Source organism: Streptomyces sp. T12 (assembly GCF_028736035.1).
In the GTDB taxonomy this organism is placed as follows: Bacteria; Actinomycetota; Actinomycetes; order Streptomycetales; family Streptomycetaceae; genus Streptomyces.
This window is the reverse complement of sequence record NZ_CP117866.1, coordinates 455,205-916,577: the sequence shown is the minus strand read 5'-3', so window position 1 is coordinate 916,577 and position 461,373 is coordinate 455,205. Positions and strand designations below refer to the sequence as shown.

Below are 461,373 nucleotides of genomic sequence, written 5' to 3'. Positions count from 1 at the left end.
ACTCCGGCGCACCGGCCGCGTGCGGGCGCCGCATTCTCGGACCGGAATCGCGGTCATATCCGACCAACCGGCCATCGCCGACCCGGTCCGCCACTGGACTCACTGGCCTGCGTGAACAGCCTCGCAGGTCGCGAGCGAGAGTGGGCATGGGCCCCGCACGAGCGGCGGGGCCCACCTGGTCAGCAGGTCGAATTGGTCTGGGTGAGGAGGCCGAGCCGCCACGGGAGGAGGTTGTAGTCGCCGCCCGCGTTGGGGTTCATGCCCTGGTAGAGGTACTGGAGCCGGCAGGAGGGGATGGTGAGTGTCTGGTCGTAGCCGGCTCGGATCATCTCGCCGTGGCTGATGTCCCTGGTCCAGGACCCGGAAGGGAAGGTGACGTTGTTGGCCCGTGCGAACGGGTTGCTCTCGGACGCGGCCAGGGGTGCCCAGGAGCCGGCGAGGCTGCCTGAGGTCCAGGAGCGGAAGTAGCGCCGGCCGTCCGAGCCGATGGCCTCGACGAGGAGCAGGTACTGGTTGCTGCCCTGCACCTTGTACACATTGCTCGCTTCGAACAGGGCGTACTTGGAGTCCTGGGCCGCGATGACCGTGTTGGTGAAGCCGTTCGGGAACTGGCCGACGGTCGTCTGCGAGCGGTACAGGTGCCCGTTGTCGTCGGAGGAGAACAGGTAGCAGTTGGCGCTGTCGCAGATCACCCACATGTCGACCCAGTAGCCGTTGCCGATGTTCTGCTTGATGATGTCGGGCATCGACGAGTAGAAGTGGCGCGGCGCGCTCCAGCCGTTCGGATTGCTGATGTCGGGGTTGGTGGAGTACGAGGCGTTGCCGGTCTGGTACACGAGGTACCACAGGCGCTGGGGCGCGTAGTAGAAGACCTGGGGCGCGGCCCGGTATCCGGTGCCGATGGCGGTGCGGTCCAGGTAGTGGTGCGTGGCCGAGCCGGCCTGGGACCAGTCACTGAAGTTCAGGTACACCAGGTTGTATCCGGAGGAGCTGGCGACGCTCGCGAACACGTGGTACTTGCCGTTGTAGTGGACGACGGTCGGGTCCTTGATCCCGGCGATGTTGTGGGTGGCGTCCGGTTTCGGTGCGATCAGTGGGCCGCTGGAGCTCCAGGAGAAGCGTGAGGGCAGCGCGGCGGCGGACGGCTCCGAACGGACGTCAGCCCGCTGTGCCGCGACCGAGCCGCCCAGCGCGTTGAGCACCGCCTGGTAGGCCGGCTTCTTGTTGCCACCGCGGTCGAACAGCAGCGGGTTCTCCGAGGCCCGCCAGGAGTCGCTGTCCCGGATGCCCCAGACGGTGATGCCGGTGCAGCGCGCCACGTTCATGCAGGCCCGCACCGTGTTGGCGTACGCCGTCGGCGGCGCCTGTGCGATGTCCAGCTCGGTGATCTGGACGTCCACGCCGAGGGCGGCGAAGTTCGACAGCGTCGTCTGGAAGCTGGCCGGCGGGCCGCCGGTACCGAAGTGGGCCTGGAGGCCGACACAGTCGATGGGCACGCCGCGCGCCTTGAAGTCGCGCACCATGCGGTAGACGCCCTGGGTCTTCGCGTCGCTCCAGTTCTCGATGTTGTAGTCGTTGTAGCAGAGCTTGGCCGCCGGGTCGGCCGACCGCGCGGTGCGGAACGCCTGCTCGATGAAGCCGTCGCCCAGCAGGTTCTGGAACACCGAGGGGCGGTGCTGGCCGCTGCCGCCGTCGGCGAAGGCCTCGTTGACGACGTCCCAGGAGTGGATCCGGCCCTTGTAGCGGTTCATCACGGTGGTGATGTGGTTGTTCATCACGCCGCGCAGGGTGTTCGCGTCCCTGATGGAGCTGACCCAGCCGGGCAGTTGGGAGTGCCAGACCAGGGTGTGGCCGCGCAGGCGCTGACCGCGGCCCTGCGCGCGGTTCGCGATCTGGTCGGCGGGGCCGAAGTTGAACGAGCCGCGGGACGGCTCGGTCGTGTCCCACTTCATCTCGTTCTCGGGTGTGACCGAGTTGAACTCCCGGTCCAGGATCCCGGTGTACGTGCCGTCGCCGAGCCTTCCGGCGGCCACGGCGGTTCCGAAGTACCGTCCGGACTGGGCCGCTTGGGCGCCCAGAGTGGAGGCTTTGACGTCATCGGGTGCGCCGGTCGCGGTCCCGGGCGTCGCAAGGGCGACCGCAGCCAGGAGGGCTAATACCGAGGCTCGGCGACGGCCGAGTCGTTTCAGCGGGTTCATGGTTCTCCTCGTACGGGTGGGTGGGGGGTTGGGTGTGCGATCCTCCGATCGTTCAGGGCGTGGACAGCTCGAACCGCGTGACGCGGACCGCGCCGCCGAGTGCCTGCGTGGCGTGGTTGAAGAGGGCGTATCGGTAGCCCATGAAGAACCGCCAGTCGTTGCCCATGGAGAAGGTGGGGCCGAGGCGGGTGAAGGTGGTGCCGTCGGTGCTGTAGGAGAAGGTGCCGGGGCGTGCCGTGCCGGGGCGGATGTCCGCGCTCGCACGCAGCCAGATGCGGCCGCCTGAGACGGGCGCGCTCGCGACCTCGGTGCCGGTGCCGGTGGTGTTCCAACTCCCGTCCATGGTCAGCCCATTGACCATCACCACTCGCGTCGCGCCGCCGTCGCGTTTGAGGCCGATCCAGGCGGAGGAGTCACGCAGCAGCGCGAGTCCGGCCCGGTCGCCGTCCCGCATCGCGGAGTGGTCGAGCTGGACGGTGGCGGTGGAGGTGGGTCCCTGGATGCGGTGGGTGAGGGTGTTGCGGGCCCAGTAGAGGTCGTTGGTGACGGTGGCGGTGCGCAGGGTCAGGCCGTTGTCGACCGACCACCCGGTGTTGTCCGGGTTGTGGTTCCACTCCCACCTCGGTTTGAGGGTCGTACCGTCGAAGGTGTCGACGCCGATCAGCGGGGTGACGGGGCGGGGTGGGACAGGTACGGCCGGGCTGGGATACGCCGTGCCCCATGCGCCGTTCACGAGTTGCACGACGGGCCAGCCGTCCGAGGTCCAGGTGACGGGGGCCAGGGCGGGCATCCGGCCGCCGGGATACGCGTCGACGAAGGCCATGTAGTACCAGGCGCCGCTCTGCGTCTGCACCAGCCCGCCCTGGTGGGGGACGCCACCGCCGGGGATCGGCCCGCGCAGGTCGAGAAGGACCTGCCGCATCGTGTACGGACCGAAGGGGCCGCTCGACGACTTGAGGATGTACTGGCCGTTGGCCGGGCGGGTCAGGAAGATGTAATACTGCCCGTTGATCTTGTAGAAGCGGGCGCCCTCGAGGGTGCCGACACTCGACGGTGTCGTGAACACCTGCTGGGTGCGGACCTGGGTGCGGCCGTCGGGCGAGAGCTGGGCCACGCTGATGGTGGTGTTCCCGTAGGCCACATACAGGGTGTCGTCGCTGTCCACGAGCAGACCCGCGTCGTAGTACGGCGTGCTGATCGTCGTCAGCCTGCTCCACGGCCCCTCGACGGCGGTGGCGGTGTAGACGTACGTCCGGGCGAAGTCGATCTGGCCCAGCCAGTAGAACGTCCTGTTGCTCGGTCGGTAGGCCAGCGACGACGCCCAGATCCCTCTGACATAGCCACGGGCACCGTTCAGGTCGTACTTGGCGCCGAAGTCTAGGACCGGCACCGAGTGACCGGCGATCTCCCAGTTCACCAGGTCGTACGACCGCAGGACGGGCGCGCCCGGCGAATAGTGCATCGTCGAGGCCGAGGCGTAGAACGTGTCGCCGACGCGGATGACGTCGATGTCCGCGAAGTCCTGCCAGATCACCGGGTTCGTGTACTCCGCGGCCGCCGCGAGGGCCGACCCCTGCGCGGGAGCGGCGGCGGTGGGGGAGGCTCCGGTCAGAGGCAGGAATGCGCCTGTGACCAGGCCGGTGGCGGCGGCCAGAGCCTGGCGACGAGGCAGATATTGATGAGGGCATGACATATCCATGGATGGCGTTCTCCCTGTGTGGCCCGCCGTTGCGGTTGCTGGCGTTTCGCGGAGTGCCCTGCTTCGTTCGTGCGGTGCGGGTGGCCGGGTCGGACCCGTGCGTTCGGGATGCCGAACATGCATCGACTGATCGAGCAACCTGGATGATAGGAGGCCGACGGGCCCCGTCAAGACCTCTCGCAGTATTCGCCTTGAACATCGAAACATTCGAAGCAGGTTGAGTGTTCGGCTTTCACGGGTCGGCTGTCCTGATGTTGCAGGTGGACGCGGCTGTTTTCCGTCATTGCGGGGCGTGTGGAGGGGGCGGGGGCGCATGGTGTTGACAGACTCGGATGCCTCTCTAATATCCGTGAGGCCCTGACTTTCCGAATTTGATTCGAAATTGCGAACCCTTGGATCTCCCGCTCTCAGTGTCATGAGCGTGACATGCCGGGGACGCCCACCACCGCCCATCTCCCCTTCCGGGAAAGGAGCCCCCGGTGCCCAGACGATCAGGCAGACGCCTGCTCCGCCTCCTCGCGGCCGCCGCGCTGACGGTCACCGCGTCTGTGACGGCCTCTGCCCACTCCACCGCTTCCGGCGCGCCGGGCAGCCCGGTGCTCGCGCCGCCGCTGGGCTGGAACAGTTGGAACAGTTTCGGGTGCGGGATTACCGAGGCGCAGGTGCGCCAGGCCGCCGACGCGATGGTGTCCTCGGGCATGAAGGCCGCGGGCTACCAGTACGTCGTGGTCGACGACTGCTGGTTCGACCCGCAGCGCGACGCGGCGGGCAACCTCCGCGCCAATCCGACCAAGTTCCCCAGCGGCATGAAGGCACTCGGGGACTACATCCACAGCAAGGGCCTGAAGTTCGGCATCTACCAGGCACCCAACGAGAAGACCTGCGCCCAGGGCGTGGGCACCTACCCCGGCTCCACCGGCAGCAAGGGCCACGAGGCCCAGGACGCCAACACGTTCGCCTCATGGGGCGTCGACTACCTCAAGTACGACTGGTGCTCCTCCAGCGGCACCCGTGACGAGCAGGTCGCGCGCTTCACGCTGATGCGTGACGCCCTGCGCGCCACCGGGCGACCGATCGTCTACAGCATCAACCCCAACAGCTTCCACGCCATCACCGGCGCCACGTACAACTGGGGCGAGGTCGCCGACCTGTGGCGGACGACCGAGGACCTGCTCGACATCTGGCAGAACAACAACACCAACAGCTATCCCATGGGCGTCGGCAACGTCCTGGACGTCACCGCACCGCTGGCCGCTCAGTCGGGCCCGGGTCACTGGAACGACCCCGACATGCTGGTCGTCGGCCGCCCCGGACTGTCACTGACCGAGTCCCGCTCCCACTTCGCCCTGTGGTCGCTGCTCTCGGCCCCCCTCATCGCGGGCAACGACATCCGCACCATGTCCGCCGACGTCAGCGCGATCCTGCGCAACCCCCGCCTGCTGGCGGTGAACCAGGACCCGCTGGGCGCGGGCGGACGCCGGGTGCGCGACGACGGCGACACCGAGGTCTTCGCCAAGCCCCTGTCCGACGGCTCGGCCGCGGTAGGCCTGTTCAACCGGGGAGGCAGCACCACGACCATCACCACCACGGCCGCCCAGGTCGGCCTGACCGGAGGCTCGTTCACCCTCACCGACCTGTGGACCGGCGCCACGTCCAGCACCTCCGGCCAGATCTCCGCGAGCGTCCCCGCGCACGGCGTCGCCGTGTTCAAGATGACCGGCGGCAGCCCGCTTGCCGCCACCACCGCACGCCTGCGCGGCACCGCATCCGGCCGCTGCCTGGACGTTGATCGCGCCGCCACCGCGGCCGGGACGACGACGCTGATCTGGGACTGCCACACCGCCGCCAACCAGCTATGGACCACATGGGCCGGCGGCGAGATCCGCGTCTACGGCGACAAGTGCCTGGACGCCTACAACCAGGGCACCACCAACGGCACGCCGGTCATCATCTGGCCCTGCAACGGCCAGGACAACCAGAAGTGGACGGTCGGCTCCGACGGGTCGGTCCGCAACGTCCATGCCGGACTGTGCCTCGACGTCAACGGGGCCGCCACCGCGGGCGGGACCCCGGTCATCCTGTGGACCTGCAACGGCCAGAACAACCAGAAGTGGACCACGCTCCCGTAACCCGCCACCCCTGCCCACACAGGGAGAAGCCCGATCGGAAGAGGCAGTCCCGCGACAGCATGCCAAGCTACGGGGACTGCCTTCCTCCACCGGGACCGGGACCCGGGACCGGGACTTAGAACCCATCGCCGCAGTCACCAGCCGGGCACTCCAGTGGCACGGCCCGGGCTCCGGCAGACGGGCAGGGCCGCCGGACCAGAGCTGTGCGGTGCCCCGTACGTCTGCCCGGTGGACGGGGCGAGACGGACCTGCGACACCCCGGCGACCGTGCACCAGCAGGTGCCGTTCTCGTCCCAGGCCAGGTCGGGATCGATACCGGGCACGCCCGGTGCCGGGATCGGATCCGACCATGGCCCGGCCGGGTCGGTCGCCGTGAGATCGCAAAAAGGGCGTGGCGCGTGGCTGCCGGAGTCCGGTGGAGTAGGCCAGGTGCTGCCCAGGGCCTGGCCGAAGTCTGATCCATTGGCCTCCCATCGGTCGGCATCGAGGCTGATCAGCTGTGCCATTGGCACAGTCAATGGCGCGACAGTTGAGCCAGTGGGCCCGGAGGTGGTTATCTTTGTCCTATCCATGTACTTGCGGCGCCGCGTAGCGCTGGACGGCGACGAGGCCGGGTCCGGACCGCGGTGCCTTCGTTCTGCCTGCTTGTTGTCCGCCACCCGGGACGACCGTGGGCAGGGCGCGTACCACCGCAAGGGGGGCGGCACACCGCCGTGAAGAGGATGTTCGTGGCTCCGGACCCGGGGCGCTTGAGGCTGCGGAACGCGACCCGCGCTGTCATCGGTGTCGCCGCCGCCGTCGCCGTTTCCGAACTGTGCGGGCTATCGCTCACCGCATCGATCACCGGCGGGCTCGCGGCACTGCTCGCTCTCTTCACGGTCACCGATGCGACCGTCCGTGACCAGCGGATCACCACCGCCCTGCTTCCCATGGCCGGATTCCCCGTGCTGGCGCTTGCCGCCACACTGCACGGCATCACCCCGGCCCGTGACGCCGCGTTCTTGGCCGTCGTCTTCTGTGGGGTCTATGCTCGCCGCTGGGGCCCGCGGGGCCACGCGCTCGGGATCTTCGCGTTCATGAACTTCTTCATCACGCAGTTCCTGCATGCGGTTCCCGCTCAGCTGCCCGAGCTGTGCACCGCCGTGGGCCTCGCCCTCTTCGTGGCCGGCGCCACGCGCTTCGTGCTCTGGCCCATCGAGCGTCACACCCCACCCGCGGCAGCCCCGCCGGCCCTGCCCGGCATCGGATTGGCGCGGCCCACCACCCGGCAAGCCTTCCAGGCCACTGCTGCCTCGGCTCTCGCTCTTCTGGTCGGGCAGCTGCTCTCCGAAGAGCGCTGGTACTGGGCCGTCGGTACTGTCTGGTGGATCTTCGTCAACACGGCTTCTCGCGGGGAAACCCTGGTCCGCGGTTTCCGCCGGGTCCTCGGGACTGTGATCGGTATCGCCGTCGGCCTGCTGGTCGCCATCCCGCTGCATGGCGCGCCCGCGCCGACGGCCGCCCTGGTTGCCGTCTGTGTCTTCGGCATCTTCTTCACCGCCGCCGTCTCGTATTCCTGGATGATGCTGGCGGTGACGGTCATGGTCAGCTTGCTTTACGGCCTGCTGGGTGTGCTGGACCCCAGCCTGCTCGGGCTCCGTCTTGCAGAGACCGGTGTGGGCGCGCTGTGTGCCGCGCTGGCCGTGGCCCTCGTCCTGCCGGTCACCACGCACGCCACGAACGATGCCTGGATCCAGCGGGCCCTGCACTGCGTCCACGCGGCCACCGCCGAGGCCGCCGCCCGCCTCGCCGGTGACGAGAGTGCCGACCCGGCCTCGCGCGTAGCCGAACTGGAACAGCTGCTCGGCCGGGTACGGCTCTCGGTCGCCCCGCTCGTGCACCCGCTGAACCCGATGCCGGCCCGCAAGAGGCGCGCCCGCCGCGTCCTGGCCCTGCTCGACGACTGCGCCCGGGAGATCCGCGGCCTGGCCGCCGTCGCCGCCGACCCGGAGGCCTCGCACGACGCCCGCCTCGCCGCCGCGTGCTGGCGCGTCGAGGCCGCGGTCGAGGCGCTCACCGGCGGCACGGACATCACCGCCCCCACCGAGCAGCCGACGGCGTCGGACCCCGCGCTCGCCCATCTGCACGGCCTGGAGCGGGCCCTGGCCGAGCTGGCCCAGCCGCTGCGCACGCCGGCCGGTTCACGACTCGTCGGAGCCTGAGAACGCCGGTCGAGCGGGACGCTCTCGGGTGCTCAAGCGGCTTGGCCGGTCAAGCCGCTTGAGCCGTCAAGCCGTCAAGCCGTCAAGCCGCTCGGGCTCTGCGTGGCTCAGCCTGTTCATGTCGCTTTACCGGCCACCTGGAGGGTGGATCAGGCCATCCGCCGGGTAACCCCGCGCCATCGGACGCACGGAACTCGCGAGCTGCGGACGTGAGCGCATCGCCCACGATTCGGCGACTTGGTCTAGACCGATGATGATCCACTGCTACCGTCACCCCGACGGCACCCGACCGGAAGGGGACAGCGGTGGCAGACGTCGGCAGGCGGGAAAGAAGGGCAAGGCGGGCCTACATCGGGTCGTTCACGGCAGCCGGAGGCCATGGCATCACCACGGCGTCCGTGGCCGCGGGCAGCGGTGCGCTGACCGTCCTGGGCGGCGTGGGTGACCTTCCCGACCCCGCGTACCTGGCCCTGTCGCCCGGCGGCGACACGCTCTACGCGGTCAGCGAGACCGCCGACGGCGCGGTGGCCGCCTACCGCCTGACCGGGGGCAAGCCGGAGCTCATCGGCTCACCGGTGCCGGTCGGCGGCAGCGGGCCCACCTACCTCAGCCTGTTCGCCGGCCACGTCCTGACCGCCAACTACGGCTCCGGCAGCGTCACCGTCGTGCCCGTCCGCCCCGACGGCGCCCTCGCCGACGCCCCGTCCGCCGTCCTCCGGCACTCCGGCTCGGGCCCGCACACGCCACGCCAGCAGGGCCCGCACGCCCACCAGGTGCAGCCCGACCCGAGCGGCCGCTGGGCCGTCAGTGTCGACCTCGGCACGGACTCGCTGCGGGTGTGCACGCTGGCCGACGGGACACTCGACGTGCACCGGGAGATCGCCCTGCGCCCCGGCTCGGGCCCCCGCCACCTGGCCTTCCATCCGGACGGCACGTACGCGTACGTCCTCAACGAACTCACCCCTACCGTCACCGTCTGCCACTGGGACGCCGACGACGGCACGCTGAAGCCGCTGGCCGAGACGCCGGTACTGCCGGGCGCCCCGGCCGGCGACGCCTATCCGTCGGGGATCGTCGCCTCGCCCGACGGCCGCTTCGTGTGGACCGCGACGCGCGGCGAGGACGTGCTGTCGACGTTCTCCGTGGAGGGGGAGGAGCTGCGGCTGGTGGGGGCGGTGACCTGCGCCGGGCACTGGCCGCGCGCGATCACCGAGGCGGGAGGCTTCCTGTACGTCGCGAACGAACGCTCCGGTGACGTGTCCTGGTTCGCCGTGGACCCGGCCACGGGGCTCCCGCGCTACGAGGGCTCGATCGACGCTCCTGCGGCGTCCTGCGTGGTCATCGGCCAGGTCGCCGACGAGGCGTGACCTGACGCCGAAGGGATGCCCAAGGGGTGTCCAAGGGGTGTCCAGGGGACGCCGAAGGGCCCGTTCCCGGCTGGGGAGCGGGCCCTTCGGCTCTGCGGCTGTGAGGTGCGCGTCAGCGGACCGGCGTGCCCTGCGGCTGCTGCGGGGCGATGCCCAGCGCCGTCGTGTACTTCGACAGGGCGAGCTTCCCGATCGCCGGGTACGGGCCGAGCGCCTCGGCGGCGGAGCAGCCCGCCTCCTGGGCGGCCTCCGCGACCAGGCTCGGGTCGATCTCCGGCCCTATCAGGTACGGCGCCAGCGCGAGCTGCTGCGAGCCCGAGGACCGCAGCTGCTCGGCGACGGCCGTGATCGAGCCCTCCTGGTCCAGGGCCGCCGCCATGACCGGCACGGCCAGGCGCGCGGCGAGCAGCATGCCGGTGATCCCGGCCGCCTGCACGGCCTCCTCGCCGCCCACAGAGGCGAGGATGATGCCGTCCGCGGCCGTGGCCACGGTGAACAGCCGGGCACGGTCGGCGCGGGCCAGACCGGCCTCCGACAGGCGCACGTGCAGCGCCTCGGCGAGCAGCGGGTGCGGGCCGAGCACGTCGGTGAGGTCGGCCGCGACCCGGCTGTCCATCACGGCCTGGCGGATGACGCGCAGCAGCGCGCCGTCCGGGCCGGCCAGCAGCGGCACGACGACGGCGACGGGGCCTTCCGGCTCCTTGACCTCCACACCCGCGGCGATCGCCTGCTCATAGCGGGCGGCGCGCTCCTCCGCGGCGTGCACCAGCACGGACTGGAGCGTGAGGAACTCCACGTCGTCACCGTCGACGTACCCGATCCGGGCGTCGAGGCCGGGGAGCTCGGAGCGGGCGATGCTCACGACCTCCTCGGCGAGGCCACGGGTGGCGGCGCTCGGCGTGCCCGGCACCGCGAGGACGAGCGCGGGCGCGCCCTCGGGAGCCGCCAGGGGCTCGGGTCGGCGGTGCCGCCCGGGCTGACGAGGTCGCGGCATTCGTACTGGCAGGCCGGACGCGGGCCCAGTGGGGGAGCTCATGGCGACGCATGTTACTGGCTTCCTGGGCTCCCCTGTTCGGGGAGGGGGCAGGTGAGCGGTATCCGTCCGTATTTGTCTGATTGAGTTACGTGCGGTGCGGAAGCGGACGGCGTAGGTGGATCAGTCCCGCTTTCCGGTCACCACGCAGAGCATCGCCTCGTCACTCGGCAGAGTGAGCGCGCCCGCCGCCAGATCGGTGGCGATACGCACCGCCCCCTGCAACGGATCCCCGGCGGCCGGCACCCGCCGCGCGTGCGGCAGCCGCTTCGACAACTCCTCTTCCAGCGGCCCGAGAAGAGGAGCGCCCATCTTGAACAGGCCTCCGGTGAGCGCGACTTGAGGCTCTCCGGACGTCGGGCAGACGGCGGCCGCCGATTCGGCCATGTGCCGTGCGGCGGCCCGCAGGATGTCCGCGGCCACCGGGTCGCTGTCGGCGCATGCGGCCACCTGGGGTGCGAAGGAGGCGAGGACGGCGGGACGGTCCGGGCGCGGATAGAGCTTGCCGGGCAGCCCTCGCACCGGGCCGAACAGCTCCTCGGCGTGGGCCAGCAGCCCGGCCGACCCGCCGGGCCGCCCGTCGTGCGCGCGCAGCGCCGCCTCCAGCCCGGCCCGCCCGATCCAGGCACCGCCGCCGCAGTCGCCGAGCAGATGCCCCCAGCCGTCCGCGCGGCGCCAGTGCGTCAGATCCGTGCCCATCGCGATCAGCCCCGTACCGGCGGCGACCACGGCCCCGGGCGCGGGTCCGAGGGCGCCGACATAGGCGGTGACGGCATCGGCGACGAGAGCAACCCGCCCGATGCCGAACTCCCGCTCCAGCGCGGCCGGCAGGTCGGCGCGCAGGGCATCACCCAGCGTGGCGAGCCCGGCGGCCCCGATCACGGCCGCCCCCAGCCGATCGACACCGGACTCGGCCACCAACCCCCGCACCATGGGCACCAGTTGCTCCATCAGGTGGCCGGGGTCGATGCCCCGCTCCCCGGTACGCACCGGCTCGCGGGACTCCCGCCGGGCCGGCACCCCACGGTCGACGGTGCCGACGACGACGCGCACCCCGGACCCTCCGGAGTCGACGGCGAGGAATCCGGCGGCGTCGGTCACGGCAGGCGCCAGTCCACCGGCTGTCCTCCCTGCCGGATCAGCAGGTCGTTGGCCCGGCTGAACGGGCGGGAGCCGAAGAAGCCGCGGTCGGCGGACATGGGGGAGGGGTGGGCGGACTCCACCGACGGGAGGTTGCCGAGCAGCGGGCGGAGGTTGCGGGCGTCGCGGCCCCAGAGGATGGACACTAGCGGCTTGCCACGCCCGGCCAGCGCACGGATGGCCTGCTCGGTGACCTCCTCCCAGCCCTTGCCCCGGTGGGCGGCCGGCTTGCGCGGGGCCGTCGTCAGCGCCCTGTTGAGCAGCAGCACGCCCTGCTGGGTCCACGGCGTCAGATCGCCGTTGGACGGCTGCGGCAGCCCCAGGTCGGTGTTCAGCTCCCGGTAGATGTTGATGAGGCTGCCGGGCAGCGGACGCACCTCGGGCGCGACCGAGAACGACAGCCCCACGGCATGTCCCGGTGTCGGATACGGGTCCTGTCCGACGATCAGGACCCGTACGTCGTCGAAGGGCTGTTGGAAGGCCCGCAGGACGTTCGGCCCGGCCGGCAGATAGGTGCGTCCCGCGGCGATCTCCGCGCGCAGGAAGTCGCCCATCCCGGCGATCCGTTCGGCAACGGGTTCCAGGGCTTTCGCCCAGCCCGGTTCGACGATTTCATGCAAGGGTCGTGGTGCCACGGGCGTCACCCTACTGCCGTACGGGCAGCGGTGATCAACCAGTGGCCAAGGCCGCCTCGTAAGCCCCGGCGCCCCGGACGACTCATGCGATCACCGCGGCGCGCACGCACAGCACGTCCGGCAGATGCGACGCCAACTGCTGCCAGCTGTCGCCGTCGTCGGCCGACGCGAACACCTCGCCGTTGCGGTTGCCGAAGTACACGCCCGCCGGGTCCGTGTCGTCCGTGCACATCGCGTCGCGCAGCACCGTGCCGTAGTGGTCCTCCTGCGGCAGCCCCGCCGACAGTGCTTCCCAGGTCTTGCCCGCGTCCGCCGTACGGAAGACACGACATCGGTGGTCGGCGGGTACGCGGTCCGAGTCGGCGTTGATCGGGAACACGTACGCCGTCTCGCCGCGGTGGGGGTGTGCGGCCGCCGCGAAGCCGAACGTGGACGGCAGGCCCTTGCCGATGTCCGTCCAGTGCGCGCCTGCGTCGTCGCTGCGGTACACGCCCCAGTGGTTCTGCAGATAGAGACGGTCCGAAGTCGCCGCGTCCTGCGCGATCTTGTGGACGCACTGGCCGAACTCCGGGTTCGGGTCAGGCAGGAACACCGCGGAGACACCGGAGTTGGAAGGCGTCCAGCTCGCGCCGCCGTCGGCCGTCTTGAACACGCCGGCCGTCGAGACGGCGACCGTGACGGACTGTGGGTCGCGCTTGTCGGTGATCACGGTGTGCAGGCCCTCACCGCCGCCGCCCGGCACCCACTTCGACCGGGTCGGGTGCTCCCACAGCGGGCGGACCAGTTCGAAGGTCTCGCCGCGGTCCTCCGAGCGGTACAGCGCGGCCGGTTCCGTGCCCGCGTACACCACGTCCGGCTCCGCGGCCGCCGGGTGCAGCTGCCACACCCGCTCCAGGGAAGCGTCCGTGTCCTTCGGGAACTTGACGGCCGGCTGGGCCGGTTCGGTCCACGTACGTCCCAGGTCGTCGGAGTGGAAGACCGACGGGCCCCAGTGCGCGCTGTCGCCGCCCGCCAGCAGCCGCGGACGCTCGCCCCGCGTGTCGATGGCGACCGAGTACACGGCCTGGGCGTTGAAGTAGGGACTCTCGTCGAACTCCCAGGCGCCACCTCGCCTCCGCCCGATGAACAGGCCCTTGCGCGTGCCCACGGCGAGCAGTACCTCGGTCATGCCGATCACCTCCGCTGTGCTTTGACGTATCCGTCCCAGCCACCGGCCAGTCTGCACCCCGGTACTGACAGTCACCTCTGGAAAGGCTTGCATCGCAGGTCAGGGCGGCGAGGATAGCTCGCCGCGGCGGACTGCGGGGCGCTTTCGCTAAGACGCCCGCGGCGGCCGCGTGACCCGTGCCACGGTCGATCCCGGTACGTGGCGTGAGCATCCGCCTGCCGTCCCCCGTATGGGAGGGAGGTGGGTCCGGCAGGTTCGTGCGCTCATGAGGAGGAAGCCTTCGATGGCGTTCCGTGGTCCGAAGGTGTGGCTGTGGCGTTGGCGGCGCAATCCGCTCAAGCGCCGGGCCGATGCGGTGGAGGCGTGGGTGCTGCTCGCCGCCTGGGCGCTCACCGTCCTCGCCGGAGTGCTGGCCGGCCTGACGGCGGCCGGCACGGTGGAGCAGGGGATGGCCCGGGAGCGCGTCGAGTGGCGCCCCGTCGTCGCCCTGCTCACCGAGAAGGCGCCGGGCACGACCGAATCACGCTCCGGTACGTCGAGCGGCGCGAGTGTGTGGGCGAAGGTCCGCTGGAGCGCGCGGGACGGTTCCGCGCACACCGGCCAGGCCCGCGTCCGGCCCGGCAGCGGCGTCGGCACGCCGGTCACCGTCTGGACGGACCCCCAGGGCCGCCTGGTGACCCAGCCCGCCACCCCGTCCGAGGCCCGCCTACGAGCCGCGCTGGTCGGCGGCCTCGCGGGCATGTGCGCCGGATCCGTCCCCTTCATCGCCGGCCGCGCCCTCCGCAGCCGGCTGGAGAGCCGGCGCATCGACCAGTGGGGCTACGAGTGGGCACGCTTCGGCCCCCTGTGGGGCGGGCGGACGACGGGGTGAGGGCCGCGCGAGGGATCAGCGACGTGCCGTGGCAGCCGCGCCCGTGAAGTCGGGCCCGTCCGGGCCCGTGAAATAGCGTGGCCGCCCGGCCCGCGAAGGACGCGGCGACACGCAGGCCTACGTCGGCCCAGGCGGCAGCCCAGGCCCCGTGGCTGCGCGCCCCAGGGACGAGCCCAGCAACGCCCCCACCCGATCAGCGTTGTCCGACTCCGCGCCTCGGCGGTGTCCGCCGCCCGACCACCCGGAGCGCACCTCACACCCCACCCGGCAGCGCCCGCTCCAGGATCCCGTCCACGTCGGCGGCATCCGGCAGCGTCCCGAACGCGTGCCCCCAGTCGCCGCCGAGCCGGCTCGCGCAGAAGGCGTCGGCCATCGCCGCTGGGGCGTGCCGGACCAGCAGGGAAGCCTGGAGGGTCAGGGCCATCTGCTCGACCAGGCGGCGGGCGCCGGCCTCGGAGCCCGCGGTCAGCAGGGCCTTCAGGCGGGTGACGGCCGCGTCCAGCCGGGCGTCCGCCCCCTGCGCCAGGGCGAGTTCGGCGAAGAGCGCCTCCGCGGTGCCCGGCTCCCTGCTCAACGCCCGCAGTACGTCCAGGGCGTTGACGTTTCCCGAGCCCTCCCAGATCGACAGCAGCGGAGCCTCGCGGTAGTGGCGGGGCATGCCCGACTCCTCGACGTAGCCGTTGCCGCCGAGGCACTCCAGGGCCTCCGCCGTGAAGGCCGGGCCCCGCTTGGTGACCCAGTACTTGCCGACGGCAGTGGCGATCCGGCGGAACGCCGCCTCGGCCCCGTCCGCGTCGGCTGCGCGCACCGCCCGGTCGGCCGCGCCGGCCAGCCGTAGCGTGAGCGTCGTGGCGGCCTCGGACTCCAGCGCCAGGTCGGCCAGGACGTTGCGCATCAGCGGCTGGTCGATCAGCCGCGCCCCGAACGCGCTGCGGTGCCGCACATGGTGTGCGGCCTCGACGAGCGTCTTGCGCATCAGCGTCGCCGACGACATCACGCAGTCCAGCCGCGTGCAGTTGACCATCTCGATGATCGTCTTGACGCCCCGCCCCTCGGGCCCCACCAGCCAGGCGACGGTCCCGTCGAACTCGGGCTCGGAGGAGGCGTTGGAACGGTTGCCCAGCTTGTCCTTCAGGCGCTGGATGCGGAAGGTGTTGCGGCTGCCGTCGGGCAGGACGCGCGGCACGAGGAAGCAGGACAGGCCACCCGGCGCCTGCGCCAGCACCAGGAAGACGTCGCACATGGGCGCCGAGGTGAACCACTTGTGCCCACGCAGCGTGTACACGCCGGACTCGGCGGTCGGCGTCGCCACGGTGGTGTTCGTACGGACGTCGGAGCCGCCCTGTTTCTCGGTCATCCCCATGCCCGCCAGCAGACCCCGCTTCTCGGTCGGCACGCGCAGCTCCGGGTCGTACTCCCGGCTGGTGAGGAGAGGCTCGTACACCTTCGCGAGCTCGGGCTGCCGACGCAGCACAGGGACCGCGGCGTACGTCATCGACGTCGGACAGCCGTGGCCCGCCTCGGTGTGCCCCCACACCAGCCCGCCCGCGGTCCGCGCGACATGGGCGCCGGGCCGCTCGTCCGCCCACGGCGCCGCCGCCAGCCCCTCGGCGACCGCGACCCGCATCAGGTGGTGCCAGCTCGGATGGAACTCGACCTCGTCGACGCGGTGGCCGTAGCGGTCGTGCGTCCGCAGCACGGGCTCGTGCCGGTTGGCCAGCTCACCCCACTCCTGTGCCTCGACGCTCCCGGCCCGCAGGCCGAGCCGCCGGATGTCCTCCTCGGCCCACCCGGCGCCCTCGCGGCGCAGCCCTTCGAGCAGGGCCGTGTCCTCGGACGCGTCGTACGGGGCCGGCGGAGGGGGCTGGTTGGTGACGTCGTGGGTGGCGTGGTGCCCGGACAGCTCCTGCGTTGCTCCGGGCCGCTCAGGCGTGACTGCGGACTGCTTCTGTGCGGGTATCGAGACCATGCCCGCCAGTGTTGCACTACGGCTGCAGTCGCAGCAATCCTGTAATACGTCACCGTCACCCTGCCACGTACAGTCGTCGTCATGCCGAACAACGGATCACCGCAGGCCGACGAGGTGGAACTGCGCCCGCTGTCCGCCCGGTCGGTCGTCCTGAGCCTGCTGCTGGGGCTGCATCCGCCCGAGCTGCCGGTGAAGGACCTGGTGGGCAGTGTGGAGCCGTTCGGGATCGCGGGATCCACCCTGCGGGCCGCGCTCAGCCGGATGGTGGCGGCCGGCGACCTGCGGCGCGCGGACGCGGTCTACGGGCTCAGCGACCGGCTGCTGGAACGCCAGCGGCGGCAGGACGACGCCGTTCACCCCGAGACCGTGCCCTGGGGCGGCGACTGGGAGATGGTCGTGGTCACGGCGACGGGCCGCGGCCCCGCCGAACGCGCGGAACTGCGCAGCGAGTTGACCTGGCTCCGGCTCGCGGAACTGCGTGAGGGCGTCTGGCTGCGGCCGGCCAACCTGCTCCGTCCCCTGCCGGACGGTCTCGGCCAGGTCGCCGAGCGCTGCACGGCCCGCCCCGACCGCCCCGCGCGCGAGCTCGCCGCGCGCCTGTGGCCGCTGGACACGTGGGCCGGCACGGGACACGCCCAGCTCGACCGTGTCGCCCGTGCGCGGCACCCCTCCGAGCGCTTCACCGCCTTCGCGGCCGTCGTACGGCACCTGCTCGCCGACCCGGTGCTGCCACCCGAGCTCCTTCCGGCCGACTGGCCGGGTGAGCGGTTGCGAGCGGCGTACGCGGACTACCGGCGGGAGTTGGCAGAGGAGGCACACGCGCGTGACGGCCGGGCGAGGGCCGAGGGCGTACACGCGCGTGACGGCCGGGAGAGTGCCGAGGGCGTACACGCGCGTGGCCGCCCTCAGTGGTCGGCGCCGTAATCCTTCGGGGGTTGTTCACGCTGCCGGTGCGGCGGGGGATTCTTCGTGGTGATCGGCGGTGTGCCGGTCGAGCCTGGCCGGTAGATCGTCCAGGTCGGAGGTGGTGAACCTCCACTGGAACGGCTGTGCCGTGGCGTTGTAGCGGTCTTGGCAGGCTCGGATCCGGTCCCTGACCTCGGTGAGGTCGGTGAAGTCGTTGGGCGAGAGGGCCTTGCGGTGGACGGCAGAGAAGTAGATCTCGGCTTGGTTGAGCCAGGAGGCGTGCACGGGGGTGTGGACCATGAGGCACCGCCGCGTCCGTAGGTGTGATTGACGCGTATCGCCCTGGCCTTGCCGGGGGCGAGGGTGGGGTGGCAGCGGCACCGGGCCTGGATGGAAGTCTTCTCGTCCGCGCTGAACACGTACTCGTCATCGCCGAGCTGTTCGCCCTGCCAGGTGCGGGCGTACAGGTCCAGCACCCAGGCGGCCTTCAGTCGGAAGCCGGGGCGGGTGATGAAGATCCAGGAGCGGTGCTGCCAGGGCTTGAGCGCGTCCTGGGCCGGCCAGCGACGCACGGTCGACGCCGACATGAACGGGGCGATGCCCCGCCGGGCGGCCTCGCGGGCCAGTTCCGGGCACGACCAGCGTGAGAGCGGTACTTCACTCTCGGCAGGCAGCCGGCAGGCCGGCGCTTTGACCTCGGCGGCCTGCAGCGGTGTGAACGAGGCGGGACGGTCGCAGCGTTGACGGTCTTCGAGCCCGGGCAGGCCCGCATGGGCGAGCAGCCGGTGCTCGGTCTTGTGGCCGTAGACCATCTTCTTCAACCGCACGCGTTCGGCGGCACTCGGGGCTGTCGGACAGGGGATGCGGACGGGCATGGCGGGCGAACCGATCGGCCGAAGTGGATCACTGGTACCCCGCAGCCTGCCCCGCCCGTCACCGCCCCAGCCCCCGCAATGACCGGTGCAAGAGGCCACTTGGACAGGGAAAACGCAACTTCGACATGGCCCGCAGGGGCAGCTACCTTCACCTGGTCTTCGGCGATCGCCCACGGTCGCACAGGAGTTCCTTCAGGCTGAGCCACCCGCGACGGGATGAGTTGGTCAGCCCCACGAATCCTCGCCCCCATGCCCTATGCCCAAGCCACCGAACCGGGCCCACACCAGGCACCCCAACCAGGGAGAGACGCATGCCCCATCTTGCGCTGTACACATTCGGCGTCCTGAAGTCACCTCTCGCCGATCCCGCACCTCTCATGCGCGAGTTCTACGACAGGGGTGAGGCCGTCTACCGGAAGATCGGCCAGCACCCCGGATACCTCGCGCGTGCTGAAGCGGCAGACGGCGACCGGGGCATGCTCTTCGAGGCGGACTGGGGTGCATGGGGAGAGTTCGTCGTACCGACCTGGTACGGCAAGGGCCGTACTGTGGAAACCACCGCCCTGGCCGCGACCCTCTCACTCTGGACCGACCTGCGCCCCGCCCTCGACGCCGTCTACGCAGGTCTGCACCGTGAGGCGCTCAACAGGCGCCATGACTGGTTCGAGAGGACAGGACACCCGAATTACGTGTGCTGGTGGGTCTCCGACGGCGTGATACCCACCTGGCAGGACGGGGTTTCCAGGCTGGAACACCTCCACGACCACGGCTCCGCGCCGCACGCCTTCACCTTCCACCACTCGTTCGCCCCGGACGGAACTCCGACCAGGATCAAAGTCGAACGCCTCGATTGAATGACGGCGAACAGATGCGTCCGCGCTACGGCGGATCCGCCAGTACCTGGGGCTTTCGCCCTCTATCGGAGCCGACCACTTGGCCGACCGAGGACGTACGCGCGCGTGGCCGTCGGGAACGACGCGGCGGCCGTACGAAGCGCCGTGCGGGGACGCTTCGGACGGCCGCCTTCACCGTGGGGGGTTCGCCTGCGGCTGTGGGCTACCGGTAGGTGATGTCCGACGTGGAGTACAGGCAGTTCGTGCTGTCCGGACCCGTACCGACGGCGGTGTTGTTGTTGTACTTCTGGCAGGGGACGACCTTGCGGCTCGCGTCGTTGAGGATCGTGATGCCGCGCAGGGTCGCCACGTCGCCCCGGTTGACGTTGATGCCGACGAGACGCGCCGTGGAACCGGTGCCGGTCACCTCGATGTTGCTGAGGTTGACCTTGCGCGTGTACTGCGTCGAGCAGTCGCCGCACGAGCGGTACAGCGTCTTGAACTCGCTGACCGCGAAGTTGGAGATGTTCAGCGTGCCGGGCCCGTTGTGCTGGAAGACCTTGTCGGCGGCCTTCTTCGCGCCACCGCCGGTCACCGTGTAGGTGGAGCCGCCCCGGAAGGTGGCCGCGTCCTCGCCGACGTCCTCCCACCACACGTTCTGCAGCGTGCAGTTGCCCTCGCAGTGGATGCCGTCGGCGCCGGGTGCGCCGATGATGACGTTCTTCAGCGTCGCGCCGGCCGCGAGCTCGAAGATCGGGTCCTGGCCCTCTTCCTGGCCGTCACCGGCCAGGTCGCCGCTGCCGTAGTAGCGGACCATGCCGCCGTCCCTGACGCCGGACACCTTGATGGTCGAGCTCACCGGCTGGCTGCTGCTGGGCGTCGGCCAGGTGGCCGCGCTCGCCGGTGGCGCCCCGAGTGTCGTGATCATGACAGACGAGAGCCCGAGTGCGGCCAGGCCGCCGGTCAGCGCGCGCCGGCGGGCCCGGGGCTTTGCTGGTGAAGTCATGTCCCGATGCCTTCTTCCAGTTGGGGGGTGGTCAGATCTTTCCGGCGCCCGCGCCGGACGTCACCGAGGCGACGACGGTGGACGCGGACTCGGCGGTGTAGCTGTAGGGCGGGGTGGTGAAGGTGCCGACCCGGGAGATCTCGGTCGCGGCTCCGCCGAGATCGTTGCCGCGCAGATTGGCGTAGCCGTCCACGTCGCTGCTGCGGTTGGTGGTGACGGCGACCTTGGTGTCGCGGAAGACGTTGTTCTCCACGAGCATCTGGGCACCCATGCGCGAATGGCAGGCGGTGTCCGCGCCGGCCACGTAGTTGTTGTAGAAGTGCCCGGTGCCGAAGCGCAGGCTGGGGATGCGGGAGTAGACGTTGCTGAAGTAGTTGTGGTGGTACGTCACCTTCAGGTGCCCGGTGTCCTCGCTCGCGTTGTTGTCGCTGTGACCGACGAGCGAGCCCTTGAAATGGTCCTTGAAGGTGTTCCAGGACACCGTGACGCTGTCCGAGCCGTGATTGATGTCCAGCAGCCCGTCGTAGTAGTCCTTGTCGTGATCACGGTCGGCCGAGAAGGCGTTGTGGTCGATCCACACCTTCGTCGACGCCTGGACCGTGATGCCGTCGGACGGCGCCACCGGCTTGCTGATGTTCAGGTTGCGGACGACGACGTTGGTGACGTTCTTCAGCCGCAGCCCGCCCCCGGTGAACCCGGACGACGAACCGACGCCCAGGACCGTGGTGTTGGAGCCGACGTCGACCTGACCGCTCAGCGAGATCAGGCCGTTGACCCGGACGACCTTGGCCGAGTTGCCGGTGACCGCGGTCTTGAAGGCGTCCAGCGTCGAGACGGTCACCGCCGAGGCGCTGCCGCCACCGGTCGTCCCGGCGCCGAACCCGACCGGCGAGGTCTCGGCCGCCCCGGCGGGCTGCGGCAGGACGAGGACGGCCGCGGTGGCGAGAGCGGCTGCAGCGGCCGTCACCAGCGCGGTTCTTTGCGAGCGTGCATGTGGGGGGAGAGTACGCATGCGGATGCGTCCTTTCAGAAGGACTTGCCCGATCATGTACCTGAACGATGTGCGTCATGCAGAACGCCGCGCGCGAGCAGAGTGACCGTGTGGGGGTTGCGGCAGTGCGGCTCGGTCAGCCTGCTGAACGGAACGTAGGGGGCAAGCGCTTTCTAGTCAACGCTTCGCGCAGAAGAATCCAGTCAGCCTGGTGGGAGGTAAGGGCTCTCTCGATGCTCTCTCCGGACCCAATGTGGGAGCGCTTCCATGATGAGCGTGTCCATGCCACGATGCCCTTCCGGACGCTTTCCCCGTGAGAGGGCGAGTCAATGCCGACCCCACGTATGCGTACGTTGATCAGCGGGCTGATGCTCATCCCGCTGGCCTTCGGCGCCGTGGCCGCATCCCCGGACCGCGCGGACGCCGGCGGCTCGGTGGCGGGCCGGGCCGATCCGTTACCCGGCTCCTTCACCTGGTCGTCCAGTGGCCCGCTGATCGCGCCCAAGCCGGACGCGGGACACCCGATCGTCTCCGTCAAGGATCCGACGGTCTTCCGGTACGACAACCGCCGGCACATCTACATGACGACGGCCGCCACCTCCGGCCGGTGGAGCCTGGCCCACACCAGCTTCGCCGACTGGTCCCAGGCGGCCGCCGCACCCCAGACGTTCCTCGACACCAACCCCGACATCGGCAACCGGTACGTCGCCGCTCCCCAGGTGTTCTACTTCGCCCCGCAGAAGAAGTGGTACATGGTCCACCAGACCGGGCCGCCGTCCTTCTCGACCACCAACGATCCCGCGGATCCGGGAAGTTGGAGCGCGCCGCGGAACCTCTTCGACACCGAGCCGCCGATCGTCACCGAGAACAAGGGCCCGGGCGGCCGGCTCGACTTCTGGGGCATCTGCGACGACACGGACTGCTATCTGTTCTCCTCCGACGGCAACGGCCACCAGTACCGCTCGCGCACCACCGTCGCCGAGTTCCCGAACGGCTTCCGCGACACGGCCATCGTCCTGTCCGAGCCGAACCGCTTCGACCTCTTCGAGGGGAGCAACGTCTACCGGCTCGGCAGCAGCGGAACGTACCTCATGCTCGTCGAGGCAATGGCGACCGGCTCCGACTGGCGGCGCTACTTCCGGGCCTGGACGGCGGACAGCCTGGGCGCGGCGTGGAAACCGCTGGCGGAGACCGAGGCCAACCCCTTCATCCGGTCCACCCACGTGACCTTCGGGCCGGGACAGCCCGCGTGGACCACGGACTTCAGCCACGGCGAGATGATCCGCGACGGCGTCGACCAGACCCTCACGATCAACCCCTGCCGCCTTCAGTACCTGTACCAGGGGATGGACCCCGCATCCAGTGGCGACTACTACAACTCCCCTGGAGGCTCGGCCTGCTGACCCAGACGAACAGCTCCTGCTGACCCGTACCGACAGCGCCAGAAGGGACAAGGACGTGCCCACCCCCACCGGCACCACAGCGAGACGACCGCTCCGCGCGCTCTTCGCCAGCGTCTTCGCAGCGCTCCTGCCGCTGCTCGCGGCACTGCTCGTCACCGCCCCCGCGGCCGCCGCCCGCACCGAGGCCGCCGACGTGGTCCCCACCGCGGCACTCACCGAGGTCACCGACTTCGGCACCAACCCCAGCAACCTGCGGATGTACCTGTACGTGCCGGACAACGTCACCGCCGACCCGGCGGTCCTGGTGGCCGTGCACTGGTGCACCGGCTCCGGCCCGGACATGTACAACGGCACCGAGTACGACACGCTCGCCGACCGGTACGGCTTCATCGTGCTCTACCCGTCCGTCACCCGCAGCAGCAAGTGCTTCGACGTCTCCTCGCCGCAGGCGCTCAAGCGCGGCGGCGGCAGCGACCCCGTCGGCATCAAGTCCATGGTCGACTGGGTCACCCGCACCTACGACGCCGACACCAGCCGCGTCTTCGCCACCGGCATCTCCTCCGGCGCGATGATGACCAACGTCCTGCTCGGCGACTACCCCGACGTGTTCGCCGCCGGCGCCGCCTTCTCGGGGGTCCCCTTCGGCTGCTTCGCCACCACCGACGGCTCCGAGTGGAACAGCGCCTGCGCCAACGGCACCGTGACCCACACCCCGCAGGAGTGGGGCAACCTGGTCCGCAACGCCTACCCGGGCTACACCGGCCCCCGCCCGCGCATGCAGCTGTGGCACGGCACCGAGGACGACGTCCTGCGCTACCCCAACTTCGGGGAGATGATCAAGCAGTGGACGAACGTCCAGGGCATCAGCCAGACCCCGGCCGCCACGGACACGCCCCAGTCCGGCTGGACCCGCACCCGCTACGGCGGCACCGGTGACCGGGCCCCCGTCGAGGCGATCAGCCTCCAGGGCGTCGGCCACAACCTGTACAGCTCCGGCATGGCGACCCGGGTGCTCACCTTCTTCGGCCTCGACAGCGGCGGCCCTGCACCCCAGCCCCAGCCCGGCACGTGCAAGGTGAACGCCACCACCAACGCCTGGAACACGGGCCTGACCGCCTCCGTGACGATCACCAACACGAGCACGACGGCGATCAACGGCTGGCAGCTCGGCTTCACCCTGCCCACCGGCCAGACGATCACCAACGGCTGGGGAGCCACGTACACCCCGGCCTCCGGCGCGGTGACGGCGACCAGCGCCTCGTACAACGCGGCGCTCGCGCCAGGAGCGAGCGCCAGCATCGGATACCAGGCGAACCACACCGGCAACAGCGCGGCGCCGGGCGCCTTCACGCTCAACGGGACGGCCTGCACGGCAGGTTGACCTTTGCGCACCGCAGGGGGGCCGGGGGCAAGAGCCTCCGGCCCCCCCAGCGGTCCGCCCGCCCCACGCGCTCAGCCCACGCGCTCAGCCTGCGCCGCGGACGGCCCGGCAGGGTGTGCCGGGGCGCCGGTAGGCGGATGACATGCCGTTTTGCGGGAACCCGGGCCCCACGAAAGGCGATGTCACAGCACGACCGGCTGAGGGCGAGCGATGGTTCTGGGACTCCTCACACGCACAGTCACACGTCCGGCGGCCGCCGCGGCCGGACTGGTCGCGGCCGGGCCCCGGCTGCTCGCCAGGGGCGCCGCTCCCGCGGTGGGAGCCGCAGCGGGGGCCGTGGCAGGGACCGCCCGGGCCGGCGTACGGGGCGCCGACTCCGCGGCGCGCGTCGCACGGGTCGCCCGCGACACGCTGCCCGGCCGCCCGCACCCCTGGCGGTCCGGCACCCGGACCCACCTCGCGCTGCGGCCCGAGGCGCCGGAGCGCGTACGGCGGGCGGGCGGGACGGAGCGCGCGGCGCACCGGGTCGCGGCGGCGCTGGCGGAGCGGCCCGACGTGGCCCTCGCGTACTGGGACGGCGGACTGCAAAGGCTGGTGGTGACCGCCGTCGAGGACGCGGTCAGCGATCGCGTGGTGGAGAAGGCGTCCGAGATCGCGGCCCGGCACGGTCTGGCCCAGATGGACGAGGCGGTGGACGACATCGTGCACCCGGCCGACCCCGCCGGAGTACGGGCCGCCGCCGCGACGCTCGCCGCCGACGGGATCGGCATCGCGACCGCGTTCATCGGATACGGCCTGCGCCTGCCGTCCTCACCGCGGGCGGTGACCGCGCTGGTGACGCTGGCGCGGGAGAACCCGCGCTTCCGCGGCTGGCTGCGCGCCAGGATCGGCCGCTCCCGCATGGACATGCTGCTGGCCGCCGCGAACGCGGCCGCCCACGGTGTCGGCCGGACCCCGACCGCCCTGCTGCTCGACGGAGCGCTGCGCGCGCTCCAGCTGGCGGAGACGGTGGCCCGGGTGGCCGCGTTCGACAGGGTCCACGACGAGGTCTGTGTGCCGGAGCGGGGCAGCGTGGCCGGGGATGACCGCGCACGCCCGCCGCTGCGCACCTCCCCGGCCCAGGAGTACGCCGCGCACGCCGAGACCGGCAGCCTGGTGGGCGCGCTGGCCACGCTGCTGGTCAAGCACGACGGCACCGAGGCGGCGGAAGCAGTGCTCGCGGGCTCTCCCAAGGCCGCGCGCTATGGACCCGCCGCCTTCCACGCCGTACTGAGCTCCGCGCTGTCCCGCACGGGCGTCCTGGTGCGCGACACCGAACGGCTGCGGCAGTTGGAGATGGCCGACACGGTCGTCCTGCATCCGAGCGCGCTGCGCACTCCCGGCGCGGGCGCGGACCCGTGGACGGAGGAGGTGCTGGACGCGGCGCGGCGCGCGGGCCTGCGGGTCGTGATGGTGGACGACCCCGCCCTGGCCGATTTCACGAGCCTCGCCGACCAGGTGGTGCGCGACGAGCGGTCGCTGAGCGATGTGGTGAGCGGGTTGCGCGGCGAGGACCACGGCGTCGTCGTCACGGTCGCCCGGCCGGGGCCGGACGACGAGGACGTACTCGCCGGGCTGCTCGCCGGTGACGTGGCCGTCGCCCTCACCGACCGGGACGGGGCCGTCATCTGGGGCGCGGACGTACTCGCCCTGCACGGTCTGGCCGATGTGTGGCGGCTGCTGCGGGCGGCACCGGCCGCGCGCGGCGTCGGCAGCAGGTCGCAGACCCTGGCCCGGTCCGGTGCCGCCCTGTCCGGGCTGCTGGTGGCCATCGGCAAGTCCCGGCGCGGGCGTCCCACGCCCTGGCCCGGGCTGCGGCACACGCCGGTCGACGTGAGCGCGGCCTGGGCCCTGCTGACCGGCGTGCGCAGCGCCCTCGGGGTGGCGGTCGCCCGCGCCCCGCACCCGCGTCCGCGCGTGGCCTGGCACGAACTGGAGCACACCGAGGTCCGGGACCGGCTGGAACACGAACAGGGCCCCGAACAGACCGTGGCCGAGCAGGCCACCGGCCGCGTGCGCAAGACGGTCCGCACGATGGGCCGGCAGCGCGTGTTCGCGCCGGTGAGCGGGCCGCTGCGGCTCGCCCGGGCCGTACGCGGCGAACTCGACGACCCCCTCACCCCGGTGCTGGCCGTCGGCTCGGCCGCCGAGGCGATCCTCGGCTCCGTCGTGGACGCCCTGCTGGTCATCGGCGCGCTCGATCTGAACGCGCTGGTCGGCGGCGTCCAGCGGATGCGGGCCGAGCGGGCGCTGTCCGGGCTGGTGGCGAAGCAGAAACAGCAGGCACGCGTCACGACCGAGGAGCCGGAGCCCGAGCCCGAGCCGCACCTCGTGGACGCCGCCCAGCTCCGGCCGGGCGACCTGATCGAGCTCCGGGCGGACGATGTGGTGCCCGCCGACGCCCGTCTGCTGTGGGAGGACGGCCTGGAGGTGGACGAGTCCGCGCTGACCGGGGAGTCCCTGGCCGCCGACAAGGCGACCGACCCGACGCCGGACGCGGCCGTGCCGGACCGCCGCTGCATGGTGTTCGAGGGCACGACCGTGGTGGCCGGGCAGGCCCGGGCCGTCGTGGTGGACACCGGGGACCGGACGGAGGCCGCCCGGGCCGTGGCCCTCGCCTCCCGCAAGCCGCCGTCCGCCGGAGTCCAGGCCAGGCTGCGGGAACTCACCGACAAGGCCCTGCCGTTGACCCTGGCGGGCGGCGCCGGAGTGACCGCTCTGTCGCTGCTGCGCGGCACGCCGATCCGCCGGTCGGTGAGCGGCGGCGTGGCGGTGGCCGTGGCCGCCGTCCCCGAGGGGCTGCCGCTGGTGGCGACCGTGGCGCAGCTCGCGGCCGCCCGCCGGCTGAGCCGCCGTGGAGTCCTCGTCCGGGCACCGCGCACCCTGGAGGCGCTCGGCCGGATGGACACCATCTGCTTCGACAAGACCGGCACCCTCACCGAGAACCGGTTGCGCCTGGTGCGCGTGACCGACGCCGACGGCACGGTCCGCAAGCCGGACGAGGGCGATGCCACCCTGCGCGTCGCGGCCCGCGCCTGCCCGCACCTCAACGGCGGCTCCGACCGGCCCGTGCACGCCACCGACGAGGCCGTCCTCGACGCCGCGGGCCACGACCCGGAGTGGACCCAGACCGAGGGCCTGCCCTTCGAGGCCGGCCGCGGTTACGCCGCCGCCGTCGGCCGGGCCGAGGACGACACCCCCGTCCTCGTGGTCAAGGGCGCCCCCGAGACGGTGCTGCCCGCCTGCGCCGACCTGCCGTCGTCGGCCTCGGAGACGGCGCAGCAGCTGGCCGGCGACGGACTGCGCGTCCTGGCGGTGGCCCGGCGCCCCCTGGACGCGGCGGACGAGGCGGCGGACGTCCTGGAGCAGCCCCTGGAGGAGCTGGAGTTCACCGGTCTGCTGGCCCTCGCCGACGTCCCGCGCGAGACGTCCACGGCCCTCGTCGAAGGCCTGCGCAAGGCGGGCGTACGACCCGTCATGCTGACCGGCGACCACCCGCAGACCGCCCGCGCGATCGCCGCGGAACTGGGCTGGCCCGAGGACACCGGTGTGGTCACGGGCGACGAGCTGGCGTCCGCGGACCGGGAGGAACGCGCCCGGATGCTGCGTGACATGGGTGTCGTGGCCCGGGTCGCGCCCGAGCAGAAACTCCAGGTCATCGAGGCGCTCAGGGACGCCGACCGGGTGGTCGGCATGGTCGGCGACGGAGCCAACGACGCCGCGGCCATCCGCGCCGCCGACATCGGCGTCGGCATCAGTGCCCGGGGCTCTGCGGCCGCCCGCAACGCGGCCGACCTCGTCCTCACCGACGCCGACCTCACGGTCCTCATCGAGGCCGTGGCCGAGGGCCGCGCCCTGTGGCACAGCGTCGCCGACGCCATCGCCATGCTCATCGGCGGCAACGCGGGCGAGGTCGGCTTCGGCCTCCTCGGCACCCTCCTGTCGGGCGCGTCGCCCCTGTCCACCCGCCAGATGCTGCTGGTGAACCTGTTCACGGACCTGTTCCCGGCCATGGCGGTGGCGGTGACGCCGAAGGAGCCGGAGGCGGAGGCGCCGGACGCGAAGCAGGGCCACGCGAGCACAGACGGTGGTGAGCCTGCCCCGGCCGGCCCCGAAGGCACCGAACCCCTCGGCACCTCACTCCTCGGAGCCCCCCTCATCCGCAAGATCCGGCACCGCGCCCTGACCACCACGCTGGGCGCCACGTCCGCCTGGCTGTTCGGCCGCTTCACCCCGGGCACCGCCCGCCGCTCCACCACGATGGCCCTGTGCGCCGTGGTCGGCACACAGCTCGCCCAGACGCTGGCGGACCGCCGGGGCAGCCCACTGGTCCGCGTCACCGCCCTGGGCTCCGCAGCCGTCCTCTTCGTCCTGGTCGAGACCCCTGGCCTCAGCAACCTCTTCGGCTGCACCCCGCTCGGCCCGATCGCCTGGACGGGCGTCGCCGCCTCGATCGCGCTGGCGGTGGCCGGCCAGCGAGCCCTGCCCAGTCTGGAGCGCATCGTGCTCCAGCACCTGCCGGCCGACCTTCGCTGAGGTGCTCAGACGGACCGGTGGTACTGGTCCGGCACGTGCACGTCCCCGCCCAGCTCCCGTGCCGCGTGCCGTGCCCACGACGGGCTGCGCAGCAGCTCGCGGCCGAGCAGGACGGCGTCCGCCTCGCCGTTCGCGATGATCTTCTCGGCCTGTTCGGCGTCGGTGATCAGCCCCACCGCGGCGACCGGCAGCGAGGTCTCGGCCTTCACCCGCGCGGCGAACGGCACTTGGTAGCCGGGACCGACGGGGATGCGGGCAGCGGAGGCGTTGCCGCCGGTGGAGACGTCGAGCAGGTCGATGCCGTGGGCCTGGAGGTCGGCGGCGAAGCGGACCGTGTCGTCGGCGGTCCAGCCGTCCTCCTCCAGCCAGTCGGTCGCCGAGATGCGGAACAACAGCGGCTTGTCGTGCGGCCACACCTCCCGTACGGCGTCCACGACCTGGAGCGCGAAACGGGTGCGGTTCTCGTACGAGCCGCCGTACTCGTCGGTGCGGTGGTTGGAGTACGGGGAGAGGAACTCGTTGATCAGATAGCCGTGGGCGCCGTGGATCTCGGCGACCTCGAAGCCGGCCGCGAGGGCCCGGCGCGCGGCGTCCGCGAACTGACCCACGATCTCCTGGATCTCGGCGACCGTCAGCTCACTCGGCACCGGGTGCCCGTCGGCGAACGCGACCGGGCTCGGCGCCACCGGCTGCCACCCGTGCGCGTCCGGCCCCACCGGGGCACCGCCCCGCCAGGGCCGGTCGGTCGACGCCTTGCGGCCGGCGTGGGCCAGCTGGATCGCCGGCACGGTGCCCTGCGACACCAGGAAGCGCGTGATCCGGCGGAATGCCTCGACCTGGGTGTCGTTCCAGATGCCCAGGTCGTACGGGGAGATCCGGCCCTCGGGGCCGACCCCCGTGGCCTCGACGATGATCAGCCCCGTGCCGCCGGCCGCGCGGGCCGCGTAGTGCGCGAAGTGCCAGTCGTTGGGGGCGCCCATGTCGGGGCCCTCCGGCGCGGCCGAGTACTGGCACATCGGGGGCATCCACACCCGGTTCGGGATCGTCACATCGCGCAGGGTGTAGGTCTCGAAGAGCGCACTCACGGCTCACTCCATTCGTCACGGGGACCAGCGGTTCGACTCGTACGATAGGCATCGTAGTACGGGAAGTGTCAAACTACGAGGGTTCTCGTACAATGAGGGAAGTCGAGTGAAGTGGAGCCGCCGTGACCAGCCCCGCTGTCAGCAGCCGAGACCTCCCGCACCCCGCGCGCGAGGAGATCCGCCTGGAAGGCGTGCTGCACGCGCTCTCCGACCCGATGCGGCTGCAGATCGTGCGAGAGCTCGCCGCCGTCGGCGACGAGCTCTCCTGTTCGCACTTCGACCTGCCCGTGACCAAGTCCACCACCACGCATCACTTCCGGGTGCTGCGCGAGAGCGGTGTGCTCCAGCAGGTCTACCGGGGCACGGCCAAGATGAACGGCCTGCGCAAGGACGACCTAGACGGCCTCTTCCCGGGGCTTCTCGACTGTCTCCTCGACGCCGCCGCCCGGCAGGCCGCCCGCGTCGACGGCGCTTGAACCGGCCTTCGTGGGCAGGTGGTTGAAGAGCAGGTTCAGCACGATCGCCGTCAGGCAGCCCGCGCTGATCCCGCTGTTCATCACCGTCTGGAACCAGTCCGGGAACTTCGCGTAGACCGTCGGCACACCGACCGGCAGCACACCCATGGCCACGGAAACGGCCACCACCGTCAGGTTGTTGTTGCCCTTGAAGTCCACCTGGGCGAGGGTCCTCAGGCCGCTCGCCGCCACCGTCCCGAACATCACCAGACCCGCACCGCCCAGCACCGGCGCCGGTATCGCCGCCACCACCGCGCCCAGCTTCGGCAGCAGGCCGAGCAGTACGAGAATGCCGCCCGCGGTCGCGACCACCCAGCGGCTGCGCACGCGGGTCATGCCGACGAGCCCCACGTTCTGCGCGTACGCCGTGTACGGGAAGGTGTTGAAGATGCCGCCCAGCACGGTCGACAGGCCGTCGGCGCGCAGGCCGTCCGAGAGGGAGCGCGGCTCCACCTTGCGGTCCGTCATCTCACCGACCGCGATCAGGTCACCGGTCGTCTCGGTCATCGTCACCAGCGCCACCACCAGCATCGACACGATCGCCGAGAACTCGAAGGTGGGCGCCCCGAAGTGGAACGGCGTGCTGATCCCCACCCAGTCCGCGTCCCCGACCCCGCTGAAGTCGGTGAACCCGAACGGCACCGCCACCGCGAGCCCGACCACGATGCCGATCAGCACGGCGATCCGGCTCAGGAACACCGGCGCGAACCGCTGCACGCCGAGCACCACCGCGAGCACGAACGCGGCCAGCGCGAGGTTCTTCGGCTCCCCGAAGTCGGGTGAACCGACGCCGCCCGCCGCCCAGTTGCCCGCGACCGGCAGCAGCGAGAGGCCGATGATCAGGATCACGGTGCCCGTGACGAGCGGGGGGAAGAATCGCAGGAGCCTGCCGAAGACCGGCGCCAGCAGCACGATCGCGAGCCCCGCGACGATCACCGAGCCGTAGATCGCGGGCAGTCCGCCGCCCGTCGTCCCGATCAGCACCATCGGCGACACGGCGGCGAACGTACAGCCCTGCATGATCGGCAGCCGTACGCCGAACCGCCAGAAGCCGATGCATTGGATGAGGGTCGCGATGCCGCACACCAGTAGGTCGGCGGTGATCAGGTACGCCAGATCGGCGGGGGACAGTTTCATCGCGCCGCCGACGATCAGGGGTACGGCGACCGCGCCCGCGTACATCGCGAGTACATGTTGGAGGCCGAAGGCGGCCAACTGGCGTTTGGGCGGGATCTCGTCGACGGGGTGCGCGGGTGCGGTTGCTGTCATGGGCGAGACCGTAGACTCCTTGAACAGATTGTTGATTTCGCGGGTGTTGCTGATGCGTTTCTCGCTACGGGGCGCTCTCGTGCGCGGCGGTCATGAGTGACTGCCAGTCGGGGAGCTTCACCACACCCCTGCCCAGCGAAGCCCCAAGCTCCGCCTCCGCCCGTTCGATGGCGCACCAGCCTCCCCACTCGACCGGCTCGATGCCCTCGGTGCGCAGTGCCGTGAGCGGGTCCTCGGGCAGTTCCTTCCCTACGAGCACGGAGGCGTCCTCCAGCAGTGACGTCACCGTCTCCTTCGCGCACGGGCGGTTGGTGCCGATCACCCCCGTCGGGCCCCGCTTGATCCAGCCCGCCACGTACTCGCCCGGCGCCACCGCGCCCTCGCGCAGCACGCGGCCGGCGAGATGCGGCACCGTGCCGGTCGCCGGGTCGAACGGCAGTCCCTCCAGCGGCACGCCGCGATAGCCCACCGAACGCAGCACCAGTTGCGCCTCGATGTCCACGTACCGGCCCGTGCCGGTGACACCGCCCTGTCCGTCCGGCGCCGTCCGCTCGAAGCGCACCGCGCCCACGCGCCCCTCGTCGGCGAGGAGTTCGACGGGGCGCAGGAAGAAGCGCAGCCGGATGTGGTGGCCGGCGTCCTGTGCGGGGGACTCGGCCCAGCCGCGCAGCACCTCCACGTTGCGGCGCTGCGGGGCGGGCAGTCCGGCGGGGTCGGCGTAGGACGGATCCAGCGCCAGCTCTGCCGGATCCACGGTCACTTCCGTGTCGGGCAGGGTGCCCAGCTCCCGCAGCTCCTTGGTGGTGAAGCGGGCCTGCGAGGGGCCGCGCCGCCCCACCATGCTGATGTCCGTCACCCGGCTCGCGGCGAGGGCGGTGAGCGCCGCCTGCGGCATGTCGGTGGGGCTCAGCTCGGCCGTGCCCCGCGCCAGCATCCGCGTGACGTCCACCGCGACGTTCCCGACGCCGATGACCACCGCCGAGCGCGCGCCGAGGACGAAGCCGTCGTCGACGGCGTCCGGGTGGGCGCTGTACCAGGACACGAACTCCGTCGCCGACCAGCTGCCCGGCAGGTCCTCGCCGGGAATCCCGAGGTGCCGGTCGGTGGCGGCGCCCACGCAGTACACGACCGCGTGGTACAGGCCCCGGAGCCGCTCGATCGGCATCCCGTCCGGTCCGACCTGGATGCCGCCGAGGAAGCGCACCCGCTCGTGCTCCAGGACCGTGCGCAGGTTGTTCTGGAGGGACTTGATCTTCTCGTGGTCCGGCGCCACCCCGTAGCGCACCAGGCCGTACGGGCACGGCAGCCGGTCCAGGACGTCGACGAGCACGTCCGGATCCTGCTGTACGAGGCCCTGAGCGGTGTAGCACCCGCTCGGGCCGGAACCGACGACGGCGACACGCAGCACGGCGGAACTCCTTGTCCGAGGCACCTGCGGGGATCTTCGGGGATCTTCAGGAGTCGCTCTCGAGTCCAGCATCGCACCGCGGCCGCTCCGCTGACAGGGTGCTGTGCGCCGTACGGGAAGCGTGTTCGTTCGTATGGAATGTGATCATGAGGTTACGTTGCGTGTGTGCTGGAAGCATCCTTTCTTAATCTTTCCGATCGTTCTGCGACGGACGGTGCCGTGTCCGTGTGGCCCGCGTGGGAAGTGCGGGACGGTGCCGGTGCCACGGCGTGGTTCGAGGTCCGGCTGGAGTTCGGCGACGGCGCACACGTGGACGCGCTCGCGGTGGTCGCCGAGGGCTGCGTCTCCATCGAGGACGTACGGGCCGAGCCGGCGCTGTCCCTCGACGACCTGACGGCGCTCGCCGACTGGATCGAGGCTCCGCTCTTCGACGCGTGCGGGATCGGGACCGAACCCGATCGCGAGGACCTCGGACCGAGCCCGGATCGGACGGCCTGGCCGGGAGGTGTCGAGGGGCAGTGGCTCGTCGCCCAGAAATATCGCGCGGCGCAGGAGGAGGGGACCGACCCCGTCCTCGCGGTGATGAGCGCGACGGGGCACGGTCGCCGCAAGTCGCTACGGCTGATCGGCCAGGCGCGCGACGCGGGCTTCCTGACGCGGCGGCGAGCCCGCCGCTGAGTACCGCCTCGGCGGCGGACGGTACCGACCGGGTCCGTCAGAGCATGTCCCGCATCCGCGTGATCTCGCTCGTCTGCTGGGCGACCACCTCGTCGGCCATCTCCTCGACCGCGATGTTGTTGCCCTGCCTCTTCACGTCCGTGGCCATGGTGATCGCGCCTTCGTGATGGGTGATCATCAGCGTGAGGAAGAGCTCGTCGAACGCCGCTCCCCGCGCGGCGCGCAGCTTGGCCAGCTGTGCCTCGGTCGCCATGCCGGGCATCGCGGCGTGCTGGTGGCCGTCGCCCTTGCCGGCCTTCTCGGCCTTGCCGTGCTTCTTAAGCCAGCCCTTCATGGCGTTGATCTCCGGGCCCTGCGCGGCGGCGATCCGCCCGGCGAGGGCCTTGACCTTCGCCGACTCGGCGCGGTCCGGGGCGAGTTCGGTCATCTTCAGGGCCTGGGCGTGGTGCTCGATCATCATCCGTGCGTAGGCGACGTCCGCCGAGTTGGGGGAGTCGTCCTCGGCCCGCTGCCGCGCGGCCTCCTCGGCGGACAGCATCCGGTTCGCCTCGCCGGGCTTGCCCGGCGCGATCACCGAAGGCCCGCTCTGTGCGGCCGACTTGGGGTCGGAATCGGAGTCACAGCCTCCGAGCGCGAGCACGGCCAGGGCGGCCAGTGAGGCCGTAGCGAAGCGGACCCGGCGGAGGGGCGCCTTCGTTACATGTTCATGACCTGCCCTTGAAATGTGCATGCCGACGACCATACTCGGGCGTGCGCGAACCGTTCCAGTGCGAACGGCACAAGGGAGGAAAAAACAGTGATCCTGTTCAGCAATCCCCGAACTCGGCGCAGACGCCTGGCAGTTGCCTCTGCCGCCGCCGGACTCCTCGCCGCGCTGCTCACCGCGCAGCCGGCCGCCGCGACCCCCGACCCGGGGGACGGCCCCGTCACCGAGCAGGAGGTCTCCGAGAGAACCCGGGCCGAAGTGCGGGAGGCTCTCGCGGACGGCGAGATACCCGGTCAGGACGAGATCGTCCACTCCGACAACATCAAGCACCTGGCCAACATCCCCAAGGACGTGCTGACCGGCACCAATTCGGACCTCGCCTTCCAGGGCAAGTACGCCTTCGCCGGCAACTACGACGGCTTCCGCATCTTCGACATCAGCAACCCGACGGCGCCGAAGACGGTCGCGCAGGTCCTGTGCCCCGGCTCGCAGAACGACGTCTCCGTCTCCGGCAACCTGCTGTTCCTGTCCACCGACTCCTCGCGCAGCGACAGCAGTTGCAACAGCACCACACAGCCCCCGACCGAGAAGTCCTCGTGGGAGGGCATGAAGGTCTTCGACATCAGCGACAAGTCCAACCCGCAGTACGTCGCCGCCGTCGAGACCGCCTGCGGCTCGCACACCCACACGCTGGTGCCCGAGGGCAAGAACGTCTACGTCTACGTCTCCTCGTACTCGCCGAACGCCACCTACCCGGACTGCCAGCCACCGCACGACGGCATCTCGGTGATCAAGGTGCCGCGCAAGGCCCCCGAGAAGGCGGCTGTCGTGGGCTTCCCGGTGCTCTTCCCCGGTGAGGGGCCCGACGGCGGCGGCAACCCGGGTGCGCCCACCAACCCCGGCGTCTCGAAGACCACCGGCTGCCACGACATCACCGTGCTGCCGTCGAAGGACCTGGCCGCGGGCGCCTGCATGGGCGACGGCATCCTGTTCTCCATCGCCGACCCGGAGCACCCGAAGGTCATCGACCGGGTCCAGGACAATGTCAACTTCGCGTTCTGGCACTCGGCGACCTTCAACCAAAAGGCGAACAAGGTCGTCTTCACCGACGAACTCGGCGGCGGCAGCGCGGCCACCTGCAACGCGAAGATCGGCCCGGACCGCGGTGCCGACGGCATCTACGACGTCGTCGGCAAGGGAGACAAGCGCAAGCTCGTCTTCCGCACCTACTTCAAGATCCCCCGCCACCAGGCGGACACCGAGAACTGCGTCGCCCACAACGGCTCGCTGATCCCGGTCAAGGGCAAGGACCTCATGGTCCAGGCCTGGTACCAGGGCGGCATCTCCGTCTGGGACTTCACCGATTCGGCCAACCCGAAGGAGATCGCCTACTTCGACCGGGGCCCGGTCAGCACCGAGACCATCAGGTCGGGTGGCTCGTGGTCGGCGTACTACTACAACGGCTACATCTACTCGAACGAGATCGCCAGGGGCTTCGACGTCCTGAAGATCGACGACCGGCGCACGGACCCGGCCCGCTGGGTCAGGATGCATGAGCTCAACGTCCAGACCCAGCCGGACTACTTCGACTGACGGTCCGGGCCACCGGGGACGGCCCCGGTGGCGAAGTACCGCGACAGATCCATGTCGCACGTCCCGCCGGGCCCGGCCTCCGAGTCCGGCGGGACTCCCCTCTCCCACTCCAGCCGGTAGCGCTTGAACAACTCGGCCCGCAGCACCGGCACGGACATCGGCACCCCGGGCACCAGTGCCGCGTAGACCGCCCCCATGAGCAGGGCGCGGAGCATCGGGTAGTCGGCGTCGACGTCCAGCGAGCCGTACCGTACGCAGGTGTCCCGCAGCAGCTCGGCCAGGCGCCGCTGCTCCGGGCACTGCACGAAACCCTCGGCCTGCAGGATCCCCGCCATGTGCTGGCGCATCAGCACGGGCCGGTCCCGGGCCAGGCCCAGGATCGCGTCGATGGCCCGGGCCATCCGCTCCCGGCCGTCCTCGGTGCGTGGCTCGCGCTCCAGCGCCTCCTCCAGCGTGCGGTGCATCAGCCGGTGCACGGCCGACTGCACCAGCTGGCGCTTGCCGGGGAAGTAGTACGACACCAGGCCGCGCGCCGAGCCCGCTCTGTCCGTGATGTCGCCCAGCGTGGTGGCCTCGTAGCCGCGCTCGCCGACCAGCTCCACCGCCGCCTGCAGGAGCCGCTCCCGGGAACGCCGCCGCAACTCTTCATTGACCGAGGCGCTGCGCGGGGACATGCTGGAACTCCTGCGTTGACTGGCTATCAGCCAACTATACTCAGCGGGTCCGGCCCGGCCTCGAAACGGCCTGGTCGGGGTTGCCGTCTGCCCTGGGCGACGCGGGGGATCGTCCAGGGCGGACCCGACCCTGGATCCGGATGGTGGCCGGAGGCTACTTGTTCATCCGCGGCCCGGAAGTTACTTCCTGATCTGCGGGTCGGAACCGTTCGCCCCGGGAACAGCGCTCACGAGATCCAGCACCGGCCGCAACCCGTCCGGCCGCTGTGCCGCCGGAAGATGATCCACGAAGTGCACCGCACAGCCCAGGGCCGCAGCTCCACCGTCCGCCCGCCGGTTGTCGCCGACCATCACGACGTCACGCGGATCGGCGTCGAGCTCCGCGCAGGCGGTCGCGAAGATCCGGGGGTCGGGTTTCTGGATGCCGTGCTCGTACGACAGCACGTACGCGTCCACGTAACGATCGAGTCCGTGCTCCCGGAAGACCGGCCGCAGATCCCAGCCGATGTTGCTGACCACCCCGACGCCGATGCCCCGCTCGCGCAGCGTCCCCAGCACCTCGGCGGCGTCGGGGTACGGGTCCCACGCGGCCGGTGCCATGTGGCGGTCGTAGAGCATGTCGTGCAACCGGTCGTCGGGGAGCGGCACATGTCGGGAGAGCCCGGTGTAGGCGGCCCGGTGCAGCTCCGCGCTCTTGTCCCGCACCCCCCAGACGCTCGCGACGTCCTCGGGCAGCCAGGAGGGATCGGTTCCGCCCGGCAGCGCCCCCATCGCCTCCAGCGCCTGCGCCGCCTCGACCAACTCGGCCTCGGCGAACTCCACCTGGGCCTCGGCGAGCGCTCCGCGCAGCCAGGACTCGGTGGACTCGACACGGAAAAGGGTTCCGGAGAAATCGAACAGAACTGCGGTCATGGCGCGGATCCTACGGGGCCGCGTTCCACCGCGCCGGAAGATCGCCGCAACGGCACACGTGGACGGTTCAGCTCTGCAGGCGGGCGTGCACCCGCACCGCCAGCACCACGACCAGCGCGCCCAGCAGCCAGCCGCCGACGACGTCCGTGGCCCAGTGGACGCCGAGCCACACCCGGGTCAGACCGACACCGGCCACGGAGATCACGGCCACGGCGGCGGCCGTACGCCACAGGGCGCGTGCGACGCCGTAGTGGTGCAGGAGCCACAGCAGCAGGCCGCACACGACCGTGGCCGTCATGGCGTGGCCGGAGGGGAAGGAGGCGTAGTGGGCGGAGTCGACGGGGTCGGGCCAGACGGGGCGTGGGCGGTCGACCACGGCCTTCAGGGCCTGCTGGATCACTGTGGCCAGCGCACATGTGGCCACCAGCCATACGGCCGTCCAGCGTGCAGCTCTGCGCCACACCAGCCAGATCGCGACCGCCGCGGACAGGATGCGCATGGTCCACGGATCCCAGACCCAGTCCGTCAGGATGCGGAACGTGTGCGTGACGCCGGTCTCGTCGACCGCCCAGTGGTGTGTGGTCTCGGCGATGTCGCCGTCCAGGGTCATCAGCGGGTACCACCGGACCGCGACCAGGGCGAGCAGCAGCGCGGAGCACAGGGCCAGGGCACCGGCCCAGCGGGCGGTGCCGCGCTCGGCCGGCGGGCGGGGCGGGGACTCGACGGACTGGGTGTGCATACTGCGATCCTCGCCGACCGGTGGGGCGAGAGGCCAATGCGGGGGTGGGTTTGCGACGCCCACCACAGGAGAACACCAGGACCGGCATGACCGGCACCAGCGCGGCCGCCGTCGTCAGTCGCAGCCGTCGGTGCGCCGTGAGCCGGTCCGGGGGAGTAGTTCGACCCAGCGCGAGGGCGGTCGGCAGCCGAAGCGGCAGGAGGCATGTCGTCGGCGGCGACCGAGCACATGGCCGCACACGGCCCCCTCCGCGGAGCCCTGTTTCAGAGGGTCAGCAGCATCGCCACCATCGCGATCCCCATCGACAGTCGGCATGCCCGCGCCAGCTCCGGCCGGTCGCCCCATCCGAGGCCCCCGCCACCCGCGGTGACGGGCACCAGCCGGACGCCGGACAGCAGCACGTACCCCATGAAGTACAGGAGCAGGGCACCCGTCACGAGCGGGACGCCGGAACCGCCGTGCCCGCTCTCGTGCCCGGGTGAGGCGGCCATCGCGACCGCCATGTAGACCATGGCCGAGGCTCCCACCAGGTGGTGCAGGTGGTGTGCGCCCGCCCGCGCCGACCACAGGGCGTGCAGTGCGGCCGCCCCGAACACGGCCGCGTAGGCGGGCCAGGCCCACGACGGCGGAGTGAACACCGCGGCGGGCACCGCCATCGCGGCCATGCCGAAGCCCATCAGCGCCTCGCCGCCCGCGGCCCGGCGCTGCTCCTCGACGTGGCTGCGCATCCGCAGCAGACAGTAGGCCCCGGTCGCCGCACACAGCGCGACCAGCAGCCAGCCGTGCGAAGCCGGTCCGTGCACGCGCACCCTCCCCGCTCGACGGTCTCGGACAGTCCGTCGATGCCCGGGCCGTCCGGCGCGCACGCGAGCGCAAGGGTGTACATGGGGAGCATTCGGCGGAGCACGGCAGGCCGCGGCAGGTCACCGCATGTATTTCACCGCATGTATTTCACAGGTAAAACACTTGCTAAGGTGATGGGTATGAAACTGCTGACGGGTACGAGCACTCGCCTTCCGCTCGCCGGAGTGCTGCGTCTCGGCCGGCCCCCGGAGATCTGGTTCAAGCCCGCCCTGAGCGTGGTCGTCGCCGTCGCCCCGCCCAACCTCGCCCTGCTGGTGCTCGGCCGGCTGGACCTGGCGATGTACACGATGGCCGGGTCCCTGTGCGCGCTCTACGCCCACAACCGGCCCTACGCCGCCCGGGCCCGCGCCCTGGCGTGGGTGGTGCTCGGCATGCTCGGCGGTCTCGCCACCGCACTGGTCGCGGCCTCGCTCACCGCGAGTGCCGTCGTACTGGTCACCGGCGGCTCGCTACTGGCCGCTGTGCAGAAGGTCCTGTGCGACGCGACCCGCATCGGCCCGCCCGGCAACGTGGTCCTCACCTTCATCAGCTCCGCCGCCCTGTTCGCCCCGCAGTCCCTCGCCCAGATCCCCGGCCACCTCGCGCCGGCCGCCGCTGCCGGCGCCTGGGCCTGGCTCGTCGGCATGGCACCCGGCCTGCTGCGACCGCACGGCCCGGAACGCCGGGCCACCGCGGCCGCCCTGGACGCGGTCGCCGCATACGTCGAGACGGCCGGCACCAGAGGTTCCGGCGGCCCGAGCGCCCCGGGCGGCGCTCGGGCCCAGGCCACCGCTGCCACCGCTGCCGCCGCCGTACAGGCCGCCCGCCAGTCGCTGTACTCCGCGGGCCGCCCCGCCGAGACCCGCCGCGCCCTCGAACGCCTCGTCGTCCGCGCCGAGGTCGCCCTCGCCGCCCCGGCCGACGCCGACCCCGGGCTGCTGCGCACCTGGGCCCGGCAGGTGCGCGGCAACCGACCTGTGCCGGAGGTCGACGACGTCGCGGGCCTCGGCGGCGAACTCGCGTCACCGTCCCGCCCGTTGTGGCGCCGCCTCGGCCCCCTGGCCCCGCTCGCCGTACGCACCGCCCTCGGCTGTGCCCTCGCCGGCTACGCCTCCCTCGCCCTGGGGATCGGCCGCCCTTACTGGGCCCTGGTCACCGCGGCATCCCTCTACCAGGCGAACCTCACCCTCACCTGGGGCCGTGGCGTCCAGCGCGTCGTCGGCAACCTGCTCGGCGTCCTCCTCTTCGCCGCGCTGGTCCCCCTCGCCCACACCGGCGAGGTCGCCCTCGTCCTGTGCTGCCTGGCGCTCAACTTCGGCGCCGAGGCGCTGATCGGACGCAACTACTGGCTCGGCAGCGTCTGCGTGACCCCGATGGCGCTGCTCATCACCGAGTTCACCGGCTTCCAGGAGCCCGGGCGGCTGATCACCGAGCGGGTCGTGGACACCCTGGTCGGCGCACTGGTCGGCCTGATCGCCGCCGTGGCCGTACCGGATCGGGCGTGGCAGCGGGTCGTGCGGACCGAGCGAACCGCACCCCGTACGCTCGCGGCTACGGGGCGGAGCCAGGGTCGTCCGCACCCGGACCAGCGCACAGGCAGCGACACGACGGAGGGCGTACGGCCATGACGGCGACCAACGGCGGGCCGACCGGGACGAGACAGGACACGGTGGCCGCCGTGGTCCGGCAGTGGCAGACCGTCCACCCCGACCTCGACACCGCCCCCATGGAGATCATCGGCCGCATCAACCGCTGCGCCGCCCTCCTCCAGCAGGCCGAGGACGCTCCGCTGCGCCGGGCCGGCCTCAGCCGCCCCGAGTTCGACCTGCTCGGCGCGCTGCGCCGCACCGGCCATGAGCTGACCCCCAGTGAACTCGCCCGCGAGACCTTCTCCTCGGGCGCCGCCGTCACCAAACGCCTCAAGCAGCTGACCGAACGCGGCCTGGTGGAGCGCCGCGGCGACACCCGCGACCGCCGCGTCGCCCACGTTCGTCTCACGGACGCGGGCCGGGACCTCGTCGACGGCATCCTGCCCGAGCAACTCGCGTACGAGACGACCGTACTGTCCGGTCTCGACCCGCAAGGGCAGGGCCAACTGGCGGTTCTGCTCGGCGAGTTGCTCGGCCAGCTGGAAGGGCGGCTGGGGGCGCTGCGCGGCTGACCGGAGCGGGGCACGTCACTTCTCGTCGGCCGCCCGGTACACGCCGAACATCGCCCCCTGCGGGTCCCGCAGCACGGCGATGCGCGGTCCGTCGGGGACGGAGGTGGGCTCCATGAGGACGGTGCCGCCCGCCTCCGTGGCGTGCGCGGCCGTCATGTCCACATCGTCCACGGCGAAGTACGGCAGCCAGTGCGCCGGCACCTCGTGCGGGAACTTGTCGTCCATCGTCACCATGCCGCCGAAGTCGGCGCCGTCGATGCCCCACTGCGTGTAGTGCTCGGAGGCGTTGACGCTCCAGCCGAACACCGTCGTGTAGAACTCCACGGCCCGCTCGGGCGCCCTGGTCAGCAGCTCCACCCAGCCCAGCGAGCCGGGCGCGCTGAGCAGCCCCGCGCCGGGGAAGGCCCGTGCCTGCCACAGCTGGAAGGCCGCACCCGTCGGGTCCACGGCGACCGCGAAGCGGCCCACGTCGAACACGTCCATCGGACCGACCAGCACCGAGCCGCCGGCCTCCGTCACCCGCGCGGCGGCGGCGTCCGCGTCCGGCACCGCGAACGATACGTTCCACGCCACCGGCTGCCCCTCCTGGTACAGCGGCGTCAGCGCGGCCACCGCCGCGTCCCCGAGGTGCGCGATCGTGTAGCCGCCCGCCTCCTGGCGGGGGTCGGTCTCGGCGCGCCAGCCGAACAACCCCTCGTAGAACCGCTTCGCCGCGGCCAGGTCGTCGGTCCCGAGCTCGGTCCAGCAGGGCCCGCCGGGCACCGGCTTGTCGAGCTTCATGGCGTTCCTTCCGCAGACAGGCCCCTCCAGCACGCTAAGCCCCGCCCCGGACCCCGGCCATCCGGCGAAACCCCTGGAGCCGGGCGCCGCCACCGCCGTACCCTCGATCCCGTACCGCACCGCATGGCGGCCTCCGACACCGTTCTCCGACCGGAGGTCCCGCATGCCCGCACTCGAGGTGCGCCCCTTGCGTCGCGCCGACCGCGACCAGCTCACCGAACTGATCAACACCCACGTCGCCGCCGTCGTCCCCGGCGTCTCCGTCTCCGTGAACACGGTGCTCAGCGCACTGGAGCGGCAGCCGGACGAGTTCATCACCGACCCCTGGGTGAGCGAGCGCGTGACCCTCGTCGCCGAGCAGCGCGACCACGTCCTGGCCGCCGCCCATCTGCTGCGCTACCGGGCCGATGACGAGGTCGGCCCGGACTACCGGGACATCGGCGAGATCGACTGGTTCGTCTGCCGTCCGCCGGCCTCCTTCCGGCCGGACTCCGACGCGGCCGCGGAGCTGCTGATGAGCGCCTGCCTGACCCGGCTGGCCCGCTGGAACGTGCGCGCCCGGTACGCGAGCGGCGAGCTCCCCGCCCCGGCCGTCTACGGCCTGCCCCGCAGCTGGCCGCACATCCGCGCCGTCTACGAGCGGGCCGGCTTCCGGCACCTCGGGGACACCGAGGTGATCCTGATCGCGCGCGTGGCCGACCTGCCGCCCCACGAACCGCGGCCGGGCGTCACCGTCGACCGCACGCTGGGGGAGTGCGGCACCCGCCTCACGGCGTACGCCGACGGCCGCGCCCTGGGCTTCATCGAGGTCGACACGTCCCTGTCCCGTCCCGAACGCCACAGCCGGGGCACCGGCCTCGCCGACATCGGCAACCTGCACATCGACCCGTCGGCGTACGGCGCGGGCCTGGAGCACCGGCTTCTGGGGCAGGCCGCCGACTGGCTGCGTCTGTGCGGCGTCGAGCGCCTGCTCGCCTACGAGGCGGCGACCGACCGCACGATGATCGACCAGCTGACCTCGGCAGGCTTCCGGGAACTGACCCGTACCGACCGCCGCTGGGAACACCGCCCGGAGTGAGTCAGATCCCCGGCCGGTACCGCAGCGGATGATCCGCCGGCACCTCCACCAGCACGATCCGCGTCCCGTCCGGATCCGCGATCCACATCTCGACCAGCCCCCACGGCTCCTTCACCGGAGGCCGCACGATCTCGACGCCCTGGCCCCGCAGCTCGTCGTGCGCCGCCGCCACGTCCTCGACCTGCAGCCACAGCCGGACGGCCGGGGACGGCGGGGCCTCGGAGCGGCCGGAGACCTCCAGGAAGCCGCCGCCGAGGAAGTACACGGTGCCGCGCTCGGCGCCCGTACCGAACTCCCGGTAGACGGCGAGCCCCAACTGCTCGCCGTAGAAGGCACGGGAGCGCTCGGGGTCGGAGGGGTGGAGGAGGGTCCGTCCGCTCAATACGTGCACCATGCAGCCGGAGCCTAGTCGCGCGTTACGCTCAGCGGTGCCCGAGCCGCGCCCAGAGTGGAGATGCGCACCATGGAAACCGCCGAGACGCCCGCCGCCACCGGACTCACCTTCCGCGACGCCACCGAGGCCGACGTGGACACGCTGGTCGCGCTGATCGAGTCCGCCTACCGCGGGGACGCCAGCCGGGCCGGCTGGACGACGGAGGCGGACATCCTCGAAGGGAAGCGGACCGACCCGGAGGGCGTACTGGCGGTCATCAAGGCCACCGACAGCCGACTGCTGACGGTCGAGCGGGACGGCCAGGTCGTCGCCTGCTGCCAGCTCGAACACCGCGGCGACCACGCCTACTTCGGGATGTTCGCGGTCAGCCCCGTACTCCAGGGCGCCGGCCTCGGCAAGGTGATCATCACGGAGGCGGAGCGGCACGCCCGCGAGACCTGGGGCGCGGCCGAGATGCACATGACCGTGATCTCCGTACGGAACGACCTGATCGCCTGGTACGAGCGGCGCGGCTACCGCCGTACGGGACGGATGACCCCGTACCCGTACGGCGACGAGCCCTCCGGCACCGCACCGCGCGCCGACCTGCAGTTCGAGTTGCTGGTCAAGGAGCTGGCGTGACGTTCATGCGGCTCGTCACGCCGTGAAGCGGCCGGTGCGTTTGATCTCCGGGTAGTCGGTAGTCGCGCCGTCCAGTTGGAGGGCCCGTACGAGACGCAGGTGGTCCTGGGTGTTGACCACCCAGCCGATGATCCTGAGGTTTGCCTTGCGGGCGTGCTCCACGACCTCCAGGGTGAGCCGGCGGACGTTGAGGCAGACGGTCGCGGCGCCGACCGCGACGGCGCGGTCCACGATGTCGGTGCCGTAGCGGCTGGCGATCAGCGCGGTCCGTACCCCCGGCACCAGGCGGGCGATCTCGGCGACCGCGTCGTCGTGGAACGAGGACACCTCGACCCGGGAGAGAAGGTCACGTCCGGTCATCACCTCGGCGAGCGCCCGTGCCGCCGCGACGTCCTTGATCTCGGCCTGGAGCGGCGACTTCACGGCGTCCAGGACCTCTTCGAAGACCGGGACGCGCTCGCCGCGGCCCGCGTCCAGGGCGCGCAGCTCGGCGAGAGTCTTGTCGGCGATCGGGCCGGTGCCGTCGGTCGTGCGGTCCACGTCGGTGTCGTGCATGACGACGAGGGCGCCGTCCTTGCTCAGGTGGAGATCGAGTTCGATGGCGTCGAGGCCGGCCTGCTGGGCGGCGACGAAGGAACGGAGGGTGTTCTCGGGTTCGACACCCATGACTCCGCGGTGACCGATGGTAAGGAAGTTCAAGATTCAACTCGCTTCCGTCGACGGCGGCTCGGCGTGCGCGCAAACCGGAGCGGAGTGTTCGCGCGGCAGTGCCGCAGCCTAGTGGCCCGGGGGCGTGATGAACCCCACGTGTACACGGGGTTTGCGGCTGTGGACGTGGCGTGTCTGGATGGCACGCCTCCGGGCCGTCACCCTGGCGTGGGCGAGTCCCGCGGGGATTGACCGGCCCGGCACGGGCCTGCGCCGACCGGACTGCCGTATGCCCACGCACGGCCGGAGTATGCGCCGTCTTGATGGCCGACAGGAAAAAATGCGGTGACCATGGGGGTGCGCAGGATAATTTCCGGAGGCTCCTCTTGCTGGGAGAAACCTCGTATGTATACGGTCTCCTTACGCGAGGTTCTCCCGTGGAGGATGGGACATGACGGAAATTCTTGTGCAGGCGGCTTCGGGGGACCAGGTTCCTCCCGCGACCAGGGTGGTGGAGCACCCGGCGTGGCCGGTGCTCAAGGATGCCGTGGAACGGATCCGGCCATGGCAGTCCAAGGACGGGGCGATCGACTTCGAGGCCGAGGGTGCACCCGGGCGCGCGGACACCGAGGCCGCCGTACGGCGTGTCGTGGACGCCGTCGAGGAGCTCTCCCCGCTGCTGCCGCACGACGCCGTGTACCACCAGGCCCTGGTGAAGGACCTGAGTCGCTGGGCCGAAGGCGGCTTCGAGGTGCCGGACTTCCTCGACTCGCTGCTGGCCTTCCAGCCCGCCGCGAACCGCGCGGACGGCCTGCAGCACCTGGTCGTCTTCCCGATGTACACGCAGAACGGCAACCCCGACCGCAACCTCGAGGCGGTCGTGCTGCGCATGGTCTGGCCGGACTGGCTGGCCGAGCTGGAGCGCACCCGCTACGACAACCCGCTGTTCTGCGGCATCAAGTTCGAGGACTTCACGGCCGGCTACGACACCAACTCCGCGGTCCTGTTCCCGGAGACCATCGCCGTGCGTGAAGCGCCCGAGCGGTTCAGCTGGGGCGGCATCTTCTGCGACCGCGAGGCCGCCCGCTTCCGCCGCGTCACCGACGCCGCCGTCGACATCCTGGGCCTGGAGCTGCCCGAGGACATCGCCGCGATGGTCCACGACCAGAGGCGCTGCGAAGAGGCATTCGTGCTGTGGGACATGGTCCACGACCGCACCCACAGCCACGGCGACCTGCCGTTCGACCCGTTCATGATCAAGCAGCGCCAGCCGTTCTGGATGTACGGCCTCGAAGAGCTGCGCTGCGACCTCACCGCCTTCAAGGAGGCCGTGAAGCTCCAGGCCGACGGCGTCCCGCAGGCCCGTGACGTGCAGTACGCGGTGCTGTTCGACCGCATGTTCCGCTTCCCGGTCACCGGCGAGCGGGTGCGCAACTACGACGGCCTCGGCGGTCAGCTCCTCTTCGCCTACCTGCACAAGCACGACGTCGTCCGCTGGACCGACAACAAGCTGTTCATCGACTGGCAGCGCGCCCCGCAGGTCACCAACCAGCTGTGCGCCGACATCGAGCAGCTCTACCGCGACGGCATCGACCGCCCGAAGCTCGTCCACTGGTTCGCCGGCTACGAGCTCGTCTCCACCTACCTCGCACCGCACCCGGGATCCCGCTGGGCCAAGGGTCCGGACGCCCTCGATCTGACCCAGCCGCCGCGCAAGCTCGTCGATGACGTGCTTCCGGACGAGTTTCCGCTGAGCATGTTCTATGAGGCCCTGTCCAAGAAGCTGAAGAACGTGATCGCCTCCACCAAGGGCATCACGGCGGACGGCGCCGAGCGGGTCGCCGCGTGAGCGACCGCACCAATACTGCTCAGGAGGCGAAGAAAATGGCGGGGAACGGAGCTCTCAGCGGTGCGGTGATCGCGGTGGCGGGTGCGGGCGGGCCCGCAGGCCGGGCGGCGCTGCTGCGGCTGGCCGAGGCGGGCGCGACCGTCATCGGCTCGGACAACGACCCGGAGCGGCTCGCCGAGGCCGTGGACGCGGCGAGCTACGCGCACGGCGGTGCCACCGTCGTCGGTGACACGGTCGACCTGCTCGACCGGGAGGCGACCCGCGACTGGGCCAACCGGATCGAGAAGGACTTCGGCCGCGTCGACGGCCTGGTCCACCTGGTGGGCGGCTGGCGCGGCAGCGAGACCTTCGTCAAGACGAGCCTCGACGACTGGGACTTCCTTGAACTGCTGCTGATCCGCACCGTGCAGCACACCTCGCTGGCCTTCTTCGAGGGCCTCCAGCGCAGCGAGCGCGGACGGTATGTGCTGATCAGCGCCGCCGGCGCCTCGAAGCCGACCGCGGGCAACGCCTCGTACGCCGCCGCCAAGGCCGCCGCCGAGGCCTGGACGCTCGCGCTGGCCGACGCCTTCCGCAAGGCCGGGGGCCCGGAGGGGCCGACGTCCGCGGCTGCCATCCTGGTGGTGAAGGCGCTGGTGCACGACGCGATGCGCGCCGAGCGACCCCACGCGAAGTTCGCGGGCTTCACGGACGTCAAGGACCTGGCCGACGCCGTCGTCGGCGTCTGGGACAAGCCCGCCCCGGAAGTGAACGGAACCCGCCTGTGGCTGACCGAGAAGCCGTGAACCCTCCGAAGACCGACGCCCGTCGCCATCACGACCCGGACGTCCGCGGTTTCGCCAGTGACAACTACGCCGGCGCCCACCCCGAGGTGCTCGCCGCCCTGGCCCTGGCCAACGGCGGGCACCAGGTCGCGTACGGCGAGGACGACTACACCGTGAACCTCCAGCGGATCGTCCGCAGCCACTTCGGCGCCACCGCCGAGGCGTTCCCGGTGTTCAACGGCACCGGCGCGAACGTCGTCGCGCTCCAGGCGGTCACCGACCGCTGGGGCGCGGTGATCTGCGCCGAGAGCGCGCACATCCACGTCGACGAGGGCGGCGCCCCCGAGCGGATGGGCGGCCTGAAGCTGCTGACCGTGCCCACACCCGACGGCAAGCTGACCCCCGAACTGATCGACAAGCAGGCGTACGGCTGGGAGGACGAGCACCGGGCGATGCCGCAGGTCGTCTCGATCACCCAGAGCACCGAACTCGGCACCCTCTACACGCCGGACGAGATCCGCGCGATCTGCGACCACGCCCACGCGCACGGCATGAAGGTGCACCTGGACGGCTCCCGGATAGCCAACGCGGCCGCTTCCCTGAACGTCCCCATGCGGACGTTCACCAACGCGGTCGGCGTCGACATCCTCTCCCTCGGCGGCACCAAGAACGGCGCCCTGTTCGGCGAGGCGGTCGTCGTCCTCAACCAGGACGCCGTCAGCCACATGAAGCATCTGCGCAAGCTGTCCATGCAGCTCGCCTCCAAGATGCGCTTCGTGTCGGTGCAGTTGGAGGCCCTGCTCGCCAAGGACCTGTGGCTGCGCAACGCCCGCCACGCCAACGAGATGGCCCAGCGGCTGGCCGAGGGCGTCCGCGCCGTGCACGGCGTCGAGATCCTCTACCCCGTGCAGGCCAACGGCGTCTTCGCCAGGCTGCCGCACGACGTGAGCGAGCGGCTGCAGAAGCGGTTCCGGTTCTACTTCTGGGACGAGGCGGCGGGCGTCGTGCGCTGGATGTGCGCCTTCGACACGACCGAGGAGGACGTGGACGCGTTCGTGGCGGCGCTGAAGGAGGAGATGGCGCGCTAGGCCGTCCCCTCCCTCAGCACCTTCAGCACTGCTCAGCCGTTCACGACGATCGCGGCGCTGTTGTTCCGCAGGTTCGGGTCGAACTTCCTGATCTCCAACTCGCTCAGGTCGTTGACGGTGCTGACGGTCACCCGTGCACCGCGTACCACCCGCTCGATCTGCAGCGGGATCTCGAAGGTGTGGGACGCCCCGTCGTGCAGCCAGATGGGCGTCCCGCAGTAGTAGTAGGTCGAGGGGTTCGGATCGTCCGGGTCCGACGACCAGCAGTTGTCCATGTCGAGGACCTTGGTGCCCTCCGGCGCCTGGAACCGCACCACGGCGACCGGCGCGCCCGCGCCCAGGGACGCCACCCACGCCGGGCCGCGGTTGCGGACCGTGACCTGGGCGGTCACCGTGTCGCCGACGGCCCCGCGCACCTTGCTGCCGGTGAGCTTCAGGTCGGCGGTGTTCCTGGCGTCGAGGACGACGGCCCGGTAGTTGTCCGACAGATCGAGGTCGTCCTCCCCGGCAGCGGCCGGCTGCGCCGCCATGGGCCGCAGGTTCAGCTCGGGGCCTGTTCCCGGGGTCCACGTCTCGTCGCCGCGGGCCTCTTCCAGCGCCTCGTCGGAATACGGCAGTACGGAGTGGTCGAACCGTTCGTACAGCGCCTTGCGCCCCACACGAAGCCCGGTCATCAGCTCGTACTGCTCGCCCGGAGCCACCGCCTCGTCCAGCACGCACAGCGCGGACGTACCGGTGGCGTGCTCCCGGTACTCGCAGTTGGAATGCCGCTCCTTGAACCGCAGCCCGTACGACGCGTTGACCCACAGCAGCGTGCGATCCACGGCGCGGTTGCCGGTGTTGCCGACCGTCGCCCGAACCTGGGTGTCCGTGCCGGGCTTGAGGTCGCGCTGGTCCGCGGCCTGGCTGAGCCCGAGGTCCGGGCCGGAGCCCAGGGTGATCCGGGTCTCCGCCGGATATGCCGTCAGCTCTCCCGCGGCGGCCGAGTAGCGCACGTACCCGGACGCGCTGAGGTCGGCGTCCGGCAGGGCGCGGAGTCCGAGCCGGGCCGCCGCCACGCCGCCGTCCTTCCCGGCCGGCATCTCCGGGAAGTCGCAGACGGCCTTGACCGCCGACTCGGGCACGCAGTTCCCGGGCCATGACACTCGCGCGAAGGACGCGAGCTCGCTCGCGTCCACGGTCAGTTGGCCGGCCGGCACACTGTTCTCGATGTTGTCGTGGGTGACCCGCACATCAAGGGTGCGCTCCCGCGTCCCGCCCTCCGCGTCCGGCCCAGGCAGTACCGTCTCGGACGGCACGCTGATCCCCAGCTGGTCGGACGCGGCATACACGGGCCCGGCCCCGACCGCGGCCAGGGCACAGCCGGCCACCGCGGCCCCGAGCAGACGATGCTTCATGACTTCCCCCTTGTCGACGCTCCGTCGGAGGCCGGACCCGCGGCACGGGGGAGGGGTTGTAGCCGGACGTCAGGTTGCGGCGATGTTCAGCCGTTCTCGAGCCGGCATGGCCGCACGAGGGTCGATTCGATGCATACCTATGCGTAGAGCGGAAAGTAAATTGACCGGAGTCCGGGCTGGCATCTACGCTCGGCCACCATGCAGATGATCCAGCAAACCGCTGACCTGTCCGCGTACTTGGCTGCTGACGAGGTGATCGACCATCACCATCCGCTCGTCCGTGAGACAGCTGCCAAGCTCGCCGATGACGTGGCGGACTCGTATGAATATGCGCGGGCGGCGTTCGAGTTCGTGCGGGACACCGTTCCGCACTCACAGGACTCCGGCGATCTCCGCGTCACCTGGCGCGCCTCCGACGTCCTCGAACAGGGCACCGGCATCTGCTACGCCAAGGCCCACGCGCTGACCGCGCTGCTGCGGGCCGAGGACATCCCGACCGCGCTGTGCTACCAGAAGTTCGAGGTGGTACACGGGCTGGTCGCCGTACGGTTCAACGGCGCCTGGCATCGGCAGGATCCGCGGGGCAACAAACCGGGTGTGGACGCCCAGTTCTCACTGGACGGCGAGCGGCTGGCCTTCGAGCCTGATCCGGCGTCCGACGAGATGGACTGTCCGGTCCTGTACGCCGCACCCCACCCGGTCGTGCTCGACACCCTCAAGTCCGCCCTCGACCGGCCACATCTGTGGCAGACACTTCCCACCGCACTCTGAAGTTCAGTCCGGGGGCGCAGATCACGGTCCACCCCTGGCCGGCGGTCCAGCAGCGCTCCCCCAAGGGGCGCGGGACCGTATCGATATGCGGCTCCGCCGCGTGGGCGCGACAAGCCACGATGGCGCCGCAGCCCCCCGACGACACATCGCGGCACCACTCACCCGCGCCACCCAGCGGAGCGCCTAGCGGGCCTCGGCCTCGCGCACCTGCTCCGGCGTCGGTGCCGTACCGCCGAGGTGGGCCGGCATCCACCAGGTGTCGTTGGCGTCCTTCGGGCGCACCGGGTAGGCGCGCTGGGCGGCCTCGAGGAGTTCCTGGACGCGCTCGCGCAGCTGACGGGTGATCGCGCCCGCGTACTTGTCCTTGGACGCCTCGATCGCCTCGCCGACCCGGATCGTGATCGGGATGTGGCTGCGCTTGAAGTTGCGCGGGTGGCCCTTGGTCCACAGCCGCTGGGTGCCCCACACGGCCATCGGGATCAACGGCACGCCGGCTTCCTGGGCCAGCCGCGCGGCGCCCGACTTGAAGCTCTTCAGGGTGAACGACTGCGAGATCGTGGCCTCCGGGAAGACCCCGACGATCTCGCCGGACCTCAGCGAGTCCAGGGCGTGCGCGTACGCCGCCTCGCCCTGCTTGCGGTCCACGGGGATGTGCTTCATGCCGCGCATCAGCGGCCCGGAAATCCTGTGCCGGAAGACGGACTCTTTCGCCATGAAGCGAACAAGACGTTTCTGCGGGAGCGCCGCCAGTCCGTTGAAGACAAAGTCCAGGTAGCTGATGTGGTTGCTCACCAGCACAGCGCCGCCCGAGCGCGGAATGTTCTCCGACCCCTTGCAGTCGATCTTGAGGTCCCACGCCTTGAACAACGTCTGGGCGAAACCGACGACGGGACGGTAGACAAGCTCTGCCATGGACGGGGTGGACCCTTCCTTCTGTGCCTGGGAAGGAAGCTCCCAGTGGAAAGTTACGCAGCCGTAGGTTTACGGCATGTCGCAGATCGTGCCCCAAGAACGGCCGGGGAGCCAGTCCCAGTGCCTGTGAACCGCGAGATCCTCGTCACGTCGACCGTGATCCACCTCGGATTTTGAAGCCGCCTTTACTCCGTGCGCACCGTCACCCGCCGTACGAGCAGGTACATCTCGCACCCCAGGCAGTACCCGAAGACGGCGTTCAGGAAGGCGGCCGCGAGCGCGGCCCCGGTCGCGGCGAGTCCCAGCCAGTCCGGCCCGAGCGTGTACCCGACCAGTCCGAGGCCCGCGAAGACCAGGCCCACCGCCTGTGCGAACCGCGGCGGTTCCGGCGCCTCGAACTCGGTCGGCGGCCCGATCCGGGGACGTACGGCCCTGCGGAACAGCCAGCCGTACGGCGAACGGCCCACCCCGCCCGCCGCGCCCAACGCGAACGCCAGCGTCTGCCAGGCGAGCAGCCAGGCGCTCCCGGTGACCAGAACGACCGCCAGCACCACGGTCGTCACGGCCGCCCCGAAGCGCGGCCCCCTCACATCGATGTCCATGAATCAAGCATTCCGCACCGGACAGGCTTCGGGGAGTCGGGAATCTTTGCAGTCTCGTGAAGGGTTGAGCAGGGTGATGACCGGACTTGTGGTGTGCGTGGTGGTGCTCGTCGCGGCGAGCGCGTACGGAGTGCTGCATCAGCGGCGGAGCGGGAGAGTGCGGGTGCGCGGGCGGGACGACGGAAAGCGGCTCGGGGCGGCCGAGTTGGGTGAGGCGCTGGGTGAGCGCGCCACCCTCGTGCAGTTCTCCAGCACCTTCTGCGCACCCTGCCGGGCCACCCGGCGCGTGCTCGGCGAGGTGGCCGGCATGGTCCCGGGCGTGACCCACGTCGAGATCGACGCCGAGGACAATCTGGACCTCGTACGCCGGCTCGACATCCTCAAGACGCCGACCGTGCTGGTCCTCGACGCCGACGGCAACGTCGTACGGCGGGCCACCGGTCAGCCGCGCAAGGCGGACGTCATCGCCGCGCTGGGTGAAGCGGTCTGAGGGGCCGTGATGCCGAGGGTGAGTCATCTCCCACATCGCGGAACCCACTTGACTGTGTGCACCACCTATCGTCAGCCTGACCGTATGCCTGAGGAACTCCTTCTCTTCGGCCGGGCCCATGTCGACCTGGCCCGCACCGCGAGCGCGCGCTGTCCGGGCTGTTGAACGGCCACGGACCCGCACACCTCCCCTCGCAGAAGGACAACTCCATGACGGCCACGTCCGGCCTCGGCGCCACCCAGCTCGCCTCTCCCGACCTGCTCCGCTCCGTCTTCCGGCGCCACGCGGCCGGAGTGGCGGTGATCACCGCCCGAGGTGAGACGGGCCCGGTCGGCTTCACCGCCACCTCCCTTACCTCCGTCTCCGCCGAGCCCCCGATGCTTTCCTTCGGCGTCGGCACCGGTGCCTCCAGCTGGCCGGCGATAGCCGCGGCGGACCATGTCGGTGTCCACATACTCGGCGAGCACCAACAGGACCTGGCGGCCACCTTCGCCCGCAGCGGCGCCGACCGTTTCGGCGCGCCCACGGCCTGGCGCGAGGGGCCCGAAGGCGTCCCCGTCCTCGACGACGTCCTCGCCTGGATGGTGTGCCGGATCGTGGGGCGCGTGCCCGCGGGCGATCACCGCATCGTGCTGGCCGAGGTCGTCCTCGGTGACCCCACCGGCCCCGGACGTCCGCTCGTGTACCACCAGGGCCGGTTCAACGGCCTGCGTGACTGAGCTCACCGCACCGCTGTGAGCGAACCGGCCTCCCACCGTTCTGCGAAGCCGTCGATTTCCGATTACGCTGCGTTGCAAAGGTCACAGTTCAAAGCGCTTGCTTAGCGGGAACGAACTGGGTGTACTGACGAGTAATATTTCGCTCGGAGCGCAGGTCGCCCCGATCGGGATCGGCCACTTGGGGCGCCTATGCTGCCTGCAAGTAGGCAGCAGAGAAATGTCGACGCAGTAGGAGAGCCGGCGTGAGCTTGAGGATCGTTGTCACCGTGAAGTACGTGCCCGACGCCACTGGCGACCGGCACTTCGCCGATGACCTGACCGTCGACCGGGACGACGTGGACGGTCTGCTCTCCGAGCTCGACGAGTACGCGGTCGAGCAGGCGCTGCAGATCTCCGAGAACTCCGACGACGACGTGGAGATCACCGTCCTGACGGTGGGTCCGGAGGACGCGAAGGACGCGCTGCGCAAGGCGCTGTCCATGGGCGCCGACAAGGCGATCCACGTCGAGGACGACGACCTGCACGGCACCGACGCCATCGGCACCTCGCTGGTGCTGGCGAAGGCGGTCGAGAAGGCCGGCTACGACCTGGTGATCTCCGGCATGGCCTCCACCGACGGCACCATGGGCGTCGTACCGGCCCTGCTGGCCGAGCGTCTGGGCGTCCCGCAGGTCACCCTCCTGTCGGAGGTCTCGGTCGAGGACGGCACGGTCAAGGGCCGCCGGGACGGCGACGCCGCCTCCGAGCAGCTGGAGGCCTCCCTGCCGGCGGTCGTGTCGGTCACCGACCAGTCGGGCGAGGCGCGCTACCCGTCCTTCAAGGGCATCATGGCCGCCAAGAAGAAGCCGGTGGAGTCCTGGGACCTGTCCGACCTGGACATCGAGGCCGAGGAGGTCGGTCTCGAGGGTGCCTACACCGTCGTCGACGCCGCGGCCGAGCGCCCGGCCCGCAGCGCCGGCACGATCGTCAAGGACGAGGGCGAGGGCGGCAAGCAGCTCGCTGAGTTCCTCGCGAGCCAGAAGTTCATCTAAGGGGACGCCGGCCCGCTCGAGGCTCAACACCCCTTTCGCCCCTTACGACTTCGCATTCCGCAGGAGAGCAATCCCATGGCTGAAGTTCTCGTCTACGTCGACCACGTGGACGGTGCCGTCCGCAAGCCCACCCTGGAGCTGCTGACCCTGGCCCGCCGCATCGGCGAGCCGGTCGCCGTCGCGCTGGGCAACGGCGCCGCCGACACCGCCGCCGCGCTCGCCGAGCACGGCGCGGTCAAGGTCCTCACCCACGAGGCCGCCGAGTACGCCGACTACCTGGTCGTCCCGAAGGTCGACGCCCTGCAGGCCGCCGTCGAGGCCGTCTCCCCGGCCGCCGTCCTCGTCCCCTCCTCCGCCGAGGGCAAGGAGATCGCCGCCCGTCTGGCGCTGCGCATCGGCTCCGGCATCATCACCGACGCCGTCGACCTTGAGGCCGGCGACGAGGGCCCGGTGGCCACCCAGTCGGTGTTCGCCGCGTCGTTCACCACCAAGTCCCGTGTGGCCAAGGGCACTCCGGTCATCACGGTCAAGCCGAACAGCGCGGCCGTGGAGGCCGCCCCGGCCGCCGGTGCGGTCGAGGCCCTCGCGGTCACCTTCTCCGCGCAGGCCACCGGCACCAAGGTCACCGGCCGCACGCCGCGTGAGTCGACGGGCCGTCCGGAGCTGACCGAGGCCGCGATCGTGGTCTCCGGTGGCCGTGGCGTCAACGGCGCGGAGAACTTCGCGATCATCGAGGCGCTCGCCGACTCCCTCGGCGCGGCCGTCGGTGCCTCGCGTGCCGCGGTGGACGCCGGCTGGTACCCGCACACCAACCAGGTCGGCCAGACCGGCAAGTCGGTCTCGCCGCAGCTGTACATCGCCTCCGGCATCTCCGGCGCGATCCAGCACCGCGCCGGTATGCAGACCTCGAAGACGATCGTGGCGATCAACAAGGACGCCGAGGCCCCGATCTTCGACCTGGTCGACTACGGCGTCGTCGGCGACCTCTTCGACGTCGTCCCCGCCCTGACCGAGGAGATCAAGACCCGCAAGGGCTGATCCCACCCCGGGCTGACGAGGCCCCCGTGACCGTCCGGCGGTCACGGGGGCCTCGTGTCATCCCAGGCTCAGGAAGGCCTGCACGGGCAGGTGGTCGCTCGGGAACTGTCCGTCGTCGGAGAAGGTGTTGATCGCCGCCCGGTGCGCCGTCACGCCGGGCGTGGACAGGATCCAGTCGATACGGTCGCCGTTCGGCGTCAGTGGCTTGTAGCCGTGGAAGGTCGCGTACAGCGCGCTGCGCTGGCGCGCGGTGTCCCAGGTGTCGACGAGACCGGCGTCGAGCAGCGCGTCGTACACCGTGTTCTTGTGGGCGGCGACATTGAAGTCCCCCGTCACTACGACCGGCAGGGCGCGGTCGAACCCGGCGATCCGCTCCGCGATGAGCGAGGCGCTGCGCTCGCGCGCGTACTGGCTCACATGGTCGAAGTGAGTGTTGAGGACGTAGAACTCCCGTCCGCCGTCGGCCAGATCGCGGAAGCGGACCCAGGTGACCATGCGGGCGAAGGCCGCGCCCCAGGTGTTGGAGCCGATCGCGTTCGGCGTGTCGGAGAGCCAGAAGTGGTCGTACGCGGTCGGGCGCAGGCGGCGGGAGTCGTAGAAGACCGCCATGGATTCGTCGCTGCTGCCGTGCAGCCGGCCGGTGCCCACCCAGTCGTAGTGCGGGCCGAGGTCGGAGTCGATGTCGAGCAGCTGCGAGAAGACGCCCTCCTGGGTGCCGATCACATGCGGGGCCTCCTGGCGCAGCAGCTCGCGCATCACCGGTCTGCGCACGGCCCAGCTGTTGGGCTCGGTGGTGCTCGCGAAGCGCAGGTTGAAGGACATGACCTGGAGATGCCGGCGGGCCGGGCGTTCGCCTGCCGAGGCGGACGACGTGGGCAGTGCTGTACTGGAGAGGGGCGCGGTGACCGCCGCGGCTAACGCGGCCTTCAGGCCCAGACGGCGCGTGACTCGGCTGTGGTTCGGCACTTCGGGCTCCTTCGGTGGGAACTGCCGGACGAGTCGTGCGATGCGTGCGTATGGAAGTGTGATACCGCGCCCTGAGATGGGCGTGAACATGGCGAGATGGTGGAGTGACTCCCCGTGGACATGGTGTTGACCAGTCGGAAGGTCCCCAGATAACTTCGTTCTACGGATTGTTGATTCCGTATAGCGGAAAACAGGAGGGTGTGGGATGGGTCAGGGCCAGCAGGAGAAGGTGGCGACGAGCCTCGCGGGCGCCGTCAGCGAGGAGATCAGCGCCTCCCTCGCGCCGGTCGACGCCGAACTGGAGCGCCGCTACCCCGGGGACCCCGGTGGACGCCAGCCCGTCCACACCGTCTACGTCCCCGGCGACGTCTTCGCCGCCGACACCATCCGCTCCTGGGGCGACCAGGCGCTCGCCGCCCTCGACGAACACGCCCCGGACGCCGCGTCCTTCGCCGCCGTCCTCGGCCTGTCCGACGAACTCGCCGAGCCCGTCTACGCGCGCGTGCGCGCCAAGCTGGAGCGCGAGCCCATCGAGGACCTGCGCGTCGACTTCGAGGACGGCTACGGCCCCCGCCCGGACGCCGAGGAGGACGAGGCGGCCGCCCGCGCGGCACGCCTGATCGCCGAGGCGTACGAGAACGGCACGGCGGCGCCGTACATGGGCATCCGCATGAAGTGCATGGAGGCGCCCGTACGCGACCGGGGCATCCGCACCCTCGACATCTTCCTCACCGGCCTGATGGAGGCCGGCGGCCTGCCCGACGGGCTCGTGCTGACGCTGCCGAAGGTGACGTACGCCGAGCAGGTCAGTGCCATGGTCCGGCTCCTGGAGGAGTTCGAGAAGGCACGCGGTCTTGAGCCCGGCCGGATCGGCTTCGAGATCCAGATCGAGACCAGCCAGTCCATCCTCGCCACCGACGGCACCGCCACCGTCGCCCGGATGATCCAGGCCGCCGAGGGGCGCGCCACGGGCCTGCACTACGGCACCTTCGACTACAGCGCCTGCCTCGGCGTCTCCGCCGCCTACCAGGCCAGCGACCACCCGGCCGCCGACCACGCCAAGGCGATCATGCAGGTCGCGGCGGCGGGCACCGGCGTACGCGTCTCGGACGGCTCGACGAACGTCCTGCCGGTCGGCCCGACCGAGAAGGTCCACGACGCCTGGCGCCTGCACTACGGCCTCACCCGCCGCGCCCTGGCCCGCGCCTACTACCAGGGCTGGGACATGCACCCCGGCCACATCACGACCCGGTACGCGGCCGTCTTCGCCTTCTACCGCGAGGGCTTCGAGCAGGCGGCCGCCCGTCTCGCCCGATACGCCAACCGGGCCGGCGGCGACGTCATGGACGAGCCCGCCACCGCCAAGGCCCTCAGCGGCTATCTGCTGCGCGGCCTGGACTGCGGCGCCCTCGACATCGCCGAGGTCGCCCGGCTGACCGGTCTGACCCGTGCCGATCTGGAGGGATTCGCGGCGCCCCGCCGCGGCGATCTGACGGTCTCCGCCAAGTAGCGGACCCGTCACAGCCGCAACCACCCGCCGGCGTTGTCACCCCTGCCCCGTAGTCTGTACGCCACGCATTGACCAGTCACAGGTGTCACAGGAACGGGGCAGCGGTGTCTTCGGGGGAGTACGGACAGACGGACGAGGCCGGTCGGCTGCTGGCCGGGCGTTATCGCGTCGTGGCACAGCTCGGGCGCGGCGGCATGGGCGTGGTCTGGCGGGCCCTCGACGAGGTCCTCGGCCGCGAGGTCGCCGTCAAGGAGCTGCGCACCTACACCGATGCCGACGGTCCCGAACTCGCGGACCTGCGGCTGCGAATGCAGCGCGAGGCGCGGGCGGCGGCCCGGGTGCGGCATCCCGGAGTCGTGGCGGTGCACGACGTCGCCGAGGTCGACGGACGCCCGCTGATCGTCATGGAGCTGGTCGACGGCCCGTCCCTGGACGACGTGCTGCGCGAGCGCGGCACCCTCGACCCGCGCGAGGCGGCCGGCATCGGCGCCAAGGTCATGGAGGCGCTCGCCGCCGCCCACGCGGCCGGTGTCCTGCACCGTGACGTGAAGCCGGGCAACATCCTGCTCGACCGTTCCGGCCGCGTGGTCCTGACCGACTTCGGCATCGCCGCCATGGAGGACCCGGGCGACGGCGAGGCGACCAACCTCACCCGCACCGGCGCACTCGTCGGCTCCCTCGACTACCTGGCCCCCGAGCGTGCCCAGGGCGTCGAACCGGGCCCCTCCTCCGACGTATGGGCCCTGGGCGCCACGCTGTACGCGGCCGTCGAGGGCTCCGCGCCCTTCCGCCGTACGTCGACGTTCTCCACGCTCACCGCCATCGTCACCGAGCCGCTGCCGGAGCCGCGCAGTGCCGGGCCGCTCGGCCCCGTCCTGCAGCGGCTGTTGGACAAGCGACCCGAGTCCCGCCCCGAGGCGGGCGAGGCGCGGGCACTCCTGCAGGCGGTGGCGGAGTCGGGCGGCACCGACTCGCAGACGGCCGCGCTGCGGGGGCCGGCGGGTGCCGGGCCCGCGCGAGAGGAGACGGAACTCGGCGTTCCGTCGGTGCCGCCGGCCGGCGGGCCACCGCAGGCAGCGGGTCCGCACGGGCCGGGATCCGGGGCGCCCGGGACGGCAGAGCCCCCCGGGCAGGCGTACGGCGGCCAGGGGCAGGGTGCGCCGGGCGCTCAGGGCTTGGACACGCCGGGGCAGGGCGTGCCCGCGTCGGACCTGCCTGGGGCGCCGCGCTTCGGGACTGCCCGACAGAGCGCGCAGGGAGCACAGGGCGCGCAGGGGCCCGCCACTCCTGGGCAAGGCACGCCGCCGGTACAGGGCTTCGGCGCCGTCGGCCATCCTGGCTCGGCCATGCACGGACACGGCACCCCGGGGCAGCCGACCGCATCGCCCTACGGCAGCACACCGGTGCCGTCCGCCCCGCACGCCTACGGCAACCCCACCCCGCCGCCACAGGACCCGGACGCCACCGGCCCCATGGTCACGTCCTCCACCGCACCCACCCGACGCAAGGGCCGCGCCCTGCTCGCCGCCGTGGCCGTGACTGTCGTCCTCGCGGCGGCCGGGGGCGCGGTTGCCCTGCTGAACGACAAGGGCGACACCAAGGCCGAGGCGCAGGGCACGTCGTCCGCCACCTCCCAGGACGCGTCCGCCCCGGCGACCGGCAGCCCCGACGCCGATCGGTCGGGCGACTCCGGCCTCACCGAGACGGGCGACGACGAGAAGTCCCCCGGCGCGACCAAGAGCCCGAGCCGTACGGCGGAGGCCGAGCCCACCGATCGGTCCACCACCTCGTCCCCGACCAAGACCTCGGGCGGCGGTGGCACCAACGGCGGTACCACGGGCGGCGGTTCCGGAGACGGCGGTACGACGGGCGGCGGCGGAACCACGGGCGGGGGCGGCAGCACCGGCGGGGGCAGCACCACACCGACCGCGTCCTGCTCCTCCGTCGGCGGCGGCAAGTACAACTGCCAGGTCTGGAAGCAAGCCAAGTCGTACGACGCCTCCGGCACCGAGGTCGGCGTCCTCAACGCGGGCACCAACTACTTCTACTGCCAGCAGAATCTGGGCCGCCGCGAGACCTACGGCGAGTGGACCAACGTCTGGTGGGCCAAGACGGACGACGACAGCGGCAACACCAACGTCTTCATCAGCGACGTCTACATCGAGGGCGGCAACAACGACGAGCCGGTGCCCGGACTCCCGGTCTGCTGAACCCGTACGTACTTCTCCAGGCCGGAGGCCGTCACCAGCCTCTCCTCCGCCAACAGCCGGGTGCCTCGCGCGCACAACAGCGCGTCGGCACGTGCGTGCGCGACGAACTCCTCGGGAGTGGCACCGAACAGCTCTCTCAAACGGGCCGACGCCCCGAGAAGTTCGGTGAGCAGGGTCCGCTGACCCGGGTGGGTGCGAGGCGCGCCGTTCCCGTCGTGCAGCACCCCGTGGCGGTTGACGTACGCGAAGGCACCCGGGAGCGCCGTGCCGTCCGCCAGCACGATCCGGACCTCGGGCGCGGCCAGCCAGGCGCGGCGGTAGTTGCCGTTCGGCAGGGGCACTCCCTCACTCGCGTCGATCACCGCGAGCTGCTCGGCATCGAGCCAGGTGAGGAACAACTCCCGTACGACGGCCGGTGCCTCGAAGGGGGAGGCCGACACGTATCCCATACGGCTCACATGCGCGGAGACGCCGACCCCGATGCCCGTCACCCGCGCCTTCACCATCGGGATGGGAGCCGTGATCCCGAACTCGGCCATCTTGTGCCGAAGCTGGCCCGGACAGGCGTTGGAGCCGACCGCGAGAACCGGCGCTCGGTCGTCGTACACCAGGCGGTCGAGGGGCAGCAGTCGATTCCCGTCGAGGAGGCCGGACTCCTCGGGCCACGCGCCCGGGTAGAGCAGGGGATGCTCGCGCGGCGCCTCGGCCAGGCCCTGCGCCTCGAGTGTGCGGTCCTCCACGGGCCGCTCAGTCCGCCGGCGGCAGCTCGCCCGAGCCGCGGGTGATCAGCCGCGTCGGCAGCTCGATGCGTTCCGGGGCGACCAGGGTGCCGTCCAGCTGCCGGAACAGGCGCTCGGCGGCGGTACGGCCGATCGCCGCCGCGTCCTGGGCGACGACGGTGACGCCCGGCTGCAGCAGGTCGGCGAGTTCGATGTCGTCGAAGCCGACGAGGGCGACGCGGCGGGCCTGCTCGGCCAGGACCCGGATCACGGTGACCGTCACCCGGTTGTTGCCCGCGAAGATCGCGGTGACGGGGGAGGGGCCGGTGAGCATCTCCTCGGCCGCCCGGCGCACCCGCTCCGGGTCGGTGACGCCCAAGGACATCCAGGAGTCCTCCACCGGTATGCCCGCGTCCTCCATGGCGGCCCGATAGCCGCGCAGCCGCTCGGCGGCCGTGTGGATGCGGGGCATGTCGCCGATGAAGCCGATCCGGCGGTGTCCGTGGGCGATGAGGTGGGCGACGCCGTCGCGGGCGCCGCCGTAGTTGTCGGACAGGACGCAGTCGGCGTCGATCTTCCCGGCGGGACGGTCGACGAACACGGTGGCGACGCCCGCCTTCAGCTCGGGCTCCAGGTACCGGTGGTCGTCACCGGCGGGAATGATCACCAGCCCGTCCACCCGCCGCGCGCACAGCGCCAGCGCCAGCTCCTGCTCGCGGTCCGGGTCCTCGGCGCTGGAGCCGTTGATGAGCAGCGCGCCGTGCGCCCGGGCGACCTCCTCGACCGCCCGGCTGAGCGGGCCGTAGAAGGGGTCCGCGAGATCCTCCAGGACCAGGCCGACGCTCGCCGTACGGCCCTTGCGCAGCACCCGCGCGCTGTCGTTGCGGCGGAAGCCCAGGGCGTCGATGGCCTCCTGGACGCGGCGCTCCGTCTCCGGGGTGACGCCCGGCTCCCCGTTGACCACCCGCGAGACGGTCTTCAGGCCGACTCCGGCGCGCGCTGCTACGTCCTTCATGGTCGGACGATTGCCGTAGCGGGACCCGGAGAGGCCGTCTTCGTGGCGGTCGGATCGGCGGATGGTCTCGGGCACGATGCGGATTCCTGTCCTGTCGTCCACGGGGATGCGTCGGTCCATGGGTTTGTATGAGGATGTGGCGTCGAGCATAGAGCCTGGACAACGTTGTCAGATCCGGGAGACACTGTCCACCGCAATCTCCGGCCTGCGCCCCCACCGTGAGACCGGCTCGCCCATTTCCCGTGGTTGACGGGGAGATCCGAATGGTTGACGGGGAGAACTGACACTGATGCACACCGACCTCGTGGCTGCGCTCGACATCGGCGGCACCAAGATCGCCGGAGCGCTGGTGGACGGCCACGGCACGATCGCGGTCCGGGCCCAGCGCGCGACGCCGGCGCGGGAGGACGGCGAGACGGTGATGCGGGCCGTCGAGGAGGTCGTCGGCGAGCTCACCGCGTCGCCGCTGTGGGAGCGCGCGACCGCCCTCGGTATCGGCAGCGCGGGACCGGTGGACGCCTCCGCGGGCACCGTCAGTCCGGTGAACGTGCCCGGCTGGCGCGACTACCCGCTGGTCCGGCGGGTCCGGGAAGCGGCCGGCGGTCTGCCCGTGGAGCTGATCGGCGACGGCGTGGCCATCACGGCGGCCGAACACTGGCAGGGAGCGGCACGGGGGCACGACAACGCCCTCTGCATGGTCGTCTCCACCGGTGTCGGCGGCGGCCTGGTGCTGAACGGCCGGCTGCACCCCGGCCCGACCGGCAACGCCGGCCACATCGGCCACATCAGCGTCGACCTCGACGGCGACCCGTGCCCGTGCGGTTCCCGCGGCTGCGTGGAGCGCATCGCCAGCGGCCCGAACATCGCCCGGCGGGCACTCGAGAACGGCTGGCGGCCCGGCCCGGACGGCGACACGTCCGCCGCCGCAGTGGCCGCCGCCGCGCGGGACGGCGACCCGGTCGCCGTGGCCTCCTTCGCGCGGGCCGCGCGAGCCCTGGCCGCCGGGATCGCGGCCACCGCGACGCTCGTCGAGATCGACATCGCCGTGATCGGCGGGGGAGTGGGCAAGGCGGGCGACGTCCTCTTCACGCCGCTCCGCAAGGCGCTGACCGACTACGCCACCCTGTCCTTCGTCCAGCGCCTGACGATCACGCCGGCCCAGATGGGCACGGACGCCGGCCTGGTGGGCGCCGCCGCGGCCGCCCTCGCCGGGAAGGCGGGGGCGGCCGCGGCGGGGGTGTGAGGGCGCGCGGGTAGGGCAGGAACGTTCACTCCGCGGAATGGGGTGAGGGCGGCCGGGAGGCCGCACATCGGATCAGGTGGGCTGCGGGGAGCTGAGAGCTGGGAGCTGGGAGCTGAGCGGCCGCAGGGGCCGGTGGCCGCCGCTCAGCTCAGCCGTCCGGCAACTGCGGCTCAGCAACTCACCCGCGCCTCCGCCCAGTCCGCGTGGTCCGAGTCGATGCCGTCGCCGCCGTCGGTGACGACGAGCCGTACCACCTGGGCGCCGGTCAAGTCGGCCGTGATCGGCTGGGCCGGCATCGCGTTGGTGAGGACACCGGTCGAGGCGGCCCTGGTGCCGTCGGCCCAGATCTCGAAGGCGACGGTGCCGCCCGCGCCCTCCTCGTCGTCCACGCCGACGTCCGCGGTGACCGTTTCGCACGCGCCGCCGGTGTAGTACGCGACGGTGCTCTCGGCGTGGACACCGAGCCCCTTGCCGTACGTCACTCCGCCGATGGTGATCGGATGCCCGTCGCCCGCGGCGCTCTCCCCGTTGCTCGTGTCGCGCTCGACGGGCCCCCATCCGTTGGTGGCCGACAGCCAGGGAAGGTCACCGAGCCCGGACGACCCCGAGGGCGGCGGCGCCACCACGGTCGCGGTCAGCGGCAGCGAGCTGTCGACGCGGACGCCGGTCGGGGAGCGGTAACTCGCCCTGAGGGTGAGGTCGTACGAGCCCGTGGGCGCCCCCGGCGGCACGGTGACCGCCCACTTGGTGCGCAGGGAGCGCCCGGTCGGCAGTGCCGGCGAGCCGGCCGGTGACGTCGCTCGGACGGCCCACCCCTCGGGCCCGGTCAGCGTGACGGACACCCGCTTGGCCGTCGTACGCCCGAGGTCGGTGACCGTCGACGTCAGATCGGCCGAGCCGCCCGCCTCGAGCAACGGGCTGCCGTCCAGGCCGAGTTCGACGGCAGGCGGGTGCTGGGCCCACTCGGGGTCGGCAAAGACGCGTACCAGGAACGTGCCGTGGGCGGGGACGGTCGCGGAGATCGTGCCCGCGGTGTTGTAGCTCCTGTGCTGCCACAGGTCGCGCAGCGTGTACGCGTCGGCGGCGGGCAGGCCGGCCGCCGCGGCCGTCGTGGTGATGCGCTGGGCGGTGCCGGACTCGTTGAAGAGCGCCACCGCGCGGCTGCCGTCCCGCATCTCCTTGGCGACGACCCAGCGCCCGCCCTCCGACGAGATCACCGCGCCCTGCTTGCCCAGCGGGTCCTGGTCGACCGCGATGACCTCGCGGTTGCCGAGGATGTCCAAGGTCTCCTCGGAAGCCGAGCGCAGGTCGGAGCCGATGAGGAGCGGGGCGGCCATGATCGCCCACATCGAGAAGTGCGAGCGGTACTCGGTGGCCGTCATGCCGCCGTTGCCGACCTCCAGCATGTCGGGGTCGTTCCAGTGGCCGGGGCCCGCATACGGCGTGAGCGGCAGGTTCTTCTTCAGGATCGACAGCATCGAGCCCCAGTTGTCGCTGATGTCACCGGTCGTGCGCCACAGATGACCGACGTCGGCCGCCCATTCCCAGGGCTTGTTCTCGCCCCATTCGCAGATGCTGTACACGATGGGCCGGTCGGTGGCTTCGAGGGCGTCGCGCATGGTCGTGTAGCGCAGCTTGGCGTCCACGCCCTGGTTGTTGCAGTTGTCGTACTTGAGGTAGTCCACGCCCCAGTCCGCGAACTGCTGGGCGTCGCTGTACTCATGGCCGAGCGAGCCCGGGAAACCGGCGCTGTTGCAGGTCTTCGTGCCCGCGCTGGTGTAGATGCCGAACTTGAGGCCCTTCGCGTGGACGTAGTCGGCGACGGCCTTGATCCCGTTCGGGAAGCGGACCGGGTCGGGCACCAGCTTTCCGTTCGCGTCCCTGGAGGGCAGGGCCCAGCAGTCGTCGAGGTTGACGTACTGGTATCCGGCCTCCCTGAGGCCCTTCTGGACGAAGATGTCCGCGATTGCCTTGACCATGGCCTCGTTGAACTCGGCACGGCAGTGGGTGGAGTTCCAGTTGTTGAAGCCCATGGGCGGGGTGGGGGCCAGACCGTCGTCCAGGGCGGGCGCGACGGGGGCCGCGGTGGCCATGGGGACGGCGAGTCCCGCCGTGCACAGCAGACCTGCGGCGAGTGCTCCGACCACTCTTGTGCGGGTTGTGCGGGTTGTGCGGGTTGTGCGGGCGTGAAGGTGACGCATCGTTACGTTCCTCCGAACCAGCAAAGGTGGGATGACGGCATGTACGCGTCATGTCGGGGCTCACGGTAGGGGCTGTCGGACCGTGTGGGAAGTCGAGTGACGGCGTGCGGAGTCCTGGGGGGTCTTGAGGGACTAGGAGGGCTACAGCCGCTTTTTGAACATGTTCAACATCTGGGGTAGGGTCGTGTTCACACGAGATGGGGGAGTCGATGAAGATAGTGATCCCCGGGGGAACCGGGCAGGTGGGCACCATCCTGAACCGCGCGCTGACCGCCGCGGGCCACGACGTCGTCGTCCTGACCAGACGGCCCACGCGGCACGGGGAAGTCCGATGGGACGGTGAGACATTGGGTCAATGGGCCGACGTGATCGACGGCAGCGACATTGTGATCAACCTGGCCGGCCGCAGCGTCAGCTGCCGCTACACCGCACCCAACCTCCAGGCGATGATGGATTCGCGGGTGCGCTCCACCGAGGTCGTGGGCGAGGCGATCTCGCGCGCCGCCCGGCCGCCCCGGGTCTGGCTGCAGATGAGCACGGCCACCATCTACGCCCACCGCTTCGACGCGCCCAACGACGAGGCGACGGGCGTCATCGGCGGCAGCGAGCCCGATGTGCCGGACTACTGGGGCTACAGCGTGCAGATCGCCAGGGCCTGGGAGCGGGCGCAGGAGGAGGCCGACACCCCGCACACCCGGAAGGTCGCCCTGCGCTCCGCCATGGTGATGAGCCCCGACCACGGCGGCGTGTTCGACGTCCTGCTGGGGCTGGCGCGCCTCGGCCTCGGCGGCCCCGTCGCGGGCGGCGCACAGTACGTCTCCTGGATCCACGACCGCGACTTCGTGCGCGCGGTCGACTTCCTGGTCGACCGGGAGGATCTCACCGGGCCGGTGAACCTCGCCGCCCCCGAACCGCTGCCGCAGCGGGCGTTCATGCGGGCGCTTCGCTCCGCGTGGGGCGTCCCCCTGGGCCTGCCCGCCACGCGAGGGATGGCGGAAATCGGCGCGTTCGCGCTGCGCTCGGACACCGAGCTGCTGCTCAAGAGCCGACGTGTCGTCCCCGGCCGGCTGCTCGACGAGGGGTTCGGCTTCGAGTACGCCCGATGGCCGGAAGCGGCCGACGATCTCGCGCAGCGCGTGCGGCTGCGCCGGGTCCACCGGCGGCGGACCGGGCCGGGGACTCCCGCACTGTCCCGATTGTCCGGAGGCGGGGCGTGACTCCACGGTCCGTTTCGCAGTTGAACCGGCCATGAAGAAGCGCAGCATGCTGGCCATCGCCTCCCTCGCCACCGGATTCGTCGTCGCGGCGGTCACTCCCTCCCACTCGGCCGAGCTCTCGGGTGCCCCCGGCACCGGGTCCCCTGCCGCCGGGCTGCCCGACACCGGCGGTGCGCCCAAGGTCGGCGGCCTGGACATGGGTGGCCAGAGCAAGCTCGGCGGCCTCAACACGGGCGGTCAGACCAAGGTCGCCGGGATCAGCGTGGACCGGGCCCTGGACACCGTCGGTACGGCCATCAACCGCGAAACGGACCGGGCCGTGAACAACGCCCCCCACGGAAAGAAGCGCTGACGAGCACCCCGACCCGATCACACGGCGCCGTACCCCCGCATCCGAGCGGGTGTCGGCGCCGTTGTCGTGCGCTCTCTACGGGAACTGGTTTCCGTGGCAGGGTGGAGCGGGCAAGCCACAGGGGGCCAACAGAAGAGGGGGAAACGTGATCGTTTGGATCAACGGTGCGTTCGGTGCGGGGAAGACCACCACCGCACGGGAACTGATCGAGCTGATCCCGAACAGCACGCTCTTCGACCCCGAGGTCATCGGCGGAGCGCTCGCCCATCTGCTCCCGCCCAAACACCTCACCGAGGTCGGTGACTTCCAGGACCTGCCGATCTGGCGACGTCTCGTGATCGACACGGCGGCCGCGCTGCTCGCCGAGCTCGGCGGGACCCTCGTGGTTCCGATGACGCTGCTGCGTCAGGAGTACCGCGACGAGATCTTCGGCGGCCTCGCCGCCCGCCGCATCACCGTCCAGCACGTGCTCCTCGCCCCGGCGGAAACGATCCTGCGGGAGCGAATAGCGGGGCGGGAGATCCCGCCCGAGCCACCCGACGGCGAGATACGGATCCGGCAGTGGTCGTACGACCACATAGAGCCGTATCGCGCCGCATTGGCTTCGTGGCTCACCGCCGACGCCTATCCGGTCGACAACGGCGGTCTGACCCCGTACCAGACCGCTGCCCGGATCGCTGAGGCCGTCGGCGGCGGTACGGTCCCCGTCTGCGACATCGTGCAGACGCCCGAGCCCACCGCCGAGACCGTCGCCTCGGGGGTCCTGCTCTTCGACGAGCAGGACCGGGTGCTGCTCGTCGACCCGACCTACAAGGCCGGCTGGGAGTTTCCCGGCGGCGTCGTCGAATCCGGCGAGGCGCCCGCGCGCGCGGGCATGCGCGAGGTCGCCGAGGAGACGGGGATACGGCTGGACGATGTACCGCGGCTCCTCGTCGTCGACTGGGAGCGGCCCTTGCCCCCGGGGTACGGGGGTCTGCGCCTCCTCTTCGACGGGGGCCGCCTCGACTCGACGGAGGCCGAACGCGTCCTGCTGCCCGGACCCGAGCTGCGTGACTGGCGCTTCGTCACCGAGGAGGAGGCGGCCGAACTGCTGCCACCGGTGCGCTACGAGCGGCTGCGCTGGGCGCTTCGGGCGCGGGAACGTGGGGCGGCGTTCTATCTGGAGGCGGGCATTCCAGCGCCTTCCTGAGCGCGCCGCAGCTCGTCGTGCGGGAACGGGGCCAGCCTGCTCTCGTTCTGCAGCCGCCTGGCGAAGTCACCCATCACGGCGGCGAGCGGCGCGTACCGCTTGATGATGTCGGCGGCGGCCCGCGGGATTCCCTCGGGCCGCATGCCGTCGGCGCAGGCACGCACGAAGGCCTCACGCTCCTGCAGGCCGTACCCGTACAGCGCGGTGGCCAGCCAGTTCACCAGGCGGGTGGCGGTGTAGACACGGTCGTAGAGGCGATGGCGGTCGAAGAACTCGCGCTCCTGAGGCGTGAGCGGGAAGCGGGCCGAGAGTGCGAGCCCGTAGTCGGCCAGGTAGAGCCGGCGCCCGTCGGTGAGGATGTTCTGGAAGTGGGCGTCGAAATGCAGAAGCCGGACCTCGTGGAGGAAGTCGGTGACAGCCGTGAGCTCCCGTTCCACGAAGGCGCATGCGGCGTCGGCGTCGTCCGTGCGCAACTGGGCGTCCAGCCAGTCGTGCAGGGTGTGCGGCACGAACTCCAGGAACAGCGCCAGGCTCGCGGACGCCGTCCGCAGTCCTTCGATGCGCTCACGCACCCGCGGGTCGCCGCCCCAGTAGGCGACGGCCCGCTCCACGTCGGCCAGCTCGTCGGGGAGGGGCTGCGGCGGCTGCGGCAGGATCCGCCAGTGGTGCGTCAGCGGGAAGCCCGAGAAACGGTCTGAGACGACCCAGTTCGTCGTCATGGTGTGTACCGCGAGCTCCCGCCAGGCACCGAACCCCGGGCTGCCGATGCCGTAGTGGAAGTAGGCCGGCAGCCCGAGAAGGTTCGCCGTGGAGCGGATGTTCTGCGGCCGCAACTCGACATCGGTGAGCGGGGCCCGTTTCACGAAGACCCGTCTGCCGTCCACCTCGATCAGCGTCGAGCGCCCGCCGATCCCGGTGCCGAGCGGCGTGCCCGACTCCACGAGTTCCGCGAGTTCATGGTCGCTGAGCAGCGCCAGGGACGTGGCGATGTCGGTGTGGGCGGTGAGGCGCTCGGTGCGGGTCATGCCCCATCCTCAGCCCGAAATCCCCTGACCTGCGGCGTAATTGCGCAGGAACAGCGCCTCGGCGACCGAGAGACGCTCCAGCTCCTCCGGAGACACGCTCTCGTTCACCGCGTGGATCTGGGCCTCCGGCTCGCTCAGGCCGATGAGGAGGATCTCCGCGTGCGGGTAGAGGGCGGCGAGGGTGTTGCACAGCGGGATCGAGCCGCCCTGGCCGGCGTACTGCATCTCCTGACCCGGGTACGCCACCGCCATCGCGTCCGCCATGGCCTGGTACGCCGGGCTGCTCGTGTCGGCGCGGAACGCCTGGCCCTGGCCTATCTGCTCGGTGCGCACCCGGGCACCCCACGGCGTGTGCGACTCCAGGTGGGCCTGGAGCAGCTTGGTCGCCTGGGCCGCGTCCACGCCCGGCGGCACCCGCAGGCTGATCAGCGCACGGGCGCTCGCCTGCACGGACGGGGTGGCGCCGACGACCGGCGGGCAGTCGATGCCGAGGACCGTGACGGCGGGGCGCGCCCAGATGCGGTCGGCGACCGTGCCGGAGCCGATCAGCTCGACGCCGTCGAGGATCTTGGCGTCCTGGCGGAACTGCGCCTCCTCGTACTGCAGGCCCTCCCACGACGACTCGCCGGTCAGCCCTTCCACCGTCGTCGAGCCGTCCTCGGCGCGCAGCGAGGCCAGTACGCGGATCAGCGCGCCGAGCGCGTCGGGCGCGGCCCCGCCGAACTGGCCGGAGTGCAGGTTGCCTTCGAGCGTGTCGATCTGCACGCGGAGGAGGGTCATGCCGCGCAGGGTCGAGGTGACCGTCGGCAGGCCGACACGGAAGTTGCCCGCGTCGCCGATCACGATGGTGTCGGCCGCCAGCAGGTCGGGGTGCTGCTCGGCGTACCGCTCCAGGCCGCCCGTGCCCATCTCCTCCGAGCCCTCGGCGATCACCTTCACGTGCACCGGCACGCCGCCGTTCGCCTTGAGCGCGCGCAGCGCCAGCAGGTGCATGATCAGGCCGCCCTTGCAGTCGGCGGACCCGCGCCCGTACCAGCGGCCGTCGCGCTCGGTCAGCTCGAAGGGCGGGGTGCTCCAGGCGGCCTCGTCCAGCGGGGGCTGCACGTCGTAGTGGGCGTACAGCAGCACCGTCTTCGCACCCTCGGGGCCGGGCAGGTAGCCGTACACCGACTGCGTGCCGTCGGGGGTGTCGAGCAGGGCCACGTCCTCGAAGCCCTCCGCGGTGAGCGCGTCGGCGACCCAGCGGGCGGCGCCTTCGCTCTCGCTCTTCGGGAACTGGTCGAAGTCCGCCACCGATTTGAATGCCACCAGCTCGGTGAGCTCCGCCTTCGCCCTGGGCATCAGCGAGGCGACGGTCTCGGCGACCGGATTCGACGACATGGGCACGCTCCTTGTGGGTGCGACGTTGTACGTATGAGTGCTGTGATCCTCCCACAGCGGCCTGCGACGATGCCCGCCGTAGGATGCGGGGGACAGCAGCAGACGGCGGCTTGAGCGGGAGCAGTAGACCATCGTGAGCAGCGAGAACTCTTCGGCGGACGACGTGCGGCAGGTGTGGGACGTCGTCGTGGTGGGCGCGGGACCCGCGGGCGCTTCGGCCGCCTATGCGGCAGCGGTCGCCGGGCGGCGCGTGCTGTTGCTGGAGAAGGCGGAGCTGCCGCGCTACAAGACGTGCGGCGGCGGCATCATCGGCCCCTCGCGCGACTCGCTCCCACCCGGCTTCGAGCTGCCCTTCCGGGACCGGGTGCACGCGGTCACCTTCTCGCACAACGGCCGCTTCACCCGCACCCGGCGCTCCAAGCAGATGCTGTTCGGGCTGATCAACCGGCCCGAGTTCGACCAGCAACTCGTCGAGCACGCGCAGAAGGCGGGCGCCGAACTGCGTACGGGCGTCACCGTGCAGCGCGTCGAGCAGCACGGCTCGGCCGTGCCGGACCGGCGCAGCGTCGCCGTCGTCCTGCAGGGCGGCGAGACGCTGCTCGCGCGGGCCGTCGTCGGCGCGGACGGCAGCGCCAGCCGGATAGGAGCGCATGTCGGCGTCAAGCTCGACCAGGTGGATCTCGGCCTGGAGGCGGAGATCCCGGTGCCGGAGACGGTCGCCGAGGACTGGCAGGGGCGGGTGCTCATCGACTGGGGCCCGATTCCCGGCAGTTACGGCTGGGTGTTCCCCAAGGGCGACACGCTGACGGTGGGCGTGATCTCGGCGCGCGGCGAAGGAGCGGCCACCAAGCGGTACTTGGAGGAGTTCATCGGGCGGCTCGGACTCGCCGGGTTCGAACCGAGCATTTCCTCCGGCCACTTGACGCGCTGCCGGGCCGACGACTCGCCGCTGTCGCGCGGGCGGGTGCTGGTGTGCGGTGACGCGGCGGGGCTGCTGGAGCCGTGGACGCGCGAGGGCATCTCGTTCGCGCTGCGGTCGGGGCGGCTCGCGGGGGAGTGGGCGGTGCGGATCGCCGAGGCGCACGACGCGGTGGACACCCGGCGCCAGGCCCTGAACTACGCCTTCGCGATCAAGGCGGGACTCGGCGTCGAGATGAGCGTCGGCAAGCGGCTGCTGACGGTGTTCGAGCGCCGTCCCGGCCTCTTCCACGCCACGCTGACCGGTCTCCGGCCGGCCTGGAAGGCGTTCATGGACATCACCCGCGGCTCGACGACGCTGGCCGAGATCGTCCGCACCCACCCGATGGCCCACCGCGCCCTGACCGCGCTGGACCGCCGCCAGGCGCCGGCGGGCGATGAGGCAACTTCCTGACGGCGGCCTGCCGTCCTCGTGCTGCCGTCCTCGTGCTGCCGTCCTCGTGACGGCGGCCCGGGTCACTTCTCGACGGTGATCCGGAAGACGGGGTGGTCCGGGGCCGCCGCGATGATCTCCTCGTCGGAGGACTTCGCGGTGACCCCCTGGAAGTACTGGTTGACCTCCCAGCCCCACTTCTCCAGATAGGTCCGCACGATCGGGAGCTTCTCCTCGTCGGGAAGCTCCACCGCGGTGAACTCACGCACCTTGCGCCCGACGCGCAGCTCCCCGCCGCCTGCGGCGCGCATGTTGCGCACCCACTGGGAGTGGCCGCGCGCCGAGACGAGGTACTGCGTGCCTTCGTACGTGTGCGGGTTGACCGGGATGCGCTGCATCCGGCCGCTCTTGCGCCCGCGCACCGACATCTCCGCCGTGCCCGCGATGCTGAGCCCGCGCCGGGCCAGCCAGCCGATGACGCTGTTGAGGCGGACGTTCAGCGGGCTGCCCTTGAGGTAGTACGGCGACGTCATGGTGACCCCCAGAGTTTGAGAGAGCGGTGCTCTCACTTGAGAGCAGTGTGCACGAGATCGGTGATCCAAAGCAAGAGCACTGCTCTCGAATGCGTGCACTGCTCTGTTTTCGTGGGAGACTGCCTCACATGAGCAGCACCGCACAGGGCGCACGCGCCCGCGCCAGGATGGAAGTCACCGCGGCCATCAAGGACGAGGCGCGCAGACAGCTCGCGGCCGAGGGCGCCGCCAAGCTCTCGCTGCGGGCCGTGGCCCGGGAACTCGGCATGGTCTCCTCCGCCCTCTACCGTTACTTCCCCAGCCGGGACGACCTGCTGACCGCGCTCATCATCGATGCCTACGACTCGCTCGGGGAGAGTGCCGAGGCCGCGCACCACAAGGCCGCCGACGCCGGGCCCGTACAGCGCTGGACGGCGGTCGCCGAGGCCGTGCGCGACTGGGCGCTGCGGCACCCGCACGAGTACGCGCTGATCTACGGCTCGCCCGTGCCCGGGTACACCGCGCCCGACACCACGGTCCCGCCCGCCTCCCGCGTCGGCCTCGTCTTCATCGGCATCCTCCGCGACGCCCACCGGGGCCCAGGCTCCGGCCTCTTTGAACCGCCCCTGCCCGCCGAACTGCGCCCCGAGGCCGAGCGCATGGCAGCCGACCTGGCCTCCGACCTCCCCCCGGCGAACGTCGCTGCTCTCATCGCCTCCTGGGCCGAGCTCTTCGGGCTCGTCGGGTTCGAGCTGTTCGGGCAGTTCAACCGGGTCGTGGAGGACAGGGAGACGTTCTTCCGGCATGCGGCGGCCCGGCTCGCGCACGGGGTGGGCCTGGTGGAGGGCCGGCAGCAGACCGACGCGAACTGTCAGGGCACCGGTACCGGAACCGGCGGCGACGGCGGCAGTTCCGGGTCCTGACGCAGGATCCGGGCGTGCAGTGAGCGCAGTGCGGGCCCCGGGTCCCGGGTCTCGCCGGCGAGCACGGCCGTCGAGGACGGTGAGGCGCTGCTCGGCCCAGCGCAGGCGCTCCGCCGCGAGATACGGCGCCTGGAGGCCCTCGGCGAGTTCGCCGCGCCACAACTCCTCGGCGTGCCGGGCGAGTTCGGTGGCCCGCGCGCGGCGCAGCCCGGAGACGTGCTTCTGCCCCTGACGATCCTCGTCGACGCCACCCTCGTCCGGGTCGTGCTGCGGCCGGCGACGGTGCGGCTCCCACGGGCGCGCGAACTGGTCGGCGCCTCGGTGGCTGCTGCGGCTGCGTCGGCTGCTGCGGCTGCGGCGGTTGCGGATCAGGGGTGGCCGAGTCGGCGGACGTACTTCGCGGGGAGTACGTGTGATCACCACGCCCGGGTGACGCCGTGCGGCGGCCATCGCGTCTAGCGTGGCGGACATGGACGAGCAGCAGGTGCGCCGGGGCGGCGGTCCGCCGATGTGGTGGCGGCACGGGCCGCCGTGGTGGGACCGGTGGGAGGGCGGCGAGGAGCACGCTCCTCGCTGGCCCTGGCGCTCCACCGCGCTGATCACGGTCTTCGTGATGGCCGGTTCGAACTTCGCGGCGCAGGGCCAGCTGGACGACCGGGAGGCTCTCGACCCCTACGCGCGCGTGCTGCTGTTCGTCGCGACGGGGCTGCTGCTGTGGCGCAAGCGCTATCCGGTGGTCGTCGCCTTCGGGACGTCGGTGGCCGCCACGCTCTACCTGGGCGCCGGGTACCCGTACGGGCCTGTCTTCGTGGCCGTGGCGGTGGCCTGCTTCAACGCCATCGTCATGGGGCACCGCAAGGCCGCCTGGGCGGCGGTCGGGGTGTTCTGGGTGGGGCACGCCCTGGTGGCGCACTGGCTGTACCAGTGGCTGCCGCCGTCCGACGACCCGGCCGCCCCCTGGGGGCAGGAGGGCGTGATCGCCGCCTGGGTCGCGGCGATCGTGGCGGTGTCGGAGCTGGCGAAGACGCGGCGCGAGCAGTGGGCGCGGGAGCGGGCCGAGCGGGCGCAGGCGGCGCGGCGGCGCGCCGACGAGGAGCGGCTGCGGATCGCCCGCGAACTGCACGACGTCCTCGCGCACAGCATCTCCGTGATCAATGTGCAGGCGGGCGTCGGCCTCGCCCTCCTCGACACCGACCCCGAGCAGGCGCGCACGGCGCTCACCACCATCAAGGCCAAGAGCAAGGAGGCACTCGGCGAGGTCCGCCAGGTCCTGGACACGCTGCGCACGCCCGGCGACGCGCCCCGCGCACCGGCTCCCGGCCTCGACCGGCTGCCCGAACTGGTGCAGCAGGCGGCGAGCGCGGGCCTCACCGTCGAGGTCGAGGGTGAGCCGCCCCGCCTGGCGCCCGGCACGGACCTCGCCGCCTTCCGGATCGTCCAGGAAGCCCTCACCAATGTCGTACGGCACTCGGGATCGCGGCACGCGCGCGTGCACCTCGATCACGACGACGGGACGACGCTACGGTTGCGTATCGACGACGACGGTCCCGCGACCGGAGCCGACGCGGGCGGCAGCGGCAACGGACTCGCCGGAATGCGGGAGCGGGCGGCCGCGCTCGGTGGCACGATCGAGGCGGGCCCGCGTGCCGACGGCGGGTTCCGGGTGCTCGCCGTACTGCCGTTGAAGGCTTCCCACGAGGCGAAGGAGGACCGGTGATCCGCGTACTGCTCGCCGACGACCAGTCACTGGTGCGGGCCGGCTTCCGGGCACTGCTCGACGCGCAGCCGGACATCGAGGTGGCCGGGGAGGCCTCCGACGGCGAGGAGGCCGTGCGCAAGGTGCGCGAACTGCGGCCCGACGTCGTCCTGATGGACATCCGCATGCCGCTCCTCGACGGCCTCGCCGCGACCCGCCGGATCACCGACGACGGCGACCTGAAGGGCGTCAAGGTGGTCATGCTCACCACCTTCGAACTCGACGAGTACGTCTTCGAGGCCATCCGCGCGGGCGCCTCCGGCTTCCTGGTCAAGGACACCGAGCCGGAGGAACTCCTGCGTGCCGTACGGGCGGTGGTCGAGGGCGACGCGCTGCTCTCGCCCGGCGTGACCCGCCGCCTCATCGCCGAGTTCGCCGCCCGCTCCAAGGAGCCCGCGGCCGCCGACGCCCTCGGTGGACTCACCGAGCGCGAGCGGGAGGTGATGGCGCTGGTCGGCATCGGACTGTCCAACGAGGAGATCGCCCGCCGCCTGGTGGTCAGCCCCCTCACCGCGAAGACCCACGTCAGCCGCACCATGGTGAAGCTCGGCGCCCGGGACCGGGCCCAACTCGTCGTCCTGGCCTACGAGTCGGGGTTGGTGCGGCCGGGCTGGCTGGGCTGAGACCCTCCGCCGGGCTGAGACTCTCCCTTGAAGCGGACCAGGACGCTGACGACACGGGCGACGAACACGACCGCCGCGAGTGTGGCGCCCGTGCCGACGAGTGTGCTGCGGGCACCGCCCGACAGGTCGAAGGCGAACGCCGGTCCGGCCACCGCTGCGAACAGCAGGGCCGCCGCGAACGCCGCACTGCACAGCGCGTAACCGATCTCGACAGTCATCGCGTCCCGTCGCGCCTGATCGCGCCGTCCCCCGTATTCGGTCATACGGCGAGTCTCACAGGCGTGTGCCCGACGGGGCAAGCAGACCCCGCCGGGCACACGGTGTGGAGGCGTCCCCCTAGGCCCTGTCGTCAAATTCCCGCCTGCTGCGCGGCGTCTGGCACGCACGCTCGCCGCGTTGCCGAACCGCCCACGTGGCTCCGCCACGAGGGCGCTCCGGCGCCTTGCGATCGCACGCACCAGACGCCGCGCAGCCCGCCCTCCGGGCGGACGACGGGAATTTGACGACAGGGCCTAGTCGCGGACCGGCACGCGGTCCGCTTCGGCCTCCTTCAGGATGGACTTCGCGACAACCACGGACTGCGGTCGGCGCCGCGGGCGCAGCCCGGGCAGGGTGATCAGGAGCCCGATGACCGCAATGCCGGTCACGACGGTCAGCCCGGGCCGGTAGCTGTCGAGGACGGCCTGCGGGGTGGCATTCTCCGGGGCGTTCGCGGTGACCACCGCAGTCACGACGGCCAGGAAGATCGCGCCGCCGACCTGCACCGAGGTGTTGAGCAGACCGGAGACCATGCCCTGCTCGTGGTCGTCGACCCCGTTGGTGGCCTGGATGTTGAGCGAGGGGAAGACCAACGCGCAGGCGGCGCCGATGAGCAACATGCTCGGCAGGATCACCGCCGCGTACACAGGGTCGAGGTCGACCCGCAGGAAGAGTGCGTAGCCGACGACCATCAGGGCGAAGCCCACGGGGATCAGACGGGGTGTGCCGAACCGGTCGACGACCGCGCCCATCTTGGTCGCGGACAGCGCCACCAACAGGCCCGCGGGCAGGAAGGCGAGCGCCGTCTGCAGCGCCGACCAGCCGAGCAGCGTCTGGAGGTACAGCGTGGCCAGGAACTGGAAGCCGATGTACGAGCCGAAGAAGGTCATGGCGCCGAGCTGGGCGCGGATCTGGTTGCCGGAGCGCAGCACGCCCAGGCGCACCAGCGGGCCCGGCGAGCGCCGTTCGACCAGGACGAACGCGGTCAGGAGCGCGGCGACGGCGAGGAAGGACAGCAGCGTGCGGGCGGAGGCCCAGCCGACGTCGGGGGCCTGTACGACCGTGAAGACCAGCAGCAGCATCGACGCGGTGCCGATGACGGCGCCGGGGATGTCGTAGCCCCTGTGGTTCGTCTCGCGCTCGCTGCGCGGCAGCATCTTCAAGCCGGCGACGAGCGCGATCACGGCGATGGGCGCGGGCAGCAGCATCGTCAGGCGCCAACTGGCCTCGGTGAGCAGGCCGGACAGGACGAGGCCCATGGAGAAACCGGTGGCCGCGCAGGTGGTGTAGATGGAGAGCGCCCGGTTGCGCAGCGGGCCCTCCGGGAACGTCGTGGTGATGATCGACAGGCCGGCCGGAGCCGTGAACGCCGCGCTCAGGCCCTTGATGAAGCGGCTGGCGATCAGCAGCGGACCCGAGTCGACGAGCCCGCCGAGCAGGGAGGCGAGCGCGAAGACGGCGAGGGCCACCAGGAAGACCTGGCGCCGGCCCAGCAGGTCGGCGGTCCGGCCTCCGAGGAGGAGCAGGCCGCCGTAGCCCAGGATGTAGCCGCTGACGATCCATTGCAGGGTCGAGGTGGACAGGCCCAGGTCGGCACCGATGGACGGCAGGGCGACGCCGACCATCGACACGTCCAGCGCGTCCAGGAACATCGCGGCGCACAGCACCAGCAGGGTGCCCCACAGCCGGGGGGTCCAACGTCCTTCGGACGCCGGGTTGGTGAGCGGAGAGGTCATGCCGAGGACACTACATGCGCATGCATGAGATGCAAACGCATTTAATTCTGATGCAACAAACTCTGTGTTCTGCTACGGTGCGCGCATGGCGGCGAAGAAGGCCGAGCAGGCGCTCGTGGACCAGTGGCGGGACATCCTGGCGCTGCACGCGCGCACGCAGTGCGAACTGGACCGTGCGCTGCACCAACACGGCCTGTGTGCCAGCGACTTCGAGGTCCTGGACGTACTGGCCGCGGGTTCGGCGCGGGGCACCTCGGGAAGCTCGGGGAGTGACCCCGCATTGCGCGTGCAGGAGATCTCCGAGCGGGTGCATCTCAGTCAGAGCGCGCTGTCGCGGCTCGTCGCCCGGCTGGAGAAGGACGGCCTCGTCCAGCGCTGTATGTGCCCGGAGGACCGGCGCGGCGTGCGCGTGGCCCTCACGGCGAAGGGGCGTACGCTGCACGGCGAGGTGCTGCCGGTGCAGCGTGCGGTGCTGACGAGGATGCTCGCGAACTGAGCGGCGTACGCCCTGGGTTCAGCTCATGACGATGGCCGAGTTCTCGCGCCACAGCGCGGCCACCGAGGCGTCGCCGGTCACACTCGGCAGGGGCAGCCGGTTCCACAGCGACAGATACAGGTGCGCGACCGGCCCGGCGATCTCGCAGTCGGCCCGTCCGGCATCGCCCCGCTCGGTCAAGGGCGGCTCCTGAGACAGCCGTACGGTCCACACCGCGTCGCCTGTGTCCGTCGCCCGCACCCGCAGCACCCGCGGCTCGGCGCTGCGGACCCGGCTCTTGGGCCGGGCGTGGAAGGCGCACAGCAACTCGTCGATGCCGTCCGTCGCGAAGCCGGCGTCGATCTCGCTCGGCGTGCCGCCGCGCGCCGCCTCCGCGTCGAAGCGGTGCACGGCCGTCTCGTGGGCCTGTCTGCGTGCCCAGAACGCGAGCGGCGAGGGTGCGGGCAGGAAGTGGAAGCACCGGACGTCGGGGGAGGCGGCGGAGAGGGTGCCGACGAGATGGCGGTGTCCTTCCCGGAACCAGGCCAGCAGGTCGGCGCCGTCGAGGTCGGGCGGACCCTCGGGGGGATGGGGGGAGGTGCGGCCGTCGGCGACGAAAGACGCCGCCCAGCGGTGCACCATGCCCGTGTGCCGCACCAGATCCCGCACCTGCCAGTCCGGGCAGGTCGGCACCTTGCCATCGACCCCCGCCTCCTCGGCGGCCGCGGCGAGCAGCGAACCCTCGCGGTCCAGGAATCGAACGAACTCGGCTGTCTCCATGGGCTGAGTGTGCACGATGGAGCGCGGTCGAAGGCAAGGGCTGGGGCCGGGGTGAGGGCGGCCGGTCGATGTAAGGGTTTCGTCATCACCGTCGAGGTACCCGGGCGGTCTCGCGTTCCGTTGGAATGGGTGGGCGGCGCAATGAGCGTCGACAGGCAACTCTCAGGAAGCGGGACGGATATGGGGCGGGTGCGGAAAACGCTGGGCAGGCGGTGGTTCGTCGGAGTGCTGGTTCTGGCCGTCGTCGCGGGCGGCTTCGGGCTGTACTGGTTCCAGCCGTGGAAGCTCTGGCAGGACAAGACGGTCGAGGAGGCTCTGCCCCAGGCCGCACGGAGCCCCGCCTCGCCCGCGGTGGCGCCTTCCCCGGCCGACGCGGCCGCCCCCGCGCCCGGACCGCAGACGCTGGCCGGCGGCGAGCTGATCAGCCATGAGCACACGACGTCGGGCTCGGTGAAACTCGTGCGTCTGGCGGACGGCTCCCACGTCGTACGCCTGGAGGATCTCGACACCAGCAACGGGCCGGACCTCCGGGTGTGGCTCACCGACGCGCCGGTGAAGGAGGGGCGGGCGGGATGGCACGTCTTCGACGACGGCGAGTACGTGAGCCTCGGCCGGCTCAAGGGCAACAAGGGAAGCCAGAACTACGTCGTGCCCGAGGATGTCGACCTGTCCCGCTACAGCAGCGTCACCCTCTGGTGCGACCGCTTCGACGTGTCGTTCGGTGCAGCTGAACTCGCCCGCGCCTGAGGGCGGTTCACGGGCGCAGGGTGAAGAGGCAGAACTCGTTGCCCTCGGGGTCGGCCAGGACGTCGTGGTCCTCGTGACGGGCCTGGACGCTCGCGCCGAGGGTCACGAGCCGGCCGATCTCGGTCTCCGGGTCGGCGGAGACGAGGTCCAGGTGCAGGCGGTTCTTGACGCGCTTGGGCTCCGGGACGAGCTGGCACCACAGGCGGGGGCCGCCGCCGCGGGGCTCGACGAGCACGGTCGGGTCGTCCTCCGGGTCGGCGATCCCCTGGGCGCGCAGCCTGGCGAGCTCGGCGTCGTCGTACGGGGCGACGGTGTAACCGTCGAGGGCGGCGGCCCAGAAGCGGGCCGTGGCGGCCGGGCGGGCACAGTCGATGACGATGTCGTGGAGTCGCGCCATCGGGCCATGGTGTGCGGGGGAGGGGGAGAGCGGCAATGCCGGGGCCCGGTCGGGTGGCCGTCCTGCTGAGACGGGCCTCCAGGCCCTGTCGTTTGGATCATCCGCTCGGGTCGGCCGGAAGGCACCGCACCTCTCGGGCGGCCTGATCCATACGACTGGGCCTGGCCTCCCCGCTCAGTCGGCTGCCGCGTGTCGCGTGACGAAGCCGATCAGTGCTGCTGCGGCCGCCAGCGCGGCGACGCTGGTCAGGGCGGTGGACAGGGAGAACCAGTCGGCCATGAACCCGATCGCGGGCGGCCCGAGCAGCATGCCGCCGTAGCCGAGCGTGGAGGCGGTCGCGACGCCGCTGGGGCCGGCGAGCGTACCGGCGCGTTCGACCGCGACCGGGAAGAGGTTGGCGAGGCCGAGTCCGGTGACGGCGAAGCCGATCAGCGCCGCCCACACGGAGGGGGTGAGGGAGCCGACCAGCATCCCGGCGGCCGCGGTGGCGCCGCCCGCGACCACGGTCCTGGTACGGCCCAGGCGTTCGAGCAGGACCGTCCCCGTCAGCCGCCCGATGGTCATGGCCAGGGCGAAGCACGAGTACCCCACGGCCGCGACCCCCGGTGAGGCGCCGAGGTCCTGTTCGAGGTGGAGGGCTCCCCAGTCGGCCAGGGCCCCTTCGCCGTATGCCGTGCACAGCGCGATCACCCCGAAGACGATCACGAGTCCTCGGGTGTGGCGGTCGAGGCGGCGCGCGGTGCCCTCGGCGGAGCCGTGCCGTGGGGCGTCGGGCGGCCGCGGTGGGTCGTGCCGCAGGAGAGCGGGTCCGGCAAGGGCGGTCACGATCAGCCCGATGACGGTCAGGCCGAGCAGGTGCCGCGTGGGGGAGAGGTGGCCGGCGACCAGTCCGCCCAGACCCGCACCGATCATGCCGCCCAGGCTGAAGGCCGCGTGGAAGCTTGGCATGATCGGCCGCCGGAGGGCGGCGACCAGGTGGATGGCGGCGCTGTTGAAGGCCACATTGATCCCGCCGTAGGCCGCTCCGAAGATCAGCAGGACGGCGCCGAGGGCCAGTGCGGAGTGGGTGAGCGGGGGGAGGGCGACGCTGAGGGAGAGCAGGACGGCGCATACGACGGTGACCTGGTGGCTGCCGTAGCGGCGACACAGGCGTCCGGTGAGCATCATCGTGATCACGGCGCCGGCGGAGACGCCGAGGAGGGCCAGGCCGAGGGTGCTGGCGGAGGCGCCGGTCTGGTGCTTGATGGCGGGGATGCGCACGACCCAGCCGGCGAAGATGAAGCCGTCGAGGGCGAAGAAGACGGTGAGGGCGATGCGGAGTCGGGTGAGTGCGCCGAGTGCGCTGTCCGGCACGGCGTTGTGCGAACGGAGTTTGTTTATGAGCGGCACAAAGTCAGGCTAGGTGACTCGTGTAGGCGGGGCAAGGAGCCCGACGAGTCCCTCGCCTCGTGCCGATCACCTCGTGCCGATCACCTCGTACCGGCTCGGCGTCAGTGAGGCGTCAGGCGCGCCCATGTGCCTCTTGCGTGCGTCGCGACACCGAGTCGATGACCACCGCGGCGAACAACACCCCGCCCGTGATCATGAACTGGACCGCGGTGGGGGTGTCCGTGATCGCCATGCCCGAGGCGATCGACTGGATGACCAGCATGCCGAGCACCGCGGACCAGGTCGTACCCCGTCCGCCGAACAGACTGGTGCCGCCGATGACGGCCGCCGCGATGGCGTTGAGCAACAGGACGCCCGAGCCGGAACTCTGGCTCACCGAGGTGATCCGCGAGGCCAGGAACAGGCCACCGATCGCGGCCATCGTGCCCGAGACGGCGAGCACCGCGGTCTGCACGCCCGTCACGTTGAGACTGGCGCGACGGGCGGCCTCGACACCGCCGCCGAGGGCGTAGACCTGACGGCCGTAGTGCGTGCGGCGGAGCAGGATGTCGAGTCCCGCCACCAGCACGAGGAAGATCAGCAGGGCCAGCGGCAGACCCTGGAAACGGTTGAGCAGATACGCCGCGGCGAACGCGATCACCGCGAGTGCTCCCGTGCGGACGACGATCGCCTGGAGCGAGCGGTGCGGCATGCCGACGGCCCTGCGGCGCAGCGCGTCCTGGTACGACACGAGGAAGACCGCGCCGGCGGCGACGGCCGCCAGCCCGTAGGCGACGGCGTCATGGGTGAAGTAGTAGTTCGTCAGCTTGGCGACGAGCCCGTTCTCGTCGAGGTTGATCGTGCCGCTGGTCCCGAGGATGTACAGCATCAGGCCGTTCCAGGTGAGCAGCCCCGCCAGCGTGACGACGAACGCCGGCACCCGCGTTCTGGCGAAGGAGAACCCCTGCACGGTTCCGGCCCCGGTGCCCGCGAGCACCGCGATGAGCAGGGCGAGCCACTCCGGCACGCCGTTGTTGACGTTCAGTACGGCGAAGACTGCCGCCGCGAGACCGCTGATCGAACCGACCGACAGATCGAGCTCGCCGAGCAGCAGCACGAAGACGATGCCCACCGCGATCAGACCCGTGCCCACGATGTCGACGCTGAGATTGGACAGGTTCCGGGGGGAGAGGAAGTTGTCGTTGAGGGACTGGAAGATGATCCAGACGGTGGCGAGGACCAGGACGACGGGGAGCGAGCCCAGTTCACCGGCGCGGACCTTGCGCCGGAACATGTCGACCGAGCTCTCCACAGCCCGGGCGACGGCGCGCTCGCGCTGCGGCCGGGGGGCCTCGGGGGGCTCGGTCCGTGCGGTGTCCGCCTTGCTGCGCATGCCTTTCACCACCCCGCCTCCCGGTGGGTCATCTGGCGGGGTACGTTCTCCGTCGCGCCGGTGACGGAGGCGATGATCTGTTCCTGGGACGCGGTGTTCACGTCGAAGAAGCCGTTGTTGCGGCCGAGCCGCAGTACGGCGGCGCGGTCCGCGAGAGCCTTGACGTCGCCCATGTTGTGGCTGATGAGGACGATGCCCATGCCGCGGTCGCGCAGCTCGTCGACGAGGTCCAGGACCTCGGTGGTCTGCTCGAATCCCAGGGCCGCGGTCGGTTCGTCCAGGAGGAGGACCCGCGGGTCGCCGAGCAGCGAGCGGGCTATGGCGACCGTCTGCCGCTGGCCGCTGGACAGTGAGACGACGGGGGCGCGCAGGTCGGGGACGCCTCTGGTCAGGCGATCCAGCAGGTGTCTGGAGCGGCGTTCCATCTCCATCTCGTCGAGGAACCCGAACCTGCGGATCTCCCGTCCGAGGAACAGGTTGCCGACGACGTCGAGGTTCCCGCAGAGCGCCAGGTCCTGGTAGACGGTGGCGATGCCGAGCTCCCGGGCGTCATGGGGGCGCCTGATCTGGACCGTCCGTCCCTCCCACTCGATGACGCCCTTGTCCGCCGGGATGACACCGGAGATCACCTTGACCAAGGTGGATTTGCCGGCCCCGTTGTCGCCCAGCAGGGCGACGACCTGGCCGGCGTGAATCTCCAGCTCGACATCGCTGAGCACCTCCACGACGCCGAATCGCTTGCACACGCCGCGCAGGGCCAGCAAGGGGGGAGCCGGCACGGGACACCATCTCCTTCCCGGGGCCCGACGGGGGCCGGACCTGGTCTCGGGGCATGGGCGCTCAGGTCAGCCCGGCGTCTTCGCAGGCGGCTCTGAGTCCGGGAGTGCAGATCTGCTCGATCGTGTACACGCCGTCCTTCACCACGGTGTCCTTGATGTTGTCGACGGTCACGGACACGGGGGTGAGCATGACGGCCGGAACCGCGTCGGCGCCGCGGGTGCTCACCTCGTCCGTGGCGAGGCGGTCCAGGCGCTCACCGCGTGCTGCGGCAACCGCCATGGTGGCGGCCGCGGAAGCCTCGGGTGCGAAGGGCTTGTAGACGGTCATGTACTGATCGCCGCGCAGGATGCGATGCAGGGCCCCGAGTTCGGCGTCCTGCCCGGTGACGGGCGGAAGCGGGTCGACCTTGTTCGACTTGAGGGCGGAGATGCTGCCGGCGGCGAGGCCGTCGTTGGCCGCGTAGACCCCGTCGATGTTGCCGACGCCGAGGGCGGCGATGGCGCCGGACATGTTCATGTGCGCGTTCTCCGGCCTCCACTGGAGCGTGTCGTACTCCTTGCCGATCTCCACCCGGCCCTCGAGCACGAACAGTGCGCCCTTCTTGAACGACACCGCGTTGGGGTCGCTGGGGTCGCCGTTCATCATCACGATCTGGTGGTCGCCCCCCTCGCCCATGGCCTTGAGCAGCGCCCGGCCCTGGAGTCTGCCGACCTCCTCACCGTCGAAGGAGACGTAACCCGAGATCGGGCCCTCGGCGAGGCGGTCGTAGGCGATGACCGGGATGTTTGCTTCGTTCGCGCTCCTGACCGCCGCGGCGAGGGACCTCGCGTCCACGGCCACGAGCACGATGGCGTCGACTCCCGCAGTGATCATCGAGTCCATCTGTTCCTGCTGGAGGGCCACGTCGCCCTTGGCGTTGGCGTGCTCGACCGCGCAGTCGCCGCACAGTTCCTTGATCTTCGTCTCGAGCAGGGGCCCGTCCTGCGTCTCCCAGCGAGCCGTGGTGGAGTCCGGCAGCAGCAGACCGATGGTCGGCGTGTCTCCCCCGCTGGATTCGCTCCCGTCGCCCGACGCGCTGCCGCCCGACGACCCGCAGGCCGCGAGGGCGACGGCCGTGCAGAGCACGGTCACGGCCATGGCCGCGTCCCGGGTGCGGGTCTTCATGTGAGAGACCTCCCTTGACCTTCGCCGTGCGTGGGGAGGGGGCGGTCACAGGGGTCCTGGCGGATCACGGTCGCCGACCTCACACGCGGCTGCTCGCGTGCTGCCGGGCAGAAGTCCGACCACGTCGTCAGTGTGACACCGGCTGAGGTGATCTGCGAACGGGGTGGGCCGGCCCGCGGTCGGGTCTGCCGAGGAAGGAAATCCGAGCCTGCCGCGGAAGGTAATAAACGTGCATCTGTCCTGATTGCACACCTATGCGATTCTGGTGTGAGGGTGCCCCTATATCTCCATATGTCGGCACCAGCGGCATGGACGGGAGGTAGGTAGCGGACATGCCTCATGACGGCCGTTCCTGGGCGGGGTTCCCCGAGCTGCGGGCATCCGAGGCCGGCGCCGCGGACATCGGTGCACCGCCTCCGGTGCCGGAGGTCGCCGCGATCGATCGGGTCCTCAGGTTCGCCGGAGCGGCGCTGGTGGCCGTCTACGTGCCCGGCGCGGGCGAAGAAGAGCTCCGGCTGACGGAAACGGTCGGCTGCGCCATCTCCGAGTACGGGCTGCCGGAGCGTCTGCCCGTCTCCGGTGGCTCACCCGCGGCCTACGCCTTCCGCACCGGCCGCCCCCTGTGGCTGAACCCCCCCGAACTCGCCTCCTATCCCGAGGGCGGCCCGATGCCGCCACGGGCGGAGCTGTCGCTCGGCGCGCTGCCGCTCGGGTCGGACGGCAGGCGGCTGGGCTGCCTCGTCGTCGTGGGCGCCGCCAGGACCGGCTTCGAGTCCGAGCACCGGCGCTTCCTCGAGCGGTACGCCGACGCGGTCGCCGGCCTGCTCCAGGCCGGCGACGGCCGACCCGCGCCGGCGTCGCTGCTCGGTCACGCCCTGCGGAGTCTGCGTGTCGGCTCCTTCGTCCTGGTGCCGAACACCGGCCTGGCCGAGGCCGACGACACCCTCCTCGAACTGGTCGGCATCACGCCCGACGACTTCGACGGCAAGGCGGACACCCTGCTCGCGCACGCCCTGCCCGAGGACATGCACGCGCTGATGTCGGTCCTGGAGCCGTCCATCCCGGCGTTCGGCCGACGGGAGCTGGAGTTCCGCGTCCGTCGCCCCACCGGTGAGATGCGCTGGCTGAACCTGAGCTGCCGGCTGGTCGCGGGCGCCGACGAACGGCCGGACCAGGTGCTGGGCGTGGTGACGGCGACGTCGGTACTGCGCCGCAGCGCCGACGACGTCTCCCGGATCCAGTGGCTGACCGCCGCCCTCGACGACGCCACAGAGGTCCGTGACGTCGGCCGCGTGGTCGTGGCCGCGCTGCGTGAACCGCTGGGTGCCGACCGGGTGGCCCTCGCCGAACTGCGGGACGACCGGCTCACCGTCACCATGCTCGACCCGCCGCAGCCCGCCGCCTGGCCGGAGACATGGCGCGCGCAGTGGCGCTCGGAGTGGCCGGACGCACCGGTCAGCGCCCTGCCCACCCTGCAGATGGCGCTGCGGGACGGACGTACGGACCTGTGGCCGGCCGGTACGGACTTCGAACCCGGACTCGCGGGCATCGGCACCGGAGGCCTGGCCGTCCTGCCGCTCCCGGCCAAGGGCCGGCCCGCCGGCGTGTGCCTGGTCGGCTGGGACAAGCCGCACGAGTTCGCGCCCGAGGAGCGCTCCCTGCTCACGGCCACCGCCGCCCTGGTCGGCCAGGCCCTCAAGCGCGCCCACGCACACGACGCCGAACAGGAGCTCGCCACGCTGCTGCAGCGCAGTCTGCTGCCCAGGCGCCTGCCCGAGCTGCCCGGCGGGACGGCCGTCGCGCGCTATCTGCCGGCCAGGCGGGGGCTGCAGGTGGGCGGCGACTGGTACGACGTGATCGCGCTCTCCGAGGACCGGGTGGCGCTGGTCATCGGAGACGTACAGGGGCACAGTGCCGGCGCCGCGACGATCATGGGCCAGATGCGTACCGCGGTCCGGGCGTACGCGGTGGAGGGCCACCCGCCCGACGTGGTCATGTCGCACGCCAATCGCCTCCTCGTCGGCATGGAGACCGATCTCTTCGCCACCTGCTGCTATGCCGAGCTGGACATGGACGGGGGCACCACCCTGTTCGTCCGGGCCGGTCACCTCGCGCCGCTGGTACGCCACCCCGACGGCCGGACCGAGGAGATCCAGGTCGAGGGCGGGCTCCCGCTCGGCGTTCTCGCGGAGGCGGAGTTCCCCATGACCTCGGTCGTCCTGGCCCCCGGAACGGTGCTCGCCCTGGTCACCGACGGCCTGGTGGAGTCCGCCGACCTGCCCTTGGACGAGGGGATGCGCCGCACCTCCGCCGCTCTCGCCGAGGCCGATCCGGCGGATCCTGGCCGGATGGCCGACGCCCTGCTGGGCGACGCGGGCCGCCGTGAGGACGACGTCGCTGTGTTGCTGCTGCGCTACGACGGGATGAAGATCCGGCCGACCAGGGCCGGTTGGGCGGTGTGGCGGCTGCCCGACGCCGTCATGCACGCCCGCCGCTTCACCGCGCGCACCCTGCGTCGGTGGAAGGTCGAGGAAGCGACCGATGCCGTGCTGCTCGTCGTGTCCGAACTGGTCACCAACGCCCTGGTGCACACCCAGGGCCCGGTCAGCGTCGATCTGACGCTCCGGGCCGGCCGGGTACGGGTCAGCGTGAGCGACTCCTCGCCACGTGCACCCGCCAAGCCCGTGATCGTGGACTGGGAGTCGACCGGTGGCCGAGGGCTGCTGCTGGTCGAGGCGATGTCCGAGTCCTTCGGCTCCGTGCCGGTGGCCGGCGGCAAGCAGGTGTGGAGCGAGATCGCCGTACCGCGGCGCGAGCCGGCTCCGGCGGACGCGGGGCCGCCGCCCGAACAAGGGGGTCTGCCATGAGGATCCTGCCGACCCGTGTTCGGCGCGCCATCGGGGTGCTCGTCGCGGGACTCCTGACGGTATCCCTGGCAGCAGCCTGCGGGGGAGGTGACGGGGGAGGCGCGGACAGCTTCACCGTCGGGCTGCTGCTCCCGAGCCGCGCGGTGCCCCGCTGGGAGCACTCCGACAAACCGCTGATCGAGGAGCGGCTGAAGGAACTGTGCCCCGACTGCACCATGCTGTACGCCAACGCCGAGAACGACGCGACGCGGCAGCGGCAACAGATGATCTCCATGATCACCAAGGGGGCCGGGGTACTGATCCTCGACGCCGCCGACACCAGGGCGCTGCGTTCCTCGATCCAGGAGGCCCGCAAGGCGAGCGTTCCGGTCATCGCCTACGACCGGCTCGCCGAAGGCCCGATCTCCGGCTTTGTCAGCTTCGACGGCGGACAGGTCGGCAGGCTCCAGGGCGAGGCGCTCCTGCACGCCATGGGCGACCAGGCGCGGGCCCGGAACGTCGTCATGATGAACGGTGATCCGGCCAGCTCCAACGCGGCGTGGTTCCGGCGCGGCGCGCTGTCCGTCCTCACGGGCAAGGTGCGGATCGGCAGGTCGTACGACACCCTGGACTGGAGCACGGACAAGGCCCACGCCCAGATGTCCGCTGCCATCGCGGCCCTGGGCCCGGAGCGGATCGGCGGTGTCCTGGCGGCCAACGACTCCATAGCCGCGGGCGTCATCTCCGCTCTCAAGAGCGCCGGCGTCCGGCCGCTGCCCCCGGTCACCGGTCAGGATGCCGACCTCGACGCGGTACGGCGCATCGTCAAGGGCGAGCAGTACATGACGGTGTACAAACCGTTCCGGGCGCAAGCCATCGCGGCCGCCGCCATGGCCGTCGCCCTGGGGCGTGGCGAGGACGTCCGTGACATCGCCAGGACCAGCACTGACAGCCACACCACCAAGCGCATCCCGTCCGTCCTGCTCACCCCGACGGCGGTCACGGTCGACAACATCGAGCAGACACTCGTCAATGACGGCGTGTACACCGTCGACCAGATCTGCGTCCCTGAGCTCCGGGCCGCCTGCGAGAAGGCGGGACTCCTCCGGTGAGCGGGCCCACGGCCGTGCGTCGACTGTTCGGGTGCCGTCCAAGGTGCGACGCTGGGACGAGAGGTATCCGCCGAGGGGACTCGGGAGGGCACGATGGGACGTGACGTGCCGGCCCTGGTGTTCACGCGGGAGGATCGCCGCCGCTACCGGGAGAAGATGCACACCTGCCTCGATGTGCTGGCGCAGATGCTGCGCGAGTCGACGTTCGAGAGCGAGCGCCCCCAGGTCGGGCTGGAGATCGAGCTCAATCTGGTGGACGCCGACGGGCTGCCGGTGATGCGCAACACCGACGTGCTGCGGGCGATCGCCGATCCCGCCTGGTCGAGCGAGCTGGGCCGCTTCAACCTGGAGATCAACATTCCGCCGCGGCAGCTGACGGCGGGTGGCCCCGGCGCCTGGGAGCAGGTGATCCGCGACGCGCTCAACCACGCCGAGGAACGCGCCTCGGCCGTGGGCGCGCACCTGATCATGATCGGCATCCTGCCGACCCTGGGGGAGGCGGACGTGGGCGAGGCGGCCCTGTCCGGCGATCCGCGCTACCGGCTGCTCAACGAGCAGATCTTCGCGGCCCGGGGCGAGGACCTGCGGATCACGGTGGACGGCGTGGAGCGCCTGTCGACGTACGCCGACACCATCACCCCCGAGGCCGCCTGCACCAGCACCCAGTTCCACCTCCAGGTCTCACCGAAGGAGTTCGCGGACTACTGGAACGCGGCCCAGGCTGTCGTGGGCGTACAGATCGCCCTGGCGGCGAACTCGCCCTTCCTGTTCGGCAAGGAGCTGTGGCGCGAGACCCGCATCCCCCTGTTCGAGCAGGCCACCGACACCCGCCCCCAGGAGATCAAGGCCCAGGGCGTACGGCCTCGGGTGTGGTTCGGAGAGCGGTGGATCACCAGCGTCTTCGACCTGTTCGAGGAGAACGTGCGCTACTACCCGGCGCTGCTGCCGCTGTGCGACGACGAGGACCCGCAGGAGATGCTCGACCACGGCGGCATTCCGCAACTGGGCGAACTGACCCTGCACAACGGCACGATCTACCGCTGGAACCGCCCCATCTATGCCGTCACCGGCAGCGGGCCGCATCTGCGCATCGAGAACCGGGTCCTGCCCGCCGGCCCCACGGTGGCCGACATCATCGCCAACGGCGCCTTCTACTACGGCCTGACCCGCGCCCTGGTCGACGAGGACCGGCCGGTCTGGACGCGGATGTCCTTCTCGGTCGCCGAGGAGAACCTCCACACCGCCGCCCGCGACGGCATCGACGCCCGCCTGTACTGGCCCGGCATGGGCGAAGTACCGGTCACGGAACTGGTGTTGCGGCGACTGCTGCCCCTGGCCCATCGGGGACTGGAACTGGCCGGCATCGACGCGGCGTGGCGCGAACCCCTGCTGGGCATCATCGAGCAGCGCTGCGTCACCGCCCGCAACGGCGCCCTGTGGCAGGCGGAGACGGTCCACCACCTGGAGAAGGGCGGCACCGCCGACCGGCGAGAGGCGCTGCGGCAGATGACCACGACGTACATGGACTACATGCACCTGAACGCGCCCGCGCACACGTGGCCCGTGGACTGACTCCGCGGCACTGCGACGCGGGTCAGTCGGTGCCGCGCCCCCTCCAGTCCCGCGCAGCCGTCAGCGGGACGGGAACGGGCGGCTGTGCCGAGGTCGTCAGCTCGATACGGCGCCCCTCGGCCGACGAGCGCAACAGGGCGCTCATCGTCTCCAGCACATGCAGGGCGAGGGCGCCGTTCGCGCGCGGCGCCCGCTGTGCGTCGGCGGCGACGAAGTCGAGCAGGCCGACGCCCCGTGCGCCGTCGACGTAGCCCGCCGAGGGCGGGAGCGTGCGCCACTGCGGGGCGCCGAGTTCGAAGAGCCGTACCTCACCGTCGAAGCGGTTCGGATCCGGGACCGCGAGGGTGCCCGCGTCGCCGTGGACCTCGATCGGCGCCGCTGTCGTGGCCACGCCGTCGAAGCTCGTCGTGATCGTCGTCAGCGTCCCGCCCCTGTGTTCGAGGACGCCGGATACATGGGTGTCCACCTCGACCGGTATCCGCTCGCCCGCACGCGGCCCGGAACCGATGACGCGCTCGCCGCGCAGCCGCCCGCCCGCCCCGATCACGGCACGCACCGGACCGAGCAGGTGGATCAAGGACGCGAGATAGTACGGGCCCATGTCCAGCAGCGGGCCACCGCCGGCGGTGTAGTAGAAGTCGGGGTGGGGATGCCAGCGTTCGTGCCCGGGCGTGACCATCACCGCCGAGGCGAACTGGGGACGTCCGATGCGCCCCGCCTCCACGGCCGCCCGAGCCGTCTGGATGCCGGTGCCCAGGACGGTGTCCGGCGCGCATCCCACGCCGGCCCCTGCCTTCGCCGCGGCCTCCATCACGGCGTGCGCGTCGGCGAAGTCGGCGGCCAGCGGCTTCTCGCCGTAGACGTTCTTGCCGTGGCCGATGGCGCCGAGGGCGATCTCCGCGTGGGCCGCGGGGACGGTGAGGTTCAGCACCGTGTCCACGTCGGGGCTGCTCAGCAACTCCTCGACGGCCAGCGCCCGGACGCCGGGCAGTTCGGCGGCGACCGCGGCCGACCGGGAGGCGTCGAGGTCGGCGACCGCGGTGACGCGCACGCGGGGATGTCCGACGAGCGTGTCCAGGTAGGCGCGGGAGATGACTCCGAGCCCTACGACGCCGATGCGGTGCGCGTCGCCCACAGCATGCCCCTCTCGATGATGGTGCGCACGCTGGGGTCCGCCAGGACGTCCAGGCTGTGCCCCGGTGTCGCCACCACGACGCGCCCGGCACCCCATCGGCGGGTCCAGACCGCCGGTGACGTCACCGGCCGGTGCCAGGGCTGCCACGGCCGGACGGGATGGGTGGTGGTGGCCAGCACGTCGATCAGGTCGTCGTGAAGCACCCAGTACTGCTCGGTGTGCAGCTCGAAGTCCTCGATGCCCGCCGTGATCGGGTGCTCGCGGCCCAGCTCCGTGATGTTGACGACGTGCGGCAGGTAGTTGTCCTCCTGGACCCCCTGGCGTTCACACGGCTCCTTGCCCGGGTGGGTCGCGAACTGCCCTCCCACCAGGTGGAGATAGTCGGAGGAGGCGCGGAACGAGTCGGCGATGCCGCCGTGCCAGCCGGTGAAGCCGGTGCCGGCCACGACCGCCGCGCTCAGTCCCGCCAGCTGCTCGGCGGTGATCTGCGACATCGTGACGCACTGCACGACGAGATCGGTGTCGGCCATCTCGGCGCTGTCGGCGTAGACGTCGGTCGACTCCTCGACCCGGACGGCGTATCCGCTGCCGCGCAGGAAGGGCAGGAACAGCTCGGTGGCCTCGACCGGCCGATGCCCCTCCCATCCGCCTCGCACCACCAGGGCGTTCTTCCGCGTCATCTCGTTGAATCACCGTTCCCGTGGCCGACCCGTAGAACCGCTCCCTCACTATGCGCCGGGCGCCCCGCGCCCAGGAAGGGGCGCAGAGATCACGAAAGTTTCGCCTTGGCGCCGACCGTCCAACAGGCCGCGGTGAAGCGGACTTCCGAGCCCTGCACATACGGTTCGAACGCGGCGCGCACCGTTTCGACGACCCTTGCGCGGGTCTGCTCGTCCGCCTCGGGCAGCACCTGACCGACGGGGCCGAGCCGGGTGAAGTAACCGACCAGCTCCCGCTCGGGCAGCGTGCAGGTCACGTCGATCGGCCGGATGTCGATCCCGGACCACCCGCTCTCCTCCAGGATGCGGTGGACCCGGTCCGAGTCCGCGAACGCGAACTGTCCCGGCCCGTCCCACCGGCGCGCGGGGAGGTTCGGCAGGATCGGTGCCGCGGCGCGCTCGGCGGTCGTCATGAACGGATTCTCCGCGGGGCTTCGCCAGCTGATGAACCGGAGCCCGGCCTCGTCCCGGGCGGCGCGCCGAAGGTTCGCGAAGGCCTGGACCGGGTCGTTGAAGAACATGACGCCGAAGCGCGAGATGACGAGGTCGAAGGCGGCGGGTTCGAAGTCGTGCTCCTGTGCGTCGGCGCGGATGAAGGACACCGGCGTGCCCTCCCGCTCGGCGCGCGCCCGGGCGGCGGCGATCATCGGTTCGGAAATGTCGACGCCGACGCAGTGACCCGCCGGACCGAGCCGTCGCGCGACGGCCACCGTGGTGCCGCCGGTGCCGCAGCCGACATCGAGTACGTGTTCCGCGTGCTCGGCGGCCACCGCTTCGACGAGAAGATCTTCGAACGGCCTGAGCACCTCGTCCAACACCGCCTGTGTCTCGACCCAGGCGTGTCCACCGGGCCCCCTCCAGCGGGCCGCCTGCTCGTCGTCACTCCTGCGCTCCATGCCCATGATCGTCTCCTGTGCTTGTGTTCCTCGGGCCTTGATGACAGCGTGCTACTTCAAGTCGACTTGAGGTCAAGCGGATGACACACCTGGACATCGCCGAGGTGGCGCAGCGCGCGGGGGTACCCGCTTCGACGCTGCGGTACTACGAGGAAAAGGGGCTGATCGCCTGCGCCGGCAGGCGGGGCCTGCGCCGTCAGTACGATCCCGGCGTGCTGGAGCGCCTGGCGCTGATCGCGATGGGCCGAACCGCCGGCTTCTCGCTCGACGAGATCGCGCACATGTTCGCTCCGGACGGGCAGCCGCGCATCGACCGGGAGATGCTCTCGACCAAGGCGGAGGAGCTGGACCGAAGGATCCGCGAACTGGGCGTCCTGCGGGACTCCCTGCGCCACGCCGCGGCCTGCCCGGCGCCGAGCCACATGGAATGCCCCACCTTCCGCCGCCTCCTCGCGGCCGCCGCGGCCGGCGCTGTCGCGGCGCCGAGGAAGCGGGCTCCGGGGCCGCCGTGAAACCTCAGGTGGGGGAGGGGCGTCAAGAGCGGTTCAGATCCAGCCCTGCTCCCAGGCCCGGTGAGCGGCCGCATGCCGAGTCGGAGTGCCGAGCTTGGACATGGCCGCGGAGAGGTAGTTGCGGACGGTGCCGGGGGCGAGGTGGACATCGGTGGCGATCTCGGCGATCGACGCGCCGGTGCGGGCGGCGCGCAGGACCTGAAGTTCGCGGTCGGTGAGGGGGCAGTCGTCCTCGGTCAGCGCGGAGGCCGCGATGTCCGGGTCGACGTAGCGGCGGCCGTCGGCGACGTCACGGATGATCTCGGCCAGTCGGGCCGCCGGGGTCGTCTTGGGGACGAAGCCGCGTACGCCTGCGGTCAGCGCCCGGCGCAGCACCGCGGGCCGGGCGTGCCGTGTCACCAAGACGATCTGCGTGGCCAGTTCGGCCCGGATCTCCTCGGCGGCGCGCAGCCCGTCGGTGGGCGGCATCTCCAGGTCGAGGACGGCGATGTCGGGGCGGTGCTCACGGGCCAGCCGTACCGCCTCGGTGGAGGTGGCCGCCTCGGCGACGACGGTGAGGTCCGGCTCCAGCGCGAGCAGGGCGGCCAGGGCGCTTCTGAGCAGGTCCTCGTCGTCGGCGATCAGCAGGCGGATCATCGGGCGGCTCCGTCCGCGGGGTTCGGCGATTGCGGTGCGTTCGCCGAGTCGGTGGGCAGTGCGGCCGCAACCTCGAAGCGGTCACCGTCGCGATTCCAGGTCAGCTCGCCGCCGGCCGCCTCCAGCCGCTCGGCGAGGGTGCGCAGGCCCGTGCCCTCCAGGGCGGCGGGATGCTCCTCGACGCCGTCGTTGCTCACCCGCAGGTGGGCGAAACCGCCCGCGATCCGGTAGTCGACCTCGGCGTGCCCGGCCCGGCTGTGCCGGAGCGCGTTGGTGGTGGCCTCCCGCATCACCAGACCGAGGAGGTGGCGGGCGGAGTCCGTGAGGCGGGTGGCCGCGGCACCGGGGTCGACGGCCATCCGTGCGTCGATGTCGGCGGCGGCCAGCACCCGCGTCGCGTTGGTGATCTCGTCCTCCAGCGTCGTTCGACGGTACCCCTGCACCACGGCCCGGGTGTCGCTGAGGGCGTCCGTCGCCAGCCGCCGTATCTCCTTCAACTCCGCGGCGGCACGCGCCGGGTCCAGCTCGACGAGCCGAGCCGCCAACTCGCCCTTCAGCGCGATCACTTGGAGGTGATGGCCTTGGATGTCGTGCAGGTCGGCGGCGAACCGCAGCCGTTCCTCCTTGACCGCCAGCTCCGCTTCCAGTCGCCGCGCCTCGTCCAGTCGCCGTGCCGTGTCCCAGGCCCACAGAGGGCCGAGCGTCACCCACGCCGTGAAGGCGACCAGCCCGGCCGGGAACAGCGCGGCGTACGCCGACTCACCGTCCCTCTCGACCAGGCTGACCAGGCCCCCGGGCAGCGGTGCGAGGGCCACGGCGCCCGCGATCAGCAGGCGTCTGCGGTGCGGCGGGAGGTAGGTCGCGAGGATCGCCACCACCAGGGCGGGCGCGACCGGCCACAGCCCGTAGTCGCGCAGGGCGAGGGGGAGTGCCGCCAGCACAACTCCGGCCCCTGCGGCGGCGATCAGCAGGCCTGCGGGCGGTTGGTCGGGGTGCGTGTCGGTCACCGGCAGGAGTGCCAGCCGCCGGCTCAGCAGTACGACACTCGCCCAAACCTCGACCGTCAGCGCGGCGGCGGCCGGGACGCGGGCCCACAGCGGGACGTCGCCGTCGAGGACCCACGCGCCGACGAAGACGGCCAGGACACACGCGGTCATGCCCGGCACGGTCCACCACGTGTAGCGACGCAGGCTCGTCAGCCCCGCCGCCCCACGATCGATCGATCCGTCCCCCATCCGGTCATTGTGGCCCAGGCCGCATGACAAATGTCATGCGAGGAGGTGACAACTCCACGCCTGCGCATGGGGGTTCGGCACTACTGGCGGGCCTCGCCACGGCCCAGCCTGGAGGTGTCGGCGGATACCCCGCCCCGGTACCGAAGGAGAGCCGTCATGCAGGCACCCCACATTCACCCGACGGCGGACCGCCCGCACCCGGCCGCCGTGCTCAAGCGGCGCTGGCCCACGGCCCTCGCTCTCGTGGTCGTCACCCTCAACGTGATCGCGTCCGGCTCCGAGGACGTGGCGGACGCCGTCGGCGGCTTCGGAGAGACCTTGCCGTTGCTGCCGCTGATCTACCTGGTCGTCCATCAGACAGGAAAGCCGCAGGCCACCTGGCCGGTGCTGGGGGCCGGGCTCGTGGCCGTGTTCGCGCTCCCCCTGCAGGACGTGGTCGCCCCGTCGACGGTCCTCGTGGCCCTCGCCCTGGTCCTCCTGGCCTGGGGCGCCGTCCGCGGGACACCGCACGGGCGGGCCACCTTCGGGGCGCAGGCCGTGGGCGCGCTCGTCTTCTGCGGGCTTGCGTCGGCCGGGCTGGCGGTGGATCCGGACCTGGGGCGCTATCTGGTCGCCGCAGGCTGGTTCTTCCACGGCGTGTGGGACTTCGTGCACCTGAGGCTCGACAAGGTCGTCTCCCGTACGTTCGCCGAGTGGTGCGGTGTCATCGACGTACTCGTCGCCGTCCAACTGCTCTTTCTGGTCTAGCCGGCACGAAGAACGGCCAAGAAGCGCCGGGGCGGGGCCCGTAACCGGGCTCCGCCCCGTACGTTGCCCCCAGTGCTCTCTCCTGTCCGACCGCCAACTCCGTGCACTGGGAGCCCCCTTGGACACCGAAGACACCCCCGGCGCCCTCCGTTTCGGCCCGCTCTCCCGCCGCAGATTCCTCCAGGCCACGGCCACCGCCACGGCCACTGCCACGGGGCTCGCCACCGCCGGTACGCCGCTCGCGGACGCCGCGTCCGGTACGACCACCACCCTCTCCTTCACCGCCGCCACCGGCGGTTCCGCGACCCTCGCCCCGTCCGGTGACCGGCTGGTCGCCGAGATCCAGAACGTGCTCTGGTCCGTCCCGCGCAAGGGCGGCGCCGCCCGCCCGCTGACCCCGCCCGGCCTCGAACCCACCCGCCCGCAGTTCTCGCCCGACGGCAGCCGTCTGGTCGTGTGCGCTTACCGCGGTGGAGGCTTCCACCTCTGGACGCTGCGGCCCGACGGCGCCGGCCTGCGGCAGCTCACCGACGGACCGTGGGACGACCGGGGCCCGGCCTGGTCGCCGGACGGCACGCGGATCGCGTTCGCCTCCGAGCGCGGCGGCGACACCGTGACCGGCGCCCCGTACCGCATCTGGGTCGTGGACGTGCGCACCGGCACGCCGACCCGGCTCACCGGGCACCCCGGACAGCAGGGTCCCGGGCAGGACGGCCGCTGGGAGGACTTCGACCCGGCGTGGTCGGCCGACGGGGAGCGGGTGCTTTTCGTGCGGGCCGCCGTCACCGCGACGGGCACACTGCGCGCGACCACCATCGCGTCGGTGGCCGCCGACGGCTCCGGCCCGGTCACCACCGAGCACACCGACGACTCCGGCGCCCAGCTCATGACCCCCGCCGTCTCGCCCGCCGGGCGCCTCGCCCACCTGCGCACCACAGCCTCACCCGCGGCCTCCTGCACGCTCGTGGTGGACGGGAAACCGGTCGCCGTAGCGGGCGACGTCCTGCCCGCGCCGCCCCGCTGGGCGGACGGCGAGCGGCTGCTCCTGACGGTCGACGGACACTTCCGCCTGGTCGATCCGGACGCGCCGGGCAGCGCCGAGGAGATCCCGTTCACGGCCACGCTGCCGGTGCACCGCCCCCGCTACCGCGGGAAGACGTACGACTTCGACGGCGCCGGCACCCGCCCCGTCCGCGCGCTGCACCTGCCCGCCCTGTCACCGGACGGCCGCAGTGTCGCCTTCGCCGCGCTCAACGCGCTGTGGACCGCCGGCACGAAAGGGGCCCGCACACCCCGCAAGATCCTGCAAGTCCCCTCCACCCGCTATGTGTTGGCCCCGACCTGGACACCCGACGGCACGGCACTGGTGTACGCCGACGACCGCGACGGACTGTTCGCCGTACGACGCCGCGAACTCGGCTCGGGCGAGGAGACCGTGCTCGCCGAGGGCGGCCGCGTCTTCCCCGCCCTGTCGCCCGACGGGACGCGGCTGGCCTGCCTGGACATGTCCGGCAACCTCGTGGTGCGCGACCTGCCCGACGGCGCCGAACACGTCCTCGCCGCACCGCTCGGCGCGGGCGGGCTGCCCGGCCGACCCAGCTGGTCGCCCGACGGCCGGTACGTGGCGCTGTGCGACCGCAACCGCCTGGGCCAGCGCTTCCGTGAGGGCTACAACCTCATCCGCGTCGTCGACACGACCACCGCGAGGGCCGCCCTGCACGCCCTCGCTCCCCACACCTCACTCTCCGACCGCTACGACTCCGGCCCCGTCTGGTCCCCGGACGGCCGCTGGATGGCCGTGATCGCCGAGTCGGCACTGTGGCTGCTGCCGGTCCGTGCCGACGGCACCCCGGACGGCGAGCCCCGCCGGCTCACCACCGAACCCGCCGACCACCCGTCCTGGTCCGCCGACGCCCGCACCCTGCTCTACCTCTCCGCGGGAGCCCTGCGCCTGATCGACGTCGGCAGCGGCAGGACCCGTACCGTCCGCGTCCCGCTGGACTACCGCAGACCGCGCCCGGCGGACACGGTCGTGCACGCGGGCCGCTTCTGGGACGGAACCGGGCCGGAGGTCCGTGAGGACATCGACGTCGTGATCCGCGACGGCCGTGTCGCGGAGGTGGCCCCGCACCGCACCGGCCGCCCGGCCGCGCACCGCGTCGACGCGAGCGAGCGCACCGTGCTCCCGGGCCTGTGGGACGCGCACACCCACCCCTGGCAGACCACGTACGGCGGCCGCCAGACCGCGCTGCAACTCGCGTACGGCATCACGACAGCCGTCTCGCTGGGCGGCTTCGCCTACGAGCAGGCCCGCATCCGGGAGGCGGTCGCCGCCGGTACCCTCGCCGGCCCCCGGCTGCTGACCACCGGCGAACTCCTCGACGGGGCGCGGGTCGCCTACAGCATGGGCCGCGCCCACCGCACCCGCGAGGGGCTGCGCCGCTCGCTGGCCCGCGGGGCGGCGCTGGACTGGGACTTCGTCAAGACGTACGTACGGGCTCCGGGCTGGGTGATGAAGGAGGCCGCAGAGTTCGGGCACGAGCGGCTCGGGGTGCGCAGCGGCAGCCATCTGTGCACGCCGGGTGTGCAGGTGGGGCAGGATCTGACGACCCATCTGCAGGCCACGCAGCGGCTGGAATTCGGGCACGCCACTTCCGCGACGGGGCGTGCCTACCAGGACGTCGAGGAGATCTACACCGCCACCGACTTCCACCTCGTCGCCACCCCGTTCACCGCGCTCGCCCTGCTCGGCGCCGACCCCGCGCTCGCGGACGACCCGCGTGTCACCGCGCTGATGCCGCCGTGGGACACCGCGCTCGTACGCCAGCAGGCAGGACAGCCGCCCACCGACGCCCAACTGGCCACGCTGGGGCGCGAGATGGACGTCTACCGGCGGATCCTCGCGGGCGGCGGCCTGGTCGCGCTCGGCACCGACCAGCCGATCGTCCCGGTCGGGCTGCATCTTCATCTGGCCCTGCGCGCCCTGCACCGTGCCGGACTGTCACCGGCCGAGGCCCTGCGCACCGCCACGCTGCTGCCCGCGCGCGTCTTCGGTGCCGACGCCGACCTGGGCACGCTGGAGGAGGGCAAGCTCGCCGATCTCACGGTCGTGGACGGCGACCCGTTCACCGACTTCGCCACACTGATCCGCACGGTCGCGGTCCTGCGCGGCGGCGTCCTCTTCGAACAGGCGGACCTGGTGGGCGCCTTCACCAGCGCCACGGAGCGCCATGCGGCCGAGGAGTGGCTGGAGGTGAGCCGCCGTATGCGCCGTGAGGGGTGCTGTGACCTCTGAGCGGGTCATGGTTCACACACACTTCCTGGGACATCTGCGCAGGAGCATCACTTGGGCTGCACACAGCCTGTCCAAAGCGTCGTTAGCGTTCTGGCCGTTCGATCCCGCGCGCTAACGGAAAGACCGCAGATGGACTATTGCTCCTCGTGCCGTCGGCACCTCAACGGGGCCCTCGTGTGCCCCGGGTGCGGCGCCTACGCCCCGGACATCGCTCCCTCCGCGGTAGCGGGACCCACCGTGTCGGCTCTGCCGGGCGCGACGGCGACCGGGGCGACGGCGTGGGAGGCCCCCGCCGACGACACCTGGTACGACGGCTATTTCCGGGACGAGGCGGCGCCGCCGGCCGGCCTGGAGGAGACGGCGCCCATCGCCCCGGCCGCCGACGTGGACGGCGTCCCCGCCGCCCCGCAGGGCCGGGCGGCGCGGCGTCGCCAACGGGCCCGCTGGAAGAAGAACCAGCGCCGGGCCGTGGTCGCGACCGCCGTGGCACTCGTCGGAGGCGGTCTGACCGTCTCGGCGATGGACCGGGGATCCGGCGACAAGGCCCAGGCGGCCACCGCGCCGGAGAACCCGAACACGGTGACCGCGGAGCAGCAGGCCACGGAGCTCACCCGTCCGGTGTCCACTCCGCAGGACACGCACCGGTCCCCGCGCACCGGCACCACGCCTCCTTCGCACCTGAGCCCGACCAACGCCTCGCGTCCGCGGTCCGTGCCCGAGCAGGGCACCGCGCCTCACGTCACCCGACCGGACGCCGCCACGGCTCCCACTCCGACGGCCACGTCGGTACCGCAGTCGCAGGCCCTGACGCCGACGACCGCAGGAGCCGACTCCGACGGCGGCAGCGGTACGGCGGCCGAGCAGCAGCAGACGCCGGCCCCCACGGCGACCGAAGGCTCGGACACCGGCTCCGGCACCGGGACGTCCACGTCACCGACGAGCCCCGCACCGGAGGAGACCTCACCGGCGCAGCTCTGCGTGCTCAACCTCGTGTGCCTCGGCTGACCACGCCGGGGAGCTGACCCCGACCGCCGGGGCGCCCGCCACCTGAGATCGTCGTCACCCTCCCGCATCCCCACACAACTTCGCGGATGCGGTCATGCTGGAAGAAGCCGTATGCCAGACCCTGGCAGCGCACGGCAGCAGCAGAGCAGGACGTCGCCCTCAGGAAGGAACAGCCCCCATGGTCGAGCAGGACGAGCGCTTCGATGTCGTGGTCCTCGGAGCGGGCCCCGGCGGCTATGTCGCCGCCATCCGCGCCGCCCAGCTGGGCAAGCGGGTGGCGGTCGTGGAGGAGAAGTACTGGGGCGGCGTCTGTCTGAACGTGGGCTGTATCCCCAGCAAGGCACTGCTGCGCAACGCCGAGCTGGCGCACATCTTCACGCGCGAGGCGAAGACCTTCGGCATCAAGGTGGACGGTCAGGTCACCTTCGACTTCGGCGAGGCGTTCCGCCGCAGCCGCAAGGTGGCCGACGGCCGGGTCAAGGGCGTCCACTACCTGATGAAGAAGAACAAGATCACCGAGATCGACGGCCGCGGCACCTTCCTCGACCCGCACACCCTCCAGGTGGCGGGCTACGACGGTGAGACCCGCACCATCGGCTTCGACCACTGCATCATCGCCACCGGCGCCACGCCCAAGCTGCTGCCGGGCACCCGGCGCAGCGCGCGCGTGGTGACGTTCGAGGAGCAGATCCTCGCCGAGGAGCTGCCGCGGTCGATCGTCATCGCGGGCGCCGGCGCGATCGGCGTCGAGTTCGCCTATGTGCTCCACAACTACGGCGTGAAGGTCACCATCGTCGAGTTCCTGGACCGGATGGCCCCGCTGGAGGACGCCGAGGTCTCCGCCGAACTCGCCAAGCAGTACCGCCGGTTGGGCATCGACGTGCTGACCTCCACCCGCGTCGACGCCGTCGACGAGTCCGGCGAGCAGGTGCGCGTCACCGTCACCGGCAAGGACGGCGCCCAGCAGGTCCTGGAGGCCGACAAGGTGCTCCAGGCGATCGGCTTCCAGCCGAACATCGACGGCTACGGCCTGGACAAGACCGGCGTGACCGTCACCGAACGCGGCGCGATCGACGTCGACGCCCGCTGCCGCACTTCGGTCCCGCACATCTTCGCCATCGGCGACGTGACGGCGAAGCTGATGCTCGCGCACGCCGCCGAGGCGATGGGCGTCATCGCCGCCGAGACCATCGCGGACGCCGAGACGATGGAGCTGGACTATGTGATGATCCCGCGCGCCACCTACTGCCAGCCGCAGATCGCCAGCTTCGGCTACACCGAGGCACAGGCCCGCGAGCTCGGCCACGACGTGAAGGTGGCCAAGTTCCCCTTCACCGCGAACGGCAAGTCCCACGGCCTCGGCGACGCGACCGGCTTCGTGAAGCTGATCAGCGACGCCAAGTACGGCGAACTCCTGGGCGGCCACCTCATCGGCCCCGACGTCACCGAGCTGCTGCCCGAGCTGACCCTGGCCCAGCAGTGGGACCTGACCGTCCACGAGGTCGCCCGCAACGTCCACGCCCACCCGACCCTCGGAGAGGCGGTCAAGGAAGCCGTGCACGGCCTCGCCGGACACATGATCAACTTCTGACCGTTCAGCCGTCGAGCCACCAGCGGGCCGCCGCCCAGGCGAACGCGTAACCGAGGCTGTTGACGGCCCAGTGCAGGGCCATGGGCGCCACCAGGCTGCCGGAGCGGCGGCGCAGCTCGCACAGGACGACCCCGGCGACGGCGGTGGCGGCGATCGCCACGGCCACGGTCGGTGCCACGCCGGCCGGGCCGTCGCCGAAGACGGAGCCGACCGCGGCGTTGGAGCGGTTGATGCCGCGGGACGGCATCAGGTGCCAGAACCCGAACAGCAGCGACGACACGCCGGTGGCCCAGGCCGTGCCGCGCCGCCGCCGGATCATGGCCCACAGCACGCCACGGAAGGCCGTCTCCTCCAGCAGCACGGTCCCGAACGGCACCCGCACGAGCGCTCCCCACAGCATCCGTCCCAGGGACAGGTCCGCCGCCCTGGAGTCCTGGAACGCCTCGCGCCCGGCCGGCACGGCGAGGAGCAGCAGCAGGACGAGGAGGACGACTCCTGCCAGGACGGGAGCCCACCGCAGTCCCCGGCGCACCGCCGCCGCGTCGAGCCCCAGTTCGGCCGGCGTGAGACCGTCCCAGCGGGCGATCAGCAGCAGGACCGCCGTCGCGGCCACGCAGATGACCACGTACAGGGCGGGGCTCCGCGCGAGCCAGTTGTTCAGCAGGTTCGCGGCGGCGAGAACGGCGACAGCACATACGATCGGCATCCGGGTTCCAGCATCCCCCGCCGCGCTCCTGCCGTCGAAGCACCCCTCCCGTCCGCGGCCGTGTCCGTCCGCCTGAGGCGCTTCAGCTCAGCTTTCGGCGGTACAGCGCGTCCGGGGTCCGGGACGCCCCGAGCCCCGGTCGCCGCCGCCCCGGTCGAACCACACCGTACGGCCGCTCGTGCCGAGCCTCCCAGCTGGGGCGGCCGCGTACAGGGCGGCGGAGACGGCGGAGCCGCGGACCCTGCAGCCGACGAGGAACTGCCCGTCGGCACACCGGAGTTCGGTGTATCCGGACGCCCAGTCCCGTCCCGGCGCCACATGCCGCTCGTCGACGACCACCTCGTGTCCGCCGGCCCCCACCTGTGGCGCCGCGCCCCCCGGTTGAGCATCCTCGGTGGTACCGCGACCCCAGGGAGGCACCACCCATGCCGGCCAAGAACCTCACCGTCAACCGCTCCGCCCTCGGCCACCGCCTCGCCTACGCCCTGCGCCACCCCGACCGCGTGCCCCGCCATCTGGCCCGCACCGCCCGGGACATGTGGCTGCGCCGCCGCCACCCGGACCACGTCTCCTACTACCGCGCCGTGATGCGCTCCGACACCCGGGCCGACCCGGACGCGGCGGTCGGCAGCCACAGCCGCGAACGGTGGCTGGCGCTCGGGGCGATGCAGTTCGACTACCTCGTCGGCCATGGCCTACTTTCCGGGCACCGGATGCTGGAGATCGGTTGCGGCAACCTGCGGGGCGGCTGGCGGTTCATCCGCCACCTGGAACCCGGCCACTACTACGGCATCGACATCTCGCCCGACATCCTCTTCGCCGCACAGGACACCGTCGCGGAGATGGGCCTGCAGCAGCGCCTGCCCACGCTGACCCCGGTGCGCGACCTGACGCTGCGGTTCCTGCCCGACGCCCACTTCGACGTGGTGCACGCGCACAGTGTCTTCTCGCACTCACCGCTGCCGGTCATCGAGGAGTGCCTGGCCAACATCGGCCGGGTACTGGCACCCGGCGGCTGGTTCGACTTCACCTTCGACCGCACCGAGGGCGAGGAACACCACGTCCTGCGGGAGGACTTCTACTACCGCACCGAGACCCTGCTGGCGCTGGCAGCGAAGCACGGCCTGCACGCCCGCTTCATGGCGGACTGGGAGGAGCTCCCGCACGGCCAGTCCAAGATCCGGGTCACCCATGCGGTGTGAACGACTTCCCGTCAGCAGTTCAAGCCCTTCAGGCAGTTCAACCAGTTCCGGCCAGTAGGTCATCTGTCCCGGACTCTTGACTCGTAACGCGGTAGTGGCCATCCTCGTCGCACATCTTGCGAGGTCATGACAAGCCGACCCCGCCATCCCGCCGACCGAGGGACGTGGGCTGTGACCACTGCCGGACGCCCGTACCGCCGACGCAAGCACGTCACCGTGGTGTCGCTCCTCCTGCTCGTGCTGTCCGTCGCGCTCGGCCCCACGCCGAGCTCGGCGGCCGGAACCGACTGGTGGAACCCGACCGCACGGCCCGCCCCGGACTCGCAGGTCAATGTCACGGGGGAGCCCTTCACCGGCGCCAACGCCAAGGGCGAAGTGCGCGGCTTCGTGGACGCGCACGACCACATCTTCTCCAACGAGGCCTTCGGCGGCCGCCTGATCTGCGGAAAGCCGTTCTCCGAGCAGGGCGTCGCCGACGCTCTCAAGGACTGCCCCGAGCACTACCCCGACGGCTCTCTCGCGATCTTCGACTTCATCACCAACGGCGGTGACGGCAAGCACGACCCGGTCGGCTGGCCCACCTTCAAGGACTGGCCCGCGCACGACTCGCTGACCCACCAGCAGAACTACTACGCCTGGGTGGAGCGGGCCTGGCGCGGCGGTCAGCGGGTGCTGGTCAACGACCTCGTCACCAACGGCGTGATCTGCTCCGTGTACTTCTTCAAGGACCGCAGCTGCGACGAGATGACGTCCATCCGGCTGCAGGCCAAGCTGACGTACGACATGCAGGCCTTCATCGACAAGATGTACGGCGGCACGGGCAAGGGCTGGTTCCGGATCGTCACCGACAGCGCGCAGGCCCGTGAGGTCGTCGAACAGGGCAAGCTGGCGGTCATCCTCGGCGTCGAGACCTCCGAGCCCTTCGGCTGCAAGCAGATCCTGGACATCGGCCAGTGCAGCAAGGCCGACATCGACAAGGGCCTGGACGAGCTGTACGCGCTCGGCGTGCGCAGCATGTTCCTGTGCCACAAGTTCGACAACGCCCTGTGCGGGGTCCGCTTCGACTCCGGCGGGCTCGGAACGGCCATCAACGTCGGCCAGTTCCTGTCGACCGGCACCTTCTGGAAGACCGAGACGTGCAAGGGCCCGCAGCACGACAACCCCATCGGCAACGCCTCGGCGGCCGAAGCCGAGCAGAAGCTCCCGGCGGGCGTGGAGGTCCCCTCGTACAACGCGGACGCCCAGTGCAACGTCCGGGGGCTCACCGAACTCGGTGAGTACGCCGTGCGCGGCATGATGAAACGCAAGATGATGCTGGAGATCGACCACATGAGCGTCAAGGCCACCGGCCGGGTGCTCGACATCTTCGAGTCCGCGTCCTACCCCGGCGTGCTCTCCTCGCACAGCTGGATGGACCTGGACTGGACCGAACGGGTCTACGGCCTCGGCGGCTTCATCGCCCAGTACATGCACGGCTCCGAGGGCTTCGTCGCGGAGGCGAAGCGCACCGAGGCCCTGCGCGACAAGCACGGCGTGGGCTACGGCTACGGCACCGACATGAACGGCGTCGGAGGCTGGCCGGGACCGCGCGGAGCCGACGCCCCCAACAAGGTCACGTACCCCTTCAAGAGCGTCGACGGCGGCTCCGTCATCGACCGGCAGACCACCGGCGAGCGCACCTGGGACCTGAACACCGACGGCGCCGCCCACTACGGCCTGGTCCCGGACTGGATCGAGGACATCCGCCGGGTCGGCGGCCAGGACGTGGTCGACGACCTCTTCCGGGGCGCCGAGTCCTACCTCGACACCTGGGCGGCCTCCGAGACCCACCAGGCCGGGGTGAACCTCGCGAGCGGCACGACCACATCGGCGAGCTCCTCGGAGTGGAGCCTGTTCACCAGCTACCAGCCGCACCGGGCCGCCGACAGCGACAGCGGCACCCGCTGGGCCAGCGGCTGGAGCGACGACCAGTGGTACAAGGTCGACCTCGGGTCCACCCACCTGGTCAAGCGGGTCACCCTCGACTGGGAGCGCGCGTACGGCAAGTCGTACCGCATCGAGCTCTCCACCGACGGCGTGAACTGGCAGACCGCCTGGTCCACGACATCCGGCGACGGCGGCCTGGACACGGCCAGGTTCACCGGCACACCGGCGAGGTATGTACGCATCCAGGGACTGGACCGCGGCACCGACTGGGGCTACTCCCTCTACGAGGTCGGCGTCCACAGCAGCTGACACCCACGAGAGGGGCCCCATGGCACGGTTGCCGTCCGCCGAGCGGCGGCGACAGCTCACCGAGGCGGCGATCAGGGCGATGAGCCGGGACGGCGTCCCCAGGACGACGACCCGGTCCATCGCCGCCGAGGCAGGCGTCTCGCTGAGCGTCTTCCACTACTGCTTCGACTCCAAGCAGGAGCTGATCGAGTCCGTCATCACGACCATCACCGAGCACTACGTGACGGTGGTGAAGGAGGCGCTACGGCCCCGAGCCACCCTCGAGGAGACCGTCCGGGCCGGCTACCAGGCGTACTGGGACCATGTGCGCGCCCACCCGGACGAGCACATGCTCACCTACGAGCTGACCCAGTACGCCCTGCGCCAGCCCGGCTTCGAGCATCTGGCCCGCCGGCAGTACGAGCTGTACGCCGACACGTACGCCGAGCTCATCGACCAGCTGCGACACACCATGGGCCTCCGGCTCCACGTGCCCGTCCCCGTCCTGGCCCGCTACCTGGCTGCCATGACCGACGGGCTGACCCTCAACTTCCTCGTGCTCGGCGACGAGGCGGCCTGGAACGACACCCTCGACACGGTCATCGCGCACATCGCCGGGCTGGTACGCGAGAGCTGACGGGGAGGTCATCCGCGTACGGCGGCCCGGTCGCGGACCGGTTCCGTCGTGCCCGGCGCGTCCCGCCGGAAGAGCCAGCGCAGGTCCGGCTCCACCACGAAGCGCAGGACACGCCGGACGGGCGGGGTGCACAGCAGGGTCACGACCACGGCGGCGACGACGGTGACGACGACCGCGCCGAGCGGGCGCTGGACCCAGACGGGGTCGTACCAGCCCCAGAACTTGGCGCCCTGGGCCACGAAGCCGTGCAGCAGATAGCCGTACAGCGTCCCCGCCCCCAGCACGGTGCACCACATCCGCCGCCCGGGCACCCAGGCGAGGAAGCAGGCCACCAGCACCAGCGAGCAGGCGAACAGGACCGGTGTCATCACGACCCCGTACCACGCGGGCGCGCCCAGCTGCTCGGCGCTGTCGCGGTGGTAGAACCAGCCGCCGGTCATCCGTGGCACCGCCCAGTACGCCACCACGAACGCGCCCGCGCACACGGGCACGGCCGCGATCCGCACCGAGCGGCGGCGGACCAGCCGGAAGTGCTCCGGCTTCAGCGACAGACCCAGCACGAAGTACGGCAGGAACTGCAGGGTGCGCTGAAGATCGAGGTCGTTGCCGATGGACGACGACAGGGTGGCCAGCATCGCCACGACGAGCGCGAGCGGCACCGGCAGACGCACCCGCTGCCACAGCGGGGTGGTGAGCCGCCACAGGAACAGCGCCGCCAGGAACCACGTCAGATACAGCGGGTCCAGCAGGCTGATCGGCCGGTCCGGCTCCTGGTCGGTCCACCGGGTGAACAGGGTGTACGCCGTCTCGAAGACGACGTACGGGACGACGAGACCGGTCAGCAGGCGCTTGAGCTGTCCCGGGCGGCCGTCGAAGCCGCGGGAGAAGTATCCCGATATGACGATGAAGGCCGGCATGTGGAAGGCGTACACGAGCATGTACAGCGCGCTGACCGTCCGGCTGCCGTCACGCAGCGGCTCCCACGCATGGCCCACCGCCACCAGCACGATCGCCGCGTACTTGACATTGTCGAAGAACGCGTCCCGCTGCTTCGAAGGCGCAGGTGGCAGCGGTGTGGCGCGAACGGGAGCGGTGTCCACCGACCCGCTCACCACACGGCCCCCTGGGCACCACGCGGGAAGTCCGCGCGCTCGCGGACGCGTCTTTCGGGAGTAACGGCTGTGACGATGCGCTGAGACATCCCCCGCGTCTCACCACTTCCGGGCGAGGTAAACCTCTGCAGGTCAACACGGCTTTTCGCACGCGAGGGGGGCGTCGCCATACGGCCGTCGGGGTGGGGTCGTAACCCGAGTGAACGCCCTGAATGGTGCGACCGGAAGGAATGGCTGACGGTGGATCACGTCAAGGTCTGGCTCCAGTGGTGATGAAGCGTCAGCCGCCCAGGCCGTGACGGAAGGACTCACCTATGCGCTCTGTCCGCATGCTGATCGCCACCGCGACGGCCACGGCCGCACTGGCGATCGCGCCCGCAGCCTACGCCGTTACGGCGGGTGACTGGGACCACGAAGACAATTCCTACAGCAAGGAGCACGACAAGGAGGGCAAGCACGACGCGCCTCACGGCGGGATCCACACGGGTGGCGGAGCGCTGGCCGCCGTCACCGATGACGACTCCGACTGGGGCGGGTCCAAGGACCCGAAGCCCGACAAGGAAGGCAAGCACGACAAGGAAGGCAAGCACGACGAGGGGGGCAAGCACGACGAGGGGGGCAAGCACGAGGACGGCGGTAAGCACGAGGACGGCGGTAAGCACGACGAGGAGAGCAAGCACGAGGAGCCTCGCGGCGGGATCCACACCGGTGGCGGAGCGCTGGCCGCCGTCAACAACGACGACGACTGGGGCGGCGCCAAGGACCCCAAGCACGACCCCGACACCTACCGGAGCAAGGACGGCGGGCACGAGGAGGACTCCTGGGGCGGCGACCACGACAAGGGGTCCTGGAAGGAAGACGACCACGACAAGGACTCGTGGGGCGGTGACCACGAGGACTCCTGGGGTGATGACCACGGCAAGCCGCACGGCGGGATGCACACCGGAGGCGGCGGCCTCGCCTCGCCGGGTGTCACCACCGGCGGGGTGGCCGCGCTGGCGGTCGCCGGTACCGGCCTGTACGCGCTGCGTCGCAAGAAGGCATCCGGATCCGTGGCCTGACCCATGCCGCACGCCATAACCGCTGTGGCCGCCGCACGTGCGCCGCGCGTCGCGGCGGCCCCGCTCCCCTTCCCCTGTGTTGTGTCCGCTGCCGTGCCCGAGTGAGGTGGTGCCCGATGGCCGCCGGCCGTTCCTCTTCCCCCGATGCCGACCCGGCCCTGTGCGATGCCGGTTCCGTGGCCTCACGGCGGATAAGGCGCGTAGCCGCGGCGATGTTCTGGGGCGCGGTCGCCGTCATGGTGCTGATGGTGACCCTGCCGGGCGGCCGGGACGAAGCATCCGACGCCCGCTTCGCGCCGCACGCTCCACCCGTGGTCGAACCGCACGCCCCACCGGCGGCCGAGTCGTCCTCGCCCGCCCACCGGCATGAGGGCAAGCACCTGCCCCGGTCCCGGCCGACCCGCCTGCTCATCCCGAAGATCTCGGTCGACGCGCCCTTCACCGACCTCGCCATCGGCAGTTCGGGCCAGCTCCAACCCCCACCGGCCCACGACACCAACCTCGTCGGCTGGTACGCCAAGGGCGCCTCCCCCGGTGAGGCGGGCACGTCGGTCATCGCCGGGCACGTCGACACCGCGACGTCCGCCGCGGTGTTCGCGAACCTGAGCGAGCTGGAGAAGGGCGACCGCTTCCAGGTCGCGAGGGCCGACGGGCGCAGGGCGTCCTTCGTGATCGACAGCGTGGAGATGTTCGACAAGGACGACTTCCCCAGCCGGCGCGTGTACGGCGACACCCCCCGGGCCCAGGTGCGGCTCATCACCTGCGCGGGGGACTACGACCGGCAGGTCAGGGACTACACCGCGAACCTGGTGGTCTTCGCCCACCTCGCCTGAACCGCCTTGTCCCGCACCGCGGCACTCCGCGCAGACCTCGTGTCCTACAGTGACTGCGACCAGTTCCGGTGACTGAACCTGTGAGGTAGTCGCGAACCATGCCGACCGAGACGTTTGAGTTCCAGGTAGAGGCCCGTCAGCTGCTCCAGCTGATGATCCATTCGGTCTACTCGAACAAGGATGTCTTCCTGCGGGAGCTCGTCTCCAACGCCTCCGACGCGCTCGACAAGCTGCGCCTGGAGAAACTGCGGGACGACTCCCTCGAGGCCGATGTGTCCGACCTGCACATCGAGATCGACGTCGACAAGGAGGGCCGTACCCTCACGGTGCGGGACAACGGCATCGGGATGTCGTACGACGAGGTCGGACAGCTCATCGGCACCATCGCCAACTCGGGAACGGCGACGTTCCTCAAGGAGCTGCGGGAGGCCAAGGACGCTGCCGGGGCCGAGGGGCTCATCGGCCAGTTCGGCGTCGGCTTCTACTCCGGCTTCATGGTGGCGGACGAGGTGACGCTGGTGACCCGGCGCGCCGGCGAGAGCCAGGGGACCCGCTGGACGTCGCGCGGTGAGGCCACGTACACGCTTGAGACGGCCGACGACGCACCGCAGGGCACGTCCGTCACGCTCCACCTCAAGCCCGCCGACCCCGAGAACCAGCTGCACGACTACACCTCCCCGTGGCAGATCAGGGAGATCGTCAAGCGGTACTCGGACTTCATCACCTGGCCGATCCGGATGGTCCCGGAGGCGGGGGACGGCGACGGAGACAGCCCGGCCGAAGCCGAGACGCTGAACTCCATGAAGGCCCTGTGGGCGCGTTCGCGCGACGAGGTGTCGGACGACGAGTACCACGAGCTGTACAAGCACATCAGCCACGACTGGCGCGAGCCGCTGGAGACGATCCGGCTCCAGGCGGAGGGCACCTTCGAGTACCAGGCCCTGCTCTTCGTCCCCTCGCACGCCCCGCACGACCTGTTCACGCGGGACTTCAAGCGCGGCGTCCAGCTGTATGTGAAGCGCGTCTTCATCATGGACGACTGCGAGGAGCTGCTGCCGCCCTACCTCCGCTTCGTCAAGGGCGTCGTCGACGCGGCGGACCTCTCGCTCAACGTCTCGCGCGAGATCCTGCAGCAGGACCGGCACATCCGGATGATGCAGCGCCGGCTGACGAAGAAGGTCCTGTCCACGGTCAAGGAGTTCATGACCAAGGACAGCGAGCGCTACGCCACGTTCTGGCGGGAGTTCGGCACCGTCCTGAAGGAGGGCCTGGTCACCGACTCCGAGAACCGCGACGCCATCCTCGCCGCCTCGTCGTTCGCGACCACGCACTCGGCCGACGAGCCGACCACGCTGGCGCAGTACGTGGAGCGGATGAACGACGGCCAGGACGACATCTACTACATCACCGGCGAGTCCCGGCAGAGCATCGAGAACTCCCCGCACATGGAGGCGTTCCGGGACAAGGGCATCGAGGTCCTGCTGCTCACCGACGCCGTCGACGAGGTGTGGGTCGACGCCGTCGGCGAGTACGAGGGCAAGCGGCTGCGGTCCGTCGCCAAGGGCGAGATCGACCTGGACGCCAAGGGCGACGAGAACGCCGACGACGAGCGGGAGAAGCAGGCCGAGGAGTACGCCGCTCTGCTCGGCTGGATGGGCGAGCAGCTGGACGAGGACATCAAGGAGGTGCGCCTGTCGACACGGCTCACCGTCTCCGCGGCCTGCGTCGTCTCCGACGCGCACGATCTGACCCCGGCCCTGGAGAACATGTACCGGGCCATGGGCCAGGAGGTGCCGCGCACCAAGCGGATCCTGGAGCTGAACCCCGGCCACCCGCTGGTGAAGGGCCTGAACCAGGCGTACAAGGAGCGCGAGGACCGCACGGAGCTCGCCGAGTCCGTCGAACTGCTCCACACGCTGGCGGTGCTCGCCGAGGGCGGCCAGTCCAAGGATCCCGCGCGTTTCGTGAAGCTGGTGGCGGACCGCCTGGAGCGCACCCTGTAGGCGGCGCCGTAGGCCATGCGGACGTGTGCGCGGGCCATTGTCAGTGGCCCGCGCTAGCTTCCTTGGAGTCGGACTCTGGCCCCACTCCCGGGAGGATTCATGGCCTCGCGTCTCAACCCCTACATCACGTTCGCCGGTGACGCCCGCCAGGCGATGGAGTTCTACAAGGAAGTCCTGGGCGGCACCCTGACGCTCAACACGTACGGCGAGTACGGCCAGCAGGACACCCCCATGGCCGACAAGATCATGCACGGCATGCTCGAGACCCCCAGTGGCTTCACCCTCATGGGCGCCGACACCCCGACGGGCGACCACAACCCGGGCAACAACTTCTCCGTGAGCCTCAGCGGCGACGACGACGCCGAACTGCGCGGCTACTGGGAGAAGCTGTCCGCGGGCGCCTCGGTGGCCGTGCCGCTGGAGAAGCAGATGTGGGGCGACGTCTTCGGCATGTGTACGGACCGGTTCGGCATCACCTGGATGGTCAACATCGCCGGGCAGGGCGGCTGAGCGCGGCCGACACAATTGGAGTGTCCCTACCGCGGAACGCGGCGTTCCGGGCTCGACGGGTTCCGGCCGTCTGTTGACGCAATCGCCCATGCGGGCAGCTACAGGGCGTAAAGCACCGTAGGGAAGGGAAAGGAGCTATACGGCAAACCGCGGGGAGTGGTCGTCAGCGCCCGGAGTGTCGGGCCCGAAGCGCTGGGGAGGGGCCAGGCATGGGCGGGCAGCCCCTGTATCTCGAACCGCGGCTGGAGCCGCGGCTGCGCTCGTTGCTGGGCGCCCCGGCTCTGCTGCACACGCTCACCGACGCCCTCGGGTCTCCGCTGAACATGGTGGTCCCCGACCAACTCGCCGACAATCTCCAGCAGTTCCGCTCGGTCTACGGCACCCACCACCTGTCCGGCCAGGTGTACTTCGCCCACAAGGCCAACCGGTCCAGCGCCCTGCTGCGGCGGCTCGCCGCCACGGACGCCGGCGTGGACGTCGCCTCGCTGGGGGAGTTGCAGCACGCTCTCGGCGCCGGCCTCACGCCCGAGCGGATCACCGCCACCGGGCCGAAGAACCCGGAGTTCCTGTGGCTGGCGGCCCGCACGTCGGTCACCGTCAGCCTCGACACGCGAGGCGAACTGGAGCAACTCGCCACGCTGGTACGCAAACACGCGCTGCCCCGCGTCCGCATCCTGCTCCGGCTGTCGGGCTTCGAGGCGTCCGGCGTACGGGTGCTGAGCCGGCGGAGCCGATTCGGCACCGCGGTAAGGGAGTCGGCCCCTCTCCTGGAGGCCGTCGAGCGGCACGCCGACGTGGCCGACCTGGTCGGCGTGGCCTACCACCTGGACACGACGAGCCTCGCCGAGAAGGCCACGGCACTGGAGGGCTGTCTGCGGGTGCTGGAGGAGTGCCGCAGCCGCGGGCTCAGGCCCAGGGCCGTGGACATCGGCGGCGGGTTCGGCGTCAACTACCTTGCGCACGGCGGACAATGGGAGCGGTACACGACCGAGCTCACCGAGGCCGTGCTGGGCACGCGCCCGCCCCTGACGTACGCCGGCCACGGCTACGGACTGCGCAACGAAGCAGGCACCCTGCGCGGCACGCTCGGCCTGTACCCCGCCCACCGTCCGGTCGCCGGAGCCCGCTACCTCGACGAACTGCTCTCGCACCCGGCCGCGTCCCTGGGCGGCCGCCCCCTGGCCGCCCTGCTCCTGGAGCACCTGTACGACCTGCACACCGAACCCGGCCGGGCGCTTCTCGACCAGTGCGGACTGACCCTGACGAAGGTGCTGGAGGTGCGCGGCCAGGAGTCCGGCGGCCCCCTTCTCGTACGGCTGGCGGCGAAGGCCGACGACGTGGCGCTGGAGGAGCACGGGGTGCTCATGGACCCCGTGGTCGTCCCACGGGACCCGGCAGGCGCAGGAGCAGACGTCGGCGTCGGCACCGGCCCTGACGCCGGTGCCGGACCGGTCGCCGTGCATCTCTTCGGCAGCCTGTGCCTGGAGTCCGACCTGATCACCCGCCGCACGGTCTTCCTGCCCCGCCGCCCCGAACCGGGCGACCTGCTGGCGTTCGCCAACACGGCCGGCTACTGCATGGACTTCCACGCCACCCGTGCCCAGCACCAGCCCTCCGCGCGCAAGGTCGCCGCCTGGCAGGAGGGCGACACATGGCGCTGGTGCCTGGACGACCAGTACTGGCCGACCACACCCGTGGGGGGAGCGCAGTGAGGTACGACAGCATCACCGACGCCATCGGCAACACACCGCTGGTGCGCATCGACCCGGCCGTGCACGGCCTGAGGAACATCGACCTGTACGCCAAGCTGGAGTTGCTCAACCCTTTCGGGTCGGTCAAGGACCGGGCCGCCTGGAACATGGCGCGACCGCACCTGTCCGCCGCGGCCGAGGGGGCCGGCCAGGTGGTCGAGTTGTCGAGTGGCAACACCGCCAAGGCCCTGGCCGTGCTCGCGGGCATACACGGCCTGACCTTCAAGAGCGTCACCAACCGGATGCGGATCCCGGAGATCAAGGACCTGCTGCTGTTGCTGGGCGCGGAGATCGAGGAACTCCCCGGTCAGAGCGAGTGCCTTGATCCGACTGCCACCGACGACCCGCTCACCCTCTTCCACCGCACTCTCTCCGAGCCCGACAGCACCTATCTGCACACCGACCAGTACTTCAACCCGCGCAATACCGAGGCCCACTTCACCGGCACCGGACCGGAGATCGTCAAGGACCTCGACGGCCGGGCCCCGGACTGGTTCATCGCCTGCGTGGGCACCGCCGGCTCCTCCACCGGCGTCGCCCGCGCCCTGCGCGAACACGACCCCGCCGTACGGGTCGCCGGTCTGGTCGCGGCCAAGTCCGACTTCATCCCCGGAATCCGCACCATTGACGAGGCGCACGAGGTGGGGCTGTTCGACCCCGGCACCTACGACACCATCGAGTCGGTGAGCGCCGACGAGGCGATCGAGGGAATGCTGACCCTCAACCGCCGCTGCGGCATCCTGGCCGGCCCCACCGGAGGGGCCGCGTACTTCGGAGCCGTACGCCAACTGCGCGCCTTCGACGAGGAGTTGGCCGACGGAGAACCTGCGGAGCGCCAGTCGGCGGTGTTCATCGTCTGCGACCGCGTCGAGAGCTACCTCAGCTACGTCCGTCAGCGGCGCCCCGACCTCTTCGGCCGCCCCCGCCGCAGGAACTCCCCGGCCGACCTGTCGGACGCCGAGCTACGCACGGCTCCGGCCATCGGCGTCGCCGACGCCCAGGCGTGGATCGCCACCGGAGGACCACTCGTCGTCGACCTGCGCAGCTCCTACGCCTATGCCGCCCTGCACATCGACGGCTCGGTCAACATCGTCGACGAGCTCTTCGAGGAACTCCTGCACGGCGGGCTGCCGTTCAGCCGCAACCGCCCGGTCCTGCTGGCCTGCCCGGTCGGCGAGAAGTCCGCCCGCTACGCCGCCCTGCTGACCCGGATGGGACACCCGGACGTCCGCAGCCTCACCGGCGGCATCATCGCCTGGCGCGACGCGGGCGCACCCCTCGTGCGGGACTGACGCCCATGACCATACCCAGGATCGACAACCAAGCGGCCGCTGTCATCGAGGAGTCGGGGGAGTGGCAGCGCGCCCTGCGCACCCAGTTCCCGATCATCACCGCCCACCCGGAGCTGGCCTACCTGGACAGCGCCGCCACCGCCCAGAAACCCCAGGCCGTACTCGACTCCGTCCACACCTACCTCACCACGAGCAACGCCAACGCGGGCCGCGGCACCTACACCTGGGCCAACCGGACCACGTCCCTGGTCGAGCAGGCCCGCGACCGGGTCAGGCGGTTCCTGGACGACCCCGCCCCGACGCGCTCGGCCGTGCACTTCACCAGCGGCACCACCGAGGGCATGCGCACCGTCGCCGGCGACTGGCTGCCCCAGCTCCTCGCCGACGGCGACGAGATCGTGGTCCCGGTCGCCGACCACGAGGCCAACATCGCGCCCTGGCTGGAGGCGCAACGGCAACTGGCGCGGCAGGGCGTCCACGTCCGCGTCCGGCCGATGCCGTACCAGCAGGCGTCCGGCGACTACGACCACACCGCGCTCACGGAACTGACAAGCCCGCGAACCCGGTTCGTCGCCGTCAGCCACGTCCACCACGTGTACGGCGGCAACATGAACATCCACCGCATCCGCCGGGCGGTCGGCGAGGAGGCGGTCATCTGCCTGGACGCCGCCCAGAGCATCGGCCATCTGCCCGTGTCCGTGGCCGACCTGGACGTCGACTTCGTCGTCTTCTCCGGGCACAAGGCCATGGCACTGCCCGGCACGGGAGCCGTCTGGGCCCGCCAGTCACGCGGCCCGCAGTTCACGCCGGGCGGCTGGTCGGGCACCCCCAACACGGTCGGCATCGTCTCCCTCGCCACCGCCCTGGACTGGCTGGACGCGGCCGGTACCGACCGGATCGAGCAGTGGACGGTCGCCCTGGCGGCCCGGCTCACCGACGGCCTGCGGCGCCTCGACGCCTACGAGATCCTCGGCTGCCAGAACAGCCTGGCCGTCGACTCCTCCGTGCAGCAGCGCCAGGGCATCGTCACCTTCCGGCACCATGCCATCGACTCCGGGGACCTGGGCTTCGTCCTGTTCAGTCACGGCTTCATGGTCCGCTCCGACCAGCACTGCCAGGGCAGCGCGGGGGAGCGGACCGGGTCGGTGCGGGTGAGCCTGCACGTGTACAACACCGCCGAGGAGGTCGACCGGCTCCTGGCCGTCCTTGCCACCCTCGGGTGACGTAGGGCCATGAGAGGGAATGGGAACCGTTTCCATCTTGTAGTGTCGGGCGCCGACAGGGTGAGACAGGTGCGAGACGGCGAGGTGGCACGACCGGATGGGGCTGAGCCTGGCGACGGCGGAGCGGTGGGTGGAGCGCTGGGAGCGCCAGCAGCAGCGGTACGCCGTGGACCGCGAGGAGCGTTTCACGGTGATCGGCGACGTGGTGGAGCAGACCGTGACCGACGGCCCGGCCAGGCCGCTGGTCGTCGACCTCGGCTGCGGTCCCGGATCGCTGGCGGCCCGGCTGGCCCGGCGGTTGCCGCACGCGGACATCGTGGGCGTGGACATGGACCCGCTGCTGCTGGAGCTGGCCCGCACCCACCACGCGGACGCGGCCCGCTACGTGGACGCGGTGATCGGCGAGGAGGGCTGGACGAAGGCCCTGGGGCTGGACCGCCCGCTCGACGCGGCCGTGTCGACGACGGCCCTGCACTATCTGGGCGTGGACGCCCTGCACCGCGTCTACCGGCAGCTCGCGGCGCTGCTGCGGCCCGGCGGCGTCCTCGTCAACGGCGACCACTTCCCGCACGACGACACCCGGCTCGCCGAACTCGCCGGACGCGTCGGCCGCCGCCACGCCGAACGCGGGCGCGCCTTCGCCCACGAGGACTGGGCCTCCTGGTGGACGGCCGTCGCGCAGGATCCCGAGCTGACCGACCTGCTCACGGAGCGCCGACGCCGACAGCCGCAGACCGGTACCGCCGACAGTGCGGCGCGCCTGTCCGTGTCCGCGCATCAACGGCTGCTGCGGCAGGCGGGGTTCGGACATGTCGGAGTCGTCTGGCAGTACGGCGCCAGCCACGTCGTCGTGGCACTGCGCTGACCGGGAGTCCGCACCAAGCACAGCTAAAGGTTCCTGCAGGCACCTTGACAGCGTGCGTACTGTTTCGCGACGTTTGAGCCTCGCCGCATAGTTAGACATGGGGGAAAATGTGGCGAGGCGCTGGAAATGCGTCCTGGGGGGATTTTTGGGGGGAGCGTTCGCCGTGCGATCCAAGAGCGCCATCACGATTCACAGACCCGACGAGCTGAGCGAACCGCTGCGCCGGGCGTGGCACCGGGCGATGGACGAGTCGCCCGACTACGCCAACCCCTTCCTGGCGCCGGAGTTCGCGATCGGAGTCGGCAGGTACCGCGGTGGGGCGCGGGTGGCGGTGCTGCACGAGGACGGGGAGGCCGTCGGCTTCTTCCCGTACGAGCGCACCGCCTTCGGTGTCGGGCGGGCCATCGGTCTCGGACTCTCCGACTGCCAGGCCCTCGTGCACCGCCCGGGCGTCACCTGGGACACCCGGGATCTGCTGCGGGCCTGCGGACTGTCCGTCTTCGAGTTCGATCACCTCGTCGAGGAGCAGAAGCCGTTCGGCCCGTACGTCACCGGCACCTTCGCCTCTCCCGTGCTCGACCTGAAGCCCGGCGAGGGCGACTACGCGCAGTGGTTACGCGCCACGTACCCCGGACAGGCCAAGACGACGCTGAAGAAGGAGCGCCGCCTGGGCCGGAACGTGGGCGAGGTGCGGTTCGTCTACGACGAGCGCGACCCGCGGGTGCTGCGCACGCTCATGCGGTGGAAGTCCGCCCAGTACCGCAGGACGGGGCGGATGGACCGGTTCTCCAAGCCGTGGATCGTCGACCTCGTCGAGCACCTCTTCGAAGTCCGCGAGGAACACTTCACCGGCATCCTGTCCGTGGTGTACGCCGGTGAGCGGCCGGTCGCCGCGCACTTCGGGCCGAGGTCGCGGACGGTCTTCGCGGCCTGGTTCACCGCGTACGACCCCGAGTTCAGCTACTACTCGCCCGGACTGATGATGCACCTGCGGATGGCCGACGCCGCGGGCCGGGACGGCGTGACGCTGATGGACATGGGGCGCGGCGAGAAGGAGTACAAGGACTGGCTCAAGACCCGTGAGCTGCGGGTGGCCGAAGGGTTCGCGGTGCGCCCGCACCCCGTCGCGGCGGCACACCGGCTGTGGCGCAGACCCGTGCGCGGCCTGAGAAACACGGTCCTGGCCCACCCCAGACTGCGCGATCCCGCCGACCGGCTGCTGAAGACGGTCGGCACGCTGCGCACTTCGGGCCTGGCCCACTCGTCAGGAGCGGGCGCCCGCGCCCGCTGAGCGGGGCCCGCTCTCGTCACACGCAACGCGTCGGCGTCGAGTCCATGGCGCCCCGCGGTCTCGGATCCTCCTGCACGGCGGCCTCGATCGACGCGCGCCGGCGTGCACCGCCCGCCTCGGGCGACCCCTCCTCGTACCCTTCCACGGAAGAGGTGACCATGCCGTACGGATCGCGGCTCGCCGCGATGATGACACGGCGCATCGGACGCGAATGCGTCTACACGCCCTCGGCCCGACTGGCCCTGTACCTGGCGCTGCGGCGCTGGTGCCGGCCGGGCGGGCGGGTGCTGATGTCCCCGGTGAACGACGACGTGATCCTCTTCGTCGTCCTCGCGGCCGGACTGCGCCCCGTACAAGCCCCCGTGTCCCAGTGGGACGGCAACATCGACCCGGCCGCCGTACCGGAGTCCACCTGGCGGAACGTGGACGCCGTCCTGACCACGAACCTGTACGGCATGCCGGACCGGGTCGTCGAACTGCGCCGCCGCTGCGACGAGTTGGGGATCCCGCTGATCGAGGACGCGGCGCACGCCATCGGCACGCATGTCGACGGGCAGCCGATCGGCACCTTCGGCAAGGCGGCGGCGTTCAGTCTGTCCAAGCACGTGGCGGGGATGGCCGGCGGTTTCCTGGCCGTCGACGACGCGCGCACCCGGCGGGAGCTGGAGCTGCTGCGCGACGATCTGCTGACGCCGCGCCGCCTGCGCGCCGACCTGTCCACCACGCTGCGCCCGCTGGCCCGGTCCGCCGTACGCTCGCTCCACCTGGTGCGTCCCGTGTGGCGCACCATGCAGCGCCTGCGGCTGCTGGAGCGGGACGAATTCCGCATGGCCCTGCACGCACCCCGCCTCGCCGGCAGCGCACGCCACGCGCCGAGCCTGACCGCGTACGAGCCCTGGGTCCGGGTCGACCTGCACGGCTTCCGCAGCCGCCACGGGCCCCTGGTCCGGGGGCAGTTGGAGCTGCGGATGGCCATGCTCGACGGCGACCTCGCCCGCCGCAGGGCCGGCGTCTCGCTGCTGTCGGGCACCACCTGGGCCAGCCCGGCACTGCGCGACCGGGCGGGCGACGCCCCGCCGCCCCTGTTCCGGGTACCGCTCCTCGTCCACGACCGCGACGCTCTCCTCGAACGCCTGGTGAACCACGGCGTGGTCGCGGGATACGTCTACGACCCCCCGCTCGACGACTACGCGGGCGCCGAGTTCGTCGAACCGTCCCCCGCCCCCGCGGCCGCCCGCTGGTTCGCCGCGCACACCCTGCCGGCCGACCCCCTCCTGGCCCGCAGGATCACCAACGCCCTGACGAAGGAGCGGGCGACCACCGCACACCCTCCGATCCCGACCCCGCCCGTCTTCGACACCACGAACTCGCCACCCACTCCCCTGGGCCAGTAGAGGCCATGTCCCGGGTGCCCGGCGGCGTCGGCCCGCGCCGCCCGGCCCCACCTTGCCTACCCTGGAGGTGTGGCCCGTCCCAACGACGAGGTCGCCGCGCTGCTCCAGGAGTACGCGGATCTGATCTCGATCACCGGAGGAGACGCGTTCAAGGCGCGCGTCTACGAGAAGGCCGCCCGGGCGATCGGCGGCCACCATGCGGACGTGTCCAGGCTCGACGTCAAGGGCCTCAAGGAGATCCCCAACGTCGGCAAGTCGATCGCCGAGAAGGTCGTCGAGTACTTCGCCAGTGGCAGCGTGTCCGCCGTCGAGGAACTGCGGGCGAAGATCCCCGCCGGGGTCCGGCAGCTCACCGCCATCCCCACGCTCGGCCCGAAGAAGGCGCTGGTCATCTACCAGGAGCTGGGCATCTCCACGACCGAGGAACTCACCGACGCCATCCACGAGGAGCGGCTGCGCGACCTGAAGGGCTTCGGGCCGAAGACGGAGGAGAACATCCTGCACGGCATCGGCCTGCTGCAGTCCTCCGGGGACCGCGTCCTGATCGACGTCGCCATGAGCCTCGCCGAGGACATCGTCGCCGAGATGTCGCAGGTCACCGGCTGCGAGCGCTGCTCCTACGCCGGGTCGCTGCGCCGCGTGCGCGAGACCATCGGCGACGTCGACATCCTCGTCGCGGCGAAGAAGCCGGAACCGGTCATGCGGGCCTTCACCGAGCTGCCGTACGTCTCGGAGGTCATCGCGCACGGTGAGAAGAAGACGTCGATCCGCACCGGCAAGGGCCTCCAGGTCGATCTGCGTGTCGTCCCGCCGGACTCCTGGGGTGCGGCGATGCAGTACTTCACCGGCTCCAAGGCGCACAACATCCGCACTCGGGAGATGGCCGTCCACAAGAAGCTCAAGCTCTCCGAGTACGGCCTCTTCGACACCGAGACCGGCAAGAAGATCGTCTCCGAGACCGAGGAGGACGTGTACGCCCGCCTCGGCCTGCCCTGGATCCCGCCCACCCTGCGCGAGGACCGGGGCGAGATCGAGGCCGGGCTGCGCGGCGAGCTGCCCGACCTGGTCCAGGAGAAGGACATCCGGGGCGATCTGCACACCCACACCGACCTCACCGACGGTCTCGCCCCGCTGGAGGAGATGGTCGCCGCGGCCGCCGAGCGCGGGTACGCCTACTACGCGGTCACCGACCACGGCCCCGACATGGCCATGCAGCGGATGACCGACGAACGGATCCTGGCCCAGCGCGCACGCGTCCGCGAGCTCGACGGAGAGTACGGCAAGCGCGGCAAGCGGGCCGGCATGCGGGTGCTGCACGGCGCCGAGCTGAACATCGGCCCCGACGGCGACGTGGACTGGCCGCCTGAGTTCCTGGCCGGCTTCGACCTGTGCGTGGCCTCGGTGCACTCGCACTTCAACCAGGGGCGCGAGGCGCTGACCCGGCGGATCGTGCGGGCCTGCGAGAACCCCCACGTCCACATCATCGGCCACCCCACCACCCGCCTCCTCGGCAAGCGCCCCGGCATCGACGTCGACCTCGACGCGGTCTTCGCCGCCTGTGCGCGCACCGGCACGGCCCTGGAGATCAACTCCCACCCCGACCGGCTCGACCTGCGCGACGAGGACATCCTGCGGGCCAGGCGGCACGGCGTGAGGTTCGCCGTCGACAGCGACGCCCACGCCGTCATCCACCTGGCCAACCTGCGCTACGGCGTGGGCACGGCACAGCGCGGCTGGCTCACCAAGGACGACGTGATCAACACCTGGCCGCTGACCCGGCTGCGGCGCTTCCTGGACCAGGGCTGACCTCTGCCGAAGGGCCTCGAGCGCGCCGAGCGCGGTCGGCTCTCGCTCGTGTGCGAGTCGTGCAGGTTGAAACTCGTGGGAAACAAGGGCTTGTAGCGAGATTTAACGAGGGTTAGTTTAACCGTCACTCGAAGCCGGGCCCGGGCTCCCGAGGGCTGTTTCCTGCGTGTTCGCCCGTTTCACCGAGGAGTAGAGCCATGCCAGTTGACAAGCTTCAGGTGTCCCGCCGGGGTTTCCTCGGCCTGGGACTCGCGGCCGGTGTCGTGACCCTCACCGCGTGCGGTTCCGGCAGCGGAAGTTCGAGCGGCCCGCTCGTCATGACCGTCTGGGGCGGCGACGCCGACCGCAAGACGTACCAGAAGCGCATTGACCTGCTGGTGAAGAAGTACCCGGAGCTGAAGGTCAAGCTCCAGCTGATCCCCAGCGACGCGTACGCCCAGAAGGTGCAGACGATGATCGCGGGCGGCAGCGGCCCGGACATCATGCAGGTCGCCGAGAGCGTCAACACCTACTCCAGCAAGAACCAGCTCCTGCCCCTCGACGACCTCGCCAAGAAGGCCGGCCTCGACACCGCCAAGCGGTTCGGCCCGGTCGGCTCCATCTACACGTACGAGGACAAGCTGTACGCGATCCCGGACCGTTCCGGCGCGATCACCGTCTACTACAACAAGGACCTGTTCGAGAAGAAGGGCATCAAGGCGCCCACCGCCGAGTGGACCTGGGACGACGCGCTCGACGCCTTCAAGGAGCTCACCGTCCCCGGCAAGCAGTGGGGTTACACCGGCGCCGAGTGGTACCCGCAGTGGTGGAGCCTCGCGTACCAGAACGGCGGCACCATCATCGACGCCGACGGCCGCCCCGCCGTCGACAGCGACGAGGTCGTCGAGGCGCTCCAGTGGGCCGGCGACCTCGTCTACAAGCACAAGGTGGCGCCGAGCAAGGCGGACTACGCCGACATGGGCTCCGAGGTCGGCGGCGACCAGGCCTTCCCGATGCAGAAGTGCGCCACGCACGCCAACGGCTTCTGGGTCACCGCCGGTCTCACGGACGCGAAGTTCGCGTGGGACATCGCGCCGATCTGGCGCGGCGAGAAGCAGGCCGTGTCCGCGTTCGGCAGCGGCCTGGCCATCTCCCGTACCTGCAAGCAGCGCGACGACGCCTTCAAGGCGATCGACTTCCTCACCTCGGACGCGGCGCAGCAGCAGATCATCGACGACGGCGAGGACGTGCCGGCCAGCCTCGCGGTGCAGCAGAGCGACGCGTTCCTCAAGCCCGCGTGGATGAAGTCGGACGTCAACATGGGTGCGTTCGCCGAGTCCAGCGGCTTCATCTTCCGCGCGCCGTTCATCCCCGAGTGGAACGAGATGACGTCGGCCATCGACTCGGGCCTCGCCAATTTCTGGCTCGGCAAGGAGAGCGCCAAGAAGGCGCTGACCGCACTGCAGAAGGACCTTGAGTCCATCATCAAGTCCGCGGGATGACCGGCGATGGCGACCATCTCGAAGACGGCCTCGACGGCGGTCCCGAAGACTTCGGAGTCCTCGAAGAGGCGGCGCCGTGAGGCGCTCTGGTTCTATCTGTTCGTCTCACCGTGGATGATCGGGTTCCTGGTCTTCCTGTTCGGGCCGATGATCGCGTCGGTCTACTACTCGATGACCGACTGGGACTCGTTCACAGCACCCACCTGGGTCGGGCTGCAGAACTACGTCACGCTGATCACCGACGACCCCAGGTTCTGGAAGACGCTGTGGCACACCTTCTACTACGCGGCGGTCTCGGTCCCGCTCGGCCTGGTGCTCGGCCTGTGGCTGGCGAATCTGCTCAACAAGCAGGTACGCGCCCGGAAACTGCTGCGCACCCTGATCTATCTGCCGACCCTGGTGCCGCTCGTCGCCACGGCGATGATCTTCCGCCAGGTACTCGCCCCGAACGGCCCGCTCAATGACGCGCTCGGCCTGTTCGGCGTCTCGGGCCCGGCCTGGCTGCTCGACGGCGACTGGGCGATCCCCGCGCTGGTCGTGATGTCGGCATGGAGCGCGGGCGCCGCGACGGTGCTGCTGCTCGCCGCTATGAAGGGCATCCCCAAGGAGCTGTACGAGGCGGCCGAGGTCGACGGCGCGGGCGCGGTACGGCAGTTCTGGAGCATCACCCTGCCGCACCTGACCCCGATCATCTTCTTCAACCTGATCATGGGGATGATCGGCGCCTTCCAGGTCTTCGCCCAGGTGTACATCCTGGTGCCGAAGGGCAAGCTGCGCGCGGCCTACGACGGGGCCGAGACGATGGTGCCGTACCTCTTCGACGAGGCCTTCGGCAACTACCACATGGGCTACGCGTCGGCGATCTCCTGGCTGTTGTTCCTCGTGGTCCTCGTCTTCACGCTGATCGCATTCCGCACCGCCCGGCGCTGGGTGTTCTACGAAACCGAGGTGAAGTGATGGCCGGCCTCCTTACCACCCCGGCGCCGCAGCGGACGCAGGAGAGCGGTTCGCCGCGCAAGACCCGTGGCGGACGGGGCCCCGGCACGGTGCGGGCGTTCCGGGCCACCCCGTTCACGTACGCGACGCTGATCGTCGTGGCGGCGATCCTCAGCATGCCGCTGGTGTTCGTAGGCTCCATCGCGCTCTCCAGCGACGCGACGGTGAACACCAACTCCTTCACCCTCTTCCCGACCGAGTTCCACTGGGAGAACTTCAGCCGGGTCTTCGGCTCCGAGCTGCCGATGGGCCGCTTCCTGATCAACTCCGTGATCATCTCGCTCTGTTCGGTCGCCGGGCAGATGCTCTCCAGCGGCCTGGTCGGCTACGCCTTCGCCCGGCTGCGGGCCCCCGGCAAGAACACGCTGTTCCTGATCGTCATCGCCACCATGATGATCCCGACGCAGATCACGATGATCCCGCAGTTCATCCTCTTCCGGGACCTGGGCTGGGTGAACACCTATCTGCCGCTGATCGTGCCGAACTTCTTCTCCAACGCCTTCAACGTCTTCCTGGTACGGCAGTTCGTGTCCCGGCTGCCCAGCACGCTCGACGAGGCGGCCATGGTGGACGGCCTGGGCTTCTTCGGCATCTACCGGCGGATCATGCTGCCCATGCTGTGGCCGGTGCTGATCGCGATCGGCATCTTCACCCTGACCCACACCTGGGGCGACTTCATGGGCCCGCTGATCTATCTGAACGACGAGTCCAAGATGCCGCTGTCACTGGGCATCCAGTACATCACCAGCACCTCGGCGGCGGGCCAGTCACCGGCGTGGAACCTGGTCATGGTCGGCTCGGTCCTGCTCGCGCTGCCCATGATCATCGTCTACTACCTGGGCCAGAAGTACCTGTACGAGATGGACATCAGCGGCGGAAGCGCGGGAGTGAAGTGACCACCATCCACGTAGACGGCCAGGGCGTGTGGATCGACGGCCGTCCCCGCACCCTGCTGTGCGCGTCCCTGTTCTACTTCCGCATCCCGAGGGAGCAGTGGCGCGAGCGACTCGCCCAGGTACGGGCCTCGGGCTACACCTGCGTCGACGTCTATCTCCCCTGGAACTTCCACGAGTTGGCCCCCGGCCGCTTCTCGTTCGAGGGCCGCCGGGACGTCGCCGCCTTCCTGGACCTCGCTCGGGAGGAGGGCCTGTACGTCATCGCCCGACCGGGCCCGTACATCTGCTCCGAGTGGGACGGCGGCGCGCTGCCCGCCTGGCTGGGCCTGGACCGGGAGTTGAGGGTTCGTCAGAACGAGCCCCGCTATCTGGAGCAGGTCACCGCGTGGTTCGACCAGGTGCTGCCGCTGCTGGCGGAGCGTCAGCACCCGGCGGGCGGTTCGGTGATCATGGTGCAGTTGGAGAACGAGCTGGACTTCTTCGACTGCGCGGACCGCACCGGGTACATGACCTCCTTGCGGGACACGGCAGTTCGGCACGGCATCACCGTCCCCCTGGTCGCCTGCTCCGGCCAGGGCGACCTCCCCGGCGCCACCGGGGACGTCGAGGGGGTCGTACCGGCAAGCAACTTCTACCCGGACGACGACTCCCCGGACATCGAGGCCGAGGTGCGCCGCTATGCCGCGCTGGTCGCGGAGCGCGGGGTGCCGTTGCTGGTCACCGAGACCAACCGCCGCCACCGGACGCTGCGGCGGCTGCTGGCGAGCGGCGCCAAGCTGATCGCGCCGTATCTCCAGTCGTCCGGCTGGAACTTCGGTTACACCCCGTCCAGCGGCAACTGGGGGCGTCCCGGCAACTTCATGAGCCATGGCTACGACTTCGGCGGCTACGTCACCTCGACCGGCCTGGAGCGCCCGGAGTACGCCGAGGCGCAGGTGTTGGCCCGGGTCGTGGAGACATGGGGTCCCCGACTGGCCCTGGCGACAACGGTGTCGTACGCCGAACTCGGCTGCGACTTCCCGACGAGCTCGCAGCCGTCGGCGCTGGAGCTGGACGGGGGCGGCCGGTTGGTGGCCGTACCGCATCTGGGCGGTGAGCCCGGCAAGGCGGTCGTCCGGGGCGTGCCGGTCGAGGTCGCTCCGGGTTCGTGCCCGCTGATGGCGGTCGACGTGCCGCTCAACGGCGCCGTCCTGAACCTCGCCTCGGCAGACCTCGTGGCGCGGGCGGACGGGGTGCTGGTGTTCTCCTCCGACGTGCCCGTCACCGTCGTACTGGACGGGACGCGGACCGAGATCCCGGTGTCCGGACGGGAGACCCTGGCCGGGACCACGCTCGTGGTGCTGCCGTCGGCCCAGGCCGCGCGGCTGCGGTCGGTCGACGCCGACGGCACGGTCCGCCTGGCGGATGGATCCGAGAAGCCCGACGCCCGGGAACCGGCCGCCGTACGCGAGGTGCGGCGGCGGGCCGAGGCGGCCCCCGAGCGGCCCGCGGGGCTGCACGAACTGCCGCCGGCCCTGGAGTCGCTCGGCGTGTACCGGGGCCGTGGCACCTACCGGACCACCACGGACCTGACCGGCGTCGACGAGCTGCTGCTCACCGACGCCGCCGACATCGTCGACCTGTCCGTCGCGGGCCGGGCGCTCCCGACGGTCGCCGGATTCGGTGCGGCCCGCCGCATCGACGTACGGGACGTGACGGGTGCCGCCGCGATCGAGGCCGTCGTGGAGATCTGGGGCCACGCCAACTTCGATGACGCCCGCCTGCCCGCGCTCCGCCTCGGCGCACTGCGGGGCCTCGGCACCCTCTGGAAGGTGCGGGACACCACCGACGTGTCGGCTCTGTGGACGGTGCACGGCCACTGGGCCGGGGCTCCCGCGCCCACCCGGGTGCTCGGGGGTTGGAGCAGCACCCGCGTCGCGGCGCCGGTCACCTACACCCGTACGGTCCACTCGCCCACCCCGTCGGGGCTGCATCTGCGCGGGGTCGTCGAACCGCTGCGGGTGAGCGTGGACGACGGGGAGCCGGAGACCGTCCACACCGAGAACCCCTGGGTGCTGCTGACCGCGGGCACCCACCAGGTCGCGGTCACGCTGCCGCACCACCCGAGCGGTCCCGGCCTGCGCGCCGAGCTGCTCGCGCTCGACGCCGTACGGGACTGGTCGTGCGCGGTGCAGGACGACGAGCTGCTGACCGCGTTCGCCGCCGACTCCGGCCGCACGGAGGAGGTACGGCTTCCGCTGGTGCTGAAACCGGGGGAGGAGGCATGGCTCGACGTCGACCTGCCGGCGTCGCCGGACGGATATCTGGTCCGGCTGGATGCCACGCAGGTCCGGGTGACCGGATGGGCCGGCGGAGAGTGCGTGGGGCGCGTCTGGGCCGGCGAACGGCCCGACTTCTCGGGCGGTGACCCCGACGCGCTCTGGGTGCCGCCGAACTGGCCGGGCCTGACCCTGCTCGCCCAGGGTATTGAAGGGCGTCAGACGCCGGAGATCCGTACGCTGTGGCTGGGGGGACCGACCGACTGAGGGGGAGTACCGGTGGCCCGGCACACGGCCCGAGACGTTCGCAGCGAGAACCGTTTCGAGGTGCTGCGCGCACTGTTCGACCTCGGGCCGTCCTCCCGCCAGGAACTCGCCCGGCACACGGGCCTCAGCCAGGCCACCGTGACGACGCTGGTCGGCGGGTTCCTGGCGGAGGGCGTGCTGCACATCGCCGCCGTGGAGCGCAACGCCGTGGGACGGCCGTACGAACGGCTCACGATCAACCCGGACCGGGGCCGCATCGTCGGTGTCGACGTCGCCGAGACCTACGTCGACGCCACGGTGTACGACCTCGCTCTCGGTGTCCTGGGCCGGCACGAGACGGCCCTCGACGAGGACCAGAACGACCAGGCGTACGTCGTCGACGGCATCGTCGGCGCGATCGAGGCGGCCCTGGACGCGGACGGGACCGAGCGCGACCGGATCGTGGGAGTCGGGGTGAGCATGCCGGGCCACGTCCACCATGACGCCGGGGTCTCGGTCTTCGCGCCGAACTGGGACTGGCACGACGTGCACATCGAGGAACTGCTGGCCGAGCGGCTGCGGTTGCCGGTGTACGTCGACAATCCGCTCAAGGCGGCGATCCTGTCCGAGATGTGGTTCGGCGCCGGGCGCGTCGTCGACAGCATGGCCGTGGTCAACATCGGCACCGGGGCCGGAGCCGGCATCGCCATCGAGGGCACGCTGGTCCGCGGCATCAGCAACAACGCCGGTGAATGGGGCCACACCCTCCTGATGCTGGACGGTCGCCCGTGCCGCTGCGGCCGAGACGGGTGCGTGGAGGCGTACGTCGGCGCGCCGGGCCTGGAGCAGACGCTGGCCGAGATCGACCCGTCCCATCCGGCGCTGGGACAGCCCGGGCAGCGGGACTTCGTCGAGACCGTCGCCCGTGGCCTGGCCGCGGGGGATCCGGTGCTGCGGGAACTCGTCCGGCGCACGGGCCGCTACCTCGCCGCGGCCCTCGGCGACCTCGTCAACCTGCTCAACGTGCCGACGGTGACGCTCACCGGCTGGCTGCCCAAGGCGCTGGCCCCGTGGCTCGTCCCCGCCGTACGGGACGAACTGCCCCGTCACGTGCTGCCGGGTTCCCTGCCCGGCCTCACCGTCGAGGTGTCCGAGGTGCCCGGCAACGCCGTGTGCCTGGGCATGGCCGCCTTCACCCTGGAGCAGTTCCTCGCCCGGCTTGGCCTGGTCAGCCAGGCCCGGAGCCGGCCGCAGCCGGGTGCCGAGGCCGCCCAGCCGATGAGCAGTCAGAAGCCGCTTTCTCCGGACGCCTCATCCATGGCGAGGATCCGGCATGAGGTCAACGGACCGTCGGTGTGACCGAGTTGCACCGTGCCGCAGCTCCGAGCCGTTCGTGATCTTCATCCGTTTGAGCGGCCGCCCGGAAGGGGAGCGTGCGGGGGGTGAGCCGAGCCGAACGGGTCAAGGCTTTGCTCATGTCGCCGCAGAGGGGTTGTCCTGACATTAGGTCCCTGCCTAGGGTCGCCTCGAAGTGCAAGCGCTTTCCAAGCGGGCTGTCCGCCGGCCGTCCGAGGAGAACTGCATGTCCCCAAGTCCCGTCCGCCGCCGCGTCGCCGTGATCGGCACCGGCGCCATCGTCAGCGGCAGCCATCTCCCCGCCCTGAGACACCACGCGGACCGGGTGGAGCTGGTCGCCGCGGTCGACGTGGACCAGGCCCGGCTGGACGCCTTCCGGGAGCTCGCGGGCGAGGACGTCGCCGGGTACACCTCGACGGGCGAGATGCTGGACGCCGTACGCCCCGACCTGGTCCTGATCGGCACGCCGCCGTCGCTGCACCGGGAGCAGACGGTCGCCGCGCTCAAGGCGGGCGCCTGGGTGCTGTGCGAGAAGCCGCTGTGCCTGTCGCTCGCCGAGTACGACGACATCGCGGCGGCCGAGGAGGCGTCGGGCGCGCACGCGTCGGTCGTCTTCCAGCACCGCTACGGCTCCGGCGCCGTGCACGCCCGTGAGCTGATCGCGGGCGGTGAGCTGGGCGCCCCGCTGGTCGCGCACTGCCAGACGACCTGGCACCGTGACGCCGCGTACTACGCGGTGCCGTGGCGCGGGCGGTGGGCCACCGAGGGCGGCGGTCCGACGATGGGGCACGGCATCCACCAGTTCGACCTGCTGCTGCACCTGCTCGGGCCGTGGGCGGAGATCCGGGCCATGGCCGCGCGCCTGGTCCACGACACCGAGAGCGAGGACGTCTCGACGGCCCTCGTGCGGTTCGAGAACGGAGCCCTCGCCACCGTCGTCAACAGCGTGCTGTCCCCGCACGAGGTGAGCCGCATCCGCATCGACTGCGCCGACGCGACGGTCGAGCTCACCCACCTGTACGGCCACCGCAACGACGACTGGGTCTACACCCCGGCCCCGCACGTCCCCTCCGAGCGCGCCACCGCCTGGCGCACCCCGGCCGCGGACCTGTCCAGCTCGCACACGGCACAGCTCGGCGCCCTCCTCGACGCCTACGACAACGGTGTCCGACCGCCCGGCAGCGGCCCCGACGCCCGGGCCACCCTCGACTTCGCGGCCGCCCTCTACAAGGCCGCGTTCACGGGCAGCCCGGTGCTCGCGGGCGAGATCCGGCCCGGTGACCCCTTCTACCCGGCCATGCACGGCGACCACCCCCACTGGGCCCCCAAGGAGCGCGCATGAGCATCCGCGTCACTCATGTCCACGGCGACCACATCGCCGTCGAGGCGGCAGGCGGCACGGAGATCCTCCGCTACGTCTACCGCCCCGACCCGCAGGCCTTCGAGTCCCGCAAGCCCTACGCGCACCCCGTGCGCACCCTCGCCGGGCACACCGTGACCGGCTACCGGCCCAGCGACCACCGCTGGCACAAGGGCCTGCAGATGACGGCGAGTCATCTGTCCGGGCAGAACTTCTGGGGCGGCAACTGCTATGTCCACGGCGAGGGTTACCTCGCTCTGCCCGAGCGGGTCGGCTCGATGCGGCACGACGGCTTCGCCGACTTCGCGGCCGAGGACGACCGGCTCGCCTTCACCGAGGAGCTGACCTGGGTCGAGAACGGCGGCGAGGAGTGGGCGCGCGAGGTGCGCGGGCTGACCGTCCACTCGGTGGACGAGGCGGCCGGTGCCTGGGCCCTGGACTGGTCGATCCGGCTCACCAACCTCCGTGCCGAGCCGCTGGCCTTCGGCTCGCCCACCACCGCCGGCCGTGAGATGGCCGGCTACACCGGACTCCAGTGGCGCGGACCCCGGGACTTCACCTCAGGCACCGCCTTCGGCCCCGACCTCGACGGGGGAGCGGGCGCGGACGCGGGCAAGCTGATGGGCACGCAGGGCCCGTGGCTGGCCTTCACCACCGAGCACGACGACGTCGACGGCCACTCCACGCTCGTCTTCGCGCACGCGCCCGAGAACCTCGACGAGAACGCCGCGATCCACGAGTCCCACTGGTTCGTGCGCTCGGAGCCGATCCCGACGGTGGCGTTCTCCTGGGCGTTCTTCGAGGAGTTCGAGCTGCCGCCGGGCGAGTCCTTCGGCTACCGGTACCGGGTCGTGTTCGCCGACGGTGCCTGGGACCGCGAGCGGGTGGCCGCGCATCTGGAGGGGCTGCCGTGGTGAAGCCCAACCTTCCGCATCCACTGCCGGGCGCCGTCGGCCTGTCCCACCTGAGCGCCTATGACTGGGAGGCCGCCGACGGCGTGTGCGGCGGCAGCCCGCATCTGCACCTGGTGTGCACGGAGGCGTACGTCGTCACCGGCGGCCAGGGCGCGGTACAGACGCTGAGCCCCGACGGCTACCGGGACATCCCCCTGGAGCCGGGCTCGGTCACCTGGTTCACGCCGGGGACCGTGCACCGTATGGTCCAGGGCGGCGATCTGCGCATCACCGTGCTGATGCAGAACAGCGGGCTGCCGGAGGCCGGGGACGCCGTGTTCACCTTCCCGTCCGAGGTGCTGTCGGATCCGGACAGGTACGCCGCCGCGGCCACGCTGCCGCCCGGCACCGGCCCGGACACCGCGGCCGCCGCGCGCCGCCGCAGGGACCTCGCCGTAGAGGGCTATCTCGCCCTGCGCGAGGCCCTCGTCGCCGGTGACAGCGGCCCGTACGTCGAGTTCCAGCGAGCCGCCGCCCGCCTCGTGCGCGCCAAGGTGCCCCAGTGGCGGGAGCTGTGGCGGGCCGGCGCGCTGGCCACCGCCGAGCGCACGGGCGCCCAGCTCGACGCGCTGGAGACGGGTGAGCCGGTGTATCTCGCCGACGCGACCTCGTACGAGACCGCGCCCACCAGGCTCGGCGGCTTCGGCATGTGCGGCCGCCGGGACGAGTACAACCTGCCCGGGACGACGCTGCCCTACGGCGGCGGATAGCGGGCCAGGGGGCCGAGGGGGGCCAACAGAAAGTCCGAGGAGAGAAGAGGTGACCTCGGCATGCCCGGACACAGGACAAAGGGGTTCTGCGCGTCGGCCGCCGCACTCGTGCTCTGCGCGATGCTGGCCGGCTGCGGAGGATCCGGGGAGTCGGTCGGCGGCGGCAAGGTCGTGCTGCGTTACACGTGGTGGGGCAACCCCGACCGCGCGGAACGCACCGAGCAGGCCGTCGCCCTGTTCGAGAAACAGCACCCGAACATCCAGGTGCAGACGTCGTTCTCGGCCTACGAGGCCTACAAGCAGAAGCTCGCCACCCAGGCCGCGGGAGGCGACGCCCCCGACGTGATGCAACTCGACTACCGGCAGATCGACCAGTACGCCTCCGGCGGCGTCCTGCTCGACCTCGCCGAGCAGAAGGCCGTCCTGCGCACCGATGAGATCGAGGCGGGCCTGCTCGCCACCGGACGGCTGGACGACGCGCAGTACGCGATCCCCCAGGGCCGTGGCACCGAGACCGTCGCCTACGACGTCAAGGCGTGGAAGGCGTCCGGCGTACCGCTCCCGGGCCGGAGCTGGACCTGGAGCGAGTGGGCCGACGCCATGCGGGCCCTGGCCGAGAAGACCGGTAAGCCCGGCGCCACCGACCCCGGTTGGAGCGAGGACTGCTTCGAGGTCTGGCTGCGCGGACAGGGCAAGTCCCTCTACACGGAGGACGGCGGGCTCGGTTTCACCGCCGACGACCTGACCCGCTGGTGGACCTTCACCGACGCACTCCGGCGCGAGGGTGTCGTCTCGCCCGCCGAGCAGACCACCCAGCTCGACGGCTCCGTCGAGAACACCCCGCTCGGGCGCGGCGAGGCCCTGTCCGACTCCAACTGGGACGCTCCGGCCAGCGGGTTCCTGGCCCTCATACCGAGCGGCGTCGCGCTCGCGCCGATGCCGTCCGGCGAGGACGGTACCCCCGGCCAGTACTTCAAGCCGTCGATGTTCCTGGGCGTCGGAGCCGGCACCGGTCACCCGAAGGAGGCGGCACAGCTCGTCGACTTCCTCATCAACGACGAGCAGGCGGCGAAGATCCTCGGCGCCACCCGCGGCATCCCCGTCAACGAGTCGATCCGCGAGGAGACCGAGCCGCAGCTCAAGGACTTCGACAAGACGATCGCCGACTACCAGTCCTCCCTGGAGGGCTCCCTCAAGAACCCGCCGCAGGCCCCGCCCTCCGGCGACAACGCCCTGCAGGCCACCTTCCAGCGCGACTACGACCAGGTGTCCTACGAGCGCATGTCGCCCCGTGAGGCGGCCGAGAACTACGTCACCGAGGCGAAGGCGGAGCTGAGGTCATGACCACCACCGACATCCCCGCGCCCGCAGCCAGGAAACCGGCGGCGACCGCAGCCCCGAAGCGCCGCCTCAAGCGCGAAAGTCAGGGCCCCGCCTGGGTGTTCCTGTCCCCGTGGGTGCTCGGCGCGATCGTCCTGACCCTGCTGCCGATGGCCGTGTCGCTGTACCTGTCCTTCACCGACTACGACCTGTTCAGCCCGCCGCGCTGGGTGGGCCTGCGCAACTACGTCCAGATGTTCACCGAGGACCCGCGCTACTGGCGGTCGGTGCTGACCACGCTGACGTACGTCGTCATCGCCGTGCCCCTGCAACTCGCCCTCGCCCTCGTCGTCGCGCTCGCCCTGAAGCCCATGAGGCGGGGCAAGGGCTTCTACCGGTCGGCGTTCTACGCCCCGTCCCTGCTGGGCGCCTCCATGTCCATCGCCCTCGTCTGGCGCGCGGTCTTCAACGACGGCGGCACGGTGGACAACCTGCTCGGCACCGGTGGCTGGGTCAACAAGCCCGGCTGGGCGCTGCTCGCCGTGGCCCTGCTGACGGTGTGGCAGTTCGGGGCGCCGATGGTCATCTTCCTGGCCGGCCTCCAGCAGATCCCGGGCGAGCTGTACGAGGCGGCGGCAGTCGACGGGGCCGGGAAATGGCGGCAGTTCCTGTCCGTCACGGTGCCGATGCTGTCCCCGGTCCTGTTCTTCAACCTCGTACTCCAGACCATCCAGGCCTTCCAGGTCTTCACGCCCGCCTTCGCGATCGGCGCCGGCAAGGGCGGCCCCGCCGACTCGACCCTCGTCTACACCCTCTACCTCTACGACCGCGGCTTCGTCGCCTCCCACATGGGCTACGCCTCCGCCATGGCCTGGGTCCTGCTGATCGTCATCGGCGGCGTCACGGCGGTGCTGTTCCGCACCTCGCGTTCCTGGGTCTTCTACGCCTCCGAGGGGGACCGATGACCACCACCACAACTCCGGTCGTCCGCAAGCCCGTTGCCTGGGGCCGGATCGCCCTGCACGTCGGCTGTCTGGCCGCACTGCTGGTCATGCTCTACCCGCTGGCGTGGCTGCTGGCGACCTCGCTCAAGCCCGCCGACGAGGTCATCGCCAGCCTCGACCTGCTGCCCAGCCGTCTGGAGTGGTCGAACTACTCCACCGCTCTGGACGGCGTCAACGACGTGTCCATCTGGCGGCTGCTGTCCAACTCGCTGCTGATCGCCGGCGGCGCGGTGCTCGGCAACGTCATCAGCTGCTCGCTCGCCGCCTACGCCTTCGCGCGCCTGCGATTCCGCTTCCGCGGACCGCTGTTCGCGTTCATGATCGCGACGATCATGCTGCCGCACCACGCGGTGCTGATCCCGCAGTACATCATCTTCAACCAGCTCGGCCTGGTGAACACCTACTGGCCGCTGATCCTGCCGAAGTTCCTCGCCACCGAGGCGTTCTTCGTCTTCCTCATCGTGCAGTTCATGCGCGGCCTGCCGCGCGAGCTGGAGGAGGCGGCCCGTATCGACGGCTGCGGCCCGTTCCGCAGCTTCTTCAAGGTCGTCCTTCCCCTCACCCGGCCCGCGCTGATCACCACGGCGATCTTCACCTTCATCTGGACCTGGAACGACTTCTTCACCCAGCTCATCTACCTCTTCGACCCGGACAAGTTCACGCTCACGCTCGCGCTGCGGTCGTTCGTGGACGCGTCCAGCACCTCGGCGTTCGGCCCGATGTTCGCGATGTCCGTGATCGCGCTGCTGCCGATCGTGCTGTTTTTCCTCGCCTTCCAGCGCCTGCTGGTGGAGGGCATGGCCAGCTCCGGGCTCAAGGGGTGATCGGCATGGGAACACGTGAGCCGGGCGAGGTCTTCGGGCCGCGGATGACCCTGTTCGCCGATGTGCTGAGCGTCGGCCTCGCCACGGCCGTGGCGAGCCTGCCCGTCGTGACGGTCCCGGCCGCGCTGTCGAGTGCGTGCGCGGTGCTGCGCGGCGCGGGCGAGGGGCAACCCGCCACTGCCGGGCGGTACTTGGCGGTGCTTCGGCGGCGGCTTCGGATCGGCGACCTCGCGGCAGGTGTCATAGCCCTGGCCGGTGTGCTGCTGTGCGCCGCCGACCTGGCGCTGGCCGGGGCGGGGCTGCCGGGGGCGCCGCTGTTCGCGGTGGTCGCCGGGGCGATCGGCGCGGCCGCCACGGTGGTCGGCCTCAGGGCCTGTGCGCGCGCCGAGTCGCTTACCGACTGGCCGGCCGCCGTACGCGGGGCGGCGCGGGACGCCGTACAGGACACGGGCGGAAGCGGCCTGGTGCTGCTCGCGGTCGTCACGGCCGCCCTGTGCGCGTGGATGCTGCTGCCGCTCGCCTTCCTGGCTCCGGGGCCGTTGGCCCTGGCGCTCACCGCCGTTCATGTCCGACGGACTGGCATGTCCAAGAGTTAAGGGCGCATTGGGGCACATGTGGTGTGAAGGCGTGGCGAAGGCGTCAATCATCTTGTCATGAACCTGTGACCCGACGGGCGGGTCGCAGCCTCATGGAGGTGTGGAATGCACCGCACACTCGCCACCGGTCTCGCCGCCTCAGCCCTCTCCCTCCTGACCGTCGTCGCCACCGCCCCGGCCGCACAGGCCGCTCCCGCCGACAAGCCCCAGGTGCTCGCCAGTTGGACGCAGACCAGCGCGTCCAGCTACAACGCCTGGGTCACCGCCCGCTCCCACCAGTCCGCCTGGGCCGCGTACGGCTTCGACTGGTCCACCGACTACTGCTCCTCCTCGCCGGACAACCCCTTCGGCTTCCCGTTCTCCACGTCCTGTGCCCGGCACGACTTCGGGTACCGCAACTACAAGGCGCTGGGCACCTTCAGCGCCAACAAGTCACGCATCGACAGCGCCTTCTACGAGGACCTCAAGCGTGTGTGTGCGGGCTACAGCGGTGCGTCCAAGTCCGCCTGCAACAGCACGGCTTGGACCTATTACCAGGCCGTGAAGGCCTTCGGCTGAGGCAGGGTCAAAAACGATGGGGGCGCCGCTCGTGCGGCGCCCCCATGGTGTGTCGGGGGGGATCAGTTCGCGGCCCGGAACGAGCGCAGCCGCAGGGAGTTGCCGACGACGAAGACCGAGGAGAAGGCCATGGCCGCGCCGGCGATCATCGGGTTGAGCAGACCGGCCGCGGCGAGCGGCAGCGCGGCGACGTTGTAGGCGAAGGCCCAGAACAGGTTCGACCGTATGGTGCCGAGCGTCCGGCGGGAGAGCCGGATGGCGTCGGCGGCGGTGCGCAGGTCGCCGCGCACCAGGGTGAGGTCGCCTGCCTCGATCGCGGCGTCCGTGCCGGTGCCCATCGCCAGGCCGAGGTCGGCCTGGGCCAGGGCGGCCGCGTCGTTGACGCCGTCGCCGACCATGGCCACCGAACGGCCCTCGCCCTGGAGCCGCTTGACGACCTCGGCCTTGTCCTGCGGCAGCACCTCGGCGATGACGTCCTCGGGTGCGATACCGACCTCGCGGGCGACGGCGTGGGCGACGGCCCGGTTGTCACCGGTCAGCAGGATCGGGGTGAGACCGAGGGCGCGCAGCCGCCGGATCGCCTCCGGGCTGGTCTCCTTCACCGCGTCGGCGACCTCCAGGACCGCCCGCGCTTCACCGTCCCAGGCGACCGCGATGGCGGTACGACCGGACGCCTCCGCCTCGGACCTGGCCCGCCGCAGGTCCTCCGGCAGTTCCATCGCCCACTCCGCGAGCAGCCGCTCGCGGCCCACCAGCACCGCACGGCCCTCGACGATGCCCTGCACCCCCAGACCCGGCACGTTCGCGAAGTCCTCGGGCGTGGGCAGGGAACCCAGCTTCTCCAGCGCCCCGTCGGCCACGGCACGCGCGATCGGGTGTTCGGAGGAGTGCTCCAACGCGCCCGCGAGCCGCAGGACTTCGGCCTCGTCGGTGTCGTCGGCGGTGTGCACGGCCAGCAGGGTCATCCGGCCGGTGGTCACGGTGCCCGTCTTGTCGAGGACGATCGTGTCGACCTTGCGCGTGGACTCCAGCACCTCCGGGCCCTTGATCAGGATGCCGAGCTGGGCGCCACGCCCGGTGCCGACCATCAGCGCGGTCGGGGTGGCCAGGCCCAGGGCGCACGGGCAGGCGATGATCAGTACGGCGACCGCGGCGGTGAAGGCGGCGGCCATCCCCGCGCCGTTGCCGAGCCAGAAGCCGAGGGTGCCCAGCGCGAGGGCGATCACGATCGGCACGAACACGGCGGAGATCCGGTCCGCGAGCCGCTGTGCCGCGGCCTTCCCGTTCTGCGCGTCCTCCACCAGCTTGGCCATCCTGGCGAGTTGGGTGTCGGCGCCCACGCGGGTGGCCTCGACGACGAGGCGTCCGCCCGCGTTGATCGTGGCACCGGTGACGGGGTCGCCCTGGGCCACCTCGACCGGCACGGACTCGCCGGTGAGCATCGAGGCGTCCACCGCGGAGGAGCCCTCGATGACCGTCCCGTCGGTGGCGATCTTCTCGCCGGGACGGACCAGGAAGCGGTCGCCGACCGTCAACTCCGCGACGGCAAGGGTCTGTTCGGTGCCGTTCGCGCGCAGGACCGTGACGTCCTTGGCGCCGAGTTCCAGCAGGGCTTTCAGAGCCGCGCCCGCCTTGCGCTTGGAACGGGCCTCGAAGTAACGGCCGGCCAGGATGAACGCGGTGACTCCGGCCGCCGCCTCCAGATAGATGTTCCCGGCGCCGTCACTGCGGGAGATCGTCAGCTCGAAGGGGTGCGTCATGCCCGGCTCGCCCGCGGTGCCGAGGAACAGCGCCCACAGCGACCACAGGAACGCGGCCGACGTACCGACCGAGATCAGCGTGTCCATCGTGGCCGCGCCGTGCCGCAGATTGGTGAACGCCGCCCGGTGGAAGGGCCATGCCGCATACGTCACGACAGGCGCCGCCAGGGTGAGCGACAGCCACTGCCAGTACTCGAACTGCAGGGCGGGGATCATGGCCATCGCGACGACGGGGACGGCCAGCGCCACGGCGGTGACCAACCGCTGCCGCAGCGGCCGTAGTCCGTCGTCCTCGTCCCGGCCCGCGGGCGCCTCCCGCACGGGCGGCGCGGGCTCCTGTGCCGTGTACCCCGTCGCCTCGACGGTGGTGATCAGGTCCTGGACGGAGACCTCACCTCGGTAGCTGACCTTCGCCTTCTCGGTGGCGTAGTTGACGGTGGCGGTCACCCCGTCCATGCGGTTCAGCTTCTTTTCGATGCGCGCCGCGCACGAGGCGCAGGTCATGCCGCCGATGGCGAGCTCTACCTCGGTGGTCGGCTGGGACGCGGTGGTGGTCATCGCTGCTCCTGGTGCGGGGTGGGGCCCGGAGCCCGGGGCGGCCGGGCGCGGGCGGGCGCGGGCGGTTCGGGGGCGGGTCAGGCCGCGCGGCCGGTCAGCTCGTAGCCGGCCTCGTCGACGACCTCGGCGATCAGGGCGTCGTCGGGCTCGGCGGCGCTGGTGACGGTGACCTGGCCGCTCGCGAGATCGACGCCGACCTCGGTGACGCCGTCCAGCTCGCCGATGGCCTTGGTGAGCGTGGCCTTGCAGTGCGCGCAGCTCATGCCGGAGACGGCGTACGTGGTGGTGGACATGGGTTCCTCCTGTGGAGTCGGGGTCCCGATGCGACCCCGATGCGACCGCGATACGGGGCGGGGGTATCCTTGCTGGAGTCCTGTATACCCCTAGGGGGTACTGAGCGCAAGCGCCGGAGTGGGGTTGACTTCATACCCCCCAGGGGTATGGTGAGCTGCATTGAGAGCTCGTATCGAGAGCTCGTATCGAGAGCTCGTATCGAGAGCTCGGATCCAAAACACGTCTCGAAGACCTGACCCGCAGGAGACCGTCATGCATGCCGGACTGAAGATCACCGCGTTCGCCGCCGCACTGGCCGCGACCTTCGGCACCGCGTACGGCGTGGGCATGGGCATCGACCCCGTCGTCGAGGACCCCGCGCCCGCCCGCCACGACAGCCATGGCGAGCCGTCACCGGCACCGGAGGGAGGTGGCGGCCACGGCGGGCACGAGGCGGAGCCGGCCGGCGGGCTGCAGATCTCCGAGGGCGGCTACACCCTCGACCTGAGGACCCCCACCGTCACCGCCGGGACCCGCTCCGACCTGCGCTTCGTCATCCGCGACAGCGGCGGCCGAGCCGTCACCGCCTACCAGCGCGAGCACGAGAAGGAACTGCACCTCATCGTGGCCTCACGCGACCTGGTCACCTACCGCCATGTGCACCCCGGCCGCGCCGCCGACGGCACCTGGAGCATCCCCGTCGAGCTGCCCCGCGCGGGCGGCTACCGCGTCTTCGCCGACTTCACCCCGGCGAAGAAGGGCGCCGAGAACCTCACGCTCGGGGCGGATCTCGCGGCCGCGGGCTCCTACGAGCCGCAGAAGCTGCCCGCACCGGATTCCACCGCGAAGATCCACGGATACGAGGTCCGTCTGGACGGCGGCCTGCGCCCGGGCAAGGAGAGCGAGCTGAAGCTGAAGGTCTCGCGCAACGGCCGCCCCGTGACCGACCTGCAGCCCAACCTCGGCGCCTACGGCCACCTGGTCGCCCTGCGCTCCGGCGACCTCGCCTACCTCCACGTCCACCCCAACGGCGAGCCCGGCGACGGCAGGACCGAGCCCGGCCCGGGAATCTCGTTCACGGCCACGGCGCCGAGCAGCGGCACGTACCGGCTCTTCCTCGACTTCAAGCACGAAGGCGAGGTGCACACGGCGGCGTTCACCGTCCGGGCCGGAACGGCGACCGCCCCCACGGAAGCTCCCGCGGACGCGCCCTCAGGTGGGCACGGGGACGAGCCCGGCCACGGACACTGACGTCAGATCCGCCCCACCCGCCGCTGCCTGCGCAGCAGCAACCCCAGGTACACCCCGCCGACGACAGCGGTCACCACGCCGACCGGCAACTGGGCCGACTCGTGGATGCGCTGGGAAGCGAAGTCGGCGGTGACCACGAGGAATGCTCCGGTACAGGCGGCCGCCAGGAGGTTGGGCCCGGGGGCCCGGGTGAGGCGGCGGGCCAGCTGCGGGGCGATGAGGGCCACGAACGGGATCGGGCCGGCTGCTGCGGTGGCCACCGCGCAGGCCGCCGTGGCCAGCACCAGGATCACCAACCGGGTGCGCTGGACCGGCACCCCGAGCCCGCCCGCCACGTCGTCGCCCATCTCCAGGATCTTCAGCCGGCTCGCGGCGAGCGCCACCAGCGGCAGCACCACGAGCAGGCCGAGGGCGGCCGGGCGGACGTCCGCCCAACCCCGGCCGTTGAGGCTGCCGTTGAGCCACACCATCGCCTGCGCGGCCTGGGTGAACCGGGCCTTGGCGAGCAGATAGGCGTTCACGCCCTGGAGCAGGGCGCTCACCCCGATCCCGACCAACACCAGCCGGTAGCCGTGGATGCCCTGCCGCCACGCCAGCACATACACGAGCACCGCGGTCGCGAGGCCACCGCCCACCGCCCCGACGGCGATCTCCCCGCCGGTGCCGCCCGCGAGCAGGACCACCAGCAGGCCCCCGGTGGCCGAGCCGTAGGTGAAGCCCACGATGTCGGGGCTGCCCAGCGGATTGCGGGTCAGGCTCTGGAAGAGGGCGCCGCTCAGGCCGAGCGCCGCACCGACCAGGATGCCGGTGATCAGGCGGGGCAGCCTGAGGTCGTTGATCACGAAGTCGGTGCGCGGGCTGCCGTTGCCCAGGAGCGTGCGGACCACGTCCGCCGGGGAGATCGTGTACTCGCCGGTGCCGAGCGCGAGGACGCCGACCGCTGCGGTGGCGGCGAGCACCAGCACGCACACCGTCACAGCACGCACGTCCACGCGCAGGGAGAAGCGGTGCGAGCGGCTCCGTACGACATGCGAACGGGCACGCGGACCGGAACGGGCCGTACGGGCCGGTGCCTGGGCCGTCATGCGGTCACCGCCCTGCGGTAGCGGACCAGGGCGATGAAGACCGGTGCGCCGACCACCGCGGTGACCACCCCGGCGTCCAGCTCGTCGGGGCGTACGGCGACCCGGCCGAGGACGTCCGCGAAGAGCAGCAGGGCGGGCGCCAGCAGCAGGGACAGCGGCAGCGTCCAGCGCTGGTCGGCCCCGGCGATCATGCGGGCGATGTGCGGGACGGCCAGGCCGACGAAGACCAGCGGCCCGACAGCCGAGGTCGCCGCGCCGCACAGCAGCGTCATGGCCGCGAGGCCGAGGAAGCGCGTCCGGTCCACATGGGCGCCCAGCGCCCGGGCGCCGTCGTCGCCCAGTGCGAGCGCGTTCAGCGGCCGGACCAGCGCCAGCGCGAGCACCAGGCCTACCGTGACGAACGGCGTGATCGTCGTCAGCGTCTCGCTGTCGGCCCGGGCGAGCGAACCCACGCTCCAGAACCGCAGTTGGTCCAGGGCCTGCGCGTCGAGCAGCATCAGCGTCTGGCTGATGCCGGTGAACACGGCGGCGACCACCGCACCGCCGAGGGCGAGCCGCTCCGGAGTGGCGCCGCCGCGACCGCCCGAGGCCAGCGAGTACACCAGCAGTCCCGCCACCACCGCGCCCACCATGGCGAACCACACCGACGCCCACAGGCTCGTGATGCCCAGCGCGGTGAGGGACACCACCACTCCGGTGGCGGCGCCCGCGTTGATGCCGAGCAGTCCCGGATCGGCCAGCGGGTTGCGGGTGAGCGCCTGGATGAGCGCGCCCGCGACGCCGAGCGCGGCGCCGGCCGCGATCCCGGCCAGGGTGCGGGGCACGCGGACGTCCCAGATCACCGAGGCCGCGGTCGACCCGTCGTCGTGCAGCAGCGCGTCCACCACGACGGACGGCGCCAGGGCGCGCGAGCCGACCGCGAGGCTGAGCATGACGGCGGTCAGCAGCAGGAGCAGGGCGCCGAGCACGGCCAGAGTGCGGGTCGAGTTGCGGCGCCTGGGGGACTGTTTCCTCGTCTTGTTCGTCTGTACGAGAGGGGCCGCATCGGCCTCAGTTGCCACCAGTGCCCTCCGCGCGCAGGCGATCGGCGATCAGTCGGCCGAGCGCCTTCTTGTCGATCTTGCCTACCGAGGTGCGGGGAAAGGCCTCGATGACCTCGACCCGGTCGGGGAGCTTATACGCGGCGACCCCGCGCTCGGTGAGGAATGCGGCCAACTCCCGTTGGCCCGGGGCCTGTCCGCGCGCGACGAGGTAGGCGCAGGTGCGCTCGCCCATCGTCTCGTCGGGCATGCCGACCACGGCCGCGTCGTGCACACCCGGGTGGGCGAGGATGTGGTTCTCCAGCTCCTCGGCGGAGATCTTGTCCCCGCCCCGGTTGATCTGGTCCTTGGCCCGGCCCTCGACGACCAGATGCCCGGAGGGCAGGATCCGGACGAGGTCGCCGGTGCGGTAGTAGCCGTCGGTGGTGAAGGCGCGGGAGTTGTGCTCGGCCGCGCGGTAGTAGCCGCGCAGGGTGTAGGGGCCGCGGGTGAGCAACTCGCCGCTCTCACCCGGCCGTACGTCGCGGTCGTCCGCGTCGACCACGCGCACCTCGTCGGCGGGGGACATCGGGCGGCCCTGGGTGCCGATGACGAGCTCGGGCGGATCGTCGAGCCGGGTGTAGTTGAGCAGGCCCTCGGCCATGCCGAACACCTGCTGGAGCGTGCAGCCCAGGGCCGGTTGGACCCGGGCGGCGGGCTCGGCGCCCAGCTTGGAGCCGCCGACCTGGAGCAGGCTCAGCGAGGAGAGGTCGGCCTCCTCCCACTCGACCGCGTCCAGCCACAGCAGCGCGATCGGCGGGACCACGGCGGTGGCGGTGACCCTCTCCCGTTCGATCAGCGCGAAGGCGTCCTCGGGGCTCGGCGTGGGGGAGAGCACGACGGTGCCGCCCGCCATCAGCGTGCCCAGCAGGCCGGGGCAGGCCAGCGCGAAGTTGTGCGCGGTCGGCAGCACCACCAGATAGACGGTGTCGCCGTCGAAGCCGCAGACCTCGGCGCTCGCGCGGACGTTGTACGCGTAGTCGTCGTGGGTGCGCGGGATGAGCTTCGGCTTGCCGGTCGTGCCGCCGGACAGCAGCAGTACGGCCACCTCCCCGGGGTCGGGCACGGGCAGCGGGACCGGGTCGGCGTCGAGGTCGGCGAGCGCGGTGAACTCCGCCGCGTCGCCCGCCACCAGGACGTGCTCGACGCCGGGCACGGCCTTGCGCAGGGCCCGGGCGAGCGTGCGGTGGTCGAAGCCGTCGTGCAGGTCCGGGATCGCGTACGCCGTGGCGCCGGACACCTCGGCGACATGCACGATCTCGCTCTCGCGGTGCGCGGGCAGGGTGAGCACGGGTATCGCGCCCGCCCTCAGCAGCGCGAAGAAGAGCACCACGAAGGCGTCGGTGTTGGGCAGTTGGACGACCACGCGGTCGCCGGCGCCGATGCCGAGCCGGCGCAGCCCCGCCGCCATCCGGTCGGCGCGCAGATCGAGTTCGGCGTACGTCCAGCGGTTTCCGTCGGCGTCCACGAGCGCGGTCCGCTGCGGCTCGCGCTCGGCGCTCTCCCTCAGCAGCCGGTCCAGCGGCCGGCCTTCCCAGTAGCCCGCTGCGCGGTACTTCTCGGCCAGCGGTTTTGGCCAGGGCACCCAACCGTCGAGCATCCTCAACTCCCGCCTGCTGTTTAGGAAAGGCTTGCCTAAGCACGCATCGGGGTCAAGCCTGGGGTGCGATCTGGACGGCGCCGCGCCGCGGGGGCTAGGGTCTGTACTGAATTAGGTTAGGTTAACCTAAGTCCAGGGAGGTAGGTCCTTGCTGCGTTATCGGAGCGCGGAGACGGAACTGCCGGGAGACCCCGTCCGGTTGGCGGCGCAACTGGTGGAGTCGGACTTGTTCGACCAGTACGTGATCTACGAACAGAACGGCGACCTCTGGTTCGCCGGCGGGGCGCTCGGCGAGATCCAGGTCGACCGCTCCGAAATCCGCCGCCGATGGCTCGCCGAAGAGACCACAGCCCCCCTCGGGCCGCATCCACTGCGCCAAGTCCACGGGGAACTGGACCGGATGGCCGTAGCGGACTGGAACGCATACGGCTGGATGGCGTTCGAGTTCTCCCATCTGTACGCCGGCCGCCCCGACCGGGCGGGCGAGGGCGACCTGCTCCATCTGCTGGTCCCGCACAGCGAAGTGAGGCTCAGTCGGAAAGGCGCCCTGATCCGCAGCGCGGACCAGGAGACGCTGGAGGCGCTGACCGGGTTACTCGGCCGCGCCGACGCGCACCGCCCCGCCGTACCCCGCCCCATCGACGTGTCGGACACCGAGGGCGGTTACCTCGGCATGGTGGCCCGGGCCATCGAGGAGATACGGACCTCCGACCTGCAGAAGGTCATTCTCTCGCGCTCCGTCGACGTGCCCTTCCCGGTCGACTTCGTCGCCACCTACCTCCACGGACGCGCGCACAACACCCCCGCCCGCTCCTTCCTGTTGGACTTCGGCGGGCGGCGGGTCGCCGGCTTCAGCCCCGAGACCGTCGCCGAGGTCGGCGCGGACGGTGAGGTCGTCACCCAGCCGCTCGCGGGTACCCGTGCACACGGCTTCGGCGAGCAGGAGGACGAGCGCCTGCGCGCCGAACTCCTCGCCGACCCCAAGGAGATCTCCGAACACGTGCTGTCGGTCAAGCTCGCGGAGGAGGAGATGGCCACCGTCTGCCGACCGGGCACGGTCTCGGTGCGCGACCTGCTCAGCGTCCGCCGGCGCGGCAGCGTGCAGCACCTCGGCTCCAGCGTGCACGGCCTGCTGGCCGAGTCCGCCACCGCCTGGGACGCCCTGCGAGCGGTGTTCCCCGCGGTGACCGCCTCCGGCATCCCCAAGGCCTCCGCGTACGACTGCATCGCCCGGCTCGAGAAAGAACCCCGCGGCATCTACAGCGGGGCGGTACTCAGGGCCGGCAGCGACGGATCGCTCGACGCGGCGCTGGTGCTGCGCAGCCTCTTCGAACAGGGCGGCCGCACCTGGCTGCGGGCCGGCGCCGGCATCCTCGCCGGGTCGACCCCGGCCCGGGAGCTGGAGGAGACCTGCGAGAAGCTCCGCAGCGTCGCGCCGTACGTCGTCCCCGCACAGGGTCAGGGTCGCGCGTGAAGCTGGGAGAAGTGGTCGTCGACGTAGCGCCGTTGCGTTCCAGCGGAGACTTCAGGCTGGTGTTCGCCACCCAGGCCATCTCCATGGTCGGCACGCACCTCACCTCGGTGGCGGCCAGCCTGCAGATCTACACGCTCACCGGCTCGTCGGTCCAAGTGGGCCTGATGAGCCTGGTGTTGGGCCTGTCGCTGCTGGTCGGTCTGGTCACGGGCGGCCTGCTCGCCGACCGGGCCGACCGGCGCAAGGTCATGCTCGTCACCCGGGCCGTGACCGCGGTGGTGATCGCGGGGCTCGCGGTGAACGCGTCGCTGTCCGACCCGCAGGTGTGGTTCGTCTTCGTGGCGGCCGTGCTGGCCGGCTTCACCGCCGGATTGGGCGGTCCGGCCCTGATGGCCGCCACGCCCGCCCTGGTGGCGCCCGGGCAGCTGGCCGCGGCGGGCGCGCTGACCACCCTCACCGCCCAACTGGGCGGCATGGTCGGTCCGTCGCTCGCGGGCGTGATCGCGGCCGGGCCCGGCGTCGCCTGGTGCTTCGCGATCGACGCGGCCATATACGTCGTAGGACTCGTGCTGCTCGCCCCGCTGCCCAAGCTCACCCCCGAGGGGCCGGCCGAGGCGCAGCATCCGCTGAAGGCGATGGGGGAGGGGCTGCGCTTCCTGCGCGGCAACCAGGTCGTGGCCGGACTGCTGCTGATCGACGTGTGCGCGGTGGTCTTCGCGATGCCGTACGCACTCTTCCCCGAACTCGGCACCGAGCACTTCGGCGGCGGCCCGTCCACCGTCGGACTGCTCTACACCGCCCCCGCCGTCGGCTCCTTCTTCGGCGCGCTGACCAGCGGCTGGACCGGCCGGGTGAACCACACCGGACGGGCGCTGATCGGCGCGGTCGCGGTCTGGGGCCTGGCGATCACCTGCTTCGGACTCAGCCCCGACCTGTGGCTCGCGCTTGCCTTCCTGGCCTTGGCCGGCCTCGGCGACACCGCCTCGGAGATCCTGCGCCGGGCCCTGCTCCAGCACTACACGCCGGACCGGCTCCAGGGCCGTGTCGGCAGCCTGTGGCTCGCCCAGGCCACCGCGGGACCCTCCGTCGGCAACGTCGAAGCGGGCCTGGTGGCCAGGGCGCTCGGCTCGTCGAGCGGGGCCGTGGTGCTCGGGGGAGTGGTCTGTCTGGCGGGCGTGGGGGCCCTGGCCCTGGCGATGCCGGGACTGCGCAAAGCCACGCTCAGCCGGCCGCCGGACGCCGACGGGGACGACCGGGCGGCACCCGCCGAATCGTCCCCGGCAGCCGACTGACGAGTCGACCGGCAAGTCGACCGGTAAGCCGACCGGCAAGCCGACTGGCACAGCCTCGTACGACAGGGCGGAGAACCATGCCGAGCGCGCGGATCAACGGAATCCTCCTCCACTACGAGGACACCGGCGACGGCGAGCCGGTGGTCCTGGTGATGGGCCAGGGCGCCGGAGGACGAGCCTGGCACCTCCACCAGGTGCCGGCCCTGGTCGACGCCGGCTACCGGGTCGTCACCTTCCACAACCGGGGCATCCCGCCGACGGACGAGTGCCCGGAAGGCTTCACCATCGACGACCTGGTGGCCGACACGGCGGGCCTGGCCGAGCACCTCGGCCTCGCGCCGTGCCGGTTCGTCGGCGTCTCCATGGGGGCGTACGTCGTCCAGGAGCTGATGCTGGCGCGTCCCCGACTTGTCCGTCAGGGCGTGCTGATGGCCACCCGTGGCCGCACGGACGCCCTGCGCGCCGCGATGGCCGACGCCGAACGCGCTCTGTACGACAGCGGACTGGAGCTGCCGTCCGCCTACGCCGCCTGGATCCGGGCCCTGCAGAACCTGTCCCCGGCCACCTTGGACGACGATCGCCGGATCCGGGACTGGCTGGAACTCTTCGAGTTCTCGCCGCAGCCCCAAGGGCCCGGCGTGCGCGCCCAGTTGGACCTCCAGGTCCCGGAGGGCCGACTGGACGCCTATCGGGCCGTCGACGTGCCCTGCCTGGTCGTCGGCTTCGCCGACGACGTCATCCTCCCGCCGCACCTGGGGCGCGAGGTCGCCGACGCGATCCCCGGTGCCGTCTACCAGGAGGCCAAGGGCTGCGGCCACTACGGCTATCTGGAGCGGCCGGACGAAGTGAACCGGGTGCTTCTGGAGTTCTTCCGTGGCCGCTTCTTCCGCGACCGTTCTTCCGCACCCGACGATGTTGATTTAGGTTAGCCTAGCCTAAGTAGTCTCCTCAGGGGGTCATGGTGCACCGCACCTTGCTGAACGGCAAGATCCACCGAGCCACCGTCACCCAGGCGGATCTGCACTACGTGGGATCCCTGACGATCGATCAGGACCTCATGGAAGCCGCCGACATCGTCGAGGGCGAAGCGGTCCAGGTCGTCGACATCGACAACGGCGCCCGACTCACCACCTACGCCATCACCGGCGAACGCGGCAGCGGCGTCATCGGCATCAACGGCGCGGCCGCCCATCTCGTCCACCCCGGTCACCTGGTGATCATCATGTCCTTCGCCGCGCTCGACGAGTCCGAGCGCGGCGCGCATCGGCCGCGGGTCGTCCACGTCGACAAGGCCAACCGGATGGTCGCGCTCGGCGCCGACCCCGCCGAACCGGTACCGGGCGCGGCCGACCAGTTCACCGGAGCCTTCACCCACCCCGCGCCACGCCAGGCCGACGAGCAGGAGAGGAACTGAGCCATGGCCAACCCCTTCGACGACGCCAACGGTGTCTTCCATGTTCTGGTCAACGACGAGGGCCAGCACTCCCTGTGGCCGGACTTCGCGCCCGTACCCGACGGCTGGACCTCCGTGCACGGCCCCGGCGACCGGGCCGCCTGCCTGGAGTACATCGAGCAGAACTGGACGGACATGCGCCCGCGCAGCCTGGCCGAGGCCATGCGCGGGACCGAGGTCATGCGCGGGGCCGAGGGCTGATGGCCGGCCGCCCGGCCGTGGAGGACGTCCTTCCCCTGTCGCCCATGCAGGAGGGGATGGTCTTCCACGCGCTGTACGACGAGGGCGCACGGGACGTCTACACCGGCCAACTCGTCATCCGGCTCGAAGGGCCGGTGGACGGACCGCGGATGGGCCTGGCCGTCACGGCGCTGCTCACTCGGCACGCCAATCTGCGGGCCGCCTTCCGCACCTCGCGGTCGGGGCGCCCGGTCCAGGTGGTGCGCAGCGCGGTCACCGTCCCTTGGCAGATCACCGACCTGAGCACGCTGCCGCCCCAGGAGCATGAGCAGGCCTTCGACCGGCTGCTCGACGAGGACCGCGACGCACGGTTCGACCTGTCCCGTCCGCCGCTGCTGAGGTTCCGGCTCGTGACGTTCGGGGAGGGGCAGCACCGGCTGCTGATCTCCTCGCATCACCTGCTCTGGGACGGCTGGTCCGCCCCCGTGCTGGTGCGTGAGCTCTTCCAGCTGTACACGTCGGGCGGCGACCCCACGGCCCTGCCCCGCCCACGGCCCTACCGCGACTACCTGACGTGGCTGTCCCGCCAGGACCGCGAGACCGCGCGGCAGGCATGGAAGGCCGCCCTGCACGGACTCGACGAACCGTCACTCATCGCGCCCGAGGCGCGAGGCCACCCCGTCGAGCAGCCCGAACGGGTGGTCCTGGAGCTCTCCGAGGAGGACACCTCCGCGCTGGCGGGCGCCGCCCGCGCCCACGGAGTGACCGTCAGCACGGTGCTCCAGGGCCTGTGGGCCGTCCTGCTCGGCAGGCTGACCGGCCGCACGGACGTCGTCCTGGGGGCCACGGTCTCCGGCCGCGACGCCGACGTCCCCGGCATCGAGGCGATGGTCGGCCTCTTCATCAACACCCTGCCCGTACGGGTGCGGTTGAGGCCCGAGGAGCCGCTCGCCGACCTGCTGACCCGGCTCCAGACCGAGCAGGCCGCACTCCACGACCACCGGCATCTCGGCCTCGCGGAGATCCAGCGCGCCGCCGGGCACACCGCCCTGTTCGACACCCTGCTGGTCTTCGAGAGCTATCCCATCGACGACGACGGCATCGCCCGCGCCCTTGGCCCCGACGGTCCCCGTATGACGGGAGTCTCGGTCCGGGACGCCACTCACTACCCGTTGGCGCTGACCGCCCTGCCGGGCGACCGGATGACGCTGACGTTCAGCCATCAACCGGCTGTGCCGGCTCGCGGAACAGTCGAGCGTGTCGCCTCCCGACTCCGCCACCTGCTGAAGGAGTTCACGCGGGACCCCACCCGTCCCGTGGCCCGCCTCTCCACGGACGAGCACCCCGCACAGCACAACACCGCCCGCCCCTTGCCGCACCCCACAGTCCGCGCCCTGTACGAGGACCAGGCGGCCCGCACCCCCGACGCCCCCGCCGTCCGCCACGGCGACACCATCCTGACCTTCGCCGAACTCGACGCCCGCGCCGACCGACTGGCGGCCGCCCTGATCAGCCGGGGCGCAGGACCGGAGTCCGTGGTCGCCGTCGCCCTGCCCCGCAGCCCCGATCTGGTCACCGCGCTCCTCGCGGTACTGAAGGCCGGAGCCGCCGTCATGCCCGTCGACCCGGGCTATCCGCCCGACCGCATCGCGCTGATGCTCGACGACGCCGGGCCCCGACTGATGATCTGTGATCCGTCCACGGCCCAACTACCCGGCGTCGAACGGGACTTGGTGTGTCCGCCGAGCGCGGAGGCAGCCGTACGGGAGCGACCGCCCCTGTCTCCGGAACACCCCGCGTACGTCATCTTCACCTCGGGCTCCACCGGCCGCCCCAAGGGTGTGATCGGAACCCAGCGGGCCCTGGCCAACCGGCTCGACTGGGGCCGGGAGCTGGGGGGACGCCGTGCTGGGGACGGCTCGCCCGGCGTCCGCGTGTCGAAGAGCCCGCTGAGCTTCATCGACGGCCTGACCGAACTGCTCGGCGCCCTCGTAGCCGGCGAGGCGGTGGCCCTCGCCGACGACGAGGCGACCGGCGACCCGACAGCCCTCGCCGCACTGGCCGACCGCCATCGGGCCACCCTGCTCACGGCGGTCCCCAGCCTCTACGCCACGCTCGTCGAATCCGCCCCGCCGGACGCCTTCTCCTCCGTCCGCACCTGGATCTCCAGCGGCGAAACGCTCTCCGGCGAACTGGCCGACGCGATCACCCGCCGCTGGCCACAGGCTCGCCTGGTCAACCTCTACGGCTGCTCCGAGGCGGCCGGCGACAGCCTGATCCACGTCCACGACGCCGGCGAGGGCGCGGTGCCGCTCGGGCGGCCGATCGCCAACACGCGCGTCCACGTCCTCGACCCGTTCCTGCGACCGTCCCCCGGCGGCGCGGTCGGCGAGCTGTACCTGGCCGGCGACGGACTGGCCCGGGGCTACCTCGGCCAACCCGGCCGCACCGCCGAACGTTTCGTCGCCGCCCCCTTCGGCCCACCCGGCAGCCGCCTCTACCGCACCGGCGACCTCGCGAGACTGCGGCCCGACGGCACGGTGGAGTTCCTCGGCCGGGCCGACGACCAGGTGAAGATCCGGGGCTTCCGGGTCGAGCCCGGCGAGATCGAGGCGGCCATACGTACGTTGCCGGGAGTAGGCCGGGCCGCGGTCGTGGCCAGGGAGGACGGCCCGTCACCGCTACGCCTGGTCGCCTACGTCGTAGCGGACCCCGCGGCGCCCGGGGCTCCCCTCGATCCCCTCACCCTGCGCCGCGCCCTCGCCGAACGGCTCCCCGGTCACCTCGTCCCGTCCGCGGTGGTGGTCCTGGAGCAGCTGCCGCTCACCCCCAGCGGCAAACTCGACCGGCGCGCCCTGCCCGCCCCCGACTTCACGGAGACGTCCACCCACGAACCGCCCCGCACCGAACCGGAGAAGGTGCTGTGCGGGCTGTTCGCCGAAGTGCTCGGGCTGGAACGGGTCGGCGTCCACGACGACTTCTTCGAACGCGGCGGCGACAGCATCGTCTCGGTCCGCTTGGCCGACCGGGCCCGCAGAGCCGGACTCGCCCTGTCCCCCCGGGACGTGTTCACCCACCGCACCCCGGCCGGTCTCGCCCGGGCCCTGCCCGACGAAACCGGCCCCGCGCCCGAGGAGTTCACTCCGACCGGCGCCCCTCTGGTCTCACTCAGCCAGTCGCAGCTCGACAACGTCAAGGCGAGGTGGAGGACTCGATGAGCAAGGCATCCGGGGACGAGGGTTCCCTGGTCGAGGACGTTCTGCCGCTTTCCCCGCTGCAGCAGGGACTGCTGTTCCACGCCCTCTTCGACGAGGGCGCCCAGGACGTCTACACCATGCAGTCCCTGGTGGAGATCGAGGGCCCCCTGCGCCCCGCCCTCCTGCGCACCGCCGCCGAGGAGCTGTTCGCCCGGCACGCCAACCTGCGCAGCGCCTTTCTGCACGAGGACCTGGACGAACCGGTGCAGGTGGTACTCAAGCAGGTCCCCGTGCACTGGACGGAAGCGGAAGTCCCCGACGCGTCGGCGCTGTCCCGGATCGTCGAAGCGGACGCCACCGCCCGCTTCGACCTCACCGACCCGCCACTGCTGCGCCTCACGCTCGCCGAACCGGCGCCCGACCGCTGGCTGCTGGTCCTCACCAACCACCATCTCCTGCTGGACGGCTGGTCCATCCCGCTCCTGGTCCGCGAACTGCTCCAGCTCTACGCCGCCCAGCTCGCCCCCGGCACCACCGCCCCCCTGCCCGCCGTACGGCCGTACCGGGACTTCCTGGCCTGGCTCGCCTCCCGGGATCGCGAGGCCTCCGCCGACGCCTGGCGCCAGGCGCTGGCCGGGGTGGCGCCGACGGTGCTGGCGCCCTCGGCCGCCGGGCTGGTCCCGGTGCCACCCGAGTTGCACACGCTGCGGCTGACCGAGGAACTGACCGGCCATGTGCAGGAGTTCGCGAGGAGCCGGGGCGTCACCGTCAACACGGTCGTGCAGGGGCTGTGGGCCCTGCTGCTGGCGCGGCTGACCGGCCGGAACGATGTGGTCTTCGGGGCGACCGTGGCGGGACGGCCCGCCGAACTCGCCGGTGTGGAGTCCATGATCGGCCTGTTCATCAACACGGTGCCGGTCCGGGTGACCGTACCGCCCGGCGAACGGGCGGGCGCCTTCCTGCGCCGGCTCCAGGACGAGCAGTCCCTGCTGATGGACCATCAGCACCTCGGCCTCACCGAGATCCAGCGCCTGGCCGGTGCGGGTGGTGACCTCTTCGACACCCTGCTGGTCTTCGAGAACTACCCGATCGACGAGGCCGCGGTGGCCGAGGCCGAGGCCTCCGCCGGGCTGCGGATCATCGAGGTCAAGGGCTCGGGTGCCACCCACTATCCACTGACCCTGGCGGTGCTGGCCGAGCAACGGCTGGGGGTCGTCTTCGAGTTCCGCCCCGACTGCTACGACCGTGCGGCCGTGGAGCGGCTGGCCGGCCGCTTCGAGCGCCTCCTCCATGCGGTCCTGGCCGACCCGGACACCGCCCTGGCCGCGCTGGACGTCCTCGCGCCCGAGGAACGGGCTGCACTGCTGGCGGGTGGGGTGGGGGAGCGGCTGCCGGTGCCGTACCGCACGATGCCGGAGGCGTTCGAGGCGCAGGCGGCTCGTACGCCGGATGCGGTGGCGGTGGTGGGAGACGGGCAGTGTCGTACGTTTGCGGAGTTGAACAGTGCAGCCAACCAACTCGCCGGATACTTGGTCGAGTTGGGTGCAGGACCGGAGCAGATCGTCGCATTCGCCCTGCCGCCGACCCCGGACGCCATGACCGCTCTGCTGGCAATCCAGAAGTCGGGCGCAGCCTATTTGCCACTGGATCCGGCGTGGCCAGAGGAGCGGATCGCCGGGATGCTGGCGGATGCGAGTCCGGTGACGCTCGTAACAACGACGACTGCAACGCCCTTTCAGGGGCGCGGGCGCGACCAGCCACCGTCAGCCCGCAGCCGCCATCCGGCGTTTCCACCCGATCGCTGCGTATTCCTTGACACCCCCGAAGCCCGTCAACTCCTCGCGCACACCCCCACCTCCAACCTCACCGACACCGACCGCCACAACCCCCTACTCCCCGAACACCCCGCCTACGTCATCTACACCTCCGGCTCCACCGGCCGCCCCAAAGCCGTAGTCATCCCCCAGCGAGCCATCGTCAACCTCTTCACCGCCCACAACGCCGCCTTGCACGAACCCGCGGCCACGGCGGTCGACGGACGCCCGCTGAGGATCGGACACGCCTGGCCCCTCGCCTTCGACGCCTCCTGGCAGCCCATGCTGTGGATGTTCGCCGGACACGAGCTGCACCTGGTGCCCGAGGACGTCCGCCGCGACCCCACCGCACTGCGCGACTTCCTCGCCCGGCACGGCATCGAGTTCATCGAGCTCTCCCCGTCCCTGCTCGGCGAGCTGGTCGCCCAGGGCGGTGACTGGCAGGCCCAGCTCAAGGTGCTCGGCGTCGGCGGTGAAGCCGTACCGCCGGACCTGTGGCGCACCCTGCGGGAGACGGACGGGCTGGCCGCGCACAATCTCTACGGCCCCACCGAATGCACCGTCGACTCGGCGGACTGCGACCTCGCCCTCAGCGAGCGGCCGGCGATCGGCCGCCCCGTGGCGGGCGGCACCCTGTACATCCTGGACGGGCACCTCAACCCCGCCCCCGTCGGTGTCGAGGGCGAGCTGTACGTGGCGGGCGCCGGCCTGGCCCGGGGCTACCTCGGCCAACCGGCCGCCACCGCGAGCCGGTTCGTCGCCGACCCCTTCTCCGGTGAGCCCGGCGCGCGCATGTACCGCACCGGCGACATCGCCCGCTGGACCGAGGACGGCCTGGTGGAGTGCCTGGGCCGGGTCGACGACCAGGTCAAGATCAGGGGCTATCGGATCGAACCCGGCGAGATCGAGGCGGTGCTGCTGGAGCACGAGCTGGTCGAGCGGGCGGCGGTCGTCGTCCGCGAGGACACGCCCGGCGTTCGGCGCCTGGTCGCCTACGTCATCCTGGCCGTGCCGCCGGCCGTGCCGCCGGCCGTGCCGCCGGCCGTGCCGCCGGCCGCTCCGTCGGCCGAGGAGACGGCTGAGCTGCTGCGCCGGGCCGTGGCGGCCGTTCTGCCCGACTACATGGTGCCGTCGGCGTTCGTCCCGGTGGCCGGCTTCCCGCTCACCCTCAACGGCAAGCTGGACACCGCCGCCCTCCCGGCACCGTCCCGGTCCGCGGGCCCCGCCGCGCAGCCGCCCCGGAACCCGGTCGAGGAGCGGCTCGCCACACTGTTCGCCGAGGTGCTCGGGCTGGACGCGGTCGGCGTGCACGACAGCTTCTTCGCGCTCGGCGGCGACAGCATCGTGTCCATGCGGCTGGTCAGCCAGGCGCGGGCGGCCGGGCTCGCGATCTCGCCGCGTGACGTGTTCGAACGGCCCACCATCGCGGAACTCGCCGAACACGTCGGCACCGCCGAGCGTGCGGCCGACCCCGACCCCGACCCCGACCCCGACGCCGGCACCGGCGACATCCCGCTCACCCCGATGCTGACCTGGCTCACCCAGCAGGGCGGCCCCTTCCGCGGGCTCAGCCAGGCGCGCTTCCTCCGTACCCCGGCCGACATGGACCTCGACGGGCTGCACCGCACCGTCCAGTCCGTCCTGGACCGGCACGACCTGCTGCGCTCCACCTTCGCCCGGTCCGAGAACGGCGCGTGGCGCTTCCATGCCGCGCCTGTGGGCACGGCCCGCGCCGCCGACTGCGTGCGGCGCATCGACGCCGAGCGGCTGGACCACACGGCGATCGGCACGCTGGTGCCGGAGGCCTTCGACGAGCTCGTGGCCGAGCTCGACCCGGCGTCAGGCGCGGTGGCACGGTTCCTGTGGTTCGACACCGGCAGCGGTCGTGAGGGGCGGCTGCTGGTCGTGCTGCACCACCTCGTCACCGATGCCGCGTCCTGGGGCGTCCTGGTCGCCGACCTGGCCGCCGCCTGGGAGGGCAGGGAGCTGTCACCAGCAGGCACGTCCTTCCGTGAGTGGGCGCGGGCGCTGCAGGACCTGGCCCCGCACCGGTCGTCGGAACTCGCCTTCTGGAAGGGGATGTTGGACCGGCCGGAACCACCCCTGGGAGCCGGACCCCTGGAAGCCGGACTGCTGGGAGCCGGACCGCTGGACCCCGTCCGGGACACCAGGGAGACGATCCGCAGGCACTGGACCACGCTGGGCCCGGACATCACCACACCTCTGACCGCCGCTTCCGTCCAGGAGGTGCTGCTGACCGCCCTGGCACACGCCATACGGTCCTGGCGCAGCGCCCCCGACCCCTCGGTGCTGATCGCCCTGGAGGGGCACGGCCGCGAGGAGTACCTCCTCCCCGGCGCCGATCTGTCCAGCACCCTCGGCTGGTTCACCAGCGTCTTCCCGGTCCGGCTGGATCCCGGCGCCCCGCCCGGAGCGGACCAGGTGGCGCGGATCCGCGAACAGCTGGCCGCCCTGCCCGACAAGGGCATCGGCTACGGCCTGCTGCGCCACCTCAACCCGGAAACAGCCGAGCAACTCTCCCAACTGCCCGAGCCGCAGATCCAGTTCAACTATCTGGGGCGGATGGGGATGGGCGAGCGGCGTGAGACCGCCGTGTTCACGAGCGCACCCGAGACCGGTGCCATGGGCAGTGGCGCCGACCCCGGGATGCCCGCCCCCTACGCGCTCGTCGTCGACGCGGTGATCACCGGAAGCGAACTCTCGGTGTGCTGGCAGTGGCCGGAACGGCTCTTCATCGAGACCGACATCCAAGGGCTGGCCGCGCTCTGGGCCACGTCCCTCGAACTGCTCCTGAAAGGCGGAGACCAGTGACGGAGACCCCCACCGCCGACCTCGCCGCACGCAAACGCGAACTCCTGCGCCGCCGACTGGAGCGCGCCGGGCTGGCCGACGCCGAGGCCCGCTCCGAGCGGATCCCACGGCGGCCGGCGGACACGGCCCGGCTGCCACTGTCGTACGCCCAGTCCCGGATGTGGCTCCTCCAGCAGCTCGACCCGGCCAGCCCCGCCTACAACGTCTGCCTCGCCATCCGCCTGCGCGGCCCCCTCGACCCGGCCGCCCTGCGCATGGCCTTACAGGGACTGATCGACCGCCACGAGGTGCTGCGCACCCGCTACCCGGCCGCCGGGGACGGCACCCCGACGCAGCTCGTGGACAGGGAAGCGGAGGTGGAGTTCACCGCGGTCGACCTGCGCGGGCTGACAGTGGAGGAGCGGGACCGACAAGCGACGGACCTGGCCCGCACCGCCTCGGTCACCCCCTTCGACCTCGCCGCCGACCACCCGTTGCGCACCCTGCTCATCCAGCGGGCGGAGCAGGACCACACGCTAGTCCTGACGGTTCATCACATCGCCTGGGACGGAGGGACGTTCAACGCCCTCTCCCGCGATCTCACCGCCCTCTACCGGGCGGCCGCGACGGGCGAGCCCTCCGGTCTCGAACAACTGCCGCTCCAGTACGGCGACTTCGCACTCTGGCAGCGCACCACCTGGACCGACGAGCGACTGTCCGAGCACCTCGACCACTGGCGCACCGCCCTCGTCCCCCCGCCCCGCCCCCTGGCCCTGCCCACCGACGCCCCCCGTCCCGCCCGCCCCACCGCGCACGGCGACCGCCGCTTCCACACCTTCGCCCCCGAGGTCACCGACCGCCTCACCGCCTTCGCGCGCAACGCGGGCGCGACCCCCTTCATGGTGCTGTTCGCGGGCCTGGCCGCCCTGCTGCACCGCACCACCGGCGCCACCGACGTCCCCATCGGCTCGGCCGTCATGAACCGCGACCTCCCCGGCCTCGAGAATCTGATCGGCAACTTCGGCAACACCCTCGCCCTCCGTGCCGACCTCGAAGGGGACCCCGGCTTCGCCGAACTGGTCGAGCGTGTACGCCAGTTGTGCACGGACGGATACGCACACCAGGACATGCCCTTCGACAAACTGGTGGAGCAGCTGAAGCCGGAACGGCAGCCGGGCCGTGCCGTCTACTTCGACGTCATGCTCCTCTTCCTCACCCAGGGACTCGAAGGACCGCAGTTTCCAGGGGTGAGCGCCGCATGGGAGACCGTCCACAACGACACCACCCAGTTCGACCTCTCCCTGGAGGCGTTCCTCACCGGCGGCCGCCTGCGGATCGAGGCCACCTACCGCAGCGGCCTGTTCACCCCGGACACCGTCGACCGGCTGCTCCGGCACCTGGAGACGCTTCTCGGCGCCGCCCTCACCGAACCCGAACTCGCCCTCTCCCGACTGCCGTTGATGACCGAGGCCGAGCAGCAGCGGGTCCTGGAGGAATGGAACACCACGGGCCATCCCGTCCCCGCCGCACTCCTCACCGACCTCCTCGCCCAGCAGGCCGACCGCACCCCCGACGCGCCCGCTCTCATCGCCGACGACGGCCGGCCCGCCCTCGACCACGCAGGCCTGCACGCCCGCGCCAACCGCCTCGCCCGGCTGCTGATCTCCCACGGCGTAGGCCCCGAGCATCGCGTCGGGGTGGCCCTGGACCGTGGAACCGACCTGGTGGTGGCGCTGCTCGCGGTGCTCAAGGCCGGAGCCGCCTACGTCCCGCTGGACACCGGGTACCCGGCCGAGCGGCTGGCGTTCATGGTGGAGGACGCCGAGCCGACGCTCGTGCTGACCGCCTCGGGCACGGCAAGGATCCTGCCACCCGGAGTGCCCCTTCTCCTGCTCGACACCGACACCACCGCCTTCGACGCCGCCGAACTCACCGACGACGACCGCCTCCAGCCCCTGCGCCCCGAGCACCCGGCCTACGTCATCTACACCTCCGGCTCCACCGGCCGCCCCAAAGGAGTCGTCGTCCCGCACGCCGGGATCGTCAACCGGCTGCTGTGGATGCAGGAGGCGTACGAACTCGGCCCGGACGACCGGGTGTTGCAGAAGACCCCGGGCGGCTTCGACGTCTCCGTCTGGGAGCTCTTCTGGCCGCTGATCACCGGGGCCGTGCTCGTGCTCGCCCGCCCCGGCGGCCACCGCGACCCCGGCTACCTCGCCGAGCTGATCCGCGACCGCAGGGTCACGACCGCACACTTCGTCCCCTCGATGCTGCGCGTGTTCCTCGACGACCCGGCTGCCGAGCAGGCGCGCGGCGTGGTCCGCCGACTGCTGTGCAGCGGCGAGGCCCTGCCCACCGAACTCGCCGAGCGCTGTGCCGAGGCGCTGCCCGGAACCGAACTCCACAACCTCTACGGCCCCACCGAGGCCGCCGTGGACGTCACCGCCTGGCCGTGCGCCGAGGGGACGAGGTCCGCCGCCGGGTCCGTGCCGATCGGCCGCCCGGTGTGGAACACCCGCACCCTCGTCCTGGACGAGTCCCTACGCCCGGTGCCACCGGGCATCACAGGCGAGCTCTACCTCGGGGGCGCCCAACTGGCCCGCGGCTACCTCCGTCGCCCCGGCCTGACCGCCGACCGCTTCGTCGCCGACCCGTACGGCCCGCCCGGCGCCCGCCTCTACCGCACCGGCGACCTGGTGCGCTGGAGCGCGCAGGGGGCGTTGGAGTTCCTCGGCCGGTCCGACGACCAGGTGAAGATCCGTGGCTTCCGCGTCGAGCCGGGCGAGACCGAGGCCGCTGTGGCGGCGCTGCCCGGCGTCTCCCAGACAGTGGTGACGGCACGTCAGGACCAGCAGGGCGAACCGAGGTTGGTCGCGTACGCCGTACCCCATCCCGGGACCTCGCTGGAACCGTTGCAGGTCAGGCAGGACCTCAAGGCGACGCTCCCGGAACACCTGCTGCCCGCCGCCGTCGTGATCCTCGACGAGCTGCCGCTGACCCCCAACGGCAAACTCGACCGCGCGGCCCTGCCCGCCCCCGACCTCTCCGGCCTCACCACCGCCACCGCCCCTCGCACCGAGGCGGAGGCGACGCTCTGCGCCCTGTTCGCGGACCTCCTGGGGCTGGCGTCCGTAGGCATCCACGACGAGTTCTTCGCCCTCGGCGGCCACTCCGTCCTCGCCACCCGACTGGTCGCCCGCATCCGAGCCGAGCTCGGGGCCGTAGTCCCCCTACGGTCGGTCTTCGACGCACCGACCGTGGCCGCGCTCGCACCGCTCCTTCAGGCCCCGGCCGCCGAGCGACGCCCCGCGCTGCTCCCGGCCCGGCGCCCCGACCCGGTGCCGTTGTCCTCCGCGCAGGCGCGCCTGTGGTTCCTCTTCCGTCTGGAAGGGCCCAGCCCGACGTACAACATCCACACCGCCGTACGCCTCACCGGACCGCTCGACACCGACGCCCTGCGAGCGGCACTCCAGGACGTCGTGGACCGTCACGAAGCGCTGCGCACGGTCTTCCCGGACGACGACGGCACGCCCTACCAGCGGGTGCTGGCGGACGCGGCCGTGCCCTTCGAGGTGGTGGCGGCCCGAGCCGGGGAACTCGACGCGCTGCTGAGCGAGGCCGCCGCGTACTCCTTCGCGCTGGACGCCGAGATCCCCGTACGCGCCACGCTGTACGCCCTCGCCCCCGACGAGCACGTCCTGCTCCTGCTCGTCCACCACATCGCCACCGACGGCTGGTCGGCGGAGCCACTGCTGCGGGACCTGGAGACGGCCTACGCGGCCAGGGCGCGGGGCGGCCGCCCCGAATTGCCGCCGCTCGCCGTGCAGTACGCCGACTACACGCTGTGGCAGCGGCAGTCGCTCGAATACGGCGGCCTGGCCGACTCCGAACTGGACTACTGGGCACGGCAGTTGGAGGGCCTACCGGAGGAACTGCAGCTGCCCGTCGACCGTCCGCGCCCGGCCGTCGCCGGATACCGGGCCGGAGCCGTGGACTTCGCCCTCGACGCGGAGGTCCACCGCACGCTGCGCGACCTGGCAGGGGAGGTGGGCGGCACCGTCTTCATGGCCCTCCAAGCGGCCCTCGCGGTCCTGCTCGGCCGCCTGGGCGCCGGACACGACATCCCCCTCGGCACCCCGGTCGCCGGACGGGGCGACGCGACCCTCGACGACCTCGTGGGCCTCTTCGTCAACACCCTGGTGCTGCGCACCGACGTCTCCGGTGACCCGACGTTCCGTACGCTGCTCGCCCGGGTGCGCGAGACCGACGTGGACGCCTACGCCCATCAGGACCTGCCGTTCGAGCGGCTCGTGGACGCGCTCGCCCCGACCCGCTCGATGGGCCGGCATCCGCTGTTCCAGGTGATGCTCGCCCATCAGCAAGTCCCGGACAGGGCAAGGGACTTCGCCGGACTGACGCTCAGCGAGCTGCGCGTCGACTTCTACACCGCGAAGACCGACCTGGCCTTCCACGTCTTCGAGCGCACGGACGGCGGCGGCATCACCGGCTCCCTCGTCCACAGCCGTGACCTGTACGACGACGCAACCGCCCAGGACATCGTGGAGCGGTTCGTGCGGCTGGTCGGCGAGCTGGCGCGGAAGCCGGATCTGCCGGTCGCCCTGGCCGACCTGCTCACCCCGCGTGAGCGTTCCCTGATGCTGGGGGAGTGGAACGACACCGCGCATCCCATGCCCGCCACCACCCTGACCGCACTGGTCGAGGAACAGGCGGCGCAGACTCCTGACCTCCCCGCCGTCGAGTACGGCATCGAGGGCGGCCTGAAGCTGACCTACGCCGAGCTCAACTCCCGCGCCAACGCCCTCGCCCGGCAGCTCACTTCGCTCGGCGTCGGACCCGAGCGCCGCGTCGGCATCCATCTGGAACGCTCGGTGGAGATGGTCGTAGGACTGCTCGCCGTGCTGAAGGCGGGCGGGGCGTTCGTCCCGTTGGAGCCGTCCTGGCCGGCGCGGCGGATCGCCGAAGTGTGCCGGGGCGCGGCGCTGACGGCGGTGCTGGGGAGGCCCGGCGGGGGAGTGGTCCTCGGGGACGACGCCCCGCCGTTCGTGGAGGTGCGCCTGGACGGACCGGAGCAGCCGGAGAACCCGCACGTCCCCGTCGATCCCGAAGGCCTCGCCTACGTCATCTACACGTCCGGCTCCACCGGCGTCCCCAAGGGCGCCATGATCCGCCACCGGGCCATCGCGCACCGGCTGCTGTGGCAGCGCGGCCTGCTCGGCTTCGGCACCGAGGACGCGGCCCTGTTCAAGGCGCCGCTCGGCTTCGACATCTCCATCAACGAGATCTTCCTGCCGCTGGTGAACGGCGGCCGTGTGGTGATCGCCGAACCGGGTGGCGAACGCGACGTGGACTACCTTCTCGACGCCGTCGAACGGCACCGGGTCACCTTCACCTACCTCGTCTCCTCGATGCTCGACCTGCTCCTGGAGCTGGACGGCTTCGCCCGCCGGGCCCGCTGGCTGAAGCACGTGTGGTGCGGCGGCGAGGTGCTCACCCCGAAGCTGTTCGCCCGCTTCCGCGCCGCGAGCCCCGCGGTGATGTACCACGGGTACGGGCCGGCCGAGGCCACCATCGGCGTCAGCCACGTCGTCTACAGCACCGGCGCCATCCGCAGCGCCGTCTCCATCGGGCGGCCCAACGGCAACACCCGGCTCCACGTCCTCGACGACCGGTTGCGGCCGGTGCCGGTCGGCGTGCCGGGGGAGCTGTACGCCGGCGGTGTCTACCTCGGCCGCGGCTATGTGAACGACCCCCGCCGCACCGCCGACCACTGGGTGGCCGACCCGTTCGGCCCGCCCGGCGAACGCCTCTACCGCACCGGCGACCTGGTGCGATGGCGGCGCGACGGCACCCTGGAGTTCCTCGGCCGGGCCGACAACCAGGTGAAGATCCGCGGCATGCGGGTCGAGCTGGAGGAGATCGAGGCGATCCTCGAACAGCACCCGGGCGTCCGGCGCGGGGTGGTGACGATCCGGGAGGACGCCCCGGGCGTGAAGCACCTCGCCGGCTACTACCTGGCCGCACACGACCTCGACGACCTGCACGGCTGGCTCCGCGAGCGGCTGCCCGAACACATGGTGCCGCGCACGCTCACCGCCCTCGACACCTTCCCGCTGCTGCCCTCCGGCAAAGTCGACCGCGGCTCCCTGCCCGCGCCCACAACCACGACCTCCGGCGCACCGACACGGGCGCCCGCCGGCGAACGCGAGCGGCGGCTCTGCGAGTTGTTCGCCTCCGTCCTCGGGCTGGGCCGCGTCGGCGTCGACGACAACTTCTTCGAGCTCGGCGGCGACAGCATCGTCTCCATCCGGCTGGTGACCCTGGCCCGCAAGGCCGGTATCGCCCTCAGCCCCCGGCACGTCTTCCAGACGCCCACCCCGGCCGGCCTGGCCGCCTGCGCCGAGCCCACCGACACCGGCCCGGTCGACGAGAGGGTCGCCGAGCGGGTCGACGAGCCGGTCGGCGAGGTGGAACTGACCCCGATCATGCGCTGGACGGCCGGCCCCGACGGCTCCTACGGCGGCCTCGTCCAGGCGGTCCTGCTCGTGACCCCGCCCGATCTCACGTACGACATCGCCGTCGACCTACTCCAGGCGCTGCTGGACCGCCACGACATCCTCCGTGCCCGACTGACGAACCGGCTGGTGGTGCCCGCCGAAGGAGCGGTGCGGGCGGGCGAACTGCTCAGTCAGGTGCGGGACGTGTCGCTCGACGACGAGCTGGCCGCCGCCGCGGCCCGGCTCGACCCGGCGGCAGGGCGCATTCTCCAGGCCGTCTGGTTCACCGACTCCGGCCGACTGCTCCTCGTCGCCCACCACCTGGTCGTCGACGGAGTGTCCTGGCGCATCATCACCTCCGACCTGGCAGAGGCATGGCAGTCGGGACGGGCCCTCCCCCGCACCGGCACCTCCTTCCGCACCTGGAGCAGGCTCCTGGGCGAGGAGGCCCGCACACCCGACCGGGTGCGTGAACTGCCCTGGTGGACAGAGGCGTTGGAGACAGGACGCCCGCTGCTCGAAAGCTCCCCCGATGCCGGCGCCACCCTGCGGGAGCACAACCTGGTGCTCCCGCCCGCGATCACCGGACCACTGCTGACCGCGGTGCCCGCCGCCTATCACGCCGCCGCCCCCGACGTCCTGCTCACCGCCCTCGCCCTCGCCGCAGCCGCCTGGCGGGAGCGGCGCGGCGACCTGGCAGGCCGCTCGCTGCTCGTCGGGCTGGAGGGGCACGGGCGCGAGGAGGACATCGCCGACGGCGTCGATCTGTCGGCCACGGTGGGCTGGTTCACCACCTTCCACCCGGTCGGTATCGACCCCGGCCCGCTGGACCTCGACGAGGCGCTGTCCGGCGGGCCCGCCGCGGGCACGGCGCTCAAGCGGATCAAGGAGCAGCTGCGCGCCGTACCGGACCACGGCCTCGGATACGGCCTCCTGCGCCACCTCAACCCCGACACCGCGCCCGCCCTGGAGAAACTGCCCCAGCCGCAGATCCTCTTCAACTACCTCGGCCGCTTCGCCGCGTCCGACTCGGCCGAGAAACCCTGGGAACTGGCCCCCGAGGCCCCCGTGCTCCGCGTACCGCCGACTGCATCCGACAGCGGCTCCGCCGCGGGCGGGCACCCTGCGGCCTTCGGCCTGGAGATCAACGCCGTGGCCGTCGAGGAGGCGGGCGGCGTCCGGCTGCACGTCTCCGCGTCCTGGCCGGACGGGTTCCTGACCGAGTCCGCGGCCGCAGACCTGCTCGGCCTCTGGGAGCGCGCCCTGCACGGCCTCGCCCGGCACGCCGAGGACTCCCCGGCAGGCGGCCTCACCCCCTCGGACCTGCCCCTGGTCGACCTGACCCAGGAGGACATCGACGACTTCGAGAACGACCTCGACGACTTCTGAGCCCACCTACTGACTCGTGAGCCCACGCACTACTCCCGAGCCCCCACGGACGACTTCGGAGGAACCGGTGACGCAGCACCCCCCGACCGCGGACGAGCTGCTCCGTTCGGTCACCGACACATTCGGCTCGGAGGCGGCGCCGAGCGAGGACGACAGCCTCATCGCCTGGGGCCTGGACTCCATCACCCTGATGAAGATCGCGGGCGGCTGGCGGAAACAGGGCGTTAGGGTCAGCTTCGCCGAACTGGCCAAGGAACCGACCCTGCGTGCCTGGCGGACACTGCTGGAAGCCCACGTGCCAGCAGCCCGGCCGCCTGCGAGCACCCCGAGCGTGGCACCCGCCCACCCCGAACCCCGCGAGCCCTTCCCGCTCGCCGTGATGCAGCACGCCTACTGGATCGGCCGTGGCGACGAGACCAGGCTCGGTTCCGTCGCCGCCCACCTCTACGTCGAGTTCGACGGCCCCGGCGTCGACCCCGCCCGGCTCGACGCGGCCGTACGAGCCCTCGCGGCCCGCCACGGCATGCTGCGCGCCCGCTTCACCGACGACGGCCGTCAGGAGATCCTGCCCGACCTCATGGGCCCCGCGACGGCCGTCAACGACCTGCGGACGCTCGACACCCGGACCGCGGCCGCCGAACTGGAGGACGTCCGGCTCTCCTCCTCGCACGCGCGCCTGGACATCGCCGCAGGTGAGGTCTTCTCCGTGCAGCTCTCGCTGCTGCCGGACGGCGGCAGCCGGCTGCACGTCGACGTCGACATGCTCGCCGCCGACGCGCTCAGCTACCGGGTACTGCTCTCCGACCTCGCCAAGCTCTACGCGAACCCCGGCACACCGCTCCCCGCGATCCGCACCAGCTACCCGGAGTACCTCGCCGAGCGCGCGGACGTACGGCGGCTGAGCCGGGACCAGGCACAGGCGTGGTGGCAGCGGCGGATCCCCGAGCTGCCCAGCGCCCCCGAACTCCCCCTCGTGCCCGAGGCGGAGCGTGCGGACCCGACCCGGGTGACCCGACGCCACCACTGGCTGCCGCCGGAGGAGAAGCGGCGGCTGACCGCCCGCGCCCACCAGCACGGGCTGACCCCGGCCATGGCGGTGGCGACCGCCTTCTCGGAGGTCCTGGCCGCCTGGAGCGGACAGCCGCGCTTCCTGCTGAACGTGCCGATGTTCGACCGCAGGGGCTCCCACCCCGACGTCGACCTGCTCGTCGGCGACTTCACCAGCTCGGTGCTGCTCGACGTCGACCTGGCCGAACCGGGCTCGTTCACCGAGCACGCGCGGCACTTGCAGGACCGTATGCACACCGACGCGGCACATTCCGACTACTCCGGCGTGGAGGTCCTGCGGGACCTGTCCCGGCACAACGGCGAACAGGTCCTGGCCCCCGTGGTGTTCACCAGCGCCCTCAACCTCGGCGAGCTCTTCGACGCAGGCGTACGGCAGTCCTTCGGCAAGCCCGTCTGGATCATCTCCCAGGGACCGCAGGTGCTCCTGGACGCCCAGGTGACCGAGGTCGACGGCGGACTGCTGGTCAACTGGGACGTCCGCGAGGACGCCTTCCCGGCCGGCATGGTCGACGCGATGTTCGCCGCCTTCCACGGCCTCGTCACCCGGCTCGGCACCGACGACACGGTCTGGGAGCGCCCGGTTCCGGCCCTGCTGCCCGCCGAGCAGTCCGCGGTCCGCGCCACCGTCAACTCCACCGAGGGCCCGCGCAGCCACCGGCTGCTGCACCAGGGCTTCTTCGAACGCGCCGCCGGGCAGCCGGATGCGCCCGCCCTGCTGTGGGCCACCGAAGGTGCCCTGTCCTACGGCGAGTTGGCCGACCGTGCGCTGCGCACCGCCGCCGCCCTGGTGGAGCGCGGCGTACGCCCCGGCGACACGGTCGCGGTGAGCCTCCCGAAGGGGCCCGGCCAGATCACCGCCGTACTGGGCGTGCTGGCCGCGGGTGCCGCCTACGTGCCGATCGGCGTCGAGCAGCCGCCCGCGCGCCGCGACCGCATCCGCGCCACCGCGGGATTCCGGGTCGCGCTGACCGACGGGCGCCCGGTCGAGGGCCTCGATGTTCTCCCGGTCGTCGAGGCGCTGCGCGCTACCCCCCTCGCGGAGCCGGTGACGGTGGACGAGGAACAGCCCGCCTACGTGCTGTTCACCTCCGGCTCCACCGGCGAACCCAAGGGCGTCGAAGTGCCGCACCGGGCGGCCATGAACACCATCGACGACCTCAACGACCGGTTCGCCGTGGGCGCTTCGGACCGCTGTCTCGCCCTGTCCGCCCTGGACTTCGACCTCTCCGTCTACGACACCTTCGGGCTGCTGAGTGCGGGCGGTGCGGTCGTGCTCGTGGACGAGGACGACCGGCGCGAGGCCAGTCAGTGGGCCGACCTCGCGCGCACACATGGGGTGACGCTCATCAACTGCGTGCCGCCCCTGCTCGACATGCTCCTCCTGGCCACCGCACCGGGCCAACTCGCCGGTCTGCGCGCGGTGTTGCTCGGGGGCGACCGGGTGGGCACCGACCTGCCGGGGCGGCTGGCCGCGAGGGCTCCCGGCTGCCGGTTCACCGGTCTGGGCGGCACGACGGAGACCGCGATCCACTCCACCGTCTGCGAAGTGACCGGCACTCAAGTCCCGGCGCACTGGCGGTCGGTGCCGTACGGCACTCCGCTGCGCAACGTCCGTTGCCGGGTCGTCGACGCCCACGGACGGGACTGCCCGGACTGGGTGCCGGGTGAGCTGTGGATCGGCGGGGACGGGGTGGCGCTCGGATACCGGGCCGATCCCTCCCGTACGGCCGAGAAGTTCACGGAGGAGGACGGGCTGCGCTGGTACCGCACCGGTGACCTGGCGCGGTACTGGCCCGACGGCATGGTGGAGTTCCTCGGCCGCCGTGACCACCAGGTCAAGCTGCGCGGCTTCCGGATCGAACTGGGCGAGGTGGAGGCGGCGCTCGTCGGACACCACGCCGTACGGCGTGCCGTCGCCGGGCTGACCCGGGGCCAGGGCGTCCAGCTGGCGGCCGCGGTGGCCGCCGACGCGGGGACAGCCGAGGACGAGCTGCGGGAGTGGGCGCGATCCGTGCTGCCGCCGCACATGGTCCCGGCCCGGATCGCCGTGGCCGGGGAACTCCCGCTCACCTCCAACGGCAAACTCGACCGCCGTGCCGTACAGGAGCTGTGGCAGGTGGCGGAGGCGGAACAGCACCGGGCCCCCGGTACCGCCCTGGAGACGGTCGTGGCCCGCGTCTGGCAGGACGTCCTCGGCGTCGACCGCGTCGGTCTCGACGACGGCTTCTTCGCGCTCGGCGGGGACTCGGTCCTCGCCACCGTGATCGTCGGCCGGCTGCGTGAGGCGCTGGACACCTCGGAGGTCTCCGTACGCTCCCTCTTCGCGACCCTGACGGCCGGCGGCATGGCCAAGCGGCTGTCCGCCGAGGAGCAGACGCCCGGCCGTCTCGAACAAGTCGCCGCGATTCACCTGGAGATCGAGGACATGTCGGCGCAAGAGATCGACTCCGCGCTGCGGGACACGTAAGGAATCCGCACTGCGGGACATGTAAGGAAAGAGGGGCGGGGTACCCGCAGGCGCCCCGCCCCTCCCTTCGTCGCCCCTCCCTCGGGCGTCAGTCGAGCTTCTTGAAACCGGGCTCCAGGTTGTTCAGCGCCCACGGGATGCCCAGCACGGACGGGCTGCGGAGCTGGCTGATGGCCGCGACGTCGGTCACGACATACCGGTCGTCCTTCACCGCGGACATGTTCTTCACCAGGGCACTGGCCTCGAACGCCTTCTTCAGGTCCGGCGTGGTGAACGCGATGACGACCAGATCGGCGTCCAGCTTGTCGAGCTGCTCGAAGGACAGCTCACCGGTCGGGCTGCCGTTGACCGTCTTGATGTTCTTCACCGACGGGGTCAGGCCCATCCCGACCTGGCTCATCAGCTTGGCCGCGAAGTCGTCCTCGGACGCGATCGTGAAGATCTTGGCCGGGGTGTTGCCGATGGACAGGCTGTAGGTCTTGCCCTGAAGCTTGGGATGCTTCTCCTTCACCGCGGCGATGCTGTCTTCGGTCTCCTTGATGACCTGCTCGCCCCGCTCCTCCTTGCCGACGGCCTCGGCGACCACCTGCACATGCTCCTGCCAGGTCTGCTTCCCCCAGGCCGTCTCGTACCCGATCGTCGGCGCCACCGCGGCGAGCTTCTTGTAGTCCTTGTCCAGGGTGAAGTCCGAGGTGGCGAGGATCAGATCGGGCTGGAGGGCGGCGACCTTCTCGTAGTCGACGGCGGTCAGTGTGTCGAGGAGCTCGGTCTTCTTGGTGTCGATCTCGTCCTTCAGCCACGGGTACACGCCGTCCGAGCTGAGCGCGTCCTTCGAGATGGCGACCGGCGTGGCACCCAGCGCGTACAGCGCGTCGATGTCGTCGGTGCCGCCGTTGCCGATCACCACGATCCGCTCGGGCGCCGCGGCGATCTTCGTGGTGCCGAACTTGTGCTTGACGGACACGGGGAAGGCGGACGAGGAGTCCGCCTTCGCGTCGCCGGAGGCGTCCGAGGAGGTGTCCGAGTCGTCCTTGACGGAGCCGCAGGCTGCCAGCCCCGCGGCCAGGGTGACGGTGAGAAGGGTGGTGAGGAGCTTTCTCGACATGAGCGTCCCTTGTCGCCGATGACAGGCAGGAGTCGTACGGCCGTCAGTTAAGCAAGGTAAGCCTTGCCTTAGCAACGCTTTTCGGACAACCTCTTTGTTTTTGGCGGGAGTTGACGCTGTTTGATCACGGGCGAGCGGTGAGATAGCCCCCCATCGTGCGGAAGTAGTCGGTCGCCGCGTACTCCGACCCGTCGTCGGTGCGCACCCGCTGGACGACCAGCCCCGGGTGGCGGCCGGTGTGGGAGTCCGGGCCCGCCACGATGACCACGCCGTCCCCCTCACGGATGAAGATCCGGCCCGGGGTGCCGCCGTAACGGCCCTCGGAGGCGGCGGCGGAGACGACCCTGATCCGCTGTCCGCGATGGAACGTGTACGCGTTGGGGTACGGGTCCGACTGTGCCCGCACGAGGCGCTCCAGGCGCTCCGCCGGCCAGGTCCAGTCGATGCGGCTGTCCTCGAGCGAGCGCTTGTGGAAGAAGCTCGCCCGGCTGCGGTCCTGCGGCTGCCAGTGGGCGGCGGCCCGGCCGGAGGCGATGAGGTCGAGCGACTCGCGCACGATGGGCGCGATCAGGTCGACCGTGCGGTGGAACAGGTCCGTTGCGGTATCGGCCGGCCCGACCACCACCGAGCGCTGCACCAGGATGTCCCCGGCGTCCAGCTCGGCGTTCATGCGGTGCGCGGTGACGCCGACGCGCTCCTCGCCGTTGAGGAGCGCCCAGATGATGGGGGAGAAGCCGGCGTAGGAGGGCAGCAGCGAGTCGTGGACGTTGAGCGTGCCGTGCGGGGGCAGGTCGAAGAGCTCGGGCGGCAGCCAGGTGCGCCAGTTGTTGGCGACGAGGATGTCCGGCTCGGCGTCGCGCACCGCGGCGAGGAGGTCGGGGTCGTCGGGGCGGTTGCGCAGGAGGACGGGGACGTCGTTCTTCTCGGCCAGTTCGGCGACGGAGTCGCCCCAGATCTTCTCGTAGGCGTGGTCGCTCTTGGGGTGGGTGACCACGAGCACGACCTCGTGGTCGGAGTCCAGCAGGGCCTGGAGTGTGCGGTGGCCCCAGGTCTGGTAGCCGAACATGGCGACGCGCATGCGGTTCTCCCCTTCGGCAGGCTCCATTGCAAGGTAAGGCTAACCTTATCTAACATGTGGCTGTCTGAGGGAGGCGATGCCACGGTGAAGTCACCGCTCACGGGATCGGACACCACCTACGACGTCCTCGGAATCGGCTTCGGGCCGTCAAATCTCGCACTGGCCATAGCGATTGACGAACATAACGCGGACCTTCCGGCCGACCGTCGGATCAACGCCCTTTTCCTGGAGCGCCAGCCCCGTTTCGGCTGGCACCGGGGCATGCTCATCGACGACGCCACCATGCAGGTGTCGTTTCTCAAGGACCTTGTGACGCTGCGCAATCCGGCCAGCGACTTCAGCTTCCTGTGCTTCCTGTGCGAACGCGGCCGGCTGATCGACTTCCTGAACCAGAAGACGCTCTTCCCGCTGCGCGTCGAGTTCCACGAATACTTCGAGTGGGCCGCCGAGCGGGTGCGGCACCTCGTGGCGTACGACCATGTGGTGACCGCCATCGACCCCGTGCGCGACGACGCGGGCACGGTGACGCACTTCGACGTGGTCTGCCGTGACCCGGAGCACCCCGGTCGGACGGTCACCCGTCGGGCCCGCGACATCAGCGTGGCGGTCGGCCTGGAGCCGCATGTGCCGCCCGGCGTCGAACTGTCCGAACGGGTCTGGCACAACAGCCAGTTACTGCCTCGCGTCACCGAACTCGCCGCCGCCGGTGCGCCGGTGCGCCGCGCGGTCGTCCTCGGCGCGGGGCAGAGCGCCGCCGAGACCGTCGACTTCCTGCACCGTTCGTTCCCCGAGGCCGAGGTCTGCGCGGTGTTCGCCAAGTACGGCTACACCCCGGCCGACGACAGCCCGTTCGTCAACCGCATCTTCGACCCGGAGGCGGTGGACTTGTACTTCGGTGCGCCCTCCGAGGTCAAACAGTCCCTCTTCGACTACCACCGGTCCACCAACTACTCGGTCGTCGACATGGAGTTGATCGAGTCCCTGTACGCCACCGCCTACCAGGAGAAGGTCACCGGCCGGGAGCGGCTGCGCTTCCTCAACGTCTCCCGCATCCGCGACGTCCGGCAGCGCGGCGACGGCCTGCTCGATGTCGCGGTGGAATTCCTGCCGACCGGGGAAAAGCAGGTGCTGGAGACCGACGTTCTGGTCCACGCCACCGGCTACCGCCCCCGCCACCTGACCGCCCTGCTCGGCGAGGCGGCGAAGGTCTGCCTGCGGGACGACGGGGACGCCATCCGCGTCTCGCGCGACCACCGCGTGGAGACCGCGCCCGACGTCAGCGCGGGGATCTATCTCCAGGGCAGCACCGAGCACACGCACGGCCTCACCTCGACCCTGCTGTCGACCACGGCGATCCGCGCGGGGGAGATCCACCGCTCCCTGCTGGACCGGCACACGGCGTCCGTCTGAGCCGGTCGGACCGCTTCCCGGTGAACTCCGGTCACCCCAGGGCGCGATCCAGATTGAAAGCCGCACTGATCAGGGCGAGGTGGGTGAACGCCTGAGGGAAGTTGCCCTGTTGCTCGCCCGTGTGGCTGATCTCCTCGGCATAGAGGCCCAGATGGTTGGCGTACGTCAGCATCTTCTCGAAGGCCAGCCGTGCCTCGTCGACCCGGCCGGCGCGGACCATCGCCTCGACGTACCAGAACGAGCAGATCGAGAACGTGCCCTCGTCGCCGTGCAGTCCGTCGGGGCTCGCCGCCGGGTCGTAGCGGTAGACCAGCGAGTCGGACACCAGGTCCTGGGTGAGGGCGTCGAGGGTGGACAGCCACTTGGGGTCCGTCGGCGAGATGAACTTCGTCAGCGGCATCATCAGCACGGCCGCGTCGAGCACGTCGCCGTCCTCGTGCTGGACGAAGGCCTGGCGGGTCTCGGACCAGCCCCGGCGCATGATCCGCCGGTAGATGGTGTCCCGGCACTGCTGCCAGCGCGGCAGATCGGCGGGCAGTCCGCGCCGGTTGGCCATGCGGATGCCCCGTTCGATCGCCACCCAGCACATCAGCCGCGAGTACAGGAAGTTCTTGCGGCCGCCGCGCGTCTCCCAGATGCCCTCGTCGGGCTGGTCCCAGTGCTCGCACACCCAGTCCACCAGCGCGCACACTTCGTCCCACTGGTCGCTGGAGATCGGCTGCGCCCACTTGTCGTAGAGGTAGATGGAGTCGATCAGCGCGCCGTAGATGTCGAGCTGGAGCTGGTCGGCGGCGGCGTTGCCGATCCGCACCGGGGCGGAGCCGAGATGCCCCTGAAGGTGGTCGAGTTCGCGCTCGGGCAGATCGGTGCGGCCGTCGATGCCGTAAAGGACCTGCAGCGGACCGGTGGTAGAGCCGTCGCCCCGGCTGACATACCGGGTCAGGAACTGCATGAACGCCCCGGCCTCACCCGTGAAGCCCAGCCGTAGCAGCGCGTACACACAGAAGGCGGCGTCGCGCACCCACACGTACCGGTAGTCCCAGTTGCGTTCGCCGCCCAGCTGCTCGGGCAGGCTCGTCGTCGGCGCGGCCACGATCGCGCCGGTCGGCGCGTAGGTGAGCAGCTTCAGGGTGAGCGCGGAGCGGTGCACCATCTCCCGCCAGCGGCCCCGGTACTTGGAGGCGGACAGCCAGTGCCGCCAGTACGCCACCGTGCTGTTGAACTGCTCCTCCGCCTCGGTCCGCGCGCACCGGCGCGGGTTCACCTCGCCGCCGATCTGGTCCAGCGCGAACACCGCCGACTCGCCCTCGGAGAGCTTGAAGTCGGCGTGCACGTCCGGCCCGTCGACCTCCAGCGGCATGGTCGCGGTCAGCCCGAGCGACAGCTTCTCGGACTCGAAGACCGCGACGTCGCCCACCTGGTGGACGGTGTGCGGCCGGGTGCCGTAGTCGAAGCGCGGCGCCACCCGCGTACGGAAGGGGATCGACCCGCGGACGCACACCACGCGCCGGATCAGCCGGTGCCGTTCGGTCTCCGCCAGGCCGCCGTCCACCGGCATGAAGTCCTGCACCTCGCCGACGCCGTCCTCGGTGAAGAACCGGGTGATCAGGACGTTCGTGTCCGGGAAGTAGAACTGCTTGGTCCGCGCCGGCACGGCCGCCGCCAGCTCGAAACAGCCGCCCCGCTCCGCGTCCAGGATCGCCGCGAAGACGCTCGGGGCGTCGAAGGCCGGACAGCAGTACCAGTCGATCGTGCCGTCCGTCCCCACCAGGGCCACGCTGCGCAGATCGCCGATCAGCCCGTGCTCGGCGATCGGCACATAGTGCGATGCCGCCCGTACGTCCCCATCGATCGGTGTCGTGCTCATCGCAGCCTCCCTGGGCCCGCCATGCGCCTCGATCCCAGCGTAGGTGGAATCGGCCGGGAGCGGGCCGGCACCGGGGGACCGGGGGCCGGGCGAGGGGGATCAGGGGACCGGACCGCGCCGACGCTCAAGCCGCCGATGCTCAAGCCGGGCCGACGCTCAAGCCGCGCCGACCTCAGACCGCGACGACCCTCAGACCCGCCTCCTCAAAACTCCGTATGGTGTCGGGAGCGGCCGCCGTGTCCGTGACCAGCGTGTTCACCGCGTCGGCCGCACAGATCCGGGCGAACGCCCGCTGGCCCAGCTTGCTGGAGTCCGCGGCCACGATCACGCGCTCGGCCCGCTCGCACAGCAGCCGGTTGATCGCCGCCTCCGCCTCGTCGTGCGCGGCGGCGCCGTGCGTGGCGTCGAAGGCGACGACACCGAGCACCGCCACGTCGATGGTGATCTGGGCCAGCACCGCGTCCGCGAGCGGCCCGATGAGCTCGTACGACTGCGGGCGCGCGACCCCGCCGGTGACCACGATCTTGAACTGGGGGCGCACGGCCAGCTCGTTGGCGATGTTGAGCGCGTTGGTGACGATCGTCAGCGCGGGCGCCCCGGACGCCAGGTCGCTGCGCACGGCCAGGGCCCGCGCCACCTCGGTGGTCGTCGTGCCGCCGGTCAGCCCCACCGCCTCGCCGGGCGCGATGAGGTCGGCCACCGCCTTGGCGATGCGCTGCTTTTCGGATGCGTGCCGGGCCGTCTTGTAGCGCAGCGGCAGTTCGTACGACACCCCGTGCACGACCGCGCCGCCCCGGGTGCGCACGAGCATCTGCTGCTCGGCGAGCTGGTCGAAGTCGCGGCGGATCGTGGCGGACGACACCTCCAGCTCGGCGGCCGCCTCCTCGACGTCCAGCCGGCCCCGCTCGACGAGCAGCTCCAGCAGTGCCTTCCAGCGGGCGTCGCGCGACATCCGCCCTCCATTCCTCGATCTCCCGGCGACCTTAGCGCACGCCTCTCGACCGGAATGCTTGATTCTGCTCGAAAGCTGGGGCTATCTTGCAAGAACAATCATTCATGGGTGGAAATGCGGAGGGCGGCGGCATGACGCATGTCGAGGACGAGCTCAACAGCCAGCCCGAGTGCTGGACACGCGCCTCGGCGGAGGCGGCCGGCCTCGGCGGGGCGCTGCCGGCGCCCAGGGAGCGGGTCGCGGTCGTCGGCTGCGGCACGTCGTACTTCATGGCGCAGGCGTTCGCCGCGCTGCGCGAGGGATCGGGCCAGGGGGAGACGGACGCCTTCGCCGCGTCGGAGTTCCCGCCCGGGCGGGCGTACGACCGAGTCGTCGCCCTCACCCGCTCCGGTACCACGACCGAAGTGCTGGACCTGCTGGGACGGCTGAAGGGACGTACACATACCACGGCGATCACCGCCGACCCGAACACGCCCGTCATGACGGCCGCCGACGAGGTCGTCGTCCTCGACTACGCGGACGAACGGTCCGTCGTGCAGACCCGGTTCGCGACCACCGCCCTCACCCTGCTCCGCGCCCACCTCGGCCTGCACACCGACGCCGTCGTCGCCGACGCCCGCACCGCACTCGTCGGCGAACTGCCCGAAGAGCTCGTGGAGTGCGGGCAGTTCACCTTCCTCGGCCGTGGCTGGACGGTGGGGCTGGCCAACGAGGCCGGGCTGAAGATGCGCGAGGCGTCGCTGTCCTGGACGGAGGCCTACCCGGCCATGGAGTACCGGCACGGCCCGATCAGCATCACCACGAGCTCCACCGCCACCTGGATGTTCGGCGAGGCGCCCGACGGGCTGGCCGAACAGGTCCGCGCCACCGGCGGACTGTGGATCGAGGGCCGCCTCGACCCCCTCGCCGAACTGGTCCGCGCCCAGCGGCTCGCGGTCGCCGTCGCCGCGGCCCGCGGCCTCGATCCGGACCAGCCGCGCCACCTCACCCGCTCGGTGATCCTCGCCCCCTGACGCACCGAGAAAGGAGAGCCGTGCCCCTCGTGACCACCGGCGAGCTCATCACCCGCGCCGCCGCAGCCCGCTCCGCCGTCGCCGCCTTCAACGTCATCACCCTGGAGCATGTCGAGGCCGTCATCGCCGGTGCGGAGTCGGTGAGTTCGTCCGTCGTGCTCCAAGTCAGCGAGAACGCCGTCAAGTTCCGCTACGGACGCCTGCTCCCGCTCGCCCGCGCGGCCGTCGCCGCCGCCGAACGGGCCGCCGTCCCCGTCGCGTTGCACCTCGACCACGTCCAGAGCGACGACCTGCTGCGCCAGGCGCCGGGCGCCGGGTTCAGCTCCGTGATGTACGACGCGGCCCGACTGCCGTACGCGGACAACCTCGCCGCCACGAAGGCCGCCGTCGACTGGGCGCACGCCCAAGGCCTCTGGATCGAGGCCGAGCTGGGCCGACTGGGCGGCAAGAACGGCGAGGCTCCGCTCGACGCCCACGCCCCCGGTGCCCGCACCGACCCCGCCGAGGCCCACGCCTTCGTCACCGGCTCCGGCGTCGACGCGCTCGCGGTCGCCATCGGCAGCTCGCACGCCATGACCACCCGCACCGCCACCCTCGACCACGAGCTCCTCAAGCGCCTGTCCGCCACCCTGGACGTCCCCCTCGTCCTGCACGGTTCCTCCGGCGTCCCCGACGGCGAACTGACCGCGGCGGTCGCGGGCGGCATCGCCAAGGTCAACATCGGCACGGCCCTCAACATCGCCATGACGGGAGCGATCCGCGACTTCCTCGCCGCCCACCCCGAGGCGGTCGACTCACGCAAGTACCTGAGTGTGGGGCGCGAGGCGATGGTACGGGCGGTGGCCGACATCATCGGGGTGCTGAGGGCTCCCTGACGCGGCCGTACACCCTGACGCCTACCGCTTGACGGCCCTCAGCACCACGAACTTCGGGTCACCGGCGACGAGTTGACTGTTGCCGAACAGCCGCCGCAGCTTCACGTGGTAGCCGAGGTGCCGGTTGCCGATCACCCACAGCTCGCCGCCCGGCCTGAGCGCGCGCCGCGCCCCCGTGAACATCCGCCAGGCCGTCGCGTCGGTCGTCGCCTGGTGGGAGTGGAACGGCGGATTGTTGAGCACGAGGTCGACGCTCCCGGCCGGCACGCCCGCCAGCCCGTCCCCGACCCGGAACTCGGCGTGGCCCTGCACCCCGTTCGCCTTGTACGTCGCCTCCGCCGAGGCCACGGCCTGGAACGACTCGTCCACGAACAGCACCTCGGCCTCCGGGTTCGCCAGCGCCACCGCCGTACCGACGACGCCGTTGCCGCACCCGAGGTCCACCACCCGCTGGGCGCCCTTGCCGTCCGGAAGGTGCCCCAGGAAGAACCGCGTACCGATGTCGAGCCGGTCGGCGCAGAAGACGCCCGCGTGATTGACGACCGTGCGCCCCGAGACCGTGCCGATGCCGGCGGGGAGCGTGTAGGTGTACGGCCACGGGTTGGCGGGCCGGGTCGGCGACGGCTGCGGCGTGCAGAAGATCAGCCGCGCCTTCTTCTCGGCGAGCGAGGTGCGGGTCGGGCCGAGGATCCGCTCGAACAGCTGGAGCGTCGAGGTGTGGATCTCCTTCACCATCCCGGCGCCGACCACCACCGTGCCCTCGTGCACCGCGGGCGCCAGCCGCAGCAGCTGGTCCTCCAGCAGCGCCAGGCTCTTCGGCACCCGCACGAGCAGGACGTCGACGCGCTCCGGCGGCGGATCCTGCGTGGTGAGCAGGCGGACGGAGCCGGGCTCGACGCCGCCGCGGTCGAGGTTGGCCCGGGTCGCCTCCTGGGTCAGGTGGGAGTCCGTGATCTGCACGGGCTGGTGCGCAGCGAGCGCCGTGACCAGGGCACCCCAGCGATCACCGACCACCACGACCGTGCCGGACAGCGGGATCTCCTGCTCCGCCAGATGCCTGAGGAGGTACTCGTCGGAGGCGTCCCAGGCACGCAGCCTGTCACGCGGGTCCTCGGGGAAACGGGTCAGCGCGAGCTCGCCCCAGGGCGTCGTCATACGGTCGTTCATCGTGCGTCAAGGCTAGCCGAGCCGCAGCTCACGGCCGGTGGGGGAGTATGGGAGGCATGGACGCCGAGCTGTTCCCCCGGGAACGTACGGAGGTCGCGCCGTCAGCGGTGCATGTGCCCGACTGGCTGGATCCGGACCGCCAGCGCGAGCTGCTGGAGGCCTGCCGCGAGTGGGCACGCCCACCGGCCGGCCTGCGTACGGTCCACACCCCCGGCGGCGGCACCATGACCGCCCGGCAGGTCTGCCTGGGCTGGCACTGGTACCCGTACGCCTACGCCCGCACGATCGTCGACGGCGACGGCGCCCCGGTGAAACCGTTCCCCGAGTGGCTGGGCGAGCTGGGCCGGCGCGCGGTGCGGGACACGCTCGGGGAAGCGGACGGGGACGCACAGGGCGGACCAGGGCCGGCGTACGACATCGCCCTGATCAACTTCTACGACGCCGATGCCCGCATGGGCATGCACCGCGACAGCGACGAGAAGTCGGACGCCCCGGTGGTGTCCCTGAGCCTCGGCGACACCTGCGTCTTCCGCTTCGGCAACACCGAGACCCGGACCCGGCCCTACATGGACGTCGAGCTGCGCAGCGGCGATCTGTTCGTGTTCGGCGGCCCGTCGCGGCTCGCCCACCACGGCGTGCCGAGGGTGCAGCCGGGCACCGGACCGCCGGAGTTGGGGCTGACCGGGCGGTTGAACATCACGCTCAGAGTGAGCGGGCTGTAGGCCGCCGCATCTGCGGATCATGGGAGACTCGCCCTCATGAGCGGCAAGGCGGACCCCCGGTCGGCGGGGGAAGGAACCACGTCAAGGACGCGGTTGGACCGGGGGCGCGGTGCGCTCGGACCCGCGTTGGAGCTCGTGCACACCGGACGCGCCCCCACGCGTGCCGTCCTCACCGCCGAGCTCGGGGTGACCCGGGCCACGGCCGGCGCGGTCGCCGCCGAACTGGAGGCGCTCGGCCTGATCCGGGTCGACGCCCGGCCAGGCGCGGCAGCCGGTTCGCAGGGGCGGCCCTCGCACCGGCTGGCGGTCGCCGAGGACGGCCCGGTCGTCCTCGCCGCACAGGTGCACGCCGACGGCTTCCGGGCGGCGCTGGTCGGCCTCGGCGGCCGTATCGTCGCCACCGCGCCCGGCTGCGAGACGGTGGACGCCGATCCCGCCAAGGTCCTCGGCTCGGTCGTCGAAGCGGGCGCCGACCTGCTGCGCACGACCGGACGGCGCTGCGTCGGCGCCGGACTCGCCGTACCGTCCGCCGTGGCGGAACCGGACGGCCTGGCGCTCAACCCGCTGCACCTGGCCTGGCCCGTGGGTGCGCCCGTCCGCCGTATCTTCGCGGAGCGCGTGCGCGAGGCCGGGATCACCGGACCGGCCTTCGCCGGCAACGACGTCAACCTCGCCGCCCTCGCCGAGCACCGGCACGGCGCGGGTCGCGGCGCCCGGCATCTGCTGTGCGTGGCCACCGGGCACCGGGGCGTGGGCGGTGCGCTCGTGCTGGACGGCCGTCTGCACACCGGCAGTTCGGGCCTGGCCCTGGAGGTCGGCCACCTCACCGTGAACCCCGAGGGCAGACCCTGCCACTGCGGCAGCCGCGGCTGCCTCGACGTCGAGGCCGACCCGCTGGCCCTCCTCACGGCGGCCGGCCGCGAGCCGGGCCCCGAGGTCAATCTGCTTCAGCAGGCCAAGGACCTGATCCGCACCCGGTACGACAACCCCGCGGTCCGCACGGCCACCGAGGCCCTCATCGACCGCCTCGGCCTGGGCCTGGCCGGCCTGGTCAACATCCTCAACCCGGACCGCATCATCCTCGGCGGCCTCCACCGCACCCTCCTGGACGCCGACCCCGAGCGCCTGCGCGCGGTCGTCGCCGACCGCAGCCTGTGGGGCCAGAGCGGGGGCGTCCCGATCCTCGCGTGCACCCTGGACCACAACAGCCTCGTCGGTGCTGCCGAGCTGGCCTGGCAGCCGGTGCTGGACGATCCGTTGGCGGCGCTCGCCTAGGGCCTGTCGGACAATTCCCGTCTGCCCCGCGGCGGCAGACCGAGCTCGAGGCGTACCCGAGGCGTGTCCCCGTACCCCCGTCACTCGCCGACCAGCCCGCCCCTGACTCGGCCCGCCCCACTCGCGGCGGACCTGGGTACCCTTCGTGACATGCGGATCTCCGTCTCCTCGGACATGGACGAACCCGTGGCCCGTCTCCTCGTCACCGAGCTGCGCGGCCGCGGTCACGACGTCGTCACCCACGGGGCGCTCAGCCCCGGCGACGACCCCCAGTGGGCCGCCTGCTCCGAGGCGGCCGCCCGCGAGGTCGCCGCTGGGACGGCCGACCAGGCGGTCGTGTGCTGCTGGACCGGCACGGGCGCGTCGATCGCCGCGAACAAGGTGCCGGGCGTACGGGCCGCCCTGTGCACGGACGCGTACACGGCGGACGGCGCTCGCCGCTGGAACGACGCCAATGTGCTCGCGCTCAGCCTGCGTCTGACGTCCGAGCCCTTGCTCAAGGAGATCCTCGACGCCTGGTTCGCGGCCGAGGCCAGCGCGGACGCCGAGGACCGGGAGAACGTGGCCCACGTCGGCCGCCTGGACCTCAGGGAGCCGTAAGGCTCCACAAGGCTGCCACCAGCGGTCGCCGCAGATCGGCCCGCCGGACGCACAGCCCGATCGGGAACGGCTCCGGCGGCGGATCGCCGGGGACGACAGAGAGCCGGTCGCGCACCGCACTGTGCTCCAGCACCAGACGCGGCACCACACCCGTGCCGCACCCCAGGGCGACCAGCGTCAACAGCCCTTCGTGGCCTTCGGGTTCGCAGGCCACCTCGCGTGTCGTGCCGCGGGCGCGGAACCAGCGGTCGGCGGCCTCGCGGACCAGCCCTCGGTGGGGAAGGACGAAGGGGCCCTCGATGCCGGGGCCGGGACGGTCCCGTGCGGACACCATGACCAGCTCCGGCACCGCGCCGTCCGGCTCACCAGCGACTCCGGCAGCCGCGCCGGGATCCCCACGACGGCCACGTCCACCTTGCCCTCGTCCAGCCGGGCCAGTGCCGCGGCCGCGTCACCGGTGCACGGATCGAGCCGCACCTGGGGGTGGGCGGTGCGGAACGGCGCCAGCAGGTCGGGCAGCAGCGCCTGACTGGCGGTGACCGTGGCGAACACGGCGTCGGCGGGAGGGCCTCGACCGCGGCGGCCGGTCTGTCTTCGACCGGGCGTACACGGCGACGTACGGGCCCGCCCGCGAGATCGTCGCCGAGATCTACGACGAGGTCGCCGACGGTACCGAGCTGCGCAGTGTGCTCCTGACCGAACGGCGGCTCGGCGCCTGCCCGATGAGCAGGATCGGCGGCTCACCGATGTGGGCCGTCGGCGACCGGGTGCACGCCCGGCGGGCCGAACGCGAGCTGCCGGTCGACCCGTTCACCGCCGGGGTGTTCGTGGCCACGATGACGGCCCAGATCGACGAGTTCGCCGAGCGCGGCCCCACTGGTCGGAGATCGTCAACGAGTCGGTCATCGAGGCCGTCGACCCGCTGCTGCCCTATGTGCACGCCCGGGATGTGGCCCACATGGTCGACAACTGCTCCTGCACGGCCCGCCGCGGCGCCCGGCGCTGGGGCCCGCGCTTCCCGGCCGCGTACGAGCAGATCGCCTACCCGGCCGCCGAACACCCGGCCGACGCGGCTCCGTTGACGGCCTTCGACACCCACCCGGTGCACGAGGCCCTGGCCGCGGCCGCGAAGCTCCGGCCGACCGTGGACACCGCCGTGGCCTAGGAGGACGGCCTGGTGAGGGCGGGCGCATCGACGGGGGCGGGGGCATCGGCGTACTGCGCCACTCCCTCCCCGAACGACCAGTTGATCGGCTCGTTCTCGATGAGGTTGACGAAGACGTTCCGCGGCTCGGTCCCCGCGTAGGCGTGGGCGAGCTCGGCGATCCGCCGGTACAGCGCCTGCTTCTGCGCGGGGGTCCGCCCGGAACGCAGGGTGATCGTGACGTACACGAGGCCGTCGTCCCGGTGGATGCCGAGGTAGTCGCTGTCATAGCGCAGAGTGCTTCGGGTGCCGTCGTGCCCGACCAGCACCTGGAACCGGTCGTCGGGCGGGATCCCGATCGCCTCCACCAGGGCGTCGTGCACGGCACGGCCGAGGGCGTCGAGGCGCTCAGGGTCGGCTCCCAGGGCGTCGATGCGGACGAAGGGCATGTGTGGGTCTCCTTGCTGCGAACGTCACGAACGGCGAGGTCTGGGGACCAGCTCGCCACCGCAGTTGGGACAGATGTCCCGCATGGCCTCGCTGCACGGCACACAGAAGGTGCATTCGTACGAGCAGATACGGGCAGGTGCGTCGAGCGGCAGGGCCGCCGTCTCGCAGCGCTCGCAGCGATCGCGCATCTCCAGTGCCATGTCTTCGCCTTTCCTTCAGCCCGGCAATTCCTTCAGCCCGGCAATCGGTCCCGCCCCGGCGCGGACAGGTGCAGCACCTCGTACACGTCGCCGTCGGCCTTGGGTGTGTCGTTCTCCCAGAGGGAGAAGTGGATCAGCTCCCAACGACTGGTGTCCACGGCAGCCGCCGAAAGTACCGCGCCGTCCTCGTCGGCCAGCCGCTCGGTCTCCCGCGCCGCGTCCGCCCCGACCTCGGTCAACAGCTCCCCGTCCGGCACCTGTTGGCGCCGCAGCAACGCGACCCGCGCGGGGAAGCCGGCGGCCCTGCCCTCCTCGTACGCCAGCCCGGACCACTGCCGGACCGGCGGGCGGCCGAAGTCGTCGACGACGCCCTGGAAAGGGCCGCCCCAGAGGAAGGCGTTCATGCCCGCGCCCGTGTTCCACAGATAGAACGGCGCGTATTGGTTGACCGGCGATCCGTGCACACCGCGCTCACGCATCAGATAGGCCTTGAGGCCCAGGCCCGGCCAGTCGTCGAGCAGGTGCCCCTTGCCGGCCACGCGGCGGCGGATGATCCCCATGTCGTAGTCGGCGGGCAGGGTGAGCTCGTACTGCATCGCGTGCATCGGGCGCCTTCCTAGTGGTCCTGGTGCGGTGCGAGAAGGGAGAGCAGCCCCCGGACACCCACGTCGAAGGCGGCGGGCGAACCGGACGCGCGGGCGAGGACGTAGCCGCCCTGGACGGTCGCGACGATCGTCGCCGCGATCGACTCCCCGTCGAGCCCGGGCGCGAACTGGCCCTGCTCCTTGCCCTCCTCGACGATCCCGGCGAGCCGTTCACGCAGCCAGTCGAGCGTCTCGTCGACGGGCGCCCGCAGTTCGTCGCTGGCGATCACGTCCGGGTCCATCGTCAGCCGCCCGACCGGACAGCCGCGCAGCACATCGCGCTCGCGCCGCAGATACGCCTCGATGCGCTCGTACGGCGTTCCCGGACCGTCGAGTACTCCCGCGGCGGTAGCCCGCATCTCCTCGGCGGTACGCCGGATCGCGGCCAGGGCGAGATCCGGCTTCCCCTTGAAGTGGTGGTACATGCTGCCCTGCCCGGCGCCCGCGCGCTCCAGGATGGCCTTGGGGCTGGTGCCCACATAGCCGCGCTCCCACAGCAGTTCCCGGGTGGACTCGATCAGTCGGTCCGAGGTGTCCGAGGTGCTCATGCCCTCACTGTACATACTAGTAGTTACAGAAGTCGAGTCCTCGTCGAGTCCTCGTCGAGTCCTCGTCGAGTCCTCGTCGAGTCCTGGTCGAGCCCTTCCGAAGCAGCCGAGCCGGCCCCGCGTACTCCCCGCGAGGTACGCGCACTGCCGCTGGCCGTACGACGACCCGGACCCCTCTGCGGCGCGAGTCTCAAGACATCACCGAAAAGGACCCATTCCCAACCGACTCGGGAGATGACTCGAGATGCAGACCCTGGCTCACTTCGCAGACGGCGGCCCCGGCCCGTGGATCCTGCTCTTCCCGCTGATCTGGGCGGCCGTCGTGATCGGCGGCATCACGCTGCTGCGCCGCACGGTGTGGCGCGGACGCCGCGGCCCGTGGCGGCCCGCCGCCGACGACAACTCGCCCCTCACGGTGCTCGGTCACCGCTTCGCCTCCGGCGAGATCGACGAGGACGAGTACTGGCGCCGGCTGTCCGTCCTGGACGAGCAGTTCGGCCGTGCCGGCAAGGGCGGTGCGGCATGACCGCCACGACCACCACGACGAGCACGCCGACGGCCGCCCGTGTCGTCGACGCCGTGAAGGTGTACGGCACCGGCGACACCAGCGTGAGGGCCCTGGACGGGGTGAGCGTCGACTTCCCGGTCGGCCGCTTCACCGCGATCATGGGGCCCTCGGGCTCCGGCAAGTCCACCCTGATGCACTGCGCGGCCGGCCTCGACACGCTCACCTCGGGCACCGCCCACATCGGCGACACCGAGCTGAGCAGCCTCGACGACCGCCGCCTCACCCTGCTGCGCCGCGACCGCGTCGGCTTCGTCTTCCAGGCGTTCAACCTGGTGCCGACGCTGACCGTCGCGGAGAACATCAGGCTGCCGTTGGACCTGGCGGGCGGCAAGGGCGACCGCGGCGGCAAGGGCGACCCGGAGTGGATCGACGCGCTGATCGACGTCGTCGGCCTGCGCGACCGGCTCCACCACCGGCCCTCCGAGCTCTCCGGCGGCCAGCAGCAACGCGTCGCCGTGGCCCGGGCGTTCGCCGGCCGACCGGACGTCGTCTTCGCCGACGAGCCGACCGGCAACCTCGACTCCCGCTCCGGCGAGGAGGTCCTCGGCCTGCTGGGCCGCGCGGTGCGCCAGACGGCCCGCACGGTCGTCATGGTCACCCACGACCCGGTGGCCGCCGCCCACGCCGACGAGGTCCTCTTCCTCGCCGACGGACGCCTGGTCGACCGTATGGAATCCCCGACCGCGGACAAGGTCCTGGACCGCATGAAAGCCTTCGAGGTGCCGTCATGAACGCCTCCGTCCGCCTCAGCTTGTCCTCCCTGCGCGCCCACAAGCGCCGCTTCGCCGGTACGTTCCTCGCGGTGTTCCTCGGCGTGGCCTTCCTCGCCGGAACCCTCGTCATGGGCGACACCCTGCGCGCCGGCTTCGACACCATGTTCGGCAACGCCACCAGCGGCACGGACGCCGTCGTCCGCAGCGCCGACGCCATCACCACGCCCGGCGAGAGCGAAGGCGTGCGCGAACCCGTCGACACCGACCTGGTGAGCACGATCGAGCAGGTCCCCGGCGTCGCGGCCGCCGCGCCCAACATCCAGGGCGCCGGCCAGCTCGTCGGCAGGAACGGCGACCCGATCGGCGGCCAGGGCCCGCCCACCCTCGCCGGCAACTGGATCGCCGACCCCGAGCTCAACGCGTACCAGCTCGCCGAGGGCCGCACCCCGCAGAAGTCCGGCGAGGTCGTCATCGACCGCGGCACCGCCGAGCGCGGCGACCTGAACATCGGCGACACGACGACCCTGCGCACGCCCGACCCGATCAAGGTGACCGTCGTCGGCCTCGCGACCTTCGGCGGCGAGGACGGCATGGCCCAGGTGACCTTCACCGGCATGACCCAGGCCGACGCCGAGAAGTACCTCACGGCCGGGCCGGGCGAGGCGGCGAGCATCCAGGTGCGGGCGGGGCCCGGCGTCAGCCAGCAGGAGCTGGTCGACGAGCTGACTCCCGTACTGCCCAACGGCGTTGAGGCCATCACGGGTCAGGAGTCGGCCCAGGAGAACACCGACATGATCTCCAGCCAGTTCCTGACCGTCTTCACCACCTTCCTCCTGGTCTTCTCCGGCGTGGCCCTGCTGGTGGCGACCTTCTCCATCCACAACACCTTCGCGATCGTCGTGGCCCAACGTACCCGCGAGAACGCCCTGTTGCGCGCGCTCGGCGCCTCACGCCGCCAGGTCACCGCGTCGACCCTCGTCGAGGCGACCGCCGTGGCCGTCACCGCGTCGGTGGCCGGGCTCGCGGGCGGCATCGGCATCGCGGCCGGCCTGCAGGCGCTGTTCCCGGCGATCGGATTCCCCTTCCCCGAGGGCGACTTGGTCATCAGCGCACTCTCCATGGCCCTGCCGCTCGCGGTCGGCATCGTGGTCTGCCTCGGCTCCGCACTGCTGCCCGCCGCACGCGCCGGCCGCACCGCACCGCTGGCCGCCCTGCGCGAGACGGCCGTCGACACCTCCGGCGCCTCCCGCCGCCGCGCCGTCACCGGCCTGGGCCTGCTGGCCCTCGCGGTCGGCGTGACGCTCAGCGGCGTCCTGGTGACGCCGTCCCTCTGGCTGGCGGGCACCGGCTCCGTCCTGGCCCTGGCCGCTTTCGTGGTCCTCGGCCCGGTCGCCTCCACGACGGCCGTACGGATCCTCGGCGGCCCCCTCGACCGCCTGCGCGGCGTCACCGGCGGCCTCGCCCGCCGTAACGCCCTGCGCAGCCCGAAGCGGACGGCCGCCACCGCGAGCGCCCTGATGATCGGCGTGGCCGTCGTCTCCCTCTTCACGGTGTTCGGCGCCTCCCTGAAGGCGACCATGGACCAGACGGTGTCCAGGTCCTTCGCGGGCGACGTGGCCGTCAGCACCCCGTCGTTCGGCGCGGGCGGCAGCGGCCTGAGCCCGCGCCTCGCCGACGCGGTCCAGCGGCTGCCCGAGGTGGACACGGCCGTCGGCCTCGGCCGCGGAGTCGCCGAAGTGGACGGCAAGGGACGCGCGCTGACGGTCACGGACCCGGTCGCTCTGGAGCGCACTTTCGACCTCGGCAACGTCCAGGGCTCCCTGCGCGACCTCGGCGCGAACGGCATAGCCATCACCGAGAAGGAGGCCGACAAGCAGAACCTGACCACCGGCGACACCACACAGCTCACCTTCACCGACGGCCAGAAGCAGACCTTCACGGTCCGCGCGGTCTACGGCCAGTCCGAACTCGCCGGCGACTACGTCATCACCCGCGACGCCTGGGCCCCGCACCGCACCCAGGACGCCGACACCCTGCTCGCCGTCTCCTTCAAGGACGGCGTCAGCGCGGACGCCGGCAAGGCCGCGGTGGAAAAGGTCGCAGTCCAGTACGGCAACCCCGAGGTGCAGACCCGTGACGAGTACGCGCAGTCCTCGGCCGGCGGCATCGACATGATGCTCACGCTCGTCTACGCACTGCTCGCCCTCGCGGTGCTCATCGCACTCCTCGGCATCGCCAACACCCTCACCCTGGCGATCCACGAGCGCACCCGCGAACTCGGCCTGCTGAGGGCCGTCGGCCAGACCCGCTCCCAACTGCGCGCGATGGTCCGCTGGGAGTCGGTCCTGGTGGCCGCCTTCGGCACGGTCGGCGGCCTCGCCCTCGGCGCCTTCCTCGGCTGGGTCCTGGTCAGGGCCTCCGACGGCGCGAGCGACAGCACCTTCGCCTTCGCGATGCCGCCCCTGCAACTCGCGGTGGTGGCTCTGGTCGGCCTCACCGCCGGAGCCCTGGCGGGCCTACGCCCGGCGCGCAGGGCGGCACGCCTGGACGTATTGCGCGCGATCGCCACCGAGTGACGCTCACGGGGCAGACGTCGTGCCCCTGAAGCAGCGGTCGGCCGACGGTCAACAAGGCCAACGGCAAGGGCCCACCAACCTCGGTGGGTCAACGACAACGGCCGTGAGAGAGCCGGAGGGGCGCGCCGGTGTCGAGACGGCTGGGGGTACCCCCTCTGGGGGAGCGCGGAGGCCCGAAGGGCTGAGCACGATCGCCGTCTCGACACCGGCTTGGGCGCCCCGCAGGCGAACGAACCACCAGAGGTGTCACCGCCCGGTCAGCCGACAACGGCCGACCGGGCGGGAGCGTGTTCGGGCCTGTGCAGGTCGACCCGCGACCCGACCTCCGCGAATCGGTGCGCGGCCTTCTCCACGGTCGTGCGCCGCAGCGGACGCGCGACCGCGGCCAGAGCGGCCGAGGGCGTCGGAAGCGTGAACCACACGACCTTCCCGGCGTCCCCGTCCGGCCGCACGCCCCAGCTTTCGCTGACCGCGGCCACCATCGCGAGGCCGCGCCCGCAGGTGGCGAGCGTGTCGATGCCCTCGCCATCTGCCACGACCGGCAGACGCGGGTCGTGGTCGCGCACCGAGACCGTCAGCCGGTCGAGCAGCAGCTCGATCTCGACGGTGCACGTCTTGTCCGGCTGGGCGTGCTGGTGGACGTTGGTCAACAGCTCGGTCACACCGAGCGCGGCGCGGTCTATCAAGGGATCCAGATGCCAGTAGCGCAACTGCGCCGATACGATTCTGCGGACCTGGCCGATCCGCGACGGCAGGGCTTGGAGCTCCACCGCGCAGTGCCTGCTTGGGTAACTGATCACGGCTGCGACTCCCCGACTGAAGAGGTCCGGAAGAACACGGAGTACGGATCCAGCAGGGTGCTTGAAGGAAACGGCCGCCTGCTGTCGTGGCCGGCGGGCTGGTTCGCAGCGTTATCGCCGGTAAACCCAGAGTGACGTGAGACCAGAGTGACGCAGGGGGTGCGGTACCGCAACTCGCGGTGACTCAGCCCTTACGTCCGGCAGCCTTCCGTACGGCCTCTATGAACCGGCGCGCGGCGGGGGGACCCGGCTCCCCCGGGGCGGGGTCGTGATCGCCCAGAGTCAGTGAGTAGCGCTTGCCGTTGAGGTCCGCCAGCGCCCGGTCTTCCGGCGAGAACCAGGGCTTGGACGCCCGTACCGCTTGCACGGGTGCGCTGTCGATCTCGCTGCCGTAGCTGGTGAGCAGCTGCACCCTGCCGTCGCTGATCCGTACCTGCCCGGCCCGGGTCAGCGAGCGCAGCCGCTTCCCGATCCGCACGCCCGTGGCCCTGAACTCCGGCTCCGCCATGCCCCGCCCCCTTAGTGCGCGTCGGTGTGCCGGCTCGTCCTGTGCGGGCGCGGCCGGCCCTGGTCGTGATCCAGTGTGCCCCCCGTTCGGGACCGCCGTCCCGCCCGGTGCAGTCTGCCCCTGTCCCGTGTCGAGCACCAGTACGCACGTCATGCCTGACCGGGGGCGCTCGGAGCACTCGCGTGAATGCGCCCCCACAGGCGCCGTGAGGCCACTGGCCCAGGGGTGCCTTTGAGACTCTCAAAGATGTGTTTATGCAGGTGAGAAGCGTGCGGAAGATGTTTATGCTCGAAGCGACGGCCACGCGAGTCGCCGTGGCCGAACAGCACGAGGAGCAGCGCCGTGAGCACCATCCAGAAGACCCTGTCCGGCGTGACCCTCGACGTCGACCACAGCGACGCCGCCTACCGCGTCTGGCTGAAAGAAGCCGTGCGCAAGGTCCAGGCCGACGCCAACCGCTCGGCCGACACGCACCTGCTGCGCTTCCCGCTGCCGGAGCAGTGGGGCATCGACCTGTACCTGAAGGACGAGTCGACGCACCCGACCGGCAGCCTCAAGCACCGCCTCGCCCGTTCGCTCTTCCTCTATGGCCTCTGCAATGGCTGGATCCGGCCGGGCCGCCCCGTGATCGAGGCGTCCAGCGGCTCGACGGCCGTCTCCGAGGCGTACTTCGCGAAGCTGATCGGCGTGCCCTTCATCGCGGTCATGCCGCGCACGACGAGCGCCGAGAAGTGTCGCCTGATCGAGTTCCACGGCGGCCGGTGCCACTTCGTGGACGACTCGCGCAAGATGTACGAGGAGTCCGCCCGCCTCGCGGTGGAGACCGGCGGCCACTACATGGACCAGTTCACCTACGCCGAGCGGGCCACGGACTGGCGCGGCAACAACAACATCGCCGAATCCATCTTCCGCCAGCTGGAGTTGGAGCGGTTCCCGGAGCCCGCGTGGATCGTCGCCACGGCCGGCACCGGCGGCACCTCTGCGACCCTCGCCCGGTACGTCCACTACATGCAGCACGACACCCGCATCTGTGTCGCCGATCCGGAGAACTCGTGTTTCTTCGAGGGCTGGACCAGTGGCGATCCGGACGTCACCTGCGGCCGCGGCTCCCGCATCGAGGGCATCGGCCGGCCGCGCATGGAGCCGAGCTTCGTGCCCGGCGCCATCGACCGGATGATGAAGGTGCCGGACGCGGCGAGCGTCGCCGCCGTACGGGCCCTGGAGCAGGGCATCGGACGCAAGGCGGGCGGCTCGACGGGCACCGGCCTGTGGAGCGCGCTGAAGATCGTCGCGGAGATGGTGGCCGAGGGACGGAAGGGGAGCGTGGTGACGCTGCTGTGCGACCCGGGGGAGCGGTACCTCGACAAGTACTACTCGGACGCCTGGCTGGCCGAGCAGGGCCTGGACATCGCACCGTACTCGGCGGCCATCGAACAGCTGCTGGCCACCGGCGTCTGGCCCGAGTGACGGCGTAGGCCAGGTGACCGGCGAAGCCTAGGGCGCCGCGGACGCCAGCCGCCGGTCCAGCCCGGTCACCGCGTCCCGGAACGCCCGGCCCAGGCCGGCCCGCGCGAGGCCGAAGGCGAACCTGAAGGGCGCCGTGCCGTCCACCGCGAACGTCCACTGCACCCGCGTGCCCGTCCCGGCCGGGGCGAGCCGCCACTCCTCGACCATGGTCCGCGCCCCCGGTGCGTTGGTGACGTCGACGCGGTAGGCGTACACCTCGGGGCTCTTCGCCACGAGGATCGTCTCCTCGAAACGCGTACCGCCCCTGAGCCGGACCTCGCGCCGGGCTCCGTCGTCGAGCGGCCGGGCCAGCGTCACCGCCGAGAACCATTCGGTCCAGCCCGGCACGTCCTCGGCCAGCGCGCGGTAGACCGCCTCCGGGGGAGCGGTGATCTCCCGCGCGAAGACATGCCGTACGGGCGCGGACTCGACGAAGTCGAGTCCCACCTCACGCAGCAGATGAGCCATGGACGAAAACCCCCTATGCCGACGCTGCACCGGGCAGCGTCACCATAGCTGGCGCCCCGTCAGATGTCTGCATCTCGAGATGCCGTCGGCCTCAGAGGTCCGCACCTTCATCGGGCTCGCCCGCCACCACCAGCCGCCGCAGATGCTCCGCGATCTCCGAGCGTGCCTCGGTCTCGAGACCGGCGTCCGTGACCAGCGTGTCGACCTGCTCCAGCGCCGCGAACGAACTCAGCCCCACCACACCCCACTTGGTGTGGTCGGCGACCACCACGACCCGGCGCGCCGACTGCACCAGACGCCGGTTGGTCTCGGCCTCCGCGAGGTTCGGCGTGGACAGGCCGGCCTCGACCGATATCCCGTGCACCCCGAGGAACAGCACGTCGAAATGGAGCGCCGCGATCGCCTGGTCGGCCACCGGGCCTACCAGCGAGTCGGACGGCGTGCGCACCCCGCCGGTCAGTACGACCGTGGCCGCGCCCTGCCGGGGGCCCGACGTGCGCTGCGCGGCGTGGAAGACGTCGGCCACCCGCACCGAGTTCGTGACCACCGTGAGGTCGGGCACGTCGACCAGCTGGTGCGCCAGCGCGTACGTCGTCGTACCGCCCGACAGCGCGATCGCGCTGCCCGGCGCGACCAGCTCGGCCGCCGCCCGCGCGATGTCCTCCTTGGCCGTCAGCTCCAGACCCGACTTGGCCTCGAAGCCCGGCTCGTGCGTGCTCGCCTCGACCACCGGGACCGCACCGCCGTGCACCTTCTCCAGCACGCCCTGCCGGGCCAGCGCGTCGAGATCGCGCCGCACCGTCATGTCCGACACGCCGAGCTTTCGCGTCAGCTCGTTGACGCGTACCCCGCCTCTGCGCCGTACCTCGTCCAGGATCAGGGCGCGCCGCTGCTCCGCGAGGAGGTTCTGATTCTCGCTCACGTACGCTCCGGTCCTTTCGCCTCTGCCGTCCGTCATGCCCTGCGCACCCACTCTGATGAGGACATTCTCGCCCCTCCCGGTGCGCGGGACGTCCCATACTCGCATGGGTCGGTACCGGTCGCGCCACTGGCTGTCACGACGCGCGCATGTCACTTCGGCATCGTCCGTTCCTCCGTTCTTCACGTGGATCGGGGAGATTCCGTGACGAGAGGTGTAAGGAACCCCCTCCGGGGAGATCCTTGTGCCCGCACAGACAGAAGCCGACGGCTTGTCACGGGGGAAGTGCGAACAGTGGAACATGCGCAAGAGCGTGCCGCGAGAAACGGAGCGGACACGGCGACGGACGGTCCCGTCCCGGGGCCCGAGGGCGCCAGGATCGCCCTGGAACTCCTGGTCCACGGTGTCGGCGGCACCACACCGCAGGACATGCTCGACGATCCGCGCACCGTGCGGATCACCGGCGACGACACGGCCGCGGTCTTCCGGCGGGCCGAGGACGTCGACGCCGAGAAAAGACCGGACGACTACCGGGGCAAACCGGTCCCCGAGGCATACGTCTGGTGCAACCTCACCTCAGGAAACAGCGCACGCGCCCTGTGGCTGCTGTTACTGCCGTTCATGGTGGTCAACCTCGCCCACTGGATGCGCCCCACCGCACGGGACCGCGACCGTACGGTGCGCCTCTACGGCCTCCTCGTGCGGCTCGCGGGACTGACGCTGACGGTGCTGCTGGTCGCGGCCGCGTGCGAGGTCGCCCTGGACCTCGCGGCCTGGCAGTGCGCGGGCACGCGCGCGTGCGCCGAGCGACACAGCTGGCTGGGCTTCCTGTCGCCCGTCGTCTCGGACGGCGGCTGGTGGAGCCGCCCGGGCCGCAGGCTCGCCCTCGCCGCCGTGGTGCCGGCCGCGCTGACCGGCCTGCTGTGGTACCTCTCCCGCCGCACCTGGAGCGCGTACGAGTCCCAGCAGCCGATGTCCCGCGAGCCCGAGCCCGACGAGGAGTCCGGCCGCACCTCCCTGGGCCGCCCCGGCTTCTGGTACGGCCGTCGCCTGGTCGCCCGGCTGCGCGCCGCGCACACCGCCGCGGGCCTGCTGACGGTCGCCGCCGCGGTCGGCTCGGCGGCGGCGCGCTTCGACCGCAGGACCGGTGGACCCGCGCTCCTCGACACACTGGGGTGGCTGCTGGAAGCGGCGATCGTCGCCGGGGCGGCCGTCGTGGTGGGGGTGGTCTGCCGCCGGGGCCGCAGCGAGAACCGCCTCGACCAGGAACTCGACGAGCATCTCGTACGACGCCTGCCGCTGGCCTCCCTCTTCCTGCTGGCGCTCGCCCTGGTGTACGCCGGATGGGAGCGGCCGGGCTGGCAGTCGGCGGGCCGCCTCCCGGGCGACCCCACCTTCGGCGCCATCGCCTTCCTCCAGGGCCTGCTCGTCATCGTCCTCGCCGTCGTCGCCCACGTCCTGCACCGCACCCGGCCCGACCCGCGCGCCGCGATGCGGGGCCTGGGCGGACCGGCCGTGGCGATGCTGGCCTGCGCCCTCGGCGGCGTGATGTCCGGCGGGGTGTCCCAGCGGGTGGCCGACTGGCTGGACGGCACGGGTACGTCGATCGTCGGCCCGCCGGTCCTGCTGACCTGGCAGGCGTCCGTCATCCCACCGCTGCTGTTCCTCCTGCTGCTGCTCTGCGGCTGGCTGGCACGGCGGGCCTGGCAGCTGCGCCGCACCGAACTGGGCACGGTGGCGCACGACTACGCCGGGGAGCCCCAGGACACGGCACGCACCCGCCGTATCGCGAGCACGCGCGCGATGGCCACGCTCACCGACCGCGCCCCCCTCGTAGTCGCTGTCACCTCCACCGCGACGCTGCTCCTGGGCGCCGGAGCCCTGGTCGGCGCCCTGACGACCGACGCGACACCGAGTGCGGCCGCCGACGAGGCGTACGCCTTCGTCCACGGCGCCGCCGAGACGGCGCAGGCGCTGGGCTCCTGGCTGATCGGCGTGGGCTTCATACTCTTCGTCACCTGGGGCAGGCGCGCCTACAAGGACGCCTCCGCGCGGCGCACCATCGGCATCCTGTGGGACGTCGGCACCTTCTGGCCGCGCGCCGCCCACCCCTTCGCGCCGCCCTGCTACGCCGAACGCGCGGTGCCCGACCTGACCTGGCGGATGGCGACCTGGACACGCGCCGAGGACGGCCGCCGCCTCGTCATCTCCGGGCACTCCCAGGGCAGCGTGCTCGCGGCCGCGGCGGCCTGGCAGCTGACACCGGCCGACCGCAAGCGGGTCGCGCTCCTGACCTACGGCTCGCCGCTGGAACGCCTCTACGGCCGCTGGTTCCCGGCCCACTTCGGCCCTGCCGCGCTCGGTTCCCTGCATGCCGAGGTCGACTGCTGGCGCAACCTGTACCGGCTCACCGACCCCATCGGCGGCCCGGTCCGCCTGCCCGGCGACTGCGGCCCCGCGGTGGACCGCGAGGCCCTCAAGGACCCCCTGGCGTACGGCCGTACACCCGAACACCCTTTGCCCGCCCCCATCCTCGGCCACAGCGACTACCAGGCGGACCCGGCCTTCGCGGAAGAACGGGAGCGACTGCTGGCCCGGCTGCGTCCGGAGGTGCCGGCGCAACGGCCGGGGGCCGTGCCCGAGGGCTGATCCCCCCCCCGGCCGGGAGAGAGCCGGCCGACTGTAGAGGGCGCGTCACACGCTCGGCGGCGAAGGAGGGCACCAGAAGGCGAGGTCTTCCCGCAGGAGCGGCGGGCGTCGGCGGGCGTCGGCCGCGTTCCGTGCTGAGGGCTGCGCAGCGCGGACGTGGTCGGCCCGCACCTGGCCGGAACCTGGGCCCGTGGCGCTGCCCGCCCGCGCTTCGCCGCCCTGCTGCCGGGCCTGCCCGGCCCGACCGCCGCACTCAACGCGGTTCCGGCAGATCCTCCGCGTACAGCAGGGTCAGGTCGTCCGTGCTCGGCTCGTCGAGCTGGGCGACCCGGCCCGCGTGTCGCTCCACCATCGCCTCGAAGGTCTGGCGTGCCGTACGGCCGTTGCCGAACGCCGGGCCCTTGGGGATCGCCGTGAAGTACTTCAGCAGGGCCTCGGCGAGGCCAGGGCCGAGCCGGTACTCGTGCTCCTCGGCCTGCTGCTCCACGATCCGCAGCAGCTCGTCGGGGCCGTAGTCGCTGAAGGTGATGGTCCGTGAGAAGCGGGACGCCACACCGGGGTTGACCGAGAGGAAGCGCTCCATCTCGGCCGTGTAGCCGGCCACGATCACCACGACCGCGTCGCGGTGGTCCTCCATCAGCTTCACCAGCGTGTCGATGGCCTCCTTGCCGAAGTCCCGGCCCGAGTCCTCCGGCGACAGCGCGTACGCCTCGTCGATGAACAGCACACCGCCGCGCGCCTTGTCGAAGGCCTCTTGCGTGCGGATCGCCGTGGAGCCGATGTGCTCGCCGACCAGGTCGACGCGGGACACCTCGACCAGGTGGCCCTTCTCCAGGACGCCGAGGGAGGCGAGGATCTCGCCGTAGAGCCGGGCGACCGTCGTCTTGCCGGTGCCGGGGGAGCCGGTGAAGACCAGGTGCCGCTTGACCGACGCGGCCTTGAGGCCCGCCTGCTGGCGGCGCCGGCCCACCTCGATCATGTCGGTGAGGGCACGCACCTCGCGCTTGACGCTCTCCAGGCCCACCAGCGCGTCCAGTTCACCGAGGACGTCCTTGGAGGTCCGCGCCGGCTTCTCGGGCTGCGAGGCGGCGACGAGCGGCTCCTGCTCGGTCGTGCGCTGGCCGGGGATCGCGCCCAGCAGGCCGGGGGACTGGCGCACGGTCTGTACAGCGGGCTCCGGTGCCGACGGCGGCTGCCTCAGGCCCGCGCTCTCGTCGCTGGTGCAGTCCTCCACGTCGGGTCCCACCCCGGAGGCGGCGTCCGGGCCGCCGTCCGCGAACTCGTACCCGCCACGCGCGCACCGCTCCGTACGGCACTTCTTCAGCGTCGTACGGCAGCCGTCGATCACATGGAAGCCGTATCCGGCGCTGCCCCTCACCCGGCAGTTCAGGAAGGTGCCGCGGCCGCCCGCCGAGACGTAGAACCCGGCCTCGGCCGGCGAGTCGACGGTGCAGCGCTCGATGGTGGGGTCGGCCCCCTTGGTGACGATCACGCCCGTCTGGGTGCCGTCCAGGGTGCAGTTGTTGAGCGTGCCGCCGCTGCCGTGGTCCCGGAACCAGGCGCCCGTCGCCGCGTCCCGGATACGGCAGTCGTCGAGCTGGGCGGTGGCGCCGTCGCTCACCGACACGGCTGTGTTGCGCACTTGGGACAGGTCGCTGTCGACGACGTCCGCGCGCGAACCGCGGTCGAGGACGAACAGGGCGTCCGGCACGTCGTGCACCCGGCAGGAGTCCAGTACCGCGGTGGCGCCGTCGCTGACCCACACCGCCGGATAGTCGCCCGTGCTGTCGAAGATCTCGCACTGGTTGGCGTCCACACGCGTGCCCGGATCCCACACCGACAGGCCGTTGCGCCCGAACTGACGCACCGTCGTGCGGGTCAGGGTCAGCACCGAGCGGGAACGCAGGTCGACCGCGTTCTCCGGGATGTCGTGGATACGGCAGTCGGCCAGCGTCAGCACGGCGTCCGTGTCGAGGGTGACGCCGTCGGCGGTCGTGCGGTGCACATCGCAGTCGGTGAGATGCGCGGTGGCCCGACCGGTGATCTGGACGCCGGAGCCCCGCACCTCGTAGACCTCGCAACCCACCGCTTCCAGCGCGGAGTTCTCCCCCGTAGCCGTCAGACCCGAGCCCGAGGCGTGGTGGACCCGGCAGCGCTCCAGGCGAGGGTGCGCGCCGCCGCGTACGGCGATGCCCGCCTGGCCTGCCGCGACGACCTCGCACTCCTCGAACACCCCGCCCCCGCCGTCGAGTACGGCGATGCCGATGCCCGCGGGGTTGTCGACGGTGCAGCGCCGCACGGTCGGGCGGGCGCCGCCGCGCACCTCGATCCCGGCCGCGGACCGCGTGACCACCCGGACGTCCGACAGCTCCGGGGCGCCCTCCTCGACGAGCAGCGCGGGCGCCGCCGCGTCCTGGCCCTCCACATGCAGGTCCTGGACCACTGCCGAGGCGCGCACCGTCAGCGGGACACCGTCCACGGGCGCGATACGCACCGAGCCGGGGGAGCCCTCGGGGCCGCGCAGGGTCACCGCCCGCTGGACGACGAGGTTCTCCCGGTAGGTTCCGGGCGCGACGGTGAGGACGTCACCGTCGGCCGCGGCCTCCAGGGCGGCCGCGAGCGATGCGTACTCACCCGTGCGGCGCCGCCACCGCGATGTGCCGGTGTGCGTCACCTGGACCGTGCCCTGTGCCATGGCGTTGATGTGCCCCCACCTCGAAGTACGCGGGTTTCGCTGCCGAAGAGTTCGGCCGGTCCACCGTAGCGTGCGCGCGGGCGGTGGGTTGACCAGAGCCGGAAGGCCGTCAACTGCCGGTGCCGGTCCGGCCCCAGTCCGGACCCGCCTTGTCCCATGCCTGGTCCCAACGCGCGTACCGGCGACGGACCATGCGCCAGACGACCATCCGTCTGCTGCCCTCGACCAGGCCGGCGGCCAGCAGGGCCGCGCCGAACCCGGCGAGCACGGCGTGCGTCGCCGCAGTCGCGGAGTCCAACGGGCGGGCGACTGGGCGGCCCTGCCGGTCCGTCCATATCGTGAAGCGGTCGCCGGGCTCTGGGGTGTCGAGGCTCGCCATGACCGAACCCTGGTGCCGGCTACCGTCCGGTGCGGTCCAGTCGGCCACGACCCTGGTCCGCAGGTCCCGCCCGGTGGTGGCCTCGGGGTCCGTGTCCAGCGAAGAGCCTTCCGCCTTGCGGACCACGGTCGCCGTCACCAGGTGCCGGGACGCGCGCTGCTCGCGGACGGACTTCTGCAGAACGCCCTGGGCGGTGCCGCCGACCAGGGCTCCGACGAAGGGCGTGACGACCAGGATCAGCAGCAGGGCCCCGAGGGCGACCCAGGCCTCGGCCAGGTCGGTCGCACGGCGCAGCGGATTGTGCCGCCAGCGCCAGAGTCCGCTGATCGCCCGCATCGCCGCACACCCCCTTCTCGCTCCGTGATAACCCCTCACCGAGCCGTTCACGCGCGGACCCCGCCGAAGAGAGAGCGAAATCACCTGAGTTCGGGGCCTCTCATGAACTTCTCACGAAAAGCCCAACGCGCGGGCACCCGGCCTCGGTTCCCGCGCACGGCCGCTCCGCGAGATCTTCCTCAGTCGAGGATCGTGACCGGGTCACCGACCCGGATCGTGCCGCGGGACAGGGGTACCAGGTTCTGGCCGAACACCAGCTTGCCGTCCAGCCGGCGGTGTCGGCCAAGGGTGTGCAGGGGCTCCCTGCCGCGCTCGGCGGTGGCCTGGTCGGTGGTGGTCACCACGCACCGCCCGCACTTCTTGGGAACACGGAAGGTCACCTCGCCGATGGCGATGCGCGACCAGTCGTCCTCGGCCCAGGCAGCGGTGCCCGACACGACCACGTTCGGCCGGAAACGGTTCATGGGCAGGGGGCCCTCTTGCGCGTGATCACCCTGCGCGATGAGGGAGTTGAGAGCATCGAGGGATGCCGTCGTGGTGAGCAGCAGCGGGTATCCGTCGGCGAAGCTGACCGTCTCGCCCGGCAGGGCGTACTCCGGATCGACGGGCCGGCGCGTGCCGGGGTCGTCCATGAACGCCAGGCGCACATCGGCGCCGAGATAGGCGCTGCACCAGGCATGCGCGGTGTCGTCCTCGGCGAGGACCGCCTCGACCTTGTCGCGGAAGATCTCCACCGGCACCGTGCCGACCGTCCGCGGCACGGGCACGGTCAGCGGGTCCGTGCCGGGCGCGGACAACCGGACGCCGCCGCCGGGCAGCAGCTCGGCGGCGGCCAGCGCGAGGCGCGGTTGCTGGCGCTGCGTAACGACCTTTCCCCCGTCGTCGATCAGCACCCAGCGTCGGTCTCCGGCCAGCCCCCAGGGCTCCACGACGGCCTCCCGGGGCGCTGTGCCCCGGAACGCCTTGACCGGATGAACGTGAACCGACTGCAGCTGTGCGTGCCCCATGCGGCCATCGTGCCAGGTGGCGCCGACAGCCCGGGGGACGGGTCAGTAGCCGCGGTACTGCTGGTTGTTGTACGGGTCCTGGTAAGGAGCTGCGGCGGGGCGGGGAGCCGCGGGGCGCATCGCCTCGTAGCCGGTGCCACCGGGCGCCACCGGCCGAGGCTGCTGAGCCTGCGGACCCGGATAACCACGCGGCGCGGCCGCCTGCTGCGGGATGTACGCCGCGGGCGCCTGCTGTAGCGGAGCGGGCTGCTGTGCCTGCGGATATCCGTACCCGTAGGAGGGCTGGGACGGGGCCGCCGGGAGGGCGGGCAGCGCGGACGGCAGCGCGGGCAGATTGCCGCCCGGCATGTCGTACGCGGCCGGGACCCGGATCGGGGCGATCTGCGGGGTGCCCCGCTCGGCCACGAGTGAGTCGTAGATCGGAGTGTCCGGGAAGGAGGCGGAGTAGTAGCCGCCGCCATAGGTGGAGCGGGGGGAGGTCATGGCGCATACGTTAAGCCCACGATGTGCTGGTTGGGGAGACCGATAAGAGGGTTGTTTTATGTGTCCGCGGTGACGCCGGATCCCCAATGCGAGCGAACTTGGCAAAAAGGGACGCCAATCAGCGCTCGGATCGTGTAAATGCCGAGTTCCGGGCGGGTTACCGGGGGTTGGCCTCCGGTGTTCCTGTGGCCCTCATGGGAGTTCGTTGTCGCGGGGAATAGGTTGGCCCTGTAAAGAACCCAGTGAGCTGCCGGGACGTGGCCTGGCGCGGTGACCCGTGATGGGGGCGGACATGTCAATGCCGAAAGGATCGAATGCTCCGGTGCCGACGACGGCACTGCGGGTCGAATTGGGCTGGCGCTCCGGACCGGGCGTGCCCGACGCGGACGCCTCGGCGCTGTTGCTCGTCGGCGGAAAAGTGCGCTCCGACGGTGACTTCGTCTTCTACAACCAGCCGGTGCACTCCTCCGACGCCGTCCGGCACGAGGGCAAGCGGGACGCCGGCGGCCGGGTGACCGACAGCCTGCTCGTCGACCTCGCGCGCGTGGAGCCCGCGATCGAGACCGTCATCCTCGCCGCCTCCGCGGACGGCGGTGCGTTCGGCCAAGTTCCGGACCTCTACATCGAGGTCAAGGACGCCGCCCAGGGCACCGTCGTCGCCCGTTTCGACAGCACGGGCGCCACCGTGGAAACCGCTTTCGTGCTCGGCGAGTTCTACCGTCGCCAGGGTGCCTGGAAATTCCGCGCCGTCGGCCAGGGCTACAGCAGCGGCCTCGAGGGCCTCGCCACCGATTACGGCATCACGGTCGACGAACCCCAGCACGCGGCACCCGCTCCGGCCCCCGTGGCCCCGCCGGTCGCACCCCCGGCTGCCACGCCGCCACCCGTGGCGCCTGCGGTGACCATGGCGCCGCCCGCCATGCCGCCGGTCCCCCCGCCAGTGCCCCAGGCGCCGCCGGTCAGCCTGAGCAAGGTGACGCTCACCAAGGCTTCCCCCTCCGTCTCGCTGACCAAGCAGGGCGGCACCTCGGGCGCCCTGCGCGTGAATCTCAACTGGCAGGTGCGCAAGCAGTTCTCGGGCTGGGCGAGCAAGCTGGGCCGCCCGGTCGCCATGCACAACGACCTCGACCTCGACCTGTGCGCCCTGTACGAGCTCACCGACGGCAGGAAGGGAGTGATCCAGTCCCTCGGCAACGCTTTCGGTGCTCTGCACCAGCCCCCGTACATCCTCCTCGACGGCGATGACCGCACCGGCGCCGTGGCCAGTGGCGAGAACCTCACCGTCAACCTCGACCACCAGCAGTCCTTCCGGCGCATCCTGGTCTTCGTGACCATCTATGAAGGGGCGCGCTCCTTCGCCGACCTGAACGCCACGGTCACCCTCACGCCGCAGCACGGCGCGCCGATCGACTTCTCGCTCGACGAGTGCACGGTCCCCTCCACGGTGTGCGCACTCGCCCTGATCACCAACACCGGCAGCGACCTGGTCGTCCAGCGCGAGGCCCGCTACCTGGTGCCCGAGCGCGGGGTGAGCCCGCAGCGCACGGTCGACTACGCGTACGCGTGGGGCATGAACTGGACGCCCGGCCGCAAGTAGTCAGCCCTCGTCGGGCACCGCGTCCGGACGCGTGTAGGTGCGGCCCTTCCAGGCCGCGCCGCGCCCTCTGTAGTGCTGCACCGCGGAATCGACCGTCATGAGCAGATAGAGGAACGCGGTGAAGGGCAGCAGGGGAGCGAGCCACAGAGGCAGGCGGTAGTAGCGGAGCATCGGGACGTACGTACCCGTCATCACCAGCCAGGCGAGACCGCCGATGACCGCCGTCGCCGTATCCCCGCCGACCAGACCCGCGACCAGGGCCACGGGCGGCACCAGGTAGACCAGCGCGAGCCCGGCGACCGTTCCGGCCAGCACCAGCGGGTTGTGTCGCAACTGTGCGTACGCGCTGCGCGAGACCATCCGCCACAGGTCGCTCAGCCGTGGATACGGGCGCACGCTGTCCACCCGCTCGGCCAGCCCCAGCCAGATGTGGCCACCGCCGCCCTTGACGGCCCGCGCGAGGGCCACGTCGTCGATGACGGCGTGCCGGATGGCGTCCGGAATCCGCGCCCGCTCGGCGGCCTCGGCACGCAGCAGGACGCAGCCACCCGCCGCGGCCGCCGTCCGAGCCCCCTGCTTACCGATCCGGCGGAACGGATACAGCTGCGCGAAGAAGTACACGAAGGCCGGCACGACCAGCCGCTCCCACAGGCTCTCCACCCGCAGCCGGGCCATCTGCGAGACGACGTCGAAGCCCCCGGTGCGCGCCGCCGCGACCAGCTCCCGCAGACTGTCGGGCGCATGTGCGATGTCGGCGTCCGTCAGCAGCAGGTACTCGGGATCACGCGCGCGTGCCAGGCCGATGCCGTGCCGCACCGCCCACAGCTTGCCGGTCCAGCCCGCGGGCGGCTCGCCGGGGGAGTCCACGGTCAGCGACAGTCCGCCGTGCCGCCGCGCGAGCTCGCGCGCCAGCTCCCCGGTGCCGTCCGAACTGCCGTCGTCGATCAGGAAGATCTCCGCGCGCCCCGGGTAGTCCTGGGCCAGCAGCGACGGCAGGCTCGCGGGAAGTACCGCGGCCTCGTCGCGTGCCGGTACGACGACGCAGACCGACGGCCACTGCTCCGGTTGCGTCCGCCGCGGAAGTCTGACGTCCGTACGCCAGAAGAAGCCTTGGCAGAGCAGCAGCCACAGCCAGGCGGCGAGTGATCCGGCGGCAGTCCACGCGATGGCGCTCACGCGCGCAGTCTGCCCCACCCAAGGGGCCCGCAAGGGCCCATCGTCTATCGTGGCCGGGTGAAGATCGCGCTGATGGACTCCGGAATTGGCTTGCTCGCGGCCACCGCCGCGGTACGGCGGTTGCGACCCGACGCACATCTCGTGCTCTCCCTCGACCCCGACGGCATGCCCTGGGGCCCACGGACCACTGAGGACCTCACGCAGCGCGCGGTGGCCGTCGCGGATGCCGCCGCCGCGCACCGGCCAGATGCCTTGATCATCGGCTGCAACACCGCGACCGTGCACGCTCTGCCCACCCTGCGCGCCCGCCTCGAACCCGACATACCGGTCATCGGCACGGTCCCGGCGATCAAGCCGGCCGCGGCCGGTGGCGGTCCCTTCGCGATCTGGGCCACGCCCGCCACGACCGGCAGCCCCTATCAGCGGGGCCTCATCGAGGACTTCGCCGGCGGCGTGGCCGTCACCGAGGTGCCGTGCTTCGGGCTGGCCGAGGCGGTCGAGCACGCGGACGAGACGGCTATCGAGGCCGCCGTCGCCGCGGCCGCCTCCCTGACCCCCAAGGACGTGACGACCGTCGTCCTGGGCTGCACGCACTACGAACTCGTCGCCGAGCGCATCCGCACCGCCGTCCAGCGCCCCGGCTTTCCGCCGCTCGTCCTGCACGGCTCCGCCGGCGCGGTCGCGGCCCAGGCGCTGCGCCGGCTCGGCGAGCAGCCGGCCCCCGGGGCCGAGGCGAACGGCACCCTGACGGTGTTGCTGAGCGGCCGCGAGGGCGCGCTGCCCGAGCCCGCTCTCGCCTACGAGGAAGGCCGTCTCCTGCAGGAGATCAGCCCCGCGCGGTAACCGACGGTCACGAAACGGACGGCATCGGTCCGTCCGAGCATCGGTCGGCGTAGTCACCCTCCGCAGCGCGGTACCAGCGCAGCGAAACCTGAGTAACCTCATAGGCATGAGGGACCACCCCCACAGCGCGCAGCCGCACCCCGATGTCTGGACCGGGCGGGCGACCAACCGGGTCCAGTGGCTGCTGGCGCTCGTCGGTGCCGCCTGTATGGCGCTCGGGATCGAGCTGGCCGTCGACTCACCGTGGACGGACGGCGTCGCCCCGCTCGTGATGGCCGTCGTAGGCTGCATCGCGGCCGGGCTGCTGGTCCTCTTCGGCACCCTGGCGTTCGTGCATGTCGCCCTGAGGGTCGACCAGGAGTGCCTCGAGGTGCGCTGCGGCCACATCGGTGTGCCGCGCCGCCGCATTCCGCTGTCCGAGGTCGCGGGCGCCGACTTCGTCGCGCACGTCACCCCGCGTCACTGGGGTGGCTGGGGCTACCGGTGGCGGCCCGAGAAGGGCACCGCGGTCGTCGTACGGCGTGGTGAGGGCTTGGTGCTGCGGTTGTGGGACGGCCATTCGTTCACGATCACCGTGGACGACGCGGAGGCCGCCGTACTGGTGATCAGGGACCGCCTGCGGACGCGGGCACCCGGCACCGCGCACTGAATCAAGGGCCCGGTCGCCACCGTGGGGGAGGGGACTCGGAGTCACGTGTGTGGGCCGCCCCCGCCCCCTTCGCCGCCCACCGCGTCATGGGGTCAGCCGATCGCCACGCGCGTGTACGTCGATCTCGCGCTCCTGCGATCCGTGAGCGACCGGACGTGCCGTGGCCAGCCCCGCCAGCAGGCCCGCGCCCACGGACACCGCGGTGAAGCTGAGCGCGTTGCCGACCGTGGCGATGGCTGCCAGCGCCGTCAGGGCCGCACCCGCGGTGAGTGCGACCGGGGTGGAGCGCGTGCTGCGCCACAGCGCGAACAGCATCCAGCAGAAGGCCGCCGCCAGGAGGATGACGCCGACCACTCCCTGTTCCGCCGCCTGCTGCAGGGGTGCCGAGTGCGGCTTGCCGTCGGACAGAAGCGTCCCGGTGGCCGTCGTACTGAGTTCCCCGAAGCGTCCCGGGCCTACGCCCACGGCGGGTTCCTGGCCCGCCAGGTGCAGGGCGTCGTGCCACAGCTGGATCCGGTGCCGCGTCAGCTGACCCTCGAGCCAGTCGACGAGTCCGCCGGGCACCGCATGCCCGGCGACCGCCCAGGTCAGACCGGTGACCGAGGCCGCGCCCAGGGCCAGCCCCGCGATGCCCATGCCGCGATGGCGGATGCGACCGGCGGCGAGCGAGCACAGCACGACAGCGGAACAGGTGACGAAGCCCGAGGTCGAGCCGAGGGCGCCGGCGGTCACCGCGATTCCTGCGGCCAGCGCGCGCAGACCCAGTCGCAGGGCCGGTGCCGAGGTGGCCCAGGCGGCGCAGCACGCGGCGCCGGCGCAGAGGGTCAGTACGGCGGCTGTGGCACCGGCGTGGCCCAGCGGGGCGACGATCTGCGGACCGGGGGCGAGGTGCGGTACGGCCAGCGTCAGGCCCACTCCGGCCAGTGCTCCGGCGCAGGGCGCGGCGACCGGCAGCAGCGCTCCGCCGATCCGCCCCGCGGCATAACCGGCGGCGACGGCGAGGATCGCGAGCAGCACACCCTCGGGGCGGCCCGCGTGCACGGCGGCCGAGATCAGCGACCACGCCGCGCATGCCCCCAGCACGACCACGCCCGCCGCATCAGAAACGTTTCGTCTGTCGCCGTCCTCATCCGGACCTGCCGCAGACGTCATCCCCGTGACATCCACCCCGCCCCCCCGAAACCCGGTCCCCCGACCTGTGACGGGCCCCGCCGTCCGGACCTGACCTGACCTGCCGGTACGACTGGGCTCCGGCATACCGTAACGGCTGATGGGCGATTTGTGGACGTGTCGTGCAGGAACGATGCGTCGCTTGAGTGCCGCGGGGCCGGCGACGGCGCCGGGCACTGGGACGGCCGGCCGACGGCCCCGCCGCGTCGCCCCGCGAGGGGACCGCGCTCGCAGTGGACCTTGCCGTGGACCCGACGGACGCATGCGCCCACGTGGGAGCCCTGCCCCCACCGGACCGCGCTGTCGGCGCCGACGTCAACCGCCGTACACTCCCGGAGTGACCGTCACCGCAACTTCCGTGGGCGAGTCGGACCAGCTGCAGCCGCAGATCGCGCCCGCCTCGCGCGCGGCACGGCTCGTGCGCCTGGTTCCGGCCCTCGCCGCGGCGCTCTCCGGAGTGCTGCTCTACGTCAGCTTCCCGCCACGCACCCTGTGGTGGCTGGCCCTGCCGGCCTTCGCCGTTTTCGGCTGGGTGCTGCGCGGCCGCAGTTGGAAGGCGGGCCTTGGCCTCGGCTATCTCTTCGGCCTCGGCTTTCTGCTGCCGCTGCTGGTGTGGACCGGGGTGGAGGTCGGCCCCGGCCCCTGGCTCGCGCTGGTCGCGATCGAGGCGGTCTTCGTCGCGCTGGTGGGCGCGGGAGTCGCCGCGGTGTCCAAGCTGCCGGGCTGGCCGGTGTGGGCGGCGGCGCTGTGGATCGCCGGAGAAGCGGCACGCGCGCGTGCGCCGTTCAACGGCTTCCCCTGGGGCAAGATCGCATTCGGCCAGGCCGACGGCGTCTTCCTGCCGCTCGCCGCGGTGGGCGGCACCCCGGTGCTCGGCTTCGCGGTCGTTCTCTGCGGCTTCGGTCTCTACGAGGTGGTACGCCTCGCTGTCGAGGCGCGGCGCACGCGGGCCGTACGGCGGTCCGCTGCCGCGGTCGCCCTGCTGAGCGTGGCCGTGCCGGTGGTGGCCGCTGTGGCCGCACGGCCGCTGGTCAGTGACAAGGCCGAGAACGGCACCGCGACCGTCGCGGTCATCCAGGGCAATGTGCCGCGCGCCGGACTGGACTTCAACTCCCAACGGCGAGCCGTACTCGACTACCACGCGCGTGAGACCGAGCGCCTGGCCGCCGAGGTCAAGGCGGGCAAGGTCGCGCAGCCCGACTTCGTGCTGTGGCCCGAGAACTCCTCCGACATCGACCCCTTCGCCAACGCCGACGCGCGCGCCGTCATCGACACGGCCGCCAAGGCGATCGGCGTGCCCATCTCCGTCGGCGGCGTCGTCGAGCGGGACGGCAAGCTGCTCAACGAGCAGATCCTGTGGGACCCGGCCAAGGGCCCCGTCGACACGTACGACAAGCGGCAGATCCAGCCCTTCGGCGAGTACCTGCCCCTGCGTTCGCTCGTCGGGGCGATCAACGAGAACTGGACCTCGATGGTCCGCCAGGACTTCAGCCGGGGCAGCGAACCGGGTGTGTTCACCATGGACGGTGCCAAGGTCGGCCTCGTCACCTGCTACGAGGCGGCCTTCGACTGGACCGTGCGTTCCGAGGTCACCGACGGCGCGCAGATGATCTCCGTGCCGAGCAACAACGCGACCTTCGACCGCAGCGAGATGACCTACCAGCAGCTCGCCATGTCCCGCGTCCGCGCCGTAGAGCACAGCCGCACCGTCACCGTCCCGGTGACCAGCGGCGTCAGCGCGATCATCATGCCGGACGGGACGATCACGCAGAGGACGGGCATGTTCGTGGCCGACTCGCTGGTCCAGAAGGTGCCGCTGCGCTCCAGCGAGACGCCCGCCACGCGGCTCGGCATCCTGCCGGAGATCGCCCTCGTGCTGGTCGCCGTCGGCGGCCTCGGCTGGGCGATCGGCGCAGGGATGCGCGTGCGACGCACCGCTGACGTGTAGCCGTACGCCGGTCGAACGCCCCCGGAAACCGCCGGGGGCGCCGCCACCGGCCCATTAGGGTCGGAGCCATGGCTACTCCTGACTTCATTCGTACGATCCGGGCCTCCGCCGGTCACCAACTGCTGTGGCTCCCCGGGGTCAGCGCCGTCGTCTTCGACGACGAGGGGCGGGTCCTGCTGGGGCAGCGCGCGGACAACGGCAAGTGGACAGTGATCAACGGCATCCCGGACCCGGGCGAGCAGCCTGCGGCCGCCGCCGTGCGGGAGGTGTACGAGGAGACGGGCGTCCGGTGTGTCGCCGAGCGAATCGTCCTGGTCAGGTCGGGTAATGAGGTCACCTATCCCAACGGCGACACGTGCCAGTTCATGGACGTCACCTTCCGCTGTCGAGCCGTCGGTGGCGAGGCACGGGTGAACGACGATGAATCGCTGCAGGTCGGCTGGTTCGAGGTGGACGCGCTGCCCGTGATGGACGAACGTCAGCTGTTCCGGATCAAGCAGGCACTGTCCGATGAACCCACGTGGTTCGAGCCTATGAGTTCGGACTGAAGTATGGGTTGTGACCATATGTGGCCTGGCGAGGGTGCTGCCTAGGGTCGTGCCATGACCCCGCCCAGCACCCTGCCGGCTCACGGCCCTTCCCTGCCTTCGCTCGACTTCGGTGGCCGCACCGCCCTCGTCACAGGCGCGGCCGGTGGCATCGGCCGCGCCTGTGCGCTGCGGTTGGCGGCCGCAGGGGCCAAGGTGAGAGCGGTAGACCGGGACGCCGCGGGCCTGGAGGCGCTTGCCGAGCGGGCGCGAGGCCTCGCCGGCGCTGTTGAACCCCACATCCTCGACCTCACGGACCTGGACGCCGCCGAGCTCGCCGCCGCAGGCACCGACATCCTCGTCAACAACGCCGGGCTGCAACTGGTGCGCCCCATCGAGGAGTTCCCGGCCGACGTCTTCCACACGGTGCTCACCGTGATGCTGGAGGCGCCGTTCCGGCTCATCCGTGGTGCCCTGCCACATATGTACGGGCAGGGTTGGGGCCGGATCGTCAATGTGTCCTCGGTCCATGGGCTGCGCGCCTCGGCCTTCAAGTCCGCCTATGTGGCCGCCAAACACGGTCTGGAGGGACTCTCCAAGACCGCTGCCCTGGAGGGCGCACCCCACGGCGTCACCTCGAACTGTGTGAACCCCGCCTATGTGCGCACCCCACTGGTCGAGAAGCAGATCGCCGACCAGGCCCGGGCGCACGGTATCCCCGAGGAGCGGGTGCTGTCCGAGGTGCTGCTGCAGGACAGCGCGGTCAAGCGGCTCATCGAACCGGAGGAGGTCGCGGAAGCCGTGGCGTACCTGTGCAGCCCGCAGGCGTCCTTCGTGACCGGCACGTCGCTCGTACTTGACGGTGGCTGGACCGCGCACTGAGCGGGCCGGCGCCGGTGGAATTCCGAGTTATCCACAGGGCTGACGGGACGGCGGTGCGATGAGCAATCCTGTGGGCATGTCCCGCGATCACGTGCAGTCCGCCTCGCGTTCCGCCGCTGCCGGAGCGTCCCTGAGCAGCGCCGAGACGCCGTTTCTCGAGCTGCTGGCCAGGGGTGCGTCCGCTGACGCCTACGAGCAGCCGGTGCTGCTCGCCCGTGCCGAGGGCAGACCGACCGAGCGGATCGTCGCCCTCGAGCAGGCCAAGCTGCTCGCGCTGCGCGTGCGCTCCGAGCTGGAAGGGCGGCGCCGGCGGGAGGCCGAGCTGTCGGCCCTCTTCGAGACCGCCCACGACCTGGCCGGTCTCCGGGACCTGGACGCCGTACTGCAGGCGATCGTGCAGCGCGCCCGGTCGCTGCTCGGCACGGACGTCGCCTATCTCAGCCTGAACGACCCGGCCAGGGGCGACACCTATATGAGGGTGACCGAGGGCTCGGTCGCCGCCAGGTTCCAGCAGTTGCGGCTCGGCATGGGTGAGGGCCTCGGCGGACTCGTCGCGCAGACCGCCCGCCCCTACGTCACCGACGACTACTTCAAGGACGACCGCTTCCAGCACACCCTCACCATCGACGCCGGCGTGCGCGACGAGGGGCTGGTGGCCATCCTCGGGGTGCCCCTGATGCTGGGGCACCACGTGATCGGCGTTCTCTTCGCGGCGGACCGGCGCGCCCGGGTCTTCGAGCGGGAGCAGATCGCGCTGCTCGGCTCCTTCGCCGCCCTCGCCGCGGCCGCCATCGACACCGCGAACCTGCTCACCGAGACCCGCTCGGCCCTCGCCGACCTGGAGCTGGCCAACGAGATCATCCGGGACCGCAGCGGAGTGATCGAACGGGCCTCGGACGTGCACGACCGGCTCGCCGAACTCGTGCTGCGCGGTGGCGGGGTGCACGACGTGGCCGCCGCGGTCTCCGAAGTCCTCGACGGCATGGTCGAGTTCACGGAGGCCGCCGCCGCACCGGCCCAGGCGCTGGAGGCATCCCGCGCCGAAGGCCACGCGGTACGGCACGACGACGACTGGATCGCCGCGGTGGCCGCAGGTGGCGAACTGCTCGGCGCGCTGGTGCTGTGTGGCCACCCAGGCCTCGACCCCGTCGACCAGCGCACCTTGGAGCGGGCCGCGATGGTCACCTCGCTCCTGCTCCTTGCCCGGCGCTCCGCCGCCGAGGCCGAACAGCGCGTGCGGGGCGAGCTGTTGGACGACCTGCTCGACGCCCGCGACCGTGACCCGCGTCTGCTGCGCGAGCGCGCGGCGCGGCTGGACGCCGACCTCGACGCCGGGCATGTCGTGCTTGCCGCGCGCCTCGACGCCGTCGCGGCCGACGCCGACCAGGAGGCGGCCGCACGCAGACGCCTGTGGTCCGCCGCGTCCCACCTCGCCGCGACCCGGCACGGCCTGGCTGCAGCCCGCGACGGTGGCACGGTGCTGCTCCTGCCCCTCGAAGCGGGGGACACCGCCACCGACCTGGCCCGCCGCACCGCCCGACATCTCGGCACAGCCGTCCATGAGGCGGTCACCGTCGGCGCCTCCGCCCCGGTCGAGGACCTGGCCGCCCACCCGGACGCCGTCGCCGCCGCCTACGAGGAGGGCCGCCGTTGCCTCGACGCCCTACGGCTGCTCGGCCGCTCCGGGGACGGCGCCGCCGCCGAGGACTTCGGCTTCCTGGGGCTGCTGCTGGCCGGGGACCGGGACATCGCGGGTTTCGTCGACCGTACGATCGGTCGGGTCGTCGCGTACGACGAACGGCGCGGCACCGACCTGCTGCGCACCCTCGACGCGTACTTCGCCTGCGGGATGAGCCCGGCGCGCACCAAGGACGAACTGCACGTCCATGTGAACACGGTCGCCCAGCGACTGGAGCGCGTCGGCCGCCTCCTCGGCGACGACTGGCAGAGCCCCGCCCGCGCGCTGGAGGTCCAACTGGCCCTGCGGCTGCACCGGTTGTCGGCACCGGGACAGCGCTGACCCCCGTACGCACGGGCGTACGGGGGGGCGGTTCCAGGGGACTTGGCCGGGTCGGCCAGAGGTCAGACGGTGCGCGCGTCCGCCGCGCGGGCCGCGGCGGGCTCTGCGTCGGTGGGGGACTCGATGTCGGCCAGATCCCGGTGGCGGGTCTCCTTGGCGGCGCCCACTGCGATCACGGTCAGGACGGCCGCGGCGATGACGTACAGGGCGATCGGGGTGGAGCTGCCGTAGTCGGACAGCAGTGCGGTGGCGATGAGCGGTGCGGGCGCGCCGGCCGCGACCGAGGCGAACTGGGCGCCGATGGAGGCACCGGAGTAGCGCATGCGGGTCGCGAACATCTCGGAGAAGAAGGCGGCCTGGGGCGCGTACATGGCGCCGTGCAGTACCAGGCCCACGGTCACGGCGAGGATCAGGTTGCCGAAGCCGCCGGTGTCGACGAGCGAGAAGAACGGGAACATCCACAGCCCGATGCCGACCGCGCCCAGCAGGTAGACGGGACGGCGGCCGACACGGTCGGACAACGCCCCCCAGGCCGGAATGACGGCGAAGTGGACGGCGGAGGCGATCAGCACGGCATTGAGTGCGGTCTGCTTGGAGACGCCGGCCGAGGTGGGGGCGTAGACGAGGATGAACGCGGTGATGACGTAGTAGCTGATGTTCTCCGCCATGCGCGCGCCCATCGCCACCAGCACGTCACGCCAGTGGTGCCGCAGCACGGAGACCAGGGGCAGCTTCTCGGCCGCCGCCGCGTGCGCGACCTTGCGCGCCTCCGCCTGGGCCAACGCCTGCTTGAAGACGGGCGATTCATCGACAGACAGACGAATCCACAAACCGACGATCACCAGCACACCCGAGAGCAGGAACGGTATCCGCCAGCCCCATGTGGTGAAGGCGCCGTCCGACAGCAGGGCCGTCAGAAGGGACAGCACGCCGGTTGCCAGCAACTGGCCCGCGGGCGCTCCGGTCTGCGGCCACGAGGCCCAGAAGCCGCGTCGCCGCGCGTCCCCGTGCTCGGACACCAGCAGCACGGCCCCGCCCCACTCACCACCGAGGGCGAAGCCCTGCACCAGGCGCAGCACGGTCAACAGCACGGGCGCGGCTGCCCCGACGGTCGCGTGCGTCGGCAGCAGCCCGATCGCGAAGGTAGCCCCACCCATCAGCAGCAGGCTCAGCACCAGCAACTTCTTGCGGCCGAGACGGTCGCCGTAGTGCCCGAAGACCAGTGCTCCCAGCGGCCGGGCGGCGAATCCGACGGCGTACGTCAGGAAGGACAGCAGTGTGCCGACGAGCGGGTCGGAGTCCGGGAAGAACAGCTTGTTGAAGACGAGGGCGGCGGCGGAGCCGTAGAGGAAGAAGTCGTACCACTCGATGGTGGTGCCGATGAGGCTGGCGGCGACGATGCGCTTGAGGTTGCCGGGTGGTGGGGGAGCGGTGGTTCCGGAGGCCATGTGCGCCACTTCCTCGTGTGCGGTGGGGACGGGTACGTGTTGGCACACCGTAGAAACGTGCAGGTCAGGCGCACATGTGGTGGGACGACATAGTTCGGGGCGTGGCTATGCGTTGGACCACCATGCCGGCTCGCGGAGCGGCGGCTGAGGGGCTTGGAGACTGGCGAAATTTGCGCTGTCCGGGAAGTGTAGTTGGGGGTGATTTGACGGTGGTGTGCTGACTCCCGTGCTGGTTTCGTGCTGACTAAATTCCCATGTCATCACCCGTGTTCGTCTCTCCCGTGCTGACTTGGTGCTGACTACGCTCCGTAGAACTCGGGCATCAGGGGCGGATCGGGCCCAGAGCTGCGCTGCGGCAGGCGACTCGAACGAAGGCCAAACCGGTCGATGCGACTCGGTTGCCGGGCGGGTGAGCGCGGGGCCGGGATTTGATTTCGGTGGGCGGTCGTCCCAGTAGATTCTTCGTCTCATGGTGGTACACGCTGTCGGTAACGACTGAATCGTGGTTCTGGATTACTTTCAGTGCCGGAGCCACGGAGGGTCACCACAAGCGCGACATGAACGGCCGTGAGTGATGTGCTCCTCCGGGACCTGTGGTTCCACAAGGCCGAAGGCGTCGTAGTTGATGACGAGTTGGTGGTCGTACGGGCCACCGTGTCAGCCGAGCGCCGAGGAGTTCATCGCTCTGCTGACGAAGGAGCAGGGCAAGCCGCGCGCCGGGGCCGAGTGGGAGGTGTACGGCTCCGTCGCCTGGTTCCGCGACCTCGCCAAGCAGTCCCTGCTCGACGAGGTCGTCGAAGACAACGACTCGCGCCGGGTCGTGACCCGCTACACCCCGGTCGGTGTCGTCGGCGCGATCGTGCCCTGGAACTTCCCCATCCTGCTGATGGTGTGGAAGATCGCTCCCGCGCTCGTCGCCGGCAACACCATGATCGTCAAGCCCTCTCCCTTCACGCCACTGTGCGACCTCAAGCTCGTCGAGGTCATGCAGGACCTGCTGCCCCCGGGCGTGCTCAGTGCCCTCTCCGGCGATGACGACCTGGGCAAGCGGATCACCAACCACCCGGGCATCGACAAGATCGCCTTCACCGGCAGCACCGAGACCGGCAAGCACGTCATGCGGTCGGCGGCGGGCAACCTCAAGCGTCTGACCCTCGAACTGGGCGGCAACGACCCGGCGATCGTCCTGCCGGATGTCGACCCCGCCAAGGTGGCACCGCAGCTGTTCTGGGCGGCCTTCCAGAACAACGCCCAGTTCTGCAACGCCAGCAAGCGGCTCTACATCCACGAGGACGTCTACGACGAGGTACGCGACGCGCTCGTCGACTACGCCCGCACCGTCAGGGTCGGCGACGGCGCCGAGGCTGACACTCAGCTGGGCCCCATCCAGAACGCGCCCCAGTTCGAGAAGGTCAAGGAGTACTTCGCGGACTGCAAGGACAACGGATACACGTTCGCCCTCGGGGGTGAGATCGACGACTCGGCACCGGGTTGGTTCGTCCCGGTCACCCTGGTCGACAACCCGCCCGAGGACTCCCGGCTGGTGCAGGAAGAGCCGTTCGGGCCGATCCTCCCGCTGCTGAAGTGGCGTGACGAGGAAGACGTGATCGCCCGCGCCAACGACACTCCTTTCGGTCTGGGCGCCACCGTCTGGGGCAAGGACCTTGAGGCGGTCCAGCGGATCGGCCGGCAGATCGACGCGGGCACGGTGTGGCTCAACGAGGTACACCAGTACTCGCCCCACCAGGTGTTCGGCGGGCACAAGCAGTCGGGTATCGGGGCCGAGAACTCCCTGCACGGTCTCACCGAGTACACCAACTGGCAGACCATCACCCTCAACAAGACCGAGGGAGCCGTCTGATGCCACAGACCACTGCCGCCGTACTGCGCTCGACTGCGGCGCCCCTGTCCATCGAGACCATCGAGGTGGAGGCACCGCGGGACGACGAGGTGCTGGTCAAAGTGACCGCCTCCGGGATCTGCCACACCGACCTCGGAGTGATCGCGGCCGCCGAAGCGGGACAGCTGCCGCTCATCCTGGGCCACGAAGGTTCCGGCATCGTGGAGCAGGTCGGCGCGGCCGTCACCGATGTGGCGGTCGGTGACCACGTCGTGCTCAGCTACGCCTACTGCGGAACCTGTACCAATTGCAAGACCGGCACGCTCGTCCATTGCCGCGACTTCATGGCCCTGAACTTCGGGGGCGCCCGCGCCGACGGCACCACCGCCTACAGCGCGGCAGGCCTGCCCGTACACGGCCACTTCTTCGGCCAGTCCTCCTGGTCGGCGCACGTGATCACGACGCCTCGCAACATCGTGAAGGTGGACCGCGATCTGCCGCTGGAGCTGCTCGGCCCGCTGGGCTGTGGCATCCAGACCGGAGCCGGTGTGGTGCTGAACACCCTTGATCCGGCGCCGGGCAGCTCTTGTCGTCTTCGCCGCCGGATCGGTCGGCCTGTCGGCGATCATGGCGGCGAAGGTGGCCGGCTGCCCGACCATCATCGCTGTCGACCCGCAGCTCAGCCGACGTGAGCTGGCCCTGGAACTCGGCGCCACCCACGCCGTCGATCCCAAGCATGAGGATCCTGTCGAGGCCATCACACGCATCACCGAGGGCGGAGCTGACTATTCAGTCGACTGCATCGGCTTCCCCGCCGTCGTACAGCAGGCACTGGAATGCCTGAAGTCCCCCGGCATCTGCGCCTCGGTTGGTTTCCAGGGCGCCGACAACGAGATCACCATCAACCAGGGCCATCTGCTTTTCGGCCGCTCCCTGGTCGGAGTCATCGAAGGCGACGCCGACCCGGACGAGTTCATTCCGCGCATGATCTCGCTGTACCGAGAGGGCAAGTTCCCGTTCGACCGGCTCCTCCAGGTCTTCCCGCTCGCCGAGATCAACGAGGCGATCGACTCCGCACACCACGGCAAAGTGACCAAGGCCGTTGTGAGGTTCCCAGCATGAACGCATTGAACCGCCCCGGGGACATCGTGCCGTACGCGGCCTCCCGGTACGCGGACAAGACTGCTCTGGTCACCCCGACAAGAACGCTGACGTTCGCCGAACTCGACGACCTGACCAGCCGGGCAGCCAACGGGCTACGGCGTAGAGGGATCACGCCGGGACGGACGGTCTCCCTGTACGGCCCGAACAGCTGGCAGTGGATTGTCGCGTACCACGCGATCCTGCGCGCCGGCGCGGTGGTCAACCCGATCAACGTCATGCTCACTCCGCCTGAAGTGGCATTCGTCCTGAACGACTGCCAGGCTGTCGCAGTCCTCACCGCGGCCGAGCGGCTGCCGGATTTGCGTACGCTCACCTCGGAGATCGACAGCGTGCAATGCGTGCTGGCGCTCGACGGAACGGACGAAGACGCATTCAGTCGGCCGTTCGCCGAAGAACCGCTCGAGCAACCGACACTGGTCGAGCCGACCTCGCTGTCCACCATCGGCTACACCTCCGTCACCACCGGCCATCCCAAGGGTGCCATGCAGTCGCATCGCGCCGTCCTGCTCAACTGTGCACTCACTGCGACCATGCACGGGCACACCAGCAGAGATGTCGTCGTCACCGCGCTCCCGGCAACCCACGTCTACGGCAACGTGGCCATCAACGGAACGCTGCTGGCCGGAGGCACGGTGGTGCTCATGGAACGCTTCGCGCCCGACCAGGCACTTGCCCTGATCAGCGAGCACCGTGCAACGATGTTCGAGGGCGTCCCGGCGATGTACGCGATGCTGCTCGCTGAACCGGCGGTGCGCGAGGCGGACCTCACCTCGCTGGACCGGTGCACTGTCGGCGGGCAGACCATCGCCGAGAGCACGATCGAGGCATGGGAGCAGCGATCAGGTGCACCGCTGATCGAACTCTGGGGAATGACGGAGATCTCCGGGCTGGGCACGACGCACGCCATTGATGCACCTCCAGTCCACGGCTCAATCGGGATCTCGCTGCCGGGTCTCGAGGTCCGGGTTGCCGACCTCGGCGACGCCACGCGTGACGCGCCGGTCGGTGAACCAGGCGAACTCATGGTGCGCGGACCACTCGTGATGATGGGTTACTACGGGAACCCGACGGAAACGAAGAAGACCATCGAGCCCGACGGCTGGCTGCACACCGGCGACATCGCCTATGCCGACGACAGTGGTCACTTCTTCGTCGTGGACCGTCGCAAGGACCTCATCATCACGGCGGGCTACAACGTCTATCCCGCCGAGATCGAACGGGTGATCTCTGCGCATCCCGCCGTCGCCATGGTCGGGGTCGGAGCCGTCACCGACGACGTCAAGGGCGAACTCGCCTGTGCCTGCATCGTGCTTCGTGCGGGCATGAAGCTCAGCGAAGAGGAGATCCTCGACTTCACTCGAGACCGCCTGGCCGCCTACAAACGGCCCTGCCGGGTCGTCTTCGTCTCTTCGCTCCCCACTACGTCGAGCGGCAAGATCATGCGACGAAAGCTCCTGGAAGCTCCTCGGGCAGAAGCGTAACCACCTCCGTGGCCGATCCGCGCCTACGAGCGGGTCGGCCGCCCCTACCACTTGATGGAGTTTGAATGAACGTGGCCAACTATGAGGAGATCAGCCAGCCGTAAGGGCATGCCTGGGCAACTGCGAGCCCGGGCCCCGCCCCGCTTGCGGCACGAATATGGCCGCCGACGCCTGTGCCGAGAGCACCGCGCTCGCCGATGCCATGCACAGGCCCGGCGCGGGGCATTGACGCAGCACCCTCCGCTGCCCCGGCCTGGCGTGAGCTGCCCACCAACTACCGATGAGGAGCATGTCGAACGCAGGCCCGAGGAAGCCGAGTCCGGCGCCGAAGCCTTCCGGTGTCGGACTCCTTTGCGCATGGGGGCGATGAGGACCTCAGAGGGAGGAGGCGATGCGTGCGAGCCGCGCCGGGCCACGCAGTCCGAGGCGGACGTGGTGCACACCGGCCCCCGACAACGTGGGCGCTCACGTAGCGAAGCCGTGGGGCCCGGCCGTACCCGGGAGAGCGTGAGCACCACCAGTGCCGGACCAGCCTGGCCCATCCAGGCGACGCCGTGCAGGGCCTCGTGGTCGGTACGAAACCGCGACGGCCAGGCGCTCGGCCGCGGGTGTGGACTGGTGCAGGGATCCCATCTTTTCGTCGAGGGTGAGCCGCGACGGAAGGTCGTCGATGCGCTCCGCGAACGGCAGCTGCGATCGCGGAACGGCTGTGGTGTGTGCGGCGTATGTGCAGACACGTGGGATTCTCTTGAGGCGGAGCGGGGTGCGCATTCGAAGCGCTTCGATGCTCGTCAGGGTGCTGGGGGAGTGTCAAGAGGTCGACATCGTTGCCTCAAGCAGGGCATGCGGGGGAGGGCCTCCTGCACCTCGGAGGAATCTTGGAAGTGACCCTTGTGTACCCCCAAGCCTTCACTTAACCTCACTGCAACATCGAAGCGCTTCGACTACGCATTACGTCGCAGTAATGGGATGTCCCCTTTCAGCTCAGCCAGTTCCAGTCAAGACACCGCAGCCGACGGCCCACCGCCGGGTGTCCAGGTGCGCCATGAAGGGTTGACGCAATGACGCCGAACGCCGCCTCCGCCTCCTCCGGACCGAGTCGGAGAAGCTTCCTCGCCTCCACAGCGGTCGCCACCGCAGCGGTGGCGGGAGGGATGCCGCTGCTTGCCGCCTGCGGTGGTTCGGGCGGCGGGTCGCGTGAGGGCACCACGTCGCGTAAGGATGCGGACAAACTGCTTCCGACGTACGTCGCCAGCACGGTCGCCAAGCCGGACCTTCTGTCGAAGAACGGCTCGTCAGCCGGCTACATCAGCAAGGTCGACCTCGCGGCCCTCGCCTCCTCGGTCCCGAAAAAGCTCGGCACCGGCGCTCCCCTCAAGATCATGTCCCCGCTCTGGGGCACTCCGCCGAAGCCCGGGTGCGCGTATTACACGGCGCTCGACGCGGCGGCGGGCACCAAGGTCACCTGGCAGAACCAGGACGGCAACACCTACGGCGAGAAGCTCGGCGCGGTCCTCGCCTCCAGCTCCATACCCGACATGGTGGTTGTGCCGAGCTGGGAGCTGGTCGGCAAGATCTCCAACGCGGTCACCGCGAAGTTCATGGACCTCGGCCCCTACCTGGCGGGCGACAAGGTCAAGAAGTACCCGAACCTGGCCGCCATCCCCTCCGACGCCTGGCGCATGGGCATCTTCGGCGGCGCCCTGCGCGGCATCCCGATGCCCGCCGCCGCCACGCCCGGCATCGTGCCCTACTACCGCAAGGACATCTTCGACAAGGAGGGCTACAGCGTTCCCAAGTCGACCGATGAGTTCCTCAGCTGGGCGAAGGAGGCCACCAGCGCCAAGGCCAAGGTGTGGGCCTGTGGTGACATGAGGTGGTCGGCGGCGGCCTTCTTCGGTCTCCTCCCCGCCGGGACGCTCGGCTGGAACATCGGGGACGACGGCAAGCTGACGTACCGCCACGAGCATCCTGAGTACCTCGAACATTTGGAGTGGGTCCGCAAGCTGTTCGCCGCGGGCGTGGTCCATCCCGACGACAAGGCCAACACGGGCGACCCCAGCCAGCGGTTCACCGCCGGGCAGATCCTGGTCTTCAACGGCGACATATCCGCCTGGTACGGCAAGACCACCGAACAGGCCGCGTCCAACCCGGACTTCGTGATCGAGGGCATGGACTACTTCGGCGCCGACGGCGGCGACCCGACGCTGTACGCGGCCCAGCCCGCCGGTATCTGGTCGATGATCCGCAAGGGCGCTTCGAAGGAGACGGTCGAGAACGCGCTGGCCGCCGCCAACTTCGCGGCCGCGCCTTACGGCACCAAGGAGCGGATGTTCGTCGACTACGGCGTCGAGGGCACCCACTACACGGTCAAGGACGGAGTCCCGGTCAAGAACGACCGGGGTATCCAGGAGGTGAACAACGCCTGGGTTCTGCTGGCGGCCCCGGCTCCCTACCTGGCCCACCCCGACCTCCCCGAGATCACCCGCAAGCAGGTGGAGTGGCAGCAGCGGCAGGGTGCCTTCATGAAGAAGACGTCCACGTTCGGCATGAACATCGTCGAGCCGAGCCGCTACGCCACCCTCTCCAGCCAGTTCGAGCAGCTGGAGATCGACTTCGTGCGGGGCAACAAGAAGCTGTCCGACGTGCAGCAGGCCATCTCCACTTGGAAGTCCTCCGGCGGTGACAAGCTGCGCGACTGGTACAAGAAGCTCCTCGACAAGAACGGCAGCGGCAACTGATGTCGCTCACGGCCGGGAGCAGGCCTGACGGGACTCGTCCCCCCGCGGCGGTCGCGGAACCGACGGCCACGGTCGCCGCAGCCACCGTGAAGGAGAGCGTTCCGCGCAAGGCCGGCAAGGCGGGCAGGGTTCCTTTCCGGGTGCGGTGGCGCCGCGACCGCACGCTCATCGTGATGACGTTGCCCGTGATCGTCCTGCTTCTGATCTTCAACTACGTCCCGTTGCTCGGCAACGTCGTCGCCTTCCAGGACTACGACCCGTACGCCGCCGGCAACGGCATCACGGCGATCTTCCACAGCCCCTGGGTGGGGGTGGAGCAGTTCTCGCGGATGATGGACGACCCGTTGTTCTGGAGCGCTACGAAGAACACGATCGTGCTGTTCGTGCTCCAGCTGGTGTTGTTCTTCCCGGTCCCCATCGCTCTCGCGCTGGTCATCAACAGTGTGATCCGGCCGAGGGTGCGGGCGGTGGCGCAGGCGATCATGTATCTGCCGCACTTCTTCTCCTGGGTCCTGGTGGTCACCGTCTTCCAGCAGATCTTCGGCGGTGCGGGCATCATCGCGCAGACCCTGGAGCAGCACGGCTGGAGCGGTTTCGACCTGATGACCAACGCGGACCTGTTCAAGTATCTGGTCACCGCGCAGGCCGTGTGGAAGGACGCCGGCTGGGGGATCATCGTCTTCCTCGCGGCGCTGGCTGCGGTCAGCACCGACCTGTACGAGGCCGCCGCCATGGATGGCGCGGGGCGCTGGCGGCGGATGTGGCACGTGACGCTGCCCGCGCTGCGCCCGGTGATCGCGCTGCTGCTGGTGCTGCGGGTGGGTGACGCGCTGAGCGTGGGCTTCGAGCAGTTCCTGCTCCAGCGGTGGGCGGTCGGTGCGGGGGCCAGCGAGGTCCTGGACACCTATGTGTGGAACATGGGTATCCAGAACGGCGACTTCAGCTATGCGGCCGCGGTCGGCCTGGTCAAGGGAGTCATCGGAGTGTGTCTCGTGCTGGGTGCGAACAAGGTCGCGCACCTGCTCGGCGAGCAGGGGGTGTACAAGAAGTGAGCCTCAACACGCAGCTCGTCCGCAGCCTGAAGGCTCCCGCCCGCCCGGTGTGGGAGGAGCCGCCCAGCAAGGTCGGACTCACCGCCAAGAGCGGCTTCCTGGCCCTGTGCTGCCTGGGGGTCCTCGGCCCGCTGTGGATCGTGATCGTCACCAGCCTCTCCCCGAAGCCGGTGATCGACCGGGTCGGCGGTCTCGTCGTAATCCCCCAGGGCATCACCTTCGTCAACTACACCGAGCTGCTCAGCGGGGGCCAGGTCAGCCGGGCGATCATGGTCTCGGTCGGGGTGACGCTCGTCGGCACGCTGTTCTCCATGGCGGTGTCGGTGCTCGCGGCCTACGGTCTGTCGAGGCCGGGGAGTCTGGGGCACCGGTTCTTCCTGATGACCATGATGGCGACGATGTTCTTCGGCGCCGGGCTCATCCCGACGTATCTGCTGGTGCAGTCGCTGGGGCTGACCGACACGTATCTGTCGTTGATCCTGCCGAGCGCGGTCAGTGTCTTCAACATTCTGGTGCTGCGGGCGTTCTTCATGGGGATCTCGCCCGAACTCACCGAGTCCGCCCGGATCGACGGGGCCGGTGACCTGCGGATCCTGCTGACCGTCATCCTGCCGCTGTCCCGGGCGGTCCTGGCCGTCATCTCCCTGTTCTACGCGGTCGGGTACTGGAGCGCCTGGTTCAACGCCTCCATCTATCTCACCGATCAGCAGATGATGCCGCTGCAGAACGTGCTCATCCAGCTGGTGCAGAAGAACACCGAGGCGCCGACAGGGCTTCAGCAGGCGGTCCGCACCGGTCAACTCTCCGCGCTGGGCCTGCAGATGGCCGTCATGGTCCTCGCGCTGATCCCCGTCGCCGTCGCCTCCCCCTTCGTCCAGCGCCACTTCAAGAAGGGCATGCTCACCGGCGCCATCAAGGGCTGACGCCGGTGTAGTTCATTTCGCGCCACAGGCCCATCGGTTGTCTTTTGTCTGCCGCGGCCTCGTGGCTGGTCGCGCAGTTCCCCGCGCCCCTGAGTGGGTATCCGCATCCCCCTTTCGTAAGAACGAGGTAGGTCATGCGCACGTCCCAGCCCAGCAGAAGAACCGTTCTCGCCGGCACCGCGGCCGCCGCCGCCCTCACCGCCCTCCCGCCCCTCGCCGGGCAGGCGGCCCTCGCCGCGCCCGCAACCGCCGCCGGCGGGGCCTACCGCTGGCGCAACGCCGTCCAGGGCGGCACCGGATTCATCACCGGCGTCCTCTTCCATCCTTCCTGCCGCGGCCTCGCCTACGCCCGCACGGACATCGGCGGCGCCTACCGATGGGACGACCGGACCGACCAGTGGATCCCGCTCACGGACCACCTCGGCTGGGACGACTGGAACCTGCTCGGCGTCGAGGCCATCGCCGTCGACCCCGCCCACCCGAACCGGGTGTACCTGTCCCTGGGCGCGTACACGCAGTCCTGGGCCGGCAACGGGGCCGTGCTGCGGTCCGAGGACCGGGGCGCCACCTGGAAGCGCACCGACCTCACCGTCAAGCTGGGCGGCAACGAGGACGGGCGGGGATGCGGTGAACGGCTCCTGGTCGACCCGCGCAACTGCGACACGCTGTGGCTCGGCACCCGGCACGACGGGCTGCTCAAGTCGACCGACCGCGGCGCCACATGGCAGCCCGCGGACTTCCCGGCAACCCCGAGCGCCACCGGCCAGGGCGTCACCTTCCTCATCGCCGCGGGCCGTACCGTCTACGCGGGCTGGGGCGACTCCGACGGCACCGCAGGCAAGCCCAAGCTGTACCGCACCTCCGACGGCACGACCTGGGAGGCCGTCCCCGGGCAGCCCACCGGCGCCGCAGCCAAGGTCCCGATCCGCGCCGCGTACGACCGCCTCACCCGCGAGCTGTACGTGACGTACGCCAACGCCCCCGGCCCCAACGGGCAGTCGGACGGCAGCGTGCACAAGCTGCCTTCCGGCAGCGGGAAGTGGACGGATGTCACCCCGGTGAAGCCGGGTGGGACGGCGACGGACGGGTCGGCCGACGCCTTCGGCTACGGCGGTGTCGCCGTCGACGCCCGCCGCCCCGGCACGGTCGTCGTCTCCACGAACAACCGCTGGGCCGAGATCGACACCGTCTTTCGCTCCACGAACGGCGGCCGCACCTGGACGTCCTTGAAGGACGGGGCCGTCCTCGACGTCTCCGAGACCCCCTACCTCAAGTGGGGCCAGGACAAGCCCAAGTTCGGCTGGTGGATCCAGGCCCTCGCCCTCGACCCGTACGACTCGGAGCACGTCGTCTACGGCACCGGCGCGACCCTCTACGGCACCCGGGACCTGAAGAACTGGGCCCCGCAGATCCGCGGCCTGGAGGAGGCGTCCATCCGCCAGCTGCTCTCGCCGCCGACCGGTGAGGCCCACCTGCTCAGCGGTTCCGGGGACATCGGCGTGATGTACCACGAGCGGCTCACGGCGTCGCCGTCGCGCGGCATGGCGTCGAACCCGGTGTTCGGCACCTCCACCGGCCTGTCGCTGGCCGCGGCCAAGCCCTCGTACGTGGTCCGGGCGGGCTGGAGCGACCACGGCAACGGCGCCTACTCGAACGACGGGGGCAGGACCTGGGCCCCCTTCGAGGCGCAGCCCGCCGTCGCTAAGGACGCACCGGGGCCGATCGCCACCAACGCCGACGGCAGCGTGCTGCTGTGGTCCTTCGGCACGGCGAACCCCGGATACCGCTCGGCCGACAACGGCGCCACCTGGTCCGAGGTCGCCACCTTCCCGAAGGGCGCCGCCCCGGTCGCGGACCCCGTCGACCCGACCCGCTTCTACGCCTTCGACACCACCAACGGCACGCTGTTCACCAGCACCGACAGCGGCCGGACCTTCACCGTCCGGGCCACCGGCTTGAGCTCGCCCGACAGCGAGTCCCAGCTGACGGCTGCCCCGGGCCGCACCGGCGACCTGTGGCTCAGCCTCAAGACGAACGGGCTCTACCGCTCGACCGACGCAGGCGCGACCTTCGCCAAGGTCAGCAGCTGCCACGCCGCACACACCCTTGGCTTCGGCAAGGCCGCCAGGGGCGCTTCCTACCCGGCGATCTACATGGTCGGCGCCGTCGACAGCTTCAACGCCATCCACCGCTCCGACGACGAGGCGAAGACCTGGACGCGGATCAACGACGACCAGCACCAGTGGGGCTGGACCGGAGCCGCCATCACCGGTGACCCAAGGGTCTACGGCCGGGTCTACGTCGCCACCAACGGACGCGGCGTGCAGTACGGGGAGCCCGTCTGATGCCCGACCTGCGTGACGCCACCCGCGGCCGTCTTCTCTTCGGCGGCGACCACAACCCCGAGCAGTGGCCCGAGGAGACCTGGCACGAGGACGTCCGGCTGATGAAGGAGGCCGGGGTCCCGCTACGGCATCCTGCCGGCCCGCCTGCCGCACTACATGCGCACCTCTCCACCCTCCCGAACCGGACGCCCTGCGCGACCTGCTGGCCCGCATCGCCGACGGCGCGGGCGTCCCCCCGGTAATCGACGGCCTCCCCGAACAGGTCGAGGCAGTACGCCGGGGCGAGCTGCTGTTCGTGCTCAACCACGGCCGCGAACCCGTGCCCGTCGAGGTGCCCGGCACCCACCACGACCTGCTCACCGGGACGGACGTCACGGACCGGGTCACCCTCGGCCGCTACGACGTGGCGGTGCTCCGGCCATGACCCGAACCCGGCCGCCCGCACCCTGGTACGGCCGGGCGGCGATCAGTCCCGCTGATTCAGCAATCACTCGCAAAAGAGAGGAAACTCCATGAGAAAGTCTGGGATCCTACCCCTGATCACGCTTGTCGCCGCCGCGTTCGGGCTGACAGCGGCAGGTGTGGCCCCTGCCTCCGCCGCCCCCAACACGCCCTTGCGGGTCATGCCGTTGGGTGACTCGATAACGTGGGGTGTGGGAAGCAGTACGGGCAACGGCTACCGGGCGCCGTTGTGGGACAAGCTTGCGGCGGACGGCCATCCGCTGGACTTCGTGGGCACGGTGCGGGGCGGTTCGATGTCCGACCCGGACAACGAAGGCCACTCGGGATACCGCATCGACCAGATCGCCGCACTCGCCGACGCCTCGCTGACCCGCTACCGGCCCAATGTCGTGACGCTGCATATCGGCACCAACGACCTCCAAGGGGCTTCCGAGGTCGACACCGCCATCGCCCGGCTGAGGTCGCTGGTCAACCAGGTCACCGCCGACGTCCCCGACGCAACCGTCCTCGTCGCCTCCCTGGTCGTGTCCACCAGCAGCTCGGAGGAGCGGTGGCGGGGCACGTACAACCAGGCCACCCGCCAAATCGTCAGCGACGCACAGGCTGCGGGCAAACGCGTCGCATTCGTCGACATGAGCAGCTTGACCACGGCCGACCTGGCCGACCCCCTGCATCCCAACGACGCGGGCTACCAGAAGATGGCCGACGCCTTCCACCGCGGCGTCCAGGCCGCGGACAGCGCAGGGTGGCTGAGGAACCCCGCGCCCGCCCCTGCACGCGTGCAGTCCGGCATCGCCGGCAAGTGCATGGACGTCAACGGCGCCAACACCGCCGACGGGACCGCCGTCCAGACGTGGAGCTGCGGCGACAGTGCCAACCAGTACTGGTCCGCCTACACCGACGGCACCCTGCGCTCCATGGGCAAGTGCCTCGACGCCGCCGGCGGGGCCACCGCCAACGGCACCAAGGTGCAGCTCTGGTCCTGCCACGGCGGCGCCAACCAGGTCTGGCAGCCCTACAACGGCGGTTACCGCAACCCCGCTTCGGGCCGCTGCCTCGACGTTCCGGGCTCCTCCACGGCCGACGGCACGCAGCTCCACCTGTGGGACTGCAACGGCGGCGCCAACCAGAAGTGGACCACTCTGACCGCGGGATGACCCAGCACCCGGGATCTGAACCTTTTCCGGACTCAGATCCCGGAAGAAAGGCACCGAGGTTCGGCCCGGAGACGTCCTCGGCTCCGGTACCTGCGGTGCACCATCGGGAACCGGCGCGGGCGGGGAGGGGCGGGGACGTCACCCCCGAGCCGAGCCGTCGCGTCGATCTTCCGGCGGAGCGCCGGCCCCGACCGACCCGGTTCCTCCAGGCGGAGCCGGATCTCGCCGTCCGCCATCCGCACCCCGCCGCGTCTCTACGCGCCGGCGGAGGAGCCGCTCCGTGCGGCGTGAGGGCCGATCGCGGCTCTGACCAGCCGCCTCTCGAAGGACAGGAGTATCTGTTCGAGATCCGTCGCGTCGAACGACGTCGCATCCGTCCCGAGACTGATTCCGGCCGTCTCGGACATACCCCACACATCGAAGCAGAGCTTTCCGGAGTTCGTGTCGACGGGTTTGGGGAATCGGCGGTAACGGCTGGATGCCATGGCTCGTTCGAGGTCCTGCTGTTCGCTGTCCGCGCGAGCCCGGATCAGCGTGCGGGGCGCTATGGGGCGGACGTTGACCACGTACGGGTTGTGTGCGGAGCGGCCCAGTTCGGCCGAGACCTCGTCCAGGGACCTGGCGTAGCGGTCGGGCTCTCGCAGGCTGACGGAGGAGGATCTGACGAGTGCCGCGTCGACGGCCCGGCACAGCGCCGGGAACCGGTCGCTGCCCAGGGACGTGTCGACCGGGACGAGGGCCCTGCCGGCGATATGGGCCACCGCCTCGCGGGCGAAGGCGGTCTGCCGGTTGGCCATCACGGTGTTGAACACGCAGTTGCCGATGCCGACGTGCTCGGCGAGCGCGCACGCGTATGCGGCTTGCAGCACGGCGGCCACGGATGTCCGGTACTGCTTCGCCAGACGGGCTGCCGCCAGCGCGACCGCCGCCGAATCGAGGCATACGAAGTTGTAGACGGCGTCCCCGTCGCGGCTCGCGGGCGCGAGGAGTTCGGGCATGGCGGACTGACGGAGCATGGCCCGGTCATGGGTGTCGACACGATGGGCGTGCCGCAGCCCCGAGGGGCTGGTTTCGAAGCTCGCGATCTGCCGCGGCTGCCACCCCGAACCGAGGTCGGCGCCCGGATCGGCGGCCAGTCGGGCTATGTTTTCGGCCACGATCCGGGCGGCTGTCGTGTCCGCCGAGAAGTGGTGCAATGACAGCGCGATGTGGATGGGCCTGCCGTCCACGGTGATGACGGCGGCCCGCAACGGCAGGTCGTCCGGGGCGAATCCGGGCTCGGCCAGCCGGAGGGTGAAGACGCTCAGTTCGTCGTAGGTCGGTGGGGCGTCGGAGGCGTACTCGTCGACCTGGAGCACCCCGGAAGCCACGACGACCGCGCGCGGGTGCCCGTCCGCGTCACGTGGATACAGCGTGCGCAGCGCCTCGAAGTGGGCCATGACCGCGGCGAAGGCATGCAGCACCGCGGCCATGTCGGACGTGCCGTCGAGTGGTCGACCCATCCGTACGTTCCTGTTGCGGGGGCCGTGGAGATGGGGGTGGCATCCCTCGTGTTCATGGGCCCTCTGCGACCAGGTCAGTTCATGTTCTCCGGCGGAGCCGGAGACGAAGACGACGTCATGGCGTGCGATCTGTCGCATACCCGCCCCGGCCCTCCTCCGGTACGTCGCCCCGTGTTCAGACAGAGGATAGATCCGCGCGGGCCACGTGCGTCAATGCTCGGAACCTGCGGAACGCGGCGGTGGACCGTTCTCCTACCGCGTCCCACCGGTCGTTATCGCGTCCCGCCGGCGATCGCGGCCAAATGGACACCGCCCCGCAGAACGAGATGCAGGTCGTGCACCCCGGTCACCTCCGCCGGCATCGGTGCGCTGACCGTGTGCCAGTCGTACCGGCCGTCGGTGTCGGCGGGGACGTGGAGGCCGGCGAGCAAGGTGCCGGTACCGGGACCGCCGTCGGCGTAGATCTCGACGGTCGCGTCCCCCTCCGTCGCGCGGGACACCTCGGCCGTGATGACACGCGGTCCGTCTGCCGGGCCGCCCAGGTCGACCGAGCGGTAGCGCAGTCGGCAGTGGATGTCACCGGTTGCCGGCGTGACCGCCTCCCCCTGCTCCCGGGTGGCGTCGACGAGCGTGCCGCCCACGCACTCGTCGAAGTCGAGGGCCTCCAGACGTCCGCCGATGAGGCCGCGGACGGGGAGGGCCGGCCCCGTCACGGTGAAGGGCGCTGTCAGGGCGATGGCTTCGGCCGAGTGCCCGATCAGGATCTCGTACTGTCCCGGGTCCACGGCGAAGGCGCCGGCTGAGACGGACCAATGGGCCAAGGCCGCGACAGGCACACCGAACTCCAGCCGCCGCCGTTCACCGGGGGCGAGGGAGACCTTGCGGAAGTCCGTCAGTCTGCGCCTGGGCGCGCGGTGGCGGGCGGCGAGCGCGCGGGTGTAGAGCTGCACGGTCTCGGTGCCCGGGCGCGTTCCGGTGTTGGTGAGCTCGACGCTCACGGTCAGGGTGTCGTCCTGTGCCGCTTCCCGGGCGGACAGCCGCAGGTCGGAACAGGCGAAGCCGGTGTAGGACAGGCCGTGCCCGAAGGGGTACAGGGGTGCGGCCTCGTGGTACTGGTACGTCCAGCCGGCGGTGATGATGTCGTAGTCGAGGCGGCCGGGCAGCGGATCGTCGCCGCGGTACCAGGTCTGCGGGAGACGTCCCGAGGGTTCGGCCTCGCCGAGCAGGATCGCGGCGAGTGCCCGGCCCGTCTCCTGCCCGCCGTGGGAGGTCCACACCACGGCGGGCAGGTGCTCGTCGGCCCAGTCGACGGCGTACGGGTAGCTGCTCATCACGACCAGCACCGACTCGGGGCGCTCGATGGCCACGGCGCGCAGCAGGGCCTCCTGGGTGGGCGGCAGTGAGATGCCGGTACGGTCCTCGGTCTCGCGGCCGTTGATGTGCGGGTCGTTTCCGAGGACGACCACGGCGACGTCCGCCGAGGCGGCGGCCGCGACGGCTTCGGCGATTCCGTCCCTGACGACCGTTCGGGTCCAGCGTTCCGCCTTCTCGGGGGCTTCGGCGGAGAGGGTGACCCGGCCGGTGGCCTGATCCACGGCGGCGTATCGGCCGTTGCTGATGTTGCGCAGCAGTTCCGTGCCGTCCGGCTGGGGTTCCAGCCGGAAGGTCTCGTGGACGAACCAGCCGTTCGGCTGCGTCTGGTCGGCGGCGAGGGTGAGGTCGCCGTCCCTGAGGGTGATGTAGCGCTCCGTACGCGCGTTGCGGAGGGTCAGCACGCCTTCGCCCCAGTCGAACAGGTCGTGGCAGGCGCTGTCGCCGGACTCCTGCTCGTCGGTGGAGGCGCCGGCCACCATCGGCCCGCCGGGGTCGAACGCGGGGACGCGCAGTCGGCCTCCGGTGGAGGCGGCTCGCAGCGTGATCCGGTCCACTCCCTCTGCACGGACCAGTTCGGCGCCGGCCTCCTTGAGCGCCGTCTCCAGGCCGGTGGCGACCGTGATCCGGTACGGCATGGTGCCGCTGTACCAGTCCTCGAAGAGGGTATCCGTCAGCGGGCCGACGAGCGCCACGCGCCGGCCGGGGGCCGGTGACAGCGGCAGTGCCCCGTCGTTCTTCAGCAGCACCACCGACTCGGTGGCGGCGCGCAGGGCGAGCGCACGGTGTGCGGGGCTGTCCACGACGTCGTCACGGATGCCGGCGTAGGGGTCGAGGTCCGGATCGAACTCGCCGAGACGGAAGCGGATCGACAGGTGGCGTCGCGCGGCGCGGTCGATGTCGGCCTCCGTGAGCAGCCCGCGGTCGACCGCCGTGCGGAGTCTGTCGAGGGTGACGCTGCCGTCCTCGCCCATTTCAGTGATGCTGTCGACGCCGGCGCGTACCGCCGCCGCATGGGAGGTGGGGTGGTCGTCGAAGTACTGCTCCGAGTCGGCGAGGTTGGTCACGGCTCCGGCGTCGCTGCAGACGAACAGCTCGTGGCCGGTGGGCTCGGCCCAGCGCCGTACCTCGGTCTCCAGCAGTGGACTGACATGGCAGGGGCGGCCGTTGATGAGGTTGTAGGCCGGCATGACCCCGGTGGCGGCGCCCGACTCGATGGCCGGGCGGAAGGCGGCGAGGTCGTATTCGTGCAGCACCCTGGGCGGCACCACGGAGGAGGTGAGGTCGCGCTCGTCCTCGTTGTTGTAGGCGAGGAAGTGCTTGAGGAAGGGTGCCGTTCGCAGGTAGACCGGGTGGTCCCCGGCCAGCCCGCGGCAGTAGCTGACGGAGAGCCGGCCGGTGAGTAGTGGATCCTCCGCGTACCCCTCCTCGTTGCGGCCCCAGCGGGGATCGCGCAGCAGGTTCACCACCGGTGCCCAGACCTGGAGGCTGTGCCGGGGGCCGTCGACGGCGGGGCGCTCGTGGAAGGCGCGGGCCTCGGTGCCGACGGCTGTGGCGACCTCGTGCAGCAGTTCCTCGTCCCAGGTGGCGCCCAGGCCTATCGCCTGTGGGAACACGGTGGCCGGCCCCAGCCAGGACACGCCGTGCAGGCCTTCGGTGCCGGTCTTGAAGGGGGCCAGCCCGAGGCGCGGGACTCCTGGTGAGTACTGGTAGAGCAGCTCGATGCGCTCGTCGAGCGTCAGTCGGGAGATCAGGTCGTCGACTCGCTGTGCGAGGGGTAGCGCGGGGTCGCGGAACGGCAGGTCGGTGGTGGGCGGCTCGGGGGGTGTGGCGGCGGTACTCACCTGAGATGTCCCTTGCAGGAGGTCGAAGGAGAAAGGCGTCGGAAGCGTGGAGACTGCGCGCCCGGGCGGCATGCGGCTTTCCTCGATCTTGCTGTCATGCAGTCGAAGCGCTTCGACGTTGGCATGACGCCGAGTCGTGTGTCAATCACAGGTCACTCAGCCGTCCCAAGTCGTCTTTCCGGCGTTGGCGTACATCTCTGAGAGGTCGTCCAAAAGGCCAGCTCACCTGGGTCAAAGCCGTATGGAGGGCGGGGGAACCGTCGCCCTCGACCGTGTCTGTTACCGGAAAGTGACCTTGACGGCCCGTTGTCGTGCCCGGAAACACAGTCTTAGTGTCACCGAAACGTCGAAGCGCATCGATTTGGATTCCTCCCGCCCTCCCCGCGTCAGTCCTCCGGGCGACTCCGCGTCGGCCCGCCCGCCGGTCAGCTCCACGGAGACGAAGGGCCGCAACGACATGAGCACGGAGACGAACCGCCGAGCCGTCCTGCGAACAGCCGCCGGCGCAGCGGGCGCCGCCTCTCTCTCACTGCTGCCGGCCGCCTGCGGAGGCAGCGACTCCGGTGCTGGCAAGGACGGCACCAGCAGCAAGAAGGACTTGGCCGCCGCGCTGCCCGCCCATGTGCCCAGCATGGTCGGCCGGCCGGACACGGCGTCCGTCGGACTCCCCAACAAAGCGGTCACCGAGGCGGGTTACCTCACTTTTCCCGCGCACCCGAAAGGCAAGGACGCGTCATGACCCATGTCCCGCACTTCTCCCGCCGAGGACTGCTGGCCGCCGGCGCGACCGCGGCCGCACTCCCTGTGCTCGCCCCGTCCGCTGCCTCCGCTGCATCCGCCGGCGCGACCGGCAAGGTCCGACGCACGCCCTACACCTTCCGCAACGCCGAGATAGTCGGCGGCGGCTTCGTCACCGGCATCGTCTTCAACCAGAGCGAACCCGGACTGGTGTACGCCCGTACCGACATCGGCGGCGCCTATCGCCTCGACACGGCGTCCCGGCGGTGGATCCCCCTCACCGACTGGATCGTCTGGGACGAGTACGGACACACCGGCATCATCAGCATCGCCACCGACGAGGTCGACCCCGACCGCGTCTACCTGGCGGCGGGCACGTACACCCTCCCCGAATGGGACCCGAGCATGGCGGCGATCCTGCGCTCGACGGACCGAGGCCGCACTTGGAAGACCACTCCCCTGCCGTTCCGGCTGGGCGGCAACATGCCAGGCCGGGGCATCGGCGAGCGGCTGGTGATCGACCCCAACCGCAACAGGATCCTCTACCTGGGGGTGCGCGGGGGCCACGGGCTGTGGCGCAGCACCGACCACGGCAAGACGTTCGCGAAGGTGACCAGCTTCCCCAACGCGGGCAACTTCGTCATCGACCCCACCGACCCCGACGGCTACAACGGCGACAACCTGGGCGTGCTGCAAGTCGTCTTCGACAAGCGCACCGGCAGAGCGGGCCGGGCCACCCGGACCCTCTACGTCACCGTGGCCGACAAGGACAACATCCTGTACCGGTCCACCGACGCGGGAGCGACCTGGGAACGCGTGCCCGGGCAGCCCACCGGCTTCATCCCGCACCATGCGGACTTCGACCACGTCGGCGGCTACCTGTACTTGGCGACCAGCGACACCGCCGGACCCTACGACGGCTCCAAGGGCGACGTGTGGAAGCTGGACACCGCCACCGACACCTGGACCCGCATCAGCCCGGTCCCGTCGACCAGCGACGACAACAAGTGGGGGTACAGCGGCCTGACCATCGACCGGCAGAACCCGGACACCCTGATGGTGTCCACCCAGGTCAACTGGTCCCCCGACTGCATCCTCTTCCGCTCCACCGACGGCGGCGCGAGCTGGACCCGCGCGTGGGACCTGGACACGAACTCCGAGCGCACCCTGCGCTACGACATCGACATCTCCGCCGCCCCCTGGCTGACCTGGAACGCCTCGCCGTCGCTTCCCGAGATGGCCCCCAAGCTGGGCTGGATGATGGAGTCCGTCCAGATCGACCCCTTCGACTCCGACCACTTCATGTACGGAACCGGCGCGACGATCTACGGCGCCGACAACCTGACCGACTGGGACAGCGACCGCACGGTGCACCTGTCCGTGCGGGCCCAGGGGTTGGAGGAAACCGCTGTCATGTGTGTGATCAGCCCGCCCGTCGGCGCGGCGCATCTCTTCTCCGGCGTCGGCGACGTCGGCGGCTTCCGGCACACGGACTTCCGCAAGGCGCCGAAGATGTACGACAGCCCGACCTTCGGCGGCACTCCGGCCCTCGACTACGCGGAGCTGGCGCCCCACACCATCGTGCGGGTCGGCCACCCCACCAGCGGCTGGACCCAGCACTTCGCCATCTCCACCGACAGCGGCGCCACCTGGACGCCGTCGGGCAGTGAGCCGTCCGGCGCCACCGGGCCCGGAGTCGAGGACCAGGCCGTCGCCATCAGCGCCGACGGCAGGCAGATCGTCTGGTCACCGGCCGGTGCGCCGGTCAGCTGGTCCGACGACCACGGAGCGACCTGGACGGCGTCGAAGGGGCTGCCGGCCGGGGCCTCCGTGCGCTCCGACCGGGTGAACCCGGCGAAGTTCTACGCCTACGACGCCGGGGTCTTCTACCTCAGCACGGACGGCGGCAAGAGCTTCAAGGCCACGGCGGCGACCGGTCTGCCCACCGCGGGGAACGTCCGGTTCAAGCCGGTCCCGGGTCACGAGGGCGACATCTGGCTGGCCGGCGGCACCACCAAGCCCACCACCCCCACACCGTACGGGCTGTGGCGGTCGACCGACTCCGGAACGTCCTTCACCAGGTTCACGGCGGTGAACGAGGGCGACGTCGTCGGATTCGGCAAGGCCGCGCCCGGCGCCAAGTACCCCGCCGTCTACACCAGCTCCAAGATCCATGGCGTGCGCGGCATCTTCCGGTCCGACAACGCGGGCCGGACCTGGACCCGTATCAACGACGACCGCCACCAGTACGCCTGGACCGGCAACACCATGACCGGAGATCCCCGGGTCTACGGTCGCGTCTACTTCGGGACCAACGGACGCGGAGTCATCTACGGCGACCCGAAGTGAGGTCTGACTCCCGGTCATCGCGCTCCGCACCCGCCGTCCCGAAGGGGAGACCGACGTGGCCCTGCCGCCACGGCAGGACGACCGACTTCTCCTCTCCTGTGTGATCCCCCCACTCAGCACACATTCCGGAGGGCTGATGAAATTCCGTATCGGCTGGGCCGCGCTTCTCGCGGCTCTGGCTCTCGTCTTCACCCTGCCGAACTCGGCAGTGGCAGCGTCACAGACGTACTGGTTCAAGCACTACTCGACCGGCGGCAACGCCTCGACGTGGTACGCCAACGACAACTCCTGGGGCGTGAACTCCCCGACCGGCACCGGCTTCGTCGCCATGGTCAACGGCAAGGACTGGGGCTGGTCCTCCCCGGTGACCACGCTCCCCAAGAAGATCGGCAACGTCAACCCCAACAACAACTCGTGGTTCAGCCAGTCGGCGTGGCCGAAGTCCGGCTCGCGCTACAACGCCACGTACGACATCTTCATCGACCCTTACCCCGAGCCGAACAACCGCAACTCCAAGACCGAGCTGATGATCTGGCTCAACTGGTCCAACACCCAGCCGCTGGCAGACCGCTACGACGGGAACGGCAACGCGGTCCCGACCGTGACCAACGTCAGCCTGGGCGGCCGCAGCTGGGACATCTACGACTACAACTGGCCGAACGGCGACCACACCCTCAGCTTCCTGGACAGGAGCAGGTCCGGCTGGTGGTCCGGCAGCCTCACCCCGTTCTTCAACTACGGCCTCAACAAGGGCCTCTACACCAACGACCACTACCTCAACAGCGTCATGGCCGGCTGGGAATTCGGGCCGGGTGACTACACCGCCCACTCCTGGGGCGCCGTGGGCTTCTGACGCCGAGACAAGCAGAGGGGCGGACGAGTGACCGGCCGCCCTTTGCCGGTAAGTACCGCCCGACTCTCCGTACGGAGGGTCGGGCGGCCCGGTCCGAGCAAGGATGCAATGACTTCTCCTGGCTCGACGCCCCCATCGAACGCCTCCACCAGGTGCTGGACCGTATCCGCCTGCCCTGCACACTCCCAACTGCCCACCGCTCCTCCCGCCGTTCCACCGCGCTGCACTCCGCACACGCCGTCCGTCACACAGGCGGTGGTGCGACGTCACGCCCTTCGCGTGTTGTCCACGTTCCCTCACCCCGCCGCTTCACCATCTCCCCATCCGGAGGAAGTCCTCATGCCTCTCACCGACTTCGGCCATGACGAACTCGTCGGCTACCGACCGGTGTCGACCGCACCGCACGACTTCGACGCGTTCTGGCAGCACACCCTCGACGACGCCCGATCACAGGGCGGAGCGGTGAAGGCCGAGCGCGTCACGGACCGGTTCCGGCTGCGCACCGTCGAGGTGGACGACCTGCGCTTCCCCGGCTGGCAGGGTGAGCCGGTGGCCGCCTGGCTGCTCCGCCCGCGCGGAGCCGAAGGCCCGCTGCCCGTCGTCGTCACCTACAACGGCTACAGCGGCGGCCGTGCCCTGCCCACCGACCACCTCTTCTGGCCCGCCGCCGGCTACGCCCAGCTCGTCGTCGACAGCCGAGGCCAAGGCCACGACACCCCGGACCGGACCCTGGGCGACGGCACGCAGTGGGTCGAGGGATTCATGACCCGCGGCATCGACTCGCCCGAGAACTACTACTACCGGCGCCTGATGACCGACTGTGCGCGGGCGGTGGACGCCGTCGCGGAAGTGCCCTCCCTCGATGCCCGCAGGATCGTGGTCGCGGGCGGCAGCCAGGGCGGCGGACTGGCCCTCGCCACCGCTGGACTCCTGGGGGACAGGGTGGCGGCGGTGATGCCCGACGTGCCGTTCCTGTGCCACTTCCGCCGCGCCGTCCAGATCACCGGCGAGGGCCCCTACCCGGAAATCGCCAAGTACCTGCGCTGGCACAGCCGCCACCGCGTGGAGCCGACGTTCGCCACCCTCGACTACTTCGACGGCGTCCACTTCGCCCAGCGGGCCACCGCACCGGCCCTGTTCAGCGTCGGCCTGATGGACCCGATCTGCCCGGCCTCCACGGTCTACGCCGCCTTCAACCACTACGCGGGTGAGGACCGGACCATGACCGTCTGGCCGTTCGCCGACCACGGCGGCGGTTGCGGCTCCAACCCACCCGTCCAACTGGACTGGCTGGCCGAGCGCGGACTCGCACCCGAGCAGTGACCCTTGCACCGCAGCCACCCGTCTCCGTTCGGGGAACGACCGTCTCACCCGATCACAAGGAGCGGCTGACGCGGACGCAGCCAGGGCCTCACCCAAGCGCCCCACCGCACACACGGAAGCAGCACTCCGCCCGGGCTGCCTCCGCCGCCGTGCGCCGGTGGCATGTTCGCCGGCTGAAGCCCGGGCGCCAACTCCCTGCTCAGGACGCCCCCTCAGCGCCTCCGCCTACCCGATAGGCACCCGGGTCTCCACGGGTCCGGGACGTCACCCTGGACTCCGTCGGTGACACCGAGGCCGGTGAACGGTCCCGGGCTCGGTGTCCTTCCGCGAGAGGCCGTCGACATCAAGGGCATCGGCGACGGCGGCCGCAGCTGGAACGGCTTCAAGGCCGAGCCGGTGGCCGAAGCCCAGGACGGCCGCGTCGCGCTCGCGGCCGACGGCTCCACCATCGTCTGGACCCAGGCCGGTCAGGCCCCGTACCGCTCGACCGACAACGGGGCGAGCTGGTCGAGGGTCAGCGGCCTGGGCAACGACGCCGCAGTCGTCGCCGACCGCTCCTCGGCCAGGACCTTCTACTCCCTGTCCGGCGGCACGCTCTACGCCAGCACCGACGACGGCGCGACCTTCACCGCCCGCGCCGGCAACCTGCCCTCCGGCAAGCTCACGGCCATCCCGGGCATCGCCGGGGACCTGTGGATCTCCGGCTACGGCAAGGGGCTGCTGCACTCCACCGACGGCGGCCGCACCTTCACCACGCTCAAGACGGTGCAGTCCGCCTCCGCCTCCGCCTCCGCCCTCGGTTTCGGCAAGGCCAAGCCGGGCACCGGCTACCAGGCCCTGTACCTGATCGGCACCGTCAAGGACGTCACCGGAGTCTTCCGCTCCACCGACAAGGGCGCCACCTGGCTCCGCGTCAACGACAAGGCCCACCAGTGGGGCGCCATCGGCGGCGTCGGCGTCATCACCCGCGGCCCCGACACCTACGGCCGCGTCTACGTCGGCACCAACGGACGCGGCCTGCAGTACGGCGACCCGTCCTGACCCAGGCACCCGAGCGGGGCCGCAGGCACAACGGCCCGCGGCCCCGCCATGGCTGAGGAACCTCGCGGAGGATGGATACCCGTATCAGGTAGCCCAGCCCGGTGAGGAGGGCAGTCCCCGCAGCTTGGTCTGCTGTCGTGGGACTGCCCTCAACCGATCGGGCGTCTCCCCGCGCGGTGGTAGGGGTGGCGAGTCAGGGGAGCGTGGTCCACTTCTGGTTGTTCTGGCCGTTGCAGGTCCACAGGATGACCGGGGTCCCGCCCGCGGTGGCGGCCCCGTTGACGTCGAGGCACAGTCCGGCATGGACGTTGCGGACCGACCCGTCGGAGCCGACCGTCCACTTCTGGTTGTCCTGGCCGTTGCAGGGCCAGATGATGACCGGCGTGCCGTTGGTGGTGCCCTGGTTGTAGGCGTCCAGGCACTTGTCGCCGTAGACGCGGATCTCGCCGCCGGCCCAGCTGGTCCATAGCTGGTTGGCGGCGGTGTGGCAGTCCCAGATCAGCGTCGTCGTCCCAGCCGCGGTGGCGGCGCGATCAACGTCCAGGCAGCGGCCGGATGCGGTGCCGCGCAGGCGTGCGGTGGTGGCGGCAAGCGGGCTGCCGCCGGTCATCTTGAACACGGCGACGCCGTGCGCGGGGACGCTCGCGGAGATCTGGCCGGAGGTGCTGGACGTGGCGCCGGTCCACAGGTCGGTGAGGGTGAACGAGCCTCCGGTCAGGCCGACCTGGGCGGCCGTGGTGGTGATGGTCGTGGTGCTGCCTCCCCGGTTGAACAGGCCTACCGCGGCCGAGCCGTCGGACAGGGGCTTGGCGAACACCTCGGTGTCGCCGTCGTCGCGCACCCGGCGTCCGCCCGCGCCCAGCGGGTCCTGGTTCACCGCCAGCAGGCGGGGGTTGCGCAGGATCGCGCTGACGTCGGCGGACATGGTGCGGATGTCGTTGCCCGCGATGAGGGGGGCCGAGAGCAGCGACCACAGGGCGAAGTGGGAGCGGGACTCGGTCAGTGACAGTCCGGGGCGGCCGACGACCAGCATGTCGGGGTCGTTCCAGTGACCCGGGCCCGACTGAGCGGCCAGCGGTGCGGTGACGTCCAGGACGTTGCCGACGCCCATGGGATAGCTGTTGGTGTTGTTGTTCTGCCAGATGTCGAGCAGGTCCTCGGTCGTCCGCCACAGGTCGGCGACCTCGCCCCAGTTGTACGTGGCGCCGGTGATGGCGTGGAAGCTGTTGGGGTTGATGCTGTAGACGATCGGTCGCCCGGTGGCGCGCAGGGCGTCACGCATCAGCGTGAAGCGCGCGACCTGCTCGTCACGGGTGCCGCTGGAGGAGCACCAGTCGTACTTGAGGTAGTCGACGCCCCATGAGGCGAACGTGTTGGCGTCCTGGGCCTCGTGGCCCTTGCTGCCGGTGGAGCCGGGGTAGGTGCCCACGCCCTGGGCGCAGGTCTTCTCGTTGGGTGCCTGGTAGATGCCGAACTTCAGGCCCTTGCTGTGGATGTAGTCCCCGAGTGCCTTCATGCCGCTGGGGAACTTGGTCGGATTGGCGCGGAGGTTGCCCGCCGCGTCGCGCTGCGGGTCGAACCAGCAGTCGTCGACCACGACGTACTGGTAGCCCGCGGCCTTCATGCCCGAGGACACCATCGCGTCGGCGGCCTGGCGCACCTGCGCCTCGGTAATCCCGCACCCGAAACTGTTCCAACTGTTCCAGCCCAGCGGCGGCGCGAGCACCGGGCTGCCCGGCGCGGCCTCGGCGGTCGTGCCGGCGGAGGCGGTGACGCAGGCGGAGAGCGTCAGCGCGGTGGCTGTGAGGAGACGCAGCAGTCGTCTGTGTATGGGAACCATGGAGGGTTCCTTCCTGGGAGATAGAGCGGAAGCCGCTTGTGACCGTGCCTGATAGGCACGGTCACAAGCTTCTGGTCATGTGCCCGCGGGTCAGCGCTGCAGGGTGAGCAGGCCCGGCCGGTACGGCAGGTTCACGTAGTCGGTGCCCGGCGGGACGTTGGGGGACAGGCCCTGGTAGAGGAACTGCAGGTTGCAGGGGTCGATGGTCATGGTCTGGTCGGGGTTGTTGCGGACCAGGTCACCGTGGCTGATGCTGTTGGTCCAGGTGGCGCCGCTGTTGGCCTTGCCCGCGAAGGGGTTGCTCTCGGTGGCGGCCTGCGGGGTCCACGGGCCGTTCAGGCTGGTGGCCGTGAACGAACGGAAGAAGCGGTCCTCATTCACACCGCGAGCCTCGACGATCATGAGGTACTGGTTCTGGCCCTGGACCTTGTAGACCTCCGGCGCCTCGAACAGGTTCTTCTCCGTGTCGGTCATGACCGTCGTGTACGACGAGCCGAAGCTGCTCGGGAAGTTCCCGATCGGCATGGTCGACTTGAAGATGCCGCCCTTGTCATTGGCGAAGAACAGGTACATGTTCTGGTTGTCGGCGATCAGGGTCGGGTCGATCGGGCCGCCTACGGGGAGGCTGCCGGTGAACAGCGGCTGCGCCGCGGACCAGCCGTTGGGGTTGGTGGGGTCGCTCGACGTGCGGTAGACGAAGGGCCATTGGGTCCCCCACCCATTTGAGGCCAGCACCCAGATGTTCTTGGGCGCGAAGTAGAACAGTTTGGGCGCCACCGCCGACTGGCTCATCGCGGTCTGGCCGGCCGAGCCCATGTCCGACCAGTTCGTGAAGGGGCTGAAGCCCATCGAGTGCCAGTTGCCGTCGGAGTACGTCGCGTAGACCAGGTGCTTGCCGTTGTACGTCGTGGTGGTGAAGTCCTTCAGCGAGGCCCATCCGTTCGCCGGCTGCGCCAGCGGACCGGTCGAGGTCCACCGGTAGGTCGACGGAAGAGAACACGTGCTGCCCCCTCCGGACAGACCGCTCCACTTCTGGTTGCTGCCGCCGTTGCAGTTCCAGAGCTGCACCGCAGTGCCGTTGGCCGTGGCGCCGCCGCTGACGTCCAGGCACAGCCCGGACTCCACTGCGACGACCGTGCCGTCGGGGTTCACCCGCCACTGCTGGTTCGTACCGCCGTTGCAGGACCAGATCACCGGCCGGGTCCCGGCCGTGGTGGCGTGGCCCGGAACATCCAGGCACTTGTTTCCGAACACGGTCAGTTGGTTGTTGTCCGTCAGCGTCCACTGCTGGTTGGTCCCGCCGTGGCAGTCCCATATCTGCAGGTTCGTGCCGTCGGTCTGGCTGGCGCCCGGCACATCGAGACACCGGCCGGAACCGGCGCCGCGCAAGGCGCCGCTGCTGGCCGCCTGAGCCGGGTTGGCGACGAGTGTCGCCGCCGAAGCGACCAGGGCCGCGAGCGCCACAGACAGATGCCTGCGGCTGAAACCACGTCTGCGCATGGGGGGGCTCATTCCTTGAGTAAGCGGTTCCGGTTGGCCCCGTCAGAGGCTGTCCGGACTGTTGGTGCGCTACGACCCGACCGTGTTCGTAATATCGAACGATGGTCGAAGTCTCGCGTAAGCGGGAGGGTGGAGAGCGACCAGAATCTGCTTCCGGGGAGGGCCTCAGTTCCCCACGATGCGCCACCGGTTGTCGGCGGTGCCGTTGTCCGAGTCCTGGACTGCGAACGCGCCGACAGCGGTGGAGTTGTCCGCGATGGCGAGCAACTTGCCGCTGTTCGCGTTGCGGATCTTGTAGGTCCCGTCTCCCTGGTCGAGCAGCGTCCATATGTGGTCGGCGGTGCCGTTGTCCGACCACTGCAGGACGGTCGCGCCGTCGGTCGTAGACATGTTCAAGACGCCGAGCACCTTGCCGCTGTGGGCATTGCGGAAGCGGAACCCGTTGCCGTCGGGGATCATTTGCCAGTTGTGGTCGGCGGTGCCCGAGTCGTTCCACTGCAGAGCGCGGCCGCCGTCGGCCGTGGACATGTTCTGGATGCCCAGCACGAGACCGCTGCCCACGTTGGCGAGACGGACGGTGCTGGTGCCGCTGGTGTCCCAGTAGACGGTGTAGTTGTGGCCGTGCGCGTCGTGGAACGGGCCCAGATTGACGGTGGAGCCGTTGGCGGTGGCGGTGAAGGCGAGCGAGCTGCTGCTGGTCCGTGTGATCGAGGACGTGTTCAGCGACGGGAGGGAACTGAGGGCGGAGTTGCCGTAGTTGCCGGACAGGACCACCGGGCCGTAGGTGATCGCGGCGACGTTCGCGTTGTCGTTGGCCGCTCGCATGACGATCCGCATGGGCAGGCGGACGGTGACCGTGTCGCCGGAGGCCCAGGAGCGGTTCAGGGTGGCGTAGCTGCCGGGGGTGGTGGTGATGTTCTGCGCCGTGCCGTTGACGCTGATGGTGGCCCCGGTGGTCCAGCTCGGGATGCGGATGCGCATCGCCCAGGTTCCGCTGACGTTGCCGGTGACCTGCAGGGTCGTGGTGTCGCTGTTCGGGTATGTCGTGGTCTGGGTGACCGTGATTCCGCGCTCTGACCAGTTGAGCACCGAGGGCACGAACAGGTTCACGATCAGCGTGTTGTCGCTGCGGAAGTAGATGGAGTCCATCAGCCTGGTGTGCATTTCCAGGCCCGTGCCCTGGCAGCACCAGAAGGTGCCGTAGTCGGTGCTCCAGGTGCCGCCGCCCCACGCCGGGCCCACACCGCGTCGGGCTCCCGGGTTGAGCGGGGTGAAGTAGGTGACGTGGCCGTGGTTGTCGGCCGGGTTCTGCTGGCCGATCATCTGGTTCAGCCATGCCCGCTCGTAGTAGTCGAACAGGGCGGCCCGGTTCGGGTCCAGCGCGAACAGCTCCCGGGTGAGGGTGAGCATGTTGAAGGTGTTGCAGCTCTCGCACGTGTCCTTGTTCAGGAAGCCGGCGATGGCGTTCGTGGCGCGGAAGTGCTCCGCCTGGCTGTTGCCGCCGATGACATAGGTGTGCGCGTTGACGGTGATGTTCCAGGCGTTGGTGGCGATGTCCCGGTAGCGGGTGGTGCCGGTGGCCTTGTACTCCCGGGCGGCACCGATCCACTTGGGTACCTGGGTGTTGGCGTGCAGTCCGTTGAGCTGGTCCTGGTTGGCCGCCAGCGGGTCGAACACCGCGGCGTGGTCGAACCGCCGGGCGACGGTGAGCCACCGCGCGTCGCCTGTCTGCTGGTAGAGATCGGTCAGCACGGTGTTCATGCCGCCGAACTCGGTTTGCAGCATGGCCTGCATCTGCTGGCCGCTCAGCCGGCCGGTGCGCCAGTCGACCCATCCCGCCAGGGCGAGCAGCACGTCCCGGGCTTGTGTGCTGCCGATGTGGCGCCATACGTCCAGCAGACCGACGAGGGTCTTGTGGATGGTGTAGTACGGCACGTTGCTGGTCTGGGTCCGCTGCTCGATAGCGGTGAAGTCGGACTCGGGGTAGCCGGAGAGGTACCCGGCGTTGAAACCGGCGGCGCTGTTGTTGGCCTGGCATTTGGCCAGTTCCGCAACCATGTGGGTTGCCTTGTCCCGGCAGGTGGTGTCGCCGGTCACGGCGTACAGCTGTGCCCATGCCGTGAGGAAGTGCCCTTGGACGTGGGTGCGGAAGGGGAAGTCAGGCGCGTCCCAACCGCCGTTGGCAGCCGCACCGTTGGTGGACAGCCGGTGGTTGGCGCGGAAGTTGTACAGCAGCCGGTCGACGTCGACGAACCGCAGGTAGTTCTGCGTACGGTTCTGGTTGTCCAGCCACCGGCTCGCGGTGAGCCGGACCTGGTCGAGACCGAAGGGGTGCGCGGAGACCCCGATATCGGCCCTTGCAGGGGGGATGGCGGCATGGGCGGGAGAACTGCCGATGAGGGATCCGGTGGCAGAGGCGACCGCCGTGGCCCCGGCTGCTTGCAGGAGACGCCGTCTGCTGACGGAGGAAGACATCTTGAACCTTTCGGTATGAGGAGAGTGACTGCTTGGTCGTGGGTGCGTTCGCTCACATGTCCGACGGTCGGGCGCAGCACGTCCCGGGCTGGTCTGCTGCCGATGCGGCGCCATAGAGCCAGCAGGCCGGCGATCACAGCGGAGCCGTTGGTGGAGGCCATCGCTCCGGCCGCCGTGCCGGCGAGAACCGATGCGAGTGAGACTCCTCCGGCACTGAGGAGGCGGCAGCCCTACTGGGTGACGAGGCCTGGGATTCATAGGGGTCTCGGTCTCACAGCCCTCTCCACTGATACATGGGATGGATTAACGGATACGAACGTTGCCTCTGTCTAGTCTTGTGACACGAAGACTTGGCTACTGGCGGGTTTGCGTCCGGCCCGTGCCCTGACACTGAGTCAAACATGGGATTGCCGAGAAGAAGTGTGAGGAGTGCGAGAGCTGGATAACGTCAGCTCGAACTGTCGACGGGGCTCCGCCCCGCCCGCGCCGCTCCGGATGAACGCGCGGATACCGACATCAGCCCGTGCCCGCACGGACCATGCGCCCGGGCACTTGAGTCGAACCGAGGAATCCCCTTGTCCTACAGTGTCCGTGCAGGCGGCCTGGAACGGCACACCGCCGAAGAGATCCTCCGCATCGAGCCCTGGGGACTGGACGCCGTCCGGGTCCGGGCCGCATCGGGGACCATCGCCCCCACCGCCCCTGGCGCGCTGGAGAGCCCCTCGCCCTCCACGCAGGCCGAAGTCTCCGTATCGGACGACGGCTGTGCCCGACTGCTCAACGGCCGCCTCGTCGTCGAGGCCTCGGCCGACGGGCGGCTGAGGTTTCTGCACGCTGCCTCGGGCCGTGAACTCCTCGCCGACAAGGCCCCGTACAGCCACCATGCCGGCCCTCGCGTCCATGCGGCGGGCGGCCGGACGGAGCAGCACTTCGAGGCGTACGACGGGGAACGGCTGCACGGCCTCGGGCAGCATCTGCACGGGCGCCTGGACCAGAAGGGCTGTGTGATCGACCTCGTCCAGGGCAACACCGTGGCCGCCATCCCCTTCCTGCACTCCTCGCGCGGCTACGGACTGCTGTGGAACAACCCCGCCACCGGCCGCGTCGAACTCGGCGCCGACACCACCCGGTGGACCGCCGACGCCGGCGGGCGCGTCGACTACTGGGTCACCGCCGGCGACACCCCGGCCGAGATCCTCGATGCCTACACTCAGGTCACCGGGCGCCCGCCCCTCCTGCCCGAGTGGGCGTCCGGTTTCTGGCAGTCGAAGCTGCGCTACCGCACCCAGGACGAACTCCTCGCGGTGGCACGGCAGCACAAGGAGCGCGGACTGCCGCTGTCCGTCATCGTCTGCGACTTCTTCCACTGGCCGAAGATGGGCGACTGGCGTTTCGCGCACAGCGAGTGGCCCGACCCCGCCGCCATGGTCAAGGAGCTGACAGACCTCGGGGTGAAGCTCGCGGTCTCGGTGTGGCCGACCGTCGAACCCGGCAGCGACACCTACGACGAGCTGCGCACCTCCGGACACCTCGTTCGGGACGCGGACGGCGGTCTGCTCACCTTCGCGTGGCCGTCCCGGGAGGCCGGGGAGGCGCTGACGCTCCCGATGGCGTACTACGACGCCACCCACCCCGGAGCCCGCGCCGCGCTGTGGCAGCGGCTGAACGACAACTACCGTTCGCTGGGCGTGAGTTGCTTCTGGCTGGATGCCTGCGAGCCCGATCTGCCCCGGGAGGTCGCCGACCGCGCCGTCTACGCGGCCGGACCGGCCGCCGAGGTCGCGCACCTCTACCCCCTGTCGCACACCCGCGCGGTGGCCGACGGCCTGCGCGCGGCGGGCGAGGACCGGCCGCTGTCGCTCGTCCGCTCCGCGTGGGCGGGCAGCCAGCGTCACGGGGCCCTGCTGTGGTCCGGCGACATCCCCACCACCTTCGACTCCCTCGCCCGCCAGATCAGGGCCGGGCTGAACGTCGCGATGAGCGGCATCCCCTGGTGGAACACCGACATCGGCGGCTTCGCCGGCGGTGACCCGGACGACCCCGCGTACCGCGAGCTGCTGATCCGGTGGTTCCAGTACGGCACCTTCAGCCCCGTCATGCGGCTGCACGGGGACCGAAAGCCCAACCACCCCACGTTCTCCGCGGACATCACCGGCGGCCCGAACGAAGTCTGGTCCTACGGGGAAGAGGCGTACGGCATCCTCCGGGACCACCTGATGCTCCGCGAGCGGCTGCGCCCGTATCTGATGCGGCTGTCCGAGGACGCCCACCGCACCGGCGCCCCGCCGATGCGCCCGCTGTTCTTCGACTTCCCCGAGGACGAGCAGGCATGGGACGTGGACGACCAGTTCCTGCTCGGACCCGACGTGCTGGTGGCACCCGTGTACGAGGCGGGCGCGCGGACCCGCCAGGTGTATCTGCCGGACGGTTTCCGCTGGCTCGACCCGGTCACCGGACACGTGCTGAAGGGCGGTACGCGGCTGAACGCGGAGGCCCCACTGGAACGGATCCCCGTGTTCATACGAGAAGGGGCCGACGTCGCAGCCTGGCTCGGCTGACCTCCTTCGAGTACGGTCGCAGCTCCTTCGACCGGATGACGCCGCGTGCGTCGTCGAGCACGAGCCGGCGCTTGGTGGCGCAGATGTCCTGGCCGAGCGACACGTCCCTGTGCTGGAACGGGCACGCCAGGAGAGGTGCCGTGGCATGTGGTTCCTCGTCTCCGGGGCCGCCGTAGGCAGCCGTGGCGCCTACGGGGCGGCAGAGGGCCACGCCGCCGCGGGTGGGATCCACGACGGCACGGCCGAGTGTGGGTTGGACAGGTCAGGCCCAGGGGCTGACCGCCGTGAAGGAGCTGTCGGCGCGGAAGGTGTCGGTGTTCTGGTAAAGGTCGACGCGGAGTGCGTAGTTGTAGTGGCGGAGGTAGCGGCCCGGGTAGTTGTACGACTCCAGGCTCACCGAGCCCGCGGTCGTGCCCGGACGGGCGCAGTACGTGGCGTCCTTGTTGAAGACGGCCGTGCCGTTGCTGCTGTCGAAGCGGACCCGGTAGTCCCAGTGCCGCAGATAGCGTCCGGCGGAGTCGCGGAAGGAGTAGCAGTTGGCGTCCGCGAGGCCGGGCACGACCGTGAGGGTGGCGCTCTGCTTGACGGCAGTGCTGCTGGAAGAGGTCACCGGGTCGATGTAGCCGAGGTTGTCGGAGCGCACCACGGCGTAACGGCCCGGGAAGTTGACGGACTGGAGGGATCGGGTGGTGTTGGTCGGGAGGGTCACACCGCCGGAGACGGTCTCCTTCAGCACGGTGGCGTGGCGTATGAAGCCGGACAGCCCGGGCACCTCGGTGGGCGTGGACCAGGTGGCGAAGTTGTCGAAGCTGTCGCTGTACCAGTACTTCCCGGCGCGGTAGCCGTCGTAGTAGATGCGCCAGCCGCCGTTGTCGAGCTGGACCAGGGCCGGGCCCTCGACCCAGTCGCCGAATCCGGCCCAGTTGCCCGTCTTCCGCATGGTGTAGGGGCCGGTGAGGCTGGAGGCGGTGGCGTACTCGATGTACTTCGTCGTCTCGTTCTTGGTGAACGCGTGGTACGTGGAGCCGACCTTGACGATGAAGGTGTCGATGTAGTTCGGGCCGATGCCGGCCAGCTGGGTGGGCGCGGACCAGGTGGTCAGCGCGGAGTTGGTCGCCGTGATCTTGTAGGCGGTGAAGTGGGTCGCGGTGCTCGCCGACGTCAGGGACACGATGACGTTGACGCTGCCGTCGGTGTCGATGAACCACTCGGGCGCCCAGGTGCGGGTCAGCCCGCTGATCGGGATCGTGTGGTTGTACAGGAACGTCCAGTTCACCCGGTCGGTGCTCCGGGCGAAGCCGATCGTGTTCCCGGTCCAGTCGGTGGTGTAAGTGAGGTAGTAGAAGCCGTCGGTGTGCTTGAAGATGCTGGGGTCGCGGATCAGACCGGACGGCGGGGTGTAGGCCGGGCCCTTCCGCAGGGTGAATCCGGTGGCGTCCGGCGAGTCGTACACGTACAGGTTCGACTCGCTGCTGTTGGTGAACGCGGTCATTGTGTACCGCGTCGTCTGTCCCGCCGGCGGGTGGGCGGCTCCGGCCGTGCCGGCGAGGGCGGTGGTGAGCCCCAGCAGGGCGGCCACCGAGGTGAGGAGGGCGAGGAGCGCCCTGAGGGTTCTGTTCAACGCTCGTCCCATTTCTGCGTGAACTGCCCTGAGGCTTGGGGGATGTTGTTCGAAGTTCCGAACGGTGTGCGGTACTTCGAGCAGAAGATAGAGTTGCGTCGTGATTCCGTCAATGTTTCCGACGGGTTCCGTTCTGGTGCGGCTCGCGCCGCCCGGACAACTGAGCAGCAGTGCCGTTGCGCACGTTGACTTCCGTGCGAGTGCCTTCTGTATTCGGGCCACCATTCTGCATGTCGACCTACGTTCGAAATGTCAGACATTCCTGGCGTGCTAGGACAGCTGCAAGGTGCACCTGTTCAAGCTGTCCGCGGACGGGAAGTCGCTGGTCGTCCCGCCTGCTACACCTGTTCAGCGAGGTGAAGTCCGAAGGCCGGGTGCTCATGATGAACCGCGGGTCCAGCCTCTACGGCCCGTTCGAGATCCGGCAGTTGCAGCAGGTTTCCCGCTCGGTGGGAGCGGCCGGTGCCTCGGCCGCCGTCGGGCGCGCGACGGCTCGCACCGGCGCGCGGTCCGTGGTCGTGCCACCAGGGCTGCCCGAGAACGTCGTCCCCGACGAGCCCTGGTCCCGGCTCGAGGACGTTCCGCCGCTGACGGTCGGCGGCTCGACGGGGGGCGGACGCCGTGGCCACCACAACCGCACCGCCGCCGTCACCGGGGCCGTGGCCCTCGACCACGGCCCCGGCCTGGGGGCGCAGGGTTCTGATCCAGTGATGCACTGCTGAATGGCTGTCTCGTTCAGCGGCGTCAGGTGACGGTGAACATCTGGTGGTCGGCGCCGTCGAACGGGCGTTGCTCCAACTGGTCGCCCTGGGCGTTGCCCGCGGTGAGGTAGAGACCGCTGTGGCGGTTGAGGAGCCGGATACGGCCGTTGCCCGCGTCTTCCGCCAGCCATTCGTCGTTGGTGTTCGCGTTGGCTTCGTACGGGTACTGGACGGCCTTCGCTCCCGCGTCGCGGGACGCGTACCGGATGACGACGTCCTTGCCACTGGCCTGGTTGACGATCCGCGTGTATCCGTCGCCGAGGGGCACGAAGGCGAAGCGCTGGTTGGTGCCGCCGTTGCTGGGCCAGCGGATGATCTCGGCGTCGTTCGCGAGGCTTCTGCTCTTCACGTCGAGTACGTGGCTGCTGCCGGCGACGGTCACCGTGCGGTTCCCGGTCGGGATGGCCGGGACCTTGGTCAGCCTGACCACATGGCCGCCGCCCGCGACTGCCGGAACGCTGAGCGTGTCGCCGGCCTGGATGACCTTGCTGGTGCGGGTCAGGCCTGCGGAGCCGTCGGTGGTGATCTCCGCGTGCCAGGTACCGGTGCCGAGGAACGTGGTCGGGTAGGTGATGGTGGCGGCGGCGCCGCGCCTGAACGCGCCGACGAACCACCGGTCGCCGTTGCGGCGGGCGATGACCCCTCCGGAGTTCGGGTCGCCCGAGACGTACTTCGTCTCGTCCCACACGGTCGGCAGCATGCGCAGCCACCGCTGTGCCTCGGGTCGGGCCTGGTAGTCCGGGATGCGGCTGCCGGGCAGCATGATGCCGCTGTCCAGGAGTACGGCGAGGGCGAGTTCGGCGGCGTCGCTGTTCGGGTTGCGCTGCTGGAAGCTCATCGGCGAGTAGTCGGCCGGGCCGAGTGCGCCGCGAGTGAACGGGATCGCGGCCACGTGTCCGATGTCCCGGCCTCCGGGGTATTCCTCGCCCCGGACGGCCTCGCTGGTCAGCACGTGCGGCCAGGTGCGGTGGACACCGACGGACAGGCGCGAGCCGTGCAGGTCGACCATCAGCTTGTACCGGGCCGTGTCGGCCAGGGCCGCGTCGTACCACTGCTGACGGGCCCGGGTCTCTGAACCCATGAAGTCCATCTTGACGCCGACGACACCCCACCCGGTGATCTTGGTGAACTCAGCCTCCCGCTCGGCGGCGGTGTCCAGGTCCTGCCAGTGATACCAGAGCATGATCCGCACGCCGCGGTCCCGGGCGTAGGTCACGAGCTCGGGAATGATCGCCTGGTTGGCTTTCCACCCGTCGTCCACCAGGAGGTAGGGCCAGCCCTGCGAGGAGGCGTAGTCGGCCCACTGCTTGAGCTTGGTCAGGTCACGCTGCGTGGCGACCATGCCGTCCAGCCACGGCCACGCGGCGACACCCGGCTTGATCCACGAGGTGTCGGAGATCTTCGACGCGGGCGCGACGTCGTCGACCAGCGTGGACTCCACGACCGTCGCCGTGCTGCCGATGGCGGCAGTGCGCCACGCTGTGGTGAACGCGCCGGACCGCGCGATCTGAGCGTCGGCCAGCGCCACGGTGAACCGGCCGGTGCCCTGAGTGTGGGTGAACGAGCCACCCGAATAGTTGCCGTCCACACCGGACTCGGCGAGCAGCACCCGCGCGCCGTTGGTGTGCTGGGCGAACATGCCCATGTCGTAGGAGCCCGTCGCCACGTCGGCGACCGTAGAGGTCGCGTAACCCCTCTCGTGATCGGGACTGAACACCTGCCGGGACAGCTGGGCGTCAGTCGGCAGTTCGAACGAGGTCGCCTCGCGCAGCACCGTCGCGCCCGACGGCATCTCGTAGCGCAGCGCCAGCCCCTCCGCGGACGTGCGGACGTGCACGGTCATCTGGGCGGAGCCCTTGGCGAAGACCAGTCTCGTCTCGGTCGCGGACCGCGCCCGGACGCGGGACTTCCCCGCCATGACCTGGTAGTTGTACGAGATGGGCGAATCGGTGCGGCTGACGAACTCCAGTCCGGTGGTGTAGTCGGCCTGGCTGGTCACCAGCCCGATCGGAGCGGGTATCAGGGCCTGGCGGCAGTTCCAGGTCGCGCCGAGCGAGAGGGCGCCGTTCGCGTCCAGCGCCACGGTGGCGCGCACCCCGTCACAGCCGGTCTGTGCGACACCGGGCTGCACCGAGGTCCAGTTCCCCGGCGTGGCGGCGGATGCGGGCACCGCAGTGACCGAGCCTGTGACGGCGAGGACGGCGGCGGCCGTACCGGCGACTCGAACCCCGCTTCGTTGGAGGAGTCTCATGTGGCCTTCCGGGTGGTTGCAGGTGGTCCGCGGCGCATCGCTCGCGCCGGGAGTGGGAGGGACGTTGCCTCGGTCAGGCCCAGGGGCTGACCGCCGTGAAGGAACTGTCGGCGCGGAAGGTGGCGTTGTCCTGGTAGTGGTCGATGCGCAGCTCGTAGAAGTAGTGGCGGAGGTAGCGGCCGGGGTAGTTGTACGACTCCAGGCTGACCGAGCCGGCGGTCGCGCCCGGACGCGCGCAGTACGTGGCGTCCTTGTTGAAGAGCGTCGTGCCGTTGCTCGCGTCGAAGCGGATCCGGAGGTCCTTGTGGCGCAGGTAGCGGCCGGACGCGTCATGGAACGAGTAGCACTTGGAGTCGGCCAGGCCGGGGACGACGGTGAAGGTGGCGCTCTGCTTGACCGCCGTGGCGCTGGAGGACGTCACCGGGTCGAGGTAGCCGCGGCCGTCCGAGCGCACGACGGCGTAGCGGCCGGGGAAGTTGGCCGATCGGAGCGAGCGGGTGGTGTTGGTCGGTAGGGCCGTGCCGACGGTGACCGGGTCGATGCTGCTCAGGGTGGGGACGACTTTCTTGATCAGGCCGTCGGAGGTGAACTCCAGCTTGTCGATGGTGGTTTCACGGTGGGTGCCGTCACCGCCGGGGATGGCGAAGCGGTGGTAGGCGATGTACCAGTCGTCGGTGTTCGGGATCTGGACGACGGAGTGGTGGCCGGTGCCCTTGATGCCGAGCGAGAGGTCCTTCTCGAGGATCACGCCCTGCTTGGTCCAGGGGCCGGTGGGGGAGGGACCGGTGGCGTAGGCGACGCGGTAGTTCTCGTCCCGGGTGTCGTTCTCCGACCACATGAAGTAGTAGGTGCCCTTGCGCTTGATGACGAAGGTGCCCTCGTTGTAGCCGACGGGGGTGATGTCGCGGACCTTCGAGGCGTCGAAGGAGATCATGTCGTCGTTCAGCGGCACCACGCGGGCGCGGCCTTGGCCCCAGTAGAGGTAGGACTGGCCGTCGTCGTCGGTGAAGACCGCCGGGTCGATCATCTGGCCCGTATACGCGCCGCGGGCGATCAGCGGCTTGCCCAGGGGGTCCTTGAACGGGCCGGTGGGCGAGTCGGAGACCGCGACGCCGATGTTCGTGTCGGCGGAGTAGTAGAAGTAGTACTTGCCGTTCTTCGCCTCGATCGCCGGGGCCCAGGCCCGGATGTCGGCCCAGCTGACGTCCGGTCCCAGGTCGAGGATGACGCCGTGGTCCGTCCAGTTGACCAGGTCCTTGGAGGAGTACGCCTTGAACTGCGTGCCGCTCCAGCCCGGGAAGCCGTCGGTCGTCGGGTACATGTAGTAGGTGTCGCCGAAGCGGATGATGTTCGGGTCGGCGGTGAGCCCTGGCAGGACCGGGCTCTCCGCAGCCTGGGCGGGCACGGCAGGGCCGGCAAGGCCCAACAGGAGTGAGGCGGCGGCCGTGGCGGCCAGAGCGCCCGGCCGGAACCTGCGGCGGCCGGAAGGTCTCACGCTGTGCATGGATTCACATCCCTGAAGAAGACATGGCTGTGGCAGGGCGTGCGAGGCCTCGGCGGTCATCACCACGCGTTGGTCGACCGGACGCGGCCCCGCTGAACTCGATGGCGGTCGGTGGTGGGGAGACGTGTGCTGGGACGTAGGGGTCGCCGGGATGGCTCGTGGAGGGGAAGCCGGCGCCGGCTCCGCTGGTGGGCGGTTGGCTGGCGAGGGGTTCGCCGTGAAGGCGCCGGCATCCCCGTCGGCGTCGGGTCAGTTCGTCACGCGGAAGGTGGCGTCACCGCGTGCTGTCGCGGTGGTGATGGTGTCGAGGCGGAGCTGGTACGCGAAGTGCCGGATGTAGCGGTCGGGGTGGTTGTACGACTGGAAGGAGGACCAGCTCGAGTCGGCGAGGCCGGCGACCTGGCGGAAGGTGGCGTCCGCGGCGAACTGGGCGGTGCCGTCGTTGCGGACCAGCTGGAAGTCGTTGTTGGCGTGCCGCAGGAAGTAGCCGGGGTAGTTCACCGACTCGAAGGAGGTGGTGCCGCTGCCGGCCAGACCGGGCTGCAGCCGGAACTGTGCATCCGGGCCGGTGATGTTCTGGTCGATGCGCACGTCGAAGTTGGCGTGCCGCACGTACCGGTCCTGGAAGTTGAACGACTGGAGCCGCTTGGCCGGGGTGCTGGCCCAGCGGGCGAGCACACGGGTCTCCTCGGCGGCCGTCAGGGGCAGGATCGAGCCGTGGCGCTTCTTGGTGCCGCCCAGGTTGTAGCTTCCCGATGCCGGGAGGTTGTAGCTGCCGGGGTTGGACGGGTTGGTCGTGGTGACCGGCATGTACCCGCCACGGGAGGCGTACTGGTCGAGGTACAGGGTCCACTCGTTGCGGTCGCGGAACTTCATCCACATCGGGCCCTCGACCTGGGCGCCGGTCAGGCCGATGCCGGAGAGGTTGCCGAGGTTGGTCCACGTCCCCAGGATCGAGTTGCTGCCTTCGAGGGTGATCTGGCCGTCGCCGGAGGCGCGTACGTAGCGGTAGTTGCCGACGCCGGCCGGCACCTCGACGATCTGGGTGTCGATGAGCTCCTGGGCGCCGGGGCGGTCGATGTAGATCTGCGGGGTGGTGATGGAGCGGAAGTCCTTGGTCCGGGCGTAGAAGATGCGGTGCTTCGTCTTGCCGTCGAGGGGCACGTTCGTCGCCCAGTACAGGACGTAGTCGTTTGTCTCGGGGTTGAAGATCGCCTCCGGGGCCCAGGCGTTGCGGCCGTCGGGGATCGCGCCGGCGACGTTGAGCAGCCACGGCTCCGACCAGTTGACCAGGTCCGTCGACTCCCACACCACGAGGTTGCGGCTGCCGTTGTTGATGGAGCCGTCCACGGTCGACCCGCAGCCCCAGCACAGGTCGGTCGCGATGATCCAGTACTTGCTGCCGTCGGGGGATCTCACCAGTGCGGGGTCACGCACCCCCTTGGTGCCGATCGTGGAGCGCAGGATCGGCGCCCCGCCGTTGAGGTCGTTCCAGTGCAGACCGTCCGCGCTGTGCGAGAGGTACATCTGCTGACCGGTCGACCCCTCGCCGGTGAAGTGCAGCATCAGGTAGCCCGGGTCGGCAGCGGCCGCCCGGTTCGGTGTGATCAAGGCTTGGGATGTGAGGAGCAGACATACGGTGAGCAATATCGCCGACAGCCGGGCGTGAAGCGCGGACATATACGTCTCCTGTCGTTCTGCAAAGGCCATCACCGGGCGAAAGTTGCCCAAATCGGAGTGGCGCGGGGGGAAGTTCGGTTTCGGTGTTGGCGGGACAGGACCGGCTGCCGCACGACGCGGAAGGGGCCGGCTGGATCCGGGTAGCGGTGTGTCTCCTGTGTGCGGGTGCACTTCGCCGTGGTGAGCGCGTGTGGGCGCGGTGCGGCGAGACGGTCTGGTGCTTCTTTCGGCTCCTGCGAGGCGGCTCTTCGGATGTGCCGCTGCGGCGTCCCGTTCTCGTGCGGCTCCTGTTTCTCTCCTGTGCTTCTCTCTTGTCCAAGCCCAACGGCCTTCGGGTACGGCGAAGTGAGCGGCGGTCGACCCGGTCTCCGCCTCCGGGTCCCGGCCGCTGTTGCGCCGTGCGGTGTGCCTCCCCGTGCTCGGTGGAAGGAAGCCTCCGTAGCCGACTCCCAGTCCGCCGAAGCGAGTTGTTCGATAAGTCGAACGATGTTCGTACGGTCGGGCAGACGTTAAGCTTGGGAATCAGAACGCGTCAATGCCTCCGACAGCAGTAGTCCGTGGGACCCGCAAGGACGCGCCAGACATGCGATGTATAGCGACAGACGAATCGCAGTATCACTGCCGTTAGCGCGCAGAACGACTTCCCGTGTATGGCAGTTCATCCCTGCACGCCCGTTGACAAGAACGGGTTACATGGTCGAACTTCATGCGTAACACCGGTACCCGACACCCAGGAGTACCGCGCCACTCGTGTGTTCTCTCCGCCAAGGGATGCCCTCGTGCCCACATCGTCGGGGCGTACGGCCTCCCTCCCGCGAACGGACGGGCGGTTTCCCGTAGATGCATACGCCGAATCCCCCTGGACGTAGGAGTAAGCCCCATGTCGTCAGGAAGACTGTCCCGTCGCACGCTGCTGGGCGCCGCGGGCGCCGCTGTGGCCGCGACCGCGCTGCCCGTGACCCCCGCGTTGTCGCGCCTGCTGGCGGAGGCGGCCGCCGCAGACCCCCAGACCAACCTGGAAAAGCTGGTGAACATGCGGTTCGGCATGTTCAACCACTTCAGCCTGGGCACGTTCACCAATGAGGAGTGGGCCGCCCCGAACCAGAACCCTGCTCTGTTCGCGCCCACGGCCGTGGACTGTGCCCAGTGGGCTGCCGCCGCCGCGGCGGCGAAGATGAGTTACGGCATCCTGACGACCAAGCACCACGATGGCTTCGCCCTGTGGCCGAGCGCCTACGGCACCCAGAACGTCGCGAACAGCTCCTACAAGCAGGACGTGGTGAAGGCGTATTGCGACGCCTTCCGGGCGAAGGGGCTGAGGGTCGGGTTCTACTACTCGATATGGGATCGCACCTTCGGCGTCGAGGCGTGGGAGAGCCGGCACAAGGTGTCCGGTCTCGAGATCACCGATGCCATCCAGCCCAGCGACATGACCTTCATGCTCGGTCAGATCACCGAGCTGCTCACCAACTACGGCACCATCGACATGTTCATCACGGATGGTTACGGGTGGCAGATGGGGCAGCAGGCCGTCTCCTACCAGCGAATCCGGGAGCACGTGAAGTCGCTCCAGCCGGACATCGTCATGATCGACCACGGTGCTCTGTCGGTGCCGTTCCTCGGCGACGCGATCTACTTCGAGGAGCCGCTGGGCGTCTCGGCGCCGGCCGGGAACACCTACGCGGCCACACAGGGACAGACGATCAGCAACGGCTGGTTCTGGCATCCGCACACGCCGACCCAGGACCCGATGAGCAAGGACGCGATCCTGTCCCACCTGGCCGACCTGGAACCGAAGTACACCTCGTTCATCCTCAACTGCCCGCCCAACCGCAACGGCAGGCTCGACACCAACATCGTCAACCGACTCGCCGAAGTCGGCGCGGCCTGGAGCCCCGACACCTCAAGGCCGCCACTGCCGACGCAGATGCCGCGCGCCGAGCACCCCGTCACACCGGTCAGCGCCTACGCGACCGCATTCCGCTCCGGCGAGGGACCGCTCAACGCCATCGACGGGCTGAGCGACAGGGGCTACGAGACCTGCTGGTCGACGTGGGGACTGTCCTCGGCCCTGCCCCACTCGATCACGATCGACCTGGGCGGGGTGTGGAGCAACGTCTCCACCCTGGAGTACCTGCCCAAGCAGTGGAACCGCAGCAACACCACCGACGGCGACATCACCTCGTACACCATCTCCACCAGCACCGACGGCACGAACTTCACCCAGGTCGCCACCGGCACCTGGACCGGAAACCAGGCCACCAAGGTGGCCGAATGGCCCGCCCGGAACGTGGGCTTCGTACGGATCCAGGCCAACGCGGCCACCGGCGGTTACGCCAACATGGGCGGCGTCAGGATCGGCGGCCGGACGGCCAAGCCGGCCCTGGTGTCGAGAGTCCTGCCGGGCAACGGCACGGTCTACCGCATCGTCAACCGCAAGAGCGGCAAAGTCGCCGACGTGTTCAACTTCGGCACCGCCAACGGCACCAACATCCAGCAGTGGCCGTGGCTGAACAACACCGCCCAGAAGTGGACCTTCGCCTCCACGGGAGACGGCTACTACGAGATCAAGAACGTGAACAGCGGCAAGCTGATGGAGGTGGCCGGCCTGTCGCGGGTGGAGGGCGGGAACGTCGCCATCTACGGGGACAACAACGTTCCCCAGCAGCACTGGGCGGTCACGCCGACCGGCGACGGCTACTACTACCTCACCAACCGGTTCAGCGGACTGTCGCTCAACGTCGACGGAGGCTCGACCGCCGACGGGGCCAACATCAACCAGTCCACGTACAACCGCGCGCCTGAGAAGCAGTGGCAGATCATCGCCGTCTGACGATCCCGACGACGGGCGACGCCTTCGATGGTCCGGATGCTTCGACGACCACTTCGCACCACCGGCGGCGCCCGCCCGTCACTTCCGCGCTGTCGTCCCGGAGGGGAGAGGTTCGCTCGAACGCAGGTGTTCCCTCAGCCACTGCTCGGTGTTGCTCACATGGAGCAGCGCGGCGGCCTGGCTGAGGGCGGCATCACGGGTGGACAGCGCGTTGAAGATCGCCTCGTGCTCGGCGAGGGTGCGACCCGCGGCCTTGTCGTCGACCAGACCGCGCCAGATGCGGGCGCGCAGGGTGCGGCCGGAGATCCCTTCCAGGAGGGTGAGAAGGGTCTCGTTGCCTGTGGCCGAGACGACGGCGCGGTGGAAGGCGGCGTCGTGGATGTTGAGCTGTTCCACGTTGTCGCGGGCCTCGCGCATGGCGTCCAAGTGCCGCTTCACTTCGGCCAGTTGGGCATCGGAGATCCGCGTGGCGGCAAGAGCCGTGGCCATCGGCTCGAGGAGCCGCCGTACCTCCATGAGGTCTTGCAGGGCGACCGAGTCGCCCTGCAGCAGCTCCACCGCGCCGCCCAGCCCCTCCAGGAGCAGGCTCGGCTGCAGGCTGGTCACATACGTTCCGTCGCCGCGCCTGACCTCCAGAACCCGCGCTACGGCCAGTGCCTTGACCGCTTCCCGGGCGAGGTTGCGGGACAGGCCCAGCTGGGCGGCCAGGTCCGGCTCCGGTGGGAGCTTCGAGCCCGGAGGCAGCGCACCGGTCCGGATCAGTTCACGGATCCGCTCGATTGCCTTGTCCGTCAGAGACATCGCTCATCCCTCCCCCCACCGTGCCCCGGGAGCACGTCCGGCCTGATCAGCCCCTGAGTGCGGAGATCGTCCCAGAGGCTGTCGGGGACGCGCTGATCATGGAGTTCCACGTTTCGTCCGACCTGTTCCGAAGTCCGCATACCGAGGGTAACGTTGATGATACTGGGGTGCGTGTGCGGGAAGGCGATCGCGGCGGCGGGCAGGGTGGTCCCGTGTGCCGCGCAGACCTCGGCGATCTCCCGGGCGCGGGCGAGCGAGTGGGCTGTTCCGTCTCGGTGGATGGTTGACGCTGCGGTTTCACCTGATGCTTGACACCACGTGTCCCGGCTTGGCTGTATGTGCGCCCGGCGTAGATCCGTTGGCCTACGCTTCGGTTCATGGGGGCGATGGTCTGGAGGGGTGTCCGAGAGCGGGTGGAGATTCTGGCCCGTGCTGACAAGGCGCGGGAGGTCTTCGGCGCGTGGGACAAGTACGGGGGAACTGGTCACCGCTTCAAGCTTGCTGATCCGCTCTCGGAGGCGAGTGTCGCCGAGGCAGAGGCTCAGTGGGGCGTCTCGCTGCCCGCGGACTACCGGGCTTTTCTGCTCGAAGTCGGGGCCGGCGGCGCCGGACCCTTCTATGGACTCACGACCCTGTCCCGCACAGATGCCGGGTGGCTGTGGAGTGACCCCGGCGGCGGTACCGCCCACGAGCGGCTGCGCTTCCCCTTCCCGGATGCGGAGGAAAGCGTGCGTGCTCAAGTCGAGCATGAGCGCAAGGAGCCCGTCGAGTCACATTTCGAGGACGAAGCTGTCTTCGACGCGGCGTACCGCGCCTGGTTGGGGGAGGACGAGAAGCTGTCCGACTGGTTCTTGTCCGGCGCTGTGTGCCTCAGCCACGAAGGGTGCGGCTACTTCGACTGGCTGGTCGTCTCTGGCCCACAGTGCGGGCAAGTGTGGCTCGACGAGCGTGCAGGGGACGGACGGTTCAGTCCCCTCGGGCGGGTCGGATTCGCTGAGTGGTACCTCGACTGGGTCGAGAAGACTGAGGCTCTCGTGCGGCGTGGCCGCTAGGACGGGTGGTTAAGTGCTCCAGGCTTAAAGGCGTATGCGCAGGAGGGCAGTTGTGCGCTTTGGCGGTGGGCCAACGGTACGAAGCCGCGTCCGTGTCGCCGAGCCCGAGCGGACCAACGGCAGACGCGCTCCCGGTGAGACCAAGTCCGAGGCGGGCGTCCGTGTCGTCGTGCTCCCGGCCTTCCTGCACAGGGAGGTGAAGCGGCATCTCGCTTGGTACGCCGAGAAGGGGCCCGAGGGCTTGGTCTTCGTCGGTGAGAAGGGCGCCCCGTTCCGGCGCACCTCCTTCGGTCGGAAGTGGCGCCGGGCTCGCGCGGTCGTCGGTCTCCCGGACGGCTTCCGCTTCTACGACCTTCGTCACACCGGGCACACGCTTTCGACCCGCTCCGGTGCCACCCTCAAGGACACGATGGTCCGCGCCGGTCAGTCCTCCGAGAAAGCCGCGCTGATCTATCAGCACTCCGACGACGAGCGGCAGCGCGAGGTAGCCGCCGGCCTCGACGACCTGGTCCCTAATGGTGCGGATGTGGTGCGCACCCCGCCCACCGGTCTGGACAACAAAGAACCCCCGGGGCTCTGGCCTGGGGGTTTCGCATGGAGCGGGTGACGAGAATCGAACTCGCGCTCTCAGCTTGGGAAGCGATGGCGCTTGGGCGGGCCATATGGCCATGACGTGCGCAGATGGCTTTGGCTCTGGCGGTCGTGCGGGTGGGATCGCATCGTTGTTGACCGTGGTTGTCCGCTCTTACGGGCACGCTATGGGCACGGGGCGCGAAGACCGGTGGGCAGAGCGCGTGCGCGGACGGGCACTGTGTTCGGGCTGGGCTCGGTCGGACGTCCAGTTGGGGAATGCCTTCGCGTGTGCACAGGGTTTGAGTGAAAGCCCGTTCTGGCGCTGCAAGGCTCATGGCCGCGACTTCCCCGGAAACGGCCGGTACTCGTCCTTGGCTCATTTGCCGGCATCGGGTCCGTACCACTGGAGCGCCTGGCCGGTGACGGCGGCGATGCACTCGAAGTCCCGGTCGCGGTGCAGCAGAGTGAGCCCGTGCAGCTCGGCCGTGGCGGCCAGCACGAGGTCGACGGCTCCGGCGCTGCGGTGCTTTCCGCGTTGGGTGAGGACCTCGTGGACCTGCCAGGCGCGGTCGTAGGCGCGGTCGTCGACCGGCACCCGGCCGAAGAGCAGGCGGATGTCTTCGATGCCTTGTGCGCGGTCGGCGGCGGAACGTGCGCTGTAGAAGAACTCCAGCTCGGTGATGGGGCAGGCGGCGATGAGCCCGGCGGCTGCCGCCTGGTCCCATCCGTACTGCTCGGCGTCGCCGCGCAGCATGCTGAAGGTCATGCCGGGCGCCGCGCGCTGCGCCTCGGTGATCCGCCAGGTCTGTCTCAGGGGAGAACTCGGGGGAAGGTGCCGCCCGTCCAGCGTTCGAAGCGCGGAACCGATCCCGGCGGACCTCGTCGCCCGGACCTTCCGACACGACGATGTCCGTCGTGTGATGAGCTGCTCCGAGTGCCGCGGCTTTGCAGTGCCGGCGCTGACTTGGCGATTCCGGAGGCGCCTGTACCTTCTGCTGCCCTCTTGTGTTCGATTCATTCGACTCCTAATGTCGTCGTCGCTCCTGCACGTGTGCTGTGACCTGCGGCGTTGTGCGCGCAAGCGCTTCGATTGCCGTGTGCCGACCGGGCCCGTCGGCTACCCCGCACGTCCCCGCCGTTCCCCACCCCGACGGTTCCTTGAAGGCTGGAGATGTCATGCAGTTGTCACGCCGTGGCGTTCTGATCCTCGGCGTCGCCGGCGCGGCCGTCGCCGGAGGCCTTCCCGCGGGCTCGGCCCGGGCCGCCGGGACGGCCGACGCAGCGGGCGCCTCCACGTGCACCGAGCGCCTGTATCTGTCCGGAGAGGACGCCGACCACCCGGTCGACTGGGACTTCCTGTGCACCAGCGGGCGGCGCAGCGGCAGTTGGGGCAGCATCCCGGTGCCGTCCAACTGGGAGTTCCACGGATACGGCACGTACAACTACGGGTGGAATCTGCGCCCGGAGGAGAAAGGCCGCTACCGGCACACCTTCACGCCGCCCGCCCACTGGCGTGACAGACGCGTCTTCCTCGTGTTCGAAGGGGCGATGACCGAGACCGAGGCGTGGATCAACGGCGAGTCGGCCGGGCCCGTCCACCGCGGCGGCTTCTACCGGTTCCGTTACGAGGTGACCGGAAAGCTGCGTCCGGGGCAGGACAACCTCCTGGAGGTGACCGTCAGCAAGGAGTCCACCGACGACTCCGTCAACCGGGCCGAACGCCTCGGGGACTACTGGAACTTCGGCGGCATCTACCGCCCCGTCCATCTGGAGGCATTGCCGCTCCAGCACATCGAACGCATCGCCGTGGACGCCCGCGCCGACGGCACGCTGCGGATCGACGCCCATCTGTCGGGTACTGGTTCCGCCGACTGCCTCACGGCCCGGGTCACCGACCTCTCAGGACGCCCGGTCGGCGCCCCGTTCACCGCGGCCGTCGCTCCCGGCGACACGACGGTGACACTCAGGACCGCTGTCGACTCCCCCCGACAGTGGACCGCGGAGACCCCGCACCTCTACCGCGTCGAGATCGCGCTCCTCGCCGGCGACCGCCGCACCGTCCACCGCGTCGAGGAGAGATTCGGCTTCCGCACCGTCGAGGTGCGCCCGGGCGACGGCGTCTACGTCAACGGAGTCAAGATCCTCCTCAAGGGAGCCAACCGGCACACCATCTGGCCCACGTCCGGCCGCGCGACCAGCGCGCGCATCAGCCGCAAGGACATCCTCCTGATGCAGGAGATGAACATGAACGCGGTCCGGATGTCCCACTACCCGCCGGACCCGCACTTCCTCGACCTCGCCGACGAACTCGGGCTGTACGTGCTCGACGAACTGGCCGGCTGGCAGAAGTTCTACGACGAGGAGACGGGCAGGCCCCTCGTCGCCTCGATGGTCACCCGAGACGTCAACCACCCGTCGATCCTGTTCTGGTGCAACGGCAACGAAGGCGGCTGGAACACCGCCCTCGACGACGACTACGCCCGCCACGACCCCCAGCAGCGCAACGTTCTCCACCCCTGGGCGAACTTCGGCGGCATCAACACCGACCACTACGAGACGTACGACAGCACACGCCGCATCCTCCAGGAACAGGGCGACGTCTTCATGCCCACCGAGTTCCTCCACGGCCTCTACGACGGCGGCGCCGGCGCGGGCCTCGACGACTACTGGAAGCTGATGGGCCGTGAACGGCTCTGTGCCGGAGGCTTCCTGTGGGCACTGGTCGACGAGGGCATCGTGCGCGACGACCTCGGCGGCGCCATCGACGTGGCGGGCAACGCCGCACCCGACGGCATCCTCGGCCCCTTCCGTGAGAAGGAGGCCAGCTTCTACACGATCAAGGACATCTGGTCCCCCGTACAGCTCGCCGAACCGGAGCGGTTCGCCTCCGGCCTGCCGGACGACTTCGACGGGCGGATCGGCCTCACCAACCACTACGCCTTCACCAACACCCGTACCTGCCGGTTCACTTGGCGGCTCCTGGACTTCCGCACCCCGTCGCAGCGGCGGGACGGCCACACGGTGCGCGCCCAGGGCACCGCCTCCGCTCCGGACATCGAGCCCGGTGGGCAGGGAGTGCTGCGCCTGCCCTTGCCGTCCGGCTGGCGACGCGCCGACGCCGTGGCGCTCACCGTCACCGATGCCGACGGCCGCGAGATCCGCCGCTGGACATGGACCATCGCGCCCGCCGCCGACCAGGCCCGACGACTGGTGCGGACGGGCCCGGGACCGGCCGTACGCGGCTCTCTCTCGGACGACACGCTCACCCTCGCATCCCGCCACACCACGGTCACGCTCGACGCCACGACGGGCATGCTGGCCGGCGTCACCCACCGAGGGAGTGACTTCGCGCTGTCCCGCGGCCCGCTGCCCACCACCGGAACGGCCGATCTCACCCGCCTGACGCACGGGCCCGACGGCAACGGCTACACGGTGCAGGCCGAGTACTCCGGTGTCCTGCGCCACGTCCGGTGGCATCTGCACCCCAGCGGCTGGCTGCGGTTGGACTACCGCTACCACCTCACCGGCGAGCACGACCTCTTCGGCGTCGGCTTCGACCATCCCGAATCACAGGTGACCGGCGTGACATGGCTCGGCCACGGACCCCACAGGGTGTGGAAGAACCGGCTGCGCGGCGTCGCGACGGACGTCTGGACGAAGCAGTACAACGACACCGCGACCGGTGCCGACGGCTGGGTGTACCCGGAGTTCAAGGGCTACCACGCGGGCGTCCGCTGGGCGTCCCTGCACACCACCGCCGGACGCATCACCGTGGTCTGCGAGGACGAGGACCTCTACCTGCGCCTCTTCACACCCCGGTTCGGACCCGACCCCCGCCACACCGCGCCGCCCTTCCCGAAGGGCGACCTCTCCTTCCTCGACGCCATCCCGGCGATCGGCACCAAGTTCGACCCACCGGCCGCGCTCGGCCCCAGCGGCGGCCCCACCACAGCGACGGGCGACTACGGTCGAACCCTGTACTTCTCGTTCTCCCGGTAGCCCGTCCACCCAATCGCCGACGCCGCACCATGCGGCCGGTCCCCTGCCGACCGGCGCTTCCTACAGGTGCTCGACCTCACCGCCGCCGGCACGGGCAGTTCCTTCCCCCAGGAGGTGACGCAGCGCTGCGCCTGGAACGCCGAGGTGGAGTCCGACGGACTGGTCTTCCTCGGCGAGAGAGAGGTTCCCTTCCGGCACACCTCCGTCGGCGGAAAGCGACGACGCGCTCGCGCGGCCGTCGGCCTCCCGGACGGCTTCCGGTTCCACGAACTTCGTCACACCGGACACACCCCGCTGACACACTCGGGCGCCCCCTCAAAACACGATGGTCCACGCAGGTCAGTCCTCCGAACAGGCCGCGATCTATCAGCACTCCGAGTAGAAAGTGGTCGTCGCGTGTCCCGCCGGCATCAGCGAGACACTGGCGGGCGCCCTGCGCGAGACCTTCCTGTCGCTGTCGCTGTCGCTGTCGCTGCGGGTGCGGGTGCGGGTGCTGCACCGGGAGGCCCGAAGGGCCCTTCCCGGGTGGAAGGGCCCTTCGGTGGTCTTACTCGGTGCGCAGCCCGTCCGGCCGCATCAGCCGTAGCAGCGGCGGCAGGCTGAGCATGGTCACCAGCAGGACGACGGCGGTGGCGATGCCGGTCATCGACAGTACGCTCGCCCAGTCCACGCCCACCGGTTTGGCCGCCATCTTCAGCAGTGCCGCGCCCAGTGTCAGTCCGATCGCCGTGGCCAGTGCCAGGCCGAGGCCGATCGGGATTGCCGTCTGCCACAGCACGGACAGGGTCAGTGTGCGGCGCCGGGTGCCGAAGGCGATCAGCGACGACAGCAGCTTGCGGCGCTCGCGCAGCTGCTCCAGCTGCGAGACCAGCAGACTCGCGCCGATCAGCGCCAGTACGCAGGCGGCGCCGACGAACAGGCCGGTGCGGATGGAGGCGTAGGTGTCGTTGCTCTTGCTGGACACCAGCATGACCGGGTCGCCGGTCAGGCCGAGACGGCGGGCCGTGTTCCGCGCGTAGTCGGGTGCGTCCGCCAGCTTCTGGTCGAGCGCGAGGTAGATCTGCCCGTGGAGGGCAGGTGTGGCGCCCGGGCGCAGGGCGCCCGGCGTCAGCAGCAGGCCACTGCGTTTGTTCCCGGACGGGTCCGCGATCGCCCGTGCCTGCTTCAGGTCCGCCGGCACGGTCCAGGGCGTCCGCTTGGCACCGGATCCGTCGGTGGTGTCGAACCAGAGCGTGCTGCCGGGCTTGGACATGCCGGGCGCCACCTCCTCGTCTGCCTCGCCACCCCGGAGGACGAAGGAGTCACCGTCCTTGCAGGAGGGGAGGGAAGCCGCCGTGCGCAGGGACGCACAGTCGGCGATGGTGACATTGGCGTAGTCCTGGTTGTCGGCGGCCTTGCGCCGGTTGCCGACGACGCCCTCGTCGAAGGCGTAGACCTTCGCGACACCCTTGGTCGCCTTGAAGCCGGCCGCAGCTTGGGCGAGCGGGACCTTGTCCCATAGGTCCGCGTGCATCTGGGCCCGGGTGACGTCGTTGGTGGTGTGCTTGGTGTACTGGCCCTGCAGCCCGGAGAACAGCATCTGCAGGGCGATGGCGCCCGCCACCGCGACCGCGATGCCGTTGACCATGCGGGCGGCCGTGCCGCTGCTCAACTGAAGTCGGCGGATGGCCAGTTGCCAGGCGACCCCGCCGGAGCCGAGCCGGTTCACGACCGTCTCCACGACCCACGGCAGCAGCGCGGTCACCCCGACGAGCAGCAGCAGGACGCCACCGGTGACCTGGTACTGGTTGAAGTCCTTGCCGTACCGGTCCTTGCCGATCATCGGGTAGAGCATGCCGATCCCGCCCAGCGGCAGCAGCAGCCGCCACCACAGCCGGCGCCGCGGGGGCTGCGCGGTGCGCACCACGCCGAGCGGCTCGATCACCACACTCCGCAGCGCGAATAGCGTCACCAGCACGGCGGCCGCCGGGACCGCGACCGCGACCAGCAGGGCGAGCAGGGGGGAGGGGGTCAGATAGCTGGGGAACACGCTCACATCGAACAGGTCCACGGACCCGGAGAGTCCCCGGATGAGCAGGAAGAAGACCGTGCCGATGGCCAGGCCGGCCACGGCGCCGGCGAAGGCTTCGCCGGCGGCGATCCGCCGGGTCATCCGGCTGTCCGAGCCCACCAGCCGAAGGGCCGCGAGTCGCCGGTCGCGGCGCTCGCCGCCGAACCGCACGGCCGCGGCGATGAACACACCGACCGGCAGCAGCAGCACCAGGAACACCACGAGGGCGAGCAGGACCAGGACGGGGTCCGTTTTCTCCGGGGTCTTGTACCCTGTGCCGAATCGGTCGATGCGCTCGACCTCGCCGCTGTTCTCCTTGACCACGAGGTTGTCGGCGCCGCGGTAGAAGGCGAGCTCCTGGGCACCGATCAGCCCGGGCTCGGCGATGGTGCCGACGATCCGCTCCGGCAGCCGCTCCCGCAGCATCTTCCCCTCGCCGGAGGCCAGCAGCCGCTTCAGCGCGGGGGAGACCACCATCTCGCCCGCCCCCGGGAACCGCGAGATCCCCGGCGGCAGGGGCGCCTTCGGCCCCTCGGGCTGCAACGACCGGCCGCGCACCTCCTTGTCGCGGAAGGTCGTCCCGGCCCAGCCGACCAGCAGCGTGTCGTCCGCCTTCCGCAGCGGCGACTCGCCGAGCGCGCGCTGCGTTCCGAACGTGAGGTCGGTGCGCGCGTCCTCCCGGTCGTGCCGGACGGCCAGCGCGTTCGGCAGCGCGGTGGCGAGCAGCAGCAGTGCCACACCGAGCCCCACGCCGACGGCGGTGAGCAGCATCCGCGCCCACCCGTCCCGCCCGCCGGTGAAGGCGAACCGGGCCCCCATGGCCAGGTCCCTGGACCACTGCCGTCCACTCATATGGCGCGCTCCATGTCCCGGGACCTGCCGTCGCGTACGACGACCTCGCGGTCGGAGTAGGCGGCGACCCGCGCCTCGTGCGTGACGAGCACGACGGCCGCGTTGGTGGAGCGGGCCGCCTCGGTGAACAGCCCCATCACGCGCTCGCCGTTGAGGGAGTCGAGCGCGCCGGTCGGCTCGTCGGCGAACAGCACCCGCGGGTTGGTGACCAGCGCCCGGGCCACGGCCACCCGCTGGCCCTGGCCGCCGGAGACCTCGCCGGGCCGCTTCTTGCGCAGGTCGTCGACCTCCAGCCGCTCCATCCACCGGAGCGCGGCCCGCTCGGCCTCCTTGCGAGAGGTGCCGTTCAGCCGCAGCGGCAGCGCCACGTTCTCCACACAGGTGAGCTCGGGCACCAGCTGACCGAACTGGAAGACGAAGCCGAACTCGGAGCGGCGCAACGCACTGCGCTGGGCGTCGTTCATGGTGGCCAGCTCACGCCCGTTGTAGGTGATGGACCCGGAGTCGGGGGGCACGATCCCGGCGAGGCAGTGCAGCAGTGTCGACTTGCCGGACCCGGAGGGCCCCATCACGGCGACGACCTCACCGGGGTGGATGGAGAAGTCGGCGTTGTCGAGCGCGGTGGTCGGCCCGTACGCCTTGCGCAGGTCCTGGGCGGCGAGCAGGGAACCGGGAGGAGGAACACGGGTCATGCGGTCACCGCCTCGGCGAGCTTGTCCAGACGCGCGGCGGTCAGCTCCAGCCAGCGCAGGTCCGCTTCGAGGTGGAACAGGGCGTGGTCGCAGATCAGCTGGTCGGCGAGGTCGCCCTTGTGCTTGCGGTCGGTCAGGATCCGCATGCTGCGCAGGTGCTCGGAGCGCTGCGTGTCGAGGACGCCGGCGGCGTCCCGGTGCGTCAGCAGCGCGAGGACGACCTTGCTGTACAGCAACGACTGCAGGTACGGCTCGGGCTTCTCCGGCGTCGCGAGCCAGCGCTCGACATCGGTGATCCCGGCGTCCGTTATCGCGTACCGCTTGCGCTCGGGCCCACCGCCCGACTCGACGCCGTCGACTTCGACGAGGCCGTTCTTCAGCAGCCGGGACATCGTCGCGTAGACCTGGCCGTAGTGCAGCGGCCGGTCATGACCGAACTTCTCGTCAAAGGCCCGCTTCAGGTCGTAACCGTGCCGCGGACCGGACTCCAGGAGCCCCAGAAGGGTATTACCGATGGACATGCCCGGCACTCTACACACCATGTATACGTGGCATGTATACGCGCAGTGTTTAGATCATGGCGTGGGGTATGCCCGTACAGGTGGGGGGCCTTTGTCACGGTTCTGATACGACGGGCCCACCTCTTCGGGCGGAGGCCGGGTGCCCGCCTTGGTCCAAGCTGCCGGCGCCGACGCATACGCCTGTCGATCCGGACCCGGTACTGGAACCCAGCGGCAGGCGCTGCAGCTAGCCGTGGAAACCGGCCCCGCCTGCGCGGCCATGCTCCCTGCGAGCTCAGCACTCGATGTATACATGCAGGGTATACATCGCGTGTAGAGTGCGGTGCATGTCCATCAGCTACACACTCCTGGGGCTCCTGGAGTCCGGACCCCGATCACGGTTACGACCTCAAGCGGGCCTTTGACGAAAAGTTCGGTCACGACCGGCCACTGCACTACGGCCAGGTCTGCTCCACCGTGTCCTGGCTGCTGAAGAACGGCCTCGTCGAAGTCGACGGGATCGAGGCCGGCAGCGGTCCCGAGCGTAAGCGGGACGCCATTAGGGAAGCCGGGATCACCGGCATGGAGCGGTGGCTGACTACGCCGGAGAAGCCCGAGCCGTACCTGCAGTTGACGCTCTGTACGCGCTACGGACCCACCGTGACGCCGACGGTTCGTACGGCCGAACCGGCCGATGTCCGCCATCGGCGGCCAGGGGCCACGGAGCGATGTTGCGCCCGGCGAGCGATCTCGACGCCTTGGCTCGGCCGCTACTTCCACAGGCCGGAGGCGCCCGAGGAGGAAGACCTCACGTGGTCTGCGACGGGGGCGTCGGAACGAAGGTGGCGAGCAGCGCGCCACCCGCAACCAGAGAGCAAATTGAGTGAAAAATCAGACGCCGCCTGTAATGGGAACCGGTCAGACGCCTCCAGCAAATAAAACTCCACAAGGTGAATCGGAAGACGTCGAAATCCGCAGGTTTGCCATCGGGGTCATCCTTTTCACGTCGACATGCGTGACACTGATGTCTGAGCTGGTGCTAACCCTCGTGGGTACGAGCCTCAGGACGACGGCAATGGCCGCTGTGAGCGCATTCGGCGGCACCTTCGGTCTTGGGTATTTCATTGCCAAGAGGCTTGGATATATTCGAACGAGCACGTAAGACTCGATAAGTGCGGAGTCTGTCGAAAACGATAGTCCTACCAGCTCAAACTGCGAACGCGCACAGCATCCTGACGCTCCCGGCGGCAACCGCTCGAACCGGGCGCCGTGTCCAGGCCGCGTCGCCCGGTACTGGCGGGCCGTCGCGGGTGTCGGCCAGTGACAGGCGCAGACCATCACAGTGAGGACCGGCGAGGCCGGTGACGGATGGCTCTGCCGATGTCCTCGTACCCCCACGATTTGTAGAGCGTGTAGACCAGGCCGACTCGTTTGTCGAAGCGCTTCACCTCACGGCTCAAGTCAATGAGAGGTCTCTGGTGAAACAAGAGGCATGAAGGCAACGCGACCTTGCTTCCCACCAGGCATTGACACCACATCCGGGCCAATGGGAGCGTCGAAGCGCTTCACCAACGGTCATCCCCCCGGCCGCGCCGGATTCCAGAAAGGACACCTCAATGTCCCGGAAGTCCAAAAAGAGAAGTGTCAGAGATGCACTGGCAGCCCTGCTGATGGCGATCTCGCCGCTGATCGGGGCGCTCGTACTGACCGGCACCTCGGCCACCACCGCGTCGGCCGCGTCACTGACCGAGGTGACCGACTTCGGCAGCAACCCCGGAAACCTGCGGATGTACGTCTACAAGCCCGACAACGCTCCGGCACGCCCGGCGGTGCTGGTGGCAGTGCACTACTGCACCGGCACGGGGCCCACCTTCCACTCCAACACGGAGTTCGCCCGCCTGGCCGACCAGTACGGCTTCATCGTCGTCTATCCGGACGCGAACGTCAGCGGGCAGTGCTTCGACGTCTCCTCGCCCCAGGCGCTCAAGCATGACGGGGGCAGCGACCCCACGAGCATCGCCCAGATGGTCCGGTACACCGTGCAGAACATGAACGCCGACGCGGGCCGCGTCTACGTCACCGGCGCCTCGTCCGGCGCGATGACGACCAATGTCCTGCTCGGCGACTACCCCGACCTGTTCAAGGCCGGTGCGGCGTTCATGGGCGTGCCGTTCGGCTGCTTCGCCACCACCGACGGCTCCGGCTGGAACACCGACTGCGCCACCGGCAAGATCACCAAGACCCCGCAGGAGTGGGGCGACCTCGTCCGGAACGCCTACCCGGGGTACACCGGCCCCCGGCCGCGGATGCAGCTGTGGCACGGCACCGAGGACGAAGCGCTGCGCTACCCGAACTTCGGTGAAGAGATCAAGCAGTGGACCAATGTGCTCGGGGTGAGCCAGACCCCGGTCTTCACCGACTCCCCGCAGTCCAACTGGACCCGCACCCGCTACGGCTCCGCCGGCGCGCAGGCACCGGTCGAGGCGATCAGCATCCAGGGTGCCGGGCACTCCCTGCCCGCCAGCGGCATGGCGGCCCGGGCCATCGCCTTCTTCGGACTCGACGGCTCCGGCGGTACCGGCGGGACCACCACGGGTCCGGTCCACGCCACCGGTTCGGGCAAGTGCCTTGACGTGCCCGGCCTTTCGCAGACCAACGGCACCCAGACGCAGATCTGGGACTGCAACGGCGGCACGAACCAGACCTGGACCAGCACGTCGGCCAAGCAGCTCACCGTCTACGGCGGTGCGAAGTGCCTCGACGCGACCGGCACCGCGGCCGGCGCCAAAGTCGCGATCTGGGACTGCAACGGCGGCACCAACCAGCAATGGAACCTCAACTCCAACGGCACCGTCACCAGCGTCCAGTCGGGCCTGTGCCTGGATGTGACCGGTGCCTCCACCGCCAACGGCGCACTGGTCGGACTGTGGGACTGCAACGGCGGCAGTAACCAGCAGTGGCGCCTCGGCTGACACCACCGCCCAGGACTGAGAGGGCTTCTCGAAACCACACTCGGTTTCGAGAAGCCCTCAAGCTCACACCCCCGATACCGCCCTCCTCCCCGCACGCCCCGCGGGCAGACGAGCGACCCGCCCCGGCACACCACCCGCCTCCACGCCACTCGCTGACATCGTCCGGCGATCGAGGACCGGATCCGGGGCTTGCTCGCCGAGCTCGGCGTGGCAGTACGTGGCAGCTCCTACGGCTGTGGGTGTCCTCATGACGCCCCGTGGGAGCCAAGCGGTGTGCGGGGGGAGCTGCCGGTGAAGGGCTGCGCACGCCTGCATTCGTGAACTGCTTCATCTGTGCGGCGCAGCCCCGCTCTCGGAGACTCGCTCTGGCGACGCAGCCGCCTGGGGCAGCCCGATGGTGTGTGGAATGTTTGTGTCAGGGTCGCGATCGCGATACGTGAACTCTCAATAAAATCGGTCTCTTGTGCAAGGCTGGCGATCATCCGGCTTCATGCCCGGACGGCGGCGGTCGAAGTGGCTCGGAGTGCCTGATCCGGCGGCCCATGCCTACGTTCCTTCTGCACCAGGGATCACGCATGCCCCCACCCCCCACCCGGCCCCGATTTCGGGCGCGAGACGCGTCGCCCGTATCGCCGTGGCCGCGGGTCTCGTCGCCGCGCTCGCCGCGACCGGCCCCATACCCGCGGCCTTCGCCACGGACGGCCCCGCCGTCACGACCGACCCCGGCATCAAGTCCGCCCGTGACAAGCTCGGTTCGGACGACGCCGATCTCCTCGCGCAGGCCAAGGCGCACCGCGAGAGGAACATCACGATGATGATCGCCACAGCGCCGGGGCAGACCGAGAAGGTCGCCCGGGAGCTCGACGCGGTCAAGGGCGGCTCCGTGGGCCGTACGTACGACAAGCTCGGTTACGTACGGGCCACGGTTCCCACCGGCAAGGCGGAGTCGGCCATCGCCGCCGCCGCGAGGCTGTCCTCCGTGCAGGCCATCGACCTGCGCGACGAAATCCCCATGGAGGAGCCGAGTCTCGAAAAGGGCAAGTCGAGTGCCTCCGCGGCCACTTACCTCGGCCCGGGCGCCGACACGCCCGCGAGGAACCCCTGCAACCCGTCCGAGACGGGTGCCGTCGACTTCGTGAAGAAGAACCCGAAGGCGGACGGCCGGGGCATCACCATCGGGGTCCTTGACACGGGTGTCGACCTCGCCACTCCCGCGTTGCAGAAGACGACGACCGGTGAGCGCAAGATCGTCGACTGGGTGACCGTCACGGACCCGGTCACCGACGGCGACGGCACCTGGCGCCCGATGACCACCTCGGTCTCCGGGCCGGCCTTCACCTTCGGCGGCACGAGCTGGAAGGCCCCCGAGGGCTCGTACCGGGTCAGCGTCTTCCGTGAGTCCGTCACCGTGCAGGGCAAGGTCACGGACAGGCCAGGCCGCTCCGACGGTGACGTCAACCGCGACGGCGACACCACCGACGACTGGGGTGTCCTGTACGACCCGGCCGCCGGCACGGTCACCGTCGATGTCGACGACAACGGCGACTTCACCGACGACACTCGAAGACCGCGCGGCCGACCATCGCCAACGGCGCCACGCAGAAGAGCACGATCGAGGTGGCCGAGGGCACCACGTCGCTGGACGTCGCCATCGGCGAGGTCTCAGACGCGGCCGCCGACCTCGACCTGACGGTTTACGACGCCCAGGGCAAGGTCGTCGGCCAGTCCGCCGACCCTGACTCCGACGAGTCCGTCTCACTCGCGAACCCCGCGGCCGGTATGTACACCGTCGAGGTCCTCGCCTACGCCGTGCCCTCGGGCTCGACCTCGTACGACCACCGGGACGTCTTCTTCTCCTCCGCGCTCGGCAAGGTCGCCGTGGACGAGTCGTCGCCGGTCAGGCTCGGCACGGGCGACTCGGTGAAGGTGTCGGCGAGCGTCACCGCCGGGAGGGCCGTGGCCGAGGGCCGCGAACTCGTCGGAAGGATACGGCTGGTGCACACGCGCGGCATGACTTTGGGTGTGGGCGACGTGACCATCGAGAAGGTTACGCAGTAAGTCGCATGACGCGGTAGGAGCGGGTGTCCGGCACCTCGGACATCCGCCCCGAGGCAGTGTCGGGGACCGCGTGCGCACTGACCGCGACCTGGCAGTCGGCCTGGACGACTGGCGTACCCACCACGTCTTCGGCGGCGAGGTGCACTGCGGCACCCACACGATCCGCGCCGCCGGCACCCCCTGGTGGAACTCCCCGAAGTAGAACCGGACTGACCGTACACAGGAGACTCAAGTGAGATACCGCAAGACCCTGCCCTGGCTCGCTGCCGTGGCCTGCTTCGCGACCGCCTGCAGCAGCACGTCCGGCACCGACCCGGCCACCCCGTCGACGACGTCCGCCGCGGCCCGCTCGGCGTCGGCCTCCGAGGAGCGGAACAAGGCGCTCGTTCTGCGCCTGTACTCGGAGGCGTTCAACAAGAACAGGACCGACGTGGTGAAGGAACTCGTCGGCACCGACTACGTGCAGCACGACAAGGCGGTGCCCGGCGGGGCCGACGGGCAGGTCAAGCAGTTCAAGGACGTCAAGGCGAAGATTCCCGGTGCGGTGGCGACCGTCAAGCACGTGGCCGCCGACGGTGACCTGGTGGCCGTGCACTGGCAGGCGTCGGCCACCCCGAAGAACGAGGCGACCGGCCAGGCCAAGGCCGACCTGTTCCGGGTCGACAACGGCAAGCTGGTCGAGCACTGGGGCATCACGCAGACCGTGCCGAAGAAGACGGCCAGCGGGAACTCGCTGTTCAGCGACGTGTACCGGTACCCGAACGGGGAACCGACCCTGTCCGAGGAACAGGAGGAGAAGAACCGGAAGTTCGCCGTCGACGCGTACCGCAAGCTCTCCGACGGTGACGCGACCGTGATCGACAAGAGCTGGGATCCCCGGTACTACCAGCACAACCCGATCGCCCCGAACGGAACGGCCCCGCTGAAGCGGTTCTTCCAGCAGAACACGCAGAGCTCCCCCTCGCCCAGCAGTACCGGAGGCGGCGGGACCCGGTTCGGCAACACCCTCGCCGACGGGGACCTGGTGTGGGTCTTCAGCTCCGACTACGTCGTCGCGGACATCTTCCGGGTGGCCGACGGAAAGATCATCGAGCACTGGGACGTCGTCGCCGACGGGCAGTAGCCCGGTCGGTTCACGCGGAGGGCACTCCCCTAGAATTGGACTAGATAACCAACCAACCCCAGGTTGCTGACCTGGGGTTTCATCATGGAGCGGGTGACGAGAATCGAACTCGCGCTCTCAGCTTGGGAAGCTGCGGGCATTTGGGGCTTGTTTGGGCGCTGACCTGGGCGAACAGCTTGGCCGCTGCTCTGTCGGCCTCGGCTGCTTTCACCGTGGTTCCCCGCTGTTGCCCGCTCGATTCCGCCCGTCTTCTGGCCGCAGCCCTCTCCGCGCGGGCCAGCCGCCCCACGCCCTGCAGATGGAACGTCCGGGCTTCGGCGAGCGCCCAGGACAGGCTCAGTTGGGGAGCGTCTGGGATGACGGGCGGATGCGCCGCGGGAAAGGACTCCAGGTGAACGCTGGTCATCTGCCGCCTCAGTTCGGGCAACTGAGCAATGGCGGCATCGCGCTCCGCCTCCTCCTGAGCCCGCTCCGCGGAATCGCGGTGTTCCTCAAGTGGATGAAGCCGTGTCGTCCGGTCATGCGCGCGGGGTGGGCCAGGAGTCGAGGGGGAGCGGGCCGCGGTCGATGACGGTGCGGATGCAGAAGGTGCTGCGGGCGTCGCGAACGGGACCGATGGCCAGGATCTGGTCGGTGAGCACCTTTTCGAAGGTGCGCAGGTCCGGCACGGCCAGCTCGACGAGGAAGTCGGCGTCGCCGGAGACCACATGGCAGGCGACCACGTGGTCGATCGCCTTCAGTGCCTCTTCGACCACCTGGGAGGTGGTGCGGGAGTGCTCGACCTTGAGGGAGAGGAACACCGTCAGCCCGAGGCCGAGACGCTCGCGGTCCAGATCGGCCCGGTAGCCGGCCAGGACCCCGTCCTCCTCCAGCGCCTTGGTGCGGCGCAGGCAGGACGAGGGTGACAGGCGTACGGCCTCGGCGAGGTCGACGTTGGGGGTGCGTCCCTGGCGCTGGAGGTGGTCCAGGATCGCCCGGTCGATACGGTCGTACAAGGGTCGTGGCATGAAATGCGACATAACGGCCACTTCGACGAACAATCCTCCGCCACAGAGCCGTCTGGGCACTGCTTACGCCATCGCGTGCCGGGCTTGGTGACGCATCCTGGTCACGCTCCGCGGCGACGCGGACGTCCGCGATGGTGTTGCTGGGGACGCTGGTGCTGGTGGAGAGGTCGGTGCGGTTGGTGTGGCCGATGAAGACATCGCTGATGCCGGCCTAGTGACGTATCAGGCCGACCTGCTGTGCGGTGACGAAGACGTCGGACCCGTTGTCCATGCCGTTCGCGATGCGGTTGGCGATGGGGCGGAACCGGGAGGCCTCGGTGATGGCGATGATGTAGCGCAGCATGCCGCGCGCCTGGGCGGTGCGGTCGGTGCCGCGGATGCCGAGGTCCCTGAGGCTGTTCTCAAGGCTGAACTCGTTCAGGTTGACGGCGGTCAGCGACTGGTTCGCGACGCGGGCGAGGGCGTCGTAGCCCTCCTTGCCGAGGAACCAGTTGTCGTCGGCGTCCCCATGGTTGGGGACGTCGGAGGCGAGGTTCAGGACGAAGTGGTGCGGGGTGTCGCTGGAGAAGAACCGCACGACGCAGAAGTCGCTGAGCCGTACGATCGCATGCACCGCGGGGGTGTGGTTGCCGCTGCTGATCACGATGTCGGCGAAACTCTGGCTCTCCGTGTTGCCGGTGATGGCGACGTTCACCTCGGTGTCGACGTTGGGCATGACGCGGCCGTTGGCCGAGGTCTCGGCGAGGTTGCGCAGCTGGTCGAGCATTGTCAGATAGGCGCCCGAGCCGCGGTTGATGTTCCAGGGGACCTGTGGGAAGTCGACGTGTTTCTTGTCGGCGACGGTCTCGGCGTTGATCGTCACATGGTCCGCCGCCGTCGAGGCGGATGTCTCGGTGTCCCTGGGCTGTGTGAAGAACACCAGGATTCCGAGAAGGACGGACAAGGCGACCGCGATCAGGACGCTGGTGGGCATGGTGTGCTCCGGTTGTTCGACGTGCAGCGATGTCACGACCGACGCTCACAGCCGGGAGGTTGTTTGGCAGGCCCCTTTTGCCGCCGCAGACAATTCCGGAGGATCTAGTTCCACATTACTTGTCCGGACGTAACGCTGTCGTCGCTCCACGCCTCTACCTTGCGGGCGACACGCTGGTGCAGGACGCCACCGGCGTACGGCGGCTGCCCGGCAACCTGCTCGACGCCCCGCCCGCCTCTTCGCGCCGGGGCCGAAGCCCTCGCCCCGCGCGCTCGCCCCGCGCACGTTTCCTTAAGCGCCCCAGGAGGATCCGTCCGGTCGTCTCCCACGTCGCAGGGCTCACCTGGATGTGGGCGGTGATGGCGTCCGAGTCCCGGAACCGGCGCTGGAGCGGCTGGTCTTCGTAGAGCGCCGTGGGCGGGGGTGGGGCCACCGTCAGCCCCGCAGCAGCGGAAGCACAGGTCAGACTGGCGGTGCCAGCCGCTCCAGCCACAGATGGACGGCGTACGAACCGGGACCGGTGACCGGCACCTCGCAGGGGACCCGCAGTTCCGTGACCACGTGGAAAGCGTCACTGCCGTCGGGGCGGAAAACGTCCTGCTGCCAAAGGTCGAGCCACGCGCGCTCCACGAGCAGCGGGTAGCGGGTAGCGGGTAGCGGGTATCGGGAGTGTGCAGCATGCCGAGCGCGTCCAGTTCGTCCCAGTGGACGCTGAGAGGGATCAGCCGGCCAAAGGACACGGCCGGGGCGGTGGCGCCTCGGGAGCCGGCGGCGCCGCAGTGGACCTCGGGGGCCGTATCGCCCTGCCGGCCCTGAGGCGCGCAGTCGGCCGTCATGGACGCACGACGACGGTCCATCCGGGGTTGTAGGTGTCCGGCACCGGAAAGCGTTGCCAGTCGCGCGCCCAGCGCGGCGGCTTCCGCTCGCGAAGGACCAGCGCACTGGGGTGCGCCGGGGGATCCGTCTCCGAGACAGTGCAGCCCGCGGTGTGGGCGATGGGAATCGTCGAAGTGTTCCCCGCGAGGACACACGGCGGGTGCACCCCGTGCTCGCGCAGCACGGAGGCGATCCGGACCCAGTCTCCGCGGGCCCGCTGCTGGATGCCCGCATGTGTGTGGACGAGCCCGATCTGGATGCCCCAGTGCCCGAGGAGTGCCAGGGCGAGCACCGCGGCCGTCGGCAGTGAACGGCGGGTGCGGGCCCGGTGGACGACGGCGAGGAGCCCGACGGCGGCAGGGAGCGCCAGCAGGGCGTAGGCCGGCAGGAGGAACCGCGGCGCGGCGTAGGGGACAACGAAGAGATACGGCGCCGCCGTGGCCACCGCCACCGCCACGGACAGCCACAGCGGCGCAGCGGACCGGCGCGCCCGGCGCTCCGCCCACAGCCCCAGGCCGACCAGCAGCGGCAGCAGCACCCACCACTCCGTCACGGGCAGCGATACGGTGTCGCCCGTGCAGGGACGGCACAGCAGCGGGCCGTCCAGCGCGGTGAGATGGGCGCGCAGGGAGAAGACGGCCCGCAGGCCGCCCTGGACCTCGTCGGCCTCCGCGAGCCGGTTCCGCACCCCGCCGAACCGCCCCTCGGCCTCGACGACCCAGGGCAGCGCACCCGCCACGAGTCCGGCCGCCACGGCCGACAGACGTCCCCGGAGGCGGCCGTGGCCGCGCAGTGCGGGCATCAGTACGGCGGCCAGGAGCAGCGGCGCGGCGACGGCCACACCGTCGTTGGGCCGCATCAGGGTCACCACCGCCAGGCCTGCCGCGACACCCGCGTACCGGGGACGCGGCGCGAGGAAACAGCCCACCGCGGCGGTGGCACCCATCGCGGTGTAGTGGTTCGGCATCGCGGAACCGGCGTAGAACAAAGTGATCCACAGGCTGCCGTACAGCCCGGCCGCCACCCACACCGTCGCCGGGCGGTGCACGATGCGCAGCCAGGGCCGGAATCCCAGCCAGAGCGCACCGCCGGCCAGCAGGAGCAGCCACACCCTGAGCAGCACCGTGGAGTCGCTCCAGGAGGCGATCGGAGCAAGCAGCAGGGGGACCCCGCGGGTACGCGGCGCGCTGAACGGGGTCGCGGGACCGTACGGCCCGAAGCGGCTGGCGTACACGAGCTCGTCCCAGCCGAGCGGCAGTGTGAGCGGTACGAGGACGGCCGACAGCAGACAGAGACCGGCGACCACGATCCACAGCATCCGCTGTGCCGAGGCCACTGTGCGATCCGCGTTCATCCGACCCGGCCCAGCTTGCGCCGCCCGCGGCGCACCGCTGCGCGGGCGAGGATGCCTGCCGTGGCGGCGAGCACGGTGGCACGGTCGCGCCAGTCGGCCGGGCCGGGCGGTGGAGGAGCGGCGCGCCCGGCCCGCTCCTCCACCAGTGTGCTGAACAGGCGCTCGTAGCGGTCGGCGATGCCATCCGGGGTGAATCGTTTCGCCGCACTGGCCCGGGCGGCCCTGCCCATCTCCGCACGCCGTCCGTCGTCCCGCATCAGTGCCAGCAGCGCGTCGGCCACGCCCCGGGTGCTGTCGCGCGGGACGAGACAGCCGTCCACACCGTGGCGGATGATCTCGCCGGGCCCGTGGGGGCAGTCGGTGCTCACCACGGGCAGGCCGCAGCGCATGGCCTCCACGATCGTCATTCCGAACGACTCGTGCGCGGAGGTCACCGCGGCGATGGAGCCCTTGACCCACTCGGCCTCGATGGGCGTGACCGAACCCATCAGGAAGACCCGGTCACCCAGGCCGTGGTGGGCTATCCGGTGGGCTATCCGGGGGCGCTCCGGGCCGTCCCCGTAGATGCGCAGGGACCAGTCCGGGCAGGCCGCACCGGTCAGGGCGAACGCGTCGACCAGCATCTCGTACCGCTTGACGCGGGCCAGCCGTCCCGCCGCGACGACGACCTTGGCCGCCGCGTCGGCCGGCGGCACCGGGGGTTCGGGGACGCTGTTGGGGATGGCCAGCACCCGGGTGCGCGGCAGCCGCATGCCGCGCCGGTGGTCGCGCGCGTCGGCCTCGGTCATGGTGACCAGCGCGTCGAGACCGCCGTACCAGCGCTGGAGTTCCGTCCGCAGACGGTGCGGGTGGTTGTCGTGGGTGAGGTGCTCCTGGCCGACGCGTACGGCATGTCGTGGCCCGAACCGGGCCAGCAGCGCGTTGAGCCCGGCCCTGGTGCCCACGATGACGTCGGCGTCCGTCTCCCGCAGCCAGTCGATGACCCGCTGCTCGGCGAGCCGGTGGTACAGGTGCGAGCGGCTGTCTCCCTTCGGGAAGACCTCCCCGGCCCGCTGGGCGAGGGGGTCCGCCGCGTCCTCGGATCCCTTGCGCCGGTCCACCAGGGCCCGCAGCGGTACCTCCGGCGACCGCCCCAGTTGTGGTGTCTCGCGGTGCCGGAAGACGGACACGAGTTCCACCTGGTATCGCCCGGCGAGCGTGTCGGCGAGTGTCATGGTCGTCCGTACGGTGCCGCCCATCGCGTAGGCGTTGTGCAGCAGGAAGGCGATGCGCACGTGCGGCGTCCCCCGATTCCCTGTGATGTGGCTGGTCAGTGTCACTGTGTTCGCCTTCGGCGAGGCGACCGCACCCGTGCCGGCCGGAGCCGGCGGAGGCGGGCCCTGCCGCCCGCGTTCTGCGCAGGCTCCGCGGGGATCGGTTCGAGCCCGACACGGCCGGCGACCGATCCGGGTGGCCGGCGGCGGCGCCTTGCGCGGGCCCGGTCTCGCGATCTTCAGGCGGAGGGTGCTCCGGTGAGGACTTCTACGCGGCCGGTGTCGAGTGAGTGGTAGGCGGTGACCACGGATAGGTCGCCCTTCTTCACGAGGGGGGCGAGGTCCTGGTTGGAGCGCAGGGCCGCGGAGGTCTTCTTGGTGTGCATGCGGATCATGGCGTCGACCGGATCGGGGTGCTTGTCCTTGAGTGCCTCGTCGTAGGCCGGCTTCAGAGCGTCGGCGACGGCCTGAAGGTTGCCGGGCAATCTCGCCGGCCTTCATCGCCCTGTACGCGGCCTTGATGGCGCCGCAGCGCTGGTGTCCGAGAACGACGATCAGCGGGGTGCCGGAGGTCAGGGGGCCGTACTCGACGGAACCGGTCACGAGGGGTCCCACGAAGGCGCGGCCTGTACGCAGCAAGAACAGGTCGCCGAGGCCGGTGTCGAAGAGGAGCTCCGGTGGCACCTGGGAGTCGATGCAGGACAGGATCACGCCGTAGGGGTCCTGCTTGGGGCGACGAACTGTCGGCGCTCGGGGTCCCGGTCGGGGGGCTGGAGCGTGCCGTCCACCCAGCGCTTGTTGCCCTCCATCAGCCGCGCGAACGCCGACCAGGGGGAGCCCGGGACTGCGGCCGCACTCGCGGATGCCGAGGCGCTCGCCGTGGCCCCCGCCGTCGCGGCCGAGGCCTTCGTGTCGGCCGTCTTCGACGAACGTCCGGTGATCAGGGGCGCGGAGGCCAGCGGCCCTCCGGTGAGTATGGCCCTGCGCTGCGGGTGCGGGGTACTGACCGCCGACGGTGATCTTGCGGGTGCGGCGTCGCGGCGGCGGCTGTTGAGGCGCTTCCGATTCGGGGAGCGTCATCGCGCCGGTGGAAGGCATGTGCTCTTCTCCGGGTGACTCAGGGTGCCGGAATCCGGCCTTGCCGCACCGACGCTCGCAACCGGAAGGTTGTTTGGCACGTCCCTTTTGCCAGGTCAGACAATTCGGTGGGCGGTTCCGGACTGGCCGGCGTCAGAGGCTTCTGCCTCTACCGGGACGCCCCTGGAGATTGCTTGCCCGGCGCCCGCGTACGGTTCTCGGCTCCGGCGACCAGGCGTCCGCCGCCGCACGCTCTGGATGGTTGGAGGGACAACTCCCGGGCCCTTGACGATCGACCCGTCGCTGCCCTGGTCCGGACTTCCCCCTCGGCCGGGGCAGCAGCCTGCCGCGTCGCCGCCCACGGCGAGCGTGCTGCCGTGGGAGGTGGGCAGGACCGCCGGCGCCACCACCACGTCAGCGGAAGCAGCAAGGAAGGTAGGCGGGCGGGTACTGGTTCGCGCCGTACTGGCGCGAGTCCCGGGGCTGGATCGCACTGCCGCCCCGGCCACTTTCATGATCCACCGAGACGGTCAGGGGCAGACCCGCATGTACGGACGGTCCGGAACATAGGTGCGCCACTGCGCCCGGGTCAGCTCCGCGTTCCCGGCACGGGAGCAGACAAGGGACACCGCTCGGTCAGGATCCACGACGTATCGCTGGAGCGGGACGTGCTTGCCGCCGGCGTACAGCATGGTGCTGTCCGGGCTGAAGGCGAGCGTGTCGACGCTCTCACCGGCGCTGGGCAGAGAAGGACCGAGAGGTTGCTGGGTCGAGATGTCCCAGAGTTGGACGGTGCCCGCGTCGCCGCCCACGGCGAGCGTGCTGCCGTCCGGACTGAATGCGAGGGCCGTGATCGTCTCGGCCGAGTCGGAGGACGGATCGACGGGCGCCAGAAAGACGTTCCTCAGGATGCCCGCTCGGTGCCGGAGGTCGCCGTCCCAGACGGCCACCCGCCCCGTACTGTCGCCGGCCGCCAGGCCGGAGCCGTCGGGAGCGAAGGCGAGGGCTGCGATGTCGTCGTGCTGGACGAGGTCATGGGCGTGGGACCGGCCCGCTCGGACGACGCGGTTGTCGGTCACGAGGAGCCCGCCGTCTCGGCTGACGGCCAGATGCCGGCCGGCCGGGCCGGGGAGGAGCGCCGTCCTTCGCCGCTGCGTGGTGTCCCATGTCTCGTTGACGATGCCGTCGTCGGTCAGACGTGCGGTGAGGAGCGTACGACCGCCCGGTCCCAGGGCGATCGCGTCCGGCGCCATCGCGGACGCCGTCGCCAGGTCCACAGTGGTCTTCGCCCGTCCGGCGGCCACGTCCCACACCGTCAGACGCTGAGGCACCGTGTCCCAGCCGACGGCGGAGACTCCGTACGCGAACACGCCGCCGTCGGGGCTGAAGGACAGCAAGGGCTCGGTGACGTCCGCGGGGACCGTCGGTGTGCCGGTGCGGAAGGCGGGATGAGACGGGTCCGGCAGGGTGCGCAGCAGACGGCCGTCGCGTGTGCTCCGCAGCCGGAAGACGTGGCGGTCGCCGATACGTTCGGCGGTGGCGAGCGTCCTGCCGTCGGGGCTGAGCCGGACCCCGGTGAGCGGACTCGTGCGCCAGGCGCGGGTGAGCGTCGTGGTGAGGTCGAGGGTGTGGACCGTGCCCCCTTCGAGGTACCGCAGCAGGGGCCGTGAGGAGTCCCAGGCGAGATCGGAGAGCGTCTCGTTGTCCAAGGAGTGCCGGAAAACGGGGGCGCCGCCGCTGGGCAGACGCCACACTCGGATCTCCTGGCCGCCGCCGGTCGCCAGAAACGAGCCGTCCGCGCTCACGACGGCGGAATCGGCACCCTGGTGGGCGACGTTGGCGAGCTCTCGTCCCGACGCGGTGTCCCATACACGCACCCGGTCCCCGGCGAGAGCGAGGAGCCGGCCGCCGGTGAGGCCCAGGAAGGCGCCGTCACCACAGACGCCGCGAGCGCTCGTCCAGCCACCGGAGCGGACGCTGCGCGTGGAGGTGTCCCAGACCTGCGGGGCCCGGCCGGGCGGGCAGACGGCCAGCAGCCGGTCGTCGGCCGCCGCGTGGGCGAGCTCCCCCCGGCCGGCCGACGGGGTCCGGAAGACCAGATGGCCGTCGGTGACGGAGTAGAGCCCGGCCCGGTCGTCGTCCGGGCTCCTCACCAGGTAATTGCGGCCACTCGCCCCGAAGGTCACGGTGTCCCTGAACGGCAATGGGCCCCCGATCCAGCGCCTCGTTCGGGTGTCCCACAGCCGCTGGGTCTGCTGGGCGGTCTGGATGACGAGCACCCGGCCGCCCGGACCCGCGCCGAGTATCGCCCCGTGAGGTACCGGCCCCGAGGCGATACGGCGGTGGGTGCCCACATCCCACGTCCGCCAGGTGTTGTCGCCGATGCTGAGCAGAGTGCGCCCGGAGCTGTCGAGGTACCGGTTCGGTTCGTCACCGGGAGCCGGGTCGGTGAAGTTGCCCAGTTCGGGCTGGGCCAGCGCGCCCAGCAGGGCGCGGCGGGACTCCGGAAGCGGAGAAATGCGCCATGCGGCGACGCCGAGCAGCATCGCTGTGCGCGGGTCGGTGGTACGCAGCGCCTCGGCGACCGCGGCCACCCGGCGGGCAGCCGTGTCGGTGGTCTGCTTCTCGCTGTCCTGACGCAGTCGTACGGCGGTCAGGCCGACGACCAGGGCCACCGCCAGCACGGCACAGAGCGAGGCCGTGAGCGTGCGGCTGCGGCGCCGGGCCCGGGTGGCGGCCCGCTCCTCCGTCGCCCGCTGCTCCGCCGCGGTGACCAGGAAGGCCGTCTCCTCGGACGTCAGACCGTCGTAGCCGCGGTCGTCGCCCGCGAACAGCTCCTCGGCCCGCGCCAGGCGGGTGCCCCGGTAGAGCGTGCCCGGGTCGCGGTCGTGCTCCAGCCAGGTGCGGGCGGCGTCGGTCAGCTGCCGGTGGTGGCGCAGCCGCTCCCGGTCCGCGTCGATCCACTCGCGCAGCCGCGGCCAGCAGGTGATGAGTGCCTCGTGGGCGAGCTGCACTCCGTCGTCGTCGGTGGTCAGCAGCCGGGCCCGGGTCAACCGCCCGGCGACGGCCCGCACTTCGGGGTCCTCCCACCCGGCCATTTCCTCCCAGCTCAGCGGGCGGCGCGTGTCGGCGTTGCCCTGGCCGGGCTCCACCATCCGCAGGAGCAGGTGCCGGGCAGCGTGCGCCTGCGCCGGTGAGAGTTCCCCGTACGCCTCCTCGGCGCTGGCCGCGATCGCGCCGCGTACCCCGCCGGCCGCTTCGTACGCGGCCAGGGTCAGCATCCGTCCCTTGCGCCGCCGCCAGGTCTCCAACAGGGCGTGGGACAGCATCGGCAGTCCGCCGGGCTCGTCGAGCACGTCCTCGACGATCCGTGCGGTCAGGGTCCGCTCCACGATGAGCCCGGCCGCCTGCGCGGGACCGATCACCGCCTCGCGCAGTTCGTCGGCGGTCATCGGCCTGACCAGGAGCCCGCTCCCGTGCAGTGCCTCCGCCAGTCGCGGGTGCTCGGCGCACCGCGCATAGAAGTCGGACCGTACGGCTATGAGCACGCGCAGTCGGCTTCCCGGGTCGCGCGCGGCGAGCAGAAGGTCGAGGAAGCGGTCCCGCTCGGCGCGTTCGCGGCAGAGGGTGAAGACCTCCTCGAACTGATCCACCACCACCCAGCTCTCCGGCTCGTCGGCCGTCGGCGTCAGCAGATGTCCGTAGGTGGTGGCGGGCCGGGCTCCCGGAGTGAGGATGCGAAGCACCGCCGTACGTCCCTGCTGCGCGATCTTCTCCCGCAGCAGGGGGATCAGACCGGCCCGCAGCAGGGAGGATTTGCCGCTGCCGGACGCCCCGAACACGACGGCGAACGGGGACCCGTACCCCAGCTCGCTCAGCTCGTCGATCAGTCGGTCCCGGCCGAAGAACAGCTCACGGTCGTCCGGCTCGAAGCGCGCGAGGCCAAGGTAGGGCGGTGCGGCGTCGGCATCCTCCTGCCTCTCCTCCCCGGCCAGCGCCTCGGCCTCCGCCCACCGTGCCTCCCACGGAACGGGGTCGACGCCGCATGCCTGGACGTACGCCCGGAGCACGGCCAACGACGGCAGCCGCTCGCCGCTCGCCGCTTTCGCCAGGGTCGTCACCGAGAAGCCGGCCTTCTTCGCCATGGCCCGGTACGACACTCCACCCGCCGAGCGGCGCAGTTCCCGAAGATCGTGGGCGAGTCGCTGCACGGGACCGGCCGCCGCATCGACCGGTAGTTCGGGGCGCCCCATGGCGAAGCCTCTTTCGCATACAAGAAGAACATGCTGATCAGCAGCACAAGGTACTTTTCGTCCCCCTCGGGCGAGAACCCTTTCCGAATGTGATGTTCGCCGGAGAAGTTGTTCGTACCAGCGGTGCTGGGTTTGTTTTCCCTGATGAGAGGAGGATGGCTGACAACTCCCGGGTTGCCGGGCTCGGTCCCGCCTTGGCGCTCTCATTGCCGAGCGAACACCTGACAACCAGGAGAACCAGAACCACGGCCCCATCACACGTCGTCACGACGGACCCCGTACGGAGCTCTCGTCACCGAAAGCAAACGATCCCGACGGCAGTGACCGCTCTCGATGACGGCCGAATCCTGGCCCTCCACGCGCATCCCGCCGGACGTACGAGCCGCGCACCTTCGTGGATCAGTGGGCTCACCGCGGCGGCAACAACCAGCGGCTCCGTCTTCCAGGGCCCGTGGCCCGTGCACGTCCTCGACACGGTCGAGGACGATGTCGCTGGTCGCCGGGGGCCCGGAGATGAGCGGCAGCGGCCGGTAAAGGGTCGAGCCGGCTCAGCGCCTCAGGCACATCGGGGGCGATCTGGTCCGCCCGGTCCACGCAGATGTGCTGGTCCGGCAGCAGGGTCAGGGCCCTGCGCCCCTGGCCGGGGCCGTGGTGGTGCTTCCGGAGTGGACGGCCGTCCCGCCGCTCGGGGGTCGGGCCCGGACATGCTGCGCACGCGGCCCCTCGCGGATCCGACAAGGGCTGCTGCAATTCCTCGTCGGGGGCCTCGCCGCCTCCGCCATGAGCCTGCCCGGCCAGTTCACCGCAGTCTCCATGGGCGCCACCATGACCATCTGCGCCGCAGCCGCACTGGCCGTTCTCCATGCTCGCCGTACGTGAAACACCTGCTCATTTCCGGAGTATCCGGGGCCATGTGCCGGTGCGTTCGGGCACCATCGAGCGCGCACGTGGCAGGTGCTACGGGCTGCGGAAGCCTTCAGTCGTGAACCTGGACTTAGAGGTCGTTTTCTCCTGTTGTTTCATCCCGAGATGCGGATTTCATCCGTTGATGTCGGGTCGCGCCAGGAGGTGGTGGCCTCGCCGGTGAGGCGGCGGGCCATGAGGTCGGTCATGGCCAGGTGGATCATGGCTTCGGAGCGGTGCGGGTGGGTTTCGTAGTCGCGGACCAGGCGGCGGTGCAGCATGAGCCAGCCGTAAGTCCGCTCCACGGCCTAGCGTTTCGGGATCGGGGTGAACCCCCTTGTCCCGGGGGCGCGTTGGGCGATTTCGAGGTCGACGCCGAGGGCGGCGGCATGCTCGAGCAGGGCGCGGCCGGCGGTGGAGTCCTGGACACGGGCCGCGGTGACCAGCACCGCCAGCAGCAGGCCGAGGGTGTCGGTGATGATGCTGCGCTTGCGGCCCACGATCTTCTTGCCCGCATCGATGCCCTGCGTCCTGGCGGGAACAGAGGTGGAGGTCTTGACGCTCTGGGCGTCGATCACGCAGGCCGAGGGGTGGCGGTGTTTGCCCTACTGCCGGCGCACCAGCTCCCGTAAGAGGCCGTTGAGCTGGGCGAAGATGCCGTCGGTCTGTAATTTGGCGAAGTAGCCGTAGACCGTCTGGTGGGGCGGGAAGTCGTGCGGGAGGTAGGCCCACTGGCAGCCGGTGCGGTCCACGTAGAGGATCGCGTTCATGATCTCGCGCAGGTCGTGCCGGGGTGGCCGGCCGAAGTCCAGGGCCCGGCCCCGGCGTTCGCAGCGCCAGGTGGACAGTACCGGCTCGATCAACTCCCAGCGGGCGTCGGACAGATCACTCGGGTATGCGCGACGTTCCGTCATGACCTGGGCGTGCCGCTGGGTTGGGGGCGTGCGCCCAGGCGTGCATCCTGCCCCGCGGAAGCACGGCACAGACGGGGGCGTCCAGGAATGAAACAGGCGCAAGCCAACACCGCCCCCGCACGTCACACCATCTGCACCGCCAAACACGACCGGTTCAGCACCCTCATCGGCACCAGATCACCGTCCTGCACAAAAATGGATCTATCACCGTACTGTAGATGAAAACAACCTCTTACAACGACGAAGTCCACGTCACCGGCCGCGGCTGCGCGCAGCGGGCTGGCGACGCCCTCGAAGACACGGATCGGCCGCAGGTTGACGTACTGGCGGAAGCCGCGGCGGATCGGGATCAGCAGCCCCCACAGCGAGACGTGGTCCGGCACTCCCGGGTAGCCCACCGCGCCGAGCAGGATCGCGTCCTTGTTACGCAGCTGGTCGAGCCCGTCCTCGGGCATCATCGCGCCCTCGCGGACGTACCGCTCGCAGGACCAGTCGTAGGAGGTGTACGAGAAGCCGAAGCCGTGGCGGGCTCCGACGGTGTCCAGGACCTGCTGGGCGGGAGGCAGTACTTCGGCGCCGATGCCGTCGCCGGGGATGAGCGCTATGGGGTGGTCGGTCATGCGTCGATTGCAGCAATCGGGTCGCGAGGCAGTCCAAGACGTTCTGTCGATCTGCCTTACAGGGCCGGCCCATCAGGCGCTCTCCTCGTCCTTGACGGCATCGAGCGCGCAGGTCAGGAAGGTGCGTGCGGCTGGAGACTGGTCGGTGCGGCGGCTGACCAGCGCTATGCGCAGGGTTGTTCTCGGTTCTATGTCCAGGACCAGTGCGCCGGCCCGCTCTGCGGTGGCGCGCCAGGACTCGGTGACCACGGCCAGCCCGACTCCCGCGAGGACCAGCGGGAGGATCGCCACCCGGTGCTCGGTCTCCGCCGCGATGATGAAGGCCATGCCGTGCTCGCGCGGGCCGTCCACGTACGCGCGCATGCCGGTGCCTCGCTGGCCTACGATCGCCGCCGCCCGGCCAGCTTCTCGCAGGCGACCGGACGGCCCGCGGGGAACGGGCCGCGCACCATGTCGACGACATCGCGGGAGGTGAAGGCGGCCCGGATGTTCACCGAGCCCCGGGATACCGGCTACTGAACGCACGGATCATGGTGGTCAGTGGCTCCACCGCATGGGACGGCATCGCGGCGATGTCCAGCCGTCCCTCGCGCAGCTCGTGTACGGCTGCGACGCTTGCGCGGGCCGTCTCCAGGCTGCGTACGGCCGCCCGGGCCGGCTCGATCAACGCCGTCCCCGCCTCGGTCAGCACGGCTCGGCGGCCGATCCGGTAGAACAGACTGCTGCCCAGGTCCCGCACCAGGGCCTGCACGGCCTGGGAGAGCGACGGCTACGAGAGGTACAGGGCAGACGCCGCCCGGTTGAAGCCGCCGTGATCCACGATCGCGAGAAAGTACTCCAGTTGGCGGATGTCCATGCCTGCATACTCTCCTCGGTGCACGGTGATGCGGGCAGGGGTGAGGGTCGTCCCTTGCCGTCAGTCTCTGGCGGGCGGCTCGCACTGTGTACAACGGACCAGGACCGAGCCAGGCCGCGGATGATTCGGTCGCGGGACCGCCTCATTGATGCGCTGGGCGTCTCTATGCCCTCCTTGGCCAAACCTGGGGAAGAGGCCACCGTGGGCGCCCTGCGCAGGGCCGCGGGTGACCACGACGTGTCCGTCAGGTCCCGTAGCCACCAGATCGTCGCCCCTGCCGAGGAACTCGCCGTCTATCGCAAGAAGGCCGAGGCGGCGCTCGCCGCCGCGCAGCAGAAATGAGGCAGGCGGGCGGGGGTTGGCGGAGGACCGGCCCACGTGCGCGCGGTGCGGCCAGGCCGTCGGCCATGCCCGGCCCGCACCTCAGCCCGGTCGTTCTGCCGCGCGCACCAAGCCGGTCTCGTACGCGATGACGACCAGCTGAGCCCGGTCGCGGGCGCCGAGCTTGGCCATGGCCCGGTTGGCGTGGGTCTTGACGGTGACCGGGGTGACGAAGAGGCGTTCGGCGATCTCGTCGTTGGCCAGGCCGGAGCCCACCAGGGTCAGCACTTCCTGTTCCCGGGGAGTCAGAGTGGCCAGCCTGCGGGGGTCGACGAGGTCGCCGGGGGCAGGGTGGGCCAGGACGCGGGCGATGAGGCCCTTGGTGGCTGCCGGGGAGAGCAACGCCTCGCCGGCGGCCACGAGCCGGACGGCGTCGAGAAGATGCGCCGGTTCGACCCCCTTGCCCAGGAAGCCGCTAGCGCCGGCCCGGAGGGCCTCTACGACGAGGTCGTCCTCCTCGAAGGTGGTCAGGACGAGGACCTTGACTCCAGCCAGGTCCTCGTCCTGAGCGATCAGCCGGGTGGCCTCGATGCCGTCCAGCTCGGGCATCCGGATGTCCATGACCACGACGTCGGCACGCTCGGACCGGGCCAGCCGCACCGCCTCCCGCCCGTTGGAGGCCTCCCCGACGACCTCCATGTCCGACTGTGCGTCGATGAGGAGCCGGAACGTGCCCCGGAGCAGGGCCTGGTCGTCGGCGAGCAGGACGCGAATGGCCATGGGTGATCTTTTCTCACGTGGGGTCAGACAGTGGTGGGGGCGAGCGAGAGCGGCAGGTCGGCGACGACCTGGAAGCCCCCCTCGGGTCGCGGCCCAGCGGTCACGGTACCGCCGATGGCGGTGGCCCGTTCGCGCATCCCGATCAGCCCGTGGCCGGTTCCCGCGCCCTTGGGCGCGCCCGGCCGCCCGTCGTCGGTGACGGTGATCCGGAGCGAGTGCACCCCGTAGTCCAGCACCACCGCGGTCCGGGTCGCGGAGGCGTGCTTGTGCGTGTTGGTGAGTGCTTCCTGGATGATCCGGTAGGCGGTCAGCTCGGTCGCGGGTGCCACTGGCGACGGATCGCCGGCCCGGGCCACCGACACGGGCATGCCGCTCGCCCGGAACCCGCTGACCAGGGCGTCGAGATCGGCCAGGGTCGCGATGGGGGCACGAGAGCCGGGCGCGTCGTCGGGCTGACGCAGCAGACCGACGGTGGCGCGCAGTTCGTCGAGCGCGGCGCGGCTGTTGTCCTTGATGTGGGCCAGTGCCGCGTAGGCCTGTTCCGGGTTGGCGCGCATGAGGTGGTGGGCCACCCCCGCCTGGGCGTTGACCAGGGTGATGTGGTGGGCGACCACGTCGTGCAGGTCGCGCGCGATGCGCACGCGTTCCTCGGTGACCCGGCGCCGGGCCTCTTCCTCCCGCGTGCGTTCGGCGTGTTCCACGCGTTCCCTGGCCGCCGCGAGGTTCTGGCGGCGGTTGAGGACGGTACGGCCGAGCGCGGTGGCCGCGATCGCGAGGTCGAACCGCAGCAGGCCGGGACCCCCCACCACGGACTGCGCGTGGGTCGCGGCGTAGACACCGGTGATCGCCACGGCCGCCACGGAGCCGACGATCCACGCGGTGCGCCGGCTGCCGTGGAGGGCGAGGGTGTACAGGGCGACGAAACTCGCCGCCGGGGTCGGCGAGATGTGCGAGGCGACGGCCATCAGTGTGAGGTCGCCGGCCAGGGTGAAGAGGGCGACGCCCAGGGGCCAGAGGCTCCGGAAGGCCAGCGGCACGGACGACAGCGCCGTCCACACCACCTCGTCCCACCGCGGCTCGTGCCAGTGGGACGGGCCGACGGCGGTCGCCGCCGCGGCGATCACGATCAGCGGAACGGCGGGCAGCGCGTCTCTGATCCGGTCATGACGAGCCAGCCACTGGCGCCACACCATGGGCAGTTCCATTCCCTCACTCTATGAAGCGCGGGCCGGCGGAATCCGGGGCCACCCCGTTTTCCCCCGGCCCGTGCGGGAAATCGGTCCGTCGTGCCGACCGTCAGTTGGCCAGGTCGGCGGTCTCCCGCTCCGGCACCGCGTGCAGCGGCTGCGCCGGCTGGTCGGCAGGGCCTTCCACGGACACGTTGGGCAGCGCCCTGTCCAGACTGCGGGGCAGCCACCAGTTCGCCTTCCCGCACAGGTGCATGAGGGCGGGGACGACCATCATGCGGATCAGCAGGGCGTCCGCGGCGACCGCCACCGCGAGGCTGACCCCGAACTCCGAGATCACTCGCATGCCGCCGAACACGAAGGAGCCGAAGACGCAGACCATGATGGTGGCGGCCACGGCGATGACCTTGCCGGTCTCGGCCTGCCCGACCCGGACCGCGCGGTGGCTGTCACCGGTGTGGGACCACTCCTCGCGCATCCGGCTGACGAGGAAGACCTGGTAGTCCATGGACAGGCCGAACATGATGCCGACGACCAGGATCGGCACGAACGACTCGATCGGTCCGCCGGCGCCGAGTCCGAGCAGTCCGGCGCCGAAGCCGTACTGGAAGACGACCACGATCGCGCCGAACGCCACTCCGATGCTGAGGATGTTGAGCACGGCGCCGACCGCCGGGATGAGCAGGCTGCGGAAGGCGACGGTCAGCAGCAGGAAGCCGAGCGCGGCGATCACCAGCACGAAGACGGGCAGCTTGCCCATCAGGACCGAGGCGAAGTCGTCGTTGCTCGCGGTGACACCGCCCACGTAGACCTTCATCGACGTCCCCTGCTCGGCCTCGGGGATCACGTCGTCACGCAGGTGGTGGATCAGGTCGGAGGTGGCTTCGGACTGCGGGGAGGTCGTCGGGACGACGGAGACCACTCCGACGGTCTGCCCGTCCGTCATGGGCGCGGCGTTGGCACTGGCGACACCGTCGACCTTTCCGAGAGCGGTGACCAGCTTCGCCTCGGCTGCCTTGTCGGCGGCGGTGGGTGCCTGGACGGCCAGGACGAGCGGGCCGTTGAAGCCGGGGCCGAAGCCGCCGGCGATCATGTCGTACGCCTGACGGTTCGTCGAGGACGTGGGCAGGTTGCCGTCGTCGGACGCGCCGAGGCGCAGGGAGAGCGTCGGGAACGCGAGCGCCGTCAACACGGCCAGGGCGACGAGACCCAGAGTCCTGGGCCTGGCCTGCACCCGCTCGGCCCACCGGCCCCACACGCCGGTGCGGCCCGAAGAGCGCGGCTGTGTCCAGCCGGCCATCTCGCGGCGCTCCATGCGGCTGAGGACGCGCGGACCGATCATCCCGAGCAGCGCAGGCAGCAGGGTGATGGCGGCCAGGACGGTCAGCACCACGGTGACGGCGGCGCCGATCGCCATGCCGTTGATGATGCCGACGTTCAGGGTGAGCATGCCGAGCAGCGCGACGACGACGGTGAGCCCGGCGAAGACCACGGCCCGCCCGGAGGTGTTGAGGGACTTGGCGACCGACTCGGCGACGCTCATACCGGCCATCAGGTTGGCGCGGTGCCGGTTGACGATGAACAGCGCGTAGTCGATGCCCACGCCCAGGCCGATCAGCGAGCCGAGGGTCAGCGTCGTGTCGGAGAGCGTGATGACGTGGCTGAGCAGCATCACCGTGACCGCGGAGGTGCCGACGCCGATGACGGCCGTGATGATGGGCAGCGCCGCCACCCAGACCGCCCGGAAGACGAACAGCAGCACGATGAAGGCGAGGACGATGCCCATGGCGTCGGCGACCGCGTTCGGCTCCGGGTTGACGGTGAACGCCTGCCCGTTGAGGGCGATGTGCAGGCTCCCCGTCTCCGGTTCGGTGGCGAGTTCCTTCACGTGGTCCAGCTGGGCGTCCGAGACGTCCTGGTCGAACGCGACCGTCGCGTAGGCGGTCCTGCCGTCCTTGCTGATCTGTCCCTTGCCGACGGGTGTGTAGGGGCTGGTCACCGCGGCGACGCCCGGCGCGTCGGCGATGCCCTTGAGCGTGCCGGTCATCGCCTTCTCGGCGGCGGGCTCGGTGACCTCGCCGCCGTCCAGCTGCCAGACCACCCGGCCGCTCTTGCCCGCGGCGCTGTCGGAGGCCTGCTGCAGCAGGGCCGTGGCCTTGGCCGAGTCGGTGTCCTGTGAGGTCGGGCTGTTGCCGAAGGCGCTGCCGGCGGCGCCGACCCCGGCTCCCAGGGCGAGCAACAGGCCCACCCAGAGCAGGACGACGGCGAGCCGGTGCCTATGACACCAGCGGGCGAGAGGGGACATCGACGTGCCTTTCCAGAAAATGCCATGCAACGGAGCCGGTGATCACGGCCCACCCTCACGCTCGCAGTTCTCCGGCCTCTCGTCATTGGCCGTTCGCAGACACTTGCGCCTACTGCGATCGCAGCAGACGCGGTGGCGAAGAAATGGGGTGCCCCCCCTGTGGGCGGAGCGGAAACCGCTGGTCCAGACGTGGTGAGCAGGCCTGAGGCGCGAGCCGAGGCGGTGAGATCGTCGACACCGGAGCCGCCGGGCAGGCGACCGCTACGCCCCGACACCCCTACACCCAAGGCCGTTGTTGGTCGCCGCGCCCGTCCCCGACCCGGTCGCACAGCGCGAGCACCGGGAGGAGCGGCGCGGGCTCCTGGCGCGTGAGCGGGCGGAACAGGGCGCGGCTCAACGCGTCGACCACTGCAGCGACCCGGGACAGTTCGGCACATGAGCAGGGACATCGGTGATGACTCACGCAGCCTGCGGACATCTCCGCGAGGTGGCCCGGCGCGGGTATCCGTAGTCACGACGGCGCCTGCCTCGCCCGCCCGCCATGTCGCTGCCCCCGCAGCCCCACACCTCGCCCCCCTCGAACCGGGCTACCGGCGCGTGCTCGTGGCGCCCAGACCCGGCGGTGGGCTGACCTCGGCCTCCACCAGACTGGCCACCTCGCACGGCGAGGTATCGGCGGACTGTTCTCGCCACCCGGGGAAGGGGACGTGGTCGAACTCGGCGCGGGCACCCACACATTCTGCGTCGGTGGGCCTCCCGATCTTGTTGCCAAGCCGCAGCAGTGACGGCGAAGTGGAACTGATGGATGCCGTGGCCCACGGTGGGGCCGCCACCTCGGTCTCCCTCGAGACGAGAAATCCGGGCCGCCCTCACGCTCGTGGCCGGCGACGAGGTCGTCCTCGGCCACCGTTCCCTGGGAACGCGGTTCGCGATGTCCGTCATCAGGCTGATCCCGCTCTTCGTCGTCCTCTTGGTCGGCCGGCGCTACCTCGTCAAGGGAATCGCTGCCACGGGAATGAAGCAGCCGCACGGCGGGCGATCACGGAACCGAACAACTGGGCGTCTCGCTGGCGTGGCCAATCATGCCGACCGGGTCCCGTACCGAACCGGCATGGTGTCAGTTTCACCATGCGCGCGTCCGGGGCGGGGCAACGGACCTGTGGGCGAGCCTCCGGGCCGGACGCGGCCGTACTCCCTGAGCCGATGGCTCCCGCGAGACGGCCTGCCTCACATCGAGTTCAACGGCCCTGCCCGGCTTCCGTCGGGACGGGGTCCGCGCTCTCCCGCAACTCGCCGAGTATGCGCGCCTGTTCGGCCTGGTAGCGCTCAATGGCCGCGAGTTTGACGCCTTCGTATCCACGGACCGCATCGGGCAGTTCCGCGAGCCGGCGGACCTCGGCCAGGTTCTCCTCGTTCAGGAGCGCGAGCGCGGTCTTGATCGACTCCCGGTACTCGACGACGAGTTCACGCTCGATGCGTCGCACGTGCTGGAGTCCGAACACGTCGAGGCGGGTTCCTCGAACGCGCCGCAGCCCATGCAGCAGTTTGAGGACCGGGCGGAACCAGCTTCCGAGAGCGACCTTCCTTTCCATGCCCAGGGCTCGCAGGACGGGCGGATGCAGGCGGTAGGAGCGTCGGCTCGCGCTTCCGAATGCCGCGGTGATGTGGTCGTCCACGGCTGGGTCGATGGCGAGTCGTGCGACCTCGTACTCGTCCTTGTATGCCATGAGCTTGTGGAGACAGCGGGCGACAGCCTCGGTCAGCTCGGTCGAGCCGTCGGCGGCAGCGCGCTCCGTGGCTGCCACCGTCTGGACGAAGTCGACGTAGGCGCGGGCGTAGCGCCTGTCCTGGTAGTCGATGAGGTCGGCCACACGCACGGTGAGGAGGCGATGCAGCTCCGATTCCTCATCATCGGTGACCAACGCCACGAGCTCGGTGGTCCCGGCGGGCAGCCGCAGTTCCACGTCTGGGAGCGTCGGGTCGGCAAGCGCGGCACTCAGCGCCTCGGGGTCGGCGACCGCCTGGCGGCCTCGCCGGAAGGCCTGCATATTGCGTTCGACGGCGACTGCGTTCAGGGTGATGGCCTCTTCGATGGCCGAAGCCGCCATCGGCAGCAGCCCGGTCTGGTAAGCGGCACCCACCAGGAGCATGTTGGCGTACTGCTCGTCGTCGAAGAGCTGCGTGGCCAGCGAGCCGGAGTCCAGAGCGATGAGCCGGCGCATTGCGTCGTGGACGGCATGACGTACGACATCGGGAGCCGGGAAGCTGACGGTCGTGTCGACCACCATCTGGCCGGTGGGTATCTCGGTTGTGGTCATGACGGCGACGGTGCGATCCGCGGAGGCGACGGAGAGGTACTTCGGGTCGGTCGCGACGAGCGGATCGCACGCGAGGTAGAGGTCGCATTGTCCCTCGGCGATCTTGGCGCCCTGTTCGACGACATCATCAGTGATCTTGATGTCGGAGACGACCGCGCCGCCCTTCTGGGCCAGTCCGGTCTGGTCGAGGCTGCGGGCGTGGCGGCCGTCGATGACGGCCGCGGTCGCCAGCACCTGCGAGATGGTGACGATGCCGGTTCCCCCGATCCCGGTGATCCGCATGCCGAAGGAGTCGGCGCCGGCCGTGCGGGCCGGCTCGGCGATGTCGGTGGCCCCCAGGGCGGGAAGGTCGGCGTGCTTCGGCTTGCCGGCGGGCGTGATGGTCATGAACGCCGGGCAGTCGCCGTCGAGACACGAATAGTCCAGGTTGCACGAGGACTGGTCGATCCTGGTCTTGCGGCCGAACTCGGTCGAGACCGGGTGAACCGACAGACAGTTCGACTTGCGGCCGCAGTCACCGCAGCCCTCGCAGATGCGCTCGTTGATCCACACGCGCGTCGTCGGCGCCTCGGCCTTGCCGCGCCGACGCGCACGCCGTTTCTCGGCGGCGCATTCCTGGTCATGGATGAGGACCGTGACACCGGCAGTGGCCTTCAGCTCCGCCAGCGCTCCCTCGATCTCGGCCCGGTCCAGAACCTTCACCGACTTCGGAAGCCGGGCCCGCGGGATGCGGGCCCGGTCCTCTGTCGTGATGATCACTTTGGCGACGCCTTCGTGCAGCAGCATGGCGGCGAGCCGGTCGACCGGCAGGGCACCGACGGCGTCCTGGCCGCCGGTCATGGCGACCGTTCCGTTGTAGAGCAGCTTGAACGTGACGTTCACCCCCGCGGCGACCGCTGCCCGGACGGCCAGACTGCCCGAATGCATGAAGGTGCCGTCACCGATGTTCTGCACGAAGTGGTCGGCGTCGACGAACGGCTCCATTCCGATCCACTGAGCACCTTCCCCGCCCATCTGGGTCATGCCGACGACCGAGCCGACCTGTTCGGGATCCATGAACACGACCATGGAGTGGCAGCCGATCCCAGCGCCGACCAGTGAGTCCCCGCCGGCGGTGGTCGAGGTGTTGTGCGGACACCCCGAGCAGTAGTACGGGCTGCGGGCCAGAAGCGGCAGCGCCAACGTCGAACGCGCTTTGGGCCGCTGACGCCATGCGCGGGCGGCTTCGATGCCGAGCGGAGCGAGCACCCTGGACAGTCCGGTGGCGATGCTGTCCACGTCGAGCTCTCCTGAGCGACTGAACAGCGATTGCCCGTCCTGGTCCTGTTTGCCGTGGACGACCGGGGCGTTGGGGCGGCCGTAGAGGATCTCCTTGACGGCGGTTTCGAGGAACGGCCGTTTCTCCTCGACGACGACCAGCTGGTCGAGACCGTCCGCGAACTCGATGACGGCGTCGCGTTCGAGGGGGAAGACCATGCCGAGCTTGAGGATCCTGATGCCGTACCGTGCGAGGTCTGTGTCGGTGAGGCCGATGATGCGGAGGGCCTCGCGGACGTCGAGGTAGGTCTTGCCGGATGTCAGGATGCCGATGGTGTCCGACGGCCCGCGCTGGACCAGGCGGTTGAGGCGGTTGAGGCGGGCGTACGCCACGGCACGAGGGAGGCGGATGTCGTGCAGGCTGCGTTCGAGGGCCATGAGGTTGGCGCCCAGGAGCATGGAGCTCGGCTTGTGCGGGCTGGGGCTCCCGTCGCCCTCGGTGCCCGTGATCCGATCGCGTGCCACGACGGCCGTGGACGCTGAGTCCGCCACGGCGGTAGTGATCTTCAGGCCCGACCACAGGCCGCTGAACCGGGAGAGGAACTGCGCGTGGAGCCCGAAGTCGAGGACGTCCTGGGCATCGGCCGGGTACAGCGTCGGGATCGCCAGGTCCGCGAGCGTCGCCTCGCTGGCACACGGCACGCTGGACGACTTGGCTCCCGGGTCGTCGCCGACCAGCGCGACCGCACCGCCGGAAGGGTCGGTTCCCACCAGGTTCGCGTGGCGGAGAGCGTCGGAGGCGCGATCGAGGCCGGGGGACTTGCCGTACCAGATGCCCACGACGCCGTCGCACCGCGAAGCGCTGACCTGGCCGGCCAACTGGCTGCCCATGACGGCGGTCGCGGCGAGCTCCTCGTTCAGCCCCGGTTTGTGGACGATGTCGTGCTCGTGCAACAACGCCCCGCGTCGGCCCAACTCGATGTCGTAGCCGGCGAGTGGTGATCCCTCGTATCCCGAGACGAATGTCGCGGTATGCAGTCCGTTCGTGTTGTCACGCCGGGAGCGGTCCAGCAGAACGCGGACGAGAGCCTGGATCCCGGAGAGGTGCACGACGCCTTCCTCGCGGCGGTAGCGGTCATCCAGACGGAAGCGTCGGCTGCCCGGCTGCCCGGTCTCGGTGATGGGTGCAGTCATCGTCCTCTTCCTCACAACAATCTGGGGCTGCTGAAGGTCCCGCCCGTCTGCGCGTGCGGAGAGACGGCTTCCTCGCGGTCAGGCTGGTTCGCCCAGCCGAGCAGTCGCCCAGCCGAGCAGTGCGCCGCGGAACGCCGATACCAGTCGGCGCGTGATCTGAGCGGGCGGCAGTGAGAGCGTGTCACGCAGGTCGAAGATCTCCCGAGGGTCGAAGAGGACGTTCCACAGGAAGGCGGCCTCGTCCTCGACGCCGACGAGCTCGCCCACCCCGAGAATCGCCACGAGTTCGCGGATGGGGCGGGCGAGGGCCTCCGCCTGGCCTTCCAAGTACGGCTCCTGGGCCTTGTACCGCGCGAGGAACCCTTCCGAGGACCGGCGGTGCACCAGCGCCGCGCCTTCGGCGAGGATGAGGTCCACCCAGAAGCCGCAGACACTCTCGAGCAGGGCCAGACCGTTGCTCGGCTGCTCGAGACTGTGATCGCGGAACTTGCCCACGATGTCCCGTCGGTAGGCGCTGAGGGCGTCGTCCGCGGACTCGAAGTGCCGGTAAGCCGTCGCGACCGACACATCCGCCTGCCGAGCGATGTCGGCGAGGCTGATCGGCTGCTCGCAACGCTCGAAAAGCTCTGCGGCGGCCTGGATCAGCTTGGCGTTGTTCAACCGCTGATCCCTGCGCATGCGCGTCCTCTTCATGTCCGCGGCTCATTTCGTGGGCGCCTGCTTGGCCTGCGTGCGCATGCCCTGCTCGGATTCCGCGATCCGCGCCAGCTCGGCGGCGATGTCATACGCCTTCTTCAGGGGCACTGCGACGATGCCGTCGGCGTCGGCCACGACCACGTCACCGGGGGTGATGACGACACCGCCGATGGCGACGGGCGTCCCGACGGCTCCCGGGCCGTGTTTCCAGGGCCCTGCCGGCGTGACCGAGCGCGACCAAACGGGGAACTGCTGCTGCCGGATCTCGTCGCGGTCCCTGACCGCTCCGTCGACGATCGCTCCTACGGCACCCCGCGAGGAGAAGTACTGGGTGAGGATGTCGCCCATCACGGCCCGGCCCGGGTAACCGAATCCGTTGATGACGAGGAAGTCGCCGGGTTCGATGTGCGCGACGGCGTCGATCACGGCCAGATCGTCTCCGGCGACCGTCAGGACCGTCAGGGCGCTGCCCACGGCACGGCAGCCGTCCCAGAGGGGTGTGATGCCACCGTCGGGCATGCCGAGGCGCCCGAGTGCGTCTCCGATGTTCGCGACCGAGTGCCGCTGGAACTGTGCGAGCAACTCCCCGTCAGGACGCTGCCACTTCGGGCCGACCTCGATGTTGGGCGAACCGGCCGATGTCGGCGCGTAGGTCATTTCTGTCCTTCCCCTGTCACGTGATGAATGGGTGCCTGGACGACGTCGATCTCGAGGGAGGCGTCCGGGAGTCCGTGCGCCCGGGCTGTGACGGTGATCCGTCCCGTTTCCCCGGTGGCCCGGACGATCGCCAGGGCACGTCCCTTGAACGACGTGGCGGAATCGTCGAGGAAGCTCTCCTCGGTGGACGGCGCTCCCGTACCGAATCCTTGGAGGACACCGGGACCGTCGACCTGGATCGTGATCTTTGTGTCCCGGTTCGGGTTGAGTACACCGTTGTCGTCGATCAGGGTGATGTCGATGTGGACCAACCGCTGCGGATCGGCGCCGAGTTCGGTGCGGTCCGTCTCCAGGCTCAGGTGCGTGGGTTCGCCGGCGGTGCGCAGCGCCGAGCGTCCCACCTCCGCTCCGTCGCGGTACGCCACGACCTCCAGGAGACCGGGCTCGTAGGGCACGTCGGCTTCGGCGACGAAGTTCCGCTCGGTGCCGACGGGCACGGTCGCGACGGTGGTGCCGTTGAGCCGGAACTCGACCTCCTCGGCCGCCGCGTACGCCTCGACATGGAGCGGCGAGCCGACAGGAGCCTCGAAGGTCCAGCTGGGGAAGACATCGGCCCAGGTCCATGCCCTGGGCTTGATGACGTAACCGTCCTCCCGGGGGCGTCGCACGGCGAGGTAGGGCGTCTGTGTGAGCCCGTAGACGATCTCGCGGTAGTAGGAGATCGGGTGACGCTGCCCGATGATGTCGATGTCCCCGCACTCGGCGGTGAGCCACGGGTAGGGGGCGCGGTGTACCTGCTGGTCCTCGGGATAGACGTGCCGGCCGGTTCCGACCTCGCCGAGGAAGTCCCATGCGGTCCAGGTGAAGTCGCCGATGACGTGGGGGTTCTCGGTGACGAGCTGCCACAGCCGGTCGATCTTCGTCGGGAATGTCTCCGAGCCCACGACCACGCGGTTGGGGTACGCCTCCTTGTCCAGCACGTACCGGCTCTCGCCGTAGTTGAGCCCCACGACGTCGAGAACGGAGGCGGGTTCGACGAGTCGTTCTCCGACGACCGGCGAGGCCATGAGGGCGTCGATCAGGTGTGTCACCTGGCCCAGGTAGTCGTTCAGGCCCCGGACAGGGGCGGCGTCCTGGCCCAGTTCGGCCTTCAGCGCGGGGATCTTGTCGCGGGCGATGTACATGCCCTGGAGCGCGTGGGTGACCAGGCGGGTGGGGTCCTGCGCGCGCACCCGATCGGCGATCTGGCGGCCCAGGCGCGTACCGTGCGGGGTTCCGGCTTCGATGATCTCGTTGCCGATCGAGTACATGATCACGCTGGGGTGGTTGAAGTCCTTCGCCACGAGCGAGTCGACGTCGCGTTCCCACCACTGCGGGAATCTGCGCGAGTAGTCGTCACCGGACTTCGCGACCGTCCACACGTCGAACAGCTCGTCCATGACGAGCATGCCGAGACGGTCGCACGCGTCGAGCAGGGCAATGCTCATCGGGTTGTGCGCGGAGCGTACGGCGTTGAAGCCCGCGGCCTTCAGCATCCGCACCCGCCGTTCGGCGGCGTCGGCGAAGTCGGCGGCGCCGAGGATGCCGTTGTCGTGGTGGATCGCACCGCCGCGGAGCTTGACGGTCTCGCCGTTGATCCGCAGGCCGCGGATCGGGTCGGCGGTGACGGTGCGGATACCGAAGTGCGTGGAAGCCTCGTCGAGCGGGCCGCTGTCGTCAAAGAGGCGCACGGAAGCGTGGTAGAGGTGGGGCGAGTCGACGCTCCACAGTGACGGCCGCTGGACGTAGGCCCGCTGATGGGTGGTGATCCCTTCGCCCGCCAGGAGCGTGACCCGGGCCCGGTCGGACGCCACCACCTCGCCCCCGGCGTCCAGGATTTCCAGAAGCACTTCGACGACGCGAGTGGAGACGTCCTCGTTGAGGATCTCGGTCGCCGCCACCACGGTGGCGAGATCGGCGTCGATGTCCGGCGTGGTGAGTCGCAGCCCGGTCGGGGTGACGTGGACGAGGTCGCCGACGAGGACGCTGACGGGACGGTGAAGGCCGCCCCCCGAGTACCAGCGGGAGTCCTGGTGTGCCTGTGCGTCCACCCGGACGGTGTTGGCCCGGCCGTACTGCAGGAAGGGGTCCGCGCTGACGTGGAAGCGGGAGTATCCGCCCGCCCACTGACCGGCGAGAGCACCGTTGATGTAGACCATCGCGTCGCGGTAGACACCTTCGAACTCGAAGGTGACTCGCTTCGTCGCCCATTCCTCCGGAACGTCCAACTGCTTCTCGTAGGTCCACTTTCCGTCGCGGAAGTAGCCCGTCTGCGGTCCACCGGAGTTCTCCGCGGACCGCCCTCCCCCCAGCATGGCGTCGTGCGGCAGGGTGACTTCTTCCTCGCCGGCACCGGCGACCACGATCGCCTCGTGAACGGACACGAGAGGGCCGACGCGCCACGCGTCGTTGAACGGGATGCGGATCATTGGAACTTCCTTGCTCGATCGTTCTAGAGGGTCGCGGCCGTGGGGTCCCAGTTCTCGTCCAGGGGGGCCGGCGATGCCACGGTGGATTCGAGGGTCAGCGGTGTCCCGGCCCGTGCCGCCTCCTCGATGGCGAGGAGCACGTCGAGAACGTGGCAGGCGAGAGCGCCGGAGGCGCGTTCCGGTACGTCGTCGCGTATCGAGCGAGCGAGGTCCAGCACCCCCACTCCCCGGCCCCACGTGGACCCGACAGCGGGTACGTCTTCCGGTTCCGCATGGAGAGGGACGAACCTGCCTGTTCCAGCGAAGCGGTTGGGGTCGGGGACCTCGAGTGAGGCTTCCGTGCCGTGCAGTTCGAGGAGGTCGCGGCGGATCCCCGAATCGAAGCTCGTGACGAGGGTCGCCCGAGCGCCGGAGGCGAACTCGAGCAGAGCCATGTGCTGACTCGGTACGCGCACGTCGAACTCGGTCCCTGCGCCCGCGCCGACGAGGACGCGCCTTACGGCTCGTGCGGTTGAGGAAACCGAGCTCACGCGCCGGACGGCACCCAAGGTCTGCACGAGCGCGGTGACGTGGTACGGCCCCATGTCCAGCAGCGGGCCGGCTCCCTGGTCGTAATAGAAGGCGGGATTCGGGTGGGTGCCTTCCGGCCCTGGGGACTGCATGATCGCCAGCGCGCTCTTCGGTTCGCCGATGCGGCCCGCGAGGACCGCTCGTTGTGCCGTCTGCAGGGCACCACCGAGGAACGTGTCGGGCGCGCAGGCCACGCGAAGTCCTCTCCGACCGGCCTTGTCCAGCAGCAACCGTGCTTCGCGGCGGCTGATGGCGAGGGGCTTCTCGCTCCAGACGTGCTTGCCGCTCGCGAGGATCCGGGCCGACACGTCGAAGTGGGCGGCGGGGACGGTGAGGTTCAGCACGATCTCGATGTCGTCGTGGGCCAGGAGCTCGTGGACGAGCAGGGGCCGCAACCCGAACTCCCGCGCACGAGCACGGGCGCGCTCATGGTCGAGGTCCGCTATCGCGATCACGTTCAGATCAGGGAACCGCGTCAGGTTCTCGAGGTAGTGGCTGCTGATGACGCCGGCGCCGATGACGCCGACACCCACTCGCTTGGAGTTCACCGGTCGACCTCCACCAGATAACGCAGGCTCTGCTGCACGGCTTCGAACGGGTCGCCCACGTAGTCGTCCAGTTCCACGACGCGGACCGCGTCCGGTGCGGCCTTCAGGATGTCCGCCACCGGCATCGCACCCTGGCCGACCGGCTGCTGCTCCAGGAGGGCTGTGGTGTACGGGCCGTCCTTGAGGTGCAGGAACTTGACGCGCGCCCCGAGCCGGGAGATCAACTCCACGGCGGAAGCGCCACCGACCTCGGCCCAGAAGGTGTCGAGTTCCAGGACGACGTCCTCGTCCAGCGCCTCCGCGAAGACTTCGAGGCCGGTCCTGCCGCCGAAGCCCTGACGGACCTCATGGTCGTGGTTGTGGTACCCGATGGTGACGCCTGCGTCCCGGGCAAGCCTCGCGACGGCGTTCAGACTCGCGGCTGCCGCTTCGATGTCCGCCCGAGTGGTCCAGCGCTGAGCGATGATGTGCGGTTCGATGAGCGTGCCGATTCCGAACTCTGCTGCCACGCGGACAGCCGCGGAGGCATTTCCATCGACAAGGCTCGCGTGTGCGCTGAGCGGGCACAGAGGTGTCTCGGCCAGCGCACGCCGGTACGCGTCGCGGTACTGCTCGAACCTCCACAGCTCCACGTTCTCGAATCCCATCGCGGCGACGCGCGCCAGCGTCCCAGGGAGATCGGTCGTGATGGCGTTGCGCAGCGTATAGAGCTGCACTGAGTACAGGCGCTCCGTCATCCGCGTTCTCCCTGGTCCGGCGAGAGTTCTCCCGCATGAGCCGTTGCCACCGTCTCGGCCAGGACAGCGAGCGCCTGGTCCACCGGTTCAACTGAAGAGGGCAGGTTCAGGAAGCCGTGCAGTACTCCGGGCACCGTGACATGCCGCACGGGTACGCCCGACTTCACGAGTGCGGCCGCGAACGCCTCGCTGCTGGCGCGCAGATCGTCGTACTCGGCGTCGAGTACCAGGGTGGGACAGAGTCCGTCCAGGACGGCGCCCGCGGGGAAGGCGTAGCCGTGCGGATCCGGCGTGCCGCCCAGGTAGTTGGCCGTCATCTCGGTCACGTCCTTCGGCAGGATCCGGACCATGCGCGGCAACGGCGCGAACGCCTCGGCCAGCGGCGGCGCGAGGGGCGGCGAGACGGAGTGCATGGTCGCATAGGCCAGTACCAGGGTGGCGGGCAGCCAGTTGTCGTCGTCCCGCAGGCGAAGTACGGCTCCTGCGGCGAGGTTCGCCCCCGCGCTCGCGCCACCGACGGTGAGCCGCGCCGGTTCGATGCCGAGCACCGCGGCGTTCTCGCGCACCCATCGGACGCCCGCCACGACGTCGTCGTGCGGCACCGGATACGTCACGCCGTCGACCGCGAGCCGGTAGTCCACGCTCACGACCACGGCATCGGCCCTGGCGCACACCTCGCGGGCGGTCCAGTCGGCCTCGTGCATGTCGAGATCGCCGAAGACCCATCCGCCGCCGTGCACCCAGACCAGGCCGGGGCGAGGCCGCTGCGGTGCTGACGGCGGTCGGTAGACGCGGACGGTTGTCGGGCCGTGCGGGCCGGGAATGCTCTCGTCGCTGGTTTCGACGGAGGGCAGTGCCGGAGCCGCCTCCCAGGTCCGGTATTCCTGGAGGCGCGGTTGCACAGCCGGATCGGCGAGTGCCTCGCGCCAGGACGGGAGGTCCTCGATCAGGCTGAGCCGGGCGGAGATGCTGGGGTGCAGGGCCATCAGGGTCGGGTCTCCAGGGGTGCGGGGGGAATCGGGTGCAGCGCGCGTAGGCGGGCGGCGGCGGGGGATGTTCGCTCAGCCTCGTGGCCGGCCGGAATTGCCGGGCGGGCAGGCCTACTTCACGCTCCCGGCGGCCAGTCCGGAGCGCCAGAACCGCTGCAAGACGAGAAACGCGACGATCAGAGGGATCACCGAGAGGAACGCGCCGGTGATGGTGATGTTGTAGGGGATGCCTTGGTTCACCCCTTCCCTCCAGTTGGCCAGCCCGACGGTGACCGGCTGGAGTTCGTCGCTGTTGAGCATGAGCAGGGGCAGCAGGTAGTTGTTCCAGATGCTGACGAACTGGAACAGGAAGATGGTGACCAGCGCGGGCGACATGATCGGCATGGCGACCCGCCAGAAGATCCGGGCCTCGCCGGCACCGTCGAGTCGCGCGGCCTCGATCAGTTCGTCCGGTACCGACGCTCCGGCGTAGATGCGCGACAGGTAGACCCCGAACGGGCTGACGACGCTGGGCAGGAAGACGGCCCAGTAGGTGTTGACGAGGTGGACCTGACTGAACATCAGGTACAGGGGCAGCGCGAACATGACGTCCGGGATCAGGACGGCGCCGAGGATGACGTTGAAGGTCAGGTCGCGACCGCGGAAGGGGTACTTGGCCAGCGCGTACCCGGCCATGGCGGACAGCGTCGTGCTCACCGCCGCGCCGCCGATGCTGTAGAGGGCGCTGTTCAGCAGCCATCGGGCGAAGATGCCGTCCTGTTCCTGGAAGACGTCACGGATGTTGGTCCACAGGTCGAAGTGGGAGAACCACAGCCCGTTCGTGGTGAACAGGTAGCCGCTGTTCTTCGTCGCGGTGACCAGCAGCCACCAGACCGGGATGAGCGTGTACAGGGCGAAGAGCGCCATGACCGCGAACACGCCCGCCCGGCCGGCCAGCGATGACGTACGCAGTCGCCCGGGAGGCCCGGCGGCGGCACGTGCTGCTGAGGGAGTGACGGTCGTCATGCGAAGGTGCCCTTCCGCTGGGTGAACTTGAGGAAGCCGAACGACAGCACGAAGGTCAGCAGGGCGAGGATGACCGACTGGGTGGCCGCGTAGTTGTAGTTGTTGATGTCCGCCGACTGCTGTGTGGCCAGGATCGGTGTGTAGGTCGGGGAGACGGTCGGGGCGACCTGACTCAGCACCGCGGGCTCGTTGAACAGCTGGGCGGTACCGATGATGGAGAACACGGTGGTGAGGATCAGCGCCGGCCGTACCGCGGGAATCTTCACGTGCCAGGCGACCCGCCACCCGGAACAGCCGTCCATCACAGCGGCTTCGGTGAGTTCGCCGGGGATCGCCTGCAAGGCCGAGTAGATGATCAGCATGTTGAAGCCGGTCCAGGCCCACGTCATCATGTTGCCGATCGAGGCGAGCACGAGGTCGCCGGACAGGAAGTTCACTTCGAGCCCGACGTGCCGCAGGGCAGCGGTGAACGGGCTGACGCTCGGTGCGTACAGGAACGACCACATGATCGCGGCGATCACGCCCGGCAGCGCGTAGGGCAGGAAGTAGATCTGCCGGAAGAACTTCTTGAACACGGCGCCACGCGAGTCCAGCAGCAGCGCCAGCAGGAGCGCCAGGCCCAGCATCACCGGCACCTGCACGATGCCGAGCGTGAACACCCGCAGGAACGACGACATGAACCGGCTGTCGTGCAGAGCCGTCACATAGTTGTCGAACCCGGCGAAGACAGTCGTCGACGGTCCCAGTCCGAGGCCGCTGCGGTGCGTCCTGAAGAAGCTCTGGTACACCGCGTAGCCGATCGGTGCGAGCAACATCGCCGTGAACAGCAGCCCGAACGGTGCCAGGAAGAGCACCGCGGAACGAGTGTGGCCACGGCCGGGGACACGCTTCGCTGCCGAGCCGGCGATGGGGTGGGCGAGAGCGTCGCCAGGCGTTCTTGTCGCCATGCCTGCTCCTTGCTCGTGAAGTGGTCCCGTGAAGTGAGGGACCGGCTGGTCATTGATGCTGGTCGGGCTGGTCGTCGCCCTGCGGGGGCGCGGGCGGTGGTGGCACGGGGGAGGACGGACCCCCGCATGCCGGGGCCGAGGGCGTGAAGCCGCGGCGCCGGCGCCCGGCAGGTCAGGAAGACCGCCGGGCGCCCGCCGTCGTTCACCGCCCGCGTCACTTCCCGACGCTCAGCCCCTGGCTCTTCATGGCCGCGACGGTGCTGTCCTGGACGGAGGTGACGGTCTTCGGGATGGTGCCCTGCCCGGCTCCGGCCTTCTTGAGCCCGTCCTTCATGTCGGACTGAACCTGGCTCATCGTCGGGCCCCACACCCAGCCTGTGCTCGTGTTCGCGGCCGCTGTCTTGAACACGTCGTAGATGTTCTGTCCACCGAAGTACGCCGACGGCTGGTCCACGGCAGGCAGCTGCTGTCCGCTCGTAGCGGCCGGGTAGATGCCCGTGTTCTTGATCAGACTGGTGACGCTGTCGCTGTCGGTGCTCATCCAGGTCGCGAACTCCGTGGCTTCCTTCGGGTGCTCGCACCCCTTGAGCACCACGGTCGCCGAGCCTCCGCGGTTACCGGCCGCCTTCTGCCCGGCGGACCACTGGGGCATGGGAGCCACGGCCCACTTGCCGGACAGCTCGGGCAGGTTCTTGGAGATCAGCGGAGCCGCCCACACGGCGCTGACGAGCGACAGCAACTGCCCGTCCTGCACCTTCTTGAACCAGGCCGTGTCCAGCATCGGGTCACTGGTGACCAGCTTCTTGTCCAGCAGGCCCTGCCAGTACTGCGCGACCTTGCTCGTCTGCGGGTTGTCGATGGTCACCTGCCACCGGTCGTTCGCGGTACCGAACCACTTGCCTCCGGCCTGCCAGGTCAGCGCCCCCAGGTCATAGGCGTCCTGCGGCGTGGTCGTCAGGTAGGCCGAGGGGTTGGCGCTGTGCACCTTCTGCGCGGCCGCGGCGAAATCGTCCCAGGTCTTCGGTGGCGAGATCTTGTACTTCTTGAACAGGTCGGTGCGGTAGTACATCGCCATGGGCCCGGTGTCGACCGGGATGCCGAACACCCTGTCGCCGACGCTGGACATCTGCCAGGTCCACGGCACGAACTTGTCCTTGCTGGCATCGGCGTACTCGTGGATGTCCTCCAGCGCGCCGGTGGCGATGAAGTTCGACAGGGTGTCGTAGCCCACCTGTCCGAGGCAGGGCGCGTTGCCGGCCTTCACCGCGTTCTGCATCTTGGCGTAGCCGCCGATGCTGCCCGCCGGGATCTGGCTGTACTTGACCTTGATGTCGGGGTGGGACTTGTTCCACAGCGCCACGGACTTGTCGAGGCCGACCGCCGCCCCCCAGAACTCCACCGTCACCGGCTTGCCGCCGGAACTCGAACCGCCCGAGTCGCCGGAACCGCTACAGGCGCTAAGCGTGACGAGCGAGGCAACGGCCAACATGACCCCAGCCCCCTTCACCCACCGTGAAGCCATGGGAACTCCTTCCGTCGGCCGTCCGCCTTGCGGAGCCTGCCGGTTGATCTGCGAGCGGCGTGTCGCGCACGGAGTCGTTGAGAGCTTCCCGCCATCGGGGACTCATCCCTACGAACACTGCCGAACGGCTTGCGATTGGGGTTTCACTTGAGGTGTGCGCCAGCCCTTGTTGGCCCGTCTGGCCTAGGTGATGCACTGGCACCGCAGAGCAGCGTCCGAGGCTCGGAGTGCTTGCGTTCGAACCGAGCGGCTCACTCTGAAGTGCGAAGCGAATCTCAGTTGCGTCGACTATGGGGCCGGGTGCGCCGCCTGTCAACGCTTTCTCGTCGACTTTTGGTGAAGAGCTTGGCTCTTCGCTGAAAGGGTTGCTGGGCAGCACGGACTTCGGGACCTCTGTGGCGCACTCGAGATCTCCGGGGTCTATGTGTATGTGCGCTGTCGGCCGAGCTGATATGTGATCGAAATCGAGGGGCAGTGCTAAAGCGCGTTGATGACGTGCGTAAAGCGGCGCAGACCCTCTTCGAGTGCGGCCTCGTCCGTGGCGAAGGACAGGCGTACGTGTCCCTCGCCCGACGGGCCGAATTCGGACCCGGCGCGTACGAGCACACCTCCGTCGGCGAGCCGTTGCACGAGTTCGACGGAGGACAGGGCGCTGTCGATACGGGGGAATGCGTAGAACGCTCCGAGAGGCCGGACGACGCTCACCGCATCGAGACCGTCGAGGTGCTGCATGACCAGATCTCGGCGGCGCTGGAAGCGCGCCGAGAGTGCGTGCAGATCTTTGTCGGGAATGCGTAGCGCCTCGACGGCTGCGTCCTGGACGAAGGTGTTCAGAGGCCCGTTGATCGTGCGGTGAACGAGGTTGATCTTTTCGGCGACAGCGGCGGCGGCGCAGATGAAACCGATGCGCCAGCCGGTCATCGAGTACGACTTGGAGAACGTGCCGGAGAGCACCACCCGGTCCCGCACGGAGATCAGTTCAGATGCCGAGGTGAACGCGATCTCGTCGAAGACGATGTCGCTGTATGCCTCGTCCGACAGGAGGTAGAGGTCGGGGTGATCGCGGAGAATGGCGCCGACTCCTTCGATATCGGCCTTGGAGAACACCATTCCGGTGGGGTTCACGGGATTGCACAGGATGAGCATGCGGGCACCCGCTGCGGCCGCCGCGAGTTTGTGCAGGTCGATCGAGCCGTCAGGCCGCGTGGAGATCCACTCGGCCTTGGCCCCTGCCATGGCCGCGTGGTCCGCGTACAGGGAGTAGGTCGGTTCGGGGAGCAGCACTCGATCGCCCGGGTTCAGCAGAGCGAGGACGGTGGCTGCGAGGCCGGCGCTGCCTCCGTGAGTGACGACGACATTCGCCGGGTCGACCCCGAGGCCCTGGAAACGCGCCAGGTGGGAGGCGATCTCCTGCCGGAGATCCGGCGACCCTGTGATCTGCGAGTAACGAGTGCGACCGGCGCGCAACGCCCGGACGGCAGCCTCCACCACTGGCTGCGGTGTGTTGCTGTCCGGTTCACCCATGGCCAGAGAGATGGCGCCCGGCACCGCACCGCCCAGTGTTCTGGGTCGCCTCGACGCTGCTCTGATGCGTTCCGGGAGAGAGCTGGCCGTTCGGGAGGGGAGGGCGCTCATCCGATCTCCAGGGGGTCACGACGGATGTAAAGTGCGAGAACATTCTCACATCGTGATGAGCGGTTCAAGGGTGGGGGCGCGGCTGGATCGGCCGTAGGCAGGTGGTTGCACATGGGCATGCCTGAAGCCCACCGCAGATGCCGTGGGTGGTTGGTTCCTGGTGCTGAGCTACGGCCCCCAGGGGGAGCCGCCCCTCACCGGCTGCCGATCGTGTGCCTCAGGCGCCGGCCCAGCCCTGGAGAGCCCCGTAGTAGGCCGCCGTCAGACGGCTGATCGCTTCCTCCTCCGGGAGGCCGGTGCTGATCAGGTCCAGGATCTCGCGTGGATCGAACATGGCGTTGTACAGGAACAACGCGTGATCGAAATGCTCATCCGGCACGTCCAGGCGCCTCATCACACTGCGAATGGGGCGCTCCCAGGCGTCCCGGACCGGGGTGATCACCTCGTCGTTGTCGCGCAGGCGGGTGAGGAACCCCGTGCGCGATCGGATCTGGACCATGGCGGGGCCGTAGCTGCGGACCAGACGAGCCCACTCCCGGACGACCTCCTCGAACAGGTCCGGGCCGGTCTTGGGGCAGTCGTGGCTGTAGTTGCGCAGCTGGACGATCACGCCGAGCAGGTAGGCCTTGAGGAGCTCCTCGACCGACGGGAAGTACCGGTAGGCCGTGGCCAGCGACAGGTCGGCCCGCTCCGCGATGACCGCCATGGTCATCGCGCCGGGCTCGGTCCTGAGGGCTTCCCCCACGGCCTCCAGGAGCTTGCGCCGGTTGCGGACCGCGTCGCGGCGCATGCCGCGCCCAGCACCCTGTTCCTCGTTCTTGACCGTCAGGGGGAGCCTCCCGGGATGCCTCATCGGAGAGAGGTGTCTCACCTCTGGGCAAGACGATAGTGAGGTCCGTCCGAGTCGCTCAAGCGGCGGGGCCTTGCCCGGTGCCGGGATGTGCGCAGATCTCAACGCGGGAGGATCGTCACCTCGGCCCGGTTGAAGCGGGAGCTGTTACCCCTGGTGTGGAACGGCACGTGGTCAGGGCTGGGGCCCGTGCTCGACGTCTCGGCCCGCGGCGAGTACTGCTGGTGAGGGTTGCCGGGGCCCAGTGTGAGCGGAATCGTCAAGCGCCCCTGGGCGTCGGCGGTGGCCGACCGCGCTGAAGCGCCAGCGTGGTCGCGGATCGTGACGTGATACCGCGTGCCCGGTCGAGCCAGTGAGGGCGTCAGTACCGTGGCCGAGCCGTTTCCGACCACCGTGAAGCGGCGCTGGCGCGCAACGTTCAGCGCACTGAACTCGGTGACGTCCCGCCGCATCCGTACGGTCCAGCCGTAGGCGCTGTACTGCGGCCTGATCGACGAGAAGGTGAACGACCGGGGAGTGGCGCGGTGCTGCGAGTGGCGGGCGAAGTAGGACTTCAGGTGCGGTATCCAGCCTCGGAGGTCGGCCTGCCAGTAGGGCCATGTGTGGCTGCCGGGTCCGTAGTCGTGCCACCGGTGCCGGATGTCGAGATCCAGCAGGCGCTCGTGGAAGGACACGTTTTCCTGCCGGATTCTTTGTTCCGTGGGGTCCACGGCCTCGCCGTCGCGCCGGGGTCGTCCGTTGCCCGTGTACAGGGACACGTCCGTGTGGGCCAGATTGGCCGCCAGGTCCCAGGGGTTGTCCCCGCGCCAGCGGACTTCCTGCGTCGCCCGCGGGCCCCAGAGGGAGGGGTGGAGCTGCTCGATGATGGTGCGCATCTGGACGTTCCGGTGGTCGACGTCGCCGGAGAACGAGCCGACGGCACCGAAGAGGTCGGGGTGCCGGGCGGCGTACGAGACGGCCCCGAACCCGCCCATCGACAGTCCGGCGGCAGCCCGCGCCCCGCGCTCGGGGATCGTGCGGTAGTGCTCGTCCACCCAGGGGAGGAGCCTGTTGATGTGGAAGGTCTCCCACATCGGCCGACCGCGGTGACCGTTGTTCCACCAGTCGGCATACCACTCCGTGGAGCCGGCGTCCGGCATCACCACGATCGCGGGCAGGCCGGCCGTGATCTCCTCCGCGGCACCGTCCTGTGTCCAGCTCGCAGCGCTCTGCCCTCCACCGTGGTAGAGGTACAGCACGGGGTAACGGCGCCCCTTCTGCGCGTCGTAGCCGCGGGGGAGCAGTACACGCACCTTGGTCGTGCCGTCGAGCGCGGACGAGGTGAAGGTCAGCTCGCTGAGCCGCGGCGAGAGACGCTTCTGATTCGCCAGCGCGATGCCGGTTTCGGTGTGGGTTGGCTCGGCTGCCTCGGCTGTCAGGGCGGGAGGGTGACCGCATCCGAAGACCATCACCGCCCCCAGAGCGAGTGCCGCGGGAATCCTCACGCGCCTGCCGTTCAAGATGGTCCGCCTCCATGTGGTCATGTTTCGCTTCTGTGTCCGTAGTGGGCTCGCGGCGCCCAGGGAGGCACGGGACGGCGGCTGTCGTCTCCGGGATCGGCGTGCCGACGTTTCGGTGTTCGGCGATGAACGGGGGCGCGGCGTCCGTGGATGTCGTAGCCGCGCGCTGCGACCGTCTCCGTGACCCTCCGCCGCCGTCGATGCCGCTGCGGGCTTCTGGCATCGTGCGCTCAAGTCGTTTCGAGACGGGTCGGCCGGCCAGGCGCGCGCACGCTCGTGGCTCGCTCATCGCCGACGAGGAGCCGGATCCCGGTCTCGCCGGTGCGCGGGCACACAAGTCGGCCGCGCCTCGGCGGCTTTCAGCGGGGGCGTCGCCGGGGTCTTCGATCCGTGTCGGCAAGGTGCTCGTCGACGAAGGCACGTCGGCCGATCCGCTCGATGGCTTGGTCGCCTGCGCCTTCGGATGTGCCGTGGCCGGGGAAGTGTTCGCCGGCGGCCGCCACGCCGGGTGCGGCCGGGGGCGCGTATCGACGAGCCCGGCAGAGAGCCGGGCGGCCGGTTCGGGGCCTTCGCCGCGGACCGGTACCGGACGAGGTCACATGCTGGACCGCGCTCGGTGCCGGCGCGGCGGTATCGGCCAACGGCGCAGACGCATCGGATGTCTCGGCCGGGGTGCGAGCCTCGGATGGCCGAGAGCGAGGCATGTGAGGTCTCCTTGACTGCGGGTGCGCGATCGGGCGAACCGTCCACCTCAATCTCGAAATTAGATTCGCATTTCGAGATTGAGGTGGACGCTAGCACACGGTTTCAGTCGCACGGAAGTTCTCAGGCCTCGTCGTCGACCACTCCTGCGAGGAAAGCCTCGATGCCTGTCGACACGTCCACCGCGCCCGGGTTGTACAGCCACTGCATCTGGAGTCCGTCGACGGCTGCGATGAGCAGGTTCGCGAGGACCTCCGGCCTGGTGTCGACCTTCAGGCGACCGCGACCGCGCAACTCGGCGAAGATCCGGGTCAGGTGCAGGCGCAGGTTGTCGTAGCGGGCCCGGTACAGCTCGTGAGCGGGATGCCCGTCGGCCGTGGCCTCGCTCGAGATGATGCTGTGCAGCTGGATCAGCCCGGGTCGGGCCTTGTTGGCGCGCACGACCCGCAGTTGAGTCTGCAGAACATCCAGGTCATCGGCTTCCCGGACGATCGCGGCCGTCTCCCGCTCGTGTGCGGCGAGAACCTCGACCAGCAGTTCCGCCTTGCTGCCGAAGTGGTGCAGCAGGCCGGTCTGGCTGATGCCGGCCCGCTCTGCGATGTCCTTCATGGTGGCGCCGTGGAAGCCTCCGGCGCCGAATGCCTCGACGCAGGCGTCGAGGATCTTCTGCCGCACCTCCGCGGTCTTCGCGTAGGACCCCCGGGGGCCGCGGGCCCCGCTGCTCGCTGTCTTCGCCTGCTTTGTCACGGGCCGAGCATAGAGCGGTACCTTGGCCCTGACTGAATTTGTCAACGGGCCACTGTTTTAGCGTGGAGAGGCGGCGAGGCCGTCGCCCGAACGACCTCCTAGTAGCTGACCACCGCGCGGAAGCGGACGGCGCCCTTGGCGACCTTGTCGACCACCGTGGCCACCTCCTCCTTCGGGAACGTCTCGACCATGGGGGTGACCTTTCCCGCGGCGGCGAGGTCGAGGGCCTCCCGGAGGTACTGCGGCCCGTTGTGGGTGGAACCGATCACCTGCATGCGAGTGCCGATGAACGGAAGGCCCCTGCCGGAGGGTGGGACGGTGAAGGGGGCGGTGGGGTCGATGCCCGACAGGACCAGTCGCCCGCCGGGCCGCAGGCCCGTCAGCGCCTCCGCCGCGGCCGGATACGACGTGCCGGTCGCCAAGATGACGTCGGCGCCGCCCGCTGCGCGCAATTCGGCGCCGTTCGCCACGACCTCGTCCGCACCCAGTCGCCGTACCACGTCGTGTTTGTCCGGCGAGCTCGTCATCGCGATCGTCTCGAGACCGCAGGCGTGCGCGAACTGCACCGCCAGATGGCCCACCGCGCCGATGCCGAGCACGGCGACCCGCTCGTGCGGCTGAGGCTCCCCGGCGCGCAGGGCGGACCAGCCCGTGTAGCCCGCGCACAGCATGGGCGCGGCCAACTCGAAGGGGAGCCCGTCGGGCAGGAGTACGGTCTCGTCGGCGCCCACGACCATGTACTCGGCGTGTCCGCCCTGCACGCTGAAACCGGTCGTGGTGGGTGCCGCGCACGCGAAGGCGGCCTGCCCGGTCACCGGCAGGCCCAGACGGCAGTAATCGCACCGTCCGCAGGCGGCCCGGACCCAGTGGGTTCCCACCCGGTCACCGACGCGGCGCGTGGTGACCCCCGGCCCGACCGCGACGACCTCGCCCGCTGGCTCGTGTCCGGTGATCGCCGGGTCGACCGAGGGGAACCGGATCGCCCCGGTGGTGGCCAGGACGTCGTTGACGCATACGCCGGAGGCGCGCACCCGCATCAGCACCTCGCCGGGCCCCGGCTGCGGAGTAGGCACCTCGCGCAGTTCCCACCTGCCGTTGACCTCGGGTATCACGGCTGCCTTCACGGAGTTCACCTTTCTTGTGCGACGGATGAAAGGAGGGCGCGGATGTCGTCGACCACCGACGGCGCAGGAGGTACGAGCGCGTCACGACAGGGTCACAGCGTGCTGACGTCGGTGCGACGGCGGTCCTCCTTCATGGGCAGGGAGGTGACGGTGGCGCGGAGCTCGCGCTGGACGGTGCCGGGGTTCCCCCACAGCACCGTCACCTCGGTGCCCGGTGCCGCCAGGTCGCGATCGATGACGCAGAGGGAGATGGTGCGGCGCAGGTGCGTGCTGTACGTGCGGGAGGTCGAGACGCCTACCGGGTGTCCGTTGACCAGCACCTGGTCGAGGCTGGCGCCGATCTTGCGCGGCATCTCCATGGGATCGGGCAACGGGCCGTCGCCGAACTGGGAGGCGAACAGGGCGATCACGTCCTCGTTGTTCCAGTGCAGGCCTGCCAGGTGGCGCGCCGGGCCGCCTTCGGCCGCCTCCGCGGCCAGCGCGTCGCGTCCGATGAAGTCGTCGGAGGTGAGGGCTCCGCGACGGCCCCAGCCGAGCTCACCGGGGCGGCGGAAGTACTCCGTCACGTCGGTCGGGATGAAACTGCCGTCCGGCATCCCGCGGGGAAAGAGCCTGGGCGCCCCCGGCGTGATGATCGACGAAGGCAGGTAGTCGATGCCGACGGTCGCGATGCCCGCCTCGATGTGGGCCACGAGTTGGGAGCGCATCCCCAGTTGGCGGATGCCGTGCTCGGCCCCGGCCTCGACGACCGCCGTCCAGATCGCGTTGGCGTCGTCGGCGGACCCGTGCAGTTCGTACCCCAGCTCCCCGGAGATCCCCGAGCGCAGAATCCGCACGGGGATGCCGCTGATACTGGTCATGCGGCTCCGGTTGAAGCCGATGTCGCGCAGGCTCTCGCCGGTCGCTGCCTCGAGTGCGAACAGCGACGTCGGCCCCTGGATCTCGAAGATGAACATGTCGGGGCTGATCACCTCGCTCTTGGCGTCCCAGCCGCCCTGGTCGATCTGCCAGGCGGTCCAGTCGACGCCGCCGCCGCTGTAGACGAACTCCTCCTCGGCCACCCGGTACAGCAGGCCCTCGGAGGCGATGTGGCCGCGTTCGTCCAGCTGGACGTGATGCTTGATCTGGCCGGGCTCGAAGCGTGACAGGTTGTTCATGCCGATGCGGGTGAGCGCGGTCAGGGCCTCGGTCCCGTGGACGCGGAGCTTGCCGATGGCCGACCAGTCGCCGATGTAGCACGACTGCACATGGGCCAGGCTCTCCTCGCCCCAGCTGGTGTACTCGTACGGGATGAAAACGGGCGTCCACCGGAAGAGCAGACCCTTGACGTTCGCCTCGTCCTGGGCGGCGGCCGCCGGGCTGAACACCGCCGGCCGCTCCACGTCGAAGGGACGGTCGGCCAGTTCCAGCAAAGCCTGGTAGCGGGCGCGCTGCCGGTCGATCAGATGCTCCATGGAATTCCTCCGGCGGTGATGGTGGTACGGCATTTCTGACCCGGAGTTGTTTCGCCGGGAAGCCGTCATTTCGCTGAGCGACATACTCACGAGAAAGCTGGACGGCGCGGCCTGTGCCGCTGTGTCGGCAGGCGACGACTGCTTGGCCGGGTTCGGCGGCCGAGGGGCCTCGCCGTCGATACGCCGCCCTGGTCACGCGGTCAGGTCGTCACGTCGCCGACTTCCAGGCCCTTCAGCTGCTCCAGGTAGGACGCCATCCATTCCATGGAGAAGCCGCCGTTCAGCCGGAGGGCGAAGTTGTAGAGCAGGAAGGGGTGGACACCGAGCTGGAACAACTTGCGGATGTCGGTCCTGGCCAACGCCTCGCGCTCCTGGTCGGTCAGGTCGCGGTCGGCGAGGGCGGCCTCCGGGACTTCCTTCAGCTGCTGCGCCAGGTCGCCGTCGGCGGCGACCTCCCACAGCACTCGGTTGGTGGCGTACCGGCTCATGGGGCCACCACCTCCGATGCGGGGGCGGACGCATGGTCACCCCAGGCCAGGAAACCGGTCGGCGGGGCGAAGGTGCTGGCTACCTTCTCGGCGTAGTCCGGGGTGACTCCGCCCACAGCGCCGAGCGCGAAGAGGAAGTCGAGGAATCCAGGGGTGCCGCTGCCGATCGCTGCCAGCGACTCGTAGGTGGTCTCCTTGATCAGCGACTCGGTGTCACCGGCGGTGATCTGCTCCCATACCCGTCTGTCCCACTCTGTCTCCGGCTCGGTCTGGAACCGTGCCATGGCCGGGTTGCCGATCGCGTTGGACAGGTGCCCGCTGGCGATGATCGCCACCCGCAGGTCGGCGGGGTGCGCCTCCACCATCTCGACGATGGCGGCGCCGAGGTCGTAGAAACGACGCCCGGTGGCCACCGGCGGAGCCATCACGTTGGTGAAGATCGGAACGACCGGTAGGTCCTGCTCGGGCCTGAGGAAGCTCAACGGGACGGTGAACCCGTGGTCGAGCAGGAAGTCGTCGCTGTAGGAGAAGTCGATCCCGCGCTCGAAGCCGCCGCGCAGCAGGTGCCGCGCGATGTCCCCTTCCAAGGCGGTGTCGTAGGGCCCGATGCCGAACAGCTCCTGCTCGTGCGGGAACGGGCCACGTGCCCGGACCGCCTTGCCGATCAGGAACGTCGGCATGTTGTCGTAGAACCACTGGTTGAAGTGGTCCCCGGAGACCACCACCAGCACGTCGGGCCGCGCGGCGGCGAGCCGTGCGCGCAGTTCCGCGAAATGGGCTATTGATCGCCGCAGCGGCTCGGGAGCCGCCGACCCGCCGGCGGCAACGCCGGGGAGCAGCGGGTCATGGGGAGTGCACAGCACTTGGACGACGCTGGCCATCGCTCACCTTTCAGCATGGAACCCTCCAGGCAGACCAGCCGTACAGAGGGGATCTCCACATTCGGTGGTAACAGCGTGAGCGGTGCGACGTCGTTGTGGAATAGCGGAACCGGTATGCGCACTATCCACGGAGCGGATGGTCCGACGACGTTCGTCGTGTGACGTTCCGTTCCCCGGAGGACGTGGCGTGCGCTCGGGTATTGATCTGGTCCATGGCTGCGATATGAAACCGCGTATTGGACGTGGCCCAGGCCACCCACAAGATGGTTCTGCACCACGGGAGTTCAGGGCATCCGCAGCGGAGCCGCCGGGCCTCCCGGTGCTCACCGACGCTCGTTGGCATTCGGCCCGGACGTCTCTCATCGCCCTGCACCGATCTCCTCAACCTGCCCTGACGCACTCGGGAGTCCTGCCATGACCAGCATCCAGAACGCGCTCATCGTCGGCGGGGGCATCGCCGGCCTGACCGCCGCGACCGCCCTGTCCCGTACCGGAATCTCCTGCGACGTCGTCGACCTGGCAGACGGTCCGGCCGGGGCCGCCATCTCACTGCTCAACCGGGCCGTCGACGGTCTCGCCGAGACTGGAGTCCTGGATCAGTGCCTGGACGAGGGGCTGGCGGTGTCCCCGCAGGACATCTTCGCCTACTTCGATGCGGCGGGGAAACCGGTGTCCACTCCGCCCATGCCTCCAGCACCGACGTCCGCTCTGCCGCACGGCATCCTCATCTACCGGCCGACCCTGGCGAACATCCTCCGGCGAGCCGCGGAGCAGGCCGGCGCGAGCGTCCGGAACGGCGTGGGGCTCGCCGGGCTGCGGCAGACGGAAGACTCCGTCACTGCCACCCTCACCGACGGCTCGGAGCGGTCGTACGACCTGGTCATCGGCGCGGACGGCATCCGGTCGAAGACGCGTTCGCTCATCCTGGGGGACCAGGTGACCCCGACCTACTCCGGCCTCACGATGTTCCGATGGGTCGCCGACGGGGTGCCGGACGTCGGCCCGATCGGGCACTACGAGTCGGAGTACCTCTGCGTGACCCGGCGGCAGCGGGACGGCGGCCTCTACCTCGCAACCGGCCGCGAGTTCCCGGAGCGCCCGCGCATCGATGCGGCACAGGCCCGGCAGATCGTCCGGGAGAACCTCCGCTCTTTCACCGCGCCGCTGATGCGCGCGCTGGAGGAGCGGCTCACGGACGACACGAAGATCATCGTCAACGACTACGACTGGCTGCTCGTGTCCGAGCCCTGGTACCGGGGCCGGGTCCTGCTGATCGGCGACGCCGCGCACGCCACCACCGCCCACCTCGGTGCCGGAGGGGGGATGGCGATCGAGGACGGCGTGGTCCTCGGTCAGGAATGCGCGGCAGGGGGCCCGTTCGAGGACGTGTTCAAGCGCTTCATGACACGGCGCTTCGAGCGGGCTCGCCTGGTCGTGCAGACCAGCGTCGAACTGGACCGCATGCAGCAGCGGGGAGAGCCGATCGCCGCCCAGAACCAGGTGCGGGGGCGGGCGATGGAGGCTCTCTCCAGCCCCTACTAAGCCCCCTGCTAAGCCCCGTGCCCGGCACATGCGGACCGGCGACCACGGGAGCCGGCGAGCATGACGACGCACGACCACCGGACCGGGCGCCGCCCCTGACGGACGGCGCCCGGCGGTGCGCTCATCGACGCGCGCCTTCGCGCTCACCGGACTTCGCCCCCCGGCGAAGCACCACGCTCACGTCACCGCCCGCTCACGACAGCCGCTTCCTTGCCCGTGGCCGTGGCCGGGCGGCGCGGACCGGCGGCAGCTGGAGGCTGGGGACGACCCGGTTGCGGATGGTACCGATGCCCTCGACGGTCATCTCCACGACGTCGCCGGGCCGCAGCGGCGGCGGATCCGGGCGGCCACGGAGGCCCCACAGCTCGGCCAGGCAACCGCCGTTCCCGCAGGTGCCCGAGCCGAGGACGTCCCCGGCGCGGACCTCGCTGCCGCGGGATGCGTAGGAGACCAGCTCCTCGAACGGCCAGCCCATGTTGGACAGCAGGTCATGCCCGATCTCGGTGCCGTTCACGGAGACCCGCATCTCGAGGGACAGGAAGCCCTCGTCGTCCCGGTACGGCTCCAGTTCGTCGGCGGTGACCAGCCACGGGCCCAGGGTGCCGGCGAAGTCCTTGCCCTTGGCCGGGCCCAGGCCGACCTTCATCTCCCGGCGCTGCAGGTCGCGCGCAGACCAGTCGTTGAGCACCGTGTAGCCGAAGACGGCATCACGGGCCTGCTCCGGACTCAGCGACGCGCCGCCCCTGCCGACGACTGCGGCGACCTCGAGCTCGAAGTCGAGCAGCTGTGAGCCGGGCGGGACGGCGACATCGTCATGGGCACCGACGAGCGCGTAGGGGTTGGTGAAGTAGAAGGTGGGTGCCTCGTACCACTCCGGCATCACTGCGCCGTCGGTCATGCTCCGTACCACCCCCTCCACGTGCTCCTCGAACGCCACGAAGTCCCGCACGGTGGGCGGGGCGAGCGGCGGCAGCAGCCGGACGCCGTCCACCGGCACGGCCCGCGTCTCCAGCGCCGTGCCGCCGGTCTCCAGCGCGGTCGGCAGCCCCGCACGTACGAGGTCGAGCACCGTCGTCCCCTCCGGGAGGGCGTGCAGCCCTGCCTCGGAGACGACACCCGAAAACGTTCTGCCCTGGGACTCCCAGGTCGCGAACTTCATCGACCCGGACCGGCGAGGTGGAGGGGCGGCGGAGTGAGCGTGTTCGACGGACGTCGGTCGACGATGACGTCGTGCACCACGGGCACGGTGGGCTCCTTACCCGTCATTTGACGGCGAGGGGGTTGACCGGTGCGCCGACGGCGCCGGTCACGGGCAGGGGGGCGGCCACGAGAAGGAACTCGTAGACGCCGTCTGCGGCGCAGTCGGCGGCCAGGGTGTCGAGGTCCCACAACTCCCCGATGAACAGGCCGATGTGCGGGATGGCAACCTGATGCAGCGGCTGGAAGGCGGCATCGAACTCGTTGGGGCGAACCTCGAAGCCCCAGGTGTCGGTGGCGATTCCGGCGATCTCGGAGGAGTGCAGCCAGTCGGCCGTGGCGAACGACAGACCGGGGGCGGGACCGCCCGCGTAGTCGCCCCAGCCGTCGCCCGCGGCGATGCCACGCCGGGCCCGGGTGAGCTGGCCGGTGCGGACCAGCAGCAGGTCGCCGCGGCCGACCCGGGCGGTCTCACCTTGCGCGGCGATGGTCGCCTCGAGGTCTTCGGCGGTGATGGCGAAGCCGTCCGGCAGTTCGCCCTCGGCTCCGATCGCCCTGCCGACGTCGAGCAGCACGCCCCGGCCGGCGATCCTGTCGGCCACGGTCTCGATGCCGGTGAGCCTGTCTCCCTCGCTGGTCACCACCTGTGAGGCGCGGCGTCCGTTGTAGGCCGTGCCGTGGTCGAAGATGTGGCCGAGGCCGTCCCACTGGGTGGAGGCCTGCAGCGGCATGAACACCACGTCGTCCGCGCCGCCGAGCCCGTGCGGGAACTCCGCCGGGCCGAATTCTGCGTCCAGGCCGGAAGAGAGCATGGTGTGCACCGGGTTGGTGCGCCGCCGCCACCCCTTCTGCGGACCTTCCGCGTCGAAGCGCTGGGCCAGCGAGAAGCTCACGCCGCGGCGGGCCAGCCGCGCGCCCTGTGCCCGTTTGGCCTCGTCGAGGAAGTTCAGCGTGCCGAGGACGTCATCGGCGCCCCAGCGGCCCCAGTTGGAGACGCGCTTGGCCGCGGCCGCGATGGCCCCTTCGGGATCGGAGCGGTCGAACGTGGTCACAGGTCTTCCTCCGTGGAGTTCCGATCAAGGATCGGCAGCAAGGTCATCGGGGCTTCGTCATGGGTGCGCGGTTCCCACCGCCGGGATCGGACCCAGGAGGCGGGCGGCGTTGCCACCGCGGATGGCGTCGGTCGTGGCCTGGTCGAAGCCGGCCGCCTCCAGGCGGTCGAGCGGGTCGACCACGCCCATGTCGAAGGGGTAGTCGCTGCCGAGGATCACCTGACTCGCGCCCATCGAGCCGACCAGGTGCCGCAGCTGCTCAGTGGTGTAGACCAGCGAGTCGACGAAGGTGCGGCGCAGCAGCGCGGACGGCGGCTCGACGGTGGTGTGCGCGTCGGAGCGGGCCGCCCAGGCGTGGTCGGCGCGGACCATGTAACTGGCCAGGTAGCCACCGCCGTGCGCGGACCAGATCTTCAGCCGCGGGTGCCGCTCGAGCAGTCCGGAGAACACGATCCGGGACAGCGCGAGAGCGGTTTCGGTCGGGTTGCCCACGCTGTTGAACAGGTAGTAGGCATTCAGCCGCTCGCCGAGGGTGCAGCCCCAGGGGTGGATGAGCACGGCGGCGCCCAGTTCCTCGGCGGCGGCCCAGAAGTCGGCCAGCGACGGGTCGTCGAGTTCCCGGCCCGGGCCGGCGGAGGTCGAGATCTGCACCCCCCGCATACCGAGGTCGCGGACCGCTGTCACCAGCTGCCCGACCGCCAGGTCGGGGTGCTGCAGCGCTACGGCTCCGATCGGAAGCAGCCGAGTCGGTTCCTTCGCGCACAACGCGGCGATGCCCTCGTTGCCCACCGCGACGATGCGGGTGGCCAGCTCCCGGTCGGCCCACGCATGGGGCAGCGGTACTGCGCTGACCGCCTGCACCTGCACACGCGCGGCGTCCATCGCGGCCAGCCGCAGGTCGAGGTCGACCAGCTTCGGCCCGAGCTCGGCGATCTGCTTCAGGTTCACCGCCAGGGACGCCCCGCCGAGGGTGGCCGCGTCGATCTCCCGCTGCCGTGCCAGGCCCGGCTGCCCCTCGATCAGCGCGTCGACGGCCGGTACGCCCGCATGGGCGTGCACATCGACGGTGGGCATGCTCACGGCGCCACCACCTCATCCGTCCGAGCCGGCTGGGAGCGCTGATCCCAGCCGTTGTCCCAGCCGATCAACCTGTCCGGGGACACGGGCCCGGGGCCGGCGAGCAGCACGAGGATGAAGCCCGCCATGATGAGGAGTGGAACCTGCGCGCCGATGCTCTCCGCCGTGTTCTCCGGCGCGAGCCCGAACTGCACCTCCCACGAGAGGGCGAGCGCCATGTGCACGATCGCCGGGATCGCGACGATCCGCGACAGCAGGCCGAGGACGAACATGCCGCCTCCGACCACTTGCAGCAGGATCGCCGCCCAGCCGATGAGGCCGGGGAACGGCAAGCCGAAAGCCTGGCGAGCGAGTTGGCCGAACTCTGCGGGAGAGTAGTGGAAGCCGTGCGCGATCAGGGTGACCCCGGCGGCCACGCGTACGACGAGTGGTGCCAGAGGTCTGAGGCGCTGGACAGGTGGCAGGGGAACGATCGCCATGTCTGTTTCTCTTCCCGTGGGTTGACGGAGTGGATGAGCGTTGGGGAAAGCCGCGCTCGTGGATCGGCGACCGGATCAAGCGGTCGCTCGCGAGCCGCGGCCGCCCACGGGCCGCACAGGAAAGGCGGGTTGGGCGAGGGGTCAGTTGTCGTGGTCGGCCGCGCTCCGGAGACGGACCGGCACCCTCTCGAAGCCCCCGCCCAGCAGGCCCACGTCGTTCTGGGGCTCACCGGTGAGCTCGGTGGACGTCGTCCACACCGACGCACTTGTGGACGCCGTGGCCGAAGCCGAGGTTGCGGTTCTGGCTCCGGTCGAGGACGAACTCGTCGGGGTTGTCGAAGGCCTCGGGGTCGCGGTTGGCGGCGGCGAAGTTGAGCCCGACGGGGCAGCCCCGCGGGATGGTGCGGCCGTGCAGTTCGACGTCGGTGGCGGCCATCCGGCCGAGTTCGTGGAGGGGCAGGTCGAGGCGGATCATCTCCTCCACTGCCGTCGGTGTGAGGTCGAGCAGCTCCCGCGCGGTCTCTTCGGGAAGGTTGAGCAGCGCCGCCAAGGCCTGGGCCGAGACAGGCCTGCAGAGCGTGGGATTCACGTCGGCCTCCCCGGCGGCGAGGAGCGTCTCGATGTGCTCGACGGCGTAGCGCCGGATGAGCGGCTCGAGCGCGGCCATGCGGTCCGGCCTGAAGTAGCGGTTGAGCATGCGCCGGAACAGGCCGTGCTCGGCGAGTTCAAGGTGATGGGGATCTGGTCGCCGAGCGGCATCCCGATGAACGGGGTGGTCGAGGGGTCGCTGCGGAAGCGTGCTGTGTCCAGGGCGGCGGCGCTGACGTCCGCGTACCGGGTCAGGGTCGCGTGCGTTTCGGGGGTGTCGCTGAAGGCGACCGGGCACTCGCGGCGCAGACGGGTGTACTCGGCGTACCGCTCGGGTGGGCGGAGCCCACCACCGAGGGAACGGCCCCCTCGGTCCTCCTCCGGGTACCAGTCCGGTTCGACATGTGTCTCGGCGGTGGACGACATGGTGCACCTCGCTCTCCGGCGGATCAGAAATCGCTTGGGTGGGGCCGACCGGGTTGGCCAACCGAGCTCAGTCGGTCGGCCGAGCTCAGTCGGTCGGGAAGCGGCCGAAGTGGGGCTTGCGGCCCTGCAGGACCTCGGCGACGCAGCGGTTGCGCTGCCGTCCGAGGTAGGTGATCTCACTGTCGATGACGTCTCCGTCGCGCAGGAAGCGACCGTGGTGCTTGCCGTTCCCGGGCGGAGAGCCCATGAAGATGATGTCCCCGGGCGTCAGCCGGACATGCTCGGAGGCGTACGCCACGAACTGCGCCGGGTCGAAGATCATGTCGCCGGTCGGCCAGTCCTGCATGACCTGGCCGTTGACCTTCAATGTGGTCCGGATGGTGTCGTCGAGCGTGAAGAACTGTGCGGGCACGACGAACGGCCCCGCCGGCTTGAACGCAGGCTGGTGCTTGCCCATCCAGTCGAAGCCCCAAGGGATGTCGGTGCGGCGGAACTGGTCGACTGTGCCGAGGTCGTTGACGATCGTGTAGCCGGCGATCAGCCCTGTCGCCTCGTCCGGGGTGAGGAACCGACCGGTGCCGCCGACGACGACCCCGAGTTCGAGCTCCCAGTCGGGCTCGTCGCCCAGGGCCGGCAGCACGACGTCGTCGGTCGCCCCCACGAGCGAGGAGTGCATCCCGACCCAGGCGAAGGGAATCCCCTCTCGCGACCGGCGCTCCATGAACGCGAGATTGCGCTGGAAGAACTCCTCGTCGGTCTCGCCCGCTCGGCGGTTGTGCTGGTTGAAGGCGTTCTTCGTCAGCATCTGCGCCGAATGCGTCTTGTAGTTGGCGCCGGCGCCCAGGAGGTTGGGATGGCTGAGCGGCGGCAGCGCACGCAGCTCCGCCAACGGCCGCGTCGGTCGGGAGGAGTCGGTCCACACCTCCTCGAGGAACTGGAGGTTCGTCGTCCAGTCGGCGAAGACCTCGTGCAGGTCGTGGAACCGGTCGGACAGGTCGGTGACCATGCCTTCGGCGGTCACGAGGGCCGGGAAGGCACGCGTCTCGCCGGCGAAGGTACCGAGCGCGAAGGTTCCCGCGCGCAGTCCGGTCGCCGGGTCGACCGGGTGTTCCGGAGCGCGCGTGACAGGGGTGGTCTCAGTCATGGGTCACGTTTCCGTTTCGGTGACACTGGGTCGTGCGGGACGCACGACACCTGGACGGCGGAAAGTCATGGATCACCTTTCGCCATGGGGCTGTCCGACCGTTCCGGCGGACGACAAGGAGCCCGGAGGGCGGGCCGGCCGGAGGATGATCTGATTGTGAACCGGGCCAAGATGCCTGGGATATGCTCAGCCTTGTATGCGACCCATCGACGGAATGGATGCTCAGGCATCGACCGGCCGGTGCGGGTCGTTCGGCGAAGGCCTCGGAGCCGCACTGCTGTGCTGGTGGGCTCGCCGGACCGCGCCTGAAACAGAAGCCGGGGGAGGACACCGCGGTGACGTACAACTCGACTCCGAGCCCGACGGCAGGTGGACGCGCCCCAGAGCCGTCAGGCCGGATACTGCGCAACCAGGACGTGGCGACCCTGCCCGTGCTGCGTGCCCTGCTGGTCGAGCGCAACGTCACCCGGGCCGGCGAGTCCCTCGGCCTGAGCCAGCCCGCCACCAGCGCGGTGCTGGCCCGCCTTCGTCGCCGGTTCGGCGACCAGCTGCTGATCCGGGTGGGCCGGGACTACGAGCTCACGCCGCTGGCCGCCAGCCTGCTGTCACGGATCGAGTCGGCCACCGAAGCGCTGGAGCGCGTGTTCGGCGACGACTTCGACCCCGCGACGACCAACCGGCAGTTCTCCCTCGCGCTCTCCGACTACACCGTCGCCATCCTGTTCGAGGAACTCAACCGGATTCTGGCCGAGGAGGCCCCCGGCGCCGGACTCGACCTTCGCCCCCTCACCACCAGCTCCCACCTTGACGCCGACGCCCTGATCCGGCACACCGACGGGGTGGTCCTGCCGCACGAGCTGGTGCAGGGCTATCCCGGCCGGCTCCTGCTGCGCGACCGCTGGGTGTGCGTCGTGGCCGACAGCAACACCGTGATCAGCAGCGAGCCGACCCTGGCCGAACTCGCTGTCCTGCCGTGGGTGAGCCAGTTCACCCACTCCGACCCGGCCAGCTTCCCGGCGCTGCGCCACTTGCGGTCGAATGGCATAGAGCCGCACGTGGAGGTGGTGACCGACAGCTTCCTCTCGGTCCCGTTCCTGCTCGCCGGCAGCAACCGCGTCGCCTTCCTTCAGGAGAGACTCGCGCGACGCCTGGCACCCGTGGCGCCCGTGCGGATCCTGCCGAGCCCGGTGGACATCGGACCTCTCAACCTGTCGCTGCGATGGCACCCGACCATGAGCGACGATCCCGGCCACCGATGGTTCCGTGATGCGCTGGGGCGTGCGGCGGAACGCGTCGCCTAGCGAATCGCCGCCCAGCCAATTCCGGTATCCGACGCATCCGGACGGCGAGCGCGTTGCCGCCGACGGTGGTGTGCGATACACGGGTTCGTCGCCGACCTCCGCCGTCGAGGGCCACGGGGGTACGGCCGAGTGTGCTCGGTGCTCCGAAAGACTGTGTCGGGCTCGTTGCGGACCATGAACACCCAGTCATCCGCGAGCTGCGCGATCCTGACGACTCCGGAGTACCACGACCGGTTCGCGCGGCTGTTCATGGCCCCCGCCGCGCAGGCGGCCCCGGCACCGCTCCGGCCGATCCCCTCGCGGCACTCGTGAAGTGGGCCGAGAAGGGCGAGGCCCCGAAAACCCTGCCGGGCCGATAGGAGACTCACGCGGCCGCTGTGCCGCCGGCCGGCCGTCCCTCGCGACGGAGCACGGCAGTACGACGACGCCACCACATTCCGCCGCGCCGCGTCGCGCCGCGACGTACGGCTCGCAGTGGCAGTACGCGGCCAATGTTCTACAGAATCTTGACGCGCTTGATTTCTTCTGTAGAAGATTCTCTCATCGATACCCGTACTGGCGCGAGGAGGCGCTCGTCATGGTGGTGGTGTCCTTCGACCGCAGTCCGGACGCGTACCGGCACTGGAAGCTGAGCATCGACGGGCCGGTCGCATGGCTGGAGATGGACGTCGACGAGCGGGGCGGCCTGGTCCCCGGGTACGAGCTGAAGCTCAACTCCTACGACCTGGGCGTGGACATCGAGCTGTACGACGCGCTCCAGCGGCTGCGGTTCGAGCACCCCGAGGTGCGGTCGGTGGTGCTGACCAGCGCCAAGGAGAAGGTCTTCTGCGCCGGGGCGAACATCCGGATGCTGGCGGCCTCCTCGCACCACTGGAAGGTGAACTTCTGCAAGTTCACCAACGAGACCCGCAACAGCATGGAGGACGCCTCGGAGAACTCCGGGCTCACCTTCATCGCCGCCGTCAACGGCTCGTGCGCGGGGGGCGGTTACGAGCTCGCGCTGGCCTGCGACCGGATCCTGCTGATCGACGACAACTCCTCGGCGGTGGCGCTGCCCGAGGTCCCGCTGCTGGGCGTGCTGCCCGGCACCGGCGGGCTCACCCGGGTCACCGACAAGCGGCGCGTGCGCAAGGACCTGGCCGACCTCTTCGCCACCCGCCCCGACGGCGTCCGCGGCAAGACGGCGGTGGACTGGCGGCTGGTCGACGAGGTCGTCCCGCGCCGGGACTTCCGTACGATTGTCGAGCAACGCGCCCGGGAAGCAGCCGAACACAGCTCCCGCCCGGCCGACGCCCAGGGCGTCGAGCTGACCCCGCTGGGGCGCGACGTCACCGAGGGCGGCATCGCCTACCGGTACGTCCGCGCCGAGTACGACCGCCCGCTCGGCCTGGTCCGCATCACCGTGCGGGGGCCCGACGGGGACGCCCCCGCCGACGCCACCGCGATCCACGCCCAGGGCGCCGACGGCTGGCTGCTCGCCCTCACCCGGGAGCTCGACGACCTGATCCTGCGGCTGCGGGCGAACGAGATCGAGCTGGGCACGTGGGTGCTGTGCACGGAGGGCGACCCCGAGCGCGTACTGGCCCATGAGCGGGCCGTACTCGCAGCCGCCGCCGAGGGCGACTGGCTGGCGGGCGAGATCGTGCACTACTACAAGCGCACTCTGAAGCGGCTCGACGTCACCAGCCGCAGCCTCATCGCGCTGATCGAGCCGGGGAGCTGCTTCGCCGGGCTGCTCCTGGAGCTGGCCCTCGCCTGCGACCTCCAGTACATGCTGGACGGCCCGCCCGTCGACGACCCGGACAGTGATGCCCGCGCCCAACTTACGCTCTCCGAGGCGAACTTCGGCACCTTCCCCATGGGCAACGGCCTGACCCGTCTCCAGTCCCGCTTCTACCAGGAGGACGACCACCTCGACTGGTTGCGCCGAGAAACCGGGCACCCCCTGAACCCCGCCCAGGCCCGCGAACTCGGCCTCGTCACCGACGCGCCCGACGACATCGACTGGGAGGACGAGGTCCGCATCGTCCTGGAGGGCCGGGCGGCGCTGAGTCCCGACGCGCTGACCGGGATGGAGGCCAACCACCGGTTCGTGGGCCCGGAGACCCTTGAGACCAAGATCTTCGGCCGGCTCACCGCCTGGCAGAACTGGATCTTCATACGCCCCAACGCCTCCGGCCCGGAGGGCGCGCTGCGCCGCTACGGCACCGGTCAGAAGGCGGTCTACGACCGGAAGCGAGTGTGACCCGATGCCCACGAGGATCGACTACGACTCCCGGATCCCCAACAACGTCGCCCTCGCCGACGACCGGCGTCTCCAGCGGGCGCTGGAGGGCTGGCAGCCCAAGTTCCTCAACTGGTGGGGCGAGATGGGCCCGACCCTGGAGAACCACGGCGTCTACCTGCGCACCGCCGTGTCGGTCGGACGCGACGGGTGGGCCCACTTCGACCACGTCAATGTGCCCGACTACCGGTGGGGCATCTTCCTTTCCGAGCGCGACCCCGACCGCCGTATCGCCTTCGGCGAGCACAAGGGACAGCCGGTCTGGCAGCAGGTGCCCGGAGAGTACCGCGCCGACCTGCAGCGACTCATCGTCGTTCAGGGCGACACCGAGCCCGCCTCGGTCGAGCAGCAGCGGCTGCTGGGACTGACCGCTCCGAGCCTGTACGACCTGCGCAACCTCTTCCAGGTCAACGTGGAGGAGGGCCGGCACCTCTGGGCGATGGTGTACCTGCTGCACGCCTACTTCGGGCGGGAGGGCCGCGAGGAGGCCGAGGCGCTGCTCTTCCGCAATTCCGGCAGCCCCGACTCGCCGCGCATCCTGGGCGCGTTCAACGAGGAGACCGCCGACTGGCTGGCTTTCTACATGTTCACGTACTTCACCGACCGGGACGGCAAGTACCAGCTCGGCTCGCTGAAGGAGAGCGCCTTCGACCCGCTGTCGCGGACCTGCACCTTCATGCTGAAGGAGGAGGCGCACCACATGATGGTCGGCACCACGGGCGTCGACCGCGTCGTGACCCGCAGCGTCCAGCTGATCCGCGAGCACGACACCCTGGACATCGCGGCCTGCGGCGGCATCCCGCTGGACATCATCCAGAAGTACATCAACTTCCACTACACGGTGTCCCTGGACCTCTTCGGCGGCGAGACCTCCACCAACGCGGCGAACTACTACACCGCCGGGCTCAAGGGTCGCTGGCAGGAGGAGCGCCGCAAGGACGACCACCGGCTCACCGACGACAGTGCGTTTCTGGACAGGCCGGAGGCCGACGGCAGTTGGTCCCAGGAGGAGGTCCCCGCGCTGCTCGCCCTCAACCTGGACCTGCGCGACGAGTACATCGCCGACTGCGAGAACGGCCTCAAGCGCTGGAACCGGATCCTGGAGGGTCACGGCATCGACTTCCGGCTGAAGCTGCCGCACCCTGCTTTCAACCGGAACGTCGGCCTCGCCGCCGGCCACCACGTCACCCCCGACGGCGCGATCGTCGACGAGCAGATCTGGGAGGCCGGCCGCCGCCACTGGCTGCCCACCGCCGAGGACCTGGCGTTCGTCCGGTCGCTGATGCAGCCGGTGTACGAGCGCGGGAAAATCGCCCACTGGGTCGCGCCGCCGCTCAACGGCATCAACGGCCAGCCGTTCGACTACGAGTACGTCCGACTGGTGTGAGGTGAGCCGGGATGCCTGAGGTGTTCAACACGGCGGACTACCTGGTCGACCGGCACCTGCGGGAGGGCAACGGCGCCCGCACGGCCCTGGTCACTCCCACGCGGGCGCTGACCTACGAGGAGCTGGCGGCGGAGGTCCGCCGGGTCGCGGCCGGACTGCGGGCCCTGGGCGTACGGCCGGAAGAGCGTGTCCTGCTGTGCATGGTGGACGACGTGGAACTCTTCACGGGCATCCTCGCCGCCTTGCACATCGGCGCCGTGGCCGTCCCCGCCTCGACCATGCTCACCGGCCCCGAGCTGGGCAAGCTGATGTCGGACTCGCGCTGCCGGATCGTGCTGGGCTCCGCCGAGTTCGCCCCCGTCGTCCGGGTGGCGCTCCAGGCGGCGCCGGAGGCGGAGCACGCCGTCCTGACCGGCGACGACTGCGCAAGACTGCCGGACCACGTCCGGGGGCGCACCTGGCGGCAGATGCTGGACGCGGCAGGGGACAGCGAGCCGTATCCGACCTGGCCGGACTCGCCCGCCCTGTGGCTGTACACCTCCGGCACCACGGGCACGCCCAAGGCGGCCATGCACCGGCACATCGACATCAAGGTGGTCGCCGAGAACTACGGGCGGCAGGTGCTGGGCATCGGGCCCGGGGACCGCTGCCTGTCGGTCGCGAAGCTCTTCTTCGCGTACGGCATCGGTAACTCCATGTTCTTCCCGCTGGCGGCGGGCGGCACGGCACTGCTGGAACCCTCCAGACCGTCCGCCGCGCTGTTCGCCAAGCGGGCGGCCGGCGACCGGGCCACGGTCCTGTTCGGCACGCCCAGCTTCTTCGGGCCCCTGCTCGCGAGCGCCGACATCCCGGACGACGCCTTCGCCACCGTACGGCTGGGCGTCTCGGCCGGTGAGGCACTGCCCGCGCGGATGTACCACGGGATGCTGCAACGGTTCGGCGTCGAGGTGCTCGACGGCATCGGCTCCACCGAGATGCTGCACATCTTCATCTCCAACCGGCCGGGCCGGATCCACCCGGGCTCCTCCGGCGAACCCGTCCCCGGCTACCAGGTGGAGCTGCGCGACGTAGAGGGCCGAGTGGTGGAGGGCGACGGCACACCCGGAGAGCTCCACGTCCGCGGCGAGTCCGCCGCCACCGGCTACTGGTGCCGGGCCGGGACCACCCGCCAGGTCTTCCTCGGCGACTGGGTGCGCACCGGCGACACCTACCTCCGCAACGCCGACGGCACCTACACCTGCATGGGCCGCACCAACGACCTGCTCAAGGCGGGCGGCATCTGGGTCTCCCCGGCCGAGGTGGAGGAACGCCTCCTCGCTCACCCGGACGTGGCCGAGGTCGCTGTAGTGGGCGTACCGGACGCGGACGGTCTGGACAAGCCGGTCGCGTGTGTGGTGCCGAAGCCCGGCCGAGAGGTCGATGCGGGCGCGCTCGTCGCCTGGTGCCGGGAGGGCCTGGCCGCGTTCAAGCGACCGCGCGGGGTGATCGGGCTGCCGGAGCTGCCGCGTACGCCCACGGGGAAGATCCGCCGCAACGTGCTGCGTGCCATGGCGCGTGACGGGTCGTGGGCAGAGGCGCCCGCGTCACCGGTATCCCGGGGCTGAGCCGACGGCGTCTTCGCCCCTACGCCCCGGACCCCTCTCCTCGGACGCCGGAGGGGCTGACAACCCTCCGCCGGAGGGCTGATTCCACCATGCGACAAGGAGGACGCGCATGTCCCCGCCTGCCGCGGATCACAGCACGGATCTGCTCATCGTCGGCGCCGGCCCCACCGGTCTCTTCGCGGCCTATTACGCCGGTTTCCGCGGCCTGTCCGTGACCGTGCTGGACTCGCTGCCCGAGCCGGGCGGCCAGATCAACGCCATGTACCCGGAGAAGCAGATCTTCGACATCGCCGGGTTCCCCGCAGTACGGGGACGGGAGCTCGTCGACCGGCTCCTGGAGCAGGCAGCACCCTACGACCCGTACTACCTGCTCGGTCACCGGGCCGAGACGCTGGAACGGACCGCCGAGCGCGGCTTCGCCGTGAGCACGCACCAGGGCGTGCGGGTGCGGGCCCGGGCCGTGCTCCTCACCGGCGGCATCGGCACCTTCACCCCTCGCCCGCTGACCGCCGCCGCGTACGAGGGGGCCGGGCTGGCGTACTTCGTGCGCCGGCCGGAGGAGTACGCGGGCCAGGAGGTGGTGATCGTCGGCGGCGGGGACAGCGCCTTCGACTGGGCCCTCACCCTGCACCCGCTGGCCGCGTCCGTCACCCTGGTACACCGACGCGACGCCTTCCGCGCGCACCCCGCCACGGTGGCCGCCGTGCAAGCCCTCGGCGTGGAGATCATCACCGAGGCGGAACTGACCGCTGTCGTGGGCGACGGACAGGGCCTCGAGGCTGTCGAGATCACGCAGCGCGACGGGCGGACCCACCGCCTGTCCTGCCGGCGGATCATCGCCGCACTCGGCTTCACCGCCAACCTCGGACCGCTCCTCGGCTGGGGCATCGACATCGCGAACCGGCGCCACATCCCGGTCGACTCGGCCATGCGGACGTCCGTCCCCGGGATCTACGCGGCCGGCGACATCAACGACTACCCCGGCAAGGTGCGGCTGATCGCGGTCGGCTTCGGGGAGGCGGCGACCGCCGTCAACAACGCCGCGCACCACATCGACCCCGAGCAGCCGGTGTTCCCCGGCCACTCCACCGACGTTCCCACGGCGGCCGCGACCGCCGCCTAGCACGGAAGAAGCCCTCATGCCCTACGTCATCGCCGAGCCGTGCATCGACATCATGGACCGCTCCTGCATGGAGGAGTGCCCCGTCGACTGCATCTACGAAGGCGACCGCAAGCTCTACATCAACCCGCTGGAATGCATCGACTGCGGCAACTGCGAGCCCGTCTGCCCGGTGCAGGCGATCGCGCAGGACCGCCGGGTGCCGCCGGAGCTGAAGGACTTCGTCACCGACAACAAGCGATTCTTCGCCGAACCGCTGCCGGGCCGGGACCAGCCGATCGGCACGCCCGGAGGCGCCACGGGCCACGGCCCGGTCGGCGCGGACACCGAACTCGTCGCCGCGTACGCCACGCGTGGCTGAGCACCCGAGCGGAGGAGCTCCGTGATCGACGGTGAGACCGTGGTCGGCGCGCACGTCCGGTGCCTCTCGCCGCCTCAGTCCTGGCCGTGACTCTCGGTCAGCTCATTCCACCGCTCCAGCGCCGCCAGGCTCCATTCGGCGTGTCTGGTGTGGAAGAGGCCGGCCGCCTTGGCGCCGCTCCAGTTGGCCGGCAGCAGCTTCGGGGGAAGCCGCGGGTCGAGGAAGGGGAAGCGGCGCCATTCGTGCACCAGCATGGTCTGGGCGTGCAGCATGGCGTCGCCGCCGACCGGGCGCACCCCGGTGAACCCGTCGATGAACGCCTCGTAGCGTTCCTCCACCTCGCTGAGGTCCCAGGCGCGGGTCACCATGGCCGCCTCGCTGCCCACGGCTCCGTAGGCGGCGGTGAAGGACATCGCGTCGTCGGCCAGCCCCAGTTCCTTCAGCACGCCGAGCGCCTCCGCCTCGCGGTCGGCGTGCGGTGTGATCCAGACGCCGGGCTCCGGGGAGCCGAAGCCGGCCCAGCTGAGCCGGGTGCGCACCTGGTGCCGCAGATCCCGCTTGGTCTCCGGCACCGAAACCAGCACCACCAGCCAGGTGTCGTCCCAGGTGCGCTGGCCGCTGCCGAAGTCGTAGATGCGCTGCGCGCCCTCGGTCAGCAGGCGCCGTCCCGGCGGGGTGAGCGCCCAGCGCACCCGGCGTCCGACTCGCTCGGAGGCCAGCCATCCCTCGGCGGCGGTGCGGGCCAGCGCCTGGCGGGCCGACTTCTCCTCGACACCGAACTTCGCCAGCGCGTCCACCAGCGCCGAGGTCCACACCGGGCGGCCCTGAGGCAGCACGTACTCGCCGAGCATGGTCATCAGCAGCGACCGTGCGCTGACATCACCGATCTCCCGGCGTCGGCTGACCACCGGCCGCGCACCTGTTGCGGGGACCCGGCCGGCTCGGGTGCCCGGGCGGGGCCCGCGCGACGCAGCATCCACCATGGTCCTTCACTTCCCTTGCTGCCAGGCCGTCCTGATGTATCACGCCGTCGCGCGACACCGGATTCATCAGCGTATCCGGGCACTTCGGCGGGGGAGCGCGGAGGGCCGCTCTTTCCTTATACATTATCTTGTCGCAGCAAGGACTATCAGTAGAATGTCTGTCGCGTCGGCGAGTGGCCGACCAGGACGAGCGAGGTGGCGGTCATGCCGGTCTATGCCCTCGGGCCCGACGAGCCGGACATCCATCCCAGCGCCTTCGTCCACCCCGACGCCGTCGTCATCGGGAGCGTGTCGATCGGCGCGGAAGCCAGTGTCTGGCCCGGTGCCGTCCTGCGCGGAGACCTCGGCGGACGCATCGAGGTGGGCGCCCGCACCAGCATCCAGGACGGCACCGTCCTGCACACCACCGAACAGTGGCCGACCGTGATCGGCCCCGAGTGCGTGGTCGGCCACAACGCCCACCTGGAGGGCTGCACGGTCGAGCGCCACTGCCTCATCGGCTCCGGTTCCGTGGTCCTCAACCGGGCCATCGTGCGCGAGGGCGCCGTGGTCGCCGCCGCCGCACTGGTTCCGGAGGACCTCGAGGTCCCGCCCAGGGCCATGGCCCTCGGGGTCCCGGTCCGGCTCCGCGAGGGGGCAGCCGATCCCTCATGGGTGGAGTACGCCGTACGCACCTACGTCGAGGCGGGCGCGCGCCACCGGCGCGATCTGAGGCGCATCGACCGCCCCTCTTCGGACTACCGGTTGGATGAATGCTCACCTGATTCAAGGTGAGCGGGAATCGACGAGAGCAGAGCAAGGCCCGGCGGTCGGCGTCACCGTGAACTGCTCCGGCGCGCTCCAAGTCGCTGGGTGACGGCCAACGGGTGTTCGTTGTGGAAGTGCGTATGCCCGCCGACCGCTCCCGTGGGCGTGGGGGCGGTCGGCGGGCGTGGCTGGTGTTGTGGGTGTGTGGGTTATGCGGCGTTGCCCTGGGCCTGGGTGGAGATGTCGGCCCATTCCTGCCAGGTCTTCAGCCGTTCGGCGTAGGCCTGGGGGACGAGGTGGAGGGGGGCGGTGCCGAAGAAGACGCGCAGGGGCGGGTTGTCGGCGTCGACGATCTTCAGCAGGGCGGGGCCGGTTGCGGTGGGGTCGCCGGACTTGACGTCGCTCCAGGCGGCGGCGACGGCGGTGCGCAGGTCGTCGTAGGCGGGCAGTTGCGTGGCGAAGGTGGCGGAGGCGCCGGCCCAGTCGGTTTCGAAGCCGCCGGGCTCGACGAGGGTGACCTTGATGCCGAAGCCGGCGACCTCCTGGGCGAGGGCCTCGGTCAGGCCTTCCAGGGCCCACTTGGAGGCGTTGTAGCCGCCCAGGTTGGGGAAGGAGACGACGCCGCCGACCGTGGAGATCTGCACGATGTGGCCGCTGCCCTGGGCCCGTAGGAGGGGCAGGGCGGCCTGGGTGACCCACAGGGCGCCGTAGAAGTTGGTCTCCATCTGGCCGCGGACCTGCTGTTCCGTCAGCTCCTCGACCGCGCCGAACAGGCCGTGTCCGGCGTTGTTGACGATCACGTCCAGGCGGCCGAAGTGCTCGTGCGCCCGCTGGACGGCCTCGAACGCGGCGGCCTTGTCGGTGACGTCCAGCTTCAGCGGCAGGACCGCCTCACCGTGGGTGGCCACCAGATCCGCCAGGGAGTCGGTGTTGCGGGCGGTGGCCGCGACCTTGTCACCGCGCTCCAGGGCCGCCTGGACGAACTGACGACCGAAGCCGCGCGAGGAACCGGTGACGAACCAGATCTTGCTCATGGGAATGCTCTCCCCTTCGAAGTGAAGTCTTATGGGAAGACTGTACATCGAACTGATACTGAGTATCAAGTCGAGTCGTGGGGTCGGGCGCGCTGGCTGCCCTCGTCAGGCCACCCGCCACTCACATCGCCGTCCACCGTGGGTCGCCCCTTACGGCTCGCCGAGGACAGCAAGCGTGGCGAGGACGGAGGAGACGCACCGAGCAGAGGCATGTGAGAGCGCAGGTGAGACGACGAAGCCCCACCGGAGCTCCAGTGGGGCCTCAGTGTGAGTCGGCCAGGACGACGCGCGGGTGGGCGGCACTAGCCAGTCGGCGCGGCCCGACGAATGCGGTGGCGGTCTCCATGGCGGCCTGCCGTTCGGTGCAGGTCGGTCAGTGCCGTCAGGCCCGCGCACCGTAGAGTGCGGCGAGTTCGGTGGACACGGCGGCGAGTTCGGCGCGGGCCTCGGGCGGATCGAGGACCTCGACGGCGGCGCCCATGGAGAGCACGCCGCGGACGTCGGGAAGTTCGCGGAAGGCGAGTTCCGCACGGGCCCAGCCGTCATCCATGGGGCGGGGCGGGGCGACCAGCTGGGAGGCGAACAGGCGCTGGAAGATCTCCAGTTGCTCGCGGCGTACGCGGCAGCAAGGACGCGGTCGGCGCGGAACAGCCGGGGCTCACTGTCCCGGTCGGCGACCAGGTACCAGACGCCTGCCTTGCTGAGCCCGTACGGGTCCACGGTGTAACTGCGCGGCTCGCGGGCATCGCTGCTGCGATAGGTCAACTGGAGCCGGCGGTCGGTGAGGGAGGCGTGCTGGAGCTCTGCGAGATGGGCGTCGGTGGCCGTTTCGATGCCGTGCATCCAGCGGGCGGGGTCGACGAGGACGCGCTCGCTGGTGCGCTCGGCGTCGCCACGGTGCGGGGCGGGCAGTGCGGCCATGACCTTGCGCAGCGCGGAGCGGATCGCCTCGCCGAGGCCGAGCGCGTCGTGCGTGCCCTCGGTGGCGGGAACGAACAGGGCGCGTGCCTCGTCGTGGGTCAGCCCGGTGATGTCGGTGCGGTAGCCGGGCAGCAGCCGGACGCCGCCGCTGCGTCCGCGCTCCGTCCACACCGGTACGCCGGCGGCGGGCAGTGCTTCGACGTCGCGGTAGACGGTGCCGACCGAGACCTCCAGGTCCTCGGCGAGCTCGACGTGGGAGATCCGTTCGCGGTCTGCAGGAGCAGCCGGATGGACAGCAGTCAGTCGGCTTTCACACGAGTGAGCGTAAATCCTGACGCCGGGTGTCACGTATGGGAGGAACGCTCACCGGCACCCCGCTGTCACACCCTGGAAAGGCAGGCTCATGCCATGGCAGAGGCACTCCTCTCCTCGCCGCCCGGGCCGCCTTCGCCGCCACCGGCTCTCCGGGCTTGCCGCAGTACGCCCCGGAAGCCGCGGGCCACTCCCGGGCCATCGGCGGCTCCCTGGCCGACGCCGACCACATGATCGCCGAGCCTCCGGCTGACGACGTCACCGCACTCTGGCCCACCCGGCCGTCCTGACGCACTCGGGACGGAATGCGACCGGCCGGCCCGGCTGGCCGTCGGTGGTGACAGCGCGGGCGGCGGGCTCGCCCTGATGGCCCGGGACCGCGGTGGTCCGGCGCTCCGCGTGCAGTACCTGGGCGTTCCGATGTCGGACGACCGGCTGGAGACACCGTCGATGCGGGCCTTCCGCGGCACCCCGGTGTGGAACCGACCCATCGCCGAGATCTGCTGGAGTCACTACCTGGGCGGCGAGGGCCGCCGCGGAGGCCCCGACGGCAGGCGCGCGTAGGGGAGCGGGGCGTGCCCACTGTAGGTGGTGACGAGGGGGGGCAGGGTGGCCAGGTCGGCGGTCGGCAACTCGTTGTCCACGATGTCGTCGGACTCCGCCACCACGCAGACTCAGCGGACCTGGACCAAGGGCCCGCTGGGATAGCCGCGGACGGCCTCCCGCGGCAGGGTGATCGCGTCGTTGCGCCTGATCAGGGCCTCGACGTCGTCGACCGCGTCCATCTCCGTCAAGTGGCGCAGGTCGATGCTGGGGCGTCCCCGGGCTCACTGGCCAGGACCTCGTTGACCGCCGCGGGCAAAGCAGCCACCGCGTAGTCAGACGAGGTGACCGAGAACTGCCAGGTCGTGGTGTTCGGGTCGAACTGCTCCCCGAAGAGCCGCTCGAGCGCCCCAGTGGCAGTCTCCAGCCGGACCAGCAGAGTGGCGGCGAACGGCGTGAGCTCGTAGGCGCGGCCGACGCGGACGAGCAGGTCGTCACCGAACCGCCGCCGCAACCGGGTCGGCGCAGCACTCGTCGCGGGTTGGCTGAGCCCCACGACCTCGCCGTTCACCGCGCCTCGCGGCGCACCAGCGCCTCGTGGCACACGGTCTCTCACCTCCACTCACATCGTCAGCGCCGCACGGCGCACGTGGACCGAGGCTTGGGCCTGGTCTGCTCGTTCGGGGTCCGGCCGGCGATCCAGGAGGAGGACGTCGGTGGCTCGCCATCCGTGCTGTGGATTGGTGGCATACCAGTTCGGCCATTCCGCATCGGTGCGGCTGTTGTCACTATCAACGATGTCGGCGGGACGAGCAGGCACCGAAAGCCCGGCTCGTCGCCGCAGACCCACTCCACCTCCTGTCGCCCGGCCGAGAGTCGGACGGCAGCCGCCCCAGGAGAAGACGACGATGGTGGTATCCGATGGGGCCCCTGTGCCTCCCGCGCAGGTCGCCGCTGACGCGACGGGTCACAACGGCAGCGCAGTCGCTTCGCCGCGCAGCTGGCCCGCGGGGACGCCTGCTGGGACCCGGACCGCCCGGCGACCTTCAGCCCGCCCGCGGAGGGAATCCTGCACCGGACCGGGGGCGGCAGCTACGACACCAACACCGTCCGGGCAGCCCCGACGGCAGCCTGCGCCGAGCACGGGATGCGGCTCCTCGGTGTTCCGGCCCAGCCCGGCGAGCCGCCGCCGCGGACCCCCTTCAGCCGCCTGGGTGAGAAGCGCGTCGCGGCCGAGGAAGTCGTGGCCGTGCAGGTCGACGCTACGGGACCAGCCCAGTTCCCCGAGGGTGCGGAACAGGTCGCTGGTGCCGCCGATGGGGATGAAGCTGCCGCTCGGCTTCGTCGCCGGAAACAGCACTCACGTCGCTGTTCGCCGCTCAGTTCGGCGACGGACCGATGCCTGAAGCCATTGCATGCCGCGCCGAGCCGTTCGGGCCATTCGTCGTGCCGACGCCCTTCGCCGACCGCGACGCCGTGCGGATCGTCCTGCAGGTCAACGGCGAGGTGATGCAGGACTGGCCGCCGACGACATGGTCCCCGACTTCCCCCGGCTGGTCGCCCACTCCCGCGAGCGGGTGCGGCTCCAGCCCGGGGACCTAGTCCTCGAGGGTCCCCGGCCGGGAAACGGTGCCCACCACGGCGGCCGCTTCCTCTCTGCCGGCGACGTCGTCGACAGCTCCATCACCGGCCCGGCCCGGCCCGTCAGCGCAACCGCTGCGTGAACGAGGACCTCGTCGGCCGGCGAGCGTCATCGGGCTCGCCCCGAGCATGTGAGGCCCGGGCGGTGCCCTCTCCGCGCGCTCCAGCGCGACGCACTGCCCGGCATCTCGCCGCAGCGACCCCGGCGCCCCGCTACCACCACCCACCCAGGAGGCACCCCATGACCGACCAACCGCGCCTCGAGACCCTGCAGCAGCGCATCGACCGCAGCGGGGGCCCGCTGGCGATGCTGCGGACCAATCCCGCCACGCACTACCCGTTCACCTACGCCCAGGAGTACACGAGCTGGCACAACGAGCAGTGGGCCTGGAAGAACGCTTGCGTCCTGTTCGACCAGTCCCACCACATGACCGAGGTGCACATCACCGGGCCCGACGTGAAGCGCTTGATCAGCGACACCGGCGTCAACAGCCCGGCAACCCTCGGCCGCGACCGCGCCAAGCAGTTCGTCGCCGTCGGGCCGGACGGCCGCTACATCGGCGACTGCATCCTGTTCGGCCTCGAGGAGGACCACCTGAGCTTGGTCGGTGTCCCCCAGGCGGCCAACTGGGTGCAGTTCCAAGCTCAACAGGGCGACTACGACGTCGAGTTCAGCGTGGACCCGGCGTCGGTCTACAACCCGCTGGGCCGCCGACAGCACTACCGGTACCAGCTCAACGGCCCTCGCACCCAGGAGATCCTGGAACGCGCCGTCGGCGGCCCGATCGACCGCATCCCGTTCTTCCGCATGGGCTCCTTCGAGATCGCTGGGACCCCGGTTCGTGCCCTGAACCACACGATGGCGGGCGTGCCGGGCGAGGAGTACACCGGCCTGGAGCTCTTCGGCCCGGTGGAGCACGGCCCCCGCGTCCTGGAGACGCTGTTGTACGCCGGCGCGCAGAGCGGCCTGCGCCAGGGCGGGGCCGTGTCCTACCTGTCCTCGACGGTCGAGTCCGGGTGGATCCCCGCCGTCCCGTCCGCCGTCTACAGCTCCCCGGAGACGGCCGCCTACCGGCAGCACCTGCCCGGTTTCGGGATGGAGGGCATGATCACCATCGAGGGCAGTTACGTCTCGGACGACATCCAGGACTACTACTTCTACCCCTGGGAGCTGGGCTACGGCTCCATCGTCAAGCTCGACCACGACTTCATCGGCCGCACAGCCCTCGAGCAGGCGGCCCAGGGACCCAAGCGCCTCAAGCGCTGGCTGGAGTGGGACACCGACGACGTCATGCAGGTGGTCCGGGCCGGCTTCTTCGGAGACGGTCCCCGACCCAAGCTGCTCAGCCTGCCCAACCTGAACCCCGCCACGATCTACCTGGACAGCGTGATGCAGGGCGATCGCCTCGTGGGCCTGTCCACGTGGGGTGGCTACACCGTCAACGTCGGGCGCGTGGTGACCATCGCCATCCTCGACGAGTCCTTGACCGACGGCGACCGCGTCGAGGTCCTGTGGGGCGAGCCCGACGGCGGAGCCGGCCGGCCGCTCAGCGAACCCCACCACGTGCAGACCACCATCCGGGCCACGGTACGGACCCGGCCGCCGGCTCAGCACTGACGTGCCGGACCACCCGACCCGCCCATGCGAGAGGCCGGACCGTGAACCGACTCCACTCCCAGCACGACGTGATCGTGCGCGCTGACCTTGTCCGGGCCGTGAGGGGTCTCGGCTATGAGGTCATCCCGTTCGCCAAGACCGAGCAGGCCGTCCGCGACCACGTCCCGACCGACGTCCCGCTCACCGTGACCGCCTCACCGGCCAAGGGACAGGACGCGACCATCGACCTGGCGGTCGCGCTCGCGGGCCACGGTTATGCCGTGTCACCGCACCTGTCGGCCCAGCAAGTGAGGGACCACCAGCACCTGGCCGGTCTCGTCGGCAGGTGCCGCGACGCCGGTATCACCGGCGTGTTCGTGGTCGGAGGCGACCGAACCGCCGCGACGACGGCGTTCCCCGACGCTCTGGCGCTGCTACGGGCGGTGCACGAGCTGGACCACGGCTTCACCGACATCGGGATCGGCGGTCATCCCGAGGGCCATCCGGACGTATCGGAGCAGGTGCTGATGCAGGCGCTGGCGGACAAGGCGCCGCTCGCCACGCACATCACGACGCAGATCGTCTTCGATCCCCGGGCCATCCTGGCGTGGATCCACCGGGTTCGCGCCTACGACATCAAACTGCCGGTCCACGTCGGCCTCCCCGGTGCCGTCCACCGGCAGAAGCTGTTGCGCGTCGCAGGCGGACTGGGCCTCGGGGAGTCGGCGAAGTTCCTGAAGAAGCAGCAGACCCTGCTCCGGCGCTTCTTCCTCCCCGGCGGCTATCGGCCGGACGCCTTGCTCTCGGGGCTCGCGCCCCATCTCGGGGAGGCCGACGACGCCGTCGCCGGGTTCCACGTCTTCACCTTCAACGATCTCGCGCCGACCGAGGCGTGGCGCCGGCGTCTTCTCTCGGACCTGACATGACCGGCGCCGCGACCAGCACCGCGCCGGCGCGTACTCACCCTGCCCATCAAACCGGAGTCGCCATGTCCGCACCCACCACGTCCGCACGAACCGCGTCCGCGCCCACCACGTCCAAAGGGAGCACTTCGCGTGAGGGCGGGATCCCCGAGGACCGAGCCGACCACGGGCGTCTGCTGATCCAGTGCCCCGACCGGCCGGGCGTGGTCTCGGCGGTGAGCACGTTCCTCGCCGAGGCCGGTGCGAACATCACGAGCCTGGACCAGTTCTCGACGGCTGCGGTCGGCGGCACCTTTTTCCAGCGCACCGGGTTCCACCTGCCCGGCCTGTCCGCAGCCCGGGACGAATTGGACCGTGCGTTCGAAACCGGCGTCGCTCAGCGCTGGGGCATGACTCACCGCCTCACCGAGGCCGCCCGGCCCAAACGGGTGGCCATCATGGTGTCCAAGACCGACCACTGCGTGCTCGACCTGCTCTGGCGTCACCGTCGCGGCCAACTGGACATGAATGTGGTCATGGTCGTGTCCAACCACCCCGACCTCGCCGATGAGGTCCGGCCCTTCGGGGTGCCTTACATCCACGTCCCCGCCACCCGGGACAACCGCGCCGAGGCGGAGAGCCGCATCCTCGACCTGCTGCGCGGCAACGTCGACCTCGTCGTGCTGGCGCGGTACATGCAGATCATCACGCCCTCCTTCCTCGAAGCGGTCGGCTGTCCGCTGATCAACATCCACCACAGCTTCCTGCCCGCCTTCATCGGGGCCGGCCCGTACCAGAAGGCCAAGGACCGCGGTGTGAAGCTGGTCGGTGCGACCGCCCACTACGTCACCGCCGATCTGGACGAGGGCCCGATCATCGACCAGGACGTCGTCCGGGTCGACCACCGGCACACCACCGCCGACCTCGTACGCCTCGGCGCCGATGTCGAGCGCGCCGTTCTCTCGCGCGCCGTGCGCGCGCACCTGGAGGACCGGCTCGCCGTCCACGGCAACTCCACCATCGTCTTCTGAATCGTCTTCCAAGGGATTCTCGTGACCGCGCAGCTCATCGACGGCACCACCGTTGCCCGGCAGGTCCGTTCCGACGTCGCCTCCGGCGTCGCCGCACTCGTGGACGCCGGGGGGAACGCGCCCGGCCTGGCCACCGTCCTCATAGGCGACGACCCGGCGAGCGGGGTGTACGTCCGGAACAAGCGCCGCGCCTGCACCGCGGCCGGCATGACCGACCTGCACCGGCATCTTCCAGTCGAGACAACTCAGGATGACGCTGCCGCGCTCATCGACGAACTGGCGGCCGACCCGGCGGTCTCCGGGATCCTCCTGCAGCTGCCGACACCGGCTCACCTGGACGCCACCGCCCTGCTCGCGCGCATCCCGGCGCACAAGGACGTCGACGGCCTGACCACCGTGAACGCCGGATTGCTCGCCCAGGGCAGCCCCGGCCTGCGACCCTGCACTCCCTCTGGGGTGATGGCCCTGCTCGACGCCCACCGGATTCCTCTCGAGGGGGCCGAAGCAGTCGTCGTCGGCCGCAGCACCTTGGTCGGGAAGCCGATGGGCCAGCTGCTGCTGGAGAGGAACGCGACCGTCACGATCTGCCACTCCCGCACCCGCGACCTGGCCGCCGTGTGCCGCCGCGCCGACATCCTGGTCGTGGCGGCCGGCATCCCGGGGCTCATCGGCATCGACGCGGTCAAGCCCGGCGCCACCGTGATCGACGTCGGCATCCACCGCTCCCCGGCGGGTCTGTGCGGGGACGTGGACACCGACGCCGTCGTCGGCACCGCGGCCTTCGTCACTCCCGTCCCTGGCGGCGTGGGCCCGATGACCATCGCCATGCTCCTGGCCAACACACTTATCGCCGCGCGAGCACAGCAGGCGGATCGGTGTGGCCCTCCTGGGGTCAGCTCCCTCCGCGGCCGGCGAGCGGCCGTCCTCGGCGACGGCGCCGGCACGACGCCGTGACGAGATGGCGCGACGGGACGGCCGCGGCCACGAGACGGGCCGTGGGGTCACCGCCGACGGTGCCACCGTCCTCGCCGGGTGCGATCACCCGTACTTCGGCCGGTGGCCTGCCGCCACCACGCGCCAGGTCGACGCCGGTCGCCTCGGGAGCGGGCCCTCGTGCGGTTGCCCGCAGCACTGAGGGGCGTCGTCGGCTCTGGGCGGTACGCGGCTGGGGACGAGCTGGAACTCCGCCCCTGGGACGTGCCGGTGCTCGCCGAAGGCGCGGCTGTCACCCTGGGTGAGGCGACCGTGTCCCGGCACCCGACGGCCCGGTCCTCGCCTCCTCAGCCCAGCCGCGGGTCGACATGGACCTTGGGCCCCGGCCCGGCGCCGGCCGGACGTTCACCGGCGAGCACGGGACCGGCCTGTTCCAGGCCTACGGTCGCGGCGACGAGCGGCCTGGGGCCGACCGATCCGTCGGCATAGGCCCGGATGGTCTCGTCGAGGCCGGGGGAGGCCGACAGGATGCCGACCGCCGTCACGTCCTTGAGTGCCGGCGTGCGGGTGTCGATCCCGCTGGATTCCCCGGCCAGTCCCACGTACACGACTCGGCCGGCCGGCTCGACCAAGTCCAGGGCCAGGTCGGGTAGATGGGTGGCGTTCGACGCGTCGACGACAGCGTCGAACGGCAGGTCCGGAACGGATTCCTCCGTCCATACGTGCGCGAAGCCCAGCTCGCGGGCGAAGGCGAGCGAGGGTTGGGTGCGGCTCATCAGGTGCACTTTCGTACCGGCGGCGTGGAGGAACATCGCGACCAGCAGCCCGATGGTTCCCGGGCCCAGGATCAGGGCGCGGTCTCCGGGTTGCAGGGCGGTGGCCCGGGCGCCGCGCATGGCGTTGCCGCCCGGCTCCACCAGCGCGCCCAGTACGGCGTCGACGGAGTCAGGGAGTATGTGCAACGAGGAGGCCGGCACCGCGAGTTGCTCCGCGCGGGCACCGGCCCGCTCCCCGCGTATGCCGACCACGCGGGGTCGACCCCGGCGCCGACCGCCGCCACGCGACCGGTCCACTCGTGGCCCAGCCGCATCGGGTAGGCGGAGTGCCCTTGGGTCGGGTGGTAGGCCATCTCGCCGGTGAAGAACTCCACGTCGGTGCCGCACACGCCGACCCGCTCCACGTCGACGACTGCTTCGCCGGGGGCGGCCACCGGCGCAGGAACCTCCTGCACCACGTACTCCCCGGGGGCGGTCAGCACGAACGCGCGCATGGGGCGGGTGCTCACCGGGGCCCGAGCACGCGCTGACGCTGCGTGCCGAGGTACTTGATACCCAGTTCCATCACGTCACCTGGCCGCAGCCACACCGGCGGGGTCAAGCCCATACCGGCGCCGGGTGGGGTGCCCGTGTTGATCAGGTCGCCGGGTTCCAGGACAGGGCAAGTCCGCCGAGAATCCGATGGGAGCGACGCGACGACATCCACGAGGCCCTCCTCGGACTCGCCGTTTGCCTGATCACGCGTTGGCACGTCCGTAGGCTTTGTCAGGGCCAGTTGGCGGACGTATCCCTGCGCACGCTCGGGCGGCGGGCGTGAAGGCTGCACACCCCTTGGTCAGTCGCGAAGGACCATCGGCGCCATGTCGGGACACCGCCCGCCCTGCTGCCCGAGCGGTGCCCCGACACGTTCCGGTCAGACGCGGCGGCGGGTGAAGCGCTGGTTGGGGTTGCCGGTGTAGGTCCACTGGGAGATGCGGGCGCCGTCGGCGGTCGAGTACTCCCAGATATCCATCGCCAGGCCGGACTCCCGGTTGACGAGGCTGATCACGCCACCACCGTGATCGACCACGCGCCACTGCTGGCTGGTGGCGCCGGTGTCGGCCTGTTGGACGACGTCTGCTCCGGTCGCGGTGCCCGTGGGCTGGAGGAACAGGCCACTGTGCAGTGCCTTGACGCGGACGTGGCCGTCGCCGGCGTCGACGAACTCGAACTGCTGGTTGGGGCGACTGTTGGCGGTCCGCTGGACGAGTTGTGTGCCGGCGGCGGTGGAGGCCCCGTTGATCTCGGCGGCCTTGCCGCTGTGCTGGGCCAGCAGGGTGTAGAGGCCCGGGCCGCCGGGGGAGTCGCCCAGCTGGGCTTCCCACCTGGTGTTGGACCCGGACGCGTCAGCCGGGAGCCGGTCCCGTGCGGCGGTGTCGCCGTACATGGTCCAGCGGGCCCAGTCGACGACGGTCCTCGGGAAGCGCTGGTCGCTCCAGAAGCTGGTGTGGCTGCCGCCGACGAAGGTGAGGAACGCCTTGGGCCAGGTGATCTCCGAGTACGCCTGCCGGGCCGAGGAGTACGACGTGGTCGAGTCCCGGTCGCCGTGGACGAACAGGACCTTCGCGGAGACCGAGCTGGACGGGTTGCCCATGTCCACGCAGGACTGGGGGTTGGCGGAGATGATCCGGCTGTCGGGCCAGGAGGTCAGCAGACCGTGGGTGACCATGCCGCCCAGGGAGTGGCCCGAGACGCCGACGCCGATGCCGGTGTTGATGTGCCCGGCCAGCGGTCCGCTCGCGTTGAGCGCGAGGGTGTTGGTGAGGATCTGCGAGACGTCCTTGGAGGTGTTGCCGTTGTTGACGTCGGTGAAGTTGTGGTTGAAGTGCGGGGCGGGGACGACGAAGCCCGCCGAGGCCAGGGCCCGGATGATGAATAGTGAGTTCTGCGGGCTGCTTCCGTAGCCGTGGGTGAAGTTGTAGACGGGGAAGACCCCGCTTGCGACCGGGGCGTCCGTCACCGGGCTGCCGCCGGCGGTGCCGGTGGCCGGGTAGTAGACGTAGGTGGTGCACGGGCGGCTGCCGCGGGTCCAGTTGTACCGGCGCACGCCGACCGCGAACGGCGTGGTCGGCGCGGTGTCCAGTGGCCCGGCGGCGGCCGGTGCCTGTCCTGCGCCGAGCAGGGACAGGCCCACGCCCGTCGCTCCGGCCGCGCTCATGCTGAGGAAGGTCCGTCGTCGCAGGGTCATGGTGACTCCTTGGGTGCGGGGATGGGTGGGGGGTTTGGCGTTCGGCTGGTTCCGTTGCCGGGTGCGTCCCGTCGACGACGAAGGCCAACAGGCCGACGGGGCGCACGGCGCGACAGCGGGTGCGGGTGGTCCTGCCACCCGCGAGGCGCGGCAGGAGCGGCGTGCGGTGGGTCGGGCGCACCGGATGTCGGGGTGAGGGTGGCCGTTCCGGTCGAACACGGCCTGGTTCTCCCCGGCCGGCTATGAGGCGGTCACGTCGTGTTCGCCGTGGCCGGGCATGACGTCGATGACCGCCGTGACCGGTCCGGTGCCGGTCGTCCCGGTGACTGTCACCTCACCCGGCCTGTCGGTCGCGCCAGGTGGCAACGGCTGCCAGCGGACGGGGACAGTGGTGATCTTGTTGTTGGCGGTGGTGAGCATGCGGATGGAGGAGGGCAGCTTCGGGGCGGCCCCCACCACGGTGCTGGTGTAGACGGTGTCCTGGAGGATGTGCTTGGCGCGGCTGGCGTTGAAGACGTTGATGGAGGCGTGCGGCTCCCACGTGTTCGCCAGTCCGGGCACGGCCCGGAACATAGGCTGGTAGCCGGCCGGCTCCCACACCAGGACACCTGAACCTCGGTTGTCGACCACGTCGTTGGCGGCCTGGAAAACCCTCCGGATCGCGTCCGCCTGCCCCTGAATGGTTCGCGGGTACAGCGAGTTGGGCAACGGCGAGCCATCGCCGCCCGAGGCGGGGTAGGCGGTTTCGGCGATGTCGATTTCGTAGCCGGGGTAGGTGGTGGCCATGGTGTTCAGGTTGAGATCCAGTGCCTCGGGCGTACCGTGCCATTCCGGGTAGTACGAGATGGCCAGCACATCGGGGTTCTGGCCCTTTGCCTTCACCCGGGTGAGGAACTGGTGCCAGAACTCCATGGTTTTGGCGAGCTTGTCCTTGTCGACGATCACGTGTATCTCGACCTTGGATGTCGGTGACGCGTCGCGGACGGCCTTGATCCCGGCCGCGGCCAGGGTGGTGAACCGGTCCCACGACTGGTCGTAGAGCTGCCGCTCCACCGGGTCGGTTGACCGCCAGTACCTCCACAGCAGGCCACCGCCGGGCTTCGACTGGTAGATGTCGGCCTGGTCGACGAAATACGGCGGATTCGTCGTGCCGATGTGGGCCGCCTCGCTGCCGTACATGAAGCCATTGATGATCTCGTTGCCGACGGCCACCTTCTCCGGCGTGGTGCCCTGCCGGATCAACCGCTTCAGATAGTCGGCGGTGAAGTCGTACACGGCCTGGGACAGGTCCGCGAACTCCAGCTCGGCCCAGGCACGTGGTTTTGGTTGCTTGCTCGGGTCCGCCCACGAGTCCGCGTAGTGGAAGTCGATCCCCAGGCCCATGCCCCGCTGCTTGATCCACTTGGCTGAGACCAGTGAGCGCTCCGGGCCCTGGCGCGGTACCGGCGTCGGTTGACCGGTGCTCTCGCTGCGCGGCTCGTTCCATATCCGCAGCCGGGTGTGCTGCATGCCCCGATCCTTGGCCACGTCGAGCAGGTGTGGCCCGGCGCCGCGGTCTTCGGCCAGGGGGGCGACCCAGTACTGCTGGTCCTGGACGTCGTCCATCCAGGACAGATCGGCGCCGAGGGTGAGGTCGTCGCGCAGGTAGTTGAAGACCTGGAGCTCGCTGACACCTGCCCGGGCCCGGCCCGGCCCACCTGTGAACGTCAGCCGGACGAAGCGCGTTCCCGGCCGGGTGAACAGGTGCACCTCCCCTCGCGACACGGCTCGGTTGTGGGACCTGTCGGCGATGGTCTTCCACCGGCGACCGTCGGATGAAGCCTCGACGACGTACCGGTGGGCCACGCCACGGTCCGGGAAGAGCACCTTGACCTTGCGCAGGTTGTCGTAGGTTCCACCGAGGTCGACGGTGAGCCACTGCCGGGCGCCGGCACTACCGGGTTGCCAGGACGTCGCCGGGTCGCCGTCGATGGCCAGACGAGCGTTGGACGAGCCGGTGGCGGCCGTCGCCGCGGCCCAGGGCTTGGCAGCGATATTGCTCTCGATCGGCTTGATGTCCGCGGTTCCGAAGGTCGCGTGGGCCGGGTTGGGCACCATGAGTAAATTCGCGGACAGCATGGTGACCAACGTCGTCGTGACCGCGATGGCGCGGGGCAGACGCTTGCTGCTCATGTCCTTCTCCTGACGATGTGAAGTACGTGCGGCATGGGCTGTTCCGTACGCTCCGCCGGTCGAGAAGACCGGCAGAGCACGGGATGTCAGCCGGCCGCGGCACCGACATCGAGGTAGTCGACGTTGGGCAGTCCGGCTGCCGTGGTCGGATCCAACCGGATGGTGTTGCTGCCGGCGTTCAGTGAGACGGTCACGGTCTTGGTCGTCCACGTCGTCCACGCACCGGTGGACTCGAACGAAAGCGACCCTGCCGTGGCTCCGTTGACGGCGAGGCTCGCTGGCCTCGCACCGGTGGTGGCGCCATTGGCGAACCGGATCCCCAGCGTCGCCGTACGGGCGGTCTCGGAGTTCACGGTGAACTCCGCGAAGGCCCCAACAGCGGGGTCGCCGTTGCAGAACCCGCTGCCGGAATAGCCGGCTTGATTGGAGTCGATCGTGCCCCGGCACTGCGCCGGAGCGGTCTCTGCCTCGTAACGTCCCGGAGGCGGTGGTGTGCCGGCAGAGGTCTTGACGAGTGAGAGCTGGTCGACGGTGACGCCGCCCGAACCCGACGCCCGCACGGTGACGGTGGCGGCCCCGCCGGGCAGCTCGATGCCGGTGAGCTCACGTTTGGCCCAGCCGCTCGACGACGGGATGCCGAGGGTGCGTTGGCTGCCGTTGGCGCCGGTGATCACGACCTGCCCGGCGCTACCCCGAGCGTGCAGGGACAGGGCGTAGGTGCCTGCGGGCATCGACTCGACCCGCTGCTCGACGCCGCCGCTGTTGCTCACCTGGAGGGCGAAGCGAGACCCGTTCACACCACCGTTGACGTTGGTCACCGAACCGCCGAGGTTCCGCCATCCCCGTACGCTGGAGACGATGACGCGGTCGGCCTGGATGTCGGGGTTGAGGATGTAGTTGTTCGCCGGCCCGACACGCCACTCTCCGGTCGTGGCGTTGAACTGCCACTGGCTCACCGAGTGGAACTGTGGCCTCGCGCCGGTCTTGGTCACCGGCATCCACTGGTTGTACCCGATGCCGTTCCAGGCGAAGTCGGCCCAGCGGTCGCCGGCGAAGATCACCGTGTTCTGCTTGGTGCCCTTGACCGTCACGAAGAACCCGGTCTGGGTCACGTGGCTGTAGTCCATCTCGGTGCCGGCAAGCGTGTACTCGCTGGTGTAGGCACCCTGGATGTTGCCGCTGGTCGACTCCAGGACGTGTGCGACCGAACTGTTCCAGCCGTGCAGGTCCGAGGCCGCGTGGTAGTACTTGCCGTCGAGTTTGAACATGGCGTTGCCCTCGCGGCCGGAGGAGTTCTGGCCGATCTGCACGCCGGGCTCCGCCCGCAGCGAGTCGGACTCCCTGAGCTTGCTGACGAAGGCGCGAGAGCGTCCCTCGCGGTTGGAGAAGATCAGGTAGTCCTTGCCGTCGTCGTCGGTGAAGACGGTCTGATCTCCGGTGCCGGTCGTGGGCGAGTTGGTGATCTGGGTCTGGAAGTAGCCGTAGTCGAAGGTGTCGGTGGGTGAGTCACCCTGGAGGAACAGGACCCCGTGCCCGCCTCCGACATAGGCCTGGGTGGCGAGCACATACTTTCCGGTGTTCTCGTTGTACGAGACCCCGAGCCGCCCGACCCACCCTGCCTGACCGAGGGTGGCGCCGTTGTTGATCGCGGTCGAGCGCGTCGCGACCCGGTTCTCGAACTTCCAGTTCACCAGGTCCTTGGACGAGTACACGGGGATCGAGACGAAGCTGACGTTCCCGTCGTACTTCCTCGTCGGATTGGCCCGGTAGAGCTCAGCGCCGGTGTAGTGCACGCCGTACCAGTAGTAGGTGTCACCGAACTTGAAGACCCCACCGCCCTGCGAATAGATGGGGTTGCCGCTGGTGTCGTTCCAGAAGGTGTTGTTCGTGATGGTCTGGAACGTGCCCTCGTCGGCGGCCTTCAGATCGGCGGCGGCGGTCATCAGTGCCGTCTTCGCGTCGGCGACGTCCGACGTGGTGGCCGAAGTGTCGCCGGCGACCTCGGCCGCGGCGGTCAACGCCTTGGCGAAGGGCCTCCAGGAGTCAGCGGTGTACTTCGTCGGAGTGCGCGTCTGGTAGTCGGACACCAGGTACTTGAGGCCGCGATCCACCACCGGTCCAGCAGCCGCCCCCTGGTCTTGGAGCTCCGTTGCCTGTCTCTGCGTTGCAGGTGTCTCCGCCGCGGCGGTGCTCGCCGAGAGCGGCGCCGCCAACGCCACGGACAACAGGGTGGCGGCGGCCAACTTCCAGTACTTGGAGACGACACGCGATCGTTGCCTCAAGAGGTCACCTTCCGTCATTCTCAAAGGCGCCGAGATCCGGCGCACTTCCGCTGAAGGGCAGTCCCACGTCGGTGCCCTTGTCGATCAGGGCACTGTTCGCCGCGAGACGGAGGTGGGGCAGCACGGGCGGACTCCCGTCGGTCTGGCGGGGCGCGTCCCAGCCGGACGTCGACACACTGTTGAACTGGGAGTCCGACAGGGGGACGCCGAGGTTCCAGGAGTTGTACGCGGCGTTCGTGCCGCTCATGTTCGACGTCGCCGTTCCGGTGTAGGCGATGTTGTTGCGCAGGTTGCCCCGGCCGACGGCGGCGCCGCGCGAGTCGATTCCCAGCATGTTGAAGTTGGGGTGGTTTCCGTAGCCGGTGTTGTTGAAGAAGTCGTTGGCCACCGGGTGGTGGTTGGCGTAGAAGCCGGCCGCCTTGTTCAGGAACGCCACCGAGGAGCGGACGGTGTGCTTCGGCGCATTGGCCTCGTAGTCGCCCCCGTAGCCGCCGGACTTGAAGCCGGCTCCGTTGCCGGAGGGCGTCGCCGTCCCCGGCACGTACCCGTTGCGCCAGGCCCACGAGTTCTCGATGATCACGGGCGAGTAGGTGGAGATGAGGTCGAACCCGTCATCAGCGTTCCACCACGATCGGCAACCCCGGAACACGTTCGCGGGGCGGCCGGCCGGCGTGTAGTGCGAACCGAACCCGTCGGCGTTCTCGCCGGGCCCGTCGTTGCTGCGCAGGTCGTAGTTGTCATGCGCGTCCGAGTTGAGGACGAGGTTGCCGCCCCCGCCGCTGATGAACAGGCCGGTACCCATGTGGTGGTGGGTGTTGATCTGCTCGAAGACGTCGTTGCCGCCGGAAACCCAGATCCCCCAGGACTCGGCGTTGCGGTTGTTGTTCTGGGGAACGCCCTTGACTTCCAGTCCTTTGAGGTGGATCCAGCTGCCGGTGACGTTGAAGCCCTTGATGCGGCAGTTGTCCGTCATCCGCGAGAAGTCGAAGACCGGTTTCTCGCCCGGCTGGGCCCAGTACCGGATCGGGTTGCCCGAGCTGCCGCTCTTGTCGAGGGTGATCGCGTCGACCTTGGCGGTCTGGCTCGAACAGGCGCTGTTCGCACGGGTGTAGGCGTAGGTGCCGCCCCGGAAGTAGACCGTGTCGCCCGCCTTGGCGACGGCCTGCGCACGGGCGATCGATGCCCACGGAGCGGCCTGCGTACCTGCTGCTCCGTCGTTCCCGTTCGGGGCGACGTAGTAGGTGTTTCCGGCCGCCGCGGCGCTCGCGGACGCCGAGCCGGGGGCCATGACGACGGAACTCGCCGTGACCACCGAGAGCAGGAGGGCAGGGGTGCCGAACTTCGCGGTTCTCACAGCGTCATCTCCCGAGTCAGGTGATTTCCCGTGCGGCAGTAGGTCTCGTGCCTGCCTGAAGAACTCAGCGCAGGTGCGAAAGCTGCTTTTCGAAGGGTGGGACCACGCGCGTGCCTCTTCAGAACTTCATGGCGCCGGCGGCCAGGTTGGCGATGAAGTGGCGCGAGCCGATCAGGAAGACCCCGATCAGCGGGATCACTGACATGAGCGCTCCGGCGATGACCATCGACTGGTCGGTGGTGTAGACGCCGTTCAGCTGCTGCACGGCCACTTGCAGTGTCACCTTGCCCGGGTCGGTCATCACGATCAGTGGCCACAGGTAGTCGTTCCAGATGTGGAAGAAGGTGAAGATCCCCAGGAACGCCAGCCCCGGGCGCAGCACCGGCAGCCCCACCGTCCACCACTGGCGGAAGAACCCGGCCCCGTCGACCCTCGACGCCTGGATCAGCTCGTCGGCGATCGCCCCCTGCGCGTACTGGCGCATCCAGAAGATCCCGAAAGCGTTGGCCGCACCGGGAATGATCAGCGCCTTGAGCGAGCCGACCCAGCCGAGCCAGGCCAGGGTGACGAACTGAGGCACCAGCGCCAGCTGCATCGGAATCATGAAGGTGGCCAGCACGATCCAGAACAGCAGCCTCCGCCCGGGGAAGTCGTATTTGGCGAAGGCGAAGGCGGCCAGCGAGTCGACGAGCAGCACCAGGAACGTCACGGTTGTGGCGGCCACGACGGTGATGCCCATCGACCCCCAGAAGTCGATCCCGTCGAACACCTTGTTCATGTTCTCCCACAGATGGGAGCCCGGGATCAGCTTGGGCGGGTAGGCGAAGATGTCCCCGGTGGTGTTGGAGGCCATCACGAACATCCAGTAGAACGGGAAGATCGTGATCAGCACGCCGAGCAGGAGCACGGCGTGGCCCACGACGGTCCGCGACCGGGCGGCGGTCTCAGCGCGCACGGGACTTCCCCTTCCGCTTGCCGGTGCCGATCGCGTCCTCGTCCCGGCCGCCGATCAGCCGCCAGTTGATGACGGAGAACACCGCGATCAGGAGGAACAGCGCCCAGCCGACGGCCGCGCCGTAGCCGAACCGGTTGAAGACGAACGCCTGCTGGTACAGGTAGAGCACGATGGTGGTGGCCTCGCCGCCGGGCCCGCCGACGTTCCCGTTGTCGTCCACCGGGAACAGCACCTGCGGCTCGGTGAACAGTTGCAGCCCGCCGATGGTGGAGGTGACGGCGACGAACAGGATCACCGGGCGGAGCATCGGGAGGGTGATCCGGAAGAAGGTCTGGCGGTTGTCGGCGCCGTCGACCTTGGCCGCCTCGAACACGTCGCTGGAGATGGCCTGCAGGCCGGCCAGGCAGATGATGGCGTTGTAGCCGACCCACCGCCAGATGGTGATCGCCGCCACGGAGACCTTCATCGCCCACGGGTCGGACAGCCAGCCGACCTCGCCGGAGTTGATCGCCCGCAGCGCGCTGTTGAGCAGCCCGGAGCTGTCGCTGAATACCGAGCCGAGCACCAGGGTCATTGCCACGATCGAGGTGATGTTCGGGACGAAGTAGGCCACCCGGTAGAACGCCTTGAACCGCACCGCGGTGTGCAGTGCGTAGGCGATGACCAGCGCCAGAAAGATCATCGGGACGGTGGACAGGAGCCAGATGATCAGGGTGTTGCCGATCGACTGCCAGAAGTCGGAGTCGGTCACCAGGTACGCGTAGTTCTCCCAGCCGATCGACCGCGTCTCTCCGATGCCGTCCCACGACATGAACGACAGGTAGATGGAGAAGCCGACCGGGAAGACGCCGAATACGGCGAAGAGGATGAAGAACGGGGAGACCGCCGTGTACATCGGCCAGTAGCGGCGCCAGCCGGGCAGCGGCCTGGACCCGTCCGGCGGTGGCTTGGCGATCCTCCCGCGCCGCTCGACGGACTTCCCGCGCAGCGCGTCGGCGAGGCCCATTCAGATCGCCCCCTCGCGGGTGAGTTCACGCTCGATGGTGTTCTGGGCGTCCCGCCATGCCGTGTCGACGTTCTTGCCGGACTCCACGTTGGCGAGCTCGGCGGCGAAGACGGGGTCCATCACCCGGTCGTACGGGCTCTTGTAGACGGTCCTGACCCGCCGCGCCGACGGTCCGAACACCTCGATGGTGCGCTGTCCGCCGTAGAAGGGCCGGGGCTCACGCATCTCCGGCCTCGTGAAGGAGTGCGGGGAGGACGGGAACAGCGACATCTCCGTGAACGCCTTGACCTGGTTCTCAGGAGACTGCAGCCAGGTGATGAACTTGTAGGCCGCTTCGGGGTTCTTGGAGTACTTGGTGATCGCCAGGAAGGACCCGCCGACGTTGCCGGAGCCGCCGGGTGGGTCGGCCACCCGCCACTTGCCCTCGGTCTTCGGCGCGGCCGACTCCGGGAACGCGAGGCCCCACCACACCGCGCCGATACCGACCGGCTGGCGGCCGCTGGTGATCACTCCGTACAAGTCGGGGGAGCCCTCCGGGGCGCCGGCCGACAGGCCGTCCCTGCCGATCCGGTAGGCCAGTTCGAATGCCTCGCGCAGTTCGTCTCTGTCGCCGATGTACCGGCCGTCCTGGGTCATGAACTTGCTGCCCAGCTGGCCCAGCCGGATGCTCCAGACGTGGCGGATGTTGGGGCAGATCACCGCGCGCTCCTGGGACTTCCGCAGTTCCTTGCCCAGGGCGATGAAGCCGTCCCAGTCCGGGGCCCGGGCGGCGAGCTCCTTCGGGTCGGTGGTGACCCCGGCTTCCTGAAGCAGATCGGCGCGGTAGAACAGCCCGGTGGGGCCGGTGTCCATGGGGAACGCGATCATCCGGCCCTCGGGCGTGATGCACTCGTTCCACTTCCAGTCCAGGTACCGGCTCTTCAGCCCGGCCGCGCCGAAGTCGTTGAGGTCGACGAACACGTCCTGGTTGGGGAAGTAGGTGGCCACGTCGGAGTTGATGCCGATGATGTCCGGCACCAGGGACTTGCCGGCGAGCGCGGTACGCACCTTGGTGTTGAAATGGCCGCCGATGTTGGTGCGGCTGAGTCTGAAGCCCTGGGCCCCGGGAATGCCCTTCGTCTCTGCCCGGGCGACCAGCTCGTCGCTCACCGACCGGTCCCAGGTCCACAGCGTGATCTCATCCGCGTCGCCGAGCGAGCGCTGCGACCCGCAGCCGGCCGTCCCGAACCCTCCGGCGGCCGCTCCGGCGCCCAGCGCCAGAAACCGTCTTCGTGACACTGTCATGGACGCGTGTACCACCTTCCGGGCGAGCGGCCCACCCCCTGATCGCTCGGGCGGTGGCCGAAGAGACATCGCGAACGGCTGCTCTGTTTGAACGGGGGGCGCGGCGTGCTTGAGGAGGCTCAGCACTGCCGCCGACACGCTGCACACATCGCTGCCCACGAGCGGCGGTGCGGACCTCATGGCCCACAGGACGAAGTGGCCGCGCAGCTCCGTGTCCGTAAGCCCGGGCGGCCGACCTCCGGCATGGCCCGGCTGTTGATTTCGGTGATCCACGCGAACGCGGCCACCTGGTCGCTGATGATGCCCTTGGCGAGCGCCAGGCGTACTTGAGGCAGCCCGGGCCCCAAGCTGCGAACTGGCAGGCGTCCTGTGCGTGCCCGGGCTGCGTTGGCCGTTGGGTGGGTGGTGGGGTACGGCGCGCATCTCGTGTCCACCGGCACCGCGCAGATGCCGGACTCCAGTTCCTCGCTGTGCAGTTGGCCGCCGAGGGCTCCAACTCGTACGCCGGTCCGAACCACCGCAACTGTTCGCGCCCACCGCCGCGTGCTACGTGAGATACGCGGCGAGCGGGAGGTTCTGGCGGCGCACGTCACCGGCGACGAGCCCTGCGACCCGCTGGGCGCCGTAGGTGTCGAAGTGGGTGTGGTCGTTGCAGAAGAAGGTGCCCAGGGGACCGCTGCCTCCGTAGTCGCCGTTGTTCGGGCAGAAGCGCAGACTGTTGTAGAGCGAGACACTGAGCGTCTGCAGGTCGATGACGGGCGCCCTGGTGGCGGATCCGGCGGCGAAGGTCTCGCCCACGAAGCCGCGGTTCTTGGTCGCCGTACCGCCGGAGCAGGTGATAGCGGCCACCGGGGTGAGCAGCACCGGGTGCGCGCCCCGGGCCAGGGCGGCCTGCGCCATCATGGTCATCAGCTGTTGGTACCGGGCCGGGCCGACGTGCCGGGGGCAGGTCGAGGAGGAGTCGTTGATGCCGAACTGGATGAACAGGTAGTCACCGGCCTTCATTCCGGTGCTCGAGTTCAGCATCGCCTGCCAGCGGGACGAGTACGTGGTGGACGTGAGGCGGCACTCACCGTCCGAGCCCTTGGTGCTGCTCACGTTCCCCTCGTACAGCCAGGTCTGGATGCTGCGGCCTCCCACGGCCTGGTTCTTGACGGTCACGTCGCTGTTGAACAGGGCGTCGAACTGGCTGCCCCAGCCGACCGGACAACGGCCGGAACTCGGGTTGGCCATGGTGGAGTCGCCGGCCAGCCACACGGTGACCGGCGCGGCGAGCGCCCGTGCGGCCGGCGCCTGGGCGCGGGAGGCACTGGTGCAGTTCGTGGCGACGCGGTCCGCCGCGGATGCGGCGCTGACACCGAGGCTCGACAAGGCGATCATGAGCGCGGTCGTGATGAGAATGCGTAAGTTCCTCAACGGGTCCCTCCTTGGGACTGGCGCCGGGCGTCGGTCAGCGCAGGTATGCGGCCAGGGGCAGGCGCTGCTCGCGGATGCTCTGGAGCACCAGCCCGCCCATCTGGCTCGCGCCGTACTGCGAGAAGTGGGTGTTGTCCGTGACACCGTCGACGGATGAGCGCAGGAAGAGCTGTGCGGAGGCGGACGGGCCGAGGGACTCGACCAGCGTCTTGCTCTTGGTGGTCAGATCGATCACTGGCACGTTCTGCGCCGCGCCGAGCGAGCGCATCTCGGCGGGCAGGTTCACGCCCACGCCGTTGACATGCAGCGCCGTTGCCGTGAGCCGGTTGCCGTTGAACTGCCGGCGGACCGGCGGGGTCACCAGGACCGGGACGCCGCCCTTCGCACGGACCTGCGTGATCATGGAGGTGAGGTTGCTCCGGAAGGCTGACGCGCTGGTCTGCTTGTCGTTGTGGCCGAACTGGATGAAGACCGCGTCGTTTGCCTTGACCTTCGACAGCAGTGCCGGGAAGAGTGCCGAGTTCCTCAGGAAGCTGCCCGAACTCTCCCCGGAGTCGGCGTAGTTGGCGGCGGACGCTCCGGGACCCACCGCCGGCGTGATCATCTGGCCCCATCCCGTGTACGGGGCCACGGGCTGGTCGCACACGGTCGAGTCACCGGCCAGGTAGGCGACCAGCGGCTGGGTCGCCGGTTTCACGGAGACGGCCGACACCTGCGGGTTGGTCCCCGCGAACCGGATGTCCAGACCGGGGTTTCCGGTGCCGCCCTGGCCGGTCGGCTGCCCCTCCGGCTGCCGCACGTTGACCGTGAACGAGTACGTGGCGGCGGCACCGGCCGCCGTCTTCGTCGCCGGAAGCATCAGGCGCCGGGCCTCCACCCACATGTCGGTCTCGGCGGCAGTGGCACCACCGATGGAGACCGTCACGTCGTAGTTGCCGGGTGAAACCGCGTAGTGACACTTGATCGGGGCAGTGCCGGAACAACCGGCCGGCAGCGCCCGCGTGGCGGCATCGGCATGCGCCGCACCGGTGCCGACCAGCGTCGCGAGGGTCAGCAGACCTACTGCTCCCAGCCTGACCCCGTGCCCTTCGAGCCGTAATGTCATGCCCATTACAATCACCAATCCCAATCCTTGACAGGAGAGTTGCCCGGGTTGGGGCCCATGGCCCGTCGCTCAGGCCTGGGTGAAGCCGTTCATGATGACGGAGGGCCGCTTCGTGGCGGAGTCCCAGGCGCCCATGTTGTAACCAGTGAACGGGGACATGCACTCCGGCTCCCAGTAGAAGATGCCCTGCCCGCCATTGGCCTTGAGGGCCTTGATGTAGGCGACCAGCGCGGCCTGGGTGGAGGAGGCGCGGTCCACGCGACCACCGAACTCGCTCTGCAGGAACGGTTTGCCGTAGGCGTCGGAGATCCTCTTCATGTTCCCCACGATCCCGGCCGCGACGTCGGCGCTGCCGTAGGAGGAGAACACCGACATGTCCCACTTGCCGCCGTTCGCGGCGAAGCGACTGAAGAACGTCGTCATCACGTCGTACTTCTGCGGCTGGGCCAGGTGGATACACACGGTCGAGTTCGGTGACACCGCCTTGACCTGGTCGTATGCGGCGTTGAGCAGTCCGGTCATCTGCGCCGGGCTGGAGACGCTGCCGACGGGGCGGCAGATACCGCTGTTGATCTCGTTGCCGATCTGGACCCAGGTGGGGAGCACGTCGTTGTTCCTCATGACCGTCATGGTCTGGTTCACGTACGTGCCCATGGCGGTGCGCATCTGGCTGTAGCTCATGTTTCGCCAGGCCGCGGGCGGGTTCTGCACGCCGACGGAGTTCCATGTGTCGCCGAACATGTAGTCGAGCATGATCGACATGCCGGCGGCCTTGACCCGCTTGGCGAAGGCGGCCACCTCGTTGATGCCGCAGTGCCCGTTGGCCGGGTCGTTGGAAGGGTTGACGAACGTACGCAGGCGTACGGCGGTGATGCCGTATCCCTTGAGGATGGTCAGCAGGTCTTGGGTCTGCCCGCCGGCGTTCTTCCAGGAGTAGCCGCGCGCCTCCATCTGAGGTGCCCAGCTGATGTCGACGCCCTTGACGAAGCTCGCCGCGGCCTCGGCAGGCGTCTCGAGTTCGGCGAGCGCGACGGCGGTGGCGAGCGCTCCGGCGGTGGCGGTGGTGGCCTTGAGCAGGGTTCGCCGGCTGATGCGCCCGGCAACTGGTGTGGGGGGTTGCGGGGACATGGTCGGTCCTTTCCTTCCGTCGGCCGCGAGTGAGCCGTCGCGGTCGGCGGAGAGGGGGGGGCGGTGAGAAAGAGATTTCGAGGAGCGAGGCGGATGGGTGGAGCAACTGGCTCTCGGACTCGCGGAGTTGGTGGGGCCGCGTCCGATCCAGCCGATGCGCCTCCCTCGGTGCGGCAACAACTACGGCAGGAGTGCTGACGAGTGGCACGTGTCGAAGGGGCGGCCTGGGCGTGCCAGGGACGCTCCTCCAGGTCGGACCTGTGAGCGATCACAGGGATGTTGCGACGGAAGTGCGCAATCGCATCACAACGAACTTGAGGTGCATCACGCAGCTTCGCGATCGGGCACGAAGCTGTCAACCATTGCTCACCAATCCTTGGAAGAAGCAGTGTGATCCTGTGGACGGGAGCTCGCCGCGCCTCGGCCGTGAGCAATCTGAAACGACGTGAGTCAGCCCCAGTTCAAGTGCCCTTCTAGAGAGAATGCAGCGACGGGGCGGGGCTGCTCACGGGACATCTCGTTGGCTCGCATCCGAACACGATCGAACAGAAAAAGCCAACAGAATGCTTGACGGGCTATCAGTGAATTTCTACCCTCGCAGCGAATGGGAGCGTTCCCACAACTGTGGTCAGACCGCCGTCTCCGCGATCTTCATACCACCCCCACACCGGAGGTCATAGTGACCGACCCGCACCGGCATCCACGCACCGCATCGCGCCCATGGCGATTCCAACGCCGGTCCAGCAATCGGCTGTTCGCCGGCCTGACGGCCGCCACCGCGCTGGCCCTCTCCGCACTCACCGGACTGCCGCAGACCGCGCACGCCGCGACCGCGCGGCAGGTGGAACGCCTCGATCGGGGCCTGACCAGCGTCCACACCGGCAGCGGGAACCTGGTGTCGTGGCGGTGGCTGGCCACTGACCCGAACGATGTGGCCTTCAACGTCTACCGTGGCGGCACCAGGCTCAACTCCTCGCCCCTGACCACCTCGACGAACTACTTGGACGCCGGCGCCCCGGACTCGGCCGACTACACGGTGCGCGCGGTGGTGAACGGCATCGAGCAGGCGCCGTCCGAGCACGCGCTCCAGTTCCGCACCGGGTACAAGGACGTGCCGATCTCCCCGCCGCCCGGGGGCACTTCACCGGGCAACTCGCCGTACACCTACGAGGCCAACGACGCCTCCGTCGGCGACCTCGACGGCGACGGCGCCCTGGACATCGTTCTGAAGTGGCAGCCGACGAACGCCAAGGACAACTCCCAGTCCGGCTACACCGGCAACACGATCGTCGACGGCATCAAGCTCGACGGCACTCGCCTGTGGCGTATCGACCTGGGCCGCAACATCCGCTCCGGCGCGCACTACACACAGTTCCAGGTGTACGACTACGACGGTGACGGCAAGGCCGAGGTCGCCATGAAGACCGCCGACGGCACGAAGGACGGAACCGGCGCGGTCATAGGCAGTTCCTCGGCCGATCACCGCAACTCCTCGGGCTACGTACTGTCCGGCCCCGAGTACCTGACGATGTTCAACGGGCAGACGGGCAGGGCGATGCAGTCCGTCGAATACGTCCCAGCCCGAGGCACGGTGTCGTCCTGGGGGGACTCCTACGGCAACCGCGTGGACCGGTTCCTGGCGGGCACGGCCTATCTGGACGGTTCCCGACCCTCGGTGATCATGGCTCGTGGCTACTACACCCGCGCGGTGATCGCGGCCTGGGACTGGCGGAACGGGCAGTTCACCCGCCGGTGGACCTTCGACTCCAACGCCAACAGCGGCTACGCCGGCCAGGGCAACCACCAGTTGTCGGTCGCGGACGTGGACGGGGACGGCAAGGACGAGGTCGTCTACGGCGCGATGGCCGTCGACGACAACGGCAACGGCCTGTGGACGACGCGGAACGGCCACGGGGACGCGATGCACGTGGGCGACCTCGACCCGTCCCGGCCGGGTCTGGAGGAGTTCAAGGTCGACGAGGACAGCTCCAAGCCGTCCTCCTGGATGGCGGACGCGAGGACCGGCCAGATCCTCTGGTCCACCCCGGCCGGCGGTGACAACGGCCGGGGCGTGTCCGGTGACATCTGGTCCGGCAGCGCGGGCGCCGAGTCGTGGTCGTCGCTCGTGAGTGGCGTCCGCAACCCCAAGGGCGCGGTGGTCGCCAGCCGTAAGCCCGGGTCCAGCAACTTCCTGGCGTGGTGGGACGGCGACACGACGCGCGAACTCCTCGACGGCACCCACATCGACAAGTACGGCACCTCCGGCGACACCCGCCTGCTCACCGGCTCCGGGGTCCACTCCAACAACGGCACCAAGTCGACGCCGTCCTTGTCCGGCGACATCCTCGGAGACTGGCGCGAGGAGGTCATCTGGCCGACGTCCAACAACACGGCCCTGCGGATCTACTCCACGCCATACCAGACCAATACGCGGATCACGACCCTCCTCCACGACACCCAGTACCGCACGGCCCTGGCCTGGCAGAACACCGCCTACAACCAGCCCCCGCACCCCAGCTTCTTCATCGGCGGCAACATGCCCACGCCACCCCGTCCCACCGTCGCGCTGCCGAACAGCCTCTGAGCTGGACAGCCGTCTTCCCTGATGCTTGAGCGAGTTCAAGCATCAGGGAAGGGGTGTTCGTCGAGCGAGTGGAACCTGGCATGGGTAACGGAGCACTGGCAGTGGCGCACGCGGCACGCTGATGGTGTTCTTGGGGTACAGCACCTGTCGAAGGCGGCGGTCGCACGGACCGGGCTGAAGTCCGGGTACCCGGTGCCGCCTTCTTCCGGCCTCATGGTGCTTGCCGCCGAGCCCGTCAGCGGAGCCCTGCCGCGTACCATTTCCGCCGAGATCATCGCCCACCGCAACACAGGCGCCGGTCTGCCCTTGTCTCGCGTCCCCGACCCGATCCACGGCTCCGTCCCGGTGGCCGCGAAGCCGCCGCTCGCTCGCTGACAAGCCACGAGAATCGAAAGGCGCTGAGGACGCTCACGAGGAGCGGGGCGGCGCGGAGCGTAGTCACCCTGGCCGTAAACACGTCTCAGTCCTACGGCTCTCTCTCAACTGGCCGGCATCCGCAAGACTTCCTCCGGCCGGGAGCCCGGTTCTGCGTGATAGGGGTTCAGCCGCATGCGGGCGCACCCGGGCAGCGGCAGCGTCATGGGCTCGTGCACGAGGTCGAACTCGCCCACCAGCGGGTGCCGCATGCCCACGACCACACCGACCGTCCCGCGCAGTTCACCTCATGCCGTTTCACGTGCTTCAGCGACAACTCGCGAATCAGCGAGGAGAGTTGCACATCGTCGGGGCTCTTGCCGGCATTCATCCGCAGAACGCCGGCGACTGTCGCAGCCATGCGGGCCCGGCGCCGGTTGACAAAGAAGGCGGGCACGCCGAGCGTGCCGCGGAGGTGCTGGCGGTGGGTTGAAGTAGCTGCGGCAGGGGCGCCAACCGCGGTGTGCGGTTCCGGTCGGGCTCGGCCGGCCGGATCAGATGGTCCCGTTCCTCCTCGGTCAGGCGCACTGCGCGGGCCAGGGCGTCCGTCACCTCAGCCGACACGCTTACGCCGTAGCCCTGGTCCAGGTGTGCGTAGCTCTGAGAGACCGCAGAAACTCCTTGAGCTCGGCACGCCGGTCAGTCCGGCAGACACTTCGTCGTCGGTCGCTACATGTGAAGACATCGCTGTCCTCCGTTTGCCGAACGTGCTCCCAGGCGCGGAGCAGCGTAGCTTCTCCGGCTGGTAGGCGCGCAGTTGACGAGGTCGCACACTGTGTGGCATCGCCACCCGGCCCAACTGCGCGCCCACGAGGATGCAGAGGTATGTACCCGTCGCCGAGACTCGGGTCCTGCTACGCGCCGGCCGGAAGGGCGGAGCCGGCAACGCTGCCGTTGACGCCGCTCATGATGCCGTTGATGATGCCTTGCTGGGTCACCGTGAGGGAGCGCCGGTCGAACAGCCCGAACCCGTACCGACCGGTTGCACCATTGTCCCAGTAGACGCTGGCGGCCCCGTATTTCTTGGCAGTGGCCGCGACGGCCCGTGCGAAGTCCGCGCGATACCTGTTGTTCGATGAATCGAACGATGACTTGTCGATCGCGCCGTATTCGCCGACAACCACCGGATACCCCTTCGTGACGAACACGTCGTGCATCGTCTTGAGCTGGGCGTCCAGATAGTCTTCCTGTCCCCAGGTCGACTTCCTCGATGGATCGGTCGCTGCTCGTCCCCACTGCGTGATGGTGCCGCTTTCCTCTCCGGCGAAGTCCCACGGAGCGTAGTGGTGGACGGAGATCATGATCCGCCGTTCATTGGCGGGAATGGAGGGGGAGCGATACTGGTCGGACGGAAGCTTGAAGCCGTAATTCCCTGCGGTGTAGTCGATGTTCGTGTTCCAGCCGGCCACGAGCAGCCACCTCGAGCTGTTGTTTCCGCCCGTTTTCCGTACGGTGTCCACGAAGATCTGGTTGTAACTGTTGATGTTCGAGTAGCACGGTTGGGTCGGACGGCCGTACTGCCCGTCGAACTCCTCGTTCATGGACTCCAGGATCAGGCGCTGGTCGTAGTTCTTGAACCTGTTCGCGATCTGCTGCCAAGCTTTCTCGTACTTGGCCTTGATCGTCGTTTGGGAGGGCGAATCGCAGATCAACCAGGAGCCGCTGACGTTCTTGTAGCCGTCGCCGTGCATGTTGATCAGCACATGCAGGCCCCTGTTGTAGGCGTAGTTGACGACCTCCTGGACTCTGTTCAGCCAGGTGGCGTTGATTGTGTAATTCGGGCCGGGTCCTATGTATCCCAGGTAGGAGACCGGGATCCGGATCGTCTTGAACCCTGCCGCTCTCACCTTGTCGATGAGGGCCTGCGTCACGGTCGGCTGGCCCCATGCCGTTTCGCTGGGGTATCCGTTGGTGGTGGCTTCGAGTTGGTTCCCCAGATTCCATCCCGCGCCCATGTCGGCCACGATCTGCGAAGCGCTCGACTGTGCCACGGTATCGGCCGACGCCTGATGCGCCGTGCCGTACACAGATGCGGCAACCGCCAACAGGACGGCAAGGAGAATGACTCTGATCTTCCCTGCTAGTGAAGCCATGGGCTTTCCTCTCTTGGAGTCTTGAGGGTGTCGAACCCCCAAGTGGACCTTTCTGCCCGAGCGCGAGCGGCCGGAGCCGCCCGGCTGTTCGGGGGGGTGTGATTTCTGAGGCGCGGGCCTGGGAACGTACACAGCTGGGTGGGCGCTGCGGCTGACTCGCAGGCGTCCGGAAGTGGTCGGAGCAGCGAAGCGCTCGTGCTGTGACGAGGGCCGGGCGTCCCGCTGGTGCGCAGCCGTGGGCGGTCACGCATCCTGGACGGCCCGGGTGCGCCGCGGTCACGGCCAATGCGCGCGTCCGAGGCCGCGCGTGGCTGCTCCTCAGCTCAGGGCGGATTCCCAGGTGGTCGTGCTGGAGGTGGCGTCGGAGCGAAGGCGGTCGCGGGCCGCGGTGTCGCCGTACAGACTCCACCGCATCCAGTCCACGAAGGTGTTGACGGTGCGGGAGTCGCCGAAGTAGTTGCTGTGGCCGGCGCCGCGGAAGGTGAGGAACGCCTTGGCGGCGGGCAGTTCCCGGTACGCCTGACGGGCGGAGGAGATCGGGCACGTTCCGTCCCGGTCGCCGTGCGTGAACAGGACCTTGGCGCGGACCGACGGGCTCGGGTTGCCCATGTCCACACAGGACATGGGGATCGCGGCGGTGATCCGCGCGTCCGGCCAGGCCGTGAGCAGGCCGTGGGTGGTCATGCCGCCCATCGAGTGGCCGGAGACGCCGACTCCGACCGCTGTGTTGAGGTGGCCGGCCAGCGGGTCTCCGGCCGTGTTCAGGGCGAGGGTCCGGGTGATGACCTCGGAAACGTCCTTGGACTGGTTGCCGTTGTAGACGTCCTGGCCACTGAGGTTGGCGAAGTGGGGGGCGGGGACGACGAAGCCGGCCTCGGCCAGGGGGCGGATGATCGCCAGGGAATTCTGCGGGCTGCTGCTGAAGCCGTGCATGAACTCGCAGACCGGGAAGACGCCTTGGGCGACGGGCGCGTTGGTGACCGGGGAGCCACCGGGGGCGCCGGTGGCGGGGTAGTAGACGTAGGTGGTCCACCGGCGGCTGCCGCGGCTCCAGGCATACGGGCGCACGCCGACCGCAAACCGCTGGGTCGGAGATCCGGCCCTCGCACCGGCGCCTGCTTGCCCTGTGCCGAGCAGGGACAGGCCTACGCCCCCGGCTCCGGCTGCGCTCAGGGTCAGGAAACTACGCCGTTGCATGGTCATGAAGACTCCTGGTGTGGGGGGTGCGGAGCGCTGCTCGGTCAGGTGCCGGGAAGAGGCATCGGTGATGCCGGGGCGGTCGCACTGACCGAGGTGGTGGGTCGTAGCCGTGGGGGTGGTCAGGTGGGCGTATCACGCACGGTGGAGGACGTTCCGGTCCTGCCTGTGGCAGCGACCGTGGCGGTGATGGATGTGGCGTTGCCTTGCGGGCAGAGACACGGCGACGGCGAGCCGGTGACCACCTGCCGCCCCCCTGCGGAAGCGTGACAGAGGAGGCCTCTCCTTCCGCTTGTCGTGTGCCGCGCCTCTGGGAGCGTTCCCACATCGGGTTGCAACAGTCAGAGTCCCGATCGGGTACCGGTCTGTCAATCATTGGCGCCCAACTCTGTTGTCTTCGACGCGCATTCGACAGATCGAGGGGCGGGCGGCGCGGTGTGGCGTCTCCGCACACCGCCCGGTCACGCTCGCGGCGGTCCCTTGTCAGCCGTGACCGATACCCGCACTCATGCCGGCGATCGTATGGGCCCTGACGTCGAGGTGAGGTCCCTCTGCGAATCGGGTCACCACGGCGCGGACATGGTCCTGGGCGGGCTGGAGCAGCCCGTCGTACACCGCGACGCAGACTTCCCGCGCCCGTGACCGGGGCCAGTCGGATGGCAGCAGCCCGATGGGGAGCAACGGGTCCAGGATGGGGAAGTGCCGGTAGGCGTGCATGACCTCGGTCCGGGCGCGCACCGCGTCGGCACCGGTGACGCCGTCGGCGCTGATGTGCGGAAGCAAGCCGCTCCAACGACTGATGAACGCGTGGTAGTGCTCGGCGATGCCGGTCAGGTCCCACGCCTCGACCGGGTTGCGGTCGACCTCCGTGTCCAGTTCCTCCTGCCGCGCGCGGAACACGGTCACCGCTCCCCGCGCCAAGTCGGCCACCTCGATCCGCCCCTTGGGGGTCAGGGGGTGCGGCGACACCCAGAGCGCGTCGTACAGCGGCGCGAACCCGCGCCAACGCAGCGCGGTGCGCAACGCTCGCCGTCGCGTGCTCTCCTGTTCCGGAACGGAGAAGGCGATCAGTGTCCACCGTCCGTCCCACGAGTCGGGCTGAGTGGTGAAGGTGGCGATCGAGCTGGCGCCGCTCCACAGATCGACGGCGGCCTGAGACGTCAGCCGGTAGGAGCTGTACCGCCCTTGCCGGCTGCCCTCCAGCACCCCACGGCGCATCAGCCTGCTGATCGTCGTACGGGCGGCACCCGCGGTCACATGGAACTCGCCGAGCAGCGCCACGATCGCCGCCGACGGCAACCACGCCCGGACGGGGAACGTGTAGTCGGCGATCAAGGTCACCGCGAGTCCCTGCGGTGAGACGGTGCTCTGCCAGCCGGGCGACCGCACGGGGCCGGCGGCGCCGTCACCCTCGTCGGAGAAGATCTCCTCGAGGTGGGACAGGTTCGGCAAGGTCGGCTCCGACGCGGTGGATACGGTCGGCATCACTGTAACGGTTGGGAAATCGTCGGGTGGAGCTCCGCCGGGATCGGCCCACCCGGCGGGACCTCCGCGTACCGGTGAAGTGAAGGTGCCCGGACAGTGCCCAGGTAAGCAACACCGGCGTACTTCGAGGGGTGGCAGCGAACCGTCATCCTGGCCCGATGATGACCTGGCGGCGCAGGAAGAGGTTCATGGCGCTCATGGCCAGCACTGTCCGGCCGTGCTGGTTGATCACCTCGATGCCGGTGGCAGGCTCGGCACCCCTGCCTCCCGCTGCGCCTCGCGCTCCCGCGCCGCCCACGTACTGCCCTGGACGCCGCGCTCGGGCCGCGTACCGGCCAGTCCCGGTCGTCCATCAGGAGGCGACCAGGACTGCTTTTCGCAAGTCGCGGCTGGGAGCCCGTCCGGAGGGCGGAGGCGACGGAGCGCTACGGCCTCAGCGAGGCCGGCAATGGATGAGAAGGGCTTGGCATCGCATGGTCGGCGGGCGCATCCGTCACCGCCGGGTGAGGGTGGACGGCGCCCCGGCGGACTGGTCACCCTCGTCGCTCAGGCTCAGGGTGTCTCGGCCGGTCATCGTGACGACGTAGACATTGCCGTTGGGGCAGCCCACTTCGGCCGACCGGTCGGTGGGTTGGCTGGTGACAGCCTTGAGGACCATTGAGGCCTTGCGTACCTCCCGCACTTGCAGGGTCTCGGTGCATCCCAGCTCAAGTTTGGTGTTCACTTCGGTCACGTTGCTGACCTGCTTGCCCGCCAGCTCACCCTTTTGTGCCGGGTGGAGAGTCAAAGTGAAGGTGAACCGGTTGGTCCGGGGCTGACTAAAACTGTCAGGGGTGGGATTGCCCGGCCCGGTGCCGACCCATGTACCTGCCCAGGCCGCGGGAAGCGATGTGGCAGCGGATGACGGCGAAGACGTTCCGTCGGACGCGTCATCGGCGGAGAAATGCTGCACGACGAACGTGCCTGCCGTCGCCATCAAGGCCGCGGCCGTGGTCCCGGTGATCACTCGGCCGGTACGGCTTGACACCCACCGTCGCACGGCGCCGACAGGCGGCAGGACGGCGGTCCCTGCGTCGGCCGGAGCCGGGCCGTCTTCGGTCTCACGTGACACAGCCGGCACCGAAGGCGATTGCACTGTCGTGGAGATCAACGCGTGCGCCTCCTCCTCCCGCACGTCGAGATCTTTTTCCAGCGCCTCGGGCAGCAACTGCGGCCAGGTACCGCACCGGCCGCCCAGGCGTTCCAACAGAACGCTGACAGTGCCGGGCGTGGGCCGCTGCTCGGGGTTCTTGGCCAGACAGGACTGCAGGAACGGGATCAGGGCCGCCGGAACGCCGTCGAGGTTCGGCTCCTGATGCACGATGCGGTAGAGCATCACCGCAGGCGAGAACTCCTCGTTCGGACGGGAAAACGGGCCCCGTCCCGTCGCCGCGTACACCAGCACCGCAGCCAGCGAGAACACATCACCGGGCGCACCCGATTCCCCGGCACTCGCCTGTTCCGGCGCCAGATAGCCGGGAGAACCGATCACACCGCCGGTCCTCGTGTGACGCGTGTCCTCCCTCGCGCGCGCGATCCCGAAATCGATGAGCAACGGACTACGGCGGCCCAACAGCACATTGGACGGCTTGACATCCCGGTGGGCCAGCCCGGCCCCGTGTACCGCTCCCAGCGCCCCGAAAAGCTCGGCCGCCAGTGCCAGTACGCACTGCTCGGGCAGCGGGCCGTACCGCCGCACCCACTCCGCCAGGGACGGCGCGGCCACGTACTCGGTGGCGAGCCACTGCGGGCGCTGCCCCACCGGGCTGTAGTCCACCACCGCAGGCGTCCAGGGGGAGCGCACCTGGTCGCTGTTACGGATTTCCCGCGCGAACCGCTCCTCGAACCCCGGCTCCCGTCCGAACTCGGCACGCACAGTCTTCAGCGCCAGCGGACGCCCCGACACCGTCCGGGACAGATACACCCGTCCCATGCCACCCTCACCGAGCCGCGCCAGCAGGGGATAACCCCCAACAGCCCCCGGATCAGACTCGTCCAGCAATTCCACGCCCCGCGCCCTCTCCTATGTGCACTGCCGATCAGGTTCAGCCCCCGGACCAGCACAACCAAGCACCGCATCCGCGGCGTCCGCGCCAAGCATCACCTTTTACACCCGCAACACACTATTCTCAGCGAAACTTCTGGCAGCCCGAGCGCCCCTCACCGGCCGAGAGGCCAAGTGGACGGTCAGGAGGGAAAATCCGGGCCGGGGAGGTGCTTGGGCAGGGTGGACGGTCTTCCAGCGAATGTGCCGGAAGTCACGGCGGCCGCGGGCGGGGGCGAGTCCACCCGGGAAATCGGCCTGTCAGCAGGCTCGTGAGTGCCACCCGCTCGGGCCCGACCCGGTGACCTGGGCCGCGTTGCGAACTGTGTGCTCAGGCGCGGGCGCGGACGCGGACGCGGACGCGCGACGTCTGGAAGAGCTACGGCCGGTGAGGGCTCTGGGGGAACTGAGCAGCGAACCGCACAGCCGCGTACTTGCGGTCACCGCCGGCCACGGCAAGGCGTCGCGGTGCTGCTGTCCGAGGATGATGCGGTGCCGAAGCAGGGTGAAGCCTGCTCGTCCGTGCGGAGCGACCCGGCCCACCGCGTCGGCATCGATCGGGTCGGACGTCCCGCGCTCACGGGCTGAGCGTCGTGCGCCGGCCATCAGCCGGGTGTGAACCCGCACCACCGCGTGCCCACGGCCGCCATCGTGCTCGTACGTGTCTGGTACTTCCTCGCTGCCGTTCGCAGGCACTTGCGTATACGGCGATCGCAGCAGCCGGGGTGGTGAGGAAGGCGTGCACTCCTTGGTGAGCGGGGAGTGCACGCCGGGCGTTGCACAGCGAGCGGGGTCGGATCACTCCGTCGCGAGGCGTCCTGAAGAGGATTCTGTGGATTCTGCGGCACGTGCGGACGGCGTGTCCGACAGTGTGAGCAACCGGCGTACCGCGTCGGCGAGTGCGGGCGCCGCGTTCGTGTCGGCATCGGCGATCCCGACGCCGTAGCGGAACCGCACGGTCGCGCCGTCCTCGACGGTCAGCTCCTCGCTGAAGAACGGTGCCGGGTTGAGGCAGGCGAACTCCTCGGTCCGGGCGAACCACTGCGGCGGGTGACTCGGGTTGGCCGCGTCGTCGACCATGAGCACGAGCGACTGCGCGTCCGTCTCGTCGTGGTGGCCCGCGAAGCCCATCCACTCCATGCGCCGCCCGCGGACCTCGTCGCCGCCCAGGCCTTCCTCGGTCACGAACTGTCCGCCGGTGAACGACCGAGGGCCACGCCAGAACAGGCCGCCGTAGCCGGCGTTCTCCCGTCCCTTGGTGGTCGGGGACCCCATGGCGACGTCCGTTCCGGAGACGTTGGTCATCTGCGTCTCGAACGTCAATGCCCAGGCGTGCGGGGAGATCAGGCTCGCTCGCAGCGTCCTGCGCTCGGTGAAGAACAGCGCGCCGGACTGGGTGGTCCAGTCCAGGTCGTGGGCGAACGTCGCCGTTCCGTCGGCCCTGTCCAGGTCGACGACCCGGCGGTGGGCCTGGGTTCCGTTGTTCTCCAGCTGGACGTAGAAGCGTCCGTGGATGTACGTGGGACCGCCCCAGAAGTTCTCCTCGCCGACGTGGGGCAGGGACCACGCGATGCCCTTGTGCCACACGTGGTCGTGCGGACGGAACAGGCTGACCACCTTGCCGGCCCGGGTGCGCAGGGGGTGGATGTAGGGCTTGGGCGATTCCAGCTGGACGGTGTCCGGCTGGTACACGTAGCGGAACAGCTCGGTGCCGCCGTCGCGGACCGTGACCGAGGTACCGAGGTCGTGGCGGATCTCAAGGGCGTTCATACGAGGGCCTCCTTGACCGGTTCCCACGGCACGGCGCCGCCGTCCATGCTGACCGAGAACGGGTCGTCGTCGGTCAGTTCGCCCGCTGCGACGGGGACACCGCGGAAGGCCGAGGCGTACGTAGCCGCCGCGAACTCCAGCGTGCGGCGCGCGTCTTGCAGACAGACGCCGGGTTCCCGTCCGGTCTCCCAGGCGTCGAACACGGCCTCGATCTGGAGCCTGTGGCCGCTCGTGATGTCCGGCTCGTCACCGTCGGTCCAGAGGTCCGAGAGACCCTCGTGGCCGGGGGCCGGGGTGAACCGCCAGTGTTCCTCGCGGTAGCCGTAGAGGTGTTCGAGTTCGACCGTGGCGTATTCGAAGTCGAAGCGAAGGCGCGAGGTCTCCCGGGGGGACAGCAGGGAGTTGACCACCGTGGCGAGGGCTCCGCTGTCGAACCGGACGGCGGCGATCGAGACGTCCTCGGTGTCCGTGGGCCGGGCTTGGCGCTCGGCGAGTGCAACGATCTGGGACCAGGGGCCGAGGACCGACAGCATGAGGTCGAACTGGTGGATGCCGTGTCCCATCGTGGGGCCGCCGCCCTCGACGTCCCAGCGTCCCCGCCAAGGGACCTCGAAGTACGCGTCGGGCCGGTACCAGAGGGTCTCGCAGGTGGCGACCAGTGGCCGGCCCAGTGCGCCGGAGCGGGCCAGTCGGCGCAGGCGTACCGCCGCCGCGCCGTAGCGGTGCTGGAAGACGGTCAGAACCTTGGAGCCGGTCTGCTCCTGCACCGTGGCCAGTTGGTCCATCTCGCGCAGGCTCAGTGCCGTCGGCTTCTCCACCAAGGCGGTGACGCCGGCCTGCATCACCATGGATGCCAGTGGTACGTGGGTCTGCGGGGGCGTACAGATGTGTACGAGATCGAGGTCTTCGCTCTCCAGCAGAGCCTGCGGGTCGTTGAAGACGTGCGGCACGGAGAATCGCTCGGCGAACTCGGCGGCACGGGTGGGGTCGAGGTCGGCGACGGCGACCAGCCGGGCACGTTCGGAGAGTTCGGTGAGGGCTTCGGCATGAGCGTGGGCGATACCGCCGGTGCCGATGATGGCCACGCGGTACGGCGGCCGGGGGCTGGGCATGGGTGCTTTCTCTCTCTTGGTTGCTGACCCACTTCTCGTGGGGCTCCCGGGGGCCGTGGGCAGCGACGACGGCCCCCGGAAGGAGGTCACTTGGCCGCGTCGATCTCGCCCTGGAGCTCCTTGATGAAGGCCTTGGCGGCGGCGTCGGGCGAGGTCTTCTTGAAGTAGACCTCCTGGCTGTAGCGCTGCAGCTCCGGTTCGATGCCGCTGCCGCCGTTGGGGGTCACGACCGGCGACTCACCCGGGGTCACGGCGTTCATGTAGTCGGCCGCCGCCTTGTCGGTCCCGGCCAGAGTCGGCTGGAGGTGCTTCAGCATCTCCTTGTTGGCGGGGATTCCGCGCTCCGTCTTGAGGATGTCGGCGGCCTTCTGCTCGTTGAGCATGAAGTTGATGAACGCGGCCGCCTCGGCCGGGTGCGCGCTCTGGCTCGAGACCGCCCAGTACATGGAGGGCTTGAAGAAGTTCGCCTTGGTGTCGCCGACACGAGGCATCTGCAGCAGTTGCACATGGGCGCCCGCGGCCTGCTGGATCGCGGTGATCTGGGTGTTGTACGCCCCCATCATGGCCGCCTTGCCGGTGGCGAAGCTGCCGGCGGTGACACCCGCGGTCAGGTCCTCGACCATCGTCGACGTATTGACGCTGGCCTTGGAGGAGAGCAGGTCCAGACCGTACTTCCACATGCCGGCGAGCGTCTCGGGCTTCAGGGAGACGTTGCCGTCCTTGTCGAAGAGGTTCTCACCGTGCTGACGAGCCCAGTACTTGACATCGCCGGCGGAGAAGCCGGGCGCGCCGGCCGCACCGTGGATCTTGCCGCCGCTCTTGTCCGTCAGCTCCTTCCCGATCTTGGCGTAGTCGTCCCACGTCCACGTCTTGTCGTCGGGAACCTTCACGCCGTACTTCTTGAACAGGTCGGTGTTCACGAGGATGGACATGACGCCGACGCCGACGGGAAGCGCGTACTGCGTTCCGTCGATCTGTCCGGTGGCCAGGGCCGGGTCGTCGAACTGCGAGGTGCTGAGGATCTTCTTGGCCTTGCCGAGGTCGTACAGCGCTCCGCGGTCGGCGTACGAGGCGAGATACAGCTCGTCCATCTGGACGACGTCGGGGGAGTCCTTGGCCGCGGTCGTCGTGGCGAGCGCGTCCCAGTAGCCGTTCCAGTCCTTGTACTGGCCCTTGACCGTGATGTTGGGGTACTTCTTCTCGAACGCCTTGATGACCTCGTCGGTGAGCTGGGCGCGGGCGTCCGCACCCCACCAGGTGGCACGGATGGTGACCGGCTTGTCGCCGAGCTCGGGAGCGGCGCCGGTGCTGCCGCCGGAGCAGGCGGTCAGTACGAGCGAGAGTGAGGCGACCGCTCCGATCGCGACGCGTCTGAAGGGGCTGGGGTTCATGTGCTTCTCCTGTGCCTGATGGGTGGGTCGGATTGATGACTGCGGTGCTCCCGAGCGGTCATGGCTTCGGTCGCCTCCGCAAGTCCGGCAGTTGCCCCCGCAGTTACTTGCCGCCGGTGGTCGCGATGCCTCGCAGCAGGAAGCGCTGCCCTGCGAGGAAGACGAGGAAGACGGGAACGAGCGACACGACGCTCATGGCGAACACCGAGCCCCAGTCCGTCGCGGTCTGCTGGTCGACGAAGGTGCGCAGCGCGAGAGGAGTGGTGTACATGTCTGGGTCCGTCAGATAAATGAGCTGGGTGTAGAAGTCGTTCCAGGTCCAGATGAAGGTGAAGATCGCGGTGGTCGCCAGGGCCGGGACCATCAGCGGCAGGATGACGTGGAAGAAGATCCGCGCGTGCCCGGCGCCGTCGATCCGCGCCGCCTCGTCGATCTCGCGCGGGATGCCACGGATGAACTGCACCATGAGGAAGATGAAGAAGGCGTCGGTCGCCAGGAACTTCGGCACGATCAGGGGCAGGAACGTGTTGACCCAGCCGAGCTCCGAGTAGAGGACGTACTGGGGCACGATGATCACGTGGATCGGCAGCATGATGGTGACGAGCATGATGGCGAACAGCACGCGCTTCGCCCGGAATTCCAGCCTGGCGAACGCGTACGCGGCCAGGGAGCAGGCCAGGAGGTTCCCGAGGATCGCGCCGGTGACGACGATCGCCGAGTTGATCATGTAGTGACTGAACGGTTGGGAGAAGGCGTTCCAGCCGTTGCTGTAGTTCTCGAAGCGCGGGTGCGTCAGGGCGAGTCCCGCACTGCGGAAGATCTGACTGTTGGGACGCAGCGAGCTGACCACCATCCACAGGACGGGGTACAGCATCGTGAGGGCGCAGAGAGCCAACAGGCAGTGCTTGAGAGGGGCGCGCACCGCACGCCTGATCCGGCGTATCGCGTGAGGGCGGGGGGCGGGCAGCGAGGGGGGTACGGCTACGGCGCGGTCAGTCATCGTAAAACACCCAGTACTTTGAGGCCCAGAAGTTGACGGCGGTGAAAGCCGCGACGATGAGGAGCAGGACCCACGCGAGGGCGGATGCGTACCCCATGTCGAAGTGGCCGAACCCGCGCTGGTACAGGTACAGCGAGAAGAAGAGGGTGGAGTCGGCGGGCCCTCCGGTACCGCCGGAGACCACGAAGGCCTGGGTGAAGGTCTGGAAGGCGTGGATGATCTGCAGCACCAGGTTGAAGAAGATGATGGGTGTCAGCAGCGGAATGGTGATGCTGCGGAACTGGCGCCAGCGCTTCGCGCCGTCGACGGAGGCCGCCTCGTAGAGGGAGGTCGGAATCTGTCGCAGCCCGGCGAGGAAGATCACCATGGGTGAGCCGAAGGTCCAGACGTTCAGGACGACGAGGGTCGACAGCGCCGTTCCTGGCTCCGAGATCCAGCCCTGCCCCTGGATTCCGACGAGGGCCAGGACTTCGTTGACAAGGCCGTTGGTCCCGAACATCGCGCGCCACAGCACGGCGATCGCCACGCTGCCGCCGATCAGTGACGGCAGATAGAAGACGGAGCGGTAGAAGGCAAGACCCCGTACTCCCTTGTCCAGCACGAGAGCGAGCCCGAGGGCCATCGCCAGCTGCAACGGGACGGAGACGAGGACGTAGCTGAACGTCACTTCGAGCGACTTGTGCAGACGCTCGTCATCGAGCATGCGCGTCCAGTTGTCGACTCCGTTGAACTGCGGCGGCTGCAACAGGTTGTATTTGGTGAAGCTGAGGTAGAGCGAGGCCAGCATCGGGCCGAGAGTGATCCCGAGGAGCCCGACGAACCATGGCAGTAGGAAGAAGAACGCCGCCTTGTTCTGCTGTTCCGCGCCCCGTTGGGACCCGCGCAGCCGGCGTAGTTCGTTGATGGAGCTCACGGCACTGCTCCCTTGAGCGGCGGCATCGACACACAGTGGTGCGGGCCCGTCCCGGGCCACGCGTCACCCGAAAAGTGATCGTTCACTTTGTGGGTTGCGAGGACCATAGTGAACGATCACTTTTTACGTCAAGAGTGTGTAGTCTCTGACTTCACCGAACGTTGGCGGAAAGGTGGGGGAAGCGGATGGATGGCGCTGACACGGCGCGACGACGGCCTACGATCACCGATGTGGCGCGGCTCGCCGGTGTGTCACCCCAGACGGTGTCGCGGTATCTGCGGTTCAACGGCGGGCTGAAGCCGGCGACCCTGGAACGCGTGGAGAAGGCCATACGGGAGCTGGACTACCGTCCCAACCTGGTGGCGCGGTCGATGCGCACGCGGAAGACCGGCCGACTGGCGATCCTCATGCCCGCCATGGCCTTCAACCCCTCGCGCATGCTGGCGGGTGCCAGCGCGACGGCGCAGGCCGCAGGGTTTTTCGTGGATGTCGTGAGCGCCGGGGGCGGCGTAAGCGCGAGGAGCGACCGCCTGCTGGAGCTCGCCGATTCGGGACAGTACGAGGGCATCCTCTCCCTCGCCCCCGTGCTTCCCGACGTGGAGAGCAAACTGCACCAGAGGACGGCCGTGGTGATCTCGGCCGACTTCGACGACGAGATGCGCGGCATCGGGCAACTGGCCGACGCCACGCCCCTGGTGCGGATGATGGAGCACTTGGCGGCGCTCGGTCACTCACGGTTCCTCCATGTGGCGGGCGACGCGCAGTTCGCCTCCGCGAGGGCGCGCAAGCAGAGCTATCTGGAGACCGTCGAACGCCTCGGGGTCGAGTCCGTCGGGGTCTTCGACGGAGACTGGTCGGGAGAGTCCGGCATCGAGGCGATACGGTCGCTCCCGAGCCACGCGCGGCCGACCGCGGTGATCGCGGCCAATGACCTCGTCGCCGCCGGCGTCGTCCGGGGCGCCCGGGAGCGCGGCTGGGACGTGCCTGGCGACCTCAGCGTGACCGGTTGGGACAACGTCGGGGTCGGGCAGTTCATGGTCCCGTCCCTGACCACCGTCGACGTGGAGCTCGAACAACTGGGCAGTACGGCCATGGCCAAGCTGATCGCGGGTCTGAGGGACAGCGCGCCCGAGACGACTGAGGGCCCCCTGTTCCGGATCGTCTGGCGGGAGTCGACGGCCGAGCCGCCTGCGGCAGGGCGTCTCAGCCGCAGGCGGTGACCAGCGCCGCTGCCTGGGTGGGCGCGGAGCAGGCGGACCGTGTCCGTCCCCTGCGCCTGCACCGCCCATCCGGCCCCGGCCCCGGCCTCGGGCGCGGGCCGAACCGGCCGCGCACGCCGCGCGTCCTCAGGTGCCCGCCCTCAGTTCGCGTAGACGTCAAGCCGACCGCACATGCCGAACTTCCCGCGGGCAGCAGGCTGTTCGGAGCTCACGGCGGCATCTGCGAGGTGGGGGGACTCTCCCCGCTCCAGCCAGTCGAGCTGCGCCCCAGTGGCCGTGGCGGAGGCCTCTGCGCCCTGTCGCCACCGCTCGCGCCACTCGGCGATGCGGGGCCGTACGAGCGCGGCGGCGGCACGGTGGAACGCGGCCAGGGCCTGTGGCCCCTCGGCCTCCCGAAGTGCCCGGTAGCCCTCCAGAGCGAGGTCCCGCCGGGCCCGGGCGACGCGCTCCTGCTCCTCCTCGGGCGCGTCGGCCGGGATGACGGTGGCGCGGGCGTACGTCTCCGGATCGGTCAGGTACTCCGGGGGCAGCGTGAGGACGGCGTCCCCCGCCTCCGGTAGCCCGCTGTTCTGCATCAGAACGGTGATCCGCAGATCGCCCTCGTTGACCAGCCGGTGGATGGTGCCCGGCGTGAACCAGGCGACCGTGCCGGCCTGGAGCGGAGTGACCTCGTACCCGGAAGTGGTCAGCGTCTGCACGGCCCCGCGTCCGCCGGTGACGACGTAAGCCTCTGAACACGCCAGGTGCAGGTGAGGCGTGCCGCCGCACGCCCCGTCGGCGGCAGGCCAGTCGTACACCGACAGATGCGAGATGGCGACGCCCCCGGGCAATCCGGTGTTGGTTGTGTTCATGTGTGTGTCAACACTCCAGTTCAATACAGTAAGCGCTTTCTATCCCTCTTAATTTACGTGCCGGTCGCCCAACTGGTCAATGTTCTGTCTAAAATCAGACCCGAATAGCGAAGCCGCAAGGAGGACGATGTGAACAATGGGTTGGTGGGCAAGAGCGTCTATGCCTTCGGCGACAGCATTGTGTACGGACATGCGTATCCGCACAGTTTCATGGACGTAGTTGCAGAGCGCGAAGGTATGCCCCTCACCAAGTTCGCCCGGAACGGCGCGACCATAGGCGCCGACCCGCATGCTTCCGGAGGACAGATACTCACGCAGGTCGAGCAAGCGACCGACATCGCGCCGGACTTCGTCATCTTCGACGGAGGCACCAACGACGCGCAGTCCATTTTCCGGGACCGTGCGTACACGCTCGGCACCTACGCCGAAGAGCTGGAGAAGACGCTGCACGCCATGGAGCGGAAGTGGCCGACCGCCCGCATCGTGTACGTCGCCGCCCACAAGCTCGGTTCGCGGGACTGGGACACTCAGGCGGCGCTGCGCGAGGCGACCCTGGAAGCCTGCCGCAAGTGGGACGTCGCCGTTGCCGACGTCTTCGGAGAGACCACGTTCGACACGCGCGATGACATCCAGCGTGCGAAATACACATTCGACGACCTGGTCAACGGTTTCCCTGGCACAGAGGGATCGGGAACACATCCCAACGAGGCGGGTATCACCACTTTCTATGTGCCGGTGGTGAGCGCCACGCTGCAGCAGATTTCATCACGTTGATCAGTCGGCAATCGGATCTGCCTGGCCGATATCGGCCAGGCAGATCCGATTGCTCATTTTCATGGCGTCATCCTGAGCTGACATCATGGCAGACGAGGAAGCGCTTACTGGATCGGTAGACGTGCCGAAATGCTCACGCCACCACCCTGGCCCTGGCTTTCACTGGCCGAATCCGGTGCCGCGCGAGATCCTGACGTCGTCCACGTGCACCGCCCCGCGCTCGCCACCGTTGGAGTACCACGCGACCTTCGCGATCCCCGGCATCGAGGTGCGGAACGCGGCGTCGTTCAGCACGCGCCGGCCGTCGATGTCCAGGTCGAAGCGCTGGTTCACGGTGTCCACGGTGAGCGTGACCCGGTACCACTTGCCGGAGGTGTACGTTCCGATCACACGGTCCGTGGTCCCCTCGTACGCGTGGATCTCGCCGCGCGCGAACGCGACGCTGACGGCTTGGACGCCGCTGGCGTTGTACACGTAGGGCAGCCCGAACCAGCCGGCCTGCGTGTCGTTGCGCATCACCTGGGTGTCGATGGTCACCACGCCCTGCAGCGGGGTGCTGAAGAGCCGGGCGAGGTTGGTCCCGTCGGTGCCGCCGCCTTCGATGGTGCGGGTCAGCCGGACGCTCTTGTCGGTGGCGGACGGCGTCTCCACCACGGAGACGTCGTTGTTGGTCGAGATGACTCGCCATCCGTTGGTCCCGTTGGCGAGCGCGCCCGTGGCCAGGCCGTCGAAGGTGTCCGTGAACGCGATGTTGGGCGCGCCGCGTTCGAAGGCACCGATCTCCGGACCGTTCCCGATCGGCACGGTCGCCCCGGCGTTGTCGAGGCCGCCGTTGCCGGTGACCGTGGCTCCGGCGTCGACGAACACCGATCCCGACTGGAGTGCGAAGTTCGCCGCCGTGCCGAGTCTCGGGCCGTTCACGTCACCGTAGGGCCCCGTGACGGAGGCGTTCACGAACTGCGGAGCGCCGACCACGGCGTTCACGTCGGACGCGGGCCGAGTCGTCAGGTTGGACGAGTACCCGTTGTTGTTGTAGATGATGGTCGACTGCTGCCTGAACTCGGGTGCGGACTGTCCGGAGACGAACAGGTTGTTGGTGAACGTCACCTTGCCGCCGACACCGCCGGTCACCATGGACTGCGAATTGGTGTTGGCGAAGGTGTTGTTGTAGACGTTCGCCACCGAGCCGGTCTGCTGCGACATGTGGATGTTCCACCGCGTGCTGCCGGTGATGACGTTGTAGCGGATCACCACGCTGCCGAACTTGACCGCGGAGTTGCACGCGCACAGCAGGATGCCGTCACCGTTGTCGTGGAGGTAGTTGTACTGGAACAGCTGGTTGGTGGTGCCGATGTCGGGGTCCAGGGCATTCTGGTCGGCACCGCCCGACGAGAGATGGGTGCCCATGATCTCGTTGTGCTGGACGGTGACGCTGTCGGCCATGTTGGTCTCGACGCCGGAGACGCCGACCCGGTCGATCACGTTGCCCTCGACAAGTCCGCCCCGGACTCCGGTGAGGTAGATGCCGTTGCAGCCGAAGGGGGTGTTCGCCTGCGTGATGTAGTTGCCGCGGAACGTGACATTGGTGTACGGGGTGAAGTTCGGGTCGGTGGCCGTGGCGCGCTTGCCCCAGCCGGTGAAGACGGCTCCGGGCGCGTCACCGGCGTACTGCTTCGTGACGATCCCGTTGAACGAGGTGTTCTTGATGGTGGAGTTCTCCACGGTGATGCCGTCGAGCACCGTGGGGGCGCCGGGCGCGGTGATGTCCTGGACGCCGGTGAGGAAGGCGATGCCGCCGGTGTTCTTCGAGCGGTCCCAGCCCTGCACGAAGGTGATGCCCGGTTTGTTGTCGGCAGTGCTGCCGCCGACCCACTTGACCTCGCCGGTGACGTCGTGCACGTCCACCGAGTCGATCACGAAGTGGTGCAGGGTCTGGCCGTTGTCACCGTGCACGCCGATGCCGCGGAAGTCGCCGAGTTTCGAACCGTCTGTCGTCCCCGTGGGCACCGCGTTCGACACGTCGAGATTGCGGATCTCCCAGTACTCCTGGTTGTTCAGCCGCACCGCGTCGCCGACGGTGCCCTGGCCGGCGATCTTCGGCTTGGCGCCCGTTCCGTAGCTGTCGATGGCGATCGGGGCGCCGTCGGCGCCGGACCCCTTCGGCCAGAGCTGGCCGGTCCAGCTGTCACCGGCCTCGAAGCGAATCGTGTCGCCGGGCTGGAACGTCGTTGCGTTCACCTTGCTCAGCGAGCGCCAGGGCGCGCTGCTGCTGGTTCCGACGTTGCTGTCGCTGCCGTTCGCGCTCACGAAGTACGTGGTGCCCGCGGCGAAGGCCCGCTGCGCGGGTATGAGCACGATCGACGCGAGCACGACTGCCAGCGCGCACAGTGCGGCGGCTGTCGCTTGTGACACAAGTCTTCGGTTGACGGTCATGGTCCTCTTCTTGTCGTCTGCGGTGGTGAAGTACTGGCTCCTGTCATGGCGCCTCCAGTCGAGGCGTCGCCTAACGACCCAGGGCGCGGACAGTTCGGGACCGTGCGGTGGACGCGCCGATGGATGCCCCACGACATGGGAACCGGGCCGGCCGGACATGCCCCGTCGGGGGCAGAGATCGCTGGCGGCTCCAGGTGCCTTGCTACCGGTGTCACAGTGCCCTCCCGGATGTGAAGCCGACCGTCTGGAAGCCTCGTGCTTGTCCTGGCGGGCGTATTGGGAAAACGTATTCCGCGCAGTGTGCCCAGCGGACCTCGAGTGCGTCAAGGTTTCGAGCAGATGAACGCGGCAGCGCTGTGGGGGGCCCTGCCGGAAGCCGACGGCACCATTCGACAGCGGGCGTGCGGCAGCCCGGTCTGCTTCGGACGGCGCTGCGCACTGGCCGCTCGAGTACCCGTCGCCCGGCGGGGCGCGGGAGTGCAGGCCGATCTCAAGGTTCCTGGCGCAATGGGCGGGGAGGCCGGCGATGGGGACCTGCCCCGCCCATGGGATCGGTCGGGTGCTCAGTCGGTCACGAGACCTTGACCAGCTTCCATCGCTGGTTGTTGCTGCCGTTGGTGTACCACTGGTCGATCGGCGTGCCGTCGGTGGTCTGCGCCTTGTACACGTCGGCCTTGTAGCCGTTCGACCGGGACTCGATGGTGTAGGTGCCGCTGCCGGCCGGGGCGATCAGCCATTGCTGGCTGACGCTCCCGCTGGAAGTCCCCAGCTGCAACTGGGTGCCGGGCCAGGTGGAAGCCGCGTTGATGTCGAGGGCCTTGCCGCTGGTGACACCTGTGATGCTGAGGTAGCCGCCGCTGGCATAGGCCAGCCTCCACTGCTGGCTGCCGCTGTTCTGGTCGGTCTTCTGGACGATGGGCGTGCCGTCGCTGGTTCCACCGTTGGAGGCGGTGAGCGCCTTGCCGCTGCCGACACTGACGATCTTGTAGGTACCGGACAGGTCCGGGACGGTTTCGTGGGTGACGGACAGGTTGGAGTACTCGACGGGGTAGTAGCCGGCCGTGCCCAGGCCGACCAGGCCCGCACCATAGCTCGTGTCGGTGACCGTGCCGACGGTGGTCCCGTCGATCTTGGCGGTGATCGTGCTGTCCTGGAAGGTCAGGGCCAGCTTGTGCCAGGTGCCCGTGCCGGGCGCGGTGACGGTACCGCTTGCCAGGGTGGTCCAGTTCCACGAATTGGTGCCGGTGGTGCCGGTCTTCAGCAGCGACCAGGCTCCGGTGTCGGACAGGCGCAGGTGGTAGGCGTTCAGCCCGGTGCTGAACTTCGTCTGGGTGCCGACGCGGCCGAGGAGTTCGGCGGAGCTGCCGCTCTTCTCCAGCAGCACGTCGGAGCTGACCGTGTAGTTGCTCCAGCCGATGTCGCCCATGAGGGTGTAGGGCTGGACGTCGTTCGAGGCCGGCGCCCACCAGATGATCGGCTTCATCGGTGCGGTCTGGCGCAGGCACTGGCCGCTACGGCCCCCGGTGCAGGGGGCGGCCTGAAAGGCGCCGTTCATCGAGGCGAAGTACTTCGCCTCCTGCCCGGTGCTGTATCCCGCGAAGGAGTCCGAGTACGGCATGGAGAGCCGGTTGCGGGTGGGCGTGGTGGTCGTTCCGGCGCCCTGACCGGCGGTGGTGGTCACGGTGTAGACCCGACCGGGTTCCAGGGTGAGGGTGTACGTGCCGCCGACGGCGGTCAGGTCGCTGCCCCGCACCATGCGTGGGGTGGCGCCGCCGGGCTGCGACAGGTCGGTGGACCACACGTGCAGGGCCCCGCCGGGCAGGCCGCCGGCGACGTCGAAGGTGACCGTCTGGGACGCGGTGGCGTCCAGGGTCTCGTAGACGGTGCTCCAGGCGCTCTTGTCGGGCGCCGCGTAGCTGACGTAGCTGCCGTTGGCACGGTCGCCGCCGAGGTAGCCGGAGGCGGTGTCGAGGTACTTCCAGCCGGGCGAGGTGAACTGCGTGGTCTGGGCGATGGACCAGGCCGTGCGAGACACGCTGTAGGCGCCGGACCACGGCTGGTTGGCCGTGATCAGGCCCTGGTCGTGGAAGAAGAGGTTCTGATAGTCGGAGGCCACCATGGGCCAGTTGATGTACGCGCTCATCTTGGCGTCGAGGTAGCCGCGGTTGATGGCACGGGCGACCGGGGCCGCCCCTGTCTCGGCGTTCTCCGAGCCGTTCTCGCTGGCCCAGATCGGCTTGCCCAGCGACTGGGCGTCGGCGGAGGAGGAACAGGTGGTCATCGCGGACTGGTACGTGCAGGGGTAGTGCGCGCCGGCGACGTCCACGGCGTTGTAAAGGGTGCTGCTGTTCTTCATGCCGGTGGCGATGTTCCAGACGGTCTCGTCGCCGCCGACCAGCTTGGTCGAGGCGTAGCCGTTCGCCGCCATGGCGGACTTCAGGGTCTGGTAGAACCAGGCGCTGTACGTCTTCTCGTTCCGGCCGCCGATGTAGTCGATGGTCAGGCCGTGCTGCTTGGCGCAGCCCAGCCAGTCGATCATGTAGTCGATGCCGTCCTGCGTGTAGAAGTTGCCGTTGCCGATCCAGCCGGGGGCGCCCCATGCCAGGGCAAAGAGCTTGATGCCGGGGTTGCGGGCCTTGGCCTGCTCCATCACCCACCACTCGTAGCCGGCGTTGCAGTCGATGTCGCCCTTTGTGTGCTCGAAGCTGATCTCGGAGCCGTCGGTGGAATTGACGTCCCCGCCGATTTCGACCTTGAGGATCTGGAGGGCGGCGCCGTAACCGGGCTTGAACAGGTAGTCCAGGATCTGGTTGCGCTGGGTGGCCGGGTAGTCGACCAGGAGGCGGGTGTTGCCACCGCCGCCGCTGATCGCGCCGACGCCGTCGAAGGTGCGTCCTGCGCTGGTGCCGTCGACGGTGATCGCCGTGTTGGTGGCGGCGTACGCGGGCGACAGTGCTCGGCCGGTCAGCAGGGCCAGTCCCATGAGCAGGGCGGCCAGGGCCGCCAACCGTCTGATGTGCCTGTCAGGCAGTCCTATGACGTTGTGCACGGAGATCCTCCTGGGAGGGAGTGCGGGTGTGGGTGTGGCTTGCACTGAGACTCGGTGCGGGGGCCGTCGTGTGGATCGCAGAGGCGGGGCCCGCCCGGTGGAGGAGTCTTTTCGCAGCGGGAAATCGTATTCCGCGCAGTGTGCCCGTCCGTGATCGAAGGCGTCAAGCGTCGGTCAGCGGGTAAAAATGCGGCTTTGACGTGGCAGGTTCTGGTGGCCCGAAGGCGCTGTGCACATCGGCGGGAGTGATCGGCTCAGGGCGGTTCAGACGACGCGGATCGCCATGCTGTCGCGCACCACGACCTGCCCGCGCATCATCAGATGCTCTGCTTCCGTGCGGTCCGCGAGCGCGAGGCGGACCGCCTCGGCACCTGCCTGCGCCAGCGGCAACGACACGGTCGTCAGCCGCGGTGTCACGTCGATCGCGAGCTCGATGTCGTCGAAACCGGTCACCGAGACCTCGTCCGGCACCGCCACCCCGGCAGTACGGAAGGCGGACATCGCGCCGATGGCGATGGTGTCGTTGGCGGCGAGAACCGCGTGGGGCGGCTCCAGCCCCTCGGCGATCAGCCGCCGCGCCGCGTCGAACCCCCCTTGGCGGCTCACCGCGCAGTGCGAGATCCGGATGTGCCGCTCCTCGACCCCGCCGTCGCGGAGCCCGGCGATGAAGCCCGCGGTGCGGGCCGAGACGTTCCCCTGCCCGCGCGCGCCGGCGAGGATCGTCACGTGCCGGTGCCCCGCCCCGGCGACGTAGGTGGCCAATTCCTTCGCGGGGCCGTGATTGTCGAAGCTGATGGAGTCGAACGGCATGTCGGTGTCACCGACGATCACTACCCGGCCGCCCTCGCGTTCGTAGCCGAGCAACTCGTCGAGCAGGCGCCCGCCGAGGGCGTTCGTGTCGAGGCGGCTCGAGGTCAGAATGAGCGCGCGCGGCCGCAGAGCACGCTGCAACCGGACGGTTTCGAGCTGCCGCTCGGCGGTGCCGTGGGTCGACGAGACGGTCACGAACGCACCTGCGTCGCGCGCTCGCCGTTCCATCGCCGCGGCGACCATTCCCATCGACGGGGTCGTGAGATCGTCGCCGACGACCGCGATCGAGTCGTTCGCGCGCCGCATCGCCCGGGCCGCGGCGTCCGCGGTGTAGCGCAACGCGGCCGCGGCGGAGACGACCCGCTGCCTGTATTCCTCCGCGACCGTCCGGGAACTGCCGCCCAGCACTCGCGACGCGGTCGAAACCGACACACCGGCGGCCGCCGCCACGTCACGCAGGGTGACGGTCGGCCTGGCTGAATGGGGCATCGCGCCGTCCCTTCCGCACCACGAAAACGAGCCGCCGTCGACGTTATCCGAGGATATCCCCGGCCAGGCCGGGGAGGTGTGGACGAAAGTGCCGGTGACCGACTCGGGATACGGTCGCCCGGCTGGAGGGTGGTCGCGTCGGCCCGGTTGGATTCCTCAAGGCATGTGCGGCGCAGTAAGCGCACCGGCCTAGAGAGTGACCGTCGGTAGTGATTCCGCGACTTCCAGGCGCTGGGCGGCCCGGTGCACAATGTGCGGCATGGAAGAGGGAGCGGCAGCGCCTGTACGGCGTCGCGGGGAGGCCGTATCCGAGGGGCGCCAGGTGACCCTGCATGATGTGGCGCGGACAGCGGGCGTCTCACAGGCGACGGCGTCGCGGGTGCTCAACGGCAGCGTCCGCAACGTCCGGCAGGAGAACGTCGACCGTGTGCTCGCCGCGGCCGCGGAACTGGACTACGCACCGCACCTGTCCGCCCAGGCGATCGCGCGGGGTTCGACGAACATCGCCGCGCTGGTCGTCAGCGGTGTCGACGACCCGTACTTCTCCTCCATCGCGGCAGGTGTGACGCAGGCAGCCGAGGCCGCCGGACTCATCGTGACCATGGCGGTCGCGGACCGCTCCCCGGAGCGGGAACTCCAGATCGTCGGGACGCTGCGCGGCATGCGCCCCCGCGTCATCATCATGACCGGCAGCCGCGTCGACGGCGCCGATACCCGCGACGCACTCGTCGAGGAGCTCCACGCCTACCGGGAAGCGGGCGGCAGCGTAGTCCTGATCAGCCAGCACGACCTGCCGTTCCACACCGTCAGCATCGACAACTACGGCGGAGCGCGGCAGCTTGCCCGCGCGCTGGTAGGGCTCGGCTACCGGCGGCTTGCGGTGGTCCGGGCGGAGACCGGCCTCAGGACGTCCCGTGACCGGTGCAGCGGTTTCGTGGAGGGCCTGCGCGAGTTCGGCATCGACGTCGACGAGCGGCTGGTGGTCGAAGCCGAGTTCAGTCGCCGAGGGGGGTGTGCGGCGGCCCGGGAGCTCGTCCGGCGGGGACTGGACGGCACGGAACTCGTCTTCGCGGTCAGCGACGTCATGGCGATCGGCGTGATGACCGCGTTCCGCGACGCCGGGCTTGTCCCTGGCCGGGACATCGCCGTCGCCGGTTTCGACGACATCGGCCCGGCGGTGGACGTCGTCCCAGAGCTGACGTCCGTGAACGTTCCTCTGCAGCAGGTCGGGCTCCGTGCGATGGAACTCGCGCTCTCCGACGACGACTCCTCGCGGATCGTACCGGTCGACACGAACGTCGTCCTGCGGGCAAGCACACCCCCTCGATGACCGTGCCGGCTGATCGCGTGGTGAGCGTCGGCTGTCCGGCCCTGAGCTGCTCCGCGGCCCGGCCGACGCCCTCGTGGCGGGCGACGGTCTTCCGGCCTGCCGAGCGCGCCGTAGCCGATGAGTACGGCGCCGTCCTCGGGAGAAGCCCCGCTCAGATCCGGGCACGACGTCGAGCCGAGCCGGGCGGCGGACCATGAGCCGGCCCGGAGCGGGCTCACGGTGATAGCCGGGAGCGAGCCGCAGTTCGGGGAAGCGCTCCAGCAACTGTTCCAGGACGAGGCGGGACTCCAACCGGGCCAGTGGTGCGCCGAGGCAGCTATGGATGCCGTAGCCGAAGGTCATCGGGAGTGGCCTGTCCGTCGAGGACGTCGGTCACGATGTCACAGGCGCGTGCTTCCTGCTTGCGGAGCACGGCGGGAGCGAACCAGCGACTGAGACGAGCGCAGTGCCGTGTGGTCGGGCGGGTCCGGGGCACGGCTGGGACACCGGGCAGTGGTCGCGGGCCTCGGCGAGCCAGGCGGCGGGATCGGCGTTTGGGATTCCCGGTCGACGCGCTGGAGGCGGCGGACCCATCAGGCCGGCGATCGCGATGAACGCCTCCAGCGGGCAGTTGCCGGCACCCGCGCCCTGCCCCGCCAAGGAGCGTCCAAGCGCGTCACCTCGTGCTCGACGGCGACGGCGGTGTTGGCGACGCCGAGGGCCAGGTTGTGGTGGGCGTGGATCCCGAGGCCGGTGGCCGGGTCGAAGAGGTCGCGGTAGGCGCGCAGACGGTCGCGTACGCCGTCCATGGTGAGGCGGCCCCCCCGGAGTCGGTGACGTAGACGCAGTGGCGCCGCAGGACTCCATCAGCATGGCCTGGCGGGCCAGTTCGGCGGGTTCGGGCAGTGGGACATCATCAGGAAGCCCGCCACATCCATGCCCAGCCCGCGGGCCGCGGCGATGTGCTGGGCGGAGATGTCGGCCTCGGTGCAGTGGGTGGCCACGCGCACGGAGCGGAAGCCCGGCGAGTGAGCGCGTCGCAGGTCGTGCAGGGTGCCGATGCCGGGCAGCAGCGGGGTGGTCGAGAGCCGGATCGCTACTTCGGTCACCTCTGCCTGAGCCGTCGCTCGCATGTGCCACGCAGGCTCGACGGCTTGGCCGGGAGCTGTGTCGAAGGTGTGCGGAGTTACTCATGCTCAAGAATCTACAGAGGAACTACTTGATACTGAGTATCAACAGAACCTAGAGTCTCGTATTGCAAGTTCGTTTCGAACGGGAGTGTCCTCATGAGCAAGATCTGGTTCGTCACCGGTTCCTCGCGCGGCTTCGGCCGCCAGTTCGTCCAGGCGGCCCTGGAGCGCGGTGACAAGGTCGCGGCCACCGCCCGCAACACCGACTCCCTGGCGGATCTGGTGGCCACCCACGGTGAGGCGGTCCTGCCGCTGAAGCTGGACGTCACCGACAAGGCCGCCGCATTCGAGGCCGTCCAGCGGGCGCACGAGCACTTCGGCCGCCTGGACGTGATCGTCAACAACGCCGGACACGGCCTGTTCGGCGCGGTCGAGGAGCTGACGGAACAGCAGGTCCGCGGCCAGATGGAGACCAACTTCTACGGCGCCCTGTGGGTCACCCAGGCCGCCCTGCCCCTCCTACGGGCCCAGGGCAGCGGCCACATCGTGCAGATCTCCACGGTCGGCGGCGTCGTCTCCTTCCCCAACCTGGGCGGCTACAACGCCTCCAAGTGGGCCCTGGAAGGCCTGACCGAGGCCCTCGCCCAGGAGGTCGCCGGCTTCGGCATCAAGGTCACCCTCGTCGAGCCCGGCGGCTTCGAAACCGACTGGGCCGGCGCCTCCGCCACCTTCGCCACGCAACTGCCCGCCTACGACGACCTGCGCACCGCCGTCGCCGCCGCCTGGAGCGACGTCAAGTCCGGCGACCCCACCGCAACCGGCCCCGCCCTGCTGAAGATCGTCGACGCCGACAACCCGCCCCTGCGCGTCTTCTTCGGCACCGCCCCCCTCCACCTCGTCCCCCAGGCCTACGCCGAACGGCTGAAGACCTGGGAGGAGTGGGCGGCGGTCTCCGCCGAGGCCGAGGGCGCCGCGGCCTGAAGCCGCCGCGCGGCAGCGAGACGCTGCGGGCCGATCCGTGACGAGGTGGATGGTTCGGGCGGCAGCCCGCAGACATGAAGGCGGGCTCGGTGGTCAGGGGCCACTCGCGGCTCCCGAAGTGTCCCGGGCGGCCCTCGGCGCACTGTAGGCCCTTCCCGTCGGGGTGACGGGAAGGGCCAGGCGGGCACGGGGCGGTCATCCTCCCCTTCTGTCACCGGTGGCCGTCCAGCCGCCTGACCATCGACCGGAACCCCAGTCGGGCCAGGCCTCATCCGTGGGTTATAGGTACGAGATGGGTGGAGTTCGCCCACCCTCGAGCGCGCCCAGAGTCATCCGCTCGACAGGGGGCAGAGTCATGCCGGGCCCGGAGGGCAGCGGCCCCCTTGCGGGACCGCAGAAAACATGACGGGGGTGTGTGGTGCGAGGAGGGTCAACTTTTCGGGGCAGGTGCCGGCGTCGCCGCCGACCTCGGCGCGGCCGGTCCGCCCGGCCGGGGAGCGGTGAGCGGGCCTGCGGCCACCGTCACGTTCCCTGCTCGCGGCCCAGGGTTCCGTCGTAAGCGCTGCCGTCCCCGAGGACGGACTGGGTGCGGCCGAGCAGGTCCTCCGGGTCAAGTGGACCCTCGGTGTGGCCGCCGGGAGCCCATGTTTCTGATGCTCAGTATCAGATTGAGCCGCTGTTGTATTCTTTACTCATGACCGACTCCGCCCGCACTTCCGCCCAGTCCGCAGCCAAACCGCCCGGCCTGCGGGAGCGTATGCGCGCGACGGTCCGGAAGGAAGTCGTCGAGGTCGCGCTCCGGCTCTTCATCGAGCAGGGATTCGACGGGACGACCGTCGACCAGATCGCCGGCGAGGTCGGGCTGTCGCGTGCCAGCCTGTTCCGGTACTTCGGCACCAAAGAAGACATGGTCCTGCAGGGCTTGGAGGAGACCGGCCGTCAGATCGCGGAGGCGTTCGCCGCCCGCCCTGACACCGAGCGTCCCTGGGAGGCGCTGCGCAGGGCGTTCGACGTCCTCACGCAGGCGAACGAGCAGGCGCCCGAGCAGACACTCAGCTATCTGCGCATGCTCCAGGAGACTCCGTCATTGCGCGCCCGGCACTTCGAGAAGCAGCTGAGCTGGCAGGCGATGCTGGAGCCGGAGATCGCCCGGCGGCTGGGCGTCAGCGCCGACCAGCCGGAGGAGGTCGGGCCGAACGCGCTTTCCGGGGCCGCGCTCGCCTGTCTGGATGCGGCCGCGACGGGCTGGGTGGCCTGCGGGGGCGCCGTTCCCCTGGCCGTACTGCTCGACCGTGCGATGGACACGCTGACGGAATAGGTTCACCAAGGACCCTGCCTCCTGGAGCCACGGGGGTAGGCAACGGGGCTTGTCCCTTGCGGAGTTGGCCGGGCAGGCGAGGCTGGCGAAGCAGGCGCTCTCGAATCTGGTGCAGGGCGCGGGCAGTCCCATGGTGGACACACTGTTCTCGATCGCCGTGGTGCTCGGCGTACCCGCGACCCGGCTGGTGGCCGAGTTGTCGGCGGCGATCCCGGTCTGCGCTCGGCCACCTCCGAGCGGATCCCAGCGATGCGTTGACCGACGGTCGTGGAGCGTAGGGGAGGTTGTTCTCGACTTCCCGATGAACGCTTGGCGTTCTGTGCCGGGGCGTGCGTCGGGCGGCCTGCTGTTCTGGGCAGCGTCAGCCCCACCGGGCGCGGCCCCAGCCACGTGGTTCAGGAAGCGGTGTCGTGTGTCTCGCCGAGGCCGAGGAGCGCGGTGAAGCGGGCTTCGGCCCGGTCGATCTCACCGAGCTGAGAGAGGATCGATAGGGGGGTGGAGTCACCGACCACCTTCTGCATCAGCGGGGTGCGGTCCAGGATCGCGTCCCGGATCGGTTGCAGAGCGCGCGGCGCGTGATGGAAGACCTGCCCGAGGGCGTAGGCGTGCTTGGACTGCCGGGCGGTGTGCGGCTTGCGGGGGGCCTCGAAGGCGTCGAGTGCCTGGCGGACAGCGGCGTAGTCGCCCAGGTCCACCCCTGCCAGTCGGCGGCCGATGAAATAGCCGTCCTCGGTGGCCATACCGGCGCCGTACCCGGCATACGGGGAGGTGGGATGAGCGGCGTCGCCGACAAGGGTGGCGCGGCCCTTGGACCACTGCTTCAGCGGCTTGCGGTCGCGGATCACCCAGCGCTGAACGAGTGCGGGGTCGGTCGCGGCGATCAGCTGGGGGAGCGGACGGGCGAAGGCCTGACCGAGGCTGGTCGCGGTCGAGTGCGGGTCCCCGGTGAATTCCCGGCTTGCGTCGAACGCTTCGAGTACCCACCACTGGTGGCCGTCACGTCCCTTGTCGCGGATGGCGGTCCAACTGCCCTGCACCGTGCGGGTGTGGGAGAGGACGCACATCCCGGGCTCGGTCTCGACGCTGTCGTCGAAGGTGTAGCCGCCGAAGATGTGCAGGTTGTGCTCGCGCTTGGGGCTGTCGCCCCACAGAGTGCGGCGGACCAGGGAATCGATGCCGTCCGCGCCGATCACGAGGTCCGCCTCGTGGACTCGTCCGTCCGCGAGGTGCAGTCGAACACCGCTCTCGTCCTGCTCGACGCGCTCCACCGTGTGGTTGACCTGCAGGACTCCCTTGGGCAGCGCGTCGAGCAGCCGCTCGTACAACTCGGGGCGCAGCAGGCCGACGAAGCCGCCGCCGTAGTCGCGGACCACCTGCTCCGGAAGGGCCGCGCGGACCCGGCGGCGGCCGCGGGCGTTGCGGAACTCGGACGTACAGGGCGCACCCAGGTCCTCGGTGTTCACTCCGAGGAGCCCGAGCGCTTTGATGGGGGGCGGCCACAGGTTGAGGATGTTGCCGGCGGGTCTGGCGTGCGGGTAGCGCTCGAACAGTACGACGTCGTGGCCGGCCTGATGGACAGACAGTGCGGCGGCCATGCCACCGGGTCCGGCACCGATCACGGCGACGCGGCCGCGTTTGGCGGGAAGTTTCTTCATGGTGGGTTCCTCAGCCTTGGTCGTCGTTGACCTGCCTCAAGCGGCGGTGTGCAGATTCGCGGCGGTGGCGGCGGTGATGACGCGGTGGACGCAGGCCTGGCCCGTGAGGGGCAGGGTGCGCTCGTCGAGGATCTTGGGGCTGCCGTCCTTGGCGGTGTGATCCATGAGGACGATGACGCGGCGGGCGCCGTGGACGAGGTCCATGGCACCGCCCATGCCCTTGATCATCTTTCCGGGGATCATCCAGTTGGCGAGGTCGCCGGTCGCGGAGACCTGCATGGCACCGAGCACGGCGGTGTCGATGTGGCCGCCGCGGATCATTCCGGCGTTGATGAGGTCGGGGTCGACGTCGCGTTCACTGGGGTAGGGCCCGGTGCCGAGGTTGACGTAGGAGCCGTCGGTGAGTTCGGCGGCGGCACGGACGGCCATCTGGTCGCGGGTCCAGGACATCAGCTGTGCACCGTCTCTCGTGCCTGGGGCGCGGAAATCGAACGCCGTTCGATCGGTTTGTCGGCGGCCTGCGCGGGCGTGAGGGCGAGGACCCGCTGGACGAAGACGCCGGGCAGATGAATCGCGTCGGGGGCAGCTCGCCGGGCTCCACGAGTTCCTCGACCTCGGCGATCGTGATGCGGCCGGCCATGGCGGCCAGGGGGTTGAAGTTGGCGGCGGCCTTGTTGAAGACCAGGTTGCCGTGAGTGTCGCCGCGCCAGGCGCGGACGAGCGCGAAGTCGGTGGTGATGCCGTGTTCGAGGACATGCGCGCGGCCGCCGAAGGAGCGCTTCTCCTTTGCGGGGAAGCGAGGGCGATGCTGCCGTCCGCCGCGTAACGCCAGGGCAGGCCGCCGTCAGCGACCTGTGTGCCCACGCCTGCCGGTGTGTAGAAGGCCGGGATGCCGGCCCCGCCGGCCCGTAGCCGCTCGGCCAGGGTGCCTTGAGGTACGAGTTCGGCCTCCAGCTCGCCGCTGAGGTACTGGCGGGCGAGCTCCTTGTTCTCGCCCATGTAACTGCCGGTCACGCGGCTGATGCGGCCGTCGGCGAGCAGGAGGCCGAGTCCCTGGCCGTCTACGCCGCAGTTGTTGGAGACGACCTTCAGGCTGGTGGCGCCCTGGGCGTGCAGGGCGTCGATGAGGGCGGCCGGTATGCCGGACAGGCCGAAGCCGCCAACGGCGAGTGAGGCCCCGTCGGAGATGTCGGCGACCGCCTCGGCGTCGCTCGCGCTGACATTGTTCACGTGCGGGTCCTCTCGGCCGGAGGTCGGTCGGGTCAAACGGGGGAGCCGGGCAGCACCGTCGACCAGTCGCCGACGAGACCGGCGCAGGTGATGTACGAGGTCGCCTCGGTGGCGAGGAGGACGACGGCGTTGAGTAGTACCTCGTCAGGGAGCCCGGCCCGGCGGAGTGGGATGTGGCGGCGCCTCGACCGTGCCCTGCCGCGCGCGTTCCCGGTGACGACGACCTTGTCGGCCGGCCCGCTCTCCGCCACGCGGTTCACGGACGCGTTCGCGGGCGCGTACGGGCGCGAGGGAGGGCCACCGGTTGGGCACCGGGTACCACGGTGTTGGAGACGGTGCCGATGCCCTCGACGGTGAGGGTGACGGTGTCGCCGGGCTTGAGCGGCGGCGGGTCCTGGCGGCCGCGTACGCCCCAGAGTTCGGCGAGGCAGCCGCCGTTGCCGCAGGTGCCGGAGCCGAGTACGTCGCCGGGGCGTACCCAGGTGCCGCGGGAGGCGTAGGCGGTCATCTCCTCGAAGGTCCAGCTCATGTTGGACAGCAGGTCCTTGCCGACGACCTCGCCGTTGATCTCGGCGGTCAGCGCCAGCCGCAGGAATCCGTCGCTGTCGCGGTAGGGCTCCAGCTCGTCGGCGGTGACGAGGTAGGGGCCGAGGGTGGTGGCCGTGTCCTTGCCCTTGCAGGGGCCGAGGCTGACCTGCATCTCGCGGGACTGGAGGTCGCGGGCGGACCAGTCGTTGTAGATGGTGTAGCCGATGATGTGGTCGCGGGCCTGCTCGGGGGTGAGGTCGCGGCCCTCGCGGCCGATGACCGCGGCGACTTCGAGTTCGAAGTCCAGTGCCTGGCTGCCGGGCGGCACGGGGATGTCGTCGTGAGCGCCGATGACCGCGTAGGGGTTGGTGAAGTAGAAGGTGGGCGCGTCGTACCAGGCGTCGGGGGCGCCCGGGATTCCGTCGATGCTGCGTCGTACACCCTCGACGTGCTCCTCGAACGTGACGAAGTCGCGTACGGACGGCGGTTGGAGCGGCGGCAGCAATCGCACCTGGGAGACGTGCGGGCCGCGCGGCACGTCCAGGCTGGCGTTGCCCGCCTCGCGCAGTGCCTCGGGACCGGCCTGGATCAGGTCGAGAAGCGTCCCCGTTCCGGGGCAGGGGTAGAGGGTGCCGTCGTCCTCGACGGTGGCGAGACGGCTGCGGCCGTGCTGTTCGTACGTGGCGAAACGCATGGCATTCCTAGGGAGCTGGGTGGGTTGACACAGGCCGGGGGCCCGGCGGCACAGCAGGCGGGGGAGTACGCCGAGCCCCCGGAGTCAAGGGGTCAGACCGGCGGAGCGACGAAGACGCCGCGGTCGACGTCGTTGTGCATCTCCTTGGCGATCATCTCGTTCATCGGGTTGGACGTGCCCCACTGGTCGGCGTTCTCGGGCTTCGTCAGGTCGTAGATGTGCGGGTGCCAGGTGTCCTCGTCCAGCTTTTCGAGCTCGGTGGTGTACTCCACGGTGTTGCCGTGCGGGTCGAGGAAGTACGTGAAGGTGTTGTCGCCCGCCATGTGCCGCCCGGGGCCCCAGATCTTGCGGGCGCCGGAGCGCATCACGCGGCCGGAGCCGCGCATGTACTCGTCGATGCCGCGCATCTCGAAGGAGAGGTGCTGCAGGGAGGTGTGCGGACCACTGGCAATGGCCATGGAGTGGTGCTGGTTGCTGATCCGCATGAAGTGCATGACGTCATTCATGTGCGGAATGTTCATGGTGTCGGACAGCCGGAAGTCGAGGTGCTGCTCGTACCAGGTGCGGGTGGCGTTGATGTCGGGGGAGTTCAGGACGACGTGCGAGAGGCGGACGGGGATGGACTCCTTCTCCTCGACACGACGGTGCCGGCGCGCCTCGACGTCGGCCGAGACCTCGATGGTGCGGCCGTCGATGTCGAAGAAGCGGAAGCCGTAGCCGCCGCCGGGGGTGTCGACCTTGCCCGGCTGGGAGATCAACTGCACTCCACCCGCGAGGAGTTGCTCGGCGAGCGTGTCCACGTCGGCCGGGTTCGCCGCGCCGTAGGAGATGAGGTCGAGACGCTTCTCCTCGGCCTTGCGGAGCCGGACGATGTACTGCTCGGGGGAGCCCTCGGCGGCCAGGAAGGAGATGCCGGAGTCCTCGGCGACCTTGGTCAGGCCCCAGACGCCGGCGTAGAAGTCGAGCTGCTTGTCATAGTCCGGCACGGCGAGGTCGACGTGCCGCAGGTGGGTGAGCAGACGTGTGCTCATGGTGGGGGTTCTCCTCTGTGCAGTTCAGACGGTTTGGACGGTTCGGACAAGGCGGAGCAGCGCTGCAGCGTTGCCGCCGCGTACGGCGTGGAAGTGGGGGGCGGGCAGGTCCGTGACGTCGCGCAGCGCGCCGAGCGGGTCGTCGGTGCCCATGTCGAAGGGGAAGTCGGAGCCGAGCAGCACCCGGTCGGGGCCGGCCACCCGGATCAGCTCGCGCAGGACGTCCGGGTCGTGGACAAGGGAATCGAAGTACAGCTGCTTGAGGTAGCTGCTGGGCGGGTGCACGCAGCCGCGGGTGTCGGTGCGGGCGAGCCAGGCGTGGTCGGAGCGGCCGATGTGGGTGGGCAGATAGCCGCCGCCGTGGGCGGCGACGATGCGCAACCCCGGGTGCCGGTCCAGGACTCCGGAGAAGATCAGATGGGACAGGGCGACGGCGTTCTCGGTCGGCTGGCCGACGGTGTTGGACAGGTACCACCGGTTGAGGCGCTCGTCGAGCGTGCAGCCGAAGGGGTGCAGGAAGAGGATCGCGCCGGTTTCCTCGGCCCGTGTCCAGAACGGTTCGTACGCGGGGTCCGACAGTTCGCGTCCCGGCGCGTGGCTGGAGATCTCGACACCGCGCAGGCCCAGGCCGAGGGCGTGCTCAAGGGCTTCGACGGCGAGGTCCGGGTGCTGGAGCGGGACGAGGCCGAGGCCGTGCAGCCGCTGCGGGGCCTGGGCGATGTGCGCGGCGGTGCCCTCGTTGGCCAGTTCCCACACCGTACGGGCCAGGTCCTCGTCGGCCCAGTAGTGATAGTGCGACGGAGACGGCGAGACCAGCTGGACATCGACCCCGGAGGCGTCCATCGCGGCGAGCCGGGCCTTGACGTCGGTCAGCTTCGGGAAGCGGTCCTGGAACATGGGGCCGCTGACGGCGATGGCCTCGGGGCCGTTGCGGCGGGCGTCGAGATCGCGGGCCGCGGCCAGCCCGGGGTGTCCGGCGACGGCGTCCTCGACCGGCGGGAGCAGGACGTGCGCGTGGACGTCGATCGTGGGTGCGATGGTCTGAGGACTCACGGGGTTCACGGAGTTCACGGCGTCTCCTGAAGGACTGCCATCGTGCGGCCCATCAGGCCGGGTGCGTCGGCGTCACGGGCGCCGTCCATCTGCCACTGACCGAGTTGCACGGATGCCTCGACCACCATGCGGACACGGCCGATCCGGCGTTCGTAGAAGCCGGTCAGGAGAGCGTCCAGGGAACCCCAGTCCTGCTCCGCGGTCAGCATCTCCGCCAGTACGGAGGCGTCCTCCAGCGACATGGCCGCGCCCTGGGCGAGCGTGGGAGGACAGACGTGGGCCGCGTCACCGATCAGGACGACCCGCCCGCGGTGCCAGGAGCCCTCGACGAGCAGCCGCTCGAACCAGGTGTAGTTGACCTTGGCGGGGTCGGTGATGCTCGCGGCGATCTCCGGCCACGCACCCCCGTAGGGCGCGGCCAGCCGCCGCATCTCGTCCGCGTACGAGGCCGGGTCGATGGAGGCGCGGTCGCGGTTGGCCTCGACGAGGTAGGCGTAGATGGTGTCCTTGCTGGTGGGGCAGTAGCCGGCGATGTAGCACGGTCCGCCGTAGGACAGGTCCTTGCGCTTCACGCCCTCGGGGCGGGGCGCGGGGACGCGCCAGATGGCCATGCCGGTCGGTTCGGGCTTGTCGCTGATGCCGATCATCGCGCGCGTGCGGGAGCCGACGCCGTCGGCGGCGATGACAAGGTCGTAGCGGCCCTCGGTGCCGTCGCTGAACCGGGCGGTGACGCCGGACGCGTCCTGGATCAGCTCCTCGGCGGTGGTGCCGAGGCGTACCGTCGCGCCGCTCTCGAGAACGGCCTCACACAGGATCTCCTGGAGCCGGGGTCGCTGCATGCCGAAGATCGAGGGCAGGTCGTCCCCACCGGTGCGGAAGTCCTGCTGGACGTGGAACACGGTCCCGTCGGGCGCGGCCATGCCGACGGCGTCGACGGCGTAACCGCTCTCCCGGACCTTGTCCCACACGCCGACTTCGCGCAGCACGCGCAGCGCGTTGCCCTGGAGGGTGATGCCGGAGCCGAGCACGTTCCAGTCGGGTTTGGCCTCGATCAGTTCCACAGCGATGCCCGCCCGCTGCAGCAGCACGGTCACGGCGTTGCCGGACGCGCCGCCGCCTATGACGAGGACGGTGCGGGGGCGGGGGTCGTTCATGGCTTCTCCCTGAGATGGTGCCGCGCGACTTCGAACGGCAAGGGGGATGTTGCGGGTCGGGCGGGCGAGGGTGGCGTAGCCGTCCGGGCGCGGCCCGCCCGGCACTCCAGGGCGTTACTTGACGGCGACGGGATTCACCGGTGAGCCGACAGACCCGGTGATGGGCAGGGGCGCGGCGGTGAGCCAGAACTCGTACCGGCCGTCGGCGGCGCAATGTGCGGCGAGGGCGTCGAGGTCCCACATCTCCCCGATGAGCAGACCGATGTGGGGGATGGCGACCTGGTGCAGCGGCTGGAAGGCGTGGTCGAACTCGTTGGGCCGCACCTCGAAGCCCCAGGTGTCGGTGGCGATCCCGGCGATCTCGCTCCGGTGCAGCCAGCCGGCCGTACTGAAGCTCAGCCCCGGCGCCGGTCCGCCCGCGTAGTCGCCCCAGCCTTCGTGACGGGCGCGGGCCAGCCGCCCCGTGCGCACGAGGACCAGGTCGCCACGACCGACGGTCACACCATGCGAGGCAGCGGTTGCCGTCAGGTGCTCCTCGGTGATGGCGAAGCCGTCGGGCAGTTCGCCGTCGTGGCCGATGACCAGGCCCACGTCGAGGAGGACCCCTCGCCCGGCGACGTGCGGTGCCATGTGCTCGATGCCGGTGACCAGGTCGCCTTCGGAGGTGACGACCTTCTCCGCCGGGCGGCCGTTCCACGCCGTGCCGTGGTCGAAGATGTGCCCGAGCCCGTCCCATTGCGTGGAGCACTGCAAGGGCATGGCGATCACGTCGTCGGCGCCACCGAAACCGTGCGGAAAGCCCTGGCCGCCCAGAGCGGCGTCGGTGCCGGTGGCGAGCATCGTGTGCACCGGGTTCGTACGCCGCCGCCAGCCCTTCTGCGGGCCGTCCATGTCGAAGGCCTGTGACAAGGAGAAGCTGACGCCGTCGCGGATCAGGGCCGCTCCCTCGCGACGCTTGGCCTCGTCGAGGAAGTTGAGCGTGCCGAGCACGTCGTCCTCGCCCCAGCGGCCCCAGTTCGAGTACGCCTTCGCGGCCTCGGCGATCGCCTCCTCGGGATCCGTACGGTCGATACGGTCGGCGCTCATCGGTCCTCCTCCGCGACACAGCGGGTGCGTTGGGCGCCGAGCCCGGTGACCGAGCCGTCCATCACGTCGCCGTCGCGCAGCAGCCGGCCCCAGTGGATGCCGTTGCCGGCCGGGCTGCCGGTGAGGACCAGGTCGCCGGGGACCAGTTGGGCGGTCTGGGAGATGTACGAGACCAACCGTGCGACGCCGAAGATCATGTCCTTGGTGGACTCGTCCTGCATGGTCTCGCCGTTGAGTTTCAGGGTGACCTGCAGGTCGGAGGGGTCCGCGATGGAGCCGGCCGGGACGATCCACGGGCCGAGCGGGGTGAAGCCGGGGGCGTTCTTGCTGCGCAGCCAGTCGGTGCCGATCGGGGGCATGTCCCGGCGGAAGACGGTCGCGCGGTCGGTGAGGTCGTTGGCGATGGTGTAGCCCGCGACGTACTCCAGCGCCTCGTCCACGGTGACCCGGTAGGCGGGGCGGGAGATCACCGCGGCCAGTTCCAGTTCCCAGTCGGGCTTCTCGGCCCAGGCGGGCAGCACCACGTCGTCGTAGGGACCAATGATCGTGGTCGGCAGACCGATGAAGACGTACGGGAGGTCCTCGGCGGCCCGCTTGTCCATGACCGCCGCGACCTCGGCGCGGGCCTCCTCGACGGTGCGCGGGTCGTCCGGGGCGCGGTGCGCGACCGCCAGGTCGATCACATGCTGCCGGTAGTTGGCGCCGGACTGGAAGATCTGCCGGGGCTCGACGGGCGCGTGCACCGTCATCTCCGCCAGCGGCCGCCAGCCGCGCGTCGGGTCCCCGGCGAGGGTGCGCAGGCGTGGCAGCTCCTCGTCCCAGCGCTCCAGGAGCGTGAGCGTGGTCAGCGCGGGTTCGTCCAGTGCCGTGCACAGGTCGAGCGCTCGGCCCTCCGGCGTCACGAGGCTCGGGAACCTGGTCCCGTCCGGTGCCGAAAGAGTGCCGATGGCGAACGGTCCGGAGAAGGGGATGAAGGGTGCCGACGTGGCTGCGGATGTCACGGAGATTTCCTCCCGATTGCGGTGCCACTAATCTGGCCCAGTAGATTTCAATCAGGGAAATCGATTTCCTGTATATGAGAATCCAGCCGGTGAATACCGATGGGGCCGGCTCCGGAATTGGGATGCTTCGTGAACTTGGCCAGCCTGGACCTCAACCTCGTCGTTGCCCTGCGCGCCCTCCTGCAGGAGCGCAACGTCACCAGGGCCGGCCAGCGCATCGGGCTCAGTCAACCCGCGATGAGCGCGGCCCTGGCCCGGCTGCGCCGCCACTTCGACGACGACCTGCTCGCGCGGGTGGGCGGAGGGTACGAACTGACCGCCCTCGGGCGGGCCCTCCTCGACCGGACCACCACCGCATGCGACCTGCTGGAGCGCGTCTTCGCCAGTCAGGCCGAATTCAACCCCTCCCGCGAGGAACATGAGTTCACGCTGATCGCCTCGGACTACGCGGTTGCCGTCTTCGGCACCGAACTCGCCCGCACCATCCAAGCCGAGGCGCCGGGCATCCGACTCAGGTTCAAACAGGTACCGAACGAAATCATCGACGACACCGGGTCGCTGCTCAGCACTGTGGACGGGCTACTGCTGCCCCACGGCATCATTCGCGGCTTCCCCATGGTCGAGCTCTACCAGGACAGCTGGGTCTTCCTCGTCGCGGACGACAACCCGGAGGTCGGCGAGCAGCTCACCCTCGACGACCTGGCCCGACTGCCATGGGTGACGTACCAACGAGCCTACGACGCCCCCGCCGCCCGCCAGATCGCCATGCTCGGCATCGAGCCGCGCGTGGCGGTCTCCGTCGACAGTTTCCAGCTGATGCCACTCCTGGTCGCGGGCACCCGCCGGGTAGCTCTCCTTCAAAGGCGTCTCGCCGACGAGCTGGACGGACTCGCACACGTCCGCATCATGGAACCGCCCTATGACACCGTGCCGATCCAGCAGGCCCTGTGGTGGCATCCGGTCCACATGCACGACGCGGCGCACATGTGGCTGCGGGAGACGACGGCCCGGGTCGCCGAGATGATGGAGGCCGGTCGACCTGCGATTTCCCGTCCGCCGGAATGAAGGTGGGGCCATGCCCTGCACAGGCAGATGACACTGCCAGGCCGCAGCCGACGCCGGACGGACGGCCGCCGCGTGGACCCGGTTTGAATAGTTGCTGCGGCTCTGGCGGGAAAGGTTCGCCTGCCGTTCCTGTACCGCTGGTTCCGGCTCCGCCGTCAGGGAGGAGGACCGCTGCTGCCCCGCACAACCAGTTCGGGCTGCAGTGCGACCAGGGTTCCAGTTCTCGGCCGGCCCTCGATCTGGGCGACAAGGAGTTCCAGCGCGCGACGCCCGGCCTCGCCGAAGTCCTGCCGCACCGTGGTCAACGGGGGCCACACGGATTCGGCCTCGGGGATGTCGTCGTAGCCGACCAGGCTGACGTCGCCCGGCACGTCGCGGCCCGCCTCGCGCAGGGCACGCAGTACGCCGAGGGCCATCTGGTCGTTGGCGGCGAAGACGGCGGTGACACCGGGCATGTCGGCCAGTCGCCGCCCTTGTTCATAGCCCGACCGTGCACTCCAATCGCCCCGTAGCAGGTGCGGTGGCGTTCGGTCGCCGGCGGCCAGGGCTTCTCGCCAGGCGCGTTCGCGGGCTCGGGCCGATGGCTGGCCGGTCGGACCTGCGACGTGCCACATGGTGTCAAGGCCGAGAGCTAGCAGGTGCTCCGTGGCCTGGCGTGCTCCTGTCGTCTGTTCGAGTCCGATCAAGCAGAGGATCATGATCTCCGTGCACTACTACGATCCGTGGGACTTCGCCGGTACGGAATGCGGGACCATCACGCAGTGGGGCCCGACTGCGACCAACCCGTCAAAGACGTCCACCTGGGGGCAGGACTATCTGGACGCGCAGTTGAAGAAAATGCATGACAGATTCGTCACGAAAGGATACCCGGTAGTCATCGGTGAATACGGAGCGATCGACAAGTCGTCGTTCGACTCGGCGAACAACGGATACCGTGCTGACTTTGCGCACACCATCGCGGCCACAGCCAAGAAGTACGGGGAAGTCAGCCTCTACTGGGACAACGGTGTGAACGGACAGTACGGGTTCGGTCTGTTCGACCGACGTTCCTCCACCGTGACCCAACCGGGCATCGTCAGCGCCATCATGAGCGGCGTTGGGCAGTGACAGCGGCCCGGGCCTGCCGTCCGGAACGTAAAAGATCAAAAACTCGACGGCAGGCACGTACCTCGACTCCGATGCGAACGGCGCAGTCGTCCCTGCCGCCGCATCGAACCAGGATGACCAGGCGCGGATCGTCGCCCACACCGCGTCTGGAGTCAGGACTCGCCGGCACAAGGCCCGCGTGAGACCTCCTCCCGCTCATCCATAGTCAAAACACTGAGCCGGGCGGCTTCCCTATCTGCCTTGGGCTGTTGAGGGAGGTGTTCGAAGTCTCAACTCATCGGCACAGGAGCCAATGCCAGGGGGAACCTGCCCACGTCAAGTGGGTTGGCAGTATTGGTGGTTGAGCCGGACGACGCAACGGGACCTCTGATAGCCAGGAGTGATCCGTCAAGATCAATCCGAGCGCCGAGGTCACAGCCGCGTACGCCCGGATCACGCTACCGGCACTGGCGCAACTGTGGCCTTCGACGGCTGCAGCTCGATCAAGGTGCCCGACGTGGAACGCAACCGCGGCTGGTTCGGCCGGGCCAGGGTTCACCTGGGCTGGGCGGGCTGTCCCACGCTGCGGTTGATGGCGTTGGTGGAGATGGGCAGCCGCGGCCTGCTCGGAGCGGCGTTTGGCCCCTAGTTCCACGGGGAGGCCCGCTATGCGCGGCAGTTGATGCACCTGCTCGGCCCGGAGACGCTGGTGTTGGCCGACCGCGGCTTCGACAACGGCAAGCTGCTGGCCCAGTTCGCCCGCACCGGCGCCCAGTTCCTGGCCAGCTTCACCATCGCCCTGGAAGCGGCCCGCGACCAGGTCGTGGCGGCCGGGGTCTGGTACTCGGTCAGCATGACGACCGGCCCTTTGGCCGCCGAGTAGTCGAAAGCTCGCTCCAGAGCAGGGCAGATGCCCACCAGGGCATCGCGCAGGCGGTTGATCAGTCGTACCCGGTCGGCGATCAGGTCGGCTCGATGCGCGGTCAGCAACTGGAGATCAGCCACGGTCTCGTTCGGCAGGGTTCAGGGGTGTGAAATCCCGGCGCATACGCGCGGTGTCGGCGATGACCAAGGCGTCCTTCGCGTCGGTCTTCCCTTCGCCGCGGTAGGCCCCGGACATTCGGTTGACCGTGCGTCCAGGCACGTACACCACGCTTTGGCCGTTGGCGATCAGCAGTGCAAGCAGCAGCGTTGAGGCCCGGCCGCAGATGTCCACCGCCCACCGCACCTCGTTGGCCATCTCGCAGGCTGTCACGATCAGGGCCAGGATCTCGTCCTCACCGTTGACGACCTTCCTTGAGAAGACTTTCTCTCCTGCGGCGTTGACTCCGACAGCCCAGTGATGGACCTTGCCGGCGTCGATGCCGACCCAGACGTGCTCATGACGTTCCGTCACCGTCGTGGCTCCGTTCCTCAGGAAGCAGCACCCTCTGGGTCCGGGAACACTCCGCCGCCAGGCCCTTGACCAGCGATGACCGCAGTTCTCAATCAGCAGCCGGAGCGTCCCGGAGAACCGGGCAGCCACTCCCTCAGAGCGATCAATGGCAGGTCACCATCAGCTGCACCCAGTCCTCCCGGACCACGACCATTCTTAAGGGGTCACCATGCTGATTGATCGTCACCGGCGAGAGTGACCGCCGTGCCAAGCTCCCGCCGCATCAGCGGGCGCCGGTCGTTCTGGTGTACCTCCGCAAGCGCGACCACTTCGCGCAGATCGCGGCGGGCTTAGGTATCTCGGTCGGCACCGCCCACGCCTACCCGACCGCGGTGATCAGCCTGCTCGCCGACCGTGCACCGGGCCTGCTCCCACAAGCACCGTCGGCATGGCGTCAACGTGCAACCGGTGACCGATCCGGATGGCCGGACGCTGTGAGTTTCACCCGCGCTGCCCGGCCGCACGCATGACCTGACCGCGGCCCGTACCCATCGGATCATCCGGATCTGTGAACGCCAGGGCATCCCGGTCCTCGCCGACCGCGCCTACACGGGAGCCGGCCCGTGGGTGGCGACACCCCTCAGACGCCCACCGGGCCGTGGCCTCACGGCCACCCGACAAGCCGTCAACCGCGCGCTGTCCGCGGCACGGACGCCGGTCGAGCGTGGCGTCGCACAACTGAAGTCATGGCGGATCTCCCACACAGCCCGATGCAGCCCGAATCGAATGTCGCGTCAATCTGCGGGTTGAATCCAAGGGGCGCGAGTCGCCAAACGTACGCAATGGCCGGCATGCGGAGGTCACCGTTGTGGTGAAGTGAGGACGCCGCGCGACAGAGCGACGGTGACGGCTGCGGTGCGGTCGTTGACACCCAGTTTGACGAACGTTCGCAGCAGGTGCGTCTTCACCGTCGCTTCGCCGATGTACAGCTGCCGACCGATCTCGCTGTTGGACAGACCCCGCGCGACGAGGCCGAGTACCTGAACTTCGCGTGGGGTCAGCTGCTCCCCGGCCGGCGCCTGAAGGTGAGTCACCAGCCGGGCGGCCACCGGCGGGGCGAGGACGGTTTCACCGCGGGCTGCCGCCCGGATCGCGTCGGTCAGGGTACCGATCGGGGTGTCCTTGAGCAGGTAACCGGTGGCGCCGGCCTCGATCGCCGGCAGGATGTCGGCGTCACCTTCGTAGGTGGTCAGCATGAGCACGCGAATGCCGGGGTGCTCCTGACGGATGCGCGCCGTTGCGGTGGCGCCATCGGTACCCGGCATCCGCAGGTCCATCAGGACGACGTCCGGGCGCGTCGCGGAGGCAAGGACGATCGCCTCGTCGCCGGAACCGGCCTCGCCGACGACCCGCAGGTCGTCGTAGGCCTCGAGCATGCCGCGGAGGCCGAAGCGTACGACGGGATGGTCATCGACAATCAGGATGTGGACAGTCATCGAGCCGGTTCCGCCCGCTCAGTGGTCGGGTGTGGAGCTGAGATCAAGTACAGGCTGCAGGCTACGCGCCGCCTGCTCGGCCGGGGGCGGCGGCAGCTCGACCCGCACCGTGGTGCCCTGGCCGGGAGCCGATCGCACCGTGCAGGTTCCGCCGAAGCTGGAGGCGCGGGTGCGCATGCCGAGCAGGCCGTATCCACCCCGGACGGTGGCCGGGTCGAAGCCCTGGCCGTCATCGGTCACGGCCAGCGCCATGAGGCCGGAATCGTGGCGTAGCTCGATCCGCACCGTCGTGGCGGCGGCGTGCTTGGCGACGTTGGCCAGGGCCTCCTGCGCGGTGCGCAGCAGGGCGATGTCGGTGCCGGTAGATGTGCTGGACCGCTCGCCGACGATCGAGACCTCGACGCGCGTACCCGTGTCGCGAGTATGCCGGGCGGCGAGCCGGTCCAGCGCATCCGCGAGCCCGCGGCCGGTCAGGTCGACCGGGGCCGATGCGGCGATCAGCGAGCGTGCCTCCGCGAGGTTCTCGCGGGCGGTCTTCTCCAGGATGTCGAGCTGTCCGTCGGCGGCCGTCGGATCACGGAGCAGGGTCGTCCGTGCTACCTGAGCGAGCATGAGGATGCTGGTGAAGCCCTGTGCCAGGGTGTCGTGGATCTCGGCGGCCAGGCGTTCACGTTCGGCATGGACGCCCGCCTCGTGGCCCGCGCGCTCCAGTGCGGCCCGCGTCCGGGTCAGTTCCTCGATCAACGCGGCCCGCTTGCGGTTCTGCTCGCGGATGCCGGTCAGATAGGCGCCCAGGAGGATCGTCACGGTCATGGGTACCAGAACGGTCACCCCGACCATCGCCAGCGTGTAGCGGCTGACTCCGGCCCGCGCCACCATGGCCCAGGCGAGTTCGGCGTAGAGGATCAACAACAGCGGTAGGCGTACCCGCCACCTCGCGACCATCACGAACAGCTGTGGGCAGAGCGCGAACAGCAGTGCGCCGGCGATCGGGGCGATGGCGAGCAGGAGCGGGAACGCGACCGCCAGGACGGCGAAATAGGCCGCACCCCAACGCTCGTCGCGGTTCTCCATGGCCCGCGGAGCGACCAGGGCGTAGCAGGCGACGATGACAGCGAGCGTACTGAGGGCCAGCAGGCGTTGTCCGAGCGCCACGGAGACGTCGGCCGCTATGGCGACGGCAAGAGGTATCGCGACGGCGCCGACGAGGACATGCCATCCGACGCGGTAGCGGTGTCCGAAGTCGACGGTGCTGCGCACTGCCACGCCCTGCCCACTTTCGCCCACGGAGATGGGCCGCCAGTTTACGGACGCCCACGTCCACAGTGCCCGACTCGGTGCCGAGGAGCGTCCACGCACCGGTGGAGCCGTGCGTACGTCGATCGGTTGACAACGAGGTCCAACCAAGCGTTGTCGCCGCCGCGCCTCAGAACCGTCACGCTCGTTGTCGAGAACTTCGGCTCCACACCTGGAGGTACCCCCATGAAGAAGAACTGGTTCGTCCTCGGCCTGGGCGCACTGCTGGCCTTTATCGGCGTGGGCTGGACGTTGCAGGGACTCGACGTCATGAAGGGCTCGGCGATGAGCGGCGTGACGCTGTGGGCGGTCGTCGGGCCGGTCGTGGCGATCGTCGGTCTGGTCGTGCTGGGTGTCGGCTTCGCCCGGCTACGCCGGGTGAGCCGATAGGCGCCGATCAGATGTCCGGTCTCGACATGGAGACTCAGAAGACAGATCGGCCGGCACCGGGAAGACCGACCAAGCAGTGGTACGGCGAACTTGCCGGCGTCGCGGCCACCGCACTCGCCCTGGGCCTCGGTGAGCTGGTGGCAGCCGCGACGGGCGGGCCCTCAGCGCCCCTCGTGGCGGTGGGTGGCGTCGCCGTGGACGCCGCGCCGACCCCGGTCAAGGAGTTCGCCGTCGCGGTGTTCTACACGTACGACAAGCTGGCGCTGCAGGCGGGAATCGTCCTGGTGCTGGCGGTGTTCGCCGCGTTCATCGGTGTACTGGCCATGCGCCGGCTCTGGTACGGGCTGGCCGGCGTCGCTGTGTTCGGGATGATCGGCGTACTCGCGTCAGCCACCCGGCCCAGCGCCACGTGGGCGTACCCGCTGCCGACAGTGGCCGGTGCACTGGCCGCTGCCGGCCTTCTGGTGCTGCTGCGCCGCACCCTGCCGCGCCGTGCTGCGGTATCGGCGCAGGACCTGGGGGACGACACCGGCCCGGACACGGACGTGTCGGCGGAGGGAACCCACACCCCCGTGCAGGGAGCCGGTTCACCGTCGTCGGATGCCGGCATCTCGGTGCTGGACAGCGCGGGACAGCCACCGGGCCGACGACGGTTTCTCGCGCTGGCGGTCGGGGCGATCGGCGCGGCCGCGGTGGCCGTACCGGGCGGACGCCGGCTCTGGGCACAGAGTGTGGCCGCGGCCCGGGCCGCGGTGGTTCTCCCGTCGCCGTCGAGCCCGGCAGCGCCCTTGCCGGCCAAGGTCTCCGTCGGCGTGCCCGGAGTGGAGCCGTTCGTGACCAGGACCGCGGACTTCTACCGGATCGACACCGCTTTGACGGTGCCACAGATGGAACCGAAGGACTGGCGGCTGAGGATTCATGGCCGGGTGAAACGGCCGCTGACGCTGACGTACGAGCAATTGCTGGCACGGCCGATGGTGGAGCGCTACATCACGCTGGCGTGTGTGTCCAACGAGGTCGGTGGCGAGTTGGTCGGTAACGCGCGGTGGTTGGGGGTACCGATCAAGGATCTGCTGGATGAAGTCGAGCCGGATGACAGGGCGGATCAGGTGGTGAGCCGTTCCGTGGACGGCTACACGGCCGGTACACCGACGGCGGCATTGCGTGACGGGCGGGACGCGTTGCTGGCGGTCGGGATGAACGGGGAACCACTGCCGGTCGAGCACGGATTTCCGGTCCGGATGGTGGTGCCCGGGCTGTACGGATACGTATCGGCGACGAAGTGGTTGACGGAGCTGGAGCTGAGTCGTTTCTCGGACTTCAGCGCCTATTGGGTACGGCGGGACTACGCGGCGCTGGCTCCGGTGAAGACACAGTCGCGGATCGACACACCGGCCGCGGGCAAGCGTCTGGAGCAAGGTCCGGTGATGGTGGCCGGGGTGGCGTGGGCGCAGCATCGTGGGGTGTCCGCGGTGGAGGTCCGCGTGGACGACGGACCATGGCAGCAGGCACAGCTCGCGGCGGTGCCGTCGGTGGACACATGGCGGCAGTGGAGCTGGCCGTGGCAGGCGACGCCCGGCGAGCATCGGCTGCAAGTACGCGCCATCGACAACACCGGCCAGGTGCAGACAGGACAGGTGCACGAGCCGTTGCCCGACGGGGCGACCGGCCGGCACACGATCAAGGTCACGGTTGCCTGAGCATGTCCCGCCGGGCGGGGGTTCCCGCCTAAAAGACTCGAATCTTCGGATGATCTTGAGGTCGGACAACCGCGCGCTACCAGCACGAGTAGGAGATCCACAGCGGCTCGCGAGCCTGCCCCCCGACCTGGTCGGCACGAGTACGAGCGCGAGGTGCCACTGCCCGAGCACACCTGGCAGGAGGCTGGCTGGTGCCTCACGTTCGAGGCGATCCCTCGCACTCCCGGCCAGCGAGGTGACCCGTCGAGCAGGACAATCGGCATCTACCCGCGATGTGGTTGGACGACGAATCGAGCCGTGTGCTCGAGGCGGTCAAGAGGAAGGGAGGGAAGTGCGGCGATCTCGCCGTCGAGCCGGGCCGGGCGCTCGCGCAGGCAGAGGAGGCGCCCGCCTGCGCGTCGTGGTCCGGCGGCCCCGGCCCTCCGTCACATACCGATCCGCGCCGCGATGACCGGTGCCAGCCGGTCCGCGATGACGCGGTGCCCCTGGTCGTTGGGGTGGACCGAGTCCGTCAGGTCGCCCGAACCCAGCCAGCCGGTGGTGTCGACGAAGGAGACCCGGGAGTCGCCGCCGTCGACGGCGGCCTTGACCGCCGCCTGGGTCTGCGGGACGTACCGGCCGCGGAAGGTTCCATGGCCGCGCGGATACGGTCGCGTTCGTCGGGTGCGAGGCTCATGCGGTGCCGTCCTGGAGGGTGGCGCGGGTGCGGTGGTGGGCGTCGGCGAGGTCGCGCAGCCGGGTGGCGTTGCTGCGCAGACGCTCGCCCAGCGGGCCGGGCACATGGCCTGCCTGCTGGTCGAGCGCGGTGGCGCGGCGTGCAGGGCATGGGTGGCCTTCTGGGCCCAGTACGGCTCCTCGTGGTCGATCCGGGCGAGGACCATGGTGCGTTCGTCGAGGGAGTCGAAGCCGTGGGCGGCCAGGAGGGCCTGGGCGGTGCCGTAGTGGCTGCCAGTCAGGCGTGCGAGGACTGCGGTGGGGTGGGCGGGATGGACGTCGAGGAAGACCTGGGCGTCGAGGCGGACGACGGCGTCGGGAGGAATGCCGGGCATGGCAGGCGGGCTCGTTTCGGTCCGGGCCCGGCCGGCAGATGGCCAGGCCCGATCGTGGGGTCATCGGTGGGTGCGCGGGCTGAGTAGTGCGGACTGGGGTGGCGGGCGGGTCGCGCGGGGCGGTTGCCCGCGGCGTACCGGCTGGCTTTCGGCGGGCGCGGGCGCGGGCGGGGGGCAGTGGCGCGCATCCAGCGGGTGCGCAGCGAGTTGAGGTCGGCGAGGGCGCGGCGGCTGCCGGTGACGAGCTGGTGGGGGGTGTTGGCCAGGTCGTCGGTGTAGGCGGTGATCCGTGCGGCGACCGTCTGGGCGCGGGCGAGGAGAGCGCGCCCAAGGATCTTCTCGCCCCAGTACTCGGGGGAGCCGGCGGGCGTGGAGACCAGGTCCATCAGGGCTTTGGGGGTGAGGGTGCCAGTGAGTAGGCCGCGGGGCTGGGCCTCGCCGAGAACGGTGATGGGGTCGACCATGTCGCCGCGGTGGACCAGCGTGGTGATGGACTGCCAGAGCGCGGCGTGCAGCGACAGCAGGAAGTCCGCCTCGGTCAGCCACCGCATCTGGCGGACCTCCGCCGGGTAGGCGGTGGCGGTCGCGAGGAGGAGGCGCTCTTCGGCGAGGTCTTCCTCCTTGCTGGCCGTCCGCTTCCTCGTCTGGGGGACGCCGTAGTCTGCGGCGTTGAGGATGCCGGTCCATGCAGAGAATCCCCAGGCCCGCAGGATCGCCGCGTACTGCCGCCACAGGGGCAGGACGTCGGGGACTTCCTCCATGAGGACCCACTCCGGCTCGCCCACCGTGTTGAGGGCGTGCAGGTAGCGCATGGGCTCGGCGGCGAGGAGGGAGCGTGGGTCCGCGCACGCGCCGAGCAACTGCTCGCGGGTGTCGCGTCCGGCGGCGAGGTCGGCGACGGCCTGGTGGACGAGGGGCTGGTCAACCAGGCCCAGGCGCTTGCCCGCCATGCTCCATGCCTGACAGGGAGGAGAGGCGATCAGCCCGAGGATCCGGCCCGAGAAGATCCACGCCGGATAGACGGCGACATCGGTCCGGATCGTCAACTGACCGGCCCGGGCACGGGTCTTGCAGGCCCACTCGTCCCATTCCAGGCCGACATCCCGCGCGCCGAGGACGGTGAGAGCATGGCTCCAGCCGCCAGGGCCGGCGAACAGGTCGAGGATGATCCGCCTCAGGAAACCAGCCCGAAGTCGTCCTGCATGGGCTCGGATTCACCCCGGCAGGCCCAGGGAGAACAGCCGTCGGCCACACTGTTCTCCAGTTCCTCGGTTGCGGCGGCCGGGTCGTCGAGCTCCTGCTGGCGCGCTGCCCATTCGGCGGCCGTGACGTGGTCGATGGGTGCCTGGGCGAGCGGGACGCGGGAGCGGTGCAGGAATGCCTGGCTGAGCAGCCGGTTCTCGGATGCGGTGGCGCGGGCGTTTCCCTGGCGGATGGCCGCGTCGTGCAGCGCGTCCGTGCCGGGCGTGTAGGAGATGTCGCGTACGCGCGCCTTGAGGGCTTCGAAGTCGTATGCCAACTGCCGTGGTTGAAGGACGTGTTCGTTCAGGTCGAGTGGAGGCGTGGGGATGGATGGCTCCTGTGCTGGTTCAGCGGCTTCGGGCGGTGGCCTGCGCGGTGGCAGGCAGGGGACGGGGCGTGGTTGCGGGCGCGGTGCTCGGCCCGGCCGGTGGCGAGTCGATGACCGAGGCCAGAGCGGTGATGCCGGCCGGGGTGAGGCGCACGCGGTCCAGGGGCGGGCCGCCGACGTACGCGGCGTGCGCCGAACCTGCGGTTCTCTCGGCCAGGCCCTTCGTCTCCAGGGCGCGCAGGGTGCTCATCAGTACCTTGGGCTCGCGGGAGCGGGTGAACTCGCGGCCTAGAGAGCTGCTGGCCACGACGTGTCCGCAGGCGATCTCGGCCAGGGCTGTGCGGTGCACGGCGGTCAGTCGTGAGTCGGGGGCCGGCGCGGTGGCCCAGCGGCGCCGCCGGGTCTCGCCGGCCCGCTCGCCCAGCGGCTGCAGCGCAGTGCCGCCGCCCTGCGCGCCGCCGCCGAACACCACGACGACACCCGCCTCACGACCGAAAGCAGCTGACCGGTGCCCCCAGCCCTCGACGACCGCGACCGCATCCAAGCCGCCATGGACCGCATCCTGGCCGGAACGGCCCACCACTCGAACGGAGCGCTGACGATCGTCGCGCTCGCAGCCGAGGCCGGCGTACCCCGCAACGCGCTGACCCAACGCCACCTGGACCTGAAGAACGCGTTCTACGCCAAGGTCAAGGAGCGGGGGGGGGCAGCCCACCGACGCCGAGGCCCACTCCGCAAGCAGGTCGGCAAGCTCAAGACGCTGCGGCACAAAGACCGAGCAGAACTGGCCGCGCTTCGCTGCGACGTCGAGGCGCTGGTGCGCGTGGTGAACCAACTCACCGCGGAGAACCGGCGGTTGCGCCAGCAGCTGACGGCCGCCGAGCCCGTGGTCCGCCTGCTGCCCTCCCAGCCGCAGCCGCCCACGCCGTGACATCTGCGGCCGGTCAACCGATCGCGCAGGGCCACACCAGGGGGTCGGGGAAATCGCGTGGTGGATGGGGACTCCGTGGGATGTCGGGGACGGGGTGATCTATCAAGGGTCGCGCTCAAGGGGCGCGCCGCCCGCGCCAGTCGACCATTTCCATAAACTATGAATATAAAAATGCTATGCTTCGAGCATGAGTCGTCAAGACGCCGCTCCTGGCGCGTCCGCCGCCATCGGGGCAGCCCTCTACGCCCTGGCCACCAGGGCCGCGAGACGCCTGCCCCGGGGCATGAGCCTGACGTCCGCCGCCACCCTGGCCACCCTGGACCGGACCGGCCCGCGGCGCATCACCGATCTGGCCGCGGTCGAGGGCGTCACCCAGCCCGCGATGACCGCCCTGGTCCGGGTGATGGAGGAGTCCGGCCTGGTCGAGCGGCGGGGTGACGCGTCCGACAAGCGGGTCACGCTGGTGTGCCTGACCGAGGCCGGCGCCTCCTATGTCCGGACGCGGCGCCAGGCGGGCGTCCACGCGTTCGAGCGGTTGATCGGCGAGCTCACCGGCGACGAGGTCGAGGCGCTGGTGGCGGCCCTTCCGGCGCTGAAGCATCTGGCAGAGCTCGAAAGCCGGGACCGCGAAGGGCCGAAGCAGTGACCGGGCAGCCGGTCGGCTGGGTCGCGGTGAAGGCGTTCCCGGTGGCGCGTTCCAAGGCGCGGCTGCTGGTCCCCGCCCTGATGTTCATCGCTCTGGTCGTGGCGGCGGTCGCCAGCCTCGGGACGCCGCTCATCACCAGCGTGGCGACCTCGTTCCACGTCTCGCTCGGCAGCGCGCAGTGGACGCTGACCGTCGCGCTGCTCAGCGGCGCCGTCGCCACGCCGGTCCTGGGCCGGCTCGGAGCCGGCCCGCACCGGCGGGCCACGATCCTCGCCACGCTGGCGGTCGTCGTCGCCGGCAGCGCGCTCACCGTGCTGCCGCTGCCGTTCGCGTGGCTGCTGGCCGGCAGGGCGGCCCAGGGCGTCGGGCTCGGGCTGACGGCGCTGATGATGGGCGTGGCCCGGGACCACCTCCCCGAGGAGCGCAGCGCGGCCGTGATCGCCCTGATCTCGGTGGTCTCGATCATCGGGGCCGGCGTCGGCTACCCGCTGGCCGCACTGCTCGCCGAGCTCGGCGGGGTACGGGCCGCCTACGGCCTCGGCCTGGTCGTCACCGCCGCCGCCCTCCTGACCGCGTGGCGCTCCATGCCCGAAGCCCCCGAAGGCCGCTCCGCCCACGTGGACGTGGCAGGCGCGGTCGTCCTGGCCGCTGCGCTGCTCCTGGTGCTGTTTCTCGCCGGCGAACGGAATCTGTGGAGCCGGCACCTCGCCGTGGCGGCGGGCCTCGCCGTCGTCGCGGTGGTGCTGCTCTGCGTCTGGGCCGTCATCGAGCTGCGCAGCACGACGCCCCTGGTCGATGTGCGGGCGGTGCGGCACCCGGCGGTCGCCGGGGCGAACCTCGCCATGTTCGTCGGCGGGATCGGCATGTACCTCCTGCTCACGCTCATCACCCGGTACGCGCAGACGCCGCACGGCGCCGGCTACGGCTTCGGGCTGACGACCTTCGTCGCCGGGCTGGTCCTCATCCCGTTCTCGGTGCTGGGATTCGTCGCCGGCAAGCTCACGCCGCGGGTCCGGACGCGGATCGCCGACCCCCTGCTCCTGGCCGGCAGCGCCGTCGTGGTCGGCGGCGGGTTCGCCCTGTTCGCGGCGGCCCGGTCGGACCTGGCCGAACTGTTCGCGGCGATGGGCGTGCTCGGCTTCGGCGTCGGCGGCTTCTCGGCCGCGATGCCCGGCGTCATCCTGGCCGTCACCCCCAAGAGCGAGACGTCGAGCGCCATGAGCTTCAACTACGTCGTCCGCAGCGTCGGGTACTCCCTGGGCAGCGCCATCGGCGGCCTGATCCTCGCCGCGGGCACCGGCCCCGGCCACCTCTTCCCCGACGACAGCGCCTACACCACCGCGGCGCTGGTCGGCATCGGCGCCATGGCGATCACGACGCTGACAAGCCTCGCTCTCGCCCTCCGACGCTCGTCCGAGACCAACCCGTAAGTCAGATGCACTCATCCCAACACTGGAGGTTCCATGCCCAAGGGCTACTGGGTCAGCGTCTACCGCACCATTTCAGACCCTGAGAAGCTGGCTGCTTACAACAAGCTGGCCCGCCTGGCCGTCGAACCCGGGGGCGGTCGGACCCTCGTCCGTGGCGGTCGGGTCGTGGCGCATGACGCCGGAATCGCCGAGCGCACCGTCCTGGTCGAGTTCGACAGCTTCGAGCAGGCCGTCGCGGCGTACGAGAGTGCGGCCTACCAGGAGGCGCTGGTCGCCCTCTCCGACGGCGTCGAGCGCGACTTCCGCATCGTCGAAGGCATCGACTGACCGAGGTCCAGTCGGATCTTCACTGAAGATCCACCATCTTGGTTTTCGCTGGTGCGGCTGCTGGTGTGGCGGGGTTCGTGGGTGCTCGTGCTGGCAATGGCCGGACTCACAGGCGGGGCCTCTAGCACGTGGTCTGTGCTGGTGGAGGAGCGGTCCTGGGCGCTGGCGAGATCAGCTTCCGCGAGGAGTCCGGGCGGTGGGCGGTCGACGAGGTCAGCAATCAGTCGACCGGCTACTGCCCGGACGTAGGCTCGTGGTCGGCCGTCGTCGAGGCCTTGGACCAGGCCGGAATCGTTCGCCCGTCTGGCTTCACGTACGAGGTGGTGTTCCGACGGTGCCCCTTCTGCCAGCAGCTCAACATCGTGCGCGAGGAGGACTTCGTCTGCGTCTTCTGTGACGAGGCCCTGCCGATTGAGTGGAACATCGACCAGCCCCGACGCTAGGCGGTCGGCGGCTTGCCGGTCGGGTTCTTGGGCCGCTTGTTCGGCCGGTAGCTGGGGCCGTTCATGATGACCTGGTGACTGGTGTTGATCAGCCGGTCCAGGAGCGACCCGGCAACCACGGGGTTGGGGAACAGCGGATACCAGTCGCTGGGAGCCCGGTTGCTGGTGATGATCAGGGACCGGCCCTGCCGCTCACTGACCAGTTCGTAGAGGTCGTCGGCCTGGGCCGCGGTGAGCTGCCGCATCGCGAAGTCGTCGAGGATGAGCACGTCGGGGCGGACCAGCTCGCGGATCCGCTTGTCCCAGGTGCGGTCCGCGTGGCCGCCGGCCAGTTCGGCCAGAATCCGGCTGGTCTTGACGAAGCGGACGTTGGCGCCCTGGCGGACGGCCAGATGCCCGAGAGACTGGGCGATATGTGTCTTCCCGACCCCGACGGGACCGAACAAGATCACCGATTCACCTGCGTGGAGCCAACGCAGGGTGGCCAGGTCGGCCCCGTTCTCCCGAAGCTACGGCGAAGTGAAAAGTAGCTCTCTGTAATCAGAGTGACGCTCGGTCAGGGAGCGGGAGGCGGGGTCCGGGGACTTCGCCGGCCTGGAGGCCAGCGAAGTCGGCCACGCGGACAGGGACTGTGGTTGGGGACGGCCGTCAGTTGGGCCGCCCGCTTGAGGCGCGGGCCAGTGCTGCTTGGACTCGTACTTCGGCTTCGCGGCGCCGATCGCCAGTCTCTCGAAAGATGGCAGCAGCGGTGGAAAGAGCCTCAACGGCCTCGTCGAGCCTGCGTACCTGACACAGACTGAGCCCGACATTCTTCCAAGCGATGCCTTCGCCGTGGCGGTCGCCCAGCTCCCGGCAAAGCGACGCGTCCTGGGTACCAACGTCAGCAGCCTCTTCGAATCTGCCTTCTTCGGCGAGGGCTTGGCCGAGGAGATTCAGCGTAGAGGCCGCACTGCGGCGGTCGCCGGTTTCCCGGAAGAGGCTGACAGCGGTGGTGAGCGGAGTGACGGCCTTGTCGAAGCTCCGCTTCTGAAGCAGCAGTTGCCCGAAGTTGGCCAGCGCCATGGCCTCGCATTGAGGGTATCCGATCTCCTTGGAGAGGCGAGCAGCGCCAAGGACAGTGTCGGCTGCCTCGTCGAATTTACGCATCCGGATCAGTGCGGCCCCGAGGTTGTTCAGCGCATGTGCCTCCCCAAAGGGGTCACCGTATTCACGGAAGAGGGCAACGGCATCAGTGTGAGCCTTGACGCCCTCCCCGAACTTGCGCGCGCCGACCAGGGCCATTCCGAGGGTGTCCAGCGTCACGCTCTCTGCGTGGCGGTCGCCCACCTCCCTCCAGTGAGTGACAGCCTTGGTCAAGTAGCCGACGGCCTGCTCGGATCCGCCCAGCTCGATCTGGATGGGCCCTAAGATGCCCAGTACCCTGGCTCCGCCCAGGCTGTCTCCCAGCTCCCCGAAAAGAGCTGCAGCATCGGTGAGCACGTTGACGGCCTCCACGAATTTCTCCAGGGATGCCAGAGCCTGTCCGAGATTGCTCAACGTCACGGCTTCTGCGTGGCGGTCTCCGGCTTCACGGCAGAGATCGAGAACCGCCGTGAAGATGTCGACAGCTTCTTTGAACCTGCCCGCACGGATGAGGGCACGCCCTAGACCATCGAGCGCTGCTTTCTCGTTGTGACGGTCTCCGGCCTCACGGCAGATGGCAACGGCGGCAGTACTGAGGTTGATCCAGTCGTTGGTGTAGCGGCGCAGGTCGAAGAACGTGCCAAGAGCCAGTGCGAGTCCTGTCGCGGCAGCGTGGTGTGCAGGGGCGGCCGTGGCGGCGGCGACGAGGTTGCTCTGTTCGGCATCCAGCCACTCCAGTGCCTGATCGCGGTCGGTGAAGTCGTCCGGGAGGGGCAAGCCCGGCGTTGTCTGCAGGTGGATGTCGGCGGCCTGAGCGGTAGTGAGGTAGTGGTCGAGCAGGCGCGCCACCGCCGCATCCCGGCCGTCGTCCGTGGCGCGGGCGTGTCCGACCTCGTCCGCGAAGAGCCGGACCAGGTCGTGCATCCGCCAGCGGCCCCAGACCTGCCCGGGCTCGACCAGGTGCGCGTCGGCCAGGTGTTGCAGCAGTCCTTCGGCCCTGTCCGTGTCGGTGCCGGCAAGGTGGGCGGCGGCTTCGGTGGACAGGTCGGGGCCGGGGTTGAGGGGCAGCAGCCGGAACAGCCGGACGTGATCACTGTCGAGGAGTCGGTAGGACAGGTCGAAGGCGGCCCGTACGGCCCGGTCGGGGCGGCTCAGCTTGTCCAGGCGGGTGTGCTCGGCCTGAAGGGCGGTGGCCAGGGAGGCCGCGGGACGGGCAGGCGCGGCGGCCAGGAGGGCGGCGGCGATATGCAGGGCCAGCGGCAGGCCCGCACACAGACGGGCAATCGTCGTGGCCGCTTCCGGATCGTCGGCAATGCGGGTGTCGCCGTCTCCACGGGCGTGGCGTAGCGCCTGGTCGAGCAGGGCGATGGAGGCCGACTCCTCAAGGACGTCGAGGTCGTGGAGGCGGGCGTCGAGTCCGTCGAGGGTGTGGCGGGAGGTGACAAGGGCAGCGGTCACACCGTCGGTGGGCAGCAGCGGGCGGGCCTGCTCGGTGGTGAAGGCGTTGTCGACGACCACCAGGATCCGCTGCTGGTGTTCGGCGTAGGCGGCCAGCACGCTGCGGTACAGCCGCTGCCGGTCCTGCAGACCGTTGGGTATGTGATCGCCGGGCATGCCCAGTGCGCGCAGCATGCCTTCCAGGGCCCGCTCGGGAGACAGGCGGCGCTCGGGGTCGTAGCCGGACAGGTCGGTGAAGAGCACCCCGCCGGGGAACCAGCCCGGCTTCTTGCGGGCCCGGGCGGCGGTCTGGACGGCCAGTTCGGTCTTGCCGATGCCGGCCAGACCGGACACGGCGGTCACCAGCACTGCCTGCCCGGCGCCCGTGCCGCTTTCGCCTGGGGCCAGGTCCTTCAGCAGCCGGTCGACGTCCTGGTCGCGGCCGGTGAAGGCGGCAGAGAGGGCGGGCAGGCCGTACAGGGCCGGTTTGATCTGCGGCGGCAGCTGCACGGTTATGTCCCGGCCCTGGATGACCGCGTGGAAGAAGATCCCGCCGCTGATCGTGTTGTTGACCCGGCCGTCCGCTGCGCCCTCGTGGGCTGCCTCTGTCTGCCCCATGCCGGTCAACCCCGCACCGGTGGGAGGGTGCTGTGGCCGTCGTCGGTATCGGCCGTCGGCTGCACGGCCGGTGCGGAGGGCGCAGGGGGTGGGGTGGTGAAGGACAGGCCGGAGAAGTCCCGGCCCTGCAGCACCGGCCCGTGCTGGGTACCGCCGCTGATGGTGTTGTGCACCGTGCCGTCGCCGGTGCTCACCAGCTTGGCCTGCTCCTGCCAGGCTTCAAGACCGGTGCGGAAGTCCGTATCGAGCGCGGCCCGCACCGCGAGTGCGGTGCTCAGCGCCTGCGCTTGCTGCTGGTCGGCCGGATCCTGTTCCAGCCGCGCCAGCTCCGCATCCCCGGAACTGACCGCCGGTGCCTCTTCACCGGCATCGCGGCGGAACGGGCGCCGCACCAGAGCCGTTAACCCCGCCCAGGCCTGCCGCCCGAGCTCCCCGCCAGCCCCGCCGGCCAGCGCCGCCAGCAGCCCTACCGATACCGGGTCCACTCCGCACCACCTTCACCTTCCGTATTGGGGTTACTACTAGGAACGGACGAGCGGGAAGGAAGCGGTAGTTCCCACCCGTCGCCAGGCGTCCGCCTCGTGGCGTCCGGACGACCGTCCCTCCTCCTGGGCGCCACGGCCCGCGCCCGCAGGTCAGACCGGGGCATAGCGCACCGCGCCGCGTGGTTCGGGTACGGCAGCTAGGCGAGTCAGGTCGAGGCGGGTGTTCATGTCCAGCTCGAACCGGCCGTAGGGGTTCACGTGGGTCCAGAACAGCGGGGACAGGGCCTGCCGGTCGGCGTCGGTGAGCCGCTTCCGCCACTTCTCCTCGCTCAGGATGTCCTGGAGGAGCAGGGTGTTGATGTGCACCAACGCGGACTGGAGCAGGTGCAGGGCGAGCATGGAGACCTCCTGGCTCTCCTTGTCGGAGCCGGTCAGATCGCCGTCCTTGCCGCAGAACAGGTCGTGGTTGGCGGAGTTCCAGTTCTCCACAACCTGGAGCCGTCGTTGATCTCGCGCCGCAGATCCGCATCGGCGAGGTAGTCACAGATGAACGCCGTACGCACTGCCCGCCCGAGTTCCTCGATCGCCCGATAGGTAGGGCGCTTGGGCCCACCGCGGGTGAAGCGCCGCAGGACCTGCTCGGCCTCGGCGGTGCCCAGGCGCAGGGCGGTGGTGTACTTCACGATCTGGTCGAACTGCTGGCGGATCGGGTCCCAGTCGATCGTCTTGGTCGACAGCACCGGCGCCAGGTTCGGCCACTTCTCGTCCGCCCCGGCCGCCGGCCGGTACGGCCGCGCCGAGCCGACGTTCTTCAGCCTGGGCAGCAGGTTGAAGCCGAGCATGTGGGCGAAGGCGAACCCGACGATGGACGCGCCGTGCGTGTCGGTGTACTGCCAGTCGATCTCCACGTCCGTGCAGTGCCGCAGCACGTGGCCGCGGAGGAGTGGGGCGCGTACGACTGGCCGGGGCATGCAGGTTGTTGCTGCACGTGAGATCGGCGCGAGGTGAAGCCTCAACCCGTACCGTTGCCCTAGGGCTCGGAGTGGGCCGCCTGTACGAAGCGGGGGACGGAACGGGCAGATGGAAGCGGCGTTACTGGCGGCCGTGGCCGAAGGCGCGGGCGGGGACGCCGGGCGCGGTGCAGTGGAGGAACTAGCACGGGCGCTGACCCAGAACACGCGTACGTCCGCACGGGCGCTGGCCGATGCAGCGGACCAGCCGGCCTGGAAGGAGGATTCGGTGCGGTCCTGGGGTGCCCGGGTGGCGGACCTGCTTGCCGCCGATCCGCACATCGCGGAAGCCGTCGCGGAGGCCATGGAGCGGCACGCGCCGGGCAGTGGGAAGGCCTGGTATCGCGGCGACCACACCGACTTCCGGGGCGGGGTCTTCCTCCGAGAAGTAGTCGGCGTCCAGGTCGTGATCCAGAACGCTTTCACCGCGCTGGAGGCCAGCGGTTCCACTGGAAAGACACGGGCTTGCTGGGAAGCCGTTCAGGTACTGGCCTCACATGGGTGGTGTTTGCGGCATCCATTCGATCCAACCCGAGCTGACGCAGCCCTCGAAGGCTTCTCCTGTGTCGGGCCTCGCACTGTGGTGTGGTTGAACGAGGCGCAGCACTACCTGGCCGCTCCGCAGATCGGCGAGCGCATCGTGGCTGGGCTGCGGACCTTGCTCTCTGACGCGGACCGCGGACCCGTACTGGTTCTGGGCACGCTGTGGCCCGAGTACTGGGACGAACTCACCGCCCGCCCGAGCGGCAGGGAAGGGGCGGCTCATTCTCAGGTCAGGGAATTGTCAGCTGGCCGTGTCGACGGTCAGACAATTCCCCACGATCTGCATGATCAGCGTCAGGTAATTCCCCACCTCCGCGGTCACGATTCCCCACCGGGGCGCTGACCATCGCTGGTGCTGTTGACCGCGCTCGGACCGGTGTGGGGATGCTGGGGACCGCTGATCAGGCCGACGCTGCCATCTCCTCCTCGGAGGCTCGGGCGCTCGTCTAGGGTGACACGGTGGGGTTTGAGCTGCGGGAACGGTGGGGCGCACAGCCGTTGTGGGCGAGATGGGTTCTCGCGGTGTACTTGATCGGTTTCACTGAGGGCACGGGTTCTCACATCGCAGATCTGGTCCGTGGCGGCATTCACGCCTATGCGTCGTTTCCTCAGGTCTCTCTGCAGGTGTTCTTCGTCAGCTTGGTGATCCTCGATCCGTTGGTGGCCGTGCTGGTGGGGCTTGTGCGGCGGGAAGGGATCTGGCTGGCAAGTGCCGTGATGGTGTTGGACGTCAGCGCGAACTGGTGGGGCAACCGGCACTGGCTGAGGGACGACCCTGTGCGGTTGCTCTGGCTGTTGCCGATCACTGTCTTCGGCCTGTTCGTCGTTGCGCTCGCGATCCCCTTGTACCGTGCGGTTGCCGGGGCGGCGAGCAGGTCGCCGGCGGCCCTGCCGTCAGCCTGACGGCTCGCGATGCTCATGCCGGTGCCCGGGTTGAGGGTCCTGTCCTCTCGGAGCCGTCGCGGTCCCTTGACCTGCGAGCCGAGAGGCCGACGGACGCACCGGATGGCAAGGAGAACGTTCACCGTGGTCGACATCGTCGAGATCTACACCTGGCGCCGGCGGAGGCGGCCGGGATCACGCCGGGCGGGCCGCCGATGAGCGAGGCGGACTGGGCCAAGCTGCTCAAGAGCTGGTTCCCGGAGCTGGTCAGTCGGAGGCTGAACCAGGTGCGGTGGGCTGAGATCGAGCCGCACCGGGACTACGTCAAGGGCCTGCTGGAGACCACGACGGTCACCACGATCCACCAACGTCTGCGGGACTAGGGCAAGTTGAAGGTCTCGCTGTCGACGTTCCGCCGCTGGGTGCACGAGAACCTGCCCGAGGAGGCGGCCCGCTCGAAGGTGACGGTGTTGCGGGAGAACGTCGAGCCGGGCTCGGAGGCCCAGATCGACTACGGCTTCCTGGGGCAGTGAAGTGCTGGCACCACAACAGCCGCAGCACCGCGGCCCTCACCCGCCAGTCCGGGTGACGGGGAAAGGCTCGAAACGCCTCGCCCAGCGTCGCCCCGTACGGATCTGTCGCCCGGATCTCCGCGAGCGGGTCCTCGTCGAAGAGCCAGCCGCGGCGATAGCCCGCGAGGAACCGCAGGTTCGCCAGTTCAGCTTCGGGCGGCTCGGACCACGCCTGGAAGTTTCTCGTTCGCTGTGTCCTTCGAAGCGCCGTTGACCAGCGCCATCGTCGGCTGTCTCACACAGTGGCCGCTGAGGACGTCTCTTTCCCGTGTCCTCTCCGCGCTGAGCAGCTGCATGGGGACTGGTGACAGTCCACCTCACTGAGCAGCGGGCAGGCGATGACGCTCAGGCTCCTATGTGAAGATGGCCTACCCCTGTGGCTCGACGGCGATTCTGGGTGTCGGGCAAGGTGGGCGCCCGGCCGTCGCAAGCCGGTAATGGGTCACACCGCGTCGTCGGTCAGGGGGATCAGATCGCTGCGGCCCTGCACCAGGCAGGTCAGAGCCCAGCCTGTCTGGCGGTTCAGTATGGCGCCAGTCTGCAAGCCGAGTTGGTCCGCGACCTCGCGGGTGTGGAGGCGTGCGGCGGCCTCCATGAGTAGGGCGTAGCCGTCGACGGCGTCGCGTGCCCGGCGCCACGCGGTGCCGTAGACGAGCACCCCGATCACCGCCGACGGCCACCACAGCACCCCGACCGCCAAGTAGAGCAGCCCCCAGGCAGCCAGCCTCGCTGCTCGGCCGAGTGCCTCGCGCGTAGCGGTCATCTCGGTGCGTGTGGCATCGGGCAGTGTGAGCCAGAGATAGGGCCACACCGAGGGGAGGTCGAGGGAGAATTCGCGGTCGAGCGTGAGCGTCACGGCGTGCATTCTGTCCCCCATCCAGGTGGGCTGGACGGGCGGTTTGGGCGCGATCCGCACGAGCCTGCGGCGCCGTTCTGCCAGCGCGGACGGGGTGGTGAGGGCGGTGGGCGGCTGCAGCCCTTGCCGGTGGGACAGGCCAGCGAGGCTCCGGGCGCGGGCGGCCCGGTCGCGCTCCTCCTGGTAGGCGGCCGCTGCCGCGTCCCACCGTCTCCGGCGCCGGGCCACCTGTCGAGCGGCCAGACGACGCAGCGGCGACGGCCAGCTCTCCCAGGTCGCGGCCAGCCAGACACGTTCCGTCAGCAGGCCGATGCCCTCGACAAGGAGGCCCACGGCCCCAGCAGCCACGAGCACGACGATCAGGATCAGCATGAGCCCCGCGGTGGTGTTCACCTCGGGTGCGGCGACCCAGTGATCGAACGCTGCGGTGAGGCGGCCGGTGTCGAACAGATGCGTGTGGCCGAGGTGCCAAGCGGCCAGGACAACAGCGAGGTAGAGAACCCCCGGCAGCACCAATGCGGCCACCCATCGCTGCGCGAGCTGTTTGCCGATCTCACCGAGCAAGGTGCCCATGGTCAGAGTCGCTCCCACCGCAGTCTCTCCCCGGTGATCCCGCACGATGGAACCTCATCAGCGGTGTCAGGCCACCACAGCCGGGAGCAGCGCCGGTGCGGGCAGAGGAAGACAACCTGGGCGGGGCGCGCGGCGGCAAGGTCCAGGGGCCGCGGTCCGAGGCCACGACTGCCGGAGCCGTAGACGCCTACGGCGTCGCCGTGTTGCAGGAGCGTCGCGTGCACGGCGTCCAGGGATTCCGTCACGTCCTCACCGGCGCGTACCTGGGCAAGCAACCGGTCCAGGACCGTAGCGGCGCCTACTTCGTCGAAGAAGTCGCGGAGCTCGTCCAGTTCGCCGCAGATGGTGGCGACGCCGTCGGCAACCTCCTCCTCGCGTGCCCGCCGCCCGTGTACGCCTTCTTCTGCCATCCCTGCCCCCGACCTGCCGCCGAGCCCTCACGCTCGTCTCTCTTCATGTCCCCTCATACAACTTCCCTCAGAGTAGGCCCTGTTGTGCCGATCTCTGGCCATCGAGAATCCGTATGCGCGCAGCGCTCGGGGGCTATCCTGGGGTCGCGGCTGACGTCGGCTCCCGGGGGTTCTCACAGGTGACGGACGAAGATGCGCTGCGCGCGGTGCAGTTGAGGCTGGCCAGGATCTCGCGTGAGCGCACTGTCGCGGCCGCCTCGGAGCCTCAAGCCCTGGTGGAAGCGCATCGCCTGGCTCGGGCCCTCGGCCCCACGGCTCCGATGGACGCGTATATCTCCCTGGGCTATCTGCACTGGTTCCGGCACCTGGCGTTACCTGAGGGGCAAGGCACAGAGGATCTGCACAGGTGCGTCGAACTCCTCGTACCGTGCTTCCTGGCAGAGATCGAGCCGATTCCGGAACTGCTGCCGAACATCGCCGTGGCGTCCGTGGGCGCAGCGACCGATCTGCTGAATCAGGCACTCGACATTCCGAACCCGGAAACGATCACCGCAGTGGTCAGGCTCTGGCGGCGCATCGTCGCGGCCGTGCCGGACGACTACCACGAAGGCTTGCAGGTCTACCGCAGCCTCCTCGGCACGGCGCTGCACCGCAGCTTCGAGCTCCAGCGCGACCCGGCAGTGCTGGACGCCAGCATCCTCCAGTTCACCAAGGCACACGCCGCTGCTGTGGCGAGCGGCGGCGTCAACTCCGGCAACCTGTACGGGCTGGCCAACCTGTACGGCCTTGCTGCTGCTCTCCTCACTCGCTACAACGTGTACGGCGTGGGCAAGGACTTGACCGATGCCGCTGCCAGTCTGGAGGAGGCCGTCGACGCCGGGCCGGCCGAGCGGACAGACCCTGAAGTCCTGTTCCAAGTGGGACTGCGCCTGCTTCAGCTTTTCGAACAGTCACAAAGCCATGACCGTCTGGACAGCGCCATCAAACTCCTGCGGGCGACGCTGGACGCCACGCCACCGGCTCTGGAGGCCACATCGGTCCGGGCCTACGCGCTGAGCCGCGGCCTCGTCGCGCGTTTCGAACTCACCGGTGCCACACGAGATCTGGAGGAGGTCATCGCCGCGGCCAGAAAGGGATTGATCCCGGACCCCGAGGGGCATGTTGCCGCCACCCTCGCCCTCGCCTTGGTCACACGTTTCGACGGCGGCGGGGACCCCGATGACGTCGAGGAGGCGGTTCGGCTCACCGCGCCGCTGGTCGAAAGGTCGCCACACGAGACACCCGCTCGGCCCGCCTACATGCACACGCGGGGAATCGCACTGCGCGCGCGTTACGAGCTGGCCGGTGATATCGACGATCTCAACGCGGCAGTCACAGCGCTTCGCCGCTGCATCCAGGCCCAGTCCTCGCCGCTCCCGGTGCACCTGGCCTCCTTGGGGCAAACCCTTCGCCACCGCTTCGAGCGCACCGGGGACGAATCGGCTCTCGACGAGGCGGTCGAGCTCCTCCGCGACGGGATCGAGGCCGCGGTGGACGACAGCAACGAAGCGGCGATCTACCGGTCCAGCCTGGGCCTGTGTCTCTTACATCGACACGTACGTACTCAGGACCCTGCCACTCTGGACGAGGCGATCGACATACTCCGTCAGGCACTTCAAGACCTGCCGGAGAAGCATGCCAACCGTCCGCGGTTTCATGGCAATCTCGGTAACGCGCTCTCCCGGCGATTCGAGCACACGAAAGCACGCGAGGACATCGACGAAGCCATCACCGCGTACGGTGCCGCTCTGCGAGTCACGCCGCTGGCCCATCAACGTGACAGGGCGCTGCACGAAGGCAACCGTGGCGCGGCCCTGATTTTCCGATACGAACTGACCGGGCAAGAAGCAGATCTCGACCAGGCCATTTCCGACCTCTACCAGGCTTCGGCCGTGACACCGGTCGACCAGCCCGAGGGAGCGGTCCTCCTCGGCAACCTCGGCCGAGCGCTGACTGCCCGGCATGCCGTGACGAGCCGTGAGGACGACCGCCACGAGGCCGTGTCCGTTCTGAGCCGAGCCGCGCAAGCACCGTCAGCCCCGGCCTGGTGGCGGATCCAGGCCGCCAAAGGAGCCGCTTGGCTGACAGCCGAGCAAGACCCCGTACTCGCCGCAGAGCTCCTGGCGGGCGCGGTCGACCTGCTGCCCGAGCTGGCCTCCCAGAGCCTGCATCGAACCGACCAGCAGGAGCAGCTGAGCAACTTCTCCCGGCTCACCGACGACGCCGTCGCACTCGCCCTCACCGCCGGCGAGACGACTTCGAAAGGTGGCACGGGAGCGCAGGATTACGCCGTCAAGGCCCTGCGTCTCGTCGAGACGGGACGGGCCGTCATCCTCGGCCACGCACTGAACACGCGCAGCGACCTCACCCTGCTGCGGGCCTCGCATCCTGAACTGGCGGGCAAACTGGCGGACTTGAGTAAACGAATGAACCAAGCCGCGACGTCTGTCCCGCCATCCATCAGGCCCGATACAGCCGACGACCGGCACGTGCTCTCCGCCGAGTTCGCGGCCACGCTGGACGCCATCCGATCCCTTGATGGCTTCACATCGTTCCTCCAGCCACCGGAATCGGCGGATGATCTCCGCGCCGAGGCTGAGCAAGGCCCAGTCGTGTTCTTCAACATCAGCAGTCATCGCTGCGACGCCCTCCTCGTCACCGGGGAGAAGGTCACCCACCTGCCGCTACCGGCACTCACCCAGAACGCGCTGTTCGACATGGTCGGCACGTTCCACGAGGCACTGCCGCGCACCACGGCCGACGCGGACCGCCGGGAGCGTCGGGACGCCCAGCACACCCTCTCCGGGGTCCTGCGACAGCTGTGGGACATCGCCGTCGGCCCCACCCTCGACGCGCTCGGTTTCACGGGCCCGCCCGCATCCGGGGAGAACTGGCCCCGGGTGTGGTGGGCGCCGGGCGGAATCCTCGGCCTGCTGCCGCTGCATGCCGCTGGACATCCACCGGCTGATGGCGAGCACCGCAGCGCACTGGAGCGGGTCGTCTCTTCCTACGTTCCCACTCTCCGGGCGCTGCGCCATGCCCGCCGTCGGCCGGCTCCGCTCAACGAGGCGGGCAAGGCACTCATCGTGGCCATGCCTTTCACCGTGGCGCTGTCCGAACTGCCGCATGCCCAGGCCGAGTCCTTAGTTGTCCGAGACCGGACGCCGCGACCGGTCGTGCTGACCGGCAGCACCTCGCCGCGCGAGCTGGCGGAGACGCTGCTGGACCCGGCCAACGCCCCCGCGCACCTGCCAACGAAGGCCCGGGTCCTCGAGGAGTTGGCCGACGCCTCGATCGCCCACTTCGCGTGCCACGGTGCAGTCCACGGTGACGATCCTTTCCTCAGCCAGCTCTTCCTGGAGGACTTCGCACGAGATCCCCTCAATGTCGCAAGTCTGGCCTCGGCCCACCTCGACCACGCCGACCTCGCGTATCTCTCGGCGTGCGTCACCGCGCTCACCGGCTCCGCGAAGCTGGTCAACGAGTCGATCCACCTGACCACCGCGTTCCAACTGCTCGGCTTCCGCCAGGTGATCGGCACTCTGTGGCCGATCCAGGACCGCATGGCCGTCGAGGTGGCGGACTCGTTCTACCGAGGCCTCACCACTGCGTCAGGCCATCTCGACACGGATCGCGCAGCCGTGGCTCTGCACCACTGCGTCCGTTCCCTCCGCTGCAGACTTCCGAACCTGCCTCTCCTGTGGGCGGGATACATCCATACCGGCGCTTGATGGCTATCCCGAACCCCAGGGAATTCGTACCGCCGCCAATATCCCGGTGTGGCGTTCTACGAAACGTCTTGGCGGTGGCGTCGGCGGCCGCGCTTCGTGTCGCAGGCTCTCTACTCCGGAGATCCGCCGCCGATCCGATATCGAGATCAAAATTCCGACACGATGGCCGGAACCTACACCAGTGGGCCACCGCTGCGTAGATCGAGACGGAGGCGTAGCACAGCAACGAAGAAAGATCACAAAGAACTTGTCTCACCGCGTCGTCCCTTGGGCCTGACAGAGGCCACTATCAATGAGAAAGGGGCACGGGAGATGCGAACCTGCGGGTACGGTGTAGGCCCTCATTGGGAATGTCCTGTTCCGCCGCACTGACCTTGGCTGTTCGCGGCTGTCTCATCCCGGGGACACGTCATTTCGTCTCACGATCTTGTCCTCTTGGGTCCTTCTTTGTGCCCCGAGTCTGCGGGCTCGGGAGGACTCTTGTCCCGTCGTTGGCGTTTCGGAGTGCTACCGGGTGAGCCTTTGCACGCTGGCCCGGGTTCCGAGTACTAGGCCAGCACCCCTGCGAGCGGACGGATTCATCACGCGACATGCTCTCGTCAGGCGGCGTTGGCACGGAGCTTGCGGCGCAGACGTGCCAGACCCAGCACAGCAGGTAGAACTGCGCGGTATCGCTGCTCTACCAGCCACGTAGGAGCGTCAGGCGGTCTGGCCGCGGGCCTGGCGGCGCTGGGCGCGCAGCTGCGGCTGCGCTTCGAGGTGCTGCTGGATCACCTGGACCTGGACGCGCGCCATGCGGCGGCGGATCTGGAGATTACCGCGGAGGGCGCCCTCGACCACCAGACCCCGCGGGGAAGGTCCCGGCGGAGGCGGCACGCCGGGCGAAGGCGGCGGGCCGGCCCGTGCTGGCGCCGGCGGGCACGATCGGGGCGGGGCGCGGGACGTACGGGCGGTGGGGGTGGACGCGTACACCGGCACCCTCCCGGGCCCGGCATCCCTGCCGGAGGCACTGGCAGCGGCCCACGAGAACCTGGCGGATGCGACGGAGCGGGCGCTGGAACTGCTACACCTGGGCACGCGTCCCGCGACGACGACCCGCGCCGAGGCAGCCTGACCTGGCGGGGCGCGGCGGCTCACGGCCCCACGTGCAGGTAGGCCGCCCACCGCGACGGGCGGTCCGGTTCACGGTCGCGGTGGGTACGGGCGGCGGCGTGCAGTGCCGCCGCCGCGGTCATCCGGGCCGGGGGCAGGAGGTTGGTGTAGAAGGCCTCCGCCATGCGCGTGGTGGCGTGGTCATCGACCGGCCAGAGGCTGCCGATCAGCTGGCTGAAGCCGGCCGCGTGGAAGCCGCTGAGGAGGCTCAGCGACTCGTCGGGAAGGTCCAGCCGGCTCAGCGCGGTGCCGCAGGCCGACAGGAACGCCAGCCCGCCGCGGCGGGTGCCGGTCAGCGGGAGGTCGGGCTGGTGGAGTTTGCCGTCGTGGAGCAGGAGGTGGGACTCGTAGTCGCGATCCCGGTCCTGGCCCGTATGACAGGCCAGGTGCACCATTTCGTGGTCCGGCAGCGCCGCCGTGACGTTCCCGCGGCTCGCGGCCGGCCCGCGCAGGAGCCGGCAGCCGGGGAAGAGCGTGGTCAGCAACGCCGCTTCCAGGTCGGCCGCCGGCAGCGCGACCGTGCTCCCGGGGGTCCGCGGCAGGGCGACCACCAGGGGCCTGGTGTCCGGCGCCGGTTGCCAGGGGCGGGTGCGGGCCAGCGCCCGCAGGGTCGGGGTGTAGGAGGACGTGACCAGGTCCAGTGCGTTCCCCGACTCGTGCCGGCCGGCCGCGTGGAAGGGGAGGATCGAGAGCGGGCCGGTGGGACACCACCACAGCTTGGGCCGTGCGCCGTCCGCTCCCCTGTCCGCCGGCATCGCCACCTCCTCCAGTACGGGCCCCACCACCACGTCCCACAGCAGCGCGAGCCCCGCCGATATCGCGTACTCGCCCAGCATCCGCCGCGTCACCGGCAGCTTCGCGTCCAGCGCCGTGTCGGCGCCGCCGAGGATGTCGCGGCCGAGCTGCCGCAGCGTCTTGGCCGTCAGGTCCGGCAGCGGGAGGAGACGCACGCCCGACGCCGTCACGATCAGCGCCATGGAGCCGCCCTCCTGCAGCAGCGGGACCACCACCGGGCCCGCCGCGCAGCCGCGCAGAATCTCCGGCAGGGCGGGGGGCTCCAGGAAGCGCTCGAAGCCCGGGAGTTGGCGGATGCGGGCGGTCAGGGCGTCGCGGTGGGCCGCCAGGCGGTGGCGTCGGCCCGGGTCGCGTTCGGTCCGCAGCGCTTCCGAGGTGCGCTCCAGGTCCGCGGCCGGCCCGGGGGCCGCGGCCGCCAGCCGGGTCGCGTGCTCGCGCAGAGCCGACGCGTCGGCGTACAGCACGCCGCGGCCGTGCTCGAGGAGCTCCACCGCGCGCTCCGGCCGGCCCGCGTTGGTGGCGGCGGAGGCGGCCAGCGTGGGCAGGGGCGCGAACTCCGCCAGCAGTCGCTCGCGGTCCCGGGCGCCCAGGTGCGGGCCGGCGAGCTCGCGCAGCAGGGCGATGGCCAGGGCCAGATCGTCGGCGGCCTGCGCCCACTCCTCGAGGGTGTTGGCGAGCTTGCCCGCGTGCCAGGCGCCGCGGGCGCGGCGCAGCAGGCGCAGCCGGTCCGAGCGGGCGGCCGTACGCAGACAGTCGGCGGCCTCCCGGCCGTCCGACGCGGCGGCGGTCCTGACGAAGCGGTTGTTGAGGAGCGTACCGAGGGTGAAGCGGCGCTCCGGCAGCTCCGCCGCGTCCGCCGCGGCCACCGCCGCCCGGGCCGTGTCGATCGCCTCGGTGAGCAGCGCGGGATCCCCGGTGCGTACGTGATGTGCGTAAAGGCTCGCCGACAACGCCGCGGACGCGACGCCCTGGACCCGCCCTTCGGGAGCCGCGGCGACGGCCCGGCGGGCACAGGCCAGGGACTCGGCGAGGTCGTCCGCCGACCGGGTCTCCCCGGCCCGCCAGGACAGCCAGAGGGCCAACTCGGCGAGGATGCCAGCATGTTCCTCCGCGCCGGGCTCCGCCAGCGCCGCCGCGGCACGGCCCGCCTCGATGGCCTCGTCCAGCGGCGAGATGCCTGCGCTTCGGTCCCGGTCCCACAGCCCGGCCAGCTGTCCGCCGAGGGTGCTCAGCGACTGGGCGGACGCGGCATGCCCGGTAGGCAGTTGAGCGAGCAGCTCGCGGGAGAGCCGGAGCGCCTCGCGCAGCGAGTCGGTGTCGCCGAGGGCGGTGTGGCGCAGTTGCAGCAGTTCCACGAGGGCGCCGGTACGGTCGACCCGGGCCGGGGCTCCGGGCGGCAGGGTGCGCACGGCGGCGCGGGCGTGGTCCACAGCCGCGGCGAGTGCGGCCAGTTCGCCGCCCACGTCGTAGTACAGCCGGTAGGCATGGCTGAGGCGGCCGAGTGCGAGGGCGTGCGGCTCGCTTCCGGGCGGCGTGGCCTGCGCCAGGCGCTGCGCGGTGTGGATGAGCAGGGGCAGCGATTCCGGATCGCCGTCGGCCTCGTACAAGAGCAGCAGCGCGTGCGCGTGGTTGCCGAGGCAGCGGGCGCGCTCGTCCGGCGTCTTGGCCACGGCCTCGGCGGCCCGGCAGATGACGGCGGCGGCGAGGAGCGCGGTCGGATCGCGCTCGCCGGTCTCGATGGCTGGGGCGAGGGCCAGCGTGGTGAGGCGGCCGACGCGGTCCGACTCCCCTTCCGGACCGGACCCGGCCTCGTGCGGGAACCCCTCCGGCAGCGCCGCCGGGTCGAACTCGCCCACCGTGCCGAGCAGCGCCAGGGCAAGCAGCGCCTCGCGCTCCCGCTCCGGTCCGGTGATCGCCGCCGCCCGGCACCAGAACAGCCAGCCGGTGAGGTTGAGGCCGGTCCACAGCTCGTCGGGGGCAGCGCGCAGGGCCCTGCGCAGCGCGCCCGCGGCCTCCTGTCCGGCGGCCGGATCGAGGATGACGCTCGGGTCGTCGGTGTCCGTGTAGCGGCGCAGCCGCCCGGCGAGGCGGCCGAGGTCGTCCGTCACGGGCTCCGGCGGCACGGGAACCACTCCTGCCTGCTCTCGTCCCAGATGAAGGTCCGCCCGCGCAGCTCGGCGACGTCCAGGTGGACTAGGCGGCGCAACGCCGCGGGTGGCACCGGGTCGGGCGCGATGAGCTGGATGTCCTCGTCGGGGTCGGCGATGGAGACGTATTCGGTGGCCGTGGACGCTTCCGCCGGTGCCTCGTCGACGGCGGTACGGCGGCGGCTCAGCCACATGCGCAGCGCCGCGTACGCATCCTCTGCCGACTTGCCGACGACGGTCTGCACGAACGGGACGACCACCTGCACCGCGGCCGCGCCGAGCGCCATCAGCGCCCAGTCCGGCAGCATCCGCGCGGCCGGCTCCGATCCGCCGGCCCGCGCGGCCGCCGTCGCCAGCGCCCGGGCCGCCGCATCGACGCCGGCGGTGGCGGCGATCGCGCTCGCCTCGGCGCCGGGCCCGGCCAGCGACCAGGTCCCTTCCGCCTCGCTGTAGACGACGAGGAAGTCGTGGTCGTCCTCCGGCGACCGGCGCGGCTCGGTGCGCAGCCGCAGCCAGCCCACCGTGCCGGTGCCGTCACCGAACTCGTCCTGGTAGACGGTCTGTCCGGCCGGGGTGAAGCCGTACGCCGCCAGCGCCGCCGCCATCTCCTTCAGCAGCTCAGTCGTCGCCACCAAAACCGATCATCCTCAGCCGCTCCTGGGCGAGCCGCACCGTGGGCTCATCCCCGTTGACCATCACCCGCCAATAGGCGGCGGCCGCGTCCTTCCCCTCCCGCAGCTGCAGGTGGATATCACCCTGGAGCAGTAGCACCTCCGCCACCCGGACTCCGGCCTTGTTCTCCGTGACCATCCGGCACGCCTCCAGCGCGCCGCGCAGATCGCCCAGCTCTTGCAGCGTGTACGCGAGGCCCTGCGCTGCCAAGGAGGCGGCCTCGGGGTGCCCGGAGTCGACCGCGTCCCGCAGAGCGGCCGCAGCTGCGGTGAGCTCGCCGGACTCCGCGAGCAGGGCGCCGAGTTCGAGCGTCGCCCACACCGCGGACTCGGACTCCCCGCCTGCGGCGGCCCGCTGGTACGCCTCGCGGGCGCTGGCCGCATCTCCGCGGCTGAGCAGCATCCGGCCGGCACGCAGCCCGGCCTCGGCGGTGACAACGCCCGGCACTCCGGCCGTGCCGGCCACGTGCCGGTAGTGCGTAAGCGCCTCCTCGGGATCGGTGTCCTGGATCTGCATGGCCAGCTTGAACCTGGCGGCCGCGGCAAGCGCGGAGTCCTCGGCATCGATCGCCCCCCGGTACGCGGCCATGGCCCCGGCGACGTCGCCGTCCTCGTGCTTCAGGTCCCCCAGCCACACCAGCGCCCGCGGCTTGGCGTGCCTGTGCCCGGAGTCGACGGCCACCTCGAACATCCGCTGGGCCGCCTCGCGTTCGCCGAGGTCTGCCAGCACGGCCCCAAGGCGACCGGCCACCTCACCGTGCATCCCCGTCGGGTCGCCGTGCGCGGTGCAGCAGGTCAGCGCCCTCTCGTACGCCGACCGGGCACCCGCCAGATCGCCCTCGTCCCGCAGGATCATGCCCAGGTTCAGGCCGGCCAGTGGCGTGCCGATCGGGTCGTCCTCGGTCAGCACCTGGCGGTACAGGCGGACGGCACCGTCCCGGTCGCCCTGCTCGGCCATCTCCTGGGCCCGATTGGACCGCTCGGCCGCGGCGAACACCCCGCCCTCGTCGATAGCCCGGCTCCCGCCGGACCGACGTGCCGGGCCGCCCGGCGCCCTGCCGTCCCGCCGTCTCACGCCCGCCCCCGAGCCGCGGAAGAGCCCGGCCGCCGACACGACCATCGGTTCCAGGCTCGACGCGGCCCGCTCCCACGCCCGCTCCGCGACCTCCGCGCGGCCGCGCTCGCCGGCGGCGGCGGCGACCTGCATCAGCTCGAACGCATCGCTGCGCCGCAGCACGAACTCCCAGGCGGCCGCGGGTATATCCGCGGGCAGCGGCTCGGCGGGGGCATCGGCGTGGGCGACGATGTGCGGATGCGGCTGGAAGGCGCGCGGGGCGGTGGCCTCCGCCCTCGGCTGCTCGCTGAGCAACGCCCCGCCGTCGGGCCCGGCCAGGGCCCAGTCGAGCGCCTCGGCCCAGGCGTCGTCCGTGGGCTCCTCGTACGGCACGCAGGCGGCGACCAGCTCGCGTAACTCCGGCTCGGTGGCGGCCCGCAACAGTCCGGCGCGCCGCCGGTCGACGGCGGCCTTGACCACCTGCCAGCCCGCTTGCCCGCCGAGGTACCCGTCGCGGTAGCGCCGCTCCAGGGCCGCTGCCTCCGGAGGCAGCGGCGCGGCCTCGTCGTCGGTATGCACAGAGTCCGCCGCCGCGCCCGGGGACGTCTCCTCTTCGGCCCCGTCCCCGCGAGGCCCCGGCACCTCGATCGTCACGGCCGCGTCGAGCACCTGCCGGGCCAGCGCCCGGGAGACACCCTCCGACTTACGCATGATCTCCCAGAGATTCCCCGACACCGTGGCCATCAGGACGACCCGCCGGCCGAGCCCGAGCAGCCGTTCCAGTCGGTCGCCGCCGAGCGCATCCGGCGCCGCCAGATAGCGCTCGATCCCCTCCAGCCATACGACGAGGGTGCCGTCGTCGCCCGACAACGGCGGCTGCAGATCCAGCAGTTCGGCCAGCGCGCCCGTCTCCAGCCGGGGCACGAGCAGCCGGGCCCCGGGCAGCGCCTGGCACACGGCCTCGAAGCCGGCGCGCCACTTGGCGGCCCGGTTCGGCCCGGCGAGCAACACGATCGAGCGCTCGCCCAAGGCGTCGTCCAATTCCCGCCGCAACCACGGCGGATGCGGCGGAGGCACAATCGTCCCGTGGCTGTAGAGCCCCCGCGACCCGGCTAATTCCCCATACGCATCCACGTCGGCGACCGCGGGCAGCGCCTCGCCATCACGCGCGGACGGCAGCGCCAATAACGCACGAACCCGCTCCACCAGCATCCACACTCCCCGTGAATGTCCACTAGACACGCGCGCCAAGTGTGCCATGCCCGCGGCGAACAGGATCCAGGGCCGGGATCACTCCGCACCTGTGGAGCATGAGCGATCCGAGACCCACGCCTGCGCAGCAAGGACGGCGAGCGACGTTCCCGATTCCGATCAACCGCGTGCCCTCCACGATCAAGTCGGAGAGGACCTCTTCATAGGTCGAGAGCGTGAACAGCGCCAAGACGGGTGAGCGATCAGACCGGAGTACGTCTCACCGGAGTGTCCTTTGGGCCGGAGAAACGCCACCGCCAATGCGAAAAGGACACGCGAAATGCGAACCTACAGGTACGGAGCCACGAGTTGCTCTTCCACCAGGGCTGGGTCGTACAGAAGATGCCAGTGCAGGTCCTCCCGGCCTGAGGGCCGGGCATGCGTCCGGCTCGTTATCTGGCGAAGAAGTCCTCCACGCTCGCAGCCACGAACTCCCCCTCTTCCACAACAGGCTGTGATCACGCCACCCGGGCACCCCACGCCTGCTGCACCACCTCGACCGGCTACGGCAGCTCATCGACCAGGACGCCGGGGAGATCAGCGCAGGCCTGCCAGCACCACCAGGTCCAGCAGCTCACCGAGGGCGCCCTGCACCGCACGCTGGTCCTCCGCGCCGGTGAGGCTCATGCCGTCCAGCAAGGCCCCGCATCGGGCCACGACCGGCGCGAGCCGCCCGAACGTCACGTCCGGACCGGCTACGCGTAGCCCGGCCCGGACGGCATCCGCGCTCGCTCGGCCCTCTGCCCGCACCGCCACGGCCAACACCCGCTCGTACTTCATCCGGCGCCCACGCACCGGTGTCGAGGTCCTCGCGGAGCTCCGCGAGTGCATCCAGCACCGCCTCAGTCGTCGCAATGACCGTGACCATACTCGGTCGGGTGAAGCCGCCGAAGTGGGAGAACTCCTCGGGGCGTTGGAGCGTCATGCGGTGTATGAAGCCGATCAACGAGGGACATGTGGCGGAGCCGGGGCTGGCCGTGCTGGAGGGCATGTTGACTGAACTGTCGTCTGCTTGCCGTACGACGAGAGGACTGCTGGTGCCCGAGCTGGAAACGGGAGTTCGCCCGTGATCCCGGGCGGACGCGTCCGAGAGGAGCGGGTCCGTGAAGCGGCCTGAACATGTTGCAGTCGTCGGAGTGGGCATCGTCGGAGCGAGTGTGGGCTGGAGCCTGTCCCGGCACGGCGCCGAGGTGGTCTTCATCGACGCGGGCCGGCCGGGCGAAGGCGTCACCGACTGGTCTTTCTCGTGGGTCAACGCCAGCAACAAGACCGTGCGCAAGTCCTATTTCGACCTGAACGTCGCGGGCATGGCAGCGCACCGTGAGCTTGCAGGGACCATCGGGCCGGACTCGTGGTGGTATCCCAGCGGCCACCTGCGCTGGGCGGACGATCCCGCAGCGGAGGCGAAGTTCCTGGAAACAGCCGAACTACTGGCTGGTTGGGACTACCGGGTCGAGATGTACACGGGGGCCGAGATCCACAGCCGCCTCGAACCTGCTCTCACGATCTCTGACGAGGTTCCGGTCCTGTTCTACCCCGACGAAGCCTGGGTGCACGGTCGTCATCTCGTCGGCCGCCTAGTCGGCCAGGCCGTCGCATCCGGCGCCGAGATCCGGTCCGGCAACGCGGTATGTGACATCGGCACCGGTGCCGATGGGAGCATCCGGACGGTTTCTTTGTCCGATGGGAGCCGTCTCGACGTCGACATCGTCGTGAACGCGGCGGGCCCCAGCGCATCTCACGTCGCAGGGTTCGTCGCACGGCACTTGCCGATGCGCCGGGAACCCGGCGTCGTCACCCGGATCGACTGTGCGCAGGTCCCCGTTCACCGGGCCATGCACGCGCCTCACATCGAGATCCGTCCTGGCGGAGACGCGTCGGTGGTTCTCCACAGCCGCGAGGTCGACGCGCTCATCGACACCGGCGAAGATCCAGGCCAGCTCGCACGGCTGCTCCACGAATCGGCGTGTCACGTCGTCCCCGAGCTCGGCAACTCCCGCATCGCACAGACCCGAATCGTCGACCGGCCCATCCCTGCCGACGGTTTCCCCTCGGTGGGAGCGGTGCCGTCCGTGCCGGGCTACTACGAGGCCGTTTCCCACAGCGGCATCACGCTCGGGCCGGTGATCGGCCGACTGCTGGCTTCGGAGATCCTCAGCGGGAAGAGAGACGAGCTGCTTGCGGATTTCCGCCCCGAGCGGTTCCCCTCGTGACATCCCGGGCAGGCGCCACCACGGCCGCAATCAGGCGGGTGCATCACGCGTGGTCCCGGGCACGGTCGGCGTGATGATCCAGTCGAGCGTCGCGCGAGCGCGGGCGATGTTGGACATCAGCACCTCGTGCTCGTCGCCCGCCCAACTGCGGTCGCGCATCTTCGGCACGGCCGGTCCGACCGGTGACTCGCGGCGGAAGGCTACGGCCTGCTGGCGGGACCGGTCGGCCTGCGCGCGGTTCACATAAGGCCGGGCCGTGTCGTCGGCGGCGACCCGCGAGGCGACTTCGGGACGCCGCAGCACCTCGGAGGCCACCTGCGCCGCGGTGACGTCGTCCTTGACCAGGTGATGCACCGTCTCCGCACGGTGCTCGGGCTTCCGGGCCTCGGTGACGGCCTGCCGGGTGGCGGGTTCATTCATCAGCCGGGCGGCAACCGCCGGACGGCGCAGGACATCGCGCGTCACCGCGACGGCGACGTCCTCGTCGACGGCCAGGTCCTGGATGCGATCCACCTTCTCCTGGACCGTCCCCGGCCGGTCCGGGCGCCGGCCGATGTGCTTCTGGGCGAGGTTGGTCGTCCAGCGCCGCAGTCCCGTGACGTCGTCGACCGGCGGCCGGTCGATCGCCTCGAACCGTTTGGTGTCGTCCTGGACCGAGGCGAGTATCGAGTGAACCTTGTGGGAGACGCCCTCACGACGATGACGGGACGGCCAACGGTGCGAGGTGAAGCGGTAGTTGAGCACGGTGCTCAACGCTAAGCCGATGTCGTCTGCGTATATCTGGAGCGACGTGTTGACCCCGAACAGTTCGTCGCTGTGCGGGACGGAGCCGCCCTTCGAGCGCATGGGCTCGATCTCCAGGGCGTGGTCGCCGATCGTGAACATGGCCCGCCCGATCTGGGCGACCAGCTGACGGTCCGAGGCGACCATCTCGTCATAACAGACTGCCGGGTGACCTGGCCGACGTTCGTGGGCATCTTGATCCCACCCCTTTGACGGGGGCCGGGTGCGGCGCTCAGGACCGCGAAGAGACCCACGGCCCTTTGCTCGACTGGAGCGTTCACCCGCCCCGAGATCGGCAACAAGTCTTGACATCAACTCGGCCAAAATCGGAAGGAGTTGGGCAGGAGGAGCGTTCGTGTCAGCGTCACTGTGACGCTGTTCCGGACGCTGCCTGTCGCTGCCGCCAGGCCCTCGTACGACACCGCGGCGAGCAGTGGAGCGTCCCGGCCGGATGCTCCACCCCGGCGTCCACCGGCTCCCGCACGACGGACACTCCGCGGCATCCCGGACATCCCGCAGGGCCACCAGCCTCGCCCGCACCCGGCGGGCCTGATGCCACTGCCTGGAACGACACACCGCCGAACAGAACCGGACCCTCGGGCCGGCGTCCGGCCGAAGCCGTTCGCCACAGGCCGGGCAGTACCGGGCAGGTACCCGGCCGGCACCATCGGCCACACCACCAGGCTAGGGCTCTCCCGAGATCACTTCAGCGATATCGGAAACGGGCACTCAGTGCCTGCGTAGGCGTATGCAGATTCGGTGGCGTCCGGACCAATGCTGACCTGGCCGGCGATCGAGTCAGGGCTCGGCTGCGAGCGCGTCCTGGCGCGGCTTGAGCCTGATGTCGACCCGAGAGAGGGTCAGATCCCGGCTCAAGCCGCCGCGCAGGGGCCGAATCCGGGGGCCACGTCAGCGCGCTCGCGCACGCACTTGCGCCGCGCGTTGTCCCGTTACGGGATCGTCAATCGGTCCGGGTGCGCAGGCTCCGCGCCAGGGTGGGAATCATCACCGTCGCAGGGACGAGGTGCAGCCCGAGGAGGGCGGTGGTGGTGGCGGTGTTGGCCCCGGACAGGAGGGGCGGGACCAATGAGATCGCGGTCAGCGACACCGCCGTCCACACGAATGGCTTGGCGGGGCGAGCGCTCCAACGAAGAAGAGCGACGGCAATGACGATGCCCACGACCGAGAAGAAGCCGGTCAGCACAGCGAACCCGGACAACGGGATCGTCTCGCCACCATCGGGGACCTCGAAGTCGACGCCGACGACCTGGGCAAGCGCAGCGGCGAGGGTGGTGGCCACCATCGCTGCGAGCGTGGCAAGGAAGCCTGTGCCGACGAGCCCGCGGAATCGGTGGGTGCGGCTGGTCCGGCCCGATGCCGGGCCCGCGACGACCCCGGTGTCATTCAAGCTGTTCATGTCGCTCCTCTGTCATCCGGTAACTGGCGTACGGGGTGCGTTGACTGGCATGCCACGGTCCTGGCCCTGGGGGTGACGATGCGCACCCTCGCCGTGCGACGGCCGGGGTTCCGCAGGGCGCGGACGCCGGTGCCGCGGAGCCAGAAGCCGGCGCCGCGTCCGAGGACGGGCCCGGGCTCGCCATCGCGCAGCTCCAGTTGCACCCGCCCGCGGGTGACGACGCCGAACGCGTCGTCGTACCACTCCGCCGCGATCACCGCGATGCGCGCGCCACCGCGCACCGCGAGCGTCCGCACCGGCACTACTCCGTGCCGTCCGCCGGCAGGCGCTCCGGCAGCCCGAGCCGCGGGAACTGGTCGTCGTGGAACGTGACGATCTCGGTGATCGCCCCGCCGGTGACGCGCAGGACGTCGATCGTCAGCGGCAGGTACGCGTCCTCCCGCTGCTGCCAGAGGTAGAAGGCGACGGCGGGCTGCCGGTTCACGGAGGTGAAGACGGCGCGCAGCCCCTTCATGCCCTCGAAGCCGCTCTCGACCCAGTCGTTCACCACCGCGTCGCGGCCGACGTACAGGCCGGGTGTGGGCGGCATCGAGCAGCGCACGTCGTCCCGCAGCATCGCGGCGAGCGCCGGGATGTCCGTGGCCACGCTGGCGTCGGTGTAGCGGCGCACCAGCTCGCGCGTCCCGGCGTCCCGTTCTCCGCCGGTCCAGTCCTGCCGCTCGGCGGGCAGATGCTCCCGCATGCCGGCGCGGGCCCGCTGCAGCGCGCTGTTCACGGAGTTGACGGAGTCCCCGAGAAGCTCCGCGACCTCCCTCGCCGGCCAGCCGAGCACGTCCCGCAGGATCAGCACGGCCCGCGGGCGCGGCGCGAGGTGCTGGACCGCGACCAGGTACGCCAGCTCGATCGTCTCCCGCGCGACGGCCACGGTCTCCGGCTCCTCCGCGTCGCCCGCGGGCAGCTCGTCGAGCAGCCGGTCCGGGTAGGGCTGCAGCCACAGCACCTCGCCGCCGGTCGCCGGCTCCGGGCGGTACTTGGCGAGCAGGTCCAGGCAGGCGTTGGTGGCGATCCGGTACAGCCAGGCCCGGAACGTCGACCGCCCCTCGAAGGTCTCCCGCCGCCGCCAGGCACGGAGGAACGTCTCCTGCACGGTGTCCTCGGCGTCCTCGAACGACCCGAGCATCCGGTAGCAGTGCACGTGCAGCTCCCGCCGGTGCCGCTCCGCCAGCCCCGTGAACGTCGGCTCGTCGACCTCGCCCAGATCGCTCACGCCCAGCTCCTCCAGCCGCGTGTCCGCACTCATCACGTCATCCTTCCGCCTCGTCGTGTCCTGTCGTAGGTGTGACGGGCGCGGGCGCGAAAACTCATCACCAGGGCCTACTGCCGACGCGACAGCTTCGGCCGGTAGCGGTGCCGCTTGAACGGGATACGCACGGAACCGCCGGCGCCGTACCGTCCGCCGCCGGGGCCGTGTGCCGCACCGCGTTGGCGGTTGATTCCCCCACCACGGTGACCACGTCGTCGACCACCTCCACCAGGCCCCGACGAACGATGTGGCGTCGGGTGAATTGCCGTGCCTGAGCTAGCCCTTCACCGGTGGCGGCGACCTTGCCGGCGGCGTAGGTGGCGGTGGACGGGTGTTCTGCGCCCTCGTCGTGGGGGGCGTATGCGCGGATCCTGCGACACTCTGCGCCAAGGGTTCGGTAGGGGCGGAGACGCCGCCTGTGCCGGGCGGGTCGGCTTCGGGAGGTCGTGCGGGGCTGGTCGCCGTATCGTCGGGGCGTCAGAAGCCTGTCGGGGGGCCGACGAAGTGAGGCGGAGCCATGAGCGTGCTTCGGATCGCACTGCAGGAGGACTTCCAGGGCGAGCACGTCGTGGTCACCGTGGACGGAACCGTCGTCCTGGACGACCCCTCGGTGCACACCAGACGGCAGATCGGCCTGGCCCGCTCCATCGAGGTCCCGGTACGGGACGGCGGGATCACGGTGGAGGTCTCGGTCCACGGAGGGCCACGCGAGAGCGTGGAGATCGACACCACCGTCAGCAAGGCGGTGCTGGTCGACCTCGACGCCGATGGCCGCCTGACCGTCCGTGCGAGTGGAGATCTCCCCGGTTACGTGTGACCGGCACGTCTGCCGGGCGAGGCGATCCAGGACGGGCTTGATCGGACGCGTTCGAATTGCGAACCGGGGTGATCGGGCTTCCACTTGAAGGGTCCGGCTCTCCAACGGCAGGCGTGTGCGCCCGGCGGCGCAACCGGACGAGGCGCACGCTCCGGGCCGGCTCGGCAGCCGTCCGTATCGCGCTCAGGCATCCCGACCGTCGCAGCGCCCTGCCCTGATCCGGCAGGCAAATGTCGGCAGGCCGGACGCCCGCAGACCGCGCACCACGCGCACCACGCGCACCACGCGCGCCGTGCGGCCGGACACCCACCCCTTCCGCTCTACCACCACGCCCGGGCAACGGAGCCCGGGCTGAGGAGAGGTCGGCATGACCACACAGCAGCACCGCCCGGCGAGTGGGCTCGACGAGCTCGTCCGCGCCGTCGTCGAGGAGATCTCCCGCCTTGCCGGGGACGGCCGGGAACGAGCCGGGTACGGCTCGGGCCCGTACGCCGAGGGCGTCCAGGACCGCTGGGACACGGCGGCCGGCGTTCAGCCAGGGGCGCCGGCCGCGGCCCTCCTGGTCCAGCGCAGCGGCGTGTACGTCCGCACCGACCTGCCCGTCGTCCCCACCCCCGACCACGACGGCATGCAGGTCGTGCAGGACGTACCCACGATGCCCGGCATGCTCGCGCCGGAGGTGCGGCCGACCGGTGCGGCAAGGCCGGCAGGCGCCCTCCCCGACGAGAACGCGATCGCTGTCGAGCAGCCCCAGGCCGGTCAGCCGCAGGCCGAGACGATCCCGCCCGGTGCCGCCCTCGGCCTGTTCGAGGAACTGCGGGTGGACGTGGACGGGCAGGCCCCCACGATGACCGTCTCGGGCCGCATATGGCGGCTCATCACCGGCGGTCTCACCTGGATGGCCAAGGTGACCAAGCAGCCGGACGGCTCGTACACCGGCGCGATCAGCTACCGCGACGGCAACGCCTCCCTGCGCCCCGCCAGCTCGATCCGGGTGCAGCTCACCGGCAGCCCGCCGCTGCAGCCGCTCGCTGCACGGGTGACCTTCAGCCGCCCGGGCGCGGCCGACCTGGTCCTCGGCTACACCTTCGCGCGGTCGGCGTTCCGCGAGGTCGGAATCGAGTTCGACCGCGTCGAGGGTGCCGAGCAGACCGACGCGTACGCGTTGCACGACCACCCCGTGCGGCCCGACGGGCTGCCCGACATCACCCTCACGGTGGAGGGCGCCTTCACCCGGCAGGGAATCAAGGTCACCCGCACCGGTGGCGGCAACGTGATTCCGCGCTCGGCCTCCGTGGACGACAAGTGGTCCGACATCGAGATGCACGACGCGATGCAGCAGCACTGGTCCGAGTGGAGGCCGGGGCCCGGTGGGCAGGGCGTCGCCCAGTGGCAGGTGTGGACGCTGTTCGCGGGCCTGCACGAGCCGGGCGAAGACTTCACTCCCCACAGCCTCGGCGGCATCATGTTCGACGACATCGGCACCGCCCAGCGGCAGGGCTGCGCGATCTTCTCCGACTCGTTCATCTCCGACCTGCCGCCGAACGACCCCGCACCCGAGGCGTTCGCCCGCCGGATGCGCTTCTGGACGGCCGTACACGAGATCGGGCACTGCTTCAATCTCGCGCACGCCTGGCAGAAGTCGCGAGGGACTGCATGGATTCCGCTCCTCGATGAGCCCGAGTCCCGCAGCTTCATGAACTACCCGTTCCGGGTGCCCGGAGGTCCGCAGGCGTTCTTCTCCGACTTCCGGTACTTCTTCTCGGAGAACGAGCTGCGCTTCCTGCGGCACGCACCCGAGCGGTTCGTCCAGATGGGCAACATCCCCTGGTTCGACCACCACGCCTTCGAGCAGGTCCGCCAGTACTCCGCCCCGAGCCCTCTGACGCTCTCGCTCCGCGTCAGCCGCAACCGCGACCACGAGGGCGCGTACCGCTACGGCATGCTCGAGCCGGTCATCGGGGAGCTGAAGCTGGCCAACACCTCCACCGACCCGGTGATGGTCGACCGCAACAAGCTGATGGGCGACGACCTGGGCATCGTCATCCAGCGCGAGGGGGAGACCGAGGCCCGGATGCACCGGCCGTACCTGAAGTACTGCATGCGTCCCGAACCCGTCGTGCTGCAGCCCGGCGAGGCACTCTACGGGCAGATCGTGCTCAGCTCCGGACTCGGCGGCTGGCAGATCGCCGAACCCGGCAGGTACCGCGTGTACGCCGCGCTGCGCACGGCCGCCGGCGGCTCAGCGGCCTCCGTCGCCGGCGCCTCGGACGGACAGGTCATGGCCGCGCCGCTCATGCTCCGGGTGGAGCGCCCGGCCAGCCGTGAGCAGGAGCGGCTGGCGGACGACGTCTGCACGGACGCCGTGGGACGCGTGCTGGCGCTGGGCGGAAGCCGGGTGCTGCACGGAGCCAACGACGTGATGCGCGAGGTCGTGGAGCGGATTCCCGACGAGGCCGTCGCCAAGCATGCCGCCGCCTGCCTGGCGCTGGCGGAGACCGTCCCTGGCAAGGTCATGCAGGGTGGTGGCGATGGTAGGAGTCCGCGCCTGGAGGTCACGACGGCCGACCTCGAGTCGGGTCGGCAGCGCGCAGAGCAGGCGTACGGAGACCTGAACGCCGCCGCGGAGACGTTCGGCCACATCCGTCTGGCCCGCAACATCGAGCACATCGCCCGGTCACTCGACCAGCAGGGCAAGGGCGAGACAGCCACGCAGTTGGTGAGCGGTCTCGCCCAGACCCTGGAGAGCCGCCGGGTCAAGCCCGGTGTGGTGCAGCGGGCCCGCAAGCTGGAGCAGCAGCTCTCCGGCGGCGGCGAGTAGGCGGCCGCCCGCAGCGGGCTGTTTCACTCGACCCCCTCCCGCAGCCGTCCGGGAGGGGGTCGTCGTGATAGCGCCTCGGGCAGGCGGGCCCGGCGGCACCCAGGCCGGACCTGTGCACGGCGACGTCGGTGATGGGAATGCGTGGGTGAGGCAGTCGGAGGCGAGGAAGTGCCTCAGGCCGTAGACGACCAACCCGTCGGGGATGTCGACCCGGTCGGCCTTCTTGCCGTGCTTGGCGGCGTGCCACTCGATGGTCTGCCGCACCCGGGCCGGCAGGGGCACGTCCCGGTACTCGCCCACCTTGCGGTGCTTGAGACGCTCGTACTGGCAGGTGGTCCGGTTGACCTTCTCAGTGATGCGGAGACGTCGTCGGCGACGATGTTGTTGAGGTTCACTGCGAACGACTCGCCATTGCGCATGCCGCATCCGCTCATCAGATCGGCGACCAGCAGGAAGCTGTCATCGCCGGCGGTGCGTATCTCACGCAGCTGCTCGGGGGAGGGGATCACAACCCGCTTGGGGTCGCACTGCGGCGGCTTCACCCGGCCACCGGGTTGTCGGCGAACAGCCCCAGCCGGTTTGTATCCGGCAGGATCGCCTTCAGCTTGTCGAAGGCGTTCGCTTGGGCGGCCAAGCCGACCCCGTTACGTTCCATGCTCTGGAGGAAGCCCTCGACCACCTTGTGGTCGAAGGTGTTCATCCGCCGGCTGCCCAGCAGCGGCAGCGGGTGGATGTTCAGCAGCGACTCCAGGTGCACCACGGAGGCCGGCCCCAGGTCCCGCTGGCCGGCCTTCCACTCGCCGGCGTACTCCTCGAACCGCATCGCCCCGCACCTGGCGATCCGCTCCGCCTTCGCCTGGCTTCCCGGCCGCCGACCGATACCGGATCTTGTAAGGGTGGGGACACTTCGACCACCCCGACTGCGGATGCTCGCACTCCTTTCAAAAACACTCACCGCCGCCGGTGGAGCCCAGGGCTCCGACGGAGTCGACGCCTGCGGCGGCGAGGCGGGAGACGAGAGCGCGGAAGGCGTTCTCGCCGATGCCGTCTTCGGTGGTGGGGGTGAGGGGGAAGGCGCTGAGGCCGCGGAACATGGGAGGACTCCTCGGGGTATGGGGTCGTGATGCTGTTACAGGCCGAAATGCTGTTCCAGGCCGAACAGGTTTGCCGCGTTGTCGTGGCACACGGCCCGCAGCCACGCCTCTCCCAGACCCAGCCGCTCCAGGGCGTGGAGCTGGTGCAGGTAGGGGTAGGGGATGTTGGGGAAGTCAGAGCCGAGCAGGATGCGGTCGCCGAGTGCGGTGAGCCTGGGCAGGCCCCGACGCGGGAACGGCATGAATCCCTCGGCGAAGTCGGTGAACGCCATCGTCGTGTCCAGCCGCACCTGGTCGTACCGCTCGGCGAGGTCGAGGAACTCCTCGTACTCGGGCATGCCCATGTGCGCGACGATCAGCCGCAGCTTCGGGTGCCGGGCCAGCACCCGCGCGATCGGCTCGGGGCCGGTGTGCTTGCCGGGCGCGGGCCCGGAGCCGCAGTGGATCACCACAGGGATCCCGGCCTCGGCCAGCACTCCCCATGCCTGCTGGAGACGTTCGTCGCCCGGGTCGTACGCTCCCACCTGTACATGAGCCTTGAACACGCGCGCGCCTGCCTCGACGGCCTCGCGGACGTACGTATCGACGTCCGGCTCGGGGTAGAGGGTGGCGGTGTGCAGGCAGTCCGGGGTGCGGCGGGCGAAGTCGGCCGCCCATCCGTTCAGCCACCTGGCCATGCCGGGCTTGTGGGGGTAGAGCATCGCGGTGAAGGCCCGGACGCCGAACTCCCGTAGCACAGCCGTTCTCACCACCTCCTCCTTCCGGTACGTGATCGGCCACTCCAGCCCACCGATCAGCGGCCCGTTGGCGTCGAAGTAGTCCCAGACCTTGTGCAGGACAGGCTCGGGCATGAAGTGGGTGTGGACGTCGATCAGCCCGGGAAGACCGAGTCGGCCCCAGAAACGGCGGACCTCACCGGCCTCCTCACTGACGGGTGCCATGCGGTGATCGTTCATGTCGCCCACCATCGGCCCTGGTGAGGGGGCGGAGCGACCCTTTCGGTCAGGGGTGCGGTGAGGGATCCATCACACCGGACGCGGCGCGCGATGCAGAAGTTCGACACCCCCGCCCCGGTCTCCGCCGTCCTCGACATCCCCGCGGGACGCATCCAGTTCATCGCCGCCGACCGAGCCGACACCACGGTCGAGGTCCGGCCCGCGGACGCCTCGAAGGGCCGCGGCGTGAAGGCGGCGGAGCAGATCGAGGTCGCGTACGGCGACGGCGTCCTGCGGATCGAGGCCCCGGCGGCGAAGAACCGGATCCTCGGCGCTTTCGGTTCCGTCGAGGTCACGGTCCAGCTGCCGGCCGGCTCCCGCGTCGAGGCGAAGGCGGCCGCCGCCGAACTCCGGGCCGGCGACGTCTCGGTCGGCCGCCTGGGCGGCCCCGCCGAGATCAGCACCCAGAAGGGCGACCTCGACATCGCTGAGGCGGTTCGCGGCACGGTCACGCTGCGCACCGAGCACGGCGACATCACCGCCCGTGGCCTGTAACCCGCAGCCTCGCGCATACGCAGCAATTCTGGGTGGGTGGGCAGCACACCAAGACCTTGGGCCGTAAGCCTTGAGGTGGGCCGTAAGCCTTGAGGGGGACGCCCTCCGATCGTCCGTCACAACCGAGGGACGGTCGACCGAGCCGAAGGCGCTGCCGCCGGTGCTCCAGTCGGGGCGGGCGCGGGCGCCATGCGGGGCTTCCCGGCCGCCGACAGCGGAGATCAGGTGTCGTCGGCGGACGACGCCGGTGGTGGAGCCGTGGTGCGGCGTGCCACCAGGGCGGGTGACAGCTTGACCTGGACCGACGGCTTGCCGCGGTCGGTGATTCGCTCCAGGAGGAGACGGGCGGCGTTCCGGCCGATCTCACGGCCCGCCTGGTCGACGCTCGTGTTGTCGTAGCCCGCCACCGAGAGGTCACCAGGCACCGACAGCCCCGCCTCGGCCACCGCCTCCAGTAATCCCATGGCGACCATGTCCGCGCCCGCGAAGACAGCCGTGGGTCGGCGGGGACGTGCGAGCAGCTCTTCGCACCCTCGTATCCGCCCTGCTGCGTGTAGCTGGTGGAGACGACGTCGATCTCCTCGTCCAGGCCGAGGCTCCGCATGGCCCGCCGGTAGCCGTCGGCGCGCTGCGCGTTCGGCATCTCGGCGATGCGCGTCGGGTCGGTTTCGTGGTGCTCGATGTGGGCGATCCGGCGGTGCCCGAGCTCGGCGAGGTGGCCGACGACCAGCGCCGCGCCCGCCACGTCGTCGTCCGCGACGGTGTCGTACACCGGGGAATGCCCGTGGCGGCCGACCACGACCGTCGGCACGGCGGAGGCGACGTGCTCCTGATGACGCAGATGGCCCGAGCCGTCGGCCGCCCGACGGAGGCCGCGACCTACGAGCAGCTCTTCGGCGACATCAAGAAGGCGTTCATCACGAAGTACCTCAGCACCGACGGCGGCACGGTCACGGTGAAGTCCAGCCTCGGCGACGCCTCCCCGATCGAACCGGGCTCCGACCCCAACCAGAAGACCGAGGACAACACCCAATCGGCCCTGCTGTGGGTGCTGAAGCTCGGCCTTTACGACACCGAGGCCCAACGCCGCACCCTCGTAGGCCACTTGGCCGACAACATCGGCAACGACGCGGCCTACAAGGCGGCACACCCCAACAGCAGGAGGGTCAGGTACGCCGAGAACACACTCTCCGTGGGCTTCCTCGGCGTCAACGTCCTCGCCCCCGTCCTCACCGACGAGGGGCGTGCGGACCTGGCGTACGAACTGCTGCACCAGGACGCGCTGCCGTCCTGGCTGTACTCGGTGAAGAACGGCGCCACCACGGTCTGGGAGCGCTGGAACTCCTACTCCAAGGAGACCGGCTTCGGCCCGGTCAGCATGAACTCCTTCAACCACTACGCCTACGGCGCCGTCATGGAGTGGATGTACGCCTACATGGCCGGTATCGCACGCGACCCGGACAGCCCCGGCTTCAAGCACTTCGTCCTGCAGCCGCACATCGATCCGACCGGGAGGATCACGCACGTCGTGGGCTCGCACGAGTCGCCGTACGGCGAGATCAGGAGCGAGTGGACGCTCGGCGGCAACGGCACGACCTTCTCGTACGACGTGCTGGTGCCCGAGAACAGCGAGGCAACCCTGCGCCTTCCGGCCGTCTCGGCCGACTCCGTGCGCGAGGGGCGGACCCCGCTGGCTCGTGTGGACGGTGTGCGGTTCGTCGGGCATGCGGACGGTGTGGCCACGTACCGGCTGACGTCCGGCTCGTACCGGCTGACGAGCAGGCTCCGCTGGCTCGTTGTGCTCATGGCGCCTGACCCCGCCGGAGGAACGCGACCGTGTCGTCCAGGCTCCGGTCGATGTCCTCGGCGGGGTTACGCGCCGGCAGCTGAGGTCAGGCGGGCGTGCCGGTCGCCGTGCTTCCCGACTTGGTGACGTAGTAGGTCGCTGAGGCACCGCTCCAGAAGTGGAAGGTGAGCGTGACCCGGGAGTCGTCCTTGAGCGAGTTGAAGAACTCGGCGGTCAGCTTGATGGAGTCGCCGGTGTAGGCCGAGAAGGCGGAGTCCCATTGCTGGTAGGAGGTCCAGCTCGCCGGGCCGGCGTTGCTTCCGTCGTCGTACCTGGCCTCCATCGTCGCCAGCATGTCCCCGCGGAACCGGGTCGCAACGGTCAAGCCGCTGGTGCTTCCTGAGGCGTTCGACAGCACCGGGGCGTCGTAGGTGATCACGTCGATCCGCCACGGCACACCGCGGGAGAACCTGGCCTCCAGCGTCGCGTTGACTCCGTACCTCCGGTCGCCGGCCAGTTCGGTGAGCGCGGCGGCCGTCAGTGTGAGCTGGTTGCCGGAGACGGTGAAGTCCCTGCCCTTCACGAGGTCGCGGTTGCCGTGCCGGAGCCCCTGGAAATTGGTGCCGTTGGGATTCAGGGTGAGCGTCTGGCTCGTGACGGGGCTCGACTTCGGAAGGAACACCAGGTCGCTGGAGGCGGTGCCCGACCGGGTGCTCCAGCTCGACTTGATCTGGCCGAACAGCTCGGGGTCGCGCCACTGCAGGGTGTTGCGGTTCAGGAACTGGCCGGCGTCCCACAGCATGGTGGTGAGCCTGCGTTCGCGGGCGTAGTTGCCCAGGAACTCGAAGTACTTGCGCTGCTCACCTCGCTCGATGATGCCGGGGCGGTTGTGGTCGTAGGCGAGCAGGGCGTACTCGCCGACGATGACCGGGATGCCGTGTGCGGTGAAGGTGTTGTACACACGGTCGAACTGATCGATGAGGTCCTGCTGCGAGGTGGCGTCGAAGCGGGTGTAGCCGGCGATGTTCACGCTGAACGGCCACCAGCCGTAGAAGTGGATCGTCGTGGCGATCATGGGGTCGCGCAGAGCCGTGAGTTCGGCGGCCAGGGCGTCGAGCCGGCCCTGGTCGGAGTTCGTGTACAAGGTGGGCAGGACGAGCAGGCGGTTGGTGTTGGCGCCGCCCGACGCTCGGACGATCCGGTGGAACACGCGGTCGAGTTCGGCCAGCAGTCGGTAGTTCTGGTCGTCGCCGGAAGTGTTGCTGAACGTCGGCTCGTTGATGCTCTCGAAGACCAGCCTGGACGGCTCGTCGCGGAACGCCGCCGCTATCTGGGTCCAGGTGGCCTCGTACCGGGCGAGGACGGCGTCGTGGTCGGTGGAGAGGTTGTTGACCCACATCCATGAGTCGTGGTGCATGTTCAGCAACACGTACAGGTTTTCGGCCATGGCCCAGTCGACGACCTGCTTGACCTTGGCCATCCAGGCCGGGTCGATCGGGTAGCCGGGCGCGGCGCCCTGGTGGGTGCCCCAGGTGACGGGCAGGCGGATGCTCTTGAAGCCCTGTGACTTGACCTTCTTGAGGAGTTCCCGCGTCACGGGCGGGTTGCCCCAGGACGTCTCGTCGGGGATGGCGTCGTAGGTGTTGCCCAGGTTCCAGCCCGGCTGCATGGCCGCCACCGCGCTGCGGGCGGCCGGGGCGCTGGGCGGTGGCGGGTCGGCGGCCTCGGCGGTGGCGGGCACCAGCGGAAGCAGGGCGATCGCCAGAAGGAGTGCTGCCAGTCTCCGCGGGGAGCGCGACGATCGGTGTCGTCGAGGAAGGAATCTTGCCAGTCGCGTCGTCATCACATGCACCTTCCGGTGGGGCCGGCCCGGGGCTGCAAGCCGTCTGAGGTGTCAGCCAGTGAGGAAAACTTTCGCTGTGCGCGGCGGAGAAATTAACATGAAGATGTGTCCGGGGCCACAGGTTCGTCGGTAGGAGATGCGAGAATGACCCGGCACACCAGTACGACGCTGTTCAACCGGGGAAGGCCACGTTGGCGGACAACGCAGCAGATGGAGCGGCGGATCGGGAGCGCAAGGAGCGTCACGCCCCCAAGTCGGTGACGATCGCGTACATCGCCGAGTCGGCGGGGGTCTCGGTTCCGACCGTTTCCAAGGTGCTGAACGGAAAGTCGGGGGTGTCGGCGGACACGCGCGCCCGGGTCGAGGAGCTGATCAACCGCTACGGCTACCGCAAACCGGCCGGGTCCAACCGGAGCAACGTCGTCGAGCTCGTGTTCCGCGAGCTCAAGGACATGTGGGCGGTGGAGATCATCCGGGGTGTGGAGCGGGTGGCCCGCCGGCACCGCGTCGGCGTCATGGTGTCCGAGTTCGGTTTGCACGACAGCAAGGAGCCGACCTGGGAGGACACGGTTTCCCGGCGTCCGAACTGCGTGTTGTCCGTGGCGCAGCTCTCCGAGGCCGAGCGCGAGCAGCTGACGGCGAAGGGGATCCCGTTCGTCGTCTTCGACCCGATCATGGAACTGCCGGACGACGTCCCGTACGTAGGCGCCACGAACTGGTCCGGCGGCCGGACCGCGACCCGTCACCTCGCCGAACTCGGCCATCGCCGCATCGCGATGATCAGCGGCCCCGAAGGCCAACTGTGCTGCTCCGCCCGGCTGGACGGCTACCGCTCCGCGCTGCAGGCCGCCGGACTGCCCGCCGATCCCGAGATCATCGTGCACGCCGGGCTCACCCGTGAGGACGGCTGCGCCGCGGCGCGTGCCCTGCTTGCCCTGCCCGACCGCCCCACAGCGATCTTCGCCGCCAACGACCTGCAGGCGCTCGGCGTCTACCAGGCCGCGCGCGAGGCCGGCCTGAGCATTCCCGACGACCTCAGTGTCGTCGGGTTCGACGACCTGCCGGTCGTCGCCTGGGTGGATCCGCCTCTGACCACCGTCCATCAGCCGCTGACCGAGATGGCGGTGGCGGCGACCGAGCTGGCGCTCACGCTCGGCCGTGGCGAGGAAGCACCCCAGGTCGGGCTGGAGATCGCGACGACCCTGACGGTCCGGGCCAGTACGGCTCCGCCCAAGGGCTGAAACGACGCGGGAGGCGCCATTGACCGCGGGCAGGGCCGATCGTTAGCCTCGGTGCGAAACTTTCTGCTGTGTAGGCCGACACTTTCTCTCACGGCTCATGAAGGGACTCGATTTGTCGAGCACGCCCGAGAGGGGCAACCCCATCAGCAATCCCGTGATCCCGGGGTTCCACCCCGACCCGAGCATCTGCCGGGCGGGCGAGGACTACTACCTCGCGTGCTCCAGCTTCGAATACTTCCCCGGCGTGCCCATCTTCCACAGCCGGGACCTGGTGCACTGGACCCAGATCGGCAACGCCCTCGACCGGCCGAGTCAACTGCGTCTGCCGCCCGACACCAACTCGTCCGGCGGGCTCTACGCGCCCACCTTGCGCTACCACGACGGCCGCTTCTGGCTGATCGTCACGAACGTGAGCGGCGACGGCAATGTGCTGTTCACGGCCACCGACCCGGCCGGCCCCTGGTCCGACCCGATCCGGCTGCCCGGCGTACACGGCATCGACCCGGACCTCGCCTGGGACGACGATGGCACCTGCTGGTGCACCGTCGCGGGAGTCAGTCAGGTCCGCATCGATCCCCGTACCGGGGAGACGTTCGGTGAGCCACGGCGCCTCTGGTCCGGCGCGCCCGGCGCCAAGGCTCCGGAGGCGCCGCATCTGTACCGCATCGGCGGCTACTGGTACCTGCTCATCGCCGAGGGCGGCACCGAGCGGTGCCACGGCGTCTCGATCGCCCGTGGCCGCACGCCGGCCGGCCCGTTCGAGCCCTGCCCGGCCAACCCGATCCTGACCCACCGTGGCACCGACCACCCCATCCAGAACACCGGACACGGGGACCTGGTGCAGGGGCCGGACGGTTCGTGGTGGATGGTGTTCCTCGGAGTCCGACCGCACGGCGGCACGCCGGGCTGGCACGTACTCGGCCGGGAGACCTTCCTGGCTCCGGTGACCTGGGTCGACGACTGGCCGGTCGTCGGCGAGGTGTCACCCGCCATGGCAGCGCCCCCATGGCCGCTCCAAGAGCCTGCCGTCGTGCCGGTCCGGGACGACTTCGACCTCAGCGAACTCGCCGTCGGCTGGATCTCGCCCCGCTCCCGGCCCGCGCAGAACTGCACCACGAAGGAACGGGCCGGCTGGCTGACCCTGCGCGCCCGCGGGGAGTCACTCGACGATTCCGAGGTCACCTTCGTCGGCCGCCGCCAGCAGCATCTCTCCTGCCGCACACGGGTCCTGGTCGACCCGGCCGAAGGGCGCGGGGGCATGGTCGTCCGTCTCGACGAGGAGCACCACTACGAGATCGAGGCGACGCCCGGTCAGGTGCAGGTCCTGGCCCGCATCGGCCCCCTGCGGTCCGTGGTGGCCTCCCATCCGACGGCCGTCGGCCCGGTGGTGCTCAGGATCGAGGTGACCGCCACCCGGCAGGTCACCGACGCGCGCCAGGGACCGGACACGGTCTCGCTCGGCGTGGAGGACGCGAAGGGCGCGTTCGTCGAGTTGGCCGCGCTCGACGGCCGGTACCTGTCCACCGAGGTCGCCGGCGGGTTCACCGGCCGGGTGATCGGCGCGTACGCCTCGGCCGGAACCGTCCACTTCGACTGGTTCGACTACGAGCCGATCGAGGACTGAAGCCTGAACGTGCCGGGCTCCCGCCCGAAACGGCTCGGGTCGTTACATAGCCGGGCGCGGTGCGCCATCGTGGCGGTCGCGCTCGTCTTCGCCATCGTTCGGGGGCTGTCACCCGGGTCGTGGCGCCGTGTCAGCTGAGGGAGGAAGAGGCCGGCAGGTTCTCGTCGGCGGCCCACGAGGCGAGGATGCGCAGCCGGTCGTGGGTGGCGGAGCCGGGGGCCGCGGTCCAGACGGTCAGGTGCTGGTCCGGGTCGGTGTTGGCGGTGAGGGTGTCCCAGTCCAGGACGAGTTCGCCCACGACCGGGTGATCGAGGGTCTTCGTGCCCACGGTACGGGCGGCGACCCGGTGCTCGCCCCACCACTGGGCGAACTGCTTGTCCCGCGTCGACAGTTCACCGACCAGCTCGATCAGGCGAGGGTCCTCGGGGTACTTGGCCGCCTCCATCCGCAACTGCGCCACGGAGATCTGGGCGGAGGTCTCCCAGTCGGCGTACAGGGTGCGCATCGCCGGATCGGTGAACTGGATCCGCGGATAGTTGCGGTGCTTTTCCGGGATACGGGAGAAGTCGGTGACGAGTGCGGCGGCCAGGGCGTTCCAGGCCAGGATGTCCCCGCGCCGGCCCTGGACCAGAGCGGGGGTGGCCGTGAGGTCGTCCAGGACCCGCTGCAGCTGCGGCTGGACCGTCTGCCTGCTGCGGCGCCGGGTGCGGGTGGTGGTCTTGCCCGCGAGCTGGAAGAGGTAGCCGCGCTCGTCGTCGTCCAGGCGGAGCACGCGGGCGAGGACGTCCAGCACGGGAGCGGACGCCTGAATGCGGCCCTGCTCCAGCCGGGTGTAGTAGTCCGTGCTGATCGAGGCGAGCTGGGCGACCTCTTCACGGCGCAGCCCGGCGACCCTGCGGGGTGCGCCGGTCTCCGGCAGTCCGACCGTGCGCGGGCTCAGCTCGGATCGGCGCTTCTTGAGGAATTCTCCCAGCTCATTGAGGGGAACATTGCGCGTCATGCTTCCCAGCATGGCACTGGTTGCAGCAGGGAAAGGGGGGAGAATTTCCTCCCAGGATGTGTCGCTCCCCGGATCCCCGCTCCTCGCAGACGCCGCCGCCGCGGGCCTTTTCCACGTGGTAGGCGCGGTAGCGATCCTTGGGCAGGCCGTCCTCGGAAGGGCGGTGTCAGCGCCCGTGGTTGTGCATGACGTGCTTGGGTGCGCGAGTAGTCGTCCAGGGCGTAGATCGACAGGTCCCGGCCGTAGCCGGATCCCTTGAAGCCGCCCCAGGGCACTTCACTGGCCAGGACGAGGTGGGAGTTGACCCAGACGGTGCCGAAGTCGAGGCGCGCGGCGACGGCGTGGCTGCGGCGGGCGTCCTCGGTCCACACCGACGCCGACAGGCCGAGGGGGACGTCGTTTGCCCGCCGTACCGCTTCCTCTTCGTCGGTGAAGGTCTCGACCGTGACCACCGGGCCGAAGATCTCCTCGCGGGCGACTTCGGCTCCTTCGGGTACGTCGACCAGCACGGTTGGGGCCACGAAGTAGCCGGGACCGTCGAGGGCCCCGCCGCCGGTCGCGACGCGGACGCCGTCGTTCTTCGCACGCTCCAAGTACCCGGTGACCCGGTCGAAGTGGGCCTTGGAGACCATGGGGCCGACTTCCACGTCCTCGCCGGAGGCCGGCTCCCCGACGACCAACGCCTCTACCTCGCCGACGAGTTGCTCGACGAACCGCTCGGCGACCGATGCGTGGACGAGTACGCGGCAGGCGGCCCCGCATTCCTGGCCCGAGTTCCAGAAGCCGGCGACGCGCAGGGACGACGCGGCCGCCGCGAGATCGGCGTCCTGGAAGATCACGGCCGGGGCCTTGCCACCGAGTTCGAGGTGGACCCGCTTGAGGGTGTCGGCGGCGGCCCGGGCGACGGCGCGACCGCTGGCGACCGAACCGGTCAGGGCGATCATGTTCACGTCCGGGTGCTCGGCGAGCCGGGCGCCGACGCCCGCGCCGTAGCCGTTCACGACGTTCAGCACGCCGGGCGGCAGGAGATCGGCGACGAGCTCGGCGAACTTCAGCGTGGTCAGCGGGGTCTGCTCGGACGGCTTGATGACCAGGGTGTTGCCGGCGGCGAGGATCGACGCGATCTTCCAGGCCGCCATCAGCAGGGGGTAGTTCCACGGCGTGATCACGCCGATCACGCCCAGCGGTTCGCGCAGCATGACCGACAAGTGGTCCTCGGCGTAGTCGCCGGCCGCCGGCGAGGTGGCCGCGCGCACCGCCCCGGCCATGAAGCGGAACGTGTCGACGGTCATGCCGACGTCGTCCCGCGACACGGCGAGCGGCTTGCCGGTGTTCGCCGACTCCAACTTGGCCAGCAGCTCGGCGTTCTCGGCCACCCGGTCGGCCATGGCGTGCAGCACCTCTGAGCGCTCCTTGGGGACCTGTCGCGCCCACTGGCCCTTGGCCGCCACCGCGGCGGCGACCGCTCGGTCGATGTCCTCGGCGGTGCCCTCGGGGATCCGGGCGATGACGCTCTCGTTGCTCGGGTCGACCACGTCGATGACGTTCTCGGGTGATCCGTCGACGAACTTCCCGTCGACGAAGTGCCGGGCCGGGGGAAGGTCGGCCGCGGTGATCAGAGGTGTCGCGTGCGCTGCGCGACGAACCGTGGCCGTCGTGGGGCCGGTGGCAGTGGTCATGATCAGTGACTCCCTGAGTGTGGTCGGGTGGGAAGGGCCTGGATGCGTCACCGAGACGCCGACAGCTGGGGGGAGCGCCTCGACCAGGGAGGAGATCCTGGCGGTCGTGGCGGCGTCGAGGCCGAGTACCGGCTCGCGGGGGCCGCCGACGGGGAATCCGGCCGCGTCCAGGGCGGCCTTGACCGCCGGGATGAACGGGGCGGACATGATCGCGTCCATCAGCGGGTAGATCCGCGCCCATTCGGCCCGCGCGCGGTCGAGTTCACCGCCCACCAACGCACGGTGGATCGACACGAGTTCGGCCGGCATCACGTTCGCGGTCCCGGCCATGACACCGGCGGCGCCCTCGGACACCGCGGTCAGCAGGAGGCTGTCCCAGCCGACGAAGGTGGAGATGACGTCGCCGTAGCGGTGGATCAGTTGCCCGGCCTGCGCCATGTCGGCACTGGTGTCCTTGATGTACTGGATGTTCTCGACCTCGCGCGCCAACTGTCCGACGGTGTCCGGGGAGAGGTTGACACCGGTGGCCCCGGGCAGGTTGTAGAGCATGATCGGGATGTCCACGGCATCGGCGACGGTGCGCAGGTAGTGCAGCGTCTCGTCGAGTGAGAGCGGCTCGTAGAACGGGGCGACCACCATCAGCACCGAGGCTCCGGCGGCCTGCGCGTGCCGGGACAGCTCCACCGCCTCCTTGGTGCTCAGCGCGCCGGTCTGGGCGACGACCGGCACTCGTCCGGCCGCCTGGTCGATGACGGTCTCGACCAGGTGGCGTCGTTCCGCCGCGCTCATCGCCGCGAACTCACCGGTGGACCCGCAGGCGACGACGCCGTCCACCCCACCGTCGATGCTGCGGTCGACCAGGCGGCGCAGGGTCTTCTCGTCGATCTCCCCGTCCGACGCGAACGGGGTGGCGAGGGCGGTCAGGACGCCGCTCAGCTGTGACGACATTTCTGGAGTCTCCTCAGGTGAAACTGTGGGTGGGAAGGCGGACTTACGGGGCCACCGGGGCCAGGTCACGCCTTGTGGTCTGCCGTTCGGTGGCCAGCAGGCTCCGTGCCTCCTGCGCGGCGGACAGCCCGGTCTGGATCGCCGTCTCGGTGTAGAGGGTGCCGAGGTAGTCACCGGCCAGGAACACCCGGTCGCAGCGGCGCGTCAGCGTCTGCTGGAGCTTGCCGCGGCCGGGGAAGCAGTACGGCGCACCCGTGGGCCAGCGCTGCACCTCGGCCTCCACGACGTTGTCGGCGAAGCCGGGCAGCACCTGGTCCAGGTCGTCGAGGTAGATCCGACGGATCTTGTCGTCGTCGTGCTCCAGCAGTTCGCGCGCCAGACTGCCCGGCGAGAAGGTCATGATGCTGCTGCCGGGCCGGCGCTCCTGCTCGTAGCCGTGCACGACGTTCGACATGTTCAGCGCGACGTTGAAGGACCGCTTGGGCGTCGCGATGCCGTACGCGTCGTCCCAGACCTGGCGCCCGGTCTCGTCGCTGAGGAACGCCGCGCTCACATACGGGCCGTAGACGATCTCCGACCTCGCGAGAGCCCGCCCGACCCGCACCGTCTGCGCGACGCGCTGCTGACCTGGTCCACCACCTGGACCCCCTCCGCGGCACCCTTCACCCGGGTCGCCGCTCCACGCCCGTCGTACGACGTCCCGGCCATCTGCGGCCGTGACAACGACTCGAACGCCCGGGACCTGCGCGCACGCGACGCACTGGACCTCCCCGCGGCGATCGCGATGACATCCCCCGACGCTCCGCCCGGCGCGCCCGTCACCACCGATCCCGTCGTCGGCCTGCTGCGCGAAGCTGTCCTCGACGCCGTCCTCGAGGGCGGCCACCGGCCCGGCGACCGCGTCCGGGAGGCACCGCTCGCAGCCCGCCTCGGCGTCTCACGCCGGGTCGTCCGCGCCGGGCTGCGGGAGCTTGCCGAGGAGGGCATGCTCGACCTGCTGCCGGGCGGCGCGACCGCCGTCCCCGCCGTCACGGCGAAGGACGTCCTGGACCTCTACGCCCTGCGCGCCAGCCTCGGCGCGCTGCTCATCCGCCGCGTCGCCATGCTCGGCCCCGACCACCTCGCGCCGGTCTCGGCGGCTCTGGCGGAGGTCCGCGCCGCCGCTCGGGACCACGACCACGTCCGGATACGTGAAGTCGATCTGCGGTTCCAGGACGCCCTCGCCCGCACGGCGGACCTACCGCAGGCCGCCCGCACCTTCGAACGCCTCACGGCTCGGCTGCGCATGTTCGTGACGGTTCTGGACATGGACTACAGCCAGGCGTTCGACACCATCACCAACGAGGACACCGCCGTCTACGACGCCCTGAGCGACGCCGACGGCAACGAGGCGGCCCGCCGGTGGCGGGTCAAGATCGAACGCTGCGTCCGTTACATGATCGCCCAGCTCCCCGAGGACGACATCGCCCCGCATCTGTGGACGACCCTGGCGGGCAGGCCCCGTCCGGGCAGGGAGGAGCTACGGGGCGCCGTGCACTGAGACCTCTCGGCGCGGTGTCAGATGGCCGCGCGAATGGCCCGCTCGAAGCCCTCGACGTGAGCGCGGGCAAGCTGTGCCGCCTGGTCGGGGTCACCGGCGACGATCGCCTCGATCAACGGTCCGTGCTCCTCGACGTGGCCGGCCATGTCGGACAGCCGGTCGATGAACAGGCACCAGATGCGGGTCGCCAGGTTGTCGTGGCGGACGAGGGTGTCCTCCAGGTACGGGTTGTGCGCGGCCGCGTAGACGGCGCGGTGGACCTGGAGGTCGAGGTGCATCAGCTCGGCGGCGTCGTGCCGACCGGAATCCGCGCTCTCCAGCTCCCGCAGCAGTGCCGTGAGGGCCGCCCGGTCCGTGGCCGTGGCGCGCCGTGCGGCCTGGGCGGCGGCGAGGGGCTCCAGCTCCTGGCGTACTTCGCAGATGTGGGCCAGGTCGGTGATGTTGACCTCGGTGGCGAAGGTGCCGCGTCGGGGGTAGGTCGTGATCAGGCGCTCGTACTGGAGCCGCTTGAGCGCCTCGCGCAACGGCGTCCGTCCGACGCCGAGGGACTGCGCCAGCTGCTCCTCGTTGATCGGCGCGCCGGGGCGGATCTCGAGCATGACCAGCCGGTCGCGGACGGCGCGGTAGGCGCGCTCGGCGAGGGACAGCTCCTCGCCCCTGGGCTCGGTCGCCACGTGCTGCATGAAAAGCCCCCTTGACCTGACCGGCGAGCTCCCATACCGTACCGCAGAGCCTGATATATCAGTTGCGTATTAGTCGGCCCCCAGGATGGTGCACAGATGGCAGCCAACCCGTCGACCAGCACACTCGCCTCCCCTCTCTCCCAGCCGCTCAGCGAACTCGACCCGGACGTCGCCACCGCCGTGGCCGCCGAGCTGCACCGTCAGCAGTCGACCCTCGAGATGATCGCCTCGGAGAACTTCGCCCCCGCCGCCGTCATGGAGGCCCAGGGCTCGGTGCTCACCAACAAGTACGCCGAGGGCTATCCGGGCCGCCGCTACTACGGAGGCTGCGAACACGTCGACGTCATCGAGCAGTTGGCCATCGCCCGCGTCAAGGAGCTGTTCGGCGCCGAGGCCGCGAACGTACAGCCGCACTCCGGCGCCCAGGCCAACGCGGCCGCCATGTTCGCGCTGCTCGAGCCGGGCGACACGATCCTCGGCCTCGACCTGGCGCACGGCGGTCACCTGACCCACGGCATGCGCATCAACTACTCCGGCAAGCTCTACAACGTCGTCCCGTACCACGTGCGCGAGTCCGACATGCGCATCGACATGGACGAGGTCGAGCAGCTCGCCCTCGCCCACCGGCCCAAGATGATCGTCGCCGGCTGGTCGGCCTACCCCCGCCGGCTGGACTTCGCCGCGTTCCGGCGGATCGCCGACGCGGTCGGCGCGTACCTGATGGTGGACATGGCGCACTTCGCCGGGCTGGTGGCCGCGGGCCTGCACCCGAGCCCCGTGCCGTACGCCGATGTCGTCACGACCACCACGCACAAGACCCTCGGCGGCCCGCGCGGCGGGGTGATCCTCAGCCGTGCCGACCTGGCCAAGAAGATCAACTCCGCGGTCTTCCCCGGCCAGCAGGGCGGCCCGCTGGAGCACGTCATCGCGGCGAAGGCGGTGGCCTTCAAGGTGGCGGCGGGGGAGGAGTTCAAGGAGCGTCAGCGGCGCACCCTGGACGGTGCCCGCATCCTCGCCGGACGGCTGCTGGCCGACGACGTGGCCGAGGCCGGGATCACGGTCCTGACCGGCGGCACCGAGGTCCACCTGGTCCTCGTCGACCTGCGCACCTCCGCGCTCGACGGCCGACAGGCCGAGGACCGGCTGCACCGCGTCGGCATCACCGTCAACCGCAACGCGGTGCCGTTCGACCCCCGCCCGCCGATGGTGTCGTCGGGCCTGCGGATCGGCACCCCCGCCCTGGCCACCCGCGGCTTCGGCGAGGCGGAGTTCCGGGAGGTCGCCGACATCATCGCCCAGGCCCTGAAGGAGGAGCAGCTCGGCGACGAGCGCACCGGCCTGCTGCGCGACCGCGTCGAGAAACTCGCCGCCGCGTTCCCTCTCTACCCCCATCTGCCCCGCCTGCCCCACCTGAACGGAGACGCGGCATGACCACCGAGCCGCTGCCGGAGCATCCGGACTTCCTCTGGCGCAACCCCGAGCCGCGCTCCTCCTATGACGTCGTCATCGTCGGCGCGGGAGGCCACGGCCTGGCCACCGCCTACTACCTCGCCAAGAACCACGGCATCACCAATGTCGCCGTCCTGGAGAAGGGCTGGCTGGCCGGCGGCAACATGGCCCGCAACACCACGATCATCCGCTCCAACTACCTCTGGGACGAGAGCGCGGCGATCTACGAGCACGCGCTCAAGCTGTGGGAAGGGCTCCCGGAGGAGCTGGACTACGACTTCCTGTTCAGCCAGCGCGGCGTCCTCAACCTTGCGCACACCCTCCAGGACGTCCGCGAGGGCGTGCGCCGCGTGGGCGCCAACCGCCTCAACGGCGTCGACGCCGAGTGGCTCGAACCGGACGAGGTTGCCAAGGTCTGCCCCATCCTCAACGTCTCGTCCCGCACCCGTTATCCGGTCCTCGGCGGCACCTTCCAGCCGCGGGCGGGCATCGCCAAGCACGACCACGTCGCCTGGGCGCTGGCCCGCCGCGCCGACGAGATGGGCGTGGACCTGATCCAGGGCTGCGAGGTCACCGGCTTCCTCAAGGACGGCGACCGGGTCGTGGGCGTCGAGACCAACCGCGGCCCCATCCACGCCGGCCGGATCGGCCTCGCGGCGGCCGGGCACAGCAGCGTGCTGGCCGAGCGGGCGGGCGTACGGCTGCCGGTGCAGTCGCATCCGCTGCAGGCGCTGGTCTCCGAGCTGCACGAGCCGGTGCACCCGACGGTGGTCATGTCGAACCACGTGCACGTCTACGTCTCCCAGGCCCACAAGGGCGAGCTGGTGATGGGCGCGGGCGTCGACTCGTACAACGGATACGGGCAGCGCGGCTCCTTCCACGTCATCGAGCAGCAGATGGCCGCCGCCGTCGAGCTGTTCCCCGTCTTCGCCCGCGCGCACGTGCTGCGGACCTGGGGCGGCATCGTCGACGTCACGCCGGACGCCTCCCCGATCATCAGCGCCACCCCTGTCGAGAACCTCTACGTCAACTGCGGCTGGGGCACCGGCGGGTTCAAGGCCACCCCGGCCGCGGGCTGGACCTTCGCGCACACCCTCGCCACGGGTGAGGCCCATCCATTGAACGCTCCCTTCGCCCTCGACCGTTTCAGGACGGGCGCGTTGATCGACGAACACGGCGCCGCAGCCGTGGCCCACTGAAAGCCCGTTGAGAGAAGGACACCGTGCTGCTGATCGCTTGCCCATGGTGCGGGCCACGTGACGAGACCGAGTACCACTACGGGGGCCAGGCCCACGTCCCCTACCCCGAGAACCCCTCGGAACTCACCGATGCGCAGTGGGCCGAGTACGTCTTCTACCGCGACAACCCCAAGGGTCCCTTCGCCGAGCGGTGGATGCACAGCATCGGCTGCCGGCGCTGGTTCAACGTCGTGCGCGACACCGCCACCCACGAGGTGCTCGCCTCCTATCGGCTCGACGAGCCCCGCCCCGAACTGCCCCAGGCCGGAGGGAACCGATGACCCACCAGCACTTCCGGCTCCCGCAGGGCGGCCGTATCGACCGCACCGCCGTGCTGCGGTTCACCGTCGACGGACGGGAGCTGACCGGGCACCCCGGAGACACCGTCGCCTCGGCGATGCTGGCGAACGGCCTCGTCGAGGTCGGCCCGTCGCTCTACCGCGGCCGCCCGCGCGGCATCGTCGCCGCAGGTGTCGAGGAGCCCAACGCCCTTTTGCAGATCGATGGTCCGTGCTCGGAAGGTTCGTGCTCGGAGGGCATGCTCCCGGCTACGACGGTGGAGCTCTACGACGGCCTGTCCGTCGGCACGCTCTCCGGGATGGGCCGACTCGACCCGACCCCCGACCCCGCCGTCTACGACAAGAAGTACGCGCACACCGACGTCCTGGTCGTCGGCGCCGGACCCGCCGGACTCGCGGCCGCCGCCGCTGCCGCCGGCTCCGGTGCACGCGTGATCCTCCTCGACGACCAGCCCGAGCCCGGCGGTTCGCTGCTCTCCGACGCGCGGGCCGACCTCAAGTGGGTCGCCGACGTGCGCGCCGCGCTCGACGCCGCTCCCGAGGTCGTCGTACTGCGACGAACCTCGGCCTTCGGGTCGTACGACGACAACTACGTGCTGGCTCTCCAGCGGCGAACCGACCACCTCGGGGCCGCCGCTCCCGAAGGCGTCTCGCGCCAACGGCTGTGGCACATACGGGCCCGCCAGGTGATCCTGGCGACCGGCGCCCACGAGCGCCCGCTGGTCTTCGCCGGCAACGACCGGCCCGGGGTGATGCTCGCCGCGGCCGTGCGTTCGTACCTCAACCGGTATGCCGTGGCCCCGGGTTCGCGGGCCGTGGTGAGCACGACCAACGACAGCGCCTACGACACGGTCGCCGACCTGCACGCCGCCGGCATCGACATCGCCACCGTCGTGGACGCGCGCCCCGAGCTGTCCGACCGGGCGGCCGAGGTCGCCGTGGCCACAGGGGTGCGGGTGCTGACGGGCAGCGCGGTGGTCGACACGACGGGCGAAGGCCGAATCACCGGCGTCACCGTCCAGGCCCTCGACGCGGACGGTCGACTCACCGGTGAACCGCAGTCGTTCGACTGTGACCTGTTCGCCGTCTCGGGCGGCTGGAGCCCGGTGGTGCACCTGCACAGCCAGCGCCAGGGCCGGCTGCGCTGGGACGAGGACCTGGTCGCGTTCGTCCCCGACGGGACCGTGCGGGACCAGCAGGTCGTGGGTGCCGCCCGTGGGACGTACGACCTCGACGGCTGCCGGGCCGAAGGAGCGCGCGCCGGTGCGCGCGCCGCGACCGACGCCGGGTTCCCGGTGGCCGTACCGTCCGCTGTCGCCCGGCTCGCAGCCGGCCCGACGCGCGCCCTGTGGCTGGTCCCCGCCCCCGAGGGCGAACCCGGCGACTGGGACACCCACTTCGTCGACCTCCAGCGTGACGTCACCGTCGCCGACGTCTGGCGCTCCACCGGCGCCGGCATGCGCGGTGTCGAGCACGTCAAGCGCTACACCTCGCTCGGCACGGCGAACGACCAGGGCAAGACGTCCGGCGTCAACGCGATCGGTGTGATCGCCGAGGCCCTCGGCGGTTCACTGGGAGAGATCGGCACCACGGCCTACCGCGCGCCGTACACGCCGGTGGCCTTCGCCGCCCTGGCCGGTCGTGAGCGCGGCGAGCTGTTCGACCCCGAGCGCACCACGTCCATCCACAGCTGGCACGTGGCGCACGGCGCGGAGTTCGAGGACGTCGGGCAGTGGAAGCGCCCCTGGTACTTCCCCCAGCCCGGCGAGGACATGGACACGGCCGTGGCCCGCGAGTGCCGCGCGGCCCGTGAGGGAGTGGCGTTCACGGACGCCTCCACCCTCGGCAAGATCGAGATCTGGGGCGCGGACGCGGGCGAGTTCCTCAACCGCATCTACACCAACGCCTTCAAGAAGCTCAAGCCCGGCATGGCCCGTTACGGCGTCATGTGCAAGCCCGACGGCATGATCTTCGACGACGGTGTGACGCTCCGCCTCGACGAGGGCCGCTACTTCATGACCACCACGACCGGCGGCGCCGCCGGGGTCCTGGACTGGCTGGAGGAGTGGCTGCAGACCGAGTGGCCCGAACTCGACGTGCACTGCACCTCGGTGACCGAGCAGTGGGCGACGATCGCCGTCGTCGGTCCGCAGTCGCGCGAGGTCGTCGCCCATCTGGCTCCTGACGTCGATCTGTCCGCCGAGGCGTTCCCCTTCATGGCCTTCCGCGAGACGACCCTGGCCTCCGGCATCCCGGCCCGCATCTGCCGGATCTCCTTCTCCGGCGAACTCGCCTACGAGATCAACGTCTCCGCGTGGTACGGCCTGGCGGTCTGGGAGGAGGTGTACGCGATCGGCCGACCGTACGACATCACCCCGTACGGCACGGAGACCATGCACGTCCTGCGCGCCGAGAAGGGCTACATCATCGTCGGCCAGGACACCGACGGCACCGTGACCCCGCAGGACGCGGGCATGTCCTGGGTGGTCTCCAAACAGAAGGACTTCATCGGCAAGCGGTCCTACTCCCGCACCGACACCGCCCGCACCGACCGCAAGCAACTCGTCGGCCTGCTGCCGAGCGACCGCACGACCCGGCTGCCCGAAGGCACCCAACTCGTCGCGCCGGACGTGCCGATCACCCCCGAGGCCGGGCCGGTGCCGATGCTCGGCCACGTCACCTCCAGCTACCACAGCCCGGCCCTCGGCCGCCCCTTCGCCCTCGCCCTAGTCGCCGACGGGCAGGCAAGGAAGGGCCAGACCCTGCTCGCCCCGGTGGGCGAGAACCTGGTACCCGTCGAGGTGACCGACTTCGTCCTGTACGACCCCGAAGGGACCAAGCGAGATGGCTGAGCCGACGTTCGAGACCGGCGCAGGCGCCGGCCCGGTGGCCCTGCGCACCAGCCCCCTGGACCATCTGGCGGAGCGCATGCGCGCCGCCGCCGTCACCGGTGCCCGCGGTGTCGCGCTGACCGAGTGGCCGTTCCTCACCATGGTGAACCTGCGCGTCGACCCCGCCTCCGAAGCGGCCGACCGCATCGAGAAGGCCCTGGGCGCACCGCTCCCGCGCCAGTGCGGCCACACCACCACATCCGGCCCCTGCACGATCCTCTGGCTCGGCCCCGACGAGTGGCTCGTGCCGGCCCAGGTCGACCAGTCCACCGTGGCCGCCGAGTTGCGGGAGGCACTCGGATCAGGCCCGGGCTCGGTGGTGGACCTCTCCGCCAACCGCACCACGCTGGAGCTGAGCGGCCCGGCCGCCCGGCAGGTGCTGGAGAAGGGCTGCCCGCTGGACCTGCATCCCCGGTCCTTCGCACCCGGCCAGGCGGTGTCGACCACGGTGGGCCCCGTCGCCGTACTGCTCTGGCAGGTCGACGACGCGCCGACGTACCGGCTGTTCCCGCGGTCCTCGTTCGCCGACTACCTGGCGCGCTGGCTCATCGACGCGATGGGCGAGTACCGCGGTCCGGAGGTGCCTTGACGGCGTTGAGCGAATGAAGGGCACGTACAAGGAGGCCGCCCGCAGCGGCCTCGCCGTCCACGTCATCGAATGCTCACACCATGACGGAGACCGTCACCGTCTGGCTCCTCCAGCGCGGCTCACCGGAGTCCAAGGAACTGGACAAGGCGGGCCCCGAGTCCGACGAGGACCAGCTCGTGGGTGAACACGCCCCCGCCGACGCGCCGCGCTGGGCGCGTGCCCGTGGCCGGCGGCGGGCGGTGTACTCGCGGTCCCTGGGGCTGGTGATGGGGGCCGTGTTCCTGCTGTGCCGGCTCGCCCAGTCCGTCACCGGTACGGCCGCCTACAACGAACAGCAACTGCGCGGCCTGCAGGCCCCCATCAGCTGGGCCCAGTACCTCACCTGCGCCGACTTCAGAAACCGCACCCTGCAGAACTGGCAGTCCGAGCTGCTGGCGGTGGCGTAGATGGTCGTCCTGTCGATCTACCTGCGCCAGCGCGGCTCCCCGGAGTCCAAGCCCGTCGGCGCCGCGCACACCGCGACCGGCGTGCAGGGATGACGAGCCGGAGCGCAGTTCGCTCCCATGCGGCACAGTGGCAGTATGTGCGGCCGCTACGCCTCCTCCCGCAGCCCCGAGGACCTCGCCCAGCTGTTCCAGGTGTCCGAGTGGCATCCGGAGGAAACCCTCGCGCCGAGCTGGAACGTGGCCCCGACCGACGAGGTGTGGGCCGTCCTGGAGCGCACGCCGCGCGGCGCTGCCGAAGACGAGCCGGCCCGGCGCCGGCTGCGGCCCCTGCGCTGGGGTCTGGTGCCCTCGTGGGCGAAGGACGCGAAGATCGGCGCGCGGTTGATCAACGCACGGGTGGAGACCGTGCACGAGAAGCCCGCCTTCCGCCGCGCGTTCGCCAAACGCCGCTGCCTGCTGCCGGCCGACGGCTTCTACGAGTGGGACGAGATCAAGGACAGGAAGTCGGGCAAGGTCCGCAAGCAGCCCTACTTCATCCACCCGGAGGACGGGCAGGTGATGGCCCTGGCGGGCCTGTACGAGTACTGGCGTGATCCGGAGATCAAGGATGCCGACGACCCTGCCGCCTGGCTGCTGACCTGCACCATCATCACCACCGAGGCCACCGACACCGCAGGCCGCATCCACCCCCGCATGCCCCTCGCGCTCACCCCCGACCACTACGACGCCTGGCTCGACCCGCACCACCAGGCCACCGGCGATCTGCGCACCCTGCTCACCCCACCGGCAGGCGGCCACCTGGACGCCCGACCCGTCTCTCCGGCCGTGAACAGCGTCCGCAACAACGGCCCCCAGCTCCTGGACGAGGTCCCCGCCCCCTGACCCGGAAGGTGAGTTCTCGGTAAGGGTTGCCCTGGTGGACGGACACAAGGCACTCATGACATTCGTTTTCATCTAGCGTGGGCCCGAAGCCGGGACGGATGGAGCTCGGCGGACCATTCGCCCTGCCCCGGAGGTACCCATGCCCGCGTCCACGTCCCGACTCCTCGCGCC

368 protein-coding genes and 32 pseudogenes (1 of these 400 cut by a window edge) are annotated in these 461,373 nt (G+C 70.3%); 190 read left to right on the top strand and 210 right to left on the bottom strand.

Annotated elements, in window-relative coordinates; genetic code table 11:
- Positions 1–179: 179 nt before the first annotated feature.
- Positions 180–2,198 (bottom strand): non-reducing end alpha-L-arabinofuranosidase family hydrolase, encoded by a 2,019-nt coding sequence (locus PBV52_RS04050; protein ID WP_274236883.1) that lies wholly within the window; start codon positions 2,196–2,198, stop codon positions 180–182.
- 52 nt (positions 2,199–2,250) lie between these two features.
- Positions 2,251–3,897: a glycoside hydrolase 43 family protein gene (locus PBV52_RS04045; protein WP_373921824.1), complete on the bottom strand. Its 1,647-nt coding sequence runs from the start codon at positions 3,895–3,897 to the stop codon at positions 2,251–2,253.
- 479 nt (positions 3,898–4,376) lie between these two features.
- On the opposite strand from PBV52_RS04045, the gene PBV52_RS04040 reads away from it, so the two are divergent.
- Positions 4,377–6,026 carry a ricin-type beta-trefoil lectin domain protein gene (locus tag PBV52_RS04040; RefSeq protein ID WP_274236882.1) on the top strand — a complete coding sequence of 550 codons (1,650 nt, stop codon included), beginning with the start codon at positions 4,377–4,379 and terminating at the stop codon, positions 6,024–6,026.
- 168 nt (positions 6,027–6,194) lie between these two features.
- Here PBV52_RS04040 and PBV52_RS04035 read toward each other — a convergent pair.
- Positions 6,195–6,400 (bottom strand): annotated as a pseudogene (locus tag PBV52_RS04035) (family 43 glycosylhydrolase); the annotation flags it as partial.
- A gap of 348 nt (positions 6,401–6,748) precedes the next feature.
- Here PBV52_RS04035 and PBV52_RS04030 point away from each other — a divergent pair.
- Positions 6,749–8,227 (top strand): FUSC family protein, encoded by a 1,479-nt coding sequence (locus tag PBV52_RS04030; RefSeq protein WP_274236881.1) that lies wholly within the window; start codon positions 6,749–6,751, stop codon positions 8,225–8,227.
- Between the two features lie 305 nt (positions 8,228–8,532).
- Entirely contained in the window at positions 8,533–9,594 is a 1,062-nt protein-coding gene (locus tag PBV52_RS04025) for a lactonase family protein (RefSeq protein WP_274236880.1), read from the top strand.
- Between the two features lie 112 nt (positions 9,595–9,706).
- Here PBV52_RS04025 and PBV52_RS04020 read toward each other — a convergent pair whose 3' ends face one another.
- From PBV52_RS04020 to PBV52_RS04005, 4 genes are all read right to left on the bottom strand, one after another.
- Positions 9,707–10,630 (bottom strand): sirohydrochlorin chelatase, encoded by a 924-nt coding sequence (locus PBV52_RS04020; RefSeq protein WP_274236879.1) that lies wholly within the window; start codon positions 10,628–10,630, stop codon positions 9,707–9,709.
- Between the two features lie 120 nt (positions 10,631–10,750).
- Positions 10,751–11,728: an N-acetylglucosamine kinase gene (locus PBV52_RS04015; protein WP_274236878.1), complete on the bottom strand. Its 978-nt coding sequence runs from the start codon at positions 11,726–11,728 to the stop codon at positions 10,751–10,753.
- Positions 11,725–12,402 carry a uracil-DNA glycosylase gene (locus tag PBV52_RS04010; RefSeq protein ID WP_274236877.1) on the bottom strand — a complete coding sequence of 226 codons (678 nt, stop codon included), beginning with the start codon at positions 12,400–12,402 and terminating at the stop codon, positions 11,725–11,727. Before PBV52_RS04010 ends, PBV52_RS04015 begins: the two co-directional genes overlap by 4 nt.
- 82 nt (positions 12,403–12,484) lie before the next feature.
- A complete protein-coding gene (locus PBV52_RS04005) occupies positions 12,485–13,570 on the bottom strand; it encodes a sialidase family protein (RefSeq protein WP_274236876.1) in 1,086 nt (361 codons plus the stop codon).
- 283 nt (positions 13,571–13,853) lie between these two features.
- On the opposite strand from PBV52_RS04005, the gene PBV52_RS04000 reads away from it, so the two are divergent.
- The gene (locus tag PBV52_RS04000) at positions 13,854–14,441 is read left to right on the top strand and encodes a hypothetical protein (protein WP_274236875.1); all 588 of its coding nucleotides are present in this window, start codon (positions 13,854–13,856) and stop codon (positions 14,439–14,441) included.
- A 253-nt stretch (positions 14,442–14,694) separates the two neighbouring features.
- Here PBV52_RS04000 and PBV52_RS03995 read toward each other — a convergent pair whose 3' ends face one another.
- Positions 14,695–16,410, bottom strand: coding sequence for an acyl-CoA dehydrogenase family protein (locus PBV52_RS03995; protein ID WP_274236874.1), 1,716 nt, complete (start codon positions 16,408–16,410; stop codon positions 14,695–14,697).
- Positions 16,411–16,491: 81 nt separating this feature from the next.
- Between PBV52_RS03995 and PBV52_RS03990 the strand changes: the two genes are divergently transcribed.
- Positions 16,492–17,334: a PaaX family transcriptional regulator C-terminal domain-containing protein gene (locus PBV52_RS03990; protein WP_274236873.1), complete on the top strand. Its 843-nt coding sequence runs from the start codon at positions 16,492–16,494 to the stop codon at positions 17,332–17,334.
- Positions 17,335–17,349: 15 nt separating this feature from the next.
- Here PBV52_RS03990 and PBV52_RS03985 read toward each other — a convergent pair whose 3' ends face one another.
- Together PBV52_RS03985 and PBV52_RS03980 are read right to left on the bottom strand one after the other, a co-directional pair.
- On the bottom strand, positions 17,350–17,616 hold the full coding sequence (locus PBV52_RS03985; RefSeq protein WP_274250013.1) for a hypothetical protein: 267 nt from the start codon (positions 17,614–17,616) through the stop codon (positions 17,350–17,352).
- Between the two features lie 320 nt (positions 17,617–17,936).
- Positions 17,937–18,128, bottom strand: a pseudogene (locus PBV52_RS03980) (helix-turn-helix domain-containing protein); the annotation flags it as partial.
- 374 nt (positions 18,129–18,502) lie between these two features.
- Between PBV52_RS03980 and PBV52_RS03975 the strand changes: the two are divergent.
- Positions 18,503–19,045 (top strand): DUF3291 domain-containing protein, encoded by a 543-nt coding sequence (locus PBV52_RS03975; RefSeq protein ID WP_274236871.1) that lies wholly within the window; start codon positions 18,503–18,505, stop codon positions 19,043–19,045.
- Between the two features lie 202 nt (positions 19,046–19,247).
- Here the strand turns inward: PBV52_RS03975 and PBV52_RS03970 are convergent, their stop codons facing one another.
- Both PBV52_RS03970 and PBV52_RS03965 read right to left on the bottom strand, forming a co-directional pair.
- Positions 19,248–20,030: a pectate lyase gene (locus PBV52_RS03970; RefSeq protein ID WP_274236870.1), complete on the bottom strand. Its 783-nt coding sequence runs from the start codon at positions 20,028–20,030 to the stop codon at positions 19,248–19,250.
- A 31-nt stretch (positions 20,031–20,061) separates the two neighbouring features.
- Entirely contained in the window at positions 20,062–21,042 is a 981-nt protein-coding gene (locus PBV52_RS03965) for a polysaccharide lyase family 1 protein (protein ID WP_274236868.1), read from the bottom strand.
- A gap of 308 nt (positions 21,043–21,350) precedes the next feature.
- Between PBV52_RS03965 and PBV52_RS03960 the strand changes: the two genes are divergently transcribed.
- The 3 genes from PBV52_RS03960 to PBV52_RS03950 all read left to right on the top strand — a co-directional run bounded on the left by PBV52_RS03960 (position 21,351) and on the right by PBV52_RS03950 (position 28,380).
- Positions 21,351–22,424 carry a non-reducing end alpha-L-arabinofuranosidase family hydrolase gene (locus PBV52_RS03960; protein WP_274236867.1) on the top strand — a complete coding sequence of 358 codons (1,074 nt, stop codon included), beginning with the start codon at positions 21,351–21,353 and terminating at the stop codon, positions 22,422–22,424.
- Positions 22,425–22,479: 55 nt separating this feature from the next.
- Entirely contained in the window at positions 22,480–23,805 is a 1,326-nt protein-coding gene (locus tag PBV52_RS03955; RefSeq protein ID WP_274236866.1) for a PHB depolymerase family esterase, read from the top strand.
- A gap of 210 nt (positions 23,806–24,015) precedes the next feature.
- Positions 24,016–28,380 carry a cation-translocating P-type ATPase gene (locus PBV52_RS03950; RefSeq protein WP_274236865.1) on the top strand — a complete coding sequence of 1,455 codons (4,365 nt, stop codon included), beginning with the start codon at positions 24,016–24,018 and terminating at the stop codon, positions 28,378–28,380.
- 5 nt (positions 28,381–28,385) lie between these two features.
- On the opposite strand, the gene PBV52_RS03945 is transcribed toward PBV52_RS03950, so the two are convergent.
- Positions 28,386–29,465 (bottom strand): NADH:flavin oxidoreductase/NADH oxidase, encoded by a 1,080-nt coding sequence (locus PBV52_RS03945; protein ID WP_274236864.1) that lies wholly within the window; start codon positions 29,463–29,465, stop codon positions 28,386–28,388.
- Positions 29,466–29,587: 122 nt separating this feature from the next.
- On the opposite strand from PBV52_RS03945, the gene PBV52_RS03940 reads away from it, so the two are divergent.
- The gene (locus tag PBV52_RS03940; RefSeq protein WP_274236863.1) at positions 29,588–29,941 is read left to right on the top strand and encodes a helix-turn-helix transcriptional regulator; all 354 of its coding nucleotides are present in this window, start codon (positions 29,588–29,590) and stop codon (positions 29,939–29,941) included.
- On the opposite strand, the gene PBV52_RS03935 is transcribed toward PBV52_RS03940, so the two are convergent.
- Complete coding sequence (locus PBV52_RS03935) at positions 29,861–31,249, bottom strand: nucleobase:cation symporter-2 family protein (protein ID WP_274236861.1); 1,389 nt, start codon at positions 31,247–31,249, stop codon at positions 29,861–29,863. The two genes, PBV52_RS03940 and PBV52_RS03935, sit on opposite strands and share 81 nt — an antisense overlap.
- A gap of 64 nt (positions 31,250–31,313) precedes the next feature.
- Positions 31,314–32,657, bottom strand: a complete 1,344-nt coding sequence (locus PBV52_RS03930; protein WP_274236860.1) for an FAD-dependent oxidoreductase — start codon at positions 32,655–32,657, stop codon at positions 31,314–31,316.
- 219 nt (positions 32,658–32,876) lie between these two features.
- On the opposite strand from PBV52_RS03930, the gene PBV52_RS03925 reads away from it, so the two are divergent.
- Positions 32,877–33,335, top strand: coding sequence for a DUF6214 family protein (locus PBV52_RS03925; RefSeq protein ID WP_274236859.1), 459 nt, complete (start codon positions 32,877–32,879; stop codon positions 33,333–33,335).
- Between the two features lie 37 nt (positions 33,336–33,372).
- Here PBV52_RS03925 and PBV52_RS03920 read toward each other — a convergent pair whose 3' ends face one another.
- Positions 33,373–34,065, bottom strand: a complete 693-nt coding sequence (locus tag PBV52_RS03920) for a DUF305 domain-containing protein (RefSeq protein ID WP_274236858.1) — start codon at positions 34,063–34,065, stop codon at positions 33,373–33,375.
- A gap of 66 nt (positions 34,066–34,131) precedes the next feature.
- Between PBV52_RS03920 and PBV52_RS03915 the strand changes: the two genes are divergently transcribed.
- The gene (locus tag PBV52_RS03915; RefSeq protein ID WP_274236857.1) at positions 34,132–35,634 is read left to right on the top strand and encodes an LVIVD repeat-containing protein; all 1,503 of its coding nucleotides are present in this window, start codon (positions 34,132–34,134) and stop codon (positions 35,632–35,634) included.
- Here the strand turns inward: PBV52_RS03915 and PBV52_RS03910 are convergent.
- The 4 genes from PBV52_RS03910 to PBV52_RS03895 form a co-directional block, all read right to left on the bottom strand.
- Positions 35,622–36,308 carry a TetR/AcrR family transcriptional regulator gene (locus PBV52_RS03910; protein ID WP_274236856.1) on the bottom strand — a complete coding sequence of 229 codons (687 nt, stop codon included), beginning with the start codon at positions 36,306–36,308 and terminating at the stop codon, positions 35,622–35,624. The genes PBV52_RS03915 and PBV52_RS03910 overlap by 13 nt on opposite strands.
- Positions 36,309–36,488: 180 nt before the next feature.
- The gene (locus PBV52_RS03905) at positions 36,489–37,220 is read right to left on the bottom strand and encodes an HAD family hydrolase (RefSeq protein ID WP_274236855.1); all 732 of its coding nucleotides are present in this window, start codon (positions 37,218–37,220) and stop codon (positions 36,489–36,491) included.
- 67 nt (positions 37,221–37,287) lie between these two features.
- Positions 37,288–37,959 (bottom strand): phosphatase PAP2 family protein, encoded by a 672-nt coding sequence (locus PBV52_RS03900; RefSeq protein ID WP_274236854.1) that lies wholly within the window; start codon positions 37,957–37,959, stop codon positions 37,288–37,290.
- A 263-nt stretch (positions 37,960–38,222) separates the two neighbouring features.
- Positions 38,223–38,762, bottom strand: coding sequence for a DUF5134 domain-containing protein (locus PBV52_RS03895; RefSeq protein ID WP_274236853.1), 540 nt, complete (start codon positions 38,760–38,762; stop codon positions 38,223–38,225).
- Positions 38,763–38,942: 180 nt separating this feature from the next.
- On the opposite strand from PBV52_RS03895, the gene PBV52_RS03890 reads away from it, so the two are divergent.
- Together PBV52_RS03890 and PBV52_RS03885 are read left to right on the top strand one after the other, a co-directional pair.
- On the top strand, positions 38,943–40,430 hold the full coding sequence (locus PBV52_RS03890; protein WP_274236852.1) for an FUSC family protein: 1,488 nt from the start codon (positions 38,943–38,945) through the stop codon (positions 40,428–40,430).
- Positions 40,427–40,963: a MarR family winged helix-turn-helix transcriptional regulator gene (locus PBV52_RS03885; protein ID WP_274236851.1), complete on the top strand. Its 537-nt coding sequence runs from the start codon at positions 40,427–40,429 to the stop codon at positions 40,961–40,963. Before PBV52_RS03890 ends, PBV52_RS03885 begins: the two co-directional genes overlap by 4 nt.
- A gap of 15 nt (positions 40,964–40,978) precedes the next feature.
- On the opposite strand, the gene PBV52_RS03880 is transcribed toward PBV52_RS03885, so the two are convergent.
- Complete coding sequence (locus PBV52_RS03880; protein ID WP_274236850.1) at positions 40,979–41,743, bottom strand: VOC family protein; 765 nt, start codon at positions 41,741–41,743, stop codon at positions 40,979–40,981.
- 163 nt (positions 41,744–41,906) lie between these two features.
- Between PBV52_RS03880 and PBV52_RS03875 the strand changes: the two genes are divergently transcribed.
- Positions 41,907–42,821, top strand: coding sequence for an N-acetyltransferase (locus PBV52_RS03875; protein WP_274236849.1), 915 nt, complete (start codon positions 41,907–41,909; stop codon positions 42,819–42,821).
- Between the two features lies 1 nt (position 42,822).
- Here the strand turns inward: PBV52_RS03875 and PBV52_RS03870 are convergent, their stop codons facing one another.
- Positions 42,823–43,215, bottom strand: coding sequence for a VOC family protein (locus tag PBV52_RS03870; protein ID WP_274236848.1), 393 nt, complete (start codon positions 43,213–43,215; stop codon positions 42,823–42,825).
- Between the two features lie 60 nt (positions 43,216–43,275).
- On the opposite strand from PBV52_RS03870, the gene PBV52_RS03865 reads away from it, so the two are divergent.
- Complete coding sequence (locus tag PBV52_RS03865; RefSeq protein ID WP_373921823.1) at positions 43,276–43,836, top strand: GNAT family N-acetyltransferase; 561 nt, start codon at positions 43,276–43,278, stop codon at positions 43,834–43,836.
- Positions 43,837–43,851: 15 nt separating this feature from the next.
- Here PBV52_RS03865 and PBV52_RS03860 read toward each other — a convergent pair whose 3' ends face one another.
- Positions 43,852–44,535: a glycerophosphodiester phosphodiesterase family protein gene (locus tag PBV52_RS03860; protein WP_274236847.1), complete on the bottom strand. Its 684-nt coding sequence runs from the start codon at positions 44,533–44,535 to the stop codon at positions 43,852–43,854.
- Positions 44,536–44,935: 400 nt separating this feature from the next.
- Between PBV52_RS03860 and PBV52_RS03855 the strand changes: the two genes are divergently transcribed.
- From PBV52_RS03855 to PBV52_RS03845, 3 genes are read left to right on the top strand one after another with little or no spacing between them, the layout of a single operon-like run.
- Complete coding sequence (locus tag PBV52_RS03855; RefSeq protein WP_274236846.1) at positions 44,936–46,333, top strand: DUF6421 family protein; 1,398 nt, start codon at positions 44,936–44,938, stop codon at positions 46,331–46,333.
- 35 nt (positions 46,334–46,368) lie between these two features.
- On the top strand, positions 46,369–47,118 hold the full coding sequence (locus PBV52_RS03850; RefSeq protein WP_274236845.1) for an SDR family oxidoreductase: 750 nt from the start codon (positions 46,369–46,371) through the stop codon (positions 47,116–47,118).
- Positions 47,115–48,185, top strand: coding sequence for a low specificity L-threonine aldolase (locus PBV52_RS03845; RefSeq protein ID WP_274236844.1), 1,071 nt, complete (start codon positions 47,115–47,117; stop codon positions 48,183–48,185). Before PBV52_RS03850 ends, PBV52_RS03845 begins: the two co-directional genes overlap by 4 nt.
- Positions 48,186–48,217: 32 nt before the next feature.
- Here the strand turns inward: PBV52_RS03845 and PBV52_RS03840 are convergent, their stop codons facing one another.
- A complete protein-coding gene (locus PBV52_RS03840; RefSeq protein WP_274236843.1) occupies positions 48,218–49,582 on the bottom strand; it encodes a hypothetical protein in 1,365 nt (454 codons plus the stop codon).
- 198 nt (positions 49,583–49,780) lie between these two features.
- Here PBV52_RS03840 and PBV52_RS03835 point away from each other — a divergent pair, with 198 nt between their 5' ends.
- Positions 49,781–50,353, top strand: a complete 573-nt coding sequence (locus tag PBV52_RS03835) for a transglutaminase family protein (RefSeq protein ID WP_274236842.1) — start codon at positions 49,781–49,783, stop codon at positions 50,351–50,353.
- A 183-nt stretch (positions 50,354–50,536) separates the two neighbouring features.
- Here PBV52_RS03835 and PBV52_RS03830 read toward each other — a convergent pair whose 3' ends face one another.
- Positions 50,537–51,265: a 1-acyl-sn-glycerol-3-phosphate acyltransferase gene (locus PBV52_RS03830; RefSeq protein ID WP_274236840.1), complete on the bottom strand. Its 729-nt coding sequence runs from the start codon at positions 51,263–51,265 to the stop codon at positions 50,537–50,539.
- A 185-nt stretch (positions 51,266–51,450) separates the two neighbouring features.
- Positions 51,451–51,867: a DUF4395 domain-containing protein gene (locus PBV52_RS03825; protein WP_274236839.1), complete on the bottom strand. Its 417-nt coding sequence runs from the start codon at positions 51,865–51,867 to the stop codon at positions 51,451–51,453.
- Between the two features lie 76 nt (positions 51,868–51,943).
- Here PBV52_RS03825 and PBV52_RS03820 point away from each other — a divergent pair, with 76 nt between their 5' ends.
- From PBV52_RS03820 to PBV52_RS03805, 4 genes are all read left to right on the top strand, one after another.
- Positions 51,944–52,357 (top strand): thioredoxin family protein, encoded by a 414-nt coding sequence (locus PBV52_RS03820; RefSeq protein ID WP_274236838.1) that lies wholly within the window; start codon positions 51,944–51,946, stop codon positions 52,355–52,357.
- A gap of 209 nt (positions 52,358–52,566) precedes the next feature.
- The gene (locus PBV52_RS03815) at positions 52,567–53,076 is read left to right on the top strand and encodes a flavin reductase family protein (RefSeq protein WP_274236837.1); all 510 of its coding nucleotides are present in this window, start codon (positions 52,567–52,569) and stop codon (positions 53,074–53,076) included.
- Positions 53,077–53,318: 242 nt separating this feature from the next.
- Positions 53,319–54,107: an electron transfer flavoprotein subunit beta/FixA family protein gene (locus PBV52_RS03810; RefSeq protein ID WP_274236836.1), complete on the top strand. Its 789-nt coding sequence runs from the start codon at positions 53,319–53,321 to the stop codon at positions 54,105–54,107.
- Positions 54,108–54,182: 75 nt separating this feature from the next.
- The gene (locus PBV52_RS03805; RefSeq protein WP_274236835.1) at positions 54,183–55,145 is read left to right on the top strand and encodes an electron transfer flavoprotein subunit alpha/FixB family protein; all 963 of its coding nucleotides are present in this window, start codon (positions 54,183–54,185) and stop codon (positions 55,143–55,145) included.
- Positions 55,146–55,202: 57 nt separating this feature from the next.
- Here the strand turns inward: PBV52_RS03805 and PBV52_RS03800 are convergent, their stop codons facing one another.
- Positions 55,203–56,111 carry an endonuclease/exonuclease/phosphatase family protein gene (locus PBV52_RS03800; protein WP_274236834.1) on the bottom strand — a complete coding sequence of 303 codons (909 nt, stop codon included), beginning with the start codon at positions 56,109–56,111 and terminating at the stop codon, positions 55,203–55,205.
- A 205-nt stretch (positions 56,112–56,316) separates the two neighbouring features.
- Here PBV52_RS03800 and PBV52_RS03795 point away from each other — a divergent pair, with 205 nt between their 5' ends.
- A complete protein-coding gene (locus tag PBV52_RS03795) occupies positions 56,317–57,621 on the top strand; it encodes an aldolase/citrate lyase family protein (RefSeq protein WP_274236833.1) in 1,305 nt (434 codons plus the stop codon).
- A gap of 104 nt (positions 57,622–57,725) precedes the next feature.
- Positions 57,726–59,831: a serine/threonine-protein kinase gene (locus tag PBV52_RS03790; RefSeq protein WP_274236831.1), complete on the top strand. Its 2,106-nt coding sequence runs from the start codon at positions 57,726–57,728 to the stop codon at positions 59,829–59,831.
- On the opposite strand, the gene PBV52_RS03785 is transcribed toward PBV52_RS03790, so the two are convergent.
- A complete protein-coding gene (locus PBV52_RS03785) occupies positions 59,777–60,571 on the bottom strand; it encodes a hypothetical protein (RefSeq protein WP_274236830.1) in 795 nt (264 codons plus the stop codon). The genes PBV52_RS03790 and PBV52_RS03785 overlap by 55 nt on opposite strands.
- Positions 60,572–60,578: 7 nt before the next feature.
- On the bottom strand, positions 60,579–61,685 hold the full coding sequence (locus PBV52_RS03780) for a LacI family DNA-binding transcriptional regulator (RefSeq protein ID WP_274236829.1): 1,107 nt from the start codon (positions 61,683–61,685) through the stop codon (positions 60,579–60,581).
- Positions 61,686–61,854: 169 nt separating this feature from the next.
- Here PBV52_RS03780 and PBV52_RS03775 point away from each other — a divergent pair, with 169 nt between their 5' ends.
- Complete coding sequence (locus tag PBV52_RS03775; protein WP_274236828.1) at positions 61,855–62,808, top strand: ROK family protein; 954 nt, start codon at positions 61,855–61,857, stop codon at positions 62,806–62,808.
- A 170-nt stretch (positions 62,809–62,978) separates the two neighbouring features.
- On the opposite strand, the gene PBV52_RS03770 is transcribed toward PBV52_RS03775, so the two are convergent.
- Entirely contained in the window at positions 62,979–65,009 is a 2,031-nt protein-coding gene (locus PBV52_RS03770; RefSeq protein ID WP_274236827.1) for an NPCBM/NEW2 domain-containing protein, read from the bottom strand.
- A gap of 209 nt (positions 65,010–65,218) precedes the next feature.
- Here PBV52_RS03770 and PBV52_RS03765 point away from each other — a divergent pair, with 209 nt between their 5' ends.
- The 3 genes from PBV52_RS03765 to PBV52_RS03755 all read left to right on the top strand — a co-directional run bounded on the left by PBV52_RS03765 (position 65,219) and on the right by PBV52_RS03755 (position 67,767).
- Positions 65,219–66,226, top strand: coding sequence for a TIGR01777 family oxidoreductase (locus PBV52_RS03765; RefSeq protein ID WP_274236826.1), 1,008 nt, complete (start codon positions 65,219–65,221; stop codon positions 66,224–66,226).
- A gap of 31 nt (positions 66,227–66,257) precedes the next feature.
- Positions 66,258–66,578, top strand: coding sequence for a hypothetical protein (locus PBV52_RS03760; RefSeq protein ID WP_274250012.1), 321 nt, complete (start codon positions 66,258–66,260; stop codon positions 66,576–66,578).
- A 145-nt stretch (positions 66,579–66,723) separates the two neighbouring features.
- A complete protein-coding gene (locus PBV52_RS03755) occupies positions 66,724–67,767 on the top strand; it encodes an NUDIX domain-containing protein (protein WP_274236825.1) in 1,044 nt (347 codons plus the stop codon).
- Here the strand turns inward: PBV52_RS03755 and PBV52_RS03750 are convergent.
- Together PBV52_RS03750 and PBV52_RS03745 are read right to left on the bottom strand one after the other, a co-directional pair.
- Positions 67,734–68,792: a protein kinase family protein gene (locus PBV52_RS03750; protein ID WP_274236824.1), complete on the bottom strand. Its 1,059-nt coding sequence runs from the start codon at positions 68,790–68,792 to the stop codon at positions 67,734–67,736. The two genes, PBV52_RS03755 and PBV52_RS03750, sit on opposite strands and share 34 nt — an antisense overlap.
- Positions 68,793–68,801: 9 nt before the next feature.
- A complete protein-coding gene (locus PBV52_RS03745; protein ID WP_274236823.1) occupies positions 68,802–70,172 on the bottom strand; it encodes a dipeptidase in 1,371 nt (456 codons plus the stop codon).
- 133 nt (positions 70,173–70,305) lie between these two features.
- Between PBV52_RS03745 and PBV52_RS03740 the strand changes: the two genes are divergently transcribed.
- Positions 70,306–71,544 carry a geranylgeranyl reductase family protein gene (locus PBV52_RS03740; protein WP_274236822.1) on the top strand — a complete coding sequence of 413 codons (1,239 nt, stop codon included), beginning with the start codon at positions 70,306–70,308 and terminating at the stop codon, positions 71,542–71,544.
- 62 nt (positions 71,545–71,606) lie between these two features.
- Here PBV52_RS03740 and PBV52_RS03735 read toward each other — a convergent pair whose 3' ends face one another.
- The gene (locus PBV52_RS03735; protein WP_274236821.1) at positions 71,607–72,056 is read right to left on the bottom strand and encodes a nitroreductase family deazaflavin-dependent oxidoreductase; all 450 of its coding nucleotides are present in this window, start codon (positions 72,054–72,056) and stop codon (positions 71,607–71,609) included.
- A gap of 128 nt (positions 72,057–72,184) precedes the next feature.
- Between PBV52_RS03735 and PBV52_RS03730 the strand changes: the two genes are divergently transcribed.
- The 4 genes from PBV52_RS03730 to PBV52_RS03715 all read left to right on the top strand — a co-directional run bounded on the left by PBV52_RS03730 (position 72,185) and on the right by PBV52_RS03715 (position 75,337).
- Positions 72,185–72,958 (top strand): TetR/AcrR family transcriptional regulator, encoded by a 774-nt coding sequence (locus PBV52_RS03730; protein WP_274236820.1) that lies wholly within the window; start codon positions 72,185–72,187, stop codon positions 72,956–72,958.
- Positions 72,959–73,174: 216 nt separating this feature from the next.
- Positions 73,175–73,417: a hypothetical protein gene (locus PBV52_RS03725; RefSeq protein ID WP_274236819.1), complete on the top strand. Its 243-nt coding sequence runs from the start codon at positions 73,175–73,177 to the stop codon at positions 73,415–73,417.
- Between the two features lie 10 nt (positions 73,418–73,427).
- The gene (locus PBV52_RS03720; protein ID WP_274236818.1) at positions 73,428–74,675 is read left to right on the top strand and encodes a sensor histidine kinase; all 1,248 of its coding nucleotides are present in this window, start codon (positions 73,428–73,430) and stop codon (positions 74,673–74,675) included.
- Positions 74,672–75,337, top strand: coding sequence for a response regulator transcription factor (locus PBV52_RS03715; protein WP_274236817.1), 666 nt, complete (start codon positions 74,672–74,674; stop codon positions 75,335–75,337). The genes PBV52_RS03720 and PBV52_RS03715 overlap by 4 nt, the downstream gene beginning before the upstream one ends.
- Here PBV52_RS03715 and PBV52_RS03710 read toward each other — a convergent pair.
- Positions 75,298–75,600, bottom strand: a complete 303-nt coding sequence (locus PBV52_RS03710) for a DUF6332 family protein (protein WP_274236816.1) — start codon at positions 75,598–75,600, stop codon at positions 75,298–75,300. The two genes, PBV52_RS03715 and PBV52_RS03710, sit on opposite strands and share 40 nt — an antisense overlap.
- 249 nt (positions 75,601–75,849) lie before the next feature.
- Positions 75,850–77,331, bottom strand: a complete 1,482-nt coding sequence (locus PBV52_RS03705; protein WP_274236815.1) for an MFS transporter — start codon at positions 77,329–77,331, stop codon at positions 75,850–75,852.
- Positions 77,332–77,416: 85 nt separating this feature from the next.
- Here PBV52_RS03705 and PBV52_RS03700 point away from each other — a divergent pair, with 85 nt between their 5' ends.
- Entirely contained in the window at positions 77,417–77,827 is a 411-nt protein-coding gene (locus tag PBV52_RS03700) for a MarR family winged helix-turn-helix transcriptional regulator (RefSeq protein WP_274236814.1), read from the top strand.
- An 18-nt stretch (positions 77,828–77,845) separates the two neighbouring features.
- Here PBV52_RS03700 and PBV52_RS03695 read toward each other — a convergent pair whose 3' ends face one another.
- On the bottom strand, positions 77,846–78,586 hold the full coding sequence (locus tag PBV52_RS03695; protein WP_274236813.1) for a maleylpyruvate isomerase family mycothiol-dependent enzyme: 741 nt from the start codon (positions 78,584–78,586) through the stop codon (positions 77,846–77,848).
- A gap of 180 nt (positions 78,587–78,766) precedes the next feature.
- On the opposite strand from PBV52_RS03695, the gene PBV52_RS03690 reads away from it, so the two are divergent.
- Positions 78,767–79,333 (top strand): DM13 domain-containing protein, encoded by a 567-nt coding sequence (locus tag PBV52_RS03690; protein ID WP_274236812.1) that lies wholly within the window; start codon positions 78,767–78,769, stop codon positions 79,331–79,333.
- A 7-nt stretch (positions 79,334–79,340) separates the two neighbouring features.
- Here the strand turns inward: PBV52_RS03690 and PBV52_RS03685 are convergent, their stop codons facing one another.
- The 5 genes from PBV52_RS03685 to PBV52_RS03665 all read right to left on the bottom strand — a co-directional run bounded on the left by PBV52_RS03685 (position 79,341) and on the right by PBV52_RS03665 (position 84,435).
- The gene (locus PBV52_RS03685) at positions 79,341–79,730 is read right to left on the bottom strand and encodes a VOC family protein (protein ID WP_274236811.1); all 390 of its coding nucleotides are present in this window, start codon (positions 79,728–79,730) and stop codon (positions 79,341–79,343) included.
- Between the two features lie 174 nt (positions 79,731–79,904).
- Positions 79,905–81,119 carry an MFS transporter gene (locus PBV52_RS03680; RefSeq protein ID WP_274236810.1) on the bottom strand — a complete coding sequence of 405 codons (1,215 nt, stop codon included), beginning with the start codon at positions 81,117–81,119 and terminating at the stop codon, positions 79,905–79,907.
- A 112-nt stretch (positions 81,120–81,231) separates the two neighbouring features.
- Positions 81,232–82,491, bottom strand: a complete 1,260-nt coding sequence (locus PBV52_RS03675; protein WP_373921822.1) for a sugar ABC transporter permease — start codon at positions 82,489–82,491, stop codon at positions 81,232–81,234.
- Positions 82,492–82,496: 5 nt separating this feature from the next.
- Entirely contained in the window at positions 82,497–83,270 is a 774-nt protein-coding gene (locus PBV52_RS03670) for an ATP-binding cassette domain-containing protein (protein ID WP_274236809.1), read from the bottom strand.
- A gap of 61 nt (positions 83,271–83,331) precedes the next feature.
- On the bottom strand, positions 83,332–84,435 hold the full coding sequence (locus tag PBV52_RS03665) for a substrate-binding domain-containing protein (RefSeq protein ID WP_274236808.1): 1,104 nt from the start codon (positions 84,433–84,435) through the stop codon (positions 83,332–83,334).
- A gap of 332 nt (positions 84,436–84,767) precedes the next feature.
- Between PBV52_RS03665 and PBV52_RS03660 the strand changes: the two genes are divergently transcribed.
- From PBV52_RS03660 to PBV52_RS03650, 3 genes are all read left to right on the top strand, one after another.
- Entirely contained in the window at positions 84,768–87,302 is a 2,535-nt protein-coding gene (locus PBV52_RS03660) for a SpoIIE family protein phosphatase (RefSeq protein ID WP_274236807.1), read from the top strand.
- Complete coding sequence (locus PBV52_RS03655) at positions 87,299–88,393, top strand: sugar ABC transporter substrate-binding protein (RefSeq protein ID WP_274236806.1); 1,095 nt, start codon at positions 87,299–87,301, stop codon at positions 88,391–88,393. Before PBV52_RS03660 ends, PBV52_RS03655 begins: the two co-directional genes overlap by 4 nt.
- A 93-nt stretch (positions 88,394–88,486) precedes the next feature.
- Complete coding sequence (locus PBV52_RS03650) at positions 88,487–89,965, top strand: glutamate-cysteine ligase family protein (RefSeq protein ID WP_274236805.1); 1,479 nt, start codon at positions 88,487–88,489, stop codon at positions 89,963–89,965.
- 22 nt (positions 89,966–89,987) lie between these two features.
- Here PBV52_RS03650 and PBV52_RS03645 read toward each other — a convergent pair whose 3' ends face one another.
- The 3 genes from PBV52_RS03645 to PBV52_RS03635 all read right to left on the bottom strand — a co-directional run bounded on the left by PBV52_RS03645 (position 89,988) and on the right by PBV52_RS03635 (position 92,715).
- Entirely contained in the window at positions 89,988–91,100 is a 1,113-nt protein-coding gene (locus PBV52_RS03645) for a Gfo/Idh/MocA family protein (RefSeq protein ID WP_274236804.1), read from the bottom strand.
- Positions 91,070–91,780, bottom strand: coding sequence for a ThuA domain-containing protein (locus tag PBV52_RS03640; protein WP_274236803.1), 711 nt, complete (start codon positions 91,778–91,780; stop codon positions 91,070–91,072). The genes PBV52_RS03645 and PBV52_RS03640 overlap by 31 nt, the downstream gene beginning before the upstream one ends.
- Before the next feature lie 89 nt (positions 91,781–91,869).
- Positions 91,870–92,715: a methyltransferase domain-containing protein gene (locus PBV52_RS03635; RefSeq protein WP_306801419.1), complete on the bottom strand. Its 846-nt coding sequence runs from the start codon at positions 92,713–92,715 to the stop codon at positions 91,870–91,872.
- 80 nt (positions 92,716–92,795) lie between these two features.
- Between PBV52_RS03635 and PBV52_RS03630 the strand changes: the two genes are divergently transcribed.
- Positions 92,796–93,227 (top strand): helix-turn-helix domain-containing protein, encoded by a 432-nt coding sequence (locus tag PBV52_RS03630; RefSeq protein ID WP_274236801.1) that lies wholly within the window; start codon positions 92,796–92,798, stop codon positions 93,225–93,227.
- A gap of 33 nt (positions 93,228–93,260) precedes the next feature.
- Here the strand turns inward: PBV52_RS03630 and PBV52_RS03625 are convergent, their stop codons facing one another.
- Both PBV52_RS03625 and PBV52_RS03620 read right to left on the bottom strand, forming a co-directional pair.
- Positions 93,261–93,863 carry a DNA-binding response regulator gene (locus PBV52_RS03625; protein WP_274236800.1) on the bottom strand — a complete coding sequence of 201 codons (603 nt, stop codon included), beginning with the start codon at positions 93,861–93,863 and terminating at the stop codon, positions 93,261–93,263.
- Positions 93,860–95,098 carry a sensor histidine kinase gene (locus PBV52_RS03620; RefSeq protein ID WP_274236799.1) on the bottom strand — a complete coding sequence of 413 codons (1,239 nt, stop codon included), beginning with the start codon at positions 95,096–95,098 and terminating at the stop codon, positions 93,860–93,862. The genes PBV52_RS03625 and PBV52_RS03620 overlap by 4 nt, the downstream gene beginning before the upstream one ends.
- A 156-nt stretch (positions 95,099–95,254) precedes the next feature.
- On the opposite strand from PBV52_RS03620, the gene PBV52_RS03615 reads away from it, so the two are divergent.
- From PBV52_RS03615 to lpdA, 4 genes are all read left to right on the top strand, one after another.
- Positions 95,255–95,845 (top strand): hypothetical protein, encoded by a 591-nt coding sequence (locus PBV52_RS03615; RefSeq protein WP_274236798.1) that lies wholly within the window; start codon positions 95,255–95,257, stop codon positions 95,843–95,845.
- A gap of 118 nt (positions 95,846–95,963) precedes the next feature.
- Positions 95,964–99,140, top strand: a complete 3,177-nt coding sequence (locus PBV52_RS03610) for an amidohydrolase family protein (protein ID WP_274236797.1) — start codon at positions 95,964–95,966, stop codon at positions 99,138–99,140.
- A 237-nt stretch (positions 99,141–99,377) separates the two neighbouring features.
- A complete protein-coding gene (locus tag PBV52_RS03605; RefSeq protein WP_274236796.1) occupies positions 99,378–100,145 on the top strand; it encodes a hypothetical protein in 768 nt (255 codons plus the stop codon).
- A 178-nt stretch (positions 100,146–100,323) separates the two neighbouring features.
- Positions 100,324–101,736 (top strand): dihydrolipoyl dehydrogenase, encoded by a 1,413-nt coding sequence (gene lpdA, locus PBV52_RS03600; protein WP_274236795.1) that lies wholly within the window; start codon positions 100,324–100,326, stop codon positions 101,734–101,736.
- A gap of 4 nt (positions 101,737–101,740) precedes the next feature.
- Here lpdA and PBV52_RS03595 read toward each other — a convergent pair whose 3' ends face one another.
- Both PBV52_RS03595 and PBV52_RS03590 read right to left on the bottom strand, forming a co-directional pair.
- Positions 101,741–102,442, bottom strand: coding sequence for a CPBP family intramembrane glutamic endopeptidase (locus PBV52_RS03595; RefSeq protein ID WP_274236794.1), 702 nt, complete (start codon positions 102,440–102,442; stop codon positions 101,741–101,743).
- Positions 102,443–102,529: 87 nt separating this feature from the next.
- Positions 102,530–102,802, bottom strand: a complete 273-nt coding sequence (locus PBV52_RS03590; protein WP_306801418.1) for a hypothetical protein — start codon at positions 102,800–102,802, stop codon at positions 102,530–102,532.
- Positions 102,803–102,867: 65 nt separating this feature from the next.
- On the opposite strand from PBV52_RS03590, the gene PBV52_RS03585 reads away from it, so the two are divergent.
- The 3 genes from PBV52_RS03585 to PBV52_RS03575 all read left to right on the top strand — a co-directional run bounded on the left by PBV52_RS03585 (position 102,868) and on the right by PBV52_RS03575 (position 106,495).
- Entirely contained in the window at positions 102,868–103,644 is a 777-nt protein-coding gene (locus tag PBV52_RS03585; protein ID WP_274236793.1) for a class I SAM-dependent methyltransferase, read from the top strand.
- A gap of 171 nt (positions 103,645–103,815) precedes the next feature.
- The gene (locus PBV52_RS03580; protein ID WP_274236791.1) at positions 103,816–105,879 is read left to right on the top strand and encodes a discoidin domain-containing protein; all 2,064 of its coding nucleotides are present in this window, start codon (positions 103,816–103,818) and stop codon (positions 105,877–105,879) included.
- Between the two features lie 19 nt (positions 105,880–105,898).
- Entirely contained in the window at positions 105,899–106,495 is a 597-nt protein-coding gene (locus PBV52_RS03575) for a TetR/AcrR family transcriptional regulator (protein WP_274236790.1), read from the top strand.
- 8 nt (positions 106,496–106,503) lie between these two features.
- On the opposite strand, the gene PBV52_RS03570 is transcribed toward PBV52_RS03575, so the two are convergent.
- The gene (locus tag PBV52_RS03570) at positions 106,504–107,610 is read right to left on the bottom strand and encodes an acyltransferase family protein (RefSeq protein WP_373921821.1); all 1,107 of its coding nucleotides are present in this window, start codon (positions 107,608–107,610) and stop codon (positions 106,504–106,506) included.
- 311 nt (positions 107,611–107,921) lie between these two features.
- On the opposite strand from PBV52_RS03570, the gene PBV52_RS03565 reads away from it, so the two are divergent.
- The 24 genes from PBV52_RS03565 (at position 107,922) to PBV52_RS03450 (ending at position 136,194) form a co-directional block, all read left to right on the top strand.
- Complete coding sequence (locus PBV52_RS03565) at positions 107,922–108,668, top strand: hypothetical protein (protein WP_274236789.1); 747 nt, start codon at positions 107,922–107,924, stop codon at positions 108,666–108,668.
- 116 nt (positions 108,669–108,784) lie between these two features.
- Complete coding sequence (locus tag PBV52_RS03560) at positions 108,785–109,501, top strand: class F sortase (RefSeq protein ID WP_274236788.1); 717 nt, start codon at positions 108,785–108,787, stop codon at positions 109,499–109,501.
- A 98-nt stretch (positions 109,502–109,599) separates the two neighbouring features.
- Positions 109,600–111,504 carry a molecular chaperone HtpG gene (gene htpG, locus PBV52_RS03555; RefSeq protein WP_274236787.1) on the top strand — a complete coding sequence of 635 codons (1,905 nt, stop codon included), beginning with the start codon at positions 109,600–109,602 and terminating at the stop codon, positions 111,502–111,504.
- Positions 111,505–111,603: 99 nt separating this feature from the next.
- A complete protein-coding gene (locus PBV52_RS03550) occupies positions 111,604–112,014 on the top strand; it encodes a VOC family protein (protein WP_274236786.1) in 411 nt (136 codons plus the stop codon).
- Between the two features lie 209 nt (positions 112,015–112,223).
- Positions 112,224–113,726, top strand: coding sequence for an alanine racemase (locus PBV52_RS03545; protein ID WP_274236785.1), 1,503 nt, complete (start codon positions 112,224–112,226; stop codon positions 113,724–113,726).
- Positions 113,723–115,057, top strand: coding sequence for a pyridoxal-phosphate dependent enzyme (locus PBV52_RS03540; protein ID WP_274236783.1), 1,335 nt, complete (start codon positions 113,723–113,725; stop codon positions 115,055–115,057). The genes PBV52_RS03545 and PBV52_RS03540 overlap by 4 nt, the downstream gene beginning before the upstream one ends.
- 5 nt (positions 115,058–115,062) lie before the next feature.
- Positions 115,063–116,280: an aminotransferase class V-fold PLP-dependent enzyme gene (locus PBV52_RS03535; RefSeq protein WP_274236782.1), complete on the top strand. Its 1,218-nt coding sequence runs from the start codon at positions 115,063–115,065 to the stop codon at positions 116,278–116,280.
- A gap of 97 nt (positions 116,281–116,377) precedes the next feature.
- Positions 116,378–117,145: a class I SAM-dependent methyltransferase gene (locus PBV52_RS03530; protein WP_274236781.1), complete on the top strand. Its 768-nt coding sequence runs from the start codon at positions 116,378–116,380 to the stop codon at positions 117,143–117,145.
- Between the two features lie 163 nt (positions 117,146–117,308).
- On the top strand, positions 117,309–118,436 hold the full coding sequence (locus PBV52_RS03525) for a GNAT family N-acetyltransferase (protein WP_274236780.1): 1,128 nt from the start codon (positions 117,309–117,311) through the stop codon (positions 118,434–118,436).
- Positions 118,437–118,594: 158 nt separating this feature from the next.
- Positions 118,595–119,830 carry a DegT/DnrJ/EryC1/StrS family aminotransferase gene (locus PBV52_RS03520; protein ID WP_274236779.1) on the top strand — a complete coding sequence of 412 codons (1,236 nt, stop codon included), beginning with the start codon at positions 118,595–118,597 and terminating at the stop codon, positions 119,828–119,830.
- A 69-nt stretch (positions 119,831–119,899) separates the two neighbouring features.
- Positions 119,900–121,636 (top strand): DNA polymerase/3'-5' exonuclease PolX, encoded by a 1,737-nt coding sequence (gene polX / locus PBV52_RS03515; RefSeq protein WP_274236778.1) that lies wholly within the window; start codon positions 119,900–119,902, stop codon positions 121,634–121,636.
- 197 nt (positions 121,637–121,833) lie between these two features.
- A complete protein-coding gene (locus PBV52_RS03510) occupies positions 121,834–123,117 on the top strand; it encodes a sugar ABC transporter substrate-binding protein (protein WP_274236777.1) in 1,284 nt (427 codons plus the stop codon).
- 6 nt (positions 123,118–123,123) lie between these two features.
- Positions 123,124–124,074 carry a carbohydrate ABC transporter permease gene (locus PBV52_RS03505; RefSeq protein ID WP_274236776.1) on the top strand — a complete coding sequence of 317 codons (951 nt, stop codon included), beginning with the start codon at positions 123,124–123,126 and terminating at the stop codon, positions 124,072–124,074.
- Complete coding sequence (locus PBV52_RS03500) at positions 124,074–125,009, top strand: carbohydrate ABC transporter permease (protein WP_274236775.1); 936 nt, start codon at positions 124,074–124,076, stop codon at positions 125,007–125,009. The genes PBV52_RS03505 and PBV52_RS03500 overlap by 1 nt, the downstream gene beginning before the upstream one ends.
- Positions 125,006–127,534, top strand: a complete 2,529-nt coding sequence (locus PBV52_RS03495) for a beta-galactosidase (protein ID WP_274236774.1) — start codon at positions 125,006–125,008, stop codon at positions 127,532–127,534. The genes PBV52_RS03500 and PBV52_RS03495 overlap by 4 nt, the downstream gene beginning before the upstream one ends.
- Before the next feature lie 12 nt (positions 127,535–127,546).
- Positions 127,547–128,872, top strand: a complete 1,326-nt coding sequence (locus PBV52_RS03490; RefSeq protein WP_274236773.1) for an ROK family transcriptional regulator — start codon at positions 127,547–127,549, stop codon at positions 128,870–128,872.
- A gap of 223 nt (positions 128,873–129,095) precedes the next feature.
- Positions 129,096–130,211: a Gfo/Idh/MocA family protein gene (locus tag PBV52_RS03485; protein WP_274236772.1), complete on the top strand. Its 1,116-nt coding sequence runs from the start codon at positions 129,096–129,098 to the stop codon at positions 130,209–130,211.
- On the top strand, positions 130,208–131,146 hold the full coding sequence (locus PBV52_RS03480) for a PmoA family protein (protein WP_274236771.1): 939 nt from the start codon (positions 130,208–130,210) through the stop codon (positions 131,144–131,146). Before PBV52_RS03485 ends, PBV52_RS03480 begins: the two co-directional genes overlap by 4 nt.
- A complete protein-coding gene (locus PBV52_RS03475) occupies positions 131,140–131,892 on the top strand; it encodes a cupin (RefSeq protein ID WP_274236770.1) in 753 nt (250 codons plus the stop codon). Before PBV52_RS03480 ends, PBV52_RS03475 begins: the two co-directional genes overlap by 7 nt.
- A gap of 60 nt (positions 131,893–131,952) precedes the next feature.
- Positions 131,953–133,236 (top strand): ABC transporter substrate-binding protein, encoded by a 1,284-nt coding sequence (locus PBV52_RS03470; RefSeq protein WP_274236769.1) that lies wholly within the window; start codon positions 131,953–131,955, stop codon positions 133,234–133,236.
- Positions 133,233–134,177 carry a carbohydrate ABC transporter permease gene (locus PBV52_RS03465; RefSeq protein WP_274236768.1) on the top strand — a complete coding sequence of 315 codons (945 nt, stop codon included), beginning with the start codon at positions 133,233–133,235 and terminating at the stop codon, positions 134,175–134,177. Before PBV52_RS03470 ends, PBV52_RS03465 begins: the two co-directional genes overlap by 4 nt.
- Positions 134,174–135,040 (top strand): carbohydrate ABC transporter permease, encoded by an 867-nt coding sequence (locus tag PBV52_RS03460; RefSeq protein WP_274236767.1) that lies wholly within the window; start codon positions 134,174–134,176, stop codon positions 135,038–135,040. Before PBV52_RS03465 ends, PBV52_RS03460 begins: the two co-directional genes overlap by 4 nt.
- 5 nt (positions 135,041–135,045) lie before the next feature.
- Positions 135,046–135,636, top strand: coding sequence for a hypothetical protein (locus PBV52_RS03455; RefSeq protein WP_274236766.1), 591 nt, complete (start codon positions 135,046–135,048; stop codon positions 135,634–135,636).
- A 105-nt stretch (positions 135,637–135,741) separates the two neighbouring features.
- The gene (locus PBV52_RS03450; RefSeq protein ID WP_274236765.1) at positions 135,742–136,194 is read left to right on the top strand and encodes a phospholipase; all 453 of its coding nucleotides are present in this window, start codon (positions 135,742–135,744) and stop codon (positions 136,192–136,194) included.
- Between the two features lie 62 nt (positions 136,195–136,256).
- On the opposite strand, the gene PBV52_RS03445 is transcribed toward PBV52_RS03450, so the two are convergent.
- Both PBV52_RS03445 and PBV52_RS03440 read right to left on the bottom strand, forming a co-directional pair.
- Positions 136,257–138,512, bottom strand: coding sequence for a cation-translocating P-type ATPase (locus PBV52_RS03445; RefSeq protein ID WP_274236764.1), 2,256 nt, complete (start codon positions 138,510–138,512; stop codon positions 136,257–136,259).
- Between the two features lie 77 nt (positions 138,513–138,589).
- Positions 138,590–138,805: a heavy-metal-associated domain-containing protein gene (locus PBV52_RS03440; protein ID WP_274236763.1), complete on the bottom strand. Its 216-nt coding sequence runs from the start codon at positions 138,803–138,805 to the stop codon at positions 138,590–138,592.
- A gap of 253 nt (positions 138,806–139,058) precedes the next feature.
- Here PBV52_RS03440 and PBV52_RS03435 point away from each other — a divergent pair, with 253 nt between their 5' ends.
- A complete protein-coding gene (locus tag PBV52_RS03435) occupies positions 139,059–140,036 on the top strand; it encodes a hypothetical protein (protein ID WP_274236762.1) in 978 nt (325 codons plus the stop codon).
- Between the two features lie 2 nt (positions 140,037–140,038).
- Here PBV52_RS03435 and PBV52_RS03430 read toward each other — a convergent pair whose 3' ends face one another.
- From PBV52_RS03430 to PBV52_RS03420, 3 genes are read right to left on the bottom strand one after another with little or no spacing between them, the layout of a single operon-like run.
- Positions 140,039–141,121, bottom strand: a complete 1,083-nt coding sequence (locus tag PBV52_RS03430) for an iron chelate uptake ABC transporter family permease subunit (RefSeq protein WP_274236761.1) — start codon at positions 141,119–141,121, stop codon at positions 140,039–140,041.
- Positions 141,118–142,182, bottom strand: a complete 1,065-nt coding sequence (locus PBV52_RS03425) for an iron ABC transporter permease (protein ID WP_274236760.1) — start codon at positions 142,180–142,182, stop codon at positions 141,118–141,120. Before PBV52_RS03425 ends, PBV52_RS03430 begins: the two co-directional genes overlap by 4 nt.
- Positions 142,172–143,800: a (2,3-dihydroxybenzoyl)adenylate synthase gene (locus PBV52_RS03420; RefSeq protein ID WP_274236759.1), complete on the bottom strand. Its 1,629-nt coding sequence runs from the start codon at positions 143,798–143,800 to the stop codon at positions 142,172–142,174. The genes PBV52_RS03425 and PBV52_RS03420 overlap by 11 nt, the downstream gene beginning before the upstream one ends.
- A 148-nt stretch (positions 143,801–143,948) precedes the next feature.
- On the opposite strand from PBV52_RS03420, the gene PBV52_RS03415 reads away from it, so the two are divergent.
- From PBV52_RS03415 to PBV52_RS03375, 9 genes are all read left to right on the top strand, one after another.
- Positions 143,949–145,274, top strand: coding sequence for a salicylate synthase (locus PBV52_RS03415; protein WP_274236758.1), 1,326 nt, complete (start codon positions 143,949–143,951; stop codon positions 145,272–145,274).
- On the top strand, positions 145,271–146,566 hold the full coding sequence (entS, locus tag PBV52_RS03410) for an enterobactin transporter EntS (protein WP_274236757.1): 1,296 nt from the start codon (positions 145,271–145,273) through the stop codon (positions 146,564–146,566). Before PBV52_RS03415 ends, entS begins: the two co-directional genes overlap by 4 nt.
- 77 nt (positions 146,567–146,643) lie before the next feature.
- Positions 146,644–147,495 carry an alpha/beta fold hydrolase gene (locus PBV52_RS03405; protein ID WP_274236756.1) on the top strand — a complete coding sequence of 284 codons (852 nt, stop codon included), beginning with the start codon at positions 146,644–146,646 and terminating at the stop codon, positions 147,493–147,495.
- Between the two features lie 29 nt (positions 147,496–147,524).
- Positions 147,525–147,980, top strand: coding sequence for an aspartate 1-decarboxylase (gene panD / locus PBV52_RS03400; RefSeq protein ID WP_373921820.1), 456 nt, complete (start codon positions 147,525–147,527; stop codon positions 147,978–147,980).
- Between the two features lie 3 nt (positions 147,981–147,983).
- Positions 147,984–148,220 (top strand): MbtH family protein, encoded by a 237-nt coding sequence (locus tag PBV52_RS03395; RefSeq protein ID WP_274236755.1) that lies wholly within the window; start codon positions 147,984–147,986, stop codon positions 148,218–148,220.
- Positions 148,220–151,417, top strand: a complete 3,198-nt coding sequence (locus PBV52_RS03390) for an amino acid adenylation domain-containing protein (RefSeq protein WP_274236754.1) — start codon at positions 148,220–148,222, stop codon at positions 151,415–151,417. Before PBV52_RS03395 ends, PBV52_RS03390 begins: the two co-directional genes overlap by 1 nt.
- Positions 151,414–156,042 (top strand): non-ribosomal peptide synthetase, encoded by a 4,629-nt coding sequence (locus PBV52_RS03385; RefSeq protein ID WP_274236753.1) that lies wholly within the window; start codon positions 151,414–151,416, stop codon positions 156,040–156,042. Before PBV52_RS03390 ends, PBV52_RS03385 begins: the two co-directional genes overlap by 4 nt.
- Positions 156,039–163,925, top strand: a complete 7,887-nt coding sequence (locus tag PBV52_RS03380; protein ID WP_274236752.1) for a non-ribosomal peptide synthetase — start codon at positions 156,039–156,041, stop codon at positions 163,923–163,925. Before PBV52_RS03385 ends, PBV52_RS03380 begins: the two co-directional genes overlap by 4 nt.
- A gap of 67 nt (positions 163,926–163,992) precedes the next feature.
- Positions 163,993–167,460, top strand: a complete 3,468-nt coding sequence (locus tag PBV52_RS03375) for an amino acid adenylation domain-containing protein (protein WP_274236751.1) — start codon at positions 163,993–163,995, stop codon at positions 167,458–167,460.
- A gap of 88 nt (positions 167,461–167,548) precedes the next feature.
- Here PBV52_RS03375 and PBV52_RS03370 read toward each other — a convergent pair whose 3' ends face one another.
- Both PBV52_RS03370 and PBV52_RS03365 read right to left on the bottom strand, forming a co-directional pair.
- Positions 167,549–168,565 carry an iron-siderophore ABC transporter substrate-binding protein gene (locus PBV52_RS03370; protein ID WP_274236750.1) on the bottom strand — a complete coding sequence of 339 codons (1,017 nt, stop codon included), beginning with the start codon at positions 168,563–168,565 and terminating at the stop codon, positions 167,549–167,551.
- A gap of 124 nt (positions 168,566–168,689) precedes the next feature.
- A complete protein-coding gene (locus PBV52_RS03365; RefSeq protein ID WP_274236749.1) occupies positions 168,690–169,643 on the bottom strand; it encodes a methionyl-tRNA formyltransferase in 954 nt (317 codons plus the stop codon).
- Positions 169,644–169,727: 84 nt separating this feature from the next.
- Here PBV52_RS03365 and PBV52_RS03360 point away from each other — a divergent pair, with 84 nt between their 5' ends.
- Entirely contained in the window at positions 169,728–171,053 is a 1,326-nt protein-coding gene (locus tag PBV52_RS03360) for a lysine N(6)-hydroxylase/L-ornithine N(5)-oxygenase family protein (protein WP_274236748.1), read from the top strand.
- A gap of 31 nt (positions 171,054–171,084) precedes the next feature.
- Here PBV52_RS03360 and PBV52_RS03355 read toward each other — a convergent pair whose 3' ends face one another.
- Together PBV52_RS03355 and PBV52_RS03350 are read right to left on the bottom strand one after the other, a co-directional pair.
- Positions 171,085–172,920 carry a glycoside hydrolase family 15 protein gene (locus tag PBV52_RS03355; protein ID WP_274236747.1) on the bottom strand — a complete coding sequence of 612 codons (1,836 nt, stop codon included), beginning with the start codon at positions 172,918–172,920 and terminating at the stop codon, positions 171,085–171,087.
- A gap of 172 nt (positions 172,921–173,092) precedes the next feature.
- Positions 173,093–173,872: a DeoR/GlpR family DNA-binding transcription regulator gene (locus PBV52_RS03350; protein WP_274236746.1), complete on the bottom strand. Its 780-nt coding sequence runs from the start codon at positions 173,870–173,872 to the stop codon at positions 173,093–173,095.
- A 131-nt stretch (positions 173,873–174,003) separates the two neighbouring features.
- Between PBV52_RS03350 and PBV52_RS03345 the strand changes: the two genes are divergently transcribed.
- Entirely contained in the window at positions 174,004–174,885 is an 882-nt protein-coding gene (locus PBV52_RS03345; RefSeq protein ID WP_274236745.1) for an SIS domain-containing protein, read from the top strand.
- Between the two features lie 20 nt (positions 174,886–174,905).
- Positions 174,906–175,760: a ketose-bisphosphate aldolase gene (locus PBV52_RS03340; RefSeq protein ID WP_274236744.1), complete on the top strand. Its 855-nt coding sequence runs from the start codon at positions 174,906–174,908 to the stop codon at positions 175,758–175,760.
- A gap of 21 nt (positions 175,761–175,781) precedes the next feature.
- Here PBV52_RS03340 and PBV52_RS03335 read toward each other — a convergent pair whose 3' ends face one another.
- The gene (locus PBV52_RS03335) at positions 175,782–176,915 is read right to left on the bottom strand and encodes a methyltransferase (RefSeq protein WP_274249248.1); all 1,134 of its coding nucleotides are present in this window, start codon (positions 176,913–176,915) and stop codon (positions 175,782–175,784) included.
- 68 nt (positions 176,916–176,983) lie between these two features.
- On the opposite strand from PBV52_RS03335, the gene PBV52_RS03330 reads away from it, so the two are divergent.
- The 3 genes from PBV52_RS03330 to PBV52_RS03320 all read left to right on the top strand — a co-directional run bounded on the left by PBV52_RS03330 (position 176,984) and on the right by PBV52_RS03320 (position 179,524).
- Positions 176,984–177,649 carry an alpha-ketoglutarate-dependent dioxygenase AlkB gene (locus PBV52_RS03330; RefSeq protein ID WP_274236743.1) on the top strand — a complete coding sequence of 222 codons (666 nt, stop codon included), beginning with the start codon at positions 176,984–176,986 and terminating at the stop codon, positions 177,647–177,649.
- Between the two features lie 36 nt (positions 177,650–177,685).
- Positions 177,686–178,924, top strand: a complete 1,239-nt coding sequence (locus PBV52_RS03325) for an ROK family protein (RefSeq protein WP_274236742.1) — start codon at positions 177,686–177,688, stop codon at positions 178,922–178,924.
- Positions 178,925–179,074: 150 nt separating this feature from the next.
- Positions 179,075–179,524, top strand: coding sequence for an RpiB/LacA/LacB family sugar-phosphate isomerase (locus PBV52_RS03320; RefSeq protein ID WP_274236741.1), 450 nt, complete (start codon positions 179,075–179,077; stop codon positions 179,522–179,524).
- On the opposite strand, the gene PBV52_RS51600 is transcribed toward PBV52_RS03320, so the two are convergent.
- The 3 genes and pseudogenes from PBV52_RS51600 to PBV52_RS03310 form a co-directional block, all read right to left on the bottom strand.
- Positions 179,511–179,858: a LysR substrate-binding domain-containing protein gene (locus PBV52_RS51600; RefSeq protein ID WP_373921819.1), complete on the bottom strand. Its 348-nt coding sequence runs from the start codon at positions 179,856–179,858 to the stop codon at positions 179,511–179,513. The two genes, PBV52_RS03320 and PBV52_RS51600, sit on opposite strands and share 14 nt — an antisense overlap.
- A gap of 83 nt (positions 179,859–179,941) precedes the next feature.
- Positions 179,942–180,076: pseudogene (locus tag PBV52_RS51595) on the bottom strand (LysR substrate-binding domain-containing protein); the annotation flags it as partial.
- Positions 180,077–180,173: 97 nt separating this feature from the next.
- Positions 180,174–180,482, bottom strand: coding sequence for a hypothetical protein (locus PBV52_RS03310; protein ID WP_274250011.1), 309 nt, complete (start codon positions 180,480–180,482; stop codon positions 180,174–180,176).
- Here PBV52_RS03310 and PBV52_RS03305 point away from each other — a divergent pair, their 5' ends adjacent.
- Entirely contained in the window at positions 180,483–180,689 is a 207-nt protein-coding gene (locus PBV52_RS03305; protein WP_274236740.1) for a hypothetical protein, read from the top strand.
- On the opposite strand, the gene PBV52_RS03300 is transcribed toward PBV52_RS03305, so the two are convergent.
- From PBV52_RS03300 to PBV52_RS03285, 4 genes are read right to left on the bottom strand one after another with little or no spacing between them, the layout of a single operon-like run.
- On the bottom strand, positions 180,686–181,117 hold the full coding sequence (locus PBV52_RS03300; RefSeq protein ID WP_274236737.1) for a tautomerase family protein: 432 nt from the start codon (positions 181,115–181,117) through the stop codon (positions 180,686–180,688). The two genes, PBV52_RS03305 and PBV52_RS03300, sit on opposite strands and share 4 nt — an antisense overlap.
- A gap of 24 nt (positions 181,118–181,141) precedes the next feature.
- Positions 181,142–181,318, bottom strand: coding sequence for a DUF1272 domain-containing protein (locus PBV52_RS03295; protein ID WP_274236736.1), 177 nt, complete (start codon positions 181,316–181,318; stop codon positions 181,142–181,144).
- A 32-nt stretch (positions 181,319–181,350) separates the two neighbouring features.
- Entirely contained in the window at positions 181,351–181,923 is a 573-nt protein-coding gene (locus tag PBV52_RS03290) for a DUF4865 family protein (protein ID WP_274236735.1), read from the bottom strand.
- Positions 181,924–181,934: 11 nt separating this feature from the next.
- Positions 181,935–182,525: a TetR/AcrR family transcriptional regulator gene (locus PBV52_RS03285; RefSeq protein WP_274236734.1), complete on the bottom strand. Its 591-nt coding sequence runs from the start codon at positions 182,523–182,525 to the stop codon at positions 181,935–181,937.
- Between the two features lie 229 nt (positions 182,526–182,754).
- Here PBV52_RS03285 and PBV52_RS03280 point away from each other — a divergent pair, with 229 nt between their 5' ends.
- Genes PBV52_RS03280 through PBV52_RS03270 form a run of 3 tightly spaced genes read left to right on the top strand, consistent with a single transcriptional unit; the run spans position 182,755 to position 186,367 of the window.
- Positions 182,755–183,036 (top strand): SHOCT domain-containing protein, encoded by a 282-nt coding sequence (locus tag PBV52_RS03280; protein WP_274236733.1) that lies wholly within the window; start codon positions 182,755–182,757, stop codon positions 183,034–183,036.
- Complete coding sequence (locus PBV52_RS03275; RefSeq protein WP_274236732.1) at positions 183,033–183,809, top strand: ABC transporter ATP-binding protein; 777 nt, start codon at positions 183,033–183,035, stop codon at positions 183,807–183,809. The genes PBV52_RS03280 and PBV52_RS03275 overlap by 4 nt, the downstream gene beginning before the upstream one ends.
- Complete coding sequence (locus PBV52_RS03270) at positions 183,806–186,367, top strand: ABC transporter permease (RefSeq protein WP_274236731.1); 2,562 nt, start codon at positions 183,806–183,808, stop codon at positions 186,365–186,367. The genes PBV52_RS03275 and PBV52_RS03270 overlap by 4 nt, the downstream gene beginning before the upstream one ends.
- A 257-nt stretch (positions 186,368–186,624) precedes the next feature.
- Here PBV52_RS03270 and PBV52_RS03265 read toward each other — a convergent pair whose 3' ends face one another.
- Both PBV52_RS03265 and PBV52_RS03260 read right to left on the bottom strand, forming a co-directional pair.
- On the bottom strand, positions 186,625–187,167 hold the full coding sequence (locus PBV52_RS03265; protein WP_274236730.1) for an ATP-binding protein: 543 nt from the start codon (positions 187,165–187,167) through the stop codon (positions 186,625–186,627).
- Between the two features lie 184 nt (positions 187,168–187,351).
- Positions 187,352–187,675, bottom strand: a complete 324-nt coding sequence (locus tag PBV52_RS03260; protein WP_274236729.1) for a hypothetical protein — start codon at positions 187,673–187,675, stop codon at positions 187,352–187,354.
- Positions 187,676–188,017: 342 nt separating this feature from the next.
- Here PBV52_RS03260 and PBV52_RS03255 point away from each other — a divergent pair, with 342 nt between their 5' ends.
- A complete protein-coding gene (locus PBV52_RS03255) occupies positions 188,018–189,142 on the top strand; it encodes a PLP-dependent cysteine synthase family protein (RefSeq protein ID WP_274236728.1) in 1,125 nt (374 codons plus the stop codon).
- A gap of 27 nt (positions 189,143–189,169) precedes the next feature.
- Here the strand turns inward: PBV52_RS03255 and PBV52_RS03250 are convergent, their stop codons facing one another.
- Both PBV52_RS03250 and PBV52_RS03245 read right to left on the bottom strand, forming a co-directional pair.
- Positions 189,170–189,649: an SRPBCC family protein gene (locus PBV52_RS03250; RefSeq protein ID WP_274236727.1), complete on the bottom strand. Its 480-nt coding sequence runs from the start codon at positions 189,647–189,649 to the stop codon at positions 189,170–189,172.
- Positions 189,650–189,740: 91 nt separating this feature from the next.
- Positions 189,741–190,571: a DeoR/GlpR family DNA-binding transcription regulator gene (locus PBV52_RS03245; RefSeq protein WP_274236726.1), complete on the bottom strand. Its 831-nt coding sequence runs from the start codon at positions 190,569–190,571 to the stop codon at positions 189,741–189,743.
- Positions 190,572–190,862: 291 nt separating this feature from the next.
- On the opposite strand from PBV52_RS03245, the gene PBV52_RS03240 reads away from it, so the two are divergent.
- Positions 190,863–193,217 carry a hypothetical protein gene (locus tag PBV52_RS03240; RefSeq protein WP_373921818.1) on the top strand — a complete coding sequence of 785 codons (2,355 nt, stop codon included), beginning with the start codon at positions 190,863–190,865 and terminating at the stop codon, positions 193,215–193,217.
- A gap of 253 nt (positions 193,218–193,470) precedes the next feature.
- Here the strand turns inward: PBV52_RS03240 and PBV52_RS03235 are convergent, their stop codons facing one another.
- The 4 genes from PBV52_RS03235 to PBV52_RS03220 form a co-directional block, all read right to left on the bottom strand.
- Positions 193,471–195,912 (bottom strand): right-handed parallel beta-helix repeat-containing protein, encoded by a 2,442-nt coding sequence (locus PBV52_RS03235; protein WP_274236725.1) that lies wholly within the window; start codon positions 195,910–195,912, stop codon positions 193,471–193,473.
- A gap of 109 nt (positions 195,913–196,021) precedes the next feature.
- On the bottom strand, positions 196,022–196,627 hold the full coding sequence (locus PBV52_RS03230; protein ID WP_274236724.1) for a hypothetical protein: 606 nt from the start codon (positions 196,625–196,627) through the stop codon (positions 196,022–196,024).
- A 179-nt stretch (positions 196,628–196,806) separates the two neighbouring features.
- On the bottom strand, positions 196,807–197,634 hold the full coding sequence (locus tag PBV52_RS03225) for an MOSC domain-containing protein (RefSeq protein WP_274236723.1): 828 nt from the start codon (positions 197,632–197,634) through the stop codon (positions 196,807–196,809).
- Positions 197,635–197,676: 42 nt separating this feature from the next.
- Positions 197,677–198,117: a DUF6643 family protein gene (locus PBV52_RS03220; RefSeq protein WP_274236722.1), complete on the bottom strand. Its 441-nt coding sequence runs from the start codon at positions 198,115–198,117 to the stop codon at positions 197,677–197,679.
- A 298-nt stretch (positions 198,118–198,415) separates the two neighbouring features.
- Here PBV52_RS03220 and PBV52_RS03215 point away from each other — a divergent pair, with 298 nt between their 5' ends.
- Positions 198,416–199,714 (top strand): TerD family protein, encoded by a 1,299-nt coding sequence (locus PBV52_RS03215; protein ID WP_274249246.1) that lies wholly within the window; start codon positions 198,416–198,418, stop codon positions 199,712–199,714.
- Here PBV52_RS03215 and PBV52_RS03210 read toward each other — a convergent pair whose 3' ends face one another.
- A complete protein-coding gene (locus PBV52_RS03210) occupies positions 199,715–200,890 on the bottom strand; it encodes a glycosyltransferase (RefSeq protein WP_274236721.1) in 1,176 nt (391 codons plus the stop codon).
- 57 nt (positions 200,891–200,947) lie between these two features.
- Here PBV52_RS03210 and PBV52_RS03205 point away from each other — a divergent pair, with 57 nt between their 5' ends.
- Positions 200,948–201,733, top strand: a complete 786-nt coding sequence (locus tag PBV52_RS03205; protein WP_274236720.1) for a glutamate racemase — start codon at positions 200,948–200,950, stop codon at positions 201,731–201,733.
- 106 nt (positions 201,734–201,839) lie between these two features.
- On the top strand, positions 201,840–202,382 hold the full coding sequence (locus PBV52_RS03200; RefSeq protein WP_274236719.1) for a hypothetical protein: 543 nt from the start codon (positions 201,840–201,842) through the stop codon (positions 202,380–202,382).
- A gap of 84 nt (positions 202,383–202,466) precedes the next feature.
- Here PBV52_RS03200 and PBV52_RS03195 read toward each other — a convergent pair whose 3' ends face one another.
- Complete coding sequence (locus PBV52_RS03195) at positions 202,467–203,534, bottom strand: O-antigen ligase (protein ID WP_274236718.1); 1,068 nt, start codon at positions 203,532–203,534, stop codon at positions 202,467–202,469.
- A gap of 355 nt (positions 203,535–203,889) precedes the next feature.
- Between PBV52_RS03195 and lnt the strand changes: the two genes are divergently transcribed.
- From lnt to PBV52_RS03175, 4 genes are all read left to right on the top strand, one after another.
- On the top strand, positions 203,890–205,500 hold the full coding sequence (gene lnt / locus PBV52_RS03190) for an apolipoprotein N-acyltransferase (RefSeq protein WP_274236717.1): 1,611 nt from the start codon (positions 203,890–203,892) through the stop codon (positions 205,498–205,500).
- A 68-nt stretch (positions 205,501–205,568) separates the two neighbouring features.
- A complete protein-coding gene (locus PBV52_RS03185; protein WP_274236716.1) occupies positions 205,569–206,048 on the top strand; it encodes an NUDIX domain-containing protein in 480 nt (159 codons plus the stop codon).
- A 54-nt stretch (positions 206,049–206,102) separates the two neighbouring features.
- Positions 206,103–206,909: a 3-hydroxybutyrate dehydrogenase gene (locus PBV52_RS03180; protein ID WP_274236715.1), complete on the top strand. Its 807-nt coding sequence runs from the start codon at positions 206,103–206,105 to the stop codon at positions 206,907–206,909.
- Between the two features lie 76 nt (positions 206,910–206,985).
- Positions 206,986–208,929 carry a GAF domain-containing protein gene (locus PBV52_RS03175; RefSeq protein ID WP_274236714.1) on the top strand — a complete coding sequence of 648 codons (1,944 nt, stop codon included), beginning with the start codon at positions 206,986–206,988 and terminating at the stop codon, positions 208,927–208,929.
- Between the two features lie 62 nt (positions 208,930–208,991).
- On the opposite strand, the gene PBV52_RS03170 is transcribed toward PBV52_RS03175, so the two are convergent.
- On the bottom strand, positions 208,992–210,377 hold the full coding sequence (locus tag PBV52_RS03170) for an MFS transporter (RefSeq protein ID WP_274236713.1): 1,386 nt from the start codon (positions 210,375–210,377) through the stop codon (positions 208,992–208,994).
- Between the two features lie 625 nt (positions 210,378–211,002).
- Here PBV52_RS03170 and PBV52_RS03165 point away from each other — a divergent pair.
- Genes PBV52_RS03165 through PBV52_RS03150 form a run of 4 tightly spaced genes read left to right on the top strand, consistent with a single transcriptional unit; the run spans position 211,003 to position 214,862 of the window.
- On the top strand, positions 211,003–212,238 hold the full coding sequence (locus PBV52_RS03165) for an aldehyde dehydrogenase family protein (protein WP_274236712.1): 1,236 nt from the start codon (positions 211,003–211,005) through the stop codon (positions 212,236–212,238).
- A complete protein-coding gene (locus PBV52_RS03160) occupies positions 212,238–212,909 on the top strand; it encodes an alcohol dehydrogenase catalytic domain-containing protein (RefSeq protein WP_274236711.1) in 672 nt (223 codons plus the stop codon). Before PBV52_RS03165 ends, PBV52_RS03160 begins: the two co-directional genes overlap by 1 nt.
- A complete protein-coding gene (locus PBV52_RS03155; RefSeq protein WP_274236710.1) occupies positions 212,845–213,339 on the top strand; it encodes a zinc-binding dehydrogenase in 495 nt (164 codons plus the stop codon). Before PBV52_RS03160 ends, PBV52_RS03155 begins: the two co-directional genes overlap by 65 nt.
- Complete coding sequence (locus PBV52_RS03150; RefSeq protein WP_274236709.1) at positions 213,336–214,862, top strand: class I adenylate-forming enzyme family protein; 1,527 nt, start codon at positions 213,336–213,338, stop codon at positions 214,860–214,862. The genes PBV52_RS03155 and PBV52_RS03150 overlap by 4 nt, the downstream gene beginning before the upstream one ends.
- Before the next feature lie 530 nt (positions 214,863–215,392).
- Here the strand turns inward: PBV52_RS03150 and PBV52_RS51590 are convergent.
- A pseudogene (locus PBV52_RS51590) lies at positions 215,393–215,599 on the bottom strand (hypothetical protein); the annotation flags it as partial.
- Positions 215,600–215,923: 324 nt separating this feature from the next.
- Between PBV52_RS51590 and PBV52_RS03145 the strand changes: the two are divergent.
- The 6 genes and pseudogenes from PBV52_RS03145 to PBV52_RS03115 all read left to right on the top strand — a co-directional run bounded on the left by PBV52_RS03145 (position 215,924) and on the right by PBV52_RS03115 (position 223,542).
- Positions 215,924–217,603 carry an extracellular solute-binding protein gene (locus PBV52_RS03145; RefSeq protein WP_274236708.1) on the top strand — a complete coding sequence of 560 codons (1,680 nt, stop codon included), beginning with the start codon at positions 215,924–215,926 and terminating at the stop codon, positions 217,601–217,603.
- Positions 217,603–218,655, top strand: coding sequence for a sugar ABC transporter permease (locus PBV52_RS03140; protein WP_274236707.1), 1,053 nt, complete (start codon positions 217,603–217,605; stop codon positions 218,653–218,655). The genes PBV52_RS03145 and PBV52_RS03140 overlap by 1 nt, the downstream gene beginning before the upstream one ends.
- On the top strand, positions 218,652–219,578 hold the full coding sequence (locus tag PBV52_RS03135) for a carbohydrate ABC transporter permease (RefSeq protein WP_274236706.1): 927 nt from the start codon (positions 218,652–218,654) through the stop codon (positions 219,576–219,578). The genes PBV52_RS03140 and PBV52_RS03135 overlap by 4 nt, the downstream gene beginning before the upstream one ends.
- Before the next feature lie 134 nt (positions 219,579–219,712).
- Complete coding sequence (locus PBV52_RS03130; protein WP_274236705.1) at positions 219,713–221,923, top strand: exo-alpha-sialidase; 2,211 nt, start codon at positions 219,713–219,715, stop codon at positions 221,921–221,923.
- Positions 221,923–222,347 (top strand): annotated as a pseudogene (locus PBV52_RS51585) (Beta-galactosidase C-terminal domain). The gene PBV52_RS03130 and the pseudogene PBV52_RS51585 overlap by 1 nt, the downstream one beginning before the upstream one ends.
- Positions 222,348–222,435: 88 nt before the next feature.
- Positions 222,436–223,542, top strand: a complete 1,107-nt coding sequence (locus PBV52_RS03115; RefSeq protein ID WP_274236704.1) for a ricin-type beta-trefoil lectin domain protein — start codon at positions 222,436–222,438, stop codon at positions 223,540–223,542.
- A 254-nt stretch (positions 223,543–223,796) separates the two neighbouring features.
- On the opposite strand, the gene PBV52_RS03110 is transcribed toward PBV52_RS03115, so the two are convergent.
- Positions 223,797–225,044: a condensation domain-containing protein gene (locus tag PBV52_RS03110; protein ID WP_274236703.1), complete on the bottom strand. Its 1,248-nt coding sequence runs from the start codon at positions 225,042–225,044 to the stop codon at positions 223,797–223,799.
- Between the two features lie 272 nt (positions 225,045–225,316).
- On the bottom strand, positions 225,317–228,259 hold the full coding sequence (locus PBV52_RS03105; protein WP_274236702.1) for a glycoside hydrolase family 3 protein: 2,943 nt from the start codon (positions 228,257–228,259) through the stop codon (positions 225,317–225,319).
- 457 nt (positions 228,260–228,716) lie between these two features.
- Between PBV52_RS03105 and PBV52_RS03100 the strand changes: the two genes are divergently transcribed.
- The 5 genes and pseudogenes from PBV52_RS03100 to PBV52_RS03080 all read left to right on the top strand — a co-directional run.
- Positions 228,717–228,998, top strand: coding sequence for a hypothetical protein (locus PBV52_RS03100; RefSeq protein ID WP_274236701.1), 282 nt, complete (start codon positions 228,717–228,719; stop codon positions 228,996–228,998).
- On the top strand, positions 228,995–231,346 hold the full coding sequence (locus PBV52_RS03095; RefSeq protein ID WP_274236700.1) for a xyloglucanase: 2,352 nt from the start codon (positions 228,995–228,997) through the stop codon (positions 231,344–231,346). The genes PBV52_RS03100 and PBV52_RS03095 overlap by 4 nt, the downstream gene beginning before the upstream one ends.
- Positions 231,347–231,482: 136 nt before the next feature.
- Positions 231,483–232,199, top strand: coding sequence for a cellulase B precursor (locus tag PBV52_RS03090; RefSeq protein WP_274236699.1), 717 nt, complete (start codon positions 231,483–231,485; stop codon positions 232,197–232,199).
- A 339-nt stretch (positions 232,200–232,538) separates the two neighbouring features.
- Positions 232,539–233,522, top strand: a complete 984-nt coding sequence (locus PBV52_RS03085; RefSeq protein ID WP_274236698.1) for an acetylxylan esterase — start codon at positions 232,539–232,541, stop codon at positions 233,520–233,522.
- A 357-nt stretch (positions 233,523–233,879) separates the two neighbouring features.
- Positions 233,880–234,563, top strand: a pseudogene (locus PBV52_RS03080) (WD40/YVTN/BNR-like repeat-containing protein); the annotation flags it as partial.
- A 193-nt stretch (positions 234,564–234,756) separates the two neighbouring features.
- On the opposite strand, the gene PBV52_RS03075 reads toward PBV52_RS03080, so the two are convergent.
- The 3 genes from PBV52_RS03075 to PBV52_RS03065 all read right to left on the bottom strand — a co-directional run bounded on the left by PBV52_RS03075 (position 234,757) and on the right by PBV52_RS03065 (position 240,378).
- Complete coding sequence (locus PBV52_RS03075) at positions 234,757–236,403, bottom strand: RICIN domain-containing protein (RefSeq protein WP_274236697.1); 1,647 nt, start codon at positions 236,401–236,403, stop codon at positions 234,757–234,759.
- A gap of 90 nt (positions 236,404–236,493) precedes the next feature.
- Positions 236,494–237,903 (bottom strand): non-reducing end alpha-L-arabinofuranosidase family hydrolase, encoded by a 1,410-nt coding sequence (locus tag PBV52_RS03070; RefSeq protein WP_274236696.1) that lies wholly within the window; start codon positions 237,901–237,903, stop codon positions 236,494–236,496.
- A 165-nt stretch (positions 237,904–238,068) separates the two neighbouring features.
- The gene (locus PBV52_RS03065; protein ID WP_274236695.1) at positions 238,069–240,378 is read right to left on the bottom strand and encodes a beta-L-arabinofuranosidase domain-containing protein; all 2,310 of its coding nucleotides are present in this window, start codon (positions 240,376–240,378) and stop codon (positions 238,069–238,071) included.
- 575 nt (positions 240,379–240,953) lie between these two features.
- On the opposite strand from PBV52_RS03065, the gene PBV52_RS03060 reads away from it, so the two are divergent.
- Positions 240,954–242,936 (top strand): glycoside hydrolase family 31 protein, encoded by a 1,983-nt coding sequence (locus tag PBV52_RS03060; RefSeq protein WP_274236694.1) that lies wholly within the window; start codon positions 240,954–240,956, stop codon positions 242,934–242,936.
- Here PBV52_RS03060 and PBV52_RS03055 read toward each other — a convergent pair.
- Entirely contained in the window at positions 242,896–243,168 is a 273-nt protein-coding gene (locus tag PBV52_RS03055) for a hypothetical protein (protein WP_274236693.1), read from the bottom strand. The genes PBV52_RS03060 and PBV52_RS03055 overlap by 41 nt on opposite strands.
- 30 nt (positions 243,169–243,198) lie before the next feature.
- Positions 243,199–244,557 carry a glycoside hydrolase family 43 protein gene (locus PBV52_RS03050; protein ID WP_274236692.1) on the bottom strand — a complete coding sequence of 453 codons (1,359 nt, stop codon included), beginning with the start codon at positions 244,555–244,557 and terminating at the stop codon, positions 243,199–243,201.
- Between the two features lie 356 nt (positions 244,558–244,913).
- On the opposite strand from PBV52_RS03050, the gene PBV52_RS03045 reads away from it, so the two are divergent.
- Complete coding sequence (locus tag PBV52_RS03045) at positions 244,914–245,279, top strand: hypothetical protein (protein WP_274236691.1); 366 nt, start codon at positions 244,914–244,916, stop codon at positions 245,277–245,279.
- Between the two features lie 22 nt (positions 245,280–245,301).
- Here the strand turns inward: PBV52_RS03045 and PBV52_RS03040 are convergent, their stop codons facing one another.
- The 4 genes and pseudogenes from PBV52_RS03040 to PBV52_RS03025 all read right to left on the bottom strand — a co-directional run bounded on the left by PBV52_RS03040 (position 245,302) and on the right by PBV52_RS03025 (position 250,753).
- Positions 245,302–247,569 (bottom strand): glycoside hydrolase family 97 protein, encoded by a 2,268-nt coding sequence (locus PBV52_RS03040; RefSeq protein ID WP_274236690.1) that lies wholly within the window; start codon positions 247,567–247,569, stop codon positions 245,302–245,304.
- Positions 247,570–247,642: 73 nt separating this feature from the next.
- A complete protein-coding gene (locus PBV52_RS03035) occupies positions 247,643–248,110 on the bottom strand; it encodes an AbfB domain-containing protein (protein WP_274249245.1) in 468 nt (155 codons plus the stop codon).
- Positions 248,089–248,959 (bottom strand): annotated as a pseudogene (locus tag PBV52_RS03030) (family 43 glycosylhydrolase); the annotation flags it as partial. The gene PBV52_RS03035 and the pseudogene PBV52_RS03030, both read right to left, overlap by 22 nt.
- Before the next feature lie 363 nt (positions 248,960–249,322).
- Entirely contained in the window at positions 249,323–250,753 is a 1,431-nt protein-coding gene (locus PBV52_RS03025) for a glycoside hydrolase family 43 protein (RefSeq protein WP_274236689.1), read from the bottom strand.
- Between the two features lie 880 nt (positions 250,754–251,633).
- Here PBV52_RS03025 and PBV52_RS03020 point away from each other — a divergent pair.
- Positions 251,634–253,586 carry an RICIN domain-containing protein gene (locus tag PBV52_RS03020; protein ID WP_274236688.1) on the top strand — a complete coding sequence of 651 codons (1,953 nt, stop codon included), beginning with the start codon at positions 251,634–251,636 and terminating at the stop codon, positions 253,584–253,586.
- Positions 253,587–253,664: 78 nt separating this feature from the next.
- Here PBV52_RS03020 and PBV52_RS03015 read toward each other — a convergent pair whose 3' ends face one another.
- Together PBV52_RS03015 and PBV52_RS03010 are read right to left on the bottom strand one after the other, a co-directional pair.
- On the bottom strand, positions 253,665–254,387 hold the full coding sequence (locus tag PBV52_RS03015) for a FadR/GntR family transcriptional regulator (protein WP_274236687.1): 723 nt from the start codon (positions 254,385–254,387) through the stop codon (positions 253,665–253,667).
- Positions 254,378–254,641 (bottom strand): annotated as a pseudogene (locus PBV52_RS03010) (aldo/keto reductase); the annotation flags it as partial. The pseudogene PBV52_RS03010 and the gene PBV52_RS03015, both read right to left, overlap by 10 nt.
- A gap of 123 nt (positions 254,642–254,764) precedes the next feature.
- On the opposite strand from PBV52_RS03010, the gene PBV52_RS03005 reads away from it, so the two are divergent.
- Positions 254,765–255,439, top strand: coding sequence for an SMI1/KNR4 family protein (locus PBV52_RS03005; RefSeq protein WP_274236686.1), 675 nt, complete (start codon positions 254,765–254,767; stop codon positions 255,437–255,439).
- Positions 255,440–255,524: 85 nt separating this feature from the next.
- Positions 255,525–256,046, top strand: a pseudogene (locus tag PBV52_RS03000) (tyrosine-type recombinase/integrase); the annotation flags it as partial.
- A gap of 342 nt (positions 256,047–256,388) precedes the next feature.
- Here PBV52_RS03000 and PBV52_RS02995 read toward each other — a convergent pair.
- Positions 256,389–256,778: a PIN domain-containing protein gene (locus PBV52_RS02995; protein WP_274236685.1), complete on the bottom strand. Its 390-nt coding sequence runs from the start codon at positions 256,776–256,778 to the stop codon at positions 256,389–256,391.
- A 410-nt stretch (positions 256,779–257,188) separates the two neighbouring features.
- Between PBV52_RS02995 and PBV52_RS02990 the strand changes: the two genes are divergently transcribed.
- Both PBV52_RS02990 and PBV52_RS02985 read left to right on the top strand, forming a co-directional pair.
- On the top strand, positions 257,189–260,011 hold the full coding sequence (locus tag PBV52_RS02990) for a glycoside hydrolase family 2 TIM barrel-domain containing protein (protein ID WP_274236684.1): 2,823 nt from the start codon (positions 257,189–257,191) through the stop codon (positions 260,009–260,011).
- Between the two features lie 132 nt (positions 260,012–260,143).
- Positions 260,144–260,390 (top strand): annotated as a pseudogene (locus PBV52_RS02985) (tyrosine-type recombinase/integrase); the annotation flags it as partial.
- Between the two features lie 168 nt (positions 260,391–260,558).
- Here PBV52_RS02985 and PBV52_RS02980 read toward each other — a convergent pair.
- From PBV52_RS02980 to PBV52_RS02970, 3 genes are read right to left on the bottom strand one after another with little or no spacing between them, the layout of a single operon-like run.
- Entirely contained in the window at positions 260,559–262,913 is a 2,355-nt protein-coding gene (locus PBV52_RS02980) for an ABC transporter permease (protein WP_274236683.1), read from the bottom strand.
- A complete protein-coding gene (locus tag PBV52_RS02975; RefSeq protein ID WP_274236682.1) occupies positions 262,910–263,605 on the bottom strand; it encodes an ABC transporter ATP-binding protein in 696 nt (231 codons plus the stop codon). The genes PBV52_RS02980 and PBV52_RS02975 overlap by 4 nt, the downstream gene beginning before the upstream one ends.
- Complete coding sequence (locus PBV52_RS02970; RefSeq protein ID WP_274236681.1) at positions 263,602–264,126, bottom strand: PadR family transcriptional regulator; 525 nt, start codon at positions 264,124–264,126, stop codon at positions 263,602–263,604. The genes PBV52_RS02975 and PBV52_RS02970 overlap by 4 nt, the downstream gene beginning before the upstream one ends.
- A gap of 326 nt (positions 264,127–264,452) precedes the next feature.
- On the opposite strand from PBV52_RS02970, the pseudogene PBV52_RS02965 reads away from it, so the two are divergent.
- The 6 genes and pseudogenes from PBV52_RS02965 to PBV52_RS02940 all read left to right on the top strand — a co-directional run.
- Positions 264,453–264,753, top strand: a pseudogene (locus PBV52_RS02965) (PadR family transcriptional regulator); the annotation flags it as partial.
- A gap of 1,022 nt (positions 264,754–265,775) precedes the next feature.
- Positions 265,776–267,077, top strand: coding sequence for a PHB depolymerase family esterase (locus tag PBV52_RS02960; protein WP_306801417.1), 1,302 nt, complete (start codon positions 265,776–265,778; stop codon positions 267,075–267,077).
- 568 nt (positions 267,078–267,645) lie between these two features.
- Positions 267,646–268,638: pseudogene (locus tag PBV52_RS02955) on the top strand (serine protease); the annotation flags it as partial.
- Between the two features lie 56 nt (positions 268,639–268,694).
- The gene (locus tag PBV52_RS02950; protein ID WP_274236679.1) at positions 268,695–269,135 is read left to right on the top strand and encodes a PPC domain-containing protein; all 441 of its coding nucleotides are present in this window, start codon (positions 268,695–268,697) and stop codon (positions 269,133–269,135) included.
- A gap of 70 nt (positions 269,136–269,205) precedes the next feature.
- A complete protein-coding gene (locus tag PBV52_RS02945) occupies positions 269,206–269,337 on the top strand; it encodes a protein-arginine deiminase family protein (protein WP_274236678.1) in 132 nt (43 codons plus the stop codon).
- 30 nt (positions 269,338–269,367) lie between these two features.
- Positions 269,368–270,258 (top strand): ester cyclase, encoded by an 891-nt coding sequence (locus PBV52_RS02940; protein ID WP_274236677.1) that lies wholly within the window; start codon positions 269,368–269,370, stop codon positions 270,256–270,258.
- 518 nt (positions 270,259–270,776) lie between these two features.
- On the opposite strand, the gene PBV52_RS02935 is transcribed toward PBV52_RS02940, so the two are convergent.
- The 8 genes and pseudogenes from PBV52_RS02935 to PBV52_RS02905 form a co-directional block, all read right to left on the bottom strand.
- Entirely contained in the window at positions 270,777–271,265 is a 489-nt protein-coding gene (locus tag PBV52_RS02935) for an Lrp/AsnC family transcriptional regulator (RefSeq protein ID WP_274236676.1), read from the bottom strand.
- Positions 271,266–271,476: 211 nt separating this feature from the next.
- A complete protein-coding gene (locus PBV52_RS02930) occupies positions 271,477–272,238 on the bottom strand; it encodes a ribosome-inactivating family protein (protein WP_274236675.1) in 762 nt (253 codons plus the stop codon).
- A gap of 154 nt (positions 272,239–272,392) precedes the next feature.
- On the bottom strand, positions 272,393–272,671 hold the full coding sequence (locus PBV52_RS51580) for a hypothetical protein (protein WP_373921817.1): 279 nt from the start codon (positions 272,669–272,671) through the stop codon (positions 272,393–272,395).
- Positions 272,672–272,700: 29 nt separating this feature from the next.
- Positions 272,701–272,868 carry a hypothetical protein gene (locus PBV52_RS51575; protein ID WP_373921816.1) on the bottom strand — a complete coding sequence of 56 codons (168 nt, stop codon included), beginning with the start codon at positions 272,866–272,868 and terminating at the stop codon, positions 272,701–272,703.
- Positions 272,869–273,070: 202 nt separating this feature from the next.
- A complete protein-coding gene (locus PBV52_RS02920) occupies positions 273,071–274,450 on the bottom strand; it encodes a hypothetical protein (RefSeq protein WP_274236674.1) in 1,380 nt (459 codons plus the stop codon).
- A gap of 14 nt (positions 274,451–274,464) precedes the next feature.
- Positions 274,465–275,742 (bottom strand): glycosyltransferase, encoded by a 1,278-nt coding sequence (locus PBV52_RS02915; RefSeq protein WP_274249243.1) that lies wholly within the window; start codon positions 275,740–275,742, stop codon positions 274,465–274,467.
- Between the two features lie 218 nt (positions 275,743–275,960).
- Entirely contained in the window at positions 275,961–276,206 is a 246-nt protein-coding gene (locus PBV52_RS02910) for a hypothetical protein (protein WP_274250010.1), read from the bottom strand.
- Between the two features lie 70 nt (positions 276,207–276,276).
- Positions 276,277–276,405: pseudogene (locus tag PBV52_RS02905) on the bottom strand (carbonic anhydrase); the annotation flags it as partial.
- A 93-nt stretch (positions 276,406–276,498) separates the two neighbouring features.
- Here PBV52_RS02905 and PBV52_RS02900 point away from each other — a divergent pair.
- Entirely contained in the window at positions 276,499–276,837 is a 339-nt protein-coding gene (locus PBV52_RS02900; protein ID WP_274236673.1) for a hypothetical protein, read from the top strand.
- A gap of 491 nt (positions 276,838–277,328) precedes the next feature.
- Here PBV52_RS02900 and PBV52_RS02895 read toward each other — a convergent pair whose 3' ends face one another.
- The 5 genes and pseudogenes from PBV52_RS02895 to PBV52_RS02875 form a co-directional block, all read right to left on the bottom strand.
- Positions 277,329–281,051, bottom strand: a complete 3,723-nt coding sequence (locus tag PBV52_RS02895) for a helix-turn-helix domain-containing protein (protein ID WP_274236672.1) — start codon at positions 281,049–281,051, stop codon at positions 277,329–277,331.
- Between the two features lie 440 nt (positions 281,052–281,491).
- Positions 281,492–281,699, bottom strand: a pseudogene (locus PBV52_RS02890) (LUD domain-containing protein); the annotation flags it as partial.
- Between the two features lie 371 nt (positions 281,700–282,070).
- Positions 282,071–282,868: pseudogene (locus PBV52_RS02885) on the bottom strand (IS5 family transposase).
- A gap of 203 nt (positions 282,869–283,071) precedes the next feature.
- Positions 283,072–283,488 (bottom strand): annotated as a pseudogene (locus PBV52_RS02880) (isocitrate/isopropylmalate family dehydrogenase); the annotation flags it as partial.
- A gap of 72 nt (positions 283,489–283,560) precedes the next feature.
- A pseudogene (locus tag PBV52_RS02875) lies at positions 283,561–284,344 on the bottom strand (LysR family transcriptional regulator).
- Positions 284,345–284,518: 174 nt separating this feature from the next.
- On the opposite strand from PBV52_RS02875, the gene PBV52_RS02870 reads away from it, so the two are divergent.
- Complete coding sequence (locus tag PBV52_RS02870) at positions 284,519–284,686, top strand: hypothetical protein (protein ID WP_274236670.1); 168 nt, start codon at positions 284,519–284,521, stop codon at positions 284,684–284,686.
- A gap of 81 nt (positions 284,687–284,767) precedes the next feature.
- Here the strand turns inward: PBV52_RS02870 and PBV52_RS02865 are convergent, their stop codons facing one another.
- The 3 genes from PBV52_RS02865 to PBV52_RS02855 form a co-directional block, all read right to left on the bottom strand.
- Complete coding sequence (locus PBV52_RS02865) at positions 284,768–285,445, bottom strand: response regulator transcription factor (RefSeq protein WP_274236669.1); 678 nt, start codon at positions 285,443–285,445, stop codon at positions 284,768–284,770.
- A 23-nt stretch (positions 285,446–285,468) separates the two neighbouring features.
- Complete coding sequence (locus PBV52_RS02860) at positions 285,469–286,650, bottom strand: sensor histidine kinase (protein ID WP_274236668.1); 1,182 nt, start codon at positions 286,648–286,650, stop codon at positions 285,469–285,471.
- Positions 286,651–286,741: 91 nt separating this feature from the next.
- Positions 286,742–288,937 (bottom strand): MMPL family transporter, encoded by a 2,196-nt coding sequence (locus tag PBV52_RS02855; RefSeq protein ID WP_274236667.1) that lies wholly within the window; start codon positions 288,935–288,937, stop codon positions 286,742–286,744.
- A gap of 292 nt (positions 288,938–289,229) precedes the next feature.
- Here PBV52_RS02855 and PBV52_RS02850 point away from each other — a divergent pair, with 292 nt between their 5' ends.
- Together PBV52_RS02850 and PBV52_RS02845 are read left to right on the top strand one after the other, a co-directional pair.
- A complete protein-coding gene (locus PBV52_RS02850; protein WP_274236666.1) occupies positions 289,230–289,376 on the top strand; it encodes a hypothetical protein in 147 nt (48 codons plus the stop codon).
- Positions 289,373–290,260 carry an alpha-L-rhamnosidase C-terminal domain-containing protein gene (locus PBV52_RS02845; RefSeq protein WP_274236665.1) on the top strand — a complete coding sequence of 296 codons (888 nt, stop codon included), beginning with the start codon at positions 289,373–289,375 and terminating at the stop codon, positions 290,258–290,260. Before PBV52_RS02850 ends, PBV52_RS02845 begins: the two co-directional genes overlap by 4 nt.
- On the opposite strand, the gene PBV52_RS02840 is transcribed toward PBV52_RS02845, so the two are convergent.
- The 18 genes from PBV52_RS02840 to PBV52_RS02755 form a co-directional block, all read right to left on the bottom strand.
- A complete protein-coding gene (locus PBV52_RS02840; RefSeq protein ID WP_274236664.1) occupies positions 290,176–293,706 on the bottom strand; it encodes an indolepyruvate ferredoxin oxidoreductase family protein in 3,531 nt (1,176 codons plus the stop codon). The two genes, PBV52_RS02845 and PBV52_RS02840, sit on opposite strands and share 85 nt — an antisense overlap.
- A 78-nt stretch (positions 293,707–293,784) precedes the next feature.
- Positions 293,785–294,399, bottom strand: coding sequence for a TetR/AcrR family transcriptional regulator (locus PBV52_RS02835; RefSeq protein WP_274236663.1), 615 nt, complete (start codon positions 294,397–294,399; stop codon positions 293,785–293,787).
- A 9-nt stretch (positions 294,400–294,408) separates the two neighbouring features.
- A complete protein-coding gene (locus tag PBV52_RS02830; protein WP_274236662.1) occupies positions 294,409–295,059 on the bottom strand; it encodes an RraA family protein in 651 nt (216 codons plus the stop codon).
- Positions 295,056–297,527: a glycoside hydrolase family 2 TIM barrel-domain containing protein gene (locus tag PBV52_RS02825; protein WP_274236661.1), complete on the bottom strand. Its 2,472-nt coding sequence runs from the start codon at positions 297,525–297,527 to the stop codon at positions 295,056–295,058. Before PBV52_RS02825 ends, PBV52_RS02830 begins: the two co-directional genes overlap by 4 nt.
- Positions 297,528–297,550: 23 nt before the next feature.
- Positions 297,551–298,645, bottom strand: coding sequence for a Gfo/Idh/MocA family protein (locus tag PBV52_RS02820; RefSeq protein WP_274236660.1), 1,095 nt, complete (start codon positions 298,643–298,645; stop codon positions 297,551–297,553).
- Positions 298,642–299,382, bottom strand: coding sequence for a sugar phosphate isomerase/epimerase (locus PBV52_RS02815; protein ID WP_274236659.1), 741 nt, complete (start codon positions 299,380–299,382; stop codon positions 298,642–298,644). Before PBV52_RS02815 ends, PBV52_RS02820 begins: the two co-directional genes overlap by 4 nt.
- Positions 299,379–300,368: an alpha/beta hydrolase gene (locus PBV52_RS02810; protein ID WP_274236658.1), complete on the bottom strand. Its 990-nt coding sequence runs from the start codon at positions 300,366–300,368 to the stop codon at positions 299,379–299,381. The genes PBV52_RS02815 and PBV52_RS02810 overlap by 4 nt, the downstream gene beginning before the upstream one ends.
- 114 nt (positions 300,369–300,482) lie before the next feature.
- Positions 300,483–301,376 carry a carbohydrate ABC transporter permease gene (locus PBV52_RS02805; RefSeq protein WP_274236657.1) on the bottom strand — a complete coding sequence of 298 codons (894 nt, stop codon included), beginning with the start codon at positions 301,374–301,376 and terminating at the stop codon, positions 300,483–300,485.
- Positions 301,373–302,323 carry a carbohydrate ABC transporter permease gene (locus PBV52_RS02800; protein WP_274236656.1) on the bottom strand — a complete coding sequence of 317 codons (951 nt, stop codon included), beginning with the start codon at positions 302,321–302,323 and terminating at the stop codon, positions 301,373–301,375. Before PBV52_RS02800 ends, PBV52_RS02805 begins: the two co-directional genes overlap by 4 nt.
- A gap of 214 nt (positions 302,324–302,537) precedes the next feature.
- The gene (locus tag PBV52_RS02795) at positions 302,538–303,812 is read right to left on the bottom strand and encodes an ABC transporter substrate-binding protein (protein ID WP_274236655.1); all 1,275 of its coding nucleotides are present in this window, start codon (positions 303,810–303,812) and stop codon (positions 302,538–302,540) included.
- Positions 303,813–304,322: 510 nt separating this feature from the next.
- The gene (locus PBV52_RS02790; protein WP_274236654.1) at positions 304,323–305,369 is read right to left on the bottom strand and encodes a pyridoxal phosphate-dependent aminotransferase; all 1,047 of its coding nucleotides are present in this window, start codon (positions 305,367–305,369) and stop codon (positions 304,323–304,325) included.
- Positions 305,370–305,697: 328 nt separating this feature from the next.
- The gene (locus PBV52_RS02785; protein ID WP_274236653.1) at positions 305,698–306,270 is read right to left on the bottom strand and encodes a TetR/AcrR family transcriptional regulator; all 573 of its coding nucleotides are present in this window, start codon (positions 306,268–306,270) and stop codon (positions 305,698–305,700) included.
- 161 nt (positions 306,271–306,431) lie between these two features.
- Positions 306,432–307,829: an alpha/beta hydrolase family protein gene (locus PBV52_RS02780; protein WP_274236652.1), complete on the bottom strand. Its 1,398-nt coding sequence runs from the start codon at positions 307,827–307,829 to the stop codon at positions 306,432–306,434.
- A gap of 825 nt (positions 307,830–308,654) precedes the next feature.
- Positions 308,655–309,278 (bottom strand): TetR/AcrR family transcriptional regulator, encoded by a 624-nt coding sequence (locus PBV52_RS02775; RefSeq protein ID WP_274236651.1) that lies wholly within the window; start codon positions 309,276–309,278, stop codon positions 308,655–308,657.
- A 98-nt stretch (positions 309,279–309,376) separates the two neighbouring features.
- A complete protein-coding gene (locus PBV52_RS02770; RefSeq protein ID WP_274236650.1) occupies positions 309,377–310,402 on the bottom strand; it encodes an alcohol dehydrogenase catalytic domain-containing protein in 1,026 nt (341 codons plus the stop codon).
- A 92-nt stretch (positions 310,403–310,494) separates the two neighbouring features.
- On the bottom strand, positions 310,495–311,856 hold the full coding sequence (locus tag PBV52_RS02765; protein ID WP_274236649.1) for a glycine cleavage T C-terminal barrel domain-containing protein: 1,362 nt from the start codon (positions 311,854–311,856) through the stop codon (positions 310,495–310,497).
- A 200-nt stretch (positions 311,857–312,056) separates the two neighbouring features.
- On the bottom strand, positions 312,057–312,344 hold the full coding sequence (locus PBV52_RS02760; protein WP_274236648.1) for a hypothetical protein: 288 nt from the start codon (positions 312,342–312,344) through the stop codon (positions 312,057–312,059).
- Positions 312,341–313,225, bottom strand: coding sequence for a hypothetical protein (locus PBV52_RS02755; protein ID WP_274236647.1), 885 nt, complete (start codon positions 313,223–313,225; stop codon positions 312,341–312,343). The genes PBV52_RS02760 and PBV52_RS02755 overlap by 4 nt, the downstream gene beginning before the upstream one ends.
- Positions 313,226–313,639: 414 nt before the next feature.
- On the opposite strand from PBV52_RS02755, the gene PBV52_RS02750 reads away from it, so the two are divergent.
- Complete coding sequence (locus PBV52_RS02750) at positions 313,640–314,767, top strand: FAD-dependent monooxygenase (protein WP_274236646.1); 1,128 nt, start codon at positions 313,640–313,642, stop codon at positions 314,765–314,767.
- A 193-nt stretch (positions 314,768–314,960) separates the two neighbouring features.
- Here PBV52_RS02750 and PBV52_RS02745 read toward each other — a convergent pair whose 3' ends face one another.
- The 6 genes from PBV52_RS02745 to PBV52_RS02720 all read right to left on the bottom strand — a co-directional run bounded on the left by PBV52_RS02745 (position 314,961) and on the right by PBV52_RS02720 (position 320,730).
- The gene (locus PBV52_RS02745) at positions 314,961–315,926 is read right to left on the bottom strand and encodes a fumarylacetoacetate hydrolase family protein (RefSeq protein ID WP_274236645.1); all 966 of its coding nucleotides are present in this window, start codon (positions 315,924–315,926) and stop codon (positions 314,961–314,963) included.
- Positions 315,927–316,029: 103 nt separating this feature from the next.
- Positions 316,030–317,016: a cyclase family protein gene (locus PBV52_RS02740; protein WP_274236644.1), complete on the bottom strand. Its 987-nt coding sequence runs from the start codon at positions 317,014–317,016 to the stop codon at positions 316,030–316,032.
- 57 nt (positions 317,017–317,073) lie between these two features.
- Entirely contained in the window at positions 317,074–318,090 is a 1,017-nt protein-coding gene (locus PBV52_RS02735) for an amidohydrolase family protein (RefSeq protein WP_274249242.1), read from the bottom strand.
- A gap of 2 nt (positions 318,091–318,092) precedes the next feature.
- A complete protein-coding gene (locus PBV52_RS02730) occupies positions 318,093–318,572 on the bottom strand; it encodes a DoxX family protein (RefSeq protein ID WP_274236643.1) in 480 nt (159 codons plus the stop codon).
- A 226-nt stretch (positions 318,573–318,798) separates the two neighbouring features.
- Positions 318,799–319,239, bottom strand: a complete 441-nt coding sequence (locus PBV52_RS02725; protein ID WP_274236642.1) for a cytochrome P450 — start codon at positions 319,237–319,239, stop codon at positions 318,799–318,801.
- A 432-nt stretch (positions 319,240–319,671) separates the two neighbouring features.
- Complete coding sequence (locus PBV52_RS02720) at positions 319,672–320,730, bottom strand: fumarylacetoacetate hydrolase family protein (RefSeq protein WP_274236641.1); 1,059 nt, start codon at positions 320,728–320,730, stop codon at positions 319,672–319,674.
- Positions 320,731–321,065: 335 nt separating this feature from the next.
- Here PBV52_RS02720 and PBV52_RS02715 point away from each other — a divergent pair, with 335 nt between their 5' ends.
- The 7 genes from PBV52_RS02715 (at position 321,066) to fdxA (ending at position 328,787) form a co-directional block, all read left to right on the top strand.
- Positions 321,066–322,031, top strand: coding sequence for a LysR family transcriptional regulator (locus PBV52_RS02715; RefSeq protein ID WP_274236640.1), 966 nt, complete (start codon positions 321,066–321,068; stop codon positions 322,029–322,031).
- A gap of 174 nt (positions 322,032–322,205) precedes the next feature.
- The gene (locus tag PBV52_RS02710) at positions 322,206–322,343 is read left to right on the top strand and encodes a hypothetical protein (protein WP_274236639.1); all 138 of its coding nucleotides are present in this window, start codon (positions 322,206–322,208) and stop codon (positions 322,341–322,343) included.
- A 265-nt stretch (positions 322,344–322,608) separates the two neighbouring features.
- Positions 322,609–324,276 carry a 2,3-epoxybenzoyl-CoA dihydrolase gene (gene boxC, locus PBV52_RS02705; RefSeq protein WP_274236638.1) on the top strand — a complete coding sequence of 556 codons (1,668 nt, stop codon included), beginning with the start codon at positions 322,609–322,611 and terminating at the stop codon, positions 324,274–324,276.
- Between the two features lie 4 nt (positions 324,277–324,280).
- The gene (boxB, locus tag PBV52_RS02700) at positions 324,281–325,702 is read left to right on the top strand and encodes a benzoyl-CoA 2,3-epoxidase subunit BoxB (RefSeq protein WP_274236637.1); all 1,422 of its coding nucleotides are present in this window, start codon (positions 324,281–324,283) and stop codon (positions 325,700–325,702) included.
- Between the two features lie 11 nt (positions 325,703–325,713).
- Positions 325,714–327,306, top strand: coding sequence for a benzoate-CoA ligase family protein (locus PBV52_RS02695; RefSeq protein ID WP_274236636.1), 1,593 nt, complete (start codon positions 325,714–325,716; stop codon positions 327,304–327,306).
- Positions 327,307–327,415: 109 nt separating this feature from the next.
- The gene (locus tag PBV52_RS02690) at positions 327,416–328,429 is read left to right on the top strand and encodes an NAD(P)/FAD-dependent oxidoreductase (RefSeq protein ID WP_274236635.1); all 1,014 of its coding nucleotides are present in this window, start codon (positions 327,416–327,418) and stop codon (positions 328,427–328,429) included.
- A 16-nt stretch (positions 328,430–328,445) separates the two neighbouring features.
- Entirely contained in the window at positions 328,446–328,787 is a 342-nt protein-coding gene (gene fdxA / locus PBV52_RS02685) for a ferredoxin (protein WP_274236634.1), read from the top strand.
- Between the two features lie 74 nt (positions 328,788–328,861).
- Here the strand turns inward: fdxA and PBV52_RS02680 are convergent, their stop codons facing one another.
- Positions 328,862–329,695 (bottom strand): PaaX family transcriptional regulator C-terminal domain-containing protein, encoded by an 834-nt coding sequence (locus tag PBV52_RS02680; RefSeq protein WP_274236633.1) that lies wholly within the window; start codon positions 329,693–329,695, stop codon positions 328,862–328,864.
- A gap of 279 nt (positions 329,696–329,974) precedes the next feature.
- On the opposite strand from PBV52_RS02680, the gene PBV52_RS02675 reads away from it, so the two are divergent.
- Positions 329,975–330,544: a gamma carbonic anhydrase family protein gene (locus PBV52_RS02675; RefSeq protein ID WP_274236632.1), complete on the top strand. Its 570-nt coding sequence runs from the start codon at positions 329,975–329,977 to the stop codon at positions 330,542–330,544.
- Positions 330,545–330,726: 182 nt separating this feature from the next.
- On the opposite strand, the gene PBV52_RS02670 is transcribed toward PBV52_RS02675, so the two are convergent.
- Complete coding sequence (locus tag PBV52_RS02670; protein ID WP_274236631.1) at positions 330,727–331,551, bottom strand: SDR family oxidoreductase; 825 nt, start codon at positions 331,549–331,551, stop codon at positions 330,727–330,729.
- Between the two features lie 382 nt (positions 331,552–331,933).
- Positions 331,934–332,771, bottom strand: a pseudogene (locus PBV52_RS02665) (helix-turn-helix transcriptional regulator).
- Positions 332,772–332,942: 171 nt separating this feature from the next.
- Between PBV52_RS02665 and PBV52_RS02660 the strand changes: the two are divergent.
- Together PBV52_RS02660 and PBV52_RS02655 are read left to right on the top strand one after the other, a co-directional pair.
- On the top strand, positions 332,943–333,074 hold the full coding sequence (locus PBV52_RS02660) for a hypothetical protein (RefSeq protein WP_274236630.1): 132 nt from the start codon (positions 332,943–332,945) through the stop codon (positions 333,072–333,074).
- The gene (locus PBV52_RS02655; RefSeq protein ID WP_306801487.1) at positions 333,034–333,348 is read left to right on the top strand and encodes an alpha/beta hydrolase fold domain-containing protein; all 315 of its coding nucleotides are present in this window, start codon (positions 333,034–333,036) and stop codon (positions 333,346–333,348) included. The genes PBV52_RS02660 and PBV52_RS02655 overlap by 41 nt, the downstream gene beginning before the upstream one ends.
- A 226-nt stretch (positions 333,349–333,574) precedes the next feature.
- Here the strand turns inward: PBV52_RS02655 and PBV52_RS02650 are convergent, their stop codons facing one another.
- A complete protein-coding gene (locus PBV52_RS02650; protein WP_274236629.1) occupies positions 333,575–333,931 on the bottom strand; it encodes a LysR family transcriptional regulator in 357 nt (118 codons plus the stop codon).
- A gap of 363 nt (positions 333,932–334,294) precedes the next feature.
- Positions 334,295–334,687 carry a hypothetical protein gene (locus PBV52_RS02645; protein WP_274236628.1) on the bottom strand — a complete coding sequence of 131 codons (393 nt, stop codon included), beginning with the start codon at positions 334,685–334,687 and terminating at the stop codon, positions 334,295–334,297.
- Between the two features lie 38 nt (positions 334,688–334,725).
- On the opposite strand from PBV52_RS02645, the gene PBV52_RS02640 reads away from it, so the two are divergent.
- From PBV52_RS02640 to folD, 6 genes are all read left to right on the top strand, one after another.
- On the top strand, positions 334,726–334,929 hold the full coding sequence (locus tag PBV52_RS02640) for a hypothetical protein (RefSeq protein ID WP_274236627.1): 204 nt from the start codon (positions 334,726–334,728) through the stop codon (positions 334,927–334,929).
- Complete coding sequence (locus PBV52_RS51570; RefSeq protein ID WP_373921814.1) at positions 334,860–335,051, top strand: fumarylacetoacetate hydrolase family protein; 192 nt, start codon at positions 334,860–334,862, stop codon at positions 335,049–335,051. Before PBV52_RS02640 ends, PBV52_RS51570 begins: the two co-directional genes overlap by 70 nt.
- A gap of 158 nt (positions 335,052–335,209) precedes the next feature.
- Complete coding sequence (locus PBV52_RS02635; RefSeq protein WP_274236626.1) at positions 335,210–336,586, top strand: aminomethyl transferase family protein; 1,377 nt, start codon at positions 335,210–335,212, stop codon at positions 336,584–336,586.
- Positions 336,587–336,660: 74 nt separating this feature from the next.
- Positions 336,661–337,491, top strand: a complete 831-nt coding sequence (locus tag PBV52_RS02630; RefSeq protein ID WP_274236625.1) for a methylenetetrahydrofolate reductase — start codon at positions 336,661–336,663, stop codon at positions 337,489–337,491.
- 62 nt (positions 337,492–337,553) lie between these two features.
- Complete coding sequence (gene purU / locus PBV52_RS02625) at positions 337,554–338,498, top strand: formyltetrahydrofolate deformylase (RefSeq protein ID WP_274236624.1); 945 nt, start codon at positions 337,554–337,556, stop codon at positions 338,496–338,498.
- Positions 338,499–338,519: 21 nt separating this feature from the next.
- Entirely contained in the window at positions 338,520–339,452 is a 933-nt protein-coding gene (gene folD / locus PBV52_RS02620; protein WP_274236623.1) for a bifunctional methylenetetrahydrofolate dehydrogenase/methenyltetrahydrofolate cyclohydrolase FolD, read from the top strand.
- Positions 339,453–339,778: 326 nt separating this feature from the next.
- Here the strand turns inward: folD and PBV52_RS02615 are convergent.
- The 12 genes and pseudogenes from PBV52_RS02615 to PBV52_RS02555 form a co-directional block, all read right to left on the bottom strand.
- Positions 339,779–340,701 (bottom strand): annotated as a pseudogene (locus PBV52_RS02615) (zinc-binding dehydrogenase).
- An 11-nt stretch (positions 340,702–340,712) separates the two neighbouring features.
- Positions 340,713–340,865, bottom strand: a pseudogene (locus tag PBV52_RS02610) (fumarylacetoacetate hydrolase family protein); the annotation flags it as partial.
- 255 nt (positions 340,866–341,120) lie between these two features.
- The gene (locus tag PBV52_RS02605; RefSeq protein WP_274236622.1) at positions 341,121–342,434 is read right to left on the bottom strand and encodes an RICIN domain-containing protein; all 1,314 of its coding nucleotides are present in this window, start codon (positions 342,432–342,434) and stop codon (positions 341,121–341,123) included.
- Between the two features lie 240 nt (positions 342,435–342,674).
- The gene (locus PBV52_RS02600) at positions 342,675–344,606 is read right to left on the bottom strand and encodes a glycosyl hydrolase 53 family protein (protein WP_274236621.1); all 1,932 of its coding nucleotides are present in this window, start codon (positions 344,604–344,606) and stop codon (positions 342,675–342,677) included.
- 86 nt (positions 344,607–344,692) lie between these two features.
- On the bottom strand, positions 344,693–346,906 hold the full coding sequence (locus tag PBV52_RS51565; RefSeq protein WP_373921813.1) for a family 43 glycosylhydrolase: 2,214 nt from the start codon (positions 346,904–346,906) through the stop codon (positions 344,693–344,695).
- On the bottom strand, positions 346,893–348,242 hold the full coding sequence (locus PBV52_RS02585; protein WP_274236620.1) for a right-handed parallel beta-helix repeat-containing protein: 1,350 nt from the start codon (positions 348,240–348,242) through the stop codon (positions 346,893–346,895). Before PBV52_RS02585 ends, PBV52_RS51565 begins: the two co-directional genes overlap by 14 nt.
- A 118-nt stretch (positions 348,243–348,360) precedes the next feature.
- The gene (locus PBV52_RS02580) at positions 348,361–349,197 is read right to left on the bottom strand and encodes a carbohydrate ABC transporter permease (RefSeq protein WP_274236619.1); all 837 of its coding nucleotides are present in this window, start codon (positions 349,195–349,197) and stop codon (positions 348,361–348,363) included.
- Positions 349,187–350,203, bottom strand: coding sequence for a carbohydrate ABC transporter permease (locus PBV52_RS02575; protein WP_274236618.1), 1,017 nt, complete (start codon positions 350,201–350,203; stop codon positions 349,187–349,189). The genes PBV52_RS02580 and PBV52_RS02575 overlap by 11 nt, the downstream gene beginning before the upstream one ends.
- Entirely contained in the window at positions 350,204–351,487 is a 1,284-nt protein-coding gene (locus tag PBV52_RS02570; RefSeq protein ID WP_274236617.1) for an ABC transporter substrate-binding protein, read from the bottom strand. It abuts the gene before it with no gap.
- A gap of 546 nt (positions 351,488–352,033) precedes the next feature.
- Positions 352,034–352,903 carry an SGNH/GDSL hydrolase family protein gene (locus tag PBV52_RS02565; RefSeq protein ID WP_274236616.1) on the bottom strand — a complete coding sequence of 290 codons (870 nt, stop codon included), beginning with the start codon at positions 352,901–352,903 and terminating at the stop codon, positions 352,034–352,036.
- A 34-nt stretch (positions 352,904–352,937) separates the two neighbouring features.
- Positions 352,938–354,008: a rhamnogalacturonan acetylesterase gene (locus PBV52_RS02560; RefSeq protein WP_274236615.1), complete on the bottom strand. Its 1,071-nt coding sequence runs from the start codon at positions 354,006–354,008 to the stop codon at positions 352,938–352,940.
- A gap of 69 nt (positions 354,009–354,077) precedes the next feature.
- On the bottom strand, positions 354,078–355,136 hold the full coding sequence (locus PBV52_RS02555; protein WP_274236614.1) for a glycosyl hydrolase 53 family protein: 1,059 nt from the start codon (positions 355,134–355,136) through the stop codon (positions 354,078–354,080).
- A gap of 679 nt (positions 355,137–355,815) precedes the next feature.
- Between PBV52_RS02555 and PBV52_RS02550 the strand changes: the two genes are divergently transcribed.
- Positions 355,816–357,720 (top strand): rhamnogalacturonan lyase, encoded by a 1,905-nt coding sequence (locus tag PBV52_RS02550; protein ID WP_373921812.1) that lies wholly within the window; start codon positions 355,816–355,818, stop codon positions 357,718–357,720.
- A gap of 1,268 nt (positions 357,721–358,988) precedes the next feature.
- Here PBV52_RS02550 and PBV52_RS02545 read toward each other — a convergent pair.
- The 10 genes from PBV52_RS02545 to PBV52_RS02500 form a co-directional block, all read right to left on the bottom strand.
- Complete coding sequence (locus tag PBV52_RS02545) at positions 358,989–360,227, bottom strand: glycoside hydrolase family 5 protein (RefSeq protein ID WP_274236613.1); 1,239 nt, start codon at positions 360,225–360,227, stop codon at positions 358,989–358,991.
- A 318-nt stretch (positions 360,228–360,545) separates the two neighbouring features.
- On the bottom strand, positions 360,546–361,430 hold the full coding sequence (locus tag PBV52_RS02540) for an alpha/beta hydrolase (RefSeq protein ID WP_274236612.1): 885 nt from the start codon (positions 361,428–361,430) through the stop codon (positions 360,546–360,548).
- Between the two features lie 477 nt (positions 361,431–361,907).
- Positions 361,908–362,909 (bottom strand): PaaX family transcriptional regulator C-terminal domain-containing protein, encoded by a 1,002-nt coding sequence (locus PBV52_RS02535; RefSeq protein WP_274236611.1) that lies wholly within the window; start codon positions 362,907–362,909, stop codon positions 361,908–361,910.
- A 145-nt stretch (positions 362,910–363,054) separates the two neighbouring features.
- The gene (locus PBV52_RS02530; RefSeq protein ID WP_274236610.1) at positions 363,055–363,207 is read right to left on the bottom strand and encodes a hypothetical protein; all 153 of its coding nucleotides are present in this window, start codon (positions 363,205–363,207) and stop codon (positions 363,055–363,057) included.
- 195 nt (positions 363,208–363,402) lie between these two features.
- Positions 363,403–364,956, bottom strand: a complete 1,554-nt coding sequence (locus PBV52_RS02525; protein ID WP_274236609.1) for a serine/threonine-protein kinase — start codon at positions 364,954–364,956, stop codon at positions 363,403–363,405.
- Between the two features lie 834 nt (positions 364,957–365,790).
- Positions 365,791–366,762, bottom strand: coding sequence for a PmoA family protein (locus PBV52_RS02520; RefSeq protein WP_274236608.1), 972 nt, complete (start codon positions 366,760–366,762; stop codon positions 365,791–365,793).
- Positions 366,759–367,874, bottom strand: coding sequence for a Gfo/Idh/MocA family protein (locus PBV52_RS02515; protein ID WP_274236607.1), 1,116 nt, complete (start codon positions 367,872–367,874; stop codon positions 366,759–366,761). Before PBV52_RS02515 ends, PBV52_RS02520 begins: the two co-directional genes overlap by 4 nt.
- A gap of 86 nt (positions 367,875–367,960) precedes the next feature.
- On the bottom strand, positions 367,961–369,265 hold the full coding sequence (locus tag PBV52_RS02510) for an ABC transporter substrate-binding protein (protein ID WP_274236606.1): 1,305 nt from the start codon (positions 369,263–369,265) through the stop codon (positions 367,961–367,963).
- A 103-nt stretch (positions 369,266–369,368) separates the two neighbouring features.
- Positions 369,369–370,265: a carbohydrate ABC transporter permease gene (locus PBV52_RS02505; protein ID WP_274236605.1), complete on the bottom strand. Its 897-nt coding sequence runs from the start codon at positions 370,263–370,265 to the stop codon at positions 369,369–369,371.
- Positions 370,258–371,169, bottom strand: a complete 912-nt coding sequence (locus PBV52_RS02500; protein ID WP_373922003.1) for a carbohydrate ABC transporter permease — start codon at positions 371,167–371,169, stop codon at positions 370,258–370,260. The genes PBV52_RS02505 and PBV52_RS02500 overlap by 8 nt, the downstream gene beginning before the upstream one ends.
- Before the next feature lie 239 nt (positions 371,170–371,408).
- On the opposite strand from PBV52_RS02500, the gene PBV52_RS02495 reads away from it, so the two are divergent.
- Positions 371,409–372,398 (top strand): LacI family DNA-binding transcriptional regulator, encoded by a 990-nt coding sequence (locus PBV52_RS02495; protein ID WP_274236602.1) that lies wholly within the window; start codon positions 371,409–371,411, stop codon positions 372,396–372,398.
- 140 nt (positions 372,399–372,538) lie between these two features.
- Here PBV52_RS02495 and PBV52_RS02490 read toward each other — a convergent pair whose 3' ends face one another.
- Entirely contained in the window at positions 372,539–373,249 is a 711-nt protein-coding gene (locus PBV52_RS02490) for a cupin domain-containing protein (protein WP_274236601.1), read from the bottom strand.
- Between the two features lie 144 nt (positions 373,250–373,393).
- Here PBV52_RS02490 and PBV52_RS02485 point away from each other — a divergent pair, with 144 nt between their 5' ends.
- Positions 373,394–374,023, top strand: a complete 630-nt coding sequence (locus PBV52_RS02485) for an SGNH/GDSL hydrolase family protein (RefSeq protein ID WP_274236600.1) — start codon at positions 373,394–373,396, stop codon at positions 374,021–374,023.
- Positions 374,024–374,182: 159 nt separating this feature from the next.
- Here PBV52_RS02485 and PBV52_RS02480 read toward each other — a convergent pair whose 3' ends face one another.
- The 3 genes from PBV52_RS02480 to PBV52_RS02470 all read right to left on the bottom strand — a co-directional run bounded on the left by PBV52_RS02480 (position 374,183) and on the right by PBV52_RS02470 (position 380,765).
- Complete coding sequence (locus PBV52_RS02480) at positions 374,183–376,456, bottom strand: right-handed parallel beta-helix repeat-containing protein (protein ID WP_274236599.1); 2,274 nt, start codon at positions 376,454–376,456, stop codon at positions 374,183–374,185.
- A gap of 571 nt (positions 376,457–377,027) precedes the next feature.
- Positions 377,028–379,505, bottom strand: coding sequence for an RICIN domain-containing protein (locus tag PBV52_RS02475; RefSeq protein ID WP_274236598.1), 2,478 nt, complete (start codon positions 379,503–379,505; stop codon positions 377,028–377,030).
- Between the two features lie 264 nt (positions 379,506–379,769).
- A complete protein-coding gene (locus tag PBV52_RS02470; protein ID WP_274236597.1) occupies positions 379,770–380,765 on the bottom strand; it encodes a LacI family DNA-binding transcriptional regulator in 996 nt (331 codons plus the stop codon).
- A 361-nt stretch (positions 380,766–381,126) separates the two neighbouring features.
- Here PBV52_RS02470 and PBV52_RS02465 point away from each other — a divergent pair, with 361 nt between their 5' ends.
- On the top strand, positions 381,127–382,134 hold the full coding sequence (locus PBV52_RS02465; RefSeq protein ID WP_274236596.1) for a LacI family DNA-binding transcriptional regulator: 1,008 nt from the start codon (positions 381,127–381,129) through the stop codon (positions 382,132–382,134).
- Between the two features lie 219 nt (positions 382,135–382,353).
- Here PBV52_RS02465 and PBV52_RS02460 read toward each other — a convergent pair.
- Positions 382,354–382,476: pseudogene (locus tag PBV52_RS02460) on the bottom strand (cytochrome P450); the annotation flags it as partial.
- Positions 382,477–382,701: 225 nt separating this feature from the next.
- A pseudogene (locus PBV52_RS02455) lies at positions 382,702–383,195 on the bottom strand (4-hydroxy-2-oxovalerate aldolase); the annotation flags it as partial.
- 204 nt (positions 383,196–383,399) lie between these two features.
- On the opposite strand from PBV52_RS02455, the gene PBV52_RS02450 reads away from it, so the two are divergent.
- From PBV52_RS02450 to PBV52_RS02440, 3 genes are all read left to right on the top strand, one after another.
- Positions 383,400–384,224 (top strand): SDR family oxidoreductase, encoded by an 825-nt coding sequence (locus PBV52_RS02450; RefSeq protein ID WP_274236595.1) that lies wholly within the window; start codon positions 383,400–383,402, stop codon positions 384,222–384,224.
- 694 nt (positions 384,225–384,918) lie between these two features.
- Entirely contained in the window at positions 384,919–385,542 is a 624-nt protein-coding gene (locus PBV52_RS02445) for a TetR/AcrR family transcriptional regulator (RefSeq protein ID WP_274236594.1), read from the top strand.
- Between the two features lie 49 nt (positions 385,543–385,591).
- Complete coding sequence (locus PBV52_RS02440) at positions 385,592–385,984, top strand: helix-turn-helix domain-containing protein (protein ID WP_274236593.1); 393 nt, start codon at positions 385,592–385,594, stop codon at positions 385,982–385,984.
- Here the strand turns inward: PBV52_RS02440 and PBV52_RS02435 are convergent.
- The 10 genes and pseudogenes from PBV52_RS02435 to PBV52_RS02390 all read right to left on the bottom strand — a co-directional run bounded on the left by PBV52_RS02435 (position 385,938) and on the right by PBV52_RS02390 (position 394,980).
- Positions 385,938–387,197, bottom strand: coding sequence for an NAD(P)/FAD-dependent oxidoreductase (locus PBV52_RS02435; protein ID WP_274236592.1), 1,260 nt, complete (start codon positions 387,195–387,197; stop codon positions 385,938–385,940). The two genes, PBV52_RS02440 and PBV52_RS02435, sit on opposite strands and share 47 nt — an antisense overlap.
- Positions 387,198–387,233: 36 nt before the next feature.
- Positions 387,234–387,647: a CoA-transferase gene (locus PBV52_RS02430; RefSeq protein WP_274236591.1), complete on the bottom strand. Its 414-nt coding sequence runs from the start codon at positions 387,645–387,647 to the stop codon at positions 387,234–387,236.
- A pseudogene (locus PBV52_RS02425) lies at positions 387,647–388,427 on the bottom strand (CoA transferase subunit A). The gene PBV52_RS02430 and the pseudogene PBV52_RS02425 overlap by 1 nt, the downstream one beginning before the upstream one ends.
- Before the next feature lie 32 nt (positions 388,428–388,459).
- Positions 388,460–388,678 (bottom strand): hypothetical protein, encoded by a 219-nt coding sequence (locus tag PBV52_RS02420; RefSeq protein WP_274236590.1) that lies wholly within the window; start codon positions 388,676–388,678, stop codon positions 388,460–388,462.
- 5 nt (positions 388,679–388,683) lie between these two features.
- Complete coding sequence (locus PBV52_RS02415) at positions 388,684–389,649, bottom strand: fumarylacetoacetate hydrolase family protein (protein WP_274236589.1); 966 nt, start codon at positions 389,647–389,649, stop codon at positions 388,684–388,686.
- Between the two features lie 92 nt (positions 389,650–389,741).
- The gene (locus tag PBV52_RS02410; RefSeq protein WP_274236588.1) at positions 389,742–390,680 is read right to left on the bottom strand and encodes a VOC family protein; all 939 of its coding nucleotides are present in this window, start codon (positions 390,678–390,680) and stop codon (positions 389,742–389,744) included.
- Between the two features lie 24 nt (positions 390,681–390,704).
- Positions 390,705–391,751: an amidohydrolase family protein gene (locus tag PBV52_RS02405; RefSeq protein ID WP_274236587.1), complete on the bottom strand. Its 1,047-nt coding sequence runs from the start codon at positions 391,749–391,751 to the stop codon at positions 390,705–390,707.
- Positions 391,748–392,887, bottom strand: coding sequence for an FAD-dependent oxidoreductase (locus PBV52_RS02400; RefSeq protein ID WP_274236586.1), 1,140 nt, complete (start codon positions 392,885–392,887; stop codon positions 391,748–391,750). Before PBV52_RS02400 ends, PBV52_RS02405 begins: the two co-directional genes overlap by 4 nt.
- Positions 392,888–393,001: 114 nt before the next feature.
- A complete protein-coding gene (locus PBV52_RS02395; protein WP_274236584.1) occupies positions 393,002–393,973 on the bottom strand; it encodes a cyclase family protein in 972 nt (323 codons plus the stop codon).
- Positions 393,970–394,980: a fumarylacetoacetate hydrolase family protein gene (locus PBV52_RS02390; RefSeq protein ID WP_373922002.1), complete on the bottom strand. Its 1,011-nt coding sequence runs from the start codon at positions 394,978–394,980 to the stop codon at positions 393,970–393,972. Before PBV52_RS02390 ends, PBV52_RS02395 begins: the two co-directional genes overlap by 4 nt.
- 123 nt (positions 394,981–395,103) lie before the next feature.
- Here PBV52_RS02390 and PBV52_RS02385 point away from each other — a divergent pair, with 123 nt between their 5' ends.
- Positions 395,104–396,039 carry a LysR family transcriptional regulator gene (locus tag PBV52_RS02385; RefSeq protein WP_274236582.1) on the top strand — a complete coding sequence of 312 codons (936 nt, stop codon included), beginning with the start codon at positions 395,104–395,106 and terminating at the stop codon, positions 396,037–396,039.
- Positions 396,040–396,194: 155 nt separating this feature from the next.
- On the opposite strand, the gene PBV52_RS02380 is transcribed toward PBV52_RS02385, so the two are convergent.
- Entirely contained in the window at positions 396,195–396,653 is a 459-nt protein-coding gene (locus PBV52_RS02380) for a substrate-binding domain-containing protein (protein WP_373922001.1), read from the bottom strand.
- 82 nt (positions 396,654–396,735) lie between these two features.
- Here PBV52_RS02380 and PBV52_RS02375 point away from each other — a divergent pair, with 82 nt between their 5' ends.
- Positions 396,736–397,146 (top strand): cellulase family glycosylhydrolase, encoded by a 411-nt coding sequence (locus tag PBV52_RS02375; protein ID WP_274236580.1) that lies wholly within the window; start codon positions 396,736–396,738, stop codon positions 397,144–397,146.
- 658 nt (positions 397,147–397,804) lie between these two features.
- Complete coding sequence (locus PBV52_RS02370) at positions 397,805–398,008, top strand: hypothetical protein (RefSeq protein ID WP_274250009.1); 204 nt, start codon at positions 397,805–397,807, stop codon at positions 398,006–398,008.
- On the opposite strand, the pseudogene PBV52_RS02365 reads toward PBV52_RS02370, so the two are convergent.
- Positions 397,942–398,521, bottom strand: a pseudogene (locus PBV52_RS02365) (IS110 family transposase); the annotation flags it as partial. The gene PBV52_RS02370 and the pseudogene PBV52_RS02365 overlap by 67 nt on opposite strands.
- Before the next feature lie 215 nt (positions 398,522–398,736).
- Here PBV52_RS02365 and PBV52_RS02360 point away from each other — a divergent pair.
- A pseudogene (locus tag PBV52_RS02360) lies at positions 398,737–399,310 on the top strand (transposase family protein).
- A 50-nt stretch (positions 399,311–399,360) separates the two neighbouring features.
- Here the strand turns inward: PBV52_RS02360 and PBV52_RS02355 are convergent.
- Positions 399,361–399,996: a response regulator transcription factor gene (locus tag PBV52_RS02355; RefSeq protein WP_274236579.1), complete on the bottom strand. Its 636-nt coding sequence runs from the start codon at positions 399,994–399,996 to the stop codon at positions 399,361–399,363.
- 18 nt (positions 399,997–400,014) lie between these two features.
- Entirely contained in the window at positions 400,015–401,262 is a 1,248-nt protein-coding gene (locus PBV52_RS02350; RefSeq protein ID WP_274236578.1) for a sensor histidine kinase, read from the bottom strand.
- 216 nt (positions 401,263–401,478) lie between these two features.
- Between PBV52_RS02350 and PBV52_RS02345 the strand changes: the two genes are divergently transcribed.
- Both PBV52_RS02345 and PBV52_RS02340 read left to right on the top strand, forming a co-directional pair.
- Positions 401,479–401,682, top strand: a complete 204-nt coding sequence (locus tag PBV52_RS02345) for a hypothetical protein (RefSeq protein ID WP_274236577.1) — start codon at positions 401,479–401,481, stop codon at positions 401,680–401,682.
- Positions 401,683–401,708: 26 nt separating this feature from the next.
- Positions 401,709–403,382 (top strand): molybdopterin-dependent oxidoreductase, encoded by a 1,674-nt coding sequence (locus tag PBV52_RS02340; RefSeq protein ID WP_274236576.1) that lies wholly within the window; start codon positions 401,709–401,711, stop codon positions 403,380–403,382.
- 425 nt (positions 403,383–403,807) lie between these two features.
- Here PBV52_RS02340 and PBV52_RS02335 read toward each other — a convergent pair whose 3' ends face one another.
- The 4 genes from PBV52_RS02335 to PBV52_RS02320 form a co-directional block, all read right to left on the bottom strand.
- Entirely contained in the window at positions 403,808–404,431 is a 624-nt protein-coding gene (locus PBV52_RS02335) for a hypothetical protein (protein WP_274236575.1), read from the bottom strand.
- Positions 404,335–405,588, bottom strand: a complete 1,254-nt coding sequence (locus PBV52_RS02330) for a DNA cytosine methyltransferase (protein ID WP_373922000.1) — start codon at positions 405,586–405,588, stop codon at positions 404,335–404,337. The genes PBV52_RS02335 and PBV52_RS02330 overlap by 97 nt, the downstream gene beginning before the upstream one ends.
- Positions 405,589–405,605: 17 nt before the next feature.
- Positions 405,606–405,950, bottom strand: a complete 345-nt coding sequence (locus PBV52_RS02325) for a hypothetical protein (protein ID WP_274236574.1) — start codon at positions 405,948–405,950, stop codon at positions 405,606–405,608.
- Between the two features lie 70 nt (positions 405,951–406,020).
- Positions 406,021–406,545: a hypothetical protein gene (locus PBV52_RS02320; RefSeq protein WP_274236573.1), complete on the bottom strand. Its 525-nt coding sequence runs from the start codon at positions 406,543–406,545 to the stop codon at positions 406,021–406,023.
- A gap of 6 nt (positions 406,546–406,551) precedes the next feature.
- On the opposite strand from PBV52_RS02320, the gene PBV52_RS02315 reads away from it, so the two are divergent.
- The 5 genes from PBV52_RS02315 (at position 406,552) to PBV52_RS02295 (ending at position 409,778) form a co-directional block, all read left to right on the top strand.
- Complete coding sequence (locus tag PBV52_RS02315) at positions 406,552–406,932, top strand: hypothetical protein (protein WP_274236572.1); 381 nt, start codon at positions 406,552–406,554, stop codon at positions 406,930–406,932.
- A 283-nt stretch (positions 406,933–407,215) separates the two neighbouring features.
- The gene (locus PBV52_RS02310; RefSeq protein ID WP_306801486.1) at positions 407,216–407,578 is read left to right on the top strand and encodes a MarR family transcriptional regulator; all 363 of its coding nucleotides are present in this window, start codon (positions 407,216–407,218) and stop codon (positions 407,576–407,578) included.
- The gene (locus tag PBV52_RS02305; protein WP_274236570.1) at positions 407,575–409,008 is read left to right on the top strand and encodes an MFS transporter; all 1,434 of its coding nucleotides are present in this window, start codon (positions 407,575–407,577) and stop codon (positions 409,006–409,008) included. The genes PBV52_RS02310 and PBV52_RS02305 overlap by 4 nt, the downstream gene beginning before the upstream one ends.
- Before the next feature lie 33 nt (positions 409,009–409,041).
- A complete protein-coding gene (locus PBV52_RS02300; protein WP_274236569.1) occupies positions 409,042–409,335 on the top strand; it encodes a DUF1330 domain-containing protein in 294 nt (97 codons plus the stop codon).
- 128 nt (positions 409,336–409,463) lie between these two features.
- Entirely contained in the window at positions 409,464–409,778 is a 315-nt protein-coding gene (locus tag PBV52_RS02295) for a hypothetical protein (protein WP_306801416.1), read from the top strand.
- Here PBV52_RS02295 and PBV52_RS02290 read toward each other — a convergent pair.
- The 4 genes and pseudogenes from PBV52_RS02290 to PBV52_RS02275 all read right to left on the bottom strand — a co-directional run bounded on the left by PBV52_RS02290 (position 409,775) and on the right by PBV52_RS02275 (position 414,411).
- Positions 409,775–410,266, bottom strand: coding sequence for an ATP-binding protein (locus PBV52_RS02290; protein ID WP_274249236.1), 492 nt, complete (start codon positions 410,264–410,266; stop codon positions 409,775–409,777). The two genes, PBV52_RS02295 and PBV52_RS02290, sit on opposite strands and share 4 nt — an antisense overlap.
- 160 nt (positions 410,267–410,426) lie before the next feature.
- Entirely contained in the window at positions 410,427–412,955 is a 2,529-nt protein-coding gene (locus PBV52_RS02285) for a tetratricopeptide repeat protein (protein WP_274249234.1), read from the bottom strand.
- A 5-nt stretch (positions 412,956–412,960) separates the two neighbouring features.
- The gene (locus PBV52_RS02280) at positions 412,961–413,440 is read right to left on the bottom strand and encodes a hypothetical protein (RefSeq protein WP_274236568.1); all 480 of its coding nucleotides are present in this window, start codon (positions 413,438–413,440) and stop codon (positions 412,961–412,963) included.
- 150 nt (positions 413,441–413,590) lie between these two features.
- Positions 413,591–414,411: pseudogene (locus PBV52_RS02275) on the bottom strand (Tn3 family transposase).
- A 109-nt stretch (positions 414,412–414,520) separates the two neighbouring features.
- Here PBV52_RS02275 and PBV52_RS02270 point away from each other — a divergent pair.
- From PBV52_RS02270 to PBV52_RS02255, 4 genes are all read left to right on the top strand, one after another.
- Positions 414,521–415,336: a hypothetical protein gene (locus PBV52_RS02270; RefSeq protein WP_274236567.1), complete on the top strand. Its 816-nt coding sequence runs from the start codon at positions 414,521–414,523 to the stop codon at positions 415,334–415,336.
- Positions 415,337–415,452: 116 nt separating this feature from the next.
- Positions 415,453–415,896, top strand: coding sequence for a hypothetical protein (locus PBV52_RS02265; protein WP_274236566.1), 444 nt, complete (start codon positions 415,453–415,455; stop codon positions 415,894–415,896).
- Positions 415,897–416,090: 194 nt separating this feature from the next.
- Positions 416,091–416,258, top strand: coding sequence for a hypothetical protein (locus PBV52_RS02260; protein ID WP_274236565.1), 168 nt, complete (start codon positions 416,091–416,093; stop codon positions 416,256–416,258).
- Between the two features lie 6 nt (positions 416,259–416,264).
- Complete coding sequence (locus PBV52_RS02255) at positions 416,265–416,408, top strand: hypothetical protein (protein WP_274236564.1); 144 nt, start codon at positions 416,265–416,267, stop codon at positions 416,406–416,408.
- Positions 416,409–416,889: 481 nt separating this feature from the next.
- On the opposite strand, the gene PBV52_RS02250 is transcribed toward PBV52_RS02255, so the two are convergent.
- Positions 416,890–417,894: a hypothetical protein gene (locus PBV52_RS02250; RefSeq protein WP_274236563.1), complete on the bottom strand. Its 1,005-nt coding sequence runs from the start codon at positions 417,892–417,894 to the stop codon at positions 416,890–416,892.
- Entirely contained in the window at positions 417,879–418,286 is a 408-nt protein-coding gene (locus PBV52_RS02245; protein ID WP_274236562.1) for a hypothetical protein, read from the bottom strand. Before PBV52_RS02245 ends, PBV52_RS02250 begins: the two co-directional genes overlap by 16 nt.
- Before the next feature lie 179 nt (positions 418,287–418,465).
- On the opposite strand from PBV52_RS02245, the gene PBV52_RS02240 reads away from it, so the two are divergent.
- Both PBV52_RS02240 and PBV52_RS02235 read left to right on the top strand, forming a co-directional pair.
- Entirely contained in the window at positions 418,466–422,056 is a 3,591-nt protein-coding gene (locus PBV52_RS02240; RefSeq protein ID WP_274236561.1) for a CHAT domain-containing protein, read from the top strand.
- A gap of 693 nt (positions 422,057–422,749) precedes the next feature.
- Positions 422,750–423,170, top strand: a pseudogene (locus tag PBV52_RS02235) (glycerate kinase); the annotation flags it as partial.
- Positions 423,171–423,189: 19 nt separating this feature from the next.
- Here the strand turns inward: PBV52_RS02235 and PBV52_RS02230 are convergent.
- The 4 genes from PBV52_RS02230 to PBV52_RS02215 all read right to left on the bottom strand — a co-directional run bounded on the left by PBV52_RS02230 (position 423,190) and on the right by PBV52_RS02215 (position 429,921).
- Positions 423,190–426,126 carry a CHAT domain-containing protein gene (locus tag PBV52_RS02230; RefSeq protein WP_274236560.1) on the bottom strand — a complete coding sequence of 979 codons (2,937 nt, stop codon included), beginning with the start codon at positions 426,124–426,126 and terminating at the stop codon, positions 423,190–423,192.
- Entirely contained in the window at positions 426,108–426,782 is a 675-nt protein-coding gene (locus PBV52_RS02225; protein ID WP_274236559.1) for a hypothetical protein, read from the bottom strand. The genes PBV52_RS02230 and PBV52_RS02225 overlap by 19 nt, the downstream gene beginning before the upstream one ends.
- Positions 426,769–428,916 (bottom strand): lipopolysaccharide assembly protein LapB, encoded by a 2,148-nt coding sequence (locus tag PBV52_RS02220; protein ID WP_274236557.1) that lies wholly within the window; start codon positions 428,914–428,916, stop codon positions 426,769–426,771. Before PBV52_RS02220 ends, PBV52_RS02225 begins: the two co-directional genes overlap by 14 nt.
- A 747-nt stretch (positions 428,917–429,663) precedes the next feature.
- Positions 429,664–429,921 (bottom strand): hypothetical protein, encoded by a 258-nt coding sequence (locus PBV52_RS02215; RefSeq protein WP_274236556.1) that lies wholly within the window; start codon positions 429,919–429,921, stop codon positions 429,664–429,666.
- Positions 429,922–430,229: 308 nt separating this feature from the next.
- Here PBV52_RS02215 and PBV52_RS02210 point away from each other — a divergent pair, with 308 nt between their 5' ends.
- Positions 430,230–431,339 carry an FAD-binding oxidoreductase gene (locus PBV52_RS02210; RefSeq protein ID WP_274236555.1) on the top strand — a complete coding sequence of 370 codons (1,110 nt, stop codon included), beginning with the start codon at positions 430,230–430,232 and terminating at the stop codon, positions 431,337–431,339.
- A gap of 30 nt (positions 431,340–431,369) precedes the next feature.
- Here the strand turns inward: PBV52_RS02210 and PBV52_RS02205 are convergent, their stop codons facing one another.
- From PBV52_RS02205 to PBV52_RS51560, 5 genes and pseudogenes are all read right to left on the bottom strand, one after another.
- Positions 431,370–432,269, bottom strand: a complete 900-nt coding sequence (locus tag PBV52_RS02205) for a DUF6192 family protein (protein WP_274236554.1) — start codon at positions 432,267–432,269, stop codon at positions 431,370–431,372.
- An 814-nt stretch (positions 432,270–433,083) separates the two neighbouring features.
- A complete protein-coding gene (locus PBV52_RS02200; RefSeq protein WP_274236553.1) occupies positions 433,084–433,539 on the bottom strand; it encodes a DUF6069 family protein in 456 nt (151 codons plus the stop codon).
- Complete coding sequence (locus PBV52_RS02195) at positions 433,536–433,841, bottom strand: hypothetical protein (protein ID WP_274236552.1); 306 nt, start codon at positions 433,839–433,841, stop codon at positions 433,536–433,538. The genes PBV52_RS02200 and PBV52_RS02195 overlap by 4 nt, the downstream gene beginning before the upstream one ends.
- On the bottom strand, positions 433,841–434,839 hold the full coding sequence (locus tag PBV52_RS02190) for an RNA polymerase subunit sigma-70 (RefSeq protein WP_274236551.1): 999 nt from the start codon (positions 434,837–434,839) through the stop codon (positions 433,841–433,843). Before PBV52_RS02190 ends, PBV52_RS02195 begins: the two co-directional genes overlap by 1 nt.
- Positions 434,840–434,916: 77 nt before the next feature.
- Positions 434,917–434,994: pseudogene (locus tag PBV52_RS51560) on the bottom strand (IS5/IS1182 family transposase); the annotation flags it as partial.
- Between the two features lie 365 nt (positions 434,995–435,359).
- On the opposite strand from PBV52_RS51560, the gene PBV52_RS02185 reads away from it, so the two are divergent.
- Positions 435,360–435,659, top strand: a complete 300-nt coding sequence (locus PBV52_RS02185) for a hypothetical protein (RefSeq protein WP_274236550.1) — start codon at positions 435,360–435,362, stop codon at positions 435,657–435,659.
- Positions 435,660–436,026: 367 nt separating this feature from the next.
- Positions 436,027–438,480, top strand: a complete 2,454-nt coding sequence (locus PBV52_RS02180) for a hypothetical protein (RefSeq protein WP_274236549.1) — start codon at positions 436,027–436,029, stop codon at positions 438,478–438,480.
- Positions 438,481–439,018: 538 nt separating this feature from the next.
- On the opposite strand, the gene PBV52_RS02175 is transcribed toward PBV52_RS02180, so the two are convergent.
- The 3 genes from PBV52_RS02175 to PBV52_RS02165 all read right to left on the bottom strand — a co-directional run bounded on the left by PBV52_RS02175 (position 439,019) and on the right by PBV52_RS02165 (position 440,530).
- Positions 439,019–439,303 carry a hypothetical protein gene (locus tag PBV52_RS02175; RefSeq protein WP_274236548.1) on the bottom strand — a complete coding sequence of 95 codons (285 nt, stop codon included), beginning with the start codon at positions 439,301–439,303 and terminating at the stop codon, positions 439,019–439,021.
- 118 nt (positions 439,304–439,421) lie between these two features.
- On the bottom strand, positions 439,422–439,574 hold the full coding sequence (locus tag PBV52_RS02170; protein ID WP_274236546.1) for a hypothetical protein: 153 nt from the start codon (positions 439,572–439,574) through the stop codon (positions 439,422–439,424).
- A gap of 35 nt (positions 439,575–439,609) precedes the next feature.
- Entirely contained in the window at positions 439,610–440,530 is a 921-nt protein-coding gene (locus PBV52_RS02165; RefSeq protein WP_274236545.1) for an amidohydrolase family protein, read from the bottom strand.
- 90 nt (positions 440,531–440,620) lie between these two features.
- Between PBV52_RS02165 and PBV52_RS02160 the strand changes: the two are divergent.
- Positions 440,621–441,058: pseudogene (locus PBV52_RS02160) on the top strand (hypothetical protein); the annotation flags it as partial.
- A gap of 227 nt (positions 441,059–441,285) precedes the next feature.
- On the opposite strand, the pseudogene PBV52_RS02155 reads toward PBV52_RS02160, so the two are convergent.
- Positions 441,286–441,669, bottom strand: a pseudogene (locus tag PBV52_RS02155) (substrate-binding domain-containing protein); the annotation flags it as partial.
- Positions 441,670–441,893: 224 nt separating this feature from the next.
- Here PBV52_RS02155 and PBV52_RS02150 point away from each other — a divergent pair.
- Positions 441,894–442,853: pseudogene (locus PBV52_RS02150) on the top strand (alpha-L-rhamnosidase C-terminal domain-containing protein); the annotation flags it as partial.
- Positions 442,854–442,956: 103 nt separating this feature from the next.
- Here PBV52_RS02150 and PBV52_RS02145 read toward each other — a convergent pair.
- Positions 442,957–444,693 (bottom strand): cellulase family glycosylhydrolase, encoded by a 1,737-nt coding sequence (locus PBV52_RS02145; protein ID WP_274236544.1) that lies wholly within the window; start codon positions 444,691–444,693, stop codon positions 442,957–442,959.
- Positions 444,694–444,884: 191 nt separating this feature from the next.
- Between PBV52_RS02145 and PBV52_RS02140 the strand changes: the two genes are divergently transcribed.
- On the top strand, positions 444,885–445,934 hold the full coding sequence (locus PBV52_RS02140; RefSeq protein WP_306801415.1) for a LacI family DNA-binding transcriptional regulator: 1,050 nt from the start codon (positions 444,885–444,887) through the stop codon (positions 445,932–445,934).
- A 97-nt stretch (positions 445,935–446,031) separates the two neighbouring features.
- Positions 446,032–447,558 carry a glycoside hydrolase family 43 protein gene (locus tag PBV52_RS02135; RefSeq protein ID WP_274236543.1) on the top strand — a complete coding sequence of 509 codons (1,527 nt, stop codon included), beginning with the start codon at positions 446,032–446,034 and terminating at the stop codon, positions 447,556–447,558.
- 130 nt (positions 447,559–447,688) lie between these two features.
- Here PBV52_RS02135 and PBV52_RS02130 read toward each other — a convergent pair whose 3' ends face one another.
- The 3 genes from PBV52_RS02130 to PBV52_RS02120 are packed head-to-tail and all read right to left on the bottom strand — an operon-like array spanning position 447,689 to position 451,738.
- The gene (locus PBV52_RS02130) at positions 447,689–448,570 is read right to left on the bottom strand and encodes a helix-turn-helix transcriptional regulator (RefSeq protein ID WP_274236542.1); all 882 of its coding nucleotides are present in this window, start codon (positions 448,568–448,570) and stop codon (positions 447,689–447,691) included.
- Positions 448,555–451,185, bottom strand: a complete 2,631-nt coding sequence (locus PBV52_RS02125) for an aldehyde dehydrogenase family protein (RefSeq protein ID WP_274236541.1) — start codon at positions 451,183–451,185, stop codon at positions 448,555–448,557. The genes PBV52_RS02130 and PBV52_RS02125 overlap by 16 nt, the downstream gene beginning before the upstream one ends.
- A gap of 43 nt (positions 451,186–451,228) precedes the next feature.
- Positions 451,229–451,738 (bottom strand): FAD-dependent oxidoreductase, encoded by a 510-nt coding sequence (locus tag PBV52_RS02120; RefSeq protein WP_274236540.1) that lies wholly within the window; start codon positions 451,736–451,738, stop codon positions 451,229–451,231.
- Between the two features lie 231 nt (positions 451,739–451,969).
- On the opposite strand from PBV52_RS02120, the gene PBV52_RS02115 reads away from it, so the two are divergent.
- Positions 451,970–452,725, top strand: a complete 756-nt coding sequence (locus tag PBV52_RS02115; protein WP_274236539.1) for a GntR family transcriptional regulator — start codon at positions 451,970–451,972, stop codon at positions 452,723–452,725.
- 17 nt (positions 452,726–452,742) lie between these two features.
- On the opposite strand, the gene PBV52_RS02110 is transcribed toward PBV52_RS02115, so the two are convergent.
- Entirely contained in the window at positions 452,743–453,408 is a 666-nt protein-coding gene (locus tag PBV52_RS02110; RefSeq protein WP_274236538.1) for a GntR family transcriptional regulator, read from the bottom strand.
- Between the two features lie 96 nt (positions 453,409–453,504).
- Between PBV52_RS02110 and glyA the strand changes: the two genes are divergently transcribed.
- The 8 genes and pseudogenes from glyA to PBV52_RS02070 form a co-directional block, all read left to right on the top strand.
- On the top strand, positions 453,505–454,839 hold the full coding sequence (gene glyA / locus PBV52_RS02105) for a serine hydroxymethyltransferase (protein ID WP_274236537.1): 1,335 nt from the start codon (positions 453,505–453,507) through the stop codon (positions 454,837–454,839).
- On the top strand, positions 454,836–456,056 hold the full coding sequence (locus PBV52_RS02100) for a sarcosine oxidase subunit beta family protein (RefSeq protein ID WP_274236535.1): 1,221 nt from the start codon (positions 454,836–454,838) through the stop codon (positions 456,054–456,056). Before glyA ends, PBV52_RS02100 begins: the two co-directional genes overlap by 4 nt.
- A gap of 23 nt (positions 456,057–456,079) precedes the next feature.
- Positions 456,080–456,376 (top strand): sarcosine oxidase subunit delta, encoded by a 297-nt coding sequence (locus PBV52_RS02095; RefSeq protein ID WP_274236534.1) that lies wholly within the window; start codon positions 456,080–456,082, stop codon positions 456,374–456,376.
- A complete protein-coding gene (locus tag PBV52_RS02090; protein ID WP_274236533.1) occupies positions 456,373–459,246 on the top strand; it encodes a sarcosine oxidase subunit alpha family protein in 2,874 nt (957 codons plus the stop codon). Before PBV52_RS02095 ends, PBV52_RS02090 begins: the two co-directional genes overlap by 4 nt.
- Positions 459,239–459,874, top strand: coding sequence for a sarcosine oxidase subunit gamma (locus tag PBV52_RS02085; RefSeq protein ID WP_274236532.1), 636 nt, complete (start codon positions 459,239–459,241; stop codon positions 459,872–459,874). Before PBV52_RS02090 ends, PBV52_RS02085 begins: the two co-directional genes overlap by 8 nt.
- Before the next feature lie 95 nt (positions 459,875–459,969).
- A pseudogene (locus tag PBV52_RS02080) lies at positions 459,970–460,413 on the top strand (DUF6766 family protein); the annotation flags it as partial.
- Between the two features lie 42 nt (positions 460,414–460,455).
- Positions 460,456–461,202: an SOS response-associated peptidase gene (locus PBV52_RS02075; RefSeq protein WP_274236531.1), complete on the top strand. Its 747-nt coding sequence runs from the start codon at positions 460,456–460,458 to the stop codon at positions 461,200–461,202.
- 139 nt (positions 461,203–461,341) lie between these two features.
- Positions 461,342–461,373, top strand: partial view of a metal ABC transporter solute-binding protein, Zn/Mn family gene (locus tag PBV52_RS02070; protein WP_274236530.1) — the start only. It continues 910 nt past the right edge of the window; the window shows 32 of its 942 coding nt (coding positions 1–32); it begins with the start codon at positions 461,342–461,344; its stop codon lies beyond the right edge, outside the window.

Excerpts from the sequence above, each read along its gene's own strand:
- PBV52_RS04050 (WP_274236883.1), bottom strand. The coding sequence starts at position 2,198 with ATGAACCCGCTGAAACGACTCGGCCGTCGCCGAGCCTCGGTATTAGCC.
- PBV52_RS04045 (WP_373921824.1), bottom strand. The coding sequence starts at position 3,897 with ATGGATATGTCATGCCCTCATCAATATCTGCCTCGTCGCCAGGCTCTG.
- PBV52_RS04030 (WP_274236881.1), top strand. The coding sequence starts at position 6,749 with ATGTTCGTGGCTCCGGACCCGGGGCGCTTGAGGCTGCGGAACGCGACC.
- PBV52_RS04020 (WP_274236879.1), bottom strand. The coding sequence starts at position 10,630 with ATGAGCTCCCCCACTGGGCCCGCGTCCGGCCTGCCAGTACGAATGCCG.
- PBV52_RS04005 (WP_274236876.1), bottom strand. The coding sequence starts at position 13,570 with ATGACCGAGGTACTGCTCGCCGTGGGCACGCGCAAGGGCCTGTTCATC.
- PBV52_RS04000 (WP_274236875.1), top strand. The coding sequence starts at position 13,854 with ATGGCGTTCCGTGGTCCGAAGGTGTGGCTGTGGCGTTGGCGGCGCAAT.
- PBV52_RS03995 (WP_274236874.1), bottom strand. The coding sequence starts at position 16,410 with ATGGTCTCGATACCCGCACAGAAGCAGTCCGCAGTCACGCCTGAGCGG.
- PBV52_RS03990 (WP_274236873.1), top strand. The coding sequence starts at position 16,492 with ATGCCGAACAACGGATCACCGCAGGCCGACGAGGTGGAACTGCGCCCG.
- PBV52_RS03985 (WP_274250013.1), bottom strand. The coding sequence starts at position 17,616 with ATGGTCCACACCCCCGTGCACGCCTCCTGGCTCAACCAAGCCGAGATC.
- PBV52_RS03975 (WP_274236871.1), top strand. The coding sequence starts at position 18,503 with ATGCCCCATCTTGCGCTGTACACATTCGGCGTCCTGAAGTCACCTCTC.
- PBV52_RS03970 (WP_274236870.1), bottom strand. The coding sequence starts at position 20,030 with ATGACTTCACCAGCAAAGCCCCGGGCCCGCCGGCGCGCGCTGACCGGC.
- PBV52_RS03965 (WP_274236868.1), bottom strand. The coding sequence starts at position 21,042 with ATGCGTACTCTCCCCCCACATGCACGCTCGCAAAGAACCGCGCTGGTG.
- PBV52_RS03960 (WP_274236867.1), top strand. The coding sequence starts at position 21,351 with ATGCCGACCCCACGTATGCGTACGTTGATCAGCGGGCTGATGCTCATC.
- PBV52_RS03950 (WP_274236865.1), top strand. The coding sequence starts at position 24,016 with ATGGTTCTGGGACTCCTCACACGCACAGTCACACGTCCGGCGGCCGCC.
- PBV52_RS03935 (WP_274236861.1), bottom strand. The coding sequence starts at position 31,249 with ATGACAGCAACCGCACCCGCGCACCCCGTCGACGAGATCCCGCCCAAA.
- PBV52_RS03920 (WP_274236858.1), bottom strand. The coding sequence starts at position 34,065 with ATGCACATTTCAAGGGCAGGTCATGAACATGTAACGAAGGCGCCCCTC.
- PBV52_RS03910 (WP_274236856.1), bottom strand. The coding sequence starts at position 36,308 with ATGTCCCCGCGCAGCGCCTCGGTCAATGAAGAGTTGCGGCGGCGTTCC.
- PBV52_RS03905 (WP_274236855.1), bottom strand. The coding sequence starts at position 37,220 with ATGACCGCAGTTCTGTTCGATTTCTCCGGAACCCTTTTCCGTGTCGAG.
- PBV52_RS03900 (WP_274236854.1), bottom strand. The coding sequence starts at position 37,959 with ATGCACACCCAGTCCGTCGAGTCCCCGCCCCGCCCGCCGGCCGAGCGC.
- PBV52_RS03890 (WP_274236852.1), top strand. The coding sequence starts at position 38,943 with ATGAAACTGCTGACGGGTACGAGCACTCGCCTTCCGCTCGCCGGAGTG.
- PBV52_RS03885 (WP_274236851.1), top strand. The coding sequence starts at position 40,427 with ATGACGGCGACCAACGGCGGGCCGACCGGGACGAGACAGGACACGGTG.
- PBV52_RS03880 (WP_274236850.1), bottom strand. The coding sequence starts at position 41,743 with ATGAAGCTCGACAAGCCGGTGCCCGGCGGGCCCTGCTGGACCGAGCTC.
- PBV52_RS03875 (WP_274236849.1), top strand. The coding sequence starts at position 41,907 with ATGCCCGCACTCGAGGTGCGCCCCTTGCGTCGCGCCGACCGCGACCAG.
- PBV52_RS03870 (WP_274236848.1), bottom strand. The coding sequence starts at position 43,215 with ATGGTGCACGTATTGAGCGGACGGACCCTCCTCCACCCCTCCGACCCC.
- PBV52_RS03865 (WP_373921823.1), top strand. The coding sequence starts at position 43,276 with ATGCGCACCATGGAAACCGCCGAGACGCCCGCCGCCACCGGACTCACC.
- PBV52_RS03855 (WP_274236846.1), top strand. The coding sequence starts at position 44,936 with ATGACGGAAATTCTTGTGCAGGCGGCTTCGGGGGACCAGGTTCCTCCC.
- PBV52_RS03850 (WP_274236845.1), top strand. The coding sequence starts at position 46,369 with ATGGCGGGGAACGGAGCTCTCAGCGGTGCGGTGATCGCGGTGGCGGGT.
- PBV52_RS03840 (WP_274236843.1), bottom strand. The coding sequence starts at position 49,582 with ATGAAGCATCGTCTGCTCGGGGCCGCGGTGGCCGGCTGTGCCCTGGCC.
- PBV52_RS03835 (WP_274236842.1), top strand. The coding sequence starts at position 49,781 with ATGCAGATGATCCAGCAAACCGCTGACCTGTCCGCGTACTTGGCTGCT.
- PBV52_RS03830 (WP_274236840.1), bottom strand. The coding sequence starts at position 51,265 with ATGGCAGAGCTTGTCTACCGTCCCGTCGTCGGTTTCGCCCAGACGTTG.
- PBV52_RS03825 (WP_274236839.1), bottom strand. The coding sequence starts at position 51,867 with ATGGACATCGATGTGAGGGGGCCGCGCTTCGGGGCGGCCGTGACGACC.
- PBV52_RS03820 (WP_274236838.1), top strand. The coding sequence starts at position 51,944 with ATGACCGGACTTGTGGTGTGCGTGGTGGTGCTCGTCGCGGCGAGCGCG.
- PBV52_RS03815 (WP_274236837.1), top strand. The coding sequence starts at position 52,567 with ATGACGGCCACGTCCGGCCTCGGCGCCACCCAGCTCGCCTCTCCCGAC.
- PBV52_RS03805 (WP_274236835.1), top strand. The coding sequence starts at position 54,183 with ATGGCTGAAGTTCTCGTCTACGTCGACCACGTGGACGGTGCCGTCCGC.
- PBV52_RS03795 (WP_274236833.1), top strand. The coding sequence starts at position 56,317 with ATGGGTCAGGGCCAGCAGGAGAAGGTGGCGACGAGCCTCGCGGGCGCC.
- PBV52_RS03780 (WP_274236829.1), bottom strand. The coding sequence starts at position 61,685 with ATGGACCGACGCATCCCCGTGGACGACAGGACAGGAATCCGCATCGTG.
- PBV52_RS03775 (WP_274236828.1), top strand. The coding sequence starts at position 61,855 with ATGCACACCGACCTCGTGGCTGCGCTCGACATCGGCGGCACCAAGATC.
- PBV52_RS03770 (WP_274236827.1), bottom strand. The coding sequence starts at position 65,009 with ATGCGTCACCTTCACGCCCGCACAACCCGCACAACCCGCACAACCCGC.
- PBV52_RS03765 (WP_274236826.1), top strand. The coding sequence starts at position 65,219 with ATGAAGATAGTGATCCCCGGGGGAACCGGGCAGGTGGGCACCATCCTG.
- PBV52_RS03760 (WP_274250012.1), top strand. The coding sequence starts at position 66,258 with ATGAAGAAGCGCAGCATGCTGGCCATCGCCTCCCTCGCCACCGGATTC.
- PBV52_RS03750 (WP_274236824.1), bottom strand. The coding sequence starts at position 68,792 with ATGACCCGCACCGAGCGCCTCACCGCCCACACCGACATCGCCACGTCC.
- PBV52_RS03745 (WP_274236823.1), bottom strand. The coding sequence starts at position 70,172 with ATGTCGTCGAATCCGGTCGCCGAGACCGTCGCCTCGCTGATGCCCAGG.
- PBV52_RS03735 (WP_274236821.1), bottom strand. The coding sequence starts at position 72,056 with ATGACGTCGCCGTACTACCTCAAGGGCAGCCCGCTGAACGTCCGCCTC.
- PBV52_RS03730 (WP_274236820.1), top strand. The coding sequence starts at position 72,185 with ATGAGCAGCACCGCACAGGGCGCACGCGCCCGCGCCAGGATGGAAGTC.
- PBV52_RS03720 (WP_274236818.1), top strand. The coding sequence starts at position 73,428 with ATGGACGAGCAGCAGGTGCGCCGGGGCGGCGGTCCGCCGATGTGGTGG.
- PBV52_RS03710 (WP_274236816.1), bottom strand. The coding sequence starts at position 75,600 with ATGACCGAATACGGGGGACGGCGCGATCAGGCGCGACGGGACGCGATG.
- PBV52_RS03705 (WP_274236815.1), bottom strand. The coding sequence starts at position 77,331 with ATGACCTCTCCGCTCACCAACCCGGCGTCCGAAGGACGTTGGACCCCC.
- PBV52_RS03700 (WP_274236814.1), top strand. The coding sequence starts at position 77,417 with ATGGCGGCGAAGAAGGCCGAGCAGGCGCTCGTGGACCAGTGGCGGGAC.
- PBV52_RS03695 (WP_274236813.1), bottom strand. The coding sequence starts at position 78,586 with ATGGAGACAGCCGAGTTCGTTCGATTCCTGGACCGCGAGGGTTCGCTG.
- PBV52_RS03690 (WP_274236812.1), top strand. The coding sequence starts at position 78,767 with ATGGGGCGGGTGCGGAAAACGCTGGGCAGGCGGTGGTTCGTCGGAGTG.
- PBV52_RS03685 (WP_274236811.1), bottom strand. The coding sequence starts at position 79,730 with ATGGCGCGACTCCACGACATCGTCATCGACTGTGCCCGCCCGGCCGCC.
- PBV52_RS03675 (WP_373921822.1), bottom strand. The coding sequence starts at position 82,491 with ATGCGCAGCAAGGCGGACACCGCACGGACCGAGCCCCCCGAGGCCCCC.
- PBV52_RS03665 (WP_274236808.1), bottom strand. The coding sequence starts at position 84,435 with ATGAAGACCCGCACCCGGGACGCGGCCATGGCCGTGACCGTGCTCTGC.
- PBV52_RS03660 (WP_274236807.1), top strand. The coding sequence starts at position 84,768 with ATGCCTCATGACGGCCGTTCCTGGGCGGGGTTCCCCGAGCTGCGGGCA.
- PBV52_RS03655 (WP_274236806.1), top strand. The coding sequence starts at position 87,299 with ATGAGGATCCTGCCGACCCGTGTTCGGCGCGCCATCGGGGTGCTCGTC.
- PBV52_RS03650 (WP_274236805.1), top strand. The coding sequence starts at position 88,487 with ATGGGACGTGACGTGCCGGCCCTGGTGTTCACGCGGGAGGATCGCCGC.
- PBV52_RS03640 (WP_274236803.1), bottom strand. The coding sequence starts at position 91,780 with ATGACGCGGAAGAACGCCCTGGTGGTGCGAGGCGGATGGGAGGGGCAT.
- PBV52_RS03635 (WP_306801419.1), bottom strand. The coding sequence starts at position 92,715 with ATGGAGCGCAGGAGTGACGACGAGCAGGCGGCCCGCTGGAGGGGGCCC.
- PBV52_RS03630 (WP_274236801.1), top strand. The coding sequence starts at position 92,796 with ATGACACACCTGGACATCGCCGAGGTGGCGCAGCGCGCGGGGGTACCC.
- PBV52_RS03625 (WP_274236800.1), bottom strand. The coding sequence starts at position 93,863 with ATGATCCGCCTGCTGATCGCCGACGACGAGGACCTGCTCAGAAGCGCC.
- PBV52_RS03620 (WP_274236799.1), bottom strand. The coding sequence starts at position 95,098 with ATGGGGGACGGATCGATCGATCGTGGGGCGGCGGGGCTGACGAGCCTG.
- PBV52_RS03615 (WP_274236798.1), top strand. The coding sequence starts at position 95,255 with ATGCAGGCACCCCACATTCACCCGACGGCGGACCGCCCGCACCCGGCC.
- lpdA (WP_274236795.1), top strand. The coding sequence starts at position 100,324 with ATGGTCGAGCAGGACGAGCGCTTCGATGTCGTGGTCCTCGGAGCGGGC.
- PBV52_RS03595 (WP_274236794.1), bottom strand. The coding sequence starts at position 102,442 with ATGCCGATCGTATGTGCTGTCGCCGTTCTCGCCGCCGCGAACCTGCTG.
- PBV52_RS03585 (WP_274236793.1), top strand. The coding sequence starts at position 102,868 with ATGCCGGCCAAGAACCTCACCGTCAACCGCTCCGCCCTCGGCCACCGC.
- PBV52_RS03575 (WP_274236790.1), top strand. The coding sequence starts at position 105,899 with ATGGCACGGTTGCCGTCCGCCGAGCGGCGGCGACAGCTCACCGAGGCG.
- PBV52_RS03565 (WP_274236789.1), top strand. The coding sequence starts at position 107,922 with ATGCGCTCTGTCCGCATGCTGATCGCCACCGCGACGGCCACGGCCGCA.
- PBV52_RS03560 (WP_274236788.1), top strand. The coding sequence starts at position 108,785 with ATGGCCGCCGGCCGTTCCTCTTCCCCCGATGCCGACCCGGCCCTGTGC.
- htpG (WP_274236787.1), top strand. The coding sequence starts at position 109,600 with ATGCCGACCGAGACGTTTGAGTTCCAGGTAGAGGCCCGTCAGCTGCTC.
- PBV52_RS03550 (WP_274236786.1), top strand. The coding sequence starts at position 111,604 with ATGGCCTCGCGTCTCAACCCCTACATCACGTTCGCCGGTGACGCCCGC.
- PBV52_RS03545 (WP_274236785.1), top strand. The coding sequence starts at position 112,224 with ATGGGCGGGCAGCCCCTGTATCTCGAACCGCGGCTGGAGCCGCGGCTG.
- PBV52_RS03535 (WP_274236782.1), top strand. The coding sequence starts at position 115,063 with ATGACCATACCCAGGATCGACAACCAAGCGGCCGCTGTCATCGAGGAG.
- PBV52_RS03530 (WP_274236781.1), top strand. The coding sequence starts at position 116,378 with ATGGGGCTGAGCCTGGCGACGGCGGAGCGGTGGGTGGAGCGCTGGGAG.
- PBV52_RS03520 (WP_274236779.1), top strand. The coding sequence starts at position 118,595 with ATGCCGTACGGATCGCGGCTCGCCGCGATGATGACACGGCGCATCGGA.
- PBV52_RS03510 (WP_274236777.1), top strand. The coding sequence starts at position 121,834 with ATGCCAGTTGACAAGCTTCAGGTGTCCCGCCGGGGTTTCCTCGGCCTG.
- PBV52_RS03505 (WP_274236776.1), top strand. The coding sequence starts at position 123,124 with ATGGCGACCATCTCGAAGACGGCCTCGACGGCGGTCCCGAAGACTTCG.
- PBV52_RS03500 (WP_274236775.1), top strand. The coding sequence starts at position 124,074 with ATGGCCGGCCTCCTTACCACCCCGGCGCCGCAGCGGACGCAGGAGAGC.
- PBV52_RS03485 (WP_274236772.1), top strand. The coding sequence starts at position 129,096 with ATGTCCCCAAGTCCCGTCCGCCGCCGCGTCGCCGTGATCGGCACCGGC.
- PBV52_RS03480 (WP_274236771.1), top strand. The coding sequence starts at position 130,208 with ATGAGCATCCGCGTCACTCATGTCCACGGCGACCACATCGCCGTCGAG.
- PBV52_RS03470 (WP_274236769.1), top strand. The coding sequence starts at position 131,953 with ATGCCCGGACACAGGACAAAGGGGTTCTGCGCGTCGGCCGCCGCACTC.
- PBV52_RS03465 (WP_274236768.1), top strand. The coding sequence starts at position 133,233 with ATGACCACCACCGACATCCCCGCGCCCGCAGCCAGGAAACCGGCGGCG.
- PBV52_RS03460 (WP_274236767.1), top strand. The coding sequence starts at position 134,174 with ATGACCACCACCACAACTCCGGTCGTCCGCAAGCCCGTTGCCTGGGGC.
- PBV52_RS03455 (WP_274236766.1), top strand. The coding sequence starts at position 135,046 with ATGGGAACACGTGAGCCGGGCGAGGTCTTCGGGCCGCGGATGACCCTG.
- PBV52_RS03450 (WP_274236765.1), top strand. The coding sequence starts at position 135,742 with ATGCACCGCACACTCGCCACCGGTCTCGCCGCCTCAGCCCTCTCCCTC.
- PBV52_RS03445 (WP_274236764.1), bottom strand. The coding sequence starts at position 138,512 with ATGACCACCACCGCGTCCCAGCCGACCACCGAGGTAGAGCTCGCCATC.
- PBV52_RS03440 (WP_274236763.1), bottom strand. The coding sequence starts at position 138,805 with ATGTCCACCACCACGTACGCCGTCTCCGGCATGAGCTGCGCGCACTGC.
- PBV52_RS03435 (WP_274236762.1), top strand. The coding sequence starts at position 139,059 with ATGCATGCCGGACTGAAGATCACCGCGTTCGCCGCCGCACTGGCCGCG.
- PBV52_RS03430 (WP_274236761.1), bottom strand. The coding sequence starts at position 141,121 with ATGACGGCCCAGGCACCGGCCCGTACGGCCCGTTCCGGTCCGCGTGCC.
- PBV52_RS03420 (WP_274236759.1), bottom strand. The coding sequence starts at position 143,800 with ATGCTCGACGGTTGGGTGCCCTGGCCAAAACCGCTGGCCGAGAAGTAC.
- PBV52_RS03405 (WP_274236756.1), top strand. The coding sequence starts at position 146,644 with ATGCCGAGCGCGCGGATCAACGGAATCCTCCTCCACTACGAGGACACC.
- panD (WP_373921820.1), top strand. The coding sequence starts at position 147,525 with ATGGTGCACCGCACCTTGCTGAACGGCAAGATCCACCGAGCCACCGTC.
- PBV52_RS03395 (WP_274236755.1), top strand. The coding sequence starts at position 147,984 with ATGGCCAACCCCTTCGACGACGCCAACGGTGTCTTCCATGTTCTGGTC.
- PBV52_RS03390 (WP_274236754.1), top strand. The coding sequence starts at position 148,220 with ATGGCCGGCCGCCCGGCCGTGGAGGACGTCCTTCCCCTGTCGCCCATG.
- PBV52_RS03385 (WP_274236753.1), top strand. The coding sequence starts at position 151,414 with ATGAGCAAGGCATCCGGGGACGAGGGTTCCCTGGTCGAGGACGTTCTG.
- PBV52_RS03370 (WP_274236750.1), bottom strand. The coding sequence starts at position 168,565 with ATGTCGAGAAAGCTCCTCACCACCCTTCTCACCGTCACCCTGGCCGCG.
- PBV52_RS03365 (WP_274236749.1), bottom strand. The coding sequence starts at position 169,643 with ATGCGCGTCGCCATGTTCGGCTACCAGACCTGGGGCCACCGCACACTC.
- PBV52_RS03355 (WP_274236747.1), bottom strand. The coding sequence starts at position 172,920 with ATGAGCACGACACCGATCGATGGGGACGTACGGGCGGCATCGCACTAT.
- PBV52_RS03350 (WP_274236746.1), bottom strand. The coding sequence starts at position 173,872 with ATGTCGCGCGACGCCCGCTGGAAGGCACTGCTGGAGCTGCTCGTCGAG.
- PBV52_RS03345 (WP_274236745.1), top strand. The coding sequence starts at position 174,004 with ATGACGCATGTCGAGGACGAGCTCAACAGCCAGCCCGAGTGCTGGACA.
- PBV52_RS03335 (WP_274249248.1), bottom strand. The coding sequence starts at position 176,915 with ATGACGACGCCCTGGGGCGAGCTCGCGCTGACCCGTTTCCCCGAGGAC.
- PBV52_RS03330 (WP_274236743.1), top strand. The coding sequence starts at position 176,984 with ATGGACGCCGAGCTGTTCCCCCGGGAACGTACGGAGGTCGCGCCGTCA.
- PBV52_RS03325 (WP_274236742.1), top strand. The coding sequence starts at position 177,686 with ATGAGCGGCAAGGCGGACCCCCGGTCGGCGGGGGAAGGAACCACGTCA.
- PBV52_RS03320 (WP_274236741.1), top strand. The coding sequence starts at position 179,075 with ATGCGGATCTCCGTCTCCTCGGACATGGACGAACCCGTGGCCCGTCTC.
- PBV52_RS51600 (WP_373921819.1), bottom strand. The coding sequence starts at position 179,858 with ATGGTGTCCGCACGGGACCGTCCCGGCCCCGGCATCGAGGGCCCCTTC.
- PBV52_RS03305 (WP_274236740.1), top strand. The coding sequence starts at position 180,483 with ATGGTCGACAACTGCTCCTGCACGGCCCGCCGCGGCGCCCGGCGCTGG.
- PBV52_RS03300 (WP_274236737.1), bottom strand. The coding sequence starts at position 181,117 with ATGCCCTTCGTCCGCATCGACGCCCTGGGAGCCGACCCTGAGCGCCTC.
- PBV52_RS03295 (WP_274236736.1), bottom strand. The coding sequence starts at position 181,318 with ATGGCACTGGAGATGCGCGATCGCTGCGAGCGCTGCGAGACGGCGGCC.
- PBV52_RS03290 (WP_274236735.1), bottom strand. The coding sequence starts at position 181,923 with ATGCACGCGATGCAGTACGAGCTCACCCTGCCCGCCGACTACGACATG.
- PBV52_RS03285 (WP_274236734.1), bottom strand. The coding sequence starts at position 182,525 with ATGTACAGTGAGGGCATGAGCACCTCGGACACCTCGGACCGACTGATC.
- PBV52_RS03280 (WP_274236733.1), top strand. The coding sequence starts at position 182,755 with ATGCAGACCCTGGCTCACTTCGCAGACGGCGGCCCCGGCCCGTGGATC.
- PBV52_RS03275 (WP_274236732.1), top strand. The coding sequence starts at position 183,033 with ATGACCGCCACGACCACCACGACGAGCACGCCGACGGCCGCCCGTGTC.
- PBV52_RS03270 (WP_274236731.1), top strand. The coding sequence starts at position 183,806 with ATGAACGCCTCCGTCCGCCTCAGCTTGTCCTCCCTGCGCGCCCACAAG.
- PBV52_RS03260 (WP_274236729.1), bottom strand. The coding sequence starts at position 187,675 with ATGGCGGAGCCGGAGTTCAGGGCCACGGGCGTGCGGATCGGGAAGCGG.
- PBV52_RS03250 (WP_274236727.1), bottom strand. The coding sequence starts at position 189,649 with ATGGCTCATCTGCTGCGTGAGGTGGGACTCGACTTCGTCGAGTCCGCG.
- PBV52_RS03235 (WP_274236725.1), bottom strand. The coding sequence starts at position 195,912 with ATGGCACAGGGCACGGTCCAGGTGACGCACACCGGCACATCGCGGTGG.
- PBV52_RS03230 (WP_274236724.1), bottom strand. The coding sequence starts at position 196,627 with ATGCGGGCGATCAGCGGACTCTGGCGCTGGCGGCACAATCCGCTGCGC.
- PBV52_RS03225 (WP_274236723.1), bottom strand. The coding sequence starts at position 197,634 with ATGGGGCACGCACAGCTGCAGTCGGTTCACGTTCATCCGGTCAAGGCG.
- PBV52_RS03220 (WP_274236722.1), bottom strand. The coding sequence starts at position 198,117 with ATGACCTCCCCCCGCTCCACCTATGGCGGCGGCTACTACTCCGCCTCC.
- PBV52_RS03215 (WP_274249246.1), top strand. The coding sequence starts at position 198,416 with ATGCCGAAAGGATCGAATGCTCCGGTGCCGACGACGGCACTGCGGGTC.
- PBV52_RS03200 (WP_274236719.1), top strand. The coding sequence starts at position 201,840 with ATGAGGGACCACCCCCACAGCGCGCAGCCGCACCCCGATGTCTGGACC.
- PBV52_RS03195 (WP_274236718.1), bottom strand. The coding sequence starts at position 203,534 with ATGACGTCTGCGGCAGGTCCGGATGAGGACGGCGACAGACGAAACGTT.
- PBV52_RS03185 (WP_274236716.1), top strand. The coding sequence starts at position 205,569 with ATGGCTACTCCTGACTTCATTCGTACGATCCGGGCCTCCGCCGGTCAC.
- PBV52_RS03180 (WP_274236715.1), top strand. The coding sequence starts at position 206,103 with ATGACCCCGCCCAGCACCCTGCCGGCTCACGGCCCTTCCCTGCCTTCG.
- PBV52_RS03175 (WP_274236714.1), top strand. The coding sequence starts at position 206,986 with ATGTCCCGCGATCACGTGCAGTCCGCCTCGCGTTCCGCCGCTGCCGGA.
- PBV52_RS03170 (WP_274236713.1), bottom strand. The coding sequence starts at position 210,377 with ATGGCCTCCGGAACCACCGCTCCCCCACCACCCGGCAACCTCAAGCGC.
- PBV52_RS03165 (WP_274236712.1), top strand. The coding sequence starts at position 211,003 with ATGACGAGTTGGTGGTCGTACGGGCCACCGTGTCAGCCGAGCGCCGAG.
- PBV52_RS03160 (WP_274236711.1), top strand. The coding sequence starts at position 212,238 with ATGCCACAGACCACTGCCGCCGTACTGCGCTCGACTGCGGCGCCCCTG.
- PBV52_RS03155 (WP_274236710.1), top strand. The coding sequence starts at position 212,845 with ATGGCGGCGAAGGTGGCCGGCTGCCCGACCATCATCGCTGTCGACCCG.
- PBV52_RS03150 (WP_274236709.1), top strand. The coding sequence starts at position 213,336 with ATGAACGCATTGAACCGCCCCGGGGACATCGTGCCGTACGCGGCCTCC.
- PBV52_RS03145 (WP_274236708.1), top strand. The coding sequence starts at position 215,924 with ATGACGCCGAACGCCGCCTCCGCCTCCTCCGGACCGAGTCGGAGAAGC.
- PBV52_RS03140 (WP_274236707.1), top strand. The coding sequence starts at position 217,603 with ATGTCGCTCACGGCCGGGAGCAGGCCTGACGGGACTCGTCCCCCCGCG.
- PBV52_RS03130 (WP_274236705.1), top strand. The coding sequence starts at position 219,713 with ATGCGCACGTCCCAGCCCAGCAGAAGAACCGTTCTCGCCGGCACCGCG.
- PBV52_RS03115 (WP_274236704.1), top strand. The coding sequence starts at position 222,436 with ATGAGAAAGTCTGGGATCCTACCCCTGATCACGCTTGTCGCCGCCGCG.
- PBV52_RS03110 (WP_274236703.1), bottom strand. The coding sequence starts at position 225,044 with ATGGGTCGACCACTCGACGGCACGTCCGACATGGCCGCGGTGCTGCAT.
- PBV52_RS03100 (WP_274236701.1), top strand. The coding sequence starts at position 228,717 with ATGAGCACGGAGACGAACCGCCGAGCCGTCCTGCGAACAGCCGCCGGC.
- PBV52_RS03095 (WP_274236700.1), top strand. The coding sequence starts at position 228,995 with ATGACCCATGTCCCGCACTTCTCCCGCCGAGGACTGCTGGCCGCCGGC.
- PBV52_RS03090 (WP_274236699.1), top strand. The coding sequence starts at position 231,483 with ATGAAATTCCGTATCGGCTGGGCCGCGCTTCTCGCGGCTCTGGCTCTC.
- PBV52_RS03085 (WP_274236698.1), top strand. The coding sequence starts at position 232,539 with ATGCCTCTCACCGACTTCGGCCATGACGAACTCGTCGGCTACCGACCG.
- PBV52_RS03075 (WP_274236697.1), bottom strand. The coding sequence starts at position 236,403 with ATGGTTCCCATACACAGACGACTGCTGCGTCTCCTCACAGCCACCGCG.
- PBV52_RS03070 (WP_274236696.1), bottom strand. The coding sequence starts at position 237,903 with ATGCGCAGACGTGGTTTCAGCCGCAGGCATCTGTCTGTGGCGCTCGCG.
- PBV52_RS03065 (WP_274236695.1), bottom strand. The coding sequence starts at position 240,378 with ATGTCTTCCTCCGTCAGCAGACGGCGTCTCCTGCAAGCAGCCGGGGCC.
- PBV52_RS03040 (WP_274236690.1), bottom strand. The coding sequence starts at position 247,569 with ATGAGACTCCTCCAACGAAGCGGGGTTCGAGTCGCCGGTACGGCCGCC.
- PBV52_RS03025 (WP_274236689.1), bottom strand. The coding sequence starts at position 250,753 with ATGTCCGCGCTTCACGCCCGGCTGTCGGCGATATTGCTCACCGTATGT.
- PBV52_RS03020 (WP_274236688.1), top strand. The coding sequence starts at position 251,634 with ATGTCGTCAGGAAGACTGTCCCGTCGCACGCTGCTGGGCGCCGCGGGC.
- PBV52_RS03015 (WP_274236687.1), bottom strand. The coding sequence starts at position 254,387 with ATGTCTCTGACGGACAAGGCAATCGAGCGGATCCGTGAACTGATCCGG.
- PBV52_RS03005 (WP_274236686.1), top strand. The coding sequence starts at position 254,765 with ATGGGGGCGATGGTCTGGAGGGGTGTCCGAGAGCGGGTGGAGATTCTG.
- PBV52_RS02995 (WP_274236685.1), bottom strand. The coding sequence starts at position 256,778 with ATGACCTTCAGCATGCTGCGCGGCGACGCCGAGCAGTACGGATGGGAC.
- PBV52_RS02990 (WP_274236684.1), top strand. The coding sequence starts at position 257,189 with ATGCAGTTGTCACGCCGTGGCGTTCTGATCCTCGGCGTCGCCGGCGCG.
- PBV52_RS02980 (WP_274236683.1), bottom strand. The coding sequence starts at position 262,913 with ATGAGTGGACGGCAGTGGTCCAGGGACCTGGCCATGGGGGCCCGGTTC.
- PBV52_RS02975 (WP_274236682.1), bottom strand. The coding sequence starts at position 263,605 with ATGACCCGTGTTCCTCCTCCCGGTTCCCTGCTCGCCGCCCAGGACCTG.
- PBV52_RS02970 (WP_274236681.1), bottom strand. The coding sequence starts at position 264,126 with ATGTCCATCGGTAATACCCTTCTGGGGCTCCTGGAGTCCGGTCCGCGG.
- PBV52_RS02960 (WP_306801417.1), top strand. The coding sequence starts at position 265,776 with ATGGCGATCTCGCCGCTGATCGGGGCGCTCGTACTGACCGGCACCTCG.
- PBV52_RS02935 (WP_274236676.1), bottom strand. The coding sequence starts at position 271,265 with ATGCCACGACCCTTGTACGACCGTATCGACCGGGCGATCCTGGACCAC.
- PBV52_RS02930 (WP_274236675.1), bottom strand. The coding sequence starts at position 272,238 with ATGCCCACCAGCGTCCTGATCGCGGTCGCCTTGTCCGTCCTTCTCGGA.
- PBV52_RS02895 (WP_274236672.1), bottom strand. The coding sequence starts at position 281,051 with ATGGGGCGCCCCGAACTACCGGTCGATGCGGCGGCCGGTCCCGTGCAG.
- PBV52_RS02865 (WP_274236669.1), bottom strand. The coding sequence starts at position 285,445 with ATGGCCATTCGCGTCCTGCTCGCCGACGACCAGGCCCTGCTCCGGGGC.
- PBV52_RS02860 (WP_274236668.1), bottom strand. The coding sequence starts at position 286,650 with ATGGAACTGCCCATGGTGTGGCGCCAGTGGCTGGCTCGTCATGACCGG.
- PBV52_RS02855 (WP_274236667.1), bottom strand. The coding sequence starts at position 288,937 with ATGTCCCCTCTCGCCCGCTGGTGTCATAGGCACCGGCTCGCCGTCGTC.
- PBV52_RS02845 (WP_274236665.1), top strand. The coding sequence starts at position 289,373 with ATGAGCAGGGACATCGGTGATGACTCACGCAGCCTGCGGACATCTCCG.
- PBV52_RS02840 (WP_274236664.1), bottom strand. The coding sequence starts at position 293,706 with ATGACTGCACCCATCACCGAGACCGGGCAGCCGGGCAGCCGACGCTTC.
- PBV52_RS02835 (WP_274236663.1), bottom strand. The coding sequence starts at position 294,399 with ATGAAGAGGACGCGCATGCGCAGGGATCAGCGGTTGAACAACGCCAAG.
- PBV52_RS02830 (WP_274236662.1), bottom strand. The coding sequence starts at position 295,059 with ATGACCTACGCGCCGACATCGGCCGGTTCGCCCAACATCGAGGTCGGC.
- PBV52_RS02825 (WP_274236661.1), bottom strand. The coding sequence starts at position 297,527 with ATGATCCGCATCCCGTTCAACGACGCGTGGCGCGTCGGCCCTCTCGTG.
- PBV52_RS02815 (WP_274236659.1), bottom strand. The coding sequence starts at position 299,382 with ATGACGGAGCGCCTGTACTCAGTGCAGCTCTATACGCTGCGCAACGCC.
- PBV52_RS02810 (WP_274236658.1), bottom strand. The coding sequence starts at position 300,368 with ATGGCCCTGCACCCCAGCATCTCCGCCCGGCTCAGCCTGATCGAGGAC.
- PBV52_RS02805 (WP_274236657.1), bottom strand. The coding sequence starts at position 301,376 with ATGACGACCGTCACTCCCTCAGCAGCACGTGCCGCCGCCGGGCCTCCC.
- PBV52_RS02800 (WP_274236656.1), bottom strand. The coding sequence starts at position 302,323 with ATGGCGACAAGAACGCCTGGCGACGCTCTCGCCCACCCCATCGCCGGC.
- PBV52_RS02795 (WP_274236655.1), bottom strand. The coding sequence starts at position 303,812 with ATGTTGGCCGTTGCCTCGCTCGTCACGCTTAGCGCCTGTAGCGGTTCC.
- PBV52_RS02790 (WP_274236654.1), bottom strand. The coding sequence starts at position 305,369 with ATGGGTGAACCGGACAGCAACACACCGCAGCCAGTGGTGGAGGCTGCC.
- PBV52_RS02785 (WP_274236653.1), bottom strand. The coding sequence starts at position 306,270 with ATGCGCCGCGACGCGGTCCGCAACCGGCGCAAGCTCCTGGAGGCCGTG.
- PBV52_RS02765 (WP_274236649.1), bottom strand. The coding sequence starts at position 311,856 with ATGGAGCATCTGATCGACCGGCAGCGCGCCCGCTACCAGGCTTTGCTG.
- PBV52_RS02760 (WP_274236648.1), bottom strand. The coding sequence starts at position 312,344 with ATGAGCCGGTACGCCACCAACCGAGTGCTGTGGGAGGTCGCCGCCGAC.
- PBV52_RS02755 (WP_274236647.1), bottom strand. The coding sequence starts at position 313,225 with ATGGCCAGCGTCGTCCAAGTGCTGTGCACTCCCCATGACCCGCTGCTC.
- PBV52_RS02750 (WP_274236646.1), top strand. The coding sequence starts at position 313,640 with ATGACCAGCATCCAGAACGCGCTCATCGTCGGCGGGGGCATCGCCGGC.
- PBV52_RS02745 (WP_274236645.1), bottom strand. The coding sequence starts at position 315,926 with ATGAAGTTCGCGACCTGGGAGTCCCAGGGCAGAACGTTTTCGGGTGTC.
- PBV52_RS02735 (WP_274249242.1), bottom strand. The coding sequence starts at position 318,090 with ATGCCCACCGTCGATGTGCACGCCCATGCGGGCGTACCGGCCGTCGAC.
- PBV52_RS02730 (WP_274236643.1), bottom strand. The coding sequence starts at position 318,572 with ATGGCGATCGTTCCCCTGCCACCTGTCCAGCGCCTCAGACCTCTGGCA.
- PBV52_RS02725 (WP_274236642.1), bottom strand. The coding sequence starts at position 319,239 with ATGGCCGCGCTCGAGCCGCTCATCCGGCGCTACGCCGTCGAGCACATC.
- PBV52_RS02720 (WP_274236641.1), bottom strand. The coding sequence starts at position 320,730 with ATGACTGAGACCACCCCTGTCACGCGCGCTCCGGAACACCCGGTCGAC.
- PBV52_RS02710 (WP_274236639.1), top strand. The coding sequence starts at position 322,206 with ATGAACACCCAGTCATCCGCGAGCTGCGCGATCCTGACGACTCCGGAG.
- boxC (WP_274236638.1), top strand. The coding sequence starts at position 322,609 with ATGGTGGTGGTGTCCTTCGACCGCAGTCCGGACGCGTACCGGCACTGG.
- boxB (WP_274236637.1), top strand. The coding sequence starts at position 324,281 with ATGCCCACGAGGATCGACTACGACTCCCGGATCCCCAACAACGTCGCC.
- PBV52_RS02695 (WP_274236636.1), top strand. The coding sequence starts at position 325,714 with ATGCCTGAGGTGTTCAACACGGCGGACTACCTGGTCGACCGGCACCTG.
- PBV52_RS02690 (WP_274236635.1), top strand. The coding sequence starts at position 327,416 with ATGTCCCCGCCTGCCGCGGATCACAGCACGGATCTGCTCATCGTCGGC.
- fdxA (WP_274236634.1), top strand. The coding sequence starts at position 328,446 with ATGCCCTACGTCATCGCCGAGCCGTGCATCGACATCATGGACCGCTCC.
- PBV52_RS02675 (WP_274236632.1), top strand. The coding sequence starts at position 329,975 with ATGCCGGTCTATGCCCTCGGGCCCGACGAGCCGGACATCCATCCCAGC.
- PBV52_RS02670 (WP_274236631.1), bottom strand. The coding sequence starts at position 331,551 with ATGAGCAAGATCTGGTTCGTCACCGGTTCCTCGCGCGGCTTCGGTCGT.
- PBV52_RS02640 (WP_274236627.1), top strand. The coding sequence starts at position 334,726 with ATGCCTGAAGCCATTGCATGCCGCGCCGAGCCGTTCGGGCCATTCGTC.
- PBV52_RS51570 (WP_373921814.1), top strand. The coding sequence starts at position 334,860 with ATGGTCCCCGACTTCCCCCGGCTGGTCGCCCACTCCCGCGAGCGGGTG.
- PBV52_RS02635 (WP_274236626.1), top strand. The coding sequence starts at position 335,210 with ATGACCGACCAACCGCGCCTCGAGACCCTGCAGCAGCGCATCGACCGC.
- purU (WP_274236624.1), top strand. The coding sequence starts at position 337,554 with ATGTCCGCACCCACCACGTCCGCACGAACCGCGTCCGCGCCCACCACG.
- PBV52_RS02605 (WP_274236622.1), bottom strand. The coding sequence starts at position 342,434 with ATGACCCTGCGACGACGGACCTTCCTCAGCATGAGCGCGGCCGGAGCG.
- PBV52_RS02600 (WP_274236621.1), bottom strand. The coding sequence starts at position 344,606 with ATGAGCAGCAAGCGTCTGCCCCGCGCCATCGCGGTCACGACGACGTTG.
- PBV52_RS51565 (WP_373921813.1), bottom strand. The coding sequence starts at position 346,906 with ATGACGGAAGGTGACCTCTTGAGGCAACGATCGCGTGTCGTCTCCAAG.
- PBV52_RS02575 (WP_274236618.1), bottom strand. The coding sequence starts at position 350,203 with ATGGGCCTCGCCGACGCGCTGCGCGGGAAGTCCGTCGAGCGGCGCGGG.
- PBV52_RS02570 (WP_274236617.1), bottom strand. The coding sequence starts at position 351,487 with ATGACAGTGTCACGAAGACGGTTTCTGGCGCTGGGCGCCGGAGCGGCC.
- PBV52_RS02560 (WP_274236615.1), bottom strand. The coding sequence starts at position 354,008 with ATGACATTACGGCTCGAAGGGCACGGGGTCAGGCTGGGAGCAGTAGGT.
- PBV52_RS02555 (WP_274236614.1), bottom strand. The coding sequence starts at position 355,136 with ATGTCCCCGCAACCCCCCACACCAGTTGCCGGGCGCATCAGCCGGCGA.
- PBV52_RS02545 (WP_274236613.1), bottom strand. The coding sequence starts at position 360,227 with ATGGCTTCACTAGCAGGGAAGATCAGAGTCATTCTCCTTGCCGTCCTG.
- PBV52_RS02540 (WP_274236612.1), bottom strand. The coding sequence starts at position 361,430 with ATGACCATGCAACGGCGTAGTTTCCTGACCCTGAGCGCAGCCGGAGCC.
- PBV52_RS02535 (WP_274236611.1), bottom strand. The coding sequence starts at position 362,909 with ATGCCGACCGTATCCACCGCGTCGGAGCCGACCTTGCCGAACCTGTCC.
- PBV52_RS02520 (WP_274236608.1), bottom strand. The coding sequence starts at position 366,762 with ATGAACGCCCTTGAGATCCGCCACGACCTCGGTACCTCGGTCACGGTC.
- PBV52_RS02515 (WP_274236607.1), bottom strand. The coding sequence starts at position 367,874 with ATGCCCAGCCCCCGGCCGCCGTACCGCGTGGCCATCATCGGCACCGGC.
- PBV52_RS02510 (WP_274236606.1), bottom strand. The coding sequence starts at position 369,265 with ATGAACCCCAGCCCCTTCAGACGCGTCGCGATCGGAGCGGTCGCCTCA.
- PBV52_RS02505 (WP_274236605.1), bottom strand. The coding sequence starts at position 370,265 with ATGACTGACCGCGCCGTAGCCGTACCCCCCTCGCTGCCCGCCCCCCGC.
- PBV52_RS02490 (WP_274236601.1), bottom strand. The coding sequence starts at position 373,249 with ATGAACACAACCAACACCGGATTGCCCGGGGGCGTCGCCATCTCGCAT.
- PBV52_RS02480 (WP_274236599.1), bottom strand. The coding sequence starts at position 376,456 with ATGACCGTCAACCGAAGACTTGTGTCACAAGCGACAGCCGCCGCACTG.
- PBV52_RS02450 (WP_274236595.1), top strand. The coding sequence starts at position 383,400 with ATGAGCAAGATCTGGTTCGTCACCGGTTCCTCGCGCGGCTTCGGCCGC.
- PBV52_RS02445 (WP_274236594.1), top strand. The coding sequence starts at position 384,919 with ATGACCGACTCCGCCCGCACTTCCGCCCAGTCCGCAGCCAAACCGCCC.
- PBV52_RS02435 (WP_274236592.1), bottom strand. The coding sequence starts at position 387,197 with ATGAAGAAACTTCCCGCCAAACGCGGCCGCGTCGCCGTGATCGGTGCC.
- PBV52_RS02430 (WP_274236591.1), bottom strand. The coding sequence starts at position 387,647 with ATGTCCTGGACCCGCGACCAGATGGCCGTCCGTGCCGCCGCCGAACTC.
- PBV52_RS02415 (WP_274236589.1), bottom strand. The coding sequence starts at position 389,649 with ATGCGTTTCGCCACGTACGAACAGCACGGCCGCAGCCGTCTCGCCACC.
- PBV52_RS02410 (WP_274236588.1), bottom strand. The coding sequence starts at position 390,680 with ATGAGCACACGTCTGCTCACCCACCTGCGGCACGTCGACCTCGCCGTG.
- PBV52_RS02400 (WP_274236586.1), bottom strand. The coding sequence starts at position 392,887 with ATGAACGACCCCCGCCCCCGCACCGTCCTCGTCATAGGCGGCGGCGCG.
- PBV52_RS02395 (WP_274236584.1), bottom strand. The coding sequence starts at position 393,973 with ATGAGCGCCGACCGTATCGACCGTACGGATCCCGAGGAGGCGATCGCC.
- PBV52_RS02380 (WP_373922001.1), bottom strand. The coding sequence starts at position 396,653 with ATGTGGCACGTCGCAGGTCCGACCGGCCAGCCATCGGCCCGAGCCCGC.
- PBV52_RS02375 (WP_274236580.1), top strand. The coding sequence starts at position 396,736 with ATGATCTCCGTGCACTACTACGATCCGTGGGACTTCGCCGGTACGGAA.
- PBV52_RS02355 (WP_274236579.1), bottom strand. The coding sequence starts at position 399,996 with ATGACTGTCCACATCCTGATTGTCGATGACCATCCCGTCGTACGCTTC.
- PBV52_RS02345 (WP_274236577.1), top strand. The coding sequence starts at position 401,479 with ATGAAGAAGAACTGGTTCGTCCTCGGCCTGGGCGCACTGCTGGCCTTT.
- PBV52_RS02340 (WP_274236576.1), top strand. The coding sequence starts at position 401,709 with ATGGAGACTCAGAAGACAGATCGGCCGGCACCGGGAAGACCGACCAAG.
- PBV52_RS02335 (WP_274236575.1), bottom strand. The coding sequence starts at position 404,431 with ATGCCCGGCATTCCTCCCGACGCCGTCGTCCGCCTCGACGCCCAGGTC.
- PBV52_RS02315 (WP_274236572.1), top strand. The coding sequence starts at position 406,552 with ATGGACCGCATCCTGGCCGGAACGGCCCACCACTCGAACGGAGCGCTG.
- PBV52_RS02310 (WP_306801486.1), top strand. The coding sequence starts at position 407,216 with ATGAGCCTGACGTCCGCCGCCACCCTGGCCACCCTGGACCGGACCGGC.
- PBV52_RS02300 (WP_274236569.1), top strand. The coding sequence starts at position 409,042 with ATGCCCAAGGGCTACTGGGTCAGCGTCTACCGCACCATTTCAGACCCT.
- PBV52_RS02285 (WP_274249234.1), bottom strand. The coding sequence starts at position 412,955 with ATGGGGCAGACAGAGGCAGCCCACGAGGGCGCAGCGGACGGCCGGGTC.
- PBV52_RS02270 (WP_274236567.1), top strand. The coding sequence starts at position 414,521 with ATGGAAGCGGCGTTACTGGCGGCCGTGGCCGAAGGCGCGGGCGGGGAC.
- PBV52_RS02260 (WP_274236565.1), top strand. The coding sequence starts at position 416,091 with ATGAGCGAGGCGGACTGGGCCAAGCTGCTCAAGAGCTGGTTCCCGGAG.
- PBV52_RS02245 (WP_274236562.1), bottom strand. The coding sequence starts at position 418,286 with ATGGCAGAAGAAGGCGTACACGGGCGGCGGGCACGCGAGGAGGAGGTT.
- PBV52_RS02205 (WP_274236554.1), bottom strand. The coding sequence starts at position 432,269 with ATGGTCGCCTCGGACCGTCAGCTGGTCGCCCAGATCGGGCGGGCCATG.
- PBV52_RS02200 (WP_274236553.1), bottom strand. The coding sequence starts at position 433,539 with ATGAACAGCTTGAATGACACCGGGGTCGTCGCGGGCCCGGCATCGGGC.
- PBV52_RS02190 (WP_274236551.1), bottom strand. The coding sequence starts at position 434,839 with ATGAGTGCGGACACGCGGCTGGAGGAGCTGGGCGTGAGCGATCTGGGC.
- PBV52_RS02185 (WP_274236550.1), top strand. The coding sequence starts at position 435,360 with ATGAGCGTGCTTCGGATCGCACTGCAGGAGGACTTCCAGGGCGAGCAC.
- PBV52_RS02180 (WP_274236549.1), top strand. The coding sequence starts at position 436,027 with ATGACCACACAGCAGCACCGCCCGGCGAGTGGGCTCGACGAGCTCGTC.
- PBV52_RS02175 (WP_274236548.1), bottom strand. The coding sequence starts at position 439,303 with ATGCGGTTCGAGGAGTACGCCGGCGAGTGGAAGGCCGGCCAGCGGGAC.
- PBV52_RS02170 (WP_274236546.1), bottom strand. The coding sequence starts at position 439,574 with ATGTTCCGCGGCCTCAGCGCCTTCCCCCTCACCCCCACCACCGAAGAC.
- PBV52_RS02165 (WP_274236545.1), bottom strand. The coding sequence starts at position 440,530 with ATGAACGATCACCGCATGGCACCCGTCAGTGAGGAGGCCGGTGAGGTC.
- PBV52_RS02145 (WP_274236544.1), bottom strand. The coding sequence starts at position 444,693 with ATGACGACGCGACTGGCAAGATTCCTTCCTCGACGACACCGATCGTCG.
- PBV52_RS02135 (WP_274236543.1), top strand. The coding sequence starts at position 446,032 with ATGAAGGGACTCGATTTGTCGAGCACGCCCGAGAGGGGCAACCCCATC.
- PBV52_RS02130 (WP_274236542.1), bottom strand. The coding sequence starts at position 448,570 with ATGCTGGGAAGCATGACGCGCAATGTTCCCCTCAATGAGCTGGGAGAA.
- PBV52_RS02125 (WP_274236541.1), bottom strand. The coding sequence starts at position 451,185 with ATGTCGTCACAGCTGAGCGGCGTCCTGACCGCCCTCGCCACCCCGTTC.
- PBV52_RS02115 (WP_274236539.1), top strand. The coding sequence starts at position 451,970 with ATGACATCCCCCGACGCTCCGCCCGGCGCGCCCGTCACCACCGATCCC.
- PBV52_RS02110 (WP_274236538.1), bottom strand. The coding sequence starts at position 453,408 with ATGCAGCACGTGGCGACCGAGCCCAGGGGCGAGGAGCTGTCCCTCGCC.
- glyA (WP_274236537.1), top strand. The coding sequence starts at position 453,505 with ATGGCAGCCAACCCGTCGACCAGCACACTCGCCTCCCCTCTCTCCCAG.
- PBV52_RS02100 (WP_274236535.1), top strand. The coding sequence starts at position 454,836 with ATGACCACCGAGCCGCTGCCGGAGCATCCGGACTTCCTCTGGCGCAAC.
- PBV52_RS02090 (WP_274236533.1), top strand. The coding sequence starts at position 456,373 with ATGACCCACCAGCACTTCCGGCTCCCGCAGGGCGGCCGTATCGACCGC.
- PBV52_RS02085 (WP_274236532.1), top strand. The coding sequence starts at position 459,239 with ATGGCTGAGCCGACGTTCGAGACCGGCGCAGGCGCCGGCCCGGTGGCC.
- PBV52_RS02075 (WP_274236531.1), top strand. The coding sequence starts at position 460,456 with ATGTGCGGCCGCTACGCCTCCTCCCGCAGCCCCGAGGACCTCGCCCAG.